This window comes from Paraburkholderia caballeronis, from assembly GCF_900104845.1.
Taxonomy (GTDB): domain Bacteria; phylum Pseudomonadota; class Gammaproteobacteria; order Burkholderiales; family Burkholderiaceae; genus Paraburkholderia; species Paraburkholderia caballeronis.
In genome coordinates, this window is sequence record NZ_FNSR01000003.1 from 114,461 (window position 1) to 575,833 (window position 461,373).

A 461,373-nucleotide genomic window follows, 5' to 3' on the forward strand; every position below is an offset into this window, starting at 1 on the left:
ACTGCTCGAAGGCGCGGACGTGCTGGTCGAGAACTTCAAGCCCGGCACGCTCGCGCGCTGGGGGATGGACTACGAGCGCGACCTGAAGCCCCGCTTCCCGCGCCTGATTCACTGCGCGATCTCCGGCTTCGGCGCGGACGGCCCGCTCGGCGGCCTGCCCGGCTACGACGCGGTGATCCAGGCGATGGCCGGCCTGATGAGCGTGAACGGCGAACGCGACGGCCCCGCGCTGCGCATCGGCCTGCCGATCGTCGACATGGTGACCGGCCTGAACGCGCTCGCCGGCATCCTGCTCGCGCTGGCCGAACGCGCGCACAGCGGACGCGGACAGTCGGTCGACATCGCGCTGTACGACTGCGGCGTGTCGCTGCTGCATCCGCATCTGCCGAACTACTTCGGCAACGGGCGCACGCCGCAGCGCAGCGGCAACGCCCATCCGAACATCGCGCCATACGACAGCTACCGGACCGCCACCGCGCCGATCTTCCTCGCGGTCGGCAACGACCGGCAGTTCGCGAAGCTGTGCGCCCATCTCGGCGCGCCCGAACTCGCGGACGATCCGCGTTTCGCGGACAACCGCAGCCGCTGCGCGCATCGCGCCGAACTGAAGGCCGCGCTCGAAACGCGCCTCGCCGCGCATCCGTGCGAACGCGTCGCCGTCGAACTGATCGCGGCCGGCGTGCCGTGCGGGCCGGTGCAGACCGTCGATGCGGTCGCCGCGCATCCGCACACGCGCCACCGGAAGATGCTCGTCGAACTCGGCGATTATCGCGGCACCGGCTCGCCGGTCAAGCTGTCGCGCACGCCGGCGACGTACCGTACGCCGCCGCCCGCGCTCGGCGCCGACACGCGCGCGGTGCTCGACCGCCTCGGCATCGACGCGCACACGCAGCGGAAGCTGATCGACGCGGGCGTGCTGAAGGAATGAAGCGGCATGAAGCATGCATGAAGCGATGAAGCGTTGAAAAGCGCGCTAAGCGGATCACACAGACCGGCCGCGAGGCCGGCACAAAATCAAGGAGACAACGATGCAAACGGAACCCGCCCGCCAGCCGGCGCGCGCCGCGCTCGCGGCATTCGTCGGCACGACGATCGAGTGGTACGACTTCTACATCTACGCGACCGCGTCCGCGCTGATCTTCGCGAAACTGTTCTTCCCGACCGGCGAATCGTTCTACGGCACACTCGCATCGTTCGGCACGTTCGCGGTGGGCTTTCTCGCGCGGCCTCTGGGCGGCATCGTGTTCGGGCATCTCGGCGACCGCATCGGCCGCAAGAAGGCGCTCGTCGCGACGCTGTCGATCATGGGCGTCGGCACCGTCGGCATCGGCTTTCTGCCGACGTGGGCGAGCGCCGGCGCGCTCGCGCCGACGCTGCTCGTGCTGCTGCGGGTCGCGCAGGGCATCGCGATCGGCGGCGAATGGGGCGGCGCGGTGCTGATGGCCGGCGAACACGCGCCGCGCGAACGCCGCACGTTCCTCGCCTCGTTCGCGCAGCTCGGCAGCCCCGCCGGGCTGATCCTCGCATTGCTCGCGTTCAGGCTCGTCGCCCATCTCGACAAGGGCGCGCTGTTCGACTGGGGCTGGCGGCTGCCGTTCCTCGCGAGCGCGGTGCTGCTGGTGGTCGGCCTGCTGATCCGTTCGGGCGTCGGCGAGTCGCCGGAATTCGACGCGCTGAAGGCGCAGCGCCGCACCGCCGCGCTGCCGATCGTGGAAGTCGTGCGCGACGCGTGGCGCACGGTGCTGCTGTGTCTCGGCGCGAACGTGATCGGCGTCGCGGGCGCGTGGTTCGTGAACACGTTCATGCTGAACTACACGACCCAAACACTCGGCCTCGATCGCGGCCTGATCCTCGACTGTCTGTTCGTCGTCGCGTTCGTGCAGCTCGGCACGCAGCTCGTGTCAGGCTGGGTCGCGCAGCGCGTCGGGGCCAGCCGCTTCCTCGCGGTCGCGGCCGCGCTCGCGATCCTGTCGCCGTATCCGATGTTCGTGCTCGTATCGACCGGCAGGCCGGTCGCGATCGTGGTCGGCATCGCGATCGCGGTGATGTGCATGTCGAGTTCGTATGCGGTGATGGCCGGCTTCATGACCGACGTGTTCCCGGTGCGCGTGCGGTACTCGGCGATCTCGCTGTCGTATCAGTGCTGCGCGGCGCTCGCGGGCGGTTTGACGCCGCTCGTCGGCGCGGTGCTCGCCCATGCGTTTCCCGGGCAATGGTGGCCGCTGGCCGGGTTTTATAGCGTGCTGGCGGCGATCTCGCTCGGCTGCCTGACTGCGCTGCGGGTTCGGCGGCCCGTGGGGGAAACGGCGGCTGTCGCGTTTGCGGATGCGCGGGCTGGGGATCTGTCGTGAGGGGGCGTGAGGGCACGCGGCGCGCAAGACGTGCTGCGGTTGCCTCGTAAAACCTCGCGCGCAAGAAGGTCCGCGCGCTAACCCGGCGGCACCGCCTCGGACGCCGCCGAGAAAATCCGTTGCAGCGTGGAGATGCTGACCGGCTTCACCAGATGATGGTCGAAGCCGGCTTCGCGCGTGCGCTCGCGATCCTCCGGCTGGCCCCAGCCGGTCACCGCGACGAGGATCGTGCCCGCGTGCCGCGGGTCGGCGCGCAACTGGCGCGCGACCTCGAAACCGTCCATGTCCGGCATCCCGAGATCGAGCATCACGACCGCCGGCACGAACTGCCCCAGCGTATGCAGCGCCGCGTCGCCGTCCTGCTCGACGCGCACGTCGCAGCCGAACAGTTCGAGCAGCATCCCGAGACTGTCGCCGGCGTCGCGGTTGTCGTCGACGATCAGCACCTTCAGGCCCGGCTGAATCTCGCCGCGCGCCTCGCCCGGCGTCGAAGCCCTGGCAGGGGTGCTGCGCACGAGCGGCAGCCGCACCGTGAAGCAACTGCCCTTGCCGGTGCCTTCGCTATAAGCATCGACGACGCCGCGATGCAGTTCGACCAGCCGCCGCACGAGCGACAGCCCGATGCCGAGCCCGGACTCCGCGTGCGCGGTCGTCGGTTGCAGCCGGCCGAACAGTTCGAACAGCCGGTCGTGATCCTCGGGCGCGATGCCGATCCCGTTGTCCGCTATCCGTACGACCGCGTGATCGTCGTCGCCTTCGAGCGACACGTCGATGCGGCCGCCCTCCGGCGTGTATTTCGCCGCGTTGTTCATCAGGTTCGAGAACACCTGCACGAGCCGCACTTCGTCGCCGTCCACCGTCAGCGGCTCGTCCGGCATCCGCACGGTCAGCTCGTGCCGGCCGCGCTCGATCATCGGGCAGCTCTGGTCGAGCGCCGCGCGCAACGCGCCGCCCAGTTCGACCTGCGCGCGCTGCAACTCCAGCGCGCCGGTGCTGATGCGCGACAGCTCGAACAGATCGTCGACGAGCCTCACGATGTGATCGACCTGGCGGTCGAGCATCCCGAGCACCTGTTCCCCGCGGCGGCGCTCGTCGTCGAGGCGCACGATCTGCAACGCGTTGCGGATCGACGCGAGCGGGTTGCGCAGTTCGTGCGCGAGCGTCGCGAGAAACTGGTCCTTCATCCGGTCCGCATGCTGCAGGCGCGCCTCGCTGTCACGCAGCGCGGCCTCCGAGCGGGTGCGTTCGATCAGGTCGGCCGCCTGCCGCGCAAGCAGGTCGAGCAGGCACAACTCGCGTTCCATCGGTTCGTGCGGCGCCGCCCAATGCGTGGACAACATGCCGATCAGCTTGCCGTCGCGCGAGCGCAGCGGCGTCGTCTGCACCGCGCGGATGCCGTTGCGGCGATAGAGTTGAAGATCGACGGTGCCGGTCAGCGGCTCGCACGCCTCGACGTTCGGCACGACGACCCGGTCGCCGCTGACGAGCGCCATCGCGCAGGTGCTGGTCGAGTCGACATACACCTTGCGCCAGTACGCAGCGGCTTCCGGCATGAAGCCGCGATGCGCGATCAGCGTCAGTTCGGATTCGCCGGCGCGGCCGGCCGTCAGCATCTGCATGCTGCCGAACTGCGCGCCCATCAGTTCGCAGGCCGTCTCGACGATCTTGCCGTAGAGCGTCGCGAGGTCCTGCTGGACCAGCAGTTGCAATGAGATTTCGTGGAGGAGCCGGCTGTCGTCCAGTTCGCGCTGAAGCGCCGCCGTCGTGGCGACGTCGCTTCTGCGGGCCTGCTGGCGGGACCTGAAGCGCGTCGAGCCGCGTACGGGCGAGGAACGTCGAGAATGGGAATGGCCGGCCATCGACTCTCCATCAAGAGCGTGTCGCCCGCAAGCGGCGCGACTCGCCGGATTGTGCCGCCGTCTGGGCGGCCTGCAACGTCCGCCCATGCGATACGGATTCGAATACCCGACGGATCGACAGCAGCACGAAAGATTCTGCGGCACGATTGTCCGCGAACGGTCATCATAGCGTCGATCGCTGCCCGCCGCACCGCGTGCGATTTCACCGGACGATTCCAGGCGGCCGCCTGCCGATTCTCAACACTGACGCGGCGGAACCCGATGGCCGATGCGCGATGGAATCCGCGTGCTTCGATATAGAGGTTTCCTGTGCGTCGCGGGGATGCCGGCTGCGTGAAGTTGAACGAAGCGACGCCGCAGCGGCAGCCTCCATCGCGAACGGATGCGCGTCATCGCCGCCGCGTATCCGCCTCTTCCGAGATGAACAGTTCGTTGTATCCGGATGCCGGATCGAACGCTCTCGCGAAACGATGCGCGGGCAGCAGCGCGAGCAGGATTTCGGCCGTCGTGCGAACCCGGCATCCGGGCGCGACATGGCCGCCCCATACGCGGCCTTCCGGGTCCGAAACCGACATGTGCAGATGCACGCCGTCCGGCGACAGCGAGCCGGCCAGCGTCAGGATCTCCAGATCCGCGCGCAGTTCGGTCGGCGCATCGGCGCTTGCGAACCGCAGTTGCGCAACGTCGAGGCTGCCGATCCCCTGGATCACGAACGCCGCGTGCAGGCCGAGCCGGGCCAGTTCGTTTTCGAGCGCGCGGCGCAGGTCATCGCGCGGAGACAGACGTAAAGGATGAGCTTGCATCGGAATCGTCCCGGTAAAGATCAGGTGGATGGCCGGCATCCGTCGTTGTGCATGCAGAGATCGAACGGCCCGCGCCGTTACCGCTTCGAACGTGCGCCCATGCGCGGTGCAGAACGTTCGATAAACGGGCTCGCCGACGGCAACTTCGACCGCTTCGCGCACCATAACAGGTAACAGCGACCGCATCGCGCCGCGAAATCCGCTGGCATCGGTCTTGCTTTCTTCATACGCGAAGCCGGGCGGTCCGCCGCCTGTAAGACTTTGACCTTCCCGACACCGGGCGACGAAGCCTGAACCAGCCATTCCTGGCGGTTCAGGCTTTTTTATTGTGCGATGGAAACAGCTTGAAGCTACAACGACAGGTTCCGATCGGCTTGCTGTGGTCGAGCGAAGGCACGTATCAGCGCCTCGGCCAGAGTTCGCTCGCCGGCGCGCGCGACGCGATCGCGGCGATCAACCGGTCGCGCGACTACGGGTTCGAACTGCATGCGCTCGAATACGATCCGCGCGGCCAGCTCGACGGCTATCGCGACGGCGCGACCGCGCTGCTCGACGCGGGCGCGCGTCACGTGTTCGGCGCGACGACGTCCGCGAGCCGCAAGGAACTGATCCCGGACATTCAGCAACGCAACGCGCTGCTCTGGTATTCGTGCTCGTACGAAGGGTTCGAGAGCAGCGAGAACGTCGTTTATCTGTGCGCGTGTCCGAACCAGGCGCTGCTGCCGCTGCTGCACTACGCGCTCGCCGCGTTCGGCAAGGCCGCGTTTCTCGTCGGCTCGAACTACGTGTGGGGCTGGGAAAGCAACCGCATCACGCGCGAAGTGCTGCAACTCGCGGGCGGCGAAGTACTCGGCGAACGTTACGTGCATCTCGGCTCGACGGCCGGCATCGCCGATCTCATTCCCGCGCTGCTGCGGCGGCCGCCGTCGTTCGTGCTGAACAACCTCGTCGGCGAGTCGTCGTATTCGTTCCTGCAGGCGCTCGACGCCGCGTGCGCGGACGCGAACCTGCGGCTGCCGGTGCTCAGTTACGACCTCACCGAAGCGGAGCTGGACCGCGTCGGCCCGATGCGCGCATTGCGCCTCTTCACCGCCGGCCCGTACTTCGAGGAATCGGAGCCGGCGTTCACGCTGCGCCAGGCGAAGCTGCACGGCCCGCGCCGGCTGTCGCACATCTATACCTGCGCGTACGTGTCGGTCGAACTGTTCGCGCAGGCGCTTCGCGCGTGCGGCGGCGACGATCCTGAACCCCTGCTCGCGTACCTGTACGACACGCCGGTCGATACCGCGATCGGCACGATCCGGCTGTCCGCGCGCAACAACCACGGCGCGCTGCCCTGCCATATCGCGGAACTGCGCGACGGCCGCTTTCGCATCGTGCACAGCGAAACCCGCCCCATCGAAGCCGATCCGTACCTGACCGCCACCGACATGCGGATCTTCGAAGCCTTCTCCGACGACGCGCAGCGTCGCCATCTAAGGATCGTGAAGTGAACGCCATCGTTACCCCACCCGATTTCAGCCGGCATCGCGTCGCGCTGATCGACTGCGGCGAGCGCCATCTCGCGAGCCTCGAAAAAAGCCTGCAACGGCTCGGCATTCGCTGGGTGTCGATCCAGAAGGACGACGCGCCGACGCCGGACGACGGCTTCGCCGCCATCGTCGAACTCGACAGCTTCAACAGCCCAAACGCGCTTGCGCGGCTGCGCGAACGCGCGGTGCCGATCTGCGCGCTCACGCAGCACGAGACGCTGTCGCAGATCCAGCGCGGCGTCGCGCTCGGCGCGACGGCGATCCTCAATCGCCCGATCACGCAAGGCTCCGTCTATACGACGCTGATGATGGCGCTGTCGCTGCAACGCCGGCTCGACGAACTGCACGCGCAGAACGCGGCGCTGCGCCACAAGCTCGACAGCGGGCCGCTCGTCGCGCAGGCGATCGCGCGCCTGATCGTCGAACTGAACGTGAGCGAAGACGCCGCATACGAGCGGATTCGCGCGCGGTCGATGGCGACCCATCGCAGCATCGCCGACGTCTGCGTCGAAATCCTCGCGCACGCGGCCGACCACCGCCGCTCGTCGTCATGAAAGTCCTGTTCCGCATCCTGCGCCGCCCGACGGCTTCGTTCGCGCTCGCGTTCATCGTGCTGATCGTCGCGCTGGCGATCTTCGCGCCGTGGATCGCGCCGTTCGACCCGATGCAGCAGATGGCCGACGGCCTCACGCTCGAAGGCGCGCCGCTGCCGCCCGATCACACGTACTGGCTCGGCACCGACCTGCTCGGCCGCGATCTGCTGTCGCGGCTGGTGTACGGCGCGCGCACGTCGCTCTTCATCGGCGTCGTCGCAAACGGCATCGCGGTCGTGATCGGCACGCTGGTCGGCCTCTCCGCGGGGTTCCTGCGCGGCTGGACCGGCGTCGTGCTGATGCGCTTCGCCGACCTGATGATGGCGTTCCCGGCGCTGCTGCTCGCCATCACGCTCGCAGCCGTGTTCCGCCCCGGCGTGTGGATCGTCGCGATGGTGATCGCGATGGTCAACTGGGTGCAGATCGCGCGCGTGATCTACACGGAAACGGTCGCGCTGTCCGCGCGCGAGTTCATCGTCGTCGAACGCGCGCTCGGCGCGAGCCCCGCGCGCATCCTGTTCTCGCATCTGCTGCCGCACCTGATGCCGACGATCCTCGTATGGTCCACGCTCGGCATTTCGACGACGGTGCTGCTCGAAGCGACGCTGTCGTATCTCGGTGTCGGCGTGCAGCCGCCGATGCCAAGCTGGGGAAACATCATCTTCGAAAGCCAGACCTATTTCAGTTCCGCGCCGTGGCTCGTGCTGTTTCCGGGCGTCGTGATCGTGCTGCTGTCGCTGTCGTTCAACCTGCTCGGCGACGCGCTGCGCGACGAACTCGACCCGACGCTCAAGGAGGCCCACTGAATGGCGCGCTTTCTGCTCCGCCGCCTCGCGCATTCGCTCGCGATCCTGCTCGGCATCACGTTCATCACGTATGCGCTGCTCTATCTGCTGCCCGCCGATCCGGTCCAGCAGATCGCGGGCCGCAACGCGACGCCGGACATGCTCGCGGGCATCCGCCATCAGCTCGGGCTCGACCAGCCGTTCTGGCTGCAATACCTGCACTACGTCGGCCGGCTGCTGCACGGCGACCTCGGCCACTCGTACGTCGAGCGCACCGACGTGAGCCTGCTGCTGATGGCGCGTCTGTGGCCGTCGGTGCAGTTGATGATCTGGGGGATCGTCTGCGAGATCGCGATCGGCATCAGCGTCGGCGTGCTGTCGGCGCTGCGGCGCGGTTCGTCGCTCGACCGCGCGCTGATGATGTTCTCGTTCGTCGGCGTGTCCGCGCCGCAGTTCATCGCCGCGATGATCGTGCTGTACCTGTTCGCGATCCGGCTCGGCTGGTTCCCGATCGGCGGCTACGGCGGCGCGTCGCATCTGGTGCTGCCCGCGCTGACGCTCGGCGTGCTCGGCAGCGGCTGGTACGCGCGGATGATGCGCTCGTCGATGATCGAAGTGCTGCACCAGGACTTCGTGCGCACCGCGCGCGCAAAGGGGCTGACGCGCTGGCGCGTCGTGTTCCGCCACGTGCTGCCGAACGCGGTGCTGCCGGTCATCCCGATGATCGGGATGGACATCGGCTACTTCATGAGCGGCCTCGTCGTCGTCGAGTCGGTGTTCGGCTGGCCGGGCGTCGGCCAGTTGACCTGGCAGGCGATCCAGCAGGTGGACACGCCGATCATCGTCGGCATGACGACGCTGTCCGCGGTCGCGATCCTGCTCGGCAACCTCGTTGCCGACCTCGTCGTGCCGTACGTCGATCCGCGCATCAACCTGTCGCATCACTGAACGCCCTCTTCCCCTCACTCACCACACGGAACCCGACCTTCGATGAAAAAAACGCTCGTTGCCCAAGCCCTCGCCGCCGCCGTGGCACTTTACGCCGGCGCGGCCAGCGCCGATGCGCCGAAGAACGGCGGCACGATCACCGTCACGTACCAGAACGACGTGACGACGCTCGACCCGGCGATCGGTTATGACTGGCAGAACTGGTCGCTCATCAAGAGCGTGTTCGACCGGCTGATGGACTACAAGCCGGGCACGACCGAACTCGTGCCGTCGCTCGCGGACAGCTACACGGTGTCGCCGGACGGCAAGGTGTACACGTTCCGGCTGAAACACGGCGTGCTGTTCCAGAACGGCCGCGAGATGAAGGCCGCCGACGTGAAGTATTCGATCGAACGCTCGGTGAACCCGAAGACGCAAAGCCCCGGTTCGGGTTTCTTCGCGTCGCTCGACGGCTACCAGGCCGTGGTGGACGGCAAGACGACGACGCTGTCGGGCGTGAAGGCGGTGGACGACTACACGGTGCAGTTCACGTTGAGCCATCCGGACGCGACGTTCCTGCAGGTGCTGGCGCTGAACTTCGCGTCGGTGGTGCCGAAGGAAGCGGTCGATCAGGCGAAGGGCGACTTCGGCCATCATCCGGTCGGCAGCGGCGCGTTCAGCCTCGCGAGCTGGCAGCTCGGCCACGAACTGGTGTTCGCGAAGAACCCGCACTACTTCCAGAAAGGACTGCCGCATCTCGACGGAATGAAGTTCGAGATCGGCCAGGACCCGTCGGTCGCGCTGCTGCGGCTCGAACGCGGCGAAGTGGACATCGCCGGCGACGGCGTGCCGCCCGCGCAGTACCTCCAGTTCCGCGCCGATCCGAAGTACAAGAGCCTGCTGGTCGTCGGCGCGCAGCTCGAAACGAGCTACCTCACGCTGAAAACGACGCTGCCGCCGTTCGACAACCTGAAGGTGCGCCAGGCGGTCAACATGGCGATCAACAAGGATCACATCATCCGGATCATCAACGGCCGCGCGAAACCCGCGAACCAGATCCTGCCGCCGGGCATGCCGGCCTACGACACGACGTTCAAGGGCTACGCCTACGATCCCGCCGCCGCGAAGAAGCTGCTCGCGGAAGCCGGCCATCCGAACGGCTTCGACACCGAGCTGTACGTGATGAACACCGACCCGCAGCCGCGCATCGCGCAGGCGATCCAGCAGGATCTCGCGCAGGTCGGCATCCGCGCGCAGATCAAGTCGCTCGAACAGAGCAACATCATCGCGGCCGGCGGCACGAAGGACAAGGCGCCGATGATCTGGTCGGGCGGCATGGGCTGGCTCGCGGACTTCCCCGATCCGTCCGACTTCTACGGCCCGATCCTCAGTTGTTCGAGCGCGACGCCGGGCGGCTGGAACTGGCCGCTCTACTGCAACAAGGCGCTCGACGCCGAAGCGACCGCAGCGGACAGCCTCGTGAAGCCCGAACAGCGCGCCGAACGGCTCGCGAAGTGGACCAGCATCTACCGGCAGGCGATGGCCGACGCGCCGTGGGCGCCGGTGTTCAACGAGGCGCGCATCACCGTGCGCTCGCCGCGAATGGGCGGCGACGACGCGCTGTACGTCGACCCGGTCCACTACCCCGTCAACTACGACTTCATCTGGGTGAAGTAAATGTGCCAGCACTGCCCGATCAAGACGATTCACGGCCTGCAGCATCACTACGGCTGGGACAACAGCTTCGCGCCGGTGCTGCACGCGGCGCCCGGCGAACGGCTGGAGTTCGACTGCCGCGATTCGAGCAACGGCCACTTCACGCGCGACTCCGTGGTGGGCGACGTGGTGTCGATGCCGTTCGACCGGATCAATCCGGTCAGCGGCCCGGTGTACGTCGACGGCGCGCAGCCCGGCGACGCGTTGCAGGTGACGATCGAACGTTTCGAGCCGGGCGGCTTCGGCTGGACCGCGAACATTCCCGGCTTCGGGCTGCTCGCGGACCAGTTCACCGAGCCGGCGCTCGCGCTGTGGAACTACGATAGCGCGAGCCTCGCGCCGGCCGCGTTCGGCCAGTTCGCGAAGGTGCCGCTGAAGCCGTTCGCGGGCACGATCGGCGTCGCGCCGGCCGAGCCGGGGCTGCATTCGGTCGTGCCGCCGCGCCGGGTCGGCGGCAACCTGGACATCCGCGATCTGGCGGCCGGCACGACGCTGTGGCTGCCGGTCGAGGTGGACGGCGCGCTGTTCTCGATCGGCGACACGCATGCGGCGCAGGGCGACGGCGAGGTCTGCGGCACCGCGATCGAGAGCGCGATGAAGGTCGTCGTCAAGCTCGATCTGGTGAAGGGCGCCGCGCTCGCGGCCCCGCGCTTCAGCACGCCGGGGCCGGTCACGCGGCACCTGGACGGCGCCGGTTACGAAGTCGCGACCGGCATCGGCCCCGATCTCATGCAGGCCGCGCGCGACGCGGTGAGCCGCACGGTGGACTGGCTGTGCGCGACGCACCACATGCCCGCCGAACAGGCGTACATGCTGTGCTCGGTTTGCGGCGATCTGCGCATCAGCGAGATCGTCGATCAGCCGAACTGGGTCGTGTCGTTCTACTTTCCGAAGATCGTGTTCGCATGAAGCCGTCCACGCTCCCCGCCGCGTCGCCGGTGTTGCAGGTCGAGCGGTTGTCGGTCGAGGTCGGCAGCGGCGAGCGCGCGCGTCGGCTCGTCGGCGACATCGGCTTTGCGCTGCACGCGGGCAAGACGCTGTGTCTCGCCGGCGAGTCCGGCAGCGGCAAATCGATCACGTCGCTCGCGATCATGGGCCTGCTGCCGAACGCCGCGCGCGTCGCGGGCGGCTCGATCCGGTTCGACGGCCGCGAGCTGACGTCGCTCGCGGCCGCCGACATGGAGACGATCCGCGGCAAGCACATCGCGATGATCTTCCAGGAGCCGATGACGTCGCTGAACCCGCTGATGACGGTCGGCCAGCAACTGGACGAAACGCTGCGCCGCCACGCGTCGCTCGACCGCCGCGCCGCGCGCCAGGCGAGCCTCGCGATGCTCGACGCGGTGCATATGACGCAGGCCGCGCGCCGGCTTGACCAGTATCCGCACGAACTGTCCGGCGGGATGCGGCAGCGCGTGATGATCGCGATGGCGATGCTGTGCAAGCCGCGCGTGCTGATCGCCGACGAGCCGACCACGGCGCTCGACGTGACGGTGCAGGCGCAGATCCTCGAACTGATGCGCGAACTGCAGCGCGAGTTCGGCACGGCGATGCTGCTGATCACGCACGACATGGGCGTCGTCGCCGAAATGGCGGACGACATCGCGGTGATGCAGAACGGCGCGATCCAGGAGCATGCGGACGCGCGGCGGCTCTTCACGATGCCGCAGCATCCGTACACGCAGAAGCTGCTGGCCGCCGTGGCCGTGCCGGGCTCGGCGCCGCCGCCCGAATCGCGCGCGGCCGAGCCGGTGATCCTGCGCGTCGAGCATCTGAACGTGCGTTTTCCGCTGCGCGTCGACGGGCTGCGCACGCCGCAATACGTGCACGCGGTCGAGGACGTCAGCTTCGAGCTGCGCCGCGAGGAAACGCTCGGCCTCGTCGGCGAGAGCGGCTGCGGCAAGTCGACGACCGGCAAGGCGCTGATCAGCATGGTCGCGTACGAAGGCAGCGTGAACCTGCTCGGCCGCGAACTGAACGGCTGCTCGGGCGACGCGTTGCGCGCGGCGCGGCGCGACGTGCAGATGATCTTCCAGGACCCGTATGCGTCGCTCAATCCGCGCAAGACGGTGCTCGACCTGGTCGGCGAGCCGCTGCTGATCCATCAGCGCACGCCGCTCGCGCAGCGGACCGAACGCGTCGCGGAACTGCTGGGCCAGGTGGGGCTGCCCGCCGACGCGATGCGCCGTTATCCGCATCAGTTCTCGGGCGGGCAGCGTCAGCGGATCTGCATCGCGCGCGCGTTGAGCCTGAATCCGAAGATCATCGTCGCGGACGAATCGGTCGCCGCGCTCGACGTGTCGATTCGCGCGCAGGTGCTCGAACTGTTCGAGCAGTTGCAGCGCGAGCATCGGATCAGCTACGTGTTCGTGTCGCACGACATGTCGGTGATCGAGCGCGTGTGCCACCGCGTGGCGGTGATGTACTGCGGGCGGATCGTCGAGATCGGGCGGCGCGACCGCGTGCTGAACCAGCCGCAGCATCCGTACACGCGCCGGCTGCTCGAAGCGGTGCCGGTGCCGGACGTCGATCGCAAACGGGACTTCAAGGCGCTGCTGAAGGACATCGAGCGGCATAGCCCGATTCATCCGAAGGGCTTCGTGCCGGAACCGCTGCGGTTCGACGAGGTCGCCGACGATCACTTCGTCGCGGTTCGGGAAATGGCTTGAGGGTGGTGGTCAGCGGCGGGCGGGCTATTGACGAGCGCAGCGCATGGGACCGCTCACGCGAATTTCAGGCGAAGCTCGCTGGGCTGCCGCGATGGACAGGCTCAAGGTCGCGTCGGGCTGCCGTTGTGCAGCCCGGGTGTCATGAGCGGCGCTCAACCTCAGCGCGCCACCCGATCGAGATAATGCTGGGCCGCGCGCGTCACATGCCGCTCGGCCAGCAGCGCCGCCAGCGTCGCATCGCCTGACTGCACCGCGCGCAGGATCGCGGCGTGTTCGTTCCACGTGGTGCGCACCTCGTCGTCGCTCGCGTTGACGAACAGCATCCGCGTGCGGTCGCGCAGCGAGCGCATCAGATCGGACAACACCGAATTCGCACCCGCCGCATACAGCAGGTCGTGAAAACGCGCGTTCAGTTCGAGCAGCCCCGCCGTTTCGCCGTCCTCGACCTTCGTGTTGCCTTCCTGCAGCACCTGTTCGATCTGCGCGACGAGTTCCGGCGAGCAATGCTCGGCCGCGAGCCGCGCGTTCAACCCTTCCAGCGTCGCCCGGATCTGCACCATCTCGCGCGCGACCGACGGGTCCAGCGACGCAACCACCGCGCCGTGGCGCGGCCGCACTTCGACCAGCCCTTCCGCCGCCAGCGCGCGCAGCGCCTCGCGCACCGGCACGCGCGACACGTCGAGTTCCTCCGCGATGCGGCCTTCGATCAGGCGGTCGCCGGGCGCATAGGCGCCCGACGTGATGGACTGGCGCAACCGGGCGATCACCAGTTCCGACAACTGCTTGTGCATGATCGGCTCGCGCGCGCCTGTTCCGGTGGCTCCCAGCTCCATATTCGATCTCCAGTCTGACAGTGGCCCTACTCCCCGGGCACAATTCTAGCTCACGCCCCTGGATTTCGTAGACTGTACACACGATACCGCACCGCGATCTGCGTCGGATCACGGAAGTTCGGGTCGACCGGAGCCAAAACCGAAGCGCGCGATCAGCGCGCGACCGACGCCATGAACCGCAGGATCTCGCCGCCGAGATACGCTTCGCCGGAATTGAAGTGCGCGACGATCGACGTATGGTTGTGGCCGCGCATCTGGATGAAGCGCGGCGGCACGCCGCGATGACGCAGCACGTCGACGAAGAACTGCGCGCCGTAACGGTCGAGAAAGCGGTTTTCGAATTCGGCGACCGCGATCAGCAGCGGCACGTCCGAGCGTGCCGCGTGGGTCAGCGGCGAGCGCGCCGCGTACAGCGCGCCGTCGTCGCCGAAATACGCGCGTACCGGCCCCGCGTTGGGATTGCGCGGATCGACGTCGGCGAACAGCCGCGCGCTGATGAGCACGAGCCCGGCGATGTCGCTCTGCGCGACGCGCGCGGCCAGCGCCGGATCGAACAGGCACGCGGCCGCGTGCGCGCCGCCCGCCGAATGGCCGATCAGAAAGATCCGCGACGGGTCGATGCGCCAGGCCTGCGCGTGGCTCCGCACGTAGGCAATCGCATCCGCAACGTCCTCCGCGCCGCCCGGATACGGCGCTTCGTCGGCCAGCCGGTATTCGACGTTCAGCGCGACGACGCCCTGATTCGCGAACCAGTGGCACACGTTGTCGTAGATTTCGCCGTTGACGCTCTTGCTGCCCCGCACGAACGCGCCGCCGTGCACGAACAGCACCGCATCGCGCAGACCGTCCGCACGGGCTCCGGCATTGGCCGCATCGGCGACACCATCGGCCGGCTCGAACAGGTCGAGCGTCTGACGCGGACTCGCGCCGTAAGCGAGATCGCGCCGCACGCCCGCTTCGTTGCGCGGCGCGGCCGCGACGAGCGGCGTATAACAGTCGATCACGATCTTGCGATGGCCGACGATGTCGTCGTTCCAGCGCGGCCCGAGTTCGAGCAGCAACCGCCGCTGCGCTTCCGGCAACGAGCCGAACGGCTCGCGGGTGACCTTCGCGGCATTCACCATGACACGCTCACATTCCCGTTGACGAAGGTCTGGCAGGCCATCCGGTAGCCGGCCGCGAGTTCGTCGGCGCTCAGGTGACGCCGCTCCTTCTGCTTGATGTCGTCGGTATTCTCGCGGCCCTGCTCCACCTTGCACTTGCAGGTGCCGCAAAGGCCGCCGCCGCATTTGAACGGAATGCCGCCCTGCTCGCGCAGCGACACGCGCAACAGGTTGCTGTTCGGCTGCGCATCGACGGTCTTGCCGCCGTTGCTCAAAAAAGTAATCTGGATCATCGATCAGTCTGTGAGTCGAAAGCCGTTTACTGCGCATGCGCCGCTGGGCGACGCACGACACGCGCGTCCGTGTGGCCGTGGCCGGCCAGGTCCTGGATCGAACGCAACGCGTCGGGCACGCTGGAGAAATGCTCGAAGAACTTCGTCGGCACGAGGTTCACGGTCGTCGGCGAGTCGTCGTCGACGATCTTCACTTTCGCGTCGCCGCGAATCGCCGCGACGACGAACACTGCGACGTGACGCTCCCCGTAGAAATAATCGTGGACCTCGACCGGCTCGATGCCGTCCGTCGCCTCGCTGCGGTACTGCCCAGGCTTGCTGGTGAGAATGATGTACATGGTTTTTTCCGGGTCGTGCGGAACGGATTCAGGACGCAGCCGGCGGATCGTCCTGCGCGAGTTCGATGTCGTGCTGGATCCACAACTGGCACGCGAGCCGGTAGCCGGCGTCGAGCCGCTCGCCTAGCTGCTTCTTTTCCTTCCAGTTCGGCGGCGGCAGATGCTCGCCGCCTGCAATCACGACACACGCGCATCGCGAACACTTGCCCATCCCGCACTCGTAGCGCAGGTGCGGAAACGGAAACTGCCTGATGCCCGCGCGCACGACCAGGTTGGTGTTTTCCTTGACCGCCTCCCGATACACCTCGCCGTTCTTGCGGAACACGACGACTGGCATGAACTCTTCCTCCGTGCTGACTTTGAGCCCGCGATCCAAAGCGGCGCGGTATGGGCGAACAGTGTAACTCATTCGGAACATTGTATACCATTACAAAAAATAAACGGCGAAGACTACCTCGGATACACCGTGCTGAAAGGGTTCCACTGGGCAAGCTTTTCTATCGAAAGGCAAATAAGTATACCGTATACTCTATAGAGTCTATGGGCACAGATTCCCATCCCGCCTCGAAAACCCAAAGGAGAACCCGATGATTCATCTGACCGACCAGCAGATCGACGCGCTGATCGATTTCGGCCCCGCGATTCCCGTCCTCGAAGACGCATTCCGCCAGTTGGGCCGCGGCAACGCGGCGGTCCAGCGCCGCGTCCGCACGGAAGCGGGCGCGACGAAACTCTCGACGCTCGGCGCGGTGCTGCCGGGCGCGGACGTCGCGGGCGCGAAGGTCTACACGACGCTGCGCGGCCAGTTCAGCTTCGCGATCATCCTGTTCCGTGCATCGGACGGCCAGCTACTCGCGACGCTCGACGCCAACGCGATCACCCGTCTGCGCACGGCGGCCACGACGACGATCGCGGTGCGCGCGCTCGCGAAACCCGGCGCGCGCACCGCGGCCATCTTCGGCACCGGCGTCCAGGGCCGCGCGCATGCGCACGCGCTCGCGCAGTTCACGGATCTGAAAGCGTTTCGCATCGTCGGCATCGAGGGGGCGGCCGCGCTCGCGGACGAACTGAATGCGGCCTACGGCGCGCGCGGCGTGGAGGCCCGCGAGTTCGACGCGGCCGGCGCGATCGACGGCGCGGACGTCATCGTGACCGCGACGCGCGCCACCGGCCCGCTGTTCGACGGCAGCCGCGTGACGCCCGGCGCGCTGATCGCCGCGATCGGATCGAGCCTGCCGCATACGCGCGAACTTGACGACACGACCGTCGCGCGGGCAGCGCGGATCGTCGTCGAACTGACCGATCAGGCGAGAGAGGAAGCAGGCGACCTGCTGCTCGCGGCGCCGGGAATCGTCGACTGGAACGACGTCGTCGAACTCGGCGCGGTGCTCGAAGGGAAAGCGCCGGGACGCCGGCGCGACGACGATATCGTGCTCTACGAGGCGCTCGGCATCGGCTTGCAGGACGTGGCGGTCGCCGCGCTCGCGTATCGCGCGTTCGTCGCGCGGCAATAACGCAACGGCGAAACCCGGCGCGGCTTCACCGCCTGCGCCGGGTCGTCCGGATCAACCTGCAACCGAGACTCGCGCCACGCGCAACGCGCAACGCGGCACGCGCCGCCTGACTTCGATCGCAGCCAACCACCGTCATCCCGCTCGCGGACGCCGCACGCCGATCCGCGCCGCGAGCGGCACCAGCGCGGCCACCAGCACGCACAACGCGATGCGCGTCGCGCCGTCGGTCATCCGGCCGTCGCCGAGCATGTCCAGCATCCGGCGCAGACCGTCGCCGACGTGCGGATCGGCCAGCAGCATCTCGCCGGCGATCCAGCCGAGCAGCGCCGCGCCGACCTGCACCACGAACGGAAACCGCTGCAACACCGCCAGCATGATCGTGCTGCCGAGCGCGATCACCGGCGCGCCGACGGCCAGACCCGCGAGCACGATGCCCATGCGCGTACTTGCCGGCAGCGTTTCCGCGACGGCCGCCGTCGCGAGACCGTTGTCGAGGCTCATTGCGAAGTCCGCGAACAGGATCAGCATGACCGCGCGCCACAGCGCGGTCGCGCCGGCCTGCGCGGAATCGTCGTCCGCGCCGTTCTCGCCGCGCAGCATCTGGACGCCGATCCACACCAGCAGCAGCGCCGCCGCGACGTGCATGTACGGGATCGCGAGCAGAAAGCCGATCGCACCGACCATCGCGACCCGCAGCACGACGCCGAGCGCCGTGCCGATCCAGATGCCCAGCCGGCGCTGCGAGTCGGGAAGCGAGCGGCAGGCCATCGCGATCGCAATCGCGTTGTCGCCGCCCAGCAGCACGTTGATGAAGACGATCTGCAGCACGGCCAGCGTCTGTTGCGCCGTTTCCGGCGCGAGAAAACCCAACGTCATCGACGGCGCGCCTCAACTGATCGACACGGCGACGAGCGTCGCCACGACGAGACCGCAGACGACGGGCAAAAACAGCGCCCGCACCGCATCGAGCACCGGCACGCGCGCAAAACCGGCCACCGCGATCAGCGAAGACCACGCGACCAGCGTGCCGCCGCCGGTCCACACCGCGCCCATCTGGCCGATCGCGGCCAGCGTCGCGGCCGGCATGTGGACCATCGGCGCGAGCGCGCCCGACAGCGAGCCGGTCAACGGCAAGCCGGCGAAACCCGAGCCGTCGATGCCGGTGATCATCCCCATCAGCAGGACGCCGAACGACACGAACAGCGGGCTCTGCGGAATCGACTGGCTGCATGCCTGCACGAGTTCGAACAGGAACGACGGCACGTGCGCGCCCGCCGCCACGCCGAGGATCGGCCCCGCCGTGCTCGCATCGCCGACGAAGAAGAACCCGGCGATCGGCAGCACCGCGCCCATCGCCTTGAACGCGAACACGAAGCCGCCGATGATGTGCTCGGCGGTCCGGTCGAGAAAACCCTTGCGGCCGTGCGAAAGCGTCGCGAGCATCATCAGCACCGCGGCCATCCCGCCGATCAGCGCGGCCGCGTCGCCGCCGCGAATCGCGCCCGAGCCGATCATCCCCGGGCTCATCATCACGACGACCACCGCGAGGAACGCAAGCGGCGTCGCGACCGCGAACACCTTCGACCACATCTCGTGGCGGTCCACCGCCACGGCGATCGCGTCGAGCGGCAGCGCGGCCGCGCCGTCCGGCGAGAACGACAGCGACGGGCCGGGTTCCGCCGACAGCGCCGGCTGCATGGGCGGCAGCGGATCGCCGACGCCGCTCGTGCCGCGCGCGAGTTCGGCCTTCGCGAAGCTGCCCTGATGCTCTTCCTGTCCCGCTTCGGCGACCCGTTCCCCCAGTGCCTCCCATGCGACGAGATTCGCGGCCGACGGCGCCGCCACCTTGCCGCGGACGACGAAGAACCACGTGAGCGCGAGCGACACCGCGCCGACCACCAGCGACAACGTGAAGGCCATGTTCGCGACGGACAGCATGTCGGTCCCTGCCGCCTTGGCGCTGATGCCCGGCGCGACCTTGATCACGTAGTCCGACGACAGCGCCATTCCCTGCCCCGCGATCGCGATCGCCGCCGCCGCGCCGAGCGGCGGCAGGCCCGCATAAACGGCGGCCGGAATCAGGATCGCGCCGACCAGCGGCACGGCCGGCGTCGGCCAGAAGAACAGCGAGATCAGATACGTGATCAGCGCGAGGATGAAATACGCGACGTGTCCGTTCAGCATGATCCGCTTGAACGGCTGCACCATCCGCACGTCGGCGCCCAGCTCGCGCAGCCCGTTGAGCAGCGCGGTCATCAGCGCGATCACGAGGAAGATGTTGAAGAGTTCGTGCGCGGCGGTCAGGCTTCCCATGAAGATGGCCTGAAAGCCGGTCAGCAGCTTCCCGGAAAAGGCGAAGGCCACCGCGAAAGTCGCGAGGATCGCGGGTACGACGACGTTGGCGCGAAAGATCATCGTCACGATGATCGCGACTACGCCGGCCAGGTAGCAGAAATGCGCTGGCGTCAAGGCAGCAACGGAATGCATGGGAATCCTCTACTCAGGTGAGGGTCGGGGGACGGGAAAGGCTGCTTGTATACTATATTCACTTGCGTGCGATCAAAAAAAACCGCGCGGTTTTTTCGGGGTGATTCAGGGTGAAACAGGCCGGGATTTCTCCCGTAGGTCGAAGCGCCGGCCGCCCGCCCGAAACGGGCCGGCAACCGGCGGGGACTTCGGTTCAGCGACCGGCTTCGAGCGGCGTTGCGCGCTGGAACGTGAAGCCGTCCGCATACAGGTAACGCACGCTCGCGCCATGCCGCGCGAACACGCGTTTCGCGTCCGCGATCATGTCCGGCGAGCCGCACAGGTACAGCGCGTGTTCGGACAGGTCGTCGTGATCGGCCGCCACCGCGTGCTGGACGTAACCGCGCGCGCCGTCCCATTCGTCGCCGGCCCGCGACAGCACCGGCGTATAGCTGAAGTCGGCGTACTGCGCGGACCACGCAACGAATTCGTCGTGCAGATACAGGTCGGCGCACGTGCGCCCGCCCCAGTACAGCGCGACCGGCGGGCAGTCGCCCGAAGGCAGCAGCGCGGCGAGCATGCTTCTGAGCGGCGCGATGCCGGTGCCGGTCGCGGCCATCACGATCGGGCGGTAATCCTCTTCGTGATAACCGAAGCCGCCGAGCGGCAACTCGACGTCGAGCGCATCGCCGGGCCGCAGCGCGTCGAGCAGCGCGCCGGTGAAATAACCGCCGTCGATGCGCCGGATGTGCAACTCGACGCTCGTCTCGCCGGGCAGCGACGCCATCGAGAAACTGCGCGCGCCGGCGTCGCCGAGCAGCACATTCAGATACTGGCCGGGCCGGAAGGCGAACGGCGTTTCGCGGTCGAGCGACAGCACGAGCCGCTGCACGTCGTTGCACAACGGCCCGGACGCGACGACGGTCGCGCGCCGGCGTTCAGGCGCCACCGGCGCGGGCAGCGGTCGGTCGGTGCTGATCCGCAGGTCGGCCAGCGCCTTCGCCTGGCACATCAGCGCGTAACCGGCCGCCGCTTCGTCGGGCGACAGCGCGAGCGGCGGCTCGTCGTACTGCACGCGGCCGTCGAGCAGCTTTACCCGGCAGGTGCCGCAGCCGCCGAACGCGCATTCGGACGGCAGCCGCACGCCCGCGCGCAACGCGGCGTCGAGCACGGTCTCGCCGGACGACGCGTCGAAGCTGCAATCCGCCTCGATCCATGTGACACGGTGGTTCACGATGACGCCCTCTTCGTTCACAGCTTGATGTCGGGCTGCACCAGCACTTCGCGGCCGGTGTCGCGCAGCAGGTCGCGCAGCGCGGCCAGGCCCGCGAGCGCGGCCTGCGTGTCCTGCTCGCCGTTGCCGCCGCTCAGCCCGATGCCGCCGACGACGTGTCCGTCCACGACGACCGGAAAGCCGCCGACGAACGCCGCAAAGCGCCCCTCGAAGCTCAACTGGATGCCGAACGCCTCGTTGCCGGGCAGCGCGGGGCCGTTCGGCGGCGTGGTGAACAGATGCGTCGAGCGCTTGTGGCCGGCCGCGGTGAACGCCTTGTTCCATGCGATCTGCGGGCCGGTGATGCGGCCGCCGTCCATGCGTTCGAGCGCGAGCGGGAAACCGCCGTCGTCCACGACGCAGACGGACTCCAGCACGCCGATTTCAGTCGAGCGCGCGATGGCGGCCGCGATCATCGCGCGGGCTTCGGCGAGTTCGAGTTTGAAGAATGCTTTCATGAGGGAATCGAAAAATCGGTGATCGGATGAAAGAAGGTCAGGTGCCGCGATAGACCGTCTTGCTTTGCAGATAAAACGCGAGGCCGTCGCGGCCCGATTCGCGGAAGGTCGCGGTGCTCGACTGCTTGAGGCCGCCGAACGGCGCGTTGATCAGGTTGCCGGTGGTCGTGCGGTTGATCTTCACGGTGCCGGCCTCGATGTCTTCCGCGAAGCGGTGCATCAGGCGCGGGTCGCGCGTGACGAGCGCCGCCGACAATCCGTATTCCGTATCGTTCGCGACGGCGATCGCGTCGTCGTAGCCGTCGACGTCGATGACCGCGATCACCGGGCCGAAGATCTCTTCGCGCGCGATCCGCGCGGTGCGCGGCACGTCCGCGAACACGGCCGGCTCGACGAAGTAGCCGTGCGCATAGTCGCCGTCAGTCAGCCGGTTGCCGCCGGTCACGAGCGTCGCCTCGCGGCGGCCCGTGTCGATGTAGTCGAGCACCGTGCGCAACTGGTTCGCCGTCGCGAGCGGCCCGATGTCGGTGCCGGGCGTCATGCCGCTGCCGATCCGCAGCGCGGCCGTTTTCACGGCGAGCCGCTCGACGAACGCGGCGCGAATCGAGCGTTCCACCAGCACGCGGCTCGTGCCGGTGCACGCCTGGCCCGACAACGAAAAACCGCCCTTGATCGTCAGGTCGACCGCGCGATCGATGTCGGCGGCGTCCAGCACGATCAGCGGATTCTTGCCGCCCAGCTCCATCTGCGTGCGGGTCGACAACGAAGCGGCGCGGTGAATCTGCTCGCCGGCCGAGGTCGAACCGGTGAACGAGATCGCTCGTACCGCCTTCGCGCCGACGATCACCGGCCCGACTTCGCCGGCCTTGCCGGTAACGAAGTTCAGCACGCCCTTCGGCACGCCCGCTGCGACGAACGCCTCGGTCAGACGCAGCCCGGAAAGCGGCGCATCGGACGACGGCTTGAACACGACCGTGTTCCCGCAGACGAGCGCCGGCGCGATCTTGCGCGCCGGAATCGACACCGGGAAATTCCACGGCGAGATCACGGTGACGACGCCGAGCGGTTCGAGCTGCGTGTACACCGTCAGGTCCGGATCGTCGTTCGGATAAGTCTCGCCGCCGAACGACTGCGCTTCGATCGCGTAATAACGCAGCGTCTGCGCGGCGCGAAGGAACTCGTCTTTCGCGAGCGCCTTCTGCTTGCCCTCTTCGCGCGTCAGTTCTTCGCCGAACTGTTCGGCGTGCGTTTCGAGGTACGCCGCGGCGTCCAGCAGGATCTTCGCGCGCGCCGACGGCGTGCGCTTCTTCCACGCGGGGAACGCCGCCGCCGCCGCGCGCACGGCCGCTTCGGCGTCGGCGGCGCCGGACGCCTGGAAGCGTCCGACGACGTCGCGGGTGTCGGCGGGATTCACGTTGTCGAAGGTTGCGCCGCCGAGGCTCGCGCACCATTCGCCGTCGATGAGGTTCTGGTACGTAGGGACGTGAGTCATGAAAAGACCGTCCTGCAAAAGGGGAAAAACAGGCCCGCCGGCGAGCCGGCGCGCGTCGATGCGCGCCGTTCGCCCGCGGGCTCGATCAGGCTGCGCGGGCGCGCGGACTCAGGCCGCGAGGCCCAGCTCCGGCAGCGGGATCTCCTTTTCGACGTAGTCGTAATAGAGCGCGGTCGTGTACAGCAGACGCATCTGCGCGCCCACTTCGCAGATCTTCAGGCAACGCTGCTGAAGCTCCGGCGTGTTCGCGTGCTCCAGCACGATCTGGTAGCCGCGTTCGCCGTGAATCTCGTCGGACACGATGTGCAGGTCGAAGAACTCCACCTCCTCGTCCGTGAACTTGTACAGCTCGCGCAGCGTCGGCGTCTGCTTGCGGTAGATCGACGGCACCTGCGATTCGAGGCCGACCACGAGCGCGGCCACCGCGACCACCGGGTCCTCGCGCATCGCGACCGAATAACACCAGCCTTGCAGGCCGCGCGTGGTCGGGGACATGTTGTCCGGATCGATCACGCGTTCGCGCGTCGTGCCGCACGCTTCGGCAAAACGGATCAGCAGGTCCGTGTGGCGGTCGCCGCCGATCTCCTCCTCGTACATGTTCGCGAGCAGGAAGTCCTTCGCCTCGGTCATGTGGTCCGGCGTGCGCGCGTACAGATAACCGAGGTAGTCCGCGAACGGGCCGACGTAGTGATAGTGGTTCTCGGCCCAGCGCGCGAGATGCGCGCGGCTCAGCTTGCCGGTCGCCCATGCGACGCTGAACGGCGCCTTGTTCGCGCTCTTGCCCTTGATTGCTTCTTCGAGCGCCGCGCGGAACGCGTCGCGGCTCATCAGTTCTGCCATTTCCAGCTCCTTCGGTGGGGGTGAAACCCGCATCGACTGGTTCGATGCGAGATTCGGTACACTGTATACATTAATTCTGACGATGCCAACCCGGAAAAATCCGTGTGGGTCAGAAGCTCTGGCGCAGCCCGATGCCGAGGGCGCCCTGCTTCTGGCCGCTCGACGCGGAGATGAACTGCGTGACCTGCGCGAACGGCGCGTCGCGCAGCGCGCGCTGGAACGTCCCGAACGCGTAGACCTGGGTGCGCTTGGACAGCGAGTAGGTCAGCATCGCGTTGTATTGCAGATAACGCGGATCGGCGTTCGTCGCGTCGACCTGGCCGTCGGTGTAGGTGACGCCGAGCCCGGCCGACAGCGCCGGCGTGAAGAAGTACACGCCGTTGACCTCGTAGTTCATGAAGTGGACGTCCTGCCCTTCGAAGCCGTCCTTGTACTGCGCGCTGGTGATGTCCGCGCTGAGCTTCGCCGGGCCGAACGTGTACGACGCGCCGCCGCCGACGGTCAGGAACGAGTGGGCGGCCAGCGCATAGCTGCCGACCGCCGAATTCGTCGCCTTCCAGAACGTGCCCTGGGTGCGGTCGCCCGGCTGGCGCGCGTAGGTCATCCCGAAACCGACGTACAGCGGACCGTCCGCATAGCTGCCGCCGAGGCTCCACATGCTGTCGCGGCCGAAGCTGCCCGGCTGGCCGCCGAAGCTGTACAGCGCGCTGCCGGTGAAGCCGCCGTAGCTGTTGGCGTAACGGACCGAGTTGTCGACCCGCACGCCGCGGTTGGTCAGGTCCATGTCGCCCGGATGCTCCATGTACACGGACCAGTCGGCGGCGGTCAGTTGCGCGATGTAATCGACCATCGACTCGTACTGGCGCCCGAGCGTGATCTTGCCGTAGCGGTCGTTTTCCAGCCCCACGTACGCCTGCCGGCCGAACATCAGGCCGCCCTGGCCGAGCGAGCCGTCGGTGACGTCGAAGCCGTTTTCGAGGCGGAAGATCGCCCGCGAACCGCCGCCGAGGTCTTCCGAGCCCAGCAGGCCGAACCGGCTGCCGCGCGTCGTGCCGCTGGCCATCGCCCACGTGCGGCCGCCGCCCTGATTGCTCGTGTACTGGATCGACGCGTCGATCAATCCGTACAACGTCACGCTGCTCTGCGCATGCGCGGTGATCGAAACACAGGCCAGCCCTGCTGCACTCCAAAGCGTCTTTTTCATCGAAGGGTCCTTTTTTCTCATGGGGAATCGGTCAATCGGATGCGATGGAACCGGTCGGCGGCGGCTGCGTGAATGCGCCGCCTGAAATTAAGTATGCTGTATACAAAAATACTGAACAGCTTTTTTCAGCGTCGTGCGGGTTCATCCTGGGTGGGGCTCGGTGCGCGGCGCGGCGCGCGGGAAATGACGGCAAAATCCGGCGCGCACGGCCTCCTGCGCGGCGTCGAGCGCCGGACGCGCGTTCCACGTCACGCGCGCGCCGGCTTTTTCGAGCGAGCGTCCCAGCTCGACGATGCAGCGCTCGACTTCGCCGTCGACTTCGGCAACCGGATGGTTCGCCAGGACGCCGAACCGGATGTGGCGCAGGCTCGTCGCGTCGCAATGCGGCAGTTCCAGACGCAGCGCGGCGGCGGCGTCGCCGGGCGGGGCAACGATCGCGCCGAGGACGCATTCGAGATCGCGCGCCGAACGCGCGAGCGGGCCGGCGACGTTGATGTCCGGCACGGCGACACCGCCGGGCAGGCCGTGTCCCCGCAGCGACACGATGCCGTGCGTGCTCTTGTGCGAAAAGATCCCGCAATAGTGGGCGGGATTGCGGATCGACGAACCGATGTCCGAGCCGACGTCGAAGAACGACATCCCGGAGCAGACCGCCGCCGCGCTGCCGCCGGACGAGCCGCCCGGCGTGCGGGCGAGGTCGCGCGGATTGCGCGTGGTGCCGTAGATGTCGTTGTAGCTCTGCCAGTCGCGCAGCCAGATCGGCACGTTGGTCTTGCCGAGCAGCACCGCGCCGGCATCGAGCAGACGCTGGACGACGTCCGCGTGGCGCGGCGGATAGTTGTCGCGACAGGCGGGGTCTCCAACGGTCGTCGGCCAGCCTTCGACGTCGAACGACTCCTTGATCGTGAACGGAATCCCGTGCAGCGGGCCGCGCACCCGGCCGGCGCGCCGCTCGGCGTCGCGCTCGCGGGCCACGGCTCGCGCCCGTTCGAAGTCGGACACGACGACGGCGTTGACGGCGGCGTTGTCTTCATTAAACGCGGCTTCGCATTCGGCGACGAGCGTGCCGGAGTCGACGTCGCCTCGACGCAATGCGTCGGCGGCTTGCCAGAGCGGGGTATGGCGATGGACTGCGGGGTCGGAAAACATCGGATGACGGCTCAGTTAAGTATTCTGTATACCGTCGTTGGACAAATTTCCGCTGTCAAGCTGGGGAGAAATCGGAGTCCCGTAGGGGGAACTCGTTGCCCCGCCCCTCGCGAACGGGAATCGCCTGCGAAGGGTAACCGTTCATGGGATCGTGGACATAGGCCAGACACGAGCTTCGGCCGGCGGCGTCAACCGCTTCATCTGATGCGGGCGGTGAGGTGGCTGAGCGCCGGGTCTTCGGTCCTGCAGGTCTCGGATGGTTTGGGCTACGAAAGTGCCGGCAGTTTCGTGACGATGTTCCGCAAGGCGCCCGGCACGTCACCGGGGCGCTACATGGCGAAACGGCGTGGGCAACGCGCGTGATCGCACCCTTGCGCTGTCGTGAGACTGCGCCGGACCGAGCTTGTCGAAAACGCGGGGGCGAACAGGCCTTCGATTGCCGCCGCGAATCCGCTCGTCGGACCTGATCTGAAGCTCTTCGTGCGCACGTCCGCAATAAGCCGTGAAATCGATAACGACCGTTCGTTCACGCTCACCGCACGCGATATTCAAAAACTGTTCACTGTCGCGATGGAATAATCGCGGCCGTCATGCGTTCGCCCGTACGCATCGGCCCCGAGGCAAAAAACGACGTACCGCAGTGATCGACCGTATCGCAACTAGACGCATGCAAACCCTATCGGTGAGGCTTCAGCATGACAATGAAGATTGGAGGGCGGCTTGCCGCCACATTTGGCGCGGTGCTCGTTTTGTTGCTGGCGATCTGCGTGACGATCAGCATCCAGATGTCGCGCATGAATCAGGACACCCAGGTCATCGTCAACGACCGGCTCGCGAAGCAGACGGAGGTGAATCAGATCAAGGAAGGCGCGTATCTCACCGCGTTGCTGATATACCGCACGCTCGACGAACCCAGCCCGGAAGTCCAGCAAGCCAACTTCAACAAACTCCAGGACAGCGTCAAGCAGAACTCGACCCGTCTCAACGATATCGAAAACCGGCTCAGTTCGGCCGGCGAGCGAACCGCATTCGATAGCCTGATGCGGGTACGCGAAGCCTATCAAACGGCGCTTCGCCCCGTTTATACTCAACTGGCCGCGCACGATACCAGCGAGGCACGGGCAACCATGCTGCGCGTGGTGCCGTATCAACTCGCACTCCTCAAGGCGATAGACGACTTCCAGACTATTCAGCAAAGCGCCATGAATGCCGCCGTGCAGGAGAGTGCCGGGGCTTACAGCACGGCGCGCGCCGTATTGTGGGGCCTGGCGATCCTGGCGCTGGCCATCGCGACGGTCCTGTGCGTCGTCGTCACCCGTTCGATCGTTCGTCCGTTGCAGGCGGTCGTCGACGGAGCGGGCGCGCTGGCCGAAGGCGATCTGACCGTGAAGATAGCCGTGACCCGCCGCGATGAAGTCGGCGCCGTGGCCGAGTCGCTGAACCGCGCCATCGGGCAACTGGCGACCATCGTGCGCGAGGTCAAGCACGCGAGCGCGTCGATTTCGACTGCGACGCAACAGGTCGCGGCGGGCAACACGGATCTGTCGCAGCGCACCGAAGAACAGGCCGCGTCGCTGCAGGAAACGGCATCGAGCATGGAGCAGTTGACGGCGACCGTAGGTCAGAACGCGGACAACGCGCAGCAGGCAAACGCGCTGGCGATGAACGCGTCGGACGTGGCGCAGCGCGGCGGCGCGGCGGTCACGCGGGTCTCCGAGACGATGCACGGCATTTCCGACAGCTCGGCGAAAGTGGCCGAAATCACGAACGTCATCGAAGGCATCGCGTTCCAGACCAATATCCTCGCGCTGAACGCCGCGGTCGAAGCGGCGCGGGCGGGCGAACAGGGCCGCGGCTTCGCGGTCGTGGCCAGCGAAGTGCGCATGCTCGCCCAGCGCAGCGCGACGGCGGCACGAGAGATCAAGGAACTGATCGGCGAATCCGTCGAACGGGTCAAGAGCGGCACGACGCTTGCCGAAGGGGCGGGCAGCACGATCGACGAAGTCATGCAGGCCGTGCGCCGCGTCACGGACATCATGGGTGAAATCTCGTCGGCGTCGCACGAACAGCGCACCGGCATCGAGCAGGTCAATCAGGCGGTCGGCCAGATGGACCAGGTGACCCAGCAGAACGCGGCGCTGGTCGAAGAGGCGTCGGCCGCGGCGCAGTCGATGGCGGAACAGGCCAGGGCGCTGCAGGACGCGGTGGCGATCTTCAAGGTGGACGATGCGGGGTCGCGCAGTGCGTCGTCGCCTGTCGCTGTGGATCGGACCACTGTTGGCGGCCCGATAAAGCAGCCTGCAAAACCGCATCCCGCTATCCTCAGCCGCGCGGCACCCAGCTCGGCGGCGCGGGCCACGGTCGCCTCTTCGGAAAGCGTCGGCGCTGCATCTGAATGGGCGACGTTTTAATCAGGTAGCAGACCTGTCGAAACCCGCCGTGCGCACGGCGCCCTTTTTGGCCGGTAAGTAACGAGTAAGTCGAACGCCCATAGAGTCGCTTCCATTCTGTCTACCGACTAGTGGAAGCGGCCGTGAAAAAAAAGCCTCTGTTCGTTCGCCCGATATTCATGACCGTCGTCGCATCGACGGTGTTGTCGTCCGGAGTAGCGTGGGCCGGCGAAGCGGCCGATGCGGAAAACCCGGGCCTCACGATCCTGAGCAATGCAACCAATGTGACCCACTGGGGCCTGGGCGCCGGCGTGGGCGTGAAGGAGTCGCCATACCAAGGTTATGGCACGAAGGTCCAGCCGTTTCCGCTGGTGTACTTCGACAACAAATGGGTGCGTCTGCTCGGCACCACGGTCGACGTGAAGATCGGTAGCTGGGACGGCGTAAGCATCGCGCTGCGCGGGAAATATTCGCTCGGCGACGGCTACAGCGGGTCCGATGCGCCTATCCTGAACGGCATGCAGGATCGGAACGGCGCGTTCTGGTATGGGCCGGCATTGGCATGGCGCACCGCGTTCGGGACGCTTTCCGCCGATTACCTGGTGAGCGGAAACAAGGGGCAGCAGGCCAGCATCGACTACAGCAAGTCGTTCGACTTCGGGAACTTTTCGCTCACGCCGCACGTCGGTGCTGACTGGTTCAGCAGCAAATACGTCGACTACTACTACGGCGTGCCTTCCTATGACGCGCGGCCCGGACGTCAGGCATATAGCGGCACGGCGAGCTGGAATACGTCGCTGGGTACGCGCATCGGCTACCGGTTGACGCAACATCAGCGCGTTCAACTGGACGTCGGCGTCACGCGTCTGGGTGGCGGCATCACGGATAGTCCGCTCGTCGGCAAGCGGTTCACGCCGGAAGTCAGGATCGGCTACAACTACCAGTTCAAATAAGGACGGCGCCATGTCGCGCGTTGCAATCGTAGAGGATCACGAACGCCTGGCCGACATGGTGCGCCGCGCGCTTGCGGGCGTGGGAATCGAAGCCGATCTGTTTCGCAGCGTGTCCGAGGCGACCTATGGCGTGAGCCAGGCCGACTATGCCGTCCTGATCGTCGATCGCGGCTTGCCGGACGGCGACGGGCTGGCCTTCCTGCGTACGCTGCGCGCGGCCGGGCAGACGACGCCGTGCCTGATGCTGACGGCCCGCGATGCGCTGCACGATCGCGTGGACGGCCTCGAAAGCGGCGCGGACGACTACGTGACGAAGCCGTTCGCGATGAGCGAACTCGTGGCGCGGGTGCGCACGCTGATGCGCCGGCCGATGGCGTTGACGGCGCTGGTTGCATCGTTCGCAGGTCTGACGATCGATCCCGGCACGCGCGAGATGCGCTGCGGCGCGCGGTCGGTGCTGCTTGCGCCGGCGGAACTGCAGATCATGCTGTGCCTCTTCGAAGCGTCCGGCCGCACGGTCCGGCATGGCGCGCTGGAACACGCGGCATGGGGTTTCGGCGAAGCGGTCACGCCGAATGCGCTGGAAGTCACCCTGCACCGGTTGCGCAAGAAGCTGGCTGCGATCGACGCGAACGCACGGCTGGTGAATCATCGCGGCGCGGGTTTCGCCGTGGAAATGTCGGCGTCAGGCGGCGAGCCTTCGCAGTAGCCTGGAAGCCGTCACGATTCGCCCACGCCCCCCGACCCGCGACGGCAACAGAGGAATCCGGACGTATGAAGCAGATGATCCTCGTGGTCGACAGCGACGCCGCCTGCCGCGATACGCTGCGCACCGCCCTGCAGGCGGGCGGTTTCGACGTCGCCGTGCTGTACGAGCCGAACCGGGTGCCGAAGCGCCTCGAAGAAGAACGCCCGGCGCTCGTCATCATGTCGAGCAGCGGAGCGTTCGGCAGCGGGCTCGACGTGCTCAAGACACTGCGGCACCGTGGAGACTGGCTGCCGGTCGTGATGCTTGGCGAAGGGGACGACGTGATAGAACGCATCGTGGCGCTGGAATGCGGGGCGGACGATTTCGTCTCCAAACCGTTCAACGCGACGGAAGTGCTGCTGAGAACGAAGCGCGTGCTGAGTCGCATCCGGCCGGTGCAATATCGTGATCCTTCATCCAGACCGCCGTTCCGCTTCGACGGGTTCGAACTGGATTATGCTTCGCGTACCCTGACGTTCGACGGCAAGGCCGTGCCGCTATCGGAGAACGAATACGCGATGCTCAATCTGTTCACCAGCGCACCGGGTCAGGTGCTGTCACGGGCGGAAATCGCCCGGCGCATGTGGCCCGACGCTCCGCGCCGGACCGCGGTGGTGAGTCTCTATGTGCATCGGCTGCGCGAGCTGATCGATACGCGGACGTCCGCGCCTGAGCTGATCCGGACGATACGCGCACGGGGTTACGTTTTCCGTCCGGACGCCGGCGACAGGAACACGCATCCGGCCCGACAGGTCAATCGATCCACGTTGCTTGCGGAAAGCGCGAGGTGAATCGTTTTTTGACGGCTCGCGATCCGATCATGGCATTTCATATCTCGCAGGGGATGGGGCGTGATGCTCAAGCACTGGACTCAAGGTCTGTCGGCCCGTTTATGGACGACGACGGTCGTCGCACTTGCGATCAGCCTGACCGTACTGTTTGCGCTGGTCGTCTACGTGCTCGGCCATTATCCGGAGCAGACGCTCGGCCGGCGCGAGCAGACCCAGAACATCGATAGCGTGGTGAGCGGCATCGTCTTCGACGACGCGGGTCTGCCCGTATCGGTCAAGCTGTCGGAGCGCGACGCGTGGCTGTTCAACGTGGCGCCCACCGAACTCAAGTATCGCGTGCTGGACGAACAGGGGCGCGTGCTGCTGGATTCGACCGGAGCGAAGAAAAACGGCCCGTGGCTGGCGGATGGTCTTGCCGCGTCCGTCGGCAGGATCGCTCACGTGGATATCGACGGACAGCAGTTTTCCGTCGCGACGCGGCGCATCTCGCGGGGACAGTCGGTGTTTTATGCACAGACCGCGACGAGTTCGCGTTTCGTCGAAGCCCTCGTCAGCCTGAAGATCAAGCCGATCCCGGCCATTGTCCGGATCATCTTCCTGCTGGCGGCCATTATCTTCGCGGTGGTGCTGCAGTTCTCGATTCGCCGGATACTCAAGCCGTTGCGGGACGCGTCCGACGCGGCCGCGCTTATTACGCCACGCCATCTGAAAACGCGGCTTTCTACCGTCGGCGTCCCGCGCGAAATCAAGCCGTTGATCAACGCTTTCAACGAGGCGCTCGGACGGCTGGAGAACGGTTTTACGGTTCAGCAGCAATTCCTCGCGGCGGCCGCGCACGAGCTTCAGACGCCGCTAACATTGATCCGCGGCCAGATCGAATTGCAGCCGGAAATCGGGCAAAAAGACCTACTGTTCCGCGAAATCGACCTGATGTCGCGGCAGGTGCGGCAACTGCTGCATCTGGCCGAAGTCAGCGAGGCACAGAACTTCAACTTCGGGGAAGTCAGCGGTGTCGACGTTGCGCAGGACGTCGTCGTCTATCTGGCGCGCAAGGCCGACGCCAAGCAGGTGAAGCTGCATGTCCACGAACGCGGCGCGCCGTCGTCGATCTGGGCGGACAAAAGCGCGTTGTTCATTCTGCTCAAGAACATCGTGGAAAACGCGATCAACGTATCGCCTGCCGATGGCGTGGTGTCGCTTGCGATCGACGCGGCATCCATCGAGATTTGCGACGAGGGGCCGGGCATTCACAACGACCATCTGCCATTTCTGTTCAAGCGATTCTGGCGCGCGCCCGGTGCGCGGCACGACGGTGCCGGGCTGGGACTGGCGATATGCAAGGAAATTGCGTTGACGCACGATTGGCAGTTGACGGTGAACAGTCAGGCCATCGGAACGCGCTTTACCGTGTGGCTGTAGGACCGTTGGCGAATCTGCCGATCAGGGATGCCGATGGTGCCGGAGCATTATAGTTTTTTTAGTGCCGTAAACGCCGAACCCCGACCCTCCGTTGGATGGAGAGGCCGGGGTATCGGGGACAGCATGAGGAGCCTGACGATTACCTACTTTCACACGGGCAATCCGCACTATCATCGGCGTGGAGTCGTTTCACGGTCCTGTTCGGGATGGGAAGGGGTGGGACCGACTCGCTATGGTCATCAGGCATGACGGGTTGCTGCGTCGCGGTTTGGGGTCGCGCCACAGCCAATCTGGAAGAAGCGTAAAGAGTGGGGGTTGTGATGTTCTGCACAACACGTTCTCAACTTGCGGCGCATCCCGCTGGGGGATGGGTCCGGCCGGGTGCTGAGGCACCGGCCATGACCGACACACCTGTTATAGGATCAAGCCTTACGGGCAATTAGTATCAGTTAGCTTAACGCATTACTGCGCTTCCACACCTGACCTATCAACGTCCTGGTCTTGAACGACCCTTCAAGGGGCTCGAAGCCCCGGGGAAGTCTCATCTTGAGGCGAGTTTCCCGCTTAGATGCTTTCAGCGGTTATCTCTTCCGAACATAGCTACCCGGCGATGCCACTGGCGTGACAACCGGTACACCAGAGGTTCGTCCACTCCGGTCCTCTCGTACTAGGAGCAGGCCCCCTCAAACTTCCAGCGCCCACGGCAGATAGGGACCAAACTGTCTCACGACGTTTTAAACCCAGCTCACGTACCTCTTTAAATGGCGAACAGCCATACCCTTGGGACCGGCTACAGCCCCAGGATGAGATGAGCCGACATCGAGGTGCCAAACACCGCCGTCGATATGAACTCTTGGGCGGTATCAGCCTGTTATCCCCAGAGTACCTTTTATCCGTTGAGCGATGGCCCTTCCATACAGAACCACCGGATCACTATGACCTGCTTTCGCACCTGCTCGACTTGTCAGTCTCGCAGTCAAGCACGCTTATGCCATTGCACTATCAGCACGATTTCCGACCGTACCTAGCGTACCTTCGTACTCCTCCGTTACCCTTTGGGAGGAGACCGCCCCAGTCAAACTGCCTGCCATGCACTGTCCCCGATCCGGATAACGGACCAAGGTTAGAACCTCAAACAGATCAGGGTGGTATTTCAAGGACGGCTCCACGACAACTGGCGTTGCCGCTTCACAGCCTCCCACCTATCCTACACAAACCGGTTCAAAGTCCAATGCAAAGCTGCAGTAAAGGTTCATGGGGTCTTTCCGTCTAGCCGCGGGGAGATTGCATCATCACAAACACTTCAACTTCGCTGAGTCTCGGGAGGAGACAGTGTGGCCATCGTTACGCCATTCGTGCAGGTCGGAACTTACCCGACAAGGAATTTCGCTACCTTAGGACCGTTATAGTTACGGCCGCCGTTTACCGGGACTTCAATCAAGAGCTTGCACCCCATCATTTAATCTTCCGGCACCGGGCAGGCGTCACACCCTATACGTCCACTTTCGTGTTTGCAGAGTGCTGTGTTTTTATTAAACAGTCGCAGCCACCAGTTTATTGCAACCCCTTCACCCTCACGGCGCGAGCCGCTCAAGCTACAGGGGCGTACCTTATCCCGAAGTTACGGTACCAATTTGCCGAGTTCCTTCTCCCGAGTTCTCTCAAGCGCCTTAGAATACTCATCTCGCCCACCTGTGTCGGTTTGCGGTACGGTCACTGTGAAACTGAAGCTTAGAGGCTTTTCCTGGAACCCCTTCCGATTGCTTCGCTCCCGAAGGAGCTCGCGCCACACCCTTGAATTCCGTACCCGGATTTGCCAGGGTACCTTCTCCAATGCAGCGACCGGGACTTCCAACACCCGGACAACCTTCCGCGATCCGTCCCCCCATCGCATTTCACAATGGTGCAGAAATATTAATCTGCTTCCCATCAGCTACGCATTTCTGCCTCGCCTTAGGGGCCGACTCACCCTACGCCGATGAACGTTGCGTAGGAAACCTTGGGCTTACGGCGAGGGGGCCTTTCACCCCCTTTATCGCTACTCATGTCAGCATTCGCACTTCCGATACCTCCAGCACACTTTCCAGTGCACCTTCGCAGGCTTACGGAACGCTCTCCTACCATGCGTGCAAGCACGCATCCGCAGCTTCGGTAACTGGCTTAGCCCCGTTACATCTTCCGCGCAGGACGACTCGATCAGTGAGCTATTACGCTTTCTTTAAAGGGTGGCTGCTTCTAAGCCAACCTCCTGACTGTTTTTGCCTTCCCACTTCGTTTCCCACTTAGCCAATTTTAGGGACCTTAGCTGGCGGTCTGGGTTGTTTCCCTCTTGACACCGGACGTTAGCACCCGATGTCTGTCTCCCGTGATTGCACTCTTCGGTATTCGGAGTTTGCTATGGCGAAGTAATCCGCAATGGACCCTTCAACCATGACAGTGCTCTACCCCCGAAGGTGATACACGAGGCACTACCTAAATAGTTTTCGGAGAGAACCAGCTATTTCCAGGTTTGTTTAGCCTTTCACCCCTATCCACAGCTCATCCCCTAACTTTTCAACGTTAGTGGGTTCGGCCCTCCAGCACGTGTTACCGTGCCTTCAGCCTGGCCATGGATAGATCACCTGGTTTCGGGTCTACACCCAGCGACTGGACGCCCTGTTCGGACTCGCTTTCGCTACGCCTGCCCTATACGGTTAAGCTCGCCACTGAATGTAAGTCGCTGACCCATTATACAAAAGGTACGCCGTCACCCCTTGCGAGGCTCCGACTGTTTGTATGCATGCGGTTTCAGGATCTGTTTCACTCCCCTCCCGGGGTTCTTTTCGCCTTTCCCTCACGGTACTGGTTCACTATCGGTCGATCACGAGTATTTAGCCTTGGAGGATGGTCCCCCCATCTTCAGACAGGATTTCACGTGTCCCGCCCTACTTGTCGCATACCTAGTTCTTCCATGCCGTTTTCGTCTACAGGGCTATCACCTGCTATGGCCGCACTTTCCAGAGCGTTCGACTAACGGTACAGATAAAGAATGCAGGCTGATCCCATTTCGCTCGCCACTACTCTGGGAATCTCGGTTGATTTCTGTTCCTGCGGCTACTTAGATGTTTCAGTTCGCCGCGTTCGCTTCACATGGCCTATGTATTCAGCCATGGATACTCCATTCGGAGTGGGTTTCCCCATTCGGACATCTCCGGATCAAAGCTTGTTTGCCAGCTCCCCGGAGCTTTTCGCAGGCTACCGCGTCCTTCATCGCCTGTGATCGCCAAGGCATCCACCACATGCACTTGTTCGCTTGACCCTATAACGGGTGGGCCTCTTTCGAAGCCGCTCCGCTACAGGTTGAGTTTTAGCGTTGTGCCGTATTCCAATCCGTCTTGCGACGGCCTTGAGATACATCGATACAATCACAACCCTGATTCTCTACTCACACCCATCTCTAAGTGCTTTCGATGAATCTCTTTACTACTTCTTCCTGATTGTTAAAGAACGACAGCCGATAATCAGCTGACTGGCTCAGTCGCCAATGCGCAATGCCCTGAACAGGACACTGTGCACTGATGACTGATGGACAGACCTTGGTGGAGGCAGACGGGATCGAACCGACGACCCCCTGCTTGCAAAGCAGGTGCTCTCCCAGCTGAGCTATGCCCCCCGTGTCTTGCGTACACACGCGGGAGACTGTGGCTCGCACCCTCCGGACCAGGATGGTGGGTCTGGCTGGATTCGAACCAGCGACCCCCGCCTTATCAAGACGGTGCTCTAACCGACTGAGCTACAGACCCCCGGGTCTGTCCTTCTCTCTACAGCCGACAAGTGTGAGCGCTCTGACACGTGAACCGCGCATAGCTCTGGAAAGGAGGTGATCCAGCCGCACCTTCCGATACGGCTACCTTGTTACGACTTCACCCCAGTCATGAATCCTGCCGTGGTGACCGTCCTCCTTGCGGTTAGACTAGCCACTTCTGGCAAAACCCACTCCCATGGTGTGACGGGCGGTGTGTACAAGACCCGGGAACGTATTCACCGCGGCATGCTGATCCGCGATTACTAGCGATTCCAGCTTCACGCAGTCGAGTTGCAGACTGCGATCCGGACTACGATCGGTTTTCTGGGATTGGCTCCCCCTCGCGGGTTGGCGACCCTCTGTTCCGACCATTGTATGACGTGTGAAGCCCTACCCATAAGGGCCATGAGGACTTGACGTCATCCCCACCTTCCTCCGGTTTGTCACCGGCAGTCTCCCTGGAGTGCTCTTGCGTAGCAACTAGGGACAAGGGTTGCGCTCGTTGCGGGACTTAACCCAACATCTCACGACACGAGCTGACGACAGCCATGCAGCACCTGTGTTACGGCTCCCTTTCGGGCACCCCCGGCTCTCACCAGGGTTCCGTACATGTCAAGGGTAGGTAAGGTTTTTCGCGTTGCATCGAATTAATCCACATCATCCACCGCTTGTGCGGGTCCCCGTCAATTCCTTTGAGTTTTAATCTTGCGACCGTACTCCCCAGGCGGTCAACTTCACGCGTTAGCTACGTTACTAAGGAAATGAATCCCCAACAACCAGTTGACATCGTTTAGGGCGTGGACTACCAGGGTATCTAATCCTGTTTGCTCCCCACGCTTTCGTGCATGAGCGTCAGTATTGGCCCAGGGGGCTGCCTTCGCCATCGGTGTTCCTCCACATCTCTACGCATTTCACTGCTACACGTGGAATTCCACCCCCCTCTGCCATACTCCAGCGATGCAGTCACCAATGCAGTTCCCAGGTTAAGCCCGGGGATTTCACATCGGTCTTACATCACCGCCTGCGCACGCTTTACGCCCAGTAATTCCGATTAACGCTCGCACCCTACGTATTACCGCGGCTGCTGGCACGTAGTTAGCCGGTGCTTATTCTTCCGGTACCGTCATCCACCCCCGGTATTAGCAGGGATGATTTCTTTCCGGACAAAAGTGCTTTACAACCCGAAGGCCTTCTTCACACACGCGGCATTGCTGGATCAGGGTTGCCCCCATTGTCCAAAATTCCCCACTGCTGCCTCCCGTAGGAGTCTGGGCCGTGTCTCAGTCCCAGTGTGGCTGGTCGTCCTCTCAGACCAGCTACGGATCGTCGGCTTGGTAGGCCTTTACCCCACCAACTACCTAATCCGCCATCGGCCGCCCCGTTAGCGCGAGGCCTTTCGGTCCCCCGCTTTCATCCACAGATCGTATGCGGTATTAATCCGGCTTTCGCCGGGCTATCCCCCACTAATGGACACGTTCCGATGTATTACTCACCCGTTCGCCACTCGCCGCCAGGGTTGCCCCCGCGCTGCCGTTCGACTTGCATGTGTAAGGCATGCCGCCAGCGTTCAATCTGAGCCAGGATCAAACTCTTCAGTTCAAACCTGTTACTGTCTTTCGGTTCCAGTGATCTCTCACCGGAGCCGGTCGCTCACTCAAAGTGCTGACAGATTCCACCCCCGTTTCTCAACGGACGTGAAACCCACCTTTACTTTCGTGCGAGCGCCTTGCTGCTGATACTTTTGCTGCACCCCCTCCCGAAGGAGAAGATGTCGCGCAGTCCGCATCGAGCGCCCACACTTATCGGCTGTAAATTTTTAAAGAACATTCGCGACTTGCGTCTCTTTCGTCGCGCCCTCAATCAGAGGAGGAGGCGAATTATGAAGATGCCCCCGGGACCCGTCAAGGGCATTTTGAAAAATTTTTTACAGCGGTACACGACGACGCTGCGACCGTGCTCCTTACATACGTGAACGCCACGGTCCTCGGGTTATAGCTGCCGTCATCGATATACGGGACTACCGTTGTCCCCCGTGTATTGCCGCACAGCGATACCACGCGTTGCCTCAAACGCGATCCTGTCCGTCTCGGTAGCGACCGTGTTGGGAGCATCGGCTTCGCAGTCAGTAGAGGCTCGCACGGCCAGCAGTGAACTGGGCGCTCACTGTGGGGGGAACACCGGACGCCGTCGTGGTTTGCGTGACCCGGTACTGCATAAACGCGCGACCCGGTTCTGCGGCCACATCGTTATTGATCGCAGCAACCAGCCTCGCAAGCCGAGGTCGCCCGCCTTTGGATCGGATCGGCAATCCATTGGGCGTATTGCTGACCATTCCCCATCGCCTGGCCGTGCTCGATTACCGAAGCCAGCTTGGGCCAGCGCAAAGTCGGCGGTGGAGAGGTGCGTGACTATGGCGCCAGGCAGGCTCCCCAGCGAATGTTCTTGTCATCGCTTGCCGCTGCCAGCATCTGGGCTGTCGTGCCCAGCGTCGAAGCAAGCACAATGCCGCCGCTTTTGGTTGCCACCAGCGTCAGGAAGCCCGAAGCCAGCTCCCCTGGAATCGACAACGTGTACGCGCCGTCATCCTGCGTCGCGGCTCAAATCAGCGACGCTCGCCTTTCGCCCATCGGCATATAAGCAGATCTCGGCTGCCGGGATCGGGCCATCCTTCATCAGACCATTGAGTGTGACCGATTCATTCGCTGCGGAACTGCTATTACTGCTTCCACCAACCGCCGCAAGCGACGACATGGCCGCACCGCGGGCGCTCACGAACTCGTGGCATTTCGCGCATACCTCGATTTTCAAATCGATCGCTTTTTATACGGGTGTTTGTTGTCGTCACCACGATCACCGGCCCTCGCAAACTTGGCAATCCCGCCTCAAACGAAAGGCTAATGAAATATTGAGACTGCGCTAGAGCAACAATTTAGAGAATGGTTCTCATTTGCATTGACGTTGATACTCCCGGTCAGTACGATTGTTTCCGTTGTGAGCGATTTAATCGTTCACGGTGTTTCTTGCGAAAGGCAATTGAGCAGCAGGCGGCTCGGCATGAGCTTCGCGACGTCAATCAAAAATGTAATTAATAAGGAATACGATGAATTCGTTCGGGCAGAAGAAGGGCAATCGTCATGCCGCTTCCGGCCTTTCCAGGGGATCGTCTTTTTCATCGCGCGGCAAGCCCACAACGCGGCGTGCGCGCCCTTCCGTACGTGCCGTTTTGTTGCTTGCGATGTTCGGCCTGGGCAGTGCGGAATATGGCAACGCGCTTGCTTCGCCGCCGGTCGTCAACGCAGATGCTTATAGCGCGACGCGGGAGGCCGATCTGAACATCCAGGCCGAGCCCGGCGGCTTCTGGACGGGTTTCTGGACCCGCGAAAGCATGCTTGGGGACATGGGCGGCCTGCGCCCGTGGCTTGGCCGCTATGGCGTGACGCTCGACATCACCGAGACGAGCGAATATCTCGCGAACCTGCGCGGCGGCCTCGGGCACGGCGGCGCATACGATGGGCTCGCAACGATCACGCTTGGCGTCGACACGAGCAAGGCGCTCGGCATTCCCGGCGGCCAGTTCAACATCAGTGCGTTGCAGATCCGCGGCACCAATCTGAGCACGTCGAATCTCGGCACGCTCAACACCGCGAGCGGGATCGAGGCGCAGGCAACCACACGCCTCTGGGAACTGTGGTATCAGCAGTCGCTGTTCGACAAGCGTTTCGACGTGAAGATCGGGCAGCAGAGTATCGATCAGGAATTCATTTCGAGTAGCTATGCGGCTACGTTCATCAACACGATGTTCGGATGGCCGGCGCTGCCGTCGTACGACATGCCGAACGGCGGCCCAGCCTATCCGCTGTCCGCGTTGGGCGTGCGGGTGCGCGCACGGCTCACGCCGTCGCTGACCGCGCTCGCCGGCGTGTTCGATGGCGATCCGCTCGGCAACAATCCCAACAATCTGAGCGGCACCAACTTCAATCTGCACAATGGCGCGCTGTACATCGGCGAGTTGCAGTACGCGGTCAACCAGCCGGCCGAAGGCGAACTCGTGCGCGCGGGCGGCGGCGGGCTGCCCGGTACGTACAAGATCGGCGTCTGGTACAACAACGGCCGCTTCGACGACCAGCGCTTCGACAACACCGGCCTGTCGCTCGCGAATCCCGTGACGAGCGGCGTGCCGCAGAGCCATCGCGGCAACTACAGCGTCTATGCGGTCGCGGACCAGATGGTATGGCGTCCGGACCCCGACGAGCCGCGCAGCATCGGCGTGTTCGCGCGGGTGATGGGCGCGCCGGGGGACCGCAACCTGGTCAGCTTCGCAGCGAACGTCGGCATCGTGATGAACGCGCCGTTCAAGGGGCGCGACGACGACTCAGTCGGGCTTGCCGCGACCTACGTGAAGGTCGGCAACTACGCGCACAACCTGGACCTCGACAATCTCGCGTTCAGCGGCGGTCCCTACGGCGTGCGCACCAGCGAGACGACGCTGGAGGCGACCTACCAGTACCAGATCGCGCCGTGGTGGATCCTGCAGGCCGACGCGCAATACACGTTCAACGCGGGCGCGGGCCAGAATCCGGTCGATCCGGCGGTGCCGCTGCGCAACACGTTCGTCGTCGGCCTGCGAACCAACATCACGTTCTGATTGCGTCGACACGATCGCCGCCCACCTCATTGACGTTCCCGCGCCAGCCGTGATTTCCGCATCCATCATGCGTCCCGGCTCAGGCGCGAGGCAGGGAGATTCACCGATGAAACACTTCAAGCGCATGTTCCCGCAACACTCCGCCGACGCTTGCCGCGCGGCTCTCGCGGTGGCCGCCGCGCTCGCGCTGTCGCCCGCCGTGCACGCGGAGTCCCAGGGTCTGCTCGAAACCGTGCAGCACCACACGACGCTGATCAACACCGTGCCGGACAACGGCGACCAGAACCCGTATGCGATCATCGTTGCGCCGACGTCGTCCGGCGCGATACAGCAGGGCGACGTGCTCGTCGACAACTTCAACAACGCGGCGAACCTGCAGGGCACCGGCACGACGATCGTCGACTATCACCCGGACACGAAGAAGATGACGCTGTTCGCGTCGATCCCGCGCGATCTGAAGGAGTGTCCCGGCGGGGTCGGGCTGTCCACCGCGATGGTGATGCTGAAGTCCGGCTGGGTGATCGTCGGCAGCACGCCGAGCAACGACGGCACCACGAACACGAAGGGCGCGGGCTGCCTGATCGTGCTCGACAATCAAGGCAAGATTGCAAAGACCCTCAGCAGCCCGAACATCAACGACCCGTGGGGCAACATGGCGGTCGTCGACAACGGCGACACCGCGACGCTGTTCGTCAGCAACGCGGGCTTCGGCGTCGGAGGAACCGAACTCGGCCCGGATGGCGAGCCGCCGGTGTTCAAGCAGGCGACCGTGCTGCGGCTCGACCTCGACGTGCCGAACGGGCAGCCACCGGTCGTCAAGCACGAAACGGTGGTGGCGAGCGGCTTCGGCGCGCGCGCGGACCGGGGCGTGTTCCTGATCGGGCCGACCGGCCTCGCGCTGTCCCCGGACAACCAGCAGTTGTACGTGTCCGACGCGGTCGGCAACCGCATCAACGTGATCGACGATCCGCTCAAGCGCGACACCAGCGCGGGCGTCGGCCGCCAGCTGACGGCCGACGGCCTGCTGCACCGTCCGCTCGCGATGATCCTTACGCCGGGCGGCCACCTGCTCGTGACGAACGCGCTGAACGGCCAGGTGGTCGAGATCGACCCGGCGGCGGCCAGGCAGCTGTACGCGCGCTGGATCGATACCGACCGCGCGCAGAGCCCGCCGGGCAACGGCGACCTGTTCGGCATTGCGCTGACGCCGGCCGGCGACGGCTTCTACTACGTGGAAGACGACGTCAACACTCTCGTTCTCGCGAGGTAGCCATGTCCTCCGGATCCCGCACTCCTCCGGCGCGCCCGACACGGCGAGGTTTCCTGAAGGCGAGCGGCGCGGCCGTCGCCGCGGGGGCCGCCCTCGGCGCCGCGGGCGTCGCTGCGGCCGCGTCCGACGGCAGGCAGCGTATCGCCGCCGACCCGCTGCACGCAGTCGAGCCGTTCTTCGATGCGCATCAGGGCGGCATCGTCACGCCGCAGCAGTCGCATACCTATGTCGCCGCGCTCGACCTGACGACGACCTCGCGCGACGATGTGATCGCGCTGCTGCGCGCGTGGACCGACGCGGCCGCGCGGCTCGCGCAGGACGGCACCGCCGCGTCGCTGCAGGACGCGAAAGACGACGCGCCGCCGCCGGATGCCGGCGACGTGCTGGGCGTCGGCCCCGCCGGCCTGACCGTCACCTTCGGTTTCGGGCCGGGGCTTTTCACGTCGGGCGGCAAGGACCGGTACGGTCTTGCACACCGGCGTCCGGCGGCGCTCGTCGATCTGCCGCGCTTCAACGGCGACCAACTCGTGCCGGAAAAGACCGGCGGCGACCTGTTCATCCAGGCCTGCGCGAACGACGCGCAAGTGGCGTTTCACGCGGTCCGGCAACTCGCGCGCCTGGCGTACGGCAAGGCGCAGATGCACTGGGGGCAGGCGGGTTTCGTATCCGCGCCGCCGGGCGCGACGCCGCGCAACCTGATGGGCTTCAAGGACGGCACCAACAATCCGCCGATCCGCGATCCGAAGCTGATGGACCAGTTCGTCTGGGCGGACGCGGCGGACGCGCCGTGGATGGCCGGCGGCACGTACACGGTGGTGCGCCGCATCCGCATCACGGTCGAGCACTGGGACCAGATGGAACTGGGTTTCCAGGAGCAGGTGTTCGGTCGCCGCAAGCTCAGCGGCGCGCCGATCGGCAAGGACGGCGAGTTCGACCCGGTGGATCTCGACGCACAGGACAAGGACGGCAATCCGCTGATCGCGGAGAACTCGCACGTGCGGTTGTCGAACCGCGCGTCGAACGACGGCGCGCAGATCCTGCGCCGCTCGTATTCGTACAACGACGGCACGAACTTCTACATTGAGCGCTGGCCGCCGTGGCGGCAGGAAACGGAGTACGACGCGGGTCTGATCTTCATCGCGCACCAGCGCGACCCGCGCACCGGCTTCATCCCGATCAACGAGAAGCTTGCGAAGTTCGACATGATGAACCAGTTCACCACGCATGTCGGCAGCGCGATCTTCGCGTGCCCGCCGGGCGCGCGGCGCGGGTCGTACATCGGCGCGGGACTCTTCGAGACCTGAGCCCGCACCGATTCTCTCAACCAACGGAAAACCAGAACAATGAAGCTCTCATCGCTCGACGCACCGCTGCGCGCCGCCGCCCTCGCGCTGGCCGCCGGCGTTTCGCTGCCGCTCGCGGCACATGCCGCGTCGATCACGCTGTACAACGCGCAGCACGAACAGGTCGTCAACCAGCTCGTCAGCGACTTCACCGCGCAGACCGGAATCTCGGTGAAGGTTCGCAGCGACGAAGGCCCGGCGCTCGCGGCACAGCTCGTCGCCGAAGGCGCATCGACGCCCGCCGACGTATATTTCACCGAGAACTCGCCCGAATTGATGCTGCTCCAGGAGAAGGGGCTGCTCGGATCGGTGCAGCCGGCCACGCTGTCCGCGGTGCCGGCGCAATACAGTTCGCCGTCCGGCCAATGGGTCGGCGTGACCGCGCGCGAAAACGTGCTCGCGTACAACACGGCGCAGCTACAGCCGGCGCAGCTGCCGCCGTCGCTGCTCGACCTCGCAAAACCGGCGTGGAAAGGCAAGATCGGCATTGCGCCGAGCGATGCGGACTTCCTGCCGCTCGTGAGCGCGGTGCTCGCGGCGAAAGGCGAGGCGCAGACGCTCGCCTGGCTGAAGGGGCTCAAGACGAATGCCCAGATCTTCGACGACGAAGAAGGCGTCGTTGCCGCGGTGAATCGCGGCGCGGTCGCCACCGGGATCGTCAACAACTACTACTGGGCGCGTCTGCATGCGGAAATCGGCGACAAGGCGACCCATAGCGCGATCGGGCATTTTGCGAACCACGACCTCGGCGCGCTCGTGAACGTGTCCGGCGCCGCCGTGCTGAAGGCCGCGCACAACCCGGACGGCGCACAGCGGTTCCTCGCCTACCTCGTCAGCGACCGCGCGCAGGAGCTGATGGCGAAGGATCACGTCAGCTTCGAATATCCGCTGCGCCCCGGCATCGCCGCCGATCCGGTCGACAAGCCGTTCGACCAGTTGCAGCCGCCCGCGCTGACGATCGAGCAACTGGGCGACGACAGCCAGGCCGGCAAACTGCTGCGCGAGGCGGGGCTGCTGTAATGAGCGCGAACGCGGGCCGGCAGGGTGCGAGCGCCGTGGCCGCCGGGCCGGCCGGCGCAAACACGCGGCGCGTGCGCGCGGTCCGGCCGCGCCGCGCGCCGCGCGCGCTGCTCGCGGCAGCCGCGCTCGGCCCGGCGCTCGTGCTGCTGCCGGTCGCGCTGACGTTCTGGCGCGCGCTCAGCTTCGGCGCCGCCGACGCGGTGGAACTGCTGTGGCGTCCGCTCGTCGGCGAGCTGCTCGTCAACACGCTGGCGATCACCGTGGCCGGCACGATCTCAAGCGCGATCGTCGGCACGGCGCTCGCGTGGTTCGTCGAGCGCACCGATCTGCCCGGTCGCCGGGGGTGGGCGCTGCTCGCGGCCGCGCCGCTCGCGATGCCCGCCTTCGTGACGAGCTATGCGTGGGTGTCGTTGAGCCTCGACCTGCAGGACTTCGCGGGCGCGCTGCTCGTGATTACCACCGCGTATTTCCCGCTCGTCTATCTGCCGGTTGCCGCCGCGCTGCGCGGACTCGACCCGTCGCTCGAAGAATGCGCGCGCGTGCTGGGTTGCAGCCGCTGGACGACTTTCACGCGGGTCGTGCTGCCGCAGTTGCGGCCCGCGCTCTTCGGTTCGATGCTGCTCGTCGCGCTCGGCGTGATGTCGGAGTTCGGCGCGTTCGCGCTGCTGCGCTTTCGCACGTTCACGACCGAGATCTACGCCGAGTACCGGACCAGCTTCGACGGCGGCGGCGCGTCGCTGCTCGCGAGCGTGCTGATCGTGCTGTGTCTCGCGTGCGTCGTCGTCGAGTTCCGGGTGCGAGGCTCGGCGCGCTATGCGCGCATCGACCGGGGCGTGCGCCGCGCGCCGCTACGGCACGCGCTCGGGCGCTGGCGCTGGCCGGCGGCGGCCGGCTTCGCCGCGCTGAATGTCGTGACGCTCGGCGTGCCGCTCGCGATGATCGGCTACTGGCTCACGCAGCCGGGCGCGGCGGCGGTCACGGTCGCCGACGTGTCGCCCGCACTGCTGCTGTCGACCACCTTTGCGTCGCTGTGGCTCGGGCTGCTCGCCGCCTGCGTCACGACGCTGCTCGCGCTGCCGCTCGCGTATCTGCTGACCCACTATCCCGGCAGGCTCGCCACGTTCGCCGAGCGCACCGCCTTTCTCTCGCAGGGCGTGCCGGGACTCGTGATCGGACTGGCGATCGTGTCGCTTGCGGTGCGTGCGCTGCAGCCGCTGTATCAGGGCACGACGCTGCTGATCGCTGCGTACGCCATCCTGTTTCTGCCGCTTGCGCTCGTCAGCGTGCGCGCCGCGCTGCTGCAGTCCCAGCAACGACTCGAAGACACGGCGCGCTCGCTCGGCCTGAGCCGGCTCGCTACGTTGCGGCGCGTGGTGATGCCGCTCGCGAGCCCCGGCCTCGGTGCGGCAGCGGCGATGGTGTTCATCTCGGTCGTCACCGAGCTGAATGCGACGCTGCTGCTCGTGCCGATCGGCACCCGCACGCTGGCGATGCAGGTCTGGGCCGATACCACGACGCTCGCGTTCGCCGCGGCGGCGCCGTACGCGGCGTTGCTGACGGGCCTGTCGCTGGCCGGCTCGGGTCTCCTGTTCGCGTTCGCGGGGCGCTCCGCGCTCGCGCGCGGCGTGTCGCGCGGCCCGGGACCGGGCTGACCTGCGGCTGGACGCAGCCGCGCGCCGCGTTCGGCTCACTGCCTATCGACTGTGGATTTCATGAGCGCATTTCAGATCACCGGCCTGCACAAGTCGTTCGACGGCCACGCAGTGCTGGAGGACATCGATCTCGCGGTGAAAGCCGGCACGCTGCTCGCGCTGCTCGGCCCGTCGGGCAGCGGCAAGACGACGTTGCTGCGCGTGCTGTGCGGCTTCGAGCGAGCCGACGCGGGCACCATCGAGATCGGCGGACGGCTCGTGGCGGGCGACGGGCTGCACCTGCCGCCGGAACGGCGCCGTATCGGCTACGTGCCGCAGGAAGGGGCGCTGTTCCCGCACCTGTCCGTCGCCGACAACATCGTGTTCGGCCTGCCGCGCGCGCGGCGCCATGCGCGCCATCGCGTCGCCGAACTGCTCGAACTCGTCGGGCTGCCCGCGTCGTATGCGGAGCGTGCGCCGCAGCAGTTGTCGGGCGGCCAGCAGCAACGCGTCGCCCTCGCGCGCGCGCTGGCTCCCGAGCCGGGGGTCGTGATGCTGGACGAGCCGTTCTCGTCGCTCGACGCCGCGTTGCGGGCCGACACGCGTCAGGCGGTGACAGGCGCGCTCGCCGCGTCGGGCGCGACCGCGATCCTCGTCACGCACGATCAGGAGGAGGCGCTGTCGCTCGGCGACGAGGTCGCCGTGTTATGGCAGGGCCGGCTGTTGCAGACAGCCGCGCCGCAGTCGCTTTACCGGCGGCCCGCAACGCGTGAACTCGCGTCGTTCGTCGGCGACGCCATGCTGCTGCCGGGAACGATGGCCGGCAACCACGTCCGCTGCGCGCTCGGCTCGTTGCCCCTCGTCGGCTCGTCCGCTTCGTCGGGCGAGCCGACCGGCGACGTCGACGTGATGGTGCGGCCCGAACAGATCCGGATTCTGCCGCGCGGCGAGAACCGCCTGGCCGCCCCGGACGATGCGATTGAAGCGCGCGTGCGTCGCGTGACCTTTCTCGGCAGGGATGCGGCCGTGACACTGCAACTGGCCGGTTTCCCCGAGACCTTGATACGCGCGCGCGTTTCGGGGCTGGAGATGCCCAGCGAGGGCGCGAGCGTGGCAATCGCGGTGGCGGGGCCGGTCTGCGTGTACCCGGCTGAATAGCCGGCATGCGTCGGCTCCCGCCTGCGGGCGAGCAGGACGGCAACCCGCCGGCATGGCAAGCCGCATGCCGCGATGAACGGTTCGCTGGCGGAGTGCGGAACAAAATCAAGGCTAGGGGTCCGATATATCGGATGTGCGCGGGATTCGCCCGTGCCCGGCTGCGCACGTCGGTGCCGCTTGCCGTCGCTCATCAATGGTGCGGTGTCTCCCTCTTTCAGGCTGGAACGATTCGCGCGCGCTGGCACTTGACGCTACGCAAGAGATGACTGCGAGGCCATGCGTCCGACTGGTTGGCTATCGTGAACCGGGAGCGAATACAGGGCTGGCCGCGATGCGCCTGAGCGCTGCCGCCGCGTTCGCAAGGACGAGTTTTACACCGCGCGGACCGAAATCTTTCAAGCCTGAAATTGTGGGGCGGGCGGGCTTAAGAAATCCTTACGGCGAGTTCGGGTGGAACATATCCGGTCATGGCGGCATGGCCCGACGGCATTTCCCCGACCCGCATAAGCAAACCTTAAGCTTCCGGCGCGCAAGATGCCGACGTACGTCTGCGCGCCACGAAATGAGAACACTCTATGCCGAGCTGTCGCGAGCGGGGATACGCGCGACAGCCAGTCGAATCGCCGTGCTGAAATTATTCCGCGACCATCCCGTCGAGCATTTTTCTGCGGATCAGATATATCGCAGGCTGACGCACGACGAGGAGCCGCTTAGCCTGGCCAGCGTCTATCGCATCCTGTCGCAACTGCTTGGGGCAGGTCTGATCACGTGTGCTTCGCTGGGTGATTCCAGGGTCGTCTATGAACTGAATCGCGGCGAGCCTCACTATCACCTCGTCTGCAACCACTGCGGCGCAATTCACAACGTTACCGATACGACGCTGAATCTCGCGTATCAGTCCATTGCTGCACAACATCAGTTCGTGTATGCCAGCGCATCCGTGGTGGTCTTTGGGGCGTGTCCGGACTGTCAGGCGGCACGCAATCAGAAGGCGCGAAGTGGTTAGTACGGCGAGGCGGCGGCAGCGCGGTACGGTGCTCGGACCCGGTCCGCGTGATTTCAACCTGCCATAGCGGCTATCCGACGTAAGCTCCGGACCGGTGCAAAGCCATCGGCAGAGGCGCGGTGCAGGCGTCGAGGGCCGCGCGCCCACTCGTGTGAACCTGCCTACGTTTCACTCCAGACGCGCAGCAGGTGATGGCGGTCGGCGAGTTCGCGATTGAGCAGGTTGAGCTGAACGTCGTACCGACTGGAATGGCAGGCCGCCATCACGTCGACGCGGACATAACCCGGCACTCTCACGATGTTGTCGTTAGCGGGGTAGCGAGACGACATATAGATCGGCCCGCCGCCGATTTCCCAATGCCCGACCGGCTTGTACGTCACCCACAGCGTTGCCATGTGACGGGGAGTGTTCGGCAGGGTATTGCCCTGCGTTCCAGCAAACGCGTTGACGACCTCGCTGATCAGCGGCACGATCGCTATCGTCCCGGTCGGTAGCCCCGGGCCGGTGACGCGATAGCCCTGATTGGTGCAGGTCTCGTGACCGACATCGACGCCAGCGACGATCTTGTGCTTCATCCAGCCGCTACCGGACGTGCCTTCGATATCGGTCGAGTTATAGACAGAATGATCGTTGATGACGCGACAGCGGCTGACGAGGCCCACGTCAAGGGACGACAGTGGCAGGCCAGCAGCATCGATCTCGGCCTGAACGATCGCGGCGTGGATTTGCTGGAGGAAAGCGGGGACGTCGCGCTACGCGTCGGCCGGCGCAATGATACGAGCCTGGCAGCCCACCTTTCTGGCGGCCGAAGCCCTTACAGCCGTCACGCATTGACGCAACGGGCGTTACGGAAGGATGCAACGCCCGTCACGGCAGTCGCCCAATCGCTCGACTATAGGTCCTGAAGCGCGTTCAGACGCGTCACCGGCCATTCGCCGCGCGGCGGGTGTAGGGAGCAGCCTGAATCATCGATAAAAAATCAATAAGGCGTCCCGCCAGGCTGAATCACGAAAGGCGACGGCTCGCTCGCCAAACCGTTGACCGTCGTCCCGCCGTTATGGATCGCCGGGAACAGCGACTGCATGTTCTGCGGAAACGGCAGCGCGGGCCGGGTCAGGTTATCCAGATGCGCCAGTTCCTCTGCCGTCAACGTGATGTCGGCCGACTTCAGGTTGTCGTCGAGCTGGCTCATGCGCCGTGCGCCGATGATCGTCGAACTCACGCCCGATTGCATCCGCACCCATGCCAGCGCAACGCGGGCCACCGTCGACTCGTGCGCCTGCGCGATCTTTTCGAGTTCGTCGACGAGCGCATAAGTGCGTTCGTTCAGAAGGTGCCCCATGAATGCCGCGCGATCGCCCTGCAAAGCGCTGGCCGTCGCCCGCGTGTACTTGCCCGACAGCAGACCGCTCTTGAGCGGCGACCACGGCGTAATCCCCAGCCCGAGTTCCCTGGCCATCGGCACCAGCTCGGCTTCGACGGTGCGCTCCAGCAGCGAATATTCGATCTGCAGGCCGACGAACTGCGACCAGCCGCGGAACCGGGCCGTGATGTTCGCTTCCACGACCTTCCATGCCGGCGTATCCGACACGCCGATGTAGCGCACCTTGCCCGCCCGGATCAGGTCCTCCAGCGCCGCCATCGTCTCTTCGATCGGCGTATGGACGTCCCAGTTGTGCAGCCAGTACAGGTCGATGTAATCGGTCTGCAAACGGCGCAGCGAATGCTCGCACTGGTCGATCAGCGCCTTGCGCCCGGAGCCGCCGCCATTGGGATCGCCCAGGTAGAGGTTGCCGCTGAACTTGGTCGCGATCACGAGGCGGTCGCGACGTGCGGGATGGCGGCCGATGTGGTCGCCGATGATCTTCTCCGAATGGCTCGCCGTGTAGAAGTTCGCTGTGTCGAGGAAATTGCCGCCGGCGTCGATGTAGCGATCCATGATTTGCTGGGACTCTTCGACGGACGAGCCCCATCCGAAGTCTTCGCCAAAGGTCATCGTACCGAGGCAAAGCGGGCTGACGCGCAGGCCCGAGCGGCCCAGCGTCACGTAATGATCGAGCGCCATAAATCCTCCGTGATAAAATGTTCCACGTTGAAATAGTTCAACGATTGAACTAATTTAAAGGTAAACGATTCGGATGGCAAGCATATCCGTGGGCAACGCCGATTTTGCAAAGATGTGGTCCCTTCACTACCGCCTTATTTCGTCGGTGATCGCCGGCGTCGCGCCGACCATTGCGGACCTGGGGCTGGAGGTCAAGGAACTGTTCATGCTGGCCGAGGTCGACGACCATCCGCATCCGGCCGCACTGGCCGGCGCATGCCTGATGCCGAAGCCGACTGTGACCCTGTACGTCAAACGGCTCGAAGCAGCCGGTTACCTGAAGCGCGAGATCGACAATGCGGATCTGCGCCGCCATCGGCTTACGTTGACGGCCGACGGCCGCAAGGTGATGACGCGCGGCATGTCGATGCTGTCGGAGGCGTTCGGAGCACGCCTCGACCGCCTGAACGCCACGGAACAGCGAGCATTGCGCACGTTGCTCGAAAAGCTGGTGTGAAGCCTTCGTGATTCGCAGCGCCGAAACCTGTGTCATCGGCGTGACGCCGAGCGTCTTGCGAAACAGCCGAACCGGTGGCGATGCGCTGACATTCGCGGCAACCGCCAGCCCGGAAAGAGAGAAGTCGCGCGTGAGATCGCCGTCGATCCATGCGGTCGCGACCCGGACCCGCCGACCGACGTCGTGAAATGGATATTCCGAGCCCGCAAAGTCATTCTCGTTTTCAGCGGATGACGTCGGTACAGCGCGTCATCCGCCCGCCGCATCACTCGCCCAGATAAGCGGCCCGCACCTTCGGATCGTCGAGCATCTGCTTCGCGTCGCCTTCCATCGTGACAAGGCCGGAGTCCATCACGTACCCGCGATTCGCCGCCTGCAACGCGAGCCGCGCGTTCTGCTCCACCAGCAGCACCGTGATCCCCTCCTTCGAGATCTCCCGCACCACCTCGAAGATCTTCTCCACCATGATCGGCGACAGCCCCATCGACGGCTCGTCCAGCAGCAGCAGCTTCGGCTTGCTGATGATCGCCCGCGCCATCGCCAGCATCTGCTGCTCGCCGCCCGACAGCGTGCCCGCCAGCTGCGCCGCGCGCTCCTTCAGCCGCGGGAAGAACCCGAACATCCGCTCGACGTCGCGCTTGATGCCGTCCGTGTCGTTGCGCAGGTACGCGCCCATCTGCATGTTCTCGACGATCGACATCCGCGCGAAGATGCCCCGCCCTTCCGGCACCATCGCGAGACCCCGCTTGAGCAGCTCGTGCGCCGGCACGCCGCGGATCGACTGCCCCATGTACTCGATGTCGCCCGCCGAGTACGGTTTGAGCCCCGTGATCGCCTTCATCGTCGTGGTCTTGCCCGCGCCGTTCGCGCCGATCAGCGTGACCAGCTCGCCCTCGTCGACCTGCAGGTCGACGCCCTTCACCGCCTGGATGCCGCCGTAATTGACCTGCAGGCCCTTGATCTTCAACATCGCCGTTGCCATCAGTGGACCCCCGCGCCCAGATATGCCTCGATCACCTTCGGGTCCTTCTGCACGTCCTGCGGCAGCCCCTCGGCGATCACCTTGCCATAGTCGAGCACTGTCATCCGGTTGCACAGGCCCATCACCAGTTTCACGTCGTGCTCGATCAGCAGGATCGTCCTGCCGTCCGCCCGGATCTTGTCCAGCAGGCGCGTCAGCTCGACCTTCTCGGTCGCGTTCATGCCCGCCGCCGGCTCGTCCAGCGCAAGCAGCTTCGGATCGGTCGCGAGCGCGCGCGCGATCTCCAGACGCCGCTGGTGGCCGTACGACAGGTTGCGCGACGTGTAGTCCGCGTACTGCGCGATGCCCACGTAGTCGAGCAGTTCGAGCGCGCGCGCCTTGATCTCGCGTTCTTCCCGGCGCTCCGACGGCGTCTGCAGCACCGCGCCGATCAGCCCGTGCTTCGTGCGCACGTGGCGGCCGACCATCACGTTTTCGAGCGCGGTCATCCCGCCGAACAGGCGGATGTTCTGGAAGGTGCGCGCGATGCCCGCCTTCGCGACCTCGTGCACCGCGGTCGGCGTGTACGGCTCGCCGTCCAGCTTGAACTCGCCCGAGTCCGGCGTGTAGAGGCCGGTGATCACGTTGAAGAACGTGGTCTTGCCCGCGCCGTTCGGGCCGATCAGCCCGTAGATCGTGCCCTGCGCGATCTGCAGGCCGACGTCGGACAGCGCCTGCAGGCCGCCGAAGCGTTTGTTCACGCCCTTCACGGACAGGCGGATGGGTTGGTTGCTCATGTTGTGTGTTCTCCCTTACGCGCGCACCGGCTTCTTGCCCGCGCGCTTCGCCACCTTCGCGATACGATCCTCGTGCTTCGGCGCGGGCCACAGGCCTTCCGAGCGGTACAGCATGATCACGACCATCGCGAGGCCGTACAGCAGCTGGCGGATCACTTCGGTGTCGACGATTTCATGGCCGAAGATCGCGTGCTGCAGCGGACCCATCGTCGAGCGCAGGAACTCCGGGAAGATCGCGAGCAGCACCGCGCCGAGGATCACGCCCGGAATGTGGCCCATGCCGCCGAGCACGACGCACGCGAGCACCACCACCGACTCCCAGAACGTGAACGATTCGGGCGACACGAACCCCTGGAACGCGCCGAACATCGAACCCGACAGGCCGCCGAACGACGCGCCCATCGCGAACGCGAGCAGCTTCACGTTGCGGGTGTTGATGCCCATTGCCTTCGCGGCGATCTCGTCCTCGCGGATCGCGGCCCACGCGCGGCCGATGCGCGAGTGCTGCAGACGGCTGCACACCCAGATCACCAGCAGCGAGCAGACCACGAACGCGTAGTAATACAGGTACACCGACGTGAACGTGAAGCCGAACAGCGTGTGCGACTGCGAGAGATCGACGCCGGCCACGCGCAGCGGCGCGACGCCGGTGATGCCCTGCGGCCCGTTGGTGATGTTCACCGGCCGGTCGAGGTTGTTCATGAAGATCCGCACGATCTCCCCGAAGCCGAGGGTCACGATCGCGAGGTAGTCGCCGCGCAGACGCAGCGTGGGCGCGCCGAGCAGGATGCCGGCGAGCGCCGCGAGCGCCATCGCGACCGGGATCACGATCCAGTACGGCGTATGCAGGCCGCCGGGGAACAGGTTCGCGATCCATGCGAACTGCGTGGTGAGGTGCGGCGACGTGAGCAGCGCGGCGGTATAGGCGCCGACCGCGTAGAACGCGATGTAGCCCAGGTCCAGCAGGCCGGCGAAGCCGACCACCACGTTCAGGCCGAGCGCGAGCATCACGTACAGCATCGCGAAGTCGAGCACGCGCACCCAGTAGTTGCCACCGGCCGCGCCGACGACGAGCGGCGCGGCGATCACGAAGATCGCGGTGAGAAGGCCCACCGCGACGGTCTTCGTGGTGTTCTTGTCGGAGATGAGCGTCGTGGACGGCTCGACAGGTTGAATCGAAGTCATTTTATGTGGCTCCCCGGATCAGGCGCGATCCGCGACACGTTCGCCCAGCAGCCCCGACGGACGGAACACGAGCACGATGATCAGCACGACGAACGCGAACACGTCCTGATAGTTGCTGCCGAATACCCCGCCGGTCAGGTTGCCGATGTAGCCCGCGCCGAGCTGCTCGATCAGGCCGAGCACCACGCCGCCGACCATCGCGCCGCCGAGGTTGCCGATGCCGCCGAGCACCGCGGCGGTGAACGCCTTCATGCCGGGGATGAAACCCATGTAGAAGTGCGCGTTGCCGTATTCGGAGGCGATCATCACGCCGGCGAGCGCCGCGAGCGCGGAGCCGATCATGAAGGTCGCGGAGATCACGAAGTTCGGGTTCACGCCCATCAGGCTCGCGACGTTCGGGTTCTCGGCGATCGCGCGCATCGCGCGGCCGAGCTTGGTCTTGTGCACGAGCAGCAGCAGGCCCGCCATCACGAGGAACGCGACGGCGATGATGACGATCTCGGTGGGCGAGATCACCGCGCCGGGATTGTTCTCGCCGGCCTGGATCACGTTGAGCGGGTTGGTCGAGATGAGCTGCGGGAACGGCAGCGGGTTGCGCGACCAGATCATCATCGCGAGCGTCTGCAGCAGGATCGACACCCCGATCGCGGTGATCAGCGGCGCGAGGCGCGGCGCACGGCGCAGCGGCCGGTATGCGATCTTCTCGATCGTGTAGCCGACCACCGCGCAGACCGCTGCGGCGATCACCAGCGCGATGATCAGCGTCGGGATGTTGCCCAGCCCGGGAAAGTGGTTCTGCAGCACCGTGATCGCCGACAGCGCGACCATCGCGCCGACCATCAGCACGTCGCCGTGCGCGAAGTTGATGATGCCCAGAATCCCGTACACCATGGTATAGCCCAGTGCAATGATGGCGTAGATGCTGCCAAGCACCAGCCCATTCAGGATCTGCTGGATGAAGATATCCATTGTTTCTGTCTCGTCTTTGGAATATGAACGGCGTGGAGGCGGATCGCGGCCGCGACGCGCGGCGACGATCTGCCGGCGCGGCAATGCGCCGGGCGGCTAGCCAGCGCGGAGAAAGCCCCATCGAGGTCGGCCAGCAGGTCGGCGACGTTTCCCGGTATCGCAACCGTGCCGCAGCATGGCGTCGCCGAGAGAATACGCAGGCCCGCGAGAAGACGATTGAACGTTCTTGCGCAATCGCAGAAGATTCGCGACGCGCGAGTCGCGAGCGGGCAGTCGCGACAGCGTCACGGCGCTTCTTTGACCTCATCGCCACCACCGCCCCGGATGTCACGCTGAGCGCTCTCCTGAAGTGCCGGGAAAGATGATCGAGATCGGCGCATCCGCCGCGGAACGCCCTCTCCGTCTCCGGGCCGCCCGCAACGTTTCGAGCGCCCGCGTCAGCCGGATCTGATTACGCCATGCGTGCGGCGCGCGAACGGGTATGCGCACTTCCTACGACATGTACGACGGCAGTGGCCGTCATACCGTGGCATTCCATGCAAGCGCCGCGGCACCTGGCTCCCTCACCGGACCGCGGCCCCCATCTGCGCATTCCGCTCAAAAATATGATCGATTTGCGCAAGATAACGACGCGATGTAGACTCCAATCTGTTCACTTCGATCAAATTAGTGATCGATCCGATCAAATCGACCGCTTCCCACAAGAACACACTGGAGACAATCCATGGCCCAGATTCCGATCAAGCGTTCAATAGAACGCGTCCCCGGCGGCATGATGATCGTGCCGCTGCTCGCCGGCTCGCTCATCGCCACCTTCCTGCCGGACGCGCCGAAGTTCTTCGGCTCGTTCACGAACGCGCTCTTCACCGGCGCGCTGCCGATCCTCGCGGTGTTCTACGTGTGCATGGGCGCCGGCATCGACGTGAAAGCGACGCCGTACATCCTGAAGAAAGGCGGCGTGCTGCTCGTCACGAAAGTCGGCGCGGCGGTGATCGTCGGCATCGTGCTGGGCCACTTCCTCGGCGAGCGGCCGGTGTCGTCGGGGCTCTTCATGGGCGTCTCGACGCTCGCCGTCGTCGCCGCGATGAACGACACGAACGGCGGCCTCTACATGGCGCTGATGGGCCAGTACGGCCGCAAGGAGGACGTCGGCGCGTATACGCTGATGTCGCTCGAATCCGGCCCGTTCCTCACGATGGTCACGCTCGGCGTCGCCGGGCTGTCGGCGTTCCCGTGGCAGACGCTCGTCGGCAGTATCCTGCCGCTGGTGGCCGGCATGCTGCTCGGCAACCTGGACCGCGACATGCGCGACTTCCTGGCCCGGGCGGTGCCCGTGATGATTCCGTTCTTCGCGCTCGCGCTCGGCGCGGGCCTCGATCTGCACAAGGTCTGGCAGGCGGGTCTGCTCGGCATCGGCCTCGGCATCGCCGTGGTCGTCGTGACCGGCATCCCGCTCTATTTCGCGGACCGTCTGACCGGCGGCACCGGCGTGGCCGGCGTCGCGGCGGCGAACACCGCCGGCAACGCGGCGGCGGTTCCCGCGCTGATCGCGGCCGCGAATCCGGTCTACACGGACGCGGCGCGCAGCGCGACGCTGCTGGTCGCCGCCTGCGTGGTCGTGACCGCGATCCTGTCGCCGATCCTCACGTCGACGGTCGCGAAACGCTATCAGCAGCGTCATCCGGACCGCGCGCCGCGCAAGGCGGAGGACACGCCGCGCCGGGGCGTCGCCTGATGAAGAAGATCCTGATCATCGCGGACGACCTGTCGGGCGCGGCGGACTGCGCGATCGGCTTCACCGGCGCGAGCCATCGCGTGGTGGTCATGCTGGAAGCGGAGCGCGACCAGATGGACCCGCATGCGGACACCACCGCGGTCGATACGGACACGCGCCGCCTGTCGCCCGCGCAGGCCGCGGCGCGCACCGCCGCCGCCTTCCGCGCGCTCGGCGGCCCCGGGCAGCGCCTGTACAAGAAGATCGATTCGACGCTGCGCGGCAACTGGGCCGCCGAGGTCGCCGCGCTTCAGCCGGTCGCGGGGCTCGCGATCGTCGCGCCCGCGTTCCCGGCCACCGGCCGCGCGCTGCGCGGCGCGCGCGTGCTGGTCCACGGCACGCCGCTCGAACAGACGCCGACGTGGCAGCTCGAAAACGCCGGCCGCGACGCGAACGTCGCGACGCTGCTGAACGAAGCGGGCCTCGCGACCGACGTGCTGGACGGCGAGTCGCTGCGCGACGATCCGGCCGCGCTCGCCGCGCGCATCGCCGCGAGCGCGGCGGCCGGCACCCAGGCGCTGATCGTCGACACCGGCAGCGAGCAGGCGCTGCGCACGCTCGCGCGCGTGACGCTGGCGAGCGACGTGCCGCTGTTCTGGGTCGGCTCCGGCGGCCTTGCACGCGAGATTTCCGCGCTGACCCGCCGCCCGGCCGTGGAAGCAGCCCCGGATGAATCGCCCGCCGCCGATCCGCACGCGGACCTGCCGGTGCTCGCGCTCGTCGGCAGCCTGTCGCCGGTCAGCGAGCGCCAATGCGCGATGCTGCGCGAGCGGACCGGCATCGAACAGTTGATCGTGCCGCCCGACGTGCTGCGCGCCGGCCCCGCACACGCCGACTGGGCGGCGCTGCGCGCGCAGATCGGCGCGACGCTCGCCGCGCGTGCCGACCTGCTCGTGCGGATCGGCCGCGACGACGCATTCGATCCGGCCGAAGGCGCGCAGCTATCGACGTCGCTCGCCGCGCTGGTCGAACCGCATTTCGCGCGCATCGGCGGCCTGATCGCGACCGGCGGCGAAACCGCGCGCGCGATGCTGAGCGCCGCGCGCATCCCGAGCCTGCATCTGCAGGCGGAGGTCGAGGCCGGCGTCGCCGTCGGCCGGCCGCTGGACCCGAACCGCGCGCACCGCCCCGGCATCGTCACGAAAGCGGGCGCATTCGGCACCGACCACGCGCTGTACGCCGCATGGCTGCGGCTGCGCAACCAGACCGAACCCGACGTCGTCCCGCATTGAGCGGCGGCGCATCGCACTCCCCCGAACGCAACAAGACACGCAACGAAGCGAGTTACCACCATGAACAGCTACCTTCCTGTCATCGGCATCACGATGGGCGACGCCGCCGGCGTCGGCGCCGAAGTGATCGTCAAGAGCCTCGCGCACGCGTCCGTGTATCAGCAGTGCCGTCCGCTCGTGATCGGCGACGCGCGCCGGCTCGAACGCGCCAACGAGATCGTGCGCGGCAAGCTGCGCGTGCGCCGCATCGCCGACGCGGCCGACGCGCGCTACGAGCCGGGCACGATCGACTGCATCGACCTCAACCTGATCCCGGACGACCTGCCGTTCGGCCAGTTGTCGGCGCTCGCCGGCGACGCCGCGTACCAGTACATCGCGCGCGCGGTCGAACTCGCGCAGGCCGGCAGCATCGACGCGATCTGCACCGCGCCGCTGAACAAGGAGGCGCTGCACGCGGGCGGCCACAAGTTCCCCGGCCACACCGAGATGCTCGCGCACCTGACCGGCGTCGACGAAGTCTCGATGATGCTGGTCGCGCCGCAACTGCGCGTGATCCACGTGACGACGCACATCGGCATCATCGACGCGATCCGCAAGATCGAGCCGGGCCTCGTGCAGCGGACCATCGAGCGCGGTTACGCGACGCTCGTGAAGGCGGGGATCGCGAACCCGCGCATCGGCGTCTGCGGGATCAACCCGCACGCGGGCGAGAACGGCCTGTTCGGCTACGGCGAGGAAGAAGAGAAGATTATTCCGGCCATCAAGGTGCTGCAGGCGCGCGGCCTCGACGTGACCGGCCCGCTGCCCGCGGACACGCTGTTCTTCCGCGCGGGCCGCGGCGACTTCGACCTCGTCGTCGCGATGTACCACGACCAGGGCCACGGTCCGGTGAAGGTGCTCGGGCTGGAAGCCGGCGTGAACATCACGGTCGGGCTCGACGTGATCCGCACGTCGGTCGATCACGGCACCGCGTTCGACATCGCCGGCACCGGCGTGGTCGACGAACGCAGCCTGCTCGAAGCGCTGCGCCAGGCGACCGAACTCGCTACCCGGCGCGCGTGACCCGGCCGGCGGGCGCACTCGGGTAACATCGTGCCTTTGCCGGCGCCCGCCGGCCGAACCATGCAAGCCGAACCATGAAAGCGTCCGACCGCCACCGCGCCATTCTCGACCTCGTGCTGATGCGCGATGCGAACGTCGAGCAGCTCAGCTCGGCGCTCGGCGTATCGGAGGCGACGATCCGGCGCGACCTCGCGCAACTCGCGAAGGAACGCCGGCTCGTGCGCACCTACGGCGGCGCGACCGCGCGGGTCGGCACGCACGAGCCGGAAGCGTCGCTCGAAGAACGCAAGGCGACGCAGCGCGAGCAGAAGGAAGCGATCGCGCACGCGGCGGCCGCGCACGTCGCCGACGGCGACACCGTGTTTCTCGACGGCGGCACCACCTGCGCGGCGCTCGCCCGGCATCTGGCCGCGCGGCAGCAGGAACTGCACGTCGTGACGAACAACCTGCTCGCGGTGATGACGCTCGCGAACGCGCCCGGCGTGCAGCTCACGCTGATCGGCGGCGACGTGCGCAGCTCCAGCATGAGCACGCTCGGGCCGCTCGCGGAACTGACGCTGAGCCGGCTGAGCGTCGATCGCGCGTTTCTCGGCGCGGACGGCGTGGTCGCGGGTTTCGGGCTGTGCGAGGCGAGCGCGCAGCAGGCGTGGCTGAAGGAATGCATCGTGTCGCGCGCGGCCGACGTCGTGGTGCTCGCGGACACCGAGAAGCTCGGCCGCGCGCGCCAGCAATACTGGACGCCGCTGCAACGGCCGTGGCGGCTCATCACGTCGTCGCTCGCGGGCGAAACGCTGTTGCAGCCGTTCCGCGAAGCGGCCGACATCGCGCTCGAAGTCGCGCCGTGCGGGCCGTCCGATGCCAACGCGGGCGCGGCGGACGATCTGCCGTCGTTCGCGGGCTGACGCGTCGCTGGTTCATCGTGCGACGCAACTGAAACAGATGCGCAACGGCGGCCATTCCTTCAGCCATCCCGCACCCGGACTCGCCTGCTGCACCGCATCCAGCCCATTCGGCACGCCGGCTGACGCGCGGCCAGGCCATTCACCCGAACCAGACCGTCACGCGACATCCGCGCCGGACACCGCCTGCACCAGTTGCCCGCGCAGCCGTCCGTATTCGTCGCTGCCCGGCCCATGGCTGACCGCGGCCGTGACGAGCGAACGATGCACGCCACGGTCGCCGGCCGCGAGCGGAAACGTCGCTTCGAGTTCGCGCAGCAAGTGGTCGAACGCGAAGTCGCGCAACGCCGAGTCCCCCGCGAGATCGGCCACCGACACCGGCGCCGGCTTCCGGTACGCGTAGCGGTCGCCGAACAGCAGGTGAAGCCGCTCCTCCCACAGCAGCAGGCGCGCGAGATTCGCGAGCGTGCCGGGCTGCTGCTGCGCGCCGCCGGCCGGCGCACCGGCCGCGTGGCGCTCGCGCAGCCACGGGACAAGCTGCTGCGCGGGCATCGGCCGCGCGATCGCGTAACCCTGCACCGCATCGACGCCGAGCACCGTGACCGCGTCGAGCAGCGCGTCGTCCTCGACACCCTCGACGACGACCCGCTTGCCGAGCGAATGCCCGAGCCGCGTCAACTGATAGATGAGCCGCAGCACGTCGGACGCATCCTGTCCCGCGAGCGATACGACCTTCCGGTCGATCTTCACGTGGTCGAACGGCAGTTCGCGCAGCCGGCGCAGGCTGCTGTGCCCGGACCCGAGATCGTCCTCCGCCAGTTCCACGCCGAGCGCCTTGAACTTCGCCAGTTCGCCGGCGACGTCCACGCCGCCCGGCGCCTCCTCCGTTTCGAGGATCTCCAGCGTCAGCCGGCGCGCCGGGCAGCCGTATTCCTGCAACGCGTGCTGCGTCGCCTCGAAATAACGGGCGTCGCCGAGCGCATGCAGCGGCAGGTTCAGCGCGACGCCGACATCGACGCCGTCGTCGCGCAGCCAGCGGTTCATCTGCGGCAGCGCCTGCGCGAGCCCGCGCGTGTACAGCACGAAAAAATCCTCGGTGGACAGCGCCGGAAAAAACACGCCCGGCAGCAGCAGCCGCTCGCCGTCCCGCAGCCGCGCGAGCGCCTCGACCTTCTGCACGGTGCCGGTCGCGAGATCGAGGGCGGGCTGGTAGTGCATCTCCAGCGCGTCGGAGCGCAGCAGCTCCGCCCAGCGCTGCCGGGTCGCGAACGGCACGGTCCGCAGCCGGCCTTCGAGGCTCTCGATCCGCGACAGCGCGAACACCAGCTTGCTCTGCACCTGCTCGATGAACGCGCGCTGCTCGACCGACGCATAACCGCCCGGAAACGCGCTGTACAGCGTCAGGATCGCGGTCGGCGCGCCGCCCGGCTGCCCGAGCGGGATCGCCGCCATCGAGCGGAAGTTGCCCCACAGCGCGGTGCTTTCCCACTGGCGCATCTGCGGATCGGTCGCGAAGTTCATGCAGTATTCGACGTTGCCGCTGCGCCATGCGCGCCCGGTCGGCCCGTGCCCCTGGCTGCGGTCGTCGCCGACCACCGGCGCGTCGTCCGACCGCTCCAGATGCGCGAGCGCGTCGGTCAGCGCCTTCTTGCCGGAGATCGACTCGAAACGGATCACGCCGCGGCCGTTCGGCCGGCCAAACGCGCAGCCGGCGATTTCGTCGTGCGCGGCGAGCGTGCCGGTGATCCGGTTGATGAGGTCGGTGTAGTTCTTCGCGGTCCACACCAGCTCGGTCAGCGCCATCAGCACGTTGTGGCGCGCGGTCTGCATCTGCTGGTACGCCTGCGCCTGCCACGCCAGTTCCTGGATCAGCCGGCGCGTCATCACCGAAAACGCCTTCGCGTGCACCGACTCGTTCAGATAGCGGCGCACCGCCGCGTGCAGCATGCTCTGGCTGTACACCAGGTCCTCGCGCCCGACGCCGACGATCGAATGGATGCGGCCGACCCGCAGCGCGGCCGCGTGATGCCGCTCGGCGGTCAGGTCCGGCGACGTGAGCACCAGCAGATGCTGGACCACCTGGGTCCGCAGATGCTGCCGCTCCGGCTCGGACAAGGTGGCGATCACCGACTCCGAGCCGGCCAGCTGGATCAGCCGCTCGAAGAACACGTCGACGACGCTGCCGAGGTACGGCTGCAATGCGACCGTCATCGCGGACAGCGCGGCGGTCCACGCGGGGCCGTACAGTTCCGGCTCGTCCTTCGGCGAGCCGATCGCGTCGAGCCGCAGTTCGGCCTTGCGGCTGCGCTTCACTTCGAGCATCCGCAGGTCCGCGCGCTTCACGAGCATGTCGAGGTCGTCGCCGTCGTCCGGGAACACCGCCCAGCCGATCGACGCGCCGACCTGCACCGGCCCCTCCGCCAGCTCGATCGGCTGCTCCAGCGCGAGCCGGATCTTTTCCGCGACGACGCTCACGTTGCTCGCGACGCCGACGTTGTCGAGCAGCACGCAGAACTCGTCGCCGCCGTAGCGCGCGACCACGTCCGTCATCCGGACCGTCGACCTGAGCCGCGCGCCGATGCTGACCAGCACCTCGTCGCCGGCGTCGTGGCCGAGCACGTCGTTGATGAACTTGAAGCGGTCGAGGTCGATGAACACGAGCGCATGCACGGGCCGCTCGCGCGCGGGCAGCGCGAGCACCTTCTGCTGCAGCACGCGGAAATGCTCGGCGAGGAACGTGCGGTTGTGCACGCCGGTCAGCTTCTCGACCTTCAGATCGTGCTCCATCCGCTTGATCGCCTGCACGATGCGGCCGATTTCCGTATCGGCCAGTTCGGTGCCGTGCAGCGCCGCGTGCGTCGCCGACTGCGCGAACTGCCCGGCCGGCACGACGCGATGGCCGTCGGACGCGACCGATTCGAGCAGCCCGGTCGTCTGTTCGAGCGTCGTCACGTCGCCGAGCAGCGCGAGCAGATTCAGGCCGGACTGGTTGATCGCGCGCTTCAGCATGCCGATCTCGTCGACGCGGTCGAGATTGATGTCGCGGCCCGCCTGGCCGCTCGCGACGGTCTGCGCCTGCGCGAGCAGGCGCGCGAGCGGCCGCGCGATGCGCGTTTCCAGCACCAGCGAGCCGAGCACCGCGCCGAGGCCGATGCCGGTCGCGACGACCGCGAGCGGCAGGCCGCCGACGCCCGCCGCGACCGCGCCGCACAGCGGCACCGCGGCCGCGCCGGCCGACGCGATCCGCACGCTGCCGCGCACCGACAACCGCTTGAACAGCGACGTCCAGCCGAACAACCCGGTGCGGACGATCACGCCGCGGTCGAACGCGAGGTCGCGCACCGTGCCCTCGCGGATGCGCTGGTAGAACCGGTCCGCCGCCGCGATCTCCTCCGGCGCGGGCTTGGTGCGGACCGACATGTAGCCGACCAGCTTGCCGCCGCGCGTGATCGGCGTCGCGATCACGCGCACCCAGTAGTGGTCGCCGTCCTTGCGGCGGTTCTTGATGATGCCGCTCCACAGATGCCCGCCGCGCAGCGTGCCCCACATGTCCGCGAAGATTTCGGCCGGCATGTCCGGATGGCGCACCACGTTGTGCATCTGCCCGACCAGTTCGTCGTGCGAGTAGCCGCTGATCTCCGCGAACACCTTGTTGATGTACACGATGCGACTGTCGGTGTCCGTGATGGACATCGTCGTCAGATCGTCGGGAATCGGGAATTCGCGCTGGGTGACGGGCAGATCCGTTCTCATAGTTCGGCTTGACTGGCGCAATGCGGCTTCTTCGGGAGACGGCCGCCCGGGTCGGCAAAACCGGCGTCCCGCAAAATAAATCGGAAAGTCGAATTCCAGCGAAAACACAGGCAGCATACACCGCCTTTTATTTAAAGCGCTATCACCGACGGTGGACTCTAAATGATTTCGGCCGCAACGGTTTATCGGGCCGCCGGCTTTTCGATTCGTGCTGCGCCGGATTTATTTTTGAAAAACCGTTTGCGCATCCGCTCCGCCGTGCGCCAGTCGTCGATTTTCTTCGCGTGCAGGCTTATTGTCAGCGAACGGTTTTCGCCGAAACCGTTTTCATTTCTCCCGCCCCCCGCCGGCTTTCTTTTTTTGCCGGCCCTTCCCGCGCAAACGTTCTCGTTGCACGATCGGGTGGGACTGGCCCCCGGAAGAGGCGGAAAATTTGCGCCGGGACGGCGCGCGGACGAACGGAGAACCGCGCCGCCTGTCCGGCCGCGCCCGTAACGGGCGCGCCGGAGACGGCGCGGGGTGGCGAAAACGTTGGCGAGCATGGCAACACGACGGAAGATCGTCGCGCTTGTCGAGCATGAATGTAACTTAACACATCACACCGTAACGTGCCAGTTCATGTAAGTCCTACGGGGTGGCGTCGAACATGACGACTGTGCGTTTGGGGTCACATATGGACGATCGACAGAAAGCCGCCCTCGTACGGGCGGTGGGCCGGGCCATCGCAATGCGCCGCGTTGCGGCGAGGCTGTCACAGGAAAAAGTGGCGGAGAAACTCGGCATCAGCCGGGAGGCGGTGTCGCGACTGGAGACGGGCGTCGCGATGCCGTCGGTTGTGCGGCTCGCGGAACTCGCGGAGATATTGAACTGCGGAATCGAGGAATTACTGACTGAAGCATCGAATCGCGAACAGGACCAGGCACGAAACATCGTCGTGCTGCTCGGCGGCTTGCCGACCGAGAAACGCGAACTGCTGATGAGCGTAATGAAGCAGCTCGCGCACGGAATGGCGCATTGAAATCCGGTATGCGCCGGCCGTAAATACGCCGGGTAAAAAAAGGAAAAACTGAGGTTAACAGAAAACCAATACACCGAACGGCTCCGGAATAACGGGACGCCTGCCGATAATCATCGACGAGGCCGCCGGCGATTCTATGCCGGCGCGAGCCTGACCAGTTCCACCGCGCCGAACCACGTCGACGCGAAATAACCGCTGCGGGTCGAAAAACCGGCGTCCGGACGCCCGGGGCGCACGTCGAACACGATGACCACGCTCGTCTTGAGGCCGGTCACGTCGCAGGTCACCGGGTGATGGACCAGCCGTTCGAGATCGGCCCGGGACGCGATCTCCACGTAGTCGCTCTCGCGACGCCACCGTCCGTCCACGTTCGTGTACAGCACGTAGTGGCCGTGGCGCTTTTCGATCTTCAGGAACGGATAGGGACGGCCGTCGTCTTGCCCGGCCCATGCGCCGACCAGGCTGTCGGGCGTCGGCTGCGAGCACGCGGCCAGTTGCGCGGCGAGCGCAAGTACGCAGAGCAGCCGTTTCATCGCTGCCCGCGGCCGCCGCATCGCGCGGAAGTGTCGGGGAAAATGATCCCGGGTGCCTTGACGGGAACACCCGGGACTCCAACGGGGAAGTACAGCAACATTAGTCTTGTGTACGTCATCCATGCGCCAGCGGACTGCTGCCAGCACACCCGAACATGCCCGTGGTTCAACCGGACATATTCTCGATAACGGCGGTCCCGGAAATTTCTTGAGGCCCGGTTACCCCGTAATCGGCGCGGCGAAATGTGCCGGTCACGATGGCGCGCGAAGCGCCCGCCGCGTCACGCCGGCTCTTGCGCGAACACGTCCTTCGCGGCGAACAGCCCGTTCAGCGCCGCGGGAAATCCCGCATAAACCGCCATCTGGATGATCGTCTCGACGATCTCGCGACGGTCGAGCCCGACGTTCAGCCCCGCGGCGATATGCACCTTCAGTTGCGGCCCGGCGTTGCCGAGCGCCGTCAGCGCGGCGATCGTCGCGATCTCCCGCGCGCGCACGTCGAGCCCCGGCCGCGCGTAGATGTCGCCGAACGGAAATTCGAGCAGATAACGCGCGAAATCCGGCGCGATGTCCGCGAGCGCGTCGACCACCCGCTCGCCCGCGTGGCCGTCAATCTCCGACAGGATCCGCCTGCCCCGTTCGAGCCGGCTTTCCGCTGCGCCGCCGTGTTGAGCCTGTGTGTGTGTCATTCCCGATTCCTCGTGAAGCGTTCGCATAACTTTCGATCTTGGCGTCGAGGGCGAGCAGGCACTCGTGCAGTTCGGCGATCCGCGCGCGCACGGTCTCGCGATGCGCGGCCAGCAGCATGCCGCGTTCCGGCCCGGTGTCCGGGCCGGCCGCGCGCAGTTGCGCGTAACGCAGCATCTGCTGGATCGGCATGCCGGTCTGCTTCAGGCGGCCGAGAAAATCGAGCCACGGAAAAATCGCGCTGTCGTACACGCGCTGCCCGGCCTCGTCCCTCGCCGCGAACGGAATCAGGCCGATCCTTTCGTAATAGCGCAGCGTATGAACGGTCAGACCCGTGCGTTCCGCCACGTCGCCGATCTTCATGAGCGCCTCCTCGCAACGACAGTCGGAATCGTGGGACTTCGAGCGCGCTCGAAGTCAAGGGGTTTTTACAGCACGGGGGAAATAGCGGGACGTCGCTTGCTGGCGTTCACGCGTTCACGCGCGGCGGCATGAAACCCTTCATGCGCCGCCACGCCCATCGCGGCGCGCAAGCGGGTACGCGGGTACGCCACCCCGTTTGCGCGCCGCGGCGCGGTCAAACCGCGCCGACCTTCCGCTGCCGCCACAGGCACAGCAGATCGCACGCGATATGCGCGGCCGCGATCGCGGTGATTTCGCTCTGGTCGTACGCGGGCGCGACCTCGACGACGTCCGCGCCGATCAGGTTCACCCCCGCGAGGCCGCGCACGATCGCGAGCGCCTGCGCGGACGACAGCCCGCCCGCGACCGGCGTGCCGGTGCCCGGCGCGAATGCCGGGTCGAGGCAGTCGATGTCGAACGTCAGATACGTGGGCCGGTCGCCGACGATCTGCTCGATCCGCTCGCGCGCCGCGCGCGGACCATGCTCGTGCACCCACGCGGCGTCGAGCACGTTGATGCCGAGAAAGTCGTCGTTCCACGTGCGGATGCCGACCTGCACCGACGTCGCCGGATCGATCAGCCCGTCCTTCACCGCCTTGTAGAACATCGTGCCGTGATTCAGGCTGTCCGGCGCATCGTCGGCCCACGTGTCGCAATGCGCGTCGAAGTGGATCAGCGACAACGGCTTGCCGTACTTCTGTGCGTGCGCGATCAGCAGCGGATACGTGATGTAGTGGTCGCCGCCGAACGTCAGCATTTTCGCGTCCGATTGCAGGATCGTGCGCGCGTGCTCGATGATCGCTGGCTTGATCGTCAGCGGATTGTGCGCGTCGAACCAGCAGTCCCCATAATCGGTGACCGCGAGCGCGTCGAACGGATTGAAGCCCCACGGATACGGATAGAGTTCCGCGAGTTGCACGCTCGCCGCGCGCACGGCCGCCGGCCCGAGCCGCGCGCCGGAGCGGAACGTCGTCGCGAGATCGAGCGGCACGCCGGACACGACGACGTCGACGCCTTCGAGTTCACGCGTATAGCGCCGTCGCATGAACGACAGCACGCCGGAATAGGTGTTTTCGATCGAGGATCCGTACAGGGAGGGACGACGGATCGCGCCGTCGCCATAGAGGTTGGCAGTCATCGAATGACCTGTCATAAAAACCGCGCCACGAACGTGACGCGACAGCCGGATTCATTGGGAACGCGACGGCGCGCCATGTGACGCGCGCGCCGCCGCGCTGGCTTGCGAATCCTTTAGCGCAGCCGCACGAGCGTGGACTTCAGCTCGGTGTACTTCTCCAGCGCGTGCAACGACTTGTCACGGCCGTTGCCCGATTGTTTGTAGCCGCCGAACGGGAAGTTCATGTCGCCGCCTTCGTCGTAGCAGTTCACCCACACGGTGCCCGCGCGCAGGCGGCGCGAGATTTCATGCGCGCTCGTCAGGTTCGACGTCCACACGGCAGCGGCAAGACCGTATTCGCTGTCGTTCGCAATCCGCACCGCGTCGTCGACCGAATCGAACACGATCACCGACAGCACCGGCCCGAAGATTTCCTCGCGTGCGATCCGCGCGTCGCGCGCGGTCTCGAACACGGTCGGCTCGATGTAATAACCGCCGCTCGCCTCGTTGAGGCGGCTGCCGCCGAGCAGCAGTTTCGCTTCCTTGCGGCCCGCATCGATGTAGCCGAGCACGCGGTCCAGTTGCACCTTGTCCACGATCGCGCCCATCGACACGTCCGGGTCCAGCGGATTGCCCGGCTTGTACGAACGCGCGGCGTCGGTGAGCTTTTCCAGGAAGGCGTCCTTGATGTCGCGATGCACGAGCAGACGCGAACCCGCCGTGCACATCTCGCCCATGTTGTAGAAGATCGCGCTGGCCGCGGCCTTTGCGGCACGATCGAGGTCCGGGCAATCCGGCAACACGATGTTCGGCGACTTGCCGCCGAGTTCGAGCCAGACGCGTTTCAGGTTGGACTGTCCCGCGTATTGCATGATCTGCTTGCCGACCGCGGTCGAACCGGTGAACGCGAGGCAATCGACGTCGCTGTGCAGCGCGAGCAGCTTGCCCGGTTCGCCGCCGCCGGGCAGCACGTTGAACACGCCGGACGGAATGCCCGCTTCGTGCGCGAGCTGCGCGATGCGGATCGCGCTCAACGGCGACTTCTCCGAAGGCTTCAGCACGACGCTGTTGCCCGCCGCGAGCGCGGGCGCGAATTTCCACGACGCCATCAGGATCGGGAAATTCCACGGCACGACCGCCGCGACCACGCCGATCGGCTCGCGCGTGACGAGGCCGACCAGATGATGATCGGCCGGCACCACCTCGCCGCCGACCTTGTCGATCGCTTCGGCAAACCATTCGACGCAATAGGCCGCGCCCGGCACGTCGACGGTCGTCGTGTCGCCGATCGGCTTGCCTGCATCGAGCGTTTCGAGCAGCGCGATCTCATCCAGATGCGCGCGCAACAGTACGGCCCAGCGCAGCAGGATCGCCTTGCGTTTGCGCGGATTCAGCCCGGCCCACGCCTGTTCGTCGAACGCGCGCCGCGCGACCGCGACGGCATGATCGACGTCTTCGGCGCCACAGTCCGCCACTTTCGCGATCGTGCGGCCGTCGATCGGGCTCACGCAGTCGAACGTGCGCCCCGAATGCGCGTCGCGATACGCGCCGTCGATGAACGCGCGCCCTTCGATGACGAGCGACGCGGCTTTGCCCTGCCAGTACGACAACGTTTTCTGTTCCATCAGGATGCCTCAATGTGTGTTGCGTCTGGAACGCGGAGCCGTAAACGCGGCCACGCGTTCGGACCGGGTTGGCGCGTCGTCAGAAGGTCGGCGGCGAATTCGCCGATACGACCTCGCAGACGAGGTCCGCGCTGGGATTGCGAAACCGGTGCGGGAAGCGGCTTTCGAAATAGTAGCTGTCGCCGGGGTCGAGCAGCCACGTGGTGCCGTCGACGGTCAGTTCGAGCTGGCCCGCGACGACGAAGCCGCCTTCATGCCCCGCATGCGACAGCATCTCGGGACCGGTGTCCGCGAGCGGCTGATAGACCTCGCGCATGATGCACATGTTGCGGTCTTTCATGTTCCGGTTCGCCCCGGCGAGATAGAACTCGATCGCCGCGTTGCCGAGGTTCGGCATCTCGCCGCGCCGCGACACCATCGCGTTGTTCTCGCCGAGGTCGAACGTGAAGAATTCCGCGAGGCTCATCGGAATACATTCGAGCAGCTTCTTCAGCGAGCCGACCGACGGACTCACGCGGCCCTGCTCGATGAGCGAGATCGTGCCGTTGGTCACGCCGGCGCGCTTGGCCAGCTCGCGCTGCGAAAGCCCGTTTTTCTTGCGGACGTAGCGCAGCCGGTTGGCGACTTCAGTGGACATCTCGGCGGACATCGTGGCAAACCCGAATGCGGTGACTAAGGCTGACTCAGGACAAGAGCGGCACGCAGGAAAGCGCGCCCGTTGTGTTGAATATTCTAACCACTTCCATTTTCGGTGTCGAAAAAAAACGGCGTAAGCGATTCGAAATGATGCTTCATTCAGGGGACTTTTCCTGTTCTTCCGCTGCGGCGTTGCTGCCAGGGAACGTACCGAGGACACAAACTTAAAAAAATAATTGACGGCCTTTTTGACTCGTATATGCTGGTCCACAGGTCGATGCAGGTACAACCTGTGCGCTGCGGTGCAGCGTGCCGGCCGCAACGAAGCATCGATCGACCACAAATTCAACGTCAACCAGTCGAGTGTAATCGTGAGAGTCCGTGGCCCTCTGGTCAGATGGGATCGCAGTCATGCGGGACGTATCCGCAATGACCGCATCGCCGTCACCGACGGCGATAGCGGCAGGCTTGCTCCTCGCCTGTACTTGTTGTCCGTCTTCACCATCCTGTCGCGCCGGTCCGTCCGGCGTCATAACGCTGTGTCCGCACGCGCGTTCATCGCGGTTCATACCGACGAAGTCGCGTCGCTGCTGCCGTAGCGCCTTTCCTTCCTGTGCGGTGCTTCACCGGTGCTGCCTCGCGCAACTGCGCAGGCCGCGTGGCGACGTGCGTCTGATCGCATCTGCGTCTGACCGTATCGCCATGCACGCCGGCACGAAGCCGACCGCTCACATGATCGCCGCGCGCCGCGCGATCCCCGCTTAAGTCATCAGCGACGATCCGCGCAGCGCATCCAGATTGCGGCCTTGCGTCCAGCAGGGTTGCAAGGTCATGTCACGCCCGTGGACTTTGCATCGATGCGGTTGTCGATGCGGACCCGCGGGACAAGAAGGGAAGATCAACCATGCAAACCACCCCGCTGGTCGGCGTCACGGCCGACCGCACCGTGATCGGCGCGCATGCGTCGCACGTTGCCGGCGAGAAGTACCTCGCCGCCGTCACCGACGGCGCCCACGCGCTCGCCTTCGTGCTGCCCGCGCTCGGCGAGCGCCAGCCCGTCGCGAACGTGCTCGCCGCCGTCGACGGCCTGCTCTTCACCGGCAGCTATTCGAACGTCGAACCGCACCGCTACGGCAGCGCACCGGGCGAGCCCGGCACCCTGCACGACCCTCACCGCGACGCCACCACCCTCCCGCTGCTGCGCGCCGCCATCGACGCCGGCATCCCCGTGCTCGCCATCTGCCGCGGCTTCCAGGAAATGAACGTCGCCTTCGGCGGCACGCTCCACCAGCAGGTCCACGCCGTCGACGGCCTCGCCGATCACCGCGAGAACAAGGCCGATCCGCTCGACCTCCAGTACGCGCCTTCGCATCCGGTCTCGCTCGTGTCCGGCGGCCTGCTGCAACGGCTGGCGGGCGGCGCAGCCGACGCCCGCGTCAACTCGCTGCACGGCCAGGGCATCGACCGCCTCGGTGCCGGCCTCGTCGCCGAAGCCGTTGCGCCCGATGGCCTGATCGAAGCGGTCAGCGTCGCCGGCTCGCCCGCGTTCGCGCTCGGCGTGCAGTGGCACCCCGAATGGCAGCACGCACGCGACGCCCTCTCCACCGCGATCTTCCGCGCCTTCGGCGACGCCTGCCGCGCGCGCCTCGCGCAGCGCCTGCATGCGCATGCCTGACGCGCCCCCCGAACTCCCGAGAACCGACATGCACGACATCGACGAATTCCTCCGCAAGCATCACATCACCGAGATCGAGGCCATCATCCCCGACATGGCCGGCATCGCCCGCGGCAAGATCATCCCGCGCAGCAAGTTCGAGTCCGGCGAATCCATGCGCCTGCCCCAGGCCGTCATGATCCAGACCGTCACCGGCGACTATCCCGACGACGGCAGCCTCACCGGCGTCACCGACCCCGACATGGTCTGCGTGCCCGACTCCTCCACCATCCGCATCATCCCGTGGGCGGTCGATCCCACCGCCCAGGTCATCCACGACTGCGTGCACTTCGACGGCACCCCGGTCGAGATCTCCCCGCGCCGCGTGCTGCGCCGCGTGCTCGAACTCTACGAGGCCCGCGGCTGGAAACCGGTGGTCGCCCCGGAACTGGAGTTCTACCTGGTCGACATGAACAAGGACCCGGACCTGCCGCTCGCGCCGCCCATCGGCCGCACCGGCCGCCCGGAGACCGGCCGCCAGGCCTATTCCATCGAGGCGGTCAACGAGTTCGACCCGCTGTTCGAGGACATCTACGAGTACTGCGACATCCAGGGGCTCGAAGTCGACACGCTGATCCACGAGGTCGGCGCCGCCCAGATGGAGATCAACTTCCTGCACGGCGATCCGCTCAACCTCGCCGACCGCGTGTTCCTCTTCAAGCGCACGGTGCGCGAGGCGGCGCTGCGCCACCACATGTACGCGACCTTCATGGCCAAGCCGATGGAGAACGAGCCCGGCTCCGCGATGCACGTGCACCAGAGCCTGGTGAGCGCCGAAACCGGCCAGAACCTGTTCACCGGCGCGGACGGCCAGGCGACCGACCTCTTTCACGGCTACATCGCCGGGCTGCAGAAGTACACCCCGGCGCTGATGCCCATCTTCGCGCCGTACATCAACTCGTACCGCCGCCTGTCGCGCTTCATGGCCGCGCCGATCAACGTCGCGTGGGGCTACGACAACCGCACGGTGGGTTTCCGCGTGCCGCACTCGTCGCCGGCCGCGCGCCGCGTCGAGAACCGCATCCCGGGCGTCGACTGCAATCCGTATCTGGCGATGGCCGCCACGCTCGCGGCCGGTTATCTCGGCATGACGCAGCACCTGAAGCCCTCCGAGCCGCTGTCGAGCGACGGCTACGCGCTGCCGTACCAGCTGCCGCGCAACCTGGAGGAGGGGCTCACGCTGATGGGCTCGTGCGAGCCGCTCAAGGACATCCTCGGCGAGAAGTTCGTGCGCGCGTACCTGGCGCTCAAGGAAACCGAATACGAGGCGTTTTTCCGGGTCATCAGCTCGTGGGAACGCCGTCACCTGCTGCTGCACGTCTGAACCGGAGACCGGACATGAACGACCGTACCCAAACGACGCCGCGCACCACCGCCGGCTACCGCGCGCTCGACGCCGCGCATCACATCCACCCGTTCTCGGACATGGGCGCGCTCAACCGCGACGGCAGCCGCGTGATCGTGAAGGCCGACGGGGTCTATCTGTGGGACTCGGAGGGCCAGCGCATCATCGACGGCATGGCCGGGCTGTGGTGCGTGAACGTCGGCTACGGCCGGCGCGAACTGGCCGGGGCGGCCTATGCGCAGATGCTGGAACTGCCGTACTACAACACGTTCTTCAAGACCACCCATCCGCCGGTGATCGAACTCTCGGCGCTGCTCGCGCAGGTCACGCCGGCGGGGTTCAACCGCTTCTTCTACTGCAACAGCGGTTCGGAGGGCAACGACACGGTGCTGCGCATCGTGCACCAGTACTGGCTCACCCAGGGCAAGGCCTCGAAGAAGTACGTGATCTCGCGGAAGAACGCGTATCACGGCTCGACGATCGCGGGCGCCACGCTCGGCGGGATGGGCTACATGCACGAGCAGATGCCGTCGAAGGTCGAGCACGTCGTGCATATCGACCAGCCGTATTACTTCGGCGAGGCGGACGAGGGCGTGACGCCGGAGGCGTTCGGGCTGGAGCGGGCGCGGCAGCTCGAAGCGAAGATCCTCGAACTGGGCGCGGAGAACGTCGCGGCGTTCATCGGCGAGCCGTTCCAGGGCGCGGGCGGGGTGATCTTCCCGCCGTCGACGTACTGGCCGGAGATCCAGCGGATCTGTCGCAAATACGACGTGCTGCTGGTGGCCGACGAGGTGATCGGCGGGTTCGGGCGCACCGGCGAGTGGTTCGCGCACCAGCATTTCGGTTTCGAGCCGGACCTGATGACGCTCGCGAAGGGGCTCACGAGCGGTTACGTGCCGATGGGGGCGGTGGCGCTGCACGACCGGATCGCGGACGCGATCATCGCGCACGGCGAGTTCAATCATGGCCTCACGTACTCGGGGCATCCGGTGGCGGCGGCGGTGGCGGTCGCGAACCTGACGCTGCTGCGCGACGGCGGGATCGTCGAAAAGGTGAAGGCGGATACCGGGCCGTACTTCCAGCAGGTGCTGCGCGAGACGTTCGAAGGCCATCCGGTCGTGGGCGAGATCGCGGGCGCGGGGCTGGTCGCGGGAATTCAGCTCGCGGCTGATCCGAAGGCGCGGAAACGCTTCGAAAACGGCGGCGAGGTCGGCACGCTGTGCCGCGACTTCTGCTTCAACGGCAACCTCATCATGCGCGCCACCGGCGACCGCATGCTGCTTTCGCCGCCGCTCGTCGTCACCCGCGCCGAGATCGACGAGATCGTCGCGAAAGCGAAGAGCGCGATTGATTCGACCGCCAAAAAACTAGGGCTTTTGTAACACCACTGACCACGGCCGGCGACGCACAACGGGGTGCTGCGGCGCCGCCAGCCGATTTTCACCTTCTGGGGAAACCATCATGAGCGTTTGTCATCTTCGTCATGCGGTCGCCGTCGCCGCACTGGCCGTCTGTGCGGGCCTCACTGCGACGAGCCAGCCGGCCCGCGCGGCGGATACCGAGCTGAACGTGTACAACTGGTCCGACTACATCGCGAAGGACACGATCCCGAACTTCGAAAAGGATTCGGGCATCCACGTGAAGTACGACAACTACGACAGCGACGACACGCTGCAGGCGAAGCTGCTCGCGGGCAGTTCGGGCTACGACATCGTGGTGCCGACGTCGAACTACATGGCCAAGCAGATCCAGGCCGGCGTGTATCAGAAGCTCGACAAGTCGAAGATCCCGAACTTCGCGAACCTCGACCCGACGCTGATGCACATGATCGCGGACGCCGATCCGGGCAACCAGTACGGCGTACCCTGGGCGTTCGGCACCGACGGCATCGGCTACAACGAGCAGGCCGTGCAGAAGGCGCTCGGCGCGAACGCGCCGGTCGACAGCTGGGCGCTCGTGTTCGACCCGGCGAACCTGTCGAAGCTGAAGGGCTGCGGCGTGTCGTTCCTCGACCAGGCGGTCGACGTGTTCGCGGCTACGCTGCAATACATGCACAAGGACCCGAACAGCACGAACCCGGCCGACTATCAGGCCGCGTTCGAAGTGCTGAAGAAAGTCCGCCCGTACATCACGCAGTTCAACTCGTCGGGCTACATCAACGATCTCGTGAACAACGACGTCTGCGTCGCGGTCGCGTGGTCGGGCGACGTCGGCATCGCGCACCGCCGCGCGACCGAGGCGAAGCGCTCGTACGAAATCAAGTTCTCGAACGTGAAGGAAGGCGGCCTGCTGTGGTTCGACGTGATGGTCATCCCGAAGGACGCGCCGCATCCGGAAGCCGCGATGAAGTGGATCAACTACATCGAGGACGCGAAGGTCAACTCGGCGATCACGAACGAGGTGTTCTACCCGACCGCGAACCGCGCCGCGCGCCAGTACGTAACGCCGTCGGTCGCGCAGGATCCGAACGTCTACCCGCCGGACGACGTGCTGAAGAAGATGACGCTGATGAAGCCGATGCCGGCCGACATCCTGCGCCTCGAAAACCGTCTGTGGGCGCAGCTCAAGACGGGGCACTGAGCGTCACTCACCCGCTGTCGATGGAGTCCTGAAGGAGACGACGCGGCAACAGGGATCGCTCGATCCCTCGCCGCCCGCAACAGCAGCCCTGAAGTCCGGCTGCGCGCAGCAACGCGAACCGTGCCGCGCGCAGCCTCCCCTGAGTTCCGGTCGCCCTGCCGAAGTCCGCGAGCCGCGTTGCGCGCCCCGTGTGGGGACGCTCGCGCCCGCGAACCGGCAACGGCCGTCGCAAGGAAGGAACGGTTACATCATGAATCCGACGCCCGCCGCCAAGCCGGCCCCGAAGTCCACGCCCGCGGACCAGTTCGTCCGCATCGAAAACGTCGTCAAGAAGTTCGGCGAATCCGTCGCCGTCAACAACGTCAGCCTCAACGTCGCGAAGAACGAACTGTTCGCGCTGCTCGGCAGCTCCGGCTGCGGCAAGTCCACGCTGCTGCGGATGCTCGCCGGACTGGAGACGGCGACCTCCGGGCGCATCTTCGTCGACGGCGAAGACCTCGCCGCGCTGCCGCCGTATCGCCGCCCCGTCAACATGATGTTCCAGTCGTACGCGCTGTTTCCGCACATGAGCGTCGAGGCGAACGTCGCATTCGGCCTGAAGCAGGAAGGCACGCCGAAGAACGAGATCCGCGAGCGCGTCGCCGACGCGCTCCATCTCGTGCAGATGGACCGCTACGCGAAGCGCAAGCCGCATCAGCTGTCCGGCGGCCAGCAGCAGCGCGTCGCGCTCGCACGCTCGCTGGTGAAGCGGCCGAAGCTGCTGCTGCTCGACGAGCCGATGTCCGCGCTCGACAAGAAGATCCGCCAGAAAACCCAGCTCGAACTGGTCAACATCATCGACAAGGTTGATGTCACCTGCGTGATGGTCACGCACGACCAGGAAGAGGCGATGACGATGGCGAACCGCCTCGCGGTAATGAGCGAAGGCAGCATCGTGCAGATCGGCTCGCCGTCGCAGGTCTACGAATATCCGAACAGCCGCTTCTCGGCCGAGTTCATCGGCTCGACGAACCTGTTCGAAGGCCACGTCGTCGAGGACGAGCCCGACCACATCTTCGTCGAAAGCGCGGACCTCGAAGCGCGCATGTACGTGAGCCACGGGATCACCGGTCCGCTCGGCATGCCGGTCGGCATCTCGGTGCGCCCGGAGCGCGTGCGCGTGACGCGCGAGCGCCCCGCGTCGCCGCACAACTGGGCGCGCGGCATCGTCACCGACGTCGCGTACATGGGCAGCTACTCGCTGTTCCACGTGCGCCTGCCGGGCGGCAAGGTCGTCATGTCGAACCTGTCCAGCTCCGACCTGATGGCCGACAACGCGCCCGCCTGGAACGACGACGTGTACGTGTCGTGGTCGCCCGCGAGCGGCGTCGTGCTCACGCAATGAGGAAAATCCGATGAGTTCCCCGGCTTCCACTTCGTCCACGCCGGCCGCCGCCGGCAACGGACCGCGCGCGCTGCTCGCGCGCTGGTTCTCGCGCTTCGTGCCGTCCGGCCGCAGCACGGTGATCGGCATTCCGTTCCTGTGGCTCACGCTGTTCTTCGCGCTGCCGTTCGTGCTGGTCTTCAAGATCAGCTTCGCGGACCAGCTGATGGGCATCCCGCCGTACACGTCGCTCGTCACGTTCGAGGACGGCGTGCTGCACTTCGCGCTGCACCTGAGCCACTACCTGTTCCTCGTACAGGACGACCTGTACGTCGCGACCTACATCAGCTCGCTGAAGATGGCCGCGGTGTCCACGCTGCTGTGCCTGTTGATCGGCTACCCGATCGCGTACTACATCGCGCGCTCGGCCCCCGCGTCGCGCAACCTGCTGATGATGGGCGTGATGCTGCCGTTCTGGACGTCGTTCCTGATCCGCGTGTACGCGTGGATCGGCATCCTGAAGGACGACGGCCTGCTGAACCACGCGCTGATCGGCCTCGGCCTGATCCACTCGCCGCTGCGGCTCTATCACACCGACATCGGCGTCTACATCGGGATGGTCTATTCGTACCTGCCGTTCATGGTGATGCCGCTCTACGCGCACCTCGTGAAGATGGACCTGACGCTGCTCGAAGCCGCCTACGACCTCGGCGCGAAGCCGTGGGTCGCGTTCACGCGGATCACGCTGCCGCTGTCGAAGAACGGGATCATCGCCGGCAGCCTGCTGGTGTTCATCCCGGCGGTCGGCGAATACGTGATCCCCGAACTGCTCGGCGGCGCGGACACGCTGATGATCGGCCGCGTGATGTGGGACGAGTTCTTCAACAACATGGACTGGCCGATGGCGTCCGCGGTGACGGTCGCGATGGTCGTGCTGCTGCTCGTGCCGATGGCGGTCTTCCAGTACTACCAGGTCAAGGAACTGGAGGACACGAAATGATCAAGCCCAACCGCACCCTGTCCAGCGGCGTGCTGACGCTCGGCTTCCTGTTCCTGTACATCCCGATCATCAGCCTCGTCGTCTATTCGTTCAACGAGTCGAAGCTCGTCACCGTATGGTCCGGCTTCTCGCTGAAGTGGTATGCGGCGCTCGCTCAGGACGGCGAGCTGCTGTCGGCCGCGTGGCTGTCGCTGAAGATCGGCCTGATGACCGCGTTCGCGTCGGTCGCGATCGGCACGTGGGCGGGTTTCGTGCTCGCGCGGATGGGCCGCTTCAAGGGCTTCACGCTCTATACCGCGATGATCAACGCGCCGCTCGTGATCCCCGAGGTGATCCAGGGCATCTCGCTGTTGCTGCTGTTCGTCGCGCTGGAACAGATGCTCGGCTGGCCGAAGGGCCGCGGGATCATGACCATCTGGATCGGCCACGTGATGCTGTGCGTGTCGTATGTCGCGATCATCGTGCAGTCGCGCGTGAAGGAACTGAACCGCTCGCTCGAAGAAGCCGCGCTCGATCTCGGGGCGACGCCGCTGAAGGTGTTCTTCGTCATCACGCTGCCGCTGATCTCGCAGGCGCTGCTGTCCGGCTGGCTGCTGTCGTTCACGCTGTCCATCGACGACCTCGTGCTGTCCGCGTTCCTGTCCGGCCCCGGCTCGACGACGCTGCCGCTCGTCGTGTTCTCGCGCGTGCGGCTCGGCCTGAACCCGGAAATGAACGCGCTCGCGACGCTGTTCATCAGCGCGGTGACGATCGGCGTCATCGCCGTGAACCAGTTGATGGTGATCCGCGAACGCAAACGCACCCGCGACATGCAGCTCGCGTTCGCACAGCCCGACCCGGCCGATGCGCCGCGCCCCGCCGCACCGGCCGCCGCGCGCGCGCCGCTCGGCGGCAGCGCGGCGTGAGCCGCCGAACCACACGCTGAAGTCTTCGCAGTAACGACCCACAAGGAGAACTCAAGATGAAGAAGAAGTTAATCTGTCTGCTGGTGGCGGGGGCGGTGCCGGGGCTCGCCCTGGCGGATTCCACCAGCGACCAGATCAAGGCCCTGCAGGCGCAGTTGAACGCGCTGCAAAAAGAGGTCAAGTCGCTCAGATCCGAGCTGGCGACGAAACCTGTCGCGAAGGCCGCGCCGATCGTGCCGGTCGCGCCGGCCATAGCCGCGGCGCCCGCGCCGGCGCCGGTCGACATCTCGTCGCCGGACTACGGCAAGGCGCCGGCGACGCTGACGAACGACGAAGTGACCGAGTTGAAGCAGCAGCTCGCGAACCAGCAGTTGAAGGTGGATTCGCTGACCGACGCCGCGAACACGGGTCCGCTTGCGGGGCTGTCGATCACCGGGTATATCGATCCGGTGTACCTGTACAACCGCGCGCCGGGCACGTCGTCGTTCCTGTTCGCGAACCACGAGAGCGTCTACAACTACTTCAACAGCACGTTCGGCGACCTGTACCTCGACATCAAGAAGACCTTCGGCGTCGGCCCGACTGCGCCGTATGTCGAGGTGTCGCTGATGCCGAACCGCGGCAACGGCATCACGCTGCTGCAGGACTCGCACGGCAACATCGGCAACAACATCCTGAACACCGCGCTCGTCAGCGTGCCGGTGTCGGGCACGACCACCGTGCAGGCCGGTTTGATGGCGAGCTACGGCGGCTACGAGGTGCAGCAGTCGAACCAGATGCTCACCCTGACGCACAACCTGCTGTACGACTTCTCGGATCCGGGCAGCTACGTCGGCGTCGCGATGAACTACACGCCGGACGGCAGCAACTGGGCGTGGAAGTTCATGCTCGGCAACGAGCAGTACCGCACCTACGGCGCGGTCGTGCAGACCGGCGTCAACGCGCTCGGCGACCCGATCACGGTCAGCAACAAGATCCCGTCGTTCACCGCGCGGGCCGACTACACGATGTCGAGCGCGCTCGACATCGGCGGCTCGTTCAACGTGGGCCGCCAGACGCTGCCGGGCGGCTTCGATCCGGATAGCGGCACGACCGCGTTCGGCGTCGGCGGCCAGGCGAGCAGTTCGGGCGGCTACTTCCTGTTCGGCGAACTCGATGCGACGTACACGCTCGCGGACGTCCAGTACAACGCGGAAGTCGATTACGGCCAGCAGCAGCACGCGGCGTTCAACGGCGGCAACGCGCAGTGGTACGGCCTGTCGCTGCTCGCGCACCGCAAGTTCACCGCGCCGCTCGTCGGCCGGATGGGCGCGACGCTGCGCTACGACGTGCTCGCGGACGGCAAGAACGGCGGCGGCGGCGGCGGCATCGCGCTCAACGGCAACGGCATGGACACGGCGAACGGCTTCGGCATCGGCGCGGACTGCCTTGCGCGGTCGCAGTCGGCCGGCGGCTTCGGCTTCGAGTGCAAGGGCGCGACGCGCCAGGACGTCGCGCTCGACCTGCTGTTCTACCCGACGCAGCAGACCATCGTGAAGGTCGAGTATCGTCACGACTGGGCGACGCAGAACGTGTTCCTGCACAGCAACGGCTCGTACGGCAAGCACAACGACCTGCTCGGCACGCAGTTCATCTACTCGTTCTGATCGCCACGCCACCCGCGGACGACGGCGCGCGGCTGCGCCGCCGTCCGCGCTTTTTTTCCTCGACTGTCCCTATGCTCAAGTTCGCCAACCAGCCTCATGCGCCGTCGTGGTACGCGGCGACCGTCAACGACACGACGCGCCACCCGGTGCTCGAAGGCACGCTCGCGGCCGACGTCTGCGTGATCGGCGCGGGCCTGACCGGCGTGTCCGCCGCGCTGAACCTCGCGGAGCGCGGTTATTCGGTCGCGCTCGTCGATGCGTCGAAGGTCGGATGGGCCGCGAGCGGACGCAACGGCGGCCAGTTGATCGGCGGCTTCGCGTGCGACATCGACACGTTTTCGCAGTTCATGTCCGCAGCCGAAGTGAAGCAGGTGTGGGACATGGGGATCGAAACGCTCGACATCGTGAAGTCGCGGGTCGCGAAGCATCGCATCGACTGCGGGCTGACCGAAGGTTACTTCACCGCCGCGAACAAGCCGCGCGACGTCGACGCGCTGCGCCGCTGGCGCGACGAGGCGGCCACGCGCTTCGGCTACGACCGCTTCCAGTACGTCGACGCGGACGGCGTCGGCCGCTACGCGCAGTCCGCGCGTTATCCGGGCGGCCTGTTCGATCCGGACAGCGGCCACCTGCATCCGCTGAACTACACGCTCGGCCTCGCGCGCGCAGCGACGGAAGCCGGCGTGCGGATCTTCGAGGACAGTTGCGTGACGCGCGTGCGCAGCGAGCGCGGCATGAACGTCGTCGAGACCGAACGCGGCAGCGTCCGCGCGCGCTTCGTCGTGCTCGCGTGCAACACGTGGCTCGGCGCGCTCGCGCCGGACGTGTCGCGCAAGATCATGCCGGTCGGCACCTACGTGGTCGCGACCGAACCGCTCGGCGCACAACGGATGGCCGACCTGATGCCCGCGCAGGCGGCCGTCTGCGACAGCCGCTTCGTGCTCGACTACTTCCGTCCCGCGCCGGATTCACGGCTGCTGTGGGGCGGCAAGGTCAGCTATTCGACGCTCGAACCGCGCGACCTCGCGCAGGCGATGCGCCGCGACATGCTGAAGACCTTCCCGCAACTCGCGGACGTGCGGATCGACTACGCGTGGGGCGGGTTCGTCGACATCACGATGAACCGCGCGCCGCATTTCGGCCGCGTGTCGCCGACCGTCTATTTCGCGCAGGGCTTCTCCGGCCACGGCGTCAACACGACCGGCCTCGCGGGCCTGCTGATCGCGGAGGCGATCGACGGCCAGGCCGCGCGCTTCGACCTGTTCGGCAAGATCCACCACCGCGACTTCCCCGGCGGCGCTACACTGCGGACCCCGGCCCTCGTGCTCGCGATGGCCTGGTATCGTCTGAAGGACCTGCTCTGATGCCTGCCCGATTCGACCTCGACGCGCAAGCCAGTGCGCTCGCGCAGCACTCGTACTATGAAGCCACCGTGACCCGCCCCGCCGAGGAGGGGCCGCCGCTCACCGGCTCGATCGACGTGGACGTGTGCGTGATCGGCGCGGGTTTCGCGGGGCTGTCGACCGCCCTCGAATGCCGCGCGCGCGGACTGTCGGTCGCGGTGCTCGACGCGCACCGGCCCGGCTGGGGCGCGTCCGGCCGCAACGGCGGGCAGACGCTGGTCGGCTTCGCGAAGGACGAAGTGCTCGAAAAGCAGCTTGGCGCGGCAGGCGTGCGCGCCGCGTGGGCGCTGTCGATCGAGGGCGTCGCGCTGGTGCGCGAGCGCATCGAACGTTACGGGATCGACTGCGATTTCACGCCCGGCTATCTGACCGTCGCGACGAAACCGAAGCGCGTGCCGGACCTGCGCGCGTGGATGGACGCCGCGCAGTCGCGCTGGGGTTACGACCGGCTCGAATGGCTCGACACCGACGCGGTGCGCGCGCGCATCGCGTCGCCGCGTTATCTCGCCGGCGTGTACGACCCGTGCTCCGGCCATCTGCATCCGCTGAAGTATTGTCTCGGCCTCGCCCATGCGGCGCGGCGCGAAGGCGCGGCGCTGTATCCGCATTCGCGCGCGCTCGACGTGAAGCGCGGCGCGCGGCCGGTCGTGCGCACCGCGAAGGGCGAGGTGCGCTGCCGGTTCGTCGTGTCGTGCTGCAACGCCGCGCCGGGCGGCGTGCTGCCCGCGCCCGTCGCCGCGCGCATCGCGCCGATCGCGTCGTACATCATCGCGACCGAGCCGCTCGGCGCGGCGCGCGCGGATGCGCTGATCGCGCAACGCGCGGCCGTCTGCGACAACAACTTCTTTCTCGACTATTTCCGCGTGTCGGCGGACGACCGGATGCTGTTCGGCGGCCGCGCGGATTCGACCGGCGCGGCGCCCGCGCAGCTCGCGGACGCGATGCGCAGGCGGATGGTCGACGTGTTCCCGCAACTGGCCGACGCGAAGATCGACCATGCGTGGGGCGGCTTCGTCGACGTGACGCGCAACCGCGCGCCGGACTTCGGCGCGATCGATCCGAACTACTTCTACGTGCAGGGTTTCTCGGGACACGGCGTCGCGCTGACCGGCATCGCGGGGCGCGTCGTCGCGCAGGCGATCGCCGGCGAGCGCGAGTCGTTCGACCTGTTCGCGCGGCTGCGCCATCGGCGCTTTCCCGGCGGCCTGGCGTGGCGGCGGCCGGCGCTGGAGATCGGGATGATGTATCACCGCGTGCGGGAGATGTTTTGATGGGCAGGGCGCGTCGGTGGGTGGGCAACGCACAGGCTGGACGCGGAATCTCGCCCGCGCGTTGAGCGGGGCGGGTCGACAAGTTGACGACCGCGGCTACCGCTCGACGCACCGCAGCGGCCCACGCCTGCGCGTTCGCGCCGACGGGTCCGTCACCGCGTACCACACCGCTTCGGCGACATCCGGCGCGGTGGTGAGGGGAGACGCCGCGTCCATGAATTCCGCGAATATCTTCTTCACAAGGTCCGCATACGCGTCGTGGTCGAAGCCGTGCATGAAGCCGCGCTGTCGCGCCCGGCGCTCTTCGAACGCTTCAGCCGCGCGGTCGGCGTCGCGGCGATGCAGTATCTGCCGGGCTGGCGGACGGCCCTCGCGAAAGACCTGCTGCGACGCAACGAGGCTCGCGTGGCGGAGATCGCGGAACGCGTCGGTTATAGCTCCGCGAGCACGTTCAGCGTCGCGTTCGCGCGTTATGTCGGGCAGCCGCCAGCGCGGTATCTGCGTGAGCAGGCGGAGCGCGGCGAGACGGCGTAGGTTCGCTGTTTGCCGATCGGGACGCGGGGGTCTCCGTGGCGACCGGTCGGGCCGCCCGTCCGCGCTTGTGCCTGGCTTATGCGCTACGCCCCCTCCATCACCGACAACGCGATCGCCTTCTGCGCGTCCAGTATCTCCAGTTGCGTCACCAGCGCCGCGCGAACCGACTCATACGTGGACTTTCCGAGCGCGAGCCGAAACGGCGGCGACGGGCTGTCGATCGTCTCGATCATCGCATCGACCGTCTTGCCGGCATCCGCGAATTCGAAGTAACCCGCATCGAGCAAACGCCGGATCTCGCCGGCGGGCGTCGCGTCGTACACGCTCATCGGCGTCGCGCGGTCCAGCCCCGCGCCGAAATTCGTGCGCGTCGGACCCGGCTCCACGATCACGAAGTCGATGCCGAACGGCCCGACTTCCTTCGCGACGGCCTCGACGAAACCCTCGATGCCCCACTTCGTCGCGTGATACGCGCTGAAGCCCGGATACCCTATCCGCCCGCCCTCGGACGACACCTGCACGATGCGCCCGCCGCCCTGCCCGCGCAGCCGCGGAACGACCGCGCGGATCAACTGGATAGAACCGGTCAGGTTCGTCGCGATCTGCCTGTCGATCTGCGCGTCGCTCAACTCCTCGGCCGCGCCGAACAGCCCATACCCCGCGTTGCTGACGACGACGTCGATACGCGTTTTCGCCGCGAATGCGTGCGCGACAGCGGCTCTGATCGCATCGACGTCGGTCACGTCGCATTCGACCACCTGCAAGAGGTCGCCATGCCGCGCGCGCAGGTCGTCCAGCGCGCCGGGCTTGCGCAGCGTCGCCACGACGCCGTCGCCGCGCGCGAGCAGCCGCTCCGCGAGCCCGCGCCCGAGTCCGCTCGATGCGCCCGTAATCAGCCAGTTCTTCGCCATGCTTGTGCTCCGTTCGTGAATTCGAGGTCCATGCTAGAACGCTATGATTAGTTCGGGAACCACCACCAGTGCGCACGACGCGTTGACGGAAATTCAACAATGAGCAAACCCACCCTGGCCGATCTGCAATCCTTCATGATGGTCGCCGCGCGGCGCAGCTTCGCACGGGCGGCGGGCGAACTGGGCGTGTCGCGCTCGGCGCTCAGTCATGCGATGCGCGGGCTCGAAAGCGACCTGGGCGTGCGCCTGCTGCACCGGACGACGCGCAGCGTGTCGCTGACGGAAGCGGGCGAACGGCTGCTCGCGCGGCTGCGTCCGGTATTGAGCGATCTCGATCACGTGCTCGACGACGTAGTGCGCGACGACCACGCGCCGCGCGGCACGCTGCGGATCAACGGCGGCGAGGGCGCGATCCGGCAACTGCTGCAAACCGTCGTGCCGCGTTTTCTCGCGCTGTATCCGCAGATGGAACTGGACCTGGTCGCGGACGGGCGGCTCGTCGACGTCGTCGCGGAAGGCTTCGATGCGGGCGTGAGGCTGGGTGAAGCCGTGCACAAGGACATGATCGCGGTGCGCGTCAGCGACGACTTCCGCTTCCTGGCGGTCGCGTCGCCGCGTTATCTGCGCGAGCATGGCCGGCCCGCCGCGCCGGACGATCTGCATGCGCATCGCTGCATCCGGCAGCGTCTGCCGAGCGGGAAGCGATACCGCTGGGAGTTCGCGCGTCACGGCCAGGAGCTCGCGATCGATCCGCCCGGCCCGCTCACGCTCGACAGCAATACGCTGATGGTCGAAGCGGCGCTCGACGGACTCGGCATCGCCTACGTGCCGGAGCCGTATGCGCGCGCCGCGCTGGCGCGCAGGCGGCTGGTCGCGGTGCTGGACGAATGGTGTCCGGTGATCCCCGGGCTGTTCCTCTACTTTCCGGGCAACCGGCATATCCCGGCGGGACTGCGCGCGTTCATCCAGTTGCTGAAGGAGACTTCGGGGAGCCGTTGATCCGGCGCGCCGATCCTTCGCGCCATCGTGCACGGACGATCATGTCGATGGATCGGGCGCGGGGCCGTCAACCCGCCTGCACCACGCGCGCCCGCCGCAGCTTGCGCCGTCGCCACCATTGCCATAGACCGGTCACCGACAGACCGCCTGACGCCAGGCCGCCGACAGCCAGCACGACCATCAGCAGCGGCCCGCCCAGTTCTCCCGTGTGCAGCGGATAGATCACCGACACGGCGCGCGCGCCGGGGTCCAGCCGGTCCCATCGCTGCGCGGCCAGCACCGCGCCGGAATACGGATCGATCCATACGGACGTCAGCCCGTTCGGATGCGGATCGTCGGGCAGGCGCATCCGCACGCGCAATGGCGCGTCGGCTTTCGCGGGCATCTGCACGATGTTGACCTGCCCGTCCGGAAACGCCGCGCGAGCCCGCGCGACGAGCGCATCGACGGCAAGCATCGGCTGCGATGGCGAGGGCCGCGCGGGCAGCGACGGCGCACGCGCCGGATGCGCGCCGCTCGCGGCCGTCATCGCGGCCGTCACCCAGCCGGCGAGCGGCCGCCACGCCATATACGCGCCGGTCGCGACGGACAGCGCGATCACGAGCCCCAGCGACGCACCGCCGACACGATGCAGGTCGTACAGCGCGCGGGTGCGGCCGCGCCGCAATTCGATGCGCCATGCCGCGCTGCCCGCGCGCGGCCACCAGAGCACGAGGCCCGACACGAGCATCAGCAGATAAACCAGCGCGACGCATGCGAGCAGCGGCTTGCCCGCCTGGTCGAGCAGCAGCGAGCTATGCAGCCTGAACAGCAGGTTAAAAAAGCCGTCGGTCTGTGCGCGTCGTCCGAGTTCGCGGCCCGTATAGGGATCGACGTAGACGGCCCCGCTCCATTTGCCGCGCACCGTCGCTTCGAGGCTCTGCTGCGGGAAGCGCGGCGGATGGAAGGACAGCGCGGCGCGCGGCCCGAACTCGCCGGCCAGACGCTGCCGGACGCTTTCGAGCGAAACGGTCGCGCGATCGTCGGGCGCGGCGACGCTGAACAGTCCGGCATGCAGATGGTGGTCGAGCGGCGCCGCGATCATCAGCAGCGCGCCCGTGACGCCCATCAGCGCGAGCACCCCGCCGAACGACAGCGCGAACCAGCGGTGCGCGACGAGCCAGTAGCGTCGAAGTCGCGGCGCGCTCGCGCGGGCGGCAGGCGGGTGAGCTTGCGTCGTCATCAGTAGACGAAGTGGCCCTGCACGTAGACCATGCGCGGCGCGCCGACCATCCGGCCCGCGTTGCCGTCGACGTTGCGCGTGAAATAACGCTTGTCGGTGAAGTTGTTGATGCCGAGCGTCAGGTCGCTGCCCTTCCAGCCCGGGATCTTCCAGTTCGCCTGGACGTCCCAGATGCGGAAGCCCGGCACCTTGCCGGTGGACGCGTTCGCCGGCTCGGCGACCGTGTTCTGCACGTCCGAATACTGCGAACTCTGGTGCGTCGTCGACAGGTTGAAGGTCCAGCCATGCGTTTCGTAGCGCAGACCCATCGTGTCGGTGAGGCGCGAGTAAAACGGCACGTCGAGGCCGGCCGTCGCACCCGACTGCTGGATCGCCTTCGTGTACGTGAAGTTCGCGTACGCGTCGAGGCCGCGCAGCACGCTGTCGTCGGCGAACGCGTAGTCGAGCGCGGTTTCGACGCCCTGATGATGCGTCGCGCCGATGTTCTGGAACGTCGCCGGCACGACGCCCGCCACCTGCACGATCTGGTTGTCGAAACGCATGTTGAACGCGGTGACTTCGGCGTGGATCTGCCGGCTCGCCCAGCGCGCGCCGACTTCGACGGTCTTCGCGACTTCCGGCTGCAACGGGTTCGACGCCGACTGCGAGTTCAGTTGCAGGTTCTGCACCGGGCCGAACGACGTGCTGTAGTCGGTGAACAGCGTCAGCGACGCGTTCCACAGATACTCCAGGCTCACCGCGGGCAGCGCCTTGTTGTTCAGCGTGTCGAACGTCTGTTTGAGCGTGGCGTCGCGGCGCGTCGATTCGATGTGCTCGAAGCGGATGCCCGGCGTGAGGCGCCAGCGGCCGAGCGCGATGCGGTCGTCGAGATAGACGGCGTGCGCGTCGGTGCCGTTGTCGAACGTGCTGGTCGGCCCGATCACGCCGGTGGCGAGCGTCTGGCTGTAGCTGTTGTCGTCGCCGCGCTCGCGGATGTAGCGATAGCCGACCGTGACGTCCTGCTGCACCGGACCGAGCGTGAAGCGCTGCGTGTAGCGCGGCTCGACGCCCGTCGTGTTGTAGTTGCGCGGCTGATACTGCAACTGCGTGCCCGCCGCGTTGATGAGCGCGCTGGTCCGGTTGCTCTCGTTGTACCACGCGCGGACCTCGAATTCCTGGTTCGCGGAAATCGTGTTCAGGTAGCCGATGTCGACGGCTTTGCGCTCGCCCTGCCAGTAGTCGGTCGGACGCGTGTTCTGGAACGGATCGGCGTTGTATTGCGCGACGGTCAGGCCGCCGGGCGTGCGCGACTTGACGTCGTAGTACGAGAACTTGCCGTACAGCTCGGAGGTCGGCGACAGTTCGAAGCGCCACTTGAGCGCAAGATCGTTGACGCGCTCGTCGCTGCCGTCGCGCCAGTCGCGGCCGGTCATGCCCGAATACAGCAGCGCGACGCCGAGCCCGTTGTCGAGCTGCGTGCCGAGGAACGTGTTGTACTGCGTGTTGCTGCCGCCGCCCGCCGTGTAGATGTTTTCGCGCACCGACGCGTCGGCGGTCAGTCCGCTGCGGTCGGGAATCTCGCGGGTGCGGAAGTTGATCACGCCGCCCACGTTCTGCGGGCCGTAGCGGACGGTGCCGCCGCTGCGCACCACGTCGATCGATTCGATGTTGCCGAGGCTGATCGGCGCGAACGACAACTGCGGCTGCCCGTACGGCGCGACCGCGAGCGGGATGCCGTCGAGCAGCACCGTCGAGCGCGGCGTGTAGCGCCCGGTCAGCCCGCGCACGCCGATGTTCAGCGAAATCTGGCTGCCGGCGGTGCCGGAGTTGTCGGTGGACTGCACGCCGGGCACGCGGCGCAGCACCTCGCCGATGCTGGTCGCGCCGCTCGCCTTGATCTCTTCCTTGTCGACCACCGTGCGCGCGCCCGGGAACCGCTTCACGCTGTTTTCGAGGCCGCTGCCGAGCCAGTCGCCGGACACGGCGATCGAGTCGAGCGTGGTCGTTTTGTCGTCCGGCGCGCTCGATGCGGACGGCTTCGCCGGCTCGTCCTGCGCCGACGCGCAGTCCGGCGCGGCGAGAAACGCGAGCGCGGCGACAGCCGCAAAACAGTTAAGGGTACTGACTGAGCTGAGGCTCCGGCGAGCGGCGAAGGCCATGGTCCTGGTTATCCTGGTTCTTGTCGCGGAGGATGCCGCGCCAGGTCCCGCCCATTCCCCGCGATCGTCGAGCGTGAGTGCGCCTGGAGCGTCCTTCCGTAGTTGTTAAGAAATATTCTTCCAACGGCGCGCCGAATTATAATGAGAATCAATTTCGTTTGAAAGACATTTATACGCAATCCGTATGGAAGTCGTCGGCGGATTGAATGGGGATGGGGTCGCGTCGATGGGCCTGGTCGGGCGTCTGTGGCGGGGGATGGGCGGTTTTCGCAGGGTGGCGGGAGCGTTCAGCCTGGAACGGCCCGGCTCGGGTCGCCGGGGCAGCGAAGCGGGCTGAAGTGCGTCGGCGTTCGGGTGAAGCCGGGCCGAACGGGTTCCAGGAAACGCCCAACCGGCAACCTCCCCGGCCGCCCGACGACATCGCCCGCCAGGTCGCTGAAACGAAAACGTCCCGAGCGGAACGCGCGGGACGCAGGACCTGCTTCGCGGATGCGTGCCGCCGCGCCAGACACGGCGGCACGCTCACGCGCCTTTAGCGGACAACCTCGCCGCGCAAAACCTTTGCCGCCGCGACCATGTTCGTCAGCGCGGGAATGACTTCCGCCCACTGCCGCGTCTTCAGCCCGCAGTCCGGATTCACCCACAGCCGCTGCGCGGGAATCCGCTCCGCCGCCTTCCGCATCAGTTGCACGATATGCGCCTCGGTCGGGATGTTCGGCGAGTGGATGTCGTACACGCCCGGCCCGATCTCGTTCGGATAGCTGAAGTGGTCGAACGCGTCGAGCAGTTCCATGTCGGAGCGCGACGTCTCGATCGTGATGACGTCCGCGTCCATGTCGGCGATCGACGCGATGATGTCGTTGAACTCCGAATAACACATGTGCGTGTGGATCTGCGTTTCGTCTCGCACGCCGTTCGCGGTGAGACGGAACGACTCGACGGCCCATTGCAGATATTCGCCCCACTGCGCGCGGCGCAGCGGCAGCCCTTCGCGCAGCGCCGCCTCGTCGATCTGGATCACGCGCACGCCGGCCTTCTCCAGATCGAGCACTTCGTCGCGGATCGCGAGCGCCAGTTGATGACACGACACCGAACGCGGCTGGTCGTCGCGCACGAACGACCAGTTCAGGATCGTCACCGGCCCGGTCAGCATCCCCTTCATCGGCTTGCGGGTCAGCGACTGCGCGTACGAAATCCACTCGACGGTCATCGCGTTCGGGCGGCTGATGTCGCCGAACAGGATCGGCGGCTTCACGCAGCGCGAGCCGTACGACTGCACCCAGCCGAACTGGCTGAACGCGTAACCGTCCAGTTGCTCGCCGAAATATTCGACCATGTCGTTGCGCTCCGCTTCGCCGTGCACCAGCACGTCGAGCCCGAGCGCCTCCTGCTCGCGCACGCTGCGCTCGATCTCGGCGCGCATCGCCGCCCGGTAGCCCGCTTCGTCCAGCGCGCCGGCCTTGTACTGGCTGCGCGCGTGGCGGATTTCGGCCGTCTGCGGGAACGAGCCGATCGTCGTTGTCGGATACGCGGGCAGACCGAGGATCGCCGCCTGTTTCGGCGCGCGCTCCGGATAACGGCTGGCCCGGTTGCCGAGGTTCGCGTCGATGCGCGCGAGCGCGGCCTTCACCGCTGGCTTGTTCACGCGCGGCGAGTGGCGGCGCTGGTAGACCGCCGCGGCGTTCGCGGCCAGTTCGTCGGCGACCGCGCGGCGACCCGCGTTCAGCGCCGCCGCGAGCACCTTCAGTTCGTCGAGCTTTTGCAGCGCGAACGCGAGCCACGAACGAATCTCGGCGTCGAGCGTCTCTTCGCTCGCGAGATCGACCGGCACGTGCAGCAGCGAGCACGACGGCGCGAGCCACAGCCGGTCGCCGAGCCGTTGCGCGAGCGGTTCAAGCCAGTCGAGCGCGGCGTTCAGGTCGGTCTTCCAGATGTTGCGACCGTTGATCGCGCCGACCGACAGCACGCTCTGCGCGGGCAGTTGCCGCGCGGCCTGTTCGATCTCGTCGCGTGCGTTGATTGCGTCGAGGTGCAGGCCGTCGACCGGCAGCGCGCACGCGAGGTCGAGGTTCTCCTGCAACTGGCCGAAGTAGGTGGCGAGCAGCAGCTTCACGCCGCGCGTCTCGAACGACTCGTACGCGGTCGCGAACGCCGCGCGCCACGCCGGATCGAGTTCGGTCACGAGCACGGGTTCGTCGATCTGCACCCACTCGACGTCCATCACCTTCAGATAGTCGAGCAGCGCGCAATACACCGGCATCAGGCGCGGCAGCAGCGCGAGCTTGTCCGAGTCGTCCTTCGCCTTGCCGAGCCACAGATAGCTGATCGGCCCGACGATGACCGGCTTCGCGTTGACGCCCTGCTCGCGGGCCTCGCGCAACTGTTCAACGAGGCGCGACGTGTCGAGGTTGAACTGCGTGTCGGCGGTGAATTCCGGCACGATGTAGTGATAGTTCGTGTCGAACCACTTCGTCATCTCGCCGGCCGCGACGCCGCCGCAGCACGCGCCATGTTCTTCCGCCGCCTGGGCCGAACGGCCGCGCGCGACGCGGAAATAGTTGTCGAGCGTGTCGCCATGAAAATCCTGCACGCGTTCGGGCAGGTTGCCGAGCGTGAAGCTCATGTCGAGCACCTGATCGTAGAACGCGAAGTCGCCGACCGGCACCCAGTCGAGATCCTTCTGGTCGTCCCAGTGGCGCTGGCGCAGTTGCGCGCCGAGCGCCTTCAGTTCGTCGCGCGACGACTCGCCCTTCCAGTAGCGTTCGAGGCCGAACTTGAGTTCGCGTTTCGCGCCGATGCGCGGGAAGCCGAGATTGTGTGTAGTGACCATGTGCGCTGCCGTCAAAGAGAAAAACGCCCGAACGAGGCGGGAGTGGCAGCGATGATAGGATGATCGCTCGATGAAATAAAATGGCTTTATTTCATCCATCCATTAATTTTGTTCATCGATTATCCAAAGGGTCCGGCGTCATGCTCGAACGCATTCATCTCGTCATCGTCCGCGAGGTGGCCCGCCAGGGGTCGCTCACCGCGGCGGCCGGCGCGCTTTTTCTCACGCAGTCGGCGTTGAGCCACACGGTCCGCAAGATCGAGCAGCAGCTCGGTACGCCGATCTGGGACCGCGAGGGCCGCAGCCTGCGGCTCACGCAGGCGGGCCAGTACCTGCTCTCGCTCGCGGAACGGCTGCTGCCGCAGTTCGAGCACGCCGAGGAGCGCATGAAGCAATATGCGGAAGGCGAGCGCGGCACGCTGCGCATCGGCATGGAATGCCACCCGTGTTATCAGTGGCTGCTGAAGGTGGTGTCGCCGTATCTCGCGCGCTGGCCCGACGTCGACGTGGACGTGAAGCAGCGCTTCCAGTTCGGCGGCATCGGCGCGCTGTTCGGTTACGACGTCGACGTGCTCGTGACGCCCGACCCGCTCAATCGTCCGGGCCTGAGCTTCGAGCCCGTGTTCGATTACGAGCAGGTGCTGGTCGTCGCGGAAGGGCATCCGCTCGCGAAGGCGCGTTACGTGAAACCCGAGCAGTTGGTGGACGAAACGCTCATCACCTATCCGGTCGAAACGGACCGGCTCGACATATACAACCAGTTCCTGCGGCCGGCCGGCGTCGCGCCGCGCCGCCACAAGACGATCGAAACCACCGACATCATGTTGCAGATGGTCGCGAGCCGTCGCGGCGTGGCCGCGCTGCCGCGCTGGCTCGCGGACGAATACGCGGACCGCATGCCGCTCGTCAGCGTGAAGCTCGGCCGCGACGGCATCGCGAAGCAGATCTTTCTCGGCACCCGCGACGCGGACGGCGGCCTCGATTATCTGGCCTCGTTCGTCGAGTTCGCGCGGCAATCGAACTGGCAGGCGGCGCGCGTCGGGGCGTAGTCAGTGCATAGGCGGCTCGTCGCCGAACACGGCGCGGACGATCGCCGCGCCCAGCAGCGCGTCTGCATGGTTCGCCCGCGTCTCGGCCGCCGCGTGATCCGGCGCTTCGGGCGGCGTGTCGGCAAGCCGGCCTTGCGCGGCGGCGCTCGTCATCCATGCGTCGGCGATCGAGCGGAGCGCGCGCCAGTCGCGCGCGTTCAACTGCGCGACGACGATGCGGCCCACTTCCTCGTAGACGTCCCAGCAATCGTCGCTGCCCGCCGCCAGCTTGCCGAGCAGTTGATTCAGTTCATCGTCGTCCGTCGAAGCCATCCCATGCCCCTTTCGTCCATGCGCGACTGCGTCGCGCCCGCACCCGCCCGCGAATGCGCGGAACGTTTGCGGATGGACTCGTTCCTGTCCGTGAGGAAACCGCTGGACGAGCGAACACCGGCAGCGGCCCGTCGCCGTGAGGGCGCGGGCGGCGGGCGGCGACGTCCAGCGGTCTTGCCGTGAAGGGCGAACCCGTTCTATCGGCGCCGCGCCGGGGAACGGCGTGCGGCGACGCGAAGCGGCTGCGACAGGCGTTGCCGGTCGCTCGATAAAGAGATGGCGTTCATTGACGGCTCCTTGGGTTGCGCGCCCTGGAATGTCTGGGAGAAAGAACGCAGCGAGGTCTGACTTCCGGCTCGACGTGGATCGCCTCGATCCGTCGATGCCAGTCACAGTGGCGCGACCGTGCCGGATTCACACCGGCTTCCCTGCTTCGTTCCGCTTGCGGGCCGCGTTCGGCCCGCTTCGGCTGCTCGCGCCGGTTCGGCGCCAAGCAGTCGAAAGCATAGCGGATCGGCGCGCGTCGACCCAACGACGGTTTGCCCCGATGTGGTCCGGCGCGCGGTTCTGCCTGCTCGACGAACCCGGCTTCTTCATCGTCGGCATGCTGTCCTTCGTTCGCGCCACATCGCACGACCGGTTATGACGATTTGCCTGTCGCCTCGGCAACTCGCTCACGGACCGCGTGCGGCGGAACACAGAACCGCACGGTCGCCGCTAAACACGCGTCCCGCTTCCACTAAACTGATTCCCAACCATTTCCTTTCAGGAGGTTCTGGTGGATACCGCGGCCCGAGTGTTTGCCTGTCTGCTCGCGCTGGTGTCGCTCGGCCTGACCGGCGCAGGCGCGTGGCTCGTCGCCCTTGGCGGCTCGCCGTATTACGCGCTCGCGGGCGTGGCCTACGCGGGCGCGACGGTGCTCATCTGGCGGCGCTCGCCGGCCGGCGCGCATCTGGTCGGTCTCGTCGCGCTCGTCACCGTGCCGTGGGCGCTCTGGGAATCGGGCATCGACTTCTGGGGCCTGTTTTCGCGGCTGCTCACGCCGATGGCATTGGCCGCGCTCGCGTGGTTGTGCTCGCCCGCGCCGCGCGGCACGCCGGCCCGACGCCTCGCGCTCGCGCTCGGCGGCGGCGCGCTGCTGCTGTGCGTCGCCGGCTTCGGCCTCGCGTTCGCGCCGCACGACGTGATCCGTCCGGACGCGCGCCAGCAGGCCGCCTACCGGCCGGCGGCCGGCGACAATCACCCGTCCGACTGGACCGCCTATGGACGCACGACGGCGGGCCTGCGCTACGCGCCGTTCGACCAGATCAACCGCGGCAACGTCGGCCGCCTCGGGCTCGCGTGGGTCTATCGCACGCACAACCACAATCTCGGCGTCGATCAGAACACGCCGCTGCAGATCGGCAACACGCTCTACTCGTGCAATTCGAGCAACGTCGTCGCGGCGCTCGACGTGGACAGCGGCCACGCGCGCTGGGTCTTCGATCCGAACGCGAAGTCGCCGTTCTGGCAGCGGTGCCGCGGCCTCGGCTACTACAAGGCCGCGTCCGCCGCGCGGACCGAAGGTCTGTGCGCCGAACGCGTGATCGAGACCACCATCGACGCGCGGCTGATCGCCATCGACGCGAGAACCGGCCAGTTGTGCCCGGACTTCGGCGACCACGGCATCGTGCAGCTATCGCAGGGCATGGGGCCGATCAAGCCGGGCTTCTATTTCCAGACTTCGGCCCCGCTGGTCGCGCGCGACAAGATCGTGGTCGGCGGCTGGGTGCTGGACGACGAGGAAGTCGGCGAACCGTCCGGCGTGATCCGCGCGTTCAACGTGCTGACCGGTCAACTGGAATGGGCGTGGGACCTCGGCAATCCAGCGATCACGCGACTGCCGCCCGCCGGGCAGACCTACACGCGCGGCACGCCGAACATGTGGACGACGGCGGCCTACGACGACCGGCTCGGACTCGTTTATGCGCCGCTCGGCAACATGACGCCGGACTACTTCGGCGCGACGCGGCCCGCGTATGCCGACGCATACAATTCGAGCCTCGTTGCGCTCGACATCGACACCGGACGCGAGCAGTGGAAATTCCAGACCGTTCACCACGACCTGTGGGACTACGATCTGCCGTCGCAGCCCGCGTTGATCGACGTGCCGGACGGACACGGCCGGATCGTGCCGGCCGTGCTGCAGACCACCAAGCGAGGGCAGATCTTCCTGCTCGACCGCGCGACGGGAACGCCGCTCGCCGACGTGCAGGAGAAACCCGTGCCGCAGACGGGCGGCGTCCCCGAGGAGCGGCTGGCGCGCACGCAGCCCTATTCGGTCGGCATGCCGACGATCGGCGCGCAGCCCCTGACCGAAAAGCGCATGTGGGGCGTGACGATGTTCGACCAGCTGGCCTGCCGCATCCTGTTTCGCCGGGCCAGGTACGCGGGAGACTTCACGCCGGTCGGCCTGACGCCCGCCATCCAGCAGCCCGGCAACCTGGGCGGCTTCAACTGGGGAAGCGTGTCGGTGGACGTCGCGAACCGGCGCGTGTTCATGAACGACGTCCGCGTGCCGAGCGTGTTCTGGCTGATTCCGAGGAAGGACTATCCGAGGCTGTCGGCGAAGATCGCCGGCGACGGCGCGGGCCACGGCCCGTCGCCGCAATCCGGCACTCCGTACGGACTGGCGGCCGAGTTGTGGATGTCGCCGGCCGGCATTCCGTGTGCGCAGCCGCCGTTCGGCACGATCACCGCAATCGACATGAACACGCGGCAGGTCGCGTGGCAGGTGCCGGCCGGCACCGCCGAGCAGCTCGGCCCGTTTCGCATCAAGCTGCATCTGCCGCTCACGACCGGCGCGCCGACCTACGCCGGCACCAGCGCGACGGCCGGCGGCCTCGTGTTCTTCGCGGGCAGCCAGGACTACTATCTGCGCGCGTACGACGAGGCGACCGGCGACGAACTGTGGAAGTACCCGCTGCCGGTCGGCGCGAGCGCGACGCCGATGACCTACGTGTCGCCGGTTTCGCAGCGGCAGTACGTCGTCGTTTCGGTCGGCGGGGCCGCGCACTCCAGGGACCAGGGGGACTACCTGATGGCGTTCGCGCTGAACTGAATCAAACGGCGGTCACGGCTACGGTCATGACGGACGGCGGGTTCGCGCGCCCGCGCCGGCGTCCCATGCTATCGTCGCGTCTGCATCAGAAAGCATCGCGAGGGAGCGCACGATGGACCGCATCTTTATGACCCGGGAGGAAGCCATTCATCTCCTGCTCGAAGCGCACAAGGCCGCTTCGGGTCAGGGCGTGGCATCGGACAGTCCCGACGACGACGCGTTTGGACAACTCCACACGATCGACCGGCTGCTGCTCGACGTTCGCGCGGGCCGGGTCGACGAGTTTCACTTCGGCGAAGACAGCGCCGCGCAGATCACGATCACCGACTGAGCGGACGGCGCTGCGCATCGCAGACGGCCGATGCGACCGTGCCGCGACAACCGTTCCTTGGCGACCGCCATAAACGACGCTTCGTTTTCAGTCTCTCCGAACCGGACGCGCGCCCGCCATATCGCGCAAACGACACCGTTCAATCCTCGAAATCCGTCGCCGTCGCAATGTCCTTTTGCGCGTCCAGTTCGGCCAGCCGTTCGGTCAACGCCTGCCTGATGTTCGCGTAAGCGTCGCTGCCCAACGCGAGGCGCTTCGGCGCCGGATTGCGGTCGGCGGAATCGATCATCGCGCGCGCCATCTTCGCCGGATCGCCCGGCTGGCTCCTGAAGCCCGGCTCGATCAACCGGCGCACCGCGCCGGCGGGCGTGTCCGCGTAGGCGTCCAGCGCCGGCGAAAGCTCCGCGCTGCGAGCGGCGAAGTCCGTGCGCGCGCTGCCCGGCTCGACGATCGTCACCTGGATGCCGAACGGCGCGACGTCCAGCATCGTCGACTCGAAGAACCCTTCGACCGCCCATTTCGACGCGTGATAGAGCGACAGCCCCGGCATGGCCCACTGCCCGCCCATGCTCGACAACTGCATGATCCGGCCGCCGCGCTGCGCGCGCAGATGCGGCAGCGCCGCGCGCACCACCTGGATGGAGCCGATCACGTTGGTGTTCAACTGGCGGACGATCTGCTCGTCCGTCAACTCCTCCGCCGCGCCGACCAGCCCGTACCCCGCGTTGTTCACGACGACGTCGATGCGCCCGAAGTGCGCGAACGCCTGATCGACGACGCGGCGCACAGCCGGCGTATCGGTCACGTCGAGCGGCGCGAGCCAGAACCGGTCGCCGTGAGCCGCGCGCAGACCGGCGAGCGAATCCGGGTTGCGCGCGGTGCCGGCGACGCGCTCGCCGCGTTCGAAAAGCTGTTCGGCCATCAGCCGGCCAAGGCCGCTGCTGACGCCGGTAATGAACCATGTACGCACTGCCATGCCGCTCTCCTGTTTCGCCGCGTGCGGCCCATGCCGCACGTCGGACGCAAGGTTACGCCCGCGCATTACCCGGATAAACCCGATAAGATCGGATGGGCCTTCAACCACAGGTTCATAATCGCCGGATGGATAAGGATCAACTCGACGGCCTGCTGCCGTTTCTCGCGGTGGCCGAGCACCTGAGCTTCACGCGCGCCGCGCGCGCGCTGAACGTGTCGCCGACCGCCGTCAGCAAGTCCGTGCAGCAGCTCGAACGCCGCTACGGCGTCACGCTGTTCCAGCGGACGACGCGCAGCGTGGTGCTGACGGAACCGGGTGCCGCGCTGTTCCAGCGCGTGCGCCACGCGGTTTCCGACATCAACGACGCGCTCGCGGGGCTGTCCGACTATCAGACCCGCCCGACCGGCACGCTGCGCCTGACGATGTCGCGCATGACGATGATGCTGCTCGTCGAACCGGTGCTGCCCGAGTTCCGCGAAAGATATCCGGACGTGACGCTCGAACTGTCGCTCAGCGAAGGCGCCGTCGATCTCGCGAGCGGGCGCTACGACGCGGGCATCCGGCTGGAGGAGACCGTCGAGAAGGACATGGCGACGGTCCGGCTGACGCCGGCGCTCCGCTGGTCGGTGGTCGGCTCGCCGGAATATTTCGCGAGAATGGGCCGGCCGCGCAAGCCCGAAGACCTGACCGCTCACGAAGGTCTCGTCTATCGCTTCGTCACGTCGGGACAGCGGCATCGCTGGGAATTCACGCGGCGCGGCCGCGACGTCACGGTCGACGTGCCGGGCCGGATCGTCGTCAACGATCGCAGTTCGCTGCTCGCGCTCGCGCGCCGGGGCCTCGGCCTCGCCTACGTGGCCGACCTCGAAGCGGCCGGGGACCTCGCCGCGGGCCGCCTCGAACCGGTGCTGCGCGACCACATCCGGCCGACCGCCGGCGTGCATCTCTACTTCCCGTCGCGCGCGCAGATGCAGCCCGCGCTGCGCGCGTTCATCGACACGCTCCGTCAACGCAGAGCGTGACCGATGCCGGCGCGGGTCGGCGCGGGTCGGCGCGGGTCGGCGTCGGTCGGCGTCGGTCGGTCAACCGTTCAGCATGCGGCCGCCATCGACGACGATCTCGGACCCGACCGTCCACTTCGACTCGTCGGACGCGAGATACACCACCGCCTTCGCGACTTCTTCCGGCGTGCCGAAGCGCCCGGACGGAATGGTCGCGACGATGTCGCGGTTCACCTGCTCGCGATATGCGTCCGGAATGCCAAGCTTGTCGTACAGCGGCGTATCGACCGGGCCGGGACTGACGGCGTTGACGCGGATGCCGCGGCCGAGCAGTTCGCCGGAGAGCGTCTTCGACAGGCTCAGCAGCGCCGCCTTGGTCGCCGCATAGACCGACGAGCGCGCCGCGCCGACGTGCGCATTGATGGACGTGTTGAGCACCACCGAAGCCGGATTCGCGAACACCGGCAGCAGCGCCTGGAGCAGAAAATACGGCCCCTTCACGTTGATGCCGAACGAGCGGTCGAACATCGCTTCCGTCCACTCCTCGACCGGCACCCAGACCGACACGCCCGCATTGACGAACGCGACGTCGAGCTGGCCGTAGTGATCGGCGACGGCCTGCGCGAGTCGCTGCTGCGCGCCGACGTCCGCGGAATCGGCGCGCAGCACCAGCACGTCGCTGCCGAGTTCGGCCCGCGCGCGCTCGATGCTGTCCGGATGGTTGCCGGTGACGACGACGCGCGCTCCCCCGGCGAGAAACTGCCGGGCCGTTTCGAGGCCGATACCGCTGGTGCCGCCGGTGATCAGCGTGCGTTTTCCGTGTAGACGGGACATGGACATTCTCCTTGACGGGTGACGAAGGGCGAACGGCGTGACCGTTCGCCCGCCAGGCCAGAATCATCCATCTATGGCTGCGGCAGCATAAGACGGCCCATCCGTATATATTTCATGCCTTGGTCGCATGAATGGAGACACGTATGGACCGCTTCCTGCTGATGACCTGCTTTGCGCGCGCGGTGGAGACGGGGAGTTTTTCGGCGGCGGGGCGCGACCTCGGGCTGGGACAGCCGAACGTGAGCCGCTATGTGGCCGCGCTCGAAGACCATCTGCACGCGCGGCTGCTGCAACGGTCCACGCGCCGGCTGTCGCTGACGCCGGAAGGCGAGCGTTATTACGCGGAAGTGCGGCGGATTCTCGATGCCGTGGACGACGCCGAGTCGTCGTTCCGCGGCGACGCCGCGCCGGCCGGCCTGTTGCGCGTCGCGTGTCCGACCGCCTTGGCGCACGCGTTCGTGCTGCCGACGGTGCCGGACTTTCTCGCGCGTTATCCGGGCCTCGAACTCGATCTGCAGATCGGCGACCGTTACGTGAACCTGATCGACGAAGGCGCCGAACTCGCGATCCGCATCGGTCATCTCGAAGACAGCGCGCTGCGCGCGCGACGGATCGGCCTGTTCGAGCGGGTCTGCGTCGCGAGCCGCGACTATCTCGCCCGCCATGCCGCGCCGCTCGTGCCCGACGATCTGCGAAAGCACGACTGCATCGTCTATACGCTGCTGTCGTCGGGCCATACATGGCGGTTCCGCGACCAGGACGTGCCGGTTTCCGGACGACTGCGCGTGAACTCGCCGCAGGCGGCTCAGGAAGCGGTCGGAGCGGGCATCGGCATCGCGCACGGGCCGCGCTGGCTGTTCGAGGGCGGCCTGAAGGACGGCAGCCTCGAACTGCTGTTGAGCGGGTATGCGGCGCCGCCGGTGCCGATCCAGATCCTGTACGTGGCGAACCGTCTGCTGCCGAAGCGGGCCATCGCGTTCATCGAATTCATCGCGCGGGAGTTCGCGACGATCCCCGCGTTGAACGTGGACGCAGCGGCGCCGTTCCGGCAACGATGATGGCCCGTCACCGACCTGCCTCGTCCGTTCAAGCCGGGTCCGTAGCAAACGCGCGATAACCGCGCGCGACCGCCGGCCTCGCCGCGACGTCGCGAAGCCAGCGCGCGAGGTTCGGCAAGACCGGCTCGCCTAGCGTCGCCGACATCGCGTTCACGATCGTGAACGCGGCGATATCGGCAATCGTAAAGCGGTCGCCCGCGACGAACGGCGACCGCTCCAGGAAACGCTCCGCTTCGGCCAGACGATGCGCGGCGCGCGACTCCAGCGCCGCCGCCGCCTCGGGCATCCGCTTGTGCTTCAGGTAGAACGCGGCATGCCCCGGAGCGATCACGTCCGTCACGAAGAAGAAAAACCGTTCGAACGCGACCGCCCGCTGCGCCGGATCGTCGGCCGGCAACAGACTGCCGGGCGACTGTTCCGCCGCATACAGCACGATCGCATTCGACTGCGACAGCACCAGCGGCGCGTCGGCGTCGTTGCGATCGACCAGGACCGGAACCTTGCCCGCCGGATTCAGCGCGCGGAACGACGCTTGCCGCTGCTCGCCGCGCGCAAGATCCACGTGCCGGACCGCGTATCGCACGCCGGCCTCTTCGAGCGCGATCGCGGCGCGAATGCAGTTGCCGGTCTGCGCCCCGTACAGTTCAACGTCGACGCGTGTTTCCATCGTCAGCCTCCCGCCGCCGCGACTTCGTTCGCGCCGGGCGGCGACACGTCCCAGCCGCCGCCGAGCGCGCGGAACGCGCTCACCGCGGCGCGGGCCGCATCGGCGCGGCCGGCGTCCAGTTGATCCCGCGCGACGAGCAACTCGCGGTTCGCGTCGAGCACGTCCGTCAACGGGATCGCGCCGGCCTCGTACGCGCGCTGGGACAGATCGCGCGCGCGGACCAGCGCATCGACCTGGCCTTGCAGTTCGGCCACGTGGACTTCCGTTTCGGACAGCAGGCTCAGCGCATCCTCGACGTCCTCGGCGGCCTTGAGCACGGCCAGCCGGTATTGCGCGAGCGCCTCGGCGTTCGCGCCGTGCGCCTGCGCGACCTCCGCGTCGATCTTGCCGAAATCGAACAGACGCCACCTCAACGCGCCGGCGCCGGTCGCCTGGAACGCGTTCGACGTCAGGAAGTGGCCGACGTTCAGGCTGTCGAAACCGAGCGCGCCGGACAGCGAAATCTTCGGGTAGTAGTCCGAGATCGCTTCGCCGATGCGTTCGCTGGAAGCCGCCAGCCGGCGTTCGGCCGCCCTCACGTCGGGCCGGCGCCGGAGCACGTCGAGCGGCTGGTTGTCCGCGCCGATCGCCGGCACGGCCGGAATCTCGCCCGGCTGCGCCAGGTCCGCGGCATAGGTGCCGGGCTGCGCGCCCATCAGCACGTCGAGCCGGTTGAGCTGCGATTCGAGACCCGCGCGCAGCGGCGGGATCGACGCCTGAGCGCCCCGCAGCAGCGCTTCGGCCTGCGCCACCTCCCGCCCGTCGGCCTGCCCCGCCTGGTAACGCGCGCGCACGAGGTCCAGCAGATGCGCATCCGTGCCGACCTGCTGCCGCGCCACGGCGAGCCGCGCCTGATAACCGCGAATCTGCAGATACGCGTCGGCCGCGTCCGCCGCAACCGTGATGCGGGTGCCGGCGCGCTCGGCCTGCGCCGCCTGCATCTCGTCGGTGGCCGCCTGCGCGCCGCGCCGCAATCCGCCGAACAGATCGATTTCCCAACTGGCGGACGGCCCCAGCGTGTACTCCCGCTGGCCGCGCGTATAGCCCGGGAAGTTTCTCGCCAGCGAGCCGAGCGGCCCCTCGACGCTCTGATGCGCGGCCGTCGCCGACGTACCGAAATCGACGCTCGGCAGCAGTTCGGCGCCCGCGCCCGATGCGGCGGCGCGCGCCTGCTGGACCCGCGCGAAGGCGGCGGCAACGTCGAGGTTCTGCGCGAGCGCGCGCTGCACGAGGGTCACCAGCATCGGGTCGTGAAAGCCGGTCCACCACTGGTCGAGCGGCGGTGCCGGCAGCGCGGCCCGACGCGCCGACACCGCGCCGAGGTTGTGAAACGGCGCCAGCCCGGCACTGGGCGCGACGTAATCCGGGCCGACCGCGCAGCCGGACAGCGCCACGGCCAGCATCCATGCGGCGGCGGCACCCGTGCGGGCTCTTGCCCGCGAACGAATCGAAGGCATCATGCACGCTCCTTGTGGCCGAGCCGGCGCACGATCGTATAAAAGGCCGGCGTAAAGACGAGACCGAAGCAGGTCACGCCGATCATCCCGAACAGCACCGCCGTCCCCAGCGATTGCCGCATCTCCGCGCCCGCGCCCGTTGCGATCGCGAGCGGCACGACGCCGAGGATGAACGCGAACGACGTCATCAGGATCGGGCGCAGCCGGGTGCGCGCCGCGTGCACGGCGGCGTCGCCGGCCGTCACGCCGTCGTCGTCCTGGCGCTGCCGCGCGAACTCCACGATCAGGATCGCGTTTTTCGCCGCCAGCCCCACCAGCACGACGAAGCCGATCTGCGCGAGGATGTCGATCGGCATGCCGCGCGCGTCGAGCCCGATGACCGACGCGAGCAGGCACATCGGCACGATCAGCACGATCGACAGCGGCAGACGCCAGCTTTCGTATTGCGCGACCAGCACGAGGAACACGAACAGCGCGGCCGCCGCGAAGATGACGAGCGTCGGCGTGCCGCGCTGCTGTTGCTGGTACGCGAGGTCGGTCCATTCGAACGCGACGCCCTTCGGCAGCACCTGCTGCGCGAGTTCCTCCATCCGCTTGAGCGCCGTGCCGGACGCGACGCCGGGGGCCGCCGCGCCGAGCACCTCCGCCGCCGGGAACAGGTTGTAGCGCGGCACGCGATACGGCGCCGTGACGCTGCGGAACTGCGCGACGGTCCCGACCGGCACCATTTCGCCGGCGGCGTTGCGCGCCTTGAGCCGCGCGATGTCGTCCGGCGTCTGCCGGAACGGCCCGTCCGCCTGCACGATCACCTGATAGGTCCGGCCGAGGTAATTGAAGTCGTTCACGTACTGCGAGCCCAGATAGACCTGCAATGTCGAGAACACGTCGGTCGGCGTCAGCCCCACCTTCTCCGCCTTCAGGCGGTCGATGTCCGTGTAGACCGACGGCGAACCCGCGTTGTACAGCGTGAACACACCGGCGAACGCGGGGTCGCGGTTCGCCGCCGCGACCAGCGCGTTGGCCGCCTTCGCGAGCGCGTCGGGGCCGAGCCCTTCGCGGTCCTCCAGCATCATCTTGAAACCGCCGGTGCTGCCGAGCCCCTGCACCGGCGGCGGCTGGATCACGAGCACGCGCGCATCGCGGATCACCGACAGCCGCTGGCGCAGCGTCGCCAGCACCGACGCGGCGGTCACGCCCGGAATCTCGTGGTTGTACAGCGAAGGCAGGCCGACGAAGATCGTGCCGCCGTTCGACGCGTTCGTGGTCGTCGTCGCGTCGAGCCCGACGAACGGCGCGATGTGCTCGATGCCCGGCGTCTTGCCGATGATGGCGGCCGCCTCCAGCACGACCTTTTCCGTGCGCGCGAGCGTGGCGCCCGGCGGCAACTGGACGAGCGTGATCAGCAGCCCCTGGTCCTGCTCGGGGATGAAGCCGGTCGTCGCCCGCGAGAACAGCACGCCCGTCGCGGCGATCAGCCCGACGTACACGACGAGGACCACCGACGCCGCGCGCACGAGCCGCCGCGTCAGGTTCCCGTAACCGGTCGACACCCGGTCGAAGCCGCGATTGAAGCGCGAAAAACCGCGGTCGAGCCAGCCGGCGATGCCGGCGCGCGGCGCGTCGTGCTGGTAGTGCGGCCGGAACAGCACCGCGCACAGCGATGGACTGAGCGTCAGCGACACGAAACACGAGATCACCGTGGACGCCGCGATCGTCACCGCGAACTGCTTGAAGAACAGCCCCGAGATGCCGGAGATGAACGCCGACGGCACGAAGACGGCGCACAGCGTCAGCGCGATCGCGATCAGCGCGCCGCCGACCTCGTCCATGGTCCGGTGCGCCGCCTCGCGCGGCGACATGCCGGCGCGCATGTTGCGCTCGACGTTCTCGACCACGACGATCGCGTCGTCGACCACGATCCCGACCGCGAGCACCAGCCCGAACAGCGACAGGTTGTTGATCGAGATGCCGAGCGCCTTCAGGATCATGAACGTGCCGACGAGCGACACCGGAATCGCCACGACCGGGATGATCGTCGCGCGCCACGTCTGCAGGAACACGAACACCACGCCGACCACCAGCACGATCGCGATGAAGATCGTCGTGATCACTTCGTCCACCGACTTGCCGACGAAGTGCGTCGGGTCGTAGATGATCTCGTAGTCCATGCCCTGCGGGAAGCTTTCCTTCAGCTCCTTCATCTTCGCGATGACTTCGTGCTCGACGGTCAGCGCGTTCGCCCCCGGCTCCGCGTAGATCAGCAGCGGCGCGGACGGCGTCAGGTCCTTGTACGCGGACGAGCTGTAGTCCGCCGCGCCCAGCTCGACGCGGCCGATGTCGCGCACGCGGGTGACGCGCCCCGCGCCGTCCGACTTCACGACGATGTCCGCGAACTGGTCGGGCGTCAGCAGCCGGCCGAGCGTCTCGACGTTGATCTGATAACCGGCGTCGCCGGGCGTCGGCGGCTGGTTCAGCACGCCGGCGGAAACCTGCACGTTCTGCGCGCGCAGCGCCGCCAGCACTTCGCCGCCGGTCACGTCGCGGGTCGCCGCCTTGTCCGGGTCGAGCCAGATCCGCATCGCGTACTGGCGCTCGCCCTGGAACTGGACGTCCGCGACGCCGGGCAGGCGCGCCAGCACGTCCTTCACGCGTAGCGTGATGTAGTTCGACTGATAGAGCAGATCCCGCGAGCGGTCAGGCGAATACGAATGCACCGCGAGCAGGATCGCGGGCGTCGTTTTCCGCACCTGCACGCCCTGGCGCTGCACGTCGTCGGGCAGGCGGGACAACGCGTCCTGCACGCGGTTCTGCGTGAGCATCTGCGCGACGTTCAGGTCGGTCCCGATGCGGAACGTGACGGTGATCGTCAGACGGCCGTCGCCGGTCGACTGGCTGCTCAGGTACAGCATGTTCTCGACGCCGTTGATCTGCTGTTCGAGCGGCGTCGCGACGGTGCGCGCGATCGTTTCGGCCGACGCGCCGGGATAGGACGTCGTCACCTGCACGGTCGGCGGCACGATCTCCGGATACTGGGTGACCGGCAGCAGCGCGAGCGCGGCGAGGCCGAACAGCGCGACGAAGATGTTCAGCACCGCGGCAAAGCGCGGATGGTCGATGAAGAAATGAGTCAGGCGCATGATCCGGGCTCACTCCTCGCGCGGCGCGGACGCAAAGCGGATCTCGCCGTTCGTCGGCTTGACCTTGCCGCCGGGCATCGCATACGGCAGGCCGTCGACGATCACCCGGTCGGATGGAGCCAGGCCCGCGCGAATGACGCGCAGCCCGCCGCGCAGGTCGCCCACCTGTACCGGCTTCGGCACGACGGTGCCGTCCGGCGCGACGGTCATCACCACGTGCTCGGACTGATCCGGCAGCACGGCCGCGTCGGGCACGAGCAGCGTCGGCACCGGCGTGGACAGCGTCAGGCGAACCCGCGCGAACTCGCCGGGCGTCAACTGGAGATCGGGGTTCGGCACCGTGGCGCGCGCATGGATGGTGCCGCTCGAACGGTCCAGCGCGTTGTCGACGAAGTCGAGCGTGCCGCGCCGGGTGAAGTCCTTGTCGGCCGCGAGCGCGACATCGACGCCGCTCGCGAGCGGGCCTTTCTGCGCGGCGCGTTCGCGCAGGAACGTCGCGTAGTCGGCCTCGCTCATGTCGAAGTCGAGATACACGGGATCGAGCGACACGATCGTCGCGAGCAGCGTCGTCGGGCTCGTCGCGGCGCGGCTCCCCGCGATCAGGTTGCCGACCGACACGAGGTGCGTGCCGATGCGGCCGGTGAACGGCGCGCTCACGCGGCAGTGGTCCAGATCGAAACGCGCGTCGCGAATCCGGGCCTTCGCGTCGTCCACCGCCGCCTCGGCGGCGCGCTGGTCCGACGCGCGCTGATCGACGTTCTCCTGGCTTCCCGCGTCGCTGCGTTTGAGCGTTTCCGCGCGGGTCAGCTCGCGGCTCGCCAGTTCGAGACGGGCCGTCGCGCTTTCGAGTTGCGCATTCGCCTGCGCGAGCCGGATTTCATAGGGCTCCGGATCGATGACGAACAACAGGTCGCCCTTGTGGACGACGTCGCCGTCCTTGAAGCGGATCTCCTTCAGCGTACCGCCGACCTGCGCGCGGATTTCCACGTGATCGACTGCGGAGAACTGCCCGAGAAACCCGAGCCGCGCCGCCAGATCGCGCTGCAACGGCGCACTGACCACCACCTGCGGCAAACCGGGGCCGCCGGGTCCCGCACTGTCGCCGCCGGCGTGCGACGACCACCGCCACCCCGCTCCGCCGACGATCAATGCGGCCACGATCAGCGCGATCCACGTGCCGGTCCGTCCGCGTGCGGTTCCCTGCCTGACCAGCACGCCGGCATCGACGCCGTCGCTCGCTGTACCCACTTCTTCCTGTTTTCCAGTCATGTCCTGCCTCGGCGCGCGGTTTCGGAGTCGTGCTGGACAGAGCGAAGCCGACCCGGTTATGCGCGGCGGCAGACACGTCTTTCCGTCGATCCGGAGAACCGTTGTTTTAGATGATCAACATCATCTAAAGATACAGACTGGCATTATGGCGGTCAAGGGATAGTCCTATATTTAAGATGATGTTCGACATCAATATCGATGTCGGCTACCATCGAAGCGGATACTTGCGAGCGAACGAACCGTGAAGAAATCGAGAAGCGAAGTCGCGCAAACGCGCAAACGGATCGTCGAAGTGGCGTCGGAGGAGATCCGGCGCAACGGCATTCAGGCGACCGTGCTCGCCGACGTGATGGCGAAAGCGGGCCTCACGCACGGCGGCTTCTACCGGCACTTCGAATCGAAGGACCAGCTGGTGGCGGAGGCGTGCGCGTCCGGCATGGCGGTGATACTCGACGCGGCCGCGGCAGCAGCCGAATCCGCCGCGGCCGAAGGCGACAACAAGGCGGCGTTCAGGTCGATCGTCGAACGTTATCTGTCCGCCGAGCACCGCGACAACCCGACCGGCGGCTGCGTGCTGGCCGGGCTGGGCAGCGAACTGGCGCGCGCGGACGAACCGGCGCGCGCCGCCGCTTCCGGCGCGTTTTCGGAACTCGTCGACGTGATGGCGAAACGCATCCGGCGGCGCAATCCCGAGGCCGCGCGATCGGACGCCGTGTTCGCGCTGTCGGCGATGATCGGCGCGATCACGATGTCGCGCGTGATGACCGACCCGGCACTGTCCGACTCCATCCTGCAGGACGTGAAGCGGCATCTCGATGCGATGTAGGCGACGCGTGCAGATGCACGCGTCGTACTACGCGCCAGTGATGCAACTCAGGCCGCCGTCACGTCCGTCAGGTAGACGCCGTGCGACAGCCCCTGCTTGACCTGGCGGCTGGCTTCGTCGGCCGCGACTTCTTCCGCGCCGGCTTCGATCGCGTCATACGATGCGCGCACCACGTCCTCGGGACGCGCCTTCGGCACATCGAGGCCCTGGGTCAGGTCGGTGTCGATGAAACCCGCATGGAAACCGACGACCTGCGTGCCCTGCGCCTTCAGCTCGATGCGCAGCGTGTTGGTCAGCGACCAGGCGGCTGCCTTGGTCACGCCGTAGGTGCCGAGCAGCGGCGTGCTGATCCAGCTCACCACCGACAGCACGTTGAGCAGCGCGCCGCCGCCGTTCGCGCCGAGAATGCCGGCAAACGCGCGGCTCGTGTTGACGATGCCGAACAGGTTGGTTTCCAGTTGCTCGCGCAGTTGCGGCACCGGATCGCCTTCGGTGAACGCACCGATACGCGCGATGCCGGCATTGTTGATCAACAGCGTGACGTCCTTGCACTGCGCGGCCGCCGCGGCGACTTCGTCGGCCTGGGTGACGTCCAGCTTGACCGGAATGACGCCCGGCAGCTTGACCGTTGACGGGTCGCGCGCGCCCGCATAGACCTTCGACGCGCCGCGCGCGAGCGCCTGCCGCGCGAACTCAAGGCCGAGGCCGCGATTTGCGCCGGTAACGAAAACGACTGCACCTTCAATCTTCATGACATCTCCTTTCACGCATTGCGTTCACGATTTCAATATGATGGTCATCATATTTTTAAGCGAAGCGAACCCGGCTTGATGCGACGGCGGCCGGGGTGCGCCACGCGTTGCCGCCGGCGCGCCCGGCTACGTGTCGTAGCGCGCCAGCAATTCGTCCTTCGTTTGCGCGAGCACGGCGCGCCCTTCGTCGGTGTCGCCGAACGCCCGCGCCAGCTGCACCGCGCCCGACAGCGCGCCGACCACCGCCCATGCGGCGGCCGGCGGCGCGTGGGCGGGCAACGTCCGTTCGACGAGGCCGTGCATCCTCTTGAGGATGTGGCGCGACGCGCCCCGCACCTCCGGAGCCTGCCTCGGCATCTCCGCGCACAACGCGGGCATCGGACAGCCCTGCTCGCAGTCGTCGATGTGCTGCGGCGACAGATACGCCTCCACGAGCGCACGAAACGCGCTCATGCCCTGCGCCTGAAGCTGCGGCATGGCCGCCTCGATGCGGGCGATGCTGTCGAGGCTCGCGGCCTCTATCGCTTCGGCCAGCAGCGCGTCGCGCGAATCGAAGTGCGCATAAAAACCGCCGTGCGTGAGCCCCGCGCTCTTCATCACGTCGGCCACGCCGACGCCGGTGAAGCCGTCGCGACGCAACACGCGCGAAGCGGACTGCACGATACGTTCGTGGGAAAGGGCCTTGCGGCCAGCGGGTGTCTTCATGGGCTGGATTATACCCATAATATGATGATCGTCATATTTTTTCTCGACACGATCTAACCTGGGCGCGAGAGGAACGGAAACCGGCCGTACCTTCCACCGGCCGGTTTTTCCCCATCAAGCCGCCAGTTGCCTGACGGTCTGTTCGGTCGTCCACAGCGCATGAGCAAGAAAACGATAGTTGACGAGCGCCGCCAGATAACCGTCGCCTTCGGGTACGCGCGGCCCCGCCGTGGCGTCGCGCACCACGACGACCTCGAAACCCTGCTCGATCAGTTCGCGAAGGTGCGACTCGATACAGAGGTTCGCCGCCATGCCCGCGAGGATCACCTGCGACACGCCCTGCTTGCGCAGTTGCAGCACGAGGTCGTTGGTCTCCGGGCCGTACACCTTGTGCGGCGACGCGACGATCGTTTTGCCATCCAGAATATACGGCTTGTATTGCTCCAGAAAATCGGCTCCCGAGCCGTCGAAACCGTCCATCGTGGTCGGCCCCTTGCGGTCGAACATGCCGATGTCGTGCATCACCTTCTCAAGCGGCCCGCCGAAGTGCCATGCGTGATCGCACGGATAGTAGTAGTGCGGCGACACCGCGACCGTGATCTCCGCGGCCTTCGACGCCTTGAACAACGCGTCGAGGTTGGCCACCGTGTTGTTCTCTGTGATGCTCTCGCCGAAGAACGGCCAGCTGACGCCGCTCGGGCTCAGGAAATCGTTCTGCGGATCGATGACGACCAGCGCCGCCTTCGTCCGGTCGAGCCGAAAGCCCGTTCCGGGCAACGCCGGGTTGGACGGGTCCGCGTAGGGGCCGGCTTGCGCTGCGTCCCTGTGATTTTCGCTGCTCATGTGATCCTCTTTCCGTTGGAGACCTGCTACGCAAAACGGTGGACACGGCTCGCGCCACGCGCACCGGACAATTAATATATGACCAGTCGCTTTATTAAAAGGCGAAAAAAATTTAGCGAAGCAGACGCGGCAACACCGCCTTTTCGAACCGGTCGAGCGCCTTGTTGCTGCGCTCGATCTTGCTGCGCATCACCGCCCCTTCATAACCTTCGATCACGATCGCGGCCAGTTCGCTCACGTCGACGTCGTCGCCGAGTTCGCCGTGCGCCTGCGCGTCGCCGAGACAATCCGCCAGCGCGCGCTGCCAGCGGCGCATCACGTCGAGCAGCATCCGGCGGGCGCTTTCGCTGCCCGTGGACAGCTCCAGCGACAGGTTGCCGATCAGGCAGCCCATCGCGAAGCCGTTGGCCCGATGGTCCTGCGACACCGCATGGAAAAATTTCCGCACGCGCGCAAGCGGCGCGACGCGGCCGTCGCGCAGCAGCGGGCCATGTCGCTCGTCGAGCGACTGCCAGTACTGTTCGAGGATTTCGGCCGCGAACGACTCCTTGCTGTCGAAGTAGTTGTAGAACGAACCCTTCGGCACCTTCGCCGCGTCGGTGATTTCCTGCACGCCGCAGCCGTTGAAACCCTGCTCGTGGACGACGCCCCGCCCGGCTTCGAGCAGACGGGCGCGCACTTCTGGATTCGGGGGTCTCGGCATTTTCTCTGTTCGGGCATTCGTCGGTCGTAGCAAGATAACCAGTCATCTATTTACTGTCAAGCACGACGCCTGACGCGAGATGGCAGCCGACGCAAACGGGCCGTCATTCCCCGCGCTCGAACCCATAGTCCCGCTGCACGATGCACACCCGCGTCCTGTAGCTCGCATACCAGTGCTCGCGCCCGCGCCGCTGCGCGGCCAGATGCTCGGCGTCGCGCTTCCACGCCGCGATCGATTCGAGGCTGTCCCAGTACGACACGGTGATCCCCACTTCCTCCCTTGCCGACTCGACGCCGAGAAATCCCGGCTGCCTGCGGGCCAGCTCGACCATCGCGCCGGCCATCTCCGCGTAACCGTCGTCCACGTCGGTCCGGATCGACGTGAAAATCACCGCGTAATAAGGGGTGGCCGGAGTCTGGGCAATCGACATCGCGTGGTCCTGTTTCGAGGGGATGGGGCTGTATGTTACCGCCGCATCGGCAACGCGGCACTCCGCTAACGCAGCGCCGCCCCCAGCCGCCCGAGCGCGCCCGCCAGATCCGACGCATCGCGCAGCAGCGCCACGCGCTCGCGCCCGAACAGCGCGGCCGCGTCCGCGACGCGGCCCGCATCGAGCGCGAGGCAACCGCACGCGATCCCGCGCGCGTCGAGTTCGGCCAGCGCGCGGCGCATGTCCGCGCGCAGATACTTCGGGTCGTAACTGTCGACGTCGAACGGCTCGCCGTCCGACACGACGAGCAGCGACGCGTGACGGCCGCCCGCTTGCGCGCCATGCCGCATGCCGTGCCGCGCGACGCACGCCGCCGTATGGCGCAGCGCGGCGCCGAAGCGCGTGGACAGCGACGGCCGCACGCTCATCAACCGCGTGTGCGCCGCCGCGTCCCAATCGACGTCGAAGTCCTTGAACACATGAAAACGCACGCGATGGCGGCCGTCCGAATGAAACCCGTAGATCGCATACGGCCGGCCGAGCGCGCGCAGCGCCTGCGCGAGCAGCGCGCCCGTTTGCGCGGCGACGCCGATCCGCTCGCCGGCCGACGCGGACAGGTCGAGCAGCACCGCGAGCGGCGCGCCGCGCGGGCGCGAGCGACGCAGCACGAAACCCTTCACGTCGGTCGCGACGCCGCGGCGCGCGTCGATGCGGCCCGCGATACACGCATCGAGGTCGAGCACGTCGCCTTCGTGCGCATGCAGCTTGCCGGCCGGCTCGCGATGGCGGCCGGAGCGCAACAGCGCGGCGACACGCGATGCCGGCAACGCAGCCGGACTGGATCGCGCGTCGTCGTCGGCAGTCGGCCGCACAGGTGCGATCGTCTGCACGCTGCACCAGTTCGCGCGGTAACGGCGAATCACGTAGTCCCATTCGTGATACCGGTCGATCGGCGCAACCGCTTCCGGCGCGTCGTCGCCTTCGCGCATGCCGGCGGCCACCGGCGCGGCCGCCGGTTCATCGCGGGTTTCGGATAATGGCGTCGCTTCGCGCGACGGCTCGCGCACCGCGTCCGGTTGCGGCTCGCCTTCGACCGGCGCCGCGCTGCGCTCGGGCGCGGGCTCGTCGGCGGACGCCGCGAGCGGCGTCGGCGGCAGGTCCCACAGCAGGCTGTTGTCGTCGCGATAGGCGGCAACCGGCTCATAGGTCCGCGCGTTGAACTGCACGCGCATCTGCCCGAGGTCGTTGCCGAGCAGATTGCCGAGCGACCGCGCGATCGTCGGATCGGCGCCCGCGCAATGCGCGTAGGCATCGTCGAAACGCGCGCGGGCCTTCATCACCCAGCTTTCGGGATCGGCGTAACCGGGATCGAGCAGCGCCCGCGCGAGCCTCGCCATCAGCGCGGACGCGGTGCGCGCGCTGTCCGGCCCGACACGGTGGAACGGCAGCCACCACGCGAGCAGGCCCGGATAACGCGCGAGCGCGAGGCGTTCGACGCGCGCGTCCTCGATCAGCCCGACCAGCACGGTCTGCAACGGCCGCAACGTGCCGGGTTCGAAGCGCGCGGTGGACCACGTCAGATGCGCGGCCGCGTGCGCGACGCTCGCGAGATCGAGCACGCGCCGCGAGCGACTCGACATCGGCTCGATATCGCCGCGAGGCAGCAGGATCGACTGTTCGGTGACGATCGGAAACGCGGTGTTCGTATGAGGCGCGTCAGCGTTGCCCACATGCGGCAAGTCCGGCTGCCGCCGCAGCGCAGGCGCGACGCTCCACGCGGCGCGCAGATATAGCGTCAGCGAACGCAGCGCGGCATCGTCGGCGACCGTCGATGCGCGGCCCGGCGAAGCGCGAACGAGATCGCTCTTCGACGCCCCCCTAGCCGCCCCGCCCCCGGCCGCAGGCATCGCCGCAACATCGCCCGCGCGAGCGTCACCGGGCCACCCTCCGACACGCGCCGCCATCGCCGCCACCCCGCTACCGGAACGCGCTGTCCACGAGCGCGAGCAGCGCGTCGCGCGCGGCCGCGTCGTCGGTCAGCGGCTGCACGATCGCGATCCGGCAGGCGGCCTTCTCCGCCATCCCGCGCGCGATCAGCGTCGCCGCGTACACCAGCATCCGCGTCGATGCGCCCTCGGGCAGCGCGACGTCGTCCAGCCCGCGCGTGCGCCGCGCGACCGCGACGAGCGTCGCGGCCCGTTCGGCGTCGATGCCGCCTTCATGCGCGACGATCCGCGTTTCGGCGTCCGCGTCGGGCCAGTCGAGGTCGAGCGCGACGAAACGCTGCCGCGTCGACGGCTTCAGGTTCTTCGACACGTGCTGGTAGTGCGGATTGAACGACACCACCAGCATGAAGTCCGGATGCGCGGCGATCAGCTCGCCGCGCCGGTCCACCGGCAGCACGCGGCGCGCATCGGTCAGCGGATGGATCACGACGGTCGTGTCCTGGCGCGCCTCGACCACTTCGTCCAGATAGCAGATCGCACCGTGGCGCACTGCCTGCGTAAGCGGCCCGTCCTGCCAGTAGGTGCCGTTGCCGTCCAGCAGATAACGGCCGACCAGGTCGCTCGCGGTCAGGTCCTCGTGGCACGCGATCGTCACCAGCGGCCGGCCGAGCCGCCACGCGACGTGTTCGACGAGCCGCGTCTTGCCGCAGCCGGTCGGCCCCTTCAGCATCACCGGCAGACGCGCGGCGCTCGCGGCCTCGAAGCATTCGAGTTCGTCGCCGGCCGGTTCGTACCACGGCCGGCTCGCGATCCGCCACGCGTCGAGCGACGTCTGTGCCTGCGCGGCCTGCGTCGCGTGCGGGCGCGTCATGCCGCCCCCTGCTCGTATGCGTGCGCGGCGCGCAGCACGGTCGCGTCGTCGAAGTGGCGGCCGGTCAGCATCAGCCCGACCGGCAGGCCGCCGCTGCGACGGCACGGCACCGAGATCGACGGATGCCCGGTCAGGTCGAACGCCGACGTGTTCGCGCACATGTTCAGCGCCTCGCGCACGAAGGTCCTGCGGTCGGTCTCCTGGTCGGCGAGCAGGGGATGCGCGGTCTGCGGCGTGGTCGGCATCGCGACGAGGTCGTACTGCGCGAACACGCGCTCGTACGCGGCGTTCAGCTGCCGCGCGAGGTTGCGCGCCCGCGCGTAGAACACGCCGTCGTAGTAGTCGGTCATGTACGCGGCGACCAGCACGCCGAGTTTCGCCGTCGGCGAGAAGTCGCCGCCGTGCGTGCGGATGCCGCGTCCCATCGCGGACATCAGGCGCGGGTCGTACACGCCCTTGTTCTGATAGCTGTGATGGCCGGAGTAGAAACTCGCGACGCCGCCCTCGATCGCGACCGCGTTCCACACCGGAATCGCGCTCAGATGCTCGGGCACCGACACGGTCTCGACATGCGCGCCGAGTTTCGCGAGCGCGCTCACCGCTGCTTTCACCGCGTCGTCCACGTCGGGCTGCCCGTGCGCGGAGCCGAAGCCCTCTTCGATCACGGCGATCCGCAGGCCCCGGATGTCGCCGGTCAGCGCCTGCGTGTAGTCGCGCGGTTCGGCCGCGCGCGTCTGGCGCGGGTCCGCCGCGTCGTCGTCGGCGCCGGCGATCACCGACAGCAGCAGCGCCGCGTCGGCGACGGTGCGCGTCATCGGCCCGATGTGGTCGATCGTCAGGTCGAAGCCGACGATGCCGGTATACGGCACGAGCCCGTGCGTCGGCTTGTGCCCGACGATGCCGGACCACGACGACGGAATGCGGATCGACCCGCCCTGGTCGCCGCCGATCGCGAAATCGACGAGCGACGTCGCAACCGCCGCCGCCGACCCGCACGACGAGCCGCCCGCGAGATGCGCGGGATTCGCCGCGTTCAGCGTCGGCCCGTACGCGCTCGTATGGCCGCCGCCGGAGAACGCGAAGTCGTCGGTGTTCAGGATCGCGGTGATGTGCGCGCCTGCGCCGAGCAGGCGGCGCACGATCGTCGCGTCGTGGACCGGCGTGAAGTCGTACAGCAGCCGCGACGCACACGACATCGGAATGCCGGCCACGCAGATGGTGTCCTTCAGGCCGATCGTCCGGCCCGCGAGGCGGCCGTCCGCGCCCGGCAACCGCACCGAACACGCGCGCACGACCGCGTTCAGCGGGTCGTCGGCGCGCGCGGGCCGCTCGCCCGCGATCCGCACCGCCGGCAGCACGTCGCGCGGCGGGTCCGGGTACTGGTCGAGCGTGTCGTACAGCCCGAGGTTTTCGCAGACCAGTTCGTGGAACTGGTCGAGTTCGACTTCAGTCAGGCACAGATGCCGGCTGTCGCTGATGCGTTGCAGGTCGGCTTTCGAAGGACGGCGAAGAGTCACGGATAACCTCGCGATTCGAAGGAGCGCGAAGCGCGCGCGGCGCTCCGCAGGAAAGGCCGTCGAGCGCGCGGGACGCCGCCTCGACGGCCGTGGAAAGGAGTGCGCGCAGCGCGGGCGCGTCGGCGGCGAGGATGCGCGCGAACGCGCCGCAAGCGCCGGGCAGCAGCCCCGCGCCCGCGTAGGCTTGCCGGCCGTCCGCGTGCGCCAGTGCGTGAGCAAGCGCAGCGGCGACTTCGCGCGCCGCGTCGCCGCCGGGCGTCGGCGTCGGCGTCGAGCCGGGTTCGTCGTCTGCCGCGTCCGCGCCGATCAGCACGAACAGGCCGCCATGCGCGGCGAACGGCCGGCCCGCCGCATCGGCCGCATCGGTCACGCCGACCTGGCCCGACGGACCCGGCTCCAGCACGAAGCGGTCGAGCGCGAGCAGCCGGCCGCGCGGATCGTGCACCGCGACCGACGCGTCGAGCCGCGCGAAGGTCGCGCCGCCGCGCGCCGGATCGTGCGTCAGGTACGCGTCCGCGAGCAGCACCGCCGCGCGCGGATGCAGCGTGACGTCGATCGCGCTCGCAAAGCGCGCGCGCGGAAACAGGATCGTCGGTTCCGGCAGCCACGCGACGCGCGCATGCGGATGCGCGTCGATACCGACGTGCGACGCAGCGTGACCGTCGGTCATCGTATGCACGATCGTCGCCGCGGCGGTCTCGATGCGCGCGTGCGCGCCGTCGGCCGCGACAAGCCGCTGCGCGACGCGGTCATGCTCGAACAGCCCGCCCGAGCATGACTGCACGATCACGCGCGCGTCGCCGTCGCGCGCGCCGTCGAGCCGCCGGCCGACATGGAACGGATAACCGGCGCGCTGCCACGCAAGCCACGTACGCCCCGCGCGCGTGCGCTCGAAACGCAGGTCGAGTTGCGGCGCGGCGGGCATCGTGGTGTCGTGCATCGGACGGGTCGCGGACATTCAGCGCGCGTCGAACAGCACGTTGTCGACGATCGCATCGACCACCGCTTCGACGCCTTCGCCGGTCGCGCAGTTCGTCAGCGCGACCGCGCGGCCGTCGCGCACGACGCGGGCCTCGTCGGTCATCCGCGCGAGATTCACGCCGACGTACGGCGCGAGGTCGAACTTGTTGATGACCAGCAGATCGCACGACAGCACGCCGAGCCCGCGCTTGCGCGGTATGTCGTCGCCGGCCGCGACGTCGATCACGAAGATCCAGTAGTCGACCAGATCGAGCGAGAACGACGACGCGAGGTTGTCGCCGCCCGATTCGATCAGCACGAGTTGCAGCCCTGCGTAACGCTCGTCGAGTTCGTCGGCCGCCTGCAGGTTCAGCGTCGGGTCCTCGCGGATCGCGGTGTGCGGACACGCGCCCGTTTCGACCGCGAGCACGCGCGCCGGGTCGATCAGCCCGCTGCGGCGCACGCGCTCCGCGTCCTCGCGCGTGACGAGGTCGTTCGTGATGACGGCGAGGTCGATGCCGCGCGCGGCGAAGCGCGGGATCAACTGCTCGACGAGCCGGGTCTTGCCGGAGCCGACCGGCCCGCCGATGCCGACGCGCGCCGCGCGGCCGGCGCCGGTCGCCGCCGCCTGGACGGCAGGTTCCGCTGCAACGTGATTCATGGTGAGATCCTCATCGGTGAAAACGCGCCTAGCGCAGCATGTAACGGCGGCTCAACGGCACCTCGCGCGCGGGATCGCAGCGGATCACGCGGCCGTCGATCGAGACTTCGAACGTCTGCGGGTTCACGGTGATCGCCGGGCACGCGTCGTTGTGCAGCATGTCGCGCTTCGTCAGCGTGCGGGTGCCGCGCGCGGCGACCAGCCCTCTCGCCAGGCCGAGCCGTTCCTTCAGCCCGTGCTCGATCGCAAGCGGATTCACGAAGTTCACCGCGAGCGAAGAAGGCGCGCGGCCGAACGCGCCCCACTGCGGACGCATCGCGAGCGGTTCGCACGTCATCAGCGACGCGGCCGAATCGCCCATCGCGCCCCACGCGATGAAGCCGCCCTTCACGACCACTTCCGGCTTGATGCCGAAAAACGCGGGCCGCCACAGCACGATGTCCGCGAGCTTGCCCGCTTCGAGCGAGCCGACCGTGTCCGCGATGCCGAACGTGCGCGCGGCGTTGATCGTGTACTTCGCGACGTAGCGGCGGATGCGCTCGTTGTCGCCGCGCGCGGTGCGCTCTTCCGGCAGCCGGCCGCGCTGGTCCTTCATCTTCGACGCAAGCTGCCATGTGCGGCAGATCACTTCGTTGATGCGTCCCATCCCCTGGCTGTCCGAGCCGAGCATCGAAATCGCGCCGAGGTCGTGCAGCACGTCCTCGGCGGAGATCGTCTGCGCGCGGATGCGCGACTCCGCGAACGCGACGTCCTCCGGCACCGCCGGGTTCAGGTGATGGCACACCATGATCATGTCGAGGTGTTCGTCGAACGTGTTCACCGTGTACGGGTTCGTCGGATTCGTCGACGACGGCAGGCAGTTCAGCCGCCCGGCGACGGCGATGATGTCCGGCGCGTGGCCGCCGCCCGCCCCCTCGGTGTGATACATGTGGATCGTGCGGTCCTTCATCGCGGCGACGGTGTCTTCGAGAAAACCGGCCTCGTTCAGCGTGTCGGTGTGCAACTGCACCTGGAAGTCGTATTCGTCCGCGACCGCGAGGCACGTGTCGATCACCGCGGGCATCGCGCCCCAGTCCTCGTGGATCTTCAGGCCGAAGCAGCCGCCGCGAAGCTGGTCGATCAGCGAGCGCGGCTTGCTCGAATTGCCGCGGCCGAGAAAGCCGAAGTTCAGCGGCCACTGCTCGGACGCCTGCATCATGCGGCCGACGTTCCATGCGCCGCCGCAGTCGATGCCGACCGTGATCGGCCCGAGCGAGCCGCCGATCAGCGTCGTGAGCCCCGACGCGAGCGCGTGCTCGCATAGCTGCGCGGAATCGAAGTGCACGTGCACGTCGATGCCGCCCGGCGTCGCGATCAGCCCTTCCGCGTCCTTCACGGTCGTCGCGACGCCGCAGATCAGTTGCGGATGCACGCCGTCCATCACCTGCGGATTGCCGGCCTTGCCGATCGCGACGATGCGCCCGTCCTTGATGCCGATGTCGCCCTTCACGACGCCCAGCACCGGGTCGATCACGGTCGCGTTGCAGATCAGCATGTCGAGCGCGCCGTCCGCGCTGTCGTGGCCGGCCATCAGCCCCATCCCGTCGCGCAGCGTCTTGCCGCCGCCGTGCAGGCATTCGTCGCCATAGACGGTGTAGTCGTGCTCGATCTCCGCGAACAGCGACGTGTCGCCCAGGCGCACCGCGTCGCCGACGGTCGGGCCGAACATCTCCGCATACGCCTTGCGTGTCATCGTGACCATTCACGCTCCCTCGAAACCACGCGACGCGGCGCGCGCGAGCGCCGCATCGCGGCTGCCCGGCGCGTCGAGCGCGCCGTCGGTCAGACCATTGAGGCCATAGATCTCGCGCGTGCCGCCGAACGCGACCAGCGCGACCTCTTTTTCGTCGCCGGGCTCGAAGCGCACCGCGGTGCCGGCCGGAATGTCGAGGCGCATGCCGAACGCGCTCGCACGGTCGAAGCGCAATGCACGGTTCGCCTCGAAAAAATGGAAGTGGCTGCCGACCTGGACTGGCCGGTCGCCGGTGTTCATCACCCGGACCGCGCCGCGCTCGCGGCCCGCGTTCAGTTCGATCACGCCGTCCGCCGCGACGATCTCGCCCGGCACCGGCGCATCGGCGGCCCGTTCGCCCGCACCCGCGCGGATCGGCTGATGCACGGTCACGAGCTTCGTGCCGTCCTCGAACGACGCCTCGACCTGCAGCATCGGCACGAGGTCCGCGACCCCCGGCAACACGTCGTCCTCGGTCAGCAGCGTCGCACCCCATGCGATCAGGTCCGCGACGCTGCGGCCCTCGCGCGCGCCTTCGAGAATCTCGTCGGCGATCAGCGCGACCGCTTCGGGATGGTTCAGCTTCAACCCCTTGTCGCGATGCCGGCGCGCAAGCTGCGCGGCGGTGTAGAGCGTCAGGCGCTCGTATTCGGTCGGTGTCAGCAACATCCGGATGCTCCGTTCGGTTCAGTTCGCGAACAGCCGCGCGTCGTGCGCCGCGTGCCGCAGCGCGGCGATGTCGGCCGCGAAAGTGGTGGACGACAGCGCGGCCGGCTCGGGCGCGTCGCGAGACAGCACGTCCGCGAGCGGCGCGCGCAGCGACGCGAGCACGCGCTGCGCGTCGAGATGGCCGACGAGGCCGAGCCGCACCGCCGCGCTGACCGCGCCGGTGCAGACGGTGTGCGCGGACACCGCGCGCGCGTCGTCGAGGCCGATGCCGAGCGCGCGCCACACGCCGCCCTGCACGGCCGGCAGATGGCCCGGCGACGCGCGTTCCGCGAGCGCGTCGCGCAGCCGCCGCGCGGCGTCGAGACCAAGCCGCGCGTGCACGTCCGCGAGCGTGCGGCCGAGCCGGCGCGAACCGCTGCGCAACGGCTCCGGCAGCGTCATCGCCTCGCACAGCGCATCCGCTTCGCGCCACGCGTCGAGGTCGTCGCCCGCGCGCCACGCGGCGCAGACGATGCCCTGGTCGAAGGTCGCCCAGCGCCGCAGCGCCTGGGTGCGCACGAACGCGGCGAGCGTGCGCGCATCGACGACCAGCGCGTCGCGGCGCAGCGCCTCCAGCCCCCACGAGAACGCCATCGCGCCGCCCGGGAAGAAGCTGTCCGCCTGCTGTAGCGCGGCCAGCGCGCTCGCGTGGTCAGTCATGCGCGTGGCCCGCGTGCGGATGCGGGTGGGCATGCGCATGCGAATGCGGGTGCATCGCGCCGTCGTGCGCGCCCGCTTCGTCCGCGGCGACACGCGCGACCTGCCCGCTGCCGAGTAGCGGCGCGAGCCGTTGCAGGTAGTCGTCCGCGGGGCCTTTGAGCGCGATGTCGAGCTGCGCGCCGGCGAAGCGCACTTCCCAGTGCATGTTGCCCGCGAAGTAGCCGAGTTCGAGCGCGGCGGCCGCGTTGCGCGGCACGATGCGCAGCCACTCGGTGCGCTTCGTGCGGACGACGAGCGCGCCGTCGCCGTCGAGCCGCAGCACCGCGCCGTCGAACAGATGCGTATGCCGGTCGAGCGCGATCCCGCATTCGCGGCCGTGCTCGGTCGTCACGCGCAGCCGGTGGCGGCGGATGTCGTCGGCCGCCAGCGTCACGTAATCGACGCGGCCGCGATGCGCGAGGTCGTGCAGCAGGCTGGCCGTTCGCTCGTCCGATGCGCGGCCGACAATCGACGTATAGGTCGTCACCATCCGTGGGCCTCCGTCGGTGTGTGCGCCGCGTTCAGCGATGCGCGAGGTCGGCGGGGTTCGGGATGCCCGGCACCGGACATTCCTCCGTGCCGGGCGTGCCGCGCGTCAGCGCCTCGACCATCTTGCGCGTGCCTTCCGGATCGTTGACCCACTTCGAGTAGAAGTCGTACGGGCATTCGGCGACGCCGTCCGCCTCCTCGCGCGAATTGATCTTGCCGGTGTAGCCGCGATGCAGCAGCTTGTACAGGTGGTTCTCCGACTGCATGTTCTTGCGCGCGTCGCGAATCAGGCTCGTCGACAGCGCCGCGTACTGGATGCCGTACTCCTCCTCGCCACATTCGCCCAGCGTGCGGCCGTCGAAACCGACGATCGCCGAGTGGCCGAAGTACGAATACACGCCGTCGAAACCCGCCGCGTTCGCGACCGCGACGTACACGTTGTTCGCCCACGCCATCGCCTTCGCCATGATGACCTGCTGCTCTTTCGCGGGGTACATGTAGCCCTGGCAGCGCACGACGAGTTCCGCGCCCTTCATCGCGCAGTCGCGCCAGATTTCCGGATAGTTGCCGTCGTCGCAGATGATGAGGCTGATCTTCAGCCCCTTGGGCCCTTCGGACACGTACGTGCAGTTGCCCGGATACCAGCCCTCGATCGGCACCCACGGCATGATCTTGCGGTACTTCTGCACGATCTCGCCCTGGTCGTTCATCAGGATCAGCGTGTTGTACGGCGCCTTGTTCGGGTGCTCCTCGTGGCGCTCGCCGGTCAGCGAGAACACGCCCCACACGCCCGCGCTGCGGCATGCTTCCGCGAAGATCGCGGTTTCCTCGCCGGGCACCGACGCCGCCGTGTCGTACATCTCCTGCTGGTCGTACATGATCCCGTGCGTGCTGTACTCGGGGAAGATCACGAGGTCCATGCCGGGCAGGCCCGACTTCATTCCCTTCACCATCTCCGCGATCTTGCGCGCGTTCGCGAGCACTTCGGCCTTCGTGTGCAGGCGCGGCATCTTGTAGTTGACGACGGCGACACCGACGGTGTCGCGGCTGCTGGAAATATCGCCGTGTAGCATGGCTGCTCCTTTCGGGGTGGAAAGCGGCGCGCAGCGCGCGCCGCATGAATCAGATCGTCAGGTAACGCATGATCCGGTCGGCGTCGACGTTCTCGCGCCGGTCGGCGTGCACGAAGCGGCCCTTCTCGATGATCAGGAAACGGTCCGCGATGTCGAGCGTGAACGCGAGCACCTGCTCGGACACGATCAGCGCGAAGTTGCGTTCGCGCTTCAGCCGGTTCAGCGCGCGCGCGATGTCCTTGATGATCGACGGCTGGATGCCTTCGGTCGGCTCGTCGAGGATCAGCACCTTCGGCTCGGTCACGAGCGCGCGCGCGATCGCGAGCTGCTGTTGCTGGCCGCCGGACAGGTTGCCGCCGCGCCGCCGGCGCATCTCCCACAGCACCGGGAACGACTCGAACACGTAGTCCGGTATCTTCGGCTTGCGCACGCGGTCCATGCCGGTCAGGATGTTTTCCTCGACGGTGAGGTACGGAAAGATCATCCGTCCCTGCGGCACGAAGCCGAACCCGGCCGCGACGCGCTCGTAACTGCGGGTGCCGGCGAGATCGGCGCCGTTCAGCACGATGCGGCCGCTGCGCGTCGGGATCATGCCGATCAGCGACTTCAGCAGCGTCGTCTTGCCCATGCCGTTGCGGCCCATCACCGCGACGGTCTCGCCGGCCGCCAGTTCGAAGCCGACGTCGTGCAGCACGTGGCTCTCGCCGTAATACACATTCAGGTCTTCGATCGACAGCATCGTCAGTGCCCCAGATAAACTTCGATCACGCGCGGGTCGTTCTGCACGTTGTCCATCGTGCCTTCCGCGAGCTTCTTCCCTTGATGCAGCACCGTGACCTTGTGCGCGACGGACTTCACGAACTCCATGTCGTGCTCGATCACGACGACCGAGCGGCCCGCAGCGATCCGCCGCAGCAGCGCGCCGGTCTGCTCGCGTTCCTTCGCGCTCATGCCGGCGACCGGCTCGTCGAGCAGCAGCAGGTCGGGCTTCTGCATCAGCAGCATGCCGATTTCGAGCCACTGCTTCTGTCCGTGCGACAGCAGCCCCGCCTTGCGGTCCCGGTGCTCGGCCAGGAAGATCGTGTCGGCGATCTCGTCGATCGCGGCGCGCACCTGCGCGTCGCGGCGGAAGAACAGGCAGCCGACCACGTCGCGCTGCTTCGGATACGAGATTTCGAGGTTCTCGGCGACGGTCAGGTCTTCGTACACGAGCGGGTTCTGGAACTTGCGTCCGACGCCCGCGCGCGTGATCTGGTATTCGAGCATCCGTTCGAGGTTCAGCCCGTTGAACACGATCGTGCCGTAGCTCGGTTTCGTCTTTCCGCAGATCATGTCGAGCAGCGTCGTCTTGCCCGCGCCGTTCGGCCCGATCACGACGTGCAGCTCGTTTTCCTCGACATAGAAGTTCAGGTCGTCGATCGCCTTGAAGCCGTCGAACGACACGGTCAGGTTCTCGACGGAAAGGATCATCTGTCCCATCTCACGCCTCCCGCTTCGGATCGAGGCGTTCGAGCACGCCCGCGAGGCCTTTCGGCAGGAACATCGGCACGACGATGAACAGCGCGCCGATCAGGTACAGCCACACGCCGACGAACTGCTCGGACAGGTAACTTTTCGCCGCGCCGACCAGGATCGCGCCGTACACCGCGCCGACGAGCGACAGGCGGCCGCCGACCGCCGCGTAGATCACCATCTCGATCGACGGCACGATCCCGCACACCGACGGCGACGCGAAGCCAACCTGCAGCGTGAACATCGCGCCGCCGATCGACGCAAAGAGCGCGGCGACCGCGAAGACGAAACCCTTGAACAGCGCCGGGTCGTAGCCGGAGAAGCGGATGCGGTCCTCGCGGTCGCGGATCGCGATCAGCACCTTGCCGAGCCGGCTTTTCAGAATGAAGCGGCCCGCGAGGATCGTCGCGATCAGCAGGCATGCGCTCACGTAATACAGCACGTACACGGCGGTGTCGCTCTGCACGCTGCGGCCCATGAAGGTCGGCAGGTTCGTGATGCCGTTGATGCCGCCGGTGTAACCCTGCTGGCCGATGATGACGATCGTCATGATCGACGCGAGCGCGAGCGTGACGATCGAGAAATACACGCCGCCCACGCGCTTGCGGAAGTTCGCATACGCGAGCACGAACGCGAGCAGCGTCGGCACGATCACGATCGCGGGCAGCGCGAACCATGCGTGCTCGAACGGCGCCCACCACCACGGCAGCGTGTCGATGCTGTTCCACGTCATGAAGTCCGGCACCGGCGGGCCGCCGTTGCCGAACACGGCGGCGGCCGGGTCGGCGGCGGTCGCTTCGAGCTTCATGTACATCGCCATCATGTAGCTGCCGAGCCCGAAGAAGATGCCCTGCCCGAGGCTCAGGATGCCGCCGTACCCCCACGTGAGCACGAGGCCGACCGCGCAGAATGCGAAGCTCAGGTACTTGCCGAACAGCCCGATGCGAAACGAGCCGAACACGAGCGGAATCGCGACCAGCAGCAGCAGCGCGAGCAGGGCGAGCGACAGGCGCCCGTCGAACAGCAGCGACTGCCACGCGCGCGGGGCTCGCACCTCGGCTGCGCCGGCCGCATCGTCCCGTTGCGACGAGGAAAGCGGAAGTTCTTTCATGGTTAGCGTCGAACCTTCAGTGCGAAGAGGCCGTTGGGACGGAAATACAGCACGACGATCACGAGCAGCAGGATCGACGCCTTCGCCATCGACCCGCTCAGGAACAGTTCGAACATCGACTGCAACTGGCCGATCGTGAACGCGGACAGGAACGTGCCGACGAGGCTTTCGATGCCGCCGAACACGACGACGACGAACGTGTCGACGATGTATTGCTGCCCGGTGCCGGGACCGGTCGACGCGATCATCGTCAGCGCGCTGCCCGCGATGCCGGCAAGACCGCAGCCGACCGCGAACGTGACGGCATCGACGCGTTCGGTGTTGATGCCGGCCGCGCCGGCCATCGCCCGGTTCTGCATCACCGAGCGGATGCGCAGACCCCAGCGGCTGCGGAACAGGAACAGCCACACGCCGAGCGCGACGACGAGCGTGAGCCCGATGATGAACACGCGCGCGAGCGGAATCGCGATGCCGGGCGTCACGTTCCATGCGCCTTGCAGCCAGCTCACGGTCGGCACGCTGACGTCGATCGGGCCGAACACCTGGCGGAACAGTTGTTGCAGCACGAGCGACAACCCCCATGTCGCGAGCATCGTGTCGAGCGGCCGCTTGTAGAGGAAGCGGATCATCGCGCGTTCGAGCACGAGGCCGGCCGCGCTCGTCGCGACGAACGCGGCGACGATGCCCACGATGAAATACGCGCCCATCAGCGAAGGCAGATAACGGCTGAACACCACCGACGTCAGATACGTGGTGTACGCGCCGAGCGCCATCAGCTCGCCGTGCGCCATGTTGATCACGCCCATCAGGCCGAACACGATCGCAAGGCCGATCGCCATCAGCGCGAGCACCGTGAACAGCGACAGGCCGTTGAACACCTGGGTCAGAAAGGTATCGAGAGTCATCGTTTCCTCATTGCCGCGACGCCGCCCGCAACGCCGGGCGGCCACCGTCGTGCGCCGGCGCGCGGCCGGCGGCAGGCATCACAGTTTCGGGAACGGATTCGGTTCGATCAGCGGCGACTCGTACACGATGTCCACCTGCCCGTCCGGGCGGAACGCGCCGATGCGCGCGTGTTTCCACAGGTGATGGTTGGTCGCGTGGAAATGCACGTTGCCTTCCGGCGCATCCCAGCCCAGGTTCGACGAGGCGGCGACCACCTTCGGCACGTCGAAGCTCTTCGCCTTCTCGGCCGCGAGCTTCCACAGGTACACGGACGTGTAGGCAGCTTCCATCGTGTCGCCGATCACGCGGTCCGCGCCGTAGCGCGACTTGAACGCGGCGACGAACCTGTCGTTCTGCGGATTCTTCACGCTCTGGAAGTAGCCCATGCACGACAGCACGCCGACGAGGTTGTCCGGGCCGATGCCGATCGCCTCTTCTTCCGTGACCGCGAGCGCCATGATCGGCTGGTTCTTGCCGTTGATGCCGACCGAGTTCAACTGCTTGTAGAACGCAACGTTCGAGCCGCCGACGATCGTCGACAGGATCACGTCCGGCTTCGCGGCCTTGATCTTGTTGATGACCGACGAGAACTCGACCGTGCCGAGCGGGAAATAATCCTCGCCGACGACGGTGCCGCCCGCCTTCGCGATGGTCGGATGCGCGATCCGATTGGTCGTGCGCGGCCAGATGTAGTCGGAGCCGATCAGATAGAACTTCTTGCCCTTGTTCTTCGCGAGCCAGTTCACCGCCGGGATCACCGACTGGGTCGCTTCCTGGCCCGTGTACATGATGTTCTTCGACATCTCCAGGCCTTCGTAGTACGTCGGGTAATAGAGCAGCCCGTTATAACGCTCGAACACCGGCAGCACCGCCTTGCGCGACGCGGACGTGTAGCAGCCGAACACCGTCGCGACCTTGTCGCTTTCGAGCAGCTTCTGCGCCTTCTCCGCGAAGGTCGGCCAGTCGCTCGCGCCGTCCTCGACGATCGGCTGGATCGGCCGGCCGAGCACGCCGCCCGATGCGTTGATCTCGTCGATCGCAAGCTTCTCCGCATCGACGACGTGCGCCTCGGCAATCGCGACGGTGCCCGTCAGCGAGTGCAGGATGCCGACCTTCACCGGGTCGGCGGCGGATGCCGCGCGCGAGCCCAGCATCATCGTCGTGGGCAGCGCGGTGGCTGCGGCACTTGCAAGCGCGGTCTTCAAAAAATCGCGTCGGGTGTTCTTCATGGCGCCTTTCTCAAAAGTTGAAGACAAAAAAAAGCCCGGCAGCCAGGGCAGACCTGGACTGTCGGGCTTTTTTGGCCGGTGCCGCACAAGACGCCTTTGTCTCGCACGACGAAATTCATTAGGATCGAGGGTGCAGCTCTGAACCTCCACGCTCGATCACGCGCAGTGCAATGCAAGAGCCATGCCATTGGTAGAACGAAACGCGCCGCCCATCAGCCCATCGCGTCGCAATGCCTTTTGGCTGGGTACATTAGTGGCAGCCCGCACAACGTGATCGCAGTCCCGCACGCATCGAACCGCGCGACGTTCGCGTCCCCCACTCTGGGGTGACGGCGCACGAAGCCGGTGCATCGACGCGCTGCATGCACAATGTGCGCGCTGGCGAAACCGAATCCGATACCCGCACGACGCGGGTCTGAATCAGGCATTCAACATGACTTCATCGTCCAGCGACCCCATCAAGATCGGCGTGCTGTTTTCCTCGTCGGGCGTGACATCCGCAATCGAGCTGTCGCAGCAGCGCGCGACGATTCTTGCCGCGGAGGAGATCAACGACGCGGGCGGCATCGACGGCCGCGAACTGCAACTGGTGCTGCGCGACCCCGCCTCGACGCCCGCGCGTTACGCGACGCTGATCGAGCAACTGATCGTCGACGAGCAGATCCGCGTGGTGATGGGCTGCTACATGTCGAGCACGCGCAAGGCGGTGATGCCGCTCGTCGAGCGGCACAACGCGCTGCTGTTCTATCCGACGCTTTACGAAGGATTCGAGTACAGCCGCAACGTGATCTACACCGGCGCGGCGCCGAACCAGAACAGCCTGCCGCTCGCGGACTACATGCTCACGCACTTCGGCTCGCGCGTGTTCATGGTCGGCTCTGACTACCTGTATCCGTACGAATCGAACCGCATCATGAGCGACCTCGTCTACGAGCGCGGCGGCGAAAAGCTCGCGGAGGTGTATCTGCCGCTCGACGCGGACTGGGACAGCTACCTCGCGGTCGCGAAGCGGATCGCGGCGCAGGCGCCGGACTTCGTGTTCTCGACGGTGGTCGGCACCGGCATCGCGCATCTGTATCGCGCGTTCGCGGAAGTCGGCCTCGATCCGTACCGCACGCCGATCGGCAGCCTGACGACGAGCGAGACCGAAGTCGCCGCGATGGACGCCGCGCTCGGCGAAGGCCACCTCACCGCGGCGACCTACTTCCAGTCGGTCGACAACCCGGTGAACCGGCGCTGCCTTGCGAACTATCACCGCCGCTTCGGCGACCATCACGTGACCGACATGTGCTGGGAAGCCGCGTACTTCCAGATGCACGTGCTCGCGAACGCGATGCGCCAGTGCGGCGGCGACGACGTGAACGCGCTGCTGAACACGCTGCCGGGCCTCGAACTGGATGCGCCGCAGGGCCGCGTGCGCATCGACGAGCACAACCACCATACGTATCTGCATCCGCGCATCGGACGGCTCGACCGGCGCGGGCAGTTCGAGATCGTCAGCGAGGCGAGCGGCTGGACGCGCGCCGACCCGTTCGTGATTTCCCATTCGCTGGTCGAGCCGCCGGGCCTCGCCAGCCCGGCCGCCGAGGTGCAGCGATGAAGCAGAGAAGCTCGTCGCGCACGCCGCAGGCGTTACGCGACATCCGGTCGATGAACGTGGTCGCGATCCATCCGCAGGACCAGGACGGCGACGAACTGCTCGCGCAGTTGCGCCGCATCGGCTGCAAGGTGCAGATGGTGTGGCCCGCGCAGGACAGCCTGCCCGAGGCGACCGACATCGTGTTTCTCGCGGTGCGGCCCGAGACGCTGTGCACGACGCTGCCGTGGCTCGACGCGCGCGGCGCGCCGCCGGTGATTCCGGTCGTCGCGTACGAGAACCCGATCATCATCGAGGCGGTGATGCAGCTGGGCGCGTATTGCGTGGTGCCGTCGCCGGTGCGCTCGTTCGGGTTGCTGACCGCGATCGCGGTGACGCTGAACCAGCATCGCAACCGGCAGACGATGGAGCGTTACGTGCGCCGCGTCGAGGAGAAACTCGCGGAGCAGCGGCAGATCCAGCGCGCGAAGACCATCCTGATGGAAACGCGCAGTCTGTCCGAGCGCGACGCGTACGAACTGCTGCGCTCGCAGGCGATGACGAAACGCGAGCCGATCGAGTCGATCGCCGATGCGATCATCAAGGCGCATGAGGTGTTGGGGTTCAGGTAGCTGAGTGCGTGGGCTGCTGTGGACCTACGCGACAGGTACCCGGCGCTGGGAGCCGTTGCGCTGTGGCGGCGCGTTGCCTGCTACCATCGAAAGCACTGCGCCTGAGGACTGCCCTGAAAGGCGTTACCCTCGCGATCCCCGTTCGCCATGCCCCTGCTGAAGTTCTTCGAGCCGTGGGAGCCGTCGCCGGTTCTCGTCGTCATCTTCGTCGCGGCCGCGGTGCTGTTCGCACGCGGCACGCGCCGCGTGCCGGTCAAGGTCGGTTTTGCGCGCCAGGCGATGTTCTGGACCGGCCTCGCGTTGCTGTATGTCGCGATGCATACGCGCGTCGATTATTACGCCGAGCATCAGTTTTTCGTGCATCGGCTTCAACATCTGGTGCTGCATCACCTCGGGCCGTTCGTGCTGATGGGCGCGTATCCGGCGAGCGTGCTGCGCGCCGGCCTGCCGCTCGCGTGGCGGCGCGCGCTGCGGCGCTGGGAACAAAGCGCGACGGGACGCGCAATCGCGGCGGTCGTGCTGAACCCCGCGTTCATTTCGGTCGCGTTCGTCGTGTCGGTCGTGTTCTGGCTCATTCCGTCGGTGCAGTTCGTCGCGATGCTCGACTGGCGCATCTATACGTTCATGAACTGGTCGGTCGCGGCGAGCGGGCTGCTGTACTGGTCGATGCTGCTCGACCGTCGGCCGTCGCCGCCGAGCCGCACGCGGCCCGGACTGCGCGTGCTGTCGCCGGTAATCACGATGACGCCGCAGATTCTGGTCGGCGCGATCATCACGTTTTCGGCGCGCGACCTGTATCCGGTGTTCACGCTGTGCGGGCGCGCGTTCACGTCGGTGCCGGTCGCGCTCGACCAGAGCCTCGGCGGGCTGATCATGTGGGTGCCCGCCGGCGTGATCGAGGCGATCGGCGCAATGATCGCGCTGCGGAACCTGATGCGGATTTCGACGCTGCCGGGACGGGTGGTCCGGAAGGCGCGGCGGAAGGGGTTTGGCGCGCGGGCGGTGCCGCAAAGGTAGCCGCTCTGCTTCGCGCTTTTCTTCTCCTGAGGTTTTGTCCTCTTTCGTGCCGGTGGCCGGATAGGTCACCGGACCGCGGCGTGCTCCGGACCGGAAGCGTGTTCGGGCTTTTCTTTTGCGCGGTGGCGGTCCCGATGGTTTGTTTCGATGGGGACCCTGGGCATGGGCAATGCGGGACCACGCGTCTTTCCACGTTTTGCATCGGTTCGGCGTCGCGGCTTGTCATAAGCGCGTTGTCTCCGGGCCGATCATGGAGGACCGCGATGAACATCCGTTTTGCAGGAATGGCGCTGCTGGCAGCCCTGTCGGTTTCGGCCGGAACGGCGCGCGCTGACGATATCCCATCACCGTGTACCGCACTGAAGCACATCGTCGCCGCCCGGCAGGACGGCTTCGGCGCACTGACTCCGGCCGACGGCCGGGGCGTTTCAGAACCGTACGGCAGCGATCCGCGTTGCTCGGCCGGACGCGGCTCGTACCAGTGCGAGTGGACGCCGCATCAAGATGCGGGAACCGCGACGGATGCGCTGGAAGGCGTGGCGGCGGACATCGCATCGTGCCTGCCGGACGCGACCCACGACGTCAATTCGCCTTCCCGGCAGCATTTCTATCTGGGTGAGCGAGGTAACCGGACGCAGATCACGGCGACGACTATTGGCGCAGGCCGGGTCAGGCTGACGGTTTCAGGTAACTAGTTTTGTGGGAAGGGCCGGGAGCCGGAAGCGGGAGGCGCTGTCGGGGCGGCTAATGGTAACCGGCTATGGTGTCTGGGATCGGCGCGATTGCCGTTGAGACCCTGAGGTCACTTTTTGGTTGGACGGCGGAGGATTCAAACTGGTGTTGCGATGCAGAAACGGGGGTTCAGGTCGGCTGGCTGGCGCGGCAAACGGTGTTGACGTGAACTGGGCGGTGCTGAAGATCCCATAGACAGAGACCTTCGATGGTCACTCGATCCCATAAATGGCCACCTTCTAGTTTGCATTCTTTAAAAATCAACTGGTTATCTTATGAACCCGATGTAGTGTCTCAGGATTGGGCTGTGAATTGTGCTGCCGAAGCGCACCCAGAGACGCCTTTTGCCATCAAGGTATCCATCTATGGGAGCTATGTTGGCGAAATCCTGGATCGTTAGGGTTCCGGTTTTGGGGGGACATCTTTTTCCAAAGACACAGGTTTTAGTGTTTACCTTAACGCTTTAAACCCTTTAGTAAACCTTTAGCAGCGGCAATGCCTTACCCAGCAAGGGTTTGCGGGCGATATGGTGACGGGTTCTGGGACTTGGGAGCCGGCTTATGGGAGCTGAGGGTTGTGGATATGGGAACTGGGTGCCCGTCGTTGGGAGAAATGGGCGGTGGATATGGGGGAAAGGTGCCTCTCCATGGGAGAAAAGCGCTGTACCGCGTTGAGGTAGCCATTTATGGGAGCATTCGAAGGTCACCTGTTATGGTGTCTGCGCCGTGAGTGAGTGGTTGCTCCGGTACCTTTTCCAGCGGCTGCTTTCCCCATAAAGGTATCCATTTATGGGGCCTTCAGAAGGTAACCGGTTGTGGGTGCGTTCTGAAGAACAGGGGCGCTTGCTGCGCGCCGATTCGAGGCCCTGTCATAACCGCAACGCAAGCCTGGATGGGGTTTTGTGGCTCCTTCGAGGTAACTGGTTATGGGGGCGGCTCAAGGTAACCGATTATGGTTTCTTTGTCCGCTGGAGCTGTGCACTCCCCCGTGACCGGCCTGGGGAGTGAGGTAGCCGGTTATGGGATGGTCCTTAGGTAGCCATCAGTGGGATCTGTCCTGTTGGCTGAGCCGTGGGGGCGGCTCGATCCGAACTCCTGATTTCTTCCTATAGACGGTTACCTTTGGCGAGTCACGCTCTCGTAAGTGTGAACTCACTTTCGCTGGAAAGGTTGCTGGTTATGGGTACCCGGCACTTGAAGGGCAAAGGTCGCCGTTTATGGGAGCTATTTGGGTTCGATGTCCGTTCGTGGGCCAAAGGTGTCTGGTTTTGGGATCGTCGATCCGGCCGGATCTCGTGGAGGGGGGCCGCTCGTCGACATGCATCATCGGACGATCAGGATTTTCGGTAACGCCCGATAGGTCACCGGATTGGCGCGGCGGAACGGCAACGGACGGTTGAGTCACCGGGGCCGTTGGTATACAGTTACCTGTTGATTAGGTTCCCTTTTAATTGTGGGCGACATGGCTAGAAAGAAGGCGGATGCCGGCGATGCGGAAAAACAAGGAGCACTCGTCTTCCAGCAGGGCCAGCCGCCCGACCTGTTTCGCAAGGCCGTCCCCGCGATTCATATCGCGCCGAAGTCCGGGTCGATCAGCCTGCAACAGCGGAAGATGTTCAGCTCGCTGATCAAGAACGCGATCCGGCAAGACTCGCTGGAACCCGGGCGCTCGTCGTTCGAGATCACCATCTCGGCGCTGTCCCAGGACGTGGACCTGAACAGCAACAACACCGAGTACGTGAAAGAGACGATCAATTCGCTGATCAGCACCGTCGTCAACTGGGACTATCTCACGCAGGACAAGCGCAGCATCTGGAAGGCGTCCGGCCTTCTCGCCGGCGCCGAACTCGAACGGTCGGTGCTGCGCTATACGTTCTCGGAACAGATCCGCGGCGAACTGCTGAATCCCGAGATCTACGCGATGATCGATATGCGGATCACGCGTCAATTCCGTAAGGCTCATTCGCTTGCGCTGTGGGAAAACGTCGTTCGTTATGAGGCGGTCGGGATGACCGCGCGTTTTCCGCTCGCGACGCTGCGCGATCTGATTCTCGGGCAGGATACGTCCGCCCAGTCGTACAAGCTCTACAAGCAGTTCAAGAGCCGGGTGCTCGTGCCCTGCATCAAGGAGGTCAACGAGATTTCGGATCACCTCTTCGAGTTGATCGAGCACAAGGTTGGCCGGTCGGTGGTGGGCATCCAGTTCCGTGTGACGCGCAAGCCGGAAACCGATCCGTCGAAGGAGATGCGCGGCAACGAGAGCCTGCTGATCGCCGAGATGGCGAAGTTCAGCATTCCGGTATCCGAGGCGCGTCGCCTGTTGAAACAATACGGCGAAGAAAAGATCCGGACGGCGGTGGCCTATACGGCCGCGCGGGTCGCGCAGAAGAATGCCGCCCCGCTCGCCAATATCGCTGCGTATTTCCGCAAGGCGGTGATGCAGGGTTACCAACTGCCTGGTGCGGCTGCGGTCGGCGGCGGTGTGACGGCCGAGGCGCCCCGTGCGCGGGAAAGTCAGGATCAGGTGAAGGACCGCTACATCGCCGCGAAGATGGCCGACGCACGCGGGTATTTCAACGAACTCGAATACGACGATCAGACGGCGTTGATCAAGCGATACAACGACTCGGTCGGGATGGACAAGCTCAAGGTATCGACGTCGAAGGTGCCGACGAAGATGGCATCGACCAATTTTTTCCGTTGGCTCGTGCTGGATACCTGGGGGCAGCCGACCGCTGCCGATCTGCTCGAATTCCTGTTGAGTGGTCAGCAGCCGGTGACGTCGGGTGAAGGTTCGGTGTCCGGGGACATTGATCTCGCGATCAAGTCGCGGCCGAATTGAGCGGTGGCGCTTCTGACGCGCTAATTTCTGATTGTCGGGTATTTTCAGACTGGATTTCCGGAATCAAATCACGATAAATTTGATATAAATATCAACGTGATTTTAGAGGCCGATTTTCGGTTGATGGCCAATATGAACAATCCCCAACATCTTCTCAAACGCCCTTCTGGGCATTTGCAATACTAAAAGACCGCGCCGGTAGCTCAGCGCCCCTGTCAACGTGGTTTCGCGCGATAGGTCGTTGGGAGCAATGCAACGGAAATTCGCTACCCGGTAGCCGCTGAGAGATCTGCTGTTCTCCACGTGGAGAATCCGGTCTTCGAAAATGCGGATCCCTCACCTCTCAGACGATCTCCACGTGGAGATTTCCCCCGCCGCGCCTCAGACATACATTCATCCACCTCTTAGCTCTCATTTCGCCACCATTCAATCCCTCGATCGACTAACGTGCTACCGAAGGTTGCACTAAGGCCACATAAATTGGCGATGAACCTAGAATTTACTTAAACTTGCCGCTAGACTCCGTCGTGTTGCCTGCGACTCTCCACGTGGAGAGTCGCTCGTGGTGAGCACGATTCAGCATGGAGAGCGTATGGGACTGGTAATCGCGGTTGCGAATCAGAAAGGCGGCGTCGGCAAGACGACTACGACCATGAATCTGGCAGGGGCATTTCAGACCGAGGGATATAAGGTCTATGTCGCCGACGCTGACGGCCAGCAATCATGTATGAGCTGGTGTGCCGCTGCCGGTCCGGAAACACCTCTGCCATTCCGTGTCGGCAGCATTCATCGGCTCGACAAGATGATCGGCCCGGAAATCGCGGCATTGGCCAATGACTACGATGTCGTCCTCGTAGATTGCCCACCCAATATCAGCGATCTGACGACCGCGCGTGTGCTTGCTGTCGCTGACGCAACCATTATCCCTACCGACGCATCTCCGATCGATATCTGGAGCAGTGAAGGGATGATCGAGTTGGTCGAGCGCACCCGCGTATCCAATCCGGCTGGTAAATTCGCTATTTTGTTGAATAAATCTAATTCGAAAACGCTGTTGCACACCCAGATGAGCGCCATCCTCGCCGAGAGCAACGTCCGGCTGCTTTCGGCGACGGTCAAGCAGCGCGAGTTATATCGGCAGACCGCCGCGCTCGGGCGCACGGTATTCGACGTCCGCGGTGTCCGCGGCACGAAGGTGGCGCGCGACGAGATTACCTCTGTCTACAACGAAATACTCGCACTCGTCCAGGAAGAGGAGATCGCCGATGGCAACTAAGCTCAATTTCACCAGCAAGGTCAGAGCCGGGATGGCGGTGGAGCGGGTTTCCGCCGGTGAGCGTCTCGCCGAGAGCGACGTCGTCGGCCAGGCGCTGCGCGACGCGGCGCCGGTTGTCGTGACTGACGCGTCGGTCGAATCGATCGCGCCGCAGCGTATCCGCAAAATTCCGATTGGCGATGTCGTCTCTAATCCGTACAACCCGCGCGCGTTCTACAGCGCGGAAACGATCGACGAACTCGCGAACAGCTTCGCGCAGCAAGGCCAGATCACGCCGATCCAGGTCACACGCCTGCCGGAGTTTCCGGACAAATACGTGATCGTCGACGGCGAGCGCCGCGTTCGGGCCGCGAAATCGCGCGGCGACAAGTTCATCGACGCCGATCTGAAAGACGGTCTCGACAATCAGAAGCTCTACCTGCGCGCCTATCACGCGAACAAGGAACGCGAAGAGCAGACCGTGTTCGATGACGCGCTCGCCTGGAAAAAACTGCTCGACGACCGCGTTTATGTCGATCAGGTGGAACTAGGCGTTGCGGTAGGGCAGGACCCGAAGCACATCAGCAAGGTCATCGCGCTGACGTCGCTGCCGCCGTTCCTGCTCCAGCGGATGGCGCAGTTCAGCAAGGCGGTTGGGCTCGGCCACGCGTACAACATCAAACTGATCCTCGATCGCGCGGGCATCAAGGTGGCCGAACACTGGTTGCAGCAGGTGATCGACGGGAAAGCGAGCGTGCGCAAGCTCGAAGCGGCGGCGTCCGCCGAGGCGGGCGCGCGGAGCGTCGGTCCGCGGCGGACGCACTATCAGTCGCGGGTCCAGTTCAATCGTCCGGACGGCGTCGCGCTGGGTGAGCTGAAGCTGTTCGGTGACGGCCGGGCCGAATTGAGCCTGAAGGGTATTTCTCCCGCCGACCAGCAGAAGCTCGCGGAGCGGGTAAAGACCGTGATCGACCAGTGGGCCGCGGAGCTTCACGCGCCGCAGAGCGATGTAGCGTCTTGAGCGGCAAGAGCCGGGTCAGCGGAGTATCAGCGTGCATCGCCCGTCGCAACGAAATGGCTGTGACGGGCCGCGAGAACCCGCTGGCAGGCAAAGAACCCCTGCATAGGTCAGGTAGCGCCGGGTAGGACGTTCTGCCAAAAGTCGGGGAGGGCGGTTATGAGTGGCGGTCCCGCTACCGAACGGACGCATGGGCATCAATCAGATGCCGGCCCGCATGAAAGCGGGTGCCGGATATAGTGAAAACGGCGAGCCATCAGGCTCGCCGTTTCCTTTTCCAGCGGGGCAAACAGCGCGTCTAATAGGGTCGTGTGAAACATCCTGCATCAGAACGAAAAATCACTGTTTAATCAATAAAAACAAGGGGTTGAGAAATAAATCCTAGAATGTTTCACGGTTCTCCGCACTGCAAGTGAGCCAAATGCGAGCCAGAACCCCATCATGACCTCACATGTATCTCCGTCGCGCCTGAATGTATTAAAAATAACGTAAAAAATAAAAATCGATACAGTCGGGGCGAGCATCCCCAAAAAACCACCCTCAATGAAACTGCCGGCCCACGTATTCGATATGCGCAAGCATTGCCTGCTGTGCCGCATCGGCATTCCCGTCCCGAATCGCGTCATAGATCGACTCGTGCTGCCGCAACCGGCTCAACGACTGCGCGGGCGCATTCGCATTGTTCAGCGTCGCATCGTACGTATTGCGCGCGATGTGATCGCGCAGCACCGCAATCACGCTTCCGTAAAACTGATCGAGCATCTGGTTGTGTGAGGCTGCGGTGAGCGTCGCGTGAAATTCCGCGTCGGCGCGCGCCTCGGCGTCCACGTCGGCGTCGGACACCGCGTCGCGCATCCGGCAAAGAATCCGTTCGAGCGCCCGATGTTCGTCGTGCGTCGCCCGATGCGCGGCGAAACGCGCGGCCGCGCATTCGAACACCATCCGGAACTCCAGCGTCTCGTCGCGCAGCGGCGGGCTCTCAGAGATCAGTTGCAGCCACGGCGCGGCGATGCCAGTCGGCCGCCGTCGCGCGACATACACGCCGCTGCCCGGCCGCGTCTCCAGCAATCCCTTGCTGACGAGGCGCTGGATCGCCTCGCGCACCGTCGAGCGCGATACCGCGAGCGTGGTCGCCAACGCTCGCTCCGCTGGCAGCCGGGTGTCGACGGTCCATTCGCCGCGAAGAATGCCTTCTTCGAGTTGCCGCAGCGTGCGGGTCAGCACGCTGCGCGTATTCGAACCGCTGTCCATTGCGTCCGTACTCCAGGAATTGGTCCGGCCAATTTGCGGCCGTATCGGGAGGTCCGCATGATGGCTCCGCATCAGGGCCAACGTCGGCGCGGAGTCCGCCCGATTGGCCGCATACAGCAACCATCTTGCATGGGATCGGGCAGGCGCTGAAGCGCCAACTCCGGTCGATAGCTTTGCATGGGACCAGAGCAGGCGCTAAAGCGCCAACTCTGGTCGACAGCTTTGCATGGGACCAGAGCAGGCGCTAAAGCGCCAACTCTGGTCGACAGCTTTGCATGGGACCAGAGCAGGCGCTAAAGCGCCAACTCTGGTCGACAGCTTTGCATGGGACCAGAGCAGGCGCTAAAGCGCCAACTCTGGTCGACAGCTTTGCATGGGACCAGAGTAAGCGCTAAAGCGCCAACTCTGGTCGACAGCTTTGCATGGGACCAGAGTAAGCGCTAAAGCGCCAACTCTGGTCGACACATAGGAGACGGAATGATGGAACAGGTTTCGCTGGTAATCAAACTCCACGAAAACGACGACGTCGCAATCGCGCGCGGTGCAATCCCGGCCGGCGCCGTCATCGACGAACTCGGCGGTCTCGTCGTCATCGACGACATCCCCGCCGCGCACAAGGTCGCGATCCGCGACGTCGCGCAGGGCGCGCCGGTGCGCCGCTACGGACAGATCATCGGCTTCGCGACGCAACCGATCCGCGCAGGCCAGCACGTGCACGTGCAGAACGTGTCGATCGGCGACTTCGACCGCGACTACGCGTTCGGCGAGGACGTAAGGCCGGTCGAGCCGGCGAACGCGCCGCTCACGTTCGACGGCTTCCGCCGCGCGGACGGCCGCGTCGCGACGCGCAACTACATCGGCGTAATCAGCACGGTGAACTGCTCGGCAACCGTGACCAAGCTGGTGTCGCAGCACTTCTCCACGCCGGGCGCGCTCGACGCGTACCCGAACGTCGACGGCATCGTGCCGATCACGCACAGCTTCGGCTGCTGCATCGACCACCACGGTGAAGGCATCCACCAACTGCGCCGCACGATCGGCGGTTACGTGAAGCATCCGAACTTCGCGGGCGTCGTGATCATCGGGCTCGGCTGCGAGGCGAACCAGATGGGCGCGATGTTCATCGCGGAAGGCGTCGAGCCGGGGCCGCTGCTCGTGCCGCTCGTGATGCAGGAGGAGGGCGGCACGCAAAAGACCGTCGATGCGGCGATCGCCGCCGTCGACAAGATGCTGCCCATCGCGAACCAGGCGGTCCGCGAGCCGCTGCCGGTGTCGCACCTGAACATCGCGCTGCAATGCGGCGGTTCGGACGGCTACTCGGGCATCACCGCCAACCCGGCGCTCGGCGCGGCGGTCGATCTGCTGGTCCAGCACGGCGGCACCGCGATTCTGTCCGAGACGCCGGAAATCTACGGCGCCGAGCATCTGCTGACGCGCCGCGCGATCCGGCCGGAAGTCGGCGAGAAGATCGTCGAGCGCATCCACTGGTGGGAAGGTTATGCGGAGCGCGAGAAGGGCAGCATCGACAACAATCCGACGCCGGGCAACAAGGCGGGCGGCCTGACGACGATCCTCGAAAAGTCGCTCGGCGCGGTCGCGAAAAGCGGCTCGACGCCGCTGATGGGCGTCTACCGCTACGCGGAACCGGTCGACACGCACGGCCTCGTGTTCATGGACGCGCCGGGTTACGACCCGATGGGCGCGACCGGCCAGATCGCGAGCGGCGCGAATCTCGTCGTGTTCACGACCGGCCGCGGCTCGTGCTTCGGCGCGAAACCCGCGCCGTCGATCAAGGTCGCGACGAACACGAAGATGTACCAGCGGATGGTCGACGACATGGACATCAACTGCGGCGAGATCATGGACGGCACCGCGTCGGTCGAGCAGAAAGGCGAGGAGATTTTCCGGATGATCGTCGAAGTCGCGTCCGGCCGCGAGAGCAAGAGCGAAACGCTCGGCGTCGGCAACGAGGAGTTCGTGCCGTGGATGATCGGCGCGCAGATGTGATGTGATGTGCTGATGGGCGGCGGCAGACCACCCGCACTCGCGGCGGCACAGGTCAACTGTCGCCCATCGGCCCCAGGCATTTCCCTCCACGGACAAAGGCGCGGCGTCCGCATCGAGAGGGGATAGCGGTTGCTTGCGCCGGCGGGCCGCACGTAGCGAAAGACCGCGAAAGCCGCGGGTTTTACCCGAAACGCCGCGTCGCCCGCGACCACGTCCGCCGCAACTTCCCCGTCCACTCCGGCACAACCGCCACCCCATTGCTACACTGTCCAGCAGACAGCGCGGCGGCCCGCGCGCCGAAGCACCCGGCACAGGAGGCAACCCGATGACCAACCGGAACAAGGCACTCGTGGCAGGCGGACTCGGCGTGATCGGGCGCCAGCTCGTCACGCATCTCGCGGCGCTGCCGGACTGGGAGCCGATCGGCCTGTCGCGCCGCGCGCCGGAACCCGGCGCGAACGCGCAATACATCGCGGTCGATCTGCTCGATCCCGACGACGTGCGAGCGAAGCTCGGCGATCTACACGACGTCACGCACATCTTCCATGCCGCGTATCAGGAGCAGCCTTCGCCGCAGGCGCTGATCGACGTGAACCTCCGCATGCTGCGCAATCTGGTCGAGGTCGTCGCGGACGCGTCGCCCGCGTTGCGGCGCATCGTGCTGTACCAGGGCGCGAAATACTACGGCGCGCATCTCGGCCGTTTCAGCACGCCGGCGCGCGAGGACGACCCGCGCCACATGCCGCCCGACTTCTATTACGACATGCAGGACTGGCTGCTCGCGGAAGCGGCCGGCAAGCCGTGGGACGCGACGATCCTGCGGCCGGACGTCGTCTGCGGGTTCGCGCTCGGCAATCCGATGAACCTGTCGATGCTGATCGCCGTGTACGCATCGATCAGCAAGGAACTGGGTCTGCCGCTGCGTTTTCCGGGCACCGCGGCGTGCTACGAAAAGCTCGCGCAGGTAACCGACGCCGCGCAGCTTGCGCGCGGGTCGGTGTGGGCGGCGACCGCTGCGCCCGGCGGCGAGAGCTACAACCTGACGAACGGCGACCTGTTCCGCTGGAACCAGCTATGGCCCGCGATCGCGCGTTACTTCGACATGCCGCTCGCGGAGCCGCAGACGTTGACCCTGCGCGAGCAGATGGCGGACAAGGGGCCGCTGTGGACGCGGATGACCGCGAAATACGGCCTTGCGCCCGTGCCGTACGAACGCGTGGCCGCTTGGGCGTTCGGCGACTTCATCTTCCGCTGCGACTGGGACGTGATTTCGAGCACGACGAAGATTCGCCAGGCGGGTTTCCACGACGTGGTGGACAGCACGCCGATGTTCCTGCGCCTGTTCGACGAGTTTCGCGCGCGCAAGGCGATCCCATAACCGGCTACCTGTCCCGGAACGCCGATACGCCGTGCTTGCCAACGCCTGCGCGCAAAAGTAACGTCGAGGCCCGTCGAAGGCCGGTCCGGCGCGTCGCCCGGACGCGTGCCTTCGTCACGAACGACTCACGACGACACAGGCAGACGAACCATGACGAATTCCCCGCAGGCGGTCATCGCGATTCACGGCGGCGCAGGCACGATCACGCGCGCGTCGCTGACGGCGGACGCCGAGGCCCGTTATCACGCGGCGCTGCGCGACGTGCTCGCGGCCGGCCAGCGGGTGCTCGCGGACGGCGGCAGCGCGCTCGACGCCGTGACCGAAGCCGTGCGCCTGCTCGAAGACTGCCCGCTCTTCAACGCGGGGCGGGGCGCGGTTTATACCGCGGCCGGCACGCACGAACTCGACGCGTCGGTGATGGACGGCCGCACGCTCGCGGCCGGCGCGGTGTGCTGCGTGAAGCGCGTGCGCAATCCGGTGCTGGCCGCGCGCGCGGTGCTCGAACACGGCGAGCACGTGCTGTTCGCGGCCGAAGGCGCGGAGGCGTTCGCGGCCGCGCACGGCGTCGCGCTTGTCGATCCCGCGTATTTCGACACCGACGCGCGCCACGAGCAATGGCAACTCGCGCGCGACGAGCAGCGCGCGCTGCTCGATCACGACGGCGCATCGCTCGCCGCGCAACGCGGCGACGCGTCGGCCCCCGCGACCCCTGCGACCGAACCTGCGGCGACCCGCCTGCCGCACGAGCCGATCGACCCGAACCGCAAGTTCGGCACGGTCGGCGCGGTCGCGCTCGACCTGCACGGCCACGTCGCCGCCGCGACGTCCACCGGCGGCATCACGAACAAGCGTCCGGGCCGCGTCGGCGACAGCCCGCTGATCGGCGCGGGATGTTATGCGGATGACGCGACCTGCGCGGTGTCCGCGACCGGCAGCGGCGAGATGTTCATCCGGATGGTCGCCGCCTACGACGTCGCCGCGCAGATCGCATGGCGCGGCGTGTCGCTCGAAGCGGCCGCGCACGACGTCGTGATGAACCGGCTGCCTCGCATCGACGGACGCGGCGGCTTGATCGCGGTGGACGCGCGCGGCAACGTCGCGCTGCCGTTCAATACCGAAGGCATGTATCGCGGCATCGCGCGCATCGGTGAAGCGCCGGTGACTTCGATCTATCGCTGACCGGCGCATCCGAACCAGCGCGATACAGCGCCGATATCGCGCCGATATCGCGCCCGCGAATGGTGCCTGCCCGGTGCGGACGCCTTCGAACGGTGCGCGTGCTGCCCAGCGAGTGCGCGCACAACGGCGCGATCACGTGCATGCCGGCGTCGCCGCCGGAGCGCCGCAAATCCTTGCGCGACGCGGCCGCATCGGCTCGCCAACATGTTCGCCGCAGCCGCTGGCACAGAACTCGCTTATTCGCATTCCGAGAGGTGCGAATTCGTTTGCATCATCTTAAGGATCGCTAGGGTTCCGGTCGGGCAGTGCGCCCGATGGCTGGTCCGAGAGCAATCCGGTCTCGTCTTCCTTCCTGCAAGGCGGCGAGGCTCCACGGAGGGATAAAAGCCCGGGAGGTCGCGATGTCGTTCGTCGCCCTCTCGCGCATAGTCCCATTCGAATCAAGGAGCCTCCATGCCGTCCACCCTTCCAGCCGCCGCGATCGCCGAGCCGTTGTGGGATGCCGTGATTCCCGCCGGCACGCACTGGTCCGGCGTGCTGCGCCGCGGTCTCGCGCTGCGCATCGTCGATCTCGAAGGCGGCGCGAACCTGTCCGCCGTGTTCCATCGTCAGGAAGACCCGCTCGAACGCTACAACATGGCCGACACGCTGAAGGCGCAGCACACCGCGCATCTGACGCGCGGCCATGCGCTCTTCACCGACATGGGCCGCGTGATCGCGTCGATCACCGCCGATACGCTCGGCTGGCACGATCCGCTCGGCGGCGTCGGCGACGCCGCGCTGTTCGAGCATAAGTACGGCGCGAAGTCGTATCAGCGGTATCGCAACGACATGATCCGCAACGGCCGCGACAGCCTCGTGCTCGAACTCGCGAAATACGGGCTCGGCGCGCGCGACCTCGTCGCGAACGTGAACTTCTTCAGCAAGGTGGCGGTCGCCGGCGACGGCGCGCTCGAATTCGTGTCCGGCCATTCGCCGGCCGGCGGGTCGCTCGACCTGCGCTTCGAGATGAACACGCTCGCCGCGTTCTCGACCGCGCCGCATCCGCTCGATCCGCAACGCGACTACGCGCCGAAGCCGGTGCGCCTGATCGCATATCGCGCGTATCCGGCCGACGGCGCCGCGCCCGCCGACGATCCGTGCCGCACCGCATGCCCTGAAAACGGCCGCGGTTTCATCAACACCGACCGTCTGTTCGCCTGAAGGAGCGCCACCATGCCGATCATCGAAAGCGCGCTCGATCTGCGCGAAGCCTCGTACGACTTCACGCTGCCCGCGGGCGAACCGTGGCTGCACGACCTGAAGCGCGGCGACACGCTGCGCATCGTCGACCTCGAAGGCAACCAGGCCGTCGACACGCTGTTCTACAGCAGTGCGGACCCGCTCGAACGCTACAGCGCGCAGGACACCATCCGCGCGCAGCGCAACCTGTACCTGAGCGCGGGCAGCGTGCTGATGTCGAATCTCGGCCGTCCGCTGCTGACGATCGTCGCGGATACCTGCGGCCGGCACGACACGCTCGGCGGCGCATGCGCGGCCGAAAGCAACACCGTGCGCTACGCGCTCGAAAAGCGCCACATGCACAACTGCCGCGACAGCTTCCTGAACGCGATCACGCATTGCACGTGCGGCGCGGGCGCGCTGCTGACGAAACGCGACATCGTCAGCAACATCAACTTCTTCATGAACGTGCCGGTGACGCCCGAAGGCGGCCTCACGTTCGAGGACGGCATCTCCGCGCCGGGCAAGTACGTCGAGATGCGCGCGGAGCAGGACGTCACCGTGCTGATCTCGAACTGCCCGCAACTGAACAACCCGTGCAACGGTTACAACCCGACGCCGGTGCGGCTCGCGATCTGGAGCGCGTGATGGCGTTCGACAAGATCCTGATCGCGAATCGCGGCGAGATCGCGTGCCGCGTGATCCGCACGCTGAAGCGCCTCGGCATCGCGTCGGTCGCCGTGTATTCGGAAGCGGACCGTCACGCGATGCACGTGATGCTCGCCAACGAGGCGGTCTGCATCGGCCCCTCGCCGGTCGCGCAGAGCTATCTGAATGCGGCGGCGATCGTCGAGGCCGCGCGCCGCACCGGCGCGCAGGCGGTGCATCCGGGTTATGGCTTCCTGTCCGAGAACGCGGCGTTCGCGCAGGCGTGCGAGGACGCGGGGATTCGCTTCATCGGCCCGCGTCCGGAACAGATGCGAAGGTTCGGCCTCAAGCACACCGCTCGCGAGATCGCGCAGGCGAACGGCGTCGCGCTGCTGCCCGGCACCGGCTTGTTGCCCGATGCGGCGGCCGCGCTCGAAGCGGCGGAGTCGGTCGGTTATCCGGTGATGCTGAAGAGCACCGCGGGCGGCGGCGGCATCGGCATGTCGCTGTGCCGCGACGCGGCGCAACTGGAGGCCGCATATGCGTCGGTCGCGCGGCTCGGCGCGACGAACTTCGCGAACGCCGGCGTGTATGTCGAGAAGTTCGTCGAGCACGCGCGCCATATCGAAGTGCAGGTGTTCGGCGACGGCGCGGGCAACGTGATCGCGCTCGGCGAGCGCGACTGCTCGGTGCAGCGGCGCAACCAGAAAGTGATCGAGGAAACGCCCGCGCCGGGTTTGACCGATGCGGAGCGCGACGCATTGCATGCGACGGCGGTGCGTCTCGCGAAAGCGGTGAACTACGAATCGGCGGGCACCGTCGAGTTCGTGTTCGATGCGGCGACGCGCGCGTTCTATTTCCTCGAAGTGAACACGCGGCTCCAGGTCGAGCACGGCGTGACCGAGGAGGTGACCGGCATCGACCTCGTCGAATGGATGATCCGCCAGGCCGACCGCACGCTGCCGCCGCTCGCTTCGCTCGGGTGCGAACCGCGCGGCGCGAGCATCCAGGTGCGCGTCTACGCGGAAGACCCGAACCGCCAGTTCCAGCCGAGTTCGGGCCTGCTCACGCATGTCGCGTTCGCGGACGGCGTGCGCGTCGATACGTGGATCGATGCGGGCGCCGAAGTCAGCGCGTTCTACGATCCGCTGCTCGCGAAGATCATCGCGACCGGGCCGACGCGCGAAGCCGCGCTCGCGACGCTGCGCGACGCGCTCGACCGCACGCAGCTATACGGGATCGAGACGAACCTCGACTACCTGCGCGCGGTCGCCGGCTCGCCGACCTTCGCGGCCGGCGAGCAGACCACCGGTTTTCTGGCGCGTTTCCTGTTCGCGCCGCACACGATCGACGTGCTCGACGGCGGCGTGCAGACCACCGTGCAGCAGACGCCGGGCCGGCTCGGTTACTGGGACGTCGGCGTGCCGCCGTCCGGCCCGATGGACGACCTGTCGTTCCGGCTCGCGAACGAACTGATCGGCAACGCGCCCGATGCGGCGGGCCTCGAATTCACGATGGTCGGCGCGACGCTGCGCTTCAACACCGATACGCTGTTCGTGCTCGGCGGCGCGCCGCTCGCGGCGACGCTCGACCGCGAGCCGGTGCCGTTCTGGCAGGTGCTGCGCGCGAAACCCGGCATGGTGCTGAAGCTCGGCGGCGTGACCGGCGCGGGCGTGCGCGCGTGCCTCGCGGTGAAGGGCGGTTTGCAGGTGCCGGACTACCTCGGCAGCAAGGCGACGTTCACGCTCGGCCAGTTCGGCGGCCATGCGGGCCGCGCGCTGCGCAAGGGCGACGTGCTGCATCTCGCGGCGGACGCGGGCAAAGGCGAAGCGGGCGCGACGCTCGCGCCGCAGCGCGTGCCGGTATTCACGCACGAGTGGGAACTGGCAGTGCTCGACGGCCCGCACGGCGCGCCCGACTTCCTGACGCGCGACGACATCGCGATGCTGTACGACGCGCGCTGGACCGTGCACTACAACTCCAGCCGCACCGGCGTGCGGCTCGTCGGCCCGAAGCCGCAATGGGCGCGCGCGGACGGCGGCGAGGCGGGGCTGCATCCGTCGAACATCCACGACAACGCGTATGCGATCGGCGCGGTCGATTTCACCGGCGACATGCCGGTGATCCTCGGCCCGGACGGCCCGAGCCTCGGCGGTTTCGTGTGTCCGGTCACGGTGGTCGGCGACGAACTGTGGAAGCTCGGCCAGCTGCGTCCCGGCGATACGGTGCGCTTCGTGCCGGCGCGCCCCGCGGCTCCCGCCGCGGCGGTTGAAAGCGCGGACGCGCACGACTGCGTGCTCTATCGCGACGACGCGTCGGCGGACAGCGTCGGCGTCGTCTATCGCCGCTCCGGCGACCGCAACCTGCTGATCGAATACGGTCCGCCGGTGCTCGACCTGAAGCTGCGCTTCCGCGTGCATGCGCTGATGAACCGGCTCGACGCGCATCGCCTGCCGGGCATCGTCGATCTGACGCCGGGCATCCGTTCGCTGCAGGTGCATTTCGATCCGCAGGCGCTGTCGTGCGAACGGCTGATCGCGCATCTGCGCGACGCCGAAGCGCAACTGCCGGCCGTCGATGCGATGCGCGTGCCGAATCGCATCGTGCATCTGCCGCTGTCATGGGACGACCCGTCCACCCGCATCGCGATCGAGCGATACATGCAGTCGGTGCGTCCCGACGCGCCCTGGTGCCCGAGCAACATCGAGTTCATCCGCCGCATCAACGGGCTCGACAGCATCGACGACGTGAAGCGCATCGTGTTCGACGCGCGTTACCTCGTGCTCGGCCTCGGCGACGTGTATCTCGGCGCGCCGGTCGCGACGCCGGTCGATCCGCGCCACCGGCTCGTCACGACGAAGTACAACCCCGCGCGCACGTGGACCCCGGAAAACGCGGTCGGCATCGGCGGCGCGTATCTGTGCGTGTACGGGATGGAAGGGCCGGGCGGTTATCAGTTCGTCGGCCGCACCGTGCAGATGTGGAATCGCTATCGCAGCACGGCCGAGTTCGAAGCTGGCAAGCCGTGGCTGCTGCGCTTCTTCGACGAGATCCGCTTCTTCGAAGTGACCGAAGCGGAACTCGCGGAATGGCGCAGCGAATTCGTCGCGGGGCGGCGCGCGCTGCGCATCGAGGAGTCGGTGTTCGACCTCGGCGCCTACGAGCGTTTCCTGCGTGACGAGGCCGCGTCGATCGGCGCGTTCAAGGCGACGCAGCAGGCCGCGTTCGAGGCGGAGCGCGAACGCTGGCGCGCGGCGGGGCAGGCGGAGTACGTCGGCGAACCGTCCGACGACGCGCGCGCCGCCGCCGATGCGGCCGGCACCGCGAGCGAGGCGTCGTTGCCCGACGACCGCCGCGCGATCGCCGCCGACGTGTCGGGCAGCGTGTGGAAGCTGCTGGTGAAAGAGGGCGAGCGTGTCGTCGAAGGCCAGGACGTCGCGATCGTCGAGTCGATGAAGATGGAAGTGTCGGTGGCGGCGAGCGCCGACGGCGTGATCGAGACGATCGGCTGCCACGCGGGCGACGCGGTCGTCGCCGGCCAGCGGCTGATGGTGATCCGCGTCGATGCTTCCGCCGATCTCACGCATAGCCGGTCCGATGCGGCCGGCGAGGAGGCTGCATGCCAATGAATCCGCCCACCGCCGCCGCCGAAGCGATGTCGATCGCGTCGCTGCGCGCGCGTTATCTCGACGGCAGCCTGACGCCGGCGCAACTCGTCGATGCGATCGCCGCGCGCACGGCCGGCGACGATCCGCATCACGTGTGGATCCGCGCGCTGACGCGCGACGAGATGATGCGTTATGCGGACGCGCTCGCGGACGTCGATCCCGCGTCGCTGCCGCTCTTCGGCATTCCGTTCGCGATCAAGGACAACATCGACCTCGCCGGCGTGCCGACGACGGCCGCGTGTCCCGCGTATGCGTACACGCCGGAACAGAGCGCGCCGGTCGTCGCGCGGCTGATCGCGGCCGGCGCGATTCCGGTCGGCAAGACCAATCTCGACCAGTTCGCGACCGGCCTGTCCGGCCAGCGTTCGCCGTATGGCGCGTGCCGCAACGGACTCGATCCCGCGTATGCGTCGGGCGGCTCCAGCTCCGGCTCGGCGGTCGCGGTCGCGCTCGGGCTCGCGTCGTTCTCGCTCGGCACCGACACCGCCGGCTCCGGCCGCGTGCCGGCCGCGTTCCATGGCCTCGTCGGGCTGAAGCCGACCAAGGGCGTGCTGAGCACGCTCGGCGTCGTGCCCGCGTGCCGCTCGCTCGACTGCGTGTCGATCTTCGCGCAGACGCCGGACGACGCGCAGCGCGTGTTCGACAGCGCGCATGGCGTCGCGGATGGCGATCCGTATGCGCGCGCCTGGCAGCCGGCCGCGCATGCGGCGGGCTCGCTGCGCGGCGTGCGCTTCGGCGTGCCGCGCGCCGATCAACTGGAGTTCTACGGCGACACGTCCTATGCGGCCGCTTTCGACGCCGCGCTCGCGCAACTGCGCGCGGCCGGCGCGGAACTGGTCGAGATCGACTTCGAGCCGTTCCTCGCGACCGCGCGGCTGCTGTACGAAGGGCCGTGGGTCGCCGAACGGCTCGCCGCGATCCGCGAGTTCTTCGATGCGCAGCCGGACGCGCTGCATCCGGTCACGAAGCAGATCGTCGGCGGCGCGTCGCGCTGGAGCGCCGCCGATGCGTTTGCCGCGTTCGACCGCCTCGCGACGCTGCGGATGCTGGCGGAGCCGGTGTGGTCGCAGATCGACGCGATCGTCACGCCGACGTCCGCGACCACCGCGACCGTTGCCGAACTCGAAGCGGACCCGATCGGCGTGAACGCGCGCTTCGGCTACTACACGAACTTCGTGAACCTGCTCGATCTGTCCGCGCTCGCGGTGCCGGCCGGCGTCTGCACGACCGGCGCGCACGCAGGCAAGCCGTTCGGCATCACGTTCGTCGCGCGCGCGCATGAGGACGCGAAGCTGCTCGATTTCGCGCGCGCGTGGCTCGGCGAATCCGCGCGGCCCGACGCGAGCGCCGTGAACGCCAAAGCCGCGACCGACACGGTGCGCGTCGCGGTGGTCGGCGCGCATCTGGCCGGCGAGCCGTTGAACGGACAACTGACCGAACGCGGCGCGCGCCTCGTCGAAACGACGACGACCGCGCCGTCGTACCGCCTCTACCTGCTGCCGACGACGCCCGCGAAACCGGGCCTCGCGCGCGTGAAGGAAGGCGGCGTCGCGATCGAGGTCGAGGTGTGGGAGATGCCGTCGGCCGCGTTCGGTTCGTTCGTCGCGCTGGTGCCGTCGCCGCTTGCGATCGGCACGCTGACGCTCGCGGACGGCGCGCCGGTGCACGGCTTCCTGTGCGAGAGCATCGCGCTCGACGACGCGCCGGACATCAGCGCGTTCGGCGGCTGGCGCGCGTACCGGGCGCACCGCGCGACGCACGAGCATGCCGACACCGCCGTTTCCCGTTCCGCCTGAGTTTGACGCTGTGACGACACGCCCGCACGACCCGTTTGAATCCCATCAGAAAGACCGACCGTTGTCCTTTTCCTCCTGGAGATCACGCATGAAGACGAACTTCCCCTCCGCGTCCGAGACCCCGGCCGACGCCGGCCATCGCGCCACCGGCCCGGGTTTCGCGGTCCATGCCGCGCGCCGCTGGCTCGCGCGCGCCGCTGGCGCGGCCGCGCTCGCCGCCGGGCTTTTCGCGGCCGGCGTGCAGGCCGCTTCGGCCGCGCCGCTGCGCGTCGGCTACAGCGACTGGCCGGGCTGGGTCGCGTGGCAGGTCGCGCTCGACAAGGGCTGGTTCAAGGAAGCGGGCCTCGACGTGCAGTTCGACTGGTTCGACTACGCGGCGTCGATGGACGCGTTCGCGGCGAACAAGCTCGACGCAGTGCTCGTCACGAACGGCGACGCGCTGACGATGGGCGCGAACGGCGCGAAGAACGTGATGGCGCTGATCACCGACTACTCGAACGGCAACGACATGGTTGTCGCGAAGCCGCCCGCGCGCACGCTGAAGGACCTGAAGGGCAAGAAGATCGGCGTCGAGATCGGCGTCGTCGATCACCTGCTGCTGCTCGACGGACTGCAGCGCGCGGGGATGAAGGAAAGCGACGTCACGCTCGTCAATGCCAAGACCACCGAGACGCCGCAGGTGCTCGGCTCGTCCGACATCGCCGCGATCGCCGCGTGGCAGCCGAACGCGGGCGAGGCGCTGCGCCAGGTGCCGGGCGCGCGGCCGGTGTTCACGTCGGCCGACGAGCCGGGGCTGATCTACGACGTGCTCGCGGTGAACCCGGTGAGCCTCGCGTCGCGCAAGGCCGACTGGGAGAAGCTCGCGAAGGTCTGGTATCGCGTCGTCCACTACATCAACGATCCGGCGACGCAGCCGGACGCGGTGAAGATCATGGCGGGCCGCGTCGGCCTCACGCCGGAACAGTATCTGCCGCTGCTGAAGGGTACGCGCCTGCTGACGCTGCCGGAAGCGCAGAAGGCGTACATCAAGGCGGCCGGTTTCCGCTCGCTGTACGGTTCGAGCAGCACGGCCGACGCGTTCAACGTCAAGTACGCGGTGTACAAGACCTCGCAGGACGTGGAAACGTACATCGATCCGTCGGTGACGGCGTCGCTGAAGTGAAATCGCATCCCCGCTGGAGAACGACATGACCGGGATCAGCCAGAACGGATGGTTTGCCGTGCGCCGCGAGTTGTCGCCGCGCGGCCGGTGGGCGCTGGGCATCGGCTCGTTCCTGTTGCCGCTCCTGGTGTGGTGCATCGTCAGCTACGTGCCGTTCGTCTGGCATCCGCAGGTGATGATTACGCAGCCGGGCAGCGTCGATTATTTCCAGCCGGGGATGCGCGTCGATCGCGCGGTGTTCGACGACGAACTCGAACACGCGCGCGCCGCTCACACGGCGCTGCCGGCCGGCGTGGGCGCGAATCCGGTGTACCTGCCCGCGCCGCACGAGGTGCTGCGCGCGTTCTACACCGCGTTCACGACGCCGCCGCCGTCGCAGGACGGCGTGTGGCTGCACCAGAGCCTGTGGCACAGCATCCAGATCATCTTCTGGGGCTTCGTCGTGTCGTCGCTGATCGGCGTGCCGCTCGGCATCGTCTGCGGCACCTACAGCGCGCTCGCCCGCCTTCAGGAGCCGTTCTTCGAGTTCTTCCGCTACCTGCCCGCGCCCGCGTTCGGCGCGCTGATGGTCGCGGTGCTCGGCATCTACGACGCGCCGAAGATCGCGATCATCGTGATCGGCACGCTGTTCCAGCAGGTGCTCATCATCGCGAACACGACGCGCAAGCTCGAATACGGCTTGCTCGAAGCGGCGATGACGCTCGGCACCACGCGCCTCAAGCTGCTCACGCACGTGGTCGTGCCGGGCGTGCTGCCGGACCTGTACCGCGACCAGCGGATCCTGCTCGGCTGGGCGTGGACCTACCTGATCGTCGCGGAACTGGTCGGCACGAGTTCGGGCATCACGTGGTACATCACGCAGCAGGCGCGCTACCAGCACTTCGACAACGTGTACGCGGCGATCATGATGATCGGCATCATCGGGCTCGGCACCGACCTCGTGCTCGCGCAGCTCGGCCGCCGGCTGTTTCCGTGGGACCGCACGCTGAAGGCGTAAGCGCGCGAGCAATCTGAAAGGACGCATCATGCTGAACCCGCAAACCCTTCCCAGCTACCTGATCCAGTCCGACGCGGTGCGCGAGCGCTTCGCGCGGCTGAAGGCGCGCGAGCCGATCCTCGAAGTGCGCGGCCTCGGCAAGCGGTTCGTCACGCCGCAGGGCGAGCACACCGCGCTGCACGACGTCAGCTTCACCACGCACCGGCGCGAGTTCGTCTGCGTGATCGGGCCGTCCGGCTGCGGCAAGTCCACGCTGATCCGCATCCTCGCGGGGCTGGAGACGCAGACCGAAGGCGACGTGCTCGTGAACGGCAACGCGGTGCGCGGGCCGGGCGCGGATCGCGGGATGGTGTTCCAGGGTTATACGCTGTTCCCGTGGCTCACCGTGAAGAAGAACGTGATGTTCGGGCTGCGGATGAACGGGCAGGGCGCGGGCGAGGCGGAACGCGAGGCGATGCAGTGGCTCGATCTGGTCGGCCTCGAAGCGTTCGCGAACGCGTATCCGCATCAACTGTCCGGCGGGATGAAGCAGCGCGTCGCGATTGCGCGCGCGCTCGCGAACCGGCCGAAGATCCTGCTGATGGACGAGCCGTTCGGCGCGCTCGACGCGCAGACGCGCGCGAAGATGCAGACGCACCTGCTCGACATCTGGCGCAACGTCGATGTCACCGTGCTGTTCATCACGCACGATCTCGACGAGGCGATCTTTCTCGCGGACCGCATCCTCGTGCTGAAGGCGAATCCGGGCGAGGTGCAGGAACTGATCGAGGTGCCGGTGCCGCGGCCGCGCGGCTACGAGCAGTTCACGTCGCCGGAATTCGTCGCGACGCGCGCGCGGCTCGATGCGTTGATCCATCCGCCGGTCGTCGAGCCGGACGACGACGCGCGCGTGCGGCCGCACATGATCCGGCTGACCGACGTGAACGACGTGGTCGAATGAACCTTTAGCGCGTCGCCGCGACGGCCGGTGCGGGGCGAAACACCTCGACGATCCAGTCCACGAACGTCTTTACCGCCGCCGACGCGTTGCGTCCGTCCGGATACACGATCGAGATCGGCACCGGCGCGCAGCGCGCGTCGGCCAGCACTTCCTTCAGGCGTCCCGTTTCCAGATACGGCGACGCGACCAGCTCGGATAGCTGGATCAGCCCCAGTCCTTCCAGCCCGCATTGCAGATACGCGTCGGTCTCGTTGATCGAGAACCGGCTCGGCATCGTCAGCGAGCGTTCTTCCCCATCGACGCTGAAGCGCCAGCTCATCGGCCGGCCGGTCGCGTTCGCGATGTAGTTGACGACCCGGTGCGCGGCGAGATCGTCCACGTGCTTCGGCTCGCCGTGTTCCTTCAGGTAGCGCGGCGCGGCGCACGTGAGCCAGCGCAGTTGACCGAGCGGCCGCGCGACCAGCGTGGAGTCGGTCAGCTCGCCGGTGCGGATCACGCAGTCGATGCCGTCGTAGATCAGGTCCGCCGGACGGTCGCTCAGCCCGAGCACCAGTTCGATGCCCGGAAACCGCTGCTCGAATTCGCGCAGCCGCGGCAGCACCCGCGCGCGGCCGATGGCGCCGGGCATGTCCACGCGCACGCGCCCCTTCGGCGCGGCCGGGTCGGCGAGCAGATCGCCCTCGACGCGCGCGATGTCGTCCAGCACCGCGCGGCACAGCTCGTAGTAGCGCGCGCCCGCGTCGGTGAGGCTCAGCGTGCGCGTGCTCCGGCGCAGCAGCACGGTGCCGAGATGCCGTTCGAGCGACTTGATCGTCGTGGTGACCGACGAGCGCGGCAGCGACATCGTTTCGGCCGCCTTGCTGAAGCTGCGGCCCTCGACGACCCGCACGAAAGCGGTCATGGCCTGGAGTTTGTCCATCGGTGTCCGTATCGGTTGTCGCGGGTCTGGCGCGGCGGTTCGCGCGGGGCGCGCGGTGAATTCAGCGGCGGCGAACAATGCCGTGCGTCCGTCGCACTAAGCTCTCCTTCGTCCGGCGTCGCTGCGCATTCGGCGCAACGTTCGCCGCCGTCATTATCGCCTTCAAGGAGCGGATTCATGTCGCACTCTCAAGCCATTCTCGTACTCGGCGCCGGCGAACTGGGCATGCCGATGCTGCGTCATCTCGCGAAACGCGCGGCCGTCACGCCGGGCGCCACGGTGTCGGTGCTGTTGCGCCCATCCGCGATCGAGGCCGGCGATCCGGCGAAACAGCAGGATATCGCCGAACTGCGCGCGCTGGGCATCGGCATCGTGGCCGGCGACCTCGCCGCCGAACCGCTCGACGCGCTCGCGGCGCGCTTCGCCCCGTTCGACACGATCGTGTCGTGCACCGGCTTCGGCGCGGGTCCGGGCGTGCAGCGCCGGATCGCGCAGGCGGTGCTGGCCGCCGGCGTCGCGCGTTATTTTCCGTGGCAGTTCGGCGTCGATTACGACGTGATCGGCCGCGGCAGCGCACAGGACCTGTTCGACGAACAACTCGACGTGCGCGACCTGCTGCGCGCGCAGCAGCACACCGAGTGGGTGATCGTATCGACCGGCATGTTCACGAGCTTCCTGTTCGAGCCGTCGTTCGGCGTCGTCGATCTCGCGCGCGACACCGTGCACGCGCTCGGCGGCTGGGACAACGCGGTCACCGTGACGACGCCGGAGGACATCGGCCGGCTGACGGTAGAGATCCTGTTCGCGGAGCCGCGCATCGCGAACCAGGTCGTGTACACGGCTGGCGAGACGATCACCTATGGCCGCCTCGCGGACAAGGTCGAGCAGTTCGTCGGGCGGCCGCTGCGGCGCGACGCATGGACGATGCCGGCGATGGAGGCCGAATTGGCCGCGCAGCCGGACGACACGCTGCGCAAGTATCGCGTCGTGTTCGGGGCGGGGCGCGGCGTCGCGTGGGAGATGAGCCGCACGTTCAACGCGCAGCGCGGCTTCGATGCGCTCGACGTGGACGGGTGGATGCGGCAGCACCTGCGGGTCGGCGTCGGCGCGTGAGTCTCTACGGCGTGCCTCGACGGATGCCGATGCACGCGTCGTTCAAGGAGGACGGCAATGAACGAAACGATGAAGCGTTGGACTATTCCGGCGTTGGGCCTCGACCGCCTCGCGCTGGGCGTCGCGCCGCGGCCCGTGCCGAAGGCGGGCGAAATTCTGGTCGAAATCGAAGCGGTGTCGCTGAATTTCCGCGATGCGGAGATCGTTGAAAACGGCATGGGCGTGCCGCTGACGTTCCCGTTCACGCCTGCTTCGGAGATGGCCGGCCGCGTGATCGCGGCCGGCGACGGCGTCACGCGCTTTCGGGTCGGGGACCGCGTGTTGTCGGCGTTCATCCCCGGCTGGATCGACGGCGCGCCGCTATCGTGGACCGACGCGCCGACCCAGGGCGGCCCGCTCGACGGAATGCTCGCGCAGTACGTCGCGATGCCGGCCGACTGGTGCGTGTTTGCGCCGACGTCGCTCGACGCGCTCGAAGCGAGCACGCTGCCGGTGGCCGGATTGACCGCGTGGATGGCGCTGGTCGAACCCGGCCATCTGCGTGCGGGACAGACGGTGGTCGTGCAGGGTACCGGCGGCGTGTCGCTGTTCGCGGTGCAGATCGCGGCGGCGAGCGGCGCGAGCGTGATCGTCACGAGCAGCAGCGACGCGAAACTCGCGGGCGCGATCGAACTGGGCGCGAAGCATGGGATCGCGGTGCAGGGAATCAACCGGCGCGAGCGGCCGGACTGGCAGCACGCGGTGCTCGACCTGACCGGCGGACGCGGCGCGGACCACATCCTCGAAATGGCGGGCGGCGACAACCTCGCGCGCTCGTTGCAGGCGATCGTGCCCGGCGGCCGGATCTCCGTGATCGGCCTGCTCGAATCGGACCGGATGGACGTGCCGACCATGCCGCTGCTCGGCAGCCGCGCGTCGATCGTCGGCCTCTCGGTCGGGCCGCGCCGCGCGCTCGAAGACCTCGTGCGGATGATCGACGCGCATCGGCTCAAGCCGGTGATCGACGCGGTGTATCCGTTCGGGCAGGTGCCGCAGGCGTTCGAGCATTTGCGGCGCGGTGCGTTCGGGAAGATCGTCGTCGAGGTCGCCGCGCAGTCGTGAGCGAAGGCGCGGATCGCGTCGCGGGTTGGCGATGCGATCCGCGTCCGTTCGGATTCCCGTGGTTTTTGACGTAATATTCCGGCGGATATAGAGCGGTGACGCGAATACCGGTTCCGGCGAGAATCGCGGTGACGACTGCGAGGTGTTGCCGCTAACCAGCACGTATGAATCGCGATAAAGCCGCCTTCGAACCGGCTGCTTTTCCCCACGCGTCTAGCCCTGCCGAAACACGTATCGGCCTTGCCCCGCAAGGCCTTTCAGCAAAATCTCCATGACCGGCGCTGCAACGCGCCGTTCGTCGCATTCAAGCCCTCGTCTCCTTCCATCGCACTTTCAATGCCGAATTGTTCGGCGATGCCTATGGCACGTCCAGGATAATTTGATTCTCGTTATATACGCGTGGATATAACATGAGCGCCTGTTGATTGAGCGGTTTCATCACGGCAAAGGATCCAGGAACCCGCCAGGGTTAAAGCGCCAGGCGGGTTCGACATAGGGAGACAGCAACATGATTCATCTGCGAATCGGCGACATCGTCGCGCACAACGCACGGGTGTCGCCCGACGCGCCCGCACTGATCGAAGGCGAGCGCATCATCAACTGGCGCGCACTCGATCTCGATACCAATCGCATCGCGAACGCACTCGCGTCGCTCGGGCTGAAAAAAGGCACGCGCGTCGCCACGGTGATCCGCAACGGCGCGGCGGCGGTCGAGACGATCTTCGCGCTCGCGAAAGCCGGCGTGCTCGCCGTGCCGGTCAACTACGGGCTCACGCCGGCCGAAATCGCGGTGCTGCTCGACGACTCGCAGCCGCACGCGATCGTCGTCGACGCCGAGTTCCTGCCCGCGCTCGCCGACGTGATCGCGCGCCCCCATACCACCATCGTCGTGCGCGGCGACGCGCCGCTGCGCGACGGCTGGCTCAGCCTCGACACGCTGGTGCAAAACGCGTCCGACGCTGCGCCGGAAGCCGGCGTCGAACCCGACGACATCCGCACGATCCGCTACACGAGCGGCACGACGGCCGCGCCGAAGGGATGCCTCGGCACGCATCGCCAGATCCTGTCGAGCATCGACAACTTCCTGAAGCAGGTGCCGGTGCCGGAAAGCGGCCCGTTCCTGCAGATGCTGCCGCTCTTCTCGGGCGCGGGCATCTGGATGTCGGTCGCGGCCGCGTATCACGGCGTCGCCAACGTGCTGATGCCCGACTTCAACCCGCAGGTCGTGCTGAACGCGATCGCCGCGCATGGCGTCGTCCATACGTGCGGCGTGCCGACGATGGTGAGCCGCCTGACCGAAGAACTGCGCAAGGGCGACTACGCGATCGGCTCGCTGAAGCTGTTCGGCTACACCGGCGCGAAGATGCCGCCCGCCACGATCCGCCGCGCGCTCGACGCGTTCGACTGCGACTTCTACCAGGGCTTCGGCGGCGGCGAAATGGGCGGGCTGGTTTCGTATCTGATGCCCGACGACCACCGCGCGGCGCTGAACGACGGCGACGCAGCGAACCGTCTCGCGTCGGTCGGCCGCCCGGCGGGTTACGCGGAAATCTGCATCCGCAGCCTGAAGGACGGCACGCCGCTGCCCGCGAACGAGCCCGGCGAAATCACCGTGCGCTCGGCCAGCAACTTTTCGGGTTATCTGAACCGCCCGGACGACACGACGAAAACGCTGCGCGGCGAGTGGGTGTACACCGGCGACGTCGGGTATCTCGACGACGACGGTTATCTGTACGCGGTCGATCGCGCGAAGGACATGGTCGTGACCGGCGGCATGAACGTGTCGTCGGCCGAGGTCGAGGCGGTGCTGTCCGAGCATCCGGCGGTCAAGTCGGTGGCCGTGATCGGGCTGCCGAGCGAGGAGTGGGGCGAGGCGGTCACGGCGATCGTCGTGCTGCGCGAAGAGGGCGGCGCGACGCCGACCGAACTGATGCAGTTCGCCCGCCAGCGGCTGGCGGGCTACAAGTCGCCGAAGGCGGTGCATTTCGTCAGCGAGTTTCCGCTGAACAGCGTCGGCAAGGTGCTGAAGCGCGAGCTTCGCGACCAGTTCGCGACCGCGTCGCAGGACTGAATTGATTCATCGTTTTGGACACCTGGAAGGAGATCTCATGGAATGGCAACTGAACCGCTCGGCGGGGCCGCGCGGTTATCTGATCGAGAAGGACGAGTTTGAGACGATCACCATCACGATGCCGGTCGAAGGCATCGCGAAGCTGACGCTGAACCGCCCGGACAAGCTGAACGCGTTCAACTCGGCGATGATCGGCGAGATCCGCGCGGCGATGTGGCGGCTCAACTACGACGACAGCGTTCGCGTGATCGTGCTGACCGGCTCGGGCCGCGGCTTCAGCGCCGGCCGCGACGTGAAGGAACTGCAGGGCGAGCGCGGGATGCCGCTGCCGCAGTACCGCGCGTACGTGCGCGCGAATCACGACATGCTGGACGACCTGGAGTCGATCGAGAAGCCGGTGATCGCGGCGATCAACGGCGTGTGCGCGGGCGGCGGCATCGAACTGGCGGCGTCGTGCGACTTCCGCTTCGCGTCGAAGCAGGCCACCTTCCTGCTGCCGGAAATCTTCATCGGCGTGATTCCCGCGTCGGGCGCGTGCTCGCGGATGATCCAGATGATCGGCATCGAGAACGTGAAGGACCTCGTGATGACGGGCCGCACCGTCGATGCGGCCGAAATCCGCGAGATGGGTTTCGTGCGCCGCGTGGTCGAGCACGACCAGCTCGAAGCGGAAGCGTTCGCGTTCGCGAAGCTGCTGATGAAGGGCGCGCCGCAGGCTGTCGGCATCGGCAAGCACGTGACCAACACCTGCCAGAACCTCGATACGGAAACGGGCCGCGTGTTCGAGCGGCTCGCGCAGTCGTCGCTTGTCGGCACGAGCGATTCGACCGAAGGCGTGCGCTCGTTCATCGAAAAGCGTCCGCCGAATTTCACCGGCCGCTGACCGGCACGGACGCGAGCGGCGCGGTTCGCGCGTCGCGCGTCGCGCCGCATGCAGCAGCAGCGCGCCCGTCTGGGCGCGCTGCGCATCGTTTCTTCGTTCAGACCTGAAAAACAGGCACTTTCTTGAAGCTCTCCGGCATTCGCGTACTCGATTTTTCCCGCTTCATGGCCGGTCCGCTGGTGTCGGCGATGATGGCCGACCACGGCGCGGACGTCGTGAAGATCGAACCGCCCGAAGGCGACCCGACGCGCCACGGCCGCCGCACGCGGCCCGGCCAGCGCGCGGGCGATTCGTTCTCCGTGCTCAATCGCGGCAAGCGCAGCGTCGTGCTCGACCTGAAGGAGCCGGCGGATCGCGCCCGCGCGCTGCGGCTGATCCGCGAGGCCGACGTGCTGATCGAATCGTTCAGCCCCGGCGTGACGACGCGCCTCGGCATCGATCCCGATACGGCGCGCGCGCTGAATCCGCGTCTTGTCTATTGCTCAATCAGCGCGTTCGGGCAAAACGGGCCGCTGCGCGACGCCGCCGGCCACGATCCGGCCGTGCAGGCGCTGGCCGGCACCCTCGGGCGCGGGATTAACGATGCGCCGGTTGTGCCCGCCGTTTCGACCGCGTCGTGGGGCAGCGCGCTTTGCGCGCTCGCGGGCGTGACGATCGCGCTGTTCGCCGCGCGCGCGACGGGGCGCGGCGATCATCTCGACCTGTCGATGCACGACGTCGCGTTGAGCGCGCGGCCCGGCGCGATCTTCGACGCGTTCGATCACGACGTCGCGTCGCTGGAAGCGCCGCGCGGCCACGCGATCCTGGAGCCGTATGCGGCGGCCGACGGCCAGTGGTTGTGCATCGGCGCCGGCGAGCCGCGTTTTGCGCGCGCGCTGCTCGGCGCGCTCGGCCGGCCGGATCTCGTGGACGTCGCGCTCGGGCCGCCCGGCGCCGCGCAGCAGCCGCTGCGCGATTTCCTCGCCGGCGCGTTCGCGCAGCAGCCGCTTGCGCAATGGCTCGACTGGATGGCCGCGCATTCGATCAGTTGCGCGCCGGTGCTCGACTATGCCGACGCGCTGAAGCATCCGCACGTGTCGGCGCGCGGCATGGTGATGACCGATGCGGAAGGCTTCCGCCATCTGAACACGCCGCTGCGTTTCGCGGACGAACCCGGCCGGCCGACCCTGCGCGCGCCGGAACTCGGCGAACACACGCACGCGGTGCTCGACGGACTCGGCAACGCATGACGCACGGAAGGATCGGCGCGACGCACGCGTTCGATCCTGCCGCGACGACGAAACACGCCGGATCGCGGATCGGCAGAGCAGGATCAAAGGCAGGACCGGGCGGTCGCGGCAAGATGGGGACGCGATCGTTCGTCGGCATCCCGGCGCAAGCGGATGCCGCCCAGCACCATTCCCCAGGACTTTTCATGATGACCAGACTGTTTGCGGTTTCGCCGCGTGTCGTGTTTCTCGCGCGTCTCGTGTTTCTCCCGCTCGGATCGATGGCGCTCATCTCGACCGCCGCCGCGCAGACGGCGACCCCCGTTACGCGCCAGCAGGTGAAGGCGGAATTCGTTGCGCTCCAGCAGGCCGGTTACGATCCGGTGATCGACGACCAGCACGACTATCCCGAACATCTTCAGGCTGCCGAACAGAAGCTCGCCGCGGCGCGCGACGCGGCCCGTCAGGCGGCGGAAACCACGTCGCCGCATTGATCGGGCGGTCCGATGAACCGATAGAAATTCGCTGATTCCCGGCGCGTCGCCGCTTGTTTACACTGCGAATCCAGACCGGGCGCATGCACGCCCGGCTTTCGTATCTGCGCGCCCGCGCGTCGCTGTCGTCAGTCCTCCGTCGTCTCCCCGGTGTCGGCCGATGCGTTGCGCCCGTGCGCGCCATGCAGGAGACGATCATGGACAGCGTGAATCTGGAAGTCCTGAAGGCCAGCATCCGCTGGATCGACGCGGGTCATCGCGTGCTGCTGGTCACGGTGGTGAAGACATGGGGCTCGTCGCCGCGTCCGGAAGGGTCGATGCTCGTCGTGCGCGACGACGGCGTGGTCGCCGGCTCGGTGTCGGGCGGCTGCATCGAGGACGACCTGATCGACCGCGTGCGCCGTCACGGCGTCGTTGACCAGAAGCCGCAGTCGGTCCGTTACGGCATCAGCGCGGACGAGGCGCATCGTTTCGGCCTGCCGTGCGGCGGCACGATCGAACTCGTGCTCGAACCGCTCGCCGACGCGCGCGGGCTGGCCGCGTTGTGCCAGCGCGTGGAGGCGGGCGAACTCGTCGCGCGCACGCTCGACATGACGACCGGCGTCGCGCTCTTGTCCGCCGCGCGGACGACCGACGGCGTCGCGTTCGACGGCAGGCGGTTCGTCACGATTCACGGCCCGCGTTACCGGCTGCTCGTGATCGGCGCGGGGCAACTGTCGCGCTATCTTTGCCAGATCGCGGCGGGGCTGGATTATCAGGTGACCGTCTGCGATCCGCGCGACGAATACACGGACGTGTGGGACGTGCCCGGCACGAGACTCGTGCGCACGATGCCCGACGACACCGTGCTCGACATGAAGCTCGACGAGCGTTGCGCGGTGATCGCGCTCACGCACGACCCGAAGCTGGACGACCTCGCGCTGATGGAAGCGTTGAAGACGCCGGCGTTCTACGTCGGCGCGCTCGGTTCGCGGCGCAACAACGCGGCGCGCCGCGAACGGCTGAAGGAATTCGATCTTTCGGAAGCCGAACTGGCGCGGCTGCATGGGCCGGCGGGCATCTACATCGGCAGCCGCACGCCGCCGGAGATCGCGGTGTCGATCCTCGCGGAAGTGACCGCCGCGAAAAACGGCGTCGCGTTGCCGGCGATGGCGCAGGTCGCGGCCGCGAAGGCCGCGCGCGACATCGGCGCGTCCGCCGGCGCGCTGTGCGCGGCCTGACCGCCGCGGCGGCAGGCACCGTCGCGGCCGGCGAGCCGCCACGCCACCGCGTCAGTCCAGTTCGTCCGCGATGATGGGCGCGGGATCTTCCTGCGCGGTCTCGGTGAACATCTCGGTGAACTGGTCGAGCACCGCGAGCGTGTCGCGGCCGACCCGCGTGATCCGGTAGAACGACAGCGCGACCTCCGGCCGGATCATGTCGATCCGCACGCGATAGCGGCTGCAGATGTGTCGGCAGAACGACGGCATCACCGCCGTGCCGAGCCCTTCCTGCGCCATCGCGACCGCGGTTTGCAGATGGCCGACGACGATGCGCCGGCTCACGTTCACTTCTTCCTTCGACAGCGTCGCCTCGATCAGCCGTTGCAGCGGGTTGTCCTTCGGCAGCGTAATGAGCGGGCGGCCTTCGAGCGCGGTCCAGCGGATGCCGTTCCCGCCGCGCCGGTCCGGCCCGTCGTCGTCGAGCGCCGATACGGCGACCAGATGCGTCGGGAAGATCGGCACGCGGTCGATGCCGGACAACTGCGAGAAAAACACGCCGAACGCGGCGTCGAGATGTCCTTCCTCGACCATCTGCAGCAGTTCGCCCGGCGCGCGGTCCACGAGTTCGATCTGCGCGTGCGGATAGACCTTCGAAAAGCGCGACAGCACCGGCGGCATCAGGCTCGCGGCGATCATCGGCGTGCAGCCGAGCAGCAGCGACGACTGCTTCTGGCGGCCCAGCTCGTTCAGTTCGATCACCGACTTTTCGAGCGTCTCGACGATCTTCATCGCGGTCGGGTAGAACACGCGGCCCGCCTCGGTCAGCGACACGGTGCGCGTCGTGCGTTCCAGCAGCCGGCATTGCAGCTGCGTTTCCAGCTCGCGGATGATCGCGCTGAGCGCGGCCTGGCTCAGGTGCATGCTCTGCGCGGTCTTCGTGAAGCTCGACGCGTTCGCGACCCCGAGAAAGACTTTCAGTTGTTTGAGGGACAGGTTCATCTACGACAGATCCTTCGTGCATCGGGCGGTGGGCATGCCCGATTCTATCCCGTCCGCCGGGGGCGGCCGCCGCGCGCCCGGGATGCGCGCGCGGCGGCCGTCGGTGCTTCACGCGAACGCGTAGCGTCCTTCGGCGTCGCGCGCGATGGTGCGATGCTGCGCGGTGTCCTCCAGCCAGCGCACGACTTCGCGGCCGTCGCGCGTGCCGGTCGCGGCCATCAGTTCGGAGAACCGCTTCGGTCCGTGTTCGAGCGCGGCTTCGAGCGAATCGAAGCGCGCGCCCTGATACGCGGGCGGCGTCGGCACGCGGTGCTCCAGGTCGCGTTGCGCGCCCGGCGCGAGCAGCGGCAGCGTCAGGTCGAAACCCGCCTTCGCGGTTTTCGTCGCGCCGAGCAGCGACGGGTCGAGCGGCATCGCGCGCATGTTGTCCTGCAACACCAGATCGCGGTCGGCCTGGAAGCGCGTCGCGAGCGCCCAGTCCATCTGCTCGTCGGAGAACACGTCGATGTCCGGGTCCACGACGAACACGTGCTTGACGTTCGCGAGCGACGCGAACACCGCCGCGATCGCGTTGCGCGCCTCGCCCGGCACGCGCTGCTGCATCGCGATCCGCACGTTGAACATGCCGCCCGTCGCCGGGTTTGCATAGACGGCCTTCACCTCGCGCACCGCCGTTTCCAGCGCGCGCCACACCGTGACCTCGGTGCGCAGCGCCGCGAGCTGCGCGGTGTCGGTGCGCGCCATCGAGCGGCCGCCGATCGTGCAGGTCTGGAACACCGCGTCGCGGCGATGCGTGATCGCCGTCAGGTGGAACACCGGGTTCGTCTTGATGCCGCCGTAGTAGCCGAGGAACTCGCCATATGGGCCTTCCGGCTCCGCGTGGCCGCGCTCGTCCAGATAACCTTCGAGGATGAACTCGGCGTCGGCCGGCACCAGCAGGTCGTTCGTCACGCACTTGACCACGCCCATCGGCTGGCCGCGCAGCGCCGCGACGAGTTCGAGTTCGTCGGCCGGAATGCGCATCGTCGCGCCGACGTGATCGACCGGATGCGTGCCGACCGCGAACGCGATCGGCGTGCGCTCGCCGCGCTTCGCGTGGCCGATCGCGATCGCGCGCAGGTCGGACGGCGCGACGAGATCGATGCCGGCCGTGCGGCGTCCGCGCAGCATCAGCCGGCGAATGCCGACGTTGGTCCAGCCGGTTTCCGGATCGACCGCGAAGTCGATCGACGCCGAGATGTACGGCGCGCCGTCGAGATCGTGTTGCAGATGCACCGGCAATGCGGTGAAGTCGCAGTCGTCGCCGGTCAATACGACCTGCTGGACCGGCGCTTCGCCGCGGCTCACCTCGACCAGCTTGCCCTTCACGCGCAGCCGCTCGCGGACCGTGTCGAGCAGCCGCTGCGGGGTCGTGTCGAACGCCTTCGCGAGCCGCGTGCGGCTCGCGGCGACGCTGCCGGCGAGCGACGTCGCGCCGCCGGCCGGCCGCGTGAACCACACCGCGCGCGGGTTGCCTTCCATGATCGCCGCGATGTCCGCGAGATCGACCGGCGCGTCATGGCGTTCGAGTTCGCTGTCGTCGAGCGATTCGAGGAAGCGGCGCAGGCTGAACCGTTCGAGGTCGGGGGCCGGCGCGCCGTCTGCGGTGGAGGGGATCGCTGTCTTGGGTCTCAATCTGGGTTCCTCGCGCATCTGCGTGCGCAGTGTCTGGGTCGATGAATCGGGTTGGCCGGCTGCGACGGCGCGCGTCACGGACGTCATGCGCGCCGTCGCGCCGCGCTCAGAAGCGCGCGGACAGCGCGGTCGCCGCGAGATGCGCGGCGAAGCCGCTCGCGCCGCTCGCGGGCATCTCGGGCGCGAGATGCAGGAACTGCTTGACCGCGCGCAGCGTGACCGCGCTGCAGCCGAGCAGCGTGGTCGCGAGCGCGTCGGCTTCGGCGTCGAGGTCGGCGGCCGGCACCACGCGGCTCACCAGCCCGGCGTGCAATGCTTCGGCCGCGTCGAGCCGGATGCGGCTCAGCACCATGTGCGCGACGGTCTTGACCGGCACGCGGCCGATCAACGCGGACATCACGAGCGTCGGCGGGATGTCGCGTTCCATCTCGGGGATCTGGAACACCGCGTCGTCCGCCGCGAGCGCGACGTCGCAGACGCCGGCGAGCGCGCAGCCGACGCCGAGCGCCTCGCCGCGCACCACCGACACGACCGGCACGCGCACCGCCTTCAGCGCGTCGTACAGCGCGAGCGGCGGCGCGGCGACCACGCGGCGCAGCGTTTCGGCGGACGGCTTCGCGTCCTTCGGCGGCATCGGCGACTGGCGGCCCTTGCAGAAGTCGGGGCCGCTGCTCAGGATGCGGACGAGCTTCACGTCGTCGTCGATCGTCGTGACGGCTTCGATGATCGCTTCGCTCATCGCCGCGTCGATCAGATTGCCGTTGTCGGGGCGGTCGAGCACGACGTCCAGCAGCGCGCCGCTGCGCTCGATCGTGACGAATGGGGTGGTCATGCGGGTCTCCTGTCGATCGGAGTTAGCGCTTCAGCGCTTGCTCCGATCCCATGTAAGCGGGTTGCTGTTCATCCGGGATGATGCGTGGCTTCACGCGGCGGGCCGGTGGATGTATTCCCATACGACCTTCGGCGTCGCCGGCATCGCCAGTTCGTCGCTGCCGAACGCCTTCAGCGCGTCGGCGAGCGCGTTGAAGATCGTCGCGGTCGCCGGCGTGATGCCGCTTTCGCCGCCGCCCTTCACGCGCAGCGGGTTGCCGTGCGTCGGGTCCTCGGTCAGTTCGAGGCGCAGCGGCGGAATCGCGCCCGCGCGCGGCATCCCGTAGTCCATGTACGAGCCGGTCAGCACCTGGCCGGTGTCGCGGTCGAGGTAGCAGGTCTCGGACAGCGCCTGGCCGATGCCCTGCGCGAGGCCGCCGTGCACCTGGCCTTCGACGATCAGCGGATTGATCGGCTGGCCGACGTCGTCCACCGACGTGTAGTTCACGAGCTTCACGATGCCGGTGTCCGGGTCCACTTCCAGTTCGCAGACGGCCGAGCCGGTCGGGTGCGCGGGCACGCGCGTATTCACCTCGGCTTCCGCGTACAGCTTGCGCGTTGCCGGGTCGCCCGGCAGGCCGTCGCTCGCGATGCGCGCGGCGACTTCGAACAGGCCGATGCGGCGGTCCGATGCCGGATCGACGAATGCGCCGTCCGCGAAACTCACGCGCTCCGGCGCGACGTCGAACAGCGCGGCCGCGACCTGCGTGCCGGTCGCGACGATCTGCGCGGCGGTGTCGACCAGCAGCATGCCGCCGAGCCGCATCGAGCGGTCCGAGTGGCTGCCGCCGCCGACGCTGACGAACGCGGTGTCGCCGGTGCGCAGCGTGATCGCCGCCATCGGCACGCCGAGATGCTGCGCGACGACCTGCGCGAACGTCGTCTCGTGGCCCTGGCCGGTGGACTGCGTGCCGGCCACGATGTCGATGCGGCCTTCGGGCAGCACGGTCAGTTCGATGCGTTCGCGCGGCGCGCCGACTGGCGACTCGATGTAGTTCGCGACACCGATGCCGCGCAGCTTGCCCTGTGCGAGCGATTGCGCGCGGCGCGCCTCGAAGCCGTCCCATTCCGCGAGTTCGAGCGCGCGCGCCATGTTGCGCGCGAATTCGCCGCTGTCGTAGGTGAGGCCCATCGGGCTGCGGTACGGCAGCTTGTCGTGCGCGACCAGGTTGCGGCGGCGGATCTCCGCGCGGTCGAGGCCCAGTTCGGCCGCCGCGAGGTCGAGCATCCGCTCGATCACGTGGTGCGCTTCCGGGCGGCCCGCGCCGCGATACGGCGCGGTCGGCACCGTGTTGGTCAGCACCGCGCTGATGTGGACGGCGGCGACCGGCACGTCGTACACGGTCGTCATGATCCGCGTGCCGTTCGACATCGGCACGTACGACACCGTATGCGCGCCGACGTTGCCGATCCACTCGTTGTCGATCGCGAGAATGCGGCCGTCGTTCGAGAAGCCGAACGTCGCGCGCACGATCTGGTCGCGGCCCTGGTAGTCGGACAGGAACGCCTCGCTGCGGTCGCTCGTCCACTTGACGGCGCGGCCGAGCCGGCGCGCGGCCCACACGACGGCCAGCTGCTCGACGTAGATGAACGAGCGCGGGCCGAAACCGCCGCCGGTGTCCGGGCAGACCACGCGCACCTGCGACAGCGGCACCTTCAGCGCGAGCGCGAGGCACAGCTTCTGGCGCACCGCGCCCTGGCTGCCGGAGATCAGCGTATAGACGCCGCTCGTCTCGTCGTAGGCGCCGATCGCGCTGCGCGGCTCCATCTGGCAGTTCACGACGCGGCTGTGATGGAACTCGCGTTGCAGCACGAACGGCGCGTCCGCGATGATCCGGCGCGCTTCGTCGCGCTCGCCGATCTGCGTCTGGAAGCACAGGTTGCCGTCCGCGCCGTCCCACAGTTGCGGCGCGCCGTCCTGCATCGCGTCGGCTGCGTTCACGACCGCGTCGAGCACGTCGTAATCGACGTCGATCATCTCGGTCGCGTTGCGCGCGGCGATCGGCGTTTCCGCGATCACCATCGCGATCGGCTCGCCGACGTAGCGCACCCGGTCGGTCGGCAGCGGAATGTGCAGCTGGTTGAAGATCGAGCCGGTCAGCGACGTGAGGAACGCCTTTTTCGTCGCATCGACCGCGTCGACCGGATTCGGCACGTGATCGACGCCCTGAAAGCCGTCGTCCAGATAGTCCTGGCCGACGAGCACCGCGATCACGCCGGGCGCCTCGCGCGCGGCCGATACGTCGACCGAACGCAGCGCCGCGTGCGCGTGCGGCGAGCGCAGGAATGCCGCATACGCCTGGCCTTCGACGCGCAGGTCGTCCGTGTATTGACCGTTGCCGGTCACGAAGCGCCGGTCCTCGACGCGCGGGATGGGTTGACCGATCATGGCTGCTGCGCCTCCGTCGTCGTCATTGCGGCGGCGTCGGCCGGATACATCTCGTGCGCCGCGTGCCGCACGGCCTCGATGATGTTCACGTAGCCCGTACAGCGGCAGATGTTGCCTTCGAGCGCGTGGCAGATGCTTTCGTCGTCGAGCTTCGGCGGCTGGCGCAGGTAAAAATCGACGGACATGATCATGCCCGGCGTGCAGAACCCGCATTGCAGCCCGTGACACTGGACGAACGCGTTCTGCACCGGATGCAGCGGCGCATCGTGGCCGGCGCGCAGGCCTTCGACGGTCGTCACCGCGCCGCCGCTCGCCTGGGCCGCGAGCACCGTGCACGACTTCACGGATACGCCGTCGAGATTGACGGTGCACGCGCCGCACTGGCTCGTGTCGCAGCCGACGTGGGTGCCGGTCAGGCGCAGTTCTTCGCGCAGGAATTCGACGAGCAGCGTGTGGTCGGGCACGTCGCGCCGCACGTCCACGCCGTTCACTCGCAATTGGACTTCAGCCATGATTCACCTTCGTGTTGCTGGGTCGTTCGGAAGGGCCGCGACGGTCAGCGCGCCGCGCCCGCGTCGGCCGAGGTGGCCGAGCCGGCGCTCATCGTCGCGTTGAAGCGCTTGAAGAACTCCGCCGCGAGCTTGTTCGCGACCGACGTGACGAGGCGCGAGCCGATCTGCGCGAGCTTGCCGCCCACCTGCGCGTCGGCCACATAGGTCAGCAGCGTGCCGCCTTCGTCGGCGTCCGCGAGCGTGACCGTCGCGGTCATCTTGCCGAAGCCCGCGATGCCGCCTTCGCCCTGGCCGAGAATCTTGTAGCCGTTCGGGCCGTCACGGTCCGACAGCAGCAGCGTGCCCTTGAAGCGCGCCTTGACCGGGCCGACCGACGCGACCACCACGGCCTTGTATTCGTCGTCGTTCTGCGCGACGAACTCCTCGCAGCCGGGCACACAGGCTTGCAGCACTGCGGCGTCGTTCAATCCATTCCATACCTGTTCGCGCGTGGCTGCGATGGTCTGCGATCCGGTGAATTCCATTCGTGTCTCCTGAAACGGGATTAGGCAGGCTTGCGCAACGGTTGCGCAAGCAGCGCCTGCAATGCGCGGCGCGTGTAGGTTTCGATCAGATGCGCGCGGTACGCGGCGGACCCGTTGTCGTCGTCGGGCAGCGTCGAGTCGTCCATCTTCAGGTCCGCGAGCGCGGCTTCGGACAGGTCCGCGCCGAGCGCCGCTTCCGCGTCGAACCAGCGGAACACCGACGCGCCCGCGCCGGTCACGGCGACGCGCACCGCATCCGCGAACTGCGCGATGAACACGCCGACGATCGCGTAACCCGACGCGGGCTGGCGGAACTTCGCATACGCGGCGCGCAGCGGGATCGGGTATTCGAAGCCGGCAACGAGTTCGCCGGGTTCGAGCGCGGTTTCGAACGTGTCGATGAAGAAGTCGTCGGCCGCGATCGTGCGTTGCGACGTGACGACCTGCGCGCCGAGGCCGAGCACCGCGCACGGGTAGTCCGCCGCCGGGTCGTTGTTCGCGACCGAGCCGCCCATCGTGCCGCGGTTGCGGACCTGCGGATCGGCGATCAGACCCGCGAGCTGCGCGAGCGCCGGAAGCGCGGCCGCGACGACCGGCGACGCGGCGACTTCCGCATGTTTCGTCAGCGCGCCGACGCGCAGCACGCCGCCTTCGACGCCGATGCCGCGCAGCGCGTCGATGCGCGTGAGGTCGATCAGATGCGACGGGGCGGCGAGCCGTTGCTTGAGCGTCGGGATCAGCGTCATGCCGCCCGACAGCGGCCGCGCGTCCTCGTGCTCGCGCAGCCACGCGGCAGCCGCGTCGAGCGACGCGGCGCGAAGGTAGGTGGTCTCGTACATGAAGTCTCCTGCCGCCGCGCGCGCCGGACCGTGGCGCACGCGGCCTGTGTTGTCTAAAGCGGGGGGCCGGACTGTTTGAGCCAGCTGTCGAGCGCGGTCGCGAGCGCGACCGGCGTTTCGTACATCGGATAGTGGCCCGCGTTGCGCAGCGTTTCGAGCGACGCGTGGGGATACCACGCGAGCCACGTGCGCGTCATCAGGTCGGCGGTCAGCGTCGGATCGTGTTCGCCGATGAAGAGCTTCACCGGCGTCGCGTTGCCGGCGACGTCCGCCGAGAAGTCGTTCGCGGCCCACTGCGGCAGGTACGCGGCGAACGCGTCGGCCCGCGAGTTGCGCTGCGATTCGCGCGCGAGATGCGCGCTCCAGCGCGGCGACAGCCGGCCGCCGGTCGAGAACGCGATGATCGCTGCACGCTTGTCCACGTCGTCCACGACCGCGCGAAAACCGGCCAGGCGCGCGTCGTCCATCCGCGAGCCGCACGCGGGGACCGCCGACACCCCGGCCATCCGCTCGATCCGTTCCGGCGCGGCGAGCAGCACGCGCTGGATCGCGACGCCGCCCATCGAATGGCCGATCAGGCTGAAGCGGTCCCAGCCGAGATGATCCGCGATCGCGAGCACGTCCTGCGCGGCCTCGTCGAACGTGAACGCGCCGTCGCGCTCGCGCGAGCGGCCGTAGCCGCGATAGTCGAAGAACACGTAGGTGAACGCGTCGGTGTCGAGCGCGGGCACGAGCGGCTGCCAGTCGTCGGCGCTGCCGAACCAGCCGCTCATCGCGAGCACCTTGCGCGGCCCGTCGCCGATCTTCAGGTAGCCGTTGAGCGTCTGTGTCATGCCGGCGTCTCCACGCGCTGTTCCGCGAACGCGAACGCCGGCGCGATGCGGCCGCGGCATTCGCCGAAGCCGATCGACACCGCGCCCGGCTTCGTCGCGCGCGCGCCGAGGACGATTTCGTCGCCGTCTTCGAGCGCGGTGCGCGTTTCGCCGTTCGGCAGCCGCAGCGGGTCCTTGCCCGCGTTGGTCAGTTCGGTGATGCACGCGCGCGCCTCGTCGGCCGCGCCCGAGATCGTGCCGCTGCCGAGCAGGTCGCCGGTGCGCAGGTTGCAGCCGTTGCTCGTGTGGTGCGCAACCATCTGCGCGAAGGTCCAGTACAGATTGTCGAGATGCGTCTGCGTGATCCGGACCGGCGCGCTGCCTGCCTCGCGCAGTTGCGCGGTGGACAGATGCGCGGACAGTTCCAGATGCAGGCCGCCGTGCTGCTGGTCGAACGCGCCGTTCAGATGCGCCATCAGCGGCGGATCGTCCTTCGCGCGCGGCACCGGCGCCTTGCGGAACGGCGCGAGCGCCTCGGCCGTGACGATCCACGGCGACAGGCTCGAATGGAAGCTCTTGCCGAGGAACGGCCCGAGCACCTGTTCGAACCACTGAATGCTTTTCGCGGACCAGTCGTTCAGCAGCGAATAACCGAAGATGTGCTCGTGCGCGGCGTCGATCGGAATCGGCTGCGTGAGCGCGTTGCCGCGGCCGATCCACGCGGCGCATTCGAGTTCGAAGTCGAGCGCCGGCGCGGGGCCGAACACGATCTGGCCGTTCGCGTCGCGATACTGGCCGTGCGGACGCCGGACTTCGCCGCCGCTCACGCGCAGCGACGACGCGCGGCCGTGATAGGCGATCGGCAGCGATTTGAAAGCCGGCGGCAGCGGGTCCGCGAGACCCTTGTAGCGGCCGTGCCGTTCGGTGTGATGCAGCGACGTGAGGAAGTCGGTGTAGTCGCCGACCTCGCACGCGAGGCGCAGCGCGACTTCGTCCACGCGCGGCAGCAGCGCGCGAACCTGCTCGTCGACGCGCGCGCGTTGCGGCGCGTCGCTCTTCAGCAGGTCGGACAGCGCGGCGCGCAGCGCGCTCGCGTAACGGGGCTCCATCGCCATCAGGCGGTTCAGCGTGCCGTCGGCGGCCGCTTCGCACGCGATCGCCGCGTCGCTGCCGGCTTCGACGAGGCCGCTGTCGCGCAGCGCGCGCAGATCGACGACGTGTTCGCCGATCGCGACGCCCGCGCGTGGTTCGCCGTCGCGCTCGAACGCGCCGAACGGCAGGTTCTGGATCGGGAAGTCCGTGTCGGGCTGGTTCGCCGATTCGATCCAGCTACGCCGGGCCGGATCGTGGGTGGGATTGAGGGCGGTCATGCGGCGGGCGTCTCCGGTACGGCTTTTTTTCGTTCTTCGACCCATGCGTCGAGCGCGGGGCGAGCCTGCATTCTATAGCACTCCAGTGTTTCGGCCGGCGCGACCGGAACCGTCAGTTCGAGACGGAAACCGTTCGGATCGAAGAAATAGATCGAGCGCACGAAGTGGTGATCGGTGACGCCGAGCACTTCGATGCCGTGTTCGACGAGCCGCTGCTTCATCGTTTCGAGCTGGTCGAGCGTCGCGAGGCGCAGCGCGATGTGGTTGACCCACGGCGGCGTGTTCGGCGACGGCTCGGCGGCCGTGTTGTCGCCGAGATCGAAGAACGCGATGTTCGAGCCGTCGGCCATCTCGAAGAACAGGTGCACGTACGGGCAGTATTCGCCGGTGCTCGGCACGCGGTCGAGCCGGATCAGATGGACGAGCGGCAGGCCGAGGATGTCCTCGTAGAAGTGGCGGGTTTCTTCGGCGTTGCGGCAGCGCCATGCGAAGTGGTGCAGGCCGAGTACCGGTGGCAGGGATGCGGACATGTCGTGTCTCCATTGTCGATCCGGGTTGGCGCTTTAGCGCCTACCCGGACCCCATGCAAAGCTGTCGATTCGGGTTAGCGCTTTAGCGCTTACCCGGACCCCATACAAAAGGCTTGCTGATTCATCGGACGGCGCGCTCAGACTTCGACCGCATCCACGTCGTATTCGAACAGCCAGTTGTAACGCTCCTTCACGCGCTCCTCGTTCCACTCGCGGTCCACGTATTCGGCCGCGCCTTCTGCATGCGCGAGCGCCGGATTGTGGAACCGCTGCGTGTTCGCCGCGGAGCCGCGCACGATGCGCGACGTGCGCTCGACGCGCAGCGCCTCGTAGCGTTCGAGCGCGCGCGGCAGGTCGCTTCCGTAGCGCGCGACGCAGCGCGCGATCAGATAACCGTCCTCCAGCGCCATGCCCGCGCCCTGCGCGAGGAACGGCAGCGTCGGGTGGCACGCGTCGCCGAGCAGCGTCGCGTTGCCGGAGGTCCAGCGCGTCATCGGCTCGCGGATCATCAGCGCCCACTTGTACGGCACGTCGATCGCGGAGATCAGCGTGCGCACGTCCTCGTGCCAGCCCTCGAAGTCGGCGAGGCATTCGTCGAGCGTGCCGCTCTCGGACCACGACTCGACCTGCCAGCCGTCGCGCTCGACCGCGCCGACGAAGTTGACCAGCTTGTGGCCGCGCAGCGGATAGTGGATCACGTGCGCGCCGGGGCCGACCCAGTTGGTGCCGTATGGCGTGCGCAGATGCTCGGGCAGGCGCTCGACGTCGATCACGCCGCGCCATGCCATCACGCCGGAATACACGGGTTCGTCCGGGCCGAACAGCGCACGGCGCACGCGCGAGTGCACGCCGTCCGCGCCGATCAGCAGGTCTGCCTCATAGACGCCGCCGGACACGGTCTGCACTTCGACCTTGCCGCCCTTCTGCACGACGCCCTCGACCTTCTCGTTGAGGCGGATCGCATCCGGCTTGCGCGCGCGCACCGCTTCGACGAGCCCTTCGTGCAGGTCCGCGCGGTGCACGGTCAGATAGGGGAAGCCGTAGATGTCGCGCGATGCCGCGCCGAGATCGAACAGCGGCCAGGTCTGGCCGGTGTTCCACAGGCGCACGCGCTTGCCGGGCGGCTCGCACGCGAGCCCTTCGAGGCGCTGGCCGACGCCGAGGCGGTACAGCACGCGCGTCGCGTTCGGGCTCAACTGCACGCCGGCGCCGATCTCCCCCAGCGCCTTTGCCTGCTCAAGAATGGTGACGTCGAAGCCCTTTTCCAACAACGCGGCTCCGGCCGTCAGGCCGCCGATACCGGCTCCTGCAATGACGATCTTCATTCGACGTTTCGACCTCTTTTATGGTGACGCTTTTATCGGATTGATTTATCAATCGATCGATAATTATTTTTAATGCGGTTCCTTTTGAAAACGGGACCACTTTAAATCAACGTCTGCCGCTAAAGAAGCAAAAGAATCCGAACGTCTTATTAACCAATTTTGATAATGGCGGGACGGCGCGTCACATACCCCAGCGGTGCACGACCGAGGTTTCGATGCCGAACAGGTCGAGCACCCGGCCGAGCGTGTGATCGACCATTTCGTCGAGGCTCTCCGGGTTCGCGTAGAATGCCGGCACCGGCGGGTAGACGATCGCGCCCGCCTCGGTCACGCTCGCCATGCTGCGCAGGTGGCCGAGGTGCAGCGGCGTCTCCCGGACCATCAGCACGAGGCGGCGGCGCTCCTTCAGCGTGACGTCCGCCGCGCGGGACAGCAGGCCGCTCGTGACCCCGGTGGCCACTTCGGAAAGGGTCCGGATCGAGCACGGCGCGACGACCATCCCCATCACCGGGAACGAGCCGCTCGAAATCGCGGCGCCGATGTCGGTGTTCGAGTAGCTGACGGTCGCGAGCGCGCGCACGTCGGCGACGCTGTACGGAGACTCGTGTGCGAGCGTCACCTGCGCCGAGCGGCTCATCACCAGATGCGACTCGATGTCGAGCTGCCGGAGCAACTGCAGCAGCCGGACGCCGTATACGACGCCCGACGCGCCGCTGATGCCCACCACGAGGCGCCGGGGCGGGATGGCTCTCAATTGCATCTGTGCTCTCCGATAATGCGGGGTTTCATAAAGACGTCGCGGATGTTAGCACGGTGATTAAGGGCGGCTAAAGCCGACAGGGTGGTTTTGCCGGATAGTCGGTAAATACCCTGGGGTGAATATTCGGAATATTCGGAATGTTCGATTGCTTGATAAACAATTCGCGATTCAAAACGCGAATTGAAGCCGTTAAACTTTGCCGGGCATCAAGGAACCGGGGTTGACTCAACCGCATATCGAAGTTCCGCCCTGCATGAAGCCGGCCCGCGTGGGAGGCCGGCCCACGATAAAAACATTGGAGACATCCGTTGAGAATTCGTCTGTTCGCGGGCGGTTGCGCCGCACTCCTTAGCTGCCCCGTCATGGCCCAGTCGTCCGTTACGCTTTATGGCAGCATCGACGTCGGCGTCGATTTCGTGTCGAACTCGAACGGCAGCCGCCTGATCCAGGAGTCGGCGGGCAAGCGCCAGCCGGACCGCTGGGGCCTGCTCGTGAAAGAGGCGCTCGGCGGCGGCAACACCGCGTTCGCGCGGCTCGAATCGGGCTTCCAGACGAACACCGGCGCGCAGATCAACCCGACCAGCTTCTTCAACCGCGAAGCGTACGTGGGTCTGTCGAACGACCGGCTGGGCTCGATCAGCCTGGGTAACATCAACGACTACATCTATCAGTACGTCGGCCGGCTGAACAACGCGATCCCGGGTATTTCGTCGTTCTACACGCCGGGCAACCTGGACGGCCTCGCGAATTCGCATGCGATGAACAACTCGGTGAAGTACGAGACGATCAACTGGCGCGGCTTCCAGGCGGGCGTGATGAACGCGTTCGGCAACCAGGCCGGCAACTTCAGCGCCGGCCGCCAGTACAGCGTCGGCGCGCAGTACGCGAACGACACGGTGAAGTTCGGCGTCGGCTACACGATGTCCCACAACCGGACCGCGGACGTGTTCGGCACCTTCAGCCTGTCGTCGCTGCTCGGCCAGCCGCTGAAGCAGGGCACGATGTTCAACGCGAGCCGCTACAGCACGCTCGCGGTCGGCGGCTCGGTGAAGATCGGCTATTTCACGCCGCACGCGACGTATTCGGGCGTCGAGCTGGAGAACGACCACGGCTCGGCGAAGCTGAACAACTATCAGGCCGGCGTGAACATCGACCTGAGCGGCGGCGCGAGCTTCTACGTGCTCGGCATTTCGTACGGCCACTCGACGTTCGAAGGGCTCGCGCTGAACCAGTACAACCTGTTCCTGACGCACTACCTGTCGAAGAGCACGCAGGTCTATGCGGGCGTGGGCCTGCTGCGCGCGTCGGGACCGGATGCGCGCGCCGCGCAGTTCGGCTATCAGGCGTCGACGAGCGGCAGCCAGACGGTCGGCCGCATCGGCGTCAATCACATGTTCTGACGTGGGAGGCGACATGGTGCGATGAGACGGGACGCAAACGGATCGATTCACCTGGTTTCGATCTCTTCATCGCCTTCCTTTGATTGAGCCAGGCCCGGCAGCCGCGACGCGGGGCTGCCGGGCCTCGCGTCGCCACGAGGGGCATCAGGAGCAACGACGCCACGCGCGGACGGCCAACCGGGCCGCACGGCGGGGCGAAGCAAATGGAACACACATGGAAGCAAACCGGACTTTCAATATCGCGACACTGATAGAAGAGCAGAAGACGGGGCGCTTCGCCGTCGGCCTGCTGTTCTGGTGTTTCCTCGTCATGCTGATGGACGGCTACGACCAGACGGCCGTGTCGTTCGCGGCGCCCGCGATCATCAAGGACTGGCACGTCTCGCGCGGCGGCTTCGGGCCGGTGTTCGGCGCGGGCCTGTTCGGCACGCTGATCGGCTCGTTCATCTTCGGATATCTCGGCGACCGGCTCGGCCGCAAGAGGGCGATCGTGATGGGCAGCCTGTTCTTCGGGTTGCTGACGTTCGCGTCGGTGTGGGTCACGTCGCTGCACGAACTGATGCTGCTGCGCTTTCTCGCCGGCATCGGGATGGGCGGCGTGGTGCCGAACGCGGTTGCGCTGGTGGCCGAATACGCGCCGAAGCGGCTGCGCGCCACGTGGGTCACGCTGATGTTCTCCGGTTTCTCGATCGGCGCCGGTTCGGGCGGCCTCGTGTCGTCCGCGCTGATCCACCGCTTCGGCTGGCCGGTGATGTTCGTCGTCGGCGGCGGCGGGTCGCTCGTCGTGGCGCTGCTGCTGATGTTCACGCTGCCCGAATCCGCGAAGCTGCTGGTCGTGCGCCAGCGCGGCATCGACACGGTGCGCCGCCTCGTCGCGCGGCTGCGTCCGGAGCTGAACATTCCGGCCGACGCGCTGTTCGTGCCGGGCGAGGTGCAGGAGAAGCAGCGTTTCGTGCTGAAGCTGATCTTCTCGGACGGCCTCGCCGCGATCACGCCGCTGCTGTGGATCGTGTTCATCGCGAACTCGATGGCGTTGTACTTCCTGCAGAACTGGCTGCCGGTGCTGATCGAGGGCATGGGCATCGATCCGCGCGGCGCGGGGCTCATCACCGCGATGTTCTCGGTCGGCGGCGTGATCGGCGGGCTGATCCTGTGCCGCTTCGTCGACCGCCACGGCGTGCTCGCGATCATCTCGCTGCCGGCGATCGGCTTTCCGGTCGTCGCGCTGCTCGGGCACGGCTCGTCGCAGACCTGGCTGATGGTCGCGGTGTTCGCGGCGGGCTTCTGCGTGGTCGGCGCGCAATACGGGCTGTACGCGGTGGCCGGGATGATCTATCCGACGTCGTTCCGCTCGGCGGGCGTCGGCAGCGCGATTTCGGTCGGCAAGATCGGCTCGGTGTCGGGGCCGGTGATCGGCGGGCTGCTGCTGTCGATGCATCTGCCGATCACGCAGCTGTTCTATTCGGCGTCGCTGCTGTTCCTCGTGGCCGCCGTGTTCTCGACGGTGCTGGCGATGCTGTATCGCGGCCGCTTCGGCGCGCAGCACGCAGCGGATGCGGCAGCGGCTGTCACGGCGGCGGCCGCCGTCGATCCGCTGCGGCGTCCGCTCGCGCGCGACTCGTGAGGTGACGCGACCGGCGACGCGCCGCTCGCGATAGCGCGCGGCGCGCGCGGGCGGACGCCGTGGCGACACGCCTGACTGTCCGGTGAGACACGCGGCAACGACTGCCGCCGGCGTCGCGCGCCGGTACGAAACGACCTGAAACACCTGTGGCCCGCCGCCCGTCGCGGCGGCGGGACGCGACACGTCCGTTGCTTCCGTGACGGACGCGGCCGGCGGCCGGCGAGCGGCCGCAGCGAGGAAGAACCCGATGAGCCAGACGCTATACGACAGGATTTTCGACGCGCATGCGGTGCGCACCGACGCGGACGGCACGACGCTGCTGTACGTGGACCGCCATCTGCTGAACGAGGTGACGAGCCCGCAGGCGTTCGAGTCGCTGCAACGCGAGGGCCGCCCGGTGTGGCGGCCGCATGCGAATCTCGCGGTCGCGGATCACAACGTGCCGACCACCGACCGCCGCCACGGCATCGCGGACCCGATCTCGAAGATCCAGGTCGACGCGCTGCGCGATAACTGCGAACGCAACGGCATCGCGCACTACGGGATGGACGACGCGCGCCAGGGCATCGTGCACGTCGTCGGCCCGGAACTCGGCAGCACGCTGCCGGGCATGACGATCGTCTGCGGCGATTCGCACACCAGCACGCACGGCGCGCTGGGCGCGCTCGCGTTCGGCATCGGCACGTCGGAGATCGAGCACGTGCTCGGCACGCAGACGCTCATTACGCGCCGCAGCCGCACGATGCGCGTGACGATCGAAGGCGCGCTGCCGGCGGGCTGCACCGCGAAGGACGTCGCGCTCGCGGTGATCGGCGCGCTCGGCACGGCAGGCGGCACCGGCTACGCGATCGAATTCGCGGGGCCGGTGGTGCGCGCGCTGTCGATGGAAGGGCGGATGACGTTGTGCAACATGTCGATCGAGGCGGGCGCGCGCGCCGGCCTCGTCGCGGTGGACGACACCACGCTCGACTACTGCCGCGCGCGTCCGTATGCGCCGCAGGGCGACGCATGGACGAACGCGGAACGCGCGTGGCGGATGCTGCGTTCGGACGACGACGCGCGCTTCGACGCGGAGTTCGCGCTCGACGTGTCGTCGCTGGTCCCGCAGGTGACGTGGGGCACGTCGCCCGAGATGGTGACGGGCATCGACGGCCGCGTGCCGGACCCGGCGGACCTCGCCGACGCCGGACGGCGCGCGTCGTATGCGCGCGCGCTCGACTACATGGGCCTCGCAGCGGGTACGCGGATCGATTCGATCGAGATCGACAAGGTGTTCATTGGCTCGTGCACGAACGGCCGGCTCGACGACCTGCGCGCGGCCGCCGCGGTGCTGCGCGCGGCGGGCGGCAGACTCGCGCCGAACGTGCGGCTGGCGCTCGCGGTGCCGGGCTCGCAGCAGGTGAAGCGCGACGCGGAGGCCGAGGGGCTGCACGAGGTGTTCGTCGCGGCCGGCTTCGAATGGCGCGAGCCGGGCTGCTCGATGTGCCTCGCGATGAATCCCGACCGGCTCGAACCGGGCGAGCGCGTCGCGTCGACGTCGAACCGCAATTTCGAGGGACGCCAGGGCGCGGGCGGCCGCTCGCATCTGGTGAGCCCGGCGATGGCGGCGGCCGCCGCGCTCGCGGGCCGTTTCGCCGACGTTCGGCAAATCGTTTGCGCAGCCGGGGATCGCTGATGGAGCCGCTCGTTTCCCACGAAGGACTCGTGGCGCCGCTGGACCGCGACAACGTCGACACCGACGCGATCATGCCGAAGCAGTTCATGAAGTCGATCGCGCGGACCGGCTTCGGCCCGTACCTGTTCGACGAATGGCGCTACCGCGACCCCGGCTATTACGGCAAGCCGGCGGCCGGGCGCACGCCCGAGCCCGGCTTCGTGCTGAACCAGCCGCGTTACGCGGGCGCATCCGTGCTGCTCGCGCGGCGCAACTTCGGCTGCGGCAGTTCGCGCGAACATGCGCCGTGGGCGCTGCATCAGTACGGTTTTCGCGTGCTGATCGCCGAAAGTTTCGCGGACATCTTCTTCAACAACTGCTGCAAGAACGGGCTGCTGCCGGTCCGGCTCGACGCCGCGCGGATCGACCGGCTGATGGCGGCCGTCGATGCGTCGCCGGGCTACCGGCTGCGCGTCGATCTGGCGGCGCAGACGGTGACGACGCCGGACGGCGACGCGCTGGCATTCGACCTCGCGCCCGCGCTGAAGACGCTGCTGCTCGAAGGACTCGACGAAACCGGCGCGACGCTCGCGCACGCCGACGCGATCCGCGCGTTCGAGGCCGCGCATCTCGAACGGTCGCCGTGGCTCTAGCGCCGCCCGCGCCGTGCCGCCTGCTCTGCCGACGCGTTTCTCCAACGACTAGAACGATTATGAAGCCGAGGTCCATGCCATGACGTCCATCACCGCCGCCGCCGTCGTCCCGAGCGGCGCGCCCGCATTGCACGCCGCGCCCGCATCGCCCGCTGCGCACGACGACCGGGCCGCGCGCCGCAGGACGATGTCGCTGCAGGCCCGCATCGCGCTGACGATGGCGCTGCTGGCGGCGCTGATGACGGCGATCGGCGGGCTCGGCCTTGCCGGCGCATGGCGCGCGAATCGCGCGAATCAGGATACCTACGAGAACAAGCTGACCGCGGCCGTGCACATCGGCAACGCGGAACTGCTGATCGCGCGCACGCGGCTCGTGCTCGGCGGCGCGATGGCGCAGCCGGACGGCCCGCGCGCGCAGGAGCAGATCGGCCATGCGAGCGAGTTCTTTCGGCAGTCGGACGACGAGTGGCGCAGCTTCGTCGCCGAGCCGCACGAGGACGGCGAAGCGTCGCTGATCGAGGCGGCCAGCCAGCGGCGCGACGCGATGCGCGACGGCATGAACGCGTTCATCGGCGCGCTGAAGGCCGGCGACCGCGCCGCCGCGCAGCAGATCGGCACGTCGCGGCTCAGCCCGCTGTTCAACGACATGAGCGGCGCGAACGACCAGTTGAAGCGCACGCTGTACGCGAACGCGAAGCGCAGCTACGACGCGGCGGAACGCTACTTCCATCTGTTCTTCACCGCGTCGGCCGTGATGATCGCGTTCGGCGTCGCGACGGCCGCGTTCAGCTGGTTCTCGCTGCGCCGCGCGATCATGAAGCCGCTGAACGACGCGCTCGCGCACTTCGACGCGATCGCGGCCGGCGACCTCGGCCGCCCGATCGGACGTTATCGCGACGACGAGATGGGACGCCTGCTCGGCGGCCTGCGCAACATGCAGGCGCAACTCGCGCAGACCGTGACGGCGGTGCGCGACAGTTGCCGTTCGATCGGCGCGGCGACCGGCGAGATCGCGGCCGGCACGCTCGACCTGTCGTCGCGCACCGAGGAACAGGCGGCGTCGCTCGAACAGACCGCCGCGAGCATGACCGAGCTGACCGAGACCGTGCGCCAGAACGCGGCGCGCGCGCGGGACGCGCACACGATCGCGGACGACGCGTCGGCGGCGGCGCGCGACAGCAGCGGCGCGATCGCGCGCGTCAGCGACACGATGGGCCGGATCGAGGCGAGCGCGCGCAAGATCGCGGACATCACCGGGATCATCGAAGGGATCGCGTTCCAGACCAACATCCTCGCGCTGAACGCGGCGGTCGAGGCGGCGCGGGCCGGCGCGCACGGCCGCGGTTTCGCGGTGGTGGCGTCCGAGGTGCGCTCGCTCGCGCAGCACGCGTCGACGGCCGCGAAGGAGATCGGCGAACTGATCGGCGGCTCGGTCGGCGCGGCGGCCGACGGCACGCGCCAGGTGGCCGACGCGGAGCAGTCGATCGGCCGCATCCTCGACGCCGCGCAGCGCTTCGCGGACATGATGGGCGGCATCGCGGACGCCGCCGACCAGCAGCGCACCGGCATCGAACAGGTCGATGCCGCGATCAACCTGATGGACTCGATCACGCAGCAGAACGCGGCGCTCGTCGAAGAGGCGAGCGCGGCGGCGCAGGCGCTCGACCAGCAGTCGCAGGAACTCGGCCGGCAGGTCGCGCGGTTTAGCGTCGGACAGACGGCGTAGCGCCGGAAGACGACAGCACGATAACGACAACAGCAAGGAGACAGGAATGAACCGATACGTGCAATGCCGCATGGCGATCGTGGCGCTCGTGACGATGGCCGCGCAGCCGACGCGGATGACGCGGATGACCCTCGGCGAGCGCGAGGTGGCGCGATGAACCCCACGGCGACGAACGTCGCGACCGTCGACGTAACCGCGCTGATCGAGCGGCAGAAGCTCGGCGGCTTCGCGGCCGGCCTGATCGCATGGTGTTTCCTGATCGTGCTGATCGACGGCTACGACCAGGTGGCGGCGGCATTTTCCGCGCCCGCGCTGATCCGCGCATGGCACGCGGATGCCGCCACGTTCGGCCGCGTGTTCGGCATCGGCCTGTTCGGCGTGCTGGTCGGTTCGCTGCTGCTCGGCTTCAGCGGCGACCGCTTCGGCCGCCGGCTGACGATCATCTACGGCTCGTTGTGGTTCGGGCTGCTGACGCTCGCGTGCGGTTACGCCACGTCGATCGAGCAGTTGACCGTGCTGCGTTTTCTGGCCGGCATCGGGATGGGCGGCGTCGTGCCGAACACCGTCGCGCTGGTGTCCGAATACGCGCCGAAAGCGCGCCGCGCGACGTGGATCACGCTGATGTTCTCCGGCTTCTCGATCGGCGCGGGCGGCGGCGGGGCCGTCGCGTCGTGGCTATTGCCGCGCTTCGGCTGGCCGGTGCTGTTCGGGGTCGGCGGCGCGGCCGCGATCGTCGTCGCGCTCGCGTCGTTCGCGCTGCTGCCCGAATCGATCCGCTTCCTGATCCTGAACGGCGGCGCGACGCCGCGCATCGCCCGCATCGCGAAGCGGCTCGGCGCGCGCGTCGACACCGACGCGCCGGAGCATGCGGTGCGTTACGTCGTCGACGACGAAGTGCGGGTGCGCGCGAGCCCCGCCGCGCTGTTCGGCAGCGGCCTCGCATACGTGACGCCGCTGTTGTGGGCGCTGTTCGTGCTGAACTCGCTCGCGCTGCATTTCCTGCAGAACTGGCTGCCGATCCTGTTCGGCATGAACCTGCTCGCGCCCGCGCGCGCCGCCCAGGTCGCGATGATGTTCCCGGTCGGCGGCACGGTCGGCGCGCTCGCGTTGAGCCGCTGCGTGGATCGTTACGGCATCGCGGTGATCCTGCTGCTCGCGGTGGTCGGCTGTCCGGTCGCCGCCTCGCTCGGCATGGCGATGCCGCTGCCGTGGCTGTTCGCCGCCGTGTTCGTGAGCGGCGTCTGCGTGATCGGCAGCCAGTTCGCGCTGTATGCGGTGGCCGGCATCGTTTATCCGACCGCGCTGCGCTCGGCCGGCGTCGGCTCCGCGATCGGCATCGGCAAGCTCGGCTCGGTCGTCGGCTCGATGCTCGGCGGCGTGCTGCTCGCGATGCATCTGCCGCTCGCGACGCTGTTCGCGAATGTGTCCACGGTGTTCGTGTTCATCGCGCTGCTGGTCGTGCTGCTCGGATGGAGCCGGCGGCGCGCGGTGCGGCGGGCGGCGGCGGTTTGAGCGCAAGTTGCCGGCGGCGCGATAACCGAAAGAGGCTGCCGCCGCGCGGGCGGACAACCGCTGCGCCCGCGTCGTGGCCCGCGATGCACTCGCGCGGTGCAGCTGCGCACTTCGAAGGCATCGGCTGCCGCGCGACGGTGCCTGCCGCCGCGCCGGCGCTGCGGCAACCTGCGGCTTTACAGGCATGCGAGCCGCTGGCACGCCCTTCGCTAGATGACGTGCGGAGTATAAGCGGCTAGCGACCGGCTCATCGAGGCCGGCAACGTGGGGCATTGCTCTTGGGGCGCATCGTGCGCCCACGCCGATCGGCGCGACCGACCGGCGTTTGAACGGAACCGTCGGGTTCCGCCAACGAGGAGCGTGCGATGCAGTTGCCCCGTATCTTTTCCGACGTCCTTCATGCCGTCCCGGCAGTCGTGCGCCCGTGCGTGCGCCCATGCTGTGCGCGGCGCACGCGGTCGCCGGCCGTTCCCGTTGTCGTCCCCCCACGGCTTACATCAGGGAGTTCATCCATGCCGATCCTTCAGCCGGTCGTCCGGCGTCTTGCGTCCTTCATTCGTGCGCGCGTTCGCGGCGGCCGCGCCGCGCGGCGGGCCGCCATCTGTTCAGCCCTCCTTTCGTTCGCGCTGTTCGCGGCCGCTCCCGCGCGCGCCGCCGACCCGGTGACGGTGCTGACGAGCTGGTACGCGCAGGCCGAGCACGGCGGTTTTTATCAGGCGCTCGCGACCGGCATCTACCGCAAGTACGGTCTCGACGTGACGATCCGGATGGGCGGCCCGCAGGTCAACGGCATGCAGCTGCTCGCGGCCGGCCGCGCCGATTTCATTCTCGGCTACGACTTCCAGGTGCTGTCCGGCGTCGAGTCCGGCATTCCGGTGACGACCGTCGCCGCGTCGTTTCAGTTCGATCCGCAGGGGATGCTGACGCACGACGACGTGACGAGCCTCGCCGGACTGAAGGGCAAGACGATCCTCGTCGCGGGCTCGGGGCAGACCAGCTGGTGGCCGTGGCTGAAGGCGAAGTATGGCTACACCGACGCGCAGACGCGGCCGTACACGTTCAACCTGCAACCGTTCTTCGCGGACGGCAACGTCGCGATGCAGGCGTATCCGTCGTCCGAGCCGTATCAGGCCGGACAGGCGCACGTGAACACGCATTTCTTCCTGTTCGCCGACGACGGTTATCCGCCGTACAACACGACGATCGTCACGATGCGCGACACGGTGAAAGCGAAGCCGGACGTCGTCGCGCGCTTCGTGAAGGCGTCGATGGAAGGCTGGAAGAGTTATCTGGCCGACCCGGCGCCGGGCAACGCGCTGATCCGCAAGGACAACCCGCAGATGACCGACGGCCAGCTCGCCTTCGGCCTCGCGCAGATGAAGAAGCTGCGGCTCGTGACCGGCGGCGATGCGGCGACGCTCGGCATCGGCGCGATGACCGACGCGCGCTGGCAGAAGACCTACGACTACATGGTCGGCGCGAAGCTGCTGAAGCCGTCGGCCGACTGGCGCAGCGCGTACACGCTGCAGTTCATCCAGACCGCGAAGGTGATGCCGTAGCCGCGCGGCTCGCGGATGCCTCGCATAACGAAGGAGTCAGACGATGCTGGTGACCCGTCAAAAAGTCCTGCGGCGTTTCTGGTACGCGGTGATGCCGATGTCGCAGCTCGACAGCGGCCCGCAGCCGTTCACGCTGCTGGGCGAGCCGATCGTGCTGTGGAAGGGCGCGGCCGGCCGGCCGCACGCGCTGCGCGACCGCTGCTGCCATCGCACCGCGAAGCTGTCGAAGGGGTTCGTCGACGGCGACGGCAATATTGCATGCGGCTATCACGGCTGGACCTACGACTGCAGCGGCCGCTGCGTGAAGATTCCGCAGTCGGACGGCGGCGCGATTCCGTCGCGCGCCGTCGTGAACGCGTACCGCTGCGAAGCGCGGTACGGCTACGCATGGGTCGCGCTCGACGAGCCGTTGCAGCCGATCCCCGAGTTTCCGGAGGACGGCGCGCCCGGCTATCGCCGGATCCTGCAGTTCTACGAGCGGTGGAACACGAGTCCGCTGCGGATGATGGAGAACTCGTTCGACAATTCGCACTTCAGCTTCGTGCACAAAGCGAACTTCGGGCTGTTCGACAATCCGAAGCCGTCGAAGTACGAGTTCCGTCCGCACGACTGGGGCTTCGAGGCCGAGACGCACGTGCCGGTGCGCAACCCGCCCGCGAGCCACCGGATCACCGGCACGACTGACGACGTGACGGAGCGGCATCTGCTGAACCGCTGGTTCATGCCGTTCGCGCGGCGCTTCGGCTGCACGTACCCGGCGAGCGGCGTGCATCACATCATCTACAACTGCGCGACGCCGATCGACGACCGCACGCTGATGCTGTCGCAATGGCTGTACCGCAACGACACCGACGACGCGTGTTCCGCGCAGGAGCTGATCGACTGGGACCGGCCGATCACCGACGAGGACCGCGACATTCTGGAGGCGACCGACTACGACGCGTGCATCGACGTGCGGCGCCAGCAGGAATGCCACATGGAGTCTGACCAGCCTGGCCTGCTGATGCGCCGGATGCTGCTCAAGCTGCTCGCCGACCACGGCGAGGCCGAAGTGTTTCGCGACGAACAGGAGGGCTGACGATGGATACCGACGATCGGGTTCCGGCGGCGGGCGGCGTGCCGCTGCTGTCGGTGCAGCGCGTGGACAAGCGTTATCCGAACGGCACGGTCGCGCTGGAGGACGTGCAGCTCGCGATCCAGCCGGGCGAGTTCGTGTCGCTGCTCGGGCCATCCGGGTGCGGCAAGAGCACGCTGCTGAAGATGTTCGCGGGCATCGAGACGCCGACGCACGGCCATCTGCGCTGGTGGGGGCAGCCGTTCGCGACGGTCGGCTCGCCGGGCCGGCGCATGTCGATGGTGTTCCAGGAGGCGACGCTGATGCCGTGGGCGAGCGTGGCCGACAACGTGCGGCTGCCGCTCGATCTCGCGCACGTGCCGCGCCGCGAGGCGGACGAGCGCGTCGCCGACGCGCTCGCGGGCGTCGGCCTTGCGAAGTTCGGCCGCGTGCGGCCGCGCGAGCTGTCGGGCGGCATGCAGATGCGCGCGTCGCTGGCGCGCGCGCTCGTCACCGGGCCGGACCTGCTGCTGCTCGACGAGCCGTTCGGCGCGCTCGACGAGTTCACGCGCAACCGGCTCGACGCGGACCTGCGCGCGCTGTGGCAGCGCAGCGGGATGACGGTGGTGTTCGTCACGCACAGCATCTACGAGGCGGTGTACCTGTCGTCGCGCGTGGTCGTGATGCAGGCGCGGCCGGGCCGCGTGATCGGCGACGTGCGGATCGACGGCCCGCAGCAACGCGGCGACGACTACCGGATGAGCGAGCCGTTCGTGCAGCACTGCCGCGTGCTGTCCGAGCGCATCGAACACGCGCATCGCGCGGCGGCGCACGACGAACCGATGGAGGTGCTGCGATGACCGGCGACGTGCTCCGCTCCGCTTCCGTCGACGAGGTGCGCGGGCGCGGGTCCGCGCCGCGCCGGCCGCTGCTCGCGCGGCCCGGCGTCGCGAAGGCGCTCGCGCCGTGGGTCGTCGGCGTCGCCCTGCTCGCGCTGTGGCAGGGCGCGTGCATGCTGTATCGCGTGCCCGCGTACCTCGTGCCGTCGCCGTCCGCCATCGTCGCGCAGTTCGCGCAGGACGCGCCGCTGCTGTTCGGCAGCCTGCTCGTCACGCTGAAGATCACGCTGCTCGCGTTCGTCTGCGCGACGGTGCTCGGCGTCGCGATCGCGCTGCTGTTCGTGCAGAGCCCGCTGATCGAGGCCAGCCTGTTTCCCTACGCGGTGCTGCTGCAGGTCACGCCGGTCGTCGCGATCGCGCCGCTGATCATCATCTGGGTGAAGGACACGACCGCCGCGCTCGTCGTCTGCGCGACGCTCGTCGCGCTGTTCCCGGTGATCTCGAACACGGCGCTCGGGCTGCGCAGCGTGAACCCCGGCCTCGTGAACCTGTTCCGCATCCATCGCGCGACGCGCTGGCAGACGCTCATGCGCCTGCGCATTCCCTGCGCGCTGCCGTACTTCTTCGGCGGACTCAGGATATCGAGCGGCCTCGCGCTGATCGGCGCGGTCGTCGCGGAATTCGTCGCGGGCACCGGCGGCAGCGGCGCGGGGCTCGCCTACCAGATCCTGCAAGCCGGGTTCCAGTTGAACATCCCGCGGCTCTTCGCGGCGCTCGCGCTCATCACCGTGACCGGCGTGCTGCTGTTCGCGGCGACCGTCTGGCTGTCGCGCGTCGCGCTGCGCGGCTGGCACGACAGCGAGTTATAGCCGTTCCGGCCGTAGCGACCCGGCTATGGCGACCCCGACTTCGAAAGGAGACTCATGAACGAATCCATCCTGATCCGCAACGCCGCCGCGATCATGACCGGCGGCAGCGGCGCCGACGACGACCCCGCGCGCGCCGCCGGCCCGGACATCCGCATCGTCGGCGACACGATCGACGCGATCGGCGCGCTGAGTCCGCAGCGCGGCGAAACGGTTGTCGACGCGACGGACTGCATCGTCTATCCGGCGTGGGTGAACACGCATCACCACCTGTTCCAGTCGCTGCTGAAGGGCGACCGCGCCGGGCTCGACGCGTCGCTGACGCCGTGGCTCGCGGCGACGCCGTACCGCTTTCGCGCGCAGTTCGACGAACGGCGTTTCCGGCTCGCCGCGCGCATCGGCCTGATCGAACTGGCGCGCTCGGGCTGCGCGACCGTGGCGGACCACAACTACGTGTATTACCCGGACATGCCGTTCGACAGCTCGGCGATCCTGTTCGACGAGGCCGACAGGCTCGGGCTGCGCTTCGTGCTGCTGCGGGGCGGCGCGACGCAGACGCGCCAGCTCGAAGCGGAACTGCCGCATGCGTTGCGCGCGGAGTCGTTCGACGCGTATCTCGCGGACATCGAGCGGCTCGCGCATCGGTATCACGACGCGTCGCCGCGCGCGATGCGCCGCGTCGTCGTCGCGCCGACCACCGTGCTGTATTCGATCTCGCCCGCGCAGATGCGCGAGACCGCCGCGTTCGCGCGGCGGCTCGGCTTGCGGCTGCACAGCCACCTGTCGGAGACGGTCGGTTATCAGGACAGCGCGTATGCGATGCACCGGCAGTCGCCGGTCGCGTTCTGCGGCGAGCACGACTGGCTCGGCGACGACGTGTGGTACGCGCACCTGGTGAAACTCGACGTCGACGAAATCGCGCTGCTCGGCGAAACCGGCACCGGCGTCGCGCATTGTCCGCAGAGCAACGGGCGGCTCGGCAGCGGCATCTGCCCGGTGTACGAGCTGGTGCAGGCGGGCGTGCCGGTGTCGATCGGCGTGGACGGCGCGGCGTCGAACGAGGCGGCCGACATGATCTCCGAAGTGCACATGGCGTGGCTCGCGCAGCGCGCGCGGGTCGGCATGGCCGCGCAGCCGCTTTACCGCGGCGGCAGCTTCGAGGGCGGTGCGCATGCGGCGACGGTCGAGGACGCGATCCACTGGGGCACCGCGGGCGGCGCGCGGGTGCTCGGCCTGCCGGAAGTCGGCCGCGTCGCGCCGGGGTATTCGGCGGACCTCGCGATCTACCGGCTCGACGATCCGCGCTACTTCGGGCTGCACGACCCCGCGATCGGGCCGGTCGCGTCCGGCGGCAGGCCGACGCTCGCGGCGCTGTACGCGGCCGGCAGGCGCATCGTGACCGACGACGCGCTCGACGGCGTCGACATGGCCGAACTGGCCCGCGACGCGCGCGCGGCCGTGAAGGAACTGCTCGACGCCGTTGCCTGAGCGCCCGAGGCGCTGCTGAACCTGGAGAACCCCCCGCACCGCCGATGCGCTGCGATCGTCACGCCCTCTTGTTACGATCCTATCAATCGCGGTACGATGTTCGCACGGAATGTGTCAGATTTCTTTCGTGTCGCACCAAATCCAGGTCAGCCGCATGCCTCAAAGCCCTACCCAGACGCCCGCCGTCGTCGCGCTGCACCGCAACGCGGCCGGCGCGTCGGCGCGTAATCCCGGCACGCCGTTCGACGTCTCGCTGTTCGACGGCGTGCGCGTGAACGCTTCCGCCGTCGAGCGCCGCACCGCGACGCTCGCGACGCGCCGCACGCTGAAGCAAAACCCGCAGGCCGCGTGGCTGCTGAAGGCGATCACCTGCATCGACCTGACGACGCTGTCCGGCGACGACACCGAGGGCCGCGTGCGGCGGCTGTGCGCGAAGGCGCGCCAGCCGGTGCGCGACGACCTGCTCGCGGCGCTCGGCATGGCGCCGCACGACATCCGCACCGGCGCGGTGTGCGTGTACCACCGCTTCGTCGCGGCCGCCGTCGATGCGCTCGCGGGCAGCGGCATCCCGGTCGCGGCGGTGTCGACCGGCTTTCCGGCCGGGCTGAACCCGCATCCGCTGAAGCTGCGCGAGATCGACGCGTCGGTCGCGGACGGCGCGAGCGAGATCGACATCGTCGTCACCCGCGAATACGTGCTGACCGGCAACTGGCGCGCGCTGTACGACGAGGTGCGCGAGTTCCGCGCCGCGTGCGGCGACGCGCATCTGAAGGCGATTCTCGCGACCGGCGACATCCGCACGCTGACGAACGTGGCGCGCGCATCGATGGTCTGCATGATGGCCGGCGCGGACTTCATCAAGACCTCCACCGGCAAGGAAGGCGTGAACGCGACGCTCGACGTGTCGCTCGCGATGGTGCGGATGATCCGCGCGTACGAGGACGCGACCGGCCAGCGCGTCGGCTTCAAGCCGGCTGGCGGCGTATCGAGCGCGAAGGCGGTGCTCGGCTACCAGATCCTGATGAAAGAGGAACTCGGGCGCGCGTGGCTCGAACCGGACCTGTTCCGCATCGGCGCGTCGAGTCTGCTGTCCGACATCGAGCGGCAGCTCGAACATCACGTGAGCGGGCGTTATTCGGCGTTCCACCGTCACCCGGCAGCTTGAGCACATCCATGAACCACAGCGTAGCGGAGTACTTTGCATCGATGGACTACGGCCCCGCGCCCGAGGACGACCAGCCGGCGCGCGCATGGCTCGCGCGGCACGCGGACGGCTTCGGCCACTTCGTCGGCGGCGCGTGGCGCGCGGCGCAGGCGGGCGACACGTTCGACACGCGCGAGCCCGCGACCGGCGCGCGGCTCGCGCGTGTCGCGCAGGGCGGCGACGCCGACGTCGACGCCGCGGTGCGCGCCGCGCGCGCGGCGCAGCCCGCGTGGGCGGCGGCCGGCGGCGCGGCCCGCGCGCGCCACCTGTATGCGCTCGCGCGGATGGTGCAGCGGCACAGCCGGCTGTTCGCGGTGCTGGAGGCGCTCGACAACGGCAAGCCGATCCGCGAGACGCGCGACCTCGACGTGCCGCTCGTCGCGCGCCACTTCCTGCATCACGCGGGCTGGGCGCAGCTGCAGGAAGCCGAGTTCGCGGACTATGCGCCGCTGGGGGTGATCGGCCAGATCGTGCCGTGGAATTTTCCGCTCCTGATGCTCGCGTGGAAAATCGCGCCCGCGCTCGCGACCGGCAACTGCGTCGTGCTGAAGCCGGCCGAATACACGCCGCTCACCGCGCTGCTGTTCGCGGAACTCGCGCACGAAGCGGGCCTGCCGCCGGGCGTGCTGAACGTCGTGACCGGCGACGGCCGCACGGGCGCGGCGCTCGTCGCGCACGCGGACGTCGACAAGATCGCGTTCACCGGCTCGACCGAAGTGGGCCGGTCGATCCGCGCGGCGACGGCCGGCACCGGCAAATCGCTGACGCTCGAACTCGGCGGCAAGTCGCCGTTCATCGTGTTCGACGACGCGGACCTCGACGGCGCGGTCGAAGGCGTGGTCGACGCGATCTGGTTCAACCAGGGGCAGGTGTGCTGCGCGGGTTCGCGTCTGCTCGTGCAGGAGGGCGTCGAAGCGCGTTTCCTCGACAAGCTGCGGCGGCGGATGACGACGCTGCGCGTCGGCCGCTCGCTCGACAAGGGCATCGACCTCGGCGCGATCGTCGATCCGGTGCAGCTTGAGCGCATCCGTTCGCTGATGCAGCGCGGCCGCGACGAAGGCGCGGACGTGTGGCAGCCGCCGCAGGTCGCGCTGCCGGACGGCGGCTGTTATTACCCGCCGACGCTCGTGACCGGCGTCGGTCCCGCGTCGCTGCTCGCGCAGGAGGAAATCTTCGGGCCGGTGCTGGTGTCGATGAGCTTCCGCACGCCGGACGACGCGGTCGCGCTCGCCAACAACACGCGCTACGGGCTCGCCGCGAGCGTGTGGACCGAGACGATCGGGCGCGCGCTCGACATCGCGCCGCGCCTCGCGTGCGGCGTCGTGTGGATCAACGCGACCAACCTGTTCGACGCGGCCGTCGGTTTCGGCGGCTATCGCGAATCGGGTTACGGCCGCGAAGGCGGGCGGGAGGGGATTTACGAATATCTGCAACCGCGCGGATGGCTTAGATTCGACGGGCGTCGCGATGCGTCGCCCGCCGCGGAGCGCGATACCGCGTTGCCGTCGCCATCGTCACAACCGCCACGCGCGCCGGTCGATCGCACCGCGAAGCTGTTCGTCGGCGGCAGACAGGTGCGGCCGGACAGCGGTTATTACCTGCCGGTGCATGCGCCGGACGGGCGCGTCGTCGGCGAGGTCGGCGCGGGCAACCGCAAGGACGTTCGCAACGCGGTCGCGGCCGCGCGCGCGGCGGCGGGCTGGTCGGCCGCGAGCGCGCACAACCGCGCGCAGGTGCTGTATTACCTCGCGGAGAACCTGTCGATCCGCGCCGACGAATTCGCGCATCAGGCGACGCTGCGCAGCGGCTCGACCGACGCGGCCGCGCGCGCCGAGGTGGACGCGGCGGTCGCGCGGCTCTTCACGTACGCCGCGTGGGCCGACAAGTTCGACGGCGCGGTGCATGCGCCGCCGCTGCGCGGCGTCGCGCTCGCGATGCACGAGCCGCTCGGCGTGATCGGCATCGCGTGTCCGGACGACGCGCCGCTGCTCGCGCTGGTGTCGCTCGTTGCGCCGGCGCTCGCGATGGGCAACCGCGTGGTCGTGGCGCCGGGAGCGATGCCGCTTGCCGCGACCGATCTGTACCAGGTCGTCGAGACGTCCGACGTGCCGGCCGGCGTGCTGAACGTCGTGACCGGCGAGCGCGCGGCGCTCGTCGCGGCGCTCGCGAAGCACGACGACGTCGACGCGCTGTGGTGCTTCGGCACGGCGGACGAAGCGGCGCTCGCCGAGCGCGAGTCGGTCGGCAACCTGAAGCGCACGTTCGTCGGCCACGGCCGGCGCTTCGACTGGTTCGACCGCGCGTGCGAAGGCCGCGCGTGGCTGCGCGAGGCGGTGCAGACGAAAAACATATGGATTCCGTATGGAGACTGAAGAGGCCCTGCGCAGACCCTGAACGGGCTGCGGCGGACGGACACTGACAGGGAGGAGACACCGTGCTGAAGAATCTGGACCCGCTGTTGAATGCCGATGTGCTGCACGCGCTTGCGTCGATGGGACACGGCGACGATCTGGTGATCTGCGACGCGAACTTTCCGGCCGATTCGGTCGCGCGTCAGACCGCGCTCGGCCGCGTGCTGCGGATCGACGGCGTGGACGCGCCGCGTGCGGTGCGCGCGGTGCTGTCGCTGCTGCCGCTCGACAGTTTCGTCGAGCATCCGGCGCTGCGCATGGAGGTGGTCGGCGAGCCGCACACGCTGCCCGCCGTGCAGCAGGAGGCGCAGCACGAAGTGAACGCGGCCGAGGGGCGCAGCGTGCCGTTCGGTTCGGTCGAACGTTTCGCGTTCTACGATCTCGCGCGCAAGGCCTACTGCGTGATCGCGACCGGCGAGGAACGCGGCTACGGCTGCTTCGTGTTCAGGAAGGGCGTGCTGCTCGCGGCGGACGCGCCGCGCGGGGCGCGGCCATGAGCGCGCCGCTGTCCCATGACGGCGGCGGTGCGAACCAGGGCGGCCGCGTCGTGATCCTCGGCATCTACGTGACGGACCTGACGTTTCGCGCGGCGCGCATGCCGCTGCCCGGCGAGACGATCGGCGGCTCCGCGTTCCGGATGGGGCCGGGCGGCAAGGGCTCGAACCAGGCGGTCGCGGCCGCGCGCGCCGGCGCGGAGGTCGTGTTCTGCACGCGCGTCGGCAACGACGAGTTCGGCGCGATCGCGCGCGCCACGTGGGCGGCCGAGGGCATCACCGCGCGCGCGGGCGTGGCCGATGGCGTCGCGACCGGCGCCGCGCACATCTTCGTGGACGACACCACCGGGCAGAACGCGATCATCGTCGTCGCCGGCGCGGCGGGCACGCTCGGGCCGTCCGACATCGAGGCGATCGAGGACGACATCGCGGCCGCGCAGGTGTTCGTCACGCAGCTCGAACAACCGGTCGACGCGGCGCGGCGCGGACTCGAAACGGCGCGCCGCCATCGCGTGACGACCGTGTTCAATCCGGCGCCCGCGCTGCCGCTCGACGACGCCATCTTCCCGCTGTGCGACTACATCACGCCGAACGAAACCGAGGCGGCGGCGCTGACCGGCGAACGCGTCGACGACGTCGCGAGCGCGCGCCGCGCGGGCGACGCGCTGCTGAAGAAGGGCGTCGGCACCGCGATCGTCACGCTCGGCGAACACGGCGCGCTGCTGCACGGCCCGAACCAGTCGGTGCTGGTGCCGGCGTTCCGCTGCGGTCGCGTGGTCGAAACGGCCGGCGCGGGCGACGGCTTCACCGGCGGTTTCGCGGCGGCGCTCGCGCGCGGGATGGACCCGCAGGCGGCGGTGCGCTTCGGCTGCGCGCTCGCGGGGCTGTCGGTCACGCGGCCCGGCACCGCGCCGTCGATGCCGACGCTCGGCGAGATCCGCGCGCTGCTCGACGCGGCCGGCCCGGCGCTCGCCGCCGCGTCGCAGTAGCCACGGGCGGGGCAGCCGGCCCCAGCAGACAACCCGACGCGAGGCAGCGCGCCCCGCGTTTCGCAGCAACGGAAAGCAGAGGATCGTGCGATGAAGTCATGGACGACACGTGTTTTCGCGGACCGCCAGTTGACCTTCCTGGTCGCGGTGAACGTGCTGGTCGTGCTGGCGGCGACCGCGCTGTCGCGCGGCCAGTTCGTCGGCATCGACAACCTTCAGTCGATGGGCGGGCAGCTGCCCGAACTCGGGCTGCTCGCGCTCGGCATCATGCTGTCGATGATCTCCGGCAACGGCGGGATCGACCTGTCCGGCGTCGGGCTCGCGAACCTGTCCGGCATGGTCGCCGCGCTGGTCGTGCCGCAGTTCGTGAGCGGCGACGACTCGCCGGCGCTGTACACCGCGCTGTTCTGCGCGATCGTCGTCGCGATGGGGCTCGCGGGCGGGCTGCTGAACGGCGTCATCATCGCGCGGCTGCGGCTCACGCCGATCCTCTGCACGCTCGGCACGCAACTGCTGTTCACGGGGCTCGCGGTCGGCATCAGCAACGGCGCGTCGGTGCACGTCGATTACGTCGATCCGCTGTCCGACATCGGCAACGGCACCGTCTGGCAGGTGCCGATCTCGTTCGTGATCTTCGTCGCCGCGCTCGTCGTGCTCGGCTGGGTGCTGTCGCGCAGCGCGTTCGGGCTGCGCCTCTATCTGATGGGCACGAATCCGAAAGCCGCGTTCTACGCGGGCATTCCGCGCGCGCGGATGCTGATCCTCACGTACACCGCCTGCGGCCTGCTCGCGTCGCTCGCGGGGCTCATCAGCGTCACGCACACGCTCAGCGCGAAGTGGGACTACGGCAACTCGTATCTGCTGATCGCGATCCTGATCGCGGTGATGGGCGGCGTGAATCCGTCCGGCGGTTACGGGCGCATCGTCTGCGTGTTCTTCGCGGCGACCGTGCTGCAGCTGCTGTCGAGCCTGTTCAACCTGCTCGGCGTGTCGCAGTTCTTCGGCAACTGCGTGTGGGGCGCGCTGCTGCTCGCGTCGCTCGCGTTCGGCGGCGGCGAGCGGCTGCGCGGGATCTTCGGGTTCGCGCGGGCGGGCGGCGAGCGGGCGCGGTAGTGCGTTGGCCGCGCGCTGCGGGTCGGCTGGCGGCATGAAGGATGGGAAGCGGAAGCAGTCGGTGTAAAGCGGCGGTGCAAGCGACGGTGCAAGCGGTGGTGCGGTGTAACGGCTCGCGGCGAAGGCGTGCGTCGCGGCGGCGGAGGACGGTGCGAAACGAGCAAAACGAGCAAAACGAGCAAAACGCGCAAAACGCGCAAAACGCGCAAAACGCGCAAAACGCGCAAAACGTGCGGGCAGTGACGAAGCAACGGGGCGGCGCGGCGACGCGCGCGTCCATCGACGAACCATAACGGAGACAACGCATGAAACGGAATCGGATCTGCGCAGCGATCGCGGCGGGCGCGCTGGCCGCGGCGGGCATCGGCGCCGCGTACGCGGCCGACAACCAGACGATCGTCACGGTGGTCAAGGTGACGGGCATCAACTGGTTCAACCGGATGGACGACGGCGTGAAGCAGTTCGCGAAGGACAACCCCGGCGTGACCGCGTACCAGACCGGCCCCGGCCAGGCGGACGCCGCGCAGCAGCTGAAGATCATCGAGGACCTGATCGCGAAAAAGGTCAATGCGATCGCGGTCGTGCCGTACGATCCGCCGACGCTCGAACCGGCGCTGAAGAAGGCGATGGACCGCGGCATCAAGGTCGTCACGCACGAGGCCGACAACGCGAAGAACACGATGGTCGACATCGAGGCGTTCGACAACACCGCGTACGGCGCGGGCCTGAACGAGCGGCTCGCGAGCTGCATGCACGGCGACGGCAAGTGGGTGGCGCTGGTCGGCTCGCTCGGCAGCCGCTCGCAGGTGCAGTGGGCGGACGGCGGCATCCAGAACGCGAAGGCGAAGTATCCGAAGATGCAGCTGGTCGAGCCGAAGCTCGAAACCAACAACGACGGCGAGCGCGCGTACGAGGTCGCGAAGGAGGTGCTGCGCAAGCATCCGGACCTGAAGGGTTTCCAGGGCTCGTCGTCGCTCGACGTGATCGGCATCGGCCGCGCGGTCGAGGAGGCGGGCCAGCAGGGCAAGATCTGCGTGTACGGCACCGGCCTGCCGACCGAGGCCGCCAAGTTCCTCGAAAGCGGCGCGATCAACGGCATTGCGTTCTGGGACCCGAAGGAGGCCGGCATCGCGATGAACAAGATCGCGAAGATGCTGATCGACGGCAAGACCGTGAAGGACGGCGACGATCTCGGCATTCCGGGCTACACGAAGGTCACGGTCACGAAGGGGCCGGGCAAGGGCATCATCGTGCGCGGCCAGGGCTGGGTGAACGTCGACAAGTCGAACTACAGGCAGTATCCGTTCTAAGCGCGCGCGAAGGCGGCGCGGGCGCCGTTCGGCCCGCGCCGCCGCCGCGCCGCGCGCCGACAGGGCAAGCGATCATGAATCAGGTGGCATCGGCCGGCCCCTTCCTGCAGGTGGTCGGCATTCACAAACGCTTCACCGGCGTGCATGCGCTGCGCGGCGTGAGCCTTTCGTTCGGGCGCGGGCAGATCTATCACCTGCTCGGCGAGAACGGCTGCGGCAAGAGCACGCTCATCAAGATCATCTCGGGCGCGCAGCCGCCCGACGAAGGCGAGCTGATCGTCGAGGGCGTGAGCCACGCGCGGCTCGGCGCGCTGGAGGCGCTCGCGGCCGGCATCGAGACGGTCTATCAGGACCTGTCGCTGCTGCCGAACATGAGCGTCGCGGAAAACGTCGCGCTGACCGGCGAACTCGCCGCGCACGGCGGCAAGCTCGCGCGCACGTTCGACCGCCGCGCGCTCGCGCGCACCGCGGCGCGCGCGCTCGAAGCGGTCGGCCTGCCCGGCGACCCGGCGTTCCAGGCGACGCTCGTCGAACAGTTGCCGCTCGCGACGCGCCAACTGGTCGCGATCGCGCGCGCGATCGCGAGCGAAGCGAAGTTCGTCATCATGGACGAGCCGACGACGTCGCTCACGCAGAAGGAAGTGGACAACCTGATCGCGGTGCTTGCGAACCTGCGCGCACAGGGCGTGACCGTGCTGTTCGTCAGCCACAAGCTCGACGAGTGTTATGCGATCGGCGGCGAGGTGATCGTGCTGCGCGACGGCCAGAAGGTCGCGCAGGGGCCGATCGGCGACTTCACGAAAGCGCAGATCAGCGAGTTGATGACGGGCCGGCTGCTGTCGAACGAACGGTATCGCGAAGGCGGCGCGGGCCACGACGTCGTGCTGGAGGCGCGCGGCCTCGCGCGCGCAGGGCAGTTCGCGGACGTGTCGTTCACGCTCGCGGCCGGCGAGATACTCGGCATCACCGGCCTGCTCGACTCGGGCCGCAACGAACTGGCGCGCGCGCTCGCCGGCGTCGCGCCCGCGCAGGCCGGCGAGATCCTGCTCGACGGCCAGCCGGTGAAGGTGGCTTCGCCGGCCGACGCGACGCGCCACCGGATCGGCTACGTGCCGGAGGACCGGCTGAACGAAGGGCTCTTTCTCGACAAGCCGATCCGCGACAACGTGATTACCGCGATGATTCCGGCGCTGCGCGGCCGCTTCGGCAGCATCGACCGCGCGCGGGCGGACCGGCTCGCGCGGGAGATCGTCCGCGACCTGCAGATCGCGACGCCCGACGTCGAGCGGCCGGTGCAGTCGCTGTCCGGCGGCAACCAGCAGCGCGTGCTGATCGGCCGCTGGCTCGCGATCGAGCCGCGCGTGCTGATCCTGCACGGACCGACCGTCGGCGTCGACGTCGGCTCGAAGGACATCATCTACCGGATCATGCAGCGCCTCGCGCTGGCGGGCATCGCGACGATCATCATCAGCGACGACCTGCCCGAACTGCTGCAGAACTGCGACCGCATCCTGCTGATGAAGAAGGGGCGCATTGCCGCCGAGTACCGCGCCGACCAGTTGCAGGAAGCGGACCTGTATCACGCCCTCTTGTCGGAGGCCGCCTGACCATGCCTTCCAGTGTTCCGTCACCGCTCGACCGCCGCGTGCGCGAGGCCGGGCCGTCCGCCGTCAACGAGGTCGTGCCCGACGTGCGCGCGGGCGGCTGGCGCGCGAGGCTCGCGCGCAATCCCGAATGGTTCACCGTCGCGCTGATCGTCGCGACCTGCGCGATCGTCGGCTCGATCAATCCGCGCTTCTTCCAGTTCGCGACGCTGTTCGACCTGCTGCATTCGGGCACCACCGTGTCGCTGTTCGCGCTCGGCACGCTGGTCGTGCTCGCGTCCGGCGGCATCGACGTGTCGTTCACCGCGATCGCCGCGCTCACGATGTACACGATCACGAAGTTCGTGTTCGCGTGGTGGCCCGACGCGCCGTTCGTGCTGATCCTCGTCGCGGGCGCGGCGGGCGGCGTGCTGCTCGGTCTCGTGAACGGCCTGCTCGTGCACCGGCTGAAGGCGCCTTCGCTGATCGTCACGATCGGCACGCTGTATCTGTATCGCGGCATCCTGCTGACGTTCGTCGGCACGACGTTCTTCATGAACATCCCGCACAGCATGGATCACTTCGGGCGCGTGCCGCTGTTCTTCTACCGCACGGCGGACGGGCTGCGCGCGGTGCTGCCGGTGTCGGTGCTCGCGCTGGTGATCGCGGCGCTGGTGACGTGGTGGCTGCTGAACCGCACGATGATGGGGCGCGGCGTCTACGCGATGGGCGGCAGCCTCGCGATCGCGGAGCGCCTCGGCTACAACCTGCGCGCGATCCATCTGTTCGTGTTCGGTTATACCGGGATGCTCGCCGGCATCGCGGGCATCCTGCACGTGTCGAACAACCGGCTCGCGAATCCGTTCGATCTGGTCGGCTCGGAACTCGACGTGATCGCGGCGGTGATCCTCGGCGGCGCGCGCATCACCGGCGGCACCGGCACCGTGGTCGGCACGCTGCTCGGCGTCGCGCTCGTCACGCTGATCAACAACGTGCTGATCCTGGTCGGCGTGCCCAGCACGTGGCAGAAGGTCATCATCGGCGCGTTCATCCTGCTCGCCGGCACGCTGCAAACGTGGCAGCGGCGCAATGCGTGACGATGCTTGACGGCGTGTGAGCGCCGCGAGGCGATGGGGCAGCGCGGTCGCGTCCCGCGGTCGTTGCCGCCGCCGCGCGCGGCAACGCAGTCAGCGCCGCGCGCGCGGCTGCTGCCCCGCTTCGGTGATGATCGAATCGAAGTCGTCGACCTGCGAGAAGCGCACCGCGCGCACCGCGCCTTCCTTGCTCGCATCGACGACGAGGTGACGCTCGACTGCGCTCGCCATCGCGGCCTGCTTGATCGCGACTTCGTGGAAGTTCCAGCAGGTGACGCCGCGGGTCGGATGCACGCCGCCCGCCGAGATGAACGCCTTGTTGATGCCCATCCGCTTCAGCACCTCGACGCTCTCGTCGCCCGCGAACGAGTCCGACGACGGCATGTACACGCCGCCGAGCAGGATCATCCGCACGTTCGGCTTGCGCCGCAGGATCTCCGCGATGTTCAGCGAATAGCAGACGACGGTCACGTGCAGGTCGTCCGGGATCAGCCGCGCGAGCACCGTGAGCGTGGTGCCGCAGTCGATGAACAGCGTCTCGTCGCCGGCGATCAGTCGGGCGGCGACGGCCGACGCCTGCGCCTTGGCCGGCGCGAAGTGATCCTGTTCCTGTTCGAGCGAGTAGCCGCTGTTGTTCGGCACGTCGGCCGCGCGCACGATGTAGCCGCCGAGATAGGTGAACTGCTCGGGGCTCGCGGCGATGTCGCGCCGCACCGTCATCTCCGACACGCCGAGCAGCCCGGCGGCATCGCGCAGCCGTAGCACGTTCTGGCGGGCGAGCGCATCGGCGAGGACGCGCAACCGGTCGGGTTTGAGCATGGGGCGGGGCGCGGGAATGACCGGCGTTATGTTTCTGTCGAGGAAGTGACACGATTATAACAAGCGCGGTCGGGCGCGGGTATCGGGGGGAACGGGGGGAACGCGGCGAAGTGGCGAAAAGGCGTTGCGCCTTGGCGTGTGCGACGGCGTGGACGAGGCATGTATGCAGGGAGGCCGCGCGTGCTTTTCGCAAGCCCGCCCCGCATTGAGATCGCAAACGGAGAATCATGCGCGGGCCGGCGACGCGACAGCCCGCGCCGCCGGCCTGCGAACGGAAAGCGCGCGGCCTACTTCGCGGTATCCGCGGCCAGCGCCTTCCGATACGGCGCATCGTGCGCGACGTCGCCCTGATAAAACGCGGGGAACCGGTCGAGCTGGCGCTGCGCGTCGTCGAGCGCGACGCCTTCCTTCAGCACCGCGCTCGAAAAGCCGGTGCGCTCCATCTGGATCAACTGGTCCGCGAGCACGTCGCCGGTCGCGCGCAGGTCGCCCGCGAAGCGCAGCCGCCGGCGGATCAGATACGCCTGGCTATATGCGCGGCCGTCGGTGAACTGCGGGAAATGCAGCTCGATGCGCGCGGCGTTCGCAATCGCGTCGTGATGTTCGAGCGGATCGGCGTCGTTCGGCAGCACGAGCACCGACGCGTTCGCGTCGGCCGCATGTTCGGCGGCCGTCAACAGGCGCAGGGCAGGGGCGCGGTTCATGCTGGGTGCTCCACGGTCGAGCGGACCGCGTTCGCGGCCGCCTTGAACGGATCGAGGCCGACGCGCCGCACGGTGTCGATGAACGACTCGCGCTGCGCGCCGTCGCGGTCGCCATGGCTTGCGCGCAGCGACGCGTAGGTCGTCAGCACCGCGTCGATCACGTCCGGTACTTCGTGCGCGGAGAACGACGGCCCGATCACGCGGCCCGGCTGCGCGTCGCCGCTGCGCGCGGAGCCGTCGGAGCCGCCGAGCGTCACCTGGTACCACTCCGCGCCGTCCTTGTCGACGCCGAGCACGCCGATATGCCCGCTGTGATGATGGCCGCACGAGTTGATGCAGCCGCTGATGTGCAGGTCGATCTCGCCGATGTCTTCGAGTTCGTCGAGGTCCTGGTAACGCTCGGTGATCGCCTGCGCGACCGGCAGCGAGCGCGCGTTCGCGAGCGCGCAGAAGTCGCCGCCGGGACACGCGATCATGTCGGTCAGCAGATGCACGTTCGCGCTCGCGAGCCCCATGTCGCGCGCGGCTTGCCACAGCGGCAGCAGGTCGTCCGCGTGCACCCACGGCAGCACGATGTTCTGCGTATGCGTGACGCGCGCCTCGGATGCGGAGAAGCGGTCCACGAGGTCCGCGACGCGTTCGAGCTGATCGGCCGACGCGTCGCCGGGCGCCTGCAACGGCCGCTTGAACGACAGCGTGACGATCCGCATCGACGGGTCGCGATGCGGCGCGACGTTGCGCGCGAGCCAGCGTTGCAGCTGCGGCGTCCGCGCGGCGGCCGCTGCGAGCTTCGACGCGGCCTGCGGGTCCGGCGCGCGGCCCGCCTTCGCCTGCGCGGGCGTCACGAAATACGCGCTCACGCGGTCGAACTCGGCCTGCGGAATCGTGTGCGGGCCGCCGTCGAATTCGACGATCTGCCGGAACTCCTCTTCCACCTCGTCGATGAAACGCTGCCCCTCGGCCTTCACGAGAATCTTGATCCGCGCCTTGTACTTGTTGTCGCGGCGGCCGTACTGGTTGTACACGCGCACCACGGCCTCGATGTAGTTCATGATGTGCCGCCACGGCAGGAATTCGCGCAGCACGGCGCCGATCACCGGCGTGCGGCCCATCCCGCCGCCCGCCGTCACGCGAAAGCCCAGTTCGCCGTTGCCGTCGCGCAGCAGGCGCAGCCCGACGTCGTGCCATTCGGTGGCCGCGCGGTCGTCGCTCGCGCCGGTCACCGCGATCTTGAACTTGCGCGGCAGGAACGCGAATTCGGGATGCAGCGTCGTCCACTGCCGCATGATTTCCGCGAACGGGCGCGGGTCCGCGATCTCGTCCGGCGCGACGCCCGCGCGTTCGTCGCACGAGATGTTGCGGATGCAGTTGCCGCTCGTCTGGATGCCGTGCATGTCGACGGTCGCGAGCAGGTCCATCACGTCGGCCGCCTTCGACAGCGGAATCCAGTTGAACTGCACGTTGGTGCGCGTCGTGAAGTGCGCGTGATGCGTCGGCAGCCGCACGGTGCCGAGCTTGCGCTGCGCGTCGAGCGCGCGGCGATACACGTCGGCCTCGGGCTCGTCGTACTCGCGCGCGACGCGCGCCAGCACGCGCAACTGCGCGCTCGACAGTTCGCCGTACGGCACCGCGACGCGCAGCATCGGCGCGTGCCGCTGCACGTACCAGCCGTTCTGCAGCCGCAGCGGACGGAACTCGTCCTCGCTCAGCCGGCCGTCCTGCCAGCGTTCGATCTGGTCGCGGAACTGCGCGGCCCGGTTATGCACGAACGCCTTGTCGAATTCGTTGTATTGATACATGGATTACCGATGTTGCGCTTCCATGACCGGCGCGGCGCGGTCCCGGGGAGCGCGCCGGCGCGCCGGGCGAGCAACGACATTAGTGCGCGCGGGGAAGCGCGGCAAGAAGCAGATCGCGTGGAAAAAAGCGATGCAGTTCGCGGTGCCGCGAGGCGCGGCGAGGCGCGGCGAGATACGGTGGCGTGCGGCGGCGGTCGCGGCGAAGATCGCGATCGAAGCGGCTTGAACGATGCAAGCCCGCTTACGCGCGCAGCCGTACCGCCGGGTCGGCGAGCAACTGCCCGAGCGTGCGCACCGCGTCGTCCACGCGCGGCGACCACGGATAGCCGTAGTTGAGCCGGATGCAGTTCTGGAACGCGTGCGCGGCCGAGAAGATCGGGCCGGGCGCGAGGCTGATGCCCTGCTCGATTGCGAGCCGGTGCAGCGCCATCGCATCGACCGGCTGCGGGAATTCGAGCCACAGAAAGTAGCCGCCGTCGGGCAGCGTCCAGCGCGTGCCGGCCGGCAGCCAGCGGCGGATCGCGTCGTCCATCGCGCGCTGCTGCGCCTGCAACGCCGCGCGGATTTTCTTCAGATGCCGGTCGTAGCCGCCGTGCTCCAGGTAATCGGCGATGCCCGCCTGCACCGGGATGCTCGCGGACAGCGTCGTCATCAGCTTCAGCCGCCGCACGCGATCCGCGAAGCGGCCCGCGCTCGTCCAGCCGATCCGGTAGCCGGGCGCGAGCGTCTTCGAGAACGACCCGCAGTGCATCACGAGGCCGTGCCGGTCGTAGGCGAGCGCGGGCAGCGGATAGTCCGCGCGATAGTGCAGTTCGCCGTACACGTCGTCCTCGATCAGCGGGACTTCGTGTTTCGCGAGCAGTTCGACCAGCGCCTTCTTTTTCTCGTCGGACAGCGTGACGCCGGTCGGATTCTGATAGTTCGTCATGAACCAGCACGCGCGGACCGGATGCGTCGCGAGCGCGTCCGCGAGCGCGTCGAGGTCGAGGCCGGTCGCCGTATCGACTGGAATCTCGACCGCGCGCAGGTCGAGCCGCTCGATCGCCTGCAACGCCGCATAGAAGCCCGGCGACTCGACCGCGACGACGTCGCCCGGCCGCGTGACCGCCATCAGGCACAGGTTCAGCGCCTCCAGTGCGCCGTCGGTGACGACGATGCCGTCCGGCGGCTGCGGCACGCCGATCCGCATGTAGCGCAGCGCGATCTGCCGCCGCAGGTTCTCGTTGCCGGGCGGCAGATCGACGACGGTGTTCCATGGGCTCACGATCCGCGCGGCCTGGCCGAGCGACTTCGCGAGCCGCGCGAGCGGGAACAGTTGCGGCGACGGAAACGCGGAGCCGAGCGGCACGATGCCGGGCCGCTTCGCGGCGTCGAGCACCGAGAACACGAGGTCGCTGATGTCGACCGTGCTCGACGCGGCGGGCGCGGCGCGGCGGCCGGCCGGTTTCTCGACGGCGGCGGCGGGCGGCGCGGCGAAGTAGCCGGAGCGTTCCTCGGCGCGCACGAGGCCCCACTGTTCGAGCAGGTGGTACGCGCGGGTCGCGGTGGACTGGCTCACGCCGTGCTGTGCGATGACCTGGCGCAGCGACGGCATCCGCGAGCCGGCGGCGATGTGGCCCGCGCGGATCTCGTCGGCCATCCCTCGCGCGAGGCGTTCGTATCGTTTCATCGGCGTTCGTGGTCTGCCGCAGCGTGGGGCGGCAAGGCGGGCGGAGGCGGGGCCGCGCTCGGCGGCCCGCAGCGAAGCCGCATTGTCTTACGGCGGTGCGCAAATGAAAAGCGCCGGCGCGGCGCCTTGTTCGATCTGCTGCGCGAAATTTTGCGGCGTCTGCTTCTGTCGCCGCGCGCGCCGTTGCCGGATCATTGTCGTCAGCGCCGGATGGGCCCCCAGGCTGATTGCCCCATCCGTGCCGGGATTACTGCGCGAGTGCCCGGGCTATCACCCCTAAACCCGCAGAGCTTGCGGCTCTTTTGCCTGTAGCGTGGCAAGCGTTTCGCCCCGACACGAAAGTGCCGGGGCTTTTCCTTTTCCGGATCATGCGCGCCGCGCGGTTCGCCGCGCTCAAACCAGCGCCTTCAGCACGTCCGGGTTCCAGCGTTGCAGCCGGTCCATGCGGCCCGCGCGGACCTTGTTCGCCCAGTCCGGATCGACCAGCATCCCGCGCCCGACCGCGATCACGTCGAAGTCGCCGCGGTCCACGAGTTCGAGCAGACGGTCGAGCGACGCGACGTCGCTCTGCTCGCCCATCAGCGTGTCGATGTGCTCGCCGGTCATCCCGATCGAGCCGACCGTGATGACCGGTTTGCCGGACAACTGTTTCGTCCAGGCGGCGAGGTTCCGGTCGGAGCCGAACTCGTTGTCCCAGAAGCGGCGCGTCGAGCAGTGGAACACGTCCACGCCCGCATCGACCATCAGGCGTGCGAATTCCTCCAGTTCGGCCGGTGTCGCGAAGTTCTTCGCGGCGAAGTCCTGCACTTTCCATTGCGAGATCCGCAGCGACACTGCGAAGTCCGGCCCGGTCATCCGGCGGATTTCGGCGACCGCGTCGGCCGCGAGCCGCGCGCGGTTGCGCAGCGAGCCGCCCCAGCGGTCGTCGCGGCGGTTCGTGCCGGGCCACAGGAACTGGTCGAGCAGATAACCGTGCGCGGCATGCAGCTCGACGCCGTCGAAACCGGCCATCTTCGCGTTGATCGCCGCCTTGCCGTAGGCCTCGACGATCGCGTCGAGGTCGGCGGGCAGCGCCGGCTCGCCGTCGCGCGTGGTCGGCTTGCCGATGCCGCCGGACAGGCCCGACGGACCGACCCGGCGCGGCGGCCGGTAGTCGGCGCCCTTCGGCGCATAGAGCCCGTCCACCGTGTGCTGCTTCATCTGCCCGACGTGCCACAACTGCGCGAGGATCGGCGTGTGTTCCGCGTGCACCGCGTCCACGACCTGCCGCCAGCCGTTCAGCGCATCGGGGCCGTACAGGCGCGGCACGTCCGCTTCGTTAGCGGCCGCATCGTGCGGAATCCACGCGCCCTCGGTGATGATGAGCCCCGCGCCGCCCGCCGCGCGGCGGCGATAATACGCGGCGTTCGCTTCGCCCACTACGCCGCCCGGCGCCATCGTGCGCGTCATCGGCGACATCGCGATCCGGTTCTTCAGCGTCAGCGCGCCGATCCGCACCGGCTCGAAGAGCTTCGCGGTGCGCGCGGCGGCGATTGCGTCGGGCGGTGCGTCGGATGGTGCGTCGGGCGTCGTCGTTGCCGGGTGCTGCTGCATCGTGGGCCTCCCTGGGATAGTTGTGCGTCGTGCCACGTCGCGTCGATGCGCGGGCGGCATGCGAGCCATGCGGATAGCGGCTCGCGACGTACGCATCGTCGCCGATTGCCGCGCGCGGAAAAAGCCGGCGGCGGGAGACGCTGAGTCGCCTTCGGGGCGTCAATGGGCCGGCGCGCCGCCGATGCAGAATGGGTCGCTGCGGCCCGCCCCCGCACCACACCGTGAAATTGTGTGGTCTGTCTGAAAACTCAATTCGTCGTCGCGGCCTTTATCCGGGGTCCGCGCAGCCTGTACAGTTCGCCCATTGCGTTCGAGCCGGCCTGCGGGCCGGCCGGCGGCATTCAACAGGCAGACGCGATGGATTACCTGCAATCACTCAGAATGTTCGTGAAGGTCGCGGAACTTCGCAGCTTTGCAGGCGCGGCGGACCAGTTCGACGTGTCGAGCGCGGCGGTGACGCGCAACGTGGCGTCGCTCGAAGACCGGTTCGCGGCGCGGCTGCTGCAACGGACCACGCGCAGCGTCACGCTGACCGACGCGGGCCGCCTGCTGTTCGAGCGGGTGAGGCCGCTCGTCGACGAGATCGACGAAGTCGAAGGGGCGCTGCAGGCGACGAGCCGCGTGCCGGCCGGGCCGCTGCGCATCGCGGTGCAGGGCAGCCTCGGCGCGGGCTGTGTCGCGAAACTGCTCGGCGACTACCGCGCGCGCTACCCGTCGGTCGCGCCGCAACTGACGTTCACCCATGGACCGGTCGATCTGGTCGAGCACCGGTTCGACGTCGCGGTGTTCGGCGACGACTATCAGCACTCCGGGTCGGTCGTCGTGCGGCGCGTCGTGCGATGGCCGCAGCACGTGGTCGCGTCGCCGTCGTATGCCGCGTCGCTGCGGGCCGCGGACGGCAAAGGCCGCGCGGGCCAGCCGGCCGCGCCGACGCTTTTGACCTACGACGACCCGTCGCCGGGCGCGCTCGACGCGGCCGTGCGCCAGTGGCTCGACGAGCAGTGGCCGGCCGCGTCGCGCATCCGCGTGAACAACAGCGACGTGCTGCGGCAACTCGCGCTCGAAGGAATGGGCGCGGCGCTGGTGCCGGACTACCTGGTCGCATCGGACCTCGCGAACGGCGCGCTGCTACGCGTGCCGACCGCGTTCGAGCCGCCCGACACCGGCCTGAGCATCGCGTATCTGACCCGCCGCAATCTGGCGGCGACGGTGCGGACCTTCGTCGATTTCGTCGTCGAGGCGTTCGAGCGCGAGCCGGCGGCGACACGGGCGCCGTTCGGGCGCGCGCGGCTCGCGGCGATCGCTGCGGACGAAGGCGGGCAGGCCGCCGCTTGAAGCGGCGCTTCGATGCTTCGCGAGGCAGAGCGGTCGCGCGAGCGCGCGCTCATTCGAAAAATGCAAATGCAGCAAGCCCCGCGTTAATCACGGGGCTTGCTGCATTTCAGGCATCAGATCTGGCCGGCCCGCACATGGCTCACGCGGCCAGCAGCGCCTTGTGCCGCGACACGACTTCCGCTTCGTCCTTCAGCGCCTTCTGCACGGACGGCCGCGCTTCGATGCGCGCGATGTACGCGTGCAGATGCTTCAGATGATCGAGATTCACGCCGGAGCGTTCGTGCCACAGCGTCGCCCACACGTACGCGTCCACGACGGTGAACTGCTCGCCGGTCAGATACGCGCGGCCGTCCGCGAGCCGCGCGTCGAGCATGCCGTAGGCGGCGAGCAGCTTGTTCGTGTGATACGCGATGCCGTCGGCGGTCATCAGCTTGCGCATCAGCGGAATGTGCTTCTGCGCGATCTCGGTCGCGACGAACGTCAGCAACTGGTCCATCCGCACGCGTTCCATCGTGCCGTGCTTCGGGATCAGGCCGGATTCCGGATGCTGGTCCGCGAGGTACGAAGTGATGATCGTCGTTTCGGTCAGACGGTCGCGGCTCGCGTTGTCGAGTTCGAGGACCGGCACGTATTGCAGTGCGTTGACGTCCGCGAACGCGGCGCCGTTCGACGTCGATTTGCCGAACACGTCGAAGTGCACGAGTTCCGGCGCGAGGCCGAGTTCGTTGGCGATGGCCTGAACCGCGAGCGAGCAGGTGGCCTGGGCGATGTAGAGCTTCATGGCGGTGACCTTTCCGAAAAATGAAGTAGCCGGATGAGCCGGTGGGGTTTCGATGTGCGCCGATGCGCAGCAGCGTTGGAATGAAGTATCGCGGGATCGCGCCGCGCGATAAACGGGCGTTGAGGCGTCAGTCTGTCGAACGGACGGCGACAATCGGCGCGCGTCGCGGGCGGGTTAGCGGAATCGCGCGCGGGTTTTAGACGCGTGCCCGATGGCAGGCGATTGTCGCGTTCCAGGCGACGCAGCGGCCACTCGCGCGGCGTTTATCCGGCGGCGCGGGACCGACAGAATGACTGCCTTGTTTCGTGTGCCGGCGCGCGTCGCGCGCGGTCTGCACTTCACCCAGTTCAATCCGGAATCCGACGAATGAATCGTTCCCTGTCCCAGCCCGCCGACCCGGCGAAGCGGCTGATCCTCGCCGCCGTCTGCCTGTCCGCGCTCGTGCTGCCGCTGTCGTTCTCCGGCGGCGCGGTCGCGACGCCCGCGATCGGCCGCGACCTCGGCGGCGACGCGGCGTCGCTCACGTGGATCACGAACGCGTTCATGCTGAGCTTCGGCAGCCTGTTGATGGCGGCCGGCGCGCTCGCGGACCAGTTCGGCCGCAAGAAGCTGTTCGTGTTCGGCCTCGGCGGCTTCATCGTCACGTCGCTGGCGATGAGCTTCGCGCCGTCGGTCGTCGGGCTCGACGTGCTGCGCGCGCTGCAGGGCGTCGCAGCGGCCGCGTCGCTGTCGAGCGGGGCCGCGTCGCTCGCGCAGGAGTTCGACGGCCACGCGCGCACCCGCGCGTTCAGCCTGCTCGGCACGAGCTTCGGCATCGGGCTCGCGTTCGGCCCGCTGATGGCCGGCGTGCTGATCGGGCAGTTCGGCTGGCGCTCGATCTTCGCGGTGATCGCGGCGATCGGCGCGGTGGCGTTCGCGTTCGGCGTGCCGCGCATGCGCGAGACGCGCGATCCGGGCGCGACCGGCCTCGATTACCCCGGCACCGTCACGTTCACCGCGACGCTCGCGCTGTTCACGTTCGGCGTGATCGAGGCGCCGGAGCGCGGCTGGGGCAGCGCGCCGGTCGTCGCGCTGCTCGCGGCGTCGGCGCTGTTCCTCGCCGCGTTCGTCGTGGTCGAGACGCGCGCGAAGCGGCCGATGCTCGAACTGGGCCTGTTCCGTTATCCGCGCTTCGTCGGCGTGCAGATCCTGCCGGTCGGCACCTGCTACTGCTACATCGTGCTCGTCGTGATGCTGCCGCTGCGCTTCATCGGCGCGGAAGGACTGAGCGAGATGGACGCGGGCCTGCTGATGATCGCGCTGTCCGCGCCGATGCTGATCGTGCCGATGGCCGTCGCGTCGCTGACGCGCTGGCTGTCGCCGGGCGTGTTGTCGGGCATCGGCTTCCTGATCGCGGCGGCCGGCCTGTTCTGGCTGAGCGGCGTCGATTTCGCGGCGTCGCGCGGCGCGCTGGTGGCGCCGATGCTGGTGATCGGCGTCGGCGCGGGCATGCCGTGGGGGCTGATGGACGGTCTGTCGGTCAGCGTCGTGCCGAAGGAGCGCGCGGGGATGGCGTCGGGCATCTTCAGCACGACGCGCGTCGCGGGCGAAGGCATCGCGCTCGCGATCGCCACCGCGATCCTCGCGGCGCTCGCGCACGCAGGCCTCGCGCGGACCGTGGCGGGCGGGACCATGGCGAGCGACGGTCCCGGCATCGACGCGCGCATCGCGGAGGCCGCGCAGCGCATGACCGCCGGCGACGTCTCGCACGCGCTGGCGGCACTGCCGGAAGTCGGCCGCGCGGCGCTGCGCGCAAGCTATGCGGAGGCGTTCACGAGCCTGCTGCACGTGCTGATCGTGATTACGCTGCTGTCCGCGGTCGCGACGTTCGCGTTCCTGAGTCGCGCGCCGGCGCAGGACGACGAACCCGGTTCGCGCGCGGACGGCGAAGCGCGGGCCGACGTGGCGGTCAATGCATGAGTGTGTGCATGAGTGTGTCGCGAATGTCGCCCGCGCAGGCGGGGTGTGACGCCGCGCGCGCGAACGGCGCATCGGCGCGCTGCGTGAATGCCCATGCCTGTGCGCAGGCATGCGCGTCGTGGCGCGCGCCACGCGCCTCCCCGCAGGAATCTCACCGGCCGGTAGCCGCCCGCCTCGCGGCACAACCCGCGCGGCCTGCTACAGTCCGGTTCATCCTTTCTTCAATCTTCGCAAAACGGGCTTCGACATGAACGAGCGCGTAGATGCACCGATCAACGAGATCGCGGTTTTCGTCGCGGTGGCCCAGAGCGGCAGCTTCACCCGCGCGGCGGAGGAACTGGGCAGCAGCAAGTCGAACGTCGGCAAGGCCGTGCAGCGGCTCGAAGCGCGGCTCGGCACGCGGCTGTTCCAGCGCACGACGCGCGCGGTCCGGCTGACCGAGGACGGCGAAACCTATCTGGGCGCCGCGCAGGACGCGCTCGACACGCTGCGCGACGCGGAGCAGCAACTCGCGTCGCGGCGCTCGGAACCGGCCGGGCGCGTGAAGATCGACTTGCCGGCCGGTTTCGGCCGGCTGCTGCTGCCGAGCTTCATCGAACTGCGCGACCGGCATCCGAAGATCACGCTCGAAATCGCGTTGACCGACCGGATGTCCGATCCGATCGGCGAAGGCTGGGACGTGGTCGTGCGGATCGGCGCGCTGCCCGAGGACAGCGAACTCACGGTGCGCAAGCTGTGCGACCTGCGGCTCGGGCTGTATGCGTCGCCGGAGTATCTGGCGCGACGGGGCGCGGTCAATGGCGTCGACGACCTCGGCGGCCACGACGCAGTCGTGTTTCGCGGGCCGACCGGGCGGCTGCGGCCGTGGACGCTGCGCGACGGCGCTTCGGTGCGCGAGTACGCGCCGCATCCGGTGCTGGTGCTTGCGGACGGTCAGGCGCTGATCGAGTCCGCGGTCGCCGGCTTCGGGATCGCGCAGATTCTCGACCGCGTCGCGCAGCCCTACGTGAGCGCGGGGCGGCTCGTGCATCTGCTGCCGGACTCGGACGTCGACGGCCCGCCGGTTCACGCGATCATCTCGCTCGGGCAGAAGATGGCCGCGAAGACGCGCGCGGTCGTCAATCATCTGGCCGACACGCTGCAAAAGACGAACGGCTGAACGGGCGCGGCAGCGCCGGCCCGATCGATGCCAGGCGCAGCGATCGCGCTCCCCCGCATTGCGCGCGAATACGCGCGGACGACACAGAAAAAAAAGAAAGTAATTCGCCCGTAAAAATCGTGCAATCGCGCAAACGTTTTACGCCCGGATTCGACGCGAAAAATGTCGATCAAATGACAGGCGGGCTCTTTCTTCATTCCCACTCGTATAGTTTTCTTGATTTCGTGCTAATAAATGGCACAAATCGGTCGTTAAAGAAAACGATGGCCGGATTCCAGAGAGTCGCTTGATGGAACCTGATCGAGCACGATTGGCGACGGGTTCGACAGTCGAATCCCATGCACGGACACCATGGACAAGTCCCTATGAGCGGCCCCATGCATTTCCCCCTTCGGCTTCACATATCGGTGCTGTTCGCCGCGATCGTGTTGCTGGTCGGCGGCCTGATCGGGACGATCAGCTACCAGGCGCTCAAGCGGGTGCTCGAAACCCATTCGTCCGCGCTCGAACGCGAAATCGGCCGCGAAACGGCCGCGGAAATCCGCAACATGGTGATGCCGGCCGGCATGGCGGTCAGGGAGATCGGCTACAACCGGATCGTGCATGCGGGTTCGTTGCGGGAGCGCCTGGCCGATATCGGCGCGCTGCGCGAGGCGCTGTCGGCGCTGCCGGCCATCGAGTCCGTGTACGTGGGTTACGGCAACGGCGACTTCTTCTTCCTGCGCCAGTTGCAGAACGACGGCCAGCGGCACACGCTCGATGCGCCGCCCGGCACGAAGTTCGTGATCCAGAGCATCGAGCGCGGCAGCGGCGCGCCGACCGGCCTCTACATCTATGCGGATGCCGACATGCGTCCGCTGAAGCGGGTCGAGCATCCCGACTATCCGGCGCAGTACGATCCGCGCAGCCGCCCGTGGTATCGGCGGGCCATCGAGACCAACGGCCTCGTGCGCACGCCGCCCTATGCGTTTTTCTCGACGCCCGAGGTCGGCATGACGCTCGCGCGCGTCGCGCCGGGCAGCGATGCCGTGGTTGCGTGCGACATCAACCTCGACACGCTGCACGACGCGCTCGTCGCGCAGCGCAGTTCGCCGGGCATGATCCTCGCGCTCGCGAATCCGGACGGCCGGCTGGTCGCATCCGACCTGCCCGCGAGCGTCGTCGCGACCGCGAACGACGGCTCATATCGCCTGCTGCACTCGCGCGAAGCCGGCATTCCGGTGCTCGCGCGGCTCGGCGACGCGGTGCTGCTGTCGTCGTCTGCATCTGCATCTGCATCTGCGTCCGGGCCGGGCGGCCTGATGGACGTGGACGGCTCGGGCTGGTACACGTCGGTGAGCCGGCTGTCGTTCGACGGCACCGAGCCGCTTTATCTGGTCTCCGCCGTGCCCGAAGCCGAGGCGATGAGTTCGGCGCAGCGCATCCGCGGGCTCGGCATCATCGCGACGCTGACGGTCATCGCGTTGTCGCTCGTCGCCACCTGGATGATGGCCGTGCGCGTGACGAAGCCGCTGGAGCAGCTCGGCGCGCAGGCCGACGCCGTGCGCCGCTTCGAGTTCGGCGCGACCGAACGGGTGTCGTCGGGCATCAGCGAGGTCTACCGGCTCGGCGCGACGCTGGAGGCGATGCGCGACACCATCCGCCGCCTGCTCGACACCGTGCAGACCGTTGCGGCCGAACCGGAATTCGGCCGGCTGTTCTCGCTGCTGTTGACCGAGATGCTGGCCGAGGCTCGCGCGGACGCCGGCGTGCTGTATCTCGCGGACGACGGCCTGCTGAAGCCCGCCTCCGCGCTGACGCGCAACCATGCGATCGGCGCGGAGCGGCTGTCGCCGCTCGCGATCGCCGGCGCGGCCGCGTTCATTCAGGCCGCGGTGCAGGACGGCCGCGCGCACACCGGCTTGCTGTCCGCCGACGACATCGACCAGGCCGGGCTGCGCGTGCTGCAGCCGGACAGCAACTGCCATGCGGCGGCGATCCCGTTGCTGAACCGCCGCTGCGAACTGGTCGGCGTGTTTCTGCTGCTGCGCTCGACGCCGATGGAGCGCGAACGGCTGGCGTTCATCACGACGCTGACCGCGCTGTTCGTCAGCGCGATCGAGGCGCGCGAGCTGATCGCCGCGCAGCAGAACCTGTTCGATTCGTTCGTGCAGTTGATCGCGGCCGCGATCGACGCGAAGAGCCCGCATACGGGCGGCCATTGCGCGCGCGTGCCCGAACTGGTGAAGATGCTCGCGAAGGCGGCCTGCGCGGCCACCGCAGGCCCGTATCGCGACTTCAGGCTGGGCGCGTCCGAATGGCAGGAGCTGCACGTGGCCGCGTGGCTGCACGACTGCGGCAAGATCACGACGCCGGAATACGTCGTTGAAAAGGCGACGAAGCTCGAAACGATCTACGACCGGATTCACGAGATCAGGATGCGCTTCGAGGTGCTGAAGCGCGACGAGGAAATCCGCTATCTGAAGTCGCTCGCCGCCGGCGCCGATCCGGATGCGGCCGCGACGCGCCGCGACGCCGCGCTGTCGCAACTCGACGACGATTTCGCGTTCATCGCCGCGTGGAACCACGGCGACGAGCGGCTGGACCCGGCGAGCGCGGACCGGCTGCGCCGCATCGGCGAGCGCCAGTGGGTCCGCACGCTCGACGACCGTCTCGGCGTGTCGCGCGACGAGCGGCAGCGGATGGACCGCACGCCGCCGCGTCCGTTGCCGGCCGTGGAGACGCTGCTCGCGGACAAGCCGGAGCATCGGATCGCGCGCGTCGGGCCGAACCACGTCGCGGCCGGCAACCGGTGGGGATTCAACATGAACGCGCCGGAGCTGCTGTACGACCGCGGCGAACTGCACAATCTGCTGGTGCCGACCGGCACGTTGACGGCCGAAGAGCGTTTCAAGATCAACGAGCACATCATCCAGACCATCGTGATGCTGTCGCAGCTGCCGTTCCCCCGGCACATGCTGCGCGTGCCGGAAATCGCGGGCGGGCATCACGAGAAGATGGACGGGACCGGTTATCCGAAGGGGCTCACGCGCGACGAGATGAGCCCGCTCGCGCGGATGGTCGCGATCGCGGACATCTTCGAGGCGCTGACCGCGCCGGACCGGCCGTACAAGCGCGGCAAGACGCTGTCCGAGTCGCTCGGGATCATGGCGGAGATGAAGCGGGGCGATCATATCGACCCGGAACTGTTCGATCTTTTCCTTCAGTCGGGCGTTTACATGGACTACGCGAAGCGGTTCATGAGTCCCGGGCAGATCGACGACGTCGATATCGCGGACTATCTCGGCGCGGAGATGGCGGCCGCCGGACAATAATCGCGGAGTTTATTCCGGTAAATAAAAAGCGAAATCGCCGGCATTCTATCCGGGCGTAATTCGATTAAAAATACCGATTGCGCCGATAAAACAATTCTTGTCCGGATTCATATCGATAGCTCTAAAGTTGCCGATATTCTGGACGTTATTGCGTCGAAATACTGCGCGCCTTATTACTCGAATTCGCATGGGCGCGCCGTGCGGGTTTTTCCATAGGCCATTTGCCGGGTTGCCCTGTGCCAGCGGCGGGGCGAAGCCGCGGCTCCTTTCATCTCATTCACCGGCCTGCCAGACAATGCACGCAACGACCCGAAACCGGCTGGGACAGACAGGGCTGCTCTGCGTCGTCCTGGCATTGGCGTACAGCCTGCTCGGCCGGATGGCGTTTGCGGTGTCGCGGCAGTATGGCGACGGCACCTGCATGATCTTCATGCCGGAAGGCATCGCGCTTGCGTTTCGCATCCTGTTCGGCGCGCGGATCTGGCCGGGCATCCTGGTCGGCCAGACGTTCCTGTCCGTCTGGTCGGGTTCGTCGCCGTTGACCGGCCTGCTGATCGGCGTGTTCAACTGCGTCGAAAACGCGATCGGCGGCCGGCTGTTCGAACGCTGGAAAATCTCGCGCCGTTTCGACCGGCCGCGCGACGTCGCGCTGTTCGTCGTGCTGGTCTTTTTCGTGCTTCAGCCGATCAGCAGCACGGGCGGCATCTTCGCCCTTTACCTGCAGGGAGCCGTGTTCTCGGGCATCCGGCAGGCGGGATGGGCCGCGCCGTGGATCGACGGTCAACGGCTCTTCTACGAATTCGCGACGGCGCCGCCCGCGTGGCTGCGCTGGTGGATCGGCAACGCGCTCGGCCAGTTGACCGTCACGCCGCTGATCCTGTCGTGGTGCACGCCGGGGACCAAGGCGTCGGCTTCGTCGCGGACGATCGACCTGTGCCTGCTGAGCGGCGCGCTGTCGTTGATCGCGCTGATCGCGTTCACCGGTTTTCCGCCGCATCCGCTGCTGCTGCTCGGCATGATCTGCCTGCTGCTGATCTGGATCGGGCAGGGCGCCGGGCTGCGCGGCATCACGCTGGCCAACGTGCTGATCGCGGTGGCGATGACGTGGTCCGGCATCGCCGGAATGGAACTGGGCGAGCAGGCGCCGCTTCAGGAGCGGCTCTTCAACGTTGGCTTTGTCGTCGCGCCGGTGGCCGTGCTGTCGCTGATGCTGTTCGCGATGCTCGAAGAGCGGCGCTTCCTGATCCAGCAACTGACCGAGTGGGCGTCGACCGATCCGCTCGTCAAGCTCAGCAACCGGCGGCATTTCATCGAGGTGGCGGAGCGCGAGATCGCGCGGGCGCGGCCCGGCGAGCGCGGCATGGTGTTCATGATGCTCGACGCGGACAACTTCAAGCAGATCAACGATCGCTACGGGCATGCGGCCGGCGACGAGGCGCTGAAGGCGATCGCCGGCGCGTGCGCGCAGATCGCCGGCAACACCGATGCGGCGGCCCGGCTCGGCGGCGAGGAGTTCGCGCTGCTGCTGCCCGGCGCGACGCTCGAAGCGGGCCGTCTCGCCGCGGAGCGCCTGCGCGAGCGGATCGCGTCGATTCCGGTGCGGATCGCCGATCGCCTGTCGTTCAGCCTGACGGTCAGCATCGGGCTCGCGCAACTGAACGAGAACGGCAATCTCGATGCGTTGATGAGCGCGGCGGACAGCGCGCTTTACGAAGCGAAGCGCAGCGGCCGCAATCGCGTGGTGGTGAGCGAGCGGGTGCCGACGTGAGCGCGCCGCTCGTGGCGACGCTCCCGTATCCGCTCACCGTCCGTCGCGCCTGACACGGCAGCGGGCTCGTTCGACGGATCGAACGGGCCCGCGTGCGGTTGCGTCGGCGCAGCGGCTACCGCTGCGCGAGCGCGCGAACGTCGCCGGACTTCGCGCCGCTCCCCGCGACCGGCGGTTCGCCGGAAGGCGGCGCGGCGTCGCCCCAGCCGCCGCCGAGCGCGCGGATCAGGTTCACGGTCGCCGCGGCCTGCACGCCCTGCAACTGCACGGCGGTCCGCCGCGCCTGCAACACGGTGCGCTCCGCGTCGATCACGTCCAGATAGTTCACCGCGCCTTCCGTGTACTGCACGCGCGACAGGTCGGCCGCGCGCTGCGACGCCTGCACCGCGTCGTTCTGCGTGTTCGTCTGGTCGTCGAGAATCCGCAGGTCCGCGAGATTGTCCTCGACCTCGCGGAACGCGACGAGCACCTGTTGCCGGTAGTTCGCGACATCCTCCTCGTAGACCGCGCGCGCGTTCGCGAGATTGCCCTTGCGGCGGCCGCCGTCGAAGAGCGGCACCGTGAGCGCGGTGCCGGCCAGCGGCCCGAGCAGGAACGCGCGGCTCGACCACTTGAACAGGTCGCCGATCGTCGCCGACTCGAACCCGCCGGTGCCGGTGAGGCTCAGCGACGGAAAGAACGCCGCTTTCGCGACGCCGATCCGCGCGTTGGCCGCCGCCATCGCGCGCTCGGCGGCCGCGATGTCCGGGCGGCGTTCGAGCAGCGACGACGGCAGCCCCGGCGGGACTCGCAGCCTCACCGGCGTCAGCGGCGCGGCCGCCATCGAGAATTCGGCCGGCGCCTTGCCGAGCAGCACCGCAAGGCCATGCTCGGACGACGCGCGCAGCCGCGCGACGGTCATCGCGTCGGACTTCGCGCTCGCGAGTTCGGCGCGGGCGCGCGACACGTCCAGTTCGGTCACGTCGCCTTCCGCGTGGCGGCGCTCGACCAGCTTCAGCGCCTGCGCGCGCAGATCGACCGCCTGCGCGAACACGGCTGCTTCCGCGTCGAGTTCGCGCAGCGCGAAGTAGTTCTGCGCGACGTCCGCCTGCAACGCGAGCTGCACCGAGCGGAACAGCGCGTCGCTGCGCTGCGCGTCGGCCTTCGCCGCATCGACGGTGGACGCGACGCGGCCGAACAGATCGACCTCGTAGGACGCGCTCGCCTGCGCGCGCCAGAACGTCTGCTGCGGCACGTTCGCGCCGTCCGGCTCGAACAGCGACGCGGCGGACACGCGCTCGCGCGTCGGGCCGAAGCCGGCGTCGAGCGTCGGGAACAGGCCGGCCCGCGCGGCCTGGTTCAGCGCGCGCGCCTCCTTCACGCGCGCGGCGGCCGCCTTCAGGTTCTGGTTCGCGTCGAGCGCCTGGCGTTCGAGGTCGTCGAGCGCCGGGTCGCCGAACACCTTCCACCACTCGCCGCGCGCGGCGTCCTCGGCCGGCTGCGCGGTTTTCCACGCACCCAGGCCGTCGCGTTCCGCCTGCGACGGCGGCGGCGCTTCCTTGAACGTCGCGAGCGCGGGCGTCGTGGGCACCTGGTAGTTCGGCGCGAGCGAGCAGCCCGCGAGCACCAGCAGCGCGCCGAGCAGCAGCGAGCCGGCAAAACCGTTTTTCATCGACAGGATCCGTTTCATCACGCTCTCCTCATTCCTGGAAGGCCGGCTCGGACACCTTCGCGTCGCGCGCCCGGCCATCGCCGTTGCCATTGCCATTACCGTTGTCGTCGCCGTCGTCGTCGTGCTCGTCCGCGCCATGAATCTGCGGATGGCGGCCGTGCCGGTCCTTCAGCGGCTTGCCGCCCGCCAGCTTGCGCAGGATCACGTAGAACACCGGCGTCAGCAGCAGGCCGAAGAACGTCACGCCGAGCATCCCGAAGAACACCGCGATCCCCATCGCGCGCCGCATTTCCGAGCCCGCGCCGGTCGACATGACGAGCGGCACGACGCCCATGATGAAAGCGATCGACGTCATCAGGATCGGCCGCAGCCGCAGCCGGCACGCCTCGATCGCGGCCTGCACGATCGAGCGGCCCTGGATTTCCAGCTCGCGCGCGAACTCGACGATCAGGATCGCGTTTTTCGCGGACAACCCGACCAGCACCATCAGCCCGATCTGCGTGAAGATGTTGTTGTCGCCGCGCGTGAGCCACACGCCGAACAGCGCGGACAGGATGCTCATCGGCACGATCAGCAGGATCGCGAGCGGCAGCGTCAGGCTCTCGTACATCGCGGCGAGCACGAGGAACACGAGCAGCACGCTGACCGGAAACACCCAGAACGCCGCGTTGCCCGCGAGGATCTGCTGGTACGTGAGGTCGGTCCATTCGAACCTGATCCCGCGCGGCAGCGTCTGCGCGGCGATCCGCTCGACGGCCGCCATCGCCTGGCCCGACGAGTAGCCGGGCGCGGGGCCGCCGTTGATGTCGGCCGCGAGAAAGCCGTTGTAGCGGACCACCATCTCCGGGCCGTAGGTCGGCGTCACCTTCACGAGCGACGACAGCGGCACCATCTCGCCCCGGTCGTTGCGGGTCTTCAGTTCCAGGATGCTGTCGGCGGACGCGCGGAACGGCGCGTCGGCCTGCGCGCGGACCTGATAGACGCGGCCGAACTGGTTGAAGTCGTTCACGTACAGCGAGCCGAGATAGATCTGCATCGTGTCGAACACGTCGGTGACCGACACGCCCAGCTGCTTCGCCTTCTCGCGGTCCAGCTCGACGTTCAGCTGCGGCACGTTGATCTGGTAGCTCGAAAACGACGGGCCGAGTTCCGGCGCCTTCGCGGCGGCCGCGAGGAACGCCTGGGTCGCGCGGTTCAACGCCTCGTAGCCGAGCGCGCCGCGGTCCTCGATCTGCAGCTTGAAGCCGCCGATCGTGCCGAGGCCCTGCACCGGCGGCGGCGGGAACGTCGCGATCGCCGCGTCCTTGATGCCCGCGTATTCGCGGTTCAGGTTGCCGACGACGTCGTTGGCCGTCTCGCCGTGGCCGCGCTGCTTCGACGGGCTCATCACCGAGAACACGAGGCCGCTGCTCGACGAGTTCATCAGGCCGGTCACCGACAGGCCCGGGAACTCGGTCGTATGCACGACGCCCGGCTGGCTGCGCGCGATGTCGCCCATTTCGTCGACGACCTTCTCCGTGCGGTCGAGCGACGCGCCGGCCGGCAGTTGCAGGATGCTGACCAGATAGTCCTTGTCCTGCGCGGGCACGAAGCCGCCGGGGACGATCCTGTCGAGCAGCACCGTGCCGCCGAGCAGCACGCCGTACACGACCATCATCGCGAGCTTGCGGTTCACGATGCCGCCGACGCCCTTTCCGTATGCTTCCGAGCCGCGGTGGAACACCTTGTTGAACAGACCGAAGAACGGTCCGAACACGCGGTCCATGATGCGCGTGAGGCGGTCCTTCGGCGCATGGTGGCCCTTCAGCAGCAGCGCGGACAGCGCGGGCGACAGCGTCAGCGAGTTGAACGCGGAGATCACCGTCGAGATCGCGATCGTCATCGCGAACTGCTTGTAGAACTGGCCGGTCAGGCCCGACATGAACGCGAGCGGCACGAACACGGCGACCAGCGTCAGCGCGATCGCGATGATCGGCCCGCTGACCTCGCGCATCGCCTCGTATGACGCTTCGAGCGGACTCAGCCCCGCCGCGATGTTGCGCTCGACGTTCTCGACCACGACGATCGCATCGTCGACGACGATCCCGATCGCGAGCACCATCCCGAACAGCGACAGCGCGTTGATCGTGAAGCCGAACGCGAGCATCAGCGAGAACGTGCCGACGATCGATACCGGCACCGCGAGCAGCGGGATCAGCGACGCGCGCCACGTCTGCAGGAACACGATCACGACGATCACCACCAGCACGATCGCCTCGAACAGCGTATGCACGACCGCGTCGATGCTCTCGCGCACGAACTGCGTCGGGTCGTACACGATCTCCGCCTTCACGCCTTCCGGCATGTCCTGCTGCAACTCGGCCGTGATCCGGCGGATGTCGTCGGAGATCTGCAGCGAGTTCGCGTTCGGCTGCTGGAAGATGATGATCTGCACCGCCTTCTTGCCGTCGATGCCCGCGCGCAGCGCGTATTCGGACGCGCCCATCTCGACGCGCGCGACGTCGCCGAGATGGGTGACCGCGCCGTCCGGCGACGTCTTCAGGATGATGTTGCGGAACTCGCCTTCGGTTTTCAGGCGGCCCTGCGCGTTCACGCTCAGTTGCAGCGGCACGTTGGTCGTCATCGGCGCGCCGCCGACGATGCCGGCCGCGACCTGCACGTTCTGCTCGCGGATCGCCTTCACGACGTCGGTCGCGGTCAGGTTCTGGCGCGCGACCTTGGTCGGGTCGAGCCACACGCGCATCGAGTAGTCGCCCGAGCCCCACAGCGCGACCTCGCCGACGCCCGGCACCTGCGCGAAACGGTCCTTGATGTTGATGAGCGCGTAGTTGCGCAGATATGTGAGGTCGTAGCGGCCGTTCGGCGACACCAGGTTCACGCCCATCGTCAGCGTCGGCGACGACTTGATGGTAGTGACGCCGAGCCGCTGGACGTCCTCCGGCAGCCGCGGCAGCGCCTGCGACACGCGGTTCTGCACGAGCTGGGTGGCCTTGTCCGGATCGGTGCCGAGCCGGAACGTGACGGTCGTCGTCATGTTGCCGTCGCTGTTCGCCTGCGACTGCATGTACAGCATGTTTTCGACGCCGTTGATCTGCTCCTCGATCGGCGACGCGACCGTCTCGGCGATCACCTTCGGATTCGCGCCCGGATACTGCGCGCGCACCACCACCGACGGCGGCACGACTTCCGGATATTCGGCCGTGGGCAGCTTCGTCAGCGCAATGATCCCGGCGAGCAGGATCACGACCGACAGCACGCCGGCGAAGATCGGCCGGTCGATGAAGAACTTCGAGATGTTCATGTCGATGCTCCTGTCTCGTCAGGCCGCCGGCTTCGCGGCGGCCATGTCGACGGCGTGCGGGGCGACGCTGTCGCCGGGCCGCGCGCGCTGGATGCCGTTCACGACGATGCGCTCGCCGGCCGCGAGGCCGGACGTGATCTCGCGCAGGCCGTCGTGCAGCGGGCCGGGTTGCACTTCGCGGTACTGCACCTTGTTCGCGGCGTCCACCACGAGCACGTATTTCTTTGCCTGGTCGGTGCCGAGCGCCGCGTCGTCGATCAGGATCGCCGGATGCGCGGTGCCGCCGCCGACCTTCACGCGTGCGTAGAGGCCCGGCACGAGCGCGCCGTCGCCGTTGTCGATCGTCGCGCGCACGCGGATCGTGCCGGACGACGTGTCGAGCCGGTTGTCCACCGACGTGATCGCGCCGCGCCGCGAATAACCGCTTTCGTTCGCGAGGCCGAGCGCGACCGGCACCTTCGTGTTGCGGTCGCGGCCGAGGTATTGCAGATAGGTCTGTTCGTCGACGTCGAACGACGCGTAGATCGGCGACACCGACACCAGCGTCGTCAGCAGCGGCGCATTCGCGCCGGCGGACACGACGTTGCCGAGCGTCAGCTCCGCGCGCGACACGCGGCCCGCGACCGGCGCGACGACGTTCGTGTAGCCGAGGTTCACCTGCGCGGCTTCGAGCGCGGCCTGGGCCGCCTTCACGCCGGCGGCGGCCTCGCGCGACGCGTTCTGCTTTTCGTCGTAGTCGCGCCTGGCGATCGCGTTGTCCGCGAGCAGGCGGTCCGCGCGCGCGGCGTCGGTCGATGCGTACAGCGCGCGCGCGTTCGCGGCGGCCAGTTGCGCGGCCGCGCGATCGACTTCGGCGCGGTACGGGCGCGGATCGATCGTGAACAGCGGGTCGCCCTTCTTCACGATCGCGCCGTCCGCGAAATGCACCGCGACGATCGTGCCGGACACCAGCGGCCGGACGTCGACGCGATCGACCGCTTCGAGGCGGCCGGAATAACTCTGCCAGTCGGTGACGCTGCGGTTGAGCACGGTCGCGACGTCGACTTCGGCGGCGGGCGGCGGCGCGTCGGCGGCGTGCGCGGCGCTCAGTGCGCCGGCTTCGTGTCCGCGCAGCACACCGACGCCGGTTGCCGCGCCGACGAACAGCAGTGCGCCGACTGCGAGGGAAAGATGCTTGCGTTGGGTACGCATCTGATACTCCTTAGATATCCAAAGTGATATGCAGTGATTCGTCAGGTTGAAGCGCGGGGTGCGCGTTCGTGCTGTGCGGCGAACCGGTAAAGGTCAGTCGTCGGATCGCAGTATGGTCGTCGCCGCGTGGGTGATAAAGACGAGAAAGGTGGTTTCTTTGTATCCGCAGAAGCGACAGTTCGGCCGAGTGATTCTCATGGGCGCGGCGCGGATCGCCCGGACCGCGCCGGCGGCCCACCTTCACCGGTTTTGAACCGCCGGGACGCGTGCGGCGCGCTTCGTCGTCAGGCGCTCGCGGCGACGAGCCCCGCGCCGGTCGTGGCGCGCGGTGACGCGTGACCGATCCGCATCGCGCGCCGCGTCCCGACGCCGGCCGGCTGGCCGGCGCGCGCGGCGAGGTCCGGATGCAGCAGCGGGCATTGCGCGACGATTTCCGCGATCCAGTCGACGAACGCGCGAACCTGCGGCGACAGATGCCGGTTCTGCGGATAGACCGCCGAGATCGCGAACGGCGCGGGCCGCCACTGCGGGAACACCTCGACCAGCTCGCCGCTGCGCAGATGCGGCTGCGCGACGAAGTACGGAATCTGGATCAGGCCGAGGCCGCGCAGCCCGCATTGCAGGTACGCGTCGCCGTCGTTCGCGGTCAGCCGCGAACGCAGCCGCACGTCCACCGGCCTGCCGTCGACGACGAAGTCCAGGTCGAGCACGCGGCCGTTGCGGCTGGAGTAGTAGTTCACCGCGACGTGGCGCTCCAGCGCGTCGAGCGTGTCGGGCATGCCGTGCCGCGCGAGATAGTCGGGGCTGGCCGCGGTGACGAACTCCGACGCGCCGATGCGGCGCGCGACGAGCGTCGAGTCCTGCAACGCGCCCATGCGGATCGCGCAATCGACGCCGTCGCGCACCAGATCGACGTTCCGGTCGCCGACGCCGAGCATCAGATCGACGTCCGGATAACGCGCATGGAAGTCCGCGAGCGACGGCACGACGACGAGCCGCCCGAGCGTGCCCGGCATGTCCACCTTCAGCTTGCCGCGCGGCACCCGCGTGGCCGCGGAGAACGCGCTTTCGGAGTCGTCCACGTCCGCGAGAATCCGCGTGCAGCGTTCGTAATACGCGGCGCCGTCCGGCGTCAGGCTGATGCGGCGCGTCGTGCGGTTCAGCAGCCGGACCTTCAGGTACGCCTCCAGGTTCTGGATGATCGTGGTGACCGACGAGCGCGTCATGCGCAGCGTCGCCGCCGCCTTCGAGAAACTGTTCGTGTCCACCACGCGGGTGAACACCTGCATCGCCTGAAGTCTGTCCATGATGGTCGCCGCCTCGCGGGGTGCCGCCTCCGTTGTCCGGGCAAGTGGTTTAGGGTTGGGCGGGGCGGTCTCGAACGGGCAGCGCACACGCTTGTTTCGCGGCAACCTTCGATGCCGGGCGACAGTATGCCGACCGGCTTTGCGCGGATAAACCCGCGTTGCGGAGACACTTTGGAGAACTTGCGGAGACAATGAGGGAGCGCGCCGCCGTTGCGCTGCGCGGCGGCGGTTGCCGAAGTCGTTGCGACGGGAGGGCGCGACGCGGCCCGATCAGCGCGCGTGCAAAAGGAAACGGGGAGCTTCGAGGAGGAGCGTCCCGCCGCGCGTCGGCATGGCGATGCGCGGCGGGAAGCGGTCGATCAGAGGCTTATTTCTTCGGCAGCCATTCGCGTATCCAGCCGAGGCCGGCCGACGTGTCGCCGTTCGGCACGTATTCGCAGCCGACCCAGCCGCGATAACCGAGCGAGTCGAGCAGGTTCAGCAGATACGGATAGTTGACCTCGCCGTCATCGGGTTCGTGCCGTCCCGGCACGCCCGCGATCTGGACGTGCCCGACGCCCGCGATCAGCGTGTTCAGCTTCACCGCGAGATCGCCTTCGACGATCTGGCAGTGGTACAGGTCGAACAGCACCTTCAGGTTCGGCGCGCCGACTTCGCGGCAGATCGCGTGCGCGTCGTGCTGGCGGTTCAGGAAATAGCCGGGCATGTCGCGCGGATTGATCGGCTCGATCACGATCGTCTTGCCGTGCGCGGCGGCCTGCGACGCCGCGTAGGCGAGGTTCGACAGATAAACGTCGCGATGTTGCGGGCGGTCGTCGTCCGCGCCGATCAGGCCGGCCATCACGTGGATCGTGTCGTTGCCGAGCGTCTGCGCGTAACCCAGCGCCGTGTCGATGCCGCGCCGGAACTCGTCTTCGCGGCCGGGCAGCGACGCGAGCCCGCGCTCGCCTTTCGCCCAGTCGCCGGGCGGGCCGTTGAACAGCGCCTGCACGAGTCCGTGGTCCGCGAGGCGCGCGGCGAGCGCGCCCGCGTCGTAGTCGTACGGGAACAGGTACTCGACGCCGTGAAAGCCGTCGTCGGCCGCGGCCTTGAAGCGGTCGAGGAAGTCGTGCTCCCGGTACATCATCGTCAGATTGGCGGCGAAGCGTGGCATGGTCGTGTCGGTGCGTGAAGGACAGGCAGGCGGGGAAGGCGAAACGGCGGCGGCGTGTTCGCGCGCCGCGCAGGCGATGCGCGGCCATCATACCGCCAAAGGGAACGGCCGCGAACCGAAGGAGGAAGGAGCGGCGAACGCGCGCGCCGACCGCTGCGGCGCGCGCGTGAGGGAGCGGGACAGAACGCCTACGCGCGCAGCGCCGCGACGAAACGCGCGCGCGCCGGCTTCAGCACGGCGATCGCGAGCGCGGCGCTAATGAGATCGAGCGCGATCGCGCAGCCGAACACCGGCACCCAGCTGCCGGTGTGCTGATGCAGCAGCGCGGCGAGCGGGCCGCCGAAGATCGAGCCGATCCCGAACGACAGATACAGCCAGCCGTAGTTCGCGGTGGCGTGGCGGGTGCCGAACGTGTCGGTCAGCGTCGCGGGGAACAGCGAGAAGATTTCGCCCCAGCCGAAGAACACGACGCCGGACAGCAGCACGAACAGCACCGCGTTGTCGCGCAGCAGCAGCCACGCGGTCATCGCGACCGCTTCGAGCGCGAACGCGAAAAACATCGTGTTTTCGCGGCCCATGCGGTCCGAGATCCAGCCGAACAGCGGCCGCGTGAGGCCGTTCGTGAAGCGGTCGATCGTCAGCGCGAGCGGCAGCGCGGCGAGGCCGAACACGAGCAGTTTGCTCACGCCGAAGTCCGCCGCGAAACTCGCCATCTGCGACGTGACCATCAGGCCGGACGTGGACATCATCGTCATCATCGCGAACATCAGCCAGAAGAGCGGCTGGCGCATCATGTCGGACGGGCGATAGTCGCGGGACGCGTCGCGCGCGGCGGTCGCCGTCGCGGCGCGCTGCTGCGCGGCCGGCGGCGGCATCCGCAGCCCCTGGGCGGCGACGAAGCCGATCGCCGCGAACACGAGGCCGAACAGCAGCAGCGTGCCTTCGATGCCGCGCGCGGCGATCGACGACGAAACCGGGAACGTCGTCAGGATCGCGCCCATCCCGTAGCCGGCCGCGACCGCGCCGGCCGCGAGGCCGCGCCGGTCCGGGAACCAGCGGACCATCAGGCCGACCACGCCGACATACACGATGCCGGTGCCGATGCCGCCGACGCCGCCATAGGTCAGGTACAGCATCGTCGTGCTGGTCGCGTGCGAGGCGAGCACCCAGCTGAAGCCGGCGAGCAGCGTGCCGATCGAGATCAGCGTGCGCGCGCCGAAGCGGTCGATCAGCGCGCCCTGGAACGGCGCGCAGAACGCCTGCAGGAACACGAGGATCGAGAACGTCACCTGCACTTCGGGCAGCGCGATGCCGAGCTTCGCCATCAGCGGTTTCGTCATCAGCGTCCATACGTACTGGGGGCTCGATATCGTCATCATGCAGACGACGCCGAGGCCGAGCTGGATCCAGCGCAGACGGGCCGACGTCCGGGCCGTTTCGCCGGCCGCGCCGGTGAACGGGGTGGTGCGTAAGGTCATCGAAATTCTCCGTGAGGGCGGTGCGGACAACACGCCCGCGTGCGTCGTGCGCGGGAGCGCAGTTCGTGAAAACAGCGAGATCCGTGCCAGAGCGGCGCGGATGAGAGGTACGCCCAGCGTCAGGCGTTGGCCCGCCTGATTGATGTGGAGAACGGATGAACTGATCGAATGCCGGAATGAACGGGAGTGGCGCGCGGGCGCTGAGGTGGTGCGGGCGGTGGGCGGCGCTGGTGCGCTGCTGTCTGTCGGTTGGCGATCGGCCGGATCGTTCGCGTGCTTCTGTTCAACGAAACCAGCGAGCCGATCCGGCCATTTGCATCGAACGCGATGCGTCGCGTCGCGTGACGTTACGCGAGCGCGATCACCGCGATCTCGACGAGCAGATGCGGCGCCGCGAGCCGGGCTTCCACGGTCGCCCGCGTGGGCGCGCAGCCTTCGGGCGCCCATGCGTCCCAGACCTCGTTCATGCCCGCGAAGTCGCGCGCGATGTCGGCGACCCAGACCTGCGCGGACACGAGCCGCGTGCGGTCGATGCCGGCCTTCGCAAGAAAGCCGTCGATCTTTTCCAGCACGCTCGCGGTCTGGATCCTGATGTCGGGAGTCGGGTCGGCCGAGGTCTGGCCGCCGATGAACACGAGCCCGGCCGCCTTGACGACGCGGCTCATGCGTTGACTGGTTTCGATTCGAACGATGTCGGACATACGAACGGAAGCTCCTTTGCCGTTGCGGCAATGAGGGGTCATGCAGGGATTAGCCGCGCCGGCCGGCGCGCGGCGGGAAGTTCGCGCACCGCATTGCGGCGCGCGCGTATTTTATTCAATGGGCGAGCGCGGCGGGCGTCGCCACTGTCGATGGCGTGCGGTCGAAGCGGTCGAAGCGGTCGATCGCGAATGCGTCGAGCGCAAGCGACGGCGCGCCGTCGAGCATCAGTTCGGACACGAGCCGCCCGCATCCCGGCCCGAGCTGAAAGCCGCTGCCGCAATAGCCGAACGAGTAGTACAGGTTCGACGCGGTGCGGCTCGCGGAAATGACCGGCAGCGAATCGTCGGTGAACGCCTCGACGCCGGCCCATGCGCGATTGATGCCGAGGTGCCGCAGATGCGGGAACAGATCGACGACCGTCCGCGCGCTCTTCACGAGGCGCATGAAATCGACTTCGCCGTGCCGGCCCGGCAGATCGGCGATCCCGATCAGCTTGCCGCCGATCACGACCGTGCCGTTGTCGAACTGCTTGAACGAAAGCGGTCGCCCTGTCGCGCCGAGCGTCGCCTTGCAGAACGGCGCGACGCGCTGCGTGACCATCAGCATCAGGCCTTCCGGATGCACCGGCACCGGCTCGCCGGCCTGGCGGGCCAGTTCGCCCGACCATGCGCCGGCCGCGACCAGCAGCTTCTCCGCCGCGAACATGCCGCGCGGCGTGTGTGCATACCAGCGCGTTCCGCGCTGCTCGATGCGCGCGACCGGCGTGCCTTCGTGAAAACGCGCGCCGTGCCGCTGCGCGGCGAGCCGGAACGCGGTGGTCGTGCGAAACGGCAACGCGTAACCGTCGCGCTCGACCCAGATGCCGCCCGTGACATGACGCGCGAGCGCCGGTTCGAGTTCGCGCACCGTATCGCGGTCGATCAGCTTCTCGTGCGTGAAGCCATGCGCTTCGAGCAGCGCGACGTGCGCGCGGCATTCGTCCAGTTCGGCGTCGGTTTCCGCGATCTTCAGTTGTCCCGACGCGACGAACCCGCCGTCGTCGCCGATGGTCTCGGGCAGCGCATGCCAGATTTCGCGCGACATCAGCGCCAGCGGAATCTCGGGCAGCGGCCGGCCGAGCGTGCGCACGCCGCCCGCGTTGACGCCGGACGAGTGGCGCGCGACGTAATCGGCTTCGAGCACGATCACGCTCGCGCCGCGCCGCGCGAGATGAAACGCGCTGCTCGAACCGTGCAGGCCGCCGCCGATCACGAGCACGTCCGCTTCCTGCACCGCGTCCGCGTGGGAGGGTCGGGTGTCAGTCACCGGCAAGCTCTCCGAGCGTGAGCGGCTTGATCGGCGGACGGATCCGGTAATAGCCGACGTCGGCCGGCGACACGCGGCGCGCGTCCGCGATCACCTCGGTGACGGTCAGCCCGCACATCCGTCCCTGGCACGGCCCCATGCCGCAGCGTCCGAACGACTTCGCCTGATTCGGCCCGTGGCAGCCTAGCGCGACGAAGCCGCGCAATTCGCCGGCCGTGACTTCCTCGCAGCGGCACACGATGGTCGCGTCGGCCGGAATGCGGTTCGCGTCGCGCGGGCGATAGAGGCTGTCGAGGAACGGCCGGATGCGCAGCACGCGATCGAGCGCCGCGCGATGCGCGGCGGCCTCGCGGTCGCGCGTGGCGGCGTCGAGCGCGCCCAGTTGCGACGCAGCGGCCAGCGCCGCGAGCGATCCCTGTTCGGCGGCCGCCTGCGCACCGCCGATGCGCGCGCCGTCGCCGGCGACGAAGATGCCCGGCACGTCCAGTTCGCCCCATGCGTCCACCTGCGGCGCGAAGCACAGTTGCTGGTCGTCCCAGTGGTGCGTCGCGCGTAGGGCCTGGGTGAACTGCGTGTTCGGCACGACGCCCTGATGCAGCAGGATCGTGTCGCTCTCGATCCGGTGCGCGCGGCCCTGGGTCGTGAAGGCGAGCGCGGCGGCGCGCTGCACGCCGTCGCTGTCCTGGCGGCCCTCGATGCTCAGGCCGTCGGCGGCCTCGAAGATCGGCACGCCGGCTTCGCGCAGCGTGCGGATCAGATGCAGCCCCTTGCTGAGGAACGGCCACGCGCGCAGCGCGGACAGCAGGTGGCGCTTCGCGCGCCAGCGGTCCTCGTGGCGCGTGGTGTCAACGAGCGCGCGGATCGGCACGCCCGCGCGCACGTACTGCCAGCCGAGCAGGTACAGCAGCGGCCCGCAGCCCGCGAGCACCGGCGGCGACGACGGCACTTCGCCCGCGCTTTTCAGCAGGATCTGCGCGGCGCCCGCGGTCAGCACGCCGGGCAGCGTCCAGCCGGGAATCGGGAACGGCCGTTCGAGCGCGCCGCTCGCGAGGATCACGCGCTGCGCGTCGAAACGGCCGACGTGGCCGTCCTTCAGGTAGTGCACCGAACGTTCGCGGGTGACCTGCCACACCGATGCGCCCGCAACGTGGCGGGCGCCCGAGCGCGCGAACGCGTCGGCGATCGCCGCGCCCGCCGCGTAGTCGGGGCCGAGAATCTCCTTGCGGCGCGCATCTGCGCGGCCGATCGCGCGATAGATCTGGCCGCCGACGGCGTCCTGTTCGTCGAGCAGCGCCACCGACAGGCCCGCCTGCGCGGCGCGCGTGGCCGCGCTCATCCCGGCGGGGCCGGCGCCGACCACGACCACGTCGATGGCTTCGGCAGCGAAATCAGCGGTCATGGGCATTCTCCAGCGCGGTGGGACTGTCGGGAGGCAGGTCGCGCGCGCCTTCCTGCGAGCGGATGCGCATGCCGTCGCGCACCTGCACCATGCAGCTTTGGCGGCCCGGCACGCCGTCGATCTCGACGAGGCATTCGAAGCACGCGCCCATCATGCAGTACGGCGCGCGCGGCGCGCCGGACACCGGCGTCGAGCGAAACCGCGCGACACCCGCGGCGAGCAGCGCGGCGGCGACCGAGCGGCCGCCCGGCACCGACAGCGGATGGTCGTTGAACCAGATGTCGACGAACGCGTCGGCGCTGGGCAGCGTCCTGAACAGCGAAGGAGGCGAAGAGGGCGATTGAACAGTCATGGCGGAATCAGTGAGCGGGAATCGGTTCGGCCGCGGGCGCGGAGTGAGACACGAAGCGGCGCGCGGAAAAGGCCGGCAGTTCGTCGGGCATCGGCGCGCCCGCGATCCACGGCGCGAGCCGCAGCGCGTGCGCGGCCGCGAGCGTCACGCCGCTGTGGCAGGTGACGACGAACGCGCCCGGATGCGCTTCCGACTGGTCGTAGATCGGAAAGCCGTCGGCGCTGTACACGCGCAGCGCCGCCCACATCCGCACGAGCCGCACGTGCTGGAGCAGCGGGAACGCGCGCACGCCGCGCCGCGCGATGTCGCGCAGCACCGGCGTCGTCGTCAGGTCGTCGAAGCCGGCGTTCTCCATCGAGTCGCCGAACTGCACGGTGCCTTCGTCGGTCTGCCGCACGTTGATGGTCGGGTAATGCAGAAACGGCGCGACGCGCTCGCTCACCAGCACCTGGCCGCGATTCGGCGCGACCGGCGCGTGGAGACCGACGAGCGGCGCGAGCGCGCGGTTGCCGAGGCCCGCGGCGAGCACGACGCGCGCGGCGCGATACGCGCCGCGGCGGCCCTGTACGGCGAAACCCCCGCGCTCCGCGGCGATGCGTTCGGCCCGCTCGCCGGACACGAGCTGCACGCCGCGCGACTGCATCGCGGTGTGCAGCGCGCGCAGCAGCTTCAGCGGATTGACGTGGCCGTCCATCGGCGAATAACTCGCGCCGGCCACCGCCGGCCCGATGCCCGGCAGGCGCTCGCGCAGTTCGCGGTGATCGAGCAGTTCGAACGGGTAGTCGCCGATCTCCGCCTGCAGCGCGGACAGGCGTTTTTGCCGCTCGGCCATCTCGTCGTCCGAGAAGCAGATGTGAAAACCGCCGGGCTGGCGCAGCGCGACGTCGATGCCCGCGTCGTCGAGCAGGCCGGCGGCGAGCGCGGGCCAGCGCACGGCCGAACTGCGCGACCAGCGCGCATACGGCGTGAGGCCGTAACCCTTGCCCTGGATCCACACCAGGCCGAAATTGCCGCGCGACGCGCGCAGGCCGCCGTCGCCCTCGTCGAGCACGGTCACGCGCGCGCCTTCGCGGGCGAGGCCGTATGCGAGCGCGGAGCCGACCAGCCCGCCGCCGATCACGAGCACGTCGGGGCTCGCGGAAGGGTTGGATGTCATCGAGCTTCTCCAATCAGAATGCGGTCCAGTCCGACCATGCGGTCGAGCAGCACCATCAGCGCGACCGTGCCGACGATCAGCACCGCCGACACCGACGTGACGAGCGGATCGATCGTCTGCGCGATCTGGTTGTACATCGCGACCGGCAGCGTCGTGGTGCCGGGCGTCGCGACGAACACGGTCATCGTCAGTTCGTCGAAGCTCTGGATGAACGACAGCATCCAGCCGCCGGCGACGCCGGTGCGGATCATCGGCAGCACGACGCGGCGGAACGCGGTGAAACGGCTCGCGCCGCACGACAGCGCCGCGCGTTCGGCGTCGCGGTCCAGCCCGACCGCCGACGACAGCGCGAGGCGCAGCGCATACGGCAGCACGATGACGACGTGCGCGGCGACGAGCGCCCAGAACGAGCCGCCCAGGTGCGCGAGCGACAGGAAGCGCAGGAACGCGATGCCGAGCACGACGGCGGGGATCATCATCGGCGACAGGAAGAAGCCGGTCAGCGCGCCGCGGCCCGGAAAACGGTAGCGCGCGATCGCCAGCGCGGCCGGCACCGCGAGCGCGACGCCGATCGTCGCCGCCGCGAACGCGAGCCGCACCGACAGCCAGAACGCCGACACGATGTCGTCGTTGTCGAGGATCGCGCGAAACCAGCGCAGCGACGCGCCGTCGAACGGCATCGAGAGGTAGCCCTTGTCGGTGAACGCGACCAGCATCACGACGACGAGCGGCGCGAGGATGAACGTGAGAAAGAGCGCGTTGTACAGCACGCCGAGGAATCCGTTGTGTCTCATGGTCGGCTCCGCCGTCAGTCGAAGATGTGCTGGAAGCGGCGTTCGGCGAGGCGGCTGCAACCCATCACGATCGCCACGTTGGCGATCAGCAGCAGCACCGCGATGCTCGCGCCGAGCGGCCAGTTCAGCGTGCCGAGAAACTCGTCGTAGGCGGCCGTCGCGACGACCTTCAGCCGCCGGCCGCCGATCAGCGCGGGCGTCGCGAACGCCGACGCGGACAGCGCGAACACGATGATCGAGCCGGACAGCACGCCCGGCATGATCTGCGGCAGCACCACGCGGCGGAACACGCGCAGCGGCGACGCGCCGAGCGACAGCCCGGCCCATTCCACCTGCGGATCGAGCTTCTGCAGCGTCGCCCACACCGACATCACCATGAACGGCACCAGCACGTGCGTGAGCGCGATGATCATCCCGGTCATCGTGAACACGAGGCGGACCGGCTCGTCGGTGAGGTGCAGCGCCTGCAACGCGTTGTTCAGCACGCCGTTGTTGCCGAGCAGGATCTGCCAGCCGAGCGTGCGCACGACGACCGAGATCAGCAGCGGACCGAGCACGATCAGCAGGCACACGGACTGCCACGGCTTGCGCATCCGCGCGAGCACGATCGTCTCCGGCACGCCGAGCACGACGGACAGCAGCGTCACCGCGAATGCGAGGCCCGCGGTGCGCAGGAAGATCAGCCCGTAATACGGATCGCTGACGACCTCCAGATAGTTCGCGAGCGTGTACGTGCGCTGCACGCCGGCCACGTCGCTGAACGCGTGAAACGACAGGATCACCGTCAGCAGCAGCGGCACCAGCAGCAGCGCGACAAACAGCAGCAGCGCGGGCGCCGACAGCAGCCACGGCGCGGCGGTGCGCGGCGAGTCGTCAAGCGTGGCCATGGGCGCCCTCCTGGGTGAGCACGCGCAGGTCGTCGTCGGTCCACGTGAGGCCCACTTCGCTGCCTTCGTCCGGCGGCGGCGCGCCGTAGTTAGGCTGCGCGACGTGCAGCCGGCCGAGCACGGTGTCGACGACCAGCAGCCACTGGTTGCCGACGAACACGCGCGTCGCGACCCGGCCGTGCACGCGCGCGTCGCCGTTCGCGAGCCGGACCTTCTCCGGGCGGATGTAGACGTTCACCGGACCCGCCACGTGCCGGCCTTCGTGCGGCACGTACAGCGTCGTGTCGGCGACCGCCACTTCCGCGCAGCGCGGATTGCGGCGCAGCACCTCGCCGGCGAGCGCGTTGGTGCGGCCGAGGAACGTCGACGCGAACGGCGTCGCGGGGCGTTCGTAGGCGTCGAATGGCGTGCTCAACTGCGCGATCGCGCCGCGATGCATCACCGCGATGCGGTCGCTCATCGTCATCGCCTCGACCTGGTCGTGCGTGACGAGGATCGTCGTGATGCCGAGGCGCTTCTGGATCGCGCGCAGTTCGATGTGCATCTCTTCGCGCAGCTTCGCGTCGAGGTTCGACATCGGTTCGTCGAGCAGCAGCAGTTCGGGGCGCATCGCCAGTGCGCGGGCGATCGCGACGCGCTGCCGCTGGCCGCCGGACAGTTCCTTCGGATACCGTCCGTCGAGGCCGCGCAGACGCACGAGTTCGAGCGCCTCCGCGATGCGTTCCGCGCGCTGTTCGCGCTTCATCTTGCGCATCTCCAGCCCGAACCCGACGTTGCCGGCGACGGTCATGTGCGGAAACAGCGCATAACTCTGGAACACCACGCCGATGCCGCGTTTCTCGGGCCGCTCGCGCGTGATGTCGCGGCCGTCGAGTTCGATGCGGCCCGACGTCGGCGTGACGAACCCGGCGATCATCTGCAACGTGGTGGTTTTGCCGCAGCCGGACGGACCGAGCAGCGACAGGAACTCGCCGCGTTCGACCGCGAGGTCGATCTGTTCGATCGCCGTGAAGTCGCCATAGCGTTTCGAAATGCCGTGCAGCGTCAGGAAGCTCATCAGCGTCCATCCTCACAAAAGGCGCGCGGTGCGCGCAACGGGTGCCGGATGCGGGTCAGCGTTCGACCGAACGGTTCCAGCGTTCCGTCCATTCGGTGCGATGCTGGTTGATCGTCGTCCAGTCCATCGCGGTCAGCTTCGCGATCTGGTCCGGGCCGTACGGCACGCGCGCCGCGACGTCGGGCGCGAGCTTGACCGTCCGGTTGACCGGGCCGAGGCCGATCGCCTGCGCCTGCATTACCTGCACGTCCGGGCTCAGCAGATACTGGACGAACTGTTGCGACAGTTGCGGTTGCGCGTTCTCGGCCAGCGAGCAGGCGGCCACCTGGAGCGCGACGCCGCCTTCCTTCGGGTAGATGAACTTCAGCGGGAAGCCGGTGTTCTGCAACGCGACCGCGCGGCCGCTGCCGTACGGCGCGAGGATCACGTCGCCCGCCTGCATCAGCCCGTCCATTTCGCCGGGCGTCGGCGCCCACGACAGCACGTTCGGACCGACCTGCTTCGTCATCGCGGTGAAGCCGGGGTCGATGTTCTTCTCGCCGCCGCCGTTCAGGCGCGCGAGCATCACGAGCGTATGCAGGCCGTAAGTGTTGGTGATCGGCGGCACGCCGAGCTTGCCTTTCAGGCGCGCGTCGGACAGCGCCTTCCACGAATCGGGCGCGGGCAGGCCGAGCTTCTTGAACGCGTCCTCGTTATAGCCGATGCCGGTCGCGACCATGCCGACGCCGACCGCCGTCGGGCCGAGGCGCGCGAGCGGGTACAGGTCCTTCATGACCGGCGCGTCGTCGACCTTCGCGCACAGCCCGAGCTGCATCGCCTGGTACATCGGACCGTCGTCCATCACCGCGACGTTGATCTGCTGATGACCCTTCTGCGCCTGAAGCTTCGCGAGCGTGTCGCTCGAATTGCCCGCGACGTAGACCACTTTCACGTCGTGCGCCTTCTCGAACGGCGGGATGATTTTCTGGCGGTACAGCTGCTCGTTGGAGCCGCCGACGTTGGCGACGTACAGCGTGGTTTCGGCGTGGGCGAACGTGCTGGCGGCGGCGAGCGCGAGCACGCCGAGCGCAGCGGAGGGTTTGACGCGTGAACGGCGACACAACGCTTGCATCATGACGGCGATCTCCAATCGATTGGGGGTGTCGGCAAGGGGGGAGGCTTGCCGATGCATCGCAGTCTCGCGCTCGCCGTTCATATCGTCCAATACGAATAAAATACCGATCCATGCATGGATGATATGGGTTAGGGTTAGACCCAGGAGGACCCGAATGAACCTCAAGCATGTCGAAGCGTTTCGCGCGGTGATGGTGGCGGGGTCGATGACGGCCGCCGCCCGCGCGCTGTTCACGTCGCAGCCGAACGTCAGCCGCCTGATCGCCCAGCTCGAACGCGAGACCGGGCTCAAGCTGTTCCAGCGCCTCGGCGTGCGGCTGGTGCCGACGAGCGACGGCACCGCGTTCTTCCGCGAGGTCGAGCGCGCGTACGTCGGTCTTCAGGGACTGGCGAACGCCGCCGCGCAGATCCGCAATCTCGGCAGCGGGCGGCTGCGCATCGCGGCGATGCCGTCGGCGGGGCTCACGCTCGTGCCGCACGCGATCAACCGCTTTCAGCGTCTTTATCCGGGCGTGACCGTGTCGCTGCACGTCAACACGTCGGGCACCGTGAACCACTGGACGGCGTCGCAGTTCTGCGACCTCGGCGTGGCCGTGTACATCAGCGAGGCATCGGACTGCGAAGTGGAACTGCTGTCGAAGGTGGCGGCGGTCTGCGTGCTGCCGGCCGCGCACCGGCTGGCGAAGAAGGCCGTCATCAAGCCGGCGGATCTTGCGGGCGAGTCGTTCATCTCGTTATGCCACGGCGACGGCACGCGCGTGCAGATGGACGAGGTGTTCCAGCGCGCGGGCGTCGAGCGGGTGCTGGCGATCGAGGCGCAATACACGGCGATCTGTTGCGAGATGGTCCGGTGCGGGATGGGCGTGACGCTCGCGCATCCGATCGTCGCGCGCGATTTCGCCGGGCCGGACATCGCGATCCGGCCGTTCTCGCCGGCGGTGCTGTTTCCGACCTATCTGCTGTTTCCGCCGCATCGGCCGCGCGAGCGGCTGGCGTCCGCGTTCGTCGAGGTGCTGCGCGAACAGCACGACGAAACGATTGCCGAGATGAAAGCGGCAGGGCGGCGGACGCGGAAGCCGACGGCGGATGTGGCTTGAGCGCCGTGGTGACGCGTTGTGACGCGCTCGTCTTGCGCGGGCTCAGGACAACGACGCGTCGCTGCGGCCGCGTTACGCGCCGCTTACTGGCGGATTACGCGTCTGCTATTCGTTGAGCAGCCATTGCGACTCGCCCTTCCATTCGCGCGCTTTCAGCAGCCCGTGAAGCGTTTTCACGACGATGTCCTTCAGCGCCTGCACGTGCCGCGCGGTCCGGTGCTCGCTGCGGGTCACGATCGACACGGTCGAGCGGATCTGCGGCCGCCGGATCGGATGCGCGGACAGCCGCTGGTTCTTCAGGTCGTCGTGGATGGCCGAATACGCGAGGATCGTATAACCGGCCCCCTGGCGCACGAGTTCCTTCGTGATCGGCACGCTGTCGACTTCCAGCACCACGTTCGGCGACACGCCGGCCTGCGCGGCGGCCACGTCGACGAGCCGGCGGTTGCTGTGCGGCAGCGCCGGCATGATGAGCGGCAGCCACGCGAGGTCCTTGATCGTGAACGGCGACTGCTCGCCGTGCGGCCCGGCGATCACCATCGATTCGCTGAACACCGGCTGCACGTGCACGCCTTCGAGCGGCATCTGGTTGTGGACCAGCACCAGATCGACGCGGCGGTCGAGCAGCCATTCCTGCAATGAACTGCTGACGCCCTCGCGCATGGAAATCTCCGCGCCCGGAAATGCCTGCCGGTAGCGCGCGAGCACGTCCGGGGCGATCAGCAGCCCGAGCGTCGGCGGCACGCCGATCGCGAGCCGCGTCACCGCCTCGTGCGTGTTGGCCCGGATCTGCGCTTCGGTCTGCTCGACGTAGTGCGTGATGACTTCGGCCCGTTCGAGCAGCGTCGCGCCGGCCGCCGTCAACCGCACGCCGCGTCCGTGCCGGATCAGCAGCGGCGTGCCGAGGTCCTCTTCCAGCTTCCTGATCTGCCGGCTGAGCGCGGGCTGCGCGATGAACAGTTCGGCGGCGGCCCGGCTGAAACTGCCGACCCGGGCCACGTGAATGAACGAGCGAAGCTCGCGGAGTTCGACTGACATGGGCGATTATCGAGGTATGCTGAACCGGCATACCTTCCCATAGCTAAATGGTTTTTGTCAAACCAGACGAAACTCAATAAGCTTGACGCACTCGACGATGCCGCATGGCATTGGCTGGCGCGTACTGCGGACGGCTCATTGCCGTACCCGGACGCGTCCTCAGGCGGGCATGCCGGCGCTACGCGGCGGCTTCCGCATCTACCCGGTCAGGGACATTTGGAGGGACGATTGAAGATGTACCATCAAACAGCGCTGTATATCGACGGGGAGTGGTGCCAGGGTAGCGAAGGCGTCGCGAGCGACGTGTTCAATCCGGCGACCGGCGACGTGATCGGCCAGGTGCCTCACGCGTCCAAAGCGGATCTTCAGCGCGCGGTGGATGCGTCCGTGCGCGCATTCGGGCAATGGCGCCACGTGCCCGCGAACGATCGCGTGAAGGTGCTGCGCAAGGCGGGCGACCTGCTGCGCGAGCGCGCGGACAGCATCGCGAAGCTGATGACGCTGGAGCAGGGCAAGCCGCTCGCGGAGGCCCGCGCCGAACTGCTGTTCGCGCCCGAGCACATCGACTGGTGCGCGGACGAAAGCCGCCGGCTGTACGGCCGCATCGTGCCGGGGCGCGCGCCGAACGTGCGTCAGCTGGTGGTGCGCGAGCCGGTCGGCCCGGTCGCCGCGTTCTCGCCGTGGAATTTTCCGGTCAGCCAGATGATCCGCAAGATCGCCGGCGCGCTCGCGACGGGCTGCACGATCACCATCAAGGCGCCGGAAGAAACGCCCGCGTCGTGCATGGAGGCCGTGCGCTGCTTCGAGGACGCGGGCGTGCCGCGCGGTGCGCTGAATCTCGTGTTCGGCGTGCCGGCCGACATCTCCAGCTTCCTGATCCCCGCGCCCGGCATCCGCAAGGTGTCGTTCACCGGCTCGGTGCCGGTCGGCAAGAAGCTCGCCGCGCTGGCGGCCGAGCACATGAAACGCTGCACGATGGAACTGGGCGGCCACGCGCCGCTGATCGCGTTCGGCGACGTCGATCCGGTGTGGGTGGCCGACGTGTCGGCGGCCGTGAAGTTCCGCAATGCCGGCCAGGTCTGCATTTCGCCGACCCGCTTCTACATTCACGAAAGCATTCACGACGCGTTCGTCGAGCGGTTCGCCGCCATTGCGTCGTCGCTGCGCGTCGGCGACGGCCTGTCGCCGGATACGCAGATGGGACCGCTCGCGAACGCGCGCCGCGTGCAGGCGATGGAGCGTCTCGTCGCCGACGCGGTGTCGCGCGGCGCGCGTGTCGTCGCGGGCGGCAAGCGTCCGCCGGGCAACGGTTATTTCTACGAGCCGACGGTGCTGGTCGACGTGCCCGAGGACGCGGCGATCATGAACGAAGAGCCGTTCGGCCCGGTGGTGCCGGTGGCCCGCTTCAAGACCTTCGACGAAGTGGTCGCGCGTTCGAACCGGCTGCCGTTCGGCCTCGCGTCGTATGCGTTCACGCGCTCGCTCGAAACGACCGCGGCGCTGTCCGAGCGCATCGAGGCGGGCATGCTGTCGGTGAACGGCGCGCTGCTCACGTCGCCGGAAACGCCGTTCGGCGGCATCAAGGACAGCGGCTTCGGCAGCGAAGGCGGCATCGAAGGGATGGAGTCGTATCTCACCACGAAGCTCATCAGCGAGATTCGCATCGGCGGGCGCCAGTCCGAACTGGGAGGGGCGTAAGCCAGCCGTCGATGGAGGAGACATACGATTACATCGTCGTCGGCGCGGGCTCGGCGGGGTGCGTGCTCGCCGATCGCCTGAGCGAGGACGGCGCGGCGAGCGTGCTCGTGCTCGAAGCGGGCGGGCGCGACTCCAATCCGTGGATCCACGTGCCGATCGGCTACGCAAAGACGCTGTTCGACGCGCGCGTGAACTGGTGCTTCGACATGGAGCCGTCGCCCGAACTCGGCCAGCGGCGGCTCTACATGCCGTGCGGCCGCGTGCTCGGCGGATCGAGTTCGATCAACGGCCTGCTTTACGTGCGCGGCCAGCAGCAGGACTACGACGACTGGGCGCGGCTCGGCAACCGCGGCTGGAGCTGGAGCGACGTGCTGCCGTTCTATCGCCGCTCGGAAGACCAGCAGCACGGCGGCGACGCGTTTCACGGCAGCGGCGGACCGCTCCCGGTGTCCGACCAGGTCGAGCGGCATGCGTTGTGCGAGGCGTTCGTCGAAAGCGGCCGCGTCGCCGGTTATCGGGCGACGGACGACTTCAATCGCGGCGACCAGGAGGGGCTTGGCTACTACCAGGTCACCGCCCGCGACGGCCGCCGGATGAGCACGGCTGTCGCGTTCCTGCGGCGGGCCGAGCGCCGTCCGAACGTGTCGCTCGTGACCGGCGCGATGGTCGAGACGATCGACCTGGATGGACTGGTCGCGCGGGGCGTCACGTGGCGCGTCGGCGGCGTGCGGCGCAAGGCCGTCGCGCGGCGCTGCGTGGTGCTGGCGGCCGGCGCGATCAACACACCGTCGCTGTTGCAGCGTTCCGGCATCGGCCGGCCCGACTGGCTTCAGGCCGCGGGCATCGACGTGAAGCACGCGTTGCCCGGCGTCGGCGCGAACCTGCAGGACCATCTGCAGGCGAAACTGGTCTATCGCTGCGCCCATCCGGTGACGCTGAACGATCGCGCGCGGCATCTGACCGGCAAGGTCGCGATGGGGCTCGCGTACCTGCTGCGGCGTCGCGGTCCGCTGACGATCGCGGCCGGCCAGGCGGGCGGATTCGTGCGGACTGCGTTGTCGTCCGGGCGGCCCGACGTGCAGTTCCACGTGATGACGTTCAGCAGCGCGGATCTGCGCAAGGGGCTCGACGAGTTTTCCGGCATGACCATCTCGGCGTGCCAGCTTCGTCCCGAGAGCCGCGGCACCGTGCGCGTGACCGCGCCCGACGCGGCGGTCGCGCCCGCGATCGCGCCGGAGTTCCTCGCGTCGGAGACCGACCGGCGCACGCTGGTCGAAGGGCTGCGGATCGGCCGGCGCATCGCCGGGGCGGGTCCGCTCAGCGCGGAACTGGAGCGGGAGGAGCGGCCCGGCGTCAACGTGGACAGCGACGAGGACCTGCTCGCCTACGTGCGGGCGACCGCCGGTTCGGTGTTCCACCCGGCAGGAACGTGCCGGATGGGCAGCGACGCGGACGCGGTGGTGGACGAACGGCTGCGTGTCCGCGGAGTCGGCCGGCTGATGATCGCGGATGCGTCGATCATGCCGACGATCGTGTCGGGCAATACGAACGCCGCGTGCATCATGATCGGCGAACGGGCGGCGGCTTTTCTGAAGGAGGCCGCATGAACGCGCAATCGATGAATGCGACGCCGCGCGTTCCCGCGCGCGGCGCGCCGCTGAACGGAGACGCCTATGCCATGGTGTAACGCTTCGGGCGTGAGCATCCGCTACGAGGTGGCGGGGTCGGGCGACCGTCCGCTGCTGCTGGCGCACGAACTCGGCGGCAGCCTGCGAAGCTGGGATGCCGTCGTCGCGGAACTGGGCGACGACTTCACGATCGTGCGCTGGGACCAACGCGGCAGCGGACTATCGGAAAAGACGGTGGCCCCGTACGACATGCGCGCGCACGTCGACGACCTGGAGGCCGTGCGCGCGGCGGCGGGCATCAGCGGCCCGTGTTTCGTCGGCGGCGTGGCGGCCGGCGCGGCGATCGCGGTGATCTATGCGGCGAGCCGGCCCGCCGACTGCGAAGGGCTGATCCTCTGCGCGCCGGCGCTCGGCGTCGATCCGGCGCGGCGCGGCTATCTGCTCGAACGCGCGAACGACGCCGCGCGCGCCGGCATGCGCGCGGTGGTCGAGCGGTCGCTGGAGCGCTCGTATCCGCCGCTGGCCGTGCGGTCGCCGGCGGCCTATCACGAGTATCGCGCCCGCTTCCTGAGCAACGATCCGGTCAGTTACGGACTGGCGAACGCGGCGCTGGCGTCGTCGCCGGCGCTGGATCTGCTGGCGTCGGTCGACTGTCCGGCCGTCGTCGCGGCAGGCCGGCTCGACATGCTGCGGCCGCCGGAACAGGTGAAGAGTGTCGCGGCGGCGGTGGCCGGGGGCCGGCTGGAGGTGCTCGATTGCGGGCACATCATGCAGGTTCAGGCGCCGCTGGAGGTCGCGACGCTGATCCGGACCTTCGCGGGTCAGGTGCAACGCAAGCTGGAGGCGTGAGGTCATGACGACGCTGTCGACGGCGGCCCGCGCGGTGCGGCCGATTCGCGGATAGGGCATTCCAGTCCGAATCCGTGCAGGAACACAGATAAAACTAAGGAGACTTAAGTGAAAAAAACCTCGATGTTTTCGTGGTACCGGACCGGTACCGCACAGGAGAGAAGGACTTTCTGGGCGTGTTTTGCCGGCTGGACGCTGGACACGTTCGACGCCCAGGTGTTCAGCTTCCTCGTGCCGGCGCTGATGGCGGTGTGGCACATCGACAAGGGGCAGGCGGGGATGCTGGGGACGGCGGCGCTGCTGGCGTCGGCGATCGGCGGCTGGATTGCCGGCGTGTTGAGCGACCGGCTCGGCCGGGTGCGGGTGCTGATCTTCACGGTCGCGTGGTTCACGCTGTTCAGTATCGTCGCGGGTTTCACGCATCAGTTCGGGCAACTGCTGGTCGTGCGCATCTTCCAGGGGCTCGGTTTCGGCGGCGAGTGGGCGGTCGGCGCGACCCTGATGGCCGAAGTGATCCGGCCGGAGCATCGTGGGCGCGCGGTCGGCCTCGTGCAGAGCGGGTTCTCGATCGGCTGGGGACTGGCGTCGGTGGTCACGACGGCGATCCTCGCGTGGTTTCCGCAGGCGCTGAGCTGGCGGGTCGCGCTGTGGTTCACGGTGCTGCCGGCCGTTATCGCGCTGCTGGTGAGCCGCAAGCTGGAGGAACCCGAGATATTCCGGCGCCGCGTCAAGACGGCGTCGTCGGCGGAGAAAGCGACCTTCATGTCGATCTTCCGCAAGGACGTGCTGCGCCGCACGGTGCTCGCGAGCCTGCTGGTGGTCGGCTTCCAGTCGAGCAGCTACGCCATCATCAACTGGCTGCCGACGCTGCTGGTGCAGGTCCGGCATCTGGCGCCGCAGCAGATCGTCGTGACGATGCTCATCATGACCGGCGGCGCGTTCGTCGGTTTTCTCGGCCACGCATGGCTGTGCGACCGCATCGGGCGTCGCCCGACGCTGCTGCTATCCAGCGTCGCCGCATGGATCCTGACCGTCTGCTACACGCTCGTGCCGCTGAACCCGACGCTGCTCGCGCTGATGGGATTCCCGGTCGGCTTCTTCGTCAACGGCATGTTCGCGGCGGTCGGCCCCTATCTGACCGAACTCTTTCCGACCGAGATCCGCACGACCTGCATGGCGTTCTCGTACAACATGGGCAAGTCGGTGGGCGCGCTGGCGGTGACGGCGGTCGGCGTGGTGTCGGCGTATTTCACGCTGAGCCAGTCGATCGGATTCTTCTGCCTCGTGGGTTATGCGCTCTCCGTTTTCGCGCTGATGCTGCTGCCCGAAACGCGCGGCGCGCGGCTGGATGCGGTGGAGGGCAATGGCGCGTCGGGCGCGGCGGCCGACCCGGCCGCGCTCGCGGAGAGTTCGCGATGAGCGCTCACGGCCCCGATGCGCCGATGGCCGGTTTGGCCGACGCTTCACCCGGCCTGCTGATGGTGATGATGGAGCCGCCGGCGGCGCTGGAGGACGAGTTCAACGACTGGTACGACACCGAGCATTTCCCGCAGCGCGCGGCGCTGCCCGGCTTCGTCTCGGCGAGCCGCTGGGTGTGCGTGGACGGCTGGCCGAAATGGCTCGCGCTGTACGAGCTGACGTCGCCGGCCGCGCTGCGCAGTCCGGCGTATCTGGCCGTGTCGGGACGCAACGGGACGCCGTGGAGCAAACGCGTGTTGCCGAAGACCACGGGCCGCAGGCGCATCGTCGCGAGCGCGATCGGGCCTCACGATGCGCCTCGGGCGGGCTCCGACGCGCTGTCGTTCCTGACGCTCGTCGGCTGGTCGGCGGACGACGATGCCGCCGCCCGTCGCGTGGCATCGGTGCTGCGGGACTCGCTGGCGGAATCGGCGGCCGCCGAATCCTTTCGCGCCTTCGTTGCGCCGTCGCGCGGCGCGCTGCATGCGTGGGCGTTGATCGGCGCGGCATCGCCCGCGAAAGACGAGCGGGCGCGTGCCACTGCCACGCGCGTGCTGGAAGCGGAGCGGGTGCATTTGATGAACCGTTATGTCCCGTACGTGCGGGCCGGGAGCGAATACAGCGATGGCGCATGAGATGCAAAGACAGCGGACGGACTGGCGGCGCGGTGCGCCGTTCGACGTGCGGTGCGGCGACGGCGCGACGATCCGCTGCCGGATCGACGGCGTGCCGGGCGCGCCCTGGGTGCTGTTCAGCAATTCGCACGCGACGAATCTGTCGATGTGGGACGAACAGGTGCGCGCGCTGGAGGACCGCTTTTCGATCCTGCGCTACGACCAGCGCGGGCACGGCGGCAGCGCGGTCACGCCGGACGTGACGTTCGACCGTCTCGCGGAAGACGTGGTGGATATCTGCGATGCCGTTTCGATCGATCGGGCGACGCTCGTCGGCGTGTCGATGGGGGCGGTGACGGTGCTGCGGGTCGCGGCCCGCTTTCCGCAGCGCGTAGTCCGTGTCGTTGCGTGCGACGGTCAATGGAAGGCGCCGGCCGGCGCGCGCGAAGCGTGGGAGACCCGCATCGCCGCCGCGCGCACGGCCGGCATGACGCCGCTCGCGGCCGCGACGGTCGCGCGCTGGTTTCCCGCGCAGTCATTGCGCGATGCTGCGAGCCGGATCGCCGCCGTGGAGGCGATGATCCGGGCCACGTCCGTGGACGGCTACGCGTATTGCGCGATGGCGATGCAGGCTTACGACTTCAGCGGCGACTGTCCGCGCTTCGCGTTGCCGGTGCATTTCGTCGTCGGGGCCTGCGACGGCGCGCTGCCCGCGACGATGCTCGACATGCACGCCGCGACGCCGGGTTCGACCTACGACGTCATTCCGGAGGCCGGCCACCTGCCGCCGGTCGACCGGCCGGAAACCATCAATGCGCTGCTCGCCCGCTATCTCGGATCGGGCGAAGCGGCAGACGGAGACACAGAACGATGAGCAGAATCGATCCGGTGACGCCGGAACGGATGTCCGACGAGCAACGCAGGCTCTACGACTCGATCAGCAGCGGCCCGCGAGGCGGCGTGCGCGGCCCGCTCGCGATCTGGCTGCATCGGCCGGGCCTGGCGGCTCCAGCCCAGGAACTCGGCGCGTATTGCCGGTACGGTTCGTCGCTGGACGCGCGGCTGTCCGAACTGGCGATCATCACGCTCGGCAGCCTGTGGGACGCCGGCTACGAATGGTCCGCGCACAAGCCGCTCGCGCTCGCGGCCGGCGTCGCGCCGGAAGTCGTCGATGCGATCGGGCGCAAGGAAACGCCGCGCTTCGAGCGCGAGGACGAGCAACTGGTCTATGACTTCGTGACCGCGCTGTCGGTCGGGCGCGACGTAACCGAACCGCTGTTCCGCCGCGTGCTGGAAGGACTGGGCCGCGACGGCCTGATCGACCTGACCGGCATCGTCGGTTATTACACGTTCATATCGATGACGATCAAGGTCTTCGACATTCAACCGGGGCCACGCCCTTAACTTTCGCGTCTGTTCAGTACAGACGCTTCAGCAGGTATCCCCTTTCGTTGTTTGCGCTCGTCGCCCGATGCGACGGCGGGATCCTGCTCGTCCGTAGCCCGTATGACGGGCAGTAAAAAAATAAAGGAGATGGAAAAGATGAACAAAAAGACGATCTGCACGCTGCTGGTTTTTCCCGTGTCGCTTTGCGCGCATGCGCAGAGTTCGGTGACGCTCTATGGTCTGCTGGACAACGGCCTTGCATACGTGTCCAACGCGCATGGCGCGCGCCAGTATTCGGTCAGCACGAGCAACCTGCAGGGAGACCGTTGGGGTTTGCGCGGTTACGAGGACCTGGGCGACGGCTTCGGCGCGGTCTTTCAACTGGAAAACGGCTTCAACGTCGATACCGGCGCATTGGGACAAGGGGGCGCCGAGTTCGGGCGCAGGGCGTTCGTCGGCGTGACGAGCCCGTACGGCACGGTGACGATCGGCCGGCTGAATGACCCGGTTGGCGATTTCGTCGGCGGCTTCGAGTCGGCGAATACGGAGTCTCACGTGAAGGCCGGCGAGTGGGGCAGCATTCCGGGCGCGCACCCTGGCGACCTCGACAATCTCGACAACACGTTCCACATCAACAACTCGGTCAAGTACACCAGCAATTCCCTCAACGGCCTCGTCGTCGGCGGCATGTACACGTTCGGCGGCATCGCGGGCAATTTCAGGCAGAACCAGTTGTACGGCATCGGCGCGCGATACGATCGCGGGCCGCTGAGCGCGGGCGTCGCGTTCGAGCGCGCGCAGAATCCGAACTATGCGGTGTGGGGCGTGAATCCGAACGCCAGTTCGCCGGCGTCGGCCAACGCGTCGAACATGACGAGCCCGGTCTACAGCGGTTATGCGTCGGCCGGAACGTGGCAGGTGCTGGCGGCGGGCGGCGCGTATCAGATCGGCGACGTGACGCTGGGCGCGGTCTACAGCAACGTCAAGTTTCTCGATCTCGGCGCGACGGCCGGCGCGGGGCTCAACCCGCGAGGGCTGAGCGGCCATGCGACGTTCAACGTCGCGGAACTGAGCGCGGCGTGGCTCGTGAGGCCGGAATGGCAGGTCGGCGTCGCGTGGACCTATACGCATGGCGCGTCGAGCGATTCGACTTCGGCCGCGTCGTACAACCAGGTGAACGTCGGCAGCAACTATTTCCTGTCGAAGACGACGGACCTGTATCTCGTGGGGCTGTTCCAGCGCGCGTCGGGCATCGATTCGACCGGGGCGGACGCGGTGGCGGCGATCAATGCGCTGACGCCGTCCAGTTCGCGCGTGCAGACGGCGGCCATCGTCGGGATTCGCCACAAGTTCTGAGTGCAGGACGCGGCGCGGAGCGGAAACGCGAGGCCCGCTTCCCGGCGGCGGGCTCGCGGCGCGCAACGCCTATGCGGGCTGCGCGACTCCCGTTGCCGGCAGCTTGCGCGGCGCGCGATCCTCACCCGTCGCGACGAACGTCAGCGTCGCTTCCGTGACCTTCACGATCACCTCGTTGAGCCCCATCCGCTGCGCGAATACCTCGACGTTCACGGTGACGGACGTGGTGCCTTCGCGGACGATCCGGGCGTAGAAGTGTTCGCAACTAACGGTCAACCCCGCACGACACACCCGACAACGCTCCATCGCGCAAAAACAACCATGCCCGGCAGAACGCGGGGCATACCACGTCTACGATGAGAAGCGGGGAGAAGCGATGAGAAGCGGGGCGAAGCGCAGCAACCGCCCCGCGCCCATCATCAACGATTCACATCGACGACAAGCCGCCCACGCACCTGCCCTTGCAGCAGTTCACTCGCCGCGTCGATCGCCTCGCCGAGTCCGATTTCGCGCGTCATCGCATCGAGCCGCTGATGATCGAGTTCCTGCGCGAGCCGCTGCCACGCGACGTTGCGCTCCGCGATCGGCCGCGTCACGCTGTTGACGCCGAGCAGGCTCACGCCGCGCAGGATGAACGGCGCAACGGTTGCCGGCAAATCCATCCCTTGCGCGAGGCCGCACGCGGCAACTGCGCCGTCCGCGCGAATGCCTGCACACACATTCGCGAGCGTATGGCTGCCGACCGAGTCGATCGCGGCGGCCCAGCGTTCCTTCTGCAATGGCTTGCCGGGCTCGGACAGCGTATGCCGATCTACGATTTCAGCAGCGCCGAGGCCGGTCAGGTAGGCGGACTCCTGCGGCCGCCCGGTCGATGCGACCACGCGATAACCGCGCTTCGCGAGCAGCGCGATCGCGAAGCTGCCGACGCCGCCGTTCGCGCCGGTCACCAGCACGTCGCCGCTCGCGGGCTTCAGCCCGTGGCGTTCGAGCGCGAGGATGCACAGCATCGCGGTATAACCGGCGGTCCCGACTGCCATCGTCTGTTTCGGCGTGAGGCCGTCCGGCAGCGGGATCAGCCAGTCGCCGCTGACGCGCGCCTTCTGCGCGAGGCCGCCCCAATGCGCTTCGCCGACGCCCCAGCCGTTCAGCACCACGCGGTCGCCGGCCGCGTAACCCGGATGCGAACTCGCGGCGACGGTGCCCGCGAAGTCGATGCCCGGCACCATCGGAAAACGGCGAACCACCGGACCCTTGCCGGTGATCGCGAGGCCGTCCTTGTAGTTGAGCGTGCTGTATTCGACGTTCACGAGCACGTCGCCTTCCGGCAATTGCGACTCGTCGAGCGACGCGAGCCGCGCGCGAGACACTTCGTTATCCTTCTCGATCAGAATGGCATTGAACATGGTCGACTCCGTTGCGACAGATGCGAATGAACGCGGGGCGGCCGGCCGCGCCGGTCAGCGCGGCAGCCCCGCAAGAAAGCCTTCGAAGAAGATATCGAGCGGCGCCGCGCTCGCGGTCAGCCGCGCGCGCAGCACCGCGCCTTCCCAGCCGATCCAGAAGAATGCGGCGAGCGTGCCGCAGTCCGCGCGCTTCGACAGTTCGCCGTGATGCTGCGCGGCGCGCAGGCAGTCGGCGACGCGATCCTGCCAGCCTTGCAGCACGCGCGCGAGCCGCTCGCGATAGTCGGCGGGCAGCGCGCCCAGTTCCTGACCGAGATTGCCGACGAGGCAGCCGCGCGTGTATGCGTGGCGCGCCATCCCGGCCTTCGCGTCGTCGACGAAATCGCGCAGACGCGTCAGCGGCGCGCGGCTGTCGTCGTGCAGCCAGCGGTCGAGTTTCGCGCAGAAGTACGCGTCGTAGGCGTCGATCACCTCGCGGCCGAACGTCTCCTTGTTCGCGAAGTAGTGATAGAACGAGCCCTTCGGCACGTTCACGCGTTTGAGCATCGTGTCGAGACCGGTGGCCGTGAAGCCCTGTTCGGTCAGCAGTTCCATGCCGGAGCGGAGCAGCGTGTCGCGGGCGTCCGTATAGTCGCGGGACGGTCCGGGCGGGCGGCCGCGGCGAGGTTTGACGATCGGCGTTTCCATGCGGCGGATTTTAGACCGATCGTCTATGAAATTCAACGAAGATTTGTCGGCGGGGCGATGGAGGGGCTGCGCGCACCGCGACTCCCGGCGCGAGTATGCCGCCGTATGGAGACGAACGGCTCGTGTCTGGAGAAGGACAGAAACAGGACCGGCAGCACGGCGCATGCATGCTGTCGCGGCCGAAGCGATCGCGAACGCGCGCGGCGCGCCGGCGAAAAACCGGCTACACCGCACCCGACCCCACGACTCAACGCACAGCCGTCGCCGCCGAACTGTCGCCGTGCTCGTTGCGGCGGCGCTTCGCTTCGTACATCGCCGCGTCTGCTTCGCGCAGCATCTCTTCGATGCGGCTGCCTTCGCGGCAGGTCGCATAACCGAGCGAGAAGCTGAGCGTGGGACCGGAGTAGAACTGGTTGTTCAGTTCGGTCAGCTTCGCGATGCTGTCGATCACGATCTCCGCGTCGCGCTCGTCGGAGCCGGGCATCAGCACCACGAACTCGTCGCCGCCGATGCGCGCGGTCTGGTGCGGCTTCTGCGTCGCCTTCGCGAGGACTTCGCCCGCGCGTCGCAGCAGCGCGTCGCCAGCCGCATGGCCGAGCTGGTCGTTCACCTGCTTCAACTGGTCGAGGTCCGCGATGATCGCGCTGACCGGAAACGGCCCCTTGCGCGCGAGGCGGTTCAACTCGTCGACGTAGAACGAGCGGTTCTTCAGCTTCGTCAGCACGTCGTGCTTGCCGAGATATTCGAGGTACGCCTCGGCCTTCTTGCGCGCGGTGATGTCGGTGAGCGCGAGCAGCACGAGGTCCCACTTCTCCTCATGGCCGGGGAACACCGAGAACTGCATATGCACGTTCAGTTCGTTGCCGTCGAGCGCGTAGTTGACGACCTCGCGCTGCTGGAACAGCCGGCCGTCCCACAGGTCGAGCAACTGTTCGCGGAAATGCCCGCGCATGTTGTCGCGGAACACGTCGGGCAGGCGGCCGAGCAGCGTGGGTTTGTCCGGCGCGCGGAACATGTCGAGCGTGTAGTGGTTCACGTCCAGCACGTCGATCTCGCTCATGCAGCGTTCGACGAATTCCGGATGCACGTCGGTGAACGTGCGGAAATCGACGATGCCCTGCATCCGCAGTTCTTCGAGCAGTTCCTTGATGGTCGAGAAGTTCTCGATCCACAGCGACACCGGCGCATGCTCGAACAGCCCGCGCGCATATTGCTCGCTCGCGTGCGCACGGCGGCGCGCGTCCTCCAGCGGCGTGATGTCGTCGATCGCGACCAGCACGCGGTCCCACTGCGCCTCGTGGCCCGGCAGGATCACGCCCTTCAGCAGGATGTCCATGCGCCGGCCGTCGAGCGTGTAGTTCACGCTCTTGCTGCGAAACGACGTCTGCCCGGACCACATCTGTTCCAGTTCCTCGACGTGCGCATCGAACATGTCGTCGCGCAGCACGTCGCCGAGATGCGCGGACAGTTCGTCGAAGCTCTTCGCGCCGTACAGCGCGAGCGTCTGCTGGTTCACGCGCAGCACGCGGATGCACGCGGAACACTCGGCGACGCGGCGCGGGTCGTCGAGCAGGAAGCGGCGCAGGTCGGCGACGCCTTCGGCGCGCCAGCGGTCGAACAGCGCGCGCAACTGGCTATAGTCTTCGAGCCAGAGCGCGGTGGGGGTCACGTCGAAGAAATCGAACAGCGCCACGCCCATGTTCGCGAAGCTTGCCGGGGTGGCCGGAATGCCTTGTTGCATCGTATGGTGACTGTAAGAGGGTTGCAGCGGTCCTGCGCCAACGGCGCTTACCGGGATACTAACGTACCCGTGCGCGCCGCGGTGCGGATTGCGGCGGTGTTGGGCGGTCGCGTCGCGGGGTTTCGCGGCGTTTCGTGGGCGGTGGCGGACGGCGGCGGACGGCGGCGGGCGGTCGAGGACGGCGAGCAGCGCGGCTTTCCGCGCGGGCGTCAGCGTCCGATGCGCGTGCGCGCGACGACCGCGAACGACAGCGGGACCGAGCCACGCGCCGCCGCCCGCTGCGGTTCGCGCGCGGCGGGTAGCGACGCGGCGCGGCCGGACAGTTCCGGCCGGCGCGCGGCGAGCCGCTGCCGTCCTGCGCTGGCGGCGACGCGGGACGGTTCGACGTCGGCCGCGAGGAGCCCCTGCATGTCGTCGCGCTCGATGCCGATCGGCTGGCCGGACGGATCGACGATCGTTGCGGCGTTCGCGATGCGCGACGGGTTTTCGCTGTCCGCTGAATCGCAGAACGCGACGTAGAAACCGTTTTCGAGCGCGCGCGCGGCGAGCACGCGTGGCAGCCAGCCGTCGTCGCGCGGATGCGGTGACGGCGTCAGATGCGGCGCGATCAGCAGATGCGCGTCCATCAACGCCAGGGTCCGCGCGTTCTCGGCCAGGTCGTTGTCGCGGCCGATCAGCACGCCGATCCTCGTGCCCCAATGCGTGTCGAACGCCGCGATCTCGCCGCCGTGGCGGGCGTGCCGGCCGTCGCGCGAAAGCGCTTGCCGCTGCCAATGACGCTGGCCGTCCGGCAGGCAGATCGCGTAGCTGTTGAACAGCCGCCCATCGGCTGCGCGTTCGATCAACCCGACGCCGGCTGCGACGCCGGTTTGCGCGACGGCATCCCTAACCGTTCGAAACGCGGGACTGTCGGACGTTTCCACCACGGTATCCGGCGCGCCACGACGGGCGGTGCGCGCATTCGCGAGGTCGCCGCCGGTCAGGCATCGCTCCGGAAAAATCGCGAGCGCCACGCCGGCGCGCGCGGCCCGTTCGAGCGACGACGCGACGAGCATCGCGTTGTGCATCGGATCGCCGTGTCGCGGCGCGAGCGGAATCGAAGCGACCCGCAGTGGAGTTGGGGACGAAGAGCGCATGATGGATGACGGGCAAAAGACGAGGAACACCGCTATTGAATGCGCGATCGTTCAATCAGTAAAATGAATCTTCTTCCCGATTCGATCACTCTCTGGAATGGAACTTAGACTGCTTCGCGCGTTTCTCGCGATCGCCGAGCTGCGGCACTACGGGCGCGCGAGCGACGCGCTGCATCTGAGCCAGCCGGCGCTGAGCAAGCAGATCGCCGTGCTCGAAGCGCAGCTCGGCGCGAAGCTGTTCGAACGCGGCCGGCACGGCGCGGAACTGACGACGTTCGGCGCGGCCTTCGTGGCGGATGCGCGCGCGCTGGTCCGCGACGCCGACGAGGTGCTGGCCCGCGCGCGCGCCGCGAGCAGCGGCCGGCGCGGCCATCTGCGCGTCGGGCTCGGACTGTCCACGTTGACGTTCGCGCCGCGCCTGATCGCCGGGTTTCGCGAGCAGCATCCGGACGTGAACGTGACGCTGCACGACCTGTCGTCGGCGGGGCAGACCGAGCGGCTGCTCGCGGACAAGCTCGACGTCGGTTTCGTGCGGCTGCCGGCGGCCGACGGGTTGTCCGCGTTCGCGGTGCTCGACGAGTCGCTGGCGCTCGCGCTGCCGCAGCACGTGCGGTGGCGGCGCGTGCCGGCGGACGCCGCGCGGCTCAACGAACCGGGTTTCGTCGCGCTGACCCGCAGCCGCGGCCCCGGCCTTGCCGCGCAGGTGGATCGCTGGTGCGCGGCGCATGGTTTCGCGCCGCGCGTGATCCAGCATGCGGACGACATCCAGACCGTGCTCGCGTCGGTGGCCGCGGGCGTCGGCGCGGCGTTCCTGCCGTCGCGCGCGCAATACCTGCTGCGCGACGCGCGCGTGTTGCCGCTGCGCGATGCGGCTGCGCAGTGGCGCGTCGGACTCGCATGGCGCGCCGACCGCGACGATGCGGTCGTCGAACGTTTTGTCGCGTTCGTCAAGGCGGCGGTGCGGCGCGGGGATGTGCCGCGCGGCGCGGTGGACTGAATTCGAAAAAGCGGAAAAAATCCGGCAATACGCGATTCCTTGATCCGGTCATTAGGCGGAATTACCCCGCTGCGTTATTCAACGGCAGTGCGGCCATTTGGACTTTAGCGTTAGATAGTGCGATGCCGATTAATCGAACATCGGCGCAAAACGCTTATGCAGCAAGCACTTCATCGATTTCGCCGCGCGTTTTACGCGTCGATGCATTGCATTTTGATTTTCGAGATTGGAGGTCATTCTTTCGAAAATTTGTGTGCGCCTCAGGGCGGATCATCAACAACACCCATGGCGCGACCTGTCACGCGTCGGTCGGGCAGAACGACGAAACGCGGCTCGGCGGCGGACGCGAACTGGCCTCCGCATCCGGAACGTTCCGGATGCCGAATATTTCGCCGGATCGCCGGGCAAGATGAAAGAGGTGATCGACAACACGTCGAGGCTGCCCGGCCGACGTCGAGAAGTATCGCGGGACGGCGCCCGCGACGGACGTGTTCGTTGCGCCGCGCGGCGCGGCATGAGCGGTCGCGGCGAAGCGTTTGACGCGACGGCGTTCAGTCGCCCGCGCGGGGTTCGCCGCCGAACCGTTTTTCGAGCAGCGACACGAACTGCGCGACGCGCCGAACCGCCGACTGCACGATGCGGCCGTCGCGCGTCGCGTCGAAGTCCACCGCGTCGATCGCGTTGCGCACGATGAGCCCGAGTTCGGTGTCGCCCTGCATCGTCAGGCGGCGCGCGAAAAACAGCGTATCCGCGTCGATCTCGCGGGCGGCGAGCCGCAGGAAGTCGCGGCTGCCCGCGGCGATGCACAGGTCGGCTTCGCCGCCAGTCGGCGACGCCGCGAAACGGCCGGCCGTCAATGTGAGCCCGATGGCGATGCCGACATCGGTCACGTCGATCACATAACGGCGGCGTTCGAGCCTCTCGCGCGTCTCGGCGTCGAGCAGCGGCAGCAAATGCAGGTTCAGCAGCGCGGCGAGCGCGATGGCGGGCGGCCTGGCCGGCAGCCCGCCGAACACCGCGCGCAGCGACGGCAGGCGAAGCGGATGAATGATCGCCATTACGCGTGTCCTCCGTTTGTTGCGCGGGTCCATTCGATGCCGCCGCGTCCGCCGGCCGCCGATGTGATGCCGGGCCGCCCGAACCAGAAGCCGTCGCACGGCGGCGCGTGCTGGAGGCCGCGCGACCGGTCGTACGCATCCTGCGGATCGAGTTCGCCGCGCGCGGCGGCCGCGACGATGTCGACGATCTCCGGCGTGTGCTGCGATTGCGGACTCACGCGCAGCACCGATACGCCGGCGTCGCGCAGCGCATCGACGTGACGCGTCAGGTTCACGATCTGCGCGGTCTGAACCTGCACGCCGTTCAGCGCGACGAACGGCGTGCCGTCCTGCGCGGCCACCGCGATGCCGTCGGCGTCGTCCTCGCAGCGGCGTTCGCAGCAGTCCTTCTGCAGATTGTGATGCCGCGCGGTGAAGCAGCGCGCGGAAAACGCGAGCGGCGCGCGTCCGTACACGAGGTATTCGGTTTCGCACGGCGCACGGCGCTCTGCATGCACGGCGCGCAACACGTCCGCGTCGCAGTCGATCGGCGCGGCCCAGCGGCGCGCGCCGAGTTCCGCGAGCCAGTCGAGCATCGGCGCGCTGTAGCAGTTCACGTGCGGCCCGATCACGAACGGCGTGCCGCGCGCGAGCAGGCCGACCGCCGACATGTCGTTCGCCTCGACCGCGAATTCGCCGTTGTCCGCGATCCGGCGCAGCCGCCGCAGGTCCGCTTCGGTTTCGGTCAACGCGAGCGTCGACAGCACCACTTCCTTGCCGTGCGACGCGAGATCGCGCGCGAGGCCGAGCCAGTCGTCACCGCGCAACTCATGCCGGCGCGAGCAGACGACTTCGCGGAGATACACGACGTCGACGCGCGACCGCGCGATCGCATCGTAGAACCGCATCACGTCGCGACGCGGCCAGTAGTAAAGGATCGGGCCGAGCGAGGTTTTCATCGGGTTCATTTCCACGGACGGGAATAGGCGCCGAGCGTGTCCTGTTGTCCTTCGGACAAGCCGGCCAACGTCGCGAGCCACGCGGCCTGCGGCTGCATCGCATCGCCGCGCTGCGCGAGCGCGTCGAGCGCCGCGCGCCACACGCGCGTGACCGCGGCCGTGTACGCGGGGCCGCGTTGCCGTCCTTCGACCTTCACCGCCGCGACGCCGATGCGCGCGAGCGTCGGCAGCAGTTCGAGCGCGTTCAGGCTCGCGGGCTCTTCCATCGTGTAATAACGTTTGCCGCCCGCGTCGAAACGGCCCTTGCAGATGGTCGGATAACTTGCGCGTTCGTCCGGATCGTAGCTGTCGACGAGCACCGGTCCGAGCTTGGCATCGAGCCGCCGGCGGCCCGCGTCGATCCGCTCGATCCACTGCACGTGACGCGCGGGCGAGCAGACGCCGCTCAGGTTCGGTGCCTCGCCGCTCGCATGCGCGGACAGCGCGCAGCGGCCCTCGACCATCACGCACAGGCTGCCGAAGCCGAACACCTCGATCTCGACCGCCGTATGCGCGATCGTGTTCTCGATCTGCTCGACGGACAGCACGCGCGGCAGCACCGCGCGGCGGATGCCGAACTCGCGCGCGAGGAAGTTGATGCCTTCGTAGCTGGTGACCGATGCCTGGACCGACAGATGCAGCCGCAGCGACGGATGGACCCTTGCCGCATACGCCATCAATACGACATCGGCGACGATGATCGCATCGACGCCGACCCGCGCGGCGATGTCGATCGCGTTGGTCCATCGCGATAGATCGCCGCCGTGCGCATAGGTGTTGATCGCGAGCAGGACCTTCGCGCCGGCGCGATGCGCGTACTGCACGCCGTCGCCCAGCGCGCGCTCGTCGAAATTGAGGCCGGGAAACGCGCGCGCATTCGTATCGTTCTTGAGGCCGACATAGATGCAATCGGCGCCGCCATCGACGGCGGCGCGCAGCGCCGGCGGGCTTCCCGCGGGACACACCAACTCCGGGATCTTGAGATCGGACATCGACACTGGACTCCATCGCCGCGGCGTGCGCCGGACGCTGTGGCGCCGTTCGCGTGCACGGCGACTCGTTTTCAGAACGATAGCGAGGGTAGCGCAAAGCGCCTCTGTTCCGGGCGGAATCTTCCGCGGCGGACTGTCGCCTTTGTCGCGATGTGAGCGGTGTCTGGATCGTTCGAATAGTCTGGATGGCGGACCATCATGCGCCGACGCGCGTGCCCTTCGACGCGGTGACGATTCCCATCGAGATCAGGTCGAGCCCGAGGAACAGCGACAGCATCCACGTTGGCGTGCCGGGAAAAGTCGCGGCGAGGAAGACCGCGAGGAACAGCGACAGCCCTGCGCTGACGAGCGACAGGTTGTCGATTCGCGCGGGATCCGATTCGATCGACGACACCATCTTGAAGAAGCCGTCGAGCACGAAGAAGATCATCAGCAGCACCGCGAGGCTGCGCGCGTGCGGCCCTTCGTTCACGAGCACGAGTATGCCGATCAGCACCGGCACGACGACGGGCGGAATGCGCCGCACGATGTTGCGCGCGCCGCGCGTCGCGAAGAGCCGCAGCAGATGCGCGAAGCCGCAGAAGATCAGTATCCGGCCGATGAAGAGCGGCCCGGCGATCGGCGACACGAACGGGATCAGGATGCAGAAGATCCCCGCGACGACGAGTATCGCGGACGTCGACAGCGGCCAGACGGAGCGCTTCGTCGAGCCGCTGTTCATCGGTGGCGGGTTGCGTCCTGGCTCGATCATGTTGCGTACCCCTTCGGCCGGAACAACCGGCGTCGGCGAATGCGGCGGGATGATGTGCCGGGCGGACGGTCACGCGGCACGGTACACGGCACGGCGCACGAGTGGATCGGCCCGAAAGACGGGGTGGCGTCGGCCAGGCCTTTTTCGTCCGGCGTCGCGCGACCGCGCAGCAACGCGTCGCCGTCGCGCGCGGACCGTGTTACGGATGCCCGGACACGATGTCCGAGATCGTCCAGTTGCGGTTTGCGACCAGCACGTAGTCGCCGTTCACGCCGAGCCACTGATAACCGCGCGGCGGCGCACGCAGGCCGTGGCTGCGCCAGTCGCTGATCATGAAGTTGTGGTGGCGGTATTCGGTCGGCACACGTTGCCCCTTGTGCCAGTCGTGATACGGCATCGATGGTCTCACCTGATGCCGGCCGGGGCCGGCGTCGGGCGGTCCGGCGGCGATGGCGGCAAACGATGCGCCGGCGAGCATGATGGCAAGGAGTCGCGCTAAGGTCCGGTTCTTCATGGTCGATCCTTTTTACGATGAAAGGACGGTTGGGTCACGGAGTTGAGGCCTCTTCGGTGCCACACTGTCAAGCAGTCTCCACGCGTCTTTCGGATACGGAAATTGCAGCCGTATGTCGTTGCGGATGCATACACAAGCAGGATAGTCTGTCCGCCGGAATTCGCGCTGGCGGCGCACACGATGGGCGCGCCTGTCGATTCGTTCGCCTGCTTCGCTCGCCGATGCGGATAGATACGTAATGCGAAACGAGCGGCGCGATGGTGCAGATGAACGAAATGGCGATCGGGGTTCGCTGTGGTCCCCATTATAGTGAAGCCGTTTTCGACTTCAAGCCGCGCTGCGCATAGCTTTTCAGGGATGAGCGCCGATAGCGAAGGCGTTGTCGTTCACGTTTGTGAACGTGGGGGGACGGCGCGGGACGTTAGCCGTCGTTGGTCAGCAGCATCGCGAAACGCCGCGTCGAATCGAACGCGGAAAACGCAATGATCAGCCCGACCGTGATCGGCACCGCAAGGAATGCACCCGCGATGCCCCACACCGACGACCATGCCGCGAGGCTGATCAGGATCACCGTGGGGCTCAGGTTCAGCGAGCCGCCCATCAGCCACGGATCGAGGATGTGGCCGACCACGAAATTGATTACCGTGAGCGCAACGAAGATCGCAAACGCCTCGCTCAGCTGGCCGAACTGCAACGCGGCGAGCAGCGTCGGCAGTGCGACCGAGACCAGCGAGCCGGCATACGGAATGAAGTTCAGGAGGCCGATCAGCACCGCCCACAGCTCCGCGAATTCCAGACCGATGAAGTACATGCATACCCAGCTCGCGATGCCGAGAATCACGCCGAGCAGCGCCTTCAGCGCGAGATAGGTGCCGATCTTCGCGTTGACCTCGTCGATCACCGACACGATCTGCGTGGTGCCGCCCGCGAAGGTCACGAGCTTGCGGCGGAACTTCGCGTGCTCGACGAGAAAAAACGCCGCATACAGCGTCACGACGACGATCGTCGCGATCAGCGACGACACCGACGACAGCGTCGCGGTGATGATCGCCTGCACGTCGACGGTCGCGAGCAGGTCGCGGCGGATCGCGGTCCAGCTCGCCTCGGTCTCGATGTGCAGGAACGCGGCGAATTTCGTCAGCAGCGCCAGCAGCGTCGCCTCGTACTTCGGCGCGAGCGCCATCAGCCGGTCCTTATCGGACAGCAGCAGATCGACGGACAGATAGACGATGAAGACCATCAGCGTGGCCGCGATCGTGTAGCGCAAGCCGGCCTTCAGCCGTTCGCCGGCATACGGAATGCGCCGCAGCAGGCCCGCGAGCCCGAAGATCACATAGGTCGCGATGATGCCGAACGCGATCGGCACCAGCACCGAGCGCCCGACGTGGAGAATCCATCCGATCAGGGTGGCGAGAACGATGGCGCACGTACATTTCAGCAGGCCCTGGTTCATGCTTTTCATTCGCTCGAAGAAAACGCATGCCGCGTCAGTCGCAGCGGGACTCGTGCTCGCGCAGCGGCGGGTCGCCGCCCGCGCGGCCGCCCCGTCTGCTCCACAGCGCGCGGACGGCGACCACGACGACGCCCGCGCCGATCACGATCGCCATCGCGGTCGGCAGGTGGGTTCGCACCCACGGCACGTTGCCGAAGAAAAAACCCGGCAGCGCCAGCGAGAAAATCCAGATCACCGCGCCGCCCGATACGAAGCGCAGGAACCGGCGGAACGGCATCGCGGTCGCGCCGGCGATCGCGGGCGCGCCGGTCCGCACGATCGCGATGAACGGCGAGAACAGCAATAGCGCGGCGCCGTGGCGTGCGTACAGCGCGCGCGTGCGCGACGCGGCGGCGTCGAACCATCGGACCCTGGACGGCTTCCAGACGGACGCGACCGCGCGCGACAGCGCGTAGTTGAACACGTTTCCGGCGATCGCGGCGGCGACGAGCAGCGGCGCGAGCCATGCGGGCCGCAGCACGCCGATCGCGGACAGCGCGCCGGCGAGGAACAGCAGCATGTCGGCCGGCAGGAAGAAGAGCGGCAGCACGCCGACGCTGCAGAAGATGATCGCGGCGAGGATCGCGTACGCGAGCGGCCCCTGATGCACGAGCAGTGCTTCGAGGTCCTGGTCCAGCCGCGCGAAGAACTGCAGGAACGAGGCCATGCCCACGGGATGCGCCCTCCTGGAGTCGGGCGTCCAGTATAGCGACAACGCGAAGTTGGCTAACGCTGTGCGTCCGCGGGGTGTTCAGGCCGGGCGGCGGCGGATATTTTCCGGGGCATCCGCATGAACGGCTTTATCTTTATCGCTATCGATCGAGATTTTCCCGATATCGAAAACGTTTGCCGTTGGAATCAGGACATAAAACCTGAAAAAATATAAGGAAATCAGGCTTGACGTTATTTGACGATTCTTTCGCCCGTCATTCACTAGCCTTGATCGAGATATTCTGCGATTCTGATTGCATCAACGAATTCGCGCAAGAGGCACTTATCCCGACTCAATAAGCGCTAGCATGGGACGTTAATTCGGGTATCCGATGCGGGAACGCCAACGGGCCTGTCTCAGTCACGCACATCCTGCATTCGAGCCGGCGCGCAGTTCGTCGCCGCGAACAGGAGGGGCCGTCGCATCGCCGGGCAATCCGGAATGCGACGCCGCGCGTTTTTGCCGTGAACACAGGGGCAAAACAATGCGCGAGGCCGCCGATACGTGATGCCGTGACAGGTCGATGCGCTCGCGCGCGCGCCGTGTCGGAACGACAACAAGCTGTGAACAGGCCGTAAACAGGCAGGTGGGCTCGTCGTTGTCGGAGCCAGGGCAATACACGTGTACGGGGGCATCTCGATGAATAACGAAAAGCAGGGAACGCTGGGCGAACTCGACAAGGAATGTCTCGCGCTGTTCGACCGTTTGTGCGAGCGTCGAAGCGTATTGCCGCTCGCGCATCTGATGCACGGCTGGCCGCTCGTCGACCAGTCCGGCGAAGCGCGGCAGCGCCTCTTCTACGTGCTGAGCGAGTTGCGGCGCTGGCATCGCGACAACCTCAAATCCGACGAATTGCTGATCATCGATGAAATCCTGCTGATTCTCGCCGACGGCTACGGGATCACGGATTCGAGCCTGCCGGAAGTGTCCGGCCGGTAACGTTGACGGCGCGGGCCGCACACGCCGGCTCGCGACGCGATCGAATGAGGCAGCGCCTATGAGCAGGAAAACGCGCGAGCGCCGGCCGGGTCCGGCGCGGCCGCCGCGAACGCAGGGCAAATCGCTGCTGCTGCCGATGGCGCAGTCGCTGGCGATGCAGGTGTCGATCGACAATCACCTGACGCTGGAAGTCTTGCGCCGCGGCGCGGCCGAATCGTTTCATCTCGCGAGCCTGAGACAGGCGACGTATTTCGCGATGCTGCTCAACGCGGCGGGTTACGGCGACGCGCGGCCGGGGCTCTTCCGCGAAACGGACGATGCGATCACGCGGTGCCATGCGTCGAGCGAGCAGACCGGCATATGGCGGATCGATGACGACGCATTCGATCTGCTGTGCGAGGTCCTGACGCTGCACGACCGGCAACTGGCGACGGTGCCGATGTACGGCCTGATGGACGCGACGCGCAAACTGCAAAAAGCGGCACAGAAATGACAAGTCCGCCGCCGCGCACCGATATTAACCATTTGAAGCGTTTGCATAACGGCTTTGCACAGAATGAGTGCGTTATGTCCGGTTTATGTTTTGACGTATTGGCCGTTTTTGTTGTCAAGCGGGAAACGGTATTTACCGCCCGACGAAACGTTCTAGGGAATTCGCGTGCCGTTGACGTAAAAAGGTATCTTCGTACGGAAATCACGCGGATTCGCAGGCAGTCTGGTAATCCTTCAACGGGTAACCTCGATTACGACATTCGTTGAACCATGACACATCGTCCTTCGGGCAATCCTGATCGCGAGGCGGCGGATGGCGCGCTGCACCTCTATGGCCCGGCCTGGCGACCGGTGCTCGCAGACCTGGAGGCGGAACTGCGGCGCTGCGGCGGCGCCGTCGTCGAGCGGTTCTACCGGGGCATCGCGGCGCTGCCGCGTTCGAGCCAGTTCCTCGGCGTGCTGTCGGCGGACGAACTCGCCAACCTGAAGGCGCAGCAGTTGCAGAACCTGCTGATGCTCGTCGCGCCGGACCTGACGCTGGAGCGCCATCGCGCGGTGTCGCTGCACGTCGGGCGCATTCACGCGATCGTCGGGCTGCCGGCCGACGAAGTGATTCTCGGCCAGGAGGTCCTGCACGTCGCGGTCCGCGAATCGCTGGACACGACCGTGCACGGCGAGGCGCTCGCGCTGCTCGGCCGGCGGCTGATCCGTGATCTCGCGTGGCAGATCGAGTCGTATCTGACGCTGAAGGCGTCGCGCTACGAGACGATCCAGCAGATCACGCAACTTGCGTGGGGGGCGAACAGTTACACCGACCTGATCGTCGAGGTCGCGCAGACGCTCGGCGCGCATGACGAGATCGCCGGCTGCGCGTTTGGGCGTCCCGATGCGCAGGGCAAGTTCCGGTTCGAATCGATCGCCGGTCCGAACACGGAGACGTATTTCGCGGCGCTCGAACGTTCGGTGGGCGGCGCGATCACCGCGATGAGCACGGGGCCGACCGGCCGCGCGTGGCGCAGCGAGCAGATCGAACGCTGCCTGAACTTCTCGACCGATCCGCGGATGATGTGGTGGCGTCCCGCGGCTCGCGAAGCGGGGTTTCGCAGCAGCGTATCGGTGCCGCTCGCGGAACCGGGCGGCCGGCCGCTCGCGGTGCTGATCCTGTACGGCGCGCTGCCGGGCGGCTTCGCGTCCGACGACCAGGTGAACTTCATCGCGCAGTTGCAGACGCTGCTCGTGTCCGCGATCCGGCGCATGGAGAGCCAGGACGGCCTCACGCATACGGTGCAGTTCGAGACGCGGCGGCACTGGGCCGAACTGCTGCGCTCGGACGCGCTCGAAATGCATTACCAGCCGCTGGTCGATCTGAAGAGCGGCTGCGTGACGAAGGTGGAGGCGCTCGCGCGGCTGCGCGACGGCGACCGGCTGCTGACGCCGGCGGTGTTCTTTCCGGCGCTGTCGTCGGACGACTTCGTCGCGCTGTATGCGCACGGCTTGCGGCAGGCGCTCGCGCAGCGCGCAGGATGGCTGCGCGCGGGCTTCGATCTCGGCGTGTCCGTGAACCTGCCCTCGGGCGCGTTCAACGACAACCGCTACTTCGACATCACGCAGCGGATGTTGCGCGAATACGGCTGTTCCGCGGACCGGCTGACGCTCGAAGTGCTGGAGACCGACGAGATCGCGTCCGGCGCGCACGTCAATCAGGAACTCGCGCGTTTCAAGGCGCTCGGCATCCGTCTCGCGGAGGACGATCTCGGCTCCGGGCATAGCAGCCTGACGCGGCTGCGCGAACTGCCGTTCGACGTCGTGAAGATCGACCGCAGCATCGTCACGCTCGCCGACGACGACTCGTCGGACGTGCTGCGTTTCGTGTACCAGTTGACCCGGCTCGGACATTCGCTCGGCAAGCAGGTGATCGTCGAGGGCGTCGAGAGCTACGGGCTGCTCGAAGCGATCGCGACGCTCGGCGTCGATGCGGTGCAGGGTTACGTGATCGCGCGGCCGATGCCGGCCGCGGATCTCGAACGGTGGATCGCGCAGTACCGGCCGTTCCGTCTGCCCGATCATGTCGGCGCGCTCAGTCCGCTCGTGATGCTCGCGCGGCTGCTGCTGTGGGAGGAGCGGCTGTATCTGTATTTCGCCGAGGCTTCCGTGCCCGGGTGCTCGCCGTCCGCCTGCACGACGCTCCCGCTGCAGGCGGTGAATCGTTTGCGGCCGGACGCGCCGTGCGATCGCCCGCGGCCGGGGCTGCCGTTCCAGTCGGTCGAGCCGGCGGTGCAGCAGGCGCTCGTCGATGCGGCGGCCGGTCATGGAATGATCAGCGCGGAATACGGCGCGGCGCGCGACGAACTGGTTCGCGTGCTGACCGGACGCCAGTCCGTTGTCAAGCAGGATGATTCAGTCTCGTAAATAGGAATTTGGCTGACAGTGCTTCGCGCAAAGCCAATGGATTCAACGGATACGCCGTTTCCGTTAATTCGGGATAACGAATAATCAAAAAACAGGCGTTTGCGGAAGGCCAAAAAATCACCCGATTGGGCGATTTTTTCGGGTTTACCCTCCTCTCTGTCCGATCGGACAAACCTTAAATTCCTCTCACATTCAACGAAACGAGAAGGGGAAAGAGATGGCTATCGGAAAGTATTTTCTTGCAGCGTCGGCGATGTTCGTTGTCGGAGCGGGGCCGGCGTCAGCGGATCAGTTGCAGGGGCAACTAGGCGTGACGATCACGGTCGGCAGCGGCTGCACGGTCGTCAACGGCGGTCAGGACGGCACGCTGAATGCGTTCGGCACACTCGACTTCGGCACGCACTACGAACTGAACAACAACGTGTCCGCGCAGTCGAACGGCTCGATGGGGCCGATGGCCGTGCAATGCTCGAACGACACCGGTTATACGGTCGCGCTCGGCAGCGGCCAGAATCCGGGCGGCAGCGAGCGGCAGATGAGCGGCGGCGGCAATCCGGTCAGGTATCAGTTGTTCCAGGACGCGGCGCGCACCACGCAGTGGGGCGACGGCGCCAACTTCGGCCAACTGCTGTCGAAGACCGGCAGCGGCATCCCGCAGGACATCACCGTGTACGGTCTCGTGCCGCCGCAATCTACGCCGACGGCCGGCACCTATAACGACGTCGTTCTGGTGACCGTCGCGTGGTAGGCGCGCGCGTGCCGGTTCGGGCGGTGCCGCCGCTGCCGACACGTTAGCCGGCGATGGACCGCGCTGCGTTTCTCCGGCCGCCGCTGATCGCCCTGCTCCTGCTGCCGGTCGCCGTCGAATGCTTCGCGCAGACGGCGACCACCCAGCTAGGCGTGGCGGTCACCGTGCTGCCCGCGTGCGAGGCGGGCGCGGCCGACGGCAGCGGCAAGCTGGATTTCGGCACGCTCGACTTCGGCACACATTACGCGCTGAACAACGGCATCGCCGTGACCGGCCAGCCGCATGCGGGCGCGATTCGCGTGAAGTGCGCGAGCGGCGTCGGCTACCGGATCCTGATGAACGGCGGCGGCAGCGGCTCCGTTGCACAGCGCCGGATGCGGGGCGGCACGGCAATGCAGCCGATCGCGTACAACCTCTATACCGACGCGGGTTATTCGACGATCTGGGACGACGTGTCCGGCGTGTCGGTGGCCGCGAACGGCAGCGAGCAGTGGACGCCGGTGTTCGGCCGCGTGCCCGCGCAGCCGACGCCGCAGGCCGGCAGTTATGCCGACGTCGTAACGGTGACGGTGTCGTGGTGAAAAGGCTCTTTCCGATATGTGGCTTCTATGGGGTCGCCGCTGCGTTGCTGACCGGTTCGACGCCCGCGTTCGCGCAGTTCGACACGAGCGTGTCGAGCCGCTTCGCGGTCAAGGCGACGATCGAGCGCGGCTGCGTGATCGGCGGCGGCACGTCCAGCGCGACGAGCGTCGGCACGATCGACTTCGGCCAGGTCACGCTGCTGTCCGGCAACGTCGATGCAGCGAGCAGCCGTGGCGCGGGTTCGATCGTGCTGCGCTGTACGCCGGGCATCAACGTGACGATTTCGATGGGTGCCGGGCAGAACGCCGCCGGCTCGATAGCCGGCGGCCGCTACATGCGCAACGCCGCGGGCAGCGGACAGCTTCGCTATCAGCTTTATCCGGCCGTGTCGCGCGCGACGCCGTGGGGCGACGGCGCGAACGGCGGCCAGGCGTTTTCGGTGGCGACGGATGGCACGAACCAGGAATTCGTCGTGTACGCGCGGCTCTTCGCGGTGAACCCGATGCCGGGTTCCGGCGCATACAGCGACACGGTGACGGTCACGGTCAGCTATTGACCGGTTCGGCCGGCGGCGCCGCGTTGGTCGCCGCGCGAGGCGGCGTAAAGAACGATAAGGGATATGTCGTGGTTTCGATGAAGTCAGCAAAACGCGCCGCGCTGGCGCTGCTGGTCGCGTTCGCGACGTGCGGGGTGGCGCAGGCCGCGAGTTCGGTGCTGATCGCGCCGGTCGATCCGAAGCTCGCGGCGGAGAGCCGTTCGGTCGCGCTGTGGCTGGAGAATCGCGGCGATGCGTCGGTGTCGTTGCAGATCCGCGTGTTCGGCTGGGAGCAGCGGAATTTCGCCGACGACTATCCGGAGCAGGACCAGGTGGTCGCGAGTCCGCCGGTCGCGACGATCGCGCCGGGCAAAAAGCAGCTGGTCCGGCTGATCCGCACGCAGCCGGTTCCGCCCGGCACCGAACTGCCGTTGCGCGTGCTGGTGGACGACATTCCGGTGGCGCATGACGGGCACGACGACGCGCCGGCCGGGCCGACCACCGGCATCCGCTTCCAGATGCGTTATTCGGTGCCGCTGTTCGTGTACGGCAGCGGGCTGTGGATTCGCGATCCGGTGCTGAAGGACGGCAGCGGCGAGCCGGCGGTGCCGTCGCTCGTCGCGACGGTCGTCCAGCATGGCGGCAGGCGTTTTCTGAACCTGCGCAACGACGGCCCGGTTCATGCGCGGCTCGCCGCAGTCCAGATGATCGACGGCGGCGGCCACGCACGCGACGTCGCGAAGGGGCTGCTCGGTTACGTGCTGCCCGGCGCGGCGATGCGCTGGCCGCTGCCCGACGACCTCGCTGTCGACGCCGCGTCGCGGCTTCGCGCGAAGGTGAACGACGAACCGCAGCCGTGGCTGCTGCCGATCCGTCCGTAGCGCGCTCATGGCCATGCTGTCCGCACCGGTACGCCGGACGACGAACCGGTCCGCGTTCGCCGCGCGGCTGGCGATCACGGTTTGCGTCGCGTGTTGCGCCGACGTCGCGCTCGCGGCCAACGGGCGATCGATGCCGGAACCGCCGCACGCGATGCCGGTCGCGGATCGCGCGACGCTGTATCTCGAACTGGTCGTCAACCATGTGCCGAGCGGCCGGGTGGTGCCGGTCGATTACCGCAACGGCCGCTACTACGTGCCGACCGCCGAACTCGTGGCGAGCGGCGTGCGCGTGCCGGACACGGCCGGCCCGCAGATCGCCGCCGACGCGATCGACCGCGTGAGCGCGGTCTACGACGAGAACGCGCAGCAGTTGCAGTTCGATGTGCCGGCCGACTGGCTGCCGACGCGCGTCTACGGCACCGAAGCGGTGTACGAGCATCAGCGCGCGGTCAGCTCGCTCGGCGCGCTGTTCAACTACGACGCGCTCGCGACCGACTCGCCGCACGGCGGCGGCTCGTATGTGGCGGCCTGGCTCGAACAGCGCGTGTTCGACGGCTTCGGCTTCGTGTCGAACACCGGCAGCTACCGGCGCTACTGGAAAGGCGGCGGCTACGATCCGCTCGGCAACCGGTACGTGCGTTACGACACCGTATGGCGCTACGACGACGAGGACCGCCTGCTCAGCTACGGCGCGGGCGACCTCGTGACCGGCGCGCTCGCGTGGACGAGCGCGGTGCGCCTCGGCGGCGTGCAGATCGCGCGCAACTTCGGGCTGCGTCCGGACCTCGTCACGTGGCCGCTGCCGCAGTATTCGGGCGAGGCCGCGGTGCCGTCCGCGGTGGACCTGTTCATCAACGGCTTCAAGGCGAGCACGACCGACGTGCAGCCCGGCCCGTACACGATCAACAACGTGCCGTTCATCAACGGCGCGGGCCAGGCGACGGTCGTCACGACCGATGCGCTCGGCCGTCAGACGACGGTCAGCGTGCCGTTCTACGTGACGAGCACCATGCTGAAGCCAGGGCTTGCGGACTTCTCGCTGTCGGTCGGCGCGCTGCGCCGGCAATACGGCATCGCGTCGGCGGACTATGGCCGCCCGGCCGCGAGCGGTTCGCTGCGCTACGGCGTCAGCAACGGGTTCACGCTGGAGACGCATGCGGAGGGCGCGGGTCCGTTCCGGCAGCTCGGTATCGGCGCAAACCTCGCGCCGGGACGCTGGGGCACGCTGAACGTCGCGTCCGCGCTGAGCCGTCATCGCGCGGACAGCGGCCATCAGCATTCGGCGGGCTACACGTATTACTCGGGCCTGTTCGGCGTCGCCGCGCAGCACGTCGCGCGTTCGCGCCGCTACATGGATCTCGCCCGTTACGCGACGCTCGACGGCCGCGCGCGGCGCGACGACGTGACGATCCTCGACGCCGCGCAGATCCGCCATTCGAGCCAGTTGACCGGCTCGCTGACGTTCGGCCGGCAAGGCTCGATCGGCGCCGGGTACTTCGACGTGTCGCGCTACGACGGCGGGCGCGTGCGGCTCGTGAACCTGTCCTATACGCGCCCGCTGTGGCGCGGCGCGAGCCTGTATGCGTCGGCCAACCGCTCGCTCGGCGACGCCGGTTACGCGGCGCAGGTGCAGGTGATGCTGCCGCTCGGCCGTACAAGCGGCAACGTGACGGCCGACGCGACGCGCGACCGCGGCGGCCGTTACACCGAGCGGGTCACGTACAGCCGCGCGGGTCCGACCGAAGGCGGCTTCGACTGGAACCTCGCGTATGCGGGCGGCGCGAGCCGCTATCGTCAGGCGGACCTCGGCTGGCGCGGCCAGCACTTCCAGACCCAGGGCGGCGTGTACGGCGAGTCGGGCCGCTATACGCGCTGGGGCGAACTGAGCGGCTCGCTGGTGATGATGGATCGCGCGCTGTTCGCCGCGAACCGGGTCAGCGACGCGTTCGTGCTCGTCAGCACCGACGGCCACGCGGGCGTCCCCGTGTACTACGAGAACCAGATGCGCGGCGTCACCGATGGCGGCGGCCATCTGATGGTGCCGTCCGTCGCGTCGTGGTATCGCGGCAGGTTCGCGATCGATCCGCTCGAACTGCCGGCGAGCGTGCAGACGCCGAAGGTCGAGGACTATCTGACCGTGCGCCAGAACAGCGGCGCGCTGCTGCGGTTCCCGGTGCAGCGCATCGTGGCGGCCAACGTCCGTCTCGTGGACGGCGAAGGCCGTCCGTTACCGAAGGGAAGCATCGTGAAGCAACTCGACAATGGGCAGCAGGGTTTCGTCGGCTGGGACGGCGTCGTTTATCTGGAGGAACTGGGTGCGCACAACCGGATCGAGGCGGCGCTGCCGGACGGCCGCGCGTGCACGGCCGCCTTCGACATGGACCCGCGCGCGGACGACGTCGCGCGGATCGGTCCGCTCGATTGCCGTTGACGGAGGCCGACGTGAACCTGCTGCGCGTGTTCGTGCTGGGCGTCGTCATGGGCTGGCTGCCCGCGGCGGCGTGGGCGGCGACGCTGTCGACCGGCAATGCGAGCTTCGGCAATTCCGATTCGGTGACGGTCCAGAAGACGGCGTTGAGGACGTCGTCCAGCAACCAGATCGGGATGTCCTCTTCGTCATTCCCCAACGGCTATATTTTTCCGCCGACGAACCTCGTGACGGAGAACACGTCGTCTGTCGCGCTGACGCTTTCGTCCGCGAACGGTTTCACGTTGAGCAACGCCGGTTACGGCATCCCGTACCGGGTCTATGCCGACGCAAGTTATTCGACCGTGCTCAACGGCGGCGTGCAGACCGAGTTCTACGGCCGGCTCGTTTCGAAGGACCGGTACTCCGCCACGTTCAATCTGTACTTTCAGACGACCGCCGGCGCCAACGTGCCGGTCGGCGTGTACCGGGACACGATCAACGTCAGATGGGACTACAAGCTTTGCACGGCCGTCGTCTATTACTGGTGCAACTACAACGATGCGGGTTCCGGCACCACGGTCGTCAACGTCGAACTCGTCGTCGCGAAGGGCTGCCAGATCAGCAGCGCGCCGGACGTGAATTTCGGCACCCGCGCGCTGGTCGCGAGCTTCACGCCGGTCACGCAGAGCGTGACGCTGACCTGCGGGCCGGGGCAGGCCTACCGCACGTATTTCACCGACGGCGACCACTATGACGGCGCGTGGAAGCGCATGGTGCAGGGCAGTGCGTCGTTGCAGTACAACCTGTACGTGCCGGGCACCGGCACGCCGTGGGACAGCCGCAACAAGCAGGGCGGCACCGGCACCGGGCAGCCGCAGAGCCTGCCGTACACCGCGCAGGTGAACGCCGCGCAGCCGGAGCAGCCGGCGGGCGCGTATGGCGACAGCGTCAGCATCGTGGTCGAGTATTGATGCCGGCCCCGCGGATTCCGAACGTGATCGCCCTGCGTTTCCTCGTTGCGTGTGCCGTGCTCGGCGGATTTCCGGTTTTGCTGTGCGCCTACGATTCGACGCCCGGCAGTGGCGATGCGAGTTTCGGAAGCCGCGATTCGATCGCGGTGCAGTCGGCCGCATTGGCGACGACGTCCACCAACACGTTCAAGAGCGCCTTCAACCTGTGGCCCGCGATCTCGATCGCGAACAACCAGGTGATGCTGACGCCGACCTCGACGAACAATTTCATGCTGAACGGCAGCGGCGGTTATGGCATTCCGTATCGCGTTTATGCGGACGCGAGCTACACGGTCGTGCTCACGCAGAACGGGCAGATGGATTTTTTCGACCGGCTGAGCCGGACCGACGACAAGTCCGGCTCGTTCAGGCTGTTTTTTCGAACGGCGGCGGGCGCGAACGTGCCGGCCGGCGTGTATCGGGACACGATCAACGTCCGGTGGGACTGGCGCATCTGCAAACTGTCGACGCTCATCTGCCTCGACTACGAATACGGCAACGCCACGACGGCGATCCGCGTCGAACTCGTCGTCACGAAAGCCTGCCAGATCGGCCGCGCGCCGGACGTCGATTTCGGCCGGTGCGCGCTCGTCGCGAACTTCGAGCCGGTCATGCAGAGCGTCACGCTGACCTGCACGCGCGCGCAGCCGTACCGCACGTACTTCAGCGACGGCAACAGCTACGACGGCGCGTGGAAGCGGATGACGCAGGGCGGCGCGTCGTTGCAGTACAACCTGTACGTGCCCGGCACCGGCACGCCGTGGGACAGCCGCAACCGGCAGGGCGGCACCGGCACCGGGCAGCCGCAGAGCCTGCCGTACACCGCACGGGTGAACGCCGCGCAGCCGGAGCAGCCGGCGGGCGCCTATAGCGACAGCGTCAGCATCGTGGTCGAGTATTGACCGGAGGCGGCATCTTGCGCCACGCCGCTATGACGCCCTCACGCTTCGTCGTCGATCTGCGAGCCGGTCAGGTCGAAGCGGAACGGCCGCGTCCGGCGCTCGCGGGTCTTGTCGCTCTCCGACGGCGCGGTGACGCCGTTCGGGTCCTGCGGCGCGATGTGTCCGCGCGAGCTTTGCACGTCGATCGCGCGGGTATCGACCTTCGTGCTGTCGACGTTCGGCCGCGTCGTATGCAGCGACGACGCGCCGGTCAGCACGGTGATTTCCCCCTGGATCGCGGTCAGCTGGGCGGTCAGTTGCGATACGAGCAGCTGCATCGTCGGATCGGTCGGGTCCTTCGCGGCCTCTTCGCCGGCGGCCTTGATTTCCTTCGCGATCGTCTGTTCGAGTTTTTGCAGGCGCAGAATCGTCGCCATGTCGGCGGACGCATCCGGCGCCGAGCCGGTCGTGCCGGTCACTGCTGCGGGAGTGGACATCGTTGACGGTCTCCAGTGCGAGTTTTTTCGCAGCGTATCACCGTCCGGTGAATTTCTCGAACCTTCGTTGTACTGCCGCCCGCGCGGTCGGCGCATGATGCCGCCGGAGCCGGGCGGGCGCCATTGCGCCGCCGCCCGCCCGCGTGTTTCCGAAGCGCCGGTCAGAACCGGTGCCGCAGCGACAGCTTCACCGCGACCTGGGTCGGCGTGGACGACTGCCCGAGCGTGCTGATCGACGCGACGGCCGGATGGCCGGTCGAATCGACGCCGGATGCGTGCTGCCACACGCCGACGAGGTTGATGTCGGTGCGCCTCGACAGCGCGTAGTTCGGCCCGAAGTCGATCTGCTGGTACTTCGCGTCGCGCGCCTTCGTGTAGTCGTACGACAGCCCGACGAACAGAGCGGGCGTGATCGAATAACGGCCGTTGATCTCGTAGCTGTTGAACACGGCGGTGCCGCTGTTCGGCGTCGACGCGGTCGGCACGATGTCCTCGAAGCGCGTGTTCGTGTACACGAAATTGACGCTGCCGTTGCCGATCCGGTAGCCGAGCGCCGCGCCGAAGATCTTCCACGCGCTCGCGGACGCATAACCGCCGAACTGCGGCGTTTTCGACGGCGACGCGTAACCGGCGGCTCCCGGCGCGAGCGCGCTGTCGAGCACCGATGTCGACGGATCGTCGATCGAGTCGTACGCGAGCGCCGCGCTGAACGGGCCGTGCGCGTAACGCAGGCCGAGCGAGTAGATGCGGTTCGACGCGAAGTCGCCGGCGACGCCGCCCGGCGCGAACAGACCGGTGAACTGAAGCCCGGCGATGGCCGGCGACTGGTACTTGATCGCGTTGTTCACGCGGAACGTCGAGTTCAGGTCGTCGAAGTCGCCGGGGTGGGTGCCGAGCCACGCCCACATCGAGGTGCCGGCGAACGCGCCGATGAGGTCGGTCATCGTGTCGTACTGGCGGCCGAGCGTCAGCGTGCCGTACTGTTTGCTGGACAGGCCGACGAACGCCTGCCGGCCGAACAGCCGGTTGCCTTGCAGCAGCTTGCCGTTCGATGTGTCGAAGCCGTTTTCCAGCGTGAAGATCGCGCTCAGCCCGCCGCCGAGGTCTTCGGCGCCGCGCAGGCCGACGCGGCTGCCGCTCGTCGGCCCGGTCACCGATTCGAGGTTCGCATGACCGGATTGGTTGTTCACGTAGACGAGGCCGGCATCGACGAGGCCGTACAGCGTGACGGAACTTTGCGCGTGCGCGGCGCCTGCCGCGAGCGCAAGCGCGGCGGCGAGAGTGGTTTTTTTCATGGTGTCTCCGACGTGACGCTGCGACCCGCGCCCGCGGGCGGCGGGACGGGTTGCGCGTCGGTTGCTTTGTGATCGGTTGAATGGAACTGCGGGGAACGACAGCGAACTACGGGAACGACGTAAAACGATGGAAGCGCGCCTATTGCGTCGCGCGCGCTTCCGCGGCGACCGGGCGTGCGCCGTACACGCGCCCCATCGCGAACACGCCGACGGCCGCCGCGAGCACCGGCCATGCGGAGAACGCGAAGATTTCGGCGGGCGTCCAGTGCGCGGCGTACAGCATCCCGGCGACGAGCGGGCCGGCGATGCCGCCGAGCCGGCCGAGGCCGAGCGCCCAGCCGACGCCGGTCGAACGCAGGCTCTGCGGGTAATAGACGGCCGCGAGCGCGATCACGCTTTTCTGCCCGCCGCTGATGCAGAAGCCCGCGCAGAACACGGTGACCATCAGCCACGCGACGCTGCCCGAGAACGCGCCGGCGACGAGCCACATGAACACGCCGCCCACGACGTACAGCGTCGTCAGCGTCGCGTACGGGCCGACGCGGTCCATCGCGAGCCCGAGCGGCACCGCGGACAGCACGCCGGCGATGGTCGGCAGCGCGGTCACCCAGACGACGGTCGACGGCGCGTATTGCAGGCCGGTCAGCATCGTCGGCAGCCAGCTCTGCATGAAGTAGAACTCGGCGAGGTTCAGGAAGAACACGATCCACAACAGGAACGTGCCGGCCGCCGCGCGGCCGCGCACGAGCGCCGTCACGCTCGCGCGCTGGTCGGTTTCGTCTTCGAGGCGGAACGTGCAGCCGGGCGGAAACCCGACGCGCGGAAAGAGCCGCATCAGCACCGCGCGCATTCGCTCTGCGCCATCCGTGCGCCGTTGCAGGAACGCGAGCGATTCGGGCAGCAGCCATGCGAGCGGCGCGGCGAGCGCGAGCGGCGCGACCGCGCCGACCAGCATCAGCGATTTCCAGCCGTGGGTCGGCATCAGCGCGCCGGACGCGAGGCCCGCGACGACGAAGCCGAGCGAGAAGCCGCAGTACACGAGCAGCACGAACGTCGAGCGCAGCCGCTTCGGCGCGAACTCGCAGGTCAGCGCGACCGCGCTCGGCGCGGCCGCGCCGAGGCCGATGCCGGTCAGAAAACGCAGGCCGATCAGTTCGGTCACGTTGGTCGCGCACACGGTGAGCATCGTGAACACCGCGAACAGCAGGGTGCTCGTCACCATCATCCGCTTGTGGCCGAAACGCGCGGACAGCGGCGCGATCGCGAGATAACCGACCATCAGGCCGACCAGCGCAGCCGAGAAGATCGAGCCGAGAATCTCGCGCGACAGATGCCATTCCTTCGAAAGCGCCGGCACGATGTAGCTGACGGCCTGCGTGTCGAAGCCGTCGAGGAACATCAGCAGCGCGCACAGCAGCACGACGAGGTACTGGCCGGCGCCGGCCGGCTGCCGCTCGATCACCTCGCCTGCGTCGATGGTTTGGGATGCCAATTGTGTCTCCTGGTTGTTGTCTGTCTGTTGTCTGTGTTCGTGGGGCGGAGGGTGCCGCTACGCGGCTTCGCCGGTATGGACGAACGCGTCGCTGAAGAAGTCGTCGTCGGCGAGGCCGGCTCGCGTGAACGCCGCGTGCGCGGCGCTCGTCATCGCCGGGTTGCCGCACGCGTAGACCTGATAGCCGTCGAGCGAGCCGAAGTCTTCGAGCACGGCCTCGTGCACGAAGCCATGCCGCCCGCTCCAGCCTTCGTGCGGCTCGGACAGCACCGGCACGAAACGCAGCCGGCCGTTCTTCGCCCATTTGTCGGCGAGATCGAACAGGTACAGGTCTTCGAGCCGGCGCGCGCCCCAGTACAGGTACAGCGGCCGGTCGAGCTTGCGCTTGAGCGCGTCTTCCACGATCGACTTGACCGGCGCGAAGCCGGTGCCGGTCGCGAGCAGGATCGCCGGCTTCTGCGACTCCTCCTGCAGCGAGAATTCGCCGAACGGCAGTTCGACGCGCAGCTTGTGGCCTTTGTCGAGGCCGCGCAGCACGCCTTCGGAGAAGCGGCCGCCCGGCACGTGGCGCACGTGCAGCTGCACGCTGTCGCTTTCGTGCGGCGGGTTCGCCATCGAGTAGTTGCGGCAACTGCCGTCGTCGAGTTCGACCTGTAAATACTGACCCGCGCGGAACTTCGCGCGCACGCCGGCCGGCAGGCGCAGTTGCAGCACGCTGACGTCGGCGGCCGGCTGCGTGACGCGATAGACCGTCAGGTCGACCGTCTTGCGCGCGGCCGGCTCGCGCTTGTCGATCCGGCGCGGCGCGATCGTCAGGTCGGACGACGGCCGCAGGCAGCACAGCAGCACGCGCTCGGCCGGCCCTTCGACGCCGCCTTGCACCGTCGAACGCCCCGCGCCGGCGACGACGCCGCCTTCGCACGTCGAGCACACGCCCTTGCGGCACGAATACGGCACCGCGTAACCGGCGCGTTCGGCCGCGTCGAGCACGGTTTCGCTCTCGTCGCAACGGAATGCGATGTCGCGGCCGGTGATGGAAATCTGGTAATCCACGTTGAAACCTCGATAAGTCGGTTCAGGACTGCGGTGCGGAATCGGCGGGCAGCACGGTGCCGGTCGACACGAGCCGGATCGCGCCGAGCAGCGCGGCGGGGTCCGCGCGCAGGGTGCCGGCGATGTCGAAGCCGCTGCCGTGGCCGACGCTCGAAAACATCACGCCCGCGCCGATCGACAGCGCGGCCGAGTGACGGCCCGCGCGCAGCTTCACCGGTATGTGGCCCTGGTCGTGATACATCGCGACGAACACGTCGACGTCCGGATTCGCGAGCAGCAGGTCCGCGCCCTGCGGGCCGACCACGTCGATTCCTTCGTCGCGCAGCGCGCGCGCGGCCGGCTCGGTGATCTCGATGTCCTCGCGGCCGAACAGCCCGCCTTCGCCCGCATGCGGATTGATGCCCATCAGCCCGACGACCGGCTGCGCGATGCCCATGCGCCGCAGCGCATCGACGGCCGCGCGCGCCGCGCGTTCGACGTGCGGCCGGTCGAGCCGCGCGAGCGCGGACACGATCCCTTCGTGCAACGTCACGTGCACGATGCGCAGGCCGCCGCCGACCAGCAGCAGATAGACGTCGTCGGCGGGCACGCCCATTTCCGACGCGACGAAGCCGGGGTAGCCGGCGAAGCGCACGCCCGCCGCGTTGATCGCGGTCTCCGAATGCGGGCACGCGATCACCGCGTCCACAAGACCCGCGCGCGCGGCGGCGAGCGCCGCCGACACGTACGCGAGCGTCGCCGCGCCGGCGCGCGCGGATACTTCGCCCGGCACGAACGCGTCGGCCGCGAGCGCCGCGACGTTCACGAAATCGAGCGTGTGCGGCGCGGGCGGCGGCAGCGTTGCGGCCGTCACTTCGCGCAGCGACGCGTGCGGGCAGCAGCGTTCGGCGTACCAGCGCAGCACGAACGCATCGCCGAACAGCACGATGCGCGGCGCGGCCGGATCGCCCGCGAGCTGCGCGGCCGCCTTCACCGCGATCTCCGGGCCGATGCCGTTCGGGTCGCCGGGCGCGAGCGCGATCGTCAGCGCGCGCGCCGTCATAGCGGCAGCGCCAGCAGCGTGTCGATCCGCGAGCTGTCGCAGACGACGACCCGCTCGCGCAGCTTCACGTCGCCGCCGCCGGTCGCGTACACGTCGCAGTAGCGGCCGGTCGCGAACAGGCTCGTCGTGCCGTCGCGCATGATCCGCGCGACCATGAACGACGTTTCGCTGCGCGCCTCGCCGTCGCTTTCGCCGACGACGAACGGCTGGCCGAGCAGATGCCGGTATGCGTGGCGCTCGTAGATGTTCGCGTCGCGCAGCGACGCGATGCGATCGACCAGCATCCCGCGCGACGCCGCATAGATCATGCTGCCCGCGAGGCCGCGCCGATGGTTGTCCGCGGTCGTCACGCGGTATACGCACTGCTCGGTGAAGAAGTCCGGCCACTGCGCGAGATCGCCGTCGTCGATGCAGCGCACGTATTCGGCCTGCGCGCGCGCGATCCGTTGATGAATGTCCTGCGCCATCTCGTCAATACCCCATTGCGTTGCGGTAAGCCTTCCAGAAGCCGCGGATCGACGCTTCGGTCACGCGGCTCGCGCTGCTGTCGGCGGTGTCGCCGCCCATTTCGAGCACCGAGCGGTGGTCGCTCGCGCCGTCGATCCCGCGCTGCACGAAACCGCCGACGCAGCCGTCCTCCATCGACACGTAACCGGCCGGCCCGACGAGGTTCGACTGGCGCATGCGCATCTCGCGCAGTTCCGGCGTGTCGTCCTCGAAACCGAGGTAGGTCCAGTTCAGCTCGGTCTGCTGGGTGCCGCGCGGCAGGATCTGACGCACCGCGATCGCGTTCTGGATCTGCTGGAGCACGAAGCCGGGAAACACCGACAGGATCTGCAGCGTGACGCCGTCGCCGAACTCGTCGGTGCCGGCGAGCACCGACGTGTCTTCGAGCCGGTGGCCGCTTTCGGAGCGGATGTTCTGCTGCGCGTAGTCGTTCGAGGTTGGTGCGCTTTCGGCGGCGGCCGCGGCCGCGTGATCGACGGCCGAGTAGCTGACGTGGTTGCCGCCGCCCTCGGACACGAGAATGCCGCCGCGCTGCGACAGCCGGTTCAGCTGGAACGTCGTGAAGAACAGGTGAAGGATGCTCGCGTGGTACGAGTCCTTCACGTTCTCGACGTACAGCTTCCAGTTGTTCGGCAGCATCTGCGTGAAGCGGCCGAGCACGACCGGCCGGCGGTCCTCCAGCACGCGCGCGATGCGCTCGACGATCTCGTCGCCGAGGTACTCGTCGAGCGGCGGCACGTCGTCGGAGAAGCTGCCGAACACGAGGCCGTGCAGCGTGGCGACGCGCAGCTTGCGCAGATGATGGTCGCCCATGCAGAAGTCCGGCTTCATGCCGCCGTGGCCGTTGATGCCGTCCTTGAACGCGACGCCGACCAGGTCGCCCTGAAGGTTGTACGTCCACGCGTGATACACGCAGCTGAAGTCCTTCGCGTTGCCTTCGTCCTCAAGGCACACCAGCGCGCCGCGATGCGCGCAGCGGTTTTCGAACGCGTACAGATCGCCGTCCGCGTCGCGCGTGACGACGACCGGCGCGTCGCCGACGTGCGTCGCGCGGAAGTCGCCGGGGTTCGGCACCTCGGCTTCGAGGCATAGATAGCTCCAGTGCGGGCCGCGGAAGATCGCGTCCTGTTCGTCCGCATAGACGTCTTTGTCCTGGAATACCGAGTACGGCACGCGTGTTAGCCCTTCGGCCGGCCACGCGACGCTGGCGCGGGGCGCCGGCTTGATGGGGATGTAGTTCACGGGGATGCGCTCCATGCTGGTCGGAGCCGCGGCGTGCCGCCGGGGTCTCCGGTTTGCCTTCGTTCTTCGGGTCCTTTCCGCATTGACGCTGCTTGACTGCGTCGCTGGAATGTGTTCGAATAACGTACGTTGTTCGATTTGTAGATCAAATATGACATCGGTCAAAGTTCCTGTCAATGGACGGGAGGGCGATTCGTCGCCCGAAGAGGGTATGGACCCGGCAGTCGATCCGGGCCTGGAGTCGGCCGCGAAGGGCCGCGCGAAGGAGGGCATGGCGGGGCTCGCGAAGGGGCTCGCGATCATCGAGGCGTTCGGCGCGTCGACGACGCGGATGACCGTTGCCGATGCCGCGCGTTTCGCGGACCTGAGCCGGCCGGCCGCGCGCCGCTGCCTGCTGACGCTCGTCGAGCTCGGTTATCTCGCGCACGACGGCAAGTTCTTCATGCCGCTGCCGCGGATGCTGCGGCTCGGCAGCGCGTACCTGAGCACGTCGTCGCTGCCGCAGATCGCGCAGCCGCTGCTGGTCGATGCGCGCGACGAGTTGCAGGAGTCCATCTCGCTCGCGGTGCTCGACGACGGGTATGCGGTGTTCGTCGCGCGCGCGGAGGCGGTGCGGATCGTGTCGACCGGCGTGAAGCTCGGCGGGCGGCTGCCCGCGTACTGCTCGGCGACCGGGCGCGTGCTGCTGTCGGACCTGACCGACGACGAGATCCGCCGCCATCTGGCGGGCGTGCCGATGAAGCGGCTGACCGCGCGCACGCTCGCGGACGCCGACGCCGTCGTCGCGGCGATCGGGCGCGCGCGGGCCGACGGTTATTCGCTGAGCAACGAGGAACTGGAGGTCGGCATGTGCGCGATGGCGGTGCCGGTGCGCGGCCGCGGCGGAATGATCGAGGCGGCGGTCAGCGTCAGCGTGCTGTCGGGACGGGTCAGCATCGAGACGCTGGAGCAGTCGTTCCTGCCGGTGCTGCGGCGGGTCGCGCAGCGGATCGAACGGGCGCTGTAGCGGCGCCGGCGGAGGGGGTGGCTCACGCGGGCCACGCGTGCCGTTCGGTCTTTCGACGCATCGATGACGACGCGTGCCGTTTGCCGGCGCGCGCGGCCTGAAGCCGGCTTACGGTTCGAGCAGCCGGTGCAGCCGCAATTCTTCGAGATCCAGTTCGGCTTCGATCCGGTGCAGCACCGCATCGCGGATGCGGCTCTCCCGATGCAGCCGCAGCAGTTCCTGCCGCGACACCGCAACGAGTTCGAGTTCGAGCCGCAGGTGCCGCGCGCGCCGCTCGACATGCTCTCCGCCTTCCGCGTGCGCGTTTTCGTTGTTGTGCACGCGAATCCGGTATTCGTCGATCAGCCGCTGCACGATGTCGGCGTCCGCCGCGGCGGACGCCTTGCGGATCCGCTCCAGCTCCTTCAGCGACGCGCGGAACGTATGCGAGCGCGCCTCCAGTTCCGACATCGTGGTGCTGCGCGCGCGGCGCAGCCGCACGAGCCGCACCACCGCGCCGAGGCTGCCGCCTTGCAAAACGAGCGTCGCGAAGATCACGACGAAGGTGCTGAACACGATCAGGTCGCGGCCCGGAAACGCGGCCGGCAGCGCGAGCGCGGCCGCGAGGCTCACGACGCCGCGCATCCCGGCCCAGCCGAGCACGACCGCCTCGCCGAACTGCCACGGCCGGTCGGTCCTGCCGAGCCGGGCCGAAAGCTGCGACGGCAGCCAGATCGCGAGTCCGACCCACGCGAGCCGCGCGAGCACCACCGCGCCGGTCGCCGGCAGCGCGACGCGCAGGCCCGCGTCGAGCATCGCCGCCGCATGCTCCATCCGCACGACGATCCCGTGCAGCGCGAGGCCGATCAGGATGAACACCAGCGCGTCGAGCACGAACACGATCGTTTCCCAGGTCGCCTCCGCCTTGATCCGCGTGTGCGCGTCGAACGCCTCGTGCTGGCGGATGCCGAGCACCATCCCGCACGCGACGACCGACAGCACGCCCGAGCCGTGCAGTTCCTCCGCGATCGCATAACTGGCCCACGCGACGAGGAAGGTCAGCACGATCGACAGCATCGGCTCGCGCAGCCGCTGGATCAGCCACGTCATCAGATAACCGCAGACCACGCCGACCGCGACGCCGATCACCGTCAGCGTCACGAACACCGAACCGGCGTGCGTCGCGGTGAACTGGCCGGCGAGCGCGGCCGCGATCGCCATCTGGTACAGCAGCAGGCCGGACGCGTCGTTCACGAGGCTTTCGCCTTCGAGCACGGTGACGAGCCGCGCCGGCAGCGGCGCGCGTTGCAGCATCGCCTTCGCGGCGACCGCGTCCGGCGGCGACACGATCGCGCCGAGCGCGAAACACGCCGGCCACGCGAGCGTCGGCTCGACCGCGTGCACGACGACCGCGACCGCGACAGTCGTGAACACGACCGCGCCGAGCACGAGCGACGTGATCGTCGCGACCTCGCGGCGGAAGTCCTGCCACGCGGTATAGAACGAACTCGACATCAGCAGCGGCGGCATCACCGCGGCGAGTATGAGGTTCGGGTCCATGTCGACGCTGGTGCGGCCGCCGAGCAGCGCGATCGCGGAGCCGCCGAGCAGCAGCACGACGGCCGGCGGAATCGCGAGCCGCGCGGCGACCCACGTGAGCGCGCCGGCGCCGCCGACGAGCCACAGCAGCGAGTGGAAGAATGCGACGTTGTTCATCGGTTGGGGCTCCCGCTTCGGGGCGGACGACAGGGGCGCGCGGCGGCCGCCGCGCGTTCGCAGCAGCATACCGTGCCGACCCGGCCATCGAGCCGCCCGACGTCTCGCCAGCAGGCGATCAGGACGCGCTGTTTCCGTCCGGTCTGTAACGACTTGTGGCGCCGCGTGGACAAATCCGACGCATCCGGCATCAACTGTCCGGCTGTCGGGCCGGTGTCAGGTGAGTGACCCGGAGTGCGGGTAGAATCGCTGCTGACTCGGCGGCACGCGCGAGGCCCGAAGACGGTCCGACCGCGCGCGACGCGAGGCATGCGCAGTGCATACGGGGTTTCCAGTCACGTTGTTTCACCCGGCCCGACTTCAATCCGGCTGGCCGCTTTTGCGGGCCTTGTTCGAGGCGGGAATTTCATGCTTCGGCTCGTGTGCGACGCGCACGCCCGTGCGGCATTTGCCGGCCGGTCATCGAACAGTCAGCCACGGAGCCCGGAGTGACAGACGTACCCACCGCAGCAGCCTCGCCGTCACCGCAGGACGACGGCGGAGCGCGCCTGAAAGCGCAGGCGCTCAACCGGCTGTGGATGCGCATGAGCGAACGCGGGGACTTCCCGATCCTGTCCGAGTCGGTGCGCAGCGCGATCGCCGCGATGAGCCACGAGGACTGCGACTTCGCGGCGCTCGTGCAACTGGTGCTCGCCGATTTCGCGCTCACGCAGAAGGTGCTGCGTCTCGCGAACTCGGCGATGTATCGCGCGTTCGGCGGCAACATCACGACGATCTCGCACGCGCTGATGGTGCTCGGCGTCGATGCGGTCGTGCATCTGACGATCGGGCTCAAGATCGTCGAGCATTTCCACCATAGCGACGCGCGCCGCATCGACGCGGAACTGGAACTGAACCGCTCGATTCTCGCGAGCGGCGTCGCGCGCAAGCTCGCGGCGCGCGGCAACGCGCTCGCGGCCGAAGAGGCGGTCGTCTGCACGCTGATGCGGCAGATCGGCAAGCTGGTCGTCGTGTTTTACCTCGACGCGGAATGGGACCGGATTCGCGAGCGCATCGAAGCGGGCGTGGACGAAACGGCCGCGAGCCGCGAGGTGCTCGGCGCGACGCTCGAAGACATCGGGCTCGAAGCCGCGTCGCGCTGGCGGCTGCCGGACCGCATCCGCTTCGGGATGGGGCCGTTCGATCCCGGCGTCGATCAATCATCGACCGGCCACTGGCTGCGCGCGATCGCGAGTTATTCGACCGAGGCGGCCGGCGTGCTCACCCAGGCGTATCCGGCCGACGGCCAGCGCGAGGCGCAGATCGAGGCGCTGGCCGGCCGTTACGCGGACGCGCTCGGCATCGAGCCGCACGACGTGGTGGCGGGCAGCCTCGAATTCGCGAACGAGACGGCGGGCGCGACGACGATGCACGAAATCGACGTGCTGCGCGGCGACGCGGAGGCGATCCGGCTCGATCCGCAGGCGCGCATCGGCGCGGGCGCTGCCGAACTGGCCGCGCTGCCGGCGACCACGCCGCCTGGCCAGGCGCTCGCGCTCGCATGCGAGATCCTGCACGAAGGGCTCGGCCTCGCGCGCACGATCGCGTTCGTGCGCCACGCGGACGGCAGCTTCAACGCGCATATCGGCTTCGGCCCGCACGTCGACGCGCTGCTGCCGACGCTGTCGTTCGACGCGGCGTTCCAGCCGGACGTGTTCCATCTCGCGATCGCGAATCCGGTCGGCATCTTCGTCGAGCATGCGCGTGCGCCGAAGATGATCGCGCGGCAGCCCGCCTGGTTCCGGCGCGCGTTCGACGACGTCCGCTCGTTCGTGCTGCTGCCGGTGGTCGACCGCGACCAGCATACGTGCGCGCTGCTGTACGGCGACTGGTCGATCCGGCAGAAGGGGCGGCGCATCGAGCAGTCCGAGATGCGCTCGCTGAACGGCCTCGCGCGCGAACTGGGGCGGTTCTTCGCGGCGGGCGGCAACCTCGGCAAACCCGCCGGCAGCCGATAAACCAACCGACCGATAAACCGATAGCTGCCGGACCCGCCGCGCGCGACACGGACGGCGGGTTCCGCCCGGCCGCGTCACGCGTCCGTCAGTTGCCGCCGCTCGTGCGTCCACGCGAGCAGTTCGTCGCCGGACAGCGCGTGCGCATACAGGAACCCCTGTAGCTCGTCGCAGCCGATGCCGCGCAGCGTCTCGGCTTCCTGTTCGCTCTCCACGCCTTCCGCGACCACGCGCAGCCCGAGCTTGTGCCCGAGTTCGACGATCGTGCGGATCACCGCGAGGTCGGCCGGCGCGTCGAGCATGTCGTGCACGAACGCGCGGTCGATCTTCAGCCGGTCGAGCGGGAAGCGGTTCAGGTAGCTGAGGCTCGAATAACCGGTGCCGAAGTCATCGAGCGACAGCTTCACGCCGAGCGCGCGGATCGCGTTGATCGTTTCGAGGCGCGCGGCCGCGCTGTCCATCAGCACCGTCTCGGTGATCTCCAGTTCGAGCTGCGCCGGCATGACGCGATGCTTCGTCATCGCGTCGCGCAGCGTGTCGATCAGCGACGGGTCGACGAGCTGGATCGCGGACAGGTTGATCGACACGCGCATGTCCGGCAACGACTGCGCGCGCCAGCGCGCGATCTGGCGGCACGCCTCGTCGATCACCCATGCGCCGATCGGCACGATGAGCCGCGTGTCCTCCGCGATCGGGATGAACTCCACCGGCGCGACGACGCCCAGTTGCGCATTGGTCCAGCGCAGCAGCGCCTCGGCGCTCGCGAGCGCGCCGGTCTCCGCGTCGAGGCACGGCTGGAACGCGAGCCGCAGTTCGCCGCGCTCGATCGCCATGCGCAGCCCCACTTCGAGCGCGAGCCGCCGGCGCGTGCGTTCGGCCATCTCCGGCGAGAAGAACTTCACGAGGTTGCGGCCCGCGGCCTTCGCCTGGTACATCGCGGTATCGGCGTTCTGCATCAGCGTTTCGATGTCGTCGCCGTCGTCCGGATACAGCGCGACGCCGACGCTGCACAACACCTGCAACGTGACGCCGCCGATCTGGTGCGACTGCCGCACGAGCGGCAGCAGCCGCTGGTCGATGATCCGCGCGACGTCCGCCGCGCTGCTCACGTCGGCAAGCAGCACCGTGAATTCGTCGCCGCCGAGGCGGCTCACGGTGTCGCCGCTGCGCACCGCCTGCAGCAGCCGGCGCGAGATCGACTGCAGCAGCCCGTCGCCGACGTGGTGGCCGAGCGAGTCGTTGATGTCCTTGAAGCAGTCGAGGTCGATGAACAGCACCGCGAAGCGCTGGCCCGTTTCGCGCGCGTGCTCCATCACCGCGCCGACGCGTTTCGTGAAGCGCGCGCGATTCGGCAGTTCGGTCAGCACGTCGTGCTCCGCGAGGAAGCGGATGCGCGCCTCGCTCTTCTTGCGGTCGGTGATGTCGATCACCGTGCAGATGTAGTGCGAGATGTTCGTGCGCTCGTCGCGCACCGCGCTCAGCATCAGCCACGCCGGATAGTCGCCGCCGTGGCGGCGGCGGATGTGCGCCTCGCCGCTCCACGCGCTCGACCGGTCGACGCGCGCCGCGAGGCCCGCGATCGTCGTGTCGCCGTGTGGCCCGGCGACCACGAAGTTCGGCGCGCGGCCGACGATGTCCTCGGGGCTGTAGCCGGTCGCGCGATAGAACGACGCGTTCGCGCTCAGCAGGCGCCGCTCGTGGTCGAGGATCAGGATCGCCTCGGACGACGCCTCGAACACGCGCGCCCACAGTTCCAGCCGCTGCTCCATCAGCTTGATCTGGTTGATCGGCGTGAACGCGGTGAGCACCGCCTCGCGTCCCTGGAAGTTCAGCCGCCGCGCGGACAGCATCGCCCACGTCGGCTCGACGCCGGCCTTCCAGCGCACCTCGAATTCGTCGACCGCCTCGCGGTCCGACAACTGCTGGAAGAAGCGCGCGCGCACCGACGAGTCGAGCCCGAACGCCCACGGATCGACGGTGCAGCCGTTCAGCCACGCGAGCGCCGGCTGGTTCGCGTGCAGCACTTCGTGGCCCGGCACGGCGGTCACCATCATCGGCACCGGCGTCGCCTCGACGAGCGCGTGCTGCGCCGCCGACGCGCGCGCGGTCGCGGCCATCTCCTTTTGCAGGTCGCGTTCGCGGTCCAGCTGTTCGAGCATTTCGTTGAAGCCGGTCACGAGCTTGCCGATCTCGTCCTGGCTGTCCCACTTCGCGCGCAGCGAGTGGTCGCCGGTGCGGCGCACCGTGTCCATCACGCGCGCGAGCTGCCGCAGCGGCCGCGAAATCTGCTGCGCGACGAAGTACACCATGCACAGGATGCTGCACAACAGGAAGAGGGCGGTGCCGAGGTGCAGCCACATCCGCGCGAACAGGCCGCGCACGCGCGCCCGTAAGAGCTGTTCGAGTTCCGCGTCGGTCGCCCGCCATGCGTCGCGCACGTGCACGACGAGCTTCTGCTGCGTGTCGTCGGTGACCGCGATCATCGACGCGTCGATGTCGCCGGTCGTGTCCACGACCCGGTGCGCGGTGTCGCGAAACGCGCTGACCGAGGCGGTCAACTGCCCGATCGACTGCGCCAGCGCGTCGTTCACCTGCGGATTCGCGGCGCCGGCTTCCGAGAAGTCCGAGCGCAGCCCCTGCATCACGCCGTCGAGCTGGCCTTCGAGCACGAGGTAGCGCGTGCGCAGTTCGTCGTGCGAATGAGCGGTGCGGCGGCCCTCGCGCAGCAGCCGGCCGATGTCGTTGACCGAACTGAGCAGCGCCGGGTAACGCAGGATCGACAGCGACATCGAATAGTAGCTGTCGAGGTCCGGGTCGAGAATCAGGTTCGACTGGTTGCCGACCCGCGTGATCAGTTCGCGGCACGCGTCGAGCGCGTCGTCGGCCGCGGCGGTCAGCGAGCCGGTCTGCCGCGCGAGCACCGCGAGCGCCGTGCGCACGCGCGCGTTCAGCGCGGCGCTCTGCATTTGCGCGCCGTATTGCTTTTCGGCGTCCGCGAGGGTGTTTTGCGCATCCGCAAGCGTTTGCGCGGCCGGTTTCTGCTCCGCGCCCGCGAGCGCGACGTCGGCGAGCGCCTCGCGCACGACGCGGACGTACGCATTGCCAACGATCTCCTTGTCCGAGAAATCGATCGACAGGTACTTCTCGTGAATGAGGATGCCGCTGATGTACACCACCGCGCTCAGGTCGAGCAGATAGATCAGCAGCAGCTTGCGGCCCACACGCAGCCGGGCGAGCAGCCGGAAGAACAGGTTGCGCCTCATCGCGCGCGCGCCGGGAACGGCATCGAGTGATTCACATTGGCTCCAACGAAGAAAAAGAAACGCGGGTCGCGGGACTCGCCGTTTTACCAGCCATCACATGTTATCGGTGCACTTAATTTTGACTTTAGCGGCGCGTGCGAAATCACCGTTCGGAGGCCGGAATGGATTGACGCAGTGCGTGGTTTTACGCGCGATGCACCATGTTGTTGCACGGGGGCGCGGCGCGCGGGCTGTTTCGATCCGGCCGCGACGGAAGGCGGCGGAATGTGGCGGTGCAGCGGCACGCGGCTTGCGCGTTCGCCGGCGAGCCGCGCGAGTGGCGGCGTACAAGGAGGGACGACGATGACCACACATGCTGCGATGCTGGCGGCCGTGCTGGCGCTGGCCGGTTTCGGGGCGGGCGGTTTCGCGCACGCGCAGGGCGCGCCGCAGTCGGTCACCGTGCAGCGCACGGCGACCGTTCAGTCGGGCAGCGGCTACCGCGCGTCGAAGCTGACCGGGGCGGACGTGTACGACGGCAACGGCGGCAAGATCGGCACGATCGACGACCTCGTGCTGATGCCGCAGGACCAGGGCGCGTTCGCGATCCTGTCGGTCGGCGGGTTTCTCGGGATGGGCAAGCATCTCGTCGCGGTGCCGCTCGGCCAGTTGCAGATCAGCAGCCGGCAGATCGTGCTGCCGGCCGACAAGGATGCGTTGAAGGCGATGCCGACGTTCAGTTATGCGCATGACTAGGTGAGCGGGCGACGGGGCCGGGTGGGGTGAGTGCGCGCCGGGAACAGCCTGTGCGATGCCCCGTGACCGCTTCGCGATTCCTTCGCCCATCATGCGCATTGCCCAGATCGCCCCGCTCTACGAACGCGTACCGCCGCTCGCCTATGGCGCAACCGAGCGCATCGTCCACTATCTGACCGAGGCGCTGGTCGCCAGCGGCCATGACGTCACGCTGTTCGCGAGCGGCGATTCTGTTACGTCGGCGCGGCTCGTCGCGTGCTGCGAGTCCGCGTTGTGGCGCGACGAACGCGTCGAGGACACGCTAGGCCATCACGTCCATCTGCTCGAACGGGTGGCGCAGCGCGCGGCGGAATTCGACGTGCTGCATTTCCACTGCGAGCCGCTGCATCTGCCGTTGGCGCGGCGTCTGGATACGCATTGCGTCACGACGATGCACGGATTGCTGCGCGAGCCCGACGTGGGCGCGCTGCTGCGCGCGTTCTCCGATGCGCCGCTCGTGTCGATCTCCGCTAGCCAGCGTCGAGCGATGCCGTTCGCGAACTGGCGCGCGACGATCCATCATGGTCTGCCTGCTGACGCGTTCGGCCTCTGCACGTCGCCCGGCGATTATCTGCTGTGGATGGGGCGGATGATGCGCGGCAAGCGTCCCGATCTCGCGATCGAAATCGCGCGGCGGGCGGGACTGCCGCTGAAGATGGCCGCCGCCGTGCACCCGGGCGAGCGCGCGTATTTTGCGGACGAGATCGCGCCATTGATCGAGTCGTCAGCGGGTTTCGTCGACTACCTCGGCGAAGTCGGCGGCGATGCGCGCACGGAACTGCTGCGCCATGCGCGGGCGCTGCTGTTTCCGATCGACTGGGACGAGCCGTTCGGGATGGTGATGATCGAGGCGTTCGCGTGCGGCACGCCGGTCGTCGCGTTCCGGCGCGGCGCGGTGCCCGAGGTCGTGGAGGACGGCGTCAGCGGTTTGGTCGTCGACGATCTCGACGGCGCAGTGCGTGCGGTCGAACGGATCGATGAACTCGATCGCAGGCGCTGTCGGGCGGCGTTCGACGTACGGTTTACCGCTGAACGGATGGCGCGCGACTATCTGCGCGTCTATCGTTCGCTCGCCCGGGGCGCGGAGCGCGATACGGACCTGCAATCGTCCCGCCCGCAGCCGGCCGCGCGATGACGCAGTGTTCCGCGTTCTTCGTTCGGCCTTTCAACCATCCTCGCCCACTTCGGTCGGATCGGGCAGGCCCGGCGGGTTTTCTTCGTCGGGCGTTTCGGGCTCGGCCGGAATCTGCGGCGTATCGGTATCGTCGAAGTCGTTCGAATGCGCGCGAATCCGTGACGATTCGGAGAACGCAAGCTCAAGCTGGATCATGTTCGGCTCCTGTCGGTTGGGGCGCGACGTCTGCACGCGCGATACGGGTTTCGCTTTCGTTGCGGCGCGAAGCGCATCGCGTTGCCGCAACGCGTGTTCCCAATGCTGCATTCGTCTCGGGGTGTCACGAAAACGCCGGTGTGACAGAACGCGACGCCCTCCATCAAGGCCTGGAATTTAACGCTTTACGTAGTATTATTGGCCGGTCCTTCCACAGCGCACCTCTCCGATGGCCGATCCCGTTTCCGACGAAACCCGTCTTGCCGCCGAAATCGAGCGGCTGAAGGCGGAATTTCCGAAAACGCGCGAGTTGTACCGCGAAGTCTGCGCGTTGCTGTTCTTCCGTTTCGGCATCACGCCGACCGCCAACCGTCTTTATCAACTCGTGCATCGCGGCAGCATGGGCACGCCGACGGCGGTGTTGTCCGAGTTCTGGAGCGACCTGCGCGAAAAGAGCCGCGTGCGCATCGAGCATCCGGATCTGCCGGCCGAGTTGCAGGGCGCGGCCGGCGAACTCGTCGCGACGCTGTGGTCGCGCGCGAGCGCCGCCGCGAGCGCCGCGCTCGACGGATTGCGCGCGGATGTCGAAGCGGCGAGGCTGGACGCACAGCAGTCGGTCGCGACGTTGCAGGCCGATCTCGCGCGAACGGAGACCGCGCTCGAACAACGGACGTCGGCGCTGTTGTCCGCGCAGGTGCGCATCCACGAACTGGAACAGTCGCTGGCGGCGCGCGGCGCACGGGACGAAGAGGTCGCGCAGCTTCAGCAGCAGGCGCGCGAACGCGATGCCGTTTTTACGCAGACACGGACCGAATACGCATCGGAAACGGACCGGCTGCGGGCGAGCGTCGAACTGGCCGATACGCGTTTGCAGGCGGCCGAAAAGCGGGCGGCGCTCGAAATCGAACGCGAGCGCACCGAGAACACCCGTTTGCAACGCGACGCCGATGCGGCGGCGAGCCGGGCCGCGCGGGCGGAACATGACGCGCGCGCGGAGATCGTCGCGTTGCGCCAGCAACTCGACGAGCTTCGGCATCGGAACGGCACGCTCGAAGGGCAACTCGCGGCGATGCGCGAAGCGAGCGCTGGTTATACGCGCGAGTTGAACGCGTGGCGCGAGAATGCGGCGCCGGCAAAGAACCCGCGTGGCGCGACGCGGGCACGGCCGCCCGATGTCGAGCCGGCTACCCAAAGCGCAAAATCCGGCAAGGCGACGGCGCCGCGCAAGACCAGGAGCGGCGTGTCCAGGCCGCGTTCGGGGAGCTGACACGATGGCGAACGGCAATGCAATGCGGCGCATCCGCGTCGTGGGGCGCGCGCGCATGAAGCTCGCGTGCCCGGACATCGGCGCGCTGATGCGCTATCGCGAACGGATCGTGCGCGTGCTCGCGGAAGCGCGCGGACAACGCGTGATGATCGAATCGATCGACGGCAACGGGCGGACATTCGTCAGCACGGTGAAGTGGGTGAGCCTCGTGGCGATCCAGGATCAACTGTTCTGATCCGATCGCGCTGCCGGGCATCGGAAAGTTCGCGAGCATGTCGACATGGGTCGTGGCGACGGCAAGGATCGTGTTACGCATCGTTCGCACTGCGCGAAGGACGAACACGCGCCACGTGCACCCACGCACGAATCCACGGTGCGAACGCAACGGCCAATCGAGGGAGATGCCGGCCAGCTAGGCGCAACATCGCGCGAGTTCGATGCACGATGCGCATTGGGCGGCATCGAGGGCGCAGGCCGTGCGGACCCGGACACGCTGCTTCCGGCAACGACAAACCCGCGTAAAACGACGCCAGTCCAACGCTTCGGACCGCTCCACAACGGGGGCAAACGACCGCAAACCGCGATCCGGCGCGCTTCCCGGCTTTCCGCGCCGGTGCACGCCGATTTGCCTGTTTCGCCCTTGTGCGGTAGGGTATGCGGGTTTCGTCAACTTCACATGGGTAGCAGATGAACAAACAGGAACTGATTGACGCCGTCGCCGCCAGCACGGGCGATACCAAGGCTGCCACCGGCGCAGCGATCGACGCGATTCTGGAAGCGGTCACGCGCGCGGTCACGTCCGGCGACTCCGTGCAACTCGTCGGCTTCGGCTCGTTCTCGACGGGCCAGCGCGCGGCGCGTGTCGGCCGCAATCCGGCGACCGGCGCAGAAATCCAGATCGCTGCCGCGAAGACGGTGAAGTTCACCGCCGGCAAGGCTTTCAAGGACGCCGTCAACGCGTCATGACGACGAAGTCCGTCATCGCGGCGGACGCTTACGCGGGATTGCATGGCGGCATCGTCAGCGTGGTGGAGTCCGCGAGGCTCGCCGCGGCCCGCAGCGTCAACGCCGTGATGACGGCTGCGTACTGGGAGATCGGCCGCCGCATCGTGACGGTCGAGCAGGGTGGTGAGCAGCGCGCCGCGTATGGCGAGGCGCTGCTCACGCGGCTTGCCGACGATCTCACCGGGCGCTTCGGGCGCGGCTTCAGCCGCGCCAATCTCGTGAACATGCGGGCGTTTTATCTCGCATGGCCGGCCGGCGAGATTGGCCAGACAGCGTCTGGTCAATCCGTCGCGACCGCAAAACGCCAGACAGCGTCTGGCAAATCTTCGCTGCCGGCCGATCCCGCCGGCGCCATTCCCGATTACAGAACGCTGGCTGCGCGCTTTCCGTTGCCGTGGTCCGCTTACGTGCGCCTGCTGTCGGTCAGGACCGCGGCCGCGCGTTCGTTCTACGAAGCGGAGGCGTTGCGCGAAGGGTGGTCGGTGCGCCAGCTCGACCGCCAGATCGGCAGCCAGCTTTACGAGCGCATCGCACTCTCACGCAACAAGGCCGCGCTGCTGAAGAAAGCGGCCGAACCGCAGCCCGGCGATGCGCCGACGCCCGAAGAGGCGATCCGCGATCCGTTCGTACTCGAATTCCTCGACCTGAAGGACGAATACTCGGAGTCGGATCTCGAAGAGGCGCTGATCCAGCATCTGACCGACTTCCTGCTCGAACTCGGCGACGACTTCGCGTTCGTCGGCCGGCAGCGCCGTCTGCGGATCGACGATGCGTGGTTCAGGATCGACCTGCTGTTCTTCCATCGCCAGCTTCGCTGTCTCGTCGTGATCGACCTGAAGGTCGGCCGCTTCAGTTATGCGGATGCCGGGCAGATGCACCTGTACCTGAACTACGCGCGCGAGCACTGGATGAAGCCCGGCGAAAATCCGCCAGTCGGCCTGATCCTGTGCGCGGAGAAAGGCGCGGCCGAGGCGCATTACGCGCTCGAAAACCTGCCGAACAAGGTGCTGGCCGCCGAGTATCAGATGGTGCTGCCCGACGAGGCGCTCGTCGCGAAGGAGCTTGAACGCACGCATGCGGAGCTGGAGCGCCGCCGCGCGGGCAGGCCGTCCGGTCCGGAGTCGTCACCAGAATCGTGATGCCGGCACGCGCCGTCGCATGAGACGACGCGGCCGTTTCGAAGCGAGGTCGTCGAAGCCGTTCGATGGGTCGTTCGACAACGCCGGCTTCGTTATGCGAGCGCGTGACCCTGCCGCGCGCCCGCCGCGAGCCTGAATCTCGACGCGACTTCACGCAAGCCGCTCGACTGCGCGGCCATCGACTGCGCGGCCGCCGACGCCTGCTCGACGAGCGCGGCGTTCTGCTGCGTGACTTCGTCCATCTGCGAGACGGCCCGGCTCACCTGCTCGATGCCGGTGTGCTGCTCTTCCGACGCCGCCGCGATTTCGCCCATCAGATCCGCGACGCGCTTCGCCGACGCGACGACCTCCGCGATCGTGCCGCCCGCCTCGTTCACAAGTTTCGAGCCTTCGTCGACCTGCGCGACCGACTGGCTGATCAGTTCCTTGATCTCCTTCGCGGCGCTCGCGCAGCGTTGCGCGAGACTGCGGACCTCGGAGGCGACCACCGCGAACCCGCGCCCGTGTTCGCCCGCGCGCGCGGCCTCGACCGCCGCGTTCAACGCGAGAATGTTGTTCTGAAACGCGATGCTGTCGATCACGCCGATGATCTGCTCGACGCGCTCCGACGTGCCGGAGATGCCGTGCATCGTGTCCACGACGCGCCGGACCACGCTGCCGCCGCGCTCCGCGATCTGCGATGCGTTCACCGCGAGCGTGTTGCCCTGGCGCGCGTTGTCGGTGTTGTGCTTCACCGTCGCGGTCAGTTCCTCCATGCTCGCCGCCGTCTGCTGCAAAGACGCGGCCTGCTGTTCCGTGCGCGACGACAGGTCCATGTTGCCGCTGGCGATTTCGGTGGCGCCGGTCGCGATCAGCGCCGACGACGTCTGGATGTGCTGCACCGTGTCGATCAGTTGCTGCTGCATCTGGTTCATCGCATGCAGCAGGCTGCCGCCGTCGTCGTCCGCGAGTTCGACGCGCGCACTGAGGTCGCCCGCCGCGATGCGCCGGCACAGGTCCGCCGCGTAATCCGGGTCGCCGCCGAGGCTCGTGCGGATGCTGCGGATCAGCCACAGCATCCCCGCCGTCATCGCGATGCCGATCAGCCCGACGACCGTCAGGTTGCGCAGCAGCGCCGCGATGAACGCGTCTTCGACGTCGTCGAGATAGACGCCCGTGTACACGTGCCAGTCCCATTCGGGGACGAGCGCGCTATAGGTCAGCTTCGCGACTGGCTCGGGCTTGCCCGGTTTCACCCACACGTAGCGGCTGAAATGATCGCCGCCCGGCGACGAACTCCTGACGATGTCGACGGCCAGATGCGTGCCGTGCGGATCGACGAGGTCGCTCTGGTTCTTCGATTCGAGCGACGGCTTCGACGGCAGCAGCAGCGCGACGACCGACGAATCGAAGATGCCGAAGTAGCCGCTCTGGTCGTCGCCGTAGCGGAGGTTGCGCAGCGCCGCGATCGCCAGACGCTTCGCCTCGTCGGTCGACAGTTCGTTCGCGGCGGCTTTTTTCTGGTAGAACGCGACGATCCCGACCGCCACCTGGGTCTGCTGGACCAGCACGCTCTTGCGGTCGTCGAGCGTCGATCGTCGCGCCATGATTGCATTCGCAACGACCATCGCGATGAGGGATACCCAGAGCAGCACGACGATGCTCCATGCCTTTCGATTCAATGACATTCTTTTCATTCTTCAGACCGGCCACGGATTGGGGGTTCGCGAACCGGCGCGCTCGACAGCGCCGGGTTCATCGGGCTTAACGGCCGATCGGCGGCCGGTCTGAACCCCGCTCGCGCAACGAGAATTTACACGTATGTTTTTAATCGGAAATTCGATGCGGACGCAGCGGGTTGCGTTGCATGGTCCGTGCATGAAGCAGGGGGAGGGGCGCTTTCGGCTTCCCTTCAGAGGGGCGGGATGGATGACAGGAGCAACGTTCTTCGGCATGCGCGCCGGGTTCGACGACCCGACGCGCGAGGGCGATGACTGGCGGGTTGCGACGTCATGGGTTGACGCCGTCATCGTTCGACGGCGGCGCGGGCCACGTCGCGCCGTCGCACAACCGGTCGATGCGGGTGTCGGCGTCCGGCGGAACCGGAATGTCGAGCGCGGCGGCCGCGTCGCGATAGAGCCGCGTCTGGTTGACTGCGTCCGCGATCGCCGCGTCGTCGTCCGGCGGGCCGTCGAAGAGTCCCCAGCGACGGTATTGCGAAATGAACCACGCGCCGTCGGATGCGCGCGGATAGTTCACCGCGCCGTGGTCGAAGAACGACACCGGCAGCGCGCCCGCGCGTCCGGTGTCGCCGAGCAGGCGCGGCGCGATCCGCTCCGGCGCGACGCCGATCACGTCCTGCGCGGCGAGCCATTTCGCGGCGCTCGCGCGATGCAGCGGGTCCTCGTCGAGCCAGCGGCACGCTTCGAGCATCGTCTGCACCAGCGCGCGCGCGGTGTGCGGATAACGCGTCGCAAAATCGCGGCGGCACGCGAGCACCTTCTCCGGATGGTTCGGCCAGATCTCGCTCGTGAACACGACGGTGCGGCCGACGCCGAGCGATTCGGCTACGGCGTGCCACGGTTCGCCCGCGCAGAAGCCGTCCAGTTCGCCGGACGCGAGCGCGGCCGCCATGTCCGGCGGCGGCAGCACGACGCTCTTCACGTCGCGCAGCGGATGCACGCCGTTCGCCGCGAGCCAGTAGTACAGCCACATCGCATGGGTGCCGGTCGGGAACGTCTGCGCGAGCACCGGCGGCCGGCCGAGCGACGCGAACGCGTCCTTCACGCTGTGGCCGGCCGCGATCAGGTCCGCGAGCCGCGGCGACAGCGTGATCGCCTGGCCGTTGCGGTTCAGCACCATCAGCACCGACAGGTCCGCGCGCGGCCCGCCGATGCCGAGCTGCACGCCGTACACGAGCCCGTACAGCGCGTGCGCGGCGTCGATCTCGCCCCACAGCAGCTTGTCGCGGATGCCGGCCCACGACGGCTGCCGGCACAGTTCGAGCGTGAGCCCGTGGCGATGGCCGAATTCGAGCGTCTTCGCGACGACGAGCGGCGCGGCGTCGGTCAGCGACACGAAGCCGAGGCGGAGATGGGAGAGTTCCGGCGTCGGGCCGGACGGGGCGAGGGCGGGGCTGTTCATGATGGGCGGCTCGTCACAGGTCGGCGAGCAGCACGAGCTGGCGCGCGACGTCGACGATCTTCATTCCATGGTCCATTGCGTGTTTGCGCAGCAGCGCATACGCATCCTGTTCGGGCAGCTGGCGGCGCTCCATCAGCAGGCGCTTCGCCTGGTCGATCAGCTTGCGGTTCGCGAGTTCGGTCTCGGCGGCCGCGAGCCGCTTGCGCAACTGCTCCTCATGCGAGAAGCGCGCGAGCGCGACTTCGAGGATCGGCGCGAGCCGCGCGGCGTCCAGCCCTTCGACCAGATACGCGCTGACGCCCGCGCGCACCGCGTCGCGAATGCGCTGCTGGTCGGCGTCGCTGCTGAACATCAGCACCGGGCGGGGCGCGTGCTCGTTCATCACCGCGAGCTGTTCGAGCGTGTCGCGCGACGGCGAATCGGTGTCGATGATCACGACGTCCGGGCGCTGTTCCTCGACGGTGCGAGGCAGCGCGCCGGGCGTCGCGACTTCGCTCAGCATGTCATAACCGAGCCGTGCGAGCGCGTCGCGCAGCTCGCCGATCGGTTTCGCCGTATCGGTCACGAGCAGCACGCGCAGTCGGTTGGGAGGCGATGTCATCGGCGTTGCGGCGGAGAAAGGGGCTTTGGTGCGGTCAATCGGGGGCTCAAAAACAAAAACGGCATCGGCCCGCGCCGTGCGCGAGCTGACACCGTTGTCGTGGGTCCTGCCTGGTCGTCAATGGCGAAACCGCGCCGGCTTCGTTGCCGGACACGGCCCGGTGTCTCGCAATATCCGGGCCAGGCGTCAGCGCGCGATGCGCGAGCCGCGCGCCCCAGCATCGCACGACGACAGTGCTGCAACGCACTAACGCGGTGCCGCGCTGCGCCAAAGCGTTTCGCGCGCCGGGCGTCGAGCAGCCGGCCGGATGCGCATGATACACGCGCCGGCTCGCGCGGCGCGAGCCAGCGGCCGACGACGCGAGAGCCGCGTCCCGCGTGCGTTTGCGGACCGAGGGAGGCTCCGCGAAATCCATTCGGATCACCGACGAATGGGGAGATGGCACGGCTATTGCCTTGCATCGCGCCGGGGCCAACGGCGGCCCCGATACACCCGATTTTTTCTGCTGCCTGCACTAGCGGGCGGCTCCAGGGGCAACGGCGTCCCGGAACGGAACCGGCGTCGATCGACAGCGATCGGCGCGGGTCCCGTTCCGGGACGCTTTTTTTTTGCATCGGCGAGAGGACCATGAAAAACCTCCTGAACACACTGGCGAGCGGCAACTGGCGCGCATTGCTCGCATGCTTTCTGTACTTCGACACCGGCTTCACGGTATGGGTGATGTTCGGTCCGCTTGCGCCGTTCATCCAGAAAGACATTGCGATGTCGCCGGCCGAGCAGGGTTTTCTGGTCGCGGTGCCGGTGCTCGGCGCGGCCGTGCTGCGCGTGACGCTCGGCAATCTGTATCAGGCGTTCGACGGCCGCCGCATCGCGCTGTTCGGCGTCGCGCTGTCGGCGGTGCCGTCGGTCGTGCTGCTGCTGTCGCCGGCCGCGCCGTCGTACACGCTGCTGCTCGTGCTCGGCGTGTTCCTCGGCGTCGGCGGCGCGAGCTTCGCGGTCGCGCTGCCGATGGCCGGCAGCAACTATCCGCCGAAGGTGCAGGGCCTCGTGCTCGGTCTCGCGGCGGCCGGCAACATCGGCGCGGTGCTCGACGGCTTCATGTTCCCGTCGCTCGCCGATAACTTCGGCTGGATGCGCGCGGCCGGCGCGGCCTTGCCGCTGCTCGGGGTCGCGGCGCTCGCGCTGTTCTTCTTCGCGAAGGACCTGACGCCGAAGGCGGGCAGCGCGCCGCGCGCGTTCGCGGGCTTCAGCGTGACGCTCGTCGGTCTCGTCGCGCTGGTGCTTGCGGTGCACGGCGGTCTGTTCGGCGCGGGCAAGACCGGCGTGCTGCTGCTGCCGGTGCTCGGCGCGCTGCTCGCGATCGCGGTGCTGCCGCGCCACTATCGATCGGTGCTCGCGGAAGGCGACACGTGGGTCGTGATGCTCGTCTACAGCATCACGTTCGGCGGCTTCGTCGGGATGTCGTCGTACGTGTCGACGCTGCTCATTTCGCTGTACCAGGTGCCGAAGCTCGAAGCGGGCCTCTTCATGTCGCTGCTCGCGTTCATCGGCGCGCTGGTGCGTCCGCTCGGCGGGCTCGTCGCGGACCGGATCTCCGGCGTGCGGGCGCTGGTGCTGCTGCTCGCGGGCATCTCGGCGTGCGACTTCGCGTTCGCCGCGTGGATGCCGCCGCTGCCGGCCGGCATCGTGCTGCTGGTCGTCACTTACCTGTGCTTCGGGCTCGGCAACGGCGCGACGTTCCAGCTCGTGCCGCAGCGGTGGAAAGGCCGGACCGGCCTGATGTCGGGGATCATCGGCGCGGCGGGCGGCATCGGCGGGTTTTATCTGCCGGTCGTGATGGGCATCGCGCGCGAGACCACCGGCAGCTATCAGATGGGCTTCGCGACGTTCGGCGCGATTGCGGCGCTCGCGTTCGCGCTGGTCGTCGCGCTGCGCACGCGCTGGCTCGAATGGGCGATGCCGGAGCGCGCGGCGCTGGTCGCGGACGCGGTGCCGGGCACGGCGGTGCGCGCGGACGGCAGCGTCTGATACGGCGGGCGGGCGGCAACGGGCGGCCGCTCGCCGCCTGCGCGTCGGGCGAAACAGCGCACGTTGCGACCGCGGCGGGCGCTTTTTTGCTAGGGTTTCCGTGTTGCGAACGACGTTTTGCGATGCCGCGCGACAGCGCCGCATCGTGGACGGAACGCCTGCGTCGCAGGCGTTCCGTAGCGGCGGATGCGCTTGACCTGTATCAAGCGCGGCCGGCCGCGGGGACGTACGCTGAACGCGTTCATATTCGTTCATCGTTCATTCAACACGGCCTGACCAGACAGGCTTACCGGGAGACCCATCATGCGCGCCCAGGATGTCATGACCACCAACGTCGTCACCGTCTCGCCCGACACCACCGTGCTGGACACCGCGAAGCTGTTCGTCGAGAACCGCATCAGCGGCGCGCCGGTCCTGGCGGCGGACGGCACGCTCGTCGGCGTGATCAGCGAAGGCGACCTGCTGCGCCGCGTCGAGATCGGCACCGACGGGCCGCGCCGCTCGTCGTGGCTGGAGTTCCTGTCGGCCGATGGCAACGCGCAGGCGTACGTGAAGTCGCATGCGCTGCGCGTCGACGACGTGATGAGCCGCGACGTGGTCAGCGTCGACGTCGACACGTCGCTGGCCGACATCGCGAAGCTGCTGGAGTCGCGCGGCATCAAGCGCGTGCCGGTGCTGCGCGAAGGCCGCCTCGCGGGAATCGTCAGCCGTGCGAATCTGCTGCAGGCGATCGCGAGCAGCAGCGGCGGCGCGCCGGCGGAAGTGTCGGCGAGCGACCGCGAGATTCGCGAGAAGCTGGTGGAGGAACTCGAAGGACGGCCGTGGTCGTTCGCGGGGCGCAACATCGTCGTGACCGACGGCGTCGTGCATCTGTGGGGCGTGTTCCGGTCGATGGAGGCGGTGCAGGCGGTGCGCGTCGCGGCGGAGCGCATTCCGGGCGTGCGCAGCGTGCAGGACCATACGGAACCCTATCCGATCGCGCCGGGGTTCTGACGCGGGCGGTTCGGCAGCGGCTGTATCGCCGGACCGGCTGATCCAGCGGGTTTTCTCAGGTCTGTAAAACGGCGGCCCGGTTTCAAGCGACCGGGCCGCTGTCGTTGCTGCGTACCGCCGTTGTTGTGTCCATTACGCCTGCCGCAACACCGGCTCCCGCTGTTCCGTCGTTGCATGCAGCAGCGCCGCTTCGCCGATCGCGTCGCCGACGAGAATCACCGCCGGGCTGCCGAGGCCCGCGTCGCGCGCGGTTTCCGCGAGCCGGTCGAGCGGCGCGCAGACGCAGCGTTCGTCGTGCGCGCTCGCGGACTGCACGACCGCCGCCGGCGTGTCCGCGCGCATCACGCGCAGCAACGCATCGCACAGGCTGTCGATCCGGCTCATGCCCATGTAGATCGCGAGCGTGGTACCGGTTGCCGCGAGCGCGGCCCAGTCCGGCTCGCTGTGGTCGCGCCGGTGCGCGGTCACGAACGTGACGCCCTGGCAGTGATCGCGATGCGTGAGCGACACGCCGAGCGCCGCCGCGGCCGCGAAGCCGGACGAAATGCCATTGACGATTTCATACGGAACCTGCGCGCGCCGCAGCGCGGCGAGTTCCTCGCCCGCGCGGCCGAACAGCAGCGCGTCGCCGCCCTTCACGCGGACCACGTGACGGCCCGCGCGCGCATAACGCAGCATCAGCCGCTCGATGAATGCCTGCGGCGTCGAGCGGCAGCCGCCGCGCTTGCCGACGTGGATCACGCGCGCGTTCGGCGCGAGGTCGGCTAGCGCCGGGTTCGCGAGGTCGTCGAGCAGCACGACGTCCGCGCTCGCGAGCACGCGCGCCGCGCGTATCGTCAGCAGATCGGGGTCGCCGGGGCCTGCGCCTAGAAGAGTGACCTTGCCGGTTGTCATCGCGATGTCCTTTCGCTTCTGTCGAACGCCCCCAATGTCGGCGCGCATGCAGACGAAAACGGCGTCCGCCCGTCGCGCTCGACAGGGGGACGCCGTTGTCCAGGTTGACCGTCGCGCGCCGCTTCGTGCGATGCCGACGGAAGAATGAATGGGGTGGGGAGTGCGCAAGACGTCGTTGCCGAGCGCATGTCCATCAATACGCAATATGCGCGCCAGTGCCGGCTTGCTGTTCGGCGCCAATGGGCCTTGCCCGAATGCGAACGAAGCGCGTGCATCCGTGAACACACGGCAACGAACCCCGCGCATCCGGTTGCGCGCGAGTGGCGGCGTGCCGCTTGCGCGGACGCACGCCAACGGGCCGTCGCGTACCGGCATGGCCGGATACGAACGAAGCGCGCCTCCAGCCGGTACGGCAACGACCCCCCGCGCGCATCGCATCCGCACGAACACTGTGCCGCACTGCACCGTGCATGTGCGCCCGCGCTTCGCGAAGCGGCACGCCGTCAACGCAAACGCGTGTCGCCTCGATACGCTCCGCGCCTTGCCCATCAACGGATACGACGCGTCGCGGACGAACTGGCACAGCCATTGCATAACCCGCTGCGGCGAATCAACGACGATTTGCGCTGCACGCTGCACGCGTCAGCAGTTTTTCTTGATCACGGCTTTCTGGACAGTGGCGTCCCCCGAACCGGTCTTCGGACCTCGTTCGCGGGACGCTTTTTTTATTGGTCCGGGGAATCGACGTCGCGAACCGCAACAGAATGGGACGAACCTCAGTCATGAACGTCATCGTCATCGGCCACGGCATGGTGGGCCACAAGTTCCTCGAAAGCGTCGCCGCGCAGATCGGCGGCGCATTGCGGATCACCGTGCTGTGCGAAGAGCCGCGGCCCGCGTATGACCGCGTGCATCTGTCCGAATTCTTCTCGGGGCGCAGCGCGGACGACCTGTCGCTCGTCGAGCCGGGTTTCTTCGCGCGCGACGGCGTGCAACTGCTGCTCGACACGAAGGCGGTCGCGATCGACCGCGCGGCGCGCACCGTCACGCTGTCGAACGGCGACGCGATGGGCTACGACAAACTCGTGTTCGCGACCGGCTCGACGCCGTTCGTGCCGCCGGTCGAAGGCCGCGAGCGCGACGGCTGTTTCGTGTACCGGACCATCGGGGATCTCGAAGCGATGCAGGCGCGCGGCGCGCGCTCGAAGCGCGGCGTCGTGATCGGCGGCGGGCTGCTCGGCCTCGAATGCGCGAAGGCGCTGCGCGACATGGGCCTCGACACGCACGTCGTCGAATTCGCGCCGCGCCTGATGGCGGTGCAGATCGACGAAGGCGGCGGCCAGATGCTGCGCGCGAAGATCGAGGAACTCGGCGTGCGCGTGCATACCGGCAAGCAGACGCTCGCGATCGTCGACGGCGACGACGGCGCGCACCGGATGAACTTCGCGGACGGCACGCATCTCGACACGGACATGATCGTGTTCTCCGCCGGCATCCGGCCGCGCGACGAACTCGCGCGCGCGTGCGGCCTCGAAATTGGCCCGCGCGGCGGCATCGCGATCGACGACGCCTGCGTGACGAGCGACCCGCACATCTACGCGATCGGCGAATGCGCGGCGTGGCGCGGCCAGACCTTCGGCCTCGTCGCGCCCGGCTACGAGATGGCGCGCACGGTCGCGAAGCAGTTGCTCGGCGAGCCGGCCGCGTTCGCGGGCGCGGACCTGAGCACGAAGCTGAAGCTGATGGGCGTGGACGTCGGCAGCATCGGCGACGCGCACGGCAAGACGCCCGGCAGCCGCACGTATCAGTTCAGCGACGGCCGCCGCCAGGTGTACAAGAAACTCGTCGTGTCCGACTGCGGCAAGCATCTGCTCGGCGCGGTGATGGTCGGCGACACCGCCGAATACGGCACGCTGCTGCAGATGATGCTGAACGGCATCGAACTGCCCGACGCGCCGGAGGCGCTGATCCTGCCGCCGACCGACGGCGCGGCGAAACCCGCGCTCGGCGTCGATGCGCTGCCCGACGGCGCGCAGATCTGTTCGTGCAACAACGTGTCGAAGGGCGACATCTGCGCGGCGGTGCGCGCCGGCGCGACGAGCATCGGCGCGGTGAAGAAGGCGACCTGCGCGGGCACGTCGTGCGGCGGCTGCGTGCCGCTCGCGACGCAGGTGATGAACGCGGAGATGAAGAAGCAGGGGCTCGCGGTCAACGCGCATCTGTGCGAGCACTTCGCGTATTCGCGCCAGGAGCTGTATCACCTCGTGCGCGTCGGCCAGATCAGGACCTTCGGCGCATTGCTGGAGAAACACGGCAGCGGCCTCGGCTGCGATATCTGCAAGCCGGCGGTCGCGGGCATTCTCGCGTCGTGCTGGAACGAGTTCGTGCTGAAGAAGGAACACGCGAGCCTGCAGGATTCCAACGACTACTACCTCGCGAACATCCAGCGCGACGGCACCTATTCGGTCGTGCCGCGGATGCCGGGCGGCGAGGTGACGCCCGAAGGGCTGATCGCGGTCGGCCAGGTCGCGAAGAAATACGGCCTCTACACGAAGATCACCGGCGGGCAGCGCGTCGATCTGTTCGGCGCGCGCGTCGATCAGCTGCCGTCGATCTGGGAGGAGCTGATCGCGGCCGGCTTCGAATCGGGTCATGCCTACGGCAAGGCGCTGCGCACCGTGAAGTCGTGCGTCGGCTCGACATGGTGCCGTTACGGCGTCGGCGATTCGGTGCGGATGGCGATCGATCTGGAGAACCGCTACAAGGGTCTGCGCGCGCCGCACAAGATCAAGTTCGGCGTGTCGGGCTGCACGCGCGAATGCGCGGAGGCGCAGGGCAAGGACGTCGGCGTGATCGCGACCGACAAGGGCTGGAACCTGTACGTGTGCGGCAACGGCGGGATGAAGCCGCGCCACGCGGAACTGATCGCGTCCGATCTCGACGACGCGACGCTCGTGCGCTACATCGACCGTTTCCTGATGTTCTACGTGCGCACCGCCGACCGTCTGCAACGCACGAGCGTGTGGCGCGACAACCTCGAAGGCGGCCTCGCTTATCTGATCGACGTGGTCGTGAACGACCGGCTCGGCCTCGCGGCCGAACTCGAACGCGAGATGCAGCAGGTGATCGACACGTACGAATGCGAGTGGAAGCGCGCGGTCAACGATCCCGATACGCGCCGGCGTTTCCGCCACTTCGTGAACAGCGACGCGCGCGATGAAGGCGTGACGTTCGTCGAGGAGCGCGGGCAGATCCGCCCGGCGACGCCCGAAGAGCGCGACGCGGCGGCGATCGCAACAGAACCGCGATCGGCCGATACCGTCGCGCCGACGCTCGCCGAAATCGACTGACCCCCGCTCTCCGCGCAAGGAATCCGAATCATGAACGAACGTACAACTGCATCGTCGGCGCCGGACGACGACGGCTGGATTGCCGTCTGCCGTTATGACGACATGGTGCCGGACACCGGCGTCTGCGCGCTCGTGCACGGCCGCCACGTCGCGGTGTTCCGCGTCGACGGCGACGACGCGCGGGTGTTCGCGATCGACAACGTCGATCCGCGCGCGCGCGCGTCGGTGCTGTCGCGCGGGCTGACCGGCAGCCTCGGCGGGCGCGTGGTGGTCGCGTCGCCGCTCTACAAGCAGCACTACGATCTGCGGACCGGCGAGTGCCTCGAAGAGCCGCGCTGGTCGGTCGATGCGTTCGACGCGCGCGTGGCGGGCGACGACGTGATGGTGCGCGTCGGCGCGCGCGGCGACGCATGACCACGAGCCGCCGCGTCGATACCGCGTGCCCGTATTGCGGCGTCGGCTGCGGGATGACGCTGCACGTCGAAGGCAACGAGGTCGTGCGCGTGTCCGGCAACAAGGAGCATCCGGCGAACTTCGGACGGCTCTGCACGAAAGGGCTGTCCGCGCACGTGCCGCTGCGCCGCTCGGGGCGTCTCGAAACCGCGTTCGTGCGCACGCAGCGCGGCCAGGACCCGGTGCCGACGCCGCTCGCGGATGCGATCTCCGCGGCCGCGCGCCGGCTGCGCGGCGTGCTCGACGAACACGGCCCGGACGCGCTCGCGTTCTACGTGTCCGGGCAGATGTCGATCGAGGCGCAGTACCTCGTGAACAAGCTCGCGAAGGGTTTCATCGGCACGCGCCACGTCGAGGCGAACTCGCGGCTGTGCATGGCGAGCGCGGCGAGCGGCTACAAGCTGTCGCTCGGCGCGGACGGGCCGCCGGGTTCGTACCAGGACTTCGAGCACGCCGATCTGTTCTTCGTGACCGGCGCGAACATGGCCGACTGCCATCCGGTGCTGTACCTGCGGATGATGGATCGCGTGAAGGCCGGCGCGAAGCTGATCGTCGTCGATCCGCGCCGCACCGCGACCGCCGACAAGGCGAGCCTCTTTTTGCAGGTCGCGCCCGGCACGGACCTCGCGCTGCTGAACGGACTGCTGCATCTGCTGGTTCGCGACGGCCGCATCGACGACGCGTTCATCCGCGAGCACACGAGCGGCTGGGACGGGATGCCGGCGTTCCTCGCCGACTACTCGCCACAGAAGGTCGCCGGGATCACCGGGATCGCCGAGGCGGATCTGCTGAAGGCCGCCCAGTGGATCGGCGACGCGCAGAACTGGATGAGCCTGTGGACGATGGGCATCAACCAGAGCACGCACGGTACGTGGTGCACGAACGCGATCTGCAACCTGCATCTCGCGACCGGCGCGATCTGCCGGCCGGGCAGCGGCCCGTTCTCGCTGACCGGCCAGCCGAACGCGATGGGCGGCCGCGAAGTCGGCTACATGGGCGCGGGGCTGCCGGGCCAGCGTTCGCTGCTGGTCGCGGAGGACCGCGCGTTCGTCGAGGACCTGTGGCGCATTCCGCGCGGCACGCTGCGGGCCGACGCCGGCAACGGCACGATCGACCTGTTTGGCCGGATGGCGGCCGGCGAGATCAAGGCGTGCTGGATCGTCTGCACGAATCCGGTCGCGACCGTGCCGAACCGGCAGACCGTGCTGGACGGCCTGCGCGCGACGGATCTCGTGATCGCGCAGGACGCGTTCCTCGACACCGAGACGAACCGTCACGCGGACATCCTGCTGCCCGGCGCGCTGTGGGCCGAGGCCGAAGGCGTGATGGTGAACTCCGAACGCAACCTGACGCTGATGCAGCGCGCGGTGACGCCGCCCGGCGACGCGCTGCCCGACTGGCAGATCGTCGCGCGCGTCGCGTGCGAGATGGGTTTTGCCGAGGCGTTCGGCTACGCGTCGGCGGAGGAAGTGTTCGACGAGATCGTGCGCGCGTCGAATCCGGCGACCGGCTACGACCTGCGCGGCGTCAGCTACGCGAAGCTGCGCGCGACGCCGCTGCAATGGCCGTGCGCGCCGGACGCCGCAGCGGATCGCAACCCGGTCCGTTATCTGAACGACGGCGTGAGCCAGCCGTTGCAGACGCGCGACGACGGCAGCCGTCCGCGTCTCGTGTTCCCGACGCCCGATGGCCGCGCGGTGTTTTTCGCGCGGCCGCATGCGATGCCGGCCGAACTGCCGGACGCCGATTTTCCGTTCGTGCTGAACACCGGCCGCGTGCAGCATCAATGGCACACGATGACCAAGACCGGCAAGGTCGCGACCCTCAACCGGCTGAACGCCGCGCCGTTCGTCGAACTGCATCCGGACGATGCGCGCTCGCTCGGCGTCGGCGCGGGCGACAGCGTCGAGATCCGCTCGCGGCGCGGCCGCGCGGTGCTGCCGGCGATCGTCACCGATCGCGTGCGCGCGGGCGCGTGTTTCGCGCCGATGCACTGGAACGACCTGTTCGGCGACGACCTGTGCATCAACGCCGTCACGCACGACGCGACCGATCCGGTGTCGTTGCAGCCGGAACTGAAATTCTGCGCGGTCGCGCTGACACGCGTGGCCGCCGCGCCGCAGGACGGCCACGACGGCAACGTCGACGTATCCGACGACGCGCTCACCTCACTCGCGGAGCCGCCTATGTCCCGCCTCGACGCGCTCGGCGCGTTGCTTCAGTTGCCGCCGTCGCCGCCCGTGCTGGGCGACGACGAGCGCGCGTACGTATCCGGCTTCCTGCACGCGCTGCGGATCGGCGAGCCGGCCGGCGACGGCGTGCCGGCGCTGCCGGTGTCCGCGCCGTTGCAGCCCGCGACGCGGCTGTGGCTCGACGGCATGTTCGCCGGGCTGTACGGCCGCCGCGCGGCCGACGGCGAAGCGCTGCGCATCGCGGGTAATGCGGCGGAGGCTGCCGCGCCCGCGCCGCAGATCGTGCGCGCCCGGCCGAAGGTCGCGCTGCTGTGGGCGTCGCAGACCGGCAACGTCGAATCGCTGGTCGACCGTTACGCGACGCGGCTGATGGAGGCGGGCTTCGAAATGCGCACCGCGTGCATGGCCGATTGCGCAGTCGATACGCTCGGCCGCTCGCAGTACGTGCTGCTGCTGTCGAGCACGTTCGGCGACGGCGATGCGCCCGACAACGGGCGCGACTTCTGGGCCGCGCTGTCGGCCGCGTCCGCGCCGCGCATCGACGGCGTGCGTTACGCGGTGCTCGGTCTGGGCGACCGCAGCTTCGACCAGTTCTGCGCGCACGCGCGCAACCTCGACGAGCGGATGAACGCGCTCGGCGCATCGCGTCTTGTCGAACGCGTCGATTGCGACGCCGAGTTCGGCGCGGCGGCGGACGGCTGGCTCGCGAGCGTGGTCGCGAGCATCGCGGCGGACGACGCGGCCCGCCACGCGGAGCCGGCGGCCGGTGCGTTGCCTGCAGTGCTGCCGGGGCTTGTGCCGACCAAGGCGCGGCCCGCGCCTGTGCGCCTGCTGTCGAACCAGCGGCTGAACCGCGACGGCGCGACGAAGGAGACGCGCCACGTCGCGTTCTCGATCGCGGACGCCGGCCTCGAATACGAATCGGGCGACGCGCTCGGCGTGTGGCCGGTCAACTGTCCGGAACTCGTGGATGAACTGGTCGGCCTCGCGGGCGTCAGCGCGGACGCGCCGGTGCGCATCGAAGGCGTCGGCGAAATGCGGCTCGCCGATGCGTTGAGCCGCCACTGCGAGATCGCGCGCCCGATGCCGGACGCGCTCGCGCTGATCGCGTCGCGCACCCATGACAGCGCGCTGCGCGAACTGCTCGTGGAAGAGCGCAAGGCGGACCTGAAGAAATGGCTGTGGGGCCAGCAACTGGCCGACGTGCTGCACGAGTTCCCGGTGTCGTTGTCCGCGCAGGAACTGGTCGGCATGCTCAAGCGCCTTCAGCCGCGGCTCTATTCGATTGCATCGAGCCCGAGCGCGCATCGCGGCGAAGTGCACCTGACCGTTTCGACGGTGCGCTACAGCAACGGCCGGCGCTGGCGCAAGGGCGTCGCGTCCACGTTCCTCGCGGACCGCGCGCTCGACGCCGACGTGCCGGTGTTCGTGCAGAAGTCGTCGCATTTCCGGCCGCCGCGCGCGGGCGACACGCCGATCGTGATGATCGGGCCGGGCACCGGCGTCGCGCCGTTCCGCGGCTTCCTGCACGAGCGCGGCGCGCGCGGCGACGCCGGCCGCAACTGGCTGTTCTTCGGCGAGCGTCACGCGGACACCGACTTCTACTACCGCGACGAACTCGACGCGATGCGCGCGGGCGGACTGCTCACGCGTCTCGACCTCGCGTTCTCGCGCGACCAGGGCGGCAAGGTGTACGTGCAGGACCGGATGCGCGAGCACGGCGCGGAACTGTGGGCATGGCTGCAGGATGGCGCGCATCTGTACGTGTGCGGCGACGCGAGCCGGATGGCGAAGGACGTCGACGCGGCGCTGAAGTCGATCGTCGCGCAGCACGGCGCGATGAGCGCCGAACGGGCCGACGAATACGTGAGCGGACTCGCGCGCGAAAAGCGGTATCTGCGCGACGTGTACTGATCCCCGCGCCGGCACGCCGCGCCAGGTTGTTTTCGGGTTGTCACGATGACTTACAATCGACGTCGATTTGACAACCCGATTCCGACATGGCCGAGCCGAAGGCGCCCAAGATGCCGGCGCGCATCTATAGCGACATCCTGAACCGCATCCTCGAAGGCGAGTATCGGGAGGGCTCGCGGCTGCCGACCGAGCACGCGCTCGCGGAGCGGTTCGCGACGTCGCGGCCGACCGTGCGCGAGGCGCTCGCGCAACTGCGCGCGGACGGCATCATCGCGACGCGCCACGGCTCCGGCACCACGGTGATCCGCCGGCCGGACCCGGACGTGCGCCGCTTCGCGCCGCTGGAGACGCTGTCCGACATCCGGCGCTGCTACGAATTCCGGATCGTCATCGAATCCGGCGCGGCGGCGCTCGCCGCGCGCCATGCGGGCGACGCGGACGTCGCCGCGATCCAGCTCGAATGGGACAACCTCGAAGCGGTGATCGGTGCGGCCGGCATCGGCGTGCAGGACGATTTCGCGTTCCATCTGGCCGTCGCGCGCGCGTCGCGCAATCCGTTTTTCATCACGTCGCTGTCGTCGATCCACGAACAGATGGCGTTCAGCATGAACCTCTCGCGCAGCCTGTCGCTCGTGAAGTCGGTCGAGCGGCAGCGGCTCGTGCAGCAGGAACACCTCGCCGTGCTCCGCGCGATCCAGTTGCGCGACCCGGAGCGCGCCGCGCACGCGATGCGCGAGCACCTCGAACAGGCGACCGAGCGCATGTTCGGCCTCTGACGCGCACGGTTCGATCTTTCCTTTACAACCTGACGCAACGCGCGGCGGTCCGGGCCAGCCCGCGCCGGGCCGCCGCGCGCGCCGCGCATGGGGCCGAAGGGTAGGGTGATTAGTTGTCAAACGAAGCGCGCCCCCTATCCGTATTTTTGTTATGTTGTTTGACAACATCGCCGGCGGGGTGCTACTGTCTGGGCTATCGACCCACCCTCATTCCATTCGAGTTCTCATGAACGTGACCCCAATCGTCGAGAGCGAATTCGCCTCGACCGTGATGGCGGTGCCGCCGCTTGCGCGCCACGCCGACCTGACGCTGAACGTCGCCGAAAACCGCAAGCTGATCCAGCACATGGAAGCGGGCGGCGTGCGCACGCTGCTGTACGGCGGCAACGCGAACCTGTATCACGTCGCGCCGAGCGAGTATCGCGAACTGCTCGACATGCTCGCGGAGAACACCGCGCCGACCACGCGCGTGATTCCGGCGATCGGCCCGGACTTCGGCAAGATGCAGGACCAGGCGCGCGTGCTCGCGCAGACCTCGTACCGGACCGCCATGGTGTTGCCGCTCGCGGGCTTCACGACGTCGGCCGGCGTCGAGACGGGGCTGAAGCGGATCGTCGACCTCGCCGGCATTCCGCTCACGCTGTACATCAAGAGCGAGGAATACGTGGACGTCGACACGCTCGCGCGGCTCGTCGACGGCGGCACGCTGATCGCGGTGAAGTACGCGATCGTGCGCGGGAACCCGGCCGACGACGCGTATCTGCGCCGGCTGCTGCAGAGCGTGAGCCCGTCGAAGGTGATCTCCGGGATGGGCGAGCGCCCGGCGCTCGTGCACGTGCGCGACTTCGGGATGGCCGCGTGGACGACCGGCTCCGGCTGCATCGCGACGAACGCGGTGATGGCGCTGCTGAAGGCCGCGAAGGAAGGCCGCGCGGACGACGCCCAGCGTTTGTACGACAGATTCATGCCATTGGAAACCTTGCGCGATAACATCTCGCTGATCCGCGTGCTGCACGATGCCGTGACCTTCACGGGCATCGCCGACATGGGGCCGCACTTGCCGCTGTTGAGCGAGTCGCCGGCTGCAAGCCACGCGGAGATCGCGGACGCGGCGCGCGGGTTGCTCGCGTTCGATCGCTCGCTCGGGCAGGGTGCCTGAGCGGGCCTACGCAATTCTGATGGAGCAGGTATGCAGATTACCGGAGAGATGTTGCTGGGCGCGGCCGCCGTGCGCGGCACGCAAGGCAGCGTGCGCGCGTTCGCGCCCGCGCTGAACGAAGAACTGGAGCCGGCGTTCGGCGTCGGCGGCGTGGCGGAAGTGGAGCGCGCGTGCGTGCTCGCCGGGCAGGCGTTCGACGCGTTTCGCGCCGCGCCGCTCGACACGCGCGCGCGTCTGCTCGAAGCGATCGCCGACAACATCACGGCGCTCGGCGACGCGCTGATCGAGCGCGCGCACCTGGAGTCCGCGCTGCCGAAGGCGCGTCTCGAAGGCGAGCGCGGCCGCACGACCGGCCAGTTGAAGCTGTTCGCGTCGCTGGTGCGCGACGGCCGCTGGCTCGGCGCGGTGCTCGATCCGGCGCTGCCGGAGCGCAAGCCGCTGCCGCGCTCGGACCTGCGCGCGCAGCGTATTCCGCTCGGCCCGGTCGCCGTGTTCGGCGCGAGCAACTTCCCGCTCGCGTTCTCGGTTGCGGGCGGCGACACCGCGTCCGCGCTCGCGGCCGGCTGCCCGGTCGTCGTGAAGGCGCACCCGGCGCACCTCGGCACGTCCGAACTGGTCGGCCGCGCGATCCAGAAGGCGGTCGCGGACGTCGGCCTGCCCGAAGGCGTGTTCTCGCTGGTGATCGGCGAAGGCAACGCGGTCGGCGAGGCGCTCGTCGCGCATCCGGCGATCAAGGCGGTCGGCTTCACCGGCTCGCGGCGCGGCGGCCTCGCGCTGTCCGCGATCTCCGCGCGCCGCCGGGAGCCGATTCCGGTCTACGCGGAAATGAGCAGCATCAACCCGACGCTGGTGCTGCCGGCGGCGCTCGCCGCGCGCGGCGACGCGCTCGCGACCGCCTTCGTCGATTCGCTGACGCTCGGCGTGGGCCAGTTCTGCACGAACCCGGGCCTCGTGCTCGCGATCGACGGGCCGGACCTGAAGCGTTTCGCCGAAACGGCCGCCGCCGCGCTCGCGCAGAAGCAGTCGCAGACCATGCTGACGGCCGGCATCGCCGCCGCGTATGACGACGGCGTGAACACGCGCGCGCAGACCGCGGGCGTCGAGCAGATCGCGCAGGGCGCGGCAAGCGCCGCGCCTGGCGGCGCGCGTCCGGTGCTGTTTCGCGCGGCCGCCGAACTGCTGATCGGCACGCCGTCGCTCGAAGACGAAATCTTCGGGCCGACGTCGCTGATCGTCGCGTGCCGCGACGAAGCCGAACTCGCGCGCGTGCTCGAACATCTGGAAGGGCAACTGACCGCGACGCTGCTGATCGACCCGGCCGACTATCCGCTGGCCGGCCGGCTGCTGCCGATCCTCGAACGCAAGGCTGGGCGGATTCTCGCGAACGGCTTCCCGACCGGCGTCGAGGTCTGTCACGCGATGGTCCACGGCGGCCCGTTCCCGGCGACGTCCGACTCGCGCACGACCTCGGTCGGCACGATGGCGATCGAGCGGTTCCTGCGGCCGGTCTGCTATCAGGACCTGCCGGCGGAACTGCTGCCGGCCGCGGTGCAGGACGGCAACCCGCTCGGGTTGTGGCGTCTGCGCGACGGCGAGCTGGTGCGCGGTTAATCCCGCCGTTTCGGCCGCGCCCGCGCCGCTGCGCGGCGGGCGCGGCCGGCCCCGTCGGGGCGTTGTACAACATCAATCGAACAACACGCAAAGTCGCTTGACAACTTTAACCATAGTTAGGCATTCTTGCTCTGACGGTTAAACACAAAGACGATAACCCGAACAGAATCATCCGCGACGAACCCGCTTTTTGCAGCGCGGTTCGTCGGCAAGCGGAACGGAGACGCGGTGTGACACGGATCGTTGTCAGGCAAATCACTCCCATTTCATTGGCCATGCGCACCGGCGGCGTTTCGCGCGGGCGGCGCGCCGCATGCGCGGCCTCAACCGGATCACCGGATTTCGCAGGAGCAAGACAGGCGTGAGCAAGAAAAAGACCCCCGAAGAGCTGCGCAGCCACCGCTGGTACGGCGTCAACGATCTGCGTTCGTTCGGCCACCGTTCGCGGACCTCGCAGATGGGCTACAGCCGCGAGGAGTACGCGGGCAAGCCGGTGATCGCGATCCTGAACACGTGGAGCGACATCAACCCGTGCCACACGCACTTCAAGCAGCGCGTCGAGGAAGTGAAGCGCGGCATCTGGCAGGCGGGCGGCTTCCCGGTCGAACTGCCGGTGCAGACGCTGTCCGAGCCGTTCCAGAAGCCGACCACGATGCTGTATCGCAACTTCCTCGCGATGGAAGTGGAAGAGACGCTGCGCTCGTATCCGGCCGACGGCGTCGTGCTGATGGGCGGCTGCGACAAGACCACGCCGGCGATGCTGATGGGCGCGATCTCGATGGACCTGCCGGCGATCTTCCTGCCGGCCGGCCCGATGCTGCGCGGCAACTGGAACGGCGCGACGCTCGGCTCCGGCTCCGACACGTGGAAATACTGGGCGGACCTGCGCGCGGGCAAGATCACCGAGGACGACTGGAAGGGCGTCGAAGGCGGCATCGCGCGCTCGCCGGGCCACTGCATGACGATGGGCACCGCGTCGACGATGACGAGCGCGGCCGAGGCGCTCGGCTTCACGCTGCCGGGTTTCGCGTCGATCCCGGCGCCGGACTCGCGCCACGCGCAGATGTCGGCGCGCACCGGCATGCGCATCGTCGAGATGGTGTGGCAGGACCTGAAGCCGTCGGACATTGTCACCGCCGGGGCGGTCGACAACGCGGTGACGACCTGCCTCGCGCTGTCCGGCTCGACCAACGCGATCGTGCACATGATCGCGCTTGCGCGCCGCGCCGGCATCGAGCTGACGCTCGACCGCTACGACGCGATCTCGCGGCGCATTCCGGTGCTCGCGAACATCCGCCCGACCGGCCAGTACCTGATGGAAGATTTCTACTATGCGGGCGGCCTGCAGGCGATGCTGAAGGAACTCGGCGACCTGATCGACGGCACGCAGTTGACGGTGAACGGCAAGACGCTCGGCGAGAACATCGCCGACGCGCGGATCTTCAACGACGACGTGATCCGCCGCCGCGACAACCCGCTGATTCCGGACACTGGCCTCGCGGTGCTGCGCGGCAATCTCGCGCCGGACGGCGCGGTCATCAAGCCGGGCGCCGCCGAGGCGCAACTGCACGTGCACACCGGCCCGGCCGTCGTGTTCAAGGACTACAACGACATGGCCGCGCGGATCGACAGCGACGACCTGGCCGTCGACGCGAACAGCGTGATCGTGCTGCAGCATGCCGGCCCGATCGGCGCGCCCGGGATGCCCGAGTGGGGTCAACTGCCGATTCCGCAGAAGCTGCTGATGCAGGGCGTGCGCGACATGGTCCGCATCTCGGACGCGCGGATGAGCGGCACCAGCTACGGCGCATGCGTGCTGCACGTCGCGCCGGAATCGTTCATCGGCGGTCCGCTCGCGCTCGTGCAGGACGGCGATCTGATCGAACTGAACGTGCCGGAACGCAAGCTGAACGTGCTGATCTCCGACGAAGAACTGGCGCGCCGCAAGGCCGCGTGGGTCGCGCCCGAGCCGCGTTTTACGCGCGGCTACGGCGCGATGCACCAGGTCCACGTGATGCAGGCGGACAAGGGCTGCGATTTCGACTTCATGCAGCGCGACGGCGCGGGTGCCGGCGCGAGCACGGGGGGCGAGCCGGAGATCCACTGACCACGGGGATGCTCGTGCATCGACCAGAGCGCGACTGACAGGCTCGAAGAAGCAGAAGTTGAGGTTCCATATCAATAATTAAGGAGTAGAAAATGAATACGAGGAAGACCTGTGTCACATTATGGGCCGCGTTGCCCTTCGGTCTCGCGGCGATGGGCGCGCATGCGCAGAGCAGCGTGACGCTGTACGGGATCGTCGACACCGGCGTCGAATATCTGAGCAACAGCAAGGGGCATTCGTTCGTCGGTCTGAACGAGGGCATCTGGGGCGGCGAGCGGTTCGGCTTCAGGGGACGCGAGGATCTCGGCGGCGGCACCGCGGCGATCTTCCAGGTCGAGAACGGCTTCAACGTCGACAACGGCGCGATGCAGAAGAGCGGCGTGCTGTTCAACCGCGCCGCGTGGGTCGGCCTGACGAACGACCACTATGGCACGATGACGGCCGGCCGCCAGTACACGCCGTACTACACGCTGCTCGCGCCGTGGAGCCCGACCAACTGGCTGACCGGCGCGCTCGGCGCCCACGCCGGCGACCTCGACAACCTCGACACCGACTATCGCGTGAGCAACTCGGTGTCGTACAAGTCGCCGACGTATCGCGGCTTCACGGTCGGCGCGCTGTATGCGTTCGGCGGCCAGCCGGGCAGCCTGAGCCTCGGCCAGTCGTGGAGCGTCGCCGCGCAGTATCAGGCGGGTCCGGCGGGCATCGGCGTCGGCTTCGAACGCTTCAACAACGCGACGCCGGGCGGCGGCGCATGGAGTTCGAGTTCGACCGCGTATTCGGGCACCGGCGAGCAGGGCAACACCGGGATCACGGCCGGTTATCAGACCGCCGCCGCGCAGAACCGCTTCGCGGTGACGGGCGGATACCAGTTCAGCAGCCAGTTCGACGTGTCGGCGTCGTACTCGAACGTGCAGTACATCGCGGGACCGATGTCGCTGTTCGCGTCGACTGCGATCTTCAATACGGCGGGTATCGTGCTGCACTACCACCCGGCATCGGCGTGGGATCTGGCCGCGGGTTACGCGTACACCCGCGCGACGCGCGCGAACGGCATCTCGACGCCGGCGAGCTACAACCAGATCAACCTGACGCAGTTGTACAGCCTGTCGAAGCGCACGCGGATCTACGTGCTCGAAGCATTCCAGCGCGCGAACGGCCAGACGCTGGACGCGAACGGCAAGGTGATCGACGCGGTCGCGAACATCGCCGAGGCGAACGCATCGGGCGGCCGCAGCCAGGTTGCGGTGACGATCGGTATCAACCACGCGTTCTAAACGCGTGCACGTCGTAGTGACGTAACGCTGTACGGAAGGACGGAACGGGGCGCCGTTGTTCCGGGTTTGAAGGCCGCGCGCATCGAGGACAGGGGATGCGCGCGGCCTTTGCGTTTGGGCGGGCGGGTTTGTTTGCGTCGGCTGATCCGCCGGCTATATTTCCACAATCATTGAAATATGGAATGGTTGCGTGTACGCTTGCACGCATGGACTCGAACCTCGTCGTACGCGCACTCGGCGCGCTTGCTCATGAATCCCGGCTCGCGATCTTTCGCGCGCTCGTCGTCGCAGGACAGGACGGTTTGCCGGCCGGTGAAATCGCGCAGCAACTGGGCCTCGCGCCGTCGAGCCTGTCGTTTCATCTGAAAGACCTGTCCCATGCGGGGCTGCTGACGTCGCGGCAGGACGGCCGTTTCGTCATCTACACGGCGAACTTCGATGCGATGACGGACCTGATCGGCTTTCTCACCGAGAACTGCTGCGCCGGCGCGTCCTGCGCGGCGATCGATCTCCCCACCGCCTGCGGAGGCAAGCGATGAAGCGTATGCACATACACGTGTCGGTCGAGAACCTCGACGACAGCATCCGGTTTTACCGCGCGATGTTCGGCAACGCGGAGCCGGCCGTGCTGAAGCCCGACTACTGCAAATGGGAGCTGACCGACCCCGCGGTCAACTTCGCGATCTCGCAGCGCGGCGCGCGGCCGGGCGTCGATCACATCGGCATCCAGGTCGAAAGCGACGCCGAACTGGCGGAGATGAACGCGCGTTTCGCCGCCGCGCAGTTGCCGGTCGCGGAGCAGACCGGCACGACCTGCTGCTACGCGAAGTCGGACAAGGCATGGACCATCGATCCGCAGGGCGTCGCGTGGGAGACGTTCAGGACGCTCGAAGCCGCGCCGGTCTTCGGCACGTCGCACGAAGCGGCGGTGGCGTCGGTCGCGTGCTGCTCGCCGGTCGAATCGGTCGTCACGCTGCGGAGCCGCGCATGAGCGACAGCAACAGGGTGTATTCGGTGCTGATCCTTTGCACCGGCAACAGCGCGCGCAGCATCATGGCGGAGGCGCTGTTCAACCTTCTCGGCAAAGGGCGGTTCCGCGCGTACAGCGCGGGCAGCCATCCGGCCGGTCGCGTGAATCCGTTCGCGGCGGAGCGTTGCGCCGCATTCGGCTACGACACGTCCGCGCTACGCAGCAAGAGCTGGGACGAATTCGCGACGCCCGATGCGCCGCGAATGGACTTCGTGATTACCGTGTGCGATCAGGCGGCGGGCGAAACCTGCCCGTTCTGGCCGGGCGCGCCGCTGACCGCGCACTGGGGTTTCGAGGACCCGGCCGCGTTCGACGGTTCCGACGACGACAGGCGCAAGGTGTTCGACAAGGTGTTTCGCCAGATCATGAGCCGCGTGCAGCAGTTCGTGAACCTGCCGCTGCACGTGCTCGACCACAACGCGATCCAGCGCGAGATGCGCGCGATCGGCGAACGCGCGCCGGAGGCGGCGGATGGGCGGCATTGACACGGCGACGCCGGCCGCCGGCCCGGCCATCGGCTTCTTCGAGCGTTATCTGACGGTCTGGGTCGCGCTGTGCATCGTCGCCGGCATCGTGCTCGGGCAGGCGCTGCCGGCGCTGTTCCAGCGCATCGGCCGGATCGAGGTCGCGCACGTGAACCTGCCGGTCGGCGTGCTGATCTGGGTAATGATCGTGCCGATGCTGGTGAAGATCGACTTCGCGGCCATGGCGCAGGTCGGCCGTCAGTGGCGCGGGATCGGCGTCACGCTGTTCGTGAACTGGCTCGTGAAGCCGTTCTCGATGGCGCTGCTCGGCTGGGTGTTCATCCGCCATGTGTTTGCGCCGTGGCTGCCGGCCGCGCAGCTCGACAGCTACATCGCGGGGCTGATCCTGCTGGCCGCCGCGCCGTGTACCGCGATGGTGTTCGTGTGGTCGCAGTTATGCCGCGGCGATCCGCATTTCACGCTGTCGCAGGTCGCGCTGAACGATGCGGTGATGGTCGTCGCGTTCGCGCCGCTGGTCGCGCTGCTGCTCGGCTTGTCGTCGATCGCGGTGCCGTGGGACACGCTGCTGATTTCCGTCGCGCTGTACATCCTGATTCCGGTCGCGCTCGCGCAATGGCTGCGTCGCCGCCTGCTCGCGCGCGGCGTCGCGCATTTGCAGCGGACCGTCTCGCGGTTCGGCCCGTGGTCGATCGGCGCGCTGCTGGCGACGCTCGTGCTGCTGTTCGCGTTCCAGGGGCAGGCCATCGTCGGCGAGCCGCTCGTGATCGCGATGCTCGCGGTGCCGATTCTGATCCAGGTGCTGTTCAACTCGGGACTCGCGTATCTGCTGAACCGCCGGCTCGGCGTCGCGCATTGCGTCGCGGGTCCGTCGAGCCTGATCGGCGCGAGCAATTTTTTCGAGCTGGCGGTGGCGACGGCGATCGGCCTGTTCGGCTTTCACTCGGGGGCGGCGCTCGCGACGGTCGTCGGCGTGCTGATCGAGGTGCCGGTGATGCTGCTGGTGGTCGGCGTCGTCAACCGGTCGCGGCGCTGGTACGAGCGCGCGTGATGCCGGCCGCGCTCGGCTTCGGCGGCGGCGTCGGCCTCGTCGCGTGGTCGCAGCCCGGCAGGTACCGGCAGGGCGGAACAGGTCGTCGCGGAGGGTTCGACAGGCGGAAAACTCCGCGCAGCGCACCGCGATTCTCGCTACGCTGATCGCGGTGGCGAACGAGGTCGGCGCGACGCCCGGCGAAGTCGCGATCGCGTGGGTCGCGGCGAAGGGTTCACTGCCGATCATCGGGCCGCGCAAGGTCGCGCCGCTCGAAAGCAATCTTGCTTCGATCAAGGTCGCGTTGTCGGTCGAACAGATCGCACGCCTCGACGAAGTGGGCGCGGTCGCGCCGATCTTCCCGCACGCGATGCTCGACGTTCCGGAGACCTGGCAAGGGTACGCGGGCGGCCGGGCCGAGCAGTTCGTCTGCCCGTCGAGCCGGTGGCCTGATTGACCGCCTGCGTCCGTTCGGGCAGATTCGACCGTCGTGAGTCCGCCTGTACGGATGCTTATACGAAGTCCAGAACGCCTAACCCGGAGAATCATATGACTGCATTACCTTACCGTTGCGCACTGATCGTCGGAGCAGGGACGGGCATCAGCGCGTCGGTCGCGCGGCAACTCGCGCAGTCGGGCGTCAAGGTCGGCGTCGCCGCGCGCAACGTGGACAAGCTCGCGCCGCTCGTCGAAGCGACCGGCGCGTTGGCCTTCGCCGCCGATGCGTCGAAGCCGCGCGACGTCGACGCGCTGTTCGCCCAGGTCGATGCGCAGCTCGGAGAGCCGGACATTGTGATCTACAACGCGAGCCTGCGCGCGTCCGGCCCGCTGGCCGCCGTCGATCCCGCCGCCGTCGAGCAGTCGCTCGCCGTCACCGCGTTCGGCGCGTTCCTCGTCGTGCAGCAGGCCGCGAAGCGCATGGAGCCGCGCGGCCATGGCGCGATATTGCTGACGGGCGCGACCGCAGGCGTAAAAGGTTTTGCGCAGTCGGCCGCGTTCGCGATGGGCAAGTTCGCGCTGCGCGGACTCGCTCAAAGCGCCGCGCGCGAACTGGGTCCGAAGGGGATTCACGTCGCGCACTTCAACATCGACGGCGCGGTTCGCTCGGCGCGCCGCCCGGACCCGGCCGATGCCGCCGACAGCACGCTGGACCCCGACGCCATCGCGCAGACCTACGTCAGCGTGCTTGCGCAGCCGCGCAGCGCGTGGTCGCACGAGGTCGATCTGCGGCCGTGGACGGAGCGGTTCTAACGCGGGTCGCGGCTCCGGCCACCCGCGTCGCGCGGGTTTATAGCGTCAGCGTCTGCTTCGGGCTTGAGCGGATGCCGAGCCGGACCAGCCATTCGTTGACGGCGCCGCCGATCGCTTCCGGATGATCTTCCTGAAGGTAATGAATGCCGGCGCCCAGCTCGACCACCTGGCAATCCTTGAGTTTTTCCACGAAACGCCGGGCGACGGCCGGCGACACCAGCGCCCCCGGCGTCGCCGTGAACAGCAGCTTCGGATAAGACGACTGCGCGAGCGCGTGATGCGCGTGTTCCATGGCGGCGTAGACATCCGCGGGCTCGCCGGCGATCGGCAGATCGTTCGGGAAACGCCATGTCGGCCGGCGCGATGCCGGGGTCGGAAACGGCGCCCGGTACACGGCCATTTCCTCGTCCGTCAGCTTGCGGATCGTCGATGCGGGAAGCACCTGCTCGACGAACGCATTGCGCTCCAGAATCAGTTGTTCCCCGATGCCGGGCGTCCTGAACTGCTGGAAAGTTTCGCGCGCGTCCGCGTGGAAGTCGTTCCAGTCGGGCATCGGCCACGTGAACTCCATGAACGCAAGGCCGCGGACGAACCCGGGCCGGCGCGCCGCCAGATGGAACGCCAGTGCGGTTCCCCAGTCCTGCGCGACGACGAACGCCGACGAAATGCCGGCATTGGCGAGAAACGCGTCGAGATAACGCGCGTGGTCGAAGAACCGGTATTCGAGGTCCGGTTTTCCCGACTGGCCGAACCCGATCAGGTCCGGCGCGAGGCAATGCGCGACCGGCGCGACGAGCGGAATCACGTTGCGCCAGATGTACGACGACGTCGGATTTCCATGCAGAAACAGCACGACCGGCGCGTCGGGATCGCCTGCTTCGCGATAGGCCATCGCGGACCCGAGGACCTCCAGGCGGGGCAACACCACGTCGAAAGGGACAGTCATTGCTGCTCCTTGAACAAGGTCTGGAAAACGATGTGCTTGAAGCGGTCGAGCGCGGCGGGGCCGCGTTCGACCTTCATGCGCAGGATCGCGCCTTCCCACGACGCGAGCAGGAATTCGGCGAGTTCCACCGGATCGAACGCCGAATCGATTTCGCCGGCGGCCTGGGCGTCCGCGATGCACGACGCGAACAGCGCGCGCCACTCCTGAAAGATCGCCTCCAGCCGTTCGCGCAGCAGCGCGCTGTGCGGCGCGATTTCCAGGCTGAAGTCGCCGATCATGCAGCCGCGGCTCCATTCGTCGTCCGCCAGCACGCCGCTGATGATGTCCAGATAACGCTTCAGCCGCGCCCGCGGCGTCAGCGACGCGTCGTCCAGCGCCTGTCTGACGTACTCCTTCGTGTGCGCGAAATAGCGGTCCAGCACTTCGGCGGCGAATGCCTCCTTCGAGCGGAAGTGGTTCGTGAACGAGCCGTGCGGCGCGCCGGCGGCGGCGCAGATGTCGCGCACGCTCGCCGCTTCGTAACCGGACCGCAGCATTACGCGGACGCCGGCGGCGAGGATGTCCTCGCGAAACGATGCCTTACCCATGGAGCCTCCAATACAGTCGTGCGTATTGATAGAAAATACAGTCGTGCGTATTGTGATGTCAAGCACTGGAATGGATTCGATGCGCCCCGCGCGCCGGCTACATGAAATTGCGCGTATGCAGCGCCGCCAGCTGCCCGGCTTCGTCGCGGCCGAAGCCGAGCCGGATCAGCTTCGCATAACGTCCGGCGGCCATGTCGCGCATCAGTTGCTGCACGCGCGCCGCGCCGCGCGCGATCGCGGCGGGGTTCGGGTCGCCGGCCGCAACGAGGATCAGCGCGTCGAAGACTTCCTCGTTGAGGCCGGCCGTGCCGGCCAGCGCGTCGTGACGCTGCTCCACCGCGCGCGCGAGGCGATGGCGGAAGTCCGGCTCGCGCTCCAGCCGGTACAGCAGATGCGACATGCCGAGCGCGACGTGGCGGGCCTCGTCGCGCGCCGCCAGCCGCGCGATCTGGCGGGTCAGCGGGTCGGGGGCCTCGGTCTGCAGGAATTGCAGCAAGTTCACGAACGTGCCTTCGCCGAGCACCGACAGCAGGAAACCCGCCACCGAAAAATCGGGCTCGTCCAGCAGGCTCTTCAGCGACGCCTGGCCGCCGGCCGTCGATAGCGCGGGCTCGCGGCCGTGGCGGCGGATGCGGCGCGTGAACACGTCGATGTGGCGCGCCTCGTCGGCCACCTGGATCGCGAGCGCCGCCTGCAATTCGCGGTAGTGCGGATGCAACTGGCCGAGAAAGCGCGCCGGCACGATAAGAGCCGCGTTCTCGTTCTCGACCATGTAGGTCATGATCTGGACGATCGCATCCTCGATCGCGCCGGGCAGCGCCGGCGCGTCGTCCCAGTCGATGTCGCGGTCCGCGCTCCATTGCGCGGCCACCGCCTGCGCGTAGAGGTCGGCGGCGCTGTCGGTCCAGAGCTGCGCCTTGTCCGCGAGGCGGAAGTCGAACGCGGGCGAGCCGGCCTCGACGGCGGCGCCGCGCGCCGCCAGCCCCCACGCAGGCAGCGCCTGCGCGGCGACCGCATGCTCGTCGCGCGGGTCGCTGTGGCCGGTGTGAGCCGCGCCGCGCCAGCGCCCGGCTTGCGCGGAACCCTTGCGGACCAGGACGGTGTCGTTCGCGTGGTTCGTCGATGCCGTGCCGGTGCCGGTCGCTGGTTCGCGATCGGGCGCAGGCAGCACCGCATGCCCCTGCGCGCGGCACCACGATGCCAGTTGCGCCTGCCATCCCGGCGCCTGTCCGCGCACCGCGATGCATTGCCCGACTTCCACCTGGCCGAGCGCCAGCTTCACCAGCAGGTGCGCGCCGGCATCGAAGCCGAGGTGCTCCAGGTCCGCGCGGACGCGTGCGTTCGGTGTGTCGTTGTTGGCGTGCTGTTCCATGCGTGCGCTCCGTGTTGCCGCGATCCGCTTCGTCACGCGAGCGGCAGGCCGCACAGGGTGCGGCCGATGAAGTCGAACAGTACGTCCGACGTCGGCGCCATGACGGCGGCCGCGCGCGCGTCGCGGAACAGCCGCTCGATGCCCGCTTCCTTGCGGAACGCCGAGCCGCCGCAGACCCGCATCGCCGTCTCGGTGACGTCGAGCGCCGCTTCCGCCGCGCTCGCCTTCACTTCGAGCACGCGCAGCAGCGCGTCGTCGCGGCCGGCGGCCAGCGCCGCGAGCGTGTCGTCGCGCAGCGCGCGCGCCTCGTCGGCGCGGATGCGCGCCCGCGCAAGGTACGCGCGCAGCGTCGGCAAATCCGCGAGCGTGCCGCCGCTGTCCGAGAAGCGGTTCGCGGTCACATGCGCGATCGCGCGCCGCAGCGCGCCGTCCATCAGCCCGATCGACGCCGACGCGATGAGCGTGCAGAACACCGGCAGTTCGTCGCCGTTCATGATCGCGCCGCCTGCGCCGTCGCCGCCGAGGCGCGCGTCGGCGCGGAGGCGCACGCTGTGCGCGAGCACCGGCGCGGATGCGTTGCCGCGCAGCCCGAGCCCGTCGAACGGCTGCGGGCTTTGCAGGCCGGGCAGCCGGCTGTCGACGAGCCAGAGCGTGGCGGCCTCGTCGCCGGCGAGCGGCCGCGACGACCACACGTACGAGTCGGCGTGCTGCGCGGACGTCACCATGCTTTTGCTCGCATCCAGCACGACGTCGTCGCCGTCGCGCCGCGCGGTGCCGGACGGCGCCCAGAAGTGGCTGCGCGAGCCGGTTTCGGACCACGCGAGCGTGGTCAGGTGGCGGCCGGCGGCGATCTCGCGGCGCACCCGTTCGGGGCCGTACTTCTCGATCAGCACCGCGCCCGCGTAGTGCATCGTCACGACCATGGCCGTCGACGGGCAATCCTGTGCGATGCGCTCGACGACGCGCGCCGCTTCCGCGAGGCCGTGGCCCAGGCCGCCGACTTCGGCGGCGCTGACGAGGCCCAGCAGGCCGGCGGCGCCGAGTCTGTCGAGCGCCGCGCGCGGGAACCGCGCGGCGCGGTCGGTTTCGGTGGCGGCGGGCGCGATGACGTCCAGCACGATCGGTTCGAGCGCGGCGAGATACGACATGGCAGTCTCCCGGTGAGGCAGGCGAAAGTCGGAGTGGACGCGCCGGCGGCTTCTTCGCACGGGCGGCGGGAAGCGGCCGGCGCGGGTTTCAGTAGCGATAACCTGCGGCGGTGATGTTGCCGTCGGCGTCGTAGAAATGCTCGTCGGTCACCGCGCGTTCGAGCAGCGCGTAACCGCTTTCGCGTCCCGGCTGCCATACCTTCAGCCCTTCGAGTTCGAGCAGCGGCCGCACCTGCGGATCGTCCCACGACATCCCGAGCAGCATGTCGCGGAACGCATCGGCGGTCTGCGGATCGAGCGTCGGCCCGCTCGTCATGTTGCAGTGGTCGAACGCGCCGGTCGTCGCGATCACGCGCGTGCCGCCGGCCGGCAGCGTGCCTTCCTGCGCGAACGCCTGGTAGTTCTTGCCCACCATCCACGACGCGGCGACCTCGCCCGCGAGCATCGCGCGCGCCGCGTCGCGTTCGCCGCCGATGTGGTCGCCGTGCTTGCCGCCGAGCACGTCGAAGCGGCGCGCGGTGTAGTCGTCGCCGCCGACGAGGCCGTGCTGGCGCAGATGGTCGAGCGGGATCAGCGTGGCCTGCGGCGAGTCGATCGCGCCGAAGCCCACTGTCTTGCCGCGCAGGTCGTCGAGTTCGCGGACGTCGCTGCCGGCCGGCGCGACGAGCAGCGAGTGCAGGTCGAGATCGGTGTCGCGCATCGCGATCGAGCGCACGCGCTGGCCGCGTGCGCGCGCGGCGCGGTCCGCGCGCACGAACGCGAGCGGCGAATTCCACGCGAGCTGCACGTCGTTCGCGAGCAGCGCCTCGGTGAGCGTTTCGTAGTTCGAATACAGCACATAGTCGAAGTACAGCCCGCGCTCGCTGAAGTACGCCTTGAAGCCCTCCCAGATGGTGACGACTTTGGGCGCGTAAGCGACGGCGCCGAGGCGCAGCGGGGAAGCGGTCATGGTGGATCTCCTTGCTGGTGCTGGGGAATGCGGAATGGACGGCAATGCGATGGGGGATCAGGCGGCGGCGGGTTCGATGCCAGGCACACCCGGCACACCCGGCGCGATCGCCGCGCCTTCGCCGAGCGCCTTGCCGAGCATGTCGTACAGCACGTCGGTGGTCGGCGCCATCACGCTCGCGGCGCGCGCGTCGCGGAACAGCCGCTCGATGCCGGCTTCCTTGCGGAACGCCGCGCCGCCGCACACGCGCATCGCGATTTCGGTGACCGACAGCGCGGCTTCCGCCGCCGCGGCCTTGACCTGCAACAGCCGCACGCGCGTATCGGCGTCGCCGGCGACGACCGACGCGACGGTCGCGTCGCGCAGCAGCCGGGCCTGCTCGGCCTGGAGCCACGCGCGGGCGAGCCATGCGCGGATCGTCGGCAGGTCGCCGAGCGTCGAGCCGGTGTCCGAAAAACGCGTCGCGCTCACGTGGGCCACCGCGCGTTGCAGCGCGCCCTGCATCAGCCCGATCGACGTCGTCGCGATCAGCGTCGGAAAGAACGGCATCAGGTAACGCGCCTTGATCGGCTCGCCTTCGCCGTCGGCGCCGAGCATGCAGTCGCGCGGCACGCGCACGTCGGTCGCCTCGATCGGCGACGACGCGTTGCCGCGCAACCCCATGCCGTCGAAGCGCGACGGAATCGCGAGGCCGGGCAGGCGGCTGTCGACGAGCCACAGCGTGTTGCCTTCGCCGTGCGTCGCGCGCGAGATCCACACGTACGAGTCGGCCTCGCCCGCCGACGTAATCATGCTTTTGAGCGCGTTCAGGCGCACCGTGCCGGCGTCGTCAGGTCCGTCGCCCTCGCTCGCCGTGCCGGCGGGCGCCCAGATGTGGCTGCGCGAGGCCGCTTCCGACACGGCCAGCGTCGTCACGTGGCGGCCGTCCGCGATCGCGCGGCGCACCGCGTCGCCGGCGAACGGCTCGATCAGGGCGACGCCGCAGTAATGCATGGTCAGCACCATCGCGGTACACGGACAGTCGCGCGCGATCCGCTCGACCGCCTGCACGGCCTCGGGCAGCCCGCCGCCCAGGCCGCCGACCGCGCGTGCGCTCACGAGGCCGAGCAGCCCGGCCTGGCCGAGCGCGCGCAGCGCGGCGCGCGGATAACGCGCGTGCTGATCGGTGTCGGCCGCCGCGGGCGCGATCACGTCGCGCACGATGGGTTCGAGCGTCTGAAGGACATTCATGGATGGCGAGGGCTCCGCGATGGGCTGCGTCGTGCGCGACCCTGCCGCGTGGCGCGGCGGCGGGATCGGGGCAGCAGGGGAGCAAACGGCGCGTGGGCTGCGGGAGCTTGGGCGGGCTCGCTGAGGCGAGGCCATCCGCGCCGGCAACCTGTCGCATGCAGACCTGCAATCACGACAGACTGGGATGAACGAATGCGGCCGATTATACCTGCGGGTCCGCGTCGGCCGGCGCGACGAGGGCAGGTTTTATCGGCGGCGGGGACGGCGGTTTCCGCCGGATTTCGCGCGCCCGGCGAGTCGGGTTCTTCGCCCGATTCCGGCCAGGCGGGCCGTTTGCCGGAATGCCCGACGATCAGTTTTCCTCGACCGACGAAGCGGACGGCTCATCGACCGCATTGACCGCGACCAGCTGATCGGCGCGCCGCATCGAATCGAGCGGCAGCGCGATAAAGACGCTCACGCGGCGCAGGATCTGGCGGAACACCTGTTCGAAAATCGGCTTGCGCTCCGATTCGGCGCCTTCGCCGGCGAGCGGGTCGGGGAAGCTCCACTGGCAGAACACCGGCGTGCCGGGGAACGCGGGCGCGTGCTGTTCGGCGACTTCGGGGCACATCGCGATCACGATGTCCATCCGCGGCGCGTCGGGGGCCGCATAGAGGTCCCAGCTTTTCGGCCTGAGCTTGCCGAGGTCGCCGATGGTCGGGCGCAGTTGCGCGAGCGCCAGCGGGTGGACGTCTTCCGCCGGCTCGACGCCGGCGCTGAACGCGTCGAACTTGCCGGGCGCCAGTTGCCGGAGCAGCGCCTCGGCCATGATGCTGCGGGCGGAGTTCGCCCGGCAAAGGAACAGCACGTTGCATTTCCTGCTCATCGAACCACCCCGTATGTTTGCGACGAGCCTTTGCGACGACCCGTTCGTTTGCCTTCGATTCTCGCTACCGACTTTTGCAGGTCCGTGACAACGGGAGAGAGGCCGTCGGCGTATTTCCCGCGCTCGCGGTGCCGGGTTGCGCCGTCCGGTTCGGCTGAATCCGCCCGGCGCGGCAACGGTCGGAGAGATTGATTCGCGATGCAAACGGTCGCGAGGCGAGCGTGTTTTCTCGCATGACGCGGCGCGACGACACAGCTGGTCCCCGGCGGATCGCGTGCGCGTTACCTGAAAGTCCGGCGAAAGCGCAACCGCGGCCTGCGGGCGAAACCGCGACGAAGCAGGCAAACTGGCGCGTATCCGGCAGCACCCTGCTCACCCACGACAAGAGGAGTTCCACCATGCCTGACCATTCGCCCAGCCTGAACGATCGCGTCGCCCTCGTGACCGGCGGCTCGCGCGGCATCGGCCGCGCCATCGCGCTTGCGCTGGCGGCGGCCGGCGCGGCGGTCGCCGTCAATTACCGGCAGCGCGAGCGCGAAGCCGCCGACGTCGTCGCGGCGATCGAACAGGCGGGCGGCCGCGCGTTCGCGGTGCGCGCCGACGTGTCGGTCGCGGCCGACGTGAAGACGATGATCGACGAAGTGACGGGCCGCTTCGGTTCCGTCGACGTGCTCGTGAACAACGCCGGCACCGGCAACGTCTTCGATATCGACACGCTCACCGAGGACGAATTCGACCGGACGCTGGCCGTCAACCTGAAATCGGCGTTCCTGTGCACCCAGGCCGTGCTGCCCGCGATGCGCGCGAAACGCTGGGGGCGCGTCGTCAATCTGTCGTCGGCCGCCGCGCGTGGGCCCGGTCTCATCGGCGTTCACTACAACGCGTCGAAGGCCGGTCTCGAAGGACTCACGCGCGGTTACGCGGCGCGTGTCGCGCGCGAAGGCGTCACCGTCAACGCCGTTGCGCCGGGACCGATCGACACCGAGATGGCGGGGCCGCTGAAGGCCGCGAACATCGCGAACAAGCTGCCGGTCGGCCGGCTCGGCGAAGCGGACGAGGTCGCGGAAGTCGTGCTGATGGTGGTCGGCAACGCGTTCATCACCGGCCAGACGATTCCGGTCAATGGCGGCGTGAGTTTCATCTAGGCGGATCGCGGGTGTATGCCGACGCGCTAGATCTCGATGATCGGCCGAAGCAGCGCCTGGCCTTCGTACAGGCAGCGCAGATAACGTTCGCGCAGGTCCGCCTGCGTCATCGACGAAACCTGGGTCGTGATCGTCAGGCTCGCGCGCATCTGGCCTTGCCGGTTCACGACCGGCACGCCGAGGATGCGCATGCCCACCTCGTACTCCTGGTCCAGTTCCACGTAACCCTGCTTGCGGATCGCGGCGATTGCCGCGTCGATGTCAGCGATCGCGGTTTTCGTGAACGGCGTCAGCGGCTGCCGGTCGATCCGCCGCAGGTACGCGTCGATCTCGGCGTCGGGCAGCGACGCGAGCCAGAGGCGGCCGCTGCCCGTGCAATACATCGGCAGCCGCGAACCTTGCCGTATCGACAGCGACGACACGTTCGTCACGCGGCTGCGCACGATATGCACGACTTCGTCGCCGTCGCGCACCGCGACCGATACGTGCTCGCGGGTCTCGCCCGCGACCTTCTCGACGATCGGCCGCAGCATGCGCGGCAGCCGCGCCGAATCCACATACGCCTGCCCGATGCGCAGCGTTTTTGCGGTCAGCCAGTAATGGCGGCCATCGGTTTCCGCATAACCGTCGTGCACCAGCGTCAGCAGGAAACGCCGCGCGGCGCTGCGCGTGAGACCCGCCAGCCGCGCCGCGTCGGGGACGCTCAGACGCGGGCAGTCGTCGGTGAACAACTGGATCAACGCCAGGCCTTTCTGCAAGCCGACAATCAGGTCGCGCTCGTGAATCGCGGGGGAGGATTTCATCGCGGGGGCGTCGAATGCGGGAAAGGAGTGCGATTATCGCATCGATGCGCCGTTCATCGTGGCCTTTACCCGATTCGAGTATTGCCCGCGCACGGCCGCGATTGCACCATCGGATGATGTTCAAAACGATATCGGGTGCACTTCGATGATCCGCGGCACGACGGAACTGGTTGCCATCGTCGGTTCTCCCATTGCGCAGGTGAAATCGCCGCGCAACTTCAACGCATGGTTCGAGCGTCACGGCAAGGACCTCGCGATGATCCCGATCGACCTCGACGGCCAGTCGCTGGACGGCTTCGTCGATGCGTTGCGCGCGTGGCGCAATCTGCGCGGTTGCGTCGTGACCGTGCCGTACAAGCAGGCGATCGCGACGCGTGTGGATACGTTGAGTCCGCGCTCGCAGGCGCTCGGCTGCGTGAACGTGATCCGCCGGGAAGCGGACGGCACGCTGACCGGCGACATCGTCGACGGCGACGGCTTCATGAACGCCGCGCGCCGGCACGGGTTCGTGCCGAAGGGCGCGCGCGTGCTGCTGATCGGCGCGGGCGGCGTCGGCAGCGCGATCGCGTGGTCGCTGTGCGAGCACGGCGCGGCGTCGATCGTGCTGACGGACCTCGATGCGTCGCGCGTGGAGCGGTTGCGCGCGCTGCTCGCGACGCATCATGCGGCGACCGACACCGGTACGCGTGCCGGTGCACGACTCGGTTCGCTTGCGCCGTTCGATCTCGTGGTGAACGCGTCGCCGGCCGGGATGGCCGGGTACGACGAACTGCCGGTGTCGCCCGATGGCCTTGCGACGCTGCGGGCGGACACGCTCGTCGCGGACGTCGTGACGTCGCCCGAGGCGACCCGCTTCCTTGAACTTGCGCGGCAGGCCGGCTGCCGGGTCCAGACCGGCGCGGAGATGGCGCTCGCGCAACTCGGCAATCTCGGCGCGTTCATGCACGTCACGCCGCTGGACATCTGACGGCCGGCGCGGCCTCGTGTCGCGTCCGTACCGCGAGCGAGACCCGCAAGACCGGCAATCCACGCAATACCAAAACCAGACAGGAGACACCACTCATGCAGACCAGCGACAACCGCATCGATCCGGCGCGGACCCAGACGACGCGCGCGACCGCCAGTGGCTGGATCGGATCGGCGCTCGAATACTACGACTTCTTCATCTACGCGCAGGCCGCGGCGATGGTCTTTCCGCAACTGTTCTTTCCGGCCGGCAATCCGAAGCTCGCGATCGTCGCGTCGCTCGCGACCTACGGCGTCGGTTACGTCGCGCGGCCGATCGGCGGCTTCGTGCTCGGGCGGCGCGGCGACACGCACGGGCGCAAGCATCTGCTGCTGCTGTGCATGTTCCTGATGGGCGCGTCGACGTTCGCGGTCGGGCTGCTGCCGACCTATCACCAGGTCGGCATGCTCGCGCCGATTCTGCTGGTCACGCTGCGCCTCGTTCAGGGCTTCGCGGTCGCCGGCGAAATTTCCGGCGCGAGTTCGATGATCCTCGAACAGGCGCCGTTCGGCCGGCGCGGTTATTACGCGAGTTTCGCGTTGCAGGGCACGCAGGCCGGCCAGATTTTCGCGGCCGCGATCTTCATGCCGCTCGCGTGGTACATGCCGAACGCGTCGTTCGTGTCGTGGGGCTGGCGCATTCCGTTCCTGTTGAGCGCGCTCGTGCTTGCCGCCGGCGTCGTCATACGCCGCAACGTATCGGAGTCGCCCGCGTTCATCAGCGAGGATACGAACGGTTCGGTGCCGGCGTCGCCGATCACGGTCGCGTTCCGCGAAAGCTGGCGCGAGATCGTGCGCATCGCGGTGATGGCGACGGCCGCCGTGATCGCGATGGTCGCGACCATCTTCGGCGCGGCCTACGCGGTGCAGCCGTCGTACGGGATCGGGTTCCATCCGGATACGTACCTCGCGATTCCGCTGATCGGCAACATCGTCGCGGTCATCGTGATTCCATTCGTCGGCAAGCTGTCCGACCGGATCGGCCGCCGCATTCCGGTCGTCGTCGGCTCGCTCGGCGCGGGGCTGTTGTCGTACGTGTATCTGTACGCGATCAGCGCGAGGAACGCGCCGCTCGCGATCGTCACGTCGGTGCTGATGTGGGGCGTCGTCTATCAGGGCTTCAACGCGGTCTTTCCGAGCTTCATGCCCGAGCTGTTTCCGACGCGGACCCGCGTGTCCGCGATGTCGATCGGGCAGAACATCGGCATGTCGCTGACCGCGCTGCTGCCTTCGCTGTTCGCCGCGATCGCGCCGCCCGGCACGAAGGACATTCCGTTCCTGATCGGCTCCGCGACGCTCGCGATTACCGCCGTTGCCGCGATTGCGGCGTGGACCGCGCGCGAGACGCATCGCATTCCTCTGCATGAACTGGGCATGCCCGGCGCTGCCGCGCGCGCGTCGTCGCGGCCCGCGAACGAACTCGGCGAGCCGGGGCAGCGCCCGACACCCGCTGCCGGACCGCGATGAAACACGGGCGCGGCGCGGCCGGGCAACTAGCGTAAGCAGCGTAACGCAGCGCCGCTTCCATGCGCCGGCTGGCGTCTAGTCGCGCAACGTCGCCTGGCCGAGTTTCGCCACCAGTTCGTCGTAGACGACGCGTATGCGCGTCGGCACCGGGCCTCGCTGCGGGCGATAGACGTACAGCTTCCACGGGCTCGGTTCGAGCCGCGGCAGCAGCCGCACGAGGCGGCCGTCCGCGATGCACGGCCGGACCAGATACTCGGTGCACTGGCTGAAGCCCAGCCCCGCGCACGCGGCCGCGATTTCGGCCTCGGTGTCGTCGGTCACGAAAACCGGCGACGACGGCTGGAATTGCCGCTCGTCGCGAAACATCCACGGCCACGGCCGGCCGGTCGACCGATCGATCAGACTCGTGACCGGCATCGTTTCGAGTTCCTTCAGATGCGTTGGCTCCCCGACGCGACCGATCAGCGACGGCGCGCCGACCACCCACACCGGCAGCGGCCCGATCATCCTCGCGATGAAGCGGTTGTCGCCGATCGCGCCCGCGCGCACGCCGATGTCGATCTGCTCGTCGACGACCGGCGACGGCGAGTCCGACAGCCGGAGGTCCGGCACGAGGCCGGGATGCCGTGTCATCAGGTCGAGCAGCACCGGCTGCACGAAGCGGCGTCCGAGCACAGACGGCGCGGTGATCCGCACCGTGCCGACGGCTTCGTCGGTACGGCTTGCCGCCGGTCCGAACAGGTCGTCGACCGCGGCCAGCGCGTCCTGCGCCTTCGGGACGAACGACTGTCCGAACGTCGTGATCTGGATGCGCCGCGTGCTGCGATGAAACAGCGTTTCGCCGAGCGTCTGTTCCAGTTCGCGGATCGCGCGCGTGACGACCTGCGGGGACACGCCGAGCCGTTTCGCGGCTTCCCGGAACGTGGGAGAGGCGGCCGTCACCGCGAAGATCTTGAGGATTTCCAGTCGATTCAGCATGCGAGCCTGCGAGTGTAGTTCCGCTGAAGGGAATGACGGGCTTCGAGGATTCCAGCGTTCGAACGGCACCCTGAAAACCGTTCCCAGGCGGGGAATTCTGAATGCGTGATTATTCCATTCATTTGCATCTGGCGGACGCCCATACTTCGCGGCAGGCGTGAAGCGCGCACTGCGCCGCGCTCATTTCCCCTATGTCGCAATGTCCGGATGGAGAGCATGAACATGAATGCAAGCACCCAACAAACGCAGCTGGAAGGCCGCATCGCGCTGGTGACCGGCGCCAGTTCGGGTATCGGCCGCGCATCGGCGCTCGAACTGGCGCGCCGCGGCGCGAAGGTGGTGGTCGCCGCGCGGCGCAGCGAAGAACTGGAGCGGCTGGTCAGCGAGATCGCGGCCGCCGGCGGCGACGCGAAGGCGTTCGTCGCGGACGTCGCGAACGAAGCGGACATCAAGGCGATCGTCGATTTCACGGTGGCGAGCTACGGCCGCCTCGACATCGCGTTCAACAACGCCGGCACCGAAGGCGTGTTCGCGCCGCTGCTCGAACAGAACGCGGAACGCTTCGACCAGGTGTTCGAGCCGAACGTGCGCGGTGTGTTCAACTCGATGAGGTACGAGGCCGAAGTGATGCTGCGCCAGGGCTCGGGCAGCATCGTCAACAACGCGTCGATGGGCGGGCTGATCGGCTTCGAGAACGCGTCGGTGTATATCGCGAGCAAACACGCGGTGGTCGGCATGACGAAAACCGCGTCGATCGAATGGTTCCGGCGCGGCGTGCGGGTGAACGCGTTGTGCCCGGGGCTGATCGAGACGCCGTTCCACCATCGCGGCATCTGGCCGTCCGTGGAGGTGCAGCAGGCCTTCGCGGCCGGCACGCCGGCGGGCCGCTGGGGTTCGGCCGAAGAGATGGCGACGATCGTCGCGTTCCTCGCGTCGGACGATGCCAGCTACGTGTCGGGCCACGCGCTGGTCGCCGACGGTGGTTATTCGATTGCCTGACGTTCGACGGCGGGAGCACACGCGGCGCGGGTCGGCGAACACCGCCGATTTCCCGCCGCGCCCCGGAGCCTCCCCGGACCGCCTTCCGCCGTCACAGATACTCGACGTTCCCGTCCACGCTGATCGCCTGGCCGCTGATGTTGCGCCCGGCCGGCGACGCGAGGAACAGCGCGAGCGCCGCGACGTCGTCCACCGTGACCATCCGGCGCAGCGAAATCTTCTTCAGATACTCGTCGCGCATCGCGTCGAACGGGATGCCGAGCGCGTCCGCGCGGGCGGCGATCACGCGGCTCATCCGCTCGCCTTCCACGACGCCCGGCAGGATCGCGTTGACGCGGATGTCGTCCGGCCCGAGTTCGATCGCGAGCGACTTGACGAGGCCGACGATCGCCCACTTGGTGGCCGCGTACGGCGTGCGAAACGCGTAGCCGAGCCGGCCGGCTACCGACGACATCGCGATGATGCCCGCGCAGGTGGACGTCTCCTTCAGCAGCGGCACCGCGCGGCGCAGAAAGTAGAACTGGCTGTCGAGGTTCGTCGCGATCGTGCGCCGCCACAGCTCGGGGTCGAGGTCTTCCACCGCGCCGGTCGGGCCGGCGATGCCCGCGTTGTTCACGAGTATGTCGAGGCCGCCCAGCTCGCGGCGCACGTCGTCGAAAACCCGGTCGACCTGCTCCGGCTGCGCGACGTCGGCCACGCGCGCGTGCAGCGCCGGCTGCTCCGCCTTCGCGCGTTCGACGGCGGCCGGGTCGACGTCGCAGACGAAGACCTGCGCCTGCGCGTGCAGGAACGCGTCGGCCATCGCGGCGCCGATGCCGGAGGCTGCGCCCGAGATAAGCACCCGCAGGCCGGGCACCGGTTTCAGAAGATCCAGCGTGTTCATCGATTCCCTCATCCGATCGTTGCGCGCGTGATCGAGGCGCGCGGTCACAGTGTCATGCCGCCCGACGCCTCGATCACCGCGCCGTTGATGTAGCTCGCCTCGTCGCTCGCGAGGAACGCATAGACGCTCGCGATTTCGTCCGGCCGTCCGAGACGGCCGAGCGGCACCTGGGCGCGCATCTTCGCGAGCACGTCGTCCGGCACCGTCGAAAGAATCGGCGTATCGACGAAACCGGGCGCCACCGCGTTGACCCGGATGCCCTTCGGCCCGAGTTCGCGGCTCCACGTCCTGGTGAAGCCGATCACGCCGAACTTGGCGGCCGCGTAGTTCGTCTGCCCGTAGTTGCCGTACAGGCCGACGACCGAACTGGCATTGAGCACGACGCCCGAACGCTGCTCGACCATGATGTCCACGACCGCCTGCGTCGTATTGAACACCGCGCGCAGGTTCACGTCGATCACGTCGTCGAACTGCTTGAGCGTCATCTTCTGCAGGCGCGCGTCGCGCGTGATGCCGGCGTTGTTCACCAGCACGTCGATCCGGCCATGGCGGGCGAGCACGGTCGCCACCATCGCGCCGACGGCCTCGCGGTCCGCGACGTCGAGCGCGAACGCCGACGCCTGCGCGCCCGCTTCGCGGCACGCGTCGGTCACGGCGGCGAGGGCGTCCGCGTTCAGGTCGCACATGGCGACGGTCGCGCCTTCGCGCGCGAACTTCAGCGCGGTCGCCGCGCCGATCCCCTGGCCGGCGCCGGTGATGATGGCCACCTTGTTTTTCAGTCTCATTTCTGGGTCCTTTCGGGTGCGGAGGTTCAATGGTGAATGCCGGGCGCGGGCATCCCGATCGAGCCGGCGCCTTCCTCGCGGCGGATCGCCTTCGCGAGCAGCGGCACGAGCGCGAGGCCTAACACCGACGCGGCGAGGATGACCGTGAAGCCCGAATCGCTGCGGCCGGACAGCGTTTCCGTCATCCCGAACAGATACGGTCCCGCGAATCCGCCGAGCAGCCCGAGCGTGTTGATGAACGCGAGGCCGGCCGCGGCCTGGATGCCTTGCAGCCGCTTCATCGCGATCGCCCAGTACGACGGCAGCACGCCGCCGCCGAAGAACGACGTGACCGCGAGCCAGACGATCCGCGCCATCGGCCCGTGCGTCGCGATGTACGCGCACGCGCCGGCGAGCATGCCGACGGTCAGCCAGCCGAGATACACGCAGTCGTTGTCGAGGCGGCGATGGATGCGCGGCAGGATCAGCACGCCGAGCAGGAAGCCGATGCCGACGCTGCCCGCCAGCAGGCCGATCACGAACGGCGACGTGACGTTCATCTGGTGGATCATCGCGGGCGCGAAGAAGTACAGGCCGACGAACGCCACCTGGTTCAGGAAATAGATCAGGCCGATCAGCACCGTGCTGTGCCGCTTCAGCGCGGCGATCCAGTCGGCGGACGTCAGTTCCGGATGGCCGTGCGCGTCGATCACCGCGCGCTCCTCCAGCACCGCCGCCTGCGCGGGCGACAGCCAGCGCGCGTCGCGCGGCCGGTCCGGCAGCATGAAATACAGCAGCACGCCGACGATCACGCTCGGCAGCCCTTCGAGCATGAACATCCATTGCCAGCCGTGCAGGCCGCCGAGACCGTTCATCTGCATCAGCGCGCCGCCGACCGGACTGCCGATCACGAGCGCGAGCGCCGGCGCGGTGTAGATCCAGCCGACCGCGACCGGCCGGTCCTTCGGCGCGAACCACAGCGTCACCATGTACATCAGCGCGGGAAAGAGGCCCGCTTCGGCGATGCCGAGCAACACGCGCAGCACGTAGAACGACCACACGCCCTGCACGAACATCATCAGCGTCGACAGCACGCCCCACGTCACCGCGATCCGCGCGATCCACAGACGCGGGCCGAAACGGTGCGCGGCGAGATTGCTCGGCACTTCGAGCAGCGCGTAGCCGATGAAGAAGATGCCCGCGCCGAGCCCGTAGGCGGCCGCGTCGATGCCGACGTCGAGCGCGAGCTGGGTCTTCGCGAGCGCGACGTTCGTGCGGTCGAGAAACGACATGAAGTAGATCGCGCACATCAGCGGGATCAGCTTCGCCATCGCCTTGCGCGTCGCGAGCCGGTGCAGCGCGCTGGCGTCATCGTTGCCGGATTCGGTCGTCATGGTGTCTCCTGGTAATGGGTTGTTTTGTTGTTGTTGTCGTCGTCGTGCTGCGGGTCAGGCGATGCGGTCGAGCGGCCGCCCGCTCAGGCGGTCGCGGCGGCGAACGCGACGTTGTCCGCGCCCTTCAGGCCGAGCATCGTGCGCACGTCGGCGGGCGTCGCGATCTCGAACGACAGTTCTTCGAGAATCCTGCGGATCTTCGCGACCTGCTGCGCGTTGGATTCGGCCTTCACGCCCTTCGCGAGATAGACGCTGTCCTCCAGCCCCACGCGGACGTTGCCGCCCATGATCGCGGCCATCGTCACGAGCGGCATCTGGTGGCGGCCCGCGCCGAGCACCGAGAACAGATAGTTGTCGCGGCCGAACAGGCGGTCCGCGGTCGAGCGCATCACGGCCATGTTCTCCGGGTCCGGACCCATGCCGCCGAGAATGCCGAACACCGACTGGATGAAGAACGGCGGCCTCACGAGCCCTTCGTCGACGAAGTACGCGAGGTTGTACAGATGGCCGAGGTCGTAGCACTCGAACTCGAAGCGCGTGCCGTGGCCGCCGAGTTCGAGCATGATGCGTTTGATGTCGCGGAACGTGTTCCGGAAGATCATGTCCTCCATCCCTTCCACGTAGTCCTTCTCCCAGCCGTAGCGCCACGACGGCATCTTCGCCGCGAGCGGGTGAATCGAGAAGTTCATCGACCCCATGTTCAGCGAGCACATCTCGGGCTTCAGCAGGCGCGGATACGCGAGGCGCTCGTCCAGCGTCATTCGCGTGCTGCCGCCGGTCGTGATGTTGATGACCGCGTCGGTCGCGTCGGCGATCGCCGGCACGAATTGGGCGAACACGTCGGGGCTCGGCGTCGGCCGGCCGTCGTCGGGATGGCGCGCATGCAGATGGATGATCGCCGCGCCGGCGCGCGCCGCGTCGATCGCCTGGTCGCGGATGTCGGCCGGCGTGAGCGGCAGATGTTCGGACATCGACGGTACGTGCGTCGCGCCCGTCACGGCGCATGAAATGATGACTTTTCGGCCCGGTTGGCTCATTGCGGTTTCCTCGTTCGGTGCGGTTCGCATTGCTTTGCACGGCGCGCGTGCGCGCCATACGGCGGCGGTCAGGGGAGCGGATGGAGCCGCCGTGCCGCGCGTGCGTGAAGGCCGGCGCGGCGCGGGGTCGGGATGCGGGCGTGAACGGGCATCGGCGTTGTCTCCATGATTTGGGATGGTCGTCCGCGGTTCGGCCGGGCTGGCCGGCGGACGTGTTGTGATACCGATGTTAGTCAGGTAGCATCGCGCCGTTAAGGTCATTTTCGGACACGCGGGCGTCCCGCGAGGACAAATTGAGGTCGTCACGTGGCATCCACTCGCCCCCCGCTGAACGAGCGCATCTACGCGCCGTACAAGATCGCCGCGCTGGTCGAAGTGCTCGCGGAGCAGGGCATCGCGCCGGAGGACAGCCTGAAGGGCACGGACTTGCGGGCCGACGAACTGTATGACGCGTCGGTGATGACGTCGGTCGGCCAGTACGCGACCGTGTGCCGGAACGCGGTGTCGCTGTCGTGCGCGCCGGACACGCCGTTCAGGGTCGGCCGCCGACTGCATCTGTCCGCGTACGGGATGTACGGTTATGCGCTGATGTCGTGCCTGTCGCTGCGCGACTACTTCAAGCTCGGCGTGAAATACCACCGCCTCGCGACGCCGACCGTGATGATCGAATGGACCGAGTATCCGGACCGGATGGTGTGGACGTTCCCGGACGCGTTCGTGTCCAGTCCGTCGCGCGAGTTGCGCGAGTTCATCATCGAGCAGCAGTACATGCAGCACGTCACGCATCTGGAGGACGTCGCGGGCCGCCGCTGCCCGCCGGTGCGCGCGTGTTTTTCCTATGCCGCGCCCGCGCATGCCGAGCGTTACGCGGATTATCTCGGCTGCCCGTGTTTCTTCGACGAGCCGCAGTGCGAGCTGGTGTACGACAGCGCGATCCTCGACCAGAAGCCGCAGCTCGCGCACAAGCTGACGGCTGCGCTGCTTCAGGAAACCTGCGACCGGCTGATCGGGCAGGCGAAGACGTCGGCCGGCGTGGCGGGCGAGGTCTATCAGATCCTGATGGGCCAACCCGGCGTCTTTCCGGGCATGGACGAAGTGGCGGACGCGATGCATCTGACGACCCGCACGCTGCGCCGGCGTCTGCTGGCGGAAGGCACGTCGTTCGTCGCGATCGTCGACGACGTGCGCCGCTCGCTCGCGCTCGAATATCTGAAGACGACGCGGATGAGCACCGACGACGTCGCGATGCTGCTCGGCTTCAGCGACACGGCGAACTTTCGCCGCGCGCTCAAGCGATGGACGGGGAAGGGGCCGGGCGAACTGCGCGGGTGATGCGGGCGGCGCTGGGGGAGAAGCGCGGCGCGGAGCGCAACGGCATCGCGATGACGGCCGCAACGGCGGCATTCACCGCGACCGCCGCGGCCTCACGCGGCGCATCGCCCACCGTCATTGCGCGCCTGCATGCCGGGCTGCCTGTTCGATCAGCTTCGCGACTTCGACCGGATGCGAGATATACGCCGCGTGGCTCGACGGGATTTCGACGGTCGTGCTGCCGGCGCGCTTCGTCATGAAGCGTTCGAGATCGGGATTGATTGCGCGGTCCGCCGTCGCGACGACCGCCCAGCTGGGTTTTGTCCTCCACGCGGCCTGCGTGATCGGCACGCCGAACGACTGGGCCGCCGGCATCACCTGCGAGGCCGCCATGAACTGCGCTTCGGCCGCGGGGACATCCGCCGCGAAGTCCGCGCGGAACTGGGCCGGATCGAAATACAGGTAGCCGTCGGCGGTCGCCTTGATCGCCTTCGTCGCGGGCGGCATCTTCTTCGTCAGGTCCAGCGGGCTTTCGCCGGTGTCCGGCTGGAATGCCGCGACATACACGAGGCCGGCCACCTTCGCGTCGTTGCCCGCCTCGGTCACGACCGCGCCGCCGTAGCTGTGGCCGACGAGGATGCTCGGGCCGTCCTGCGCGTCGATCACGCGCCTGGTCGCCTTCACGTCGTCGTCGAACGACGTTTCAGGCTCCTGAACGACGGACACCTTGTAGCCGTCGCGCGTGAGGATTTTCGACACGGCTTGCCAGCCCGAGCCGTCCGCGAAGAAGCCGTGCACGAGGACGACGTTCTTGACCGGCGCGGCCGCCGGGGTTGGCGTGGTTGCCGTGGCGGCGTGAGCGCCGAGCGAGGCGAAGGCGAACGCAAAAGCGGCGGCGAGGCGGGTAAGAGGCGATTTCATTTGAGGCTCCAAAAAAGGGTTGAGTGACAAGAGGTTCACGACGAGTTTCGTCTCATCGGTTTAGCCATCCTACTAGTAGGGTGGCTAAACCTCAAGTTCTTTTTTCGGGGCTGGAGCTTTTGACCTGCTACGGGTACACTGACGCGGTATTCATCCGACTAGATGGTAGGGAAAATGACAGCAACCGGCGAAGTGACGTTAGGCAGGATCGTCGAGGCGGGGCGGCAGTTGATCATGCGGCGCGGCTACAGCGGCTTCAGCTACGCCGACGTCGCCGACGCGATCGACATCCGCAAGGCGAGCATTCACCACCACTTTCCGGCGAAGGCGGATCTGGTGATCGCGGTAGTCAGGCAGTCGCGCGACACGTTCGACGCCGACATGGCGTCGCTACAGGCGGGCGGCGCCGATCCGCTCGCGCAGTTGCGCGCGTACGTCGGCTACTGGGAGCGTTGCATCGCGGACGACAGCGCGCCGTTCTGCGTGGCCGGGATGCTCGGCGCGGAATTGCCGGCGCTGCCCGATGAAGTCGCGCAGGAGGTGAGGGCGCATTTCGAGAACCTGGCCGCGTGGCTCGAACAGGTGCTCGAAGCGGGTGTGAAGAGCCGGCTGTTCAGGCTCGGCGGATCGGTGCAGGCGGAGGCAGCGACGCTGGTGTCGGTGGTGTACGGCGCGATGCTGGCCGCGCGCGCGTATGGCAACGCTACGCTCTTCAAGGACGTGACCGATGCCGCTGTCGAAAGGATCGTCAATCCGCGCAGGAAAGCGAAGTCCGCGTGAAGGCCGTGTGCGCGGGGCTTCGCTCGTGAACCGTGCGTAGCCCGCGCGCTGTGACGCTTCGTGCGGCCGATCCGTCGCGCGAAGCGTGTTCTGCGATTCCCTCGATTACCGCGAGCCGACCCGCTGATCCGCCGGCGTGAAGTCGATGCTCGCGAACCCGCCGCCCTGGTAACGCTGCGCGGTTTCGTCGAGCGGATTCGGCTTGCCGACGATATCGGTTGCGTAGTCTTCCGCGTTCTGGCGCGGCGCATAGCCTAGCCGTTCCGCGCCGCTGTTGTCCCAATAGCTTCGCGTGTTGTTCGACACCCCCCACACGACCTGAAAGCCGATGTCCGGCACGTTGATCGACTGTTCGATCAATTGCAGCAGATCGTCATGGCCGAGCCACGTGCCCAGATGGCGGAACTCGGTCGGCTTCTCGACGCAACTGCCGATCCGGATGCACACGCTCTCGATCCCGTGCTTGTCCCAGTACATCCGCGCGAGCGATTCGCCCCACGCCTTGCTGAGCCCGTAGAACCCGTCGGGCCGGAACGCGCAGTCGAGGTCGAGCTTCTGTTCGACCGGATACATGCCGATCGCGTGGTTCGAACTCGCGAACACGATGCGCCGCACGCGATGGCGGCGCGCCCCTTCGTACACCGCAACGAGTCCGCGCAGGTTGTTCTCGATGATCTCCGGCAGCGGCCGCTCGACGCTCGTGCCGGCCATGTGGATCAGCACGTCGATGCCCCGCATCAACCGGTCGACGACTTCCGGGTCGCGCAGATCGCCGTGCATCACGTCCTCGCCCGGCACGATCGGTTCGAGCGGTTTCGAGCCGGCGGCGGAGCGCAGGTCGAAGCCGCGCGCAAGCAGCGCGGGACGCAGCACGCGGCCCAACTGGCCGCCTGCGCCGCTCAAAGCAACTTTGGTCACGTTGGAAAACCCTCTTGAGCAAAACGGAATAACGCGCGCCGCGCGCGGCTGAACGGGAACGCGGGCGGCCTGCATGGCGGTCGCCGCACGGTCTCCGGTGGCGGACATCGTGCGGAATCGTCGCAAAGTTGTCAATCAAATATTCGGATTCGATGACCATTCGCTGATGCCGGACACGGCATCGTTCGGCTGCTCCGCACAGTGCGGCATCCGTTCGCGGCCTTCGGCGCGCCGGCATTGGCGCGGAAAAGCCTCGGCCGCCAGCGCGCATTTACGCTGGTTCGCGCCGCGCGGACGCCGCAGCGTGGAAACCGTCGCCGGAGACAGGGCTTGCCACGCCCAATTTCATCCGGGTATCCACCAGGGCGCAACCGGGGGCAAGGTCTATACAATCCGATGTTGTCAAACAACAACCGAGTGCAGGCGGCGAACGGGGTTTCCCGCCGCGTGGTGCGCGCCCCGGTCGGCTGACGACGTCTATTACAAGGAAAGCACAATGAAGAAATTTTCGCTGTCCCGCCTTTCGATGATGGTTGCCGCGTCGGCGCTCGCGCTCGGCGCGGGCGGCGCGCAGGCCCGCGTGTTCCGCGCGGCCAACGTGCACGCCGACACGTTTCCGACCGTGCAGGCCCTCAAGTACATGGGCGACGAAGTGGCGAAGGAGACCGGCGGCAAGGACACGATGAAAGTCTTCGGCAACAGCGCGCTCGGCTCCGAAGGCGACACCATCTCGCAGGTGCGCGTCGGCGCGCTCGACATGGTGTGGGCCAACGGCTCGCTCTTCAACGAGATCGTGCCGGAATCGGTGATCCCGTCGCTGCCGTTCCTGTTTCGCGACATCGATCATTTCCGCAAGGTGATGTACGGCCCCGAAGGCCAGAAGATCCTCGACGCGTTCTCCGCGAAGGGGATGGTCGCGCTCGCGTTCTACGAGAGCGGCGCGCGCTCGATCTACGCGAAGAAGGCGATCCACTCGCCGGCCGACCTGAAGGGGCTGAAGGTGCGCGTGCAGCCGTCCGACCTGATGGTGGACGAGATCAAGGCGATGGGCGGCACGCCGACGCCGATGCCGTATGCCGAGGTCTACACGGGACTCAAGACCGGGCTCGTCGATTCGGCGGAGAACAACGTGTCGTCGTATGCGGAGACGAAGCACTACGAAGTGGCGCCGGTCTTTTCGGAAACGCAGCACGTGATGATTCCGGAAGTGCTGGTGTTCTCGAAGAAGATCTGGGACACGCTGACGCCGCAGGAACAGGCGACGGTCAAGAAGGCGGCGACCGACTCGGTGCCGTATTACGTGAAGCTGTGGACCGCCCAGGAAGACAACGCGATGAAGACCGTCGTGAAGGGCGGCGCAACCGTCGTGCCGGCGTCGCAGATCGACCGCGCCGCGTTCGTGAAGGCGATGCAGCCGGTGTGGGCGAAGTACGAGTCGACGCCGCAGATGAAGCAGCTCGTCGACGAGATCCAGGCGGTCCACTGAGCGCGCCGCGCGCGGATCGCGCCGGAATGCGCAGCCCGGACCGAAGCGCCGGGCGCGCGTTCCGGCTGGCCGTTTTTCGCGCGGGAGCGCGGCGGGCCGCGAGCCCTGCCCGCGCAAGGCGCCCGCGCACCGTATGAGGATGCCCAGATGAGTTTCATGAAGCGCCCGAACGATGTCGTTTCCGGCGTGCTGACGGTCGTGGCGGCGATCTGCCTCGTCGTGCTGTGCGCGATGGTGCTGTACGGCGTCGTGATGCGCTACGTGTTCGACGATGCGCCCGATTTCGTCGAGCCGGTCGCGCTGCTGATGGTGATCGTGATCGCGTTCTTCGGCGCCGCGCTGAAGGTGCGCGACGGCGGCCACATCGGCCTCGACTCGCTGGTCACGAAACTGCCGCCGCGCGCGCGTCTCGCGGCCGTCGCGTTCCAGCATCTGTGCCTGATCGCGTTCGCGGTGGCGATGTTCTTCGGCTGCCAGGAGATGGCGTCGACGACCAGCGACGACCCGATCCCGATCATCGGTCTGCCCGAGGCCACCCGCTACTACATTCCGATGGCGGCGAGCGTGTGCATCGTGCTTTTCTCTTTCGAACATCTGCTGAACATGTTCGCGCGCCAGCGGACCTGATGGATCATGGAACTCGCCATTCTCACGATAAGTTTTCTCGTTTTCCTCGTGCTCGGGGTGCCGGTGTCGTTCGCGCTCGGGCTGTCGTGCGTGCTGACCTACCTGTACGAAGGGCTGCCGGTCGCGACCGCGATGCAGTCGATGGTGTCGGGCATCAACGCGTTTTCGTTCCTCGCGGTGCCGTTCTTCATCTTCTCGGGCGAGCTGATGCTGCACGGCGGCATCGCGGACCGCATCCTGCGCTTCGCGCAGGCGCTCGTCGGCCATTTCCGCGGCGGTCTCGGCATGGCGAACGTGGTCGCGTGCACGCTGTTCGGCGGCGTGTCCGGCTCGCCGACCGCGGACACGTCCGCGATGGGCGGCGTCGTGATCCCGCTGATGAAGCGCGAGGGTTACAGCGCCGCGTACGCGGTCAACGTGACGACGCACTCGTCGCTCGCCGGCGCGCTGATGCCGACCTCGACCAACATGATCATCTACGCGCTCGCCGCGCAGGGCATCACCGGGATGGTGGCCGGCAACGCGGTGAACGGCGTGTCGATCGGCGACCTGCTGTTCTCCGGGCTGATTCCGGTGCTATGGGTGATGGGCTTCGTGCTGCTGACCGCGTACTGGCAGGCGGTGCGCTACAGCTTCCCGCGCCGGCCGGACGGCTCGACCGAACTGCCGCGCTTTCCCGGCTGGGCGACGGTCGGCAGGACGTTCTTCGGCGCGCTGCCCGGTTTGTTCGTGATTCTGATCATTCTCGGCTGTGTCGCGAAGGGGATCGCGACGGCGACCGAGGCGGCGGCGATCGCGGTCGGTTATTCGCTGGTGCTGACGGTGTTCGTCTATCGCAGCATGACGCGCGACAAGCTGTTCAAGTCGCTCGCGCGCGCGGCGCGCACGACCGGCGTCGTGCTGCTGCTGATCGGCGTGTCGAACATGCTGCGCTTCCAGATGGCGTACCTGGAGATTCCGGACGCGATCGAGCGCGCGCTCGAACACGCGACCACGATCCCGTGGCTGATGCTGCTGTACGTCAACATGATCCAGGTGTTCCTCGGCACGTTCGTCGACATGGCCGCGCACATCCTGATCACGACGCCGCTGTTCCTGCCGATGGCGATGCACTTCGGCGTCGGGCCGGTGCAGTTCGGCATCATGATCCTGCTGAACTGCTCGCTCGGCCTCGTGCATCCGCCGATCGGCTCGGTGCAGTTCATCGGCTGCGCGATCGGCGAGGTGTCGATCGGCGAGACGACGCGGATCGCGTGGCCGTATTACCTCGCGATCTTCAGCGCGATCAACATCGTCACGTATTTCCCGTCGTTCTCGACGTGGCTGCCGAGCCTCATCAACGGGCATCCGGTGTTCTGACGCGGCGGCGGCGGGTGGGATAGAAAGAGGCTCGCGACGGCGGGCCTCTTTCGTTTGAGGTTCTGGTTTGAGGCTTTTTTGCGCGCGGTTTCGCATTGGCGGCGCGCGCATTCGAAACGGATGAGGAGCAGGGCGATGAACGGTGTGGGTTCGATGCGCGCGGAGCGCGTCGCGGCGGCAGGCGACGCGCCGGCCGAAGTCGGCGAATGCCCGGTGTGGCGCGCGGCGGAAGGCGCGCTGTATTGGGTCGACATCGTCGCGAACAGGTTGAACCGGCTGCATCTCGACAGCGGCCGGCGCACCGCGTGGCGGCTGCCGGAACGCATCGCGTGTTTCGCGTTCGATCGCGACGGCGCGCTGCTGGCCGGCATGGAGAGCGGCCTGTTCGCGGTGGACCTGCGCGCCGCGCCGCACGGCGGCGAGGTGGCCGCGCGCCGCATCGCGGCGCCTGCGTTTCCGCTCGCGGACATGCGCTTCAACGACGGCCGCTGCGACCGCCAGGGCCGCTTCTGGGCCGGCACGATGGTGCAGGACACGGCCGCCGCGCAGGCGGTCGGCTCGCTGTTTCGCTACGACGCGAAGGGCGGACTGTCGCTGCCGGTCGTCGATGGGCTGATCGTGCAGAACGGGCTGTCGTGGTCGCCCGACGGCCGGACGATGTATCTGTCCGATTCGCATGCGAGCCGGCGGCTGGTGTGGGTCTACGACTACGACGTCGATGCGGGCTGGCCGCGCAACCGGCGTCTGTTCGCGGATCTGCACGCGCACGTCGGCCGTCCCGACGGCGCGGCCGTCGATGCGGACGGCGGCTACTGGATCTGCGCGAACGACGCGGGCCGCGTGCTGCGTTTCGCGCCGGATGGCCGGCTCGACCGGCAGATCGAATTGCCGGCCGCGAAGCCGGCGATGTGCGCGTTCGGCGGTCGCGATCTGGACACGCTGTTCATCACGACGATCCGGCCGGCCGCGAACGCGACGGAGCACGACGGACATCTGTTCGCGGCGAGGCCCGGCGTATGCGGGCTGCCGGAGCCGGAATTCGCGGGCGCGCTGGACGGCCTCGGACGATGACGCACGCGAACGAAAGTCCCGCGCGAACCTCGTTGCCGGGGACTGCCGGCGAGGCGCTTCCGGCTGCGCCGCCGCGCGCCGCGTGCGGCCGTCCGGGCCGTCCGCGTTGCTGATGCGCGGTGCCGATGCCTTACAATGGCGGACACCCCCGGACAACCCTCAGCGCACCTTTTCCAATATGGCTGACCAGAAAGCGCCTAGCATGCCGGCGCGGATTTACAGCGATATTCTGAACCGCATCATCGAAGGCGAATACAAGGAAGGGGCGCGCCTGCCGACCGAGCACGCGCTCGCGGAACAGTTCGCGACGTCGCGGCCGACCGTGCGCGAGGCGCTCGCGCAACTGCGCGCGGACGGCATCATCGCGACGCGCCACGGCTCCGGCACCACGGTGATCCGCCGTCCCGACCCGGACGTGCGCCGCTTCGCGCCGCTGGAGACGCTGTCCGACATCCGGCGCTGCTACGAATACCGCGTGGTCGTCGAGTCGGGGGCGGCGGCGCTCGCCGCGCAGAAGGCGGACGACGCCGACATTGCCGCGATCCGCGACGAGTGGGAGAACCTGGAGCGGATCGTCGAGACGGCGGGCATCGGCGCGAAGGACGATTTCGCGTTCCACCTCGCGGTGACGCGCGCGTCGAAGAACCAGTTCTTCGTGTCCGCGCTGTCGTCGATCCACGAGCAGATGGTGTTCAGCATGAACCTGTCGCGCAACCTGTCGCTCGTGAAGTCGGTCGAGCGCCAGCGGCTCGTGCAGCGCGAGCATCTCGAAGTGCTCGACGCGATCCAGCAGCGCGACCCCGAGCGCGCGGCGCGCGCGATGCGCGAGCACCTCGAACGCGCGATCGAGCGGATGTTCGGTTCCTGACTTTTTTGAAGCGTCGCGATCCGCGAGGGCGGTGGTCATGGAGCCGCGCCGGACTGCCCGGCGCGCGCGCTCGCCAACCCGTTTCGTTCAGTCCGGCATTCCATGGCCGCGCGTTTCCGGCAGGAACCACGGCAGCACGATCCCAAGCACGTACACCGAACCGAGCGCCATCGCAGCCTGCGGCACGCCGCCGAACGACTTGATCATCGTGCCCGCGAGGATCGGGAACACCCACGCGATCAGCCGGGCCGCGTTGAACACGAAGCTGATCGCCGTCGAACGCACGGTGCTCGTGAACAGTTCGCACGGATAGATCGCCATCCACACGTACGCGCAGCCGAGCGTGAAGAAACCGTTGATCGGCGCGACGATCATCATCGTTTCGACGCTCGTCGTCAGGCGGTAGGTGACGAACGTCGCCGCGAGCGAGCCGACGAACGTCAGCGACAGGAACGTCTTGCGGCCGATCGCGTCGATCACGAAACCCGCGATCATGTACGCGACGATCGCGCCGACCGTATAGACGATCGACACGCGCGAGCCCCACGCGACCGGGTCCGCGAGCCCTTCGGCCTTCGCGAGCGCGACCGTGAACGTCGGCAGCCAGCTTGAGATCGCCCACCAGCCGACCGTCGTGACGATCGACAGCACGACGAGGATCAGCGTGCGGCGCGCGGCCTCGCGCTCGACGAACAGTTGCGCGAGCGTGAACGGGCGTCGGCCGGATGCGGGCGCGGCCGACGCTGCGGCGGGTTCGGCGTTCGTCGCGTTCCAGCGTTTCTCGCGCACCGCGCGCTGCCATTTCTCCGATTCGTTGACGCCGCGCCGGATGTACAGCACGAACAGCGCGGGCACCGCGCCGAGCACGAACATCAGCCGCCACGTATCCGCGCCGAACGGATGCACGGACGACAGCCCGTACCAGATCACCGCGGCCGTCAGCGTGCCCCAGCCGAAACCCGATTGCAGGAAACCCGCGCCTTTCGCGCGCGCCTGTTCGGGCCACGTCTCGGACACGAGCGCGATGCCGGTGCTCCATTCGCTGCCCATCGCGAGACCCGTCACGAAGCGCAGCGCGCACAGCATCCAGACATCGGTCGAGAACGCGGTGAAGCCGGAGAACACCGCGTACAGGAACACGGACCACAGCATCATCCGCTTGCGCCCGACGTAGTCCGCGAGAATGCCGCCGACCAGCCCGCCGATGCCCCAGCCGAGCAGCGTGATGCCGATCACGAGGCCCGCATAGATCGGCGTCGATGCCGCCTGCGTCGCGGACAGCACCGAGTGCAGCATCGGCGCGAGCACGACCACGAGCACGAGCGCCTCGTAACCGTCGAAGATCCAGCCGAGAAAACTCGCGCGCAGCACGCGCCAGTGCATCGGCGTGAGCCCGTCGTACCAGCGGCCCCGCGCGCCGGCTGCGATCCGTCCTTGTTCCATCGTTTCGTCTCCGATCCCCTGCAAGAGGGGTGCTGCGACTGCGCCGGCGTGCGGCCCGATCGTGCCGTTCGGCGTTCGTCTCTTGTTGTGTTGTGGCGCGTCCTGTACCGACAGCGAAAACGCGGCCAGCGACGATCGTACCTCACCGCGCGTCGCGCCGTGACGGCGTTCTGGTGGCCGGCGAGGACTACGGCCGTCAATGCATCGAAGGTCCGCGCTCGGCGCTCGCGAGTTGCGGATAACCAACACTGCGGGATACCCGACGCGAGCGGCGCACGCGAACGCGCGCCGCCGGTTGCGCTTTGTGCTCCTCGCGCGCTGCATCGTCCGCATGAAACGGCGAGCGGCGCGCCGGTTGATGGCCAGCGCCGGTGGCTATCCAAACGCCGCTATCACGCGCGCCGATGCCGGGCAATATGCACGGCGGCCGGTATTTTCCATAGGCCGCCAATCGTCGTTTTAAAACGGCGGCCGAATTAACATCGTTCCATCGTTGCGACGCGTTTTAACGGCTTTATTAGCCGGATCAAATCCGCGCCGGAATGCTTGCCGCTCCGCGTTTCGCACGATTGCGCCGCAATCGCCGGGACGCCGGAGCGATCCCGCAGGTGAACAAGGCTTCTCCATTACCCGCGTATCTCGGGTTCCAGTATGGTCATTACCCTGATGGCCATACTGGATTTTTTTTAACTGGATTAGACCGTCACCGCATTAATCGACACAAAAAGGATATCCATGCCCACGCCACGATTCCGCCGCCGCCAGATCTGCATTGCCGCCGCATTGCTTCCGGTCACCTGGGTTGCCGGATGCGCGAGCGGCGGCGTGGCCGGCGGCGCTCGCCCCGGCGACACGCCGCTCGCGCCGGCCCCGCGCGCGGACGTGCCGGCGCTGAAGACCGTGATGGCCGCGCACTTCAAGGTCGGCGCGGCGGTCGAGCCGGACGCGCTGCGCCAGCCCGCGGACGCCGCGCTGATCGCACAACAGTTCTCCAGCCTCACCGCCGAAAACAAGATGAAGCCGGGCACGATCGGCATCGCGGAAGGGCGCTACAACTTCGGCCCCGCCGATGAGATCGTCGCGTTCGCGCAGGCGAACGGCATCGCGATGCGCGGGCATACGCTCGTATGGCACTTTCAGGCGGGAGACTGGAAGGAAGCGCCGGACTGGTTCTTCGCCGGCGACCGCAACGCCCCCGGCTATCGCGACCAGGTCGCCGCGCGGCTGCATCGCTACGTGACTGACGTGGTCGCGCATTTCCGCGGCAAGGTCTACGCGTGGGACGTCGTCAACGAGGTCATCAGCGACGACCCGGCCTACGTGTACCGGCAGGACAGTCCGTGGTTCAAGGCGCTCGGCAAGGACTACATCGCGATCGCGCTGCGCGCCGCGCGCGCGGCGGACCCGGACGTGAAGCTGTACATCAACGATTACAACACCGACGATCCGGGCAAACGCGCGCGGCTGCTGTCGGTGATCCGCGAGCTTCAGGCGCAGCACGTGCCGATCGACGGTGTGGGCCACCAGATGCACGTGAACGTCGCGTGGCCGCCGCTTGCGAACATCCAGCAGGCGTTCGCGGACGTCGTCGCGCTCGGCCTCGAAAACCAGGTGACGGAACTGGACGTGAGCTTCTACAACGATCCGGGCAGTTGCTGGAGCGACGCGAAGACGTGTCTGCCGGACCTCGGCGCGCCGGTGCCGAACCATGTGCAACGCGCGCAGGCGCTGCGTTATCGCGAGTTGTTCGATCTGTTCGAGCGAGAGCCGAGCATTCGCGCGGTCACGTTCTGGGGCTACACGGACGGGCACACATGGCTCAGCACCGTGCCGGCGAAGCGGACGAACCAGCCGCTGCTGTTCGACGCGGACCTGAAGCCGAAGGCCGCGTTCTGGGCGATCGTGGAGCCGGCGTACCAGCCGTGAGCCATCGCGGCAAAACGGCGTCGCGCGAGGCCGCGCACGACGCTTTCCGCATCGGGCCGCTTACGGCGCGTCCGCGCCGTCGGGCGGCATCGGCTTCGCCATGTCGACGGTCGTCAGCGTGCGTTCCGCGAGCACCGCGTCGCGCTTCGCGAGCAGGTGCGAACGCAGGATCGCTGACAGTTGCCGACCGTCGCGTGTCTCCAGCGCGCGGATCATCGCTTCGTGGTCGCGGATCGCGCTGTCCCACTTCGCGGTCTGGAAGTTCGACCGGAACCGCAGCGCCTGCAGCCGCCGGTTCAGCGTCACGTAGGTCTGCCGCAGCGTCGCATTGCGCGCGGCCGCGTTGATGCGGTCGTGGATCGCGCGATTGCGCGCGTAGTAGCCGGACAGGTCGTTCTGCTCGCGGCACATCAGCATCGCCGCATGCAGCGCCTTGATCTCCGCAAGTTCGGCCGCGTTGATCCGCTCGCACGCGAGTTCGCCGGCAAACGCTTCGAGGCCGCTCATCAGCTCGAACATGTCGCGGATCTCGGCCTCGCTCAATTGCGCGACGCTCGCGCCGCGATTCGGCGAAATGTCGATCAACCCCTCCGCCGCGAGCACCTTCAGCGCCTCGCGCAGCGGCGTGCGCGAAATGCCGAGCATCTCGCACAGCTTGCGCTCGTTCAGCTTCACGCCGGGCGCGAGCAGCCCCTCGACGATGAAGTTGCGCAGATGATCGACCACCGTGTCGTGCAGCCGCAGCCGCTCGACTTTCGGCAGCGCGGGCGCGAGCTGGGCCGCCGGAATGTCAGCATTTTGCATTCGAAACCTCGGTCGTTCCGTTCGCGGCAATTTTAGCGTAAGCCCGCCATGGCGCTGCACAGGCGGGTTTCCCCTGGTCCGTCCGGGCCATTCTCCGCTTTTCAACCCGGGGACCGTGGATTAGAGTATTTTGCATGCAAAATTCCATTTGCTTTACTGTCACCGACATTCCATTCGACCGCAATTCGAGGGGCGTTTGATGCTGAAACTGGACTTTCATCCGGCGGGCCGTCATTTCCTGCAGATTCCGGGGCCGAGCCCGGTTCCCGACCGCATCCTGCGGGCGATGAGCTACCCGACGATCGACCATCGCGGCCCCGAGTTCGGCGCGCTGGGCCTCAAGGTGCTCGACGGCATCCGCAAGATCTTCAAGACCGCGCAGCCGGTCGTCATCTATCCGGCGTCGGGCACCGGCGCGTGGGAGGCGGCGCTCGTGAACACGCTGAGCCAGGGCGACGCCGTGCTGATGTACGAGACCGGCCACTTCGCGACGCTGTGGAAGAAGCTCGCGGAAAACCTCGGGCTGAAGCCGGAGTTTCTCGGGCTGCCCGGCGTCGAGGGCTGGCGGCGCGGCGTGCAGCCGGACCTGATCGAGGCGCGTCTGCGCGCGGACACCGGCCACGCGATCAAGGCGGTGTGCGTCGTGCACAACGAGACGTCCACCGGCGTCACGTCGGACATCGCCGCGGTGCGCCGCGCGATCGACGCGGCCGGGCATCCGGCGCTGCTGCTCGTCGATACGATCTCCGGCCTGGCGTCCGCCGACTACCGGCATGACGAATGGGGCGTGGACGTGACCGTGTCCGGCTCGCAGAAGGGCTTGATGCTGCCGCCGGGCATCAGCTTCAACGCGGTGTCGCAGAAGGCGCTCGCGGCGAGCAAACAGGCGACGCTGCCGCGCGCGTTCTGGGGCTGGGACGAGATCATCGAGATGAACCGCCAGGGTTACTGGCCGTACACGCCGAACACGAACCTGCTGTACGGGCTCGCGGAATCGCTCGACATGATCCTCGGTGAAGGACTCGATCGCGTGTTCGCGCGTCACCAGCGGCTCGCGGCCGCGTGCCGCGCGGCGGTCGAAGCATGGGGCCTCGAAATCCAGTGCGTCGATCCGGCCGTGTATTCGCCGGTGCTGACCGGCGTCGTGATGCCCGAGGGCGTCGACGCGGACGCGGTGCGCAAGACCATCTACGAGCACTTCGATCTATCGCTCGGCACCGGGCTCGGCAAGGTGAAGGGGCGCATGTTCCGCATCGGCCACCTGGGCGACTGCAACGACCTCACGCTGATGGCCGCGCTCGCCGGCTGCGAGATGGGGCTGAAGCTGTCCGGCGTCGGGCTGAAGGCGAGCGGCGTCACCGCCGCGATGGACTACCTGACGACCCACGTTGCGAAACCCGCATTGAAGGTGGCTGCATGAGCACGGTAGTGAACGAACCCGGCGCGGCCGTTGCCCGCCAGCGCACGTATGACGCCGACGCGCTCGCCGCGCAGTTCGTCGCCGCGCGCACCGCGAACGGCGTCGCGAGCGCGCTCGATACGGTCGAGCCGGCGCTGCGCCCCGCGAACAGCGACGACGCGTACGACGTGCAGCACGCGACGGTGCGCGCGCTCGGCGGCCGGATCGGCGGCTGGAAGGTCGGCTCGAAGTCGCTCGACGGTCCGATTCAGGGCGCGCCGCTGCCGGCGGCCGGCGTGTTCCGCGAGCCGGTGACGTTGCCGCGCGCGTCGTTCGTGAAGCCGGGCCTCGAACTGGAGATCGCGTTCACGCTCGGGCGGCGCTTCGAGCCGCACAGCGGACCCTATGACGACGCAACGGTGATCGCCGCGATCGAGTCCGTGCATGCGGCGATCGAAGTCGTCGCGACCCGCTTTCGCGCATGGCCGGACGTGGACAAGCTGTGGCAGCTTGCGGACCTGCAGAACCACGGCGCGCTGGTGGTCGGCGAAGGCGTTCCTTATGACGCCGCGTATCCGTTCGTCGCGCCGTCGATGCGCTTCACGTTCGACGGCGCGAGCGCGTTCGGCGGCACGCCCGCGAACCCGGCCGGCGATCCGCGGCGGCTGCTCGCGTGGGTCGTGAACCACAGCGTCGCGCGCGGCGTCGCGGTCGAGCCCGGCACCGTGCTGACCGCCGGGTCGTACACCGGCCTTTTCGTGTTGTCGTCGCCGGGCGTTGCTCATGGCGAGATCGACGGGCTGCCGCCGGTAGCGGTGAAGCTCGTCTGAACCCGCTCCCGGGGGTGTCGATGCCGGCGTCCACGTTGAACCTGCTGATCCGTGTTGCTCCTGTGTCGGCATGCGCCGCGCCGCCGCCGCTCGCGGACCGGCTGCGCCGCTCGTTTCGATGCGGACGCCAGGCTATAGGCACTCTGTTGCGGGCGCATGTTTCTCACGCTGGAATATTCCGGCAACGCGAAGGCCGCAGCGCGGCGCGCGATACACGCGCCGCGCTGCTGGTCAGCCGAACGCCGCGTCGCACAGATGCCGGAACAGGCATTACGCATAAAGTAAGCGCCTACGTTAAAGAAACGGGCAACGCGTCCCGTCAACCATAAAGAGCGCGCACGACGCGCGTTCAAGGAGACATCGCATCGCCATGAACCGACCTCTGCTCTTCTTCGACGCCTTCGTTTCGCAGCATCCCGGCCGACCCGCGTAGCGTTTCCGCCGCGAGCCGCCGCCAGCCATCCGCCTTTCGAAGTACCCGTTGCCGGGCGTTCGGGACGCATCGTCGCGTCCGGGCGTCGTGCATCCTTCTTCAAGGAGACGATGATGTTCCGTCGAGCCACCACGCGCGTGCTGCTGCTGTTATGCGCGATGTACCTGATCACCTACGTTGACCGCGTCAACGTCAGCACCGCCGCCGGCGCGTTCGGCGCCGAACTGAAGCTGTCGCATACGCAGGTCGGTTTCGTGTTCTCCGCGTTCGCATATCCGTATCTGATCTTCCAGATCATCGGCGGCTGGGTCGGCGACCGCTTCGGGCCGCGCCGCACGCTGACCATCTGCGCGGTGATCTGGGCCGGCGCAACGATCCTGACCGGTCTCGCGGGCGGCTTCCTGTCGCTCGTCGTCGCGCGGCTGCTGCTCGGTCTCGGCGAAGGCGCGACGTTCCCGACCGCGACGCGCGCGATGTCGAACTGGATGCCCGCGCATCAGCGCGGCTTCGCGCAGGGGACGACGCACGCGGCGTCGCGGATCGGCAACGCGGTCGCGCCGCCGCTGATCGTGTGGCTGATGCTGTCGTTCGGCTGGCGCGGCGCGTTTTTCGTGACCGGCATCGCGAGCTGCCTGTGGGCGGTCGTCTGGGTCTGGTACTTCCGCGACGACCCGCGCCAGCATCCGCGCATCACCGGCGGCGAATGCGACGCCCTCGAAACGTACAGCGGCGCGAAGGAGCGCGTGAAGGTGCCGTGGCGGCGGCTGACCGCGCGGATGTCGCCGGTCACCGCCGTGTACTTCTGTTACGGCTGGGTGCTGTGGCTGTTCCTCGGCTGGATTCCCCAGTACTTCCTGCACAACTACCACATGGAGTTGAGCAAGTCCGCGCTGTTCGCGTCCGGCGTGTTCTTCGCGGGCGTGATCGGCGACTGGCTCGGCGGCCTCGTGACCGACCGCATCCTGCGCCGCAGCGGCAACCTGCGGCTCGCGCGCAACGTGATGGTCGGCGTGTGCATGCTGTGCACGCTGCTGTCGCTCGCGCCGATCCTGCTCGCGCAGAACGTGACGGTCACGCTCGCGGCGCTGTGCCTGAGCGCCGGTTTCTTCTTCAACGAAATGACGATCGGGCCGATGTGGGCGGTGCCGATGGACATCGCGCCGCGGCACGCGGGCACCGCGAGCGGGATCATGAATACCGGTTCGGCCGGCGCGGCGATCGTGAGCCCGGTGGTCGGCGGCTGGCTGATCGACACGACCGGCAACTGGAACCTGCCGTTCACCGTGTCGATGGCGATCATGGCGGCGGGCGTGCTGCTGTCGTTCGCGATGCGGCCGGACCGCAAGCTCGATGCCGAGACGGACAGCGTCGGCGGCGCGCCCGCGCGGACCTACGTTTGACGAAGTCGCTCGCGGGCCGCGGCGCGTTCGCCGTCAATCGCCCATCGACGTCGGGCGAGGCGAAACGCCGCGCCGCATTCGTGCGGCGTGGCGCGCAAGAGAAGGCATTCGGGCAGGGCAGCCCTATCGGCGAGTGCGGGACGGCGCGCGCATCCGCTTGCCTGAAGGGAAAGGCGCGATAGCAACGTTGTCAATGCACCGTGCATAACGATGTGCGCGCATGCACGAATGCTGGAATACCCGAACCCGTCGAGGACTTTAGATCCGGCATTCATCGCCGTAAACAAGGAGGGGCGTTGAGCAATCGTTTGCCTGACGTTTTTCTGCTTTTTCTGCTTTACTTTGCACGATCGTAGTCATGATAAAAAATCTGTCGATCCGAGCTTGTCTTACCTTGATGGTCGCGGCGTTCGCGATCACCCTCATCATCGGCGCGGCCGTCGGGCTGCTGTCGCTGCGACAGGGCAACGAAGCCCTCCGACAGACCTACACCATCGACACCCCTGCCGTCGCGAACCTGGAGAACAGCGCGGGCCAGTTGCTGCGCCTGCGTCTCGCGCTCGCGACCTATGCGTCGCTCGACGAACTGCATGATGCGGACGGCGCGCAGGCCGTGCTCAAGCGTTCCGATCAATACCTGAAGAATTCCAGCGAGAGACTCGCCGCATTTACGGCGATGCTCGGCAACGACGACAGCGAGCGCCAGATGGTGCAGGACATGCAGACGCAGCGCGACGCGTTCCTGCACGACGGCGTGCAGCCCGCGCTGGCCGCGCTGAAGGCCGGCGACCGCGACGCGTTCCTGAAGCTCCAGGCCTATCAGTTGCCGAAGCTGTACAGCGCGTACGAGAAGGCAATGCTCGCGGTCGAGAAGGTGCAGATGGATCGCGGCGCGCAGCGTTACAACGACGCGCAGCAGCGCTTCTCGATCGTGACGACGGCGGTGGCGATCGGCCTCGTGCTCGCGCTGCTGGTCGCGCTGGCGATGCGCCTGTGGCTCGTGCAGGCGATCGTGCGGCCGGCCGACGAGGCGGTCGAGCATTTCGAGCGGATCGCGGCCGGCGACCTCGGCGGGCGCATCGTCGCGGACAGTTCGAATGAAATGGGCCGGCTGATGCGTTCGCTTGCGAAGATGCAGGCGTCGCTGACCGCGACGGTGCGCGACGTGCGCGGCGGCGTCGATACGATCAACACCGGCGTGGCGGAGATCGCGGCCGGCAACTCGGACCTGTCGGAGCGCACCGAGCAGCAGGCGGCGTCGCTCGAAGAGACCGTCGCGAGCATCGAGGAACTGGCGAGCACGCTGACGCAGACCGCCGATAACGCGAAGCTCGCGAGTTCGCTCGCGGCGAACGCGTCGTCGCTCGCGAGCCAGGGCGGCGAGCTGACCGGGCAGGTGAGCAGCGCGATGACCGGGATCGTCGGCGATTCGCGGCGCATCGGCGAGATCGTCGGGATGATCGAGGGCATCGCGTTCCAGACCAACATCCTCGCGTTGAACGCGGCGGTGGAGTCGGCGCGCGCGGGCGAGCATGGGCGCGGCTTCGCGGTCGTCGCGGGCGAGGTGCGTTCGCTGTCGCAGCGCAGCGCGGCGGCCGCGCGCGAGATCAAGGACGTGATCCAGGCGTCGGGCGCGCGCATCGAGACCGGCGCGGACCTCGTGACCCAGTCCGGCGAAGCGATGAAGGAGATACTCGAATCGATCACGCGCGTGAGTTCGATCATGTCCGACATCGAGACCGCGTCGTCCGAACAGCGGACCGGCATCGAGCAGATCAACATCGCGATCACGCAGATGGACCAGGTCACGCAGCAGAACGCGGCGCTGGTCGAGCAGGCGGCTGCGGCGGCGGTGTCGCTGAACGAGCAGGCGCAGCGGTTGAGCACGGCGGTCGAGGTGTTCAGGCTCGGCGGGACGGAGTCCGCGCAGCGCGGGTTCGCGAAGGGGCGGCCGGCGGCAGTGGGGTTCGTGGCGGCGTGATGGAGTAGCGACGTTACGACGTTACGATGGTTCGAGGCGGGGCGTTTGTTTCTGCTTCGTCGGTTGCCTCCTGGTCTGGTTTGGCGCATCGCGACGTAGTTGGCTCGCGGGCGGTGCGCGGCAGGTTCTTTTTCTCTTCTTCATCGCGCGGCGTCGTTCGCACGTATGCGATCAGGTGTGCCGGCACCGCGGCTTTTACCGCTCCGGCGCGCATTTTCTCCCGCAGCAGCGCTCTCGCGCCGCCGGCGAAACACACAACGCGGCGCTCGTCATCCACCCCACCCGGCACGCAACCTGCTCGCAACCCGTTTGCGAATTCATTCGCCTGGGGAGGGACACAAAATGACTGCATCCACCGATCAGCACGCCGCCACGCGAGCGCCCGGCGAGTCGCGCGATCCCGCGACCGAGCCGCCGCGCGAGACCTCGAAGCCGATAGGCGACGCGATTCCGACGCCGCCGGAGCCGGGCCTCGACCAGCCGCTGCCGCCGAAGGAACTGCCGGACGGAGACGGCGCGCCGCCCCCGCCTTGACGCGGGCTCGGGCCGCTGGGACCACAGGCCGTCGCGTCGCGGTGGCGACGGCTGGTGTTCTGTCCATGAGCCACGACGACCGGACGGCCGGCGCGGACTGCCGTTGACGCATTCGGAGTCCCGCCACCCGCCCCGCACGCGGGCAGTCGCAATCGCCCGAAAAGGTATGCTAACGTTGCCGTCGCCGCGCGTTCGCAGCCTTGCCACGCGCTGTGCGCGGGCCGACGCAGGCCTTAAAGAATCGGTCGCCAAACGGCTTCGCGGGCATTACGATGGACGCGCCTTCGCGACGCGCCGCCGGTCGCCGGCCCACAGAACAGAACTCCGATCGCGAATGCGTACCTTTTTCACCGCCGACACCGTCGATCCGGACACCCGCCGACGCTTCAGGCGCGCGGGCATCCTGCTCGTGCTCGCCGCGGTGCTGCCGCTCGTCGCGAGCGTGCTGTTCAGCTGGACCGATGCGCGCCAGCACGAGCGGCGCGACGCGGAACTGGCCGCTCACGTGGTCCGCAATCAGGTGGCGACGATCCTCGCGCAAGGCCAGCGGGTCGCGAACGAACTGGTGCCGCTGACGAATGCGCCGTGCGAGGACGTCGCCGCCGACCTGCGCCGCCGCCGCGACGCCGAGCCTTACTTCCGGTCGCTGCTGCTGGTGGAGCCGGGGCGCGTGTACTGCTCGTCGGTGCTCGGCAGCGCGAACGTCCCGCTGTCGCATTTCGTGGAGTTTCCCACCGGACTGCCGCAAGCCCCGTGGGTGCGGATCGTATCCGGCACGCCGCTGCGGCCGCAGAGTCCCGCGCTGCTGATCGGCCGGCCGGGCGTGGACGGGCGCAGCGTGGTCGCGGTCGTCGACGGCCAGTATCTGCTCGACCTGCTCGGCGCGATCACGCCGCTCACCGCGTATCAGATCGAATTGCGCGTCGGCGACGGCATCACGCTGCGCAGCGGCGTCGCGCCTTCCGCGTCGGACGACGCGCTGCTGCTGTTCGACGAGGAGACCGGCGCGGCGCCGGCGCAGATCGACGTCGAGATCATCGGCACCCAGGGGCGGCTGAATCACGCATGGGCGCAGCGGCTCGTGCATCTGCTGCCGTTCGCGGTGCTGCTGGCCGGCGTGCTCGTGTGGCTGTCGTACCGCAGCCTGCGCAGCGGCCGGTCCGCGCGCGAGCAGCTGCTGCGCGCGATCGATGCGGGCGAGTTCCACGTCGAGTATCAGCCGGTGTACGGCGTCGCGTCCGGGCGCTGCGAGGGCGTCGAGGCGCTGCTGCGCTGGGACCGCGCGGGCGGCCGGACGGTCAGCCCGGAGCTGTTCATTCCGCAGGCCGAGGCGTCGCGCGTGATCGTGCCGCTGACGCGGCACCTGCTCGCGCTCGTCGCGCGCGACTCCCGCGAGTGGTTCGTCGAGCCGGGATTCCACGTCGCGGTCAATGTCGCGTCCGAGCATCTGTCGAGCGAGCATCTGCAGGGGGACATGCACGCGTTCATCGAGCAACTGGCCGGGCAGCAGCTTCAGGTCGTGCTCGAAGTGACCGAGCACAGCCTGATCGCGAACGCGCAGCAGGCGCACGCGAACCTGACCGCGCTGCGCGCGCGCGGCGTGCGGGTGTCGATCGACGACTTCGGCACCGGCTACTGCTCGCTGTCGTACCTGCAATCGCTGCCGTTCGACCTTCTCAAGATCGACCGCGCGTTCGTGCAGACGATCGACCCGGCCGGACACGGCGACGCGCCGGTGCTCGACACCGTGATCGGCCTTGCGCACCGGCTCGGCGCGGAACTGATCGCGGAGGGCGTCGAGACGCCCGCGCAGTTCGACTATCTGCGCGAGCGCGGCGTGTCGTTCGTGCAGGGTTTCCTGTATGCGCGGCCGATGCGGGCGGATGCGTTCGCCCGCTGGTACGCGGCGGGCGAGCAGCATGCGCTGTTCACCGAGGGAGCGGGCGCGACGGGCGCGTGATGCCGGGCGGCGGCGAGGCCGCTCGAATGCAGCCCGAACGCAGCACAAAACCGCCGTTACGCGTTGCCCGCGCCGAACCGCCGGTACGCGAGCCGCGCCGCGTAGTCGAGCAGGAAGCCGAGCGCGCCGATCACGAGCACCACCGCCATCAGTTCGGAGTACGCGAGGCGGTCGCGCGTGTCGAGGATCAGATAACCGAGCCCCGAGCTGACGCCGAGCATTTCGGCCGGCACCAGCACGATCCACAGGATGCCGATCGCGAGCCGCACGCCGGTCAGCACATGCACCGCGATGCCCGGCACGTACACGTGCCACAGCATTTCCGCGCGCGTCGCGGCGAGGCTCTCGCCGAGCTGCACCCAGCGCCGATCGATCTGCGCGACGCCGGTCGCGGTGCTCATCACGAGCGGCCACACGGCCGCGAACGCGAGCAGGAAGTACACCGCGTCGTCGCCGACGCCGAGCGACATCACCGCGATCGGCATCCACGACAGCGGCGAGACCATCCGCAGGAACTGCAACGCGGGCGTCAGCGCGATCTCCAGCGTGCGGATGCGCCCGATCAGGAACCCGAGCGGCACGCCGACCAGCATCGCCCACGCCAGCCCGACCGCGATCCGCCGCAGGCTCGTGCCGATATGCAGGAACAGACGGTCGTCGGTGACGAGCGACGGCAGCGTCGCGATCGCGCTCTGCGGCGAGAACTGCGCGGCGAGCGGGTTGTGCCGCGCCAGCGCGAACACCGCGAGCCACCACAGCGCGACGATGCCCGCGAGCCCGGCGATGCCTAGGGCGGTATGCACAAGCCAGCCTCGCGCGCCGTCTGACCGGCGCGGACCGCCGGCGTGCGCCGCGTCCTCGCCGGCGGACGATGCCGGTGAAGACGACGAGGTCGATACGCTAGACAACGATCGTCTCCGTGCGCGCATAACCGTCCGGCAGGCCGAACGCCTTCAGGCCGCCGGCTGCGTCGATGCTCTTCTTCACGAAGCGGTCGTCGACGAGGTCGCGCGCGACGAACGCCGGGTCCAGCTGGCCGACGAACTGCGCGTTGCCTTCGACCTGGGTCGTCTTGAGCCGCTTCACGAGTTCCTCGACGTAGCTCGGATACGGATACGGCTGGAAGTCGATCCGCTTCGCGTGCCAGTCCGCGTGGACGATCGCGCGGTCCGCGAGATAACGCGCCTCGTCGCCGGGCGGCGGCGCGAGCACGGTGCCGAGCAGTCCGGCCGCGTGCGGCGTGTAGTGGTTCGCGCCGCTCTTCGACAGCAGTTGCGCGGCCTCCTGCGGATGCGCGCGGGTCCACAACTGCGCCTTGACGATCGCATCGACGACCTTCTGCGACCATTCCGGCCGCGTCTGCAGATCGCGTTCGTGCATGAACACCACGCAGCACGCGTGGTTCTTCCACACGTCGCCGGTGAAGCGCAGCACCTTGCCGACCTTCAGCGCTTCGGCGGCGGCGTTGAACGGCTCCGCGACGATGTAGCCGGCGATCTGCTTCGACGCGAGCGCGGGCGGCATGTCGGACGGTGACATCACGATCAGCCGCACTTCGTTCGGCTTCAGGTCGCCATCCTTCTTCAGCACCGGAGCCAGGCCCTGCGCGCGCAGCATGTCCTGCAGCACGACGTTGTGAATCGAATACCAGAAGGGCACCGCGACCGTCTTGCCGCCGAGGTCCGACAGCCTGTCGATCTCGGGGGACACGGTCACCGCCGAGCCGTTCACGTGATTCCACGCGACGACCTTCGCCGGCGCGTGGCTGCCGTAACGCGCCCACACCGTCATTGGCGACAGCAGATGCACGACGTTGACCTGGCCGGACAGGAACGCCTCGACCACCTGCGCCCAGCTGCGCAGCAGCGTCGGTTTCTCGGCCGCGATGCCGGCTGCGTCGAAATAGCCGTTGTTGTGCGCGACGAGCAGCGGCGTCGCGTCGGTGATCGGCAGATAGCCGATGCGGACCGGCGCGTCGGGCTCGGCCGCCGCGCGCGCGTTCAGCGCGCCGAGCAACGGCGCGGCGCCCGCAACGGTGAACATCGACGCGAGTTTCAGCCATTCGCGGCGGGACATCGGAAGCTGGCACATGCAGAGGGTTCCTTTCAGGGTCGGGCGGGAGACGGATAGACGGATGGCGCCGGCGCGGGTTCTGCGCGCGCCATCGACGCGTGGAGCGCGGCGAGGATGCGCACGCGCAGCGCGCCGAGCGCCGCGACGTGCGCGTCGCGCGGGGCCGGCACGTCCACCGGCAGATGCAGCAGCAGCTTGCCTTCGCGGCCGAGCAGCACGATGCGGTCGGACACCCGCAGCGCCTCGTCGATGTCGTGGGTGACGAGGATCGTCGCCGCGCCGGTGTCGCGGACCACCTTCACGAGCAGCCGCTGCATGTCCGCGCGCGTGACTTCGTCGAGCGCGCCGAACGGCTCGTCGAGCAGCAGCGTGCGCGGCTGGCGCGCGAGGCAGCGCGCGAGCGCCGCGCGCTGCGCCATGCCGCCGGACAACTGGCGCGGCGCGTAATGGCGCGCGTGCGCGAGCCCGACTTCGTCGAGCGCGGCGGTGACGCGCCGGTTGCGTTCGCCGCGCGGCAGCTTCGGCTGGCGCGCGAAACCGAGGCCGAACGCGACGTTGCGCTCGACCGACAGCCACGGCAGCAGGCACGGGTCCTGGAACGCGAGCGCGACGTCCGGCCGGGGGCCGTCGAGCGCCGCGCCGTCGACGAGCACGTCGCCGGACGTCGGCTTCAGCAGCCCGGCGACGATGCGCAGCAGCGTCGATTTACCCGAGCCGCTCGCGCCGAGCACCGACACCAGTTCGCCGGGCCGCACCGCGAGCCGCACGCCGTTCAGCACCGAACGCTCCGGATAGCGGAGCGCGATGTCGCGCAGCTCGACGCGCGGCGCGTCGAGATCGGTGACGGCCGGCTGGGTCATGCTGCGTTCGTCTGTCGGGACGAGGAATGCTGCGCGAGCTGGTTCTTCAACTGCACGATGCTCGGCGTGACGATCGGCACGAACGCGGCCTCGCGCGCGCGGCGGGCGACGCCGCCCGTGCCGCGCAGATAACCGCGCCCGCCGGCGGCCTGCACTTCGAGTTGCGACGCCGCGCCGACGACCGACGCGAGCCCGATTCGCACGCCGAACTGCGAAGCCGGCGCGGACACGAACGCGCCGCTGTCGATGCCTGCGTACAGGCGCTGGGTCAGCGCATCGAGTTCGCGCGCGAGGCCGGCCGCTTCGTCGCCGGTCGCCGCGCGCACCGGCGGGCTGCTGGCGGCGACCGCTTCGAGCGCGCGCCGCGCGAGCCCGATGGACATCCCGCATTGCAGGCCGAGGAACGCGGGACGCGCATGCGCGAGGAACGCGGCCGCGTCCGCGGCGATCAGCCAGTCGGCGTCGAGCACGGTGCCGTCGAGCCGCAGCGCGGCGGTGTTGCTCGAACGCAGCGCGATCAGGTCGAGGTCGTCGCTGCGCGACACGCCGTTCGCGTCGTGCGGCACCGCGAAGATCGACGGCGCGCGGCCGTCGGCGTTGTCGAACGCGGCCGCGACGATGAAACCCTCGCGGCGCAGGTTCGTGATCCACGGCAACTGGCCGTTCAGCGTCCAGCGCGCGGCCGCGCCTTCGACCGGCGTCGCGCTCATCTGCAGCGGCTCGATGTTCGACAGGTACTTCATCGCGTTCGACAGGCCGGTCGCGCCCGCGCGCTCGCCCGCGACGAGCGCGGGCAGCCAGCGTTCGCGCAGCGCGCCGTTCGGGCTTTGCAGCAGGTATTCGATGAACGCGCGCTGCCCCCAGAACACGAACGCCGCCGCGAGCGAGCGGCGCGCGACCGCGGCGATCGCCTCGATCGCGTCGACGGTCGAGCCGCCCGCGCCGCCGTATTGCGCCGGCACGCCGATGCGCAGCAGGTCCGCCGCGCCGAGACGCGGCAGGATGTCGGCCGCGAGGTCCTGGGTCGTGTCGATCGTTTCGGCGTGCGCGTCGAGCCACGCGGCGAGCGTCGGGGCTGCCGCGTCGAGCGCGAACGGGACGGGGGTGCGCGCCGTCATGCCGCGCGCGCGCCGGCTTCCCACCGGTAGGCGGCCAACTGCGGATTCAGCTCGTTCTGCGACAGGTTGTTCGCGAAATTGCACAGCGTCGCGAGGCTCACGCCGAGCACGACTTCGAGCGCGTTCGCGTCGCTGAAACCCGCCGCGCGGAACGCGGCGAGCGCGTCGTCCGCCACCGCGCCGCGCGTCGCGATTACGTCGCGCGTGAAGACCGCGACCGCGTTCAGCCGCGCGTCGGCGAGCGGGCGCTGCTCGCGGATCGCGTCGACCAGTTGCGGATCGAGTTGCGCCTTCTTCAGCGCGACGGCCGTGTGGCCGGCGACGCAGAAGCCGCAGCCGTGGATCGCGGCGGCGGTGATCTGCACGGTCTCGCGCTCGGCGAGCGTGAGGCCGCTGCGGCCGTTGATCTCGGCGACGGTCAGATAGGTTTCGAGCGCGGTCGGCGCGTTCGCGAGCGATGCCACCAGGTTCGGCAGAAAGCCGTTCGCGGCCTGCGAGCGTTCGAGCCACGGGCGGCTTGCTTCGGGCGCGCTTTCGATGGTTTGCAACGGGAGACGGCTCATGTCGGATCCTCTTGAAGAGAGGTTTTCATTGTGTTGGCTCGACCCGGGGCCGGACAATGCGCGGCTGTCTGCGATTTCTGCGGATCTGTCTGCAACCCGTCCGCAGGCGGGTTTGCGAGTTTGCGGGCTAGTGTAGCGCAGCCGCGTTCGCGCGCCGTGACGCGCGGGCATCGCCGTTGATGCTATCGTCGCCGTCGCCGTTGACGTCGGCATTGCCGTCGTCGTCCTGCGGGCCGCGCGCGCGCCGCCATGCGCCGGGCTGCACGCCGGTCACGCGCTTGAACGCATGCGCGAACGCGGATTCGGACTGGTAGCCGACGCGCTCGGCCGCGTCCGGCGTGCGCGCGCCCGCGCCGAGGATCGCGGCGGCGAGCTTCATCCGGATCAGCGTGACGAACTGCGCGGGCGGCTGGCCGGCGATCTCGACGAACTGCTTGCAGAAGCGCGCGCGGGACATGTGCACGAAGTCGGCCATCGCCTGGGTGGTCCAGCGCTCGCTGGGCGCCTCGACGATCGCGGCGACGAGCGGTGCGAACTCCGCGTCGCGCAGCAGCGCCCAGAAGCACGGCGCGACGTGGTCGTGGCCGTCGAGCGCGCGCAGCGCGTAGACGAACAGCAGATCGGTCAGCCGCGCGATCAGCGGCGACAGCGCGTGCGGGTCGCGCAGCGCCTCCGCGCGGATCAGTTCGAAGATCGCGCGGGCGCCGCCGAGCGACGGATGATCGCGGCGCGCGACGACGTGGTCCGGCAGCAGGCCGAGCAGCAGGTTGTCGAGGCCCGAGCGGAACTCGAAGAAACCGCACGCGATGCCGGTGCTGCCGGCCGGCGGCGCGTCGCCGGGGCGGCCGGCGTCCGCGAGCGGCGTCATCGTGCCGGCGCGCGCGCTTTCGCGGCCGTGTGCGGGCGGCTGCGGGTCCGGCGACACGCAGTGCGGGACGTCGCGCAGCAGGAACACCGCGTCGCCTTGTCCGAGCCGCACGCTGCGCGCGTCGCGGCCGTCCGCGGGCGGCAGATGCAGCCAGCATTCGCCGTGCAGCACGATATGGAAACTCGCGCAGTGCCGGCCGGCGGTCGACGCCTGCCACGTGCCGCAATACTGGCCGACGTGGAACAGCGTGCTTTTCAGTTCGAGGCCGTTGAGCAGCCAGTCGGCTATCTTGTCTGCGTGATGTTGCATGATCGGTACGGAAGGACGCGTGCCGGGGCGGCGCGCAGGCCCTCACCTTAAGCCGCGGCCGCCTGCTGGCAACCAATTTATAGTCGGAAGCATATGCGTGGCCGGTTATAAGGCGGTGACGCGGGCATGGCGCTTGCTGAGGTCCGCGGAACGAAAACGAACCGGAACGGCATCGGACCGCGAAACATGACTCGACTTCCTCGCATCAGGGCCGCCGTGGCCGCCGCCGTCGCGCTGGCCGCATGGACGTTTGGCGCGGGCGCAGGCCACGCCGCGTCGCGCGACGAGCAGGCGCATGCGTGCCGGGGCGACGCGCTGCATCTGTGCGCGGCCGACGTCCCGAACAAGGCGAAGATCACCGCCTGCATGAAGCAGCATTACGATCAGCTATCGCCCGGGTGCAAGGCGATGTTCGACCAGCCGGCGTCCGACAGTCGTCCGAACGGGTAACGCGCCCGCGCTTATGCGGCCCGGCGCCGTCTGCCGTCGGCGGCGTCCGCCGCGCCTTGCGCGGTGCTTTGTCCCATGGCGCGTCGCGCGAAAGCCCCATTCCCGTAAACCCGGCTGCGGCCCCCCTTGCCGTCGGCGACCAGGTTAGACTGACGAACGCCGTTGCCGCACGCCGAACCGACATCCGAATTTCCGGCCTATTTCACGGAGGTACCGCAGGTGCAGTCGCCCGTTCATGCCGCTACGTTGCTTGACGATGATTTCCCCCCCGACGCCGGACCCGAGCGCGATCTGCGGCGCGTCAGCATTCATCCGGACTTCTGGTATCCGGTCGCGTGGTCGCGCGACGTGAAGCGCGGCAAGACGCTCGGCGTGCGCTTCGCCGGCGAGCCGATCGTCGTCGTGCGCACCGAATCGGGCGCGGTGTTCGCGCTGGAGGACCGCTGCGCGCACCGCCAGGTGCCGCTGCACGCGGGCGTGGTCGCCGGCGAGGCGATCCGCTGCTGCTATCACGGCTGGACCTACGACTGCACCGGCCGCTGCACCGACATTCCGTACCTCGGCCGCGAGCGGCTGCCGAACGGCGTGCGTTCGTACCCGTGCCGCGAACTGGGCGGACTGGTGTTCGTGTTCACCGGCGACCCGGCGCTCGCGGACGCGCGGCCGCTGCCGGACCTGAGCGCGGCCGACGACCGTGCATACAAGACCCGGCGGTTCGGCCGCGAGGTCGCGTGCCATTACTCGTTCATGCACGAGAACCTGATGGACATGAACCATCAGTTCCTGCATCGCCGCCAGATGGGGCAGATGAAGGCGCGCGCGCTCGGGCGCCGGCGCGGCGACCACTGGCTGGAGGTCGATTATTCGTTCGCGCGCACCGAAGGGCGGCGGCCGGCCGGCGAGTCGATCATCTTCGGGCAGACCCGCAAGGAGTCGGTCGGCGAAGGCAAGAGCATCATGACCGTGCGCACCGAGTACCCGTATCAGACGCTGCGGATCGTCAACGCCGAGCAGACGGTCGTGATGAGCCTGTGGATCGCCTACGTGCCGCTCGACGCGGAGCAGCGGACGAACCGCACGTTCGGGCTGCTGTCGGTGCGCCGGCCGTCGCTGCCGTTCGCGCTCGATGCGGCGTGGCCGCTGCTCGTGTGGTTCACCGAGCGGATCTTCGCCGAGGACCGGTGGATCGTCGAGCGCGAGCAGGAAGCGCACGACCAGCAGGGCGAGGACCGCAACCACGAAGTGTTTCCGGTGATCCGCGAGTTGCGCGCGCTGCTGCGCGAGTGCGGCGCGCCCTGACAGAAGCGGATCGTTTCGGCGGCAGTGTCCCTGAGCAGTTTCCGGCCGCGGTGCGCGCGTTTGGCGCGCACCGCGGCCGTTCAATTTGGGCATCGGCCCATTAACAACGCTCCGGTTCGACTCCATTCTTTCCCAGTGCTGCGCATCGTTCCCGGGTTCGGTCACATCCGTGGGATTTTATGCGGACATCCTGAATGTCCTTCTGCGTTTCGTCGATGACGGACGGCGGGGACCGGCGTACATTTTCACCCGCAGCCCGACGCAACGCAGGGGCATGCGTACGTTTGCGGCGTACGCGGCATGCCCGTCGAACGAAGCAGAGACACGGCGAAGATGCATGATGTGGACAACATAGGGTTCAACGACGTTGCCCATGCGGCGCGCTGCGCCGCCGCCATGGCGTTTTGCTGCGCGGCACGCGTGCTGCGCAGCGGCCGGCGTTCGCGCGCGCCGCGCATGCCGTACGCGCGGCATATACCGCATAGGCCACGCGCGGGGGCGTCGCGATGAGCATGATCCGCGTCGGCATCGCCGACGATCACCCGGTCGTGCTGCAAGGCGTGTCGTCGCTGCTGCGCACGCAGGCCGACATCGACATCCGCTTCGCGACCGGGCGCATCGGCGAACTGCTCGAATTGCTGCTCGACGATCCGGTGGACGTGCTCGTCTGCGACTACGAATTCGAGATGGACCGGCACGCGGACGGCCTGAACCTGCTGAACCGCATTCGCCGCACGGTGCCGCACACGCGCGTGCTGTTCCTCAGTTCGCACTCTTCCGCGTACATCGTATCCGCGGCGCTCGACGCGGGCGCGGCTGGCTTCATCGGCAAGCGGCACGAGGAGTTCGCGAATCTCGCCGCCGCGATCCGCAGCGTGAACAACCGCAACGTCTACGTGCCGGACTCGCTGCGAAGCCGGATGATGTCCGCGTCGGCGAACGGCTCGAACCGCGCCGGCTGGCTGAACCGGCTGTCCGAGAAGGAAGCGACCGTCGTGCGGATGATCTGCGAGGGGTTGTCGATCAGCGACATCGCGGGCCGGCTGAACCGCAGCCCGAAGACCGTCAGCAACCAGAAGAACGCCGGCATGAAGAAGCTCGGCGCGCGCAACGACGTCGAGCTGGCGAAGGTGATGCGCGAAGCGGAGAGTTGATTCGCGTCATCGCCTTCGATGCGCCACGTCGTTTCCCGCCGCTTGCCGTCTCGGTCCCAGCCTCATTCGATCAGCTTTCCTGTCTGTTGATTCCCGCCTGTCGAGGACCGTCCTTCGCCGATGGCTTCGGCCATCGTCCGGCATCCGCCGTCCGCTAGCCCGACCGCGCGATTTTGTTCCTTTGCGTATGGCCGTTTCGACGTTGCGTTGCGCGTCGATCGATCCGTTCTGTATTTCCCTCATCAGCAGGCGTGGGCCTGGCCGTTCGGCCGAGCCTCGTTTTGGGCGCTCGCCCATTAACAACCGCTCAGGCTAGATCCATTCTCTTGGCTCGACGACAAGATCCGGAATCGGTCCGGGTTCTGCAAACGTTCGTCGATTCATTCCGTTCATTGAGGGAGATTCAAATTGAAGAAAACGCGGCTGATGATCGTGCTGGCAGGTGTGATGGCCGCACCGATGGCGTTCGCACAAAGCGCCCCCCCCGGCACGGGAACGATCACGTTCAACGGGATGCTGCTCGCGGATACCTGCGAGATCAGCCCCGGTGACGTGGACAAGACGGTGACGCTGCCGACGCTTTCCGCGCAGTCGCTGGCCGAGGCCGGCCAGACCGCGGGCTCGACGATGTTCACGATCACGGTCGCGAAATGCCCGACGTCGCTCAGCAACGTCGCCGCGCATTTCGAGACCACGAACATGGACCCGGCCACGCGCAACGCGGTCAACCAGGCCACCACCAACCCGGCCAGCAACGTCGTCGTGCAGCTGCTCGACAAGGACGGCACCACGCCGATCCTGCTCGGCAGCTCGGGCTCGTTCGAGCCGATCACCGGCACCGGCGACACCCGCGGCGCCACGATGAGCTACGGCGGCCAGTACTACGCGACCGGCCAGGCGGGCCAGGGCAACGTGACCGCGATCGTGCGCTACACGCTGTCCTATAACTGACCGGTTTCCGGCGGTTTGTTGCGTAACACCGTTCCCGCGTTGCGGGAACGGTCCGGAAATTCGGTGGATGGGAGATGGGTCGGATGCGTTTCAGTCAGTCGTGTGTTGTTGCGGTCGTTTGCTGTATGGCGGCGTTCACTGCGCATGCCGCCATCGTCATCACCGGCACCCGCGTGATCTACCCGGCGGAAAGCCGCGAGGTCAACGTGCGCCTGAGCAACGTCGAGAACCGGCCGGTGCTGGTTCAGGCGTGGCTCGACGAAGGCAACCCGGCCGCGTCGCCGGACCAGATCCAGGTGCCGTTCGTGCTGCTGCCGTCGGTGTTTCGCGTCGAGCCGCGCCGCGGGCAGTCGCTGCGGATCATGTTCACCGGCGCGGACCTGCCGCAGGACCGCGAGTCGGTGTACTGGCTGAACGTGCTGGAGATTCCGCCGAAGCCCGCGCATGCGGAAGACCGGAACATGATCCAGCTCGCGTTCCGCACGCGGATCAAGCTGTTCTATCGCCCAACCGGCCTGTATGACGACCCGACGTCGGTGCGCTCGCAACTGAAGTGGACGTTCGCGTCGAACGACAGCGGCGAACGCGTGCTGCGCGTCGAGAATCCGTCGCCGTATTACGTGTCCGTCGGCAGCGTCGTGCTCGAAGCGGCCGGCAAGAAGGTCGCGCTGAAGCCCGACATGGCGCCGCCGTTCGGGCACGTGGACTTCACGCCGGAGAAGGGGCGGCTGGAGGCGAAGCTGCCGGCGACCGCTTCGTACACGGTGCTGAACGACTTCGGCACCGAGATCAAGGACACGGCCCAGATCGGCGACAAGCGTGCGCCGCAGCCGGCCGACGTCGAAAAAGTAAAAGAAATCCAGTAAGCGGACTGTCCGATGCAACCACTGAACAAGAGGGCCATGCCGCGTGGCGGCATGCGGAGCCCGCTGCGCTATCGGCCGCTGGCATGGGCGGCGGTCGTGGCGTCCGGGTACTGGCCGTTCGCCGCCGATGCGGCCGACATGACCGAAGCGCCTTGCGTGCCGGCGATCTCGCGTGAGAATCGCGGCGACGATTGCGCCGCTTCTTCGGGTGCGATGACGGGTGCGGTCACCCATGCAGCGGCGGCGATGCCGGATGCCGGCGCGACGAACGTGCTGTCCGCGCCGGAACGCACGCCGGCTTCGGCCGGGCCGCCTGGGTCGCTCGTGCCTGCCGTTCCGCTCGCGCAGCATGCGCCGGTGGAGCCGGGCGCGTCGCGCGACCGGATGCAGGTCGCGTCCGCCGAGGAAGTCGAGTTCAACCCGGCGTTTTTCACCGGCAACGTCGCGGACCTGTCGCGCTACTCGCGCGGCAATCCGGTCGCGCCGGGCGTCTATTCGATCGACGTGATCGTCAACGGCCGTCGGCGTGGCCGGTTCGACGTGCAGTTCCAGTCGGTGCCGGGTTCGGACATCGCCGCGCCTTGCTTCACGATGGCGGGCCTCGACCGGATCGGCATCGACATCGATCGCGTCGCGGCGCGGTACAAGGAAGCGCCGACGGAAACTCCGAAGGATGCTACGCAGGACACCGCTCAAGATCTCGCTCAAGATCCCGCGCAGGACGCCGCGCACTCAACCGGGTCCGCGCCGCCGTCAACCGCTTCCGGCGCGGAGCCGTCGCCGCCGGTCTGCATGCCGTTCGCGCAGGCGGTCCCGGACGGCCTCGCGTATTTCGACACCGCGGACCTGAAGCTCGACCTGAGCGTGCCGCAGCTCGACATGCGCCGCGAGGCCAGCGGCTACGTCGATCCGTCGCGCTGGGACGACGGCGTCAACGCGGGGATCGTGCAGTACAGCCTTGCGACCTATTCGAGCCATCAGAACATCGGCGCGGACCTGAACAGCGCGTACCTCGGGTTGCAGAGCGGGATCAACGTCGGCGGCTGGCGGCTGCGCCAATGGTCGACCGCGACGTGGCAGAACCGGTCGGCCGGCACGCACTGGCAGAGCGTCGCGCTGTTCGCGCAGCACGACGTGACGAGCCTGCGCAGCCAGTTCACGATCGGCGACAGCCTGACGAGCGGCGACGTGTTCGATTCGTTCAACGTGCGCGGCGTGCAGTTGTCGAGCGACGACCGGATGCTGCCCGACTCGATGCGCGCGTTCGCGCCGGTCGTGCGCGGCGTCGCGGAAACGAATGCGCGCGTGACGGTCCGCCAGAACAACATCATCCTGACCGAGACGAGCGTGTCGCCGGGGCCGTTCGAAATCTCGGACCTGCCGGCAACCGGCTACGGCGGCGACTTCGACGTCACGGTCACCGAGTCGGACGGCCGGGAGCGCACCTATCACGTGCCGTTCGCATCGGTGCCGCAACTGCTGCGGCCGGGCATTTCCCGCTTCAACGTGACGACCGGCGTGTATCGCGACACGATACTGGACGCGCATCCGTGGGTCGCGCAGGCGGTCTACCAGCGCGGCCTCACGAACGTCGTGACCGCGTACACCGGCGGCCAGGCGTCCGAGGGCTACTGGGCCGGGCTGCTCGGTCTCGCGCTGAACACGCCGGCCGGCGCGTTCGCGTTCGACATGACGTTCGCGAAAACGAGCCTGCCGACCGGCGGCGGCCCGGGCTACAGCGGCCGCGTCAGCTACAGCAAGCTGGTGCCGGGCGCGAACACGAACATTTCGGTGGCCGCGTACCGTTATTCGACGTCGCACTTCTACACGCTGCGCGACGCGATCTATGCGCGCAACCAGTGGGGCGGCCGCACGTCGATGTACGACTACCGGACCCGCAACCGCATCCAGGTCAACATCAATCAGCCGATCGGCGAACGCAGTTCGGTGTTCATCTCGGGCAGCTCGCAGAACTACTGGGGCAGCGCGAGGGGGTACGACCTGCAGTACCAGGTCGGTTTCAGCAGCACGTTCAAGCGGGTGTCGTACTCCGCGTATGCGCAGCGCACGCGTTTGCAGAACGCGGCGCTCGACACGCAGATCGGCGTGAACCTGACGATCCCGCTCGGCCGGGCGGAGTCCACCAAACGCGGCGCGTTCGACTATCTGACGACGAACCTCACGCGCAACTCGAACGGCGACAGCACGATCCAGGCCACCGCGTCCGGCAATACGAGCGGCGTGACGCCGATCAATTACGGCGTGACGGCTTCGCGTGTCGTCAGCGGCGACCAGAAGAACGTGTCGGCCGGCGGTTACGGCATGTACCGGTCGCCGGTCGGCACCTACAGCGGTAATGCGTCGATCGGCAACAAGACGCGCCAGGCGGCGCTGAACGTCGGCGGCGCGATCGTCGTGCACGGCGGCGGCGTCACGCTCGGTCCGCCGCTCGGCCAGGCGTTCGCGCTCGTCGAGGCGAAGGGCGCGAAGGGCGGCACGATCGTCAACGGCCAGGGCGCGAAGATCGACGGCAACGGGTATGCGGTGGTCACGTCGCTGCGGCCGTATCGCGTGAACACGGTCGCGCTCGATCCGAGCGCGGTCCCGATGGACGTCGGGCTGAACAACACGAGCGAGGAGGTCGTGCCGCGCGCGGACTCGATGGTGCTGGTCAGGATCGCCACGGTGCGCGGCCGGCCGACGTTCGCGGCGGTGTCGGACGCGCACGACCGGCTGTTGCCGATGGGCTCGGAACTGTTCGACGAATCGGGCAAGTCGGTCGGCATCGTCGGCCAGGGCGGCCTCGCGTATCTGCGCGGCCTCGAAAACGACGGGCGGCTGCTCGCGAAGTGGGGCACCGGCCCGCAAGACCAGTGCGTGTTGCCGTACCGGATTCCGGCTGAGGAGAACGACGCGGACGGTCAAGCGCACATCGTCGCGCGCATCCGGATCAGTTGCGATCCCGCGCTGATCTGGGCGCCTCCCGCGAAGCCGGAGCCGGGTGGTGCAACGCCTGGCACGACGCCGGATACCGCTCGGGTCACGGCACTTTCCGCGCGATTCCACTGACAGGCTTCCGATGACCAACAATCACGAGCCGGAACATGATGAGTTCGACAATCGGGCGGATCGCGCCAGACGAGGAGGGCGCGGCATGAAAGGGGTAATGACAGCGGCAAAGACCGGGGCAAAGACCGGGGCAACGAGGCTTGCGGCGCTGACGCTCGCGTTCGTGACCGCCGTCGCGCTCGTGCGCGGCGACGACGCGCGCGCCGCGACGTCGGCGTCGGTCACGCTGAATTTCACGGGCACCTACATCGGCTCGACGTGCAACGTGATCGGCGCGTCCGACATGACGGTGACGCTGCCGACGATGTCCGCGCAGTCGCTCGCGACGGCCGGTCAGACCGCTGGCTCGACGGTCTTTTCGATTCCGATCCAGTGCGACAGCGAAACGACCGGCGTGCGCGCGTATTTCGAGAACGGTCCGGCAACCGACCCGGCCACCGGCAACCTCAGTCTACAGGCGGTGGACGGGCAGAGTTCGGCGCAGAACGTGCAAGTCGCACTGCAGAACATTGACGGGTCGCCGATCCGGATCGGCGACCGCAGCACGGTCAAGGTGATCCCGGTCGCGGCGACCACGCCAACGACGATCAGTTTCATCGCGACGTACTACGCGACCGGGATGGCATCGCCGGGCGTGGTCCGCGCGTTCGTCACGTACGTGCTCGAATTGCCATGACGGCGACCGCCACGTTCCGGAACCGGGCAACCCGCGATGCGTGACCGATCGACCACGCCATTGCGCGCGCTGCTGCGCGATACGGTGCTGCACGTCGCGCTGCTGGCCGGCGGCGCGCAGATGCCCGCGCTTCATTTCTGGCGCGCGCGCTGCATCACGCTGGTCGAGGACTTGATGCAGGCGATGCGCGATACCGGTTATCGTGACGCGGAGATCGACGAAGCGAGCCTCGCGCAATGCGTGCTGCTCGACGACGTCACGCTGCGCGCGCTGCCGCCCACGCGGCGCAACGAATGGACGCGCGAGCTGTTGTTGACGCGGTTTCATCCGTCGCGTGACGGTGTCGCGGCCGTGACGGAGCGGATCGGGCGCGTCCTGCGCAACCCGGAGCCGTCGCGTGACTGGCTCGAACTCTACCGGATCGTGCTCGAACCCGGCTTTGCCGAAGGCACGCAAGGCGATCGGCAGATGCAGCGGAAGCGGATCGCCGATGCGCTGGCCGCGATGTGGCGCGACGAGCCGTCGGCCACGACAAGCGATCGAACGGTGAGGACATTCGGGAGCGGACGCAACGATAATCGCCGCCGGTTCGCAGCGGGTGCGGCCGTGCTTGTGCTTGTTGCGGCGGCGATCTGGTTCATGTCGGACCGTCACGTCGGTGAGGCCATGAAGCGCATGACGGCCGCCGCGTCGATCGACGCCGATCCAGCCGCAGGAGAAAGCCGATGAAGCGGACCGATCGTCTGATCGCGCCTGCAATCTGGATCGCGGTGCTCGCGGCGGGGTTAGCGTGGCTCGGCTTGCCGCTCGACCGGCAGCCGGGCTGGCCGGTCGTGCTCGGCTTCGTGCTGGCGACCGCGCTCGGCCTCGCAGGCTTGCTCGTTTGGCGGCATCGGCGGCTTCCGGACTCGACGGCTGCGGGAGACGACATGCCGGCTGGCGGCGCGCGCGAGTTGCCGGTCGTGCTGGTCGTCGGTCCTTACGCGTCCGCCGCGTTTTCGCGCGGCGCGCAGTCGCTGACGCTTCGCCGCGACGGCGCCGCCGCATGGCTGTACGTCAAGACGCCCGGCGATCTTGCGCGGGCCATCGACATCGTCGCGAAATCTCACGGCCGGCCGCCGGTCGCGGCGCTGTTGCCGGTGATCCCGGAAGGGAACGACGACGACGGCGTGTTGCGCCGCGAGTTTTCGCAGTGGCGTCGCGCGCTCGATGCAACATTCGATAAACGCGCGTCCGTGCTGCCGTGTTACATCGCGGTTTATGCGTGCCTCGGCGCGCATGACGAAGCCGCGCCGCAGCCGGTGTGGTTCGGCGACTTCATCGACGCGACGGTCGCGATGCCGGGCATCGATCATCTGCGGCAACGGGTGCAGACGATCCGCGATCAACTGGACCGCGCGGCGCTCACGTCGGACGGCGCGGGTCACATCGTCCGCGCGGCGCTCGGCCAGTCGGTGCTCGACTGGCTGCAGGACGCGTCGCTGTTGTCGGCGCTCGCGCCGCTCACGAGCACCGCGCCGTTCGAACTGCGCGGGCTGCTGCTGGCCGACGTCGGTTATCCCGTCAGCCGCGCCGGCGCGTGGACGCGCTGGCTGGTCGCGAAAACCGGCCTGCAACCACTGGCCGGCACGCTGCCCGCGCAGCCGTTGCCGCTGCCGGCCATCGTCGCGACGCAGCCGGGTTCGACGGCGCTGATGGTTCACGGCCATGCGCTGACACGACCCGGCTGGCACGTCGCCGGCGCGGTTGCGGTCACGCTGGCCGCATCGTTCGCGGTGTCGGGTTGGCGAAACGGGAATCTGATCGAGCGCGTGACCGGCGAGATCGACGCGTCGCGCGCGACGCCGCGCGAGCAGTTCGATGCGAGGCGCGACCGGCTCGACACGTTGCAGCAACGTTACGCGGAGCTTGAGCGGTACGCGCAATCCGGCGAGCCGACGTCGCTCGGCTGGGGCCTCTACCGCGGCACGCCGCTCCAGTCGGCGCTGGCGCGGACGATCGAGGCCGAAGGCGCGATACCGGACGGCGTGACGCTCGACAGCGTCGCGCTGTTCGACAGCGGCCGGACCACGCTGAAACCCGGCGCGACCGACGCGTTGCAGACGGTCCTCCATCTGATCCTGCTCAATCCCGACAAGCGCGTGCTGATCGCCGGCCATACGGACGACGTCGGATCGGGCGACGTCAACCAGACGTTGTCGGAAGCGCGCGCCCGCGCGATCCGCGACTGGTTCGTCGCAACGGCGAAGCTGCCGCCGACGCGTTTCGCGATCCAGGGTTACGGCGACACGCGCCCGCTCGCGAGCAATCGCGACGAACGCGGTCGCGCGAAGAACCGCCGTGTCGAAATCACGCTGATACCCGATGCGACGGCCGCCGGCACGAGTTTGCCGCATTGAGTTTCCCGCTACACGGACGCGCATCGCGTCCGTTTCTTGACCCGGACCGGCCCGGTTCGACATCGGCGTCCGCCTGGATGCATTTTGGGTGATCGCCCATATGTCGCCGGCGAACGGCGACGTACCATCCGATACGTTGTGGATGCGCGTGCAGGGTCGGCGTCGCGTCGTCGTTCGATGAGCGGCGGCCGACGGTTGGCAACACGAAACAATGGTCGGATCACCTATGTCAGTCTCGAACAGCTCCCAGAAATTCATTGCGCGCAATCGCGCGCCCCGCGTGCAGATCGAATACGACGTCGAGATTTACGGCTCGGAGAAGAAGGTCGAGCTGCCGTTCGTGATGGGCGTGCTCGCGGACCTGTCCGGCAAGCCGCTCGAAGCACTGCCGCCGGTCGGCGACCGCCGGTTCCTGAACATCGACATCGACAATTTCGACGAGCGGATGAAGGCGATGAAGCCGCGCGTCGCGTTTTCGGTGCCGAACACGCTGACGGGCGAAGGCCAGTTGATGGTCGATATCACGTTCGAAAGCATGGACGATTTTTCGCCGGCTGCGATCGCGAAGAAGGTCGATGCGCTCGCGCAACTGCTCGAAGCGCGCACGCAGCTCGCGAACTTGCAGACATACATGGACGGCAAGGCGGGCGCGGAAGGCCTCGTGAGCCAGGTGCTGAAGGACCCGGCGCTGCTGAACGCGCTCGCGCGCGCGCCGAAGTCCGACGGCGCGAAAGCCGCCGACGAATCCGCGACGAACGAATGAACTGCGGAATGAACTGCGCGCGCCGCGCGTGAATGGCTCGAAACAGTGGGGAAATGATGGCCGAACGTCTATCGCAAGCCCGGTCCGAAGCAGCGGCCGGCATCGCCGAATCCGATTTCAACGCGCTGCTGTCGCGCGAGTTCAAGCCGAAGACCGAGCGTGCGCGCGAGGCCGTCGAGAACGCGGTCAAGACGCTCGCGCAGCAGGCGCTGCTGACGTCGGTCACGGTGTCGGACGATGCGTACAAGAACATCGAGGCGGTCATCGGCGAGATCGACCGCAAGCTGTCCGAGCAGATCAACCTGATCCTGCATCACGACGACTTCCAGAAGCTGGAAAGCGCATGGCGCGGCCTGCACCACCTCGTGACGAACACCGAAACGGACGAGAAGCTGAAGATCCGCTTCATGGACGTGTCGAAGGACGATCTGCGCCGCACGATGAAGCGTTACAAGGGCATCGCGTGGGACCAGAGCCCGTTCTTCAAGCAGATCTATGAAGAGGAATACGGGCAGTTGGGCGGCGAGCCGTATGGCTGCCTCGTCGCGGACTATTACTTCGACCACACGCCGCCCGACGTCGATCTGCTCGCGTCGATCGCGAAGGTCGCCGCCGCGTCGCATTCGCCGTTCATCGCGGGCGCGGCGCCGTCGGTGCTCCAGATGGATTCGTGGCAGGAACTCGCGAATCCGCGCGATCTGACGAAGATTTTCACGCAGAACCTCGAATACGCGCCGTGGAACTCGCTGCGCGCGTCGGAGGACGCGCGCTACATCGGGCTGGCGATGCCGCGTTTCCTGTCGCGGCTGCCGTATGGCGTCAAGACGAACCCGGTGGACGAGTTCGACTTCGAGGAAGCGACCGACGGCTCCGATCATCGCCGCTACGTGTGGTCGAACGCCGCGTATGCGATGGCGGTGAACATCAACCGCTCGTTCAAGCAATACGGCTGGTGCACGCTGATTCGCGGCGTCGAGAGCGGCGGCGTGGTCGAAAACCTGCCGTGCCACACGTTCCCGACCGACGACGGCGGCGTCGACATGAAGTGTCCGACCGAGATCGCGATTTCGGACCGCCGCGAGGCGGAACTCGCGAAGAACGGCTTCATCCCGCTGATCCACCGGAAGAACACCGACTACGCGGCGTTCATCGGCGCGCAGTCGTTGCAGAAGCCGGCCGAATACTACGACCCGGATGCCACCGCGAATGCGAACCTGTCCGCGCGGCTGCCGTATCTGTTCGCGTGCTCGCGCTTCGCGCATTACCTGAAGTGCATCGTCCGCGACAAGATCGGCTCGTTCAAGGAGCGCGAGGACATGCAGCAGTGGCTCAACGAATGGGTGATGAACTACGTCGACGCGGACCCGGCGAACTCGTCGCAGGAGACGAAGGCGCGCCGGCCGCTCGCGGCGGCGGAGGTCGTTGTCGAGGACGTCGAGGGCAATCCCGGCTACTACCAGGCGAAATTTTTTCTGCGTCCGCACTTTCAGCTTGAAGGCCTGACGGTGTCGCTGCGTCTCGTCGCCAAGCTGCCTCTCGTGAAGGAAGCAGCCTGACGGAACGCGCACGCGCGCTCCGCCAGGCGAATGAGCGACGGGCAGGCGCTCACCGACTTTTCCTGCCCGAACCAACCACGCACTAAGGAGTAGCTTTTCATGGCGCAAGACATCTTCCTGAAGATCAACGGCATCGACGGCGAATCCGAAGACGCGAGCCACAAGGACGAGATCGAAGTGTTGAGCTGGTCGTGGAACGTGTCGCAGCAGTCGAGCATGCACGCGGGTTCCGGCGGCGGCGCGGGCCGGGCGACGGTCGAGGACCTGACCTTCGAACACCTGGTCGACCGCGCGACGCCGAATCTGACGCAGTACTGCCTGACCGGCAAGCATATCGACGAGGCGAAGCTCGTCGTGCGCAAGGCCGGCGGTAATCCGCTCGAATACATCAAGTTCACGATGAACGACGTGCTGGTGACGTCGGTCAGCCCGTCGGGCGTGAGCGCGAGCGAGCAGCGTCCGCGTGAGGTCGTGCGCCTGTCGTTCTCGCGGATGAAGCAGGAATACGTGGTGCAAAACGCGCAAGGCGGCAGCGGCGGTGCGATCACCGCGACGTTCGACATCAAGAAGAACGTCGCCTGATCTCGCGACCCGGCTCGACGGTCGCGACCTTGCCGGCGTTCCGGCGAGGTCGCGACGATGTTGCGCGTCTTTGTGCGGACTGGCGCGTGTGTTCGCGTCATTCGCGCGAAGCGGCTTCGTCACGCGGGTCGGCCTCGCGACAGACCCATGCGTATCCGACGATCACGGCTCACATCACGGCTCACTTTCGATGGCTCCGACTTTTTCTTTTCTTCGCTTTTTCGCCGGGTCTCGCGGGTTGCGTCGTCTTGTGACCGGCGGCCTGTGCTTCTGGCTGGCCGCGTGCAGCAGCAGTCCGCCCGCTCCGAAAGAGCAGGCGGCCGATCTGCGGATTCAGGTGATCGCGAGCGAGAACATCAACCCGGACGACAAGGGGCGTCCCGCGCCGATCATGGTCCGCGTGTACGAACTGAAGTCGGCCACCGCGTTCCGCAGCGCCGACTACTTCACGCTGCAGGACGACGACCGGAAAGCGACTGGCGACGACGTGCTGGTCGTCGACGAGTTCATCCTGCGTCCCGGCGACACGAAGGAAATCAGCCGCAAGGCGAATGCGTCGACGAACGCGATCGGCGTGCTCGCCGGTTACCGGAATCTCGGCAAGTCGGTGTGGCGCGACGTCTATCAGCTACGGCAGCCGCAGAAGGCGCCGTGGTATCGGCGGATGTTCACGCGGGAGCGGAAGGAAACGCTGACGGTCAACGTGGACAAACAGGCCGTTTCGATCTCGGCGCGGCGGGGTGACAAGTGGATATTCCAGACCGGAAGCCGAGGCTGACCGGCTGGTTCGATTGACGTGCCGTTTCGGATTCAGGTCGGGCGAATTGCGATGAGCTGGTATAACAAGGTCGTCTGGAGTGAGGGGCTGTTCCTGCGCCCGCAGCTGTTTCAGCAGCAGGAGCGCTACCTCGAATATTTCGCGCACAAGCGTAGCGCGGTATTGAGCCCGTTTTTCTGGGGCTTCAGCCATTACGAGATCGACCGCGAATCGCTCGCGTTCGGCAAGCTCGTATTCAAGAGCGGTGCGGGCATCTTCCCTGACGGCACGCCGTTCGACGTGCCCGGCCACACGCCGCCGCCGCAACCGCTGACGATCGCGCCCGAGCACCAGAACCAGGTGATCTACGTCGCGGTGCCGCTGCGCCTGCCGAATACCGAGGAAACCACGTTTGCCGAGCGAAACGGGTCGCTGGCCCGCTATCTGTCGTTCGACGACGAGCTGCGCGACAGCAACGCAATCGGCCAGGGGCCGAAGCCGGTGCAACTGGCGAACCTGCGGCTGCGCCTGTTGCCGGAAAAGGAACTGACGCAGTCGTGGATCGGCGTCGCGCTGACGCGCGTGAAGTCGCTGCACGCGGACGGCGCGGTGTCGCTGCACACCGACGACCATATTCCGCCCGTCACCGGTTACGGTGCGAATCCGCTGCTGCGCGACTGGACATTGCAGTTGCACGGACTCGCGCGGCTGCGCGCGGACGCGCTCGCCGCGCGTCTGTCCGGCAGCGACGGCCGGGTCGGCGCGGCGGCCGAGGTTGCCGACTATCTGCTGCTCCAGGTGCTGAACCGTTACGAGCCGCTGCTCGACCACCTGTGCCAGATCGGCGAGACCGCGCCGGTCGATCTGTATCGCGAGTTCGCGATGCTGGCCGGCGAGCTGTCGACGTTCGTGCGGCCGCAGACGCGCCGGCCGATCGCCGCGCCCGGCTACGACCACGCGCGGTTGTACGACAGCATCAAGCCGCTCGTCGACGAGATCCATTACCTGCTGAACCAGGTGCTGATACGCGGCGCGCAGCCGATTCCGCTTACCGAGCAGGCGCACGGCATCCGCACCGCGAGCATGCTGCCGGCCGAACTCGCCGCGTATTCGAGCCTCGTGCTCGCGGTCGGCGCGCAGATGTCGCCGGAGGTGCTGCAACAGCAGTTCGCCGCGCAGACGAAGATCAGCCAGCCGCAGCGGCTGCCCGAACTGATCCGCTCGCACCTGCCCGGCCTCACGATGGTGCCGCTGCCGGTGCCGCCGCGGCAGATTCCGTTCAATTCCGGTTTCATCTATTTCGAGCTGTCGCGCAGCGGTCCGTTCTGGGAGCAGATTGCGCGGCAGGGCGGCCTCGCGATGCACATCGCCGGCCATTTCCCTGAACTGAAGCTCGAACTGTGGGGCGTGCGCCAGAAATGAACCATTCTCACGGCGACAACGCATTCGATTTTCTATCGGATTCCGATGGGCCGGGCGGCGGCGCCGTCGCCGCGCCGCGCTCGGGGCGCATGCAGCCGGATTTCAGTTTCGAGCCGGACTCCGAGGGCGGTCCGTTCGATCCGCCGGAAGACATCCAGGCGCGGCTCGCGCGCGTGCTGGCCGCGCAGAATCCGTTGCAGGAAGCGGCGCAGCCGCTGCTGCGGATGCTGGCCGACATGCCGGCATCGCTCGATTCGCAGGCGGCGGTCGAACGGCTGCGCGCGCTGCTCGTGCGCGAAGTGGTCGCGTTCCAGAAGCTGTGCGACAAGGCTAATCTGCCGTGGAAACACATGGCCGCGGTCCGCTACTGCCTGTGCACCGCGCTCGACGAAGCGGCGAACCGCACGCGCTGGGGCGGCGGCGGCATCTGGGCCGCGAAGAGCCTGTTGATCACGTTCGAAGGCGAGGTCGACGGCGGCGAGAAGTTCTTCCTGCTGATCGGCCGGATGGCGACGGACCCGCAGGCATACGTCGACGTGCTCGAAGTGCTGTACCGCATTCTCGGGCTCGGCTTCGAAGGGCGTTACAGCGTCGTCGTCGAAGGCCGGCGGCATCTCGAACAGATTCGCCAGCGGCTGCTGACGCTGATCAGCGGCGCGCGCGACCCGGTGCAGCTCGAACTGTCGCCGCACTGGCGCGGCGTGGCGCCGGGCAAGATGCGACTGCTGAACGGCCTGCCGGTGTGGGCCACTGCGAGCGTCGCGGCGCTGCTCGTGTTCGGGCTGTTCGCCTGGTACAAGTATCACCTGCTGTACGACGGCAACGCGCTCGAAGCGCGGATTCTCGCGATCGGCCAGCAGCCGTCCATGCCACCGTCCCCGCCGCCCGTGCGGAAACCGCTGCGCCTGTCCGTGCTGCTGAAGGACGAAATCGCGCGCGGGCTCGTCAGCGTCGACGAGGACGATAAACACAGCCACGTGGTGTTCAGCGGCGACTACATGTTCGTGCCGGGCGGCAGCAACGTGCGTCCCGAAATCGATCCGGTGCTCGCGCGCGTCGCGCAGGAAGTTGCGCGCGTCGGCGGCAACGTGACGGTCACTGGTCATTCGGACAACCAGCCGATCCGCACCGCCGAGTTCCCGGACAACCAGGCGCTGTCCGAAAAGCGGGCCGCGTTCGTCGCGCAGGTGCTCGCGTCGTATGGCACGCCGGCAGCGCGCATCCGTTCGGTCGGCGTCGGCGACAAGCAGCCGCTGGCCGACGACGCGACGGCCGCGGGCCGTTCCCGCAACCGGCGCGTGGAGATTCTCGTCACGCAATGACGGGCCAAGTCTCGGGAAAAAGCCTCGAATGTCCTATCTGAAACGCTTCTTCAAGTTCGTCTGTTCGCGCCACACGCTCGTGTTCGTCGCGATCGTGCTGGTCGCGGCGGCCGTGTGGTTCATCGGTCCGCTGCTCGCGTTCGGCGACTATCGGCCGTTCGACAGCGTGTCGTCGCGCGCGATCGTGATCGTCGTGCTGCTCGCGTTGCTGCTGTTCGGGCTGCTCAGGTGGTCGCCGGCGCCGATCGTCGTCGCGATCGTCGGCCTGCTGCTGTGGCATCTCGGCCCGCTGCTCGCGTTCGGCAGCGTGCGTCCGCTCGCGCCGATGTGGTCGCGCGTGCTGCTGGTGTCGGCGCTCGTCGCGTGTTACGCGGTGTATGGTCTGTACCGGCTGTGGCACGCGATGCGCAACAACGACGCGCTGCTGCAACGCATCCTCAATCCGTTCGCGAGCCGCGCGACGCCGGAGCAGATCGCGCGCGACGAGCTTCGCGTCGTCCAGTCGGCGGTGAGCCGCGCGCTCGACCGGCTGCGGCGGATGCGCAGCGGTTCGTCCGGCTGGCGTCGGCTGTTCGAGAACCAGCGTTATCTGTACGAACTGCCGTGGTACATGGTGGTCGGTTCGCCGGGCGCGGGCAAGACCACGCTCGTGCTGAACTCGGGCCTCGATTTTCCCGATGCGGCGCAGATGAACGCGTCGTCGATCCGCGAGCGGGTCGAGACGGCGAATTGCGACTGGTGGTTCACGAACGAAGCGGTCCTGATCGATACGGCCGGCCGCTACACGGTGCAGGACGGGAGCGGTGCGTCGCCGGGCAGCGACGCCGGCCCGCAGACGAAACCGGACGCCGCGGCCGTCAACGCCGCCGAATGGCGCGGCTTCCTCGACCTGTTGCGCAAGCGCCGCCCGCGCGCGCCGATCAACGGCGCGCTGCTGGTCGTGTCCGTCGAGGAACTGCTGAACCGCTCGCCGGCCAGCCGCACGACGCTGGCCGCCGCGATGCGCGCGCGGCTCGGCGAACTGCGTCAGCAACTCGGCGTGCGCTTCCCGGTGTACGTGCTCGTCACGAAGCTCGACCTGCTGCCGGGCTTCGCCGAGTATTTTCAGTCGTTGACCGGCGAAGGCCGCTCGCAGGTGCTCGGCTTCACACTCGGCTACCGGCAGGACGGCGGGCAGGACGGCGAGCCGGAAGGCGCGCAGGACTTGCGGCAGCGTTGCGCGGCCGAAACGCGGTTGCTCGAACACCGGCTCGAAGAGGGGATCAACGTCCGCCTCCAGGAAGAGTACGAAGGCGATCGCCGCAAGAAGCTGTACGCGTTTCCGGGCGAGTTCCGCAGCCTCGCGGCGCAACTGCTCGACATGATCGGACTCGTGTTCCTCGACTCGCGTTACGACGACACGCAGCTCGGCAGCCTGCTGCGCGGCGTCTATTTCACGAGCGCCGCGCAGACGAACGAAGTGATTCCGGCCGATCGCACGACGCTGCTGCAACGGCTGCGGCGCGGACTCGCGGGCATCACCGGCGAAGTCGCGGCAGCGGTCGCGCCGGCGAGCGCCACGGCAAGTGCGGCGGCGAGCGCGCCGACCGTCTATCGCGGTTATTTCCTGCGCAGCCTGTTCCAGCGCGTGATTCTCGCGGAAGGGCATCTGGTGCGGCCGAATCTGCGCTGGGAGTTCCGGTTCCGCACGCTGCGCGTGGTCGGGCATCTGCTGTCGGTCGTGGTGGCGGTTTGGCTGATCGGCGCGTTGATCGTCAGCTTCGGCAACAACCGCGACTACCTCGCGGCGATCGGCAAGAAAACCGATGCGCTCGCGCAGCGGGTCGGCGGCTTCCGCAAGGTCGCGCAGCCGGGTGCGATGGCCGGCGTGCTGTCCGCGTCGCGCGATCTGCCGCAATATCGCGACCTCGATCTGGACAGTCCGGGCGGCGCGTATCGCTACGGGTTGTACACGGCGCCGCCGGTGGTCGACGCCTCCGACACGACCTACGCGAACCTGCTGACGCAGATGCTGTTGCCGCAGGTGAGCGGCCGTCTCGAAGCCGTGCTCGAAACGCAGCTGCGGGCCGGCGACGCGGACGGCGTGTACCGGACGCTGTCGATCTACCTGATGCTGTACGAGGCCGCGCATTACGACGCAAAGGCGGTCAAGGCATGGGTGCTCGACGACTGGGAGCACGCCGGCACTGGCGCCGCGATGGGCGACCGCAGCGCGATGGCGCGGCACCTCGATGCGCTGTTCACGGACGGTCGGCGGGTCACGCCGCGCGCGCCGCTGAATGCCGACCTCGTGCAGCGCGCGCGCGATTTTCTCGATCGCAATCCGGTCGCGGGACGGCTGTATGAACGTGCGGTCGCGGACATGCAGAAGGACGCGCCTGACAACATCACGCTGACCCGCGCGGCCGGCCCGCAGGCGGCCGCGGTGTTCGCGCTCGTTGCGGGATCGACGCTGGAGCGCGGCGTGCCGGGCCTCTACACGTACGACGGTTATCACGACGTGTTCAACCGCCGCCTGCCGGAATTTCTCGCCCAGGCGCAGACGCGCGATGCGTGGGTGATGGGCCGCGACGACGCCGGCTCGAAGCTCGCGCGCCAGGCCATCGCGCGCGTACCGGGCGCGGATCGGGACAAACTCGCGGACGAAGTGCGGCGGCAGTATCTGACCGATTACGGCAACTACTGGCAGCAGTTCCTCGACGACATCCGTCCGCTGAACGGCAGTCCGGCGGGCGGCATCGCGCTCGACCTGCAGGCGCTGCGCACGTTGTCCGCGCCGGAGTCGCCGCTCGTGAAGCTTGCGCGGACGGCGGTGCACGAGACCTCGCTGACGCTCGACGACAGCCCCGACGACCCGTCGCTGACCGATGCGGCCGTCAAGGCGCTCGGCCGGCGCTCGCGGGCCGTGCGCGCGGCGAGCGCGGTTGCCGGCGCGGCCGCGACGATCACGCAGATCGCGCAGCAGAAGCTGGAGAAGGAACTGGTCGACAACCGCTTCGCGGCGCTGCGCCAGGTCGTGACCGGCCAGGCGGATACCGGCAGCGGCCCGGCGCTCGCGGGCGGCGCGACGGTCGGCGGCAGCACGCTGCGGCTCGACGACATCATGGGGCTGCTGAACGAGCAGTATTCGCGGCTGTCGATGGCCGGCAACGTGCTCGCGACGAACGCGATGCCGCCGCCCGACGACATCGGCGGCCGCTTGCAGATCGAGGCGACGCGGCTGCCCGCGCCGTTCCGCGCGCTGCTGTCGGGCATCGCGTCGCAGTCGATGCAGAAGGTCGATCAGGGCGTCGGGTCGCTGCTCGCGCTGCAGGTCGATACGAGCGTCGGCGACACGTGCCGTCGCGCGATCGAAGGCCGTTATCCGTTCGCGGCGGGCACGCGGGAAGTGGACATCGGCGACTTCAACCGCGTGTTCGCGCCGGGCGGCCTGCTCGACGACTTCTTCCAGAAGACGCTCGCGAACCACGTCGATACGAGCCTGCGGCCGTGGCGCTACCGTCCGGTCAGTCCCGGCATGCCGACGTTGCAGGGGCCGAGTCTCGAACCGTTCGAGCGCGCGGCGGCGATCCGCCAGGCGTTTTTCCGCGACGGCGCGCGGATGGATTGGGAGATCGGCATCCGCGTCGCGTCGATGGACCCGGACATCACCGAACTGCTGCTCGACATCGACGGCCAGACGATGCGTTACGTGCATGGGCCGGTGAAAGTGTTTCCGGTCGCGTGGCCGGGGCCGCGCGGCGGGTCGATGGCGTCGATCACCGCGAATCCGCCGATGCGGTCCGATACGTCGACCGCGCTGACCGACGGGCCATGGGCGCTGTTCCGGCTGTTCGACCGGGGCCGCCCGACGCGGACGTCGGCCGGGCGGCCGGCGATCGACTTCGATTTCGACAACCGGCATGTGGTGCTCGAACTGGCGTCCGGCGGCCAGTCGGGTCCGTATGCGGGCAGTCTGCTGAAGGGGTTCCGCTGCCCCGGCACGGGCGGCGCGGCAAGAAGCGTGAATGCAGCATCGAGGAGTTCCAGACTCAACGAGAGTTCGTAGCGCGTGGGTTCGGCACCGGCACGCGATGCCGGCGCGCGCCGCGAACGATCAGGATCGGGGGAAAGCATGTCAGACAATCTGTTGGAAAACACCGTGTTGCAGCGTCGTACCGTCACGGTTTCGAGCGCGGCGATGCCGCAACTGCTCGGCCGGCCTGCGCTCGAATTCATGTCGTTGAGCGGCGAGGAGCGTCTCGGCAGGCTGTTCGAATACGAACTGCTGCTGCGCACGCCGGACGACTACAGCGTGCCGCTCGCGATCAGCGCGAATGTCGATCTGAAAGCGCTGCCCGGCAAGGAAATGACGGTCACGATCGAACTGGACGGGATGGGCGAGGGCGCGCTGGGCGGCGTCGGCGCCGGCACGCGCGAGATCAGCGGCTTGATCTCCGATGCGCAGTACCTGCGCCGCGAGAACCGCTACAACGTGTATCGCGTGGTGCTGCGGCCGTGGCTGTGGCTCGCGACGTTGACGACCGACTACAAGATTTTCCAGGACAAGACGGTCATCGAGATTCTCGACGAGGTGCTGAAGGACTATCCGTATCCGGTCGAGAAGCGTCTCGACGTCGCGCGTTACGGCGTGCATGGCGAAAGCGGGCGCAACGAGCCGCGCGCGTTCCAGGTGCAGTACGGCGAAAGCGACTTCACGTTCGTGCAGCGGCTGATGGAGGAGTGGGGAATCTACTGGTTCTTCGAGCATTCGGACGGCAAGCATCGGCTCGTGTTGTGCGATCACGTCGGCGCGCACCGGAAGCCCGATAGCGCCGAATACCAGCAGCTTGCGTATCTGCCGCAGGGCGGCAAGATCGACACCGAGTACCTCAGCGAATTCACGACCGGCGAGTCGTTGTGCAGCGGCCGTTATCTGACGAGCGACTTCGACTTCACGCGCTCGCGCGCCGACCTGCGTTCGATCAACCAGCAGCCGCGCGACACGAGCTGGAACACGCTGGAGTATTACGAGTGGCCGGGCGACTACACGGACGGCCCGCATGGCGAACTGCTCGCGCGCACGCGGATGGAGGCGCTGCGCGCGCCGGGCACTCGCGCGCTCGGCAAGGGCAACGTGCGCGGGCTCGCGTGCGGGCAGACGTTCGTGTTGACCGGCTACGACTACACGGACGCGAATCGCGAATACCTGGTGCTCGCATCGAAGCTGGAACTGACTGGCATCGCGGACGAAACCGGCGGCGACGCCGAATACACGTGCCTCAGCGCATTCGATCTGCAGCCGACGAGCGAGGTGTTCCGGCTGCCGCGCGAGACGCCGAAGCCGACCGTCAGCGGACCGCAGTCCGCGATCGTCGTCGGGCCGCCGGGCAGCGAACTGTGGACCGACGAGTTCGGCCGAGTGAAGATCCGCTTCACGTGGGACCGCTACGGCCGCAATCTCGAAACCGACTCGTGCTGGGTGCGCGTGAGCCAGGCATGGGCCGGCGCGAACTTCGGCGGCATCTACATTCCGCGTGTCGGGCAGGAGGTGATCGTCGATTTCTGGAATGGCGACCCGGACCGGCCGCTGATCACCGGCAGCCTGTACAACACGCTGACGCCGCCGCCGTGGGAACTGCCGGCGAACGCGACGCAGAGCGGTTTCATGAGCCGCACGATCGAAGGCGGGCTGGAGAACTTCAACAGCATCCGGTTCGAGGACAAGACCGGCGTCGAGGAGTTCATGATCCAGGCGGAGAACACGATGAACCGCCTGACGAAGGTGAACGAGGCGCACGTGGTCGGCGTCGATTACACGATCGGCGTCGGCGGCATGCACGGCGTGACGGTCGGCGGGCTCTTTTCGAGCTGCGTCGGCGGCGCGGCGACCTACGCGGTCGGCGGCGCGCAATCGACGATGGTCGGCGGGGCCGACTACACGACCGTCGGCGGCGTGGCGGGGCTCACGGTCGGCGGCGCGTACACGGTGTCGGTCGGCGAGATGATCTCGATCGTCTGCGGCAAGTCGTCGTTGACGATGACGAAGGATGGCGTGATCAAGCTGATCGGCAACCAGGTGCGCATCCAGGGCGGTGACGAGGTCGTCGTGCAGGGCTCGCCGCTGAAGCTGAATCCGGGCGATTCGGACCTGGGCGGCGTGATCGCGACCGTCGTGAACACCGTGGCCGCGTTGCCGCCAGTGGTCGTATCCGCGCTGGGCGTCGCGCCGAAGATTCCGGCGCTGCCGATCATCATTCCGGATCTGACGCTGCCGACCGTGCCGCCGCCGCCAACGACGGAGACGCCGCCGCCAACGACGGAAACGCCGCCGCCAACGACGGAAACGCCGCCGCCAACGACGGAAACGCCACCGCCAACGACGGAAACGCCACCGCCAACGACGGAGACGCCACCGCCAACGACGGAAACGCCGCCGCCAACGACGGAAACGCCGCCGCCGACAACGGAAACGCCACCGCCGACAACGGAGCCGCCGCCGCCGCCGACAACGGAACCGCCCGACGAATCGTGGAACCCGTGGAGCTGACATCGCGATTGCGCGCGCCGAACGCGCCGCGCGCAATCGTCCCGCATCCGCTAACCCGCTAACACCCGTCCGAACAAGGACGAACAAGGAGCCACCCCATCATGTTTCCGGCAGCAAGACTCGGCGATCCGATCGGACACGGCGGCGTTGTCGTGTCCGGTTCATGCGACGTGCTGATCAACGGCATCCCGGCCGCGATGGTCGGCGCGAGCGTGGCTGTCTGTGCGCTTCATCCGTCCGCGCAGGCAGTGGTGCTCGGCTCGGGCACGGTGTTCATCAATAACCTGCCCGCGACGTTCCTCGGCGGCATCACGTCGTGCGGCGCGCCGATCGCGTGCGGGTCGCCGGACGTGTTCGTCGGCGTCTGACGCCGGCGCATCGGCATGGCGGCGGGAATCGGTGGCCTGGGCGGCGTGCTGGCCGGACTGCCCGGCACGTTGCTGAAGTCGGTCGAGGCCGCGCCGCACGTCGATCGTTGCGGGCGGCTCGGCGACGTCGCGGACCGCTACGGCGCACGCCGTGCGCTGTCGGGCATCGTGTGCGGATCGGTGGATGCGCTGACGGGCGCGATGCTTCGTTTGCCGGCGCGCGAAACCGACTTCACGCTGCGCGGGCGCCTGCCGATCGGCTGGTCGCGCTTTCATTCGAGTGGACTCGTTGCGATGGGCGTCGCACCGGGCCTGCTCGGCCCCAACTGGCGCACGCAATGGGAAGTCACGCTGCGGCGCGCCGGCGACCAGTTGACCTATACCGACGAACAAGGCCGCGCGATCACGGCGCCGTTCCCGAAGCCGGGCTCGCAGGTGATCGTCGCGTCGGAGTCGCTGCACATTGCGCATCTGTCCAATGGGCGTTTCGTCGTCGCGGACCTGACGCCGCACTACCGGGTGTTCGGCGGCTTCGACGCGAACGGCGTCGCGCGGCTGAAGTATGTCGAGGATCTGCATCGTCAGCGCGTCGGCTGCATCTGGGATGCGGATGGGCGGCTGCTGCGCATGCGCGGCACCTGCGGACACGAACTGCGCTTGCACTACGACGCGAAAACCGGCGCGCGTGTCGCGGCGATCGAATGCGTGGACGGCGGTCCGGCCGGCCTGTTCGTTCAGTACGGTTATAACGGTCGCGGCGAACTGGCCGAGGTGCGCAATCGCGTCGGCGACGTCGTGCGGCGGTTCGTTTGCGACGATGGGCGGATCATGGAGGAAACCGGTCCGCTCGGTCTGGTCACGCGTTACCGGTGGCAGACACTGGATGGCGTCGCGCGCATCGTCGAGCGGACCACGTCGGACGGCGCGCGCGAGCGTTTCGCCTACAGCGTCGATAGCTGGACGAGCCAGGTGACCGACGTGTTCGGCGACACGGCGACGTGGCGCTACGACGAACTAGAACGCGTCGTGTCGCATACCGGTTTCGACGGACGCCGCTACGGGTTCGACTATGACGGACCCGGCGGCCCCGTGGTGCTGCGGCTGCCGGGCGAGCGCATCGTGCGTCTGTCGCATGACGCGTTAGGCCGCATCGAGACGGAGACCGATCCGCTCGGCCATACGCGAACGACGCAGTACGCGTTCGCGACTCGCGAGCCGGTCGTCGTGACCGCGGACGACGGCCGCACATGGCGATGGGAGCGCAACGACCGGCTTCAGCCGGTCCAGCATCAGACGCCGTCCGGCGCGATCACGCGGATCGAATACGGCGCGGACGGTTTGCCGACTCGCCACACGGACGAACAGGCGCTCGTGACGACATACGAGCACAACGCGCGGGGCCAGCCGGTGCGCCGCATCGAGGTCGACGGCGCGACGACGCTGTACGAGTACGACGACAACGGTTACATCGTCGGCGTGACCGATGCGCTCGGCGGCGTCACGCGTTTCGAATACGACGGTCTTGGCCGTCCGCTGACGGTGACGCGGCCGGATGGCCGGCTCGAACGCCATGTGTGGAATGCGCTGGGACAGCGGACGTCGTTCGTCGGCGCGGGCGGACAAAGCCTGCACTGGTTTCGCGACCGGCGCGGCAACGTCGTGCGGGCCGTCGACGAAGAAGGGCATGCGACGCTTTACGAATACGACGCGCATGGCCGACTGACGCGCGTCGAGAGCGCGAACGGCGCGATCCAGCGGATCGAATGGAACGCGTCCGGCTGCACGTCGGCGATCGATGCCGATGGTGTGGTCCGCACGTTCGATTATGCGGACTGCGGCGCGATCGGGCGGATCGTGACGAAGGCCGGTCAACTCGAACGCGCGGAGAGCTACGCATACGACATCGCGGGCCGCGTCGTCGGCCGCGACACGCTGCATAACCGCTATGCGTATTTTCATTCGGCGCGCGGCCAACTGGAACGGATCGTCCGCACGCCGACGCTCGAAGGCGAGCGGCTCGGTTTGGTGTCCGACGAGGTCCGCTTCGAATACGATGCGGACGACCGTATCGTCGCCGAGCACGGCGCGAACGGCGAACTGCGTTACACGGTGAATCCGGCCGGCCGCGTGGTGGCGATCACGCTGCCGGAGGGCCAGGTGCTGACGATGCGCCGCTACGTGACCGGCGACATCGCGCAGATCGAATTGGGCAGCCGCGAAATTTCGCGATTCTGGTACGACGCGCTGCATCGGATGATCGCGCGCAGGCAGGACGCGTTGACGACGCACACCGCCTATACGCCGCTCGGGCAACCGCTATGGTGGCGCGCGGTGACCGGCGATGCGGCGGAGCCGTCGGAACGCGATCTCCAGCTATGGCTCGCGGCCGACTATAACGCGTCGGACGCGGTGGTCGGGACGCAGGGGCCGGCATACGGACGCATCCACTACGACCACGACCGGCGCGGCGGCCTGCTACGACGGATCTCGGATCAACTGGGCGTCGAATATTTCACGTGGGACGCGGCCGGCAATCTGCTCGATACGCCGGGCAGCAACTGGTTCCCGGCGGTTTACCCGGACCACCGGATACGCGAATGCCGCGGCTACCGGTACGAGTACGACGCGTGGGGGCAACTGGTCCAGCGCAGCGGCCGCGATCATGCGGTGTCGCTGGAGTGGGACGCCGAAGGCCGCGTCATCGCGGTGCGCCGGCGCGGGCGCACCGTGCGTTACCAGTACGACGCACTCGGGCGGCGGATCGCGAAGTTCGTCGAACCGGCGTCGTCTGCGCGCTCGGCGCATCCGGAGCGCGACGACGCGACCCGTTTCGTGTGGCAAGGCCATCGGCTGTTGCAGGAGCGGCGGCTGGACCGGCTGCGGACGTACCTGTACCAGCCGTGTCGCGACGATGCGCGCGCGTATGCGCCGCTTGCGTGCATCGATCAATGGTTGTCCGACACCGGCGAGGTCAAGGAGACGCGCGTCTATCACTACCACACCGACACCGCCGGCACCGCTGTCGCGCTGACCGACGAGGCGGGCAACGTCGTGTGGCGCGGACGTTATCGCGCGTGGGGCCATCCCACGCTGCACGAGTGGGGCGAAAGCGCGGTGTTGCAGCCGCTTCGCTATGCGGGGCAGTACGCGGATGACGAAACCGCGCTTTGCTATAACGGCGCGCGTTTCTACGATCCCGACGCGGGCCGCTACGTGAGCCCCGACCGAACCGCGCCCGCCGGCGCGAGTCCGTATCGTTACGCGCCGAATCCGCTTACGTGGTGCAATCCGTTGGGGACCGCGGTGCCCGTGCGTTCGGCGGGGATCGCCGCGGCAGCGTCATCCGTCGATCGGCTGTTCGACCCGGCTCAGCAACTGGCCGGCATCGTTCGCCAGTTCGACGACGTACCGGGCTGGAATCCGTTCGAGCGTGGCTTCGAACGCGGCGTGAAGATCTAGCCAGTCCGCGCTTCGGTGCTTGACCAACTGCTCCGCATCGAGCGTCCGGTGATGCAGCGCCGTTCCGGCTGCGTCGTAGATGGCGACGCGCGCGAGCGTCGCGGACGACAACACCGGCTGCGCATCCGCCGCCGTTGCTTCGCGTTCGAACGCACTGCGATGCACGCACACGCGGACGTCGTTCGAGCGCAGCATCGACGCGCACCACGCTGCGTCCGACACGGGCCGCACCGCACCCGGCACTGGCGGCAGTCCGTCTAACAACGTCTGCTGGACGCCGCGGCGCGCGAAGTCGAGCCCCGCGTACGCTTCGTAATCCGCGATGGTTCGCACGGTCCCGAAGCCGTATCGGCCGAAACGATCGTCCGCGAGCGAGTGGCCGTCGGTGCCGAACAGTTCGCGATTGCGCTGCATCGCGCGCGCGTTCCGCTCGCTCCAGTGTTGCTCGACGTGTCCATTCTCCTTCGCGCCGGTCGAATGGTCGTCCCACACTTTCGCGCTCTGTTTGCGCGTGTACTCGTGCCATGCGGCTACACGATGCGGATGATACAGATCGTAGCCGTGCGTAAACGCGCGGACCGAGATCGAGATTTCCTCGCCTTGAAAAAAGTAGTCGGGGTCGTGCTGGACGTTCTCCGCGAAATGCCCGTCCGCGAACGCGAAATGCGCGCTGTAGAACCGCGCGCGGACGGGCCGTGTCAGCGTTGGCCAGTCCGGCAGCGCGTTCGACCGGAACTGCGCAACACCATCGGAACTGAAACGGCTGAACACCATGAGCAGCGGCGCGCTGTCCGCGGGCGGCGGTCCGCCGTCGGGGCGAAACGCCGGCAGATAGGCGGTCAGCAGCGGCTTCGGACTTTCGTCGCGCAGCGATTCGAGCATGTCGATCAGCAGCGCGTCCCAGCGGACGACGAAACGATGGTGCGAATCCAGTTGCAGCGTGTACCGCTCGCCGCGATAACGCTGCTGGATCAGATTGCGCGCCCAGCACGCGCCTTGCGTCGCGAGGTGCGGGACGTCGATCAGTTCGACCTTCGCATCGAGATAGTCGAGGTGATGCACGTCCCAGGCGTCGGTCTTTTCGACGCGCCATTTGCCGAAGCCATGACGCCAGAACGCGCCGAGCGGTTCGTCCGGCGCATGCTGCCAGCAGACGACGATCCGCATCCGGCGCGGCCGCCGCGACTTGCCGATCAGGTCGACAAGTGTCGGCAGCAGTTGCGGATCGCGGTAGCTGGCGATCTGCACGAAGATCGAGTCGTCGTGCGCGTCTTGATGCAAGGCGGGCAGCGTGGTCATGCGGCTTTCCGGAACCGGGAAGGACGGGTCAGAGAATGCTCAGCGTGATCGTCGCGGTCGCCTGGATCTTGCCGGTCGTCGGTGTCGTGCTGCCGACGCGCAGCACCGTCGCGTCGAGCGCGAACGGCGACTGCATCGCGCCGCCCGGCGCATGAACCAGCGTGCTGTTCGGATCGTTCGGCTTCAGCACGGTGCCGGACGACGGTTCGCTGAGCCGGATCGCGAGGTTCTGCGCGCCGGTGTTCTTCAGCAGGCTCGCGTCGTCCGTGTCCGGCGTGCCGGCCAGCGCGGCGGTGATCGACACCGGCGGCGTCGGGCCGGTGCACTGCATCGTGAAGTTGACCGGCTGCGTCGGGCCGGACGTTGTGGACACGTCGCGCGGGCCGAACGTGCCGAAGTCGATGTTCAGCGTGCTGGTGTTGACGGCGCAACTCGGCAGCACCTTGATGTTCACGGTGCCGGCATCGAACGTCAGGATTGTCTTGCCGTCCTCGGCCGTACCCTGCGCGATCGGTCCGAACACGACGGTCACGTTGCTGCCGATGTCGCCGGTCTTGATCAGCTTGATCCCGAAGCGCGACGTGGGCGCCAGATAGCTGTAAGTGACGCCGCCGGTCGCGTTCGCGGCGACTTTCTGCGTGAACGGGAACACGAGGTTGACGCCCGTGCCGATATACGCGAGCTGGAAGCCGACGCCGGGTACGTTGGTTTGATAGACGTTCGGCAGCGCGGACGGCGTCGCGGTCAGATAGCTGAGGAACAGGTTGCCGCCGTTCGGGCAGACAGCGACGGCGGTGTTCGTGACGATGGGCATCGACTCGCCGGACGTGATTTCCGAGCCGATCGGCAGGTCCGGATCGATCGATACCGAGCCTTGCTGAAACAGCACCGTGACCGGCAGCGTCGGCTGGCCGATGCCGGTTCCATTCTGCTGCATCTGCGCGATGTCCGCCGCGGAGAGCTGCGCGCACGCGGCAAGCGCGCCGCGCGACAGCGCGAGACTGGCGAAAAGAAGAAAAAAGACGAGTCGTTTCATCATGCGTTCGTTCCGAAGGATGACCGCTGTGCGGTGCGATTGACGGGATGGAAGGTCTGGGCGGCGCGGCGGCATCTGTCAGGTGTCGACGCCGTCCCATGCGGCGAGCAGGTCGGCCGGGATCGCGTGCGCGAGTTCGGCGAACCGCTTGCCGACCATGCGTTCGGACTGGCGCAGCAGCACGACGACCGGACTGCTCGGTTCGTTCTGCTCGAACCAGATGCGCGTGTCGCGGATCGCCGCGAGCGCGCTCCAGCGGTCCATGCGCGCCGGAGCTTGCGCGACGCCGGCGGCGGGCGGATCGGGCGGGCTGCCTGGCGGCGTGGTTTCGTTGGGCGGCGACATGGAGTGCGACGCGGGTGACGGCGATATTTCGGTTGCGGGAACGGCTGTCGCCGGCGTGGTCGCGGCAACGGTCGCCGCGACTGTCGCTGCAACTGTCGCGCCGTCGTGTGCAAGCTGTGCCTGTGCAAACGGCAGAAGCAACCGGTTCAACGCGCCGAGGTCCGGCGCGTCGATGCCGAGCGTCTGCGCACACCAATCTGCGATTCCGGCTGCGAACCGCTGCGCGTCCGCGAGCGCGACCATCGTCGCATCGCGCCGGCCCCATAACTCGTTCAACAGCCGCGACGCGGATTCGGGCGCGAGCGCGTCTTTCGCGCGCGGCGTCGCGAACGCCTTTTCGATATCGCGCAGATGCAGTTGCACGCCGGCCGCTCTCGATATCGCGATATCACGCGCGTCGGCCAGCAGGCCGTCCGGGTCCGAGAGCGCGCCGATCGCATTCGCATGCATCACCGGGTCGCGCTCGCCTTCGAACAGCGGAACCGGATGCAGCGCGTCGCCGTAACCTTCGAGCAGGCTCTTCACGAACCCGAGGCCGTCGCGCAGGCCGCTTGCGCCGCCCTGGCGGGTCCGGCAGCGCAGCAGGACCACCGCGACGCGAAGGTCTTTCGTGCGCAGCAGCAGCGCGCGGCAGTCGCGTTCGATCTCCGCCCAGTTTGCCGGTTGCGGCACGTCGACGAAATCGCCGTACTGCGCGTCGCGCTTTGGCGCGACGGCCGTTTGCAGCATCACGAACGCCGGGTCGTATTCGAGGTCGGGGCCGCACGGCGCGTCGCCGGAAACCGGCGCGAGCAGATCCGCGTAGCGCAGCGGGGCAGAGGACGGATTCGCGTTCATCGACGGGGCTCCAGGAGGTCAGTCGCGGTACTGTTCGGGCTCGAAGACCATGCCGATCACCGGCCGGTCGTCCAGCGATTCGCCGAGCCACGTCGAATAACCGAGCCGCTGCGACGCGTCCGCGCGCGCCGGCGGCGCGGCGTGCGGCTTCACGAGCAGTTGCACTTCCCAGTCGTATTCGTGGCCGACGAACGCGCGCACCCATTCGACGAGCGTCGGCAGGTCCGCGCCGTGCGGCGTGAGGCGCAGGTACGGGTCGAGGTCGAGCGGCCCGACGACGAGCCGGAACTTGTGCTGGCAGTCCGGAATCGCTTCGCCGAGCAGCGCGCCGTCGCCGACGATCGCGGTGACGCCTGGCCGGCCGAGTTGCGTCTGCCGGTCCGCGTCGAGCGTGATCCAGTGACGGACGAACTCCTCGACCGCGAACGGCACGCCGAAGTAGTGCGACAGCGCGGACGCGAGGCCGTCCGGATTGCGCGCCTCGCGCACCAGATGCGCGGCCGCGCTGAAGCGCGCGTGGGTCGGCAGGCACGAGCGCGCGGCCTCGGCCGGGTCGGTGCCGGTCAGGCTCGCGACGTAGAACGAGAACGTTTCGTCGCGCGGCCGGTCGAGCGACGCGGTGGACTGCGCGGACGCCCACGCGCGATAGAACAGCGACAGCGCGCGATGATGAAACAGGTCGGTGAAATCGACGAGCGTGTGGTCCTGATGACTCTCGGTGCGGCTGTACGCGATCTCGGTCATGTGCAGCGGCAGCGGCCCCTGCGGACCCCACAGGCCGAGCCCGAACAGCCGGATGTCGAGCCGCCCGCGCCGCGTCGACAACGCGGCGATCTCGCGCGGCGCGAACGCCATCGACGGCTGCTGCCCGATGCGGAACGGTTCGTCGCGCGGCAGGCAGGCCGCGCCGGGCAGCGGCATCTGCGGGTCGCGCGCGGCGACCGCGCGCAGCAGGCTCAGGAAGCCCGCCTGCCACGGCCGGCATGGGTCGAACCACGCGTCGAGCGCCGCCGGAGAGAGGGGCGAGGCGGTGTCGATGACGAGCGTGTCCGGCGCGTTCATCGTGTCATACCGCGCCGCGCCCGCCCATCCGGGGCGGCCAGCAGGTGACGACGCCGCGCTGCATCGAGCGCAGTTCCGTTTCGGTGAACGTGTTGATCGAAACGTGGCGCGCGAGGTAATGCTCCAGCACGAGGCCGAACAGATACGGGCTGATGCCCGAGAAGCCGGTTTCGTCGATCGTCAGTTCGCAGCGCACGCCGCGTCCGTACACGAGCAGCCCGTGGCCCGGCAGCCGCCGGACGACCGGCTCCGTGCGCGCGCCGACGAGCGCGTCGATCTGCCGTGTCTGCTCGCGCTCGCCCGGCGATACGAACAGGCGCAGCAGGTTGCGCAGCGCCTGGCCGCCGTCGCCGTGTTCGAGGTCCGCGAGCGGCATGTAGTTGAAGCTCAACTGACGGATCAGCCGCCACGCGGTTTCGCCGGCGGCGAACGGCGCGCGCGGCGCGCTCGGCGGATGCACGAGCCGCACGCCTTCGACCGGCACCGAATCCGACATGATGAGGTCGGTCTTGCCGTTGCGCGGAATGAGGCGCGGCAGATCGCGGTTCGTGACCCACGCCTCGACCGACAGATAACGAATGTCGTCCGGATACGGCGCTTCCGCCTGATCGACGAGCGACACGTACACCTCGGTGCCGATGTACGGCGTGCGCGTGCCGTACTTGCGCGCGTTGGCGGACAGCGCGCGCTGCTCGCGCCGCACCGAAAAATAGCGGCCATGGTTGCCGACGTCGCTGTGCAGCGTCTGGTACAGCGGATTGAACACGACTTCGAGCGACGTCTCGGCCTTCTGGCCGAATACGCGCGACACCGAGAAAATCTCGTAATCGAGCGGCCGGGTGCGATCCGCGAGCAGATGGAAGTCGGTGAGCGCGCGGTTGATCTCGACGCGGTCGGTCCGTTTATGAAACAGGTTCACGACCGGCGTGCAGAACAGCAGGAAACGCGACGCATCGACGTGCGTCGCGAGTTGTTCCGGCAGCCGGTCGAGCAGCAGCACGATCTCCGCTTCCTTGCTGTCGACGCGCGACAGTCCGGCCGCAAGCTGCGTGAGCGCGAAGAAGTAAAAACGCTGACGGCACGCGAAGTATTCGTGCAGCAGGTTGTGTCCGTGAAACACGTTCCACGGCAGCGGCAGCAGCCCCTGGTCGGCGCGCAGCCCCTCGAACTCGACCGGCGCTTTCGCGACCACGTGGCCGTCGCCGCGCGCGGCGCCATGGCTGCGGACCACCGACGCGACGCTGCCCGCGTGGATCAGTTCGAACAGGTGCGACGCGATCCGCTCGTCGCCGCCGATATAGACGGTGAGCCGGTCTAGCCCGGTCATCTGGCTGAACTTCACCTCGCCGGTCGTGCGCAGCCGCAGACGCAGCGCGCCGCGCAACTGCAGATGCGGCAGCAGATGACGCCCGGTGTCCGGAATGTCGGGCGGCACCGCGGTCAGCGTGGCTTCCGCGATCTCGACCGGCCACAGCACGACGTCCTGGCTGTTGCGGAACTCGCACGCGGTCTGCTCGCCGGGAGGAATGCCCGAGCGCAGCATGCTGTGACGCGGCACCTTCAGCCCCTTCGTGAAGTCGCCTTCGCGCAGGCTCGGCAGCAACTGCGCGACCGCGATCGACGGCGTCGGCGCGACGTAGTTCGGATAGACGACTTCCAGCAGCCGCTGCGTGAAACGCGGGAACTCCGCGTCGAGCTTGATCTGCGTGCGCGCGGACATGAAGCAGAACGCCTCGATCAGCCGTTCGACATACGGGTCCGCGACGTCGATGCCCTGCATGCCGAGCCGGCGCGCGATCTTCGGGTGCTGCGCGGCGAACTCGCCGGCCATTTCCCGCATGTACGTCAGCTCGCGGCTGTAGTAGTCGAGGAACTGCGGGTCCATGTCAGTTCCGTCCGCGTGCGCCGGTGTCGAGCGTCACGTTGTTCGTTTCGAAGTCGAACGTGCTCTGGATCTGGAATTCGAACGGATACGGCGACCAGTGCATCAGCCCGTGGATTTCGAGCGTCAGCTTGTTGTAGCGCAGCGGGTCCGTGCGGCGGTCCGGCAGGATGCGCAGCGACTCCGGGATCAGCCGTGGCTCGAATCGCGTGATCGCTGTGCGGACCAGTTTTTCGATGTCCTCCCAGCTTCGGTCGGTCAGATAACCGCCCGACAGCGCCGGCATCCCGTAATTGATGACCGACGCGGCGGCGGCCGGGTGACGCGCCGCGTCGATCTCGTCGTCGAGGCTCGTTGTATTGAGCAGCAGGCTCAGGTCGCGCTGCACGATGCCGCGCATCGCGTCGGCGTTCGGAGCATAGGCTTCCGGCCGCTCGCTGCGCTGCGACGGCGCGTCGTCCATCAGGCGATCGAGCAGCGACGGCAGGAACGCCTGCCGATGCCAGGTGTCGGGTTGGGTCATTGCGGGTCGCCGTCGTGCAGGAAGCGGCATGTGCCGATTTCGAGCAGGCCGAAGTCGCCGCGGTCGGTCGCCCACGTTTTCTGCCCGGTCGCGAGCACGCCGGTGCTGCCGACGTTCGTCCACGTCGTTTCGCGCGCGAGCTTGATGTCGGCCGGTCCGCTTTCCGAGCCCGGATAACGGACCGGCACGTAACCGCGCAGCACTGCGCCGCTGCGCAGGATCGCGGTGGCGGCACGCCAGACGACGTCGGTCAGCGTTGAGACCGGCGTCATCACGAGCGACTGCATCGTGTCGAACGGCACCCACCGGTAGCCGCCCGCGACCGCCATTTCGCAGACCGGGCCGAGCCGGCTGTCGCTGTCGGTCAGCCAGTCGAAGGCGCCGGTCTGCCCGCCGTCGCCGCGAGTCGCGGGCGCGCCGTTCAGCGCCGCGTCGCGCAATGCATCCGCGCCGGCGACGTCGCCCTTCGCGAGCCGTTCGTTTGCGCGCAGCAGCGTGTCGAGCCAGGCCGGCGGCGGGTCGATGAAACCCGGCGTGCGCAGGCCGGCGAACACCTCGGTGCGAAACAACTCGCTCTGGATCAGTTCGCGATGCAGTTGCGCGCGCGGCCTGCCGTCCGGTTCGAGCGTGGCCCACGTCTGCAACTGCGTGAGCGCGCGCTGCCATTCGCCGTCCACGCACAGCAGCTGGAACAGCAGCCAGCGGTCGCGGCTGTTCGCCGGACGCTGGCGGACCGATTCGGTTGCGCGCGCCTTCAGTTCGTCGAAGGTCTGCGTTTGCAGCAGTTCGCGCAGCGTCGGCGCGCCGGAGGCGGGCAGGTCAGCGGAGATTCTCATGGTCGGGGCGGGGTTTGTCGTATTCGGTGGCTGGCAGGTCGAGGTGGCTGTCCACGCTCATCAGGTGATGCTCCTCGCGCGCGAGCCGCGCGGTCTGCGTCGTTCGCGGCGCGACGGACCGCAGCGGCGCGAGCAGCGCGAGAATTTCGTGCCGCGTTTCGTCCTCGAAGATCCGGTCCGCGCCGAACGGATCGAGGCCGTCGAGCACGGTGTCGATGTTCTGGCCGACGACCAGCAGGTCGATCAGCGACAGGCCGGACGGCGTCGCGTCGGCGTCCGCGAACGGATCGCGCGGCGGCGTCGCGACCGGTGCGCGCTCGACCGCCGACGCGTTCGTCAGGTCGGCGTGCGGGTTGGCGTGCGCATGGCGGCGGACGCTTTCCGGATGCAGCAGCGCCTGTTCGTATTCGGCCGAGAGCTTTGCGAGCGGGTCCGTGTTGCCGCCGTCATGGCCGTCATGGCCGTCGAGCAGCAGCGCGGACGGGCCATCGGGCCGGCCGCGCTGGCTTCCCATCGTCGTGTGCAGGCTCGCCGGATAGTCGTGGTAGCGCTCGTCGAGCGCCGCCGGGCCCGCGAGCGCGATCAGATCGCTGAAGTCGTTCGGGGCGGCGGTGGTTGCCGCGTTCGCCGCGTTCGCGTTGTCCGTACGGTCTTTGGTCTGGTCCTCGGCCCGATCGGACGGAACATCGGGCAAAACGACAGCCGGCGACTCCGGCGCGAGCGACGGCCGCGGATGCGACGAATCCTGCACCGCGCGCAGCGGGAACACGTTGCCGCGCCGCGTTGCCGACAGCGGCGCGCCGCTCGACGACACGCGGGCAAGCGGCACATGAGGCGGCACGTGCATCGCCTGCGGAGGTTCGTCGCGTGGGCCGTCGACGGACAGCAGCGTGCGCGCGAGCGTCCTGATCCGGCCGCGCCCGATGCGAGCGTTGTCCCAGCGAGCGTGGTATCCGGTCATCGCTTGATAAAAACGGTCGAAGTCAGCAATCAGTCTGCAATCCAGTCAGCATCGGCTCGCGGCTTCGCGCCGGACACCGGTGCAAGACCGCGAATGGAAAACAGGAAGCCAGAGAAGCAGCAGGAAACCCAGCAGCAGGAAACCCGCATGAACTTCCTGTTACCGCGAAGCCCATCGTACTGATGCGCAAGCGGGCGGAATATGGGCGACGGCCCAAATACATCGCGTCTTCGTCGCTTTATCCTTGCCCATGTGTCCTGCATGGCGTTGGCGCGAATGTCGCCGTCGCGTTGTATGGATCGATGGATCTCTTTTAATCGCGATCTTCGCAACAGAATCATGTCCATTTCACGCCACGCGCTGTTCGGAAAACTCGGCGCGACGCTTTTCAGGAGCATCGAGTCCGCGACGGCGTTCTCGAAGCTGCGCGGCAATCCGTACGTCGAGCTGGTGCACTGGCTGCATCAGTTGCTCGCGCAGCCGGACAGCGACCTGCATCGCGTGCTCCGCCATGCGGGCATCAGCCGCGAACTGCTCGACCGCGACATGCAGGCCGCGCTCGATGCGTTGCCGGCCGGCGCGAGCGCGCTCAACGACTTCTCGCATCACGTCGAGGAGGCGATCGAGCGCGCGTGGGTGCTCGCGACGCTCGCGTTCGGCGACCGGCGCGTGCGCGGCGGCTGGCTCGTCGCGGCGCTGGTCGAAACGCCGTCGCTGCGGCGCGTGCTGCTGTCGATCTCGCCGGCGTTCGCGAAGATTCCGCTCGACGGGCTGCACGACGCGCTGCCCGCGTGGATGGACGGCTCGCCGGAAGCGGCCGACGAGCCGTACGACGGCAGCGATTTCGCGCCGGCATTGCCCGGCGAGCATGCGGAAGCGATCGCGTCGCCGCGCCACGGCGGTTCCGCGCTCGACCAGTACTGCACGGACCTGACCGCGCGCGCCCGCGCGGGCGGCATCGATCCGGTCATCGGCCGTGAACTGGAAATCCGCACGATGATCGACGTGCTGTTGCGGCGGCGGCAGAACAATCCGCTGCTGACCGGCGACGCGGGCGTCGGCAAGACGGCGGTGGTCGAAGGGCTCGCGCTCGCGATCGCGGCCGGCGACGTGCCGCCGAAGTTGGCGGACGTGCGGCTGCTCGGCCTCGACGTCGGCGGGCTGCTCGCGGGCGCGAGCATGAAGGGCGAATTCGAGGCGCGGCTGAAGTCGGTGCTGGAAGGCGCCGCGAAATCGCCGGCGCCGGTGGTGCTGTTCGTCGACGAGATTCATACGCTGGTCGGCGCCGGCGGCCAGGCCGGTACTGGCGACGCGGCGAACCTGCTGAAGCCGGCGCTCGCGCGCGGCACGATCCGCACGATCGGCGCGACGACGTGGGCCGAGTACAAGCGTCACATCGAAAAAGACCCGGCGCTGACGCGGCGTTTCCAGGTGTTGCAGGTCGCGGAGCCGGACGAGCGCGCGGCGATCGACATGGTGCGCGGGCTCGCGCGGACGCTGGCACGGCATCACGGCGTCGTCGTGCTCGATGAAGCGCTCCGCGCGGCGGTCTCGCTGTCGCATCGCTACATCCCGTCACGGCAACTGCCGGACAAGGCGATCAGCCTGCTCGACACCGCATGCGCGCGCGTGGCGCTGTCGCAGCATGCGCCGCCGCGCGAATTGCAGCGCGTCCGCCAGCGGTTGCAGGCGGCGCGCGTCGAGGCCGAACTGCTCGAAGACGAAGCGCGCATCGGCCTGGGCCAGGACGACACGCTGGCCGCCGCGACGCGTTGTATCGCGGAACTGGAGACGCACGCGCAAAGCGTTGAGGCGTCGTGGCATGCGCAGGCCGAAGTCGCCGGCGCGTTGATGGCCGCGCGCGCTTCGGGTGCCGAAGCCGATACGGAGCGCGCGTCGATCGACACGCTGCGCGACCTCGAAAAAGCGTTGTCGAGCCTGCAAACCGACACGCCGTTCGTGTTTCCGGAAGTGAACGAGGGGATCGTCGCGGAGATCGTGTCGGACTGGACCGGTATTCCGGTCGGCCGGATGGTCACCGACGAAGTGACCGCTGTGCAGACGCTGCCGGCGACGCTCGCCGCGCGCGTGATCGGCCAGTACGACGCGCTGGTCCGCATTGCGGAGCGCGTACAGACCGCGCGCGCGGGTCTCGCGGACCCGCGCAAGCCGCTCGGCGTGTTCCTGCTGGCCGGGCCGTCCGGCGTCGGCAAGACCGAGACGGCGCTCGCGCTTGCCGAGGCATTGTATGGCGGCGAGCAGAACCTGATCACCATCAACATGAGCGAGTATCAGGAGGCGCATACGGTGTCGGGGCTCAAGGGCGCGCCGCCCGGTTACGTCGGTTATGGCGAGGGCGGCGTGCTGACCGAGGCCGTGCGACGGAGCCCGTATTCGGTCGTGCTGCTAGACGAAATCGAGAAGGCGCACACCGACGTGCACGAGATGTTCTACCAGGTGTTCGACAAGGGCTATATGGAGGACGGCGACGGCCGCTACATTGACTTCCGCAACACGACGATCCTGCTGACGAGCAACGTCGGCGCGGAGTTGACCACGAGCCTGTGCGCGGACGACGCGCTTGCGCCGGACGGCGACGCGCTTCGGTCGGCGGTGCAGCCCGAACTGCTGAAGGCGTTCCCGGCGGCGTTTCTCGGGCGCGTGACGGTCGTGCCGTTCCGGCCGCTCGGGCAGGCGTCGCTCGCGCATATCGTGCGGTTGCATCTGGATCGCGTCGTCGCGCGGATGGCGGACACGCATCGGATCGAACTCGCTTATACGCCGGGCGTCGTCGATTACATCGTCGCGCGTTGCCTGGTGCAGGAGACCGGCGCGCGCGTGCTGATCGGTTTCATCGAACAGCACGTGACGCCGTCCGTCGCGAGGTTGTGGCTCGACGCGTTTGCGTCGAAGCGCGCGCTCGCGCGAATCGATATCGACGTCGCCGACCCGGATGCCGGACCTGCGGGCGCGCTAGTATTTCGCGCGTCGGAAGGGGCTGCGTCTGCTGCATAAACGCGGTCACTGAATATGACCATATAGCTTGTTTGCCCAGAGGGCGTTGCGGCATATCGATCTCGCCGTCAACCCGGCTCGGTCTTGAACGAAGGTATAGCGCGACCATCGTTCTCCGCATTGCATGCGATGATGTTGTGGCCCGTATGCTTCATTTTCCATGGGTGAAAATGAAGCGCGGGGTAACTGCGTCACGCGTCTACGCAACTCGCCACGCCCATCGTCGCATCGATACAACATCGATTGCCGCGCAACGACTTTTGTCGTATCGACCGTCCGCGGGCATCCACTCGGATGCCCGCGTGACCAACGCTCCCGCGCCTCGAATCCCCGCCGAACCCACCAGCCTTCCGCCCGGAAGTGACCACCGCGGGTAGCCACGAACCGCGCGCTATCCGAACCGATTCTCTAACGCAACCGCGCGCGTGCACAGCATTTTCCCCTACGCGCACACAGTCGAGCGCCAGCAGCGCCATCCCTATAATCGGCAACGAAATGCAGACGCGCATTTCGAAAGCAGCATCGGAGACAGCGGTGAGAGCGGTTTCGCGCATCCGCTTGGGGACTAGTTGATATAGTAAGGATAACAAATGAAAAAGACAGCTATTGCAGTCGCGCTCGCGGCAGCGGCAACCGCAGCGCATGCGCAAAGCAGCGTCACGCTGTACGGTCGTATCGACAACGGTATCCAGTACGAAACCGGTTCGCGCACAGGCAACCAGCTCGCCGCGGAAAGCGGCAACTGGGGCTGCTCCTGGTTCGGCCTTGAAGGCTTCGAGGATCTGGGCGGCGGCACCCGCGCGTTGTTCAAGCTCGAAGGGCAGTTGAACACGATGACCGGTTCGCTGGCGGGCGGTCCCGGTGCGCTGTTCAACCGTCACGCGGTGGTCGGCATGGAGAACGACCGGTTCGGTACGTTCAAGATGGGCAACATCGGCGCGGGCGAAATCCAGCAGGATAGCTGGGGCGCGGACCCGCAGTTGATGCAGCGTTACGCGATCTCGTCGCTGGTGCGCGGCCGCAACTGGCCGACGGCGGTCAACGGCGGTTTCGAATATCAGACGCCGAGCTGGAACGGCCTCCAGTTCAAAGGTCAGTACGAACTGACCAACAACGCGAAATGGAACGAGTCGACCACGTCGCAAGGCCGGTCGAACGGCCTTGAGGCGACGTACACGTTCGGCAGCGGCGATTTTCGCGTGATCTACGACGAAATCCGCAGCCCGGACGGCAAGTTCGACAATGTCTATGCGAACTCGCGGTCGATCCTGGTCGGCGGCACGTACGTCGTCGGCCCGGTGAAGTTCTACCTCGGTTATCAGCACCTGAGCGCGCCGGATGCGACGAACGCAAGCGTCGGCGTGACCGACGCGTCGCAGCCCGCCGGCGTCTCCGCGCCGACCGCGGTCAACCACGAATGGGTCGGCGCCGCATGGCAGGTCAGCGCGGCCACCGCGTTGACGGCCGCGGTGTTCCACGCGAACGCGAACAACGGCAACGGCAACGCGACGATGTTCACGCTCGGCGGCACGTACAACCTGTCGAAGCGGACCTTCCTGTACACGGAAGCTGGTTACGTCCGCAACAGTTCGACGTCGAACATCCCGTTGAGCGGCGGCAGCTACGGCAACAATTTCGACTCGGCGACGAGCACGGTGTTGAACGGCAACCCGAACTACGGACGCAGCCAGGCCGGCATCTTCGCCGGCATCATGACGCTGTTCTGAGCCGGCGACGCCGAAGAAACCTTCGAATCGGCGCCCATCGAGGCGCCGCCTCGCCAAAAGCCGGTGCGAGCTGCGCGCACCGGCTTTTTCACTTTTTCACGTTAGCGACCGGGTTAACGACCCGCTTGTACCGGTTCCAGGCCGCCGCGACGGCGTGCAACCGTCTCCGCCGCCTCTCCACCCTCGACCGCCTGCCGTCCCACGATTCGGGAATACCCGCTTTCGCGCACCCTTGAACGACCGCGTTTCGGCGTGCTATCGTGCGGACGTTATCGGTAACGCTAAACCGGACATGCGGCAGTCCGGCTGGCGCAAATTCATGCCGCAGGGGGAGATCGCAATGGAAAAGCGGGTGTCGAAAGCAGTGTTCAAGTCGAAGGCGTGCGAGTTGTTCCGTCAGGTGGAGCGGCTCGGCGAGAGCGTCGTCGTCACGGATCGCGGGGAGCCGACGATCGAAATCCGGCCGTATCGCAGCCGGCGCAAGAACCCGCTCGACGCGTTGCGCGCGTCGATTCTCCATTCCAACCTGAACGGCCAGGGCGAGCTGACCGTCGAACACGCCGACAAGCGATGATCGTGCTGGATACGCGCGCGCTCCTCTACTGGGTGGGCGGCGGCGACGAACTCAGCCAGGCGGCGCGCGCTGCGATCGATCGCGCGCTGGAGGGCGGCGGCGTCGCGATCTCGACGGCGAGCGCGCTCGAAGTCGCGCAATACGTCGAGAGCGGGCATCTCGCGCTGTCGATGGACACGCGCAGCTGGCTGTCGACGCTCGTGTCGATCGAAGGCGTGCGGATGGTGCCGGTGGATACGGCGATCGCGGTGCGGGCGGCGTCGATGTCGTCCGCGCTGTCGTCGTATCAGCGGATGGTCGCGGCGACCGCGCGCACGCTCGACAGCGCGCTCGTCACGCCCGACCCGAAGGTCGGTCAGCTCGCGCACGTCGAAACGATCTGGTGAGGGTGACGCGCGCCGCGCGGGGCGTCCCTACCGTCACTGCACCTTGCGGTGCGCGCGGCTATGCACGGTGTGGTGGCGGCGCGGCGCGCCCGCGTGCGCGCGACGCGGCGTGGCCGGCGCCGGGCCGGTCGAAGCGCGGATCACCAGTTCGGCCGGGAACGTGATCCGCTGCGACGCGGCTTCCGTCCCGGCGATCTGCGCGAGCAGCGTGTTGACCGCCGAACTCGCCATCTGCTGGAACGGCTGCCGGACCGTCGTCAGCGCCGGGTGAAACTGCTCGGCCATCGGAATGTCGTCGAAGCCGATCACCGAGATGTCGTCCGGCACGCGCAGCCCCGCCTCGCGAACCGCCGCGATCACGCCGAACGCGCTCTGGTCGTTCGCGGTGAAGATCGCGGTCGGCGGCTCCGCATGGTTCAGCAGCCCGAACGTCACGTCGAACGCGGTCATCTGCGACAGGTCGCCGGTCGCGACGAGCGACGGGTCGTGCGCGAGTCCGGAGCGCGCGAGCGTGTCGTGATAACCGCGCTCGCGGTCGCGCACGCCTTCGATCGTGTCGCCGCCGCCGAGGAACGCGATGCGCTTGTGGCCCAGTTGCACCAGATGCTCGACGGCCATGCACGCGCCGCCGTAGTTGTCGACCGACACCGACGGAAAGCGGCTCAGCGTGCCGCGCTGGTCGATCACGACGACCGGGATGTTCGCGGCGGCGAGCGCGTCCAGATGCAGCGCCTCGCCCGGCAGGATCGCGAGCAGGCCGTCGGAGAACTGGCGGATCAGCCCGAGCACGTCCGGATGCGAGCGGCCGTCGTCGGACACCGTGTAGACGAGCACTTCGGAGCCCGCCGCGCGCGCCGCGCGCCCCGCGCCGAGAATCAGTTCGCTGGAGAACTGCGTGTCGAGCGTCGGCGTGATGATGCCGACGATGCCGTTGCGGCCGCCGGACAGCTTCTGCGCGGTGCGGTTCACGACATACCCGATGTCGGACGCGATCCGCAGCACTTCGTCGCGCGTTTCGCGCGACACGCCGGGGCGGCCGTTCAATGCGCGCGACGCGGTCATCTGGGACACGCCGGCGAGCTTCGCGACGTGCGCCAGCGTGGGAGTTTGCTTTGCCATGCCTGACGGTCTGTTTCTGATGGTGTGAACGCGTCGGCGTGACTGCTCGCCGTTAGCGCTATCGTTATGGCTACGAACATTCTAACAGAACAAAAACGCAACCCGGGTTGGCGCTTTCCATAACGACGCTCTCCCGCCATGCGCCTCGCGTGCACGGCGTTTTGCGCCACGTGCAGGCTGGGCGAGCGAAATCGGCCGGCATAATCGGGTTAACCCCGGATAGTAGCGGGGACGTAACGTTATTAACATGCTTTAACGTTAACTCTAACGTTCGGCCGATAAATCCAACAACGGAGACATCAAGATGGCGTATGCGGTATCGAAGACGGTGAGCGCGGCAGCGGTGCTGTCGTCGCTGGTGGTAGCGGTGGGGGCCGCGCAGGCGGACGAAGCGAAAACGCTGTCGGTATGGGATCAGCAGACGAACGTCACGTCGAGCAAGCTGTTGCGCGACGCGTCCGACCGTTTCGAGCATCAGAATCCGGGTTACAAGGTCGAGAACTCGCACATTCTGAACGACGCGTACAAGACCAAGCTGAAGGTCGCGTTCGGCGCGAACCAGCCGCCGTGCGTGTTCGAGTCGTGGGGCGGCGGTACGCTGCACGAGTACGTGAAGGCCGGCCAGATCGTGGACCTCACGCCGTACCTGCAGAAAGACCCCGCATATCGCGGGCGCTTCCTGCCCGCGTCGTGGAAGGCGGTCACGTTCGACGGCAAGACCTACGGCGTCGCCGCCGAGAATGCGTCGGCCGCGGTGATCTTCTACAACAAGGACATCTTCCAGCAGTACGGCCTCACGCCGCCAGCGACGTGGGACGAACTGATGCACGTCGTGCAGGTGCTGACGTCGCACAACATCGCGCCGTTCGCGCTGTCGAACAAGAACAAGTGGACCGGCTCGATGTACTACATGTACCTCGTCGATCGCATCGGCGGTCCGGACGTCGTGCGCGACGCGGTCGAGCGCAGGCCGGGTCCGGGTTTTGCCGGCCCGGCGTTCGTCGAGGCCGGCAAGTACGTCCAGCAACTGGTGAAGGCGGGTGCGTTCGCGCAGGGTTACAACGGCCTCGACTATGACGTCGGCGCGTCGCGCCGCCTGCTGTATTCGGGCCGCGCCGCGATGGAACTGATGGGCGGCTGGGAAGCGTCGACGATCCAGAACGAGAATCCGGCGTTCTCGAAGAAGCTCGACTTCTTCCCGTTCCCGAGCGTGCCGGGCGGCAAGGGCGACCCCCGCGACGTGATCGGCACGGTCGGCGACGGTTTCCTGAGCATCTCGACCGAATGCAAGTCGCCGGATGCGGCGTTCAAGCTGATCCAGTCGCTGACCGACGACGATTCGATGCGCGCGCGCGTCGTCGACCGCAAGATTCCGCCGGTCAAGAACGCCGTCGTCGACGATCCGTTCCTGAAGCGTCTGCAGGACCTGATCGTGAAGGCGCCGAGCGTGCAGCTCTGGTACGACCAGGCGCTGCCGCCGCGGCTCGGCGAACTGCACAAGGATACGACGCAGGCGCTGTTCGGCCTGTCGCTGACCCCCGAGGCCGCCGCGCAGCAGATGGAAGCCGCTGCGAAAGCGGGAAGCTAACCGAGTCGATGGAGGAAGTCCGGGCTGCGCCGCACGGCGCAGCCCGGCATAAATTGTCGTGAACATTGCACTTTCCGCCGCTCCCGCACGCCGCGTACGAATCCCGTCGCAGTGGCTCGTTGCGACTGTCTTTCTTGCGCCCGCCGTGCTGCTGCTGGCGGTGTTCCTGCTTTATCCGCTGCTGTCGAGCCTGCGGCTGTCGCTGCTCGACTGGAACGGCCTCGGCACCGACGCGCGTTTCGTCGGCCTCGCGAACTGGGTGACGCTCGCGCACGACAGGGTGTTCTGGCAGGCGTTCGGGAACAACGTGATTCTCGCGGTCACGTCGATCGTCGTCGAACTGCCGATCGCGCTCGCGCTGGCCGTGATGCTGGAGAAGGCGGGCCGCGGCTCGCGGCTGCTGAAGATCCTGTATTTCCTGCCGCTGCTGATGTCGAGCGTCGCGATCGGCGTGCTGTTCAAGAACGTGTACGACCCGAACTTCGGCCCGCTGAACGCGGCGCTGCGCGCGATCGGTCTCGACGCGCTCGCGCTCGACTGGCTCGGCGACACGCGGCTGTCGCTCGGCGCGACGATCGCGGTGATCTGCTGGCAGAACGCGCCGTTCTACATGGTGCTGTTTCTCGCCGGGCTGTCGTCGATGCCGCAGGAACTGACCGAGGCCGCGCGTCTCGACGGCGCGTCCGAATGGACGATCTTCTGGCGCATCAAGCTGCCGCATCTGCAAGGCACGATCCGCACCGCGGTGCTGCTGTCGGTGCTCGGCTCGCTGCGCTACTTCGACCTGATCTACGTGATGACCGGCGGCGGCCCCGAAGGCTCGTCCGAATTGATGGCCACCTACATGTACCGCACCGTGTTCAGTTCGTTCCAGCTCGGTTACGGCAGCACGATCGGCTCGGCGATGTTCATCATCGTCTGCGCGGTCGCGGCGGTCGCGCTGCGGCTCACGCGCCGTTATTCGGCGGAGGTCTGAACGATGGCTAACCTGAAATCCCGTTTCGCGAAGGTGCGCATCGGCGTGCCGCTGCTCGCGCTGATCTGGCTCGCGATTACGACGGCGCCGTTCATCTTCGTGGTCGCGACGAGCCTGAAGACGCAGGACGAGACGTTCTCGTCGCCGGTCTGGGCGCTGCCGTCGCGACTGTACTTCGGCAACTATGCGGCCGTGCTGGGCGGACCGTATCTGACCTACTTCCGCAACAGCGCGTTCGTGGTCGGCGTGTCGGTGCTGCTGATCGTGATTATCAGCGCGATGGCCGCGTATGCGTTCGCGCGGCTGCGGTTCCGGCTGAACAAGACGCTGTTCGCGCTGATCGTCGCGGGCATGATCGTGCCGCTGCACGCGACGCTGGTGCCGATCTATCTGCTGACGCGCAACCTCGGCCTGTACGACACGCCGCTCGCGCTGCCCGGCCCGTACGTCGCGCTGAGCCTGCCGGTGTCGATCTTCATCCTGACCGAGTTCATGAAGCAGATTCCGCGCGAACTGGAGGAGGCCGCACAGCTCGACGGCTGCGGCCCGTTCCGGATCTTCTGGCGGATCTTTTTCCCGCTGTCGGGTCCGGGTCTCGCGACGGTCGCGATCTACAACGGCATCGGCCTGTGGAACGAGTTCATCTTCGCGTACATGCTGACCTCGACGCCCGAGCATCGCACGCTGCCGCTCGCGGTGTGGGACTTCCAGGGGCAGTACTCGTCGAACGTGCCGGCGATGCTCGCGGTCGTCACGCTGACGTCGCTGCCGCTGATCGTCGCGTATGCGTTCGGCCAGGAGCGCGTGATCAAGGGGATGATGGCCGGCTCGCTGAAGGGCTGAGGCAGGCCAGCGTACGTCACTCCGCATCGGCGGGCCGCACCGGCGGTTCGCGCACTGAATCCAGCAAACAACGATATGGCAAGCATTTCGCTCACTAACGTACAGAAAGCCTACGACGGCGGTCAAACCGTCATCCGCAACGTGCATCTGGAAGTCGGCAGGAACGAGTTCTGTGTGTTTCTCGGCCCGTCGGGCTGCGGCAAGTCCACGCTGCTGCGGATGATCGCGGGGCTCGAATCGATCACGAGCGGCGAGCTGCGGATCGACGGCCAGTTGATGAACGACGTCGCGCCCGCGAAACGGCGCGTCGCGATGGTGTTCCAGAACTACGCGCTGTACCCGCATATGAGCGTGTACGAAAACATGGCGTTCGGGTTGCGCCAGGCGAAGATCGACAAGGCGACGATCGACACGAAGGTGCGCCGCGCGGCGTCCGCGCTGCAACTCGACGCGTTCCTCGAACGGCGTCCCGCCGCGCTGTCGGGCGGCCAGCGGCAGCGCGTCGCGATCGGCCGCGCGATCGTGCGCGAGCCGGGCGTGTTCCTGTTCGACGAACCGCTGTCGAATCTCGACGCCGCGCTGCGCGTGCAGACGCGCACCGAGATCGCGCGGCTGCACCGCGAGTTCAGCGAGGCGAGCGCGGTGTACGTGACGCACGACCAGATCGAGGCGATGGCGCTCGCGGACAAGATCGTGCTGTTGCAGGCGGGTCTGGAGCAGGAGAAACACGGCAGCATCGCGCAGGTCGGCGCGCCGCTCGACCTGTATCACCACCCGAAGAGCCGCTTCGTCGCCGGCTTCATCGGCTCGCCGAAGATGAACTTCCTGCCGGGCTCGATCACCGCTGTGAACGAGCAGGGCGTCGAAGTCGAACTGACGACCGGCGAGCGCGTGTGCGCGCGCGTCGACGGGCGGCAGTCGACGGTCGGCATGAAGGTCACGCTCGGCATCCGGCCGGAGCATCTCGCTGTCGCGGGCGGCGCGGGGCGCGAGCAGGCGATTCGCGGCAAGGTACGGCTCGTCGAGCGGATGGGCGAACACAGCTACGTGCACGTCGATGGCGGCGGCTCCGCGACGATGATCGCGAAGGTCGCCGGCGACGCCCGGCTCGAACCGGACGAGGTGGTGTCGCTCGCGCTGCCGGACGACGCGTGCCACCTGTTCGACGACCGCGATCTGGCGTTCCGGCGCGTCGCGTGACGCCGGCCGTCTGAGCGCCTTCGCGCGCCGCCGGCCGTAGTTGTGCCGGCGGCAGCGCGCAAAGCAATCGAATTTCTCGCATAACGGGAAGTAGTACTAATGTGATGAGCGCGGGTCCGACCGGGACGCGCGCTTTTGGATCCGAAGAAAAAATTCAGGAGTGTGTTGATGTCGCTTGATCATCGAAGCGAGGTTCCGCTTTATCGCAATCCGGACGCGCCGGTCGAAGCGCGCGTGGCCGACCTGTTTGGGCGGATGACGCTCGACGAGAAGATCGCGCAGCTTCACGCAGTGTGGCTGAAGCTGTCCGCCGATGGCCGTCACCAGTCGCGCACCGAGGACTTCGCGCAGCGCGACACCGGCGTGCCGCTCGACACGCTGCTGCGCCACGGGCTCGGCCAGGTGACGCGCCCGCTCGGCACGCACACGGTCGATCCGGAAGAAGGCGTGAAGGCGCTGAACGCGCTGCAAAAGCAGATCGTCGAGAACACGCGGCTCGGCATTCCGGTGATGGCGCACGAGGAATGTCTCGTCGGGCTGATGGTCAAGGACGCGACGCTGTTTCCGTCGCCGCTCAACTACGGGGCGACGTGGAATCCGTCGCTGGTCGGGCGCGTCGGCGACGTGATCGGCGAGCAGGCGCGCTCGATCGGCTGCCATCAGGGCCTGGCGCCGGTGCTCGACGTATCGCGCGATCCGCGCTGGGGCCGCACCGAGGAGACGTTCGGCGAGGACCCGTATCTGGTCGGCGTGCTCGCGTGCCATTACGTGAACGGCTTGCAGGGCGAACGGCGCGACCTGATCGCGACGCTCAAGCATTTCGTCGCGCACTCCGCGAGCGAAGGCGCGCGCAACCATGCGCCGGTCCACGTCGGCCCGCGCGAGCTGAACGACACGTTCCTGCTGCCGTTCGAGATGGCCGTCAAGCTCGCGCACGCGGGTTCGGTGATGCCCGCGTATCACGACATCGACGGCGTGCCGTGCCACACGAACCGCGACCTGCTGCAAGGCGTGCTGCGCGACAAGTGGGGTTTCGACGGCCTGATCGTCGCGGACTACGCGGCGGTCAACCTGCTGTACACGCATCACGGCGTCGCGCGCGACGCGGCCGAGGCCGCCGCGCAGACGTTCAACGCGGGGCTCGACGTCGAACTGCCGGGCCACGAATGCGCGCTGCACCTGAAGGAGGCGCTGGAACGCGGCGAGATCACCGAGGCGACGATCGACGCGGCCGTGAAGCGCGTGCTGCGCGCGAAGTTCACGATCGGCCTGTTCGAGCACCCGTATGTCGATCCGGACAAGGTGAACCTGCAAAGCGCGGAAGCGACCGCAATCGCACGCGAAGTCGCGATCGAGTCGGCGGTGCTGCTGCGCAACGACGGCGTGCTGCCGCTCGCGCCGGACAGCGCGCAGAAGATCGCGGTGATCGGCCCGACCGCCGACGATCCGCTCGCGCTGCTCGCGGGCTACAGCTTCCCGGTGCATCTGATCAACAGCGGCGAGCAGTCGAATTCGCAGATCACCACGCCGCTGCACGCGCTGCGCGAGCGGTTCGGCAACGAGCGCGTCGCCTATGCGCGCGGCTGCTACATCATCGAGGAGCGCCGCGCGGGCGCGCCGGTGTTCCCGGGCGACGTGTCGATGGACGCCCGCAGCGCGGACGCGCGCGACGAGCTGATCAGCGAGGACACGACGCAGATCGCCGACGCCGTCGCGGCGGCGCGCGGCGCTGACGTCGCGCTGGTGTTCGTCGGCGACCTCGCGGGCCTGTTCCAGTCGGGTACGGTCGGCGAGGGTTCCGACACCGACAGCCTCGCGCTGCCCGGCGTGCAGCAGGCGCTGCTCGACGCGGTGGTCGCGAGCGGCACGCCGACCGTCGTCGTGATGACCGGCGGCCGTCCGTACAATCTCGGCGGTCTCGAAGAGCGCATTGCCGCGCAGGTGATGGCGTTCGCGCCCGGCGAGGCCGGCGGCGAGGCGCTCGCGGACCTGCTGACCGGCCGCGCGAATTTCAGCGGCCGGCTGCCGCTGTCGGTGCCGAAGAGCGGCGGCGCGGTGCCGTACACGTACAACCATCGGCTGAAGAGCGCCGGCACGCCGATCGCCTATCATTTCGGGTCGCGTTATCCGTTCGGCTTCGGCCTCGGTTATACGCGCTTCGAATACGGCGACCTCGACATCGTCGCGGCCGAAGCGCCGATCGAAAACGGCACGTTCGAATTCAGCTTCACGGTGAAGAACGTCGGCGCGCGCAGCGGCGTGGAAGTCGTGCAGATTTACGTGCGCGACCGGCTCGCATCGACGTCGCGGCCGGTGCGCGAACTGAAGGCGTTCGCGCGCGTGCCGGTCGAGCCGGGCGCGTCGGCGCGCGTGCGCGTGCGGCTGCCGGTCGACATGCTGAATTTCACCGACGGCCGCGGCGAGCGCATCGTCGAGCCCGGCGACTTCGACCTGATGATCGGCAGTTCGAGCCGCGACATTCATCTGGACAGCACGCTGACCGTCGCGGGCGACGCGACGCGCACGCTGGAGCGCGACTGGCGGATGGTCAGCGACGTGCAGGTCGTTTGAACGGGTAGAAGCGCCGGCGGGCAGTGGAGAGGCTGCCCTGCGGAAGGATGCTGGAAGGACCCACACGCACCGGTTCGCCGCGGGCATCGACGCGCGGCGGGCCGGTGCAATGACGAAACGAAAAGAACTGGAACAACACATGTCGTATGCAATTTATCCGAGCCTGGTCGACAAGGTCGTGACCATCACCGGCGGCGGATCGGGGATCGGGGCCGCGATGGTGGAGGCGTTCGCTGCGCAGGGCGCGCGCGTGTTTTTCATCGACATCGCGGAAGAGGATTCGCTCGCCCTGGCCGAATCGCTGCGCGGCGCGAAACATCAGCCGGTGTTCCGGCGCTGCGATCTGCGCGACATCGCGCAGTTGCAGGCGACGTTCGCGGAGATCGCGGAAGCGGCCGGGCCGATCGAGGTGCTCGTGAACAATGCCGCGAACGACGACCGTCACGACGTCGAGGCGGTGACCGAAAACTACTGGGACAACGGCATGGCCGTGAACCTGCGGCATCAGTTCTTCTGCGCGCAGGCGGTGGCGCCGGGCATGCGCCGCCTCGGGCGCGGCGTGATCCTGAACCTCGGCTCGATCTCGTGGCATCTCGCGACCGACCGGCTGTCGCTGTACATGACCGCGAAGGCCGGCATCGAAGGGCTCACGCGGGGGCTCGCGCGCGACCTCGGCCATGACGGGATCCGCGTGAACTGCGTGATTCCGGGCGCGGTGCGCACGCCGCGCCAGATGAAGCTGTGGCAGTCCGGCGACAGCGAAGCGCAGATCATCGCGGATCAATGCCTGCACGAGCGCATCGACCCCGAACACGTCGCGCGCCTGGTGCTGTTCCTCGCGTCCGACGACGCGGCGCGCTGCACCGGCCGCGATTATTTCGTCGACGCCGGCTGGTACGGCGCAGGCGCATGAACACGATCGCTCCTGTCTGCGAATGGCCGGTCGAGGCCACGCTCGGCGAAGGGCCGGTATGGCACGCGGCGGAACGCGCCGTGTACTTCGTCGATATCAAGTCGCGCCGCGTGCATCGGCTGTCGGTCGATACCGGCGAGCGCCGCACGTGGGATGCGCCGGCGCAGCCCGGTTTTGTGCTGCCGCTCGATGACGGCGCATTCGTCTGCGGGCTGCAAGGCGGCCTGCATCGCTTCACGCCGGCGGACGGAACGTTTTCGATGGTGCTGCCGGTCGAGGCAGACCGTCCGGGCAACCGGCTCAACGACGGTTACGTCGATGCGCAAGGCCGCCTGTGGTTCGGCTCGATGGACGACGCGGAGGAAGCGCCGGGCGGCGTGCTGTATCGCGTCGATACGGACGGCGCGCTGGTCGCGCAGGACCGCGACTACGTGATTACGAACGGGCCGGCCGCGAGTCCGGACGGGCGCACGCTTTATCACGTCGATACGCTGCGGCGCGTGATCTATGCGTTCGATCTCGCCGCCGACGGCGAGTTGAGCGGCAGGCGCGTGTTCGCGGCGATCGCCGGCGCTGGTTATCCGGACGGCCTGACGGTCGACGCGGACGGCTTCGTGTGGATCGCGCTGTTCGGCGGCGCGCGGATCGAGCGGTATGCGCCGGACGGCACGCTGGTGGGTCACGTCGCGTTTCCGTGTCCGAACGTGACGAAACTCGCGTTCGGCGGCGACGACCTGCGCACCGTGTATGCGACGACCGCGCGGAAGGGGCTCGACGCCGACGCGCTCGCCCGCGCGCCGCTGGCCGGCGCGTTGTTCTCGTTTCGCGCGCCGGTCGCGGGGCAGGAGCAGCAGCAGTGTCGGGTTGCGTTTCGCGTGTAGCGGGGATGCGGGGAGCGGTCGAGACGTTCGTCTGCGATCGCTTGACTGGCCTCGCATGCAACGCTGCGTGATCGCGAAGAAGAGACTCGACGCGGACAGGCCCTGAAACCCGAAGTGATCGATGTGTCGATAACGTCTGCCCCGCCTCCAGCGACACCTCGATTGATCGAGAGAACGGCACAATCGCCGCAATAATTGTGTTTGTCAGTCGGGTGGCCGCTCCTTAACCTTGTCAGCGGACTGATACGATCCCTGACAGGCACGATGGCATTCGACGATCCGGACAGCAACGCGGCGCGCACCGAAACGCGCGTCGATCAGGTCGACCCGTTCCGCGCGGCGGCCATTACCCCCGCTGCGTCTCCCGATCCCACCGCGCGATCCACTCCCCGACGAACTCCGCAAACCCGCTCGCCGCCGGCGACGGCGCGCGTTCCGCCGGCGAATACACGCCGACCTTGCGGATCGTCTCCGGATCGGTCACGCGCCGCATCACCAGCCCGAACGTTCTCGCGAGCGGCGCGACGTAGGCCGGCGCGAGCGTCACCGCGACGCCCGCGGCCGCGAGGCCGAACGCGGTCGTCACGTTGTCGACGATCTCGACCGGCATGATGCGCGAATCGGCCGGCACGTCGGCGAGCATCTGCGCGACGCTGCGCTCGTGGTCGCGCCCGGTCGCGACGACCGGCACGCCGCGCAGATCGTGCCAGCGCAGCCGCCGCCGCGCCGCGAGCGGATGCGCGCCCGAGCACCACAGCACCCACGGACTCTCGAACGCCGGCCGGCAATGCACGCGGTTGCCGGTGGGGCGGTCCGGTCCGATCGCGAGATCGACGTCGCCGCTCGCGACCTGCTCGACCAGTTGCTCGACGACGATATCGACCACCCGCACGACGACCTTCGGCTTCAGCGTCGCGTACTGCGCGATCGCGGCCGGCAGCGCGGTGGCCGCGAGCACGAGCGGCGCGCCGACCCGCACGATGCCGGCCGCGCGGTTGCGGATGTCGCTCGCGGACTGCTCGGCCGCGCGCACGTGGCGCAGCACGCCGTCCGCGGACGCGAGGAAATCGCGGCCCGCGCTCGACAGCTCGACGCGCCGCGTGGTCCGGTCGAACAGCCGGAAGCCCAGTTCGTCTTCCAGTTCGGCGAGCATCTGGCTGACCGCGGACGCGGTGAGGCCGAGCCGCGCGGCGGCGGCGCTCAGGCTGTGCAGGTCGGCGATCGCGAGGAACGCTTCGTACTGGCGGAGGGTGATGCGGGTGAGCGGCATGGGCCGATTCTAAAGATCAACTTAAAAATGGTACAGAATCGGTTGATTGTCGGACGCGGCCGGTTGGCGGACACTGCGTATCACGTTGCGAGGCACCGCCGCAAAGCGCCGCCGCGAAGCATGGCTGTAGAGCATCGCCGCGAAGCACCCGCCGGCCGCGCAGCCGTTGCGCTACGATGCGATGCCACGCCCGGCGACGGCCGGCGGGCGCACCGGATTCGCCGTGCGCCGCAGCAAACAGAAAAGGAGATTCCGATGTTCGAGCACATTCCGCCGTATCCCGGCGACCCGATCCTCAGCCTCAACGAGGACTTCCAGAAGGACCCGCGCACCGACAAGGTCAACCTGAGCATCGGCATCTACTTCGACGCGGCGGGCAAGCTGCCGCTGATGGCCGCCGTGCGCCGCGCGGAAGCCGCGCTGCTGGACCGCGTGCGGCCGCGCTCGTATCTGCCGATGGCGGGCCGCGCCGACTATCGCGACGCCGCGCAGGCGCTCGCGTTCGGCGCGGACTCGGCGGCGCGCGCGGCAAACCGCATCGCCACGATCCAGACGCTCGGCGGGTCCGGCGCGCTGAAGATCGGCGCGGACTTCCTGAAGCGGTATTTTCCGGGGTCCGAAATCTGGATCAGCGATCCTAGCTGGGAGAACCATCGCGTGGTGTTCGAGGGCGCGGGTTTCGTGGTCCACACGTATCCGTACTACGACGACGCGACGGGCGGCCTGCGTTTCGACGACATGCTCGCGGCGATCGACCGTCTGCCGCCGCGCAGCATCGTGCTGCTGCACGCGTGCTGCCACAACCCGACCGGCGTGGACCTGACGCACGAGCAATGGCGGCAGCTTGCGCCGGTGCTGCGGCAGCGCGAACTGATCGCGTTCGTCGATATGGCGTACCAGGGTTTCGGCTCCGGCCTCGACGACGATGCGTTCGCCGTGCGCCTGCTCGCCGGCGCGGGCATCCCGGTCGTGGTCGCGAGTTCGTTCTCGAAGAACTTCTCGCTGTACGGCGAGCGGGTCGGCGCGTTGAGCGTCGTGTGCGACAGCGAAGCCGAAGCGCAGCGCGTGCTCGGCCAGTTGACGTCGACGGTCCGCGCGAACTACAGCAATCCGCCGACGCACGGCGCGACGCTCGTCGCCGCCGTGCTCGCGGACGCGGCGCTGCGCGCCGAATGGGAAGCGGAACTGAACGGGATGCGCGAGCGCATCCTCGCGATGCGCCACGCGATCCACGCGGGGCTCGACGGCCGGATCGACGAGACGCTGCGCGCGCGTTACCTGACGCAGCACGGCATGTTCACGTACACCGGTCTCGATCAGGACCAGGTCGCGCGGCTGCGCGCGGAACACGGCGTGTATCTGATCCGCTCGGGCCGCATGTGCGTCGCCGGGCTGAACGAATCGAACGTCGCTTACGTCGCGTCCGCGATCGCCGCGGTCGCGGGCCGCCAGGCGTGATCCCCGAGAGACTCGACCCCCGCTTTTCATGGAGCCTGTGATGAACGCCATCGTACAGCCGGCCGCCGGCCAGCCCGCCGCCGCGATCCATCCGGACGAATGGCATGCGCGCGTGCAACTCGCCGCCTGCTACCGGATCTTCGACATGCTCGGCTGGACCGAGCTGATCTACAACCACATCACGCTGCGCGTGCCGGAAAGCGCGCGCGGCGGCGCGCGGCAGTTCCTGATCAACCCGTTCGGGTTGCATTACAGCGAGGTCACCGCGAGCAATCTCGTGAAGATCGACGCGACCGGCCGCGTGCTCGACGGCTCGCGGTATCCGGTGAATCCGGCGGGTTTCGTCGTGCATGCGGCGATCCATGAAGGCATCGCCGACGCGCACTGCGTGATGCATACGCACACGACGGCGGGCGTCGCGGTCGCGAGCCTCGACAGCGGGCTCGCGCAGGACAACTTCTACAGCGCGCAGCTATTCGACCGGGTCGCGTATCACGACTTCGAGGGCATCACCGTGCATGCGGACGAAGGGCCGCGCCTGCTCGCGGACATCGGCGACCGGCAGGCGGTGATCCTGCGCAATCACGGGCTGCTCGCGTGGGGGCCGACGCTCGCGCAGACGTTCGCGGTGCTGTGGACGCTGAACCGCGCGTGCGAGATCCAGATGGCGACGCATTCGATGGGCCGCGCGCGGCCGGTGTCCGACGAGGTCGCGCGGCGCTCGTCGCGCGACGCGTTGCAGTTCGATCCGCGTCACGGCGCGGGGCAGGACGTGCTCGACGCGCTGATCCGCAAGGTCGATCGCATCGACACGAGCTACAGGAGCTGACGCGATGAAGGTGGGCATCTATGGAGCCGGCGCGATCGGCGGCTGGATCGGCGCGCGGCTCGGTCTCGACGGGCATCGGGTGGCGGTGGTCGCGCGCGGCGCGACGCTCGACGCCGTGCGCGCGAACGGGCTGCGTCTGGTCGAGGGCGGTGAAACGCGGTCGGTGGTCGTCGATGCGAGCGCCGACCCTGCCGACCTCGGCCCGCAGGACGTGGTCGTCGTCGCGGTGAAAGCGCCGGCGATGGCGGCGGTCGCGGCCGGCATCGGGCCGCTGCTCGGCGAACGGACGGTCGTGATGACCGCGATGAACGGCGTGCCGTGGTGGTTCTGCGCGGGCCTCGGGCCGGAACTGGCCGGCACGCGGCTCGAATCCGTCGATCCGTCCGGTGCGATCGCGGCGGCGATTCCGGCCGAACGCACGATCGGCTGCGTCGTGCATGCAAGCTGCCTGCAGGACGCGCCCGGCGTGATCCGCCATCACCTCGGCAACGGGCTGATCGTCGGCGAGGCGACCGGTCATGCGAGCGAGCGGGTCGGGCAACTCGCGGACGCGCTGGCGTCGGCGGGTTTCGACGTCGAGCGTTCGGCGCAGATCCAGCGCGACATCTGGTTCAAGCTGTGGGGCAACATGACGATGAACCCGATCAGCGCGCTGACCGGCGCGACGACCGATCGCGTGCTCGGCGACGAACTGGTCCGCGGTTTCGCGACGAACGTGATGCGCGAGGCGGCGGAGATCGGCCGGCGCATCGGCATCCCGATCGACCAGGACCCGGAGGATCGCCACAAGGTGACGCTGCGGCTCGGCGCGATGAAAACGTCGATGCTGCAGGACGTGATCGCGGGGAAGCCGGTCGAGATCGACGCGCTGGTGTCGGCGGTGCGCGAACTGGGGCAGGTGACGGGCGTCGCGACGCCGTTCACCGATGCGCTGCTCGGGCTGTCGCGGCTGCATGCGCGCACGCTGGGGCTTTATTGAGCGACGGCGTCGCGTCATGGCGGCGAATCACCCGCCGCCCGATGGCGCGCTGCCGCGAGAGCGCTTGATTCCTGCGCAGCGACGCGGTTATGGGGGCGCGGTGAACGCCTTGTCGAATGAAAGTCGATTGCGCCGTCACGGCGGAAGGAGAGCCGGCGGCTAGCAGCGAGCATGCTGCTATAAACGCCCGACGCCCGACGCCCGACGCCCGATGTTCGCCCGCCTCGCAAAGCAGGCGTGCCGGGCAGCAACAACCGCCCGCGCGCGGTGAATCAGCCCTTACGCGGCCACACTCGCACCGCCATCGCCGCCACCGCCGTCGCGACCGCGAGCGCGATCACACCGCCCCAGCCCCACTGCGCGAGCAGCAGGCTGCCGAGCGCCGCGCCGGTCGCCATGCCGATGAACACGCCGACGAACAGCACCGCGTTCAGCCGGCTGCGCGAAGCCGGGTCGATCCCGTACACGATCGTCTGGTGCGCGATCAGCGACGCCTGGATGCCGAGGTCGAAGCCGACCGTGCTCACCGCGATCAGGCCGAGTTGCGCATGCGGCGACAGCACCGCTGCGAACGCCATCGCCGCGAACGACACCGCGACGACGCCGATCCCGAAGCGCGTCACCCATTCCGGGCCGCGCCGGTCCGAGATGCGGCCGGCGATCGGCGCGGCGAGCGCGCCGGCCGCGCCCGCGAGGCCGAACGCGCCGGCCGCCGCGCTGCCGAGATGGAACGGCGCGTCGTGCAGCATGATCGCGAGCGTCGACCAGAACGCGCTGAAGCCGACCGACAGCAGGCCCTGCGCGAGCGCCGCGCGGCGCAGCGCCGGGTGCCGCCGCCACAGCGTGCCGAGCGAGCCGATCAGCGAGCGGTACGACACGCTGGTCGTCGGCTGGAACGCGGGCAGCCCGCGCGCGGCCGCGAACCCGATCGCCGCGACGCTGACGGCCGCCGCGACGAACATCGCGCGCCAGCTGAAGCGTTCGGCCACCATGCCGCTGACCACCCGCGACAGCAGGATGCCCATCAGCAGCCCGGTCATCACGGTGCCGACCACCTTGCCGCGATGCAGGTCCGGCGCGAGCGTCGCGGCGGCCGGCACGACGTCCTGCGCCATCGTCGCGGACAGCCCGATCGCGAAGCTCGCGACGAGCAGCACCCCGAGCGACGGCGACCCCGCCGCGAGCAGCAGCGAGCCGACCAGCGCGGCCGCCTTCACGAGGATCACGCGGCGCCGGTCGTAGCGGTCGCCGAGCGGCGCGAGCAGCAGGATGCCGAGCGCGTAGCCGAGTTGCGTGAGCATCGGCACGAAGCCGATCGCGCGGGCCGACGCGCCGATGTCCGGCCCGAGCACGCCGAGCATCGGCTGGCTGTAGTAGAGCGGCGCGACGGCGAGGCCGGCTGCGGCGGCGAGCAACAGCACGAGCCGGCCGTGCAGCGGCGGCGTCGCGGGCTGCGGGGCGGAGCGGTCGGGCGGCGCGGCGGGCGCGGCGCCGAGGTTCTGCGGAGTGGACACGAGGCGAATCCTGCGAGGGGGACAATGACCGCGAGTGTGGACGTTTTGTGCGGCGCACGGTAGTACCGCCGCCCGTACATTTGTTATACGCTGCGCGTATGACCGCCTGGAGCCCCGCCATGCCTGACACACAAGACCTTTCGCGCCCGCCTGCCGCCTCGGCGGGCGACGCCGGGTATCGTTTCCAGCTGATGGAAACGTTCGTGCGTATAGTCGAATCCGGCAGCCTGTCGGCGGCGGCGGAGCAGTTGAACGCGACGCAGCCGACCGTCAGCCGCCGGCTCCAGGCGCTGGAGCGCTCGCTCGGCGTGCGCCTGCTGCACCGGACCACGCATTCGATGCGGCTGACGGTCGACGGCGAACGCTGCTTCAAGCGCGCGAAGGAACTGCTGGCAAGCTGGGCGTCGTTCGAGGCGGACCTGCGCGGCGCGCAGCAGGAGCCCGAGGGGCTGCTGCGGGTCGCGGTTCCGCATGCGTTCGGGCAGACGATCTTCGTCGGGCCGCTGGTGGCGTTCGTGAACGCGCATCCGCGCGTGACCGTCGAGTGGCTGCTGAAGGACGAGGTGCCCGATTTCCTCGGCAGCGGGATCGACTGCGCGATTCACGTCGGCGAACCGGCGGACCCGTCCGTCGTCGCGCTGCGGATCGCCGACGTGCCGCGCATCGTCGCGGCCGCGCCGGCCGTGCTGCAAGGCATCGACGTGCCGGACCATCCGGACGGGCTCGCCGCGCTGCCGTGGCTCGCGCTGCGCACCTACTACCGGACCGAGGTGTCGCTGACGCATGACACGACCGGCGAGACGCGGCGCTTTTCGATCCGGCCGCGCATCAGCACCGACAGCCTGTTCGCGCTGCGCGGCGCGGCGGTGCAGGGGCTCGGCGCGTTCGTCGGCTCGTCGTGGCTGTTTTCGGACGATCTCGCGCAGGGCCGGCTCGTGCGGCTCGCGCCGCGCTGGCGGGCCGCGCCGCTGCCGGTCTATCTGACCTATCCGCACGCGCAGTTCTATCCGTCGCGGCTCACGCGCTTCGTCGCGGCGATGCGCGAAGCGGTGCCGGGGCTGATCGCGCGCGCGGACGTTTGATACGGACTGCGCCGGATTATCTTCAGGCTCGTTAATCTTTAGTTTTGCAGTGCAACGCCGTTAACCGGTCCGTAAGGGATCGGACGGCGCCTGTCCTCGCGTCCCGCGCGTGCGCGCCTTGCAACACACGTCATTGTCAACACACATCACTGGTGAGAATCCGATGTTTTCTCGTCTTTCGATCTCCGTCCGGCTGTGGGCCACCATCGCGCTGCTCGGTCTGCTGATCTTCGCGACCGGGCTGCTTGGCCAGTTCGGCATGCAACGCTCGAACGCCGCGCTCGGCTACGCGTATTCGAACCAGCTCGCGGCGGCGCTCAACATCGGCAAGGCGAACCTGAACCTGACGATCGTGCGCACGACGCTCGATCGCGTGCTGCTGCATCCGGATTCGCCGGACGTGCCGAACCTGATCAAGAAGGCGCTCGATTACCGCGACGTGTCGGAGAACGCGTGGCGCGCGTACGCGGCGCTGCCGCACAGCGACGACGAGCGGGCGCTCGCGGACAGCGTCAGCGCCGCGCGCGCCGCGATGCTCACGCAGGGCATCCAGCCGATGGTCGACGCGCTGAAGCAGGGCGACCACCAGACCGCCGACACGATCGCGATGACAACGCTGCCACCGCTGTCGGTCGCGCTGACGAAGAGTTCGACCGCGCTCGAAACGTGGCAGCACGCGCATGGGCAGCAGGTGTTCGACGAAGCGGAGCGGCTGTTCGGCTGGCTGCGCATCGGCGGCATCGCGCTGATCGTGTTCGGCCTCGTGATCTGCGTGGGCTGTTCGTACGGGCTGCACCGTTCGATCGCGGCGCCGCTCGCGTATGTGCTCGCCGCGTTGCAGCGCATCTCGGCCGGCGACCTGACGGTGTCGCTCCAGACGCGTTCGCGCGACGAGATGGGCCGCCTGATCGAAGGGCTGAAGACGATGCAGCAGGAACTCGCGCAGACCGTGCGCCAGGTGACGCGCAGTTCGGAGTCGATCGCGGCGGCGACGCGCCAGATCGCGGCCGGCAACGGCGACCTGTCGCAGCGCACCGAGGAGCAGGCGGCGTCGCTTCAGCAGACCGCCGCGAGCATGGAGGAATTGACTGCGACGGTGAAGCACAACGCGGACAGCGCGCGCACCGCGCAGACGCTGGCGGACAACGCGCACGACGTGGTCGCGCGCAGCGCGCGGGTGGTCGGCGACGCGGTGCAGACGATGGACCAGATCGACCAAAGCTCGCAGAAGATCGCGGACATCACCGGCGTGATCGAGGGCATCGCGTTCCAGACCAACATCCTTGCGCTGAACGCGGCGGTCGAGGCCGCGCGCGCGGGCGACCAGGGACGCGGTTTCGCGGTGGTCGCGGGCGAGGTGCGTTCGCTCGCGCAGCGCGCGGGCACTGCGGCGAAGGAGATCAAGGAACTGATCGGCGAGTCGGTGGAGCGCGTCGCGACCGGCACGAAGTTCGTGCGCTCGGCGGGCGACACGATGGGCGAGATCCGCCAGTCGATCGGCCAGGTCGCGACGATCATGAAGGAGATCGCGCACGCGTCCGACGAGCAGCGCGACGGCATCGAGCAGGTGAGCCGCGCGGTGTCGCAGATGGACGAGGTCTCGCAGCAGAACGCGGCGCTCGTCGAGCAGGCGGCCGCTGCCGCCGCGTCGCTGGACGACCAGGCGGGCGCGCTGCGCGACGCGGTGTCGGTGTTCCGGCTCGCGTGAGCGGGGCGGGCGGCAAGCGGCGTCGTCGCGGCGGTCAGGCCGTTCGCCCGATGAAAGGCGGCCGGCGCGGAGCGATGCTACCGCGGCGCGAAGAGGCCGAGGCGCGAGCCTGATGCGCAAACGCTGCGTTTCAGCGATGCCGCGATGAAGCGGCTAGGGGAGCCGCCGCGAAGCGTGTGCGCGGCCGTCGTGAATGACGATATCGGCCAACGTTGCGGCCGCCTGCTTGGGGCGCGCATGCCACGGTTGTGACCTTTCGACGTATCGCGCGGCATGCGACGAACAGGGTTCGGCGTTGAACGACGGTGCGGCGCGAGCGCGCCGCATCTGCCGAACACCGGACGATCAGAAGCGATGGCGGATGCCGGCCGTCACGACGGTCTGCACGGCGCTGGTCGACGGCGTCGAGCCGATGATCGCCGCGACCGCGCGATGGCCGGTCGAGTCGACGCCCGCCGCGTGCTGGAACACGCCGACCGCATAGAGGTCGGTGCGCTTCGACAGCGCGTAGGTCGCGCCGAAATCGACCGTGTGATAGACCGCGCTGCCGTTGCCGACACCGGTGCCGTTCGTGTAGTCGTACGACAGCGCGAACATCAGCGCGGGCGTCGCCTGGTAGCGCAGGTTCAGTTCCGCGCTGTTGAACGTCGCATGGCTGCCGTTGCCGGCGCCGTTCGGCGCGAGTCCGGCGACGTCCACCGAGCCGAGATCGGTGAAGCGCGTATTGGTGTACACGACGCTCGCGGTCGCCGGGCCGAATGCGTATTGCGCGCCCGCGGCGACGATGTGTTCCGCGCCCGCCGACGCATAACCGGAGATGATCGGATTCGCGATGTTGCTGCCGGTCGTCGTGTCGTTGGCCTTGTCGCCCCAGAACGAGAAGTTCGGCCGGCTCACGTACAGATAACCGGCCGCGAGCGACAGCGGCCCGCTCGTATAACCGGCCCCGAGCGACCACACCTGGTTGCGCGCGAGACTGCCCGGCTGGCCGCCGAAGCTGTACAGGCCGCCGAAGCTGAGGCCGCGCCACGTCACGCTCTGATACTTGACCGAGTTGTTGATCCGGTTGGAATTGTTCAGGTTGTCGAGGTCGGCCGGATGCGTGCCGTAACCGGCGCCGGACGCGGCCCACGTCGCGCCCGCGGACATCGGGTTCACGAAGTCGGCCTGCGACGAATACTGGCGGCCGAGCGTGACGGTGCCGTACGGGCTCGACAGTCCGACGAACGCGAGCCGTCCGAACTCGGTGCCGTTCTGGCCCATCGTGCCGTTCGCCGGGTTGAAGCCCGCTTCGAGCGTGAAGATCGCGTTCAGCCCGCCGCCGAGGTCTTCGCTGCCGCGCACCCCCCAGCGGGACGCGGACTCGTTGCCGCCGGTCAGCGCGATCTGGCTGCTGCCTTTCGAATTCGACGTGTACGTGAAGCCGGCATCCACGATGCCGTACAGCGTGACGCTGCTCTGCGCGAGTGCGATACCGGGCGCCGCCGAGGCGGCAGCCGCCGCGGCGGCCGTGAGAAGGACTCGTTTCATCTTGTTCTGTTGTCTCGTTAGTTATGCAAATCTGTTGATGGACAAGGGTGCTGCGCGAGAAGCCCGCCGCGCGGCGGGCCGTACTGCCTGGGAGGAATCAGGAGAACGCGTTGCCGCGCACGCGGGCCGTGGGCCGCGCGTCGCGGATGAACACGGCGGACAGCGCCGCGCCGACGAGCGCGACGGCGCCGGCGAGCACGAACGCGGTCGCGAACGAGCCGGTGCGCGCGACGAGGAAGCCGGTGATAGCCGGGCCGACGACGCCGGACAGGCTGCCGACGCAGTGCATGCAGCCGCTGACGCTGCCGACCTTGGCCGGATGCACGACGTCCTGCACGATTGCCCAGTACAGCGCGCCGGTCACGTACAGCAGGAACAGCGCGACCGACATCAGCGCGATCGCGTTCACCGCCGTATGCACGGAGCCGGCGACGGCCACGCAGATGCCGGTCGCGACGAGGCAGGTGACGAGCACGATCTTGCGCGACAGCATCAGCTTGCCGGTCCAGCGGAAGATCGCGTCGGAGATCGCGCCGCCGGCCGCGAGGCCGATGGTGCCGACGAGCCACGGCACGACCGTCGCGAAGCTCATCTCCTTGATGTTCAGGTGATGGGCCTGCACGAGGTAGCTCGGGAACCAGCTCAGGAAGAAGAACAGCACGTAGTTGTAGCTGAAGAACGCGACGGCGGCCGCGATGATGAGCGGCTGGCGCAGATACGCGGACAGCGGCAGGTTGGCGGCCTGCGGGTCGGCGGCCGGCGCGGCGTGCTGGCCGGCGGCGGCCGGCGCGGTGTCGTCGAGCGACGTGACGTAGCGGTTGCGCGCCGGCGCGTCGCTGGTCACGAAGAACCAGATCAGCGCCCACACGAGGCCGACCGCGCAGATGATCCAGAACGCCGGACGCCAGCCGAAGCTGATCGCGAGCAGCCCGATGATCGGGCCGGCGATCGCGCCGCCGAGCGGCGAGCCGGCGCTCAACAGGCCCATCGCGGTCGCGGCGATGTCGCGCGGCAGCCAGTTGTTGACCATCTTGTTCGCGCCCGCGCACAGCGGCCCCTCGGCCATCCCGAACAGCGTGCGCAGCACCAGCAGGCTCGCGAAACCGACCGCGACGGCGGTCAGCCCGCAGAAGATCGACCACAGGCCGACCGCGAGGATGTACACGAGCTTCGGCCCGAGCCGGTCGCTCGCGAGGCCGCCGAGGAAATTGAACAGCGCGTAGCCGACGAAGAAGCTGCTGAACACGATCCCCATCTGCGCGGTGTCGATGCCGAGGTCTTGCTGGATCAGCGGCGCGGTCAGCGACAGCGCGACGCGGTCGAGGTAGTTGATCCCGTAGACGAGGAATAACAGGAATACCGTTACCCAGCCCATGGTGCGTTGCTTCATGCGGAGTCTCCTTTTGATTGTGTGTCCGGTGATCCGTGCGGCGTGGATCGGGCGCTGCGTTTGCTGCCGGGGCCTGCGCGGCGGGAAACGCGTTGCCGTCGTCGCGCGGCTTTGGTCGCGGCCGCCGCTGTCGCGCGGCCGCGGGTACGGTGTTTCAGCCGCGCGAGGCGGCCCGCGTCATGCGCGCCGCGCGGGTGTCAGCAGTGCGGCGGTGCCGTGCTCGCGCAACGCGGACAGATGGCCCGCGATGCGCTCGACGAACGCAGCCGGCCACGGCGTCGCGCCGAACACGCCGGTCTGCGCGAACGCCGCCTGCACGGCTTCGATTGCATGGCTCGCCGCGCGCAGCCGCGAGCCGAGCGCGTCGGCGCCGGGATCGCTGATCGTCAGCGGCTCGCCCGCGTCGCTGCGGCCGCTCGCGAGATAGTGCAGCCATGCGGCGAGCGCCCGTTCGAGCGCCGGCCGCTCGATGCCGGCCGCCACGCTCTCGCGCAGCGCCGGCAGCCAGCGCACCGGCACCTTCTGCGTGCCGTCCATCGCGATCTGCCGCGTCTGGTGCGCGAGCGTCGGATTGCGGAAGCGTTCGAGCAGCGCGCGGCAGTACGCGTGCGCGTCGTAGCCGGCCGGCACCGTGACGGTCGGCAGCAGATCCTCGGTCATCACGCGCTCGACGAACGCGGCGAGCGCCGGGTCCGCCATTGCGTCCGATACCGTCGCGCGGCCGCGCAACTGGCCGACGTAAGCAATCGCGGAATGCGAGCCGTTCAGCAGCCGCAGCTTCATCGCCTCGTAGGGATGCACGTCGTGCGTGACGAGCGCGCCGGCGTCCTCCCATGCAGGACGCGGGCCGCTGAAACGATCCTCGATCACCCATTGCGTGAACGGCTCGCAGACGATTGCCGCGTCGTCGCGCAGGCCGATGCGGGCCTGCGCGTCGGCGAGCGATGCGGCCGTCGACGCCGGCACGATCCGGTCGACCATCGTGTTCGGGAACGCGATCGACTCCGCGATGCGGCGCGCGAGCGCCGGGTCGCCGAGTTCGGTGAACTGCAGCAGCAGCCGGCGCAGCGTGTCGCCGTTCGCCATCATGTTGTCGCAGCAGACGATCGTCAGCGGCGCGTTCGCCGGACGCCGCCGCAGCCCGGCCGCGAGCACGCCGAGCGTGGTGCGCGGCGCGTCCGGCTCCGCCACGTCGTGGCGGATGCCGGCGTCGTCGGCGTCGAGGTCGGCGCTGGCCGGCGCGAGGTTGTAGCCCTTTTCGGTGACGGTCAGGCTCACGATCGCGACGTGCGGGTCGGCGATCGCGTCGAGCACCCGCGGCAGCGCGTCGGGCGCGTACAGCGCGCCGCGCAGCGAGCCGACGATGCGGCTGCGCGCCGTGCCGCCGTCGCGCTCGGTGACGGAATACAGATAGTCCTGCGCGGCGAGCACGTCGGCCATCCGCCGCTCGCGCAGATGCACGCCGACGATTCCCCAGCGGGTGTCGCCGCGCGCGAGCAGCGTGTCCGTGTACAGCGCCTGGTGCGCGCGATGGAACGCGCCGAGGCCCAGATGAACGATGCCGGTGCGCACGCTGTCGCGGTCGTAGGCGGGCAGCGCAATGCCGGCCGTCGCGTCGGCGAGCGTGCTGCGGTTCAGCGCGGAATGGATTTTCTCCATACATCTACCATGGTACGATTCGGAATTCCCGAAGCTTAGATGCTTGAGCCAACGGTTTTTATAGGTGTTAACGCTATAACTGCGTTTTGGCACCGGTTTGTTACCATGGTAGAAATTCAGGCATTATCCCGACCGATGTCGCCGATCGTCGTGGCGCGGCAGGACGGTTCCGTCTTGTCCCCGTCGAGAGGCTTTCCCGCGAACCCGGCCGCCGATTCAGCGCCTGCTGCGCGAGGCGGTCGTCGAAGGCCAACGCAACGCAACGCAACGCGGTGCCGAGCCCCATCGACCGCGTCGGCTCACATCTGCCCGAGGTCCGTGCGCGCGTGCCCGAATACTTCGCCGATTGAACCGAATCACCGTGGAGAAGACAAGTGAAGATTGAACGGTTGCAGACCATCGTGACCAGCCCCGGCCGGAACTTCGTGACCGTGAAGATCGTGACCGACGAGGGCGTGTACGGTCTCGGCGACGCGACGCTGAACGGCCGCGAACTGGCCGTGCGCGCGTATCTGGAGGAGCACGTGTTTCCGTGCCTCGTCGGGCGCGATCCGCGCAACATCGAGGACATCTGGCAATACCTGTATCGCGGCGCGTACTGGCGGCGCGGCCCGGTCACGATGACCGCGATCGCCGCGATCGACATGGCGCTGTGGGACATCAAGGGCAAGCTCGCGGGAATGCCGGTCTATCAGCTGCTCGGCGGCAAGAGCCGCGACGGCCTGATGGTATACGGCCACGCGAACGGCCGCGATCACGAGGAAGCGGTGGACGAGGTGCGCAAGCACGTCGAGGAAGGCTATCAGGCGATCCGCGTGCAGTCCGGCGTGCCGGGACTGGAGAAGGTGTACGGCGTCGGCAAGGTGGCCGGCGAATACGAGCCCGCGCAGAAGGGCCTGCCGCCCGAGGAACCGTGGGATACCGCGCTTTATCTGCGCCACACGCCGGAACTGTTCCGCAAGGTGCGCGAAGCGGTCGGCGACGGCCCGCATCTGCTGCACGACGCGCATCACCGGCTCACGCCGATCGAGGCCGCGCGCCTCGGCCGCGACCTGGAGCCGTACCGGCTGTTCTGGCTCGAAGACGCGACGCCCGCCGAAAACCAGGAAAGCTTCCGGCTGATCCGCAGCCACACGACGACGCCGCTCGCGGTCGGCGAGATCTTCAACTCGATCTGGGACTGCAAGGACCTGATCCGCGAGCAGTTGATCGACTACATCCGCGCGACGATCGTGCACGCGGGCGGCATCACGCACATGCGGCGCATCGCGGATTACGCGGCGATGTACCAGGTTCGCACCGGCTTCCACGGCGCGACCGACCTGTCGCCGGTCTGCATGGCGGCGGCGGTGAACTTCGGCCTGTGGGCGCCGAACTTCGGCGTCCAGGAACTGATGCCGCACAACGCGCTGACGAACGAAGTATTCCCGCATCAGTACCGTTTCGAAAACGGCTTCCTCGTGATGGACGACGCGCCGGGCCTCGGCGTCGACATCGACGAGACGCTGGCCGCGAAGTATCCGTACGAGCGCGCGTACCTGCCGGTCGCCCGCCTGCGCGACGGCTCGATGTGGAACTGGTGATCCGCGGGCCTGCCATTCAAAGGAGTCGAACAACATGTTGAGCGTCGTAGTCGATCGTCCGAACAGCCTGAGCGTGCGTGAAATGCCGCTGCCGTCGCCGGCCGCCGGCGAGGTGCGCGTGCGCGTGCGTTACGCGGGCATCTGCGGGTCGGACCTGCACATCTATCGCGGACACAATCCGTTCGTGTCGTATCCGCGCATCATCGGCCATGAGTTCGTCGGCCGCATCGAGTCGGTCGGCGACGGCGTGGACGCGGCCCGCATCGGCGAAACGGTCGCGGTGGACCCCGTCATCAGTTGCGGCCATTGCCACGCATGCCGGATCGGGCGGCGCAACGTGTGCCGCAACCTGACGGTGCTCGGCGTGCATCGCGACGGCGGTTTCAGCGAGTACGTGTGCGCGCCGCAGCAGAACGCATACCGGATTCCGGACGGCATCGCGGACACCTGCGCCGCGATCGTCGAGCCGTTCGCGGTCGCCGCGAACGTGACGTCGCGCACCGGCGTGCTGCCGGAGGACGTCGCGCTGATCTACGGCGCGGGCACGGTCGGCCTCACGGTGTTGCAGGTGCTGAAGCACGTGTACGGCATTCGCGCGTTCATCACCGACCAGTTGGACGAGCGTCTCGCGCTTGCGCACCGCTGCGGCGCGGCCGACGACGAGACGATCAACACCCGGCACGAGTCGCTGTCCGACGCGCTTGCGAAGCGCGGCGTGGACGGCGGCCCGACGCTGATCTTCGACGCGGTCGGCCATCCGTCGATCCTCGAAGAAGCGGTGCGGCTCGCCGCGCCGGCGGGCCGCATCGGGCTGCTGGGCTTCTCCGCGACGCCGTCCGCGATTCCGCAGCAGGAACTGACGAAGAAGGAACTGACGCTGTGCGCGTCGCGGCTGAACTGCGCGATGTTCCCGACCGTGATCGACTGGATCTCGCGCGGGCTCGTGCATCCGGAGCACATCGTCACGCACCGCGTGGACTTCCGCAACGTCGGCGACGCGTTCGAACTGGCCGAGCACAGCCCGAAGGAAAGCTGCAAGGTGCTGCTCGACTTCGGCACCGACCGTTGAGATGGCGGGCGGGTTCGACCTCGTCGCGATCGGCGAGCCGCTGATCGAGTTCAACCAGACGCGCGGCGGCGACGGCCGCGCGTGGTTACAGGGGTTCGGCGGCGACACGTCGAATGCGCTGATCGCCGCCGCGCGGCAGGGCGCGCGGACCGCGTATTTCACGCGGATCGGCGACGACGAGTTCGGCCGCCTGTGCATGCAGCTGTGGCGCGACGAGCGTGTCGACGCCGCGTTCGTGCAGGTCGATGCGGAGGCGCCGACCGGGCTGTACTTCGTCACGCACGGTCCGGACGGCCACGCGTTCACGTACCGGCGCGCCGGTTCCGCGGCGAGCCTGATGCGGCCCGGCGACCTGCCGCCCGATTTGATCCGGAAGGCGAAGTATCTGCACGTGTCGGGCATCAGCCAGGCGATCAGCGCGACGGCGGCCGATACGGTAGCGCATGCGGTGCATGCCGCGCGTGGGTCCGGCGTGAAGGTCGCCTACGATCCGAACGTGCGGCTGCGGTTGTGGTCGCTCGAACGCGCGCAGTCGGTGATCGGCGCGACGCTTCCGCTGGTCGACTGTTTCCTGCCCGGGATCGACGACATGCGGCTGATCTGCGGCCTCGACGATCCCGATGCGATTATCGACTGGTGTCACGCGCGGGGCGCAGCCGACGTCGTGCTGAAGCTCGGCGCGCGCGGCTCGGTCGTGTCGGACGGACGCACGCGCACCGCGATCGAGCCGTTCGCCGTCGATGCGGTCGATGCGACCGGCGCGGGCGACTGCTTCGACGGTTCGCTGCTTGCGCGGCTCGCGGCCGGCGATACGCTCGCCGCGGCCGCCCGCTACGCGAGCGCGGCGGCGGCGCTCGCGACGACCGGTTATGGCGCGGTCGCGCCGCTGCCCGACGCGGCACGCGTGCGGGCGATGCTCGCGGGGTGATCTTTTCACGCCGCCGATCTATCCGGTTATGCGGCAGTGGGGCGAGGCGAAGTCGATTCGCCACGCGTGAACCGGTCGAGCGGCCGCCGGGTGCCTAAGCTGACGCTGCGCGGCAACGACGCCGCTTGTTACGCCTCGTATCGCGCGGGCCGCCCGCGAAAATGGCAATCCCTGCTCCCGTTGCGGCGGCTCCTTTGTTACCATGGCAGGACCTCACGTCCCTCGTTCAGCCATGCCCCCGACCGCCGTCGCGCCGCAGGAAGACTCCGTCGTATCCACGTTGAAAGGCTTCACCGTGAATCCGGACGAGTCGTACCGGCCGCAGATCCATCGCTTCCTGCGCGACGCGATCGTGCGCGGCGTGCTGAAGCCGAATACCGGATTGTCGGAAGCGGCGATCGCGGACGCGACGCAGATCAGCCGCACGCCGGTGCGCGAGGCGCTCGCGCAACTCGCGGACGAGCAACTGGTGAATATCTACCGCAAGGTCGGCACGATCGTCGCGCCGATCCCGGTGTCGCTGCTGGAAGAAGGGCGCTTCGCGCGCAGCACGCTCGAATGCGCGAACCACGTGCAGCTTGTGCAGACGATCACGCCGGAGCAACTGGCGGAGTTCGGGCAGATCGTCGAAGGCCAGCGCAACGCGGTCGCGGCGGGCGACGTCGGGCTCTTTTTCGAACTGGACGAGCGGATGCACCGCCGGCTGTTCGAATTCGCGGGCCGCGCGCATGTGTGGGAGATGCTTCAGCCGATGAAACGGCAGTTCGACCGCGTGCGCTGGCTGCTGCTGGATCGCGTCGAGGATCATGCGCAGCGCGCGCTGCGCGAGCACGAGCAGATTCTCGCGCAGATGGCGTCGCGCAATGTCGCGCAACTGGGGGCGGCGGTGGCGAGCCACATCGACCGGGTCGGCTCGCATCTGCCCGAGGTCCGCGCGCGCGTGCCCGAATACTTCAGCGACTGAACTCAATGCGCGCAGCGGTTCTCGCTGCGCGTTTTCCTTTTTCGTCCGCACGAGCGGAGCCATTCGCGACAGGCGGCCGGCGGCGTCGTTCGAGCGCCGCACGACGCCTGCGCCATACCGACATGGAGAAACGCACGGTGATCCGTATCCCCTTTGAACAGATGCAGCAGGCGATCGCGTCGGCATTCGTGAACGCCGGCATGAACGAGCAGGACGCGCAGACCTGTGCGCGAATCCACACCGAGTCGTCGTGCGACGGCGTCAATTCGCACGGCATCAATCGCGTCGCGCGGTTCGTCGATTATCTGCAACGCGGCTGGGTTCACGCGGATGCGAAGCCGTCGCTCGCGAAGAACCTCGGCACGATCGAAATCTACGATGGGCAGCGCGGGCCGGGCGTCACAAACGCGCTGTTCGCGACCGGGCGCGCGATGGCGATCGCGGCCGAACGCGGCGCGGGCATCGTCGCGCTGCGGAACACGACGCACTGGATGCGCGGCGGCGCTTACGGCTGGCACGCGGCGGATCGCGGCTACCTCGCGATCGCGTGGACCAACACGGAATCGTGCATGCCCGCATGGGGCGGCCGCAATCCGCGGATCGGCAACAACCCGTTCGTGATGGCGGTGCCGCGCGCGAAGGGCAACATCGTGCTCGACATGGCCGTCTCGCAGTATTCGTACGGCAAGCTCCAGGCGACGCGCCTGAAAGGGCAGCAGATGCCGTATCCGGCGGGCTTCGACGCGCACGGCCAGTTGACCGCCGAGCCGGGGCCGGTCGAGGCGTCGAAGCGCATTTTGCCGATGGGCTACTGGAAGGGCTCCGGTTTCGCGATCATGCTCGACGTGCTCGCGGCGGTGCTGTCCGAAGGCGCGCCGACCAATGCGATCGACGGAATCGAGGAAGGCAGTTGCACCGGCTGCTCGCAGGTGTTCATCGTGATCGACCCGCGGCAGCTCGGCGGTGAAGCGTTCACGAACAGCGTTGCCGACAGCGTCGCGGACTACGTGAACGGTTCGGAACTGGCCGAGCACAGCCGCGAAGTGCTGTATCCGGGACAAAGCGCGCTGCGCACGCGAAACGAGCAGCGCGACGCGGGCATCGCCGTGGACGAAGGCGTGTGGGCCGAAGTGCTCGCGCTCGCGGGGCAGCGCGGCTGACGGTGGCGGCGGTTTCGGCTCCCGATTCGCAAAGCCAAAACCGCCGCAGTGATCGACGCCAGAAAGGCCGCGTCAGAAGAAGTGCACGATGCCGAGCTGCACGCCGTTGATCGTGCCGCCAGGACCCGACGTGATGTGCGCCGACGGCTCGACGACCGCCGCGCCGTTCAGCGCGAGGTTGTTGCGCGAGCCCTGCTGGCTCAGGCGCGAGTACGTCGAGTACAGCATCGTCCGCTTCGACAGCGCGTAGCTGTACATCACGCCGAGCTGCGACGCGTTGCCGTGGCCGGTGCCGGACACGTGGTCGATCATGTACGTGTAGCCGAGCGCGAGCCGCGACGCGACGGTGAACGAATACGCGAGCGACGCGGACAGCACGTTCGTATGCACGCTGTCGTCGGTCGTCTTGTCGTCGTTCGCCGCGAAGAAGAACTGCCAGTGCTTGTCGAGCGTGTACGTGCCGCCGCCCGACGTGCGCTTGAAGATGTACGGCAGCGTGCCGTTGCGCACCTCTTCGTGGTTCACGCCGAAATAGACCGGACCCTTCTCGTATTCGAGCGCGATGTGGAAGTTCTGGTTGCTCTGGTCCTGCGACAGCGGCGTGCCGCCGGACACCGCGCCGCGCGCATAGAGGCCCGAGAACTTGAAGCCGGCGACCGTCGGCGAGAAGTAACCGACCGCGTTGTCGATCCGCACGGTCGCGGTGGACATGTTGTTCCAGCCGGACGCCTGGGTCGCCGCGAAGAATGCGTCGAAGCGGCCGCTCATCAGGAATTCCGGCGTGTTCTGGCGGCCGAGCCGGACTTCGCCGTAACGGTTGTTCGACAGCCCGACCCACGCCTGGCGGTTGAAGAGCCGGTTCGAATCGGCCTGCGAGCCGTCGTTCGAGTTGATCCCGCTTTCGAGCACGAAGTTGGTCTTGTTGCCGCCGCCGAGATCCTCGCTGCCGCGCACGCCCCAGCGGCTCGCGTACAGGCCGCTCGAATCCATCCGCGTGACCGACGGCTTGCCGTCCGCGTGAATGTTCGTCACGAAGGTATCGACGACGCCGTATAGCGTGACGCTCGACTGCGCATGCGCGGCGGCCGCGCCCGACAAAACGCCTGCAATCGCGGCGCGCATCAGCACCTCTCGCGAACGAAGGGCGAAACGTTGGCGGTATTCCATCTGGAAGCTGTTCCCCGGTTGTCGTTGAGGCACGGTGGCCGCCGACGTCGCGTCGAGCGGACCGTGCCCCTGCATTGAACGGACTCTCCATGCCGCGCGCCGAAAAAAGTTTGGATCACGAAACGAATGGAGAGCGCTGCTTCAACCGGGGCCGCGCATCGGGGCAGGCTGGCGTGGATGCGGGTATTGCGGGATGCGTCGTGACCGGTTGAATAGCCCGGATTCTAGGAGGGGGGAAATTTGATGTCGTATTCTATTTTATTGGCTGTCTATAACATGCCGTTAAACGTCGGGCCGTCCGGACGAGCGGATGCCTGGGCGCGAATGCGCGTCACGCGACCCGCCGCAGCGCCTGCACGTCCAGTTCGGTCAGCGTGTTGAGGAACTCGTGCGCGAGGCCGGACAGCGGCTCGAAGCGCGCGTGCAGCACGTTCACGTCCATCGTGATGTCGGGCAGCAGCGGCCGGATCACGACGCCCGGCCATACCTGCCCGAGCACCGCGACCTCGTCCGCGATCGTCACGCCGACGCCCGCCTGCACCAGCGCGCAGGCGGCGTGCGTGAGCCGCACTTCGACCGCGAGCCGCATCGCGACGTCGGCGGTCGCGAACAGCTGCTGGATCAGGCCGCCGAACGGCGTGTCGGCGGAATAGCCGATCAGGTCGACGTTTTCGAGGTCGCGCACGTGCAGCGCGGGCCGGCTCGCGAGCGGATGGTCCTGTGGCAATACGGCGACCAGGTGGTCCTCGTAGATCGACTGCTGCTCGATGTTCGGGTGGTCGAGCGAGAACATCGCGACGCCGAGTTCGGCCTGGCGGGTCAGCAGCGTCTGCACGAGCTGCGTCGAGGTCTGCGTGACGATGTTGATGCGCACCTTCGGAAAGCGCTTGCGAAAACGCGCGATCGCGGTCGGAATCAGCGTCTGCCCGAGGCTCGGGCTCACGACCAGTTGCAGCGCGCCGGTGTTTTTTTCGATCAGGTCGTTCGCGACGTCGTTCACGCGCTGCAGCCCCTGGTGCACCGCGTTGACCTCGACGAACAGCCGCCGCGCCTCCGGCGTCGGGTACAGCCGGCCCTTGATCCGTTCGAACAGCTTGAGTCCGAGACGCGACTCGGTGTGCGAGATCATGCGGCTGATCGCGGGCTGCGACACGCATAGCAGCTTGGCTGCGCCGCTGATGGAGCCCGCCACCATGATGGCCCGGAAGACCTCGATCTGGCGCAGGTTGACTTGCATTTCCTTAACCTCATGTTATGCGACGGCGATAAATAAGCATACGACATTCAAAATTTGAAATGATTAAATTCGTCTGCCTCACGAAGGCGGACGGCGCAGCGACTGCGTGACGGCCGCTTCGCGCGGCGCGCCGTGGAGCCCTCGCCAACGCCTGGGCGCGGCGTTTCTGGAGCGATCAAGCCGTTTATGCAAGATTCCGAAGCCTTGACCCTGATTCCGGGGCCACTGACCGCTGAAGCCTTCGCGCCGTTCGGAGACGTCGTTCCGATCGCGAACGACGAGCGGCGCAACCATTTCCGATTCGCGTTCGAAGCGGCGTCCGAGGCTCGCGAGCCGGCGCTGTGGGTCAGCTATCCGTCGAAGGTCGCGGGCGACGTCGTCGAGGTGCTGAAGCTGGAGCGGCATCCGCATGCGGCGCAGACGTTCATCCCGATCCGCGACGGCCGGTATCTGGTGGTCGTCTGCCATGCGGCCGCCGACGGCAGTCCCGACCTGTCCACGCTGCGCGCGCTCGTCGCCGAGTCGAACCAGGGCGTCACATACCGGCGCAACGTATGGCATCACGGCCTCACGGTGCTCGACCAGCGCACGCGCTTCGCGGTCGTCACCACGTTGTCCGGCGACGGCGACGACGACTGCTTTTACGAACTGCCGAAGCCGGTGCGCATCCGGTTGTCGGCCGCCGACACGGGAGCCTGAAGCGATGTCCCAGTTCTCAACGCCGTCCGGCCGCGACTTCGTCGGCTACGGCCGCAATCCGCCCGATCCGAAGTGGCCGGGCGGGGCGCGGGTCGCGCTGAACTTCTGCATCAACTACGAGGAAGGCGGCGAGCCTTCGATCGAGGACGGCGACGCATCGAGCGAGACCGGGCTCACCGAGGGCGGCGGCGGTTTCGAAGGCCGCGATCTCGCGGCGGAGTCGATGTTCGAATACGGCAGCCGCGTCGGCTTCTGGCGCATCACGCGCCTGCTGGAGCAATACGGGATGCCGGCGACGGTGTTCGCCTGTGCGCTCGCGCTCGAACGCAACCGGGAAGCGTGCGCGGCGATCCGCGAATACGGCTTCGACGTGTGCGCGCACGGCTGGCGCTGGGAGCGTCATCAGCAACTGGACGAAGCGACCGAGCGCGAGCGCATCCGGTGCACCGTCGCGAGCCTCGCGCACAGCGTCGGCGAACGTCCGCTCGGCTGGTACTGCCGCTACGGTCCCGGCCTGAACACGCGCCGGCTCGTCGCGGAGGAAGGCGGCTTCCTGTACGACTCGGATGCGTACAACGACGAACTGCCGTACTGGACCACGGTGAATGCGCAGCCGCATCTGGTGGTGCCGTACGGGCTCGTGAACAACGACGCGAAGTTCATTCGCGGCGGCATGGCGACCGGCGACGACTTCTACGCGTATCTGCGCGATGCGTTCGATCTGCTGTACGAAGAAGGCGCCGACGCGCCGAAGATGATGTCGGTCGGCCTGCATCTGCGGCTGAGCGGCCATCCGGGGCGCGCGGCCGGGCTGCGGCGTTTTCTCGATCATGTCGCGAGCCGCGACCGGGTCTGGGTGTGCCGGCGCGCGGACATCGCGCGCCACTGGCACGCGCAGCATCCGTATGGGGGCGGCGCATCGTCGTCCTCTTTATAAACACTCCAGACGGGGAATCCATGAAACTGCAGAAATTCGTGCGTGCGGCCGCGATCGCGAGCGCCGCTTCGTTCCTGATGCTCGGCTCGGCGATCAGCCGCGCGGCGGACGCGGACCATCCGGCGAACCAGCCGCTCGTCGTCGGCACCGATTTCGGCCTCGCGCCGTGGGTCGTGCGCACCGACTCGGGGCCGCAGGGCTTCGGCGTCGACGTGATCACCGAGGTCGCGCGCCGCATCGGCCGCCCCGGCGTGAAGATCGTCGACGTGAATTTCTCGGGACTCTTTTCCGCGCTGTTCTCGAAGCGCATCGAGTTCACCGTGAATCCGCTCAACATCACGGCCGACCGCGCGGAGCGGATGCTGTTCACCGAGCCGATCATGTCCACCGGCAACGGTTTTCTCGTGCGCAACGGCGAGCAGATGAAGGGCTTCGACGATCTGCGCGGCAAGGAAGTCGCGGTGAATCGCGGCACGATCTCCGATACGTGGGCGACCGAAAACGCCGCGAAATACGGCTTCAACATCCAGCGTTACGACGTGTTCCCGGACACGGTGCAGGCGGTCATCACCGGCCGCGCGTTCACCGCGCTCAACGAGATTCCGACCGTCGTGTTCGCCGCGAGCCGCAACAAGGCGGTGAAGATCGGCTACGAGGACTTCAACGGCCGCAACTTCGGCTACGCGTTCCGCACCGACGACGCCGCGTATCGCAACAAGGTCGAGGACGCGCTCGAATGCATGAAGCAGGACGGCACGCTGCACAAGCTCTACGTGAAGTGGTACGGCACGGAGCCGACGAAGGGCTCGGCGGTCGATACCGTGTATCCGGGTTACGGCGCGCCGGGCTTCAAGGGCTACGACGCGCAGCCGCACACGCCGCAGTGTCATTGATCGTCCGCGCCGGCCCGCATGCGCGGGCCGGCGTTCTTTTCTTCGTTCGGATTCGAGTGGATGGATCGCATCGTCGATAATTTTTTCAACGCCGGGATCATCGCCCAGTCGTGGCCGCAGATCCTGAGCGGCTTCGGCATCACGGTGCTCGTGTCGGTGCTCGTGATCGTCGTCGGCGTCGTATGGGGGCTCGTGCTGACGCTCGCGCGGACCATGGAGATCCGCGCGCTGAATGCGCTGATCGTCGCGTACATCGATTTTTTTCGCACCATGCCGCAGCTCGTCGTGCTGGTGCTCGGGTATTTCGGCTTGCCTTATATCGGCGTGCGGCTGTCGCCGTTCGCGACGACCGTGCTCGGCCTCGGCGCGGTGCTGTCCGCGTTCTCCGCGGAAATCTTCTGGTCGTCGATCAAGGCGTTGCCGGCCGGCCAGTGGGATGCGGCGCGCGCGCTCGGCTTCGGGCCGCTGCGCACGCTGTTCTCGATCATCCTGCCGCAGGCGGTGCGGCTGTCGATCCCGCTGCTGACGAACCGCGCGATCGCCGTCAGCAAGGGCACCGCGCTCGGCACCGCGGTCGCGCTGCCCGAAGTGCTCGGGCAGGCGCAGAGCCTCGTCGGGATGCTCGCAAATCCGTCGCCGCTGACGCTCGCCGCCGCGTGTTATCTGGCGTTCTTCATTCCGCTCGTGATCCTGAGCCGCTGGCTCGAAAAGATCTACGGCGCAGGCAGCCGGACGAGGCGCGCATGAACCTGTTTCTCGACAACTTCTTCAATCTCGACTCGCTGCAACAGGTCTATCCGCTGCTGCTCCAGGGGCTGCGGCTGACGATCCTGCTGTCGGTCGTCGCCGCGCCGGTGTCGATCGCGCTCGGCATCGCGATCGCGGTCGCGTACAGCTTCCATCATCGCTGGCTGAATCTCGGGCTGGTCGCGTACATCGACCTGTTCCGCTCGTTCCCGGTTGTCGTGCTGCTTGCGCTGATCTTCTACGGGCTGCCGTTCTTCGGCATCACGCTCGGCAGTTTCGCGGCGGTGGTGCTCGCGCTCGCGCTGAACAACTCCGGCTACTACGGCGAGATCTTCCGCGCGGGCATCGAGTCGGTGCCGCACGGCCAGCGCGAGGCGGCGCGCTCGCTCGGCTTCGGGCCGATCCGCGAGATCGCGTACATCGTGCTGCCGCAGGCGGTGCGCAACGTGATGGCGCCGCTCGCGAGCAATTCGCTCGAACTCATCAAGACGACGTCGATCGCGTCGCTGGTGTCGCTGCCCGAACTGCTGCGCTCGTCGCGCGTCGCGCAGGAGCAGACCTATAACCCGACGCCGCTGATGGCGGCGGCGGTGATCTTCTTCGTGCTGCTGTGGCCGATGGCGCGCTGGGTCGCGCGGCTCGAACGCCGTGCGCTGCGCAGCCGGGAGGGCGGCCGATGACGACGCTGATTACCGGCGGCGCCGGGTTCGTCGGGCTTGCGCTCGCGGAGCGGCTGCGCGGCGACGGCGAACGCGTGGTGCTCGCCGATCTGCCCGCGCGCGACGGGGCAACGTCGATCGCTCCGCCGGCCGGCTGCGAGTTCGTCGGCGGCGACCTGCGCGACGACGACACGCTCGACCGCCTCTTTGCCGCCGGCCCGTTCGACGGCATCGTGCACGCGGCCGCGGTGACGCCGTCGCCGCAGCGCGAGCGCGACGATGCCGCCGCGCTTCTCGACATCAACGTGACCGCGACCGCGCGGCTGCTGCAACGATGCGCGCGCGAGCGCGGCATCCGGCGCGTCGTCGTGGTCAGTTCGGTCGCGGTGTACGGTTATTCGCCGCCGGCTGCGTCCGGACGTTATGAAGAGGCCGCGTCGCCGCCCGCGCCGGCCGCGCTCTACGGGATCAGCAAGCTCGCGGCCGAACAGGCGGCGTTGCGGATCGGCGCGCTGCACGGTCTCGACGTGCGCGTCGCGCGGCTCGGGCCGGTGTTCGGGCGCTGGGAACATGCCAGCGGCGCGCGCGGGCAGTTGAGCCCGCATCATCAGGCGCTGGCCGCGGCGTTGCGCGGCGACGCGATCGTGCTGCCGCGCGCGATGCCGGCCGACTGGATCTATGCGCCCGATGCGGCCGACGCGCTCGCGCGGATCACCCGTGCGCCGATGCTCGATCATCCGGTGTATCACGTCGGCGGCGGCGCGCTGACCGACGTCGCGCAGTGGTGCGCGGCGCTCGCCCGTGTGCTGCCCGGCGTGCGCTGGCGCATCGCGGATAAAGGCGAGCCGTGCACCGTGCAATACGCGTTGCCCGCCGACCGGCCCGCGCTCGACACGACGCGGCTGGCGTCCGAACTCGGCCATCGCTGCCGTTTCGGCCTCGACGAATCGGCGCGCGATTTTCTCGACTGGATTGCGGCGACGTCTGCGCAACCGTTTCCATCGTCGAGCCAGGAGGCGCGCGATGCGGCGGCTTGACGGCAAGTCCGTGCTGATCACCGGCGCGTCGTCGGGCATCGGCCGCGCGATCGCGCTGCGCTTCGCGAACGAAGGCGCGCATGTCGTGCTCGCCGACGTCACGCAGACCGTCCGCGAAGGCGGCGTGCCGACGCTCGACCTGCTGCGCGAGGCGGGCCACGACGCGGAGTTTGTGCGGACCGACGTCGCGGTGGAAGCCGACGCGCAGGCAGCCGTCGATTACACGCTGCGGCGGCACGGCCGGCTCGACGTGCTGGTCAACGACGCGGCGATCAGCGTCGGCAAGCCGCTGCTCGAAACGTCGCTCGACGAATGGAACCGCGTGTTCGCGGTGAATCTGACCGGCGTGTTCCTGATGTCGCGCGCGGCGGTGTGCGCGATGCTCGCACAGCCGCCGCAAGGCGAGGTGCGCGGCCGCATCGTGAACGTGTCGTCGCAGCACGGGATGATCAGCGCGCCCGGCAACGTCGCCTACGGCACGTCGAAGGCGGGCGTCGTTTATCTGACCCGCCAGATCGCGGCCGATTATGCGGCGCACGGCATCGTCTGCAACGCGGTCGCGCCCGGCAAGATCGTGACCGGCAAATCCGGCCCGGCCGCGTCCGCGCAGGCCATCGACTATTCGACCGCCCGCACGCCGATGCGGCGTCTCGGGCGCCCCGACGACGTCGCGAACGCGGCGCTGTTTCTCGCATCCGACGAGGCGACGTTCCTCACCGGAGACAACCTGCTGGTCGACGGCGGCTGGATGGCCGCGTGACCTTCGACCCATTCTCACGACCCGATCAGGCAACGCAGACCCACCCCATGAGCACAGTTACGCAGACCCTTCCGTTGCAGGACCGCGAGACCGATCCGGCCGCGATGATCGAAATGCGCCACGTGAACAAGTGGTACGGCGAGACCCAGGTGCTCGCCGACATCAACCTGACCGTGAAGCGCGGCGAGCGGATCGTCGTGTGCGGCCCGTCCGGCTCCGGCAAATCGACGATGATCCGCTGCATCAACCGTCTCGAAGTGCACCAGCAGGGCGACATTCTCGTCGAAGGCGTGAACATCGCGCAGAGCCCGCGCAACCTGCGCTTCGTGCGCCGCGAGGTCGGCATGGTGTTCCAGCAGTTCAACCTGTTCCCGCACCTGACCGTATTGCAGAACCTGATGATCGCGCCGATGAAGATTCGCGGGATCGACCGGCGCGAGGCCGAGGAGACCGCGCGGCATTTCCTCGACCGCGTGCACATCGGCAACAAGGCCGGCAGTTATCCGCGCGAGTTGTCCGGCGGCCAGCAGCAGCGCGTTGCGATTGCGCGCGCGCTGTGCATGAAGCCGAAGACGATGCTGTTCGACGAGCCGACGTCCGCGCTCGACCCGGAGATGATCAAGGAAGTGCTGGACGTGATGATCCAGCTCGCGGGCGAGGGCATGACGATGGTCTGCGTGACCCACGAAATGGGCTTCGCGCGCAGCGTCGCGGACCGTGTCGTGTTCATGGACCAGGGGCAGATCGTCGAAGAGGCCCCGCCCGATGCGTTTTTCTCGATGCCGAAGGGCGAGCGCGCCCGCGCGTTCCTCGGTCAAATCTTGAACCGCTGAACCGGCGGCAACCCCGGCAGCCCCGATTACCACCCCAACAGGAACGACTCATACATGGATCTGAAAATCTCCGGCCGCGTCGCGCTCGTGCTCGGCGCCGGCGGCGGACTCGGCAGCGCGATTGCGGCGCAACTGGCTGCGGAAGGCGCGAGCGTCGCGCTCGCGGACGTCGACGACGCGGCGCTGCGCGCGAGCGCGGACCGCATCGAGGCCGCCGGCGGACGGTGCGCGCGTTACGTGTGGGATCTCGCGGACCTCGGCGCGATCGACGCGCACGTGGCCGCGATCGAGCGCGACCTCGGCCCGGTCGACATTCTGGTGAACAACACCGGCGGCCCGCCGCCTTCGGCCGCGAGCGGCGTCGCGTCGCCGGTCTGGGCAAAGCAGTTCGAAGCGATGGTGCTGTCGGTGATCGGCATCACGGACCGCGTGCTGCCCGGCATGCGCGCGCGGCGCTGGGGGCGGGTGATTACCAGTTCGTCGTCGGGCGTGGTCGCGCCGATTCCGAATCTCGCGATGTCCAATGCGCTGCGGCTGTCGCTCGTCGGCTGGTCGAAGACGCTCGCGCGCGAAGTGGCGGCGGACAACGTGACTGTCAACGTGATCTTGCCGGGCCGGATCGCGACCGCGCGCACGCGTTTTCTCGACGGCGCGAAGGCGAAGCGCGAGAACCGTCCGCTCGAAGAGGTGGTCGCGCAGAGCGTCGCGGCGATTCCCGCGGCGCGCTACGGCGAGCCGCAGGAATACGCGGACGTGGTCGCGTTTCTCGCGAGCGAACGCGCGTCGTATGTGACGGGTTCGGTCGTGCGCGTGGACGGCGGGTATCTGCAGAACGTGTGATGGGTTGAATCGCGGCGGATCGCGTGCCGCGATTCGCCGCTCCCGGTTTCAGAACATCTGCCGGGCTTCGCTGGACAGCGCGTGCAGTTGCACGCGCCAGCTCATCCAGTCGAAGAACGCGCGCACGTCGTCGAACCGCGCGCTGAAACCGGTATCCTGCGCGAGCCGTTCGACCGAGAACGGCGGCCGTGCGGACGGCGATTGTCCGCCGACGTTCGCTTCTTCCGCTTGCGACACGACCGCATAATCGAATTCCGGATACGCGTCGCGCAGCAGATCGCACCACGCGCGCGGCGACCAGCGCCGGCCGGTGCCGACCTGATACAGCGCATGGCGCAGATGCCGCGCATCGGCAAGCGCGACGAGCGCGTCGGCGGCGTCGCGCGCATAGAGCCAGTCGTCCGGCAATCCGGCTCGCAGGCGCGCAGCCTGGCCCGCGCGCGCGAGCCTCGCGAGCAACAGCGGCGGACTCAGCGTATCGCGCACGCCGGTGTCGTATTCCCAGCGCCCGAACACGACGCCGAGCCGCGCGACTACCACGTCGAGGCCATGCAGCGCGCGATGCCGCAGCGCCGCGCGTTCGGCCGCGTACTTCGTGATTGCATACAGCGATTCGGGCTGCGGCACGTCGCGATCCTCGACCAGTTCCGTCTGCGTGTGCGCGCCCGCGCCGTACACCGAACCGCTGCTCAACTGCACGACGCGGCCGACGCCCGCGCGGCCTGCGGCGGCGAGCACGTTCAGCGTGCCGTGCAGATTGACGTCGGCGATCGCGGCTGCCTGCGTGCGCTCGCGTTCCGGTCCCGCGGTCATCGCCGCGCCGTGGATCACGCAGTCGGGCTGGTGGCGCAGCATCGCGTTGACGAGCGCCGTTGCGTCGCGCACGTCGGCGTGAGCGACATGCAGCGCGCCGGGCAACGCACGCAGCCATTCGAGCGCCGGCGACGGCGGCGGCGCGAGATCGAGCAGGGTGACGGTGTCGCCGCGCGCAAGCAGGCGTTCGGCGAGGTTGAGGCCGATGAACCCCGCGCCGCCGGTGATCAGCACGTTCATGCGCGGTGTGCCTGCATCGTGGCGACAACCGCAAGCAACGCGTTCATGCGAGCCACGGCGCGGGCGCCGGCCGCGTGCCCACGCCGGGCGCCCGTTCGCATGCGACGAGCCGGCCATGGCCTGGCTGCGCGAGCAGCCGGCCTGCGTCGCAGACCACGACGCCGCGGCTGATCGTCGTGACCGGCAGGCCGCGCAGTTCGGTGCCTTCATAGACGGTGTAACCCGCGCCGTCGTGCAGCGTCGCGGCCGAGAGCGTCGTTCGGGCATCCGGGTCCCAGATCGCGAGGTCCGCGTCCGCGCCGGGCGCGATCACGCCCTTGCGGCCCGCCATCCCGAAGAGCCGCGCGGGACCGGCCGCGCTCAGTTCGACGAAGCGTTCGAGCGACAGCCGGCCCCGGTTCACGCCTTCGGAGAACAGCAGCGGCAGCCGCGTTTCGAGGCCGGGCAGGCCATACGGTATCCGGTTGAACGGCGCGTCGTCGCCGGCGCTGCGCTTGCCGTGCGGTCCGTCGAGGCGGAACACCGAATGATCGGACGAGAAGCACGAGAACAGCCCGTCGCGCAGGCCGTCCCATAACGCGCCATGATCGAGCGCGCTGCGCGGCGGAGGCGAGCAGCAATACTTGACCGCTTCATGGAACGGCCGGTCGAGGTCGCGCTCGGTCAGCAGCAGATATTGCGGACAGGTCTCCGCGAACACCGGCAGGCCGCTGCGCTGCGCGGCCGCGATCTGCGCGGCGGCGGCGGCGGACGACACGTGCACGATGAACACCGGAATGTCGAGCAGTTCCGCGAGGCCGATCGCGCGAAAGGTGGCCTCGCGTTCGGCGAGCGCGGGCCGCGCGTGCGCGAGATGGCGCGGATGCCGGTAGCCGAGCGACAGCAGCCGCTCAGTGAGCCAGCCGATCATGTCGTGGCTTTCCGCGTGGATCATCGGCAGAACGCCGAGCCGGCGCGCGTGCAGCAGCGTTTCCAGCAACTGCCGGTCGTCGACGCGCAGCGCGTCGTAGGTCATGTACAGCTTGACCGACGTGAAACCCTCGCTGACCAGCGCCGGCAGTTCCGTTTCGAGCACGGTCGGGTTCGGGTCGGTCACGATCATGTGAAACGCGTAGTCGACCACCGCGCGTCCGGCGGCGCGCTCGCGATAGGCGCTGACGCTGTCGCGCAGCGACTGGCCGCGATGCTGCGCGGCGAACGGCATCACGAGCGTCGTGCCGCCGAACGCGGCGCCGACCGTCGCTTCGTGGAAGTCGTCGGCGGTCGTCGCGCCGGTCGACGTGGTCTGCGCGATGTGGCAATGCACGTCGATGCCGCCGGGCAGCACCAGCCGGCCGGTCGCGTCGATCACGGTGGCGGCGTCCGGCGCGTCGGCGGTCAGCGCCGCGATCCGGCCGTCGCGCACGGCGACGTTCACGCGGGCGAGCCGCCCGTTCGCGAACACGCTGCCGCCGCGCACCAGAAGGTCGAACGTGGACATCGGGCTTATTCCTTTGCGAAAGGGCGGCGCGCGCTCATCGCGCGTTTTGTCCGAGCGGTCCGCGCGACGCGCGCAGCCTTTTGCGTCGCGGCGTCGAACCGGTCCGCGCCGTGTTCGCGCGTTCGAGCCGCAGTTGCGCGAGCGTCAGCACGGTCGTGATCGTCAGATAGATGAGGCCGGTCAGCGTCAGCACCTCGACCGCGCGATACGTGCTGCTGTAGATCGTCTGCGCGCTCAGCATCAGTTCGGGAACCGTTATCACCGACGCGAGCGACGTGTTCTTCGTATGGCTGATGAAGTTGCCGACGTACGGCGGCAGCACGATGCGCATCGCCTGCGGCAGCACCACGAAACGCAGGATCAACGGCCACGTCATGCCGAGCGCCTGCGACGCCTCGGTCTGCCCGCGCGGCACCGCGCGGATGCCGGCGCGGATGATCTCCGCGTTGTACGCGGCCGAACTCATCGACAGCGCGATGATCGCCGCCGGCAGCGCGTCGAGGCGCAGCCCGAACAGCGGCGCCGCGTAGTACACGAAGAACAGGTGCAGCAGCACCGGCGTGCCGCGAAACACCCAGATGTAGACGAACGCCGCGACGTTCAGCGCCTTCAGCCGCGCGTCGCGCGCGAGCGCGAGCACGAGGCCGAACACCGTGCCGCAGACCTGCGTGACGACCGCGAGGAAAATCGTCATCAGCGCGGCCTTCAGCAGCACCGGCAGATACGGCAGCACCTGCGCGAAGTCGATGTTCACGGCGACTCCGGATCGCGGGCCGGTTCGGCGTCGAGGACGTGAGGCATGCGGATCACTTCGCGGTCTCGCTCAACTGCGCGCTGTAGTGGTCGATCCCGAAGTACTGCTTGCCCCATTTGTCGAGCAGCCCTTCCTTCTTCATTTCGCGGATCGCCGCATCGACGCCGGCCTTCAGGTCGGCCGAGCCCTTCGGCATCGGCGCGCCGACGAAGCGCACGCGGTACGGCTCGCCGACGATCGACGCGATGCCCGGCCGCTGGCGCAGCACGTTCGCGGCGGACGTGTCCGGCGCGACCACCGCGTCGAGCCGGCCGAACGCGAGGTCGGTGAACATCTCCGCATAACCGGAGTAACCCTTGAAGTCCGCGAATTCGCCGTACTGTTTTTCGATGTCGCGCGCGGGCATCTCGCCGTCGTTCGCGCCCGCGATCGCACCGACGCGCTTGCCCTTCAGGTCCCTGAAGCTCCTGATGTCGTTCGCGCCGCTGCGCGCGACGATCACGACCGCCGAGCGCGAATACGGAATCGAGTAGTCGAACACGGCCGCGCGCTCCGGCGTGATGTTCACGTTCGAGAACACGATGTCGAAGCGGCCGGTCTGCAGGCCCGGCAGGATGCCCTTGAATTCCAGATGGTCGAGCTGCATCGGAATGTGCAGATAAGCGCTGACGAAACGCGCGACCTGCACGTCGTAGCCGTCGAGTTCGTTCTGTGCGTTGACGAACGACACCGGCGGCAGGTCGCCGCTCGTCGCGGCGTTGAGTTTGACCGGCAGCGCGGCCTGCGCGCACGACACGGAGAACACGCCGATCAGCGCGAGCGCCCGCGCGGCGAAGGCGAATCGTTTCATTGCTACCTCGGATACGGTGAGAGCGCACGGGGGTTCCGCGCGGGTTCGCGGAACGCATGCTCCGGCCGGGGCAGCGATATGGGACGGCGGCTCAGCCGGAGGCAGTGCGTATCGTAAGGAAGAATGTTTTTGTCGTCGTATGCATTTTTATCGTCGGCGCATAACGTGATGTTAAGTGCGCGGTGCCGCGGCGTTCGCGGCGCCGCTGAACTGCCGCGTCACATCTGGATCACGTCCGCGACCGTCTTGGTGCGATTCTTGAACCGGTAGATCGTGATCGCCGCGTCCTTCAGGTCGCCGTGCGCGTCGAACGCGATGCGGCCGATCACGCCGTCGTACTGCGTGCCGGGCATCGCGGCGACGATCCGGCTGCGGTCCGTCGAATTGGCCCGCCTCATCGCGTCGTACAGCACGTACACCGCGTCGTAGGCGAACGGCGCATACGAGTCGATCGGCATCTTGTAACGATCGACGTAGTGTTTTTCGAACTCCGCGCCGCGCGGCATTTTCGACAGCGCGAGCCCCGCTTCCGAGCACACGATGTTGCCGATCGCGTCGCCGGCCAGATCGATCATCTTCGTCGTGCACGCGCCGTCGCCGCCGAGAATGCGGGTGGCGATGCCGAGATTCGCGGCCTGCTTCGCGAGCGGTCCCGCCGTCGCATCCGAGCCGCCGTACATGATCGCGTCCGGGCGCAGTCCCTTGATCTTCGTGAGAATCGCGCGGAAGTCGGTCGCCTTGTCGTTCGTCGCCTCGCGCGCGATCACCGTGCCGCCGCCCGCCTGCACCGCCTTCGCGAACTGGTCCGCGAGCCCCTGGCCGTACGCGGTCGCATCGTCGATCACCGCGATCCGCTTCGCGTGCAGCGTGCCGAGCGCGTAGCGCGCGAGCGCCGGCCCCTGCAGCGCGTCGGTCGCGACGACGCGGTACGTCGTCTTGAAGCCTTGCAGCGTGAACGCGGGGTTCGTCGAACCCTGCGAGACCTGCACGACGTTCGCGTCGCTGTACACGCGCGCGGCCGGAATCGACACGCCCGAGTTGATGTCGCCGACGACCGCGACGACGCCGTCGTCAACGAGCCGCTGCGCGACCTGCGTGCCGGTGCGCGGGTCGGCGGCGTCGTCCTGCGAATCGAGCCTGAACTGCACCGGCTTGCCGTCGATCACCGGATGCTGGCTGTTGATCTCGTCGATCGCGAGGCGCGCGGCGTTCTCGCTGTCCTTGCCCATGTTCGCGAGCGGGCCGGTGAGCGGCGCCGCATGGCCGATCAGGACGACGGAAGGATCGGCGGCGAGCGCGGACGTGGCGCTAGCGGCGAGCGCGCAGTACGCGGCGGCCGCGACGCAGACGCTGGTCGGGCGGAGCGGACGGGGAGGATGCTTCACGGGCAGACCTCTTTTCGATGATGGCGGAAGAAAGCGAAAAGGCCGGGAAAAAGCGGGGTAAAACGCGGGGTGGAGCGCGATCACGCCGGCCGGAACCGTTCGCATCGCAGGGAGCGCGATGCGGATGAAAACCAGTATTCGGCCGCCGATATTCGGCGTCCAACGACTAATTCTGTTCGGCGGCGATAAGAAAACGTTATTGGCTGTTCCGGTGTCGAGCCTTGTGTCGCAACGGTTTTCCGCCCTTGCATGGCTCATGCAAACACGTGGAGGTTTTCTTTTTTCTGGCCGTTCTTTCGCGGCGGCGTGTTTTTTCTTCCCGGAAGGGCGTCAATTGCCGGCGGCAGACTGCGTCGTGGGCGTGCGGCTTCGACGCGTGGCGAGTGCCGCGTAAAGCGCGTTCAGCGCGTTGCGTGCGTACGGCACGTAGTACCGCTCCAGCAGCCATACGAGTATCGCCACGCCCGCAACGAAGGCGAACGCCGCAGCAGCAGTGTGTCGAGGCGGCGCGGGCAAGAAGTTCCATAACAACGCCAGTGGCGAATGAATGATGTACACGCCGTAGGACAGCCGGCCGCCTGCCAGAAACGCGGTACGCACAACGCCGTGCGGCTCGACATGCGCGGCTGCGAAGATCAATGCGGGAACCGCGATCCCGACGACGGCGAGCGGATAGACAGACGGCGGAACGAACGACGGCTTCGAGAGCAGGAGCGCAGGTACGACAAGCACAGGCAGGAGCGCGAGCGCGTTGCTGCGGAAATGGCTGCCGCGAGTGTGTCGTTCGAGAAATATCCCGATGGAAAACGATAGCGCCGCGCGCGCCGCGCGCGCCGGGCCGACGGTGATGGACGGCCATTCCCATCCGCCGTCCAGGTTTCCGGCGTGGTGCGCGTACAGACCGACCTCGACTGCGGCCAGCACGAATAGCAGGGCGAGACCCATGCGGGAGCGTCGGCATGCGAGCGCCGCATAGACGGCATTGACAACAAGCTCCGATGCCAGCGACCACGCAGGCAAATCAAGCGGGAAAACGCGCGGATGAAGCGGCGACGGCAGATACAGGAAGCCGGCGAGCGCGGTGACGAGGCCGGCTCCCATCGCGACAGACGACATGCCGTGCGTGAGCAGCGCCGTCAGCGTCGGCACGAGCCCGAGCAAAAGCCCCAGCGCATACAGCGGATAGAACCGTATCGCCCTGCCGGCGATGAATCGGCCGGGCGTCAGCGCACCGCTGACCAGCCGGTCTCGATAGGTCCGCGCGATCACGAATCCGCTCAGGCAAAAGAACAGATCGACGGCGAGATAGACGTTGGTGAGCGCCGGCAGCCACGAAAACAGCTTCGGGGCATGCAGGGTTACGACCAGCACCGCCGCGACGGCCCGGATGCCGTCGAGCGTGGCAAATCGTTCTGTTGTTTTAGTCATTGCCGCCCCGTCATGTGCCGGCGGTCAATCCATGAGATCCGTCGACGTTCATTATTCGATTTGGGACGTATCTTGCCACATGGATCAGCCCAGCCCCCGCAACAGCGCCTCGACACTGCGCCCGATCGACAGCACCCGCGCGTCGTCGAGCGCGAGCCGGCATACCGACAGCCCGACCGGCAGTTCGCCGTCACGATGGCACGGCACGCTGATCGCGCAGCCGTCGATGAAGTTGACGACCGCCGTATTGCGCAGCGCCTTCGCGTTCAACGCGAAAAAACGTGCGTCGTCGCGCTCGACGTCCACGATCAATGGCGGCGCGATCGCGACGGTCGGCATCAGCCACGCGTCGAACTTCGCGAGCCTCATGCGCGCGGCGTGCGCGAGCCGCCGCCGCGCGGCGAGCAGATCGAGGTAGTCGGCCGCGCTGCGCTGCTCGCCGGTCTTGAGCCGCTGGAGCACGCGCGGGTCGTAATCGGCCGCCGCGCGCGCGACGTGCGGACGATGCCACGCCCACGCCTCGGCCGCGGTGATGCCCGCGAGCGGCGTGTCGCGCGCGGTGTCGGCCAGTTCGGGGAACGCGAAGTATTCGATCGTCGCGCCCGCGTCGCGCAGCAGGCCCAGCGCGCGTTCGAACGCGACGCGGACCGTTGCGTCGAGATCGTCGCCGACGTAGTCCGGCGTCACGCCGAAGCGCAGGCCGTCGAGCGGACGCGCGGCGCTGTCGAGCGTCGCGCCGGACACGATCGCGTCGATCAGCGCGCAGCAATCGACGCTGCGTGCGATCGGGCCGACCGTGTCGAACGACGTCGCGAGCGGCAGCACGCCGTCGAGCGGCACGCGGCGCGCGGTCGGCTTGAAGCCGACGAGGCCGCAGAACGCGGCCGGAATCCGCAGCGAGCCGCCGGTGTCGGTGCCGAGCGCGCCCGCGACGTGGCCGAGCGCGACCGACACCGCTGCGCCCGAACTCGACCCGCCCGCGAGCCGCGCGGGATCGAGCGGATTGGCCGGCGTGCCGTAGTGCGGGTTCGTGCCGAGGCCGGAGAACGCGAACTCGCTCATGTTGGTGCGCGCGGCGAGCACCGCGCCGGCTTCGCGCAGCCGCGCGATCGCGACGCCGTCGCGCGGCGCGGCGGCCGCTTCGCGCAGCACGCGCGAGCCGGCGGTCGTCGTCTGGCCTTTCACGTCGAACAGGTCCTTGATCGACAGCGGCACACCGGCCAGCGGCGACGGCGCGTAGCCGCGCGCGCGCAGGCTGTCGCTCGTCGCCGCCGCGTGGCGCGCGGCGGCGGGATCGGCTGCGGTGTAGGTCGCACGGCGCTGGGCGAGGTCGTCGTCGATTGCCGCGATGCCAGCTTCGGTCAGCGCGGCCGACGTCGTGTCGCCGCGCGCGAGCGCGTCGCCCGTCGCGCGGATCGTAGGGATCGTGTGGATCGTGCGCATCGCCGTCATGCCTCGTGCGCGAGCGCATCGACCGCGTAGCGATGGCGCAGGCTGCGCGCGAGCACCGGGTCGTGCAGTTCGAGTTCGTACGCGGCGGCCGGCGTCAGCGCGCCGAGCACCGGCTGCGTGCCGCAGAAGAGGGCGGTGCCGGCGGGCATCACCGCGCCGCCGAAGCCTCGCGCGATCAGTTCGGCCGGCGGCAGCAGCCGCGCGAGGGTGCCTTCCTGATACAGCGCGCGAGTGCCGTCCGCGTCGATGCGCCAGCTGCGCGCGACGAGCGCGTCCCAGTGGCCGGCGACGTCGTCGTAGCGCCACAGCGTGCGGCCGAGCGGCTTCGCGCAGACCTGCTTCGACACGGTCACGTCGTATGCCTCGACATGACGGTCGGTATGGTCGGAGCCGATGCCGACCACGAGTCCGTCCGACGCGGTCTGCACGAGCACGACCTCGACTTCGCCGGACGACTGCGCGCCGACCGTCTCGATCCGCGCGCCGGTCGTCAGCAGCGCGGCCGCGAGCGGATAGAAGCACGGCACCGACGCGGGCCGGCGCACGCCGATCGCTTCGAGTTCACGGATGTGATGCTCGACGTCGTCGCGGTCGCGGCCGGCCCAGCCGGCGATCACGAGGCGCTCGACCGCCAGTTCGCATGGCGCCGTGTTCGCGCTGCTGCCGGGTGCCGCCACGCGCTCGATTTCGCACTTCAGTTTCATTGTCGCCTGTCCTCGTATGCTGTTTCGAAGCGCCGTTCGCAGCGCCGCGCTGGCAAGTCTTCGCGCGTGGCCCGGTTCTGTCCAACAAATAAATGTTGACGGCGCCGCGCAGTTTTTCTTGTCACCGGGGTTTTCCGGCGGCGGTACACTGGGTCCGTTTTCCGCTTTCCACGAGCAGGCCGACTGCGCAATGAATGTCCGTTTTCTCGAAACGTTCGTGTGGCTCGCCAGGCTGCGCAGCTTCCGCCTGACCGCGGAGCGTCTGCACGCGACGCAGGCCGCGATTTCGAGCCGCATTTCCGCGCTCGAACAGGAACTCGGCGTGCGGCTCTTCGAGCGCGGGCCGCGCGAAGTCACGCTGACGCAGGACGGCAGCAAGGCACTGCCGTTCGCCGAGCAGATGCTGAAGCTGAACCAGACGATGCTCGCGAGCGTCGGCGACCGCTCGAAGATCGCGGGGCTGCTGCGCGTCGGCGCGATCGAGTCGGTCGTGCATACCTGGCTGCCCGAACTGATCAAGCGGATTCGCGACGAATACCCGAAGCTCGCGCTCGAACTGACGAGCGACACGTCCGCGAATCTCGCGGTGCTGCTCGCGAACGGGCAGATCGACGTCGCGTTGCAGACGACGCCGGTGGCGGGCGCGGACGCGTCGAACGTGCCGCTCGGCAGCCTGCCGATGTGCTGGATGGCGAGCCCCGCGCTGAACCTCGCCGGGCAGACGCTGACGGAGGCGGAACTCGCCGCGTATCCGATCCTGAGTTTTCCGCGCCATTCGCCGCCGCACGCGTTCCTGAGCGGACTGTTCGCGGCGAGCGGCGAGATCGACGCGCAGATCAACTGCCTGTCGTCGGTCGCGGCGATCATCCGGCTCGTCGTCGACGGCTTCGGCATCGCGGTGCTGCCCGCCGCGTTCGTGATGCGCGAACTCGAAGCGGGCCAGTTGCACCTGCTGAAGGTCGAGCATCGCGTGCCCGCGCTGCCGCTCGTTGCGGCGTACCGGCGCACGCCGGACAGCCTGCTGCCGGAGTCGATCACGCGGCTCGCGCTTGCCGTGATGCTCGACTTCAGCCTCGTGCACGGGCCGGCGTTTTCACAGGTTCCTTCGACCGACGATCGCGCGCCGCACGCGTGAGCGCGTTCATGCCGTTTTTTCCACGTTCAACGGACTCTTCATGCCGACTGCTTTTCCGCTTCCCGTCGAACCGCTCGACATGGACCGCTGCGCGCCTTATGGCTGGATGCTCGGCAAGCCGGTGTCGAGGTGCGACGACGGGCCTGCGTTTACGAGCCCGGCGTCGGACTTCTGGCGCGAGCATCTGTTCGACACCGGCGCGCCCGGCGAAACCGAAGTGCTGTGGGTCGTCTATCGCAGCGACGACGCGACGGTCGCGTCGCTGGAGCGCCATCATCTGACGCAGCAGGCGATCGTGCCGCTGACCGCGCCGGTCGTGCACGTCGTCGCGACGTCGAGGGACGACGGCTCGCCGGACCTCGCGACGCTGCGCGCATTCGGGATTGCGCCGGGGCAGGGGCTCTGCATGCGCGCGAAGACGTGGCACGCGACGCGCGTGCGCGGCGGCGAAGCGACCTGCCTGATGTTGACGCGCCCGTCCACGACGATCGATCTCGTCGTGCATCTGAAGACCGGCGCGCCGGCGTGCGAGAGCGTGTTGCAGCCGATCGGCGCGCGCCGGCTCGAATGGGCAATCGAGGCGTGAAGGCGGCCTAGCGCCGGGTGCTTATGCACAGGGCGCTGGGCCGTTCAGCGTCAGTCCGCGGGAAAGAAGTTCAGATACGAGCCGTCGAACGCGGCCGTATCGCCGGCCGGCACGCACGGCGCGCCGATCGACGTGAGCGTGTCGAGCGTCGCGCGCCGGTTCGATACGAACGACCAGGGCGCGGCGACGGTGTGCGGTTGCGGCGTCGAGGCCGCATCGCGAACCGCGTTCAGCGCGGCGAGCAGGCGGTCGCGGTCCGGCGAATGGATCGCGAAGCCTTCGTTCGCGAGCGACGCGGTGTGGCAGCCGAGCAGCGCGCATAAATGCTGTTTCGCAGCGACGTCGCGCACGGCGTTGCTGCGCGCGACGTCGATCAGCGCGGCCGTTTCCGCATCGACCAGCCGTCCGCCGTCGATGAACACCGGTTGATCGGCCGTCCACGCGTCGGGCGGACAACTCTTGCTGGCCGGATCGAGTTCGACGAACGGATTCACTTCGGCCGGATAGATCCGGCACACGTTCGGCCGCGTTTCGTATGCGCCGCAACGCTGGTCGGCCTGCAGGTTCGGACACGGGCCATTGAACGATGCGACCAGCGTGACCACCACCCGCACCGGCAGCGCGCCGCTCGTCGCGACGAACGAACGCTCGCGCCGGTAGTGCGCCTGCCGGTCGTCGGCGGGCGGCTCTTCGGGCCATGGAATCGCTTCGCAGAACAGTTCGACCCGGCCGCTGTGCGTGAGCCAGCGGATCGCCTCGTCGATGCTCAACGGCAGGCGCAGGTCGCGGCAGCAGTTGCCGCAGAGGGTGCAGGAGAAGTGGGTGGCCATGGCGGTGTCGGGCGCGGTTCCTCTTGACGGGGCTTCACGCGGGGAATCTTCGTCGTCGTGTGGGCATGGCGGGCGGCTGCGCGGCGATGCCGCGCGCGGGACCCGCTTCGAAGGCGACAGTTATACCCGGTTCCGCCGGACCCTGCACGTCCGTCGTTCCCGCGCCTTTCAGGAAGCCTGCTTTGGCGCTTTCTCGGCTTCGACCAGCGCGGTTTCGAGCTTCACGAATTCCTGCTCGTCGACGGCGCCGTCCTGGTTCTGGTCCATCACGGTCAGCAGCGCGCTGCCGGCCGCGCTCGACGGATCGCGCGTGTTCGCGAGCGCGTCCAGCAACTCGCTGTGGGACACCGAATCGCTCGCGTCGCTGTCCAGTTGCTGGAACAGCGCATCCGCCTGGTCCGTCGTGCCGCCGAAGTTCGCGATGACCTTCTCGAAGTCCTGTTCGGAGATCTGGCCGATTGGCGTGCCGTCCGGCGCGGTCGGGTAGTGCGGAATCGCGGACGCGAGCGCCTGGCCGAACTTCTGCCAGTCCTCGGGCGTTTTCAGCGACGACACGGGCGGCAGGCCGAGATCCGCAATGCTTCCCTGCTCGACCGTGATGCCGTGCGACGCGAGCGTCGCGAGCGCCTGCGCGTTCGCGCTGAGCGTGACCGTCGCCGACGGTTCGGGCGCGGCGGCGGGCGTCGCGGGCGCCGCCGCGCCCGGGGCGCTGTTCGAGACGGCGGCGCTGTCGTTTGCGTTCGGGGTGTTGCGCGCCGCCTGGTTCTGCGCGTTGGCGTCGCTGGTGTTATAGCCGCCGGCGTTGATGCTGGAGATCGACATTCGTGCTCCCGTGATGGACGGACGCGCGATGCGGCGCGAAGCGGGGACGAAAACACGTTCGATGGCCGCTGGCGCGAATCGGCTTCCGGCGCAAGCGCGGAATCGCGCTGCGTCAGCCCGGGTTTACGGCGATCGACGAACGGACTTTAGCGGCCGGCGCGTTCGATGCCCGCCGGAACGGCGCATGACGGACCGTTCGTAGAAACAGGCATCGAATCGCGAGAATCAGGCATGGTCAACCGGTGCGGTCTTCTGCTAACGCCACGGCGCTGCGCTGCGGCGAGCCTCACGCGATTGCTTCGGCTTCGCGCGCGGCGGTCTCGTCCGCGCGGCCGCGATGCCATCCGTTCAGCTTGTCGAGCGCGAGTTCGCCGAGCGTATCGACGAACGACGGCGACGCGTTCAGGCAGTCGATCCGGTGAAACGCATGGCCGCCGTATTGCTGGAACACGTCGCGCCCTTCGATGCCGATCTCCTCGATCGTCTCGATGCAGTCGGCGGTGAAGCCGGGGCAGAACACGTCCACGCGCCCGACGCCGGCTGCGCCCAGTTGCGCGAGCGCGCCGTCGGTCGCCGGGCCGACCCATTCGTCGCGGCCGAAACGCGACTGGAACGTCACACGGTAGTGGTCTTTGGCGAGGCTCAGCGCGTCGCCGATCAGCGCGGCCGTTTCGAGGCATTGCCGGTAATACGGATCGCCCTGTTCGACGGTCTTCGCCGGCACGCCGTGGAAACTCAGCAGCAGCCGGTCGCCCGCGTCGAAGTCCGGATAACCGTTCTGCTCCCAGTGATGGCGGATCTGCCCGACCGCGGCCTCGATGTAGCGCGCGTCCGCGTGATAGTGCTTGATGAACGCGATCTCCGGCTGGTTGCGGACCGACGCGAGCGCGGCGGCCACCTTGTCGAACGCGGTCGCGGTCGTCGACGCCGCGTATTGCGGATACATCGGCAGGATCACGATGCGCTCGATGCCGCGCGCGACGAGGTCGTCGATCGCCATGCCGATCGACGGCGTGCCGTAGCGCATCGCGAACGCGACCTCGACGCGCATGCCGCGCCGCGCGAACCACGCGCGCAGCGCATCGGTCTGTTCTTCGGTGTACACGCGCAGCGGCGAGCCGTTCGGCAGCCAGATCGACTCGTAGCGGCGCGCGGACGCGTGGCTGCGCCACGGCAGCACGAAGCCGCGCAGGATCGGCTGCCACAGCCATTGCGGCATCTCGACCACGCGCGGGTCGGACAGGAATTCGGCGAGATAGCGGCGCACGTCGCGCGGCGTCGGCGCGTCCGGCGTGCCGAGATTGATCAGCAGCACGGCGGTATCGCAGGGGCGTTCAACAGCGGGCACGGAGTCGGGGCGCATGGCGGTTCGCGTCGGACCCCGGCGCCGATCCGATGCCGCCGATGCAGCGGCAATCTCAGCGGCAATCGCGATGGGGCGAGGATCCGGTTCGTTGTGACGATGCGCCTATCGTGAGCGCATGACACGGCCGTGTCCAAGACTCATTTCAAACCGCTGCGATAAACAAGGGCTATGGAATGGCGATGCGCCTCGCGAGCGGGGGACAGCGAAGCGGCGCGGCCAGCGCATCATCTTGCGGGCGGACGTTCGAGCAGCCAGTTCGAGAACCGCGCGTAGCGATGATTGAGCGGCGCGCACAGGTTGCGCAGGACACGATAACCGTGCCGCAGCGGCTGGCTCAACTGCATCAGACCGACGCCGAGGATCATCGCGCCGATGACCGCGCTGGCGGTCCGGTCGACGGCCGGCCAGCCGGCGAGCGTGCCGGCGGTGCCGATCGCGGCGACGCCGGCCGAGATCGAATCCACGCACGCGTGCCATGCGCCGGCCTTCAACGCGTTCGTGCTGTCCGCGTTGCCGCCGGCGCTCGCGGCGCGCATCGCCGCCGCGTTCATCCCGTAGTAGAGCCCGGCCTTCACCGCGATCGCGGCGAACGCCATCGCGAACGTGACGATGCGGATCGGGCCTTGAACGATGTCGTCCGCGGCGGACGCCGACGAGAACCCCTTCATCAGAAACTCGATGCCGGTCACGACGATCAGCACGCTGACGAGCGCGGACGCGGCCGGGACCAGCTTGCCGATGTGCGGACCCGTGCGGCGATGCGCGAGCCACACGGACAGCGCGATCACCGAATCGACGACGACGTCCACGAGGCTGTGGATGCCGTCCGCGACCATCGCTTGCGCACCGGCGGTTCGCCCGACACCCAACTGGAGCGCCATCAGCGACAGGTTGACGAGCACCGCGACACAGGCGGCTCGCGTGGGAGTTCGTGTTATTTGCACTCGCGCGAATGATGCCGTAGGGATTTGAGGTGCTACGGTAGCGAGCGCGCATTGCAGGCTGGTGACAATGCGGGTGGCAGTCGTTGGGCAGTCATCGGGCCGGCGTCGCGAAGGCGGGTTCGCGAGCGTGGGGCGCGGGGCGTCCCGCCGGCGTGCCGCGCGTCGCCGCGCCGGCCCGACACGCACATCATCGAGCCGGCGCGGCGTGTACGTTCGCGTCCGGTCAGGCGGCAACCCCATAACGCGCCGCCGGCTTCGTATGCGACAGGTTCGGCCCGAGTGCCGCGCGCGCCGCTTCGAACGCGTTCCAGTCGGCCGCATCCGGCAGCGACGGCAGCGTCGCGAATTCGCCCTGGTCGAGGCCGGCCAGCGCCGCGTCGACGAGGTCGTCGACGGTCATCACGATCTGCTGCGGCAGGTTCTCGACCGGATGGCCGAGCACGTCCCAGAACTCCGTCCGTATCGCGCCCGGCAGCACGGCCTGCACGCGCACGCCCTTCGACGCCAGCTCGTGACGCAGCGACTGGCTGAACGCGAGCACGAACGCCTTCGTGCCGCCGTACACCCCGTTCAGGATCTCCGGCGCGACCGCGACGATCGACGCGATGTTCACGATGGTGCCGCCGCCGCGCGCGACGAAGCGCGGCGCGGCCGCGTAGGTGAGCCGCGTGAGCGCGGTGACGTTGAGCGTGACCATTGCTTCCATCGCGTCGACATCCGCGTCCAGCAGCGGCGCGGCCGAGCCGAAACCCGCGTTGTTCACGAGCATCGTCAGGCCCGCGTCGACGCGGATCAACTGCTCGACGCGGCGCAGGTCGTCGGGCGCGGCGAGGTCGGCGACGACGGTCCGCACCGGGCGGCCCGTCTGCGCGGTCAGCCGCGCGGCGAGGCGGTCGAGCTTGTCCTGGCTGCGGGCGACCAGCACGAGGTCGTAACCGCGGCGGGCGAGGCGGTCGGCATAAACAGCCCCGATTCCGGTCGAGGCGCCCGTGATCAATGCGGTTCCGAGGGGGGCGGCGGCATTCATTGCATTCTCCTGAGAAGGCCCGTGGCGGGCCGGTGAGCATGGAAGCCAGCTTAAGCGTAGAATCGGCCGTCTCAAATGTCGTAAATCCGTCGTTTCAGGACGCAGGGGCAAATGATGCTACGTGTCGGGATCGTGCTGTATCCGGGGTTTCAGGTGATCAATCTGGCGGTCGTGTCGGTGTTCGAGTTCGCGAACACGACGACGCCGGAGCCGCTCTACGAATGCGTGCTGCTGTCGGAGCACGGCGGCCCGGTCGAGGCGTCGGCCGGCGTCGAGGTGAAGACGCAGGCGTTCGGCGGCGACGCGTTCGACACGGTGCTCGTCGTCGGCGACAACGACGCGGTCGATGCGTCGCCGGGCGTGATCGCGTTCCTGCGGGCGTCGGCGCAGCGGTCGAGGCGCATCGGCGCGACCTGCACCGGCGCGTTCCATCTCGCGCAGGCGGGTCTGCTGGCCGGCCGGCGGGTCGCGACGCACTGGTTCCATGCGGCGGGCTTCCGGCGCATGTTCCCGGAGGCGAAGCTCGAAGAGGACAGCATCTTCGTGCACGACGCGGGCGTGTGGACGTCGGCCGGCGCGAGCGCGTGCATCGATCTCGCGCTGGCGTTCGTCGAGGACGACGCGGGCATCGACATCGCGCGCCTCGTCGCGAAGAAGCTGGTGGTCTATCACCGCCGCACCGGCGGGCAGTCGCAGCATTCGGCGCTGCTCGAAATCCTGCCGCGCTCGGACCGCATCCAGAAGGCGCTGACGTATGCGAAGCGCCATCTGCACACCGATCTGTCCGTCGAGGATCTGGCGAACGCGGTGCATCTGAGTCCGCGCCAGTTCAGCCGCGCGTTTCGCGAGGAGACCGGACAGACGCCGGCGAAGGCGATCGAGCATCTGCGCACGGAGACCGCGCGGCTGATGCTCGAATCGGGCCGCCATCCGATCGAGACGATCGCGCGCGATACCGGCTTCGGCGATCCGGACCGGATGCGGCGCGCGTTTCTGCGCGCGTATGGGCAGCCGCCGCAGGTGATACGGCGGTCTGCGCGGGCGGGGGCGTAGCCGGGAGCGATGGGCCGCAAGGAACGAGGCGGACAGGCGGAGGCGCGGCTCGATGACGTTGGTCGATTAGAATGTCGCTCGCGAGCGGGGGTTCTCGCGAGACAAATCCAGACCAATGAAAAATATGACACGCTCCGACCGGATGGGGCATCAGGCCAATTTCGATGCGCTCCGATTGCTGTTCGCCGCGCTCGTGATTTTTGCGCATAGTTTCAATCTGCTGGGGTTTGCTGATCCTCTGGAGTCGGCAGTTCATCGGATCGGATTCGGCGCACTGGCCGTCGCCGGGTTCTTTCTGATCAGCGGTTATCTCATCACGCAAAGCTGGATCGCCGATCCTTCCATCGGACGCTTTCTGGCCCGCAGGGCATTGCGTATCTACCCGGCGTTCGTCGTGGCGTCGCTCGTTTCGGTGTTCATCGTCGGGCCGCTCGGTTCGGACCCGGCGCGCTACTTCCACACACTCGACGGCAGACGGTTTCTGGTAGAACTGCTGACGCTGCGCGATCCGCGTACTCCTCCGGTTTTCGCGGGAACCGCGGCGCCGTTCGTCAATGGCTCGATGTGGACGATTTCGTTCGAGTTTCGCTGCTATCTGCTGGCGATGGTTTGCGGGTTGATCGGACTATTCAGATGGAAACCCGCGCTTGCCGTGCTCGTGTCCACTCTGGTTGCATTCGTCGGATGGCCGCATGCGATGATCGATCCGGCGGTGACCCAGCATGCCCTGTTCGGAATCAAGGCCATCCGGATTTCCGGCAACATGATGTGGTTTGCGTCGCTGTTCCTCGTTGGAGCCGGCTATTGCGTGTTGAGAGCGCATGTTCGCTATCGCATGGCCGGCTGGCTGCTCGCGGCAGTGCTGCTGTATCTGTCGTTCCTGTTCTCCGATTTTCTGCGAGTCGGCATTCTGCTCGCCGGGTCCTATTTCATATTTGCGATCGCATCGGCGCGATCGATTGCGCCTGTCGGCTGGCTGGGCAAGGTCGATCTGTCGTATGGGATGTATCTCTACGGTTTTCCCGTGCAGAAGCTGCTGAGCTGGTATTTACCCGGTATCGGACCATGGGTTCTGTGCAGCGTAACCTTGCCGGTATGCGCGTTGCTCGCGTGGCTGAGCTGGCGGCTCATCGAACAGCCTGCGCTGAAATTGAAGCCCCGCAAGAGGCGTTCGGCTTCGTTTCCCGAACTGGAACCGCATTCGACGATATCCGCACAGTGACGCTGCGCAGTTCGTTTTGTTTTGACCTTGCAAGGTATGCCTGTATCGTCCCGTAGCTCGTCAGTCGCCGGTTGACACGCGGTGTTCGGCTCTTGCTAGCCGACGCCAGGGTTCTTCCTGGCTGGCGCGGAATCTGTTCGAAGCTGGGCGCACGAATCTGAGCGATCGGCTGCGGCTTGCCGCGTCCATCTTTTCCCCCTGTCTTTCACCGACATAACACGCCATTCGCGCGTCCATCCCCATCGCTTGCGCACGCACAAAATATAATTTATATTTTGTGCGTGCAAAGTACAGGGAGGAGCAGTGAACAGTCCATTTGAGGGTGTCCAGATACTGGACCTGACGTGGGATCTTGGCCGTTATGTGGGACGGCTGTTTGGGGATCTGGGTGCGCAGGTGACGCGCATCGAGCCGCCGGGCGGCCTGCCGGACCGTCGCGCGGCCACCGCCGCGGACGCGACGCAGCGCGAGCCGGCGATCTACGAATTCGAATTCCTGAACGCGGGCAAGGACAGCCTGACGCTCGATCTCGCATCGGCCGAAGGGCGGGCTGCGTTCGCGTCGCTCGCGCACGACGCGAAGGTGATCCTGCTCGAACGCGGCGGCCCGCTGTACGACGAACTCGCATGGGTGAAGCAGCAGGCGCCGTCGGCGGTGGTGACGTCGGTGTCGCCGTTCGGCCGCAGCGGCCCGTGGGCGGATGCGCCGGCGAACGACCTGACGTTGCAGGCGGCGGGCGGCATCGCGTGGCTGTCGGGCCGCGTGAGCGATGCGCCGCTGCGGCTGCCGGGCGTGCAGGCGACGATGATTACCGGCGCCTATGCGGCGACGGCGACGTCGCTCGCGCTGTACGACACGCTGGCGAGCGGACGCGGCCACGAAGTGGACGTGTCGGCGCAGGAGTGCATCGCGCATTCGCTGCAGAACTCGATCCAGATGTGGGACTTCGAGAAGAAGGTGTCGATGCGCGGCGGGGAAGGCACACGCGACGCGAGCGAGGACATGTTCGCGTGCCGCGACGGCTTGATCTTCCTGGCGGCGCCGCGTTCGCTCGGGGTGTCGTGGAATGCGCTGGTCGCATGGATCGTGGAGACGGGCCACGCGGCGGGCGACGAGCTGACGAAGGAACGCTGGTCGGACCGCGTATGGCGGCTGACGGGCGAGGCGAAGCGGATCTTCCGTGAGACGCTGGAGTCGTTCACGCGGCAGTACACGCAGGAGGAACTGACGCAGGAGGCGCTGAAGCGGAGGATCGTGATGGGTCCGGTGGCGAAGGTGTCGGACGTGCTGGAGGACCCGCAACTGAAGCATCGTGCGTACTTCGAACGGCTGGAACTGAACGTGGCGGGCGTGCCGGTGCGGTTCCCGGGCGCGCCTTACCGGATGTCCGAGCCGGTGTGGAAGCTGAAGCCCGCCGCGAGCGCCGAAGAGCCGCAACCGGCCTGACTCAACAAAAAGGGGAGACTCCATGAAGCCTGATTTTCTGAAGGGCATCCGCTTTACCGATCTGACGTGGGCCGGCGCAGGTCCGTTCGGCACGAAGGTGTTCTCCGACTTCGGCGCGGAAGTGCTGAAGATCGAGAGCACGACGCGGCTCGATTCGGTGCGCACCGCCGGCCCGTACAAGGACGGCGTGTTCGGCCTGAACCGCAGCGGCTACTTCGCGTCGCGCAACACCGGCAAGAAGAGCCTGTCGCTGAATCTCAAGACCGAAGAAGGCAAGCGCATCGTGCGCGAGCTGGTCGCGCAGTCG

At 67.8% G+C, this 461,373-nt stretch carries 387 protein-coding genes, 2 tRNA genes, 3 rRNA genes, 2 pseudogenes and 2 riboswitches (2 of these 396 only partly in view); of the genes and pseudogenes, 215 read left to right on the forward strand and 179 right to left on the reverse strand.

Translation table 11 applies throughout. The features are described from left to right. Together BLV92_RS27335 and BLV92_RS27340 are read left to right on the forward strand one after the other, a co-directional pair. Positions 1–928 carry the 3' portion of a CaiB/BaiF CoA transferase family protein gene (locus BLV92_RS27335; RefSeq protein ID WP_373681878.1) on the forward strand. The gene continues 299 nt to the left of window position 1, outside the view, so the window shows 928 of its 1,227 coding nt (coding positions 300–1,227); its start codon lies beyond the left edge, outside the window; its stop codon occupies positions 926–928. A 100-nt stretch (positions 929–1,028) separates the two neighbouring features. After that, positions 1,029–2,351 (forward strand): MFS transporter, encoded by a 1,323-nt coding sequence (locus tag BLV92_RS27340; RefSeq protein WP_090551693.1) that lies wholly within the window; start codon positions 1,029–1,031, stop codon positions 2,349–2,351. Positions 2,352–2,428: 77 nt separating this feature from the next. Here the strand turns inward: BLV92_RS27340 and BLV92_RS27345 are convergent, their stop codons facing one another. Next, a complete protein-coding gene (locus tag BLV92_RS27345; RefSeq protein WP_167627155.1) occupies positions 2,429–4,060 on the reverse strand; it encodes a hybrid sensor histidine kinase/response regulator in 1,632 nt (543 codons plus the stop codon). A gap of 539 nt (positions 4,061–4,599) precedes the next feature. Beyond that, entirely contained in the window at positions 4,600–5,013 is a 414-nt protein-coding gene (locus BLV92_RS27350; protein ID WP_090553102.1) for a PPC domain-containing DNA-binding protein, read from the reverse strand. A 344-nt stretch (positions 5,014–5,357) separates the two neighbouring features. On the opposite strand from BLV92_RS27350, the gene BLV92_RS27355 reads away from it, so the two are divergent. Genes BLV92_RS27355 through BLV92_RS27385 form a run of 7 tightly spaced genes read left to right on the forward strand, consistent with a single transcriptional unit; the run spans position 5,358 to position 13,235 of the window. Next, a complete protein-coding gene (locus BLV92_RS27355; RefSeq protein WP_090551698.1) occupies positions 5,358–6,506 on the forward strand; it encodes a transporter substrate-binding domain-containing protein in 1,149 nt (382 codons plus the stop codon). Then, positions 6,503–7,099 (forward strand): ANTAR domain-containing response regulator, encoded by a 597-nt coding sequence (locus BLV92_RS27360; RefSeq protein WP_208862149.1) that lies wholly within the window; start codon positions 6,503–6,505, stop codon positions 7,097–7,099. The genes BLV92_RS27355 and BLV92_RS27360 overlap by 4 nt, the downstream gene beginning before the upstream one ends. Next, the gene (locus tag BLV92_RS27365; protein ID WP_090551701.1) at positions 7,096–7,944 is read left to right on the forward strand and encodes an ABC transporter permease; all 849 of its coding nucleotides are present in this window, start codon (positions 7,096–7,098) and stop codon (positions 7,942–7,944) included. The genes BLV92_RS27360 and BLV92_RS27365 overlap by 4 nt, the downstream gene beginning before the upstream one ends. Beyond that, the gene (locus BLV92_RS27370; RefSeq protein WP_090551703.1) at positions 7,945–8,871 is read left to right on the forward strand and encodes an ABC transporter permease; all 927 of its coding nucleotides are present in this window, start codon (positions 7,945–7,947) and stop codon (positions 8,869–8,871) included. Positions 8,872–8,913: 42 nt separating this feature from the next. Further along, a complete protein-coding gene (locus tag BLV92_RS27375; RefSeq protein WP_090551705.1) occupies positions 8,914–10,527 on the forward strand; it encodes an ABC transporter substrate-binding protein in 1,614 nt (537 codons plus the stop codon). Next, positions 10,528–11,475 carry an acetamidase/formamidase family protein gene (locus tag BLV92_RS27380; protein WP_090551708.1) on the forward strand — a complete coding sequence of 316 codons (948 nt, stop codon included), beginning with the start codon at positions 10,528–10,530 and terminating at the stop codon, positions 11,473–11,475. Next, a complete protein-coding gene (locus BLV92_RS27385) occupies positions 11,472–13,235 on the forward strand; it encodes an ABC transporter ATP-binding protein (RefSeq protein ID WP_090551710.1) in 1,764 nt (587 codons plus the stop codon). The genes BLV92_RS27380 and BLV92_RS27385 overlap by 4 nt, the downstream gene beginning before the upstream one ends. Before the next feature lie 158 nt (positions 13,236–13,393). Here the strand turns inward: BLV92_RS27385 and BLV92_RS27390 are convergent, their stop codons facing one another. The 5 genes from BLV92_RS27390 to BLV92_RS27410 form a co-directional block, all read right to left on the reverse strand. Continuing rightward, the gene (locus tag BLV92_RS27390) at positions 13,394–14,068 is read right to left on the reverse strand and encodes a GntR family transcriptional regulator (RefSeq protein ID WP_090551712.1); all 675 of its coding nucleotides are present in this window, start codon (positions 14,066–14,068) and stop codon (positions 13,394–13,396) included. Positions 14,069–14,220: 152 nt separating this feature from the next. Then, positions 14,221–15,192: an alpha/beta hydrolase gene (locus BLV92_RS27395; RefSeq protein WP_090551715.1), complete on the reverse strand. Its 972-nt coding sequence runs from the start codon at positions 15,190–15,192 to the stop codon at positions 14,221–14,223. Next, positions 15,186–15,464 carry a 2Fe-2S iron-sulfur cluster-binding protein gene (locus BLV92_RS27400; protein WP_090551717.1) on the reverse strand — a complete coding sequence of 93 codons (279 nt, stop codon included), beginning with the start codon at positions 15,462–15,464 and terminating at the stop codon, positions 15,186–15,188. Before BLV92_RS27400 ends, BLV92_RS27395 begins: the two co-directional genes overlap by 7 nt. A gap of 26 nt (positions 15,465–15,490) precedes the next feature. Further along, positions 15,491–15,802: a hypothetical protein gene (locus tag BLV92_RS27405; RefSeq protein WP_090551720.1), complete on the reverse strand. Its 312-nt coding sequence runs from the start codon at positions 15,800–15,802 to the stop codon at positions 15,491–15,493. A 28-nt stretch (positions 15,803–15,830) separates the two neighbouring features. Then, a complete protein-coding gene (locus BLV92_RS27410; RefSeq protein WP_090553105.1) occupies positions 15,831–16,139 on the reverse strand; it encodes a 2Fe-2S iron-sulfur cluster-binding protein in 309 nt (102 codons plus the stop codon). A 250-nt stretch (positions 16,140–16,389) separates the two neighbouring features. Here BLV92_RS27410 and BLV92_RS27415 point away from each other — a divergent pair, with 250 nt between their 5' ends. Then, positions 16,390–17,316 carry an ornithine cyclodeaminase family protein gene (locus tag BLV92_RS27415; RefSeq protein ID WP_090551721.1) on the forward strand — a complete coding sequence of 309 codons (927 nt, stop codon included), beginning with the start codon at positions 16,390–16,392 and terminating at the stop codon, positions 17,314–17,316. 132 nt (positions 17,317–17,448) lie between these two features. On the opposite strand, the gene BLV92_RS27420 is transcribed toward BLV92_RS27415, so the two are convergent. The 8 genes from BLV92_RS27420 to BLV92_RS27455 form a co-directional block, all read right to left on the reverse strand. Next, positions 17,449–18,192 carry a TerC family protein gene (locus BLV92_RS27420; RefSeq protein ID WP_090551724.1) on the reverse strand — a complete coding sequence of 248 codons (744 nt, stop codon included), beginning with the start codon at positions 18,190–18,192 and terminating at the stop codon, positions 17,449–17,451. A 12-nt stretch (positions 18,193–18,204) separates the two neighbouring features. Then, positions 18,205–19,803: a hypothetical protein gene (locus tag BLV92_RS27425; RefSeq protein WP_090551725.1), complete on the reverse strand. Its 1,599-nt coding sequence runs from the start codon at positions 19,801–19,803 to the stop codon at positions 18,205–18,207. 193 nt (positions 19,804–19,996) lie between these two features. After that, the gene (locus BLV92_RS27430) at positions 19,997–21,016 is read right to left on the reverse strand and encodes a 2Fe-2S iron-sulfur cluster-binding protein (RefSeq protein WP_090553107.1); all 1,020 of its coding nucleotides are present in this window, start codon (positions 21,014–21,016) and stop codon (positions 19,997–19,999) included. Positions 21,017–21,033: 17 nt separating this feature from the next. Continuing rightward, on the reverse strand, positions 21,034–21,513 hold the full coding sequence (locus tag BLV92_RS27435) for a GlcG/HbpS family heme-binding protein (RefSeq protein WP_090551728.1): 480 nt from the start codon (positions 21,511–21,513) through the stop codon (positions 21,034–21,036). 37 nt (positions 21,514–21,550) lie between these two features. After that, positions 21,551–23,005 (reverse strand): aldehyde dehydrogenase family protein, encoded by a 1,455-nt coding sequence (locus BLV92_RS27440; protein WP_090551731.1) that lies wholly within the window; start codon positions 23,003–23,005, stop codon positions 21,551–21,553. A gap of 108 nt (positions 23,006–23,113) precedes the next feature. Continuing rightward, positions 23,114–23,845: an iron-containing redox enzyme family protein gene (locus BLV92_RS27445; protein ID WP_090551733.1), complete on the reverse strand. Its 732-nt coding sequence runs from the start codon at positions 23,843–23,845 to the stop codon at positions 23,114–23,116. A 109-nt stretch (positions 23,846–23,954) separates the two neighbouring features. Further along, complete coding sequence (locus BLV92_RS27450; protein WP_090551735.1) at positions 23,955–25,049, reverse strand: porin; 1,095 nt, start codon at positions 25,047–25,049, stop codon at positions 23,955–23,957. 141 nt (positions 25,050–25,190) lie between these two features. Then, a complete protein-coding gene (locus tag BLV92_RS27455; protein WP_090551738.1) occupies positions 25,191–26,198 on the reverse strand; it encodes an amidase family protein in 1,008 nt (335 codons plus the stop codon). A 695-nt stretch (positions 26,199–26,893) separates the two neighbouring features. Between BLV92_RS27455 and BLV92_RS27470 the strand changes: the two genes are divergently transcribed. The 5 genes from BLV92_RS27470 (at position 26,894) to BLV92_RS27490 (ending at position 32,499) form a co-directional block, all read left to right on the forward strand. After that, positions 26,894–28,609 carry a methyl-accepting chemotaxis protein gene (locus tag BLV92_RS27470; protein WP_090551743.1) on the forward strand — a complete coding sequence of 572 codons (1,716 nt, stop codon included), beginning with the start codon at positions 26,894–26,896 and terminating at the stop codon, positions 28,607–28,609. 122 nt (positions 28,610–28,731) lie between these two features. Then, positions 28,732–29,541, forward strand: a complete 810-nt coding sequence (locus tag BLV92_RS27475; protein ID WP_244283959.1) for a MipA/OmpV family protein — start codon at positions 28,732–28,734, stop codon at positions 29,539–29,541. Between the two features lie 10 nt (positions 29,542–29,551). Continuing rightward, on the forward strand, positions 29,552–30,250 hold the full coding sequence (locus BLV92_RS27480; protein WP_090551744.1) for a response regulator transcription factor: 699 nt from the start codon (positions 29,552–29,554) through the stop codon (positions 30,248–30,250). 65 nt (positions 30,251–30,315) lie between these two features. Further along, on the forward strand, positions 30,316–31,080 hold the full coding sequence (locus BLV92_RS27485; RefSeq protein ID WP_090551747.1) for a response regulator transcription factor: 765 nt from the start codon (positions 30,316–30,318) through the stop codon (positions 31,078–31,080). A gap of 63 nt (positions 31,081–31,143) precedes the next feature. Then, positions 31,144–32,499, forward strand: coding sequence for a sensor histidine kinase (locus BLV92_RS27490; protein WP_090551749.1), 1,356 nt, complete (start codon positions 31,144–31,146; stop codon positions 32,497–32,499). 130 nt (positions 32,500–32,629) lie between these two features. Here the strand turns inward: BLV92_RS27490 and rrf are convergent. From rrf to BLV92_RS27515, 5 genes are all read right to left on the reverse strand, one after another. After that, a 5S ribosomal RNA gene (gene rrf, locus BLV92_RS27495) occupies positions 32,630–32,743 on the reverse strand. Between the two features lie 174 nt (positions 32,744–32,917). Next, positions 32,918–35,797, reverse strand: a 23S ribosomal RNA gene (locus BLV92_RS27500). Between the two features lie 278 nt (positions 35,798–36,075). Continuing rightward, positions 36,076–36,151 (reverse strand) — tRNA-Ala (locus BLV92_RS27505). A 53-nt stretch (positions 36,152–36,204) separates the two neighbouring features. Then, positions 36,205–36,281: transfer RNA gene (locus tag BLV92_RS27510), tRNA-Ile, on the reverse strand. 70 nt (positions 36,282–36,351) lie between these two features. Continuing rightward, positions 36,352–37,882 (reverse strand): 16S ribosomal RNA (locus BLV92_RS27515). Together the 16S, 23S and 5S rRNA genes with 2 tRNA genes alongside form the textbook arrangement of a ribosomal RNA operon. A 1,636-nt stretch (positions 37,883–39,518) precedes the next feature. Here BLV92_RS27515 and BLV92_RS27520 point away from each other — a divergent pair. From BLV92_RS27520 to BLV92_RS27550, 7 genes are all read left to right on the forward strand, one after another. Then, positions 39,519–40,928, forward strand: coding sequence for a carbohydrate porin (locus BLV92_RS27520; protein ID WP_244283995.1), 1,410 nt, complete (start codon positions 39,519–39,521; stop codon positions 40,926–40,928). A 106-nt stretch (positions 40,929–41,034) separates the two neighbouring features. After that, complete coding sequence (locus BLV92_RS27525; protein WP_373681918.1) at positions 41,035–42,198, forward strand: hypothetical protein; 1,164 nt, start codon at positions 41,035–41,037, stop codon at positions 42,196–42,198. A 2-nt stretch (positions 42,199–42,200) separates the two neighbouring features. Beyond that, positions 42,201–43,502: an iron uptake transporter deferrochelatase/peroxidase subunit gene (gene efeB / locus BLV92_RS27530; protein ID WP_090551754.1), complete on the forward strand. Its 1,302-nt coding sequence runs from the start codon at positions 42,201–42,203 to the stop codon at positions 43,500–43,502. A gap of 39 nt (positions 43,503–43,541) precedes the next feature. Beyond that, entirely contained in the window at positions 43,542–44,561 is a 1,020-nt protein-coding gene (locus BLV92_RS27535; protein WP_090551757.1) for an iron ABC transporter substrate-binding protein, read from the forward strand. Further along, positions 44,561–46,213, forward strand: coding sequence for an ABC transporter permease (locus BLV92_RS27540; protein WP_090551758.1), 1,653 nt, complete (start codon positions 44,561–44,563; stop codon positions 46,211–46,213). The genes BLV92_RS27535 and BLV92_RS27540 overlap by 1 nt, the downstream gene beginning before the upstream one ends. 60 nt (positions 46,214–46,273) lie before the next feature. Further along, positions 46,274–47,350: an ABC transporter ATP-binding protein gene (locus tag BLV92_RS27545; RefSeq protein ID WP_090551761.1), complete on the forward strand. Its 1,077-nt coding sequence runs from the start codon at positions 46,274–46,276 to the stop codon at positions 47,348–47,350. A 562-nt stretch (positions 47,351–47,912) separates the two neighbouring features. Beyond that, positions 47,913–48,356, forward strand: coding sequence for a Fur family transcriptional regulator (locus BLV92_RS27550; protein WP_090551763.1), 444 nt, complete (start codon positions 47,913–47,915; stop codon positions 48,354–48,356). Between the two features lie 161 nt (positions 48,357–48,517). Here the strand turns inward: BLV92_RS27550 and BLV92_RS27555 are convergent, their stop codons facing one another. Further along, positions 48,518–48,931: a TonB-dependent receptor domain-containing protein gene (locus tag BLV92_RS27555; RefSeq protein WP_090551765.1), complete on the reverse strand. Its 414-nt coding sequence runs from the start codon at positions 48,929–48,931 to the stop codon at positions 48,518–48,520. On the opposite strand from BLV92_RS27555, the gene BLV92_RS27560 reads away from it, so the two are divergent. Beyond that, positions 48,893–49,261, forward strand: a complete 369-nt coding sequence (locus tag BLV92_RS27560; protein WP_134171271.1) for a hypothetical protein — start codon at positions 48,893–48,895, stop codon at positions 49,259–49,261. The genes BLV92_RS27555 and BLV92_RS27560 overlap by 39 nt on opposite strands. 74 nt (positions 49,262–49,335) lie before the next feature. Here BLV92_RS27560 and BLV92_RS27565 read toward each other — a convergent pair whose 3' ends face one another. After that, a complete protein-coding gene (locus BLV92_RS27565; RefSeq protein ID WP_090551770.1) occupies positions 49,336–50,421 on the reverse strand; it encodes an aldo/keto reductase in 1,086 nt (361 codons plus the stop codon). A gap of 88 nt (positions 50,422–50,509) precedes the next feature. Between BLV92_RS27565 and BLV92_RS27570 the strand changes: the two genes are divergently transcribed. Further along, positions 50,510–50,917 carry a MarR family winged helix-turn-helix transcriptional regulator gene (locus BLV92_RS27570; protein ID WP_208862150.1) on the forward strand — a complete coding sequence of 136 codons (408 nt, stop codon included), beginning with the start codon at positions 50,510–50,512 and terminating at the stop codon, positions 50,915–50,917. Positions 50,918–51,182: 265 nt separating this feature from the next. On the opposite strand, the gene BLV92_RS27575 is transcribed toward BLV92_RS27570, so the two are convergent. Genes BLV92_RS27575 through BLV92_RS27590 form a run of 4 tightly spaced genes read right to left on the reverse strand, consistent with a single transcriptional unit; the run spans position 51,183 to position 54,829 of the window. Next, positions 51,183–51,899 carry an ABC transporter ATP-binding protein gene (locus BLV92_RS27575; RefSeq protein ID WP_090542786.1) on the reverse strand — a complete coding sequence of 239 codons (717 nt, stop codon included), beginning with the start codon at positions 51,897–51,899 and terminating at the stop codon, positions 51,183–51,185. Further along, positions 51,899–52,675 (reverse strand): ABC transporter ATP-binding protein, encoded by a 777-nt coding sequence (locus tag BLV92_RS27580; RefSeq protein ID WP_090542784.1) that lies wholly within the window; start codon positions 52,673–52,675, stop codon positions 51,899–51,901. The genes BLV92_RS27575 and BLV92_RS27580 overlap by 1 nt, the downstream gene beginning before the upstream one ends. 15 nt (positions 52,676–52,690) lie before the next feature. Continuing rightward, positions 52,691–53,860, reverse strand: a complete 1,170-nt coding sequence (locus BLV92_RS27585) for an ABC transporter permease subunit (protein ID WP_090542781.1) — start codon at positions 53,858–53,860, stop codon at positions 52,691–52,693. An 18-nt stretch (positions 53,861–53,878) separates the two neighbouring features. Further along, positions 53,879–54,829, reverse strand: coding sequence for a branched-chain amino acid ABC transporter permease (locus BLV92_RS27590; RefSeq protein WP_090542779.1), 951 nt, complete (start codon positions 54,827–54,829; stop codon positions 53,879–53,881). Between the two features lie 724 nt (positions 54,830–55,553). On the opposite strand from BLV92_RS27590, the gene BLV92_RS27595 reads away from it, so the two are divergent. The 4 genes from BLV92_RS27595 (at position 55,554) to BLV92_RS27610 (ending at position 59,799) form a co-directional block, all read left to right on the forward strand. Then, on the forward strand, positions 55,554–56,564 hold the full coding sequence (locus tag BLV92_RS27595; RefSeq protein WP_090551774.1) for a 2-keto-3-deoxygluconate permease: 1,011 nt from the start codon (positions 55,554–55,556) through the stop codon (positions 56,562–56,564). Beyond that, positions 56,564–57,835, forward strand: a complete 1,272-nt coding sequence (locus BLV92_RS27600) for a four-carbon acid sugar kinase family protein (RefSeq protein WP_090551777.1) — start codon at positions 56,564–56,566, stop codon at positions 57,833–57,835. The genes BLV92_RS27595 and BLV92_RS27600 overlap by 1 nt, the downstream gene beginning before the upstream one ends. A gap of 60 nt (positions 57,836–57,895) precedes the next feature. Continuing rightward, entirely contained in the window at positions 57,896–58,897 is a 1,002-nt protein-coding gene (pdxA, locus tag BLV92_RS27605; RefSeq protein ID WP_090551778.1) for a 4-hydroxythreonine-4-phosphate dehydrogenase PdxA, read from the forward strand. Positions 58,898–58,971: 74 nt separating this feature from the next. Next, positions 58,972–59,799: a DeoR/GlpR family DNA-binding transcription regulator gene (locus tag BLV92_RS27610; protein ID WP_090551781.1), complete on the forward strand. Its 828-nt coding sequence runs from the start codon at positions 58,972–58,974 to the stop codon at positions 59,797–59,799. Between the two features lie 156 nt (positions 59,800–59,955). Here the strand turns inward: BLV92_RS27610 and BLV92_RS27615 are convergent, their stop codons facing one another. Beyond that, entirely contained in the window at positions 59,956–63,549 is a 3,594-nt protein-coding gene (locus BLV92_RS27615; protein ID WP_166676761.1) for an EAL domain-containing protein, read from the reverse strand. 162 nt (positions 63,550–63,711) lie between these two features. Here BLV92_RS27615 and BLV92_RS31865 point away from each other — a divergent pair, with 162 nt between their 5' ends. Then, the gene (locus BLV92_RS31865) at positions 63,712–64,044 is read left to right on the forward strand and encodes a hypothetical protein (RefSeq protein ID WP_143040745.1); all 333 of its coding nucleotides are present in this window, start codon (positions 63,712–63,714) and stop codon (positions 64,042–64,044) included. Positions 64,045–64,222: 178 nt separating this feature from the next. Then, entirely contained in the window at positions 64,223–64,567 is a 345-nt protein-coding gene (locus BLV92_RS27620) for a helix-turn-helix domain-containing protein (RefSeq protein ID WP_090551785.1), read from the forward strand. A 134-nt stretch (positions 64,568–64,701) separates the two neighbouring features. Here BLV92_RS27620 and BLV92_RS27625 read toward each other — a convergent pair whose 3' ends face one another. The 6 genes from BLV92_RS27625 to BLV92_RS27650 all read right to left on the reverse strand — a co-directional run bounded on the left by BLV92_RS27625 (position 64,702) and on the right by BLV92_RS27650 (position 69,568). Continuing rightward, positions 64,702–65,100: a hypothetical protein gene (locus tag BLV92_RS27625; protein ID WP_090730147.1), complete on the reverse strand. Its 399-nt coding sequence runs from the start codon at positions 65,098–65,100 to the stop codon at positions 64,702–64,704. A gap of 281 nt (positions 65,101–65,381) precedes the next feature. Continuing rightward, positions 65,382–65,789, reverse strand: a complete 408-nt coding sequence (locus BLV92_RS27630; protein WP_090551790.1) for a carboxymuconolactone decarboxylase family protein — start codon at positions 65,787–65,789, stop codon at positions 65,382–65,384. Further along, complete coding sequence (locus tag BLV92_RS27635; RefSeq protein ID WP_090551792.1) at positions 65,710–66,150, reverse strand: MerR family transcriptional regulator; 441 nt, start codon at positions 66,148–66,150, stop codon at positions 65,710–65,712. The genes BLV92_RS27630 and BLV92_RS27635 overlap by 80 nt, the downstream gene beginning before the upstream one ends. 214 nt (positions 66,151–66,364) lie before the next feature. Then, positions 66,365–67,327, reverse strand: coding sequence for an agmatinase (speB, locus tag BLV92_RS27640; protein ID WP_090551794.1), 963 nt, complete (start codon positions 67,325–67,327; stop codon positions 66,365–66,367). Positions 67,328–67,440: 113 nt separating this feature from the next. Beyond that, the gene (locus BLV92_RS27645) at positions 67,441–68,931 is read right to left on the reverse strand and encodes an aldehyde dehydrogenase (protein WP_090551796.1); all 1,491 of its coding nucleotides are present in this window, start codon (positions 68,929–68,931) and stop codon (positions 67,441–67,443) included. Positions 68,932–69,010: 79 nt separating this feature from the next. Beyond that, positions 69,011–69,568 carry a cupin domain-containing protein gene (locus tag BLV92_RS27650; RefSeq protein WP_090553111.1) on the reverse strand — a complete coding sequence of 186 codons (558 nt, stop codon included), beginning with the start codon at positions 69,566–69,568 and terminating at the stop codon, positions 69,011–69,013. 903 nt (positions 69,569–70,471) lie between these two features. Between BLV92_RS27650 and BLV92_RS27660 the strand changes: the two genes are divergently transcribed. The 11 genes and pseudogenes from BLV92_RS27660 to BLV92_RS27710 all read left to right on the forward strand — a co-directional run. Next, positions 70,472–71,242 carry a gamma-glutamyl-gamma-aminobutyrate hydrolase family protein gene (locus tag BLV92_RS27660; RefSeq protein WP_090551800.1) on the forward strand — a complete coding sequence of 257 codons (771 nt, stop codon included), beginning with the start codon at positions 70,472–70,474 and terminating at the stop codon, positions 71,240–71,242. 28 nt (positions 71,243–71,270) lie between these two features. Beyond that, the gene (locus tag BLV92_RS27665) at positions 71,271–72,605 is read left to right on the forward strand and encodes a glutamine synthetase family protein (protein ID WP_090548767.1); all 1,335 of its coding nucleotides are present in this window, start codon (positions 71,271–71,273) and stop codon (positions 72,603–72,605) included. Positions 72,606–72,619: 14 nt separating this feature from the next. After that, on the forward strand, positions 72,620–74,008 hold the full coding sequence (locus tag BLV92_RS27670; RefSeq protein WP_090551802.1) for an aspartate aminotransferase family protein: 1,389 nt from the start codon (positions 72,620–72,622) through the stop codon (positions 74,006–74,008). A gap of 79 nt (positions 74,009–74,087) precedes the next feature. Further along, positions 74,088–75,206, forward strand: coding sequence for a polyamine ABC transporter substrate-binding protein (locus BLV92_RS27675; RefSeq protein ID WP_090551805.1), 1,119 nt, complete (start codon positions 74,088–74,090; stop codon positions 75,204–75,206). Between the two features lie 250 nt (positions 75,207–75,456). After that, a complete protein-coding gene (locus BLV92_RS27680) occupies positions 75,457–76,590 on the forward strand; it encodes an ABC transporter ATP-binding protein (RefSeq protein WP_090551807.1) in 1,134 nt (377 codons plus the stop codon). Between the two features lie 10 nt (positions 76,591–76,600). Beyond that, positions 76,601–77,569: an ABC transporter permease subunit gene (locus BLV92_RS27685; RefSeq protein WP_090551809.1), complete on the forward strand. Its 969-nt coding sequence runs from the start codon at positions 76,601–76,603 to the stop codon at positions 77,567–77,569. Next, positions 77,566–78,474, forward strand: coding sequence for an ABC transporter permease subunit (locus BLV92_RS27690; RefSeq protein ID WP_090551811.1), 909 nt, complete (start codon positions 77,566–77,568; stop codon positions 78,472–78,474). Before BLV92_RS27685 ends, BLV92_RS27690 begins: the two co-directional genes overlap by 4 nt. Before the next feature lie 56 nt (positions 78,475–78,530). Next, a complete protein-coding gene (locus BLV92_RS27695; protein WP_090551813.1) occupies positions 78,531–80,120 on the forward strand; it encodes a DUF3138 family protein in 1,590 nt (529 codons plus the stop codon). Between the two features lie 71 nt (positions 80,121–80,191). Beyond that, entirely contained in the window at positions 80,192–81,484 is a 1,293-nt protein-coding gene (locus BLV92_RS27700; RefSeq protein WP_090551815.1) for an NAD(P)/FAD-dependent oxidoreductase, read from the forward strand. Continuing rightward, positions 81,484–82,794, forward strand: coding sequence for an NAD(P)/FAD-dependent oxidoreductase (locus BLV92_RS27705; protein ID WP_090551817.1), 1,311 nt, complete (start codon positions 81,484–81,486; stop codon positions 82,792–82,794). The genes BLV92_RS27700 and BLV92_RS27705 overlap by 1 nt, the downstream gene beginning before the upstream one ends. Positions 82,795–83,052: 258 nt before the next feature. After that, positions 83,053–83,328, forward strand: a pseudogene (locus tag BLV92_RS27710) (helix-turn-helix transcriptional regulator); the annotation flags it as partial. A gap of 83 nt (positions 83,329–83,411) precedes the next feature. Here the strand turns inward: BLV92_RS27710 and BLV92_RS27715 are convergent. After that, positions 83,412–84,239 carry an SDR family oxidoreductase gene (locus BLV92_RS27715; protein ID WP_090551821.1) on the reverse strand — a complete coding sequence of 276 codons (828 nt, stop codon included), beginning with the start codon at positions 84,237–84,239 and terminating at the stop codon, positions 83,412–83,414. 99 nt (positions 84,240–84,338) lie between these two features. Here BLV92_RS27715 and BLV92_RS27720 point away from each other — a divergent pair, with 99 nt between their 5' ends. Further along, positions 84,339–85,238 (forward strand): LysR family transcriptional regulator, encoded by a 900-nt coding sequence (locus BLV92_RS27720; protein ID WP_090551823.1) that lies wholly within the window; start codon positions 84,339–84,341, stop codon positions 85,236–85,238. A gap of 67 nt (positions 85,239–85,305) precedes the next feature. On the opposite strand, the gene BLV92_RS27725 is transcribed toward BLV92_RS27720, so the two are convergent. From BLV92_RS27725 to metE, 3 genes are all read right to left on the reverse strand, one after another. Further along, positions 85,306–86,460 carry a PepSY-associated TM helix domain-containing protein gene (locus BLV92_RS27725; protein ID WP_090551825.1) on the reverse strand — a complete coding sequence of 385 codons (1,155 nt, stop codon included), beginning with the start codon at positions 86,458–86,460 and terminating at the stop codon, positions 85,306–85,308. Continuing rightward, complete coding sequence (locus BLV92_RS27730) at positions 86,460–88,598, reverse strand: TonB-dependent receptor family protein (RefSeq protein WP_090551828.1); 2,139 nt, start codon at positions 88,596–88,598, stop codon at positions 86,460–86,462. The genes BLV92_RS27725 and BLV92_RS27730 overlap by 1 nt, the downstream gene beginning before the upstream one ends. A gap of 532 nt (positions 88,599–89,130) precedes the next feature. Beyond that, on the reverse strand, positions 89,131–91,428 hold the full coding sequence (metE, locus tag BLV92_RS27735; RefSeq protein WP_090551830.1) for a 5-methyltetrahydropteroyltriglutamate--homocysteine S-methyltransferase: 2,298 nt from the start codon (positions 91,426–91,428) through the stop codon (positions 89,131–89,133). 140 nt (positions 91,429–91,568) lie between these two features. Between metE and BLV92_RS27740 the strand changes: the two genes are divergently transcribed. Beyond that, a complete protein-coding gene (locus tag BLV92_RS27740; RefSeq protein ID WP_090551832.1) occupies positions 91,569–92,477 on the forward strand; it encodes a LysR family transcriptional regulator in 909 nt (302 codons plus the stop codon). On the opposite strand, the gene BLV92_RS27745 is transcribed toward BLV92_RS27740, so the two are convergent. Then, positions 92,478–92,789 (reverse strand): hypothetical protein, encoded by a 312-nt coding sequence (locus BLV92_RS27745; RefSeq protein ID WP_090551834.1) that lies wholly within the window; start codon positions 92,787–92,789, stop codon positions 92,478–92,480. It lies immediately after the preceding gene. A gap of 319 nt (positions 92,790–93,108) precedes the next feature. Next, positions 93,109–93,258, reverse strand: a riboswitch (cobalamin riboswitch). Between the two features lie 309 nt (positions 93,259–93,567). Between BLV92_RS27745 and BLV92_RS27750 the strand changes: the two genes are divergently transcribed. Continuing rightward, positions 93,568–95,889, forward strand: a complete 2,322-nt coding sequence (locus BLV92_RS27750) for a membrane-bound PQQ-dependent dehydrogenase, glucose/quinate/shikimate family (RefSeq protein WP_090551836.1) — start codon at positions 93,568–93,570, stop codon at positions 95,887–95,889. 112 nt (positions 95,890–96,001) lie between these two features. Further along, a complete protein-coding gene (locus BLV92_RS27755; protein ID WP_090551839.1) occupies positions 96,002–96,220 on the forward strand; it encodes a hypothetical protein in 219 nt (72 codons plus the stop codon). A gap of 139 nt (positions 96,221–96,359) precedes the next feature. On the opposite strand, the gene BLV92_RS27760 is transcribed toward BLV92_RS27755, so the two are convergent. Beyond that, complete coding sequence (locus BLV92_RS27760) at positions 96,360–97,196, reverse strand: SDR family oxidoreductase (protein WP_090551840.1); 837 nt, start codon at positions 97,194–97,196, stop codon at positions 96,360–96,362. 125 nt (positions 97,197–97,321) lie between these two features. Between BLV92_RS27760 and BLV92_RS27765 the strand changes: the two genes are divergently transcribed. After that, positions 97,322–98,218, forward strand: coding sequence for a LysR family transcriptional regulator (locus BLV92_RS27765; RefSeq protein WP_090551843.1), 897 nt, complete (start codon positions 97,322–97,324; stop codon positions 98,216–98,218). 60 nt (positions 98,219–98,278) lie between these two features. On the opposite strand, the gene BLV92_RS27770 is transcribed toward BLV92_RS27765, so the two are convergent. Beyond that, entirely contained in the window at positions 98,279–99,031 is a 753-nt protein-coding gene (locus BLV92_RS27770; RefSeq protein ID WP_090551846.1) for an SDR family oxidoreductase, read from the reverse strand. Positions 99,032–99,174: 143 nt separating this feature from the next. Here BLV92_RS27770 and BLV92_RS27775 point away from each other — a divergent pair, with 143 nt between their 5' ends. Further along, positions 99,175–100,089: a LysR family transcriptional regulator gene (locus BLV92_RS27775; protein WP_090551849.1), complete on the forward strand. Its 915-nt coding sequence runs from the start codon at positions 99,175–99,177 to the stop codon at positions 100,087–100,089. Between the two features lie 28 nt (positions 100,090–100,117). On the opposite strand, the gene BLV92_RS27780 is transcribed toward BLV92_RS27775, so the two are convergent. The 4 genes from BLV92_RS27780 to BLV92_RS27795 are packed head-to-tail and all read right to left on the reverse strand — an operon-like array spanning position 100,118 to position 106,658. Further along, complete coding sequence (locus BLV92_RS27780; protein WP_090551850.1) at positions 100,118–100,756, reverse strand: glutathione S-transferase family protein; 639 nt, start codon at positions 100,754–100,756, stop codon at positions 100,118–100,120. Between the two features lie 2 nt (positions 100,757–100,758). Then, the gene (locus BLV92_RS27785) at positions 100,759–102,255 is read right to left on the reverse strand and encodes an efflux transporter outer membrane subunit (protein ID WP_309147449.1); all 1,497 of its coding nucleotides are present in this window, start codon (positions 102,253–102,255) and stop codon (positions 100,759–100,761) included. Next, positions 102,252–105,389 (reverse strand): efflux RND transporter permease subunit, encoded by a 3,138-nt coding sequence (locus tag BLV92_RS27790; RefSeq protein ID WP_090551853.1) that lies wholly within the window; start codon positions 105,387–105,389, stop codon positions 102,252–102,254. The genes BLV92_RS27785 and BLV92_RS27790 overlap by 4 nt, the downstream gene beginning before the upstream one ends. Positions 105,390–105,398: 9 nt before the next feature. Continuing rightward, positions 105,399–106,658: an efflux RND transporter periplasmic adaptor subunit gene (locus BLV92_RS27795; RefSeq protein WP_090551856.1), complete on the reverse strand. Its 1,260-nt coding sequence runs from the start codon at positions 106,656–106,658 to the stop codon at positions 105,399–105,401. 241 nt (positions 106,659–106,899) lie between these two features. Between BLV92_RS27795 and BLV92_RS27800 the strand changes: the two genes are divergently transcribed. Then, the gene (locus BLV92_RS27800; RefSeq protein ID WP_090551858.1) at positions 106,900–107,484 is read left to right on the forward strand and encodes a TetR/AcrR family transcriptional regulator; all 585 of its coding nucleotides are present in this window, start codon (positions 106,900–106,902) and stop codon (positions 107,482–107,484) included. Positions 107,485–107,531: 47 nt separating this feature from the next. On the opposite strand, the gene BLV92_RS27805 is transcribed toward BLV92_RS27800, so the two are convergent. From BLV92_RS27805 to urtA, 20 genes are all read right to left on the reverse strand, one after another. After that, a complete protein-coding gene (locus tag BLV92_RS27805; protein WP_090551861.1) occupies positions 107,532–108,236 on the reverse strand; it encodes an SDR family oxidoreductase in 705 nt (234 codons plus the stop codon). Positions 108,237–108,362: 126 nt separating this feature from the next. Then, entirely contained in the window at positions 108,363–108,896 is a 534-nt protein-coding gene (locus BLV92_RS27810) for a TetR/AcrR family transcriptional regulator (RefSeq protein ID WP_309147450.1), read from the reverse strand. 159 nt (positions 108,897–109,055) lie between these two features. Then, complete coding sequence (locus BLV92_RS27815; protein WP_090551867.1) at positions 109,056–109,784, reverse strand: cysteine hydrolase family protein; 729 nt, start codon at positions 109,782–109,784, stop codon at positions 109,056–109,058. A 112-nt stretch (positions 109,785–109,896) separates the two neighbouring features. After that, a complete protein-coding gene (locus BLV92_RS27820) occupies positions 109,897–110,487 on the reverse strand; it encodes a TetR/AcrR family transcriptional regulator (RefSeq protein WP_090551868.1) in 591 nt (196 codons plus the stop codon). 103 nt (positions 110,488–110,590) lie between these two features. Then, complete coding sequence (locus tag BLV92_RS27825; protein WP_090551870.1) at positions 110,591–110,917, reverse strand: antibiotic biosynthesis monooxygenase family protein; 327 nt, start codon at positions 110,915–110,917, stop codon at positions 110,591–110,593. 65 nt (positions 110,918–110,982) lie between these two features. Next, positions 110,983–112,824: a nitric oxide reductase activation protein NorD gene (locus BLV92_RS27830; protein ID WP_090551872.1), complete on the reverse strand. Its 1,842-nt coding sequence runs from the start codon at positions 112,822–112,824 to the stop codon at positions 110,983–110,985. 70 nt (positions 112,825–112,894) lie between these two features. Beyond that, the gene (locus tag BLV92_RS27835) at positions 112,895–113,734 is read right to left on the reverse strand and encodes a CbbQ/NirQ/NorQ/GpvN family protein (RefSeq protein ID WP_090551874.1); all 840 of its coding nucleotides are present in this window, start codon (positions 113,732–113,734) and stop codon (positions 112,895–112,897) included. Continuing rightward, complete coding sequence (locus BLV92_RS27840) at positions 113,731–115,251, reverse strand: amidase (RefSeq protein WP_166676931.1); 1,521 nt, start codon at positions 115,249–115,251, stop codon at positions 113,731–113,733. The genes BLV92_RS27835 and BLV92_RS27840 overlap by 4 nt, the downstream gene beginning before the upstream one ends. After that, positions 115,181–116,209: an urease accessory protein UreD gene (locus tag BLV92_RS27845; RefSeq protein WP_090551877.1), complete on the reverse strand. Its 1,029-nt coding sequence runs from the start codon at positions 116,207–116,209 to the stop codon at positions 115,181–115,183. Before BLV92_RS27845 ends, BLV92_RS27840 begins: the two co-directional genes overlap by 71 nt. Next, the gene (gene ureG / locus BLV92_RS27850) at positions 116,210–116,872 is read right to left on the reverse strand and encodes an urease accessory protein UreG (RefSeq protein WP_090551880.1); all 663 of its coding nucleotides are present in this window, start codon (positions 116,870–116,872) and stop codon (positions 116,210–116,212) included. Positions 116,873–116,900: 28 nt separating this feature from the next. Next, on the reverse strand, positions 116,901–118,604 hold the full coding sequence (ureC, locus tag BLV92_RS27855; RefSeq protein ID WP_373681862.1) for an urease subunit alpha: 1,704 nt from the start codon (positions 118,602–118,604) through the stop codon (positions 116,901–116,903). Positions 118,605–118,613: 9 nt separating this feature from the next. Further along, on the reverse strand, positions 118,614–119,312 hold the full coding sequence (locus BLV92_RS27860; RefSeq protein ID WP_090551883.1) for an urease subunit beta: 699 nt from the start codon (positions 119,310–119,312) through the stop codon (positions 118,614–118,616). Between the two features lie 18 nt (positions 119,313–119,330). Then, complete coding sequence (locus BLV92_RS27865) at positions 119,331–120,011, reverse strand: urease accessory protein UreF (RefSeq protein WP_090551885.1); 681 nt, start codon at positions 120,009–120,011, stop codon at positions 119,331–119,333. Next, a complete protein-coding gene (ureE, locus tag BLV92_RS27870; protein WP_090551887.1) occupies positions 120,004–120,540 on the reverse strand; it encodes an urease accessory protein UreE in 537 nt (178 codons plus the stop codon). Before ureE ends, BLV92_RS27865 begins: the two co-directional genes overlap by 8 nt. Positions 120,541–120,571: 31 nt before the next feature. Then, positions 120,572–121,612 (reverse strand): aliphatic amidase, encoded by a 1,041-nt coding sequence (locus BLV92_RS27875; protein ID WP_090551889.1) that lies wholly within the window; start codon positions 121,610–121,612, stop codon positions 120,572–120,574. 49 nt (positions 121,613–121,661) lie between these two features. Then, positions 121,662–122,351 (reverse strand): urea ABC transporter ATP-binding subunit UrtE, encoded by a 690-nt coding sequence (urtE, locus tag BLV92_RS27880; protein ID WP_090551891.1) that lies wholly within the window; start codon positions 122,349–122,351, stop codon positions 121,662–121,664. 2 nt (positions 122,352–122,353) lie between these two features. After that, on the reverse strand, positions 122,354–123,091 hold the full coding sequence (urtD, locus tag BLV92_RS27885) for an urea ABC transporter ATP-binding protein UrtD (protein WP_090551893.1): 738 nt from the start codon (positions 123,089–123,091) through the stop codon (positions 122,354–122,356). A 1-nt stretch (position 123,092) separates the two neighbouring features. Beyond that, complete coding sequence (urtC, locus tag BLV92_RS27890; RefSeq protein ID WP_090551896.1) at positions 123,093–124,235, reverse strand: urea ABC transporter permease subunit UrtC; 1,143 nt, start codon at positions 124,233–124,235, stop codon at positions 123,093–123,095. 2 nt (positions 124,236–124,237) lie between these two features. Further along, complete coding sequence (urtB, locus tag BLV92_RS27895; protein WP_090551899.1) at positions 124,238–125,140, reverse strand: urea ABC transporter permease subunit UrtB; 903 nt, start codon at positions 125,138–125,140, stop codon at positions 124,238–124,240. A 78-nt stretch (positions 125,141–125,218) separates the two neighbouring features. Then, positions 125,219–126,409 (reverse strand): urea ABC transporter substrate-binding protein, encoded by a 1,191-nt coding sequence (urtA, locus tag BLV92_RS27900; RefSeq protein WP_090551900.1) that lies wholly within the window; start codon positions 126,407–126,409, stop codon positions 125,219–125,221. A gap of 433 nt (positions 126,410–126,842) precedes the next feature. Between urtA and BLV92_RS27905 the strand changes: the two genes are divergently transcribed. The 7 genes from BLV92_RS27905 to BLV92_RS27935 all read left to right on the forward strand — a co-directional run bounded on the left by BLV92_RS27905 (position 126,843) and on the right by BLV92_RS27935 (position 135,483). Then, positions 126,843–128,009 carry a transporter substrate-binding domain-containing protein gene (locus tag BLV92_RS27905; RefSeq protein WP_090551903.1) on the forward strand — a complete coding sequence of 389 codons (1,167 nt, stop codon included), beginning with the start codon at positions 126,843–126,845 and terminating at the stop codon, positions 128,007–128,009. Beyond that, entirely contained in the window at positions 128,006–128,617 is a 612-nt protein-coding gene (locus BLV92_RS27910; protein WP_090551905.1) for an ANTAR domain-containing response regulator, read from the forward strand. Before BLV92_RS27905 ends, BLV92_RS27910 begins: the two co-directional genes overlap by 4 nt. A 147-nt stretch (positions 128,618–128,764) precedes the next feature. Next, complete coding sequence (locus BLV92_RS27915) at positions 128,765–129,634, forward strand: cytochrome c oxidase assembly protein (protein ID WP_090551907.1); 870 nt, start codon at positions 128,765–128,767, stop codon at positions 129,632–129,634. Positions 129,635–129,897: 263 nt separating this feature from the next. Continuing rightward, on the forward strand, positions 129,898–130,329 hold the full coding sequence (locus tag BLV92_RS27920) for a hypothetical protein (RefSeq protein ID WP_090551909.1): 432 nt from the start codon (positions 129,898–129,900) through the stop codon (positions 130,327–130,329). 1,498 nt (positions 130,330–131,827) lie between these two features. Then, complete coding sequence (locus tag BLV92_RS27925; protein ID WP_090551912.1) at positions 131,828–133,207, forward strand: replication initiation protein; 1,380 nt, start codon at positions 131,828–131,830, stop codon at positions 133,205–133,207. A gap of 592 nt (positions 133,208–133,799) precedes the next feature. Continuing rightward, positions 133,800–134,483, forward strand: coding sequence for a ParA family partition ATPase (parA, locus tag BLV92_RS27930; RefSeq protein ID WP_090551914.1), 684 nt, complete (start codon positions 133,800–133,802; stop codon positions 134,481–134,483). Continuing rightward, positions 134,386–135,483: a ParB/RepB/Spo0J family partition protein gene (locus BLV92_RS27935; RefSeq protein WP_244283960.1), complete on the forward strand. Its 1,098-nt coding sequence runs from the start codon at positions 134,386–134,388 to the stop codon at positions 135,481–135,483. Before parA ends, BLV92_RS27935 begins: the two co-directional genes overlap by 98 nt. A 537-nt stretch (positions 135,484–136,020) precedes the next feature. On the opposite strand, the gene BLV92_RS27940 is transcribed toward BLV92_RS27935, so the two are convergent. Beyond that, a complete protein-coding gene (locus BLV92_RS27940; protein ID WP_090551920.1) occupies positions 136,021–136,731 on the reverse strand; it encodes a FadR/GntR family transcriptional regulator in 711 nt (236 codons plus the stop codon). Positions 136,732–137,211: 480 nt separating this feature from the next. Between BLV92_RS27940 and BLV92_RS27945 the strand changes: the two genes are divergently transcribed. The 10 genes from BLV92_RS27945 to BLV92_RS27990 all read left to right on the forward strand — a co-directional run bounded on the left by BLV92_RS27945 (position 137,212) and on the right by BLV92_RS27990 (position 151,727). Then, positions 137,212–138,738: a UxaA family hydrolase gene (locus BLV92_RS27945; RefSeq protein WP_090553115.1), complete on the forward strand. Its 1,527-nt coding sequence runs from the start codon at positions 137,212–137,214 to the stop codon at positions 138,736–138,738. 325 nt (positions 138,739–139,063) lie between these two features. Next, a complete protein-coding gene (locus tag BLV92_RS27950) occupies positions 139,064–140,116 on the forward strand; it encodes an SDR family oxidoreductase (RefSeq protein WP_090551922.1) in 1,053 nt (350 codons plus the stop codon). Positions 140,117–140,266: 150 nt separating this feature from the next. Further along, entirely contained in the window at positions 140,267–141,295 is a 1,029-nt protein-coding gene (locus BLV92_RS27955) for an isoaspartyl peptidase/L-asparaginase family protein (protein ID WP_090551924.1), read from the forward strand. Between the two features lie 275 nt (positions 141,296–141,570). Then, a riboswitch (guanidine-I (ykkC/yxkD leader) is annotated at positions 141,571–141,692 on the forward strand. A gap of 56 nt (positions 141,693–141,748) precedes the next feature. Next, a complete protein-coding gene (locus BLV92_RS27960; protein WP_090551926.1) occupies positions 141,749–142,498 on the forward strand; it encodes an urea amidolyase associated protein UAAP1 in 750 nt (249 codons plus the stop codon). A 12-nt stretch (positions 142,499–142,510) separates the two neighbouring features. Further along, the gene (locus BLV92_RS27965) at positions 142,511–143,164 is read left to right on the forward strand and encodes an urea amidolyase associated protein UAAP2 (RefSeq protein WP_090551928.1); all 654 of its coding nucleotides are present in this window, start codon (positions 142,511–142,513) and stop codon (positions 143,162–143,164) included. Then, positions 143,164–146,793, forward strand: coding sequence for an urea carboxylase (gene uca / locus BLV92_RS27970; protein WP_090551931.1), 3,630 nt, complete (start codon positions 143,164–143,166; stop codon positions 146,791–146,793). The genes BLV92_RS27965 and uca overlap by 1 nt, the downstream gene beginning before the upstream one ends. Then, positions 146,790–148,628 (forward strand): allophanate hydrolase, encoded by a 1,839-nt coding sequence (gene atzF / locus BLV92_RS27975; protein ID WP_090551935.1) that lies wholly within the window; start codon positions 146,790–146,792, stop codon positions 148,626–148,628. Before uca ends, atzF begins: the two co-directional genes overlap by 4 nt. Before the next feature lie 88 nt (positions 148,629–148,716). Beyond that, positions 148,717–149,790 carry an ABC transporter substrate-binding protein gene (locus BLV92_RS27980; RefSeq protein ID WP_090551937.1) on the forward strand — a complete coding sequence of 358 codons (1,074 nt, stop codon included), beginning with the start codon at positions 148,717–148,719 and terminating at the stop codon, positions 149,788–149,790. Positions 149,791–149,815: 25 nt separating this feature from the next. Beyond that, positions 149,816–150,787, forward strand: coding sequence for an ABC transporter permease (locus tag BLV92_RS27985; protein WP_090551939.1), 972 nt, complete (start codon positions 149,816–149,818; stop codon positions 150,785–150,787). Between the two features lie 28 nt (positions 150,788–150,815). After that, positions 150,816–151,727: an ABC transporter ATP-binding protein gene (locus BLV92_RS27990; RefSeq protein WP_090551941.1), complete on the forward strand. Its 912-nt coding sequence runs from the start codon at positions 150,816–150,818 to the stop codon at positions 151,725–151,727. Between the two features lie 4 nt (positions 151,728–151,731). Here the strand turns inward: BLV92_RS27990 and BLV92_RS27995 are convergent, their stop codons facing one another. Next, entirely contained in the window at positions 151,732–152,646 is a 915-nt protein-coding gene (locus BLV92_RS27995) for a LysR family transcriptional regulator (RefSeq protein ID WP_090551944.1), read from the reverse strand. 177 nt (positions 152,647–152,823) lie between these two features. On the opposite strand from BLV92_RS27995, the gene BLV92_RS28000 reads away from it, so the two are divergent. The 7 genes from BLV92_RS28000 (at position 152,824) to BLV92_RS28030 (ending at position 160,736) form a co-directional block, all read left to right on the forward strand. Beyond that, positions 152,824–153,759, forward strand: a complete 936-nt coding sequence (locus BLV92_RS28000; protein ID WP_090551945.1) for an aromatic alcohol reductase — start codon at positions 152,824–152,826, stop codon at positions 153,757–153,759. A 57-nt stretch (positions 153,760–153,816) separates the two neighbouring features. Then, positions 153,817–154,860 carry a zinc-dependent alcohol dehydrogenase family protein gene (locus BLV92_RS28005; protein WP_090551948.1) on the forward strand — a complete coding sequence of 348 codons (1,044 nt, stop codon included), beginning with the start codon at positions 153,817–153,819 and terminating at the stop codon, positions 154,858–154,860. Positions 154,861–155,368: 508 nt separating this feature from the next. Further along, positions 155,369–156,931, forward strand: a complete 1,563-nt coding sequence (locus BLV92_RS28010) for an AMP-binding protein (protein WP_090551950.1) — start codon at positions 155,369–155,371, stop codon at positions 156,929–156,931. A gap of 37 nt (positions 156,932–156,968) precedes the next feature. Continuing rightward, positions 156,969–157,814 (forward strand): enoyl-CoA hydratase/isomerase family protein, encoded by an 846-nt coding sequence (locus BLV92_RS28015; RefSeq protein ID WP_090551952.1) that lies wholly within the window; start codon positions 156,969–156,971, stop codon positions 157,812–157,814. 122 nt (positions 157,815–157,936) lie between these two features. Continuing rightward, complete coding sequence (locus BLV92_RS28020) at positions 157,937–159,043, forward strand: CaiB/BaiF CoA transferase family protein (RefSeq protein ID WP_134042666.1); 1,107 nt, start codon at positions 157,937–157,939, stop codon at positions 159,041–159,043. A gap of 185 nt (positions 159,044–159,228) precedes the next feature. Beyond that, a complete protein-coding gene (locus BLV92_RS28025) occupies positions 159,229–159,516 on the forward strand; it encodes a DUF4148 domain-containing protein (protein ID WP_244283961.1) in 288 nt (95 codons plus the stop codon). A 197-nt stretch (positions 159,517–159,713) separates the two neighbouring features. Then, positions 159,714–160,736: an XdhC family protein gene (locus tag BLV92_RS28030; RefSeq protein WP_090553118.1), complete on the forward strand. Its 1,023-nt coding sequence runs from the start codon at positions 159,714–159,716 to the stop codon at positions 160,734–160,736. 51 nt (positions 160,737–160,787) lie between these two features. Here the strand turns inward: BLV92_RS28030 and BLV92_RS28035 are convergent, their stop codons facing one another. The 12 genes from BLV92_RS28035 to BLV92_RS28090 form a co-directional block, all read right to left on the reverse strand. Beyond that, positions 160,788–161,717 (reverse strand): LysR family transcriptional regulator, encoded by a 930-nt coding sequence (locus BLV92_RS28035; RefSeq protein WP_090551958.1) that lies wholly within the window; start codon positions 161,715–161,717, stop codon positions 160,788–160,790. 108 nt (positions 161,718–161,825) lie between these two features. Beyond that, a complete protein-coding gene (locus BLV92_RS28040) occupies positions 161,826–163,391 on the reverse strand; it encodes a UbiD family decarboxylase (RefSeq protein ID WP_090551959.1) in 1,566 nt (521 codons plus the stop codon). Positions 163,392–163,497: 106 nt separating this feature from the next. After that, entirely contained in the window at positions 163,498–164,223 is a 726-nt protein-coding gene (locus tag BLV92_RS28045) for an enoyl-CoA hydratase/isomerase family protein (RefSeq protein ID WP_090551962.1), read from the reverse strand. A gap of 90 nt (positions 164,224–164,313) precedes the next feature. After that, complete coding sequence (locus tag BLV92_RS28050) at positions 164,314–166,650, reverse strand: xanthine dehydrogenase family protein molybdopterin-binding subunit (RefSeq protein ID WP_090551964.1); 2,337 nt, start codon at positions 166,648–166,650, stop codon at positions 164,314–164,316. Beyond that, positions 166,647–167,162 carry a (2Fe-2S)-binding protein gene (locus BLV92_RS28055; protein WP_090551967.1) on the reverse strand — a complete coding sequence of 172 codons (516 nt, stop codon included), beginning with the start codon at positions 167,160–167,162 and terminating at the stop codon, positions 166,647–166,649. The genes BLV92_RS28050 and BLV92_RS28055 overlap by 4 nt, the downstream gene beginning before the upstream one ends. Before the next feature lie 44 nt (positions 167,163–167,206). Further along, a complete protein-coding gene (locus BLV92_RS28060; RefSeq protein ID WP_090551970.1) occupies positions 167,207–167,686 on the reverse strand; it encodes an SRPBCC family protein in 480 nt (159 codons plus the stop codon). Between the two features lie 20 nt (positions 167,687–167,706). Then, complete coding sequence (locus BLV92_RS28065) at positions 167,707–168,525, reverse strand: FAD binding domain-containing protein (RefSeq protein ID WP_090551972.1); 819 nt, start codon at positions 168,523–168,525, stop codon at positions 167,707–167,709. Positions 168,526–168,578: 53 nt separating this feature from the next. Continuing rightward, positions 168,579–169,358: an alpha/beta fold hydrolase gene (locus BLV92_RS28070; RefSeq protein ID WP_090551975.1), complete on the reverse strand. Its 780-nt coding sequence runs from the start codon at positions 169,356–169,358 to the stop codon at positions 168,579–168,581. Then, complete coding sequence (gene fahA, locus BLV92_RS28075) at positions 169,355–170,707, reverse strand: fumarylacetoacetase (protein ID WP_090551978.1); 1,353 nt, start codon at positions 170,705–170,707, stop codon at positions 169,355–169,357. The genes BLV92_RS28070 and fahA overlap by 4 nt, the downstream gene beginning before the upstream one ends. Then, entirely contained in the window at positions 170,704–171,237 is a 534-nt protein-coding gene (locus tag BLV92_RS28080) for a VOC family protein (RefSeq protein WP_090551980.1), read from the reverse strand. The genes fahA and BLV92_RS28080 overlap by 4 nt, the downstream gene beginning before the upstream one ends. Positions 171,238–171,374: 137 nt before the next feature. Continuing rightward, positions 171,375–172,562: an FAD-dependent monooxygenase gene (locus tag BLV92_RS28085; RefSeq protein WP_090551982.1), complete on the reverse strand. Its 1,188-nt coding sequence runs from the start codon at positions 172,560–172,562 to the stop codon at positions 171,375–171,377. Between the two features lie 181 nt (positions 172,563–172,743). Continuing rightward, positions 172,744–173,322: a UbiX family flavin prenyltransferase gene (locus BLV92_RS28090; RefSeq protein ID WP_090551984.1), complete on the reverse strand. Its 579-nt coding sequence runs from the start codon at positions 173,320–173,322 to the stop codon at positions 172,744–172,746. Between the two features lie 308 nt (positions 173,323–173,630). Here BLV92_RS28090 and BLV92_RS28095 point away from each other — a divergent pair, with 308 nt between their 5' ends. From BLV92_RS28095 to BLV92_RS28185, 19 genes are all read left to right on the forward strand, one after another. After that, a complete protein-coding gene (locus BLV92_RS28095) occupies positions 173,631–174,722 on the forward strand; it encodes a porin (protein ID WP_090551987.1) in 1,092 nt (363 codons plus the stop codon). 214 nt (positions 174,723–174,936) lie between these two features. Then, entirely contained in the window at positions 174,937–176,346 is a 1,410-nt protein-coding gene (locus tag BLV92_RS28100) for an MFS transporter (protein WP_090551990.1), read from the forward strand. A 247-nt stretch (positions 176,347–176,593) separates the two neighbouring features. Beyond that, positions 176,594–178,021, forward strand: coding sequence for a 3-isopropylmalate dehydratase large subunit (gene leuC, locus BLV92_RS28105; RefSeq protein ID WP_090551991.1), 1,428 nt, complete (start codon positions 176,594–176,596; stop codon positions 178,019–178,021). Then, positions 178,021–178,653 carry a 3-isopropylmalate dehydratase small subunit gene (leuD, locus tag BLV92_RS28110; RefSeq protein WP_090551994.1) on the forward strand — a complete coding sequence of 211 codons (633 nt, stop codon included), beginning with the start codon at positions 178,021–178,023 and terminating at the stop codon, positions 178,651–178,653. Before leuC ends, leuD begins: the two co-directional genes overlap by 1 nt. A 79-nt stretch (positions 178,654–178,732) precedes the next feature. After that, positions 178,733–180,379, forward strand: a complete 1,647-nt coding sequence (locus BLV92_RS28115; RefSeq protein ID WP_090551996.1) for a methyl-accepting chemotaxis protein — start codon at positions 178,733–178,735, stop codon at positions 180,377–180,379. 153 nt (positions 180,380–180,532) lie between these two features. Continuing rightward, the gene (locus BLV92_RS28120; protein WP_090551999.1) at positions 180,533–181,891 is read left to right on the forward strand and encodes an MFS transporter; all 1,359 of its coding nucleotides are present in this window, start codon (positions 180,533–180,535) and stop codon (positions 181,889–181,891) included. A gap of 512 nt (positions 181,892–182,403) precedes the next feature. Next, on the forward strand, positions 182,404–183,450 hold the full coding sequence (locus BLV92_RS28125) for an ABC transporter substrate-binding protein (RefSeq protein WP_090552002.1): 1,047 nt from the start codon (positions 182,404–182,406) through the stop codon (positions 183,448–183,450). Positions 183,451–183,493: 43 nt separating this feature from the next. Beyond that, complete coding sequence (locus BLV92_RS28130) at positions 183,494–184,528, forward strand: aromatic ring-hydroxylating oxygenase subunit alpha (RefSeq protein WP_090552004.1); 1,035 nt, start codon at positions 183,494–183,496, stop codon at positions 184,526–184,528. Positions 184,529–184,530: 2 nt separating this feature from the next. Then, entirely contained in the window at positions 184,531–185,364 is an 834-nt protein-coding gene (locus tag BLV92_RS28135) for an ABC transporter ATP-binding protein (protein ID WP_090552007.1), read from the forward strand. Next, positions 185,361–186,212: an ABC transporter permease gene (locus tag BLV92_RS28140; protein WP_090552008.1), complete on the forward strand. Its 852-nt coding sequence runs from the start codon at positions 185,361–185,363 to the stop codon at positions 186,210–186,212. Before BLV92_RS28135 ends, BLV92_RS28140 begins: the two co-directional genes overlap by 4 nt. A gap of 54 nt (positions 186,213–186,266) precedes the next feature. Then, positions 186,267–187,697 carry an amidohydrolase family protein gene (locus BLV92_RS28145; protein ID WP_090552011.1) on the forward strand — a complete coding sequence of 477 codons (1,431 nt, stop codon included), beginning with the start codon at positions 186,267–186,269 and terminating at the stop codon, positions 187,695–187,697. A 154-nt stretch (positions 187,698–187,851) separates the two neighbouring features. Continuing rightward, positions 187,852–188,862: a deoxyribose-phosphate aldolase gene (gene deoC / locus BLV92_RS28150; protein WP_090553120.1), complete on the forward strand. Its 1,011-nt coding sequence runs from the start codon at positions 187,852–187,854 to the stop codon at positions 188,860–188,862. Between the two features lie 8 nt (positions 188,863–188,870). Continuing rightward, the gene (locus tag BLV92_RS28155; RefSeq protein WP_090552012.1) at positions 188,871–191,273 is read left to right on the forward strand and encodes an aldehyde dehydrogenase family protein; all 2,403 of its coding nucleotides are present in this window, start codon (positions 188,871–188,873) and stop codon (positions 191,271–191,273) included. Positions 191,274–191,335: 62 nt separating this feature from the next. Further along, positions 191,336–191,809, forward strand: coding sequence for an RbsD/FucU family protein (locus tag BLV92_RS28160; RefSeq protein ID WP_090552015.1), 474 nt, complete (start codon positions 191,336–191,338; stop codon positions 191,807–191,809). Beyond that, positions 191,806–192,795 carry a ribokinase gene (gene rbsK / locus BLV92_RS28165; RefSeq protein ID WP_090552016.1) on the forward strand — a complete coding sequence of 330 codons (990 nt, stop codon included), beginning with the start codon at positions 191,806–191,808 and terminating at the stop codon, positions 192,793–192,795. The genes BLV92_RS28160 and rbsK overlap by 4 nt, the downstream gene beginning before the upstream one ends. A 90-nt stretch (positions 192,796–192,885) precedes the next feature. Continuing rightward, on the forward strand, positions 192,886–193,908 hold the full coding sequence (locus BLV92_RS28170; protein ID WP_090552019.1) for an ABC transporter permease: 1,023 nt from the start codon (positions 192,886–192,888) through the stop codon (positions 193,906–193,908). Between the two features lie 305 nt (positions 193,909–194,213). Beyond that, positions 194,214–195,218: an autoinducer 2 ABC transporter substrate-binding protein gene (locus BLV92_RS28175; protein WP_090552021.1), complete on the forward strand. Its 1,005-nt coding sequence runs from the start codon at positions 194,214–194,216 to the stop codon at positions 195,216–195,218. Positions 195,219–195,292: 74 nt separating this feature from the next. Further along, on the forward strand, positions 195,293–196,825 hold the full coding sequence (locus BLV92_RS28180) for a sugar ABC transporter ATP-binding protein (RefSeq protein WP_090552023.1): 1,533 nt from the start codon (positions 195,293–195,295) through the stop codon (positions 196,823–196,825). A 2-nt stretch (positions 196,826–196,827) separates the two neighbouring features. Next, positions 196,828–197,898, forward strand: a complete 1,071-nt coding sequence (locus BLV92_RS28185; RefSeq protein ID WP_090552026.1) for an ABC transporter permease — start codon at positions 196,828–196,830, stop codon at positions 197,896–197,898. 90 nt (positions 197,899–197,988) lie between these two features. On the opposite strand, the gene BLV92_RS28190 is transcribed toward BLV92_RS28185, so the two are convergent. The 3 genes from BLV92_RS28190 to BLV92_RS28200 all read right to left on the reverse strand — a co-directional run bounded on the left by BLV92_RS28190 (position 197,989) and on the right by BLV92_RS28200 (position 201,217). Then, complete coding sequence (locus BLV92_RS28190) at positions 197,989–198,714, reverse strand: DeoR/GlpR family DNA-binding transcription regulator (protein ID WP_090552028.1); 726 nt, start codon at positions 198,712–198,714, stop codon at positions 197,989–197,991. Positions 198,715–199,001: 287 nt separating this feature from the next. Further along, positions 199,002–199,418: a DUF934 domain-containing protein gene (locus tag BLV92_RS28195; protein ID WP_090552031.1), complete on the reverse strand. Its 417-nt coding sequence runs from the start codon at positions 199,416–199,418 to the stop codon at positions 199,002–199,004. Then, positions 199,415–201,217, reverse strand: coding sequence for a nitrite/sulfite reductase (locus BLV92_RS28200; RefSeq protein WP_090552033.1), 1,803 nt, complete (start codon positions 201,215–201,217; stop codon positions 199,415–199,417). The genes BLV92_RS28195 and BLV92_RS28200 overlap by 4 nt, the downstream gene beginning before the upstream one ends. Before the next feature lie 22 nt (positions 201,218–201,239). Here BLV92_RS28200 and BLV92_RS31875 point away from each other — a divergent pair, with 22 nt between their 5' ends. Continuing rightward, positions 201,240–201,443: a hypothetical protein gene (locus BLV92_RS31875; protein ID WP_143040746.1), complete on the forward strand. Its 204-nt coding sequence runs from the start codon at positions 201,240–201,242 to the stop codon at positions 201,441–201,443. A 15-nt stretch (positions 201,444–201,458) separates the two neighbouring features. Here BLV92_RS31875 and BLV92_RS28205 read toward each other — a convergent pair whose 3' ends face one another. Together BLV92_RS28205 and BLV92_RS28210 are read right to left on the reverse strand one after the other, a co-directional pair. Beyond that, the gene (locus BLV92_RS28205) at positions 201,459–202,886 is read right to left on the reverse strand and encodes an aminotransferase-like domain-containing protein (RefSeq protein WP_090552034.1); all 1,428 of its coding nucleotides are present in this window, start codon (positions 202,884–202,886) and stop codon (positions 201,459–201,461) included. A gap of 393 nt (positions 202,887–203,279) precedes the next feature. After that, complete coding sequence (locus BLV92_RS28210; protein ID WP_090552037.1) at positions 203,280–204,479, reverse strand: oxidoreductase; 1,200 nt, start codon at positions 204,477–204,479, stop codon at positions 203,280–203,282. A gap of 357 nt (positions 204,480–204,836) precedes the next feature. Between BLV92_RS28210 and BLV92_RS28215 the strand changes: the two genes are divergently transcribed. After that, positions 204,837–205,814, forward strand: coding sequence for a LysR family transcriptional regulator (locus BLV92_RS28215; protein WP_090552038.1), 978 nt, complete (start codon positions 204,837–204,839; stop codon positions 205,812–205,814). A gap of 139 nt (positions 205,815–205,953) precedes the next feature. Here BLV92_RS28215 and BLV92_RS28220 read toward each other — a convergent pair whose 3' ends face one another. Beyond that, positions 205,954–206,595: a glutathione S-transferase family protein gene (locus BLV92_RS28220; protein ID WP_090552040.1), complete on the reverse strand. Its 642-nt coding sequence runs from the start codon at positions 206,593–206,595 to the stop codon at positions 205,954–205,956. Between the two features lie 366 nt (positions 206,596–206,961). Between BLV92_RS28220 and BLV92_RS28225 the strand changes: the two genes are divergently transcribed. After that, complete coding sequence (locus BLV92_RS28225; RefSeq protein WP_090552042.1) at positions 206,962–208,554, forward strand: MFS transporter; 1,593 nt, start codon at positions 206,962–206,964, stop codon at positions 208,552–208,554. A gap of 247 nt (positions 208,555–208,801) precedes the next feature. Then, positions 208,802–209,713 carry a LysR family transcriptional regulator gene (locus tag BLV92_RS28230; RefSeq protein ID WP_090552045.1) on the forward strand — a complete coding sequence of 304 codons (912 nt, stop codon included), beginning with the start codon at positions 208,802–208,804 and terminating at the stop codon, positions 209,711–209,713. On the opposite strand, the gene BLV92_RS31880 is transcribed toward BLV92_RS28230, so the two are convergent. Next, the gene (locus tag BLV92_RS31880) at positions 209,677–209,910 is read right to left on the reverse strand and encodes a hypothetical protein (RefSeq protein ID WP_143040747.1); all 234 of its coding nucleotides are present in this window, start codon (positions 209,908–209,910) and stop codon (positions 209,677–209,679) included. The two genes, BLV92_RS28230 and BLV92_RS31880, sit on opposite strands and share 37 nt — an antisense overlap. 180 nt (positions 209,911–210,090) lie before the next feature. On the opposite strand from BLV92_RS31880, the gene BLV92_RS28235 reads away from it, so the two are divergent. Next, the gene (locus BLV92_RS28235) at positions 210,091–213,027 is read left to right on the forward strand and encodes an HD domain-containing phosphohydrolase (protein WP_244283962.1); all 2,937 of its coding nucleotides are present in this window, start codon (positions 210,091–210,093) and stop codon (positions 213,025–213,027) included. 355 nt (positions 213,028–213,382) lie between these two features. Further along, positions 213,383–214,795 carry a sensor domain-containing diguanylate cyclase gene (locus BLV92_RS28240; RefSeq protein WP_167627156.1) on the forward strand — a complete coding sequence of 471 codons (1,413 nt, stop codon included), beginning with the start codon at positions 213,383–213,385 and terminating at the stop codon, positions 214,793–214,795. Positions 214,796–214,910: 115 nt separating this feature from the next. On the opposite strand, the gene BLV92_RS28245 is transcribed toward BLV92_RS28240, so the two are convergent. The 15 genes from BLV92_RS28245 to BLV92_RS28315 form a co-directional block, all read right to left on the reverse strand. Continuing rightward, positions 214,911–216,464: an efflux transporter outer membrane subunit gene (locus BLV92_RS28245; protein WP_090552052.1), complete on the reverse strand. Its 1,554-nt coding sequence runs from the start codon at positions 216,462–216,464 to the stop codon at positions 214,911–214,913. Between the two features lie 10 nt (positions 216,465–216,474). Continuing rightward, on the reverse strand, positions 216,475–219,747 hold the full coding sequence (locus BLV92_RS28250; RefSeq protein ID WP_090552053.1) for an efflux RND transporter permease subunit: 3,273 nt from the start codon (positions 219,745–219,747) through the stop codon (positions 216,475–216,477). Between the two features lie 18 nt (positions 219,748–219,765). Further along, on the reverse strand, positions 219,766–220,938 hold the full coding sequence (locus tag BLV92_RS28255; RefSeq protein ID WP_090552055.1) for an efflux RND transporter periplasmic adaptor subunit: 1,173 nt from the start codon (positions 220,936–220,938) through the stop codon (positions 219,766–219,768). Positions 220,939–221,222: 284 nt separating this feature from the next. Then, complete coding sequence (locus BLV92_RS28260) at positions 221,223–222,245, reverse strand: LysR family transcriptional regulator (RefSeq protein ID WP_090552057.1); 1,023 nt, start codon at positions 222,243–222,245, stop codon at positions 221,223–221,225. Between the two features lie 367 nt (positions 222,246–222,612). Then, entirely contained in the window at positions 222,613–223,398 is a 786-nt protein-coding gene (gene otnI / locus BLV92_RS28265) for a 2-oxo-tetronate isomerase (protein ID WP_090552060.1), read from the reverse strand. Positions 223,399–223,586: 188 nt separating this feature from the next. Next, positions 223,587–224,876: an oxalate/formate MFS antiporter gene (gene oxlT, locus BLV92_RS28270; RefSeq protein WP_090552062.1), complete on the reverse strand. Its 1,290-nt coding sequence runs from the start codon at positions 224,874–224,876 to the stop codon at positions 223,587–223,589. 347 nt (positions 224,877–225,223) lie between these two features. After that, the gene (locus BLV92_RS28275; protein WP_090552063.1) at positions 225,224–225,577 is read right to left on the reverse strand and encodes a RidA family protein; all 354 of its coding nucleotides are present in this window, start codon (positions 225,575–225,577) and stop codon (positions 225,224–225,226) included. Between the two features lie 115 nt (positions 225,578–225,692). Then, a complete protein-coding gene (locus tag BLV92_RS28280) occupies positions 225,693–226,883 on the reverse strand; it encodes an NAD(P)/FAD-dependent oxidoreductase (protein ID WP_090553121.1) in 1,191 nt (396 codons plus the stop codon). Beyond that, positions 226,876–228,282: an NAD(P)/FAD-dependent oxidoreductase gene (locus BLV92_RS28285; protein ID WP_090552064.1), complete on the reverse strand. Its 1,407-nt coding sequence runs from the start codon at positions 228,280–228,282 to the stop codon at positions 226,876–226,878. Before BLV92_RS28285 ends, BLV92_RS28280 begins: the two co-directional genes overlap by 8 nt. Then, positions 228,272–228,634 carry a (2Fe-2S)-binding protein gene (locus tag BLV92_RS28290; protein ID WP_090552067.1) on the reverse strand — a complete coding sequence of 121 codons (363 nt, stop codon included), beginning with the start codon at positions 228,632–228,634 and terminating at the stop codon, positions 228,272–228,274. Before BLV92_RS28290 ends, BLV92_RS28285 begins: the two co-directional genes overlap by 11 nt. Before the next feature lie 7 nt (positions 228,635–228,641). Then, entirely contained in the window at positions 228,642–229,790 is a 1,149-nt protein-coding gene (locus BLV92_RS28295; RefSeq protein WP_090552069.1) for an NAD(P)/FAD-dependent oxidoreductase, read from the reverse strand. Next, on the reverse strand, positions 229,787–230,584 hold the full coding sequence (locus BLV92_RS28300; RefSeq protein ID WP_090552071.1) for an ABC transporter permease: 798 nt from the start codon (positions 230,582–230,584) through the stop codon (positions 229,787–229,789). Before BLV92_RS28300 ends, BLV92_RS28295 begins: the two co-directional genes overlap by 4 nt. Before the next feature lie 14 nt (positions 230,585–230,598). Beyond that, positions 230,599–231,471 (reverse strand): ABC transporter permease, encoded by an 873-nt coding sequence (locus tag BLV92_RS28305; RefSeq protein ID WP_090552073.1) that lies wholly within the window; start codon positions 231,469–231,471, stop codon positions 230,599–230,601. Continuing rightward, positions 231,458–232,528, reverse strand: coding sequence for an ABC transporter ATP-binding protein (locus tag BLV92_RS28310; protein ID WP_090552076.1), 1,071 nt, complete (start codon positions 232,526–232,528; stop codon positions 231,458–231,460). Before BLV92_RS28310 ends, BLV92_RS28305 begins: the two co-directional genes overlap by 14 nt. 55 nt (positions 232,529–232,583) lie before the next feature. After that, positions 232,584–233,642: an ABC transporter substrate-binding protein gene (locus tag BLV92_RS28315; RefSeq protein WP_090552078.1), complete on the reverse strand. Its 1,059-nt coding sequence runs from the start codon at positions 233,640–233,642 to the stop codon at positions 232,584–232,586. A 154-nt stretch (positions 233,643–233,796) separates the two neighbouring features. On the opposite strand from BLV92_RS28315, the gene BLV92_RS28320 reads away from it, so the two are divergent. Further along, on the forward strand, positions 233,797–234,738 hold the full coding sequence (locus BLV92_RS28320; protein ID WP_090552080.1) for a LysR substrate-binding domain-containing protein: 942 nt from the start codon (positions 233,797–233,799) through the stop codon (positions 234,736–234,738). A 105-nt stretch (positions 234,739–234,843) separates the two neighbouring features. On the opposite strand, the gene BLV92_RS28325 is transcribed toward BLV92_RS28320, so the two are convergent. Then, positions 234,844–235,776, reverse strand: a complete 933-nt coding sequence (locus tag BLV92_RS28325; RefSeq protein ID WP_090552082.1) for a LysR family transcriptional regulator — start codon at positions 235,774–235,776, stop codon at positions 234,844–234,846. Positions 235,777–236,010: 234 nt separating this feature from the next. On the opposite strand from BLV92_RS28325, the gene BLV92_RS28330 reads away from it, so the two are divergent. The 8 genes from BLV92_RS28330 to BLV92_RS28365 all read left to right on the forward strand — a co-directional run bounded on the left by BLV92_RS28330 (position 236,011) and on the right by BLV92_RS28365 (position 244,765). Then, positions 236,011–237,474, forward strand: coding sequence for an NAD-dependent succinate-semialdehyde dehydrogenase (locus tag BLV92_RS28330; RefSeq protein ID WP_090552084.1), 1,464 nt, complete (start codon positions 236,011–236,013; stop codon positions 237,472–237,474). 11 nt (positions 237,475–237,485) lie between these two features. Continuing rightward, positions 237,486–239,081, forward strand: a complete 1,596-nt coding sequence (locus BLV92_RS28335; RefSeq protein WP_090552086.1) for a GMC family oxidoreductase — start codon at positions 237,486–237,488, stop codon at positions 239,079–239,081. 66 nt (positions 239,082–239,147) lie between these two features. After that, complete coding sequence (locus tag BLV92_RS28340) at positions 239,148–239,951, forward strand: alpha/beta fold hydrolase (protein WP_090552088.1); 804 nt, start codon at positions 239,148–239,150, stop codon at positions 239,949–239,951. 108 nt (positions 239,952–240,059) lie between these two features. After that, entirely contained in the window at positions 240,060–241,370 is a 1,311-nt protein-coding gene (locus BLV92_RS28345; protein WP_208325494.1) for an MFS transporter, read from the forward strand. After that, the gene (locus tag BLV92_RS28350; RefSeq protein ID WP_143040748.1) at positions 241,367–242,044 is read left to right on the forward strand and encodes a DUF4286 family protein; all 678 of its coding nucleotides are present in this window, start codon (positions 241,367–241,369) and stop codon (positions 242,042–242,044) included. Before BLV92_RS28345 ends, BLV92_RS28350 begins: the two co-directional genes overlap by 4 nt. A 1-nt stretch (position 242,045) precedes the next feature. Next, a complete protein-coding gene (locus tag BLV92_RS28355; protein WP_167627157.1) occupies positions 242,046–242,897 on the forward strand; it encodes an alpha/beta fold hydrolase in 852 nt (283 codons plus the stop codon). Next, a complete protein-coding gene (locus BLV92_RS28360; protein WP_090552096.1) occupies positions 242,894–243,427 on the forward strand; it encodes a carboxymuconolactone decarboxylase family protein in 534 nt (177 codons plus the stop codon). Before BLV92_RS28355 ends, BLV92_RS28360 begins: the two co-directional genes overlap by 4 nt. Before the next feature lie 138 nt (positions 243,428–243,565). Further along, positions 243,566–244,765 carry a porin gene (locus BLV92_RS28365; RefSeq protein WP_090553123.1) on the forward strand — a complete coding sequence of 400 codons (1,200 nt, stop codon included), beginning with the start codon at positions 243,566–243,568 and terminating at the stop codon, positions 244,763–244,765. Positions 244,766–244,834: 69 nt separating this feature from the next. On the opposite strand, the pseudogene BLV92_RS28370 reads toward BLV92_RS28365, so the two are convergent. The 5 genes and pseudogenes from BLV92_RS28370 to BLV92_RS28390 all read right to left on the reverse strand — a co-directional run. Further along, positions 244,835–245,020: pseudogene (locus BLV92_RS28370) on the reverse strand (acyl-CoA thioesterase); the annotation flags it as partial. Between the two features lie 164 nt (positions 245,021–245,184). Further along, positions 245,185–246,168, reverse strand: coding sequence for an acrylyl-CoA reductase (NADPH) (gene acuI / locus BLV92_RS28375; RefSeq protein ID WP_090552099.1), 984 nt, complete (start codon positions 246,166–246,168; stop codon positions 245,185–245,187). A gap of 54 nt (positions 246,169–246,222) precedes the next feature. Continuing rightward, positions 246,223–246,855, reverse strand: a complete 633-nt coding sequence (gene acuR / locus BLV92_RS28380) for an acrylate utilization transcriptional regulator AcuR (protein ID WP_090552102.1) — start codon at positions 246,853–246,855, stop codon at positions 246,223–246,225. 247 nt (positions 246,856–247,102) lie between these two features. Continuing rightward, on the reverse strand, positions 247,103–248,554 hold the full coding sequence (locus BLV92_RS28385; protein WP_090552105.1) for a diguanylate cyclase domain-containing protein: 1,452 nt from the start codon (positions 248,552–248,554) through the stop codon (positions 247,103–247,105). Between the two features lie 251 nt (positions 248,555–248,805). Next, positions 248,806–249,732, reverse strand: coding sequence for a nitrilase-related carbon-nitrogen hydrolase (locus BLV92_RS28390; protein WP_090729867.1), 927 nt, complete (start codon positions 249,730–249,732; stop codon positions 248,806–248,808). 97 nt (positions 249,733–249,829) lie between these two features. Between BLV92_RS28390 and BLV92_RS28395 the strand changes: the two genes are divergently transcribed. Both BLV92_RS28395 and BLV92_RS32415 read left to right on the forward strand, forming a co-directional pair. Further along, positions 249,830–250,729, forward strand: coding sequence for a LysR family transcriptional regulator (locus BLV92_RS28395; RefSeq protein WP_090552109.1), 900 nt, complete (start codon positions 249,830–249,832; stop codon positions 250,727–250,729). Between the two features lie 122 nt (positions 250,730–250,851). Then, complete coding sequence (locus tag BLV92_RS32415; protein ID WP_177197897.1) at positions 250,852–251,142, forward strand: hypothetical protein; 291 nt, start codon at positions 250,852–250,854, stop codon at positions 251,140–251,142. 138 nt (positions 251,143–251,280) lie between these two features. Here the strand turns inward: BLV92_RS32415 and ubiT are convergent, their stop codons facing one another. The 7 genes from ubiT to BLV92_RS28430 all read right to left on the reverse strand — a co-directional run bounded on the left by ubiT (position 251,281) and on the right by BLV92_RS28430 (position 257,180). Next, positions 251,281–251,787 (reverse strand): ubiquinone anaerobic biosynthesis accessory factor UbiT, encoded by a 507-nt coding sequence (gene ubiT, locus BLV92_RS28400; protein ID WP_090552111.1) that lies wholly within the window; start codon positions 251,785–251,787, stop codon positions 251,281–251,283. Continuing rightward, positions 251,787–252,725, reverse strand: coding sequence for a U32 family peptidase (locus tag BLV92_RS28405; protein WP_090553124.1), 939 nt, complete (start codon positions 252,723–252,725; stop codon positions 251,787–251,789). Before BLV92_RS28405 ends, ubiT begins: the two co-directional genes overlap by 1 nt. A 5-nt stretch (positions 252,726–252,730) precedes the next feature. Further along, complete coding sequence (ubiU, locus tag BLV92_RS28410) at positions 252,731–253,756, reverse strand: ubiquinone anaerobic biosynthesis protein UbiU (RefSeq protein ID WP_090552113.1); 1,026 nt, start codon at positions 253,754–253,756, stop codon at positions 252,731–252,733. Between the two features lie 196 nt (positions 253,757–253,952). Beyond that, a complete protein-coding gene (locus BLV92_RS28415) occupies positions 253,953–254,507 on the reverse strand; it encodes an HdeD family acid-resistance protein (RefSeq protein WP_090552115.1) in 555 nt (184 codons plus the stop codon). A 199-nt stretch (positions 254,508–254,706) separates the two neighbouring features. Beyond that, positions 254,707–255,021, reverse strand: coding sequence for an RcnB family protein (locus BLV92_RS28420; RefSeq protein WP_090552117.1), 315 nt, complete (start codon positions 255,019–255,021; stop codon positions 254,707–254,709). 421 nt (positions 255,022–255,442) lie between these two features. Beyond that, positions 255,443–256,474 carry an AI-2E family transporter gene (locus tag BLV92_RS28425; protein ID WP_090552119.1) on the reverse strand — a complete coding sequence of 344 codons (1,032 nt, stop codon included), beginning with the start codon at positions 256,472–256,474 and terminating at the stop codon, positions 255,443–255,445. A 34-nt stretch (positions 256,475–256,508) separates the two neighbouring features. Next, the gene (locus BLV92_RS28430; RefSeq protein ID WP_090552121.1) at positions 256,509–257,180 is read right to left on the reverse strand and encodes a VTT domain-containing protein; all 672 of its coding nucleotides are present in this window, start codon (positions 257,178–257,180) and stop codon (positions 256,509–256,511) included. Between the two features lie 684 nt (positions 257,181–257,864). On the opposite strand from BLV92_RS28430, the gene BLV92_RS28435 reads away from it, so the two are divergent. The 10 genes from BLV92_RS28435 (at position 257,865) to BLV92_RS28480 (ending at position 268,133) form a co-directional block, all read left to right on the forward strand. Then, positions 257,865–258,164 carry a hypothetical protein gene (locus tag BLV92_RS28435; protein ID WP_090552123.1) on the forward strand — a complete coding sequence of 100 codons (300 nt, stop codon included), beginning with the start codon at positions 257,865–257,867 and terminating at the stop codon, positions 258,162–258,164. Between the two features lie 58 nt (positions 258,165–258,222). After that, positions 258,223–258,657 carry a hypothetical protein gene (locus tag BLV92_RS28440; RefSeq protein ID WP_090552125.1) on the forward strand — a complete coding sequence of 145 codons (435 nt, stop codon included), beginning with the start codon at positions 258,223–258,225 and terminating at the stop codon, positions 258,655–258,657. A gap of 269 nt (positions 258,658–258,926) precedes the next feature. Next, positions 258,927–261,065 carry an EAL domain-containing protein gene (locus BLV92_RS28445; protein ID WP_090552128.1) on the forward strand — a complete coding sequence of 713 codons (2,139 nt, stop codon included), beginning with the start codon at positions 258,927–258,929 and terminating at the stop codon, positions 261,063–261,065. 217 nt (positions 261,066–261,282) lie between these two features. Continuing rightward, the gene (locus BLV92_RS28450; RefSeq protein ID WP_208862151.1) at positions 261,283–261,813 is read left to right on the forward strand and encodes a Csu type fimbrial protein; all 531 of its coding nucleotides are present in this window, start codon (positions 261,283–261,285) and stop codon (positions 261,811–261,813) included. 53 nt (positions 261,814–261,866) lie between these two features. Further along, positions 261,867–262,394, forward strand: coding sequence for a Csu type fimbrial protein (locus BLV92_RS28455; RefSeq protein ID WP_090552129.1), 528 nt, complete (start codon positions 261,867–261,869; stop codon positions 262,392–262,394). Further along, the gene (locus tag BLV92_RS28460) at positions 262,391–262,951 is read left to right on the forward strand and encodes a Csu type fimbrial protein (protein WP_166676928.1); all 561 of its coding nucleotides are present in this window, start codon (positions 262,391–262,393) and stop codon (positions 262,949–262,951) included. Before BLV92_RS28455 ends, BLV92_RS28460 begins: the two co-directional genes overlap by 4 nt. Positions 262,952–263,028: 77 nt before the next feature. Further along, positions 263,029–263,811, forward strand: a complete 783-nt coding sequence (locus BLV92_RS28465) for a fimbrial biogenesis chaperone (protein ID WP_090552132.1) — start codon at positions 263,029–263,031, stop codon at positions 263,809–263,811. Positions 263,812–263,941: 130 nt separating this feature from the next. After that, complete coding sequence (locus tag BLV92_RS28470) at positions 263,942–266,242, forward strand: fimbria/pilus outer membrane usher protein (RefSeq protein ID WP_143040749.1); 2,301 nt, start codon at positions 263,942–263,944, stop codon at positions 266,240–266,242. Continuing rightward, the gene (locus BLV92_RS28475; RefSeq protein WP_090552136.1) at positions 266,239–267,192 is read left to right on the forward strand and encodes a Csu type fimbrial protein; all 954 of its coding nucleotides are present in this window, start codon (positions 266,239–266,241) and stop codon (positions 267,190–267,192) included. The genes BLV92_RS28470 and BLV92_RS28475 overlap by 4 nt, the downstream gene beginning before the upstream one ends. A gap of 23 nt (positions 267,193–267,215) precedes the next feature. Further along, the gene (locus BLV92_RS28480; protein WP_166676606.1) at positions 267,216–268,133 is read left to right on the forward strand and encodes a Csu type fimbrial protein; all 918 of its coding nucleotides are present in this window, start codon (positions 267,216–267,218) and stop codon (positions 268,131–268,133) included. A gap of 38 nt (positions 268,134–268,171) precedes the next feature. Here the strand turns inward: BLV92_RS28480 and BLV92_RS28485 are convergent, their stop codons facing one another. The 7 genes from BLV92_RS28485 to BLV92_RS28515 all read right to left on the reverse strand — a co-directional run bounded on the left by BLV92_RS28485 (position 268,172) and on the right by BLV92_RS28515 (position 275,240). Further along, complete coding sequence (locus BLV92_RS28485) at positions 268,172–268,609, reverse strand: hypothetical protein (RefSeq protein WP_134042554.1); 438 nt, start codon at positions 268,607–268,609, stop codon at positions 268,172–268,174. A 161-nt stretch (positions 268,610–268,770) separates the two neighbouring features. Beyond that, on the reverse strand, positions 268,771–269,904 hold the full coding sequence (locus BLV92_RS28490) for a porin (RefSeq protein WP_090552142.1): 1,134 nt from the start codon (positions 269,902–269,904) through the stop codon (positions 268,771–268,773). Between the two features lie 139 nt (positions 269,905–270,043). Continuing rightward, on the reverse strand, positions 270,044–271,396 hold the full coding sequence (locus BLV92_RS28495; protein WP_090552144.1) for an MFS transporter: 1,353 nt from the start codon (positions 271,394–271,396) through the stop codon (positions 270,044–270,046). 57 nt (positions 271,397–271,453) lie between these two features. After that, positions 271,454–272,449 (reverse strand): 2Fe-2S iron-sulfur cluster-binding protein, encoded by a 996-nt coding sequence (locus BLV92_RS28500; RefSeq protein ID WP_090552147.1) that lies wholly within the window; start codon positions 272,447–272,449, stop codon positions 271,454–271,456. Positions 272,450–272,471: 22 nt separating this feature from the next. After that, on the reverse strand, positions 272,472–273,491 hold the full coding sequence (locus tag BLV92_RS28505; RefSeq protein ID WP_090552149.1) for a PdxA family dehydrogenase: 1,020 nt from the start codon (positions 273,489–273,491) through the stop codon (positions 272,472–272,474). Next, on the reverse strand, positions 273,488–273,958 hold the full coding sequence (locus BLV92_RS28510; protein WP_090552152.1) for an aromatic-ring-hydroxylating dioxygenase subunit beta: 471 nt from the start codon (positions 273,956–273,958) through the stop codon (positions 273,488–273,490). Before BLV92_RS28510 ends, BLV92_RS28505 begins: the two co-directional genes overlap by 4 nt. Positions 273,959–273,962: 4 nt before the next feature. Further along, a complete protein-coding gene (locus BLV92_RS28515; protein WP_090553129.1) occupies positions 273,963–275,240 on the reverse strand; it encodes an aromatic ring-hydroxylating dioxygenase subunit alpha in 1,278 nt (425 codons plus the stop codon). Positions 275,241–275,451: 211 nt separating this feature from the next. Between BLV92_RS28515 and BLV92_RS28520 the strand changes: the two genes are divergently transcribed. Beyond that, the gene (locus BLV92_RS28520) at positions 275,452–276,246 is read left to right on the forward strand and encodes an IclR family transcriptional regulator domain-containing protein (RefSeq protein WP_244283964.1); all 795 of its coding nucleotides are present in this window, start codon (positions 275,452–275,454) and stop codon (positions 276,244–276,246) included. Between the two features lie 108 nt (positions 276,247–276,354). Here the strand turns inward: BLV92_RS28520 and BLV92_RS28525 are convergent, their stop codons facing one another. Further along, positions 276,355–277,941, reverse strand: coding sequence for a Na+/H+ antiporter (locus BLV92_RS28525; protein ID WP_090552156.1), 1,587 nt, complete (start codon positions 277,939–277,941; stop codon positions 276,355–276,357). A 578-nt stretch (positions 277,942–278,519) separates the two neighbouring features. Here BLV92_RS28525 and BLV92_RS28530 point away from each other — a divergent pair. Next, positions 278,520–279,938 carry an HDOD domain-containing protein gene (locus BLV92_RS28530; protein ID WP_090552159.1) on the forward strand — a complete coding sequence of 473 codons (1,419 nt, stop codon included), beginning with the start codon at positions 278,520–278,522 and terminating at the stop codon, positions 279,936–279,938. 74 nt (positions 279,939–280,012) lie between these two features. Here the strand turns inward: BLV92_RS28530 and BLV92_RS28535 are convergent, their stop codons facing one another. Next, positions 280,013–283,198, reverse strand: a complete 3,186-nt coding sequence (locus BLV92_RS28535; protein ID WP_090552161.1) for an EAL domain-containing protein — start codon at positions 283,196–283,198, stop codon at positions 280,013–280,015. Between the two features lie 342 nt (positions 283,199–283,540). On the opposite strand from BLV92_RS28535, the gene BLV92_RS28540 reads away from it, so the two are divergent. Together BLV92_RS28540 and BLV92_RS28545 are read left to right on the forward strand one after the other, a co-directional pair. Continuing rightward, positions 283,541–283,933 carry a PRC-barrel domain-containing protein gene (locus BLV92_RS28540; protein ID WP_090552163.1) on the forward strand — a complete coding sequence of 131 codons (393 nt, stop codon included), beginning with the start codon at positions 283,541–283,543 and terminating at the stop codon, positions 283,931–283,933. A gap of 91 nt (positions 283,934–284,024) precedes the next feature. Further along, a complete protein-coding gene (locus BLV92_RS28545) occupies positions 284,025–285,107 on the forward strand; it encodes a glycosyltransferase family 4 protein (protein ID WP_090552165.1) in 1,083 nt (360 codons plus the stop codon). 30 nt (positions 285,108–285,137) lie between these two features. Here BLV92_RS28545 and BLV92_RS32255 read toward each other — a convergent pair whose 3' ends face one another. After that, on the reverse strand, positions 285,138–285,302 hold the full coding sequence (locus BLV92_RS32255; RefSeq protein WP_166676604.1) for a hypothetical protein: 165 nt from the start codon (positions 285,300–285,302) through the stop codon (positions 285,138–285,140). A 229-nt stretch (positions 285,303–285,531) separates the two neighbouring features. On the opposite strand from BLV92_RS32255, the gene BLV92_RS28555 reads away from it, so the two are divergent. From BLV92_RS28555 to BLV92_RS28570, 4 genes are all read left to right on the forward strand, one after another. After that, positions 285,532–286,569, forward strand: a complete 1,038-nt coding sequence (locus tag BLV92_RS28555; RefSeq protein WP_090552169.1) for a DNA-binding protein — start codon at positions 285,532–285,534, stop codon at positions 286,567–286,569. 4 nt (positions 286,570–286,573) lie between these two features. Next, complete coding sequence (locus tag BLV92_RS28560; protein WP_243842457.1) at positions 286,574–286,804, forward strand: hypothetical protein; 231 nt, start codon at positions 286,574–286,576, stop codon at positions 286,802–286,804. A 452-nt stretch (positions 286,805–287,256) separates the two neighbouring features. Continuing rightward, the gene (locus BLV92_RS28565) at positions 287,257–287,535 is read left to right on the forward strand and encodes an HU family DNA-binding protein (RefSeq protein ID WP_090552172.1); all 279 of its coding nucleotides are present in this window, start codon (positions 287,257–287,259) and stop codon (positions 287,533–287,535) included. Next, positions 287,532–288,713 (forward strand): PDDEXK nuclease domain-containing protein, encoded by a 1,182-nt coding sequence (locus BLV92_RS28570; protein ID WP_090552175.1) that lies wholly within the window; start codon positions 287,532–287,534, stop codon positions 288,711–288,713. Before BLV92_RS28565 ends, BLV92_RS28570 begins: the two co-directional genes overlap by 4 nt. A gap of 92 nt (positions 288,714–288,805) precedes the next feature. Here the strand turns inward: BLV92_RS28570 and BLV92_RS28575 are convergent, their stop codons facing one another. The 3 genes from BLV92_RS28575 to BLV92_RS28585 all read right to left on the reverse strand — a co-directional run bounded on the left by BLV92_RS28575 (position 288,806) and on the right by BLV92_RS28585 (position 292,437). After that, entirely contained in the window at positions 288,806–290,380 is a 1,575-nt protein-coding gene (locus BLV92_RS28575) for a methyl-accepting chemotaxis protein (protein ID WP_280141517.1), read from the reverse strand. 322 nt (positions 290,381–290,702) lie between these two features. After that, positions 290,703–291,836: a CmpA/NrtA family ABC transporter substrate-binding protein gene (locus tag BLV92_RS28580; protein WP_090552179.1), complete on the reverse strand. Its 1,134-nt coding sequence runs from the start codon at positions 291,834–291,836 to the stop codon at positions 290,703–290,705. Positions 291,837–291,849: 13 nt separating this feature from the next. Beyond that, positions 291,850–292,437: an ANTAR domain-containing response regulator gene (locus tag BLV92_RS28585; RefSeq protein WP_090552182.1), complete on the reverse strand. Its 588-nt coding sequence runs from the start codon at positions 292,435–292,437 to the stop codon at positions 291,850–291,852. Between the two features lie 627 nt (positions 292,438–293,064). Between BLV92_RS28585 and BLV92_RS28590 the strand changes: the two genes are divergently transcribed. Next, positions 293,065–294,465: an MFS transporter gene (locus BLV92_RS28590; protein WP_090552184.1), complete on the forward strand. Its 1,401-nt coding sequence runs from the start codon at positions 293,065–293,067 to the stop codon at positions 294,463–294,465. A 303-nt stretch (positions 294,466–294,768) separates the two neighbouring features. Then, positions 294,769–295,458: a CBS domain-containing protein gene (locus BLV92_RS28595; protein WP_090552185.1), complete on the forward strand. Its 690-nt coding sequence runs from the start codon at positions 294,769–294,771 to the stop codon at positions 295,456–295,458. Between the two features lie 132 nt (positions 295,459–295,590). Here the strand turns inward: BLV92_RS28595 and cobA are convergent, their stop codons facing one another. Further along, a complete protein-coding gene (gene cobA / locus BLV92_RS28600) occupies positions 295,591–296,352 on the reverse strand; it encodes a uroporphyrinogen-III C-methyltransferase (RefSeq protein ID WP_090552188.1) in 762 nt (253 codons plus the stop codon). Between the two features lie 782 nt (positions 296,353–297,134). Here cobA and nirB point away from each other — a divergent pair. The 14 genes from nirB to BLV92_RS28670 all read left to right on the forward strand — a co-directional run bounded on the left by nirB (position 297,135) and on the right by BLV92_RS28670 (position 314,984). Then, entirely contained in the window at positions 297,135–299,702 is a 2,568-nt protein-coding gene (nirB, locus tag BLV92_RS28605; protein ID WP_090552189.1) for a nitrite reductase large subunit NirB, read from the forward strand. Between the two features lie 30 nt (positions 299,703–299,732). Then, on the forward strand, positions 299,733–300,116 hold the full coding sequence (nirD, locus tag BLV92_RS28610; RefSeq protein ID WP_090552192.1) for a nitrite reductase small subunit NirD: 384 nt from the start codon (positions 299,733–299,735) through the stop codon (positions 300,114–300,116). Next, a complete protein-coding gene (locus BLV92_RS28615; protein WP_090552194.1) occupies positions 300,113–304,261 on the forward strand; it encodes a sulfite reductase subunit alpha in 4,149 nt (1,382 codons plus the stop codon). Before nirD ends, BLV92_RS28615 begins: the two co-directional genes overlap by 4 nt. Before the next feature lie 86 nt (positions 304,262–304,347). Then, positions 304,348–305,037: a FadR/GntR family transcriptional regulator gene (locus BLV92_RS28620; RefSeq protein ID WP_090552197.1), complete on the forward strand. Its 690-nt coding sequence runs from the start codon at positions 304,348–304,350 to the stop codon at positions 305,035–305,037. 226 nt (positions 305,038–305,263) lie between these two features. Continuing rightward, a complete protein-coding gene (locus BLV92_RS28625) occupies positions 305,264–306,196 on the forward strand; it encodes a dihydrodipicolinate synthase family protein (RefSeq protein WP_090552199.1) in 933 nt (310 codons plus the stop codon). 30 nt (positions 306,197–306,226) lie between these two features. Then, on the forward strand, positions 306,227–307,807 hold the full coding sequence (locus BLV92_RS28630) for an aldehyde dehydrogenase (NADP(+)) (RefSeq protein ID WP_090552201.1): 1,581 nt from the start codon (positions 306,227–306,229) through the stop codon (positions 307,805–307,807). Positions 307,808–308,120: 313 nt separating this feature from the next. Continuing rightward, a complete protein-coding gene (gene araD, locus BLV92_RS28635; RefSeq protein WP_177197909.1) occupies positions 308,121–309,914 on the forward strand; it encodes an L-arabinonate dehydratase in 1,794 nt (597 codons plus the stop codon). 92 nt (positions 309,915–310,006) lie between these two features. Further along, positions 310,007–311,191 carry a porin gene (locus BLV92_RS28640; protein WP_090552205.1) on the forward strand — a complete coding sequence of 395 codons (1,185 nt, stop codon included), beginning with the start codon at positions 310,007–310,009 and terminating at the stop codon, positions 311,189–311,191. 206 nt (positions 311,192–311,397) lie between these two features. Further along, on the forward strand, positions 311,398–311,730 hold the full coding sequence (locus BLV92_RS28645; RefSeq protein ID WP_090552207.1) for an ArsR/SmtB family transcription factor: 333 nt from the start codon (positions 311,398–311,400) through the stop codon (positions 311,728–311,730). Next, the gene (locus BLV92_RS28650) at positions 311,727–312,182 is read left to right on the forward strand and encodes an ArsI/CadI family heavy metal resistance metalloenzyme (RefSeq protein WP_090552209.1); all 456 of its coding nucleotides are present in this window, start codon (positions 311,727–311,729) and stop codon (positions 312,180–312,182) included. Before BLV92_RS28645 ends, BLV92_RS28650 begins: the two co-directional genes overlap by 4 nt. Continuing rightward, positions 312,179–312,706, forward strand: a complete 528-nt coding sequence (locus BLV92_RS28655) for an arsenate reductase ArsC (RefSeq protein WP_090552211.1) — start codon at positions 312,179–312,181, stop codon at positions 312,704–312,706. Before BLV92_RS28650 ends, BLV92_RS28655 begins: the two co-directional genes overlap by 4 nt. Continuing rightward, the gene (gene arsB / locus BLV92_RS28660) at positions 312,693–313,754 is read left to right on the forward strand and encodes an ACR3 family arsenite efflux transporter (protein ID WP_090552213.1); all 1,062 of its coding nucleotides are present in this window, start codon (positions 312,693–312,695) and stop codon (positions 313,752–313,754) included. The genes BLV92_RS28655 and arsB overlap by 14 nt, the downstream gene beginning before the upstream one ends. A 43-nt stretch (positions 313,755–313,797) precedes the next feature. Beyond that, positions 313,798–314,190, forward strand: coding sequence for an aldo/keto reductase (locus tag BLV92_RS28665; RefSeq protein WP_342029122.1), 393 nt, complete (start codon positions 313,798–313,800; stop codon positions 314,188–314,190). Between the two features lie 92 nt (positions 314,191–314,282). Then, positions 314,283–314,984 carry an SDR family NAD(P)-dependent oxidoreductase gene (locus tag BLV92_RS28670; protein WP_090552215.1) on the forward strand — a complete coding sequence of 234 codons (702 nt, stop codon included), beginning with the start codon at positions 314,283–314,285 and terminating at the stop codon, positions 314,982–314,984. A 37-nt stretch (positions 314,985–315,021) separates the two neighbouring features. On the opposite strand, the gene BLV92_RS28675 is transcribed toward BLV92_RS28670, so the two are convergent. The 7 genes from BLV92_RS28675 to BLV92_RS28705 all read right to left on the reverse strand — a co-directional run bounded on the left by BLV92_RS28675 (position 315,022) and on the right by BLV92_RS28705 (position 322,084). Further along, complete coding sequence (locus BLV92_RS28675) at positions 315,022–315,930, reverse strand: haloalkane dehalogenase (RefSeq protein WP_090552217.1); 909 nt, start codon at positions 315,928–315,930, stop codon at positions 315,022–315,024. Continuing rightward, on the reverse strand, positions 315,927–316,517 hold the full coding sequence (locus tag BLV92_RS28680; protein ID WP_090552220.1) for a TetR/AcrR family transcriptional regulator: 591 nt from the start codon (positions 316,515–316,517) through the stop codon (positions 315,927–315,929). The genes BLV92_RS28675 and BLV92_RS28680 overlap by 4 nt, the downstream gene beginning before the upstream one ends. A gap of 97 nt (positions 316,518–316,614) precedes the next feature. After that, positions 316,615–317,889 (reverse strand): ferritin-like domain-containing protein, encoded by a 1,275-nt coding sequence (locus BLV92_RS28685; protein WP_090552221.1) that lies wholly within the window; start codon positions 317,887–317,889, stop codon positions 316,615–316,617. A 32-nt stretch (positions 317,890–317,921) separates the two neighbouring features. After that, positions 317,922–319,037, reverse strand: a complete 1,116-nt coding sequence (locus BLV92_RS28690; protein WP_090552224.1) for an acyl-CoA dehydrogenase family protein — start codon at positions 319,035–319,037, stop codon at positions 317,922–317,924. Between the two features lie 88 nt (positions 319,038–319,125). After that, on the reverse strand, positions 319,126–319,986 hold the full coding sequence (locus tag BLV92_RS28695; RefSeq protein ID WP_090552227.1) for a phosphate/phosphite/phosphonate ABC transporter substrate-binding protein: 861 nt from the start codon (positions 319,984–319,986) through the stop codon (positions 319,126–319,128). A 57-nt stretch (positions 319,987–320,043) separates the two neighbouring features. Continuing rightward, positions 320,044–321,216 (reverse strand): acyl-CoA dehydrogenase family protein, encoded by a 1,173-nt coding sequence (locus tag BLV92_RS28700; RefSeq protein ID WP_090552228.1) that lies wholly within the window; start codon positions 321,214–321,216, stop codon positions 320,044–320,046. A gap of 352 nt (positions 321,217–321,568) precedes the next feature. Next, positions 321,569–322,084: an arsenate reductase ArsC gene (locus tag BLV92_RS28705; protein WP_090552231.1), complete on the reverse strand. Its 516-nt coding sequence runs from the start codon at positions 322,082–322,084 to the stop codon at positions 321,569–321,571. A 398-nt stretch (positions 322,085–322,482) separates the two neighbouring features. On the opposite strand from BLV92_RS28705, the gene BLV92_RS28710 reads away from it, so the two are divergent. Then, on the forward strand, positions 322,483–323,229 hold the full coding sequence (locus BLV92_RS28710) for an SDR family NAD(P)-dependent oxidoreductase (RefSeq protein WP_090552233.1): 747 nt from the start codon (positions 322,483–322,485) through the stop codon (positions 323,227–323,229). Positions 323,230–323,255: 26 nt separating this feature from the next. Here the strand turns inward: BLV92_RS28710 and BLV92_RS28715 are convergent, their stop codons facing one another. Beyond that, entirely contained in the window at positions 323,256–324,032 is a 777-nt protein-coding gene (locus BLV92_RS28715; protein ID WP_090552237.1) for an IclR family transcriptional regulator domain-containing protein, read from the reverse strand. A 145-nt stretch (positions 324,033–324,177) separates the two neighbouring features. Here BLV92_RS28715 and BLV92_RS28720 point away from each other — a divergent pair, with 145 nt between their 5' ends. Further along, a complete protein-coding gene (locus tag BLV92_RS28720; protein WP_090552239.1) occupies positions 324,178–324,999 on the forward strand; it encodes a shikimate dehydrogenase family protein in 822 nt (273 codons plus the stop codon). Positions 325,000–325,094: 95 nt separating this feature from the next. Next, positions 325,095–326,504 (forward strand): MFS transporter, encoded by a 1,410-nt coding sequence (locus tag BLV92_RS28725; protein WP_090552241.1) that lies wholly within the window; start codon positions 325,095–325,097, stop codon positions 326,502–326,504. 75 nt (positions 326,505–326,579) lie between these two features. Here BLV92_RS28725 and BLV92_RS28730 read toward each other — a convergent pair whose 3' ends face one another. Then, positions 326,580–327,482 carry a LysR family transcriptional regulator gene (locus BLV92_RS28730; protein WP_090552244.1) on the reverse strand — a complete coding sequence of 301 codons (903 nt, stop codon included), beginning with the start codon at positions 327,480–327,482 and terminating at the stop codon, positions 326,580–326,582. A gap of 222 nt (positions 327,483–327,704) precedes the next feature. Here BLV92_RS28730 and BLV92_RS28735 point away from each other — a divergent pair, with 222 nt between their 5' ends. Beyond that, the gene (locus BLV92_RS28735; RefSeq protein WP_090553133.1) at positions 327,705–328,481 is read left to right on the forward strand and encodes an SDR family NAD(P)-dependent oxidoreductase; all 777 of its coding nucleotides are present in this window, start codon (positions 327,705–327,707) and stop codon (positions 328,479–328,481) included. A gap of 91 nt (positions 328,482–328,572) precedes the next feature. Here the strand turns inward: BLV92_RS28735 and BLV92_RS28740 are convergent, their stop codons facing one another. The 4 genes from BLV92_RS28740 to kce form a co-directional block, all read right to left on the reverse strand. Further along, positions 328,573–329,364: an SDR family oxidoreductase gene (locus BLV92_RS28740; protein ID WP_090553134.1), complete on the reverse strand. Its 792-nt coding sequence runs from the start codon at positions 329,362–329,364 to the stop codon at positions 328,573–328,575. Between the two features lie 44 nt (positions 329,365–329,408). Continuing rightward, positions 329,409–330,149, reverse strand: coding sequence for a 3-oxoacyl-[acyl-carrier-protein] reductase (fabG, locus tag BLV92_RS28745; RefSeq protein WP_090552246.1), 741 nt, complete (start codon positions 330,147–330,149; stop codon positions 329,409–329,411). A 26-nt stretch (positions 330,150–330,175) separates the two neighbouring features. Further along, positions 330,176–331,522, reverse strand: coding sequence for an MFS transporter (locus tag BLV92_RS28750; protein WP_090552247.1), 1,347 nt, complete (start codon positions 331,520–331,522; stop codon positions 330,176–330,178). A gap of 83 nt (positions 331,523–331,605) precedes the next feature. After that, positions 331,606–332,559 carry a 3,5-dioxohexanoate:acetyl-CoA acetone transferase gene (gene kce / locus BLV92_RS28755; RefSeq protein WP_090552249.1) on the reverse strand — a complete coding sequence of 318 codons (954 nt, stop codon included), beginning with the start codon at positions 332,557–332,559 and terminating at the stop codon, positions 331,606–331,608. A 306-nt stretch (positions 332,560–332,865) separates the two neighbouring features. Between kce and BLV92_RS28760 the strand changes: the two genes are divergently transcribed. Beyond that, positions 332,866–333,891 (forward strand): AraC family transcriptional regulator, encoded by a 1,026-nt coding sequence (locus BLV92_RS28760; protein WP_090552252.1) that lies wholly within the window; start codon positions 332,866–332,868, stop codon positions 333,889–333,891. 114 nt (positions 333,892–334,005) lie between these two features. On the opposite strand, the gene BLV92_RS28765 is transcribed toward BLV92_RS28760, so the two are convergent. After that, positions 334,006–334,791: an alpha/beta hydrolase gene (locus BLV92_RS28765; protein ID WP_090552254.1), complete on the reverse strand. Its 786-nt coding sequence runs from the start codon at positions 334,789–334,791 to the stop codon at positions 334,006–334,008. Between the two features lie 174 nt (positions 334,792–334,965). Between BLV92_RS28765 and BLV92_RS28770 the strand changes: the two genes are divergently transcribed. Continuing rightward, positions 334,966–335,571, forward strand: coding sequence for a TetR/AcrR family transcriptional regulator (locus BLV92_RS28770; protein WP_090552256.1), 606 nt, complete (start codon positions 334,966–334,968; stop codon positions 335,569–335,571). A 105-nt stretch (positions 335,572–335,676) separates the two neighbouring features. On the opposite strand, the gene BLV92_RS28775 is transcribed toward BLV92_RS28770, so the two are convergent. Then, entirely contained in the window at positions 335,677–336,489 is an 813-nt protein-coding gene (locus BLV92_RS28775) for an NAD-dependent epimerase/dehydratase family protein (RefSeq protein ID WP_167627158.1), read from the reverse strand. 526 nt (positions 336,490–337,015) lie between these two features. Between BLV92_RS28775 and BLV92_RS28780 the strand changes: the two genes are divergently transcribed. The 5 genes from BLV92_RS28780 to BLV92_RS28800 all read left to right on the forward strand — a co-directional run bounded on the left by BLV92_RS28780 (position 337,016) and on the right by BLV92_RS28800 (position 341,900). After that, positions 337,016–337,975: a TRAP transporter substrate-binding protein gene (locus BLV92_RS28780; RefSeq protein WP_373681863.1), complete on the forward strand. Its 960-nt coding sequence runs from the start codon at positions 337,016–337,018 to the stop codon at positions 337,973–337,975. A gap of 147 nt (positions 337,976–338,122) precedes the next feature. Beyond that, positions 338,123–338,602 carry a TRAP transporter small permease gene (locus BLV92_RS28785; protein ID WP_090552262.1) on the forward strand — a complete coding sequence of 160 codons (480 nt, stop codon included), beginning with the start codon at positions 338,123–338,125 and terminating at the stop codon, positions 338,600–338,602. 6 nt (positions 338,603–338,608) lie between these two features. Further along, positions 338,609–339,961 carry a TRAP transporter large permease gene (locus BLV92_RS28790; RefSeq protein WP_090552264.1) on the forward strand — a complete coding sequence of 451 codons (1,353 nt, stop codon included), beginning with the start codon at positions 338,609–338,611 and terminating at the stop codon, positions 339,959–339,961. A 135-nt stretch (positions 339,962–340,096) separates the two neighbouring features. Continuing rightward, positions 340,097–341,032 carry an SMP-30/gluconolactonase/LRE family protein gene (locus BLV92_RS28795; protein ID WP_090552266.1) on the forward strand — a complete coding sequence of 312 codons (936 nt, stop codon included), beginning with the start codon at positions 340,097–340,099 and terminating at the stop codon, positions 341,030–341,032. A 202-nt stretch (positions 341,033–341,234) separates the two neighbouring features. Continuing rightward, positions 341,235–341,900 (forward strand): FadR/GntR family transcriptional regulator, encoded by a 666-nt coding sequence (locus BLV92_RS28800; RefSeq protein ID WP_409372380.1) that lies wholly within the window; start codon positions 341,235–341,237, stop codon positions 341,898–341,900. Positions 341,901–341,987: 87 nt separating this feature from the next. Here the strand turns inward: BLV92_RS28800 and BLV92_RS28805 are convergent, their stop codons facing one another. Beyond that, positions 341,988–343,343 carry an MFS transporter gene (locus BLV92_RS28805; RefSeq protein ID WP_090552272.1) on the reverse strand — a complete coding sequence of 452 codons (1,356 nt, stop codon included), beginning with the start codon at positions 343,341–343,343 and terminating at the stop codon, positions 341,988–341,990. 735 nt (positions 343,344–344,078) lie between these two features. Here BLV92_RS28805 and BLV92_RS28810 point away from each other — a divergent pair. After that, positions 344,079–345,269: an endo-1,4-beta-xylanase gene (locus BLV92_RS28810; protein WP_090552274.1), complete on the forward strand. Its 1,191-nt coding sequence runs from the start codon at positions 344,079–344,081 to the stop codon at positions 345,267–345,269. A 60-nt stretch (positions 345,270–345,329) separates the two neighbouring features. Here BLV92_RS28810 and BLV92_RS28815 read toward each other — a convergent pair whose 3' ends face one another. After that, positions 345,330–346,073 (reverse strand): GntR family transcriptional regulator, encoded by a 744-nt coding sequence (locus BLV92_RS28815; RefSeq protein ID WP_090552277.1) that lies wholly within the window; start codon positions 346,071–346,073, stop codon positions 345,330–345,332. A gap of 199 nt (positions 346,074–346,272) precedes the next feature. On the opposite strand from BLV92_RS28815, the gene BLV92_RS28820 reads away from it, so the two are divergent. The 6 genes from BLV92_RS28820 to BLV92_RS28850 all read left to right on the forward strand — a co-directional run bounded on the left by BLV92_RS28820 (position 346,273) and on the right by BLV92_RS28850 (position 354,610). Beyond that, a complete protein-coding gene (locus BLV92_RS28820) occupies positions 346,273–347,493 on the forward strand; it encodes a pyridoxal-phosphate-dependent aminotransferase family protein (protein ID WP_090552278.1) in 1,221 nt (406 codons plus the stop codon). Beyond that, a complete protein-coding gene (locus tag BLV92_RS28825) occupies positions 347,490–348,302 on the forward strand; it encodes a 2-keto-4-pentenoate hydratase (RefSeq protein ID WP_090552281.1) in 813 nt (270 codons plus the stop codon). The genes BLV92_RS28820 and BLV92_RS28825 overlap by 4 nt, the downstream gene beginning before the upstream one ends. A 543-nt stretch (positions 348,303–348,845) precedes the next feature. Continuing rightward, positions 348,846–350,135, forward strand: coding sequence for an MFS transporter (locus BLV92_RS28830; protein ID WP_090552284.1), 1,290 nt, complete (start codon positions 348,846–348,848; stop codon positions 350,133–350,135). Between the two features lie 358 nt (positions 350,136–350,493). Next, positions 350,494–352,116: a methyl-accepting chemotaxis protein gene (locus tag BLV92_RS28840; protein ID WP_090552289.1), complete on the forward strand. Its 1,623-nt coding sequence runs from the start codon at positions 350,494–350,496 to the stop codon at positions 352,114–352,116. 342 nt (positions 352,117–352,458) lie between these two features. Beyond that, the gene (locus BLV92_RS28845; protein WP_090552291.1) at positions 352,459–352,650 is read left to right on the forward strand and encodes a hypothetical protein; all 192 of its coding nucleotides are present in this window, start codon (positions 352,459–352,461) and stop codon (positions 352,648–352,650) included. A gap of 334 nt (positions 352,651–352,984) precedes the next feature. Next, positions 352,985–354,610: an EAL domain-containing protein gene (locus tag BLV92_RS28850; RefSeq protein WP_166676601.1), complete on the forward strand. Its 1,626-nt coding sequence runs from the start codon at positions 352,985–352,987 to the stop codon at positions 354,608–354,610. Positions 354,611–354,666: 56 nt separating this feature from the next. On the opposite strand, the gene BLV92_RS28855 is transcribed toward BLV92_RS28850, so the two are convergent. From BLV92_RS28855 to BLV92_RS28880, 6 genes are all read right to left on the reverse strand, one after another. Then, positions 354,667–355,539, reverse strand: a complete 873-nt coding sequence (locus BLV92_RS28855; RefSeq protein ID WP_090552296.1) for an ABC transporter permease — start codon at positions 355,537–355,539, stop codon at positions 354,667–354,669. Further along, positions 355,511–356,701, reverse strand: coding sequence for an ABC transporter substrate-binding protein (locus BLV92_RS28860; RefSeq protein WP_090552299.1), 1,191 nt, complete (start codon positions 356,699–356,701; stop codon positions 355,511–355,513). Before BLV92_RS28860 ends, BLV92_RS28855 begins: the two co-directional genes overlap by 29 nt. A 14-nt stretch (positions 356,702–356,715) precedes the next feature. After that, on the reverse strand, positions 356,716–357,543 hold the full coding sequence (locus BLV92_RS28865) for an ABC transporter ATP-binding protein (RefSeq protein WP_090552301.1): 828 nt from the start codon (positions 357,541–357,543) through the stop codon (positions 356,716–356,718). Continuing rightward, a complete protein-coding gene (locus BLV92_RS28870) occupies positions 357,540–358,661 on the reverse strand; it encodes an acyl-CoA dehydrogenase family protein (protein WP_090553136.1) in 1,122 nt (373 codons plus the stop codon). The genes BLV92_RS28865 and BLV92_RS28870 overlap by 4 nt, the downstream gene beginning before the upstream one ends. Beyond that, the gene (locus tag BLV92_RS28875) at positions 358,658–359,224 is read right to left on the reverse strand and encodes a carboxymuconolactone decarboxylase family protein (protein WP_090552303.1); all 567 of its coding nucleotides are present in this window, start codon (positions 359,222–359,224) and stop codon (positions 358,658–358,660) included. The genes BLV92_RS28870 and BLV92_RS28875 overlap by 4 nt, the downstream gene beginning before the upstream one ends. A gap of 127 nt (positions 359,225–359,351) precedes the next feature. Beyond that, entirely contained in the window at positions 359,352–360,401 is a 1,050-nt protein-coding gene (locus tag BLV92_RS28880) for an AraC family transcriptional regulator (protein WP_090552306.1), read from the reverse strand. Positions 360,402–360,587: 186 nt separating this feature from the next. On the opposite strand from BLV92_RS28880, the gene BLV92_RS28885 reads away from it, so the two are divergent. From BLV92_RS28885 to BLV92_RS28975, 19 genes are all read left to right on the forward strand, one after another. Further along, complete coding sequence (locus tag BLV92_RS28885; RefSeq protein WP_177197908.1) at positions 360,588–360,851, forward strand: hypothetical protein; 264 nt, start codon at positions 360,588–360,590, stop codon at positions 360,849–360,851. A gap of 246 nt (positions 360,852–361,097) precedes the next feature. Further along, a complete protein-coding gene (locus tag BLV92_RS28890; protein ID WP_090553138.1) occupies positions 361,098–362,150 on the forward strand; it encodes an aromatic ring-hydroxylating oxygenase subunit alpha in 1,053 nt (350 codons plus the stop codon). A 506-nt stretch (positions 362,151–362,656) separates the two neighbouring features. Next, positions 362,657–363,304 carry a response regulator gene (locus tag BLV92_RS28895; RefSeq protein ID WP_090552310.1) on the forward strand — a complete coding sequence of 216 codons (648 nt, stop codon included), beginning with the start codon at positions 362,657–362,659 and terminating at the stop codon, positions 363,302–363,304. A 426-nt stretch (positions 363,305–363,730) separates the two neighbouring features. Continuing rightward, positions 363,731–364,255, forward strand: a complete 525-nt coding sequence (locus BLV92_RS28900) for a fimbrial protein (RefSeq protein ID WP_090553139.1) — start codon at positions 363,731–363,733, stop codon at positions 364,253–364,255. An 83-nt stretch (positions 364,256–364,338) separates the two neighbouring features. Beyond that, positions 364,339–365,121 (forward strand): fimbria/pilus periplasmic chaperone, encoded by a 783-nt coding sequence (locus tag BLV92_RS28905; RefSeq protein ID WP_090552312.1) that lies wholly within the window; start codon positions 364,339–364,341, stop codon positions 365,119–365,121. A 12-nt stretch (positions 365,122–365,133) separates the two neighbouring features. Next, entirely contained in the window at positions 365,134–368,190 is a 3,057-nt protein-coding gene (locus tag BLV92_RS28910) for a fimbria/pilus outer membrane usher protein (RefSeq protein ID WP_244283966.1), read from the forward strand. A 97-nt stretch (positions 368,191–368,287) separates the two neighbouring features. Then, positions 368,288–368,866: a fimbrial protein gene (locus BLV92_RS28915; protein ID WP_090552314.1), complete on the forward strand. Its 579-nt coding sequence runs from the start codon at positions 368,288–368,290 to the stop codon at positions 368,864–368,866. A 60-nt stretch (positions 368,867–368,926) separates the two neighbouring features. After that, positions 368,927–369,595: a DotU family type IV/VI secretion system protein gene (locus BLV92_RS28920; RefSeq protein WP_166676600.1), complete on the forward strand. Its 669-nt coding sequence runs from the start codon at positions 368,927–368,929 to the stop codon at positions 369,593–369,595. Beyond that, positions 369,592–371,265 (forward strand): OmpA family protein, encoded by a 1,674-nt coding sequence (locus BLV92_RS28925; RefSeq protein ID WP_090552318.1) that lies wholly within the window; start codon positions 369,592–369,594, stop codon positions 371,263–371,265. Before BLV92_RS28920 ends, BLV92_RS28925 begins: the two co-directional genes overlap by 4 nt. Before the next feature lie 226 nt (positions 371,266–371,491). After that, positions 371,492–372,028, forward strand: coding sequence for a type VI secretion system contractile sheath small subunit (gene tssB / locus BLV92_RS28930; RefSeq protein WP_090552321.1), 537 nt, complete (start codon positions 371,492–371,494; stop codon positions 372,026–372,028). Between the two features lie 56 nt (positions 372,029–372,084). After that, positions 372,085–373,584: a type VI secretion system contractile sheath large subunit gene (tssC, locus tag BLV92_RS28935; protein WP_090553142.1), complete on the forward strand. Its 1,500-nt coding sequence runs from the start codon at positions 372,085–372,087 to the stop codon at positions 373,582–373,584. A 99-nt stretch (positions 373,585–373,683) separates the two neighbouring features. Further along, a complete protein-coding gene (locus BLV92_RS28940; protein WP_090552322.1) occupies positions 373,684–374,166 on the forward strand; it encodes an Hcp family type VI secretion system effector in 483 nt (160 codons plus the stop codon). A gap of 238 nt (positions 374,167–374,404) precedes the next feature. Then, positions 374,405–374,944, forward strand: a complete 540-nt coding sequence (gene tssJ, locus BLV92_RS28945; RefSeq protein ID WP_244283967.1) for a type VI secretion system lipoprotein TssJ — start codon at positions 374,405–374,407, stop codon at positions 374,942–374,944. Between the two features lie 51 nt (positions 374,945–374,995). Then, entirely contained in the window at positions 374,996–376,345 is a 1,350-nt protein-coding gene (tssK, locus tag BLV92_RS28950; protein ID WP_090552326.1) for a type VI secretion system baseplate subunit TssK, read from the forward strand. After that, complete coding sequence (gene tssL / locus BLV92_RS28955; RefSeq protein WP_090552328.1) at positions 376,342–377,667, forward strand: type VI secretion system protein TssL, long form; 1,326 nt, start codon at positions 376,342–376,344, stop codon at positions 377,665–377,667. Before tssK ends, tssL begins: the two co-directional genes overlap by 4 nt. 28 nt (positions 377,668–377,695) lie before the next feature. After that, positions 377,696–381,715 (forward strand): type VI secretion system membrane subunit TssM, encoded by a 4,020-nt coding sequence (gene tssM, locus BLV92_RS28960; RefSeq protein ID WP_090552330.1) that lies wholly within the window; start codon positions 377,696–377,698, stop codon positions 381,713–381,715. Positions 381,716–381,781: 66 nt separating this feature from the next. Then, positions 381,782–384,196 (forward strand): type VI secretion system Vgr family protein, encoded by a 2,415-nt coding sequence (locus BLV92_RS28965; RefSeq protein ID WP_090552333.1) that lies wholly within the window; start codon positions 381,782–381,784, stop codon positions 384,194–384,196. A gap of 101 nt (positions 384,197–384,297) precedes the next feature. Next, positions 384,298–384,564: a PAAR domain-containing protein gene (locus BLV92_RS28970; RefSeq protein ID WP_090552334.1), complete on the forward strand. Its 267-nt coding sequence runs from the start codon at positions 384,298–384,300 to the stop codon at positions 384,562–384,564. 15 nt (positions 384,565–384,579) lie between these two features. Then, the gene (locus BLV92_RS28975; RefSeq protein ID WP_090552337.1) at positions 384,580–388,023 is read left to right on the forward strand and encodes an RHS repeat-associated core domain-containing protein; all 3,444 of its coding nucleotides are present in this window, start codon (positions 384,580–384,582) and stop codon (positions 388,021–388,023) included. Here the strand turns inward: BLV92_RS28975 and BLV92_RS28980 are convergent. From BLV92_RS28980 to BLV92_RS32795, 8 genes are all read right to left on the reverse strand, one after another. Beyond that, positions 387,904–389,322, reverse strand: coding sequence for a GlcNAc-transferase family protein (locus BLV92_RS28980; RefSeq protein ID WP_143040750.1), 1,419 nt, complete (start codon positions 389,320–389,322; stop codon positions 387,904–387,906). The genes BLV92_RS28975 and BLV92_RS28980 overlap by 120 nt on opposite strands. Positions 389,323–389,350: 28 nt before the next feature. Then, positions 389,351–390,358, reverse strand: coding sequence for a fimbrial protein (locus BLV92_RS28985; protein ID WP_090552338.1), 1,008 nt, complete (start codon positions 390,356–390,358; stop codon positions 389,351–389,353). 78 nt (positions 390,359–390,436) lie between these two features. Continuing rightward, positions 390,437–391,540 (reverse strand): type VI secretion system protein TssA, encoded by a 1,104-nt coding sequence (locus BLV92_RS28990; protein ID WP_090552341.1) that lies wholly within the window; start codon positions 391,538–391,540, stop codon positions 390,437–390,439. Between the two features lie 18 nt (positions 391,541–391,558). Next, entirely contained in the window at positions 391,559–392,602 is a 1,044-nt protein-coding gene (gene tssG, locus BLV92_RS28995) for a type VI secretion system baseplate subunit TssG (protein WP_090552342.1), read from the reverse strand. Between the two features lie 4 nt (positions 392,603–392,606). Continuing rightward, complete coding sequence (gene tssF, locus BLV92_RS29000) at positions 392,607–394,487, reverse strand: type VI secretion system baseplate subunit TssF (RefSeq protein WP_090552345.1); 1,881 nt, start codon at positions 394,485–394,487, stop codon at positions 392,607–392,609. Between the two features lies 1 nt (position 394,488). After that, entirely contained in the window at positions 394,489–395,007 is a 519-nt protein-coding gene (gene tssE / locus BLV92_RS29005) for a type VI secretion system baseplate subunit TssE (protein WP_090552346.1), read from the reverse strand. Next, positions 395,004–395,843 carry a type VI secretion system accessory protein TagJ gene (locus tag BLV92_RS29010; protein WP_090552349.1) on the reverse strand — a complete coding sequence of 280 codons (840 nt, stop codon included), beginning with the start codon at positions 395,841–395,843 and terminating at the stop codon, positions 395,004–395,006. Before BLV92_RS29010 ends, tssE begins: the two co-directional genes overlap by 4 nt. Beyond that, positions 395,827–396,804: a TagK domain-containing protein gene (locus tag BLV92_RS32795; RefSeq protein WP_244283968.1), complete on the reverse strand. Its 978-nt coding sequence runs from the start codon at positions 396,802–396,804 to the stop codon at positions 395,827–395,829. The genes BLV92_RS29010 and BLV92_RS32795 overlap by 17 nt, the downstream gene beginning before the upstream one ends. 339 nt (positions 396,805–397,143) lie before the next feature. Between BLV92_RS32795 and tssH the strand changes: the two genes are divergently transcribed. The 4 genes from tssH (at position 397,144) to BLV92_RS29035 (ending at position 402,506) form a co-directional block, all read left to right on the forward strand. Further along, positions 397,144–399,819 carry a type VI secretion system ATPase TssH gene (gene tssH, locus BLV92_RS29020; protein WP_090552350.1) on the forward strand — a complete coding sequence of 892 codons (2,676 nt, stop codon included), beginning with the start codon at positions 397,144–397,146 and terminating at the stop codon, positions 399,817–399,819. A gap of 590 nt (positions 399,820–400,409) precedes the next feature. Then, a complete protein-coding gene (locus BLV92_RS29025) occupies positions 400,410–401,546 on the forward strand; it encodes a porin (RefSeq protein WP_090552353.1) in 1,137 nt (378 codons plus the stop codon). Between the two features lie 232 nt (positions 401,547–401,778). After that, entirely contained in the window at positions 401,779–402,120 is a 342-nt protein-coding gene (locus tag BLV92_RS29030; protein ID WP_373681858.1) for a type II toxin-antitoxin system Phd/YefM family antitoxin, read from the forward strand. After that, positions 402,117–402,506: a type II toxin-antitoxin system VapC family toxin gene (locus BLV92_RS29035; protein ID WP_090552355.1), complete on the forward strand. Its 390-nt coding sequence runs from the start codon at positions 402,117–402,119 to the stop codon at positions 402,504–402,506. Before BLV92_RS29030 ends, BLV92_RS29035 begins: the two co-directional genes overlap by 4 nt. Positions 402,507–402,539: 33 nt before the next feature. On the opposite strand, the gene BLV92_RS29040 is transcribed toward BLV92_RS29035, so the two are convergent. Then, positions 402,540–403,625: a LacI family DNA-binding transcriptional regulator gene (locus BLV92_RS29040; protein WP_090552357.1), complete on the reverse strand. Its 1,086-nt coding sequence runs from the start codon at positions 403,623–403,625 to the stop codon at positions 402,540–402,542. Positions 403,626–403,929: 304 nt separating this feature from the next. Between BLV92_RS29040 and BLV92_RS29045 the strand changes: the two genes are divergently transcribed. The 7 genes from BLV92_RS29045 to BLV92_RS29075 all read left to right on the forward strand — a co-directional run bounded on the left by BLV92_RS29045 (position 403,930) and on the right by BLV92_RS29075 (position 412,597). Next, positions 403,930–405,213, forward strand: a complete 1,284-nt coding sequence (locus tag BLV92_RS29045; RefSeq protein WP_090552359.1) for an extracellular solute-binding protein — start codon at positions 403,930–403,932, stop codon at positions 405,211–405,213. Between the two features lie 58 nt (positions 405,214–405,271). Beyond that, positions 405,272–406,189: a carbohydrate ABC transporter permease gene (locus BLV92_RS29050; protein ID WP_177197907.1), complete on the forward strand. Its 918-nt coding sequence runs from the start codon at positions 405,272–405,274 to the stop codon at positions 406,187–406,189. A gap of 3 nt (positions 406,190–406,192) precedes the next feature. After that, the gene (locus tag BLV92_RS29055; protein WP_090552361.1) at positions 406,193–407,032 is read left to right on the forward strand and encodes a carbohydrate ABC transporter permease; all 840 of its coding nucleotides are present in this window, start codon (positions 406,193–406,195) and stop codon (positions 407,030–407,032) included. 75 nt (positions 407,033–407,107) lie between these two features. Next, the gene (locus BLV92_RS29060) at positions 407,108–408,232 is read left to right on the forward strand and encodes an ABC transporter ATP-binding protein (protein ID WP_090552363.1); all 1,125 of its coding nucleotides are present in this window, start codon (positions 407,108–407,110) and stop codon (positions 408,230–408,232) included. A gap of 168 nt (positions 408,233–408,400) precedes the next feature. Beyond that, positions 408,401–410,803: a glycoside hydrolase family 3 N-terminal domain-containing protein gene (locus BLV92_RS29065; protein ID WP_090552365.1), complete on the forward strand. Its 2,403-nt coding sequence runs from the start codon at positions 408,401–408,403 to the stop codon at positions 410,801–410,803. A 139-nt stretch (positions 410,804–410,942) separates the two neighbouring features. Then, entirely contained in the window at positions 410,943–411,716 is a 774-nt protein-coding gene (xylB, locus tag BLV92_RS29070) for a D-xylose 1-dehydrogenase (RefSeq protein ID WP_090552367.1), read from the forward strand. Further along, complete coding sequence (locus tag BLV92_RS29075) at positions 411,713–412,597, forward strand: SMP-30/gluconolactonase/LRE family protein (RefSeq protein WP_090552369.1); 885 nt, start codon at positions 411,713–411,715, stop codon at positions 412,595–412,597. Before xylB ends, BLV92_RS29075 begins: the two co-directional genes overlap by 4 nt. A 346-nt stretch (positions 412,598–412,943) precedes the next feature. On the opposite strand, the gene BLV92_RS29080 is transcribed toward BLV92_RS29075, so the two are convergent. Further along, positions 412,944–413,867 carry a LysR family transcriptional regulator gene (locus BLV92_RS29080; protein WP_090552371.1) on the reverse strand — a complete coding sequence of 308 codons (924 nt, stop codon included), beginning with the start codon at positions 413,865–413,867 and terminating at the stop codon, positions 412,944–412,946. Between the two features lie 255 nt (positions 413,868–414,122). On the opposite strand from BLV92_RS29080, the gene BLV92_RS29085 reads away from it, so the two are divergent. Genes BLV92_RS29085 through BLV92_RS29095 form a run of 3 tightly spaced genes read left to right on the forward strand, consistent with a single transcriptional unit; the run spans position 414,123 to position 417,133 of the window. Beyond that, on the forward strand, positions 414,123–415,325 hold the full coding sequence (locus BLV92_RS29085) for an amino acid aminotransferase (RefSeq protein WP_090552374.1): 1,203 nt from the start codon (positions 414,123–414,125) through the stop codon (positions 415,323–415,325). Between the two features lie 40 nt (positions 415,326–415,365). Continuing rightward, complete coding sequence (locus BLV92_RS29090) at positions 415,366–416,154, forward strand: class II aldolase/adducin family protein (RefSeq protein WP_090552375.1); 789 nt, start codon at positions 415,366–415,368, stop codon at positions 416,152–416,154. A 4-nt stretch (positions 416,155–416,158) separates the two neighbouring features. Next, entirely contained in the window at positions 416,159–417,133 is a 975-nt protein-coding gene (locus BLV92_RS29095; RefSeq protein WP_090552377.1) for a 2-dehydropantoate 2-reductase, read from the forward strand. A gap of 272 nt (positions 417,134–417,405) precedes the next feature. Here BLV92_RS29095 and BLV92_RS29100 read toward each other — a convergent pair whose 3' ends face one another. Beyond that, positions 417,406–418,647 carry an MFS transporter gene (locus BLV92_RS29100; RefSeq protein ID WP_090552379.1) on the reverse strand — a complete coding sequence of 414 codons (1,242 nt, stop codon included), beginning with the start codon at positions 418,645–418,647 and terminating at the stop codon, positions 417,406–417,408. A 119-nt stretch (positions 418,648–418,766) separates the two neighbouring features. Between BLV92_RS29100 and BLV92_RS29105 the strand changes: the two genes are divergently transcribed. After that, positions 418,767–419,729 carry a LysR family transcriptional regulator gene (locus BLV92_RS29105; RefSeq protein WP_244283969.1) on the forward strand — a complete coding sequence of 321 codons (963 nt, stop codon included), beginning with the start codon at positions 418,767–418,769 and terminating at the stop codon, positions 419,727–419,729. Positions 419,730–419,892: 163 nt separating this feature from the next. Beyond that, complete coding sequence (locus BLV92_RS29110) at positions 419,893–421,437, forward strand: methyl-accepting chemotaxis protein (RefSeq protein ID WP_090552384.1); 1,545 nt, start codon at positions 419,893–419,895, stop codon at positions 421,435–421,437. Positions 421,438–421,782: 345 nt separating this feature from the next. On the opposite strand, the gene BLV92_RS29115 is transcribed toward BLV92_RS29110, so the two are convergent. From BLV92_RS29115 to BLV92_RS29125, 3 genes are all read right to left on the reverse strand, one after another. Further along, entirely contained in the window at positions 421,783–422,967 is a 1,185-nt protein-coding gene (locus BLV92_RS29115; protein ID WP_090552386.1) for a porin, read from the reverse strand. A gap of 97 nt (positions 422,968–423,064) precedes the next feature. Continuing rightward, positions 423,065–424,357, reverse strand: coding sequence for an MFS transporter (locus BLV92_RS29120; RefSeq protein ID WP_090552388.1), 1,293 nt, complete (start codon positions 424,355–424,357; stop codon positions 423,065–423,067). Between the two features lie 177 nt (positions 424,358–424,534). After that, on the reverse strand, positions 424,535–426,016 hold the full coding sequence (locus tag BLV92_RS29125; RefSeq protein ID WP_090552391.1) for a mannitol dehydrogenase family protein: 1,482 nt from the start codon (positions 426,014–426,016) through the stop codon (positions 424,535–424,537). Between the two features lie 374 nt (positions 426,017–426,390). Between BLV92_RS29125 and manD the strand changes: the two genes are divergently transcribed. The 5 genes from manD (at position 426,391) to yiaK (ending at position 431,720) form a co-directional block, all read left to right on the forward strand. Next, positions 426,391–427,599: a D-mannonate dehydratase ManD gene (gene manD, locus BLV92_RS29130; protein WP_090552393.1), complete on the forward strand. Its 1,209-nt coding sequence runs from the start codon at positions 426,391–426,393 to the stop codon at positions 427,597–427,599. 34 nt (positions 427,600–427,633) lie between these two features. Beyond that, positions 427,634–428,668 carry a Zn-dependent oxidoreductase gene (locus BLV92_RS29135; protein ID WP_090552395.1) on the forward strand — a complete coding sequence of 345 codons (1,035 nt, stop codon included), beginning with the start codon at positions 427,634–427,636 and terminating at the stop codon, positions 428,666–428,668. A 1-nt stretch (position 428,669) separates the two neighbouring features. Further along, positions 428,670–429,596: a sugar kinase gene (locus tag BLV92_RS29140; RefSeq protein ID WP_090552398.1), complete on the forward strand. Its 927-nt coding sequence runs from the start codon at positions 428,670–428,672 to the stop codon at positions 429,594–429,596. A 232-nt stretch (positions 429,597–429,828) separates the two neighbouring features. After that, a complete protein-coding gene (locus tag BLV92_RS29145; protein ID WP_090552400.1) occupies positions 429,829–430,560 on the forward strand; it encodes a GntR family transcriptional regulator in 732 nt (243 codons plus the stop codon). A gap of 137 nt (positions 430,561–430,697) precedes the next feature. After that, positions 430,698–431,720: a 3-dehydro-L-gulonate 2-dehydrogenase gene (gene yiaK, locus BLV92_RS29150; RefSeq protein WP_177197905.1), complete on the forward strand. Its 1,023-nt coding sequence runs from the start codon at positions 430,698–430,700 to the stop codon at positions 431,718–431,720. Positions 431,721–431,792: 72 nt separating this feature from the next. Here yiaK and BLV92_RS29155 read toward each other — a convergent pair whose 3' ends face one another. Beyond that, complete coding sequence (locus BLV92_RS29155) at positions 431,793–432,887, reverse strand: porin (RefSeq protein WP_166676599.1); 1,095 nt, start codon at positions 432,885–432,887, stop codon at positions 431,793–431,795. Positions 432,888–433,218: 331 nt separating this feature from the next. Then, a complete protein-coding gene (locus BLV92_RS29160) occupies positions 433,219–434,124 on the reverse strand; it encodes a LysR family transcriptional regulator (protein ID WP_090552406.1) in 906 nt (301 codons plus the stop codon). Between the two features lie 186 nt (positions 434,125–434,310). Between BLV92_RS29160 and BLV92_RS29165 the strand changes: the two genes are divergently transcribed. The 9 genes from BLV92_RS29165 to BLV92_RS29205 are packed head-to-tail and all read left to right on the forward strand — an operon-like array spanning position 434,311 to position 441,529. Next, positions 434,311–434,823, forward strand: coding sequence for an ureidoglycolate lyase (locus tag BLV92_RS29165; protein ID WP_090552409.1), 513 nt, complete (start codon positions 434,311–434,313; stop codon positions 434,821–434,823). Between the two features lie 4 nt (positions 434,824–434,827). Continuing rightward, positions 434,828–435,760 (forward strand): allantoinase PuuE, encoded by a 933-nt coding sequence (locus BLV92_RS29170; RefSeq protein WP_090552411.1) that lies wholly within the window; start codon positions 434,828–434,830, stop codon positions 435,758–435,760. 20 nt (positions 435,761–435,780) lie between these two features. After that, positions 435,781–436,653, forward strand: a complete 873-nt coding sequence (locus BLV92_RS29175; RefSeq protein ID WP_090552413.1) for a substrate-binding periplasmic protein — start codon at positions 435,781–435,783, stop codon at positions 436,651–436,653. A 60-nt stretch (positions 436,654–436,713) separates the two neighbouring features. Next, a complete protein-coding gene (locus BLV92_RS29180) occupies positions 436,714–437,400 on the forward strand; it encodes an amino acid ABC transporter permease (protein WP_090553149.1) in 687 nt (228 codons plus the stop codon). Further along, complete coding sequence (locus BLV92_RS29185) at positions 437,397–438,080, forward strand: amino acid ABC transporter permease (RefSeq protein WP_090552414.1); 684 nt, start codon at positions 437,397–437,399, stop codon at positions 438,078–438,080. Before BLV92_RS29180 ends, BLV92_RS29185 begins: the two co-directional genes overlap by 4 nt. Beyond that, positions 438,077–439,096: an NAD-dependent epimerase/dehydratase family protein gene (locus BLV92_RS29190; protein ID WP_090552417.1), complete on the forward strand. Its 1,020-nt coding sequence runs from the start codon at positions 438,077–438,079 to the stop codon at positions 439,094–439,096. The genes BLV92_RS29185 and BLV92_RS29190 overlap by 4 nt, the downstream gene beginning before the upstream one ends. Beyond that, on the forward strand, positions 439,083–439,856 hold the full coding sequence (locus BLV92_RS29195; protein WP_090552418.1) for an SDR family NAD(P)-dependent oxidoreductase: 774 nt from the start codon (positions 439,083–439,085) through the stop codon (positions 439,854–439,856). The genes BLV92_RS29190 and BLV92_RS29195 overlap by 14 nt, the downstream gene beginning before the upstream one ends. A 47-nt stretch (positions 439,857–439,903) precedes the next feature. After that, positions 439,904–440,689 carry an amino acid ABC transporter ATP-binding protein gene (locus BLV92_RS29200; protein ID WP_279587282.1) on the forward strand — a complete coding sequence of 262 codons (786 nt, stop codon included), beginning with the start codon at positions 439,904–439,906 and terminating at the stop codon, positions 440,687–440,689. Between the two features lie 54 nt (positions 440,690–440,743). Then, a complete protein-coding gene (locus tag BLV92_RS29205) occupies positions 440,744–441,529 on the forward strand; it encodes an SDR family oxidoreductase (protein WP_090552421.1) in 786 nt (261 codons plus the stop codon). 48 nt (positions 441,530–441,577) lie between these two features. On the opposite strand, the gene BLV92_RS29210 is transcribed toward BLV92_RS29205, so the two are convergent. From BLV92_RS29210 to BLV92_RS29245, 8 genes are all read right to left on the reverse strand, one after another. Then, positions 441,578–442,582, reverse strand: a complete 1,005-nt coding sequence (locus BLV92_RS29210) for an NAD-dependent epimerase/dehydratase family protein (protein ID WP_090552423.1) — start codon at positions 442,580–442,582, stop codon at positions 441,578–441,580. Positions 442,583–442,625: 43 nt separating this feature from the next. Continuing rightward, positions 442,626–444,062 (reverse strand): dihydropyrimidinase, encoded by a 1,437-nt coding sequence (hydA, locus tag BLV92_RS29215; protein ID WP_090552427.1) that lies wholly within the window; start codon positions 444,060–444,062, stop codon positions 442,626–442,628. 34 nt (positions 444,063–444,096) lie between these two features. Then, the gene (locus BLV92_RS29220) at positions 444,097–444,816 is read right to left on the reverse strand and encodes an amino acid ABC transporter permease (RefSeq protein ID WP_090552429.1); all 720 of its coding nucleotides are present in this window, start codon (positions 444,814–444,816) and stop codon (positions 444,097–444,099) included. Between the two features lie 52 nt (positions 444,817–444,868). Then, positions 444,869–445,666, reverse strand: coding sequence for a substrate-binding periplasmic protein (locus BLV92_RS29225; protein WP_090552431.1), 798 nt, complete (start codon positions 445,664–445,666; stop codon positions 444,869–444,871). A gap of 218 nt (positions 445,667–445,884) precedes the next feature. Continuing rightward, complete coding sequence (locus BLV92_RS29230; RefSeq protein WP_244283970.1) at positions 445,885–447,051, reverse strand: branched-chain amino acid ABC transporter substrate-binding protein; 1,167 nt, start codon at positions 447,049–447,051, stop codon at positions 445,885–445,887. Positions 447,052–447,381: 330 nt separating this feature from the next. Beyond that, a complete protein-coding gene (locus BLV92_RS29235; RefSeq protein WP_090552436.1) occupies positions 447,382–448,479 on the reverse strand; it encodes an acyltransferase family protein in 1,098 nt (365 codons plus the stop codon). Positions 448,480–448,563: 84 nt separating this feature from the next. After that, the gene (locus BLV92_RS29240; RefSeq protein ID WP_167627159.1) at positions 448,564–449,922 is read right to left on the reverse strand and encodes an amidase; all 1,359 of its coding nucleotides are present in this window, start codon (positions 449,920–449,922) and stop codon (positions 448,564–448,566) included. A 5-nt stretch (positions 449,923–449,927) separates the two neighbouring features. After that, positions 449,928–450,635, reverse strand: coding sequence for a DUF2848 domain-containing protein (locus tag BLV92_RS29245; protein ID WP_090552437.1), 708 nt, complete (start codon positions 450,633–450,635; stop codon positions 449,928–449,930). A 190-nt stretch (positions 450,636–450,825) separates the two neighbouring features. On the opposite strand from BLV92_RS29245, the gene BLV92_RS29250 reads away from it, so the two are divergent. Together BLV92_RS29250 and BLV92_RS29255 are read left to right on the forward strand one after the other, a co-directional pair. Further along, positions 450,826–451,770: a LysR family transcriptional regulator gene (locus BLV92_RS29250; protein ID WP_090552440.1), complete on the forward strand. Its 945-nt coding sequence runs from the start codon at positions 450,826–450,828 to the stop codon at positions 451,768–451,770. Between the two features lie 40 nt (positions 451,771–451,810). Further along, positions 451,811–452,356: an ureidoglycolate lyase gene (locus tag BLV92_RS29255; protein WP_090552441.1), complete on the forward strand. Its 546-nt coding sequence runs from the start codon at positions 451,811–451,813 to the stop codon at positions 452,354–452,356. A 50-nt stretch (positions 452,357–452,406) separates the two neighbouring features. On the opposite strand, the gene BLV92_RS29260 is transcribed toward BLV92_RS29255, so the two are convergent. The 5 genes from BLV92_RS29260 to BLV92_RS29280 all read right to left on the reverse strand — a co-directional run bounded on the left by BLV92_RS29260 (position 452,407) and on the right by BLV92_RS29280 (position 457,345). Continuing rightward, positions 452,407–453,186, reverse strand: a complete 780-nt coding sequence (locus BLV92_RS29260; RefSeq protein WP_090552444.1) for a YkgJ family cysteine cluster protein — start codon at positions 453,184–453,186, stop codon at positions 452,407–452,409. 168 nt (positions 453,187–453,354) lie between these two features. After that, positions 453,355–454,008, reverse strand: a complete 654-nt coding sequence (locus BLV92_RS29265; RefSeq protein WP_090552445.1) for an EF-hand domain-containing protein — start codon at positions 454,006–454,008, stop codon at positions 453,355–453,357. Positions 454,009–454,294: 286 nt separating this feature from the next. Next, positions 454,295–455,371: a ferrochelatase gene (gene hemH / locus BLV92_RS29270; protein ID WP_090552448.1), complete on the reverse strand. Its 1,077-nt coding sequence runs from the start codon at positions 455,369–455,371 to the stop codon at positions 454,295–454,297. A 227-nt stretch (positions 455,372–455,598) separates the two neighbouring features. Then, positions 455,599–456,318 (reverse strand): cation efflux transmembrane domain-containing protein, encoded by a 720-nt coding sequence (locus BLV92_RS29275; protein WP_167627160.1) that lies wholly within the window; start codon positions 456,316–456,318, stop codon positions 455,599–455,601. Positions 456,319–456,541: 223 nt separating this feature from the next. Continuing rightward, a complete protein-coding gene (locus tag BLV92_RS29280) occupies positions 456,542–457,345 on the reverse strand; it encodes an SDR family NAD(P)-dependent oxidoreductase (protein WP_090552452.1) in 804 nt (267 codons plus the stop codon). A 114-nt stretch (positions 457,346–457,459) separates the two neighbouring features. Here BLV92_RS29280 and BLV92_RS29285 point away from each other — a divergent pair, with 114 nt between their 5' ends. The 4 genes from BLV92_RS29285 to BLV92_RS29300 form a co-directional block, all read left to right on the forward strand. Beyond that, positions 457,460–458,398 carry a GlxA family transcriptional regulator gene (locus BLV92_RS29285; protein ID WP_090553153.1) on the forward strand — a complete coding sequence of 313 codons (939 nt, stop codon included), beginning with the start codon at positions 457,460–457,462 and terminating at the stop codon, positions 458,396–458,398. A gap of 124 nt (positions 458,399–458,522) precedes the next feature. Continuing rightward, positions 458,523–459,620 (forward strand): acyltransferase family protein, encoded by a 1,098-nt coding sequence (locus tag BLV92_RS29290; RefSeq protein WP_167627161.1) that lies wholly within the window; start codon positions 458,523–458,525, stop codon positions 459,618–459,620. Positions 459,621–459,923: 303 nt separating this feature from the next. After that, a complete protein-coding gene (locus tag BLV92_RS29295; RefSeq protein ID WP_166676921.1) occupies positions 459,924–461,066 on the forward strand; it encodes a CoA transferase in 1,143 nt (380 codons plus the stop codon). 22 nt (positions 461,067–461,088) lie between these two features. After that, positions 461,089–461,373 carry the beginning of a CaiB/BaiF CoA transferase family protein gene (locus BLV92_RS29300; RefSeq protein ID WP_090552460.1) on the forward strand. The gene runs 933 nt beyond the window's last position, so 285 of the gene's 1,218 nt are visible here — the first part of the coding sequence; its start codon is at positions 461,089–461,091; its stop codon lies beyond the right edge, outside the window.

Coding starts and splice junctions, on each gene's coding strand:
- BLV92_RS27340 (WP_090551693.1), top strand. CDS start 1,029: ATGCAAACGGAACCCGCCCGCCAGCCGGCGCGCGCCGCGCTCGCGGCA.
- BLV92_RS27350 (WP_090553102.1), bottom strand. CDS start 5,013: ATGCAAGCTCATCCTTTACGTCTGTCTCCGCGCGATGACCTGCGCCGC.
- BLV92_RS27365 (WP_090551701.1), top strand. CDS start 7,096: ATGAAAGTCCTGTTCCGCATCCTGCGCCGCCCGACGGCTTCGTTCGCG.
- BLV92_RS27370 (WP_090551703.1), top strand. CDS start 7,945: ATGGCGCGCTTTCTGCTCCGCCGCCTCGCGCATTCGCTCGCGATCCTG.
- BLV92_RS27375 (WP_090551705.1), top strand. CDS start 8,914: ATGAAAAAAACGCTCGTTGCCCAAGCCCTCGCCGCCGCCGTGGCACTT.
- BLV92_RS27380 (WP_090551708.1), top strand. CDS start 10,528: ATGTGCCAGCACTGCCCGATCAAGACGATTCACGGCCTGCAGCATCAC.
- BLV92_RS27385 (WP_090551710.1), top strand. CDS start 11,472: ATGAAGCCGTCCACGCTCCCCGCCGCGTCGCCGGTGTTGCAGGTCGAG.
- BLV92_RS27390 (WP_090551712.1), bottom strand. CDS start 14,068: ATGGAGCTGGGAGCCACCGGAACAGGCGCGCGCGAGCCGATCATGCAC.
- BLV92_RS27395 (WP_090551715.1), bottom strand. CDS start 15,192: ATGGTGAATGCCGCGAAGGTCACCCGCGAGCCGTTCGGCTCGTTGCCG.
- BLV92_RS27400 (WP_090551717.1), bottom strand. CDS start 15,464: ATGATCCAGATTACTTTTTTGAGCAACGGCGGCAAGACCGTCGATGCG.
- BLV92_RS27405 (WP_090551720.1), bottom strand. CDS start 15,802: ATGTACATCATTCTCACCAGCAAGCCTGGGCAGTACCGCAGCGAGGCG.
- BLV92_RS27410 (WP_090553105.1), bottom strand. CDS start 16,139: ATGCCAGTCGTCGTGTTCCGCAAGAACGGCGAGGTGTATCGGGAGGCG.
- BLV92_RS27415 (WP_090551721.1), top strand. CDS start 16,390: ATGATTCATCTGACCGACCAGCAGATCGACGCGCTGATCGATTTCGGC.
- BLV92_RS27420 (WP_090551724.1), bottom strand. CDS start 18,192: ATGACGTTGGGTTTTCTCGCGCCGGAAACGGCGCAACAGACGCTGGCC.
- BLV92_RS27425 (WP_090551725.1), bottom strand. CDS start 19,803: ATGCATTCCGTTGCTGCCTTGACGCCAGCGCATTTCTGCTACCTGGCC.
- BLV92_RS27435 (WP_090551728.1), bottom strand. CDS start 21,513: ATGAAAGCATTCTTCAAACTCGAACTCGCCGAAGCCCGCGCGATGATC.
- BLV92_RS27440 (WP_090551731.1), bottom strand. CDS start 23,005: ATGACTCACGTCCCTACGTACCAGAACCTCATCGACGGCGAATGGTGC.
- BLV92_RS27445 (WP_090551733.1), bottom strand. CDS start 23,845: ATGGCAGAACTGATGAGCCGCGACGCGTTCCGCGCGGCGCTCGAAGAA.
- BLV92_RS27450 (WP_090551735.1), bottom strand. CDS start 25,049: ATGAAAAAGACGCTTTGGAGTGCAGCAGGGCTGGCCTGTGTTTCGATC.
- BLV92_RS27455 (WP_090551738.1), bottom strand. CDS start 26,198: ATGTTTTCCGACCCCGCAGTCCATCGCCATACCCCGCTCTGGCAAGCC.
- BLV92_RS27470 (WP_090551743.1), top strand. CDS start 26,894: ATGACAATGAAGATTGGAGGGCGGCTTGCCGCCACATTTGGCGCGGTG.
- BLV92_RS27480 (WP_090551744.1), top strand. CDS start 29,552: ATGTCGCGCGTTGCAATCGTAGAGGATCACGAACGCCTGGCCGACATG.
- BLV92_RS27485 (WP_090551747.1), top strand. CDS start 30,316: ATGAAGCAGATGATCCTCGTGGTCGACAGCGACGCCGCCTGCCGCGAT.
- BLV92_RS27490 (WP_090551749.1), top strand. CDS start 31,144: ATGCTCAAGCACTGGACTCAAGGTCTGTCGGCCCGTTTATGGACGACG.
- BLV92_RS27520 (WP_244283995.1), top strand. CDS start 39,519: ATGTTCGGCCTGGGCAGTGCGGAATATGGCAACGCGCTTGCTTCGCCG.
- BLV92_RS27525 (WP_373681918.1), top strand. CDS start 41,035: ATGAAACACTTCAAGCGCATGTTCCCGCAACACTCCGCCGACGCTTGC.
- efeB (WP_090551754.1), top strand. CDS start 42,201: ATGTCCTCCGGATCCCGCACTCCTCCGGCGCGCCCGACACGGCGAGGT.
- BLV92_RS27535 (WP_090551757.1), top strand. CDS start 43,542: ATGAAGCTCTCATCGCTCGACGCACCGCTGCGCGCCGCCGCCCTCGCG.
- BLV92_RS27540 (WP_090551758.1), top strand. CDS start 44,561: ATGAGCGCGAACGCGGGCCGGCAGGGTGCGAGCGCCGTGGCCGCCGGG.
- BLV92_RS27545 (WP_090551761.1), top strand. CDS start 46,274: ATGAGCGCATTTCAGATCACCGGCCTGCACAAGTCGTTCGACGGCCAC.
- BLV92_RS27550 (WP_090551763.1), top strand. CDS start 47,913: ATGAGAACACTCTATGCCGAGCTGTCGCGAGCGGGGATACGCGCGACA.
- BLV92_RS27555 (WP_090551765.1), bottom strand. CDS start 48,931: ATGAAGCACAAGATCGTCGCTGGCGTCGATGTCGGTCACGAGACCTGC.
- BLV92_RS27565 (WP_090551770.1), bottom strand. CDS start 50,421: ATGGCGCTCGATCATTACGTGACGCTGGGCCGCTCGGGCCTGCGCGTC.
- BLV92_RS27575 (WP_090542786.1), bottom strand. CDS start 51,899: ATGGCAACGGCGATGTTGAAGATCAAGGGCCTGCAGGTCAATTACGGC.
- BLV92_RS27580 (WP_090542784.1), bottom strand. CDS start 52,675: ATGAGCAACCAACCCATCCGCCTGTCCGTGAAGGGCGTGAACAAACGC.
- BLV92_RS27585 (WP_090542781.1), bottom strand. CDS start 53,860: ATGACTTCGATTCAACCTGTCGAGCCGTCCACGACGCTCATCTCCGAC.
- BLV92_RS27590 (WP_090542779.1), bottom strand. CDS start 54,829: ATGGATATCTTCATCCAGCAGATCCTGAATGGGCTGGTGCTTGGCAGC.
- BLV92_RS27595 (WP_090551774.1), top strand. CDS start 55,554: ATGGCCCAGATTCCGATCAAGCGTTCAATAGAACGCGTCCCCGGCGGC.
- BLV92_RS27600 (WP_090551777.1), top strand. CDS start 56,564: ATGAAGAAGATCCTGATCATCGCGGACGACCTGTCGGGCGCGGCGGAC.
- pdxA (WP_090551778.1), top strand. CDS start 57,896: ATGAACAGCTACCTTCCTGTCATCGGCATCACGATGGGCGACGCCGCC.
- BLV92_RS27610 (WP_090551781.1), top strand. CDS start 58,972: ATGAAAGCGTCCGACCGCCACCGCGCCATTCTCGACCTCGTGCTGATG.
- BLV92_RS27615 (WP_166676761.1), bottom strand. CDS start 63,549: ATGAGAACGGATCTGCCCGTCACCCAGCGCGAATTCCCGATTCCCGAC.
- BLV92_RS31865 (WP_143040745.1), top strand. CDS start 63,712: ATGATTTCGGCCGCAACGGTTTATCGGGCCGCCGGCTTTTCGATTCGT.
- BLV92_RS27620 (WP_090551785.1), top strand. CDS start 64,223: ATGGACGATCGACAGAAAGCCGCCCTCGTACGGGCGGTGGGCCGGGCC.
- BLV92_RS27625 (WP_090730147.1), bottom strand. CDS start 65,100: ATGAAACGGCTGCTCTGCGTACTTGCGCTCGCCGCGCAACTGGCCGCG.
- BLV92_RS27630 (WP_090551790.1), bottom strand. CDS start 65,789: ATGACACACACACAGGCTCAACACGGCGGCGCAGCGGAAAGCCGGCTC.
- BLV92_RS27635 (WP_090551792.1), bottom strand. CDS start 66,150: ATGAAGATCGGCGACGTGGCGGAACGCACGGGTCTGACCGTTCATACG.
- speB (WP_090551794.1), bottom strand. CDS start 67,327: ATGACTGCCAACCTCTATGGCGACGGCGCGATCCGTCGTCCCTCCCTG.
- BLV92_RS27645 (WP_090551796.1), bottom strand. CDS start 68,931: ATGGAACAGAAAACGTTGTCGTACTGGCAGGGCAAAGCCGCGTCGCTC.
- BLV92_RS27650 (WP_090553111.1), bottom strand. CDS start 69,568: ATGTCCACTGAAGTCGCCAACCGGCTGCGCTACGTCCGCAAGAAAAAC.
- BLV92_RS27660 (WP_090551800.1), top strand. CDS start 70,472: ATGCAAACCACCCCGCTGGTCGGCGTCACGGCCGACCGCACCGTGATC.
- BLV92_RS27665 (WP_090548767.1), top strand. CDS start 71,271: ATGCACGACATCGACGAATTCCTCCGCAAGCATCACATCACCGAGATC.
- BLV92_RS27670 (WP_090551802.1), top strand. CDS start 72,620: ATGAACGACCGTACCCAAACGACGCCGCGCACCACCGCCGGCTACCGC.
- BLV92_RS27675 (WP_090551805.1), top strand. CDS start 74,088: ATGAGCGTTTGTCATCTTCGTCATGCGGTCGCCGTCGCCGCACTGGCC.
- BLV92_RS27680 (WP_090551807.1), top strand. CDS start 75,457: ATGAATCCGACGCCCGCCGCCAAGCCGGCCCCGAAGTCCACGCCCGCG.
- BLV92_RS27685 (WP_090551809.1), top strand. CDS start 76,601: ATGAGTTCCCCGGCTTCCACTTCGTCCACGCCGGCCGCCGCCGGCAAC.
- BLV92_RS27690 (WP_090551811.1), top strand. CDS start 77,566: ATGATCAAGCCCAACCGCACCCTGTCCAGCGGCGTGCTGACGCTCGGC.
- BLV92_RS27695 (WP_090551813.1), top strand. CDS start 78,531: ATGAAGAAGAAGTTAATCTGTCTGCTGGTGGCGGGGGCGGTGCCGGGG.
- BLV92_RS27700 (WP_090551815.1), top strand. CDS start 80,192: ATGCTCAAGTTCGCCAACCAGCCTCATGCGCCGTCGTGGTACGCGGCG.
- BLV92_RS27705 (WP_090551817.1), top strand. CDS start 81,484: ATGCCTGCCCGATTCGACCTCGACGCGCAAGCCAGTGCGCTCGCGCAG.
- BLV92_RS27715 (WP_090551821.1), bottom strand. CDS start 84,239: ATGGCGAAGAACTGGCTGATTACGGGCGCATCGAGCGGACTCGGGCGC.
- BLV92_RS27720 (WP_090551823.1), top strand. CDS start 84,339: ATGAGCAAACCCACCCTGGCCGATCTGCAATCCTTCATGATGGTCGCC.
- BLV92_RS27725 (WP_090551825.1), bottom strand. CDS start 86,460: ATGACGACGCAAGCTCACCCGCCTGCCGCCCGCGCGAGCGCGCCGCGA.
- BLV92_RS27730 (WP_090551828.1), bottom strand. CDS start 88,598: ATGGCCTTCGCCGCTCGCCGGAGCCTCAGCTCAGTCAGTACCCTTAAC.
- metE (WP_090551830.1), bottom strand. CDS start 91,428: ATGGTCACTACACACAATCTCGGCTTCCCGCGCATCGGCGCGAAACGC.
- BLV92_RS27740 (WP_090551832.1), top strand. CDS start 91,569: ATGCTCGAACGCATTCATCTCGTCATCGTCCGCGAGGTGGCCCGCCAG.
- BLV92_RS27745 (WP_090551834.1), bottom strand. CDS start 92,789: ATGGCTTCGACGGACGACGATGAACTGAATCAACTGCTCGGCAAGCTG.
- BLV92_RS27755 (WP_090551839.1), top strand. CDS start 96,002: ATGGACCGCATCTTTATGACCCGGGAGGAAGCCATTCATCTCCTGCTC.
- BLV92_RS27760 (WP_090551840.1), bottom strand. CDS start 97,196: ATGGCAGTGCGTACATGGTTCATTACCGGCGTCAGCAGCGGCCTTGGC.
- BLV92_RS27765 (WP_090551843.1), top strand. CDS start 97,322: ATGGATAAGGATCAACTCGACGGCCTGCTGCCGTTTCTCGCGGTGGCC.
- BLV92_RS27770 (WP_090551846.1), bottom strand. CDS start 99,031: ATGTCCCGTCTACACGGAAAACGCACGCTGATCACCGGCGGCACCAGC.
- BLV92_RS27775 (WP_090551849.1), top strand. CDS start 99,175: ATGGACCGCTTCCTGCTGATGACCTGCTTTGCGCGCGCGGTGGAGACG.
- BLV92_RS27780 (WP_090551850.1), bottom strand. CDS start 100,756: ATGGAAACACGCGTCGACGTTGAACTGTACGGGGCGCAGACCGGCAAC.
- BLV92_RS27785 (WP_309147449.1), bottom strand. CDS start 102,255: ATGATGCCTTCGATTCGTTCGCGGGCAAGAGCCCGCACGGGTGCCGCC.
- BLV92_RS27790 (WP_090551853.1), bottom strand. CDS start 105,389: ATGCGCCTGACTCATTTCTTCATCGACCATCCGCGCTTTGCCGCGGTG.
- BLV92_RS27795 (WP_090551856.1), bottom strand. CDS start 106,658: ATGACTGGAAAACAGGAAGAAGTGGGTACAGCGAGCGACGGCGTCGAT.
- BLV92_RS27805 (WP_090551861.1), bottom strand. CDS start 108,236: ATGAAGATTGAAGGTGCAGTCGTTTTCGTTACCGGCGCAAATCGCGGC.
- BLV92_RS27815 (WP_090551867.1), bottom strand. CDS start 109,784: ATGAGCAGCGAAAATCACAGGGACGCAGCGCAAGCCGGCCCCTACGCG.
- BLV92_RS27820 (WP_090551868.1), bottom strand. CDS start 110,487: ATGCCGAGACCCCCGAATCCAGAAGTGCGCGCCCGTCTGCTCGAAGCC.
- BLV92_RS27825 (WP_090551870.1), bottom strand. CDS start 110,917: ATGTCGATTGCCCAGACTCCGGCCACCCCTTATTACGCGGTGATTTTC.
- BLV92_RS27830 (WP_090551872.1), bottom strand. CDS start 112,824: ATGCCTGCGGCCGGGGGCGGGGCGGCTAGGGGGGCGTCGAAGAGCGAT.
- BLV92_RS27835 (WP_090551874.1), bottom strand. CDS start 113,734: ATGACGCGCCCGCACGCGACGCAGGCCGCGCAGGCACAGACGTCGCTC.
- BLV92_RS27845 (WP_090551877.1), bottom strand. CDS start 116,209: ATGTCCGCGACCCGTCCGATGCACGACACCACGATGCCCGCCGCGCCG.
- ureG (WP_090551880.1), bottom strand. CDS start 116,872: ATGAATCACGTTGCAGCGGAACCTGCCGTCCAGGCGGCGGCGACCGGC.
- ureC (WP_373681862.1), bottom strand. CDS start 118,604: ATGACACGCAAGGCGTATGCGGAGATGTTCGGCCCGACCGTCGGCGAC.
- BLV92_RS27860 (WP_090551883.1), bottom strand. CDS start 119,312: ATGTTGCTGACACCGACCGAATACGAGCGCCTGACGCTCTACACCGCC.
- BLV92_RS27865 (WP_090551885.1), bottom strand. CDS start 120,011: ATGACTGACCACGCGAGCGCGCTGGCCGCGCTACAGCAGGCGGACAGC.
- ureE (WP_090551887.1), bottom strand. CDS start 120,540: ATGGTGACGACCTATACGTCGATTGTCGGCCGCGCATCGGACGAGCGA.
- BLV92_RS27875 (WP_090551889.1), bottom strand. CDS start 121,612: ATGCTACACGGCGATATTTCCAGCAGCCGCGACACCGTCGGTGTCGCC.
- urtE (WP_090551891.1), bottom strand. CDS start 122,351: ATGCTGTCGATCGAAGACCTGAATGTGTATTACGGCGAGAGCCACGTG.
- urtD (WP_090551893.1), bottom strand. CDS start 123,091: ATGGGACAGATGATCCTTTCCGTCGAGAACCTGACCGTGTCGTTCGAC.
- urtC (WP_090551896.1), bottom strand. CDS start 124,235: ATGAAAGAACTTCCGCTTTCCTCGTCGCAACGGGACGATGCGGCCGGC.
- urtB (WP_090551899.1), bottom strand. CDS start 125,140: ATGACTCTCGATACCTTTCTGACCCAGGTGTTCAACGGCCTGTCGCTG.
- urtA (WP_090551900.1), bottom strand. CDS start 126,409: ATGAAGAACACCCGACGCGATTTTTTGAAGACCGCGCTTGCAAGTGCC.
- BLV92_RS27905 (WP_090551903.1), top strand. CDS start 126,843: ATGACTTCATCGTCCAGCGACCCCATCAAGATCGGCGTGCTGTTTTCC.
- BLV92_RS27910 (WP_090551905.1), top strand. CDS start 128,006: ATGAAGCAGAGAAGCTCGTCGCGCACGCCGCAGGCGTTACGCGACATC.
- BLV92_RS27915 (WP_090551907.1), top strand. CDS start 128,765: ATGCCCCTGCTGAAGTTCTTCGAGCCGTGGGAGCCGTCGCCGGTTCTC.
- BLV92_RS27920 (WP_090551909.1), top strand. CDS start 129,898: ATGAACATCCGTTTTGCAGGAATGGCGCTGCTGGCAGCCCTGTCGGTT.
- BLV92_RS27925 (WP_090551912.1), top strand. CDS start 131,828: ATGGCTAGAAAGAAGGCGGATGCCGGCGATGCGGAAAAACAAGGAGCA.
- parA (WP_090551914.1), top strand. CDS start 133,800: ATGGGACTGGTAATCGCGGTTGCGAATCAGAAAGGCGGCGTCGGCAAG.
- BLV92_RS27940 (WP_090551920.1), bottom strand. CDS start 136,731: ATGGACAGCGGTTCGAATACGCGCAGCGTGCTGACCCGCACGCTGCGG.
- BLV92_RS27945 (WP_090553115.1), top strand. CDS start 137,212: ATGGAACAGGTTTCGCTGGTAATCAAACTCCACGAAAACGACGACGTC.
- BLV92_RS27950 (WP_090551922.1), top strand. CDS start 139,064: ATGACCAACCGGAACAAGGCACTCGTGGCAGGCGGACTCGGCGTGATC.
- BLV92_RS27955 (WP_090551924.1), top strand. CDS start 140,267: ATGACGAATTCCCCGCAGGCGGTCATCGCGATTCACGGCGGCGCAGGC.
- BLV92_RS27960 (WP_090551926.1), top strand. CDS start 141,749: ATGCCGTCCACCCTTCCAGCCGCCGCGATCGCCGAGCCGTTGTGGGAT.
- BLV92_RS27965 (WP_090551928.1), top strand. CDS start 142,511: ATGCCGATCATCGAAAGCGCGCTCGATCTGCGCGAAGCCTCGTACGAC.
- uca (WP_090551931.1), top strand. CDS start 143,164: ATGGCGTTCGACAAGATCCTGATCGCGAATCGCGGCGAGATCGCGTGC.
- atzF (WP_090551935.1), top strand. CDS start 146,790: ATGAATCCGCCCACCGCCGCCGCCGAAGCGATGTCGATCGCGTCGCTG.
- BLV92_RS27980 (WP_090551937.1), top strand. CDS start 148,717: ATGAAGACGAACTTCCCCTCCGCGTCCGAGACCCCGGCCGACGCCGGC.
- BLV92_RS27985 (WP_090551939.1), top strand. CDS start 149,816: ATGACCGGGATCAGCCAGAACGGATGGTTTGCCGTGCGCCGCGAGTTG.
- BLV92_RS27990 (WP_090551941.1), top strand. CDS start 150,816: ATGCTGAACCCGCAAACCCTTCCCAGCTACCTGATCCAGTCCGACGCG.
- BLV92_RS27995 (WP_090551944.1), bottom strand. CDS start 152,646: ATGGACAAACTCCAGGCCATGACCGCTTTCGTGCGGGTCGTCGAGGGC.
- BLV92_RS28000 (WP_090551945.1), top strand. CDS start 152,824: ATGTCGCACTCTCAAGCCATTCTCGTACTCGGCGCCGGCGAACTGGGC.
- BLV92_RS28005 (WP_090551948.1), top strand. CDS start 153,817: ATGAACGAAACGATGAAGCGTTGGACTATTCCGGCGTTGGGCCTCGAC.
- BLV92_RS28010 (WP_090551950.1), top strand. CDS start 155,369: ATGATTCATCTGCGAATCGGCGACATCGTCGCGCACAACGCACGGGTG.
- BLV92_RS28015 (WP_090551952.1), top strand. CDS start 156,969: ATGGAATGGCAACTGAACCGCTCGGCGGGGCCGCGCGGTTATCTGATC.
- BLV92_RS28025 (WP_244283961.1), top strand. CDS start 159,229: ATGATGACCAGACTGTTTGCGGTTTCGCCGCGTGTCGTGTTTCTCGCG.
- BLV92_RS28030 (WP_090553118.1), top strand. CDS start 159,714: ATGGACAGCGTGAATCTGGAAGTCCTGAAGGCCAGCATCCGCTGGATC.
- BLV92_RS28035 (WP_090551958.1), bottom strand. CDS start 161,717: ATGAACCTGTCCCTCAAACAACTGAAAGTCTTTCTCGGGGTCGCGAAC.
- BLV92_RS28045 (WP_090551962.1), bottom strand. CDS start 164,223: ATGACCACCCCATTCGTCACGATCGAGCGCAGCGGCGCGCTGCTGGAC.
- BLV92_RS28050 (WP_090551964.1), bottom strand. CDS start 166,650: ATGATCGGTCAACCCATCCCGCGCGTCGAGGACCGGCGCTTCGTGACC.
- BLV92_RS28055 (WP_090551967.1), bottom strand. CDS start 167,162: ATGGCTGAAGTCCAATTGCGAGTGAACGGCGTGGACGTGCGGCGCGAC.
- BLV92_RS28060 (WP_090551970.1), bottom strand. CDS start 167,686: ATGGAATTCACCGGATCGCAGACCATCGCAGCCACGCGCGAACAGGTA.
- BLV92_RS28065 (WP_090551972.1), bottom strand. CDS start 168,525: ATGTACGAGACCACCTACCTTCGCGCCGCGTCGCTCGACGCGGCTGCC.
- BLV92_RS28070 (WP_090551975.1), bottom strand. CDS start 169,358: ATGACACAGACGCTCAACGGCTACCTGAAGATCGGCGACGGGCCGCGC.
- fahA (WP_090551978.1), bottom strand. CDS start 170,707: ATGACCGCCCTCAATCCCACCCACGATCCGGCCCGGCGTAGCTGGATC.
- BLV92_RS28080 (WP_090551980.1), bottom strand. CDS start 171,237: ATGTCCGCATCCCTGCCACCGGTACTCGGCCTGCACCACTTCGCATGG.
- BLV92_RS28085 (WP_090551982.1), bottom strand. CDS start 172,562: ATGAAGATCGTCATTGCAGGAGCCGGTATCGGCGGCCTGACGGCCGGA.
- BLV92_RS28090 (WP_090551984.1), bottom strand. CDS start 173,322: ATGCAATTGAGAGCCATCCCGCCCCGGCGCCTCGTGGTGGGCATCAGC.
- BLV92_RS28100 (WP_090551990.1), top strand. CDS start 174,937: ATGGAAGCAAACCGGACTTTCAATATCGCGACACTGATAGAAGAGCAG.
- leuC (WP_090551991.1), top strand. CDS start 176,594: ATGAGCCAGACGCTATACGACAGGATTTTCGACGCGCATGCGGTGCGC.
- leuD (WP_090551994.1), top strand. CDS start 178,021: ATGGAGCCGCTCGTTTCCCACGAAGGACTCGTGGCGCCGCTGGACCGC.
- BLV92_RS28115 (WP_090551996.1), top strand. CDS start 178,733: ATGACGTCCATCACCGCCGCCGCCGTCGTCCCGAGCGGCGCGCCCGCA.
- BLV92_RS28120 (WP_090551999.1), top strand. CDS start 180,533: ATGAACCCCACGGCGACGAACGTCGCGACCGTCGACGTAACCGCGCTG.
- BLV92_RS28125 (WP_090552002.1), top strand. CDS start 182,404: ATGCCGATCCTTCAGCCGGTCGTCCGGCGTCTTGCGTCCTTCATTCGT.
- BLV92_RS28130 (WP_090552004.1), top strand. CDS start 183,494: ATGCTGGTGACCCGTCAAAAAGTCCTGCGGCGTTTCTGGTACGCGGTG.
- BLV92_RS28135 (WP_090552007.1), top strand. CDS start 184,531: ATGGATACCGACGATCGGGTTCCGGCGGCGGGCGGCGTGCCGCTGCTG.
- BLV92_RS28140 (WP_090552008.1), top strand. CDS start 185,361: ATGACCGGCGACGTGCTCCGCTCCGCTTCCGTCGACGAGGTGCGCGGG.
- BLV92_RS28145 (WP_090552011.1), top strand. CDS start 186,267: ATGAACGAATCCATCCTGATCCGCAACGCCGCCGCGATCATGACCGGC.
- deoC (WP_090553120.1), top strand. CDS start 187,852: ATGCCTCAAAGCCCTACCCAGACGCCCGCCGTCGTCGCGCTGCACCGC.
- BLV92_RS28155 (WP_090552012.1), top strand. CDS start 188,871: ATGAACCACAGCGTAGCGGAGTACTTTGCATCGATGGACTACGGCCCC.
- rbsK (WP_090552016.1), top strand. CDS start 191,806: ATGAGCGCGCCGCTGTCCCATGACGGCGGCGGTGCGAACCAGGGCGGC.
- BLV92_RS28170 (WP_090552019.1), top strand. CDS start 192,886: ATGAAGTCATGGACGACACGTGTTTTCGCGGACCGCCAGTTGACCTTC.
- BLV92_RS28175 (WP_090552021.1), top strand. CDS start 194,214: ATGAAACGGAATCGGATCTGCGCAGCGATCGCGGCGGGCGCGCTGGCC.
- BLV92_RS28180 (WP_090552023.1), top strand. CDS start 195,293: ATGAATCAGGTGGCATCGGCCGGCCCCTTCCTGCAGGTGGTCGGCATT.
- BLV92_RS28185 (WP_090552026.1), top strand. CDS start 196,828: ATGCCTTCCAGTGTTCCGTCACCGCTCGACCGCCGCGTGCGCGAGGCC.
- BLV92_RS28190 (WP_090552028.1), bottom strand. CDS start 198,714: ATGCTCAAACCCGACCGGTTGCGCGTCCTCGCCGATGCGCTCGCCCGC.
- BLV92_RS28195 (WP_090552031.1), bottom strand. CDS start 199,418: ATGAACCGCGCCCCTGCCCTGCGCCTGTTGACGGCCGCCGAACATGCG.
- BLV92_RS28200 (WP_090552033.1), bottom strand. CDS start 201,217: ATGTATCAATACAACGAATTCGACAAGGCGTTCGTGCATAACCGGGCC.
- BLV92_RS31875 (WP_143040746.1), top strand. CDS start 201,240: ATGACCGGCGCGGCGCGGTCCCGGGGAGCGCGCCGGCGCGCCGGGCGA.
- BLV92_RS28205 (WP_090552034.1), bottom strand. CDS start 202,886: ATGAAACGATACGAACGCCTCGCGCGAGGGATGGCCGACGAGATCCGC.
- BLV92_RS28210 (WP_090552037.1), bottom strand. CDS start 204,479: ATGCAGCAGCACCCGGCAACGACGACGCCCGACGCACCATCCGACGCA.
- BLV92_RS28215 (WP_090552038.1), top strand. CDS start 204,837: ATGGATTACCTGCAATCACTCAGAATGTTCGTGAAGGTCGCGGAACTT.
- BLV92_RS28220 (WP_090552040.1), bottom strand. CDS start 206,595: ATGAAGCTCTACATCGCCCAGGCCACCTGCTCGCTCGCGGTTCAGGCC.
- BLV92_RS28225 (WP_090552042.1), top strand. CDS start 206,962: ATGAATCGTTCCCTGTCCCAGCCCGCCGACCCGGCGAAGCGGCTGATC.
- BLV92_RS28230 (WP_090552045.1), top strand. CDS start 208,802: ATGAACGAGCGCGTAGATGCACCGATCAACGAGATCGCGGTTTTCGTC.
- BLV92_RS31880 (WP_143040747.1), bottom strand. CDS start 209,910: ATGAAGAAAGAGCCCGCCTGTCATTTGATCGACATTTTTCGCGTCGAA.
- BLV92_RS28235 (WP_244283962.1), top strand. CDS start 210,091: ATGCATTTCCCCCTTCGGCTTCACATATCGGTGCTGTTCGCCGCGATC.
- BLV92_RS28245 (WP_090552052.1), bottom strand. CDS start 216,464: ATGAAACGGATCCTGTCGATGAAAAACGGTTTTGCCGGCTCGCTGCTG.
- BLV92_RS28250 (WP_090552053.1), bottom strand. CDS start 219,747: ATGAACATCTCGAAGTTCTTCATCGACCGGCCGATCTTCGCCGGCGTG.
- BLV92_RS28255 (WP_090552055.1), bottom strand. CDS start 220,938: ATGCGTACCCAACGCAAGCATCTTTCCCTCGCAGTCGGCGCACTGCTG.
- BLV92_RS28260 (WP_090552057.1), bottom strand. CDS start 222,245: ATGGACAGACTTCAGGCGATGCAGGTGTTCACCCGCGTGGTGGACACG.
- otnI (WP_090552060.1), bottom strand. CDS start 223,398: ATGCCACGCTTCGCCGCCAATCTGACGATGATGTACCGGGAGCACGAC.
- oxlT (WP_090552062.1), bottom strand. CDS start 224,876: ATGACCTTACGCACCACCCCGTTCACCGGCGCGGCCGGCGAAACGGCC.
- BLV92_RS28275 (WP_090552063.1), bottom strand. CDS start 225,577: ATGTCCGACATCGTTCGAATCGAAACCAGTCAACGCATGAGCCGCGTC.
- BLV92_RS28285 (WP_090552064.1), bottom strand. CDS start 228,282: ATGACCGCTGATTTCGCTGCCGAAGCCATCGACGTGGTCGTGGTCGGC.
- BLV92_RS28290 (WP_090552067.1), bottom strand. CDS start 228,634: ATGACTGTTCAATCGCCCTCTTCGCCTCCTTCGCTGTTCAGGACGCTG.
- BLV92_RS28295 (WP_090552069.1), bottom strand. CDS start 229,790: ATGACATCCAACCCTTCCGCGAGCCCCGACGTGCTCGTGATCGGCGGC.
- BLV92_RS28300 (WP_090552071.1), bottom strand. CDS start 230,584: ATGAGACACAACGGATTCCTCGGCGTGCTGTACAACGCGCTCTTTCTC.
- BLV92_RS28305 (WP_090552073.1), bottom strand. CDS start 231,471: ATGGCCACGCTTGACGACTCGCCGCGCACCGCCGCGCCGTGGCTGCTG.
- BLV92_RS28310 (WP_090552076.1), bottom strand. CDS start 232,528: ATGAGCTTCCTGACGCTGCACGGCATTTCGAAACGCTATGGCGACTTC.
- BLV92_RS28315 (WP_090552078.1), bottom strand. CDS start 233,642: ATGATGCAAGCGTTGTGTCGCCGTTCACGCGTCAAACCCTCCGCTGCG.
- BLV92_RS28320 (WP_090552080.1), top strand. CDS start 233,797: ATGAACCTCAAGCATGTCGAAGCGTTTCGCGCGGTGATGGTGGCGGGG.
- BLV92_RS28325 (WP_090552082.1), bottom strand. CDS start 235,776: ATGTCAGTCGAACTCCGCGAGCTTCGCTCGTTCATTCACGTGGCCCGG.
- BLV92_RS28330 (WP_090552084.1), top strand. CDS start 236,011: ATGTACCATCAAACAGCGCTGTATATCGACGGGGAGTGGTGCCAGGGT.
- BLV92_RS28335 (WP_090552086.1), top strand. CDS start 237,486: ATGGAGGAGACATACGATTACATCGTCGTCGGCGCGGGCTCGGCGGGG.
- BLV92_RS28340 (WP_090552088.1), top strand. CDS start 239,148: ATGCCATGGTGTAACGCTTCGGGCGTGAGCATCCGCTACGAGGTGGCG.
- BLV92_RS28350 (WP_143040748.1), top strand. CDS start 241,367: ATGAGCGCTCACGGCCCCGATGCGCCGATGGCCGGTTTGGCCGACGCT.
- BLV92_RS28355 (WP_167627157.1), top strand. CDS start 242,046: ATGCAAAGACAGCGGACGGACTGGCGGCGCGGTGCGCCGTTCGACGTG.
- BLV92_RS28360 (WP_090552096.1), top strand. CDS start 242,894: ATGAGCAGAATCGATCCGGTGACGCCGGAACGGATGTCCGACGAGCAA.
- BLV92_RS28365 (WP_090553123.1), top strand. CDS start 243,566: ATGAACAAAAAGACGATCTGCACGCTGCTGGTTTTTCCCGTGTCGCTT.
- acuI (WP_090552099.1), bottom strand. CDS start 246,168: ATGTTCAATGCCATTCTGATCGAGAAGGATAACGAAGTGTCTCGCGCG.
- acuR (WP_090552102.1), bottom strand. CDS start 246,855: ATGGAAACGCCGATCGTCAAACCTCGCCGCGGCCGCCCGCCCGGACCG.
- BLV92_RS28385 (WP_090552105.1), bottom strand. CDS start 248,554: ATGGGCGTGGCGCTGTTCGATTTCTTCGACGTGACCCCCACCGCGCTC.
- BLV92_RS28390 (WP_090729867.1), bottom strand. CDS start 249,732: ATGCGCTCTTCGTCCCCAACTCCACTGCGGGTCGCTTCGATTCCGCTC.
- BLV92_RS28395 (WP_090552109.1), top strand. CDS start 249,830: ATGGAACTTAGACTGCTTCGCGCGTTTCTCGCGATCGCCGAGCTGCGG.
- BLV92_RS32415 (WP_177197897.1), top strand. CDS start 250,852: ATGCCGATTAATCGAACATCGGCGCAAAACGCTTATGCAGCAAGCACT.
- ubiT (WP_090552111.1), bottom strand. CDS start 251,787: ATGGCGATCATTCATCCGCTTCGCCTGCCGTCGCTGCGCGCGGTGTTC.
- BLV92_RS28405 (WP_090553124.1), bottom strand. CDS start 252,725: ATGAAAACCTCGCTCGGCCCGATCCTTTACTACTGGCCGCGTCGCGAC.
- ubiU (WP_090552113.1), bottom strand. CDS start 253,756: ATGTCCGATCTCAAGATCCCGGAGTTGGTGTGTCCCGCGGGAAGCCCG.
- BLV92_RS28415 (WP_090552115.1), bottom strand. CDS start 254,507: ATGATCGAGCCAGGACGCAACCCGCCACCGATGAACAGCGGCTCGACG.
- BLV92_RS28420 (WP_090552117.1), bottom strand. CDS start 255,021: ATGAAGAACCGGACCTTAGCGCGACTCCTTGCCATCATGCTCGCCGGC.
- BLV92_RS28425 (WP_090552119.1), bottom strand. CDS start 256,474: ATGAACCAGGGCCTGCTGAAATGTACGTGCGCCATCGTTCTCGCCACC.
- BLV92_RS28430 (WP_090552121.1), bottom strand. CDS start 257,180: ATGGCCTCGTTCCTGCAGTTCTTCGCGCGGCTGGACCAGGACCTCGAA.
- BLV92_RS28435 (WP_090552123.1), top strand. CDS start 257,865: ATGAATAACGAAAAGCAGGGAACGCTGGGCGAACTCGACAAGGAATGT.
- BLV92_RS28440 (WP_090552125.1), top strand. CDS start 258,223: ATGAGCAGGAAAACGCGCGAGCGCCGGCCGGGTCCGGCGCGGCCGCCG.
- BLV92_RS28445 (WP_090552128.1), top strand. CDS start 258,927: ATGACACATCGTCCTTCGGGCAATCCTGATCGCGAGGCGGCGGATGGC.
- BLV92_RS28450 (WP_208862151.1), top strand. CDS start 261,283: ATGGCTATCGGAAAGTATTTTCTTGCAGCGTCGGCGATGTTCGTTGTC.
- BLV92_RS28455 (WP_090552129.1), top strand. CDS start 261,867: ATGGACCGCGCTGCGTTTCTCCGGCCGCCGCTGATCGCCCTGCTCCTG.
- BLV92_RS28465 (WP_090552132.1), top strand. CDS start 263,029: ATGAAGTCAGCAAAACGCGCCGCGCTGGCGCTGCTGGTCGCGTTCGCG.
- BLV92_RS28470 (WP_143040749.1), top strand. CDS start 263,942: ATGCCGGAACCGCCGCACGCGATGCCGGTCGCGGATCGCGCGACGCTG.
- BLV92_RS28485 (WP_134042554.1), bottom strand. CDS start 268,609: ATGTCCACTCCCGCAGCAGTGACCGGCACGACCGGCTCGGCGCCGGAT.
- BLV92_RS28490 (WP_090552142.1), bottom strand. CDS start 269,904: ATGAAAAAAACCACTCTCGCCGCCGCGCTTGCGCTCGCGGCAGGCGCC.
- BLV92_RS28505 (WP_090552149.1), bottom strand. CDS start 273,491: ATGACGGCGCGCGCGCTGACGATCGCGCTCGCGCCCGGCGACCCGAAC.
- BLV92_RS28510 (WP_090552152.1), bottom strand. CDS start 273,958: ATGGCGCAGGACATTCATCAACGGATCGCGCGCGCGCAGGCCGAATAC.
- BLV92_RS28520 (WP_244283964.1), top strand. CDS start 275,452: ATGGACCCGGCAGTCGATCCGGGCCTGGAGTCGGCCGCGAAGGGCCGC.
- BLV92_RS28525 (WP_090552156.1), bottom strand. CDS start 277,941: ATGAACAACGTCGCATTCTTCCACTCGCTGCTGTGGCTCGTCGGCGGC.
- BLV92_RS28530 (WP_090552159.1), top strand. CDS start 278,520: ATGCGCATGAGCGAACGCGGGGACTTCCCGATCCTGTCCGAGTCGGTG.
- BLV92_RS28535 (WP_090552161.1), bottom strand. CDS start 283,198: ATGAGGCGCAACCTGTTCTTCCGGCTGCTCGCCCGGCTGCGTGTGGGC.
- BLV92_RS28540 (WP_090552163.1), top strand. CDS start 283,541: ATGACCACACATGCTGCGATGCTGGCGGCCGTGCTGGCGCTGGCCGGT.
- BLV92_RS28545 (WP_090552165.1), top strand. CDS start 284,025: ATGCGCATTGCCCAGATCGCCCCGCTCTACGAACGCGTACCGCCGCTC.
- BLV92_RS32255 (WP_166676604.1), bottom strand. CDS start 285,302: ATGATCCAGCTTGAGCTTGCGTTCTCCGAATCGTCACGGATTCGCGCG.
- BLV92_RS28555 (WP_090552169.1), top strand. CDS start 285,532: ATGGCCGATCCCGTTTCCGACGAAACCCGTCTTGCCGCCGAAATCGAG.
- BLV92_RS28560 (WP_243842457.1), top strand. CDS start 286,574: ATGGCGAACGGCAATGCAATGCGGCGCATCCGCGTCGTGGGGCGCGCG.
- BLV92_RS28565 (WP_090552172.1), top strand. CDS start 287,257: ATGAACAAACAGGAACTGATTGACGCCGTCGCCGCCAGCACGGGCGAT.
- BLV92_RS28570 (WP_090552175.1), top strand. CDS start 287,532: ATGACGACGAAGTCCGTCATCGCGGCGGACGCTTACGCGGGATTGCAT.
- BLV92_RS28575 (WP_280141517.1), bottom strand. CDS start 290,380: ATGTCATTGAATCGAAAGGCATGGAGCATCGTCGTGCTGCTCTGGGTA.
- BLV92_RS28580 (WP_090552179.1), bottom strand. CDS start 291,836: ATGAACAGCCCCGCCCTCGCCCCGTCCGGCCCGACGCCGGAACTCTCC.
- BLV92_RS28585 (WP_090552182.1), bottom strand. CDS start 292,437: ATGACATCGCCTCCCAACCGACTGCGCGTGCTGCTCGTGACCGATACG.
- BLV92_RS28590 (WP_090552184.1), top strand. CDS start 293,065: ATGAAAAACCTCCTGAACACACTGGCGAGCGGCAACTGGCGCGCATTG.
- BLV92_RS28595 (WP_090552185.1), top strand. CDS start 294,769: ATGCGCGCCCAGGATGTCATGACCACCAACGTCGTCACCGTCTCGCCC.
- cobA (WP_090552188.1), bottom strand. CDS start 296,352: ATGACAACCGGCAAGGTCACTCTTCTAGGCGCAGGCCCCGGCGACCCC.
- nirB (WP_090552189.1), top strand. CDS start 297,135: ATGAACGTCATCGTCATCGGCCACGGCATGGTGGGCCACAAGTTCCTC.
- nirD (WP_090552192.1), top strand. CDS start 299,733: ATGAACGAACGTACAACTGCATCGTCGGCGCCGGACGACGACGGCTGG.
- BLV92_RS28615 (WP_090552194.1), top strand. CDS start 300,113: ATGACCACGAGCCGCCGCGTCGATACCGCGTGCCCGTATTGCGGCGTC.
- BLV92_RS28620 (WP_090552197.1), top strand. CDS start 304,348: ATGGCCGAGCCGAAGGCGCCCAAGATGCCGGCGCGCATCTATAGCGAC.
- BLV92_RS28625 (WP_090552199.1), top strand. CDS start 305,264: ATGAACGTGACCCCAATCGTCGAGAGCGAATTCGCCTCGACCGTGATG.
- BLV92_RS28630 (WP_090552201.1), top strand. CDS start 306,227: ATGCAGATTACCGGAGAGATGTTGCTGGGCGCGGCCGCCGTGCGCGGC.
- araD (WP_177197909.1), top strand. CDS start 308,121: ATGCGCGGCCTCAACCGGATCACCGGATTTCGCAGGAGCAAGACAGGC.
- BLV92_RS28640 (WP_090552205.1), top strand. CDS start 310,007: ATGAATACGAGGAAGACCTGTGTCACATTATGGGCCGCGTTGCCCTTC.
- BLV92_RS28645 (WP_090552207.1), top strand. CDS start 311,398: ATGGACTCGAACCTCGTCGTACGCGCACTCGGCGCGCTTGCTCATGAA.
- BLV92_RS28650 (WP_090552209.1), top strand. CDS start 311,727: ATGAAGCGTATGCACATACACGTGTCGGTCGAGAACCTCGACGACAGC.
- BLV92_RS28655 (WP_090552211.1), top strand. CDS start 312,179: ATGAGCGACAGCAACAGGGTGTATTCGGTGCTGATCCTTTGCACCGGC.
- arsB (WP_090552213.1), top strand. CDS start 312,693: ATGGGCGGCATTGACACGGCGACGCCGGCCGCCGGCCCGGCCATCGGC.
- BLV92_RS28670 (WP_090552215.1), top strand. CDS start 314,283: ATGACTGCATTACCTTACCGTTGCGCACTGATCGTCGGAGCAGGGACG.
- BLV92_RS28675 (WP_090552217.1), bottom strand. CDS start 315,930: ATGACTGTCCCTTTCGACGTGGTGTTGCCCCGCCTGGAGGTCCTCGGG.
- BLV92_RS28680 (WP_090552220.1), bottom strand. CDS start 316,517: ATGGGTAAGGCATCGTTTCGCGAGGACATCCTCGCCGCCGGCGTCCGC.
- BLV92_RS28685 (WP_090552221.1), bottom strand. CDS start 317,889: ATGGAACAGCACGCCAACAACGACACACCGAACGCACGCGTCCGCGCG.
- BLV92_RS28690 (WP_090552224.1), bottom strand. CDS start 319,037: ATGTCGTATCTCGCCGCGCTCGAACCGATCGTGCTGGACGTCATCGCG.
- BLV92_RS28695 (WP_090552227.1), bottom strand. CDS start 319,986: ATGACCGCTTCCCCGCTGCGCCTCGGCGCCGTCGCTTACGCGCCCAAA.
- BLV92_RS28700 (WP_090552228.1), bottom strand. CDS start 321,216: ATGAATGTCCTTCAGACGCTCGAACCCATCGTGCGCGACGTGATCGCG.
- BLV92_RS28705 (WP_090552231.1), bottom strand. CDS start 322,084: ATGAGCAGGAAATGCAACGTGCTGTTCCTTTGCCGGGCGAACTCCGCC.
- BLV92_RS28710 (WP_090552233.1), top strand. CDS start 322,483: ATGCCTGACCATTCGCCCAGCCTGAACGATCGCGTCGCCCTCGTGACC.
- BLV92_RS28715 (WP_090552237.1), bottom strand. CDS start 324,032: ATGAAATCCTCCCCCGCGATTCACGAGCGCGACCTGATTGTCGGCTTG.
- BLV92_RS28720 (WP_090552239.1), top strand. CDS start 324,178: ATGATCCGCGGCACGACGGAACTGGTTGCCATCGTCGGTTCTCCCATT.
- BLV92_RS28725 (WP_090552241.1), top strand. CDS start 325,095: ATGCAGACCAGCGACAACCGCATCGATCCGGCGCGGACCCAGACGACG.
- BLV92_RS28730 (WP_090552244.1), bottom strand. CDS start 327,482: ATGCTGAATCGACTGGAAATCCTCAAGATCTTCGCGGTGACGGCCGCC.
- BLV92_RS28735 (WP_090553133.1), top strand. CDS start 327,705: ATGAATGCAAGCACCCAACAAACGCAGCTGGAAGGCCGCATCGCGCTG.
- BLV92_RS28740 (WP_090553134.1), bottom strand. CDS start 329,364: ATGAACACGCTGGATCTTCTGAAACCGGTGCCCGGCCTGCGGGTGCTT.
- fabG (WP_090552246.1), bottom strand. CDS start 330,149: ATGAGACTGAAAAACAAGGTGGCCATCATCACCGGCGCCGGCCAGGGG.
- BLV92_RS28750 (WP_090552247.1), bottom strand. CDS start 331,522: ATGACGACCGAATCCGGCAACGATGACGCCAGCGCGCTGCACCGGCTC.
- kce (WP_090552249.1), bottom strand. CDS start 332,559: ATGAGCCAACCGGGCCGAAAAGTCATCATTTCATGCGCCGTGACGGGC.
- BLV92_RS28765 (WP_090552254.1), bottom strand. CDS start 334,791: ATGAAATCGCCTCTTACCCGCCTCGCCGCCGCTTTTGCGTTCGCCTTC.
- BLV92_RS28770 (WP_090552256.1), top strand. CDS start 334,966: ATGACAGCAACCGGCGAAGTGACGTTAGGCAGGATCGTCGAGGCGGGG.
- BLV92_RS28780 (WP_373681863.1), top strand. CDS start 337,016: ATGATGGTTGCCGCGTCGGCGCTCGCGCTCGGCGCGGGCGGCGCGCAG.
- BLV92_RS28785 (WP_090552262.1), top strand. CDS start 338,123: ATGAGTTTCATGAAGCGCCCGAACGATGTCGTTTCCGGCGTGCTGACG.
- BLV92_RS28790 (WP_090552264.1), top strand. CDS start 338,609: ATGGAACTCGCCATTCTCACGATAAGTTTTCTCGTTTTCCTCGTGCTC.
- BLV92_RS28795 (WP_090552266.1), top strand. CDS start 340,097: ATGAACGGTGTGGGTTCGATGCGCGCGGAGCGCGTCGCGGCGGCAGGC.
- BLV92_RS28800 (WP_409372380.1), top strand. CDS start 341,235: ATGCCGGCGCGGATTTACAGCGATATTCTGAACCGCATCATCGAAGGC.
- BLV92_RS28805 (WP_090552272.1), bottom strand. CDS start 343,343: ATGGAACAAGGACGGATCGCAGCCGGCGCGCGGGGCCGCTGGTACGAC.
- BLV92_RS28810 (WP_090552274.1), top strand. CDS start 344,079: ATGCCCACGCCACGATTCCGCCGCCGCCAGATCTGCATTGCCGCCGCA.
- BLV92_RS28815 (WP_090552277.1), bottom strand. CDS start 346,073: ATGCAAAATGCTGACATTCCGGCGGCCCAGCTCGCGCCCGCGCTGCCG.
- BLV92_RS28820 (WP_090552278.1), top strand. CDS start 346,273: ATGCTGAAACTGGACTTTCATCCGGCGGGCCGTCATTTCCTGCAGATT.
- BLV92_RS28825 (WP_090552281.1), top strand. CDS start 347,490: ATGAGCACGGTAGTGAACGAACCCGGCGCGGCCGTTGCCCGCCAGCGC.
- BLV92_RS28830 (WP_090552284.1), top strand. CDS start 348,846: ATGATGTTCCGTCGAGCCACCACGCGCGTGCTGCTGCTGTTATGCGCG.
- BLV92_RS28840 (WP_090552289.1), top strand. CDS start 350,494: ATGATAAAAAATCTGTCGATCCGAGCTTGTCTTACCTTGATGGTCGCG.
- BLV92_RS28845 (WP_090552291.1), top strand. CDS start 352,459: ATGACTGCATCCACCGATCAGCACGCCGCCACGCGAGCGCCCGGCGAG.
- BLV92_RS28850 (WP_166676601.1), top strand. CDS start 352,985: ATGCGTACCTTTTTCACCGCCGACACCGTCGATCCGGACACCCGCCGA.
- BLV92_RS28855 (WP_090552296.1), bottom strand. CDS start 355,539: ATGCGCGCACGGAGACGATCGTTGTCTAGCGTATCGACCTCGTCGTCT.
- BLV92_RS28860 (WP_090552299.1), bottom strand. CDS start 356,701: ATGTGCCAGCTTCCGATGTCCCGCCGCGAATGGCTGAAACTCGCGTCG.
- BLV92_RS28865 (WP_090552301.1), bottom strand. CDS start 357,543: ATGACCCAGCCGGCCGTCACCGATCTCGACGCGCCGCGCGTCGAGCTG.
- BLV92_RS28870 (WP_090553136.1), bottom strand. CDS start 358,661: ATGACGGCGCGCACCCCCGTCCCGTTCGCGCTCGACGCGGCAGCCCCG.
- BLV92_RS28875 (WP_090552303.1), bottom strand. CDS start 359,224: ATGAGCCGTCTCCCGTTGCAAACCATCGAAAGCGCGCCCGAAGCAAGC.
- BLV92_RS28880 (WP_090552306.1), bottom strand. CDS start 360,401: ATGCAACATCACGCAGACAAGATAGCCGACTGGCTGCTCAACGGCCTC.
- BLV92_RS28885 (WP_177197908.1), top strand. CDS start 360,588: ATGACTCGACTTCCTCGCATCAGGGCCGCCGTGGCCGCCGCCGTCGCG.
- BLV92_RS28895 (WP_090552310.1), top strand. CDS start 362,657: ATGAGCATGATCCGCGTCGGCATCGCCGACGATCACCCGGTCGTGCTG.
- BLV92_RS28900 (WP_090553139.1), top strand. CDS start 363,731: ATGATCGTGCTGGCAGGTGTGATGGCCGCACCGATGGCGTTCGCACAA.
- BLV92_RS28905 (WP_090552312.1), top strand. CDS start 364,339: ATGCGTTTCAGTCAGTCGTGTGTTGTTGCGGTCGTTTGCTGTATGGCG.
- BLV92_RS28910 (WP_244283966.1), top strand. CDS start 365,134: ATGCAACCACTGAACAAGAGGGCCATGCCGCGTGGCGGCATGCGGAGC.
- BLV92_RS28915 (WP_090552314.1), top strand. CDS start 368,288: ATGACAGCGGCAAAGACCGGGGCAAAGACCGGGGCAACGAGGCTTGCG.
- BLV92_RS28925 (WP_090552318.1), top strand. CDS start 369,592: ATGAAGCGGACCGATCGTCTGATCGCGCCTGCAATCTGGATCGCGGTG.
- tssB (WP_090552321.1), top strand. CDS start 371,492: ATGTCAGTCTCGAACAGCTCCCAGAAATTCATTGCGCGCAATCGCGCG.
- tssC (WP_090553142.1), top strand. CDS start 372,085: ATGGCCGAACGTCTATCGCAAGCCCGGTCCGAAGCAGCGGCCGGCATC.
- BLV92_RS28940 (WP_090552322.1), top strand. CDS start 373,684: ATGGCGCAAGACATCTTCCTGAAGATCAACGGCATCGACGGCGAATCC.
- tssK (WP_090552326.1), top strand. CDS start 374,996: ATGAGCTGGTATAACAAGGTCGTCTGGAGTGAGGGGCTGTTCCTGCGC.
- tssL (WP_090552328.1), top strand. CDS start 376,342: ATGAACCATTCTCACGGCGACAACGCATTCGATTTTCTATCGGATTCC.
- tssM (WP_090552330.1), top strand. CDS start 377,696: ATGTCCTATCTGAAACGCTTCTTCAAGTTCGTCTGTTCGCGCCACACG.
- BLV92_RS28965 (WP_090552333.1), top strand. CDS start 381,782: ATGTCAGACAATCTGTTGGAAAACACCGTGTTGCAGCGTCGTACCGTC.
- BLV92_RS28970 (WP_090552334.1), top strand. CDS start 384,298: ATGTTTCCGGCAGCAAGACTCGGCGATCCGATCGGACACGGCGGCGTT.
- BLV92_RS28975 (WP_090552337.1), top strand. CDS start 384,580: ATGGCGGCGGGAATCGGTGGCCTGGGCGGCGTGCTGGCCGGACTGCCC.
- BLV92_RS28980 (WP_143040750.1), bottom strand. CDS start 389,322: ATGACCACGCTGCCCGCCTTGCATCAAGACGCGCACGACGACTCGATC.
- BLV92_RS28985 (WP_090552338.1), bottom strand. CDS start 390,358: ATGAAACGACTCGTCTTTTTTCTTCTTTTCGCCAGTCTCGCGCTGTCG.
- BLV92_RS28990 (WP_090552341.1), bottom strand. CDS start 391,540: ATGAACGCGAATCCGTCCTCTGCCCCGCTGCGCTACGCGGATCTGCTC.
- tssG (WP_090552342.1), bottom strand. CDS start 392,602: ATGAACGCGCCGGACACGCTCGTCATCGACACCGCCTCGCCCCTCTCT.
- tssF (WP_090552345.1), bottom strand. CDS start 394,487: ATGGACCCGCAGTTCCTCGACTACTACAGCCGCGAGCTGACGTACATG.
- tssE (WP_090552346.1), bottom strand. CDS start 395,007: ATGACCCAACCCGACACCTGGCATCGGCAGGCGTTCCTGCCGTCGCTG.
- BLV92_RS29010 (WP_090552349.1), bottom strand. CDS start 395,843: ATGAGAATCTCCGCTGACCTGCCCGCCTCCGGCGCGCCGACGCTGCGC.
- BLV92_RS32795 (WP_244283968.1), bottom strand. CDS start 396,804: ATGACCGGATACCACGCTCGCTGGGACAACGCTCGCATCGGGCGCGGC.
- tssH (WP_090552350.1), top strand. CDS start 397,144: ATGTCCATTTCACGCCACGCGCTGTTCGGAAAACTCGGCGCGACGCTT.
- BLV92_RS29025 (WP_090552353.1), top strand. CDS start 400,410: ATGAAAAAGACAGCTATTGCAGTCGCGCTCGCGGCAGCGGCAACCGCA.
- BLV92_RS29035 (WP_090552355.1), top strand. CDS start 402,117: ATGATCGTGCTGGATACGCGCGCGCTCCTCTACTGGGTGGGCGGCGGC.
- BLV92_RS29040 (WP_090552357.1), bottom strand. CDS start 403,625: ATGGCAAAGCAAACTCCCACGCTGGCGCACGTCGCGAAGCTCGCCGGC.
- BLV92_RS29045 (WP_090552359.1), top strand. CDS start 403,930: ATGGCGTATGCGGTATCGAAGACGGTGAGCGCGGCAGCGGTGCTGTCG.
- BLV92_RS29055 (WP_090552361.1), top strand. CDS start 406,193: ATGGCTAACCTGAAATCCCGTTTCGCGAAGGTGCGCATCGGCGTGCCG.
- BLV92_RS29060 (WP_090552363.1), top strand. CDS start 407,108: ATGGCAAGCATTTCGCTCACTAACGTACAGAAAGCCTACGACGGCGGT.
- BLV92_RS29065 (WP_090552365.1), top strand. CDS start 408,401: ATGTCGCTTGATCATCGAAGCGAGGTTCCGCTTTATCGCAATCCGGAC.
- xylB (WP_090552367.1), top strand. CDS start 410,943: ATGTCGTATGCAATTTATCCGAGCCTGGTCGACAAGGTCGTGACCATC.
- BLV92_RS29075 (WP_090552369.1), top strand. CDS start 411,713: ATGAACACGATCGCTCCTGTCTGCGAATGGCCGGTCGAGGCCACGCTC.
- BLV92_RS29080 (WP_090552371.1), bottom strand. CDS start 413,867: ATGCCGCTCACCCGCATCACCCTCCGCCAGTACGAAGCGTTCCTCGCG.
- BLV92_RS29085 (WP_090552374.1), top strand. CDS start 414,123: ATGTTCGAGCACATTCCGCCGTATCCCGGCGACCCGATCCTCAGCCTC.
- BLV92_RS29090 (WP_090552375.1), top strand. CDS start 415,366: ATGAACGCCATCGTACAGCCGGCCGCCGGCCAGCCCGCCGCCGCGATC.
- BLV92_RS29095 (WP_090552377.1), top strand. CDS start 416,159: ATGAAGGTGGGCATCTATGGAGCCGGCGCGATCGGCGGCTGGATCGGC.
- BLV92_RS29105 (WP_244283969.1), top strand. CDS start 418,767: ATGCCTGACACACAAGACCTTTCGCGCCCGCCTGCCGCCTCGGCGGGC.
- BLV92_RS29110 (WP_090552384.1), top strand. CDS start 419,893: ATGTTTTCTCGTCTTTCGATCTCCGTCCGGCTGTGGGCCACCATCGCG.
- BLV92_RS29115 (WP_090552386.1), bottom strand. CDS start 422,967: ATGAAACGAGTCCTTCTCACGGCCGCCGCGGCGGCTGCCGCCTCGGCG.
- BLV92_RS29120 (WP_090552388.1), bottom strand. CDS start 424,357: ATGAAGCAACGCACCATGGGCTGGGTAACGGTATTCCTGTTATTCCTC.
- BLV92_RS29125 (WP_090552391.1), bottom strand. CDS start 426,016: ATGGAGAAAATCCATTCCGCGCTGAACCGCAGCACGCTCGCCGACGCG.
- BLV92_RS29135 (WP_090552395.1), top strand. CDS start 427,634: ATGTTGAGCGTCGTAGTCGATCGTCCGAACAGCCTGAGCGTGCGTGAA.
- BLV92_RS29140 (WP_090552398.1), top strand. CDS start 428,670: ATGGCGGGCGGGTTCGACCTCGTCGCGATCGGCGAGCCGCTGATCGAG.
- BLV92_RS29145 (WP_090552400.1), top strand. CDS start 429,829: ATGCCCCCGACCGCCGTCGCGCCGCAGGAAGACTCCGTCGTATCCACG.
- BLV92_RS29155 (WP_166676599.1), bottom strand. CDS start 432,887: ATGGAATACCGCCAACGTTTCGCCCTTCGTTCGCGAGAGGTGCTGATG.
- BLV92_RS29160 (WP_090552406.1), bottom strand. CDS start 434,124: ATGCAAGTCAACCTGCGCCAGATCGAGGTCTTCCGGGCCATCATGGTG.
- BLV92_RS29165 (WP_090552409.1), top strand. CDS start 434,311: ATGCAAGATTCCGAAGCCTTGACCCTGATTCCGGGGCCACTGACCGCT.
- BLV92_RS29170 (WP_090552411.1), top strand. CDS start 434,828: ATGTCCCAGTTCTCAACGCCGTCCGGCCGCGACTTCGTCGGCTACGGC.
- BLV92_RS29175 (WP_090552413.1), top strand. CDS start 435,781: ATGAAACTGCAGAAATTCGTGCGTGCGGCCGCGATCGCGAGCGCCGCT.
- BLV92_RS29180 (WP_090553149.1), top strand. CDS start 436,714: ATGGATCGCATCGTCGATAATTTTTTCAACGCCGGGATCATCGCCCAG.
- BLV92_RS29185 (WP_090552414.1), top strand. CDS start 437,397: ATGAACCTGTTTCTCGACAACTTCTTCAATCTCGACTCGCTGCAACAG.
- BLV92_RS29190 (WP_090552417.1), top strand. CDS start 438,077: ATGACGACGCTGATTACCGGCGGCGCCGGGTTCGTCGGGCTTGCGCTC.
- BLV92_RS29195 (WP_090552418.1), top strand. CDS start 439,083: ATGCGGCGGCTTGACGGCAAGTCCGTGCTGATCACCGGCGCGTCGTCG.
- BLV92_RS29200 (WP_279587282.1), top strand. CDS start 439,904: ATGAGCACAGTTACGCAGACCCTTCCGTTGCAGGACCGCGAGACCGAT.
- BLV92_RS29205 (WP_090552421.1), top strand. CDS start 440,744: ATGGATCTGAAAATCTCCGGCCGCGTCGCGCTCGTGCTCGGCGCCGGC.
- BLV92_RS29210 (WP_090552423.1), bottom strand. CDS start 442,582: ATGAACGTGCTGATCACCGGCGGCGCGGGGTTCATCGGCCTCAACCTC.
- hydA (WP_090552427.1), bottom strand. CDS start 444,062: ATGTCCACGTTCGACCTTCTGGTGCGCGGCGGCAGCGTGTTCGCGAAC.
- BLV92_RS29225 (WP_090552431.1), bottom strand. CDS start 445,666: ATGAAACGATTCGCCTTCGCCGCGCGGGCGCTCGCGCTGATCGGCGTG.
- BLV92_RS29235 (WP_090552436.1), bottom strand. CDS start 448,479: ATGACTAAAACAACAGAACGATTTGCCACGCTCGACGGCATCCGGGCC.
- BLV92_RS29240 (WP_167627159.1), bottom strand. CDS start 449,922: ATGCGCACGATCCACACGATCCCTACGATCCGCGCGACGGGCGACGCG.
- BLV92_RS29245 (WP_090552437.1), bottom strand. CDS start 450,635: ATGAAACTGAAGTGCGAAATCGAGCGCGTGGCGGCACCCGGCAGCAGC.
- BLV92_RS29250 (WP_090552440.1), top strand. CDS start 450,826: ATGAATGTCCGTTTTCTCGAAACGTTCGTGTGGCTCGCCAGGCTGCGC.
- BLV92_RS29255 (WP_090552441.1), top strand. CDS start 451,811: ATGCCGACTGCTTTTCCGCTTCCCGTCGAACCGCTCGACATGGACCGC.
- BLV92_RS29260 (WP_090552444.1), bottom strand. CDS start 453,186: ATGGCCACCCACTTCTCCTGCACCCTCTGCGGCAACTGCTGCCGCGAC.
- BLV92_RS29265 (WP_090552445.1), bottom strand. CDS start 454,008: ATGTCGATCTCCAGCATCAACGCCGGCGGCTATAACACCAGCGACGCC.
- hemH (WP_090552448.1), bottom strand. CDS start 455,371: ATGCGCCCCGACTCCGTGCCCGCTGTTGAACGCCCCTGCGATACCGCC.
- BLV92_RS29280 (WP_090552452.1), bottom strand. CDS start 457,345: ATGAATGCCGCCGCCCCCCTCGGAACCGCATTGATCACGGGCGCCTCG.
- BLV92_RS29285 (WP_090553153.1), top strand. CDS start 457,460: ATGCTACGTGTCGGGATCGTGCTGTATCCGGGGTTTCAGGTGATCAAT.
- BLV92_RS29290 (WP_167627161.1), top strand. CDS start 458,523: ATGACACGCTCCGACCGGATGGGGCATCAGGCCAATTTCGATGCGCTC.